The 454943-nt window shown below is 59.5% G+C and carries 448 protein-coding genes, 6 tRNA genes, 6 pseudogenes and 3 riboswitches (2 of these 463 cut by a window edge); of the genes and pseudogenes, 247 read left to right on the forward strand and 213 right to left on the reverse strand.

Annotation, left to right across the window (positions count from 1 at the left end):
* From BUA42_RS00275 to BUA42_RS00295, 5 genes are all read right to left on the reverse strand, one after another.
* On the reverse strand, nt 1-376 hold the 5' end (the start) of the coding sequence (locus tag BUA42_RS00275; protein WP_072775720.1) for a serine/threonine-protein kinase. It extends 1940 nt beyond the left edge of the window; the window shows 376 of its 2316 coding nt (coding positions 1-376); it begins with the start codon at nt 374-376; its stop codon lies beyond the left edge, outside the window.
* A 513-nt stretch (nt 377-889) separates the two neighbouring features.
* Nucleotides 890-1828 (reverse strand): type IV pili methyl-accepting chemotaxis transducer N-terminal domain-containing protein, encoded by a 939-nt coding sequence (locus BUA42_RS00280; RefSeq protein WP_072775721.1) that lies wholly within the window; start codon nt 1826-1828, stop codon nt 890-892.
* Nucleotides 1829-1882: 54 nt separating this feature from the next.
* Nucleotides 1883-2857 (reverse strand): type IV pili methyl-accepting chemotaxis transducer N-terminal domain-containing protein, encoded by a 975-nt coding sequence (locus tag BUA42_RS00285; protein ID WP_072775722.1) that lies wholly within the window; start codon nt 2855-2857, stop codon nt 1883-1885.
* 119 nt (nt 2858-2976) lie between these two features.
* Nucleotides 2977-4572, reverse strand: a complete 1596-nt coding sequence (locus BUA42_RS00290) for a phosphate ABC transporter substrate-binding/OmpA family protein (RefSeq protein WP_178346812.1) — start codon at nt 4570-4572, stop codon at nt 2977-2979.
* A gap of 69 nt (nt 4573-4641) precedes the next feature.
* Nucleotides 4642-5790 (reverse strand): serine/threonine protein kinase, encoded by a 1149-nt coding sequence (locus BUA42_RS00295; RefSeq protein WP_084066050.1) that lies wholly within the window; start codon nt 5788-5790, stop codon nt 4642-4644.
* A gap of 179 nt (nt 5791-5969) precedes the next feature.
* Between BUA42_RS00295 and BUA42_RS00300 the strand changes: the two genes are divergently transcribed.
* Together BUA42_RS00300 and BUA42_RS00305 are read left to right on the forward strand one after the other, a co-directional pair.
* Entirely contained in the window at nt 5970-6365 is a 396-nt protein-coding gene (locus BUA42_RS00300; RefSeq protein ID WP_072775725.1) for a helix-turn-helix transcriptional regulator, read from the forward strand.
* A gap of 2 nt (nt 6366-6367) precedes the next feature.
* Nucleotides 6368-6757: a PAS domain-containing protein gene (locus BUA42_RS00305; RefSeq protein ID WP_072775726.1), complete on the forward strand. Its 390-nt coding sequence runs from the start codon at nt 6368-6370 to the stop codon at nt 6755-6757.
* Between the two features lie 125 nt (nt 6758-6882).
* Here the strand turns inward: BUA42_RS00305 and BUA42_RS00310 are convergent, their stop codons facing one another.
* Genes BUA42_RS00310 through BUA42_RS00340 form a run of 7 tightly spaced genes read right to left on the reverse strand, consistent with a single transcriptional unit; the run spans nt 6883 to nt 13951 of the window.
* On the reverse strand, nt 6883-7659 hold the full coding sequence (locus BUA42_RS00310; protein ID WP_072775727.1) for a maleate cis-trans isomerase family protein: 777 nt from the start codon (nt 7657-7659) through the stop codon (nt 6883-6885).
* Nucleotides 7659-8972 carry a TRAP transporter large permease gene (locus BUA42_RS00315; protein WP_072775728.1) on the reverse strand — a complete coding sequence of 438 codons (1314 nt, stop codon included), beginning with the start codon at nt 8970-8972 and terminating at the stop codon, nt 7659-7661. The genes BUA42_RS00310 and BUA42_RS00315 overlap by 1 nt, the downstream gene beginning before the upstream one ends.
* Nucleotides 8972-9526 carry a TRAP transporter small permease gene (locus BUA42_RS00320; protein ID WP_072775729.1) on the reverse strand — a complete coding sequence of 185 codons (555 nt, stop codon included), beginning with the start codon at nt 9524-9526 and terminating at the stop codon, nt 8972-8974. Before BUA42_RS00320 ends, BUA42_RS00315 begins: the two co-directional genes overlap by 1 nt.
* On the reverse strand, nt 9526-10527 hold the full coding sequence (locus BUA42_RS00325) for a TRAP transporter substrate-binding protein (RefSeq protein ID WP_072775730.1): 1002 nt from the start codon (nt 10525-10527) through the stop codon (nt 9526-9528). Before BUA42_RS00325 ends, BUA42_RS00320 begins: the two co-directional genes overlap by 1 nt.
* Nucleotides 10528-10545: 18 nt before the next feature.
* Entirely contained in the window at nt 10546-12057 is a 1512-nt protein-coding gene (locus tag BUA42_RS00330) for an aldehyde dehydrogenase (RefSeq protein WP_072775731.1), read from the reverse strand.
* Entirely contained in the window at nt 12054-12776 is a 723-nt protein-coding gene (locus BUA42_RS00335; RefSeq protein ID WP_072775732.1) for an SDR family NAD(P)-dependent oxidoreductase, read from the reverse strand. The genes BUA42_RS00330 and BUA42_RS00335 overlap by 4 nt, the downstream gene beginning before the upstream one ends.
* Nucleotides 12773-13951, reverse strand: coding sequence for an FAD-dependent oxidoreductase (locus tag BUA42_RS00340; RefSeq protein WP_245818902.1), 1179 nt, complete (start codon nt 13949-13951; stop codon nt 12773-12775). Before BUA42_RS00340 ends, BUA42_RS00335 begins: the two co-directional genes overlap by 4 nt.
* Nucleotides 13952-14068: 117 nt before the next feature.
* Here BUA42_RS00340 and BUA42_RS00345 point away from each other — a divergent pair, with 117 nt between their 5' ends.
* Nucleotides 14069-14860 (forward strand): GntR family transcriptional regulator, encoded by a 792-nt coding sequence (locus BUA42_RS00345; protein ID WP_072775733.1) that lies wholly within the window; start codon nt 14069-14071, stop codon nt 14858-14860.
* 302 nt (nt 14861-15162) lie between these two features.
* Here BUA42_RS00345 and BUA42_RS00350 read toward each other — a convergent pair whose 3' ends face one another.
* A complete protein-coding gene (locus BUA42_RS00350; RefSeq protein ID WP_072775734.1) occupies nt 15163-16362 on the reverse strand; it encodes an ROK family transcriptional regulator in 1200 nt (399 codons plus the stop codon).
* A gap of 193 nt (nt 16363-16555) precedes the next feature.
* Between BUA42_RS00350 and BUA42_RS00355 the strand changes: the two genes are divergently transcribed.
* The 3 genes from BUA42_RS00355 (at nt 16556) to BUA42_RS00365 (ending at nt 19501) form a co-directional block, all read left to right on the forward strand.
* The gene (locus BUA42_RS00355) at nt 16556-17575 is read left to right on the forward strand and encodes a sugar ABC transporter substrate-binding protein (RefSeq protein ID WP_072775735.1); all 1020 of its coding nucleotides are present in this window, start codon (nt 16556-16558) and stop codon (nt 17573-17575) included.
* 97 nt (nt 17576-17672) lie between these two features.
* Complete coding sequence (locus BUA42_RS00360; RefSeq protein ID WP_072775736.1) at nt 17673-18734, forward strand: ABC transporter permease; 1062 nt, start codon at nt 17673-17675, stop codon at nt 18732-18734.
* Nucleotides 18734-19501: an ATP-binding cassette domain-containing protein gene (locus tag BUA42_RS00365; RefSeq protein WP_072775737.1), complete on the forward strand. Its 768-nt coding sequence runs from the start codon at nt 18734-18736 to the stop codon at nt 19499-19501. Before BUA42_RS00360 ends, BUA42_RS00365 begins: the two co-directional genes overlap by 1 nt.
* 677 nt (nt 19502-20178) lie before the next feature.
* On the opposite strand, the gene BUA42_RS00370 is transcribed toward BUA42_RS00365, so the two are convergent.
* From BUA42_RS00370 to BUA42_RS00380, 3 genes are read right to left on the reverse strand one after another with little or no spacing between them, the layout of a single operon-like run.
* The gene (locus tag BUA42_RS00370; protein WP_072775738.1) at nt 20179-20574 is read right to left on the reverse strand and encodes a hypothetical protein; all 396 of its coding nucleotides are present in this window, start codon (nt 20572-20574) and stop codon (nt 20179-20181) included.
* A 59-nt stretch (nt 20575-20633) separates the two neighbouring features.
* Complete coding sequence (locus tag BUA42_RS00375) at nt 20634-23708, reverse strand: efflux RND transporter permease subunit (protein WP_072775739.1); 3075 nt, start codon at nt 23706-23708, stop codon at nt 20634-20636.
* A complete protein-coding gene (locus BUA42_RS00380; RefSeq protein WP_072775740.1) occupies nt 23705-24865 on the reverse strand; it encodes an efflux RND transporter periplasmic adaptor subunit in 1161 nt (386 codons plus the stop codon). Before BUA42_RS00380 ends, BUA42_RS00375 begins: the two co-directional genes overlap by 4 nt.
* Before the next feature lie 106 nt (nt 24866-24971).
* Between BUA42_RS00380 and BUA42_RS00385 the strand changes: the two genes are divergently transcribed.
* Nucleotides 24972-25610 (forward strand): TetR/AcrR family transcriptional regulator, encoded by a 639-nt coding sequence (locus tag BUA42_RS00385; RefSeq protein WP_072775741.1) that lies wholly within the window; start codon nt 24972-24974, stop codon nt 25608-25610.
* 698 nt (nt 25611-26308) lie between these two features.
* On the opposite strand, the gene BUA42_RS00390 is transcribed toward BUA42_RS00385, so the two are convergent.
* From BUA42_RS00390 to BUA42_RS00400, 3 genes are all read right to left on the reverse strand, one after another.
* Nucleotides 26309-26743: a universal stress protein gene (locus BUA42_RS00390; protein ID WP_072775742.1), complete on the reverse strand. Its 435-nt coding sequence runs from the start codon at nt 26741-26743 to the stop codon at nt 26309-26311.
* A gap of 12 nt (nt 26744-26755) precedes the next feature.
* Nucleotides 26756-29374 (reverse strand): TRAP transporter permease, encoded by a 2619-nt coding sequence (locus tag BUA42_RS00395; RefSeq protein ID WP_072775743.1) that lies wholly within the window; start codon nt 29372-29374, stop codon nt 26756-26758.
* Between the two features lie 106 nt (nt 29375-29480).
* On the reverse strand, nt 29481-30452 hold the full coding sequence (locus BUA42_RS00400) for a TAXI family TRAP transporter solute-binding subunit (RefSeq protein ID WP_072775744.1): 972 nt from the start codon (nt 30450-30452) through the stop codon (nt 29481-29483).
* Between the two features lie 269 nt (nt 30453-30721).
* Between BUA42_RS00400 and BUA42_RS00405 the strand changes: the two genes are divergently transcribed.
* The gene (locus BUA42_RS00405) at nt 30722-32044 is read left to right on the forward strand and encodes an aspartate aminotransferase family protein (protein ID WP_072775745.1); all 1323 of its coding nucleotides are present in this window, start codon (nt 30722-30724) and stop codon (nt 32042-32044) included.
* Between the two features lie 850 nt (nt 32045-32894).
* Here BUA42_RS00405 and BUA42_RS00415 read toward each other — a convergent pair.
* Genes BUA42_RS00415 through BUA42_RS00430 form a run of 4 tightly spaced genes read right to left on the reverse strand, consistent with a single transcriptional unit; the run spans nt 32895 to nt 36123 of the window.
* On the reverse strand, nt 32895-33767 hold the full coding sequence (locus BUA42_RS00415) for a hypothetical protein (protein WP_072775747.1): 873 nt from the start codon (nt 33765-33767) through the stop codon (nt 32895-32897).
* A complete protein-coding gene (locus tag BUA42_RS00420; RefSeq protein WP_072775748.1) occupies nt 33767-34381 on the reverse strand; it encodes a hypothetical protein in 615 nt (204 codons plus the stop codon). The genes BUA42_RS00415 and BUA42_RS00420 overlap by 1 nt, the downstream gene beginning before the upstream one ends.
* Nucleotides 34381-35022, reverse strand: a complete 642-nt coding sequence (locus tag BUA42_RS00425) for a DNA-binding transcriptional response regulator (RefSeq protein ID WP_178346813.1) — start codon at nt 35020-35022, stop codon at nt 34381-34383. The genes BUA42_RS00420 and BUA42_RS00425 overlap by 1 nt, the downstream gene beginning before the upstream one ends.
* Nucleotides 35023-35043: 21 nt before the next feature.
* Entirely contained in the window at nt 35044-36123 is a 1080-nt protein-coding gene (locus BUA42_RS00430; protein WP_084066052.1) for an HNH endonuclease signature motif containing protein, read from the reverse strand.
* 200 nt (nt 36124-36323) lie between these two features.
* Here BUA42_RS00430 and BUA42_RS00435 point away from each other — a divergent pair, with 200 nt between their 5' ends.
* The 5 genes from BUA42_RS00435 (at nt 36324) to BUA42_RS00460 (ending at nt 41213) form a co-directional block, all read left to right on the forward strand.
* Nucleotides 36324-37535 (forward strand): tyrosine-type recombinase/integrase, encoded by a 1212-nt coding sequence (locus tag BUA42_RS00435; protein ID WP_072775750.1) that lies wholly within the window; start codon nt 36324-36326, stop codon nt 37533-37535.
* The gene (locus tag BUA42_RS00440; protein ID WP_072775751.1) at nt 37483-37992 is read left to right on the forward strand and encodes a hypothetical protein; all 510 of its coding nucleotides are present in this window, start codon (nt 37483-37485) and stop codon (nt 37990-37992) included. The genes BUA42_RS00435 and BUA42_RS00440 overlap by 53 nt, the downstream gene beginning before the upstream one ends.
* 441 nt (nt 37993-38433) lie before the next feature.
* Nucleotides 38434-38604 carry a helix-turn-helix transcriptional regulator gene (locus tag BUA42_RS00450; protein WP_245818958.1) on the forward strand — a complete coding sequence of 57 codons (171 nt, stop codon included), beginning with the start codon at nt 38434-38436 and terminating at the stop codon, nt 38602-38604.
* A 45-nt stretch (nt 38605-38649) separates the two neighbouring features.
* Nucleotides 38650-39348: a hypothetical protein gene (locus BUA42_RS00455; protein WP_072775754.1), complete on the forward strand. Its 699-nt coding sequence runs from the start codon at nt 38650-38652 to the stop codon at nt 39346-39348.
* Nucleotides 39349-39431: 83 nt separating this feature from the next.
* Complete coding sequence (locus tag BUA42_RS00460; RefSeq protein ID WP_245818959.1) at nt 39432-41213, forward strand: AAA family ATPase; 1782 nt, start codon at nt 39432-39434, stop codon at nt 41211-41213.
* A 382-nt stretch (nt 41214-41595) separates the two neighbouring features.
* Here BUA42_RS00460 and BUA42_RS00465 read toward each other — a convergent pair whose 3' ends face one another.
* Nucleotides 41596-41826 (reverse strand): hypothetical protein, encoded by a 231-nt coding sequence (locus BUA42_RS00465; RefSeq protein ID WP_072775756.1) that lies wholly within the window; start codon nt 41824-41826, stop codon nt 41596-41598.
* A 285-nt stretch (nt 41827-42111) separates the two neighbouring features.
* Nucleotides 42112-42723, reverse strand: coding sequence for a GIY-YIG nuclease family protein (locus BUA42_RS21470; protein ID WP_084066053.1), 612 nt, complete (start codon nt 42721-42723; stop codon nt 42112-42114).
* Nucleotides 42724-42823: 100 nt separating this feature from the next.
* Between BUA42_RS21470 and BUA42_RS00475 the strand changes: the two genes are divergently transcribed.
* The 4 genes and pseudogenes from BUA42_RS00475 (at nt 42824) to BUA42_RS00485 (ending at nt 45921) form a co-directional block, all read left to right on the forward strand.
* Nucleotides 42824-43033, forward strand: coding sequence for a helix-turn-helix domain-containing protein (locus BUA42_RS00475; RefSeq protein WP_245818904.1), 210 nt, complete (start codon nt 42824-42826; stop codon nt 43031-43033).
* 65 nt (nt 43034-43098) lie between these two features.
* Complete coding sequence (locus BUA42_RS00480) at nt 43099-43320, forward strand: hypothetical protein (protein ID WP_072775758.1); 222 nt, start codon at nt 43099-43101, stop codon at nt 43318-43320.
* A 141-nt stretch (nt 43321-43461) separates the two neighbouring features.
* A pseudogene (locus BUA42_RS21490) lies at nt 43462-43755 on the forward strand (DUF4062 domain-containing protein); the annotation flags it as partial.
* Between the two features lie 39 nt (nt 43756-43794).
* Nucleotides 43795-45921, forward strand: coding sequence for a hypothetical protein (locus BUA42_RS00485; RefSeq protein ID WP_245818905.1), 2127 nt, complete (start codon nt 43795-43797; stop codon nt 45919-45921).
* Between the two features lie 9 nt (nt 45922-45930).
* On the opposite strand, the gene BUA42_RS00490 is transcribed toward BUA42_RS00485, so the two are convergent.
* A complete protein-coding gene (locus tag BUA42_RS00490) occupies nt 45931-48198 on the reverse strand; it encodes a hypothetical protein (RefSeq protein WP_143152581.1) in 2268 nt (755 codons plus the stop codon).
* Nucleotides 48199-48577: 379 nt separating this feature from the next.
* Here BUA42_RS00490 and BUA42_RS00495 point away from each other — a divergent pair, with 379 nt between their 5' ends.
* The 5 genes from BUA42_RS00495 to BUA42_RS00515 all read left to right on the forward strand — a co-directional run bounded on the left by BUA42_RS00495 (nt 48578) and on the right by BUA42_RS00515 (nt 55558).
* Nucleotides 48578-49432: a hypothetical protein gene (locus BUA42_RS00495; RefSeq protein WP_072775761.1), complete on the forward strand. Its 855-nt coding sequence runs from the start codon at nt 48578-48580 to the stop codon at nt 49430-49432.
* Nucleotides 49433-49473: 41 nt separating this feature from the next.
* Nucleotides 49474-49902, forward strand: a complete 429-nt coding sequence (locus BUA42_RS00500; RefSeq protein WP_245818907.1) for a plasmid mobilization protein — start codon at nt 49474-49476, stop codon at nt 49900-49902.
* The gene (locus BUA42_RS00505; RefSeq protein WP_072775762.1) at nt 49896-51449 is read left to right on the forward strand and encodes a relaxase family protein; all 1554 of its coding nucleotides are present in this window, start codon (nt 49896-49898) and stop codon (nt 51447-51449) included. Before BUA42_RS00500 ends, BUA42_RS00505 begins: the two co-directional genes overlap by 7 nt.
* A gap of 133 nt (nt 51450-51582) precedes the next feature.
* Nucleotides 51583-52980, forward strand: coding sequence for a 3' terminal RNA ribose 2'-O-methyltransferase Hen1 (locus tag BUA42_RS00510; RefSeq protein WP_072775763.1), 1398 nt, complete (start codon nt 51583-51585; stop codon nt 52978-52980).
* Between the two features lie 16 nt (nt 52981-52996).
* The gene (locus BUA42_RS00515) at nt 52997-55558 is read left to right on the forward strand and encodes a polynucleotide kinase-phosphatase (protein ID WP_072775764.1); all 2562 of its coding nucleotides are present in this window, start codon (nt 52997-52999) and stop codon (nt 55556-55558) included.
* A gap of 44 nt (nt 55559-55602) precedes the next feature.
* On the opposite strand, the gene BUA42_RS00520 is transcribed toward BUA42_RS00515, so the two are convergent.
* From BUA42_RS00520 to BUA42_RS21375, 3 genes are all read right to left on the reverse strand, one after another.
* Nucleotides 55603-56190 (reverse strand): hypothetical protein, encoded by a 588-nt coding sequence (locus tag BUA42_RS00520; protein WP_072775765.1) that lies wholly within the window; start codon nt 56188-56190, stop codon nt 55603-55605.
* A gap of 322 nt (nt 56191-56512) precedes the next feature.
* On the reverse strand, nt 56513-56809 hold the full coding sequence (locus tag BUA42_RS00530; protein ID WP_143152582.1) for a hypothetical protein: 297 nt from the start codon (nt 56807-56809) through the stop codon (nt 56513-56515).
* A 3-nt stretch (nt 56810-56812) separates the two neighbouring features.
* Nucleotides 56813-57235 carry a helix-turn-helix domain-containing protein gene (locus BUA42_RS21375; protein WP_072775768.1) on the reverse strand — a complete coding sequence of 141 codons (423 nt, stop codon included), beginning with the start codon at nt 57233-57235 and terminating at the stop codon, nt 56813-56815.
* 121 nt (nt 57236-57356) lie between these two features.
* Between BUA42_RS21375 and BUA42_RS00540 the strand changes: the two genes are divergently transcribed.
* Genes BUA42_RS00540 through BUA42_RS00550 form a run of 3 tightly spaced genes read left to right on the forward strand, consistent with a single transcriptional unit; the run spans nt 57357 to nt 58972 of the window.
* Nucleotides 57357-57578, forward strand: a complete 222-nt coding sequence (locus BUA42_RS00540; protein WP_072775769.1) for a hypothetical protein — start codon at nt 57357-57359, stop codon at nt 57576-57578.
* 15 nt (nt 57579-57593) lie between these two features.
* A complete protein-coding gene (locus BUA42_RS00545) occupies nt 57594-57830 on the forward strand; it encodes a hypothetical protein (protein WP_084066054.1) in 237 nt (78 codons plus the stop codon).
* Entirely contained in the window at nt 57830-58972 is a 1143-nt protein-coding gene (locus tag BUA42_RS00550) for a tyrosine-type recombinase/integrase (protein ID WP_072775770.1), read from the forward strand. Before BUA42_RS00545 ends, BUA42_RS00550 begins: the two co-directional genes overlap by 1 nt.
* Nucleotide 58973: 1 nt before the next feature.
* Here the strand turns inward: BUA42_RS00550 and BUA42_RS00555 are convergent.
* Nucleotides 58974-59048: transfer RNA gene (locus BUA42_RS00555), tRNA-Phe, on the reverse strand.
* A 174-nt stretch (nt 59049-59222) separates the two neighbouring features.
* On the opposite strand from BUA42_RS00555, the gene BUA42_RS00560 reads away from it, so the two are divergent.
* A complete protein-coding gene (locus BUA42_RS00560) occupies nt 59223-59828 on the forward strand; it encodes a ribonuclease HII (RefSeq protein WP_072775771.1) in 606 nt (201 codons plus the stop codon).
* Nucleotides 59829-59944: 116 nt separating this feature from the next.
* A complete protein-coding gene (locus BUA42_RS00565; RefSeq protein WP_072775772.1) occupies nt 59945-61048 on the forward strand; it encodes a site-specific DNA-methyltransferase in 1104 nt (367 codons plus the stop codon).
* An 84-nt stretch (nt 61049-61132) separates the two neighbouring features.
* Here BUA42_RS00565 and BUA42_RS00570 read toward each other — a convergent pair whose 3' ends face one another.
* Nucleotides 61133-62320, reverse strand: coding sequence for a type VI secretion system contractile sheath domain-containing protein (locus tag BUA42_RS00570; RefSeq protein WP_178346815.1), 1188 nt, complete (start codon nt 62318-62320; stop codon nt 61133-61135).
* 3 nt (nt 62321-62323) lie between these two features.
* Here BUA42_RS00570 and BUA42_RS21020 point away from each other — a divergent pair, with 3 nt between their 5' ends.
* On the forward strand, nt 62324-62695 hold the full coding sequence (locus tag BUA42_RS21020) for a hypothetical protein (protein WP_178346816.1): 372 nt from the start codon (nt 62324-62326) through the stop codon (nt 62693-62695).
* A 42-nt stretch (nt 62696-62737) separates the two neighbouring features.
* Entirely contained in the window at nt 62738-63607 is an 870-nt protein-coding gene (locus BUA42_RS00575) for a DMT family transporter (RefSeq protein WP_072775774.1), read from the forward strand.
* Between the two features lie 9 nt (nt 63608-63616).
* On the opposite strand, the gene aroC is transcribed toward BUA42_RS00575, so the two are convergent.
* On the reverse strand, nt 63617-64717 hold the full coding sequence (gene aroC, locus BUA42_RS00580; protein WP_072775775.1) for a chorismate synthase: 1101 nt from the start codon (nt 64715-64717) through the stop codon (nt 63617-63619).
* A gap of 157 nt (nt 64718-64874) precedes the next feature.
* A riboswitch (TPP riboswitch) is annotated at nt 64875-64977 on the forward strand.
* A 35-nt stretch (nt 64978-65012) separates the two neighbouring features.
* Between aroC and BUA42_RS00585 the strand changes: the two genes are divergently transcribed.
* The 3 genes from BUA42_RS00585 to BUA42_RS00595 are packed head-to-tail and all read left to right on the forward strand — an operon-like array spanning nt 65013 to nt 68183.
* Nucleotides 65013-66002 (forward strand): thiamine ABC transporter substrate-binding protein, encoded by a 990-nt coding sequence (locus tag BUA42_RS00585; protein WP_072775776.1) that lies wholly within the window; start codon nt 65013-65015, stop codon nt 66000-66002.
* Nucleotides 65978-67495 carry a thiamine/thiamine pyrophosphate ABC transporter permease ThiP gene (locus tag BUA42_RS00590; RefSeq protein ID WP_072775777.1) on the forward strand — a complete coding sequence of 506 codons (1518 nt, stop codon included), beginning with the start codon at nt 65978-65980 and terminating at the stop codon, nt 67493-67495. The genes BUA42_RS00585 and BUA42_RS00590 overlap by 25 nt, the downstream gene beginning before the upstream one ends.
* Nucleotides 67479-68183, forward strand: a complete 705-nt coding sequence (locus BUA42_RS00595; protein WP_425435008.1) for a thiamine ABC transporter ATP-binding protein — start codon at nt 67479-67481, stop codon at nt 68181-68183. Before BUA42_RS00590 ends, BUA42_RS00595 begins: the two co-directional genes overlap by 17 nt.
* Nucleotides 68184-68256: 73 nt before the next feature.
* Here the strand turns inward: BUA42_RS00595 and BUA42_RS00600 are convergent, their stop codons facing one another.
* From BUA42_RS00600 to petA, 3 genes are read right to left on the reverse strand one after another with little or no spacing between them, the layout of a single operon-like run.
* Nucleotides 68257-69045, reverse strand: a complete 789-nt coding sequence (locus BUA42_RS00600; RefSeq protein WP_072775778.1) for a cytochrome c1 — start codon at nt 69043-69045, stop codon at nt 68257-68259.
* A 16-nt stretch (nt 69046-69061) separates the two neighbouring features.
* The gene (petB, locus tag BUA42_RS00605) at nt 69062-70408 is read right to left on the reverse strand and encodes a cytochrome b (protein WP_072775779.1); all 1347 of its coding nucleotides are present in this window, start codon (nt 70406-70408) and stop codon (nt 69062-69064) included.
* Between the two features lie 12 nt (nt 70409-70420).
* Nucleotides 70421-70984, reverse strand: a complete 564-nt coding sequence (gene petA, locus BUA42_RS00610; protein ID WP_072775780.1) for a ubiquinol-cytochrome c reductase iron-sulfur subunit — start codon at nt 70982-70984, stop codon at nt 70421-70423.
* Nucleotides 70985-71206: 222 nt separating this feature from the next.
* Between petA and BUA42_RS00615 the strand changes: the two genes are divergently transcribed.
* Nucleotides 71207-71869, forward strand: coding sequence for an outer membrane protein (locus BUA42_RS00615; RefSeq protein WP_072776662.1), 663 nt, complete (start codon nt 71207-71209; stop codon nt 71867-71869).
* 1 nt (nt 71870) lies between these two features.
* Here the strand turns inward: BUA42_RS00615 and pssA are convergent, their stop codons facing one another.
* The 7 genes from pssA to fsa form a co-directional block, all read right to left on the reverse strand.
* Complete coding sequence (gene pssA / locus BUA42_RS00620) at nt 71871-72614, reverse strand: CDP-diacylglycerol--serine O-phosphatidyltransferase (protein ID WP_072775781.1); 744 nt, start codon at nt 72612-72614, stop codon at nt 71871-71873.
* Nucleotides 72611-73297, reverse strand: coding sequence for a phosphatidylserine decarboxylase (locus tag BUA42_RS00625; RefSeq protein WP_281249776.1), 687 nt, complete (start codon nt 73295-73297; stop codon nt 72611-72613). The genes pssA and BUA42_RS00625 overlap by 4 nt, the downstream gene beginning before the upstream one ends.
* 61 nt (nt 73298-73358) lie before the next feature.
* The gene (locus BUA42_RS00630; protein ID WP_072775783.1) at nt 73359-73961 is read right to left on the reverse strand and encodes a glutathione S-transferase; all 603 of its coding nucleotides are present in this window, start codon (nt 73959-73961) and stop codon (nt 73359-73361) included.
* Between the two features lie 129 nt (nt 73962-74090).
* Nucleotides 74091-74711, reverse strand: a complete 621-nt coding sequence (locus BUA42_RS00635; RefSeq protein WP_072775784.1) for an FMN-binding negative transcriptional regulator — start codon at nt 74709-74711, stop codon at nt 74091-74093.
* Nucleotides 74712-74791: 80 nt separating this feature from the next.
* Nucleotides 74792-75718, reverse strand: a complete 927-nt coding sequence (locus tag BUA42_RS00640; RefSeq protein ID WP_072775785.1) for a tyrosine recombinase XerC — start codon at nt 75716-75718, stop codon at nt 74792-74794.
* Complete coding sequence (locus BUA42_RS00645; protein WP_072775786.1) at nt 75715-76419, reverse strand: DUF484 family protein; 705 nt, start codon at nt 76417-76419, stop codon at nt 75715-75717. Before BUA42_RS00645 ends, BUA42_RS00640 begins: the two co-directional genes overlap by 4 nt.
* Before the next feature lie 110 nt (nt 76420-76529).
* Nucleotides 76530-77183 carry a fructose-6-phosphate aldolase gene (gene fsa / locus BUA42_RS00650; protein WP_072775787.1) on the reverse strand — a complete coding sequence of 218 codons (654 nt, stop codon included), beginning with the start codon at nt 77181-77183 and terminating at the stop codon, nt 76530-76532.
* A 78-nt stretch (nt 77184-77261) separates the two neighbouring features.
* Between fsa and BUA42_RS00655 the strand changes: the two genes are divergently transcribed.
* The 7 genes from BUA42_RS00655 to uvrC all read left to right on the forward strand — a co-directional run bounded on the left by BUA42_RS00655 (nt 77262) and on the right by uvrC (nt 85819).
* Nucleotides 77262-79460: a primosomal protein N' gene (locus BUA42_RS00655; protein ID WP_072776663.1), complete on the forward strand. Its 2199-nt coding sequence runs from the start codon at nt 77262-77264 to the stop codon at nt 79458-79460.
* A gap of 154 nt (nt 79461-79614) precedes the next feature.
* Nucleotides 79615-80742 (forward strand): peptidase S41, encoded by a 1128-nt coding sequence (locus BUA42_RS00660; protein WP_245818910.1) that lies wholly within the window; start codon nt 79615-79617, stop codon nt 80740-80742.
* Nucleotides 80743-80918: 176 nt separating this feature from the next.
* Nucleotides 80919-81716, forward strand: a complete 798-nt coding sequence (locus BUA42_RS00665) for a S49 family peptidase (protein WP_072775789.1) — start codon at nt 80919-80921, stop codon at nt 81714-81716.
* Between the two features lie 2 nt (nt 81717-81718).
* Nucleotides 81719-81886 (forward strand): hypothetical protein, encoded by a 168-nt coding sequence (locus BUA42_RS21025; RefSeq protein WP_178346817.1) that lies wholly within the window; start codon nt 81719-81721, stop codon nt 81884-81886.
* A gap of 1 nt (nt 81887) precedes the next feature.
* The gene (locus BUA42_RS00670; RefSeq protein ID WP_425435009.1) at nt 81888-82847 is read left to right on the forward strand and encodes a calcium/sodium antiporter; all 960 of its coding nucleotides are present in this window, start codon (nt 81888-81890) and stop codon (nt 82845-82847) included.
* A gap of 15 nt (nt 82848-82862) precedes the next feature.
* The gene (locus BUA42_RS00675) at nt 82863-83642 is read left to right on the forward strand and encodes an SDR family oxidoreductase (RefSeq protein WP_072775790.1); all 780 of its coding nucleotides are present in this window, start codon (nt 82863-82865) and stop codon (nt 83640-83642) included.
* 311 nt (nt 83643-83953) lie between these two features.
* Complete coding sequence (uvrC, locus tag BUA42_RS00680; protein WP_072775791.1) at nt 83954-85819, forward strand: excinuclease ABC subunit UvrC; 1866 nt, start codon at nt 83954-83956, stop codon at nt 85817-85819.
* Between the two features lie 80 nt (nt 85820-85899).
* On the opposite strand, the gene BUA42_RS00685 is transcribed toward uvrC, so the two are convergent.
* Genes BUA42_RS00685 through BUA42_RS00695 form a run of 3 tightly spaced genes read right to left on the reverse strand, consistent with a single transcriptional unit; the run spans nt 85900 to nt 87997 of the window.
* On the reverse strand, nt 85900-86331 hold the full coding sequence (locus BUA42_RS00685) for an acyl-CoA thioesterase (RefSeq protein ID WP_072775792.1): 432 nt from the start codon (nt 86329-86331) through the stop codon (nt 85900-85902).
* A complete protein-coding gene (locus BUA42_RS00690; protein ID WP_072775793.1) occupies nt 86328-87086 on the reverse strand; it encodes a TIGR02186 family protein in 759 nt (252 codons plus the stop codon). The genes BUA42_RS00685 and BUA42_RS00690 overlap by 4 nt, the downstream gene beginning before the upstream one ends.
* Complete coding sequence (locus BUA42_RS00695; protein WP_072775794.1) at nt 87086-87997, reverse strand: sulfite exporter TauE/SafE family protein; 912 nt, start codon at nt 87995-87997, stop codon at nt 87086-87088. The genes BUA42_RS00690 and BUA42_RS00695 overlap by 1 nt, the downstream gene beginning before the upstream one ends.
* Before the next feature lie 452 nt (nt 87998-88449).
* Between BUA42_RS00695 and BUA42_RS00700 the strand changes: the two genes are divergently transcribed.
* Nucleotides 88450-89307, forward strand: a complete 858-nt coding sequence (locus BUA42_RS00700) for a CPBP family intramembrane glutamic endopeptidase (RefSeq protein ID WP_072775795.1) — start codon at nt 88450-88452, stop codon at nt 89305-89307.
* A 211-nt stretch (nt 89308-89518) separates the two neighbouring features.
* Here the strand turns inward: BUA42_RS00700 and BUA42_RS00705 are convergent, their stop codons facing one another.
* The 15 genes and pseudogenes from BUA42_RS00705 to trpS all read right to left on the reverse strand — a co-directional run bounded on the left by BUA42_RS00705 (nt 89519) and on the right by trpS (nt 101247).
* Nucleotides 89519-90484: an ABC transporter permease gene (locus BUA42_RS00705; RefSeq protein ID WP_072775796.1), complete on the reverse strand. Its 966-nt coding sequence runs from the start codon at nt 90482-90484 to the stop codon at nt 89519-89521.
* A 3-nt stretch (nt 90485-90487) separates the two neighbouring features.
* Nucleotides 90488-91126, reverse strand: a complete 639-nt coding sequence (locus tag BUA42_RS00710) for a LysE family translocator (RefSeq protein WP_072776665.1) — start codon at nt 91124-91126, stop codon at nt 90488-90490.
* Nucleotides 91127-91131: 5 nt separating this feature from the next.
* Nucleotides 91132-92262 (reverse strand): ABC transporter permease, encoded by a 1131-nt coding sequence (locus BUA42_RS00715; RefSeq protein ID WP_072775797.1) that lies wholly within the window; start codon nt 92260-92262, stop codon nt 91132-91134.
* A gap of 475 nt (nt 92263-92737) precedes the next feature.
* Nucleotides 92738-94303, reverse strand: a pseudogene (locus BUA42_RS00720) (ABC transporter ATP-binding protein); the annotation flags it as partial.
* 91 nt (nt 94304-94394) lie between these two features.
* Nucleotides 94395-95390 carry a BMP family lipoprotein gene (locus BUA42_RS00725; RefSeq protein ID WP_072775798.1) on the reverse strand — a complete coding sequence of 332 codons (996 nt, stop codon included), beginning with the start codon at nt 95388-95390 and terminating at the stop codon, nt 94395-94397.
* 149 nt (nt 95391-95539) lie between these two features.
* The gene (locus BUA42_RS00730) at nt 95540-95953 is read right to left on the reverse strand and encodes a GNAT family N-acetyltransferase (RefSeq protein ID WP_072775799.1); all 414 of its coding nucleotides are present in this window, start codon (nt 95951-95953) and stop codon (nt 95540-95542) included.
* Nucleotides 95950-96510 (reverse strand): tRNA (adenosine(37)-N6)-threonylcarbamoyltransferase complex dimerization subunit type 1 TsaB, encoded by a 561-nt coding sequence (tsaB, locus tag BUA42_RS00735; protein ID WP_072775800.1) that lies wholly within the window; start codon nt 96508-96510, stop codon nt 95950-95952. The genes BUA42_RS00730 and tsaB overlap by 4 nt, the downstream gene beginning before the upstream one ends.
* Complete coding sequence (locus tag BUA42_RS00740; protein ID WP_072775801.1) at nt 96507-96947, reverse strand: GFA family protein; 441 nt, start codon at nt 96945-96947, stop codon at nt 96507-96509. Before BUA42_RS00740 ends, tsaB begins: the two co-directional genes overlap by 4 nt.
* Nucleotides 96937-97500, reverse strand: coding sequence for a NifU family protein (locus tag BUA42_RS00745; protein ID WP_072775802.1), 564 nt, complete (start codon nt 97498-97500; stop codon nt 96937-96939). Before BUA42_RS00745 ends, BUA42_RS00740 begins: the two co-directional genes overlap by 11 nt.
* 99 nt (nt 97501-97599) lie before the next feature.
* The gene (locus tag BUA42_RS00750) at nt 97600-98130 is read right to left on the reverse strand and encodes a hypothetical protein (protein ID WP_072775803.1); all 531 of its coding nucleotides are present in this window, start codon (nt 98128-98130) and stop codon (nt 97600-97602) included.
* Between the two features lie 64 nt (nt 98131-98194).
* Nucleotides 98195-98650, reverse strand: a complete 456-nt coding sequence (locus tag BUA42_RS00755) for a universal stress protein (protein ID WP_072775804.1) — start codon at nt 98648-98650, stop codon at nt 98195-98197.
* Between the two features lie 65 nt (nt 98651-98715).
* Complete coding sequence (locus BUA42_RS00760) at nt 98716-99180, reverse strand: GNAT family N-acetyltransferase (RefSeq protein WP_072775805.1); 465 nt, start codon at nt 99178-99180, stop codon at nt 98716-98718.
* Nucleotides 99177-100037, reverse strand: coding sequence for a branched-chain amino acid aminotransferase (locus BUA42_RS00765; protein ID WP_072775806.1), 861 nt, complete (start codon nt 100035-100037; stop codon nt 99177-99179). Before BUA42_RS00765 ends, BUA42_RS00760 begins: the two co-directional genes overlap by 4 nt.
* A 27-nt stretch (nt 100038-100064) precedes the next feature.
* The gene (locus BUA42_RS21425; protein WP_281249770.1) at nt 100065-100196 is read right to left on the reverse strand and encodes a hypothetical protein; all 132 of its coding nucleotides are present in this window, start codon (nt 100194-100196) and stop codon (nt 100065-100067) included.
* A gap of 16 nt (nt 100197-100212) precedes the next feature.
* Nucleotides 100213-101247, reverse strand: coding sequence for a tryptophan--tRNA ligase (gene trpS, locus BUA42_RS00770; protein ID WP_072775807.1), 1035 nt, complete (start codon nt 101245-101247; stop codon nt 100213-100215).
* 76 nt (nt 101248-101323) lie between these two features.
* Between trpS and BUA42_RS00775 the strand changes: the two genes are divergently transcribed.
* Nucleotides 101324-102013, forward strand: coding sequence for a rhomboid family intramembrane serine protease (locus tag BUA42_RS00775; RefSeq protein WP_072775808.1), 690 nt, complete (start codon nt 101324-101326; stop codon nt 102011-102013).
* On the opposite strand, the gene murJ is transcribed toward BUA42_RS00775, so the two are convergent.
* On the reverse strand, nt 102010-103554 hold the full coding sequence (gene murJ, locus BUA42_RS00780) for a murein biosynthesis integral membrane protein MurJ (protein WP_072775809.1): 1545 nt from the start codon (nt 103552-103554) through the stop codon (nt 102010-102012). The two genes, BUA42_RS00775 and murJ, sit on opposite strands and share 4 nt — an antisense overlap.
* Before the next feature lie 307 nt (nt 103555-103861).
* Between murJ and BUA42_RS00785 the strand changes: the two genes are divergently transcribed.
* The 4 genes from BUA42_RS00785 (at nt 103862) to BUA42_RS00800 (ending at nt 106541) form a co-directional block, all read left to right on the forward strand.
* Nucleotides 103862-104158: a type II toxin-antitoxin system Phd/YefM family antitoxin gene (locus BUA42_RS00785; RefSeq protein WP_072775810.1), complete on the forward strand. Its 297-nt coding sequence runs from the start codon at nt 103862-103864 to the stop codon at nt 104156-104158.
* 75 nt (nt 104159-104233) lie between these two features.
* Complete coding sequence (locus BUA42_RS00790; RefSeq protein WP_072775811.1) at nt 104234-105193, forward strand: winged helix-turn-helix domain-containing protein; 960 nt, start codon at nt 104234-104236, stop codon at nt 105191-105193.
* Between the two features lie 111 nt (nt 105194-105304).
* Nucleotides 105305-105886 (forward strand): tetratricopeptide repeat protein, encoded by a 582-nt coding sequence (locus BUA42_RS00795; protein WP_178346818.1) that lies wholly within the window; start codon nt 105305-105307, stop codon nt 105884-105886.
* A gap of 103 nt (nt 105887-105989) precedes the next feature.
* Nucleotides 105990-106541: a regulator gene (locus BUA42_RS00800; RefSeq protein ID WP_084066056.1), complete on the forward strand. Its 552-nt coding sequence runs from the start codon at nt 105990-105992 to the stop codon at nt 106539-106541.
* Between the two features lie 392 nt (nt 106542-106933).
* Here the strand turns inward: BUA42_RS00800 and BUA42_RS00805 are convergent, their stop codons facing one another.
* The 3 genes from BUA42_RS00805 to BUA42_RS00815 are packed head-to-tail and all read right to left on the reverse strand — an operon-like array spanning nt 106934 to nt 112799.
* Nucleotides 106934-108820 (reverse strand): DUF4214 domain-containing protein, encoded by a 1887-nt coding sequence (locus tag BUA42_RS00805; RefSeq protein WP_072775812.1) that lies wholly within the window; start codon nt 108818-108820, stop codon nt 106934-106936.
* Between the two features lie 27 nt (nt 108821-108847).
* Complete coding sequence (locus tag BUA42_RS00810) at nt 108848-111658, reverse strand: [protein-PII] uridylyltransferase (protein WP_084066057.1); 2811 nt, start codon at nt 111656-111658, stop codon at nt 108848-108850.
* Nucleotides 111618-112799 carry a penicillin-binding protein activator gene (locus BUA42_RS00815; protein WP_072775813.1) on the reverse strand — a complete coding sequence of 394 codons (1182 nt, stop codon included), beginning with the start codon at nt 112797-112799 and terminating at the stop codon, nt 111618-111620. The genes BUA42_RS00810 and BUA42_RS00815 overlap by 41 nt, the downstream gene beginning before the upstream one ends.
* 87 nt (nt 112800-112886) lie before the next feature.
* Between BUA42_RS00815 and rsmI the strand changes: the two genes are divergently transcribed.
* The 3 genes from rsmI (at nt 112887) to gshB (ending at nt 115236) form a co-directional block, all read left to right on the forward strand.
* Nucleotides 112887-113744 carry a 16S rRNA (cytidine(1402)-2'-O)-methyltransferase gene (rsmI, locus tag BUA42_RS00820; RefSeq protein ID WP_072775814.1) on the forward strand — a complete coding sequence of 286 codons (858 nt, stop codon included), beginning with the start codon at nt 112887-112889 and terminating at the stop codon, nt 113742-113744.
* 37 nt (nt 113745-113781) lie between these two features.
* On the forward strand, nt 113782-114237 hold the full coding sequence (locus tag BUA42_RS00825) for a YraN family protein (RefSeq protein ID WP_072775815.1): 456 nt from the start codon (nt 113782-113784) through the stop codon (nt 114235-114237).
* 66 nt (nt 114238-114303) lie between these two features.
* Nucleotides 114304-115236 (forward strand): glutathione synthase, encoded by a 933-nt coding sequence (gene gshB / locus BUA42_RS00830; RefSeq protein ID WP_072775816.1) that lies wholly within the window; start codon nt 114304-114306, stop codon nt 115234-115236.
* Nucleotides 115237-115374: 138 nt separating this feature from the next.
* On the opposite strand, the gene BUA42_RS00835 is transcribed toward gshB, so the two are convergent.
* The gene (locus tag BUA42_RS00835) at nt 115375-116886 is read right to left on the reverse strand and encodes a YifB family Mg chelatase-like AAA ATPase (RefSeq protein ID WP_072775817.1); all 1512 of its coding nucleotides are present in this window, start codon (nt 116884-116886) and stop codon (nt 115375-115377) included.
* Nucleotides 116887-117001: 115 nt separating this feature from the next.
* Nucleotides 117002-117877 (reverse strand): glutathione S-transferase, encoded by an 876-nt coding sequence (locus BUA42_RS00840; protein WP_072776669.1) that lies wholly within the window; start codon nt 117875-117877, stop codon nt 117002-117004.
* A 214-nt stretch (nt 117878-118091) separates the two neighbouring features.
* Between BUA42_RS00840 and BUA42_RS00845 the strand changes: the two genes are divergently transcribed.
* From BUA42_RS00845 to BUA42_RS00875, 7 genes are all read left to right on the forward strand, one after another.
* Complete coding sequence (locus BUA42_RS00845) at nt 118092-118970, forward strand: RNA polymerase factor sigma-32 (protein ID WP_072775818.1); 879 nt, start codon at nt 118092-118094, stop codon at nt 118968-118970.
* Nucleotides 118967-119752, forward strand: coding sequence for a ChaN family lipoprotein (locus tag BUA42_RS00850; RefSeq protein WP_072775819.1), 786 nt, complete (start codon nt 118967-118969; stop codon nt 119750-119752). Before BUA42_RS00845 ends, BUA42_RS00850 begins: the two co-directional genes overlap by 4 nt.
* Nucleotides 119753-119810: 58 nt before the next feature.
* Complete coding sequence (coaBC, locus tag BUA42_RS00855; protein WP_072775820.1) at nt 119811-121004, forward strand: bifunctional phosphopantothenoylcysteine decarboxylase/phosphopantothenate--cysteine ligase CoaBC; 1194 nt, start codon at nt 119811-119813, stop codon at nt 121002-121004.
* A 68-nt stretch (nt 121005-121072) separates the two neighbouring features.
* On the forward strand, nt 121073-121513 hold the full coding sequence (gene dut / locus BUA42_RS00860) for a dUTP diphosphatase (RefSeq protein ID WP_425435022.1): 441 nt from the start codon (nt 121073-121075) through the stop codon (nt 121511-121513).
* Nucleotides 121510-122568: a HesA/MoeB/ThiF family protein gene (locus tag BUA42_RS00865; RefSeq protein ID WP_072775822.1), complete on the forward strand. Its 1059-nt coding sequence runs from the start codon at nt 121510-121512 to the stop codon at nt 122566-122568. Before dut ends, BUA42_RS00865 begins: the two co-directional genes overlap by 4 nt.
* Before the next feature lie 88 nt (nt 122569-122656).
* Nucleotides 122657-123610 (forward strand): NAD(P)-dependent alcohol dehydrogenase, encoded by a 954-nt coding sequence (locus BUA42_RS00870; RefSeq protein WP_245818914.1) that lies wholly within the window; start codon nt 122657-122659, stop codon nt 123608-123610.
* Nucleotides 123611-123678: 68 nt separating this feature from the next.
* Nucleotides 123679-125691 (forward strand): M3 family metallopeptidase, encoded by a 2013-nt coding sequence (locus BUA42_RS00875; RefSeq protein WP_072775824.1) that lies wholly within the window; start codon nt 123679-123681, stop codon nt 125689-125691.
* 6 nt (nt 125692-125697) lie between these two features.
* Here BUA42_RS00875 and BUA42_RS00880 read toward each other — a convergent pair whose 3' ends face one another.
* Nucleotides 125698-126030 (reverse strand): ArsR/SmtB family transcription factor, encoded by a 333-nt coding sequence (locus BUA42_RS00880; protein WP_072775825.1) that lies wholly within the window; start codon nt 126028-126030, stop codon nt 125698-125700.
* A 231-nt stretch (nt 126031-126261) separates the two neighbouring features.
* Here BUA42_RS00880 and BUA42_RS00885 point away from each other — a divergent pair, with 231 nt between their 5' ends.
* The 5 genes from BUA42_RS00885 to BUA42_RS00905 all read left to right on the forward strand — a co-directional run bounded on the left by BUA42_RS00885 (nt 126262) and on the right by BUA42_RS00905 (nt 128834).
* Nucleotides 126262-126600, forward strand: a complete 339-nt coding sequence (locus BUA42_RS00885; protein ID WP_072776670.1) for an AtpZ/AtpI family protein — start codon at nt 126262-126264, stop codon at nt 126598-126600.
* Nucleotides 126593-127342 (forward strand): F0F1 ATP synthase subunit A, encoded by a 750-nt coding sequence (locus tag BUA42_RS00890; RefSeq protein WP_072775826.1) that lies wholly within the window; start codon nt 126593-126595, stop codon nt 127340-127342. The genes BUA42_RS00885 and BUA42_RS00890 overlap by 8 nt, the downstream gene beginning before the upstream one ends.
* A gap of 67 nt (nt 127343-127409) precedes the next feature.
* Nucleotides 127410-127634, forward strand: coding sequence for a F0F1 ATP synthase subunit C (locus tag BUA42_RS00895; protein WP_072775827.1), 225 nt, complete (start codon nt 127410-127412; stop codon nt 127632-127634).
* Between the two features lie 85 nt (nt 127635-127719).
* Nucleotides 127720-128265: a F0F1 ATP synthase subunit B' gene (locus BUA42_RS00900; protein ID WP_072775828.1), complete on the forward strand. Its 546-nt coding sequence runs from the start codon at nt 127720-127722 to the stop codon at nt 128263-128265.
* A 5-nt stretch (nt 128266-128270) separates the two neighbouring features.
* Nucleotides 128271-128834, forward strand: coding sequence for a F0F1 ATP synthase subunit B (locus BUA42_RS00905; protein WP_425435010.1), 564 nt, complete (start codon nt 128271-128273; stop codon nt 128832-128834).
* Between the two features lie 148 nt (nt 128835-128982).
* On the opposite strand, the gene BUA42_RS00910 is transcribed toward BUA42_RS00905, so the two are convergent.
* From BUA42_RS00910 to BUA42_RS00920, 3 genes are all read right to left on the reverse strand, one after another.
* Nucleotides 128983-129648 (reverse strand): YggS family pyridoxal phosphate-dependent enzyme, encoded by a 666-nt coding sequence (locus tag BUA42_RS00910; RefSeq protein ID WP_072775830.1) that lies wholly within the window; start codon nt 129646-129648, stop codon nt 128983-128985.
* Complete coding sequence (locus BUA42_RS00915; RefSeq protein ID WP_143152586.1) at nt 129639-131108, reverse strand: tetratricopeptide repeat-containing sulfotransferase family protein; 1470 nt, start codon at nt 131106-131108, stop codon at nt 129639-129641. The genes BUA42_RS00910 and BUA42_RS00915 overlap by 10 nt, the downstream gene beginning before the upstream one ends.
* A 99-nt stretch (nt 131109-131207) precedes the next feature.
* Complete coding sequence (locus tag BUA42_RS00920; RefSeq protein ID WP_072775832.1) at nt 131208-132203, reverse strand: porin; 996 nt, start codon at nt 132201-132203, stop codon at nt 131208-131210.
* 271 nt (nt 132204-132474) lie between these two features.
* Here BUA42_RS00920 and BUA42_RS00925 point away from each other — a divergent pair, with 271 nt between their 5' ends.
* On the forward strand, nt 132475-132984 hold the full coding sequence (locus BUA42_RS00925; protein WP_072775833.1) for a DUF3576 domain-containing protein: 510 nt from the start codon (nt 132475-132477) through the stop codon (nt 132982-132984).
* Between the two features lie 121 nt (nt 132985-133105).
* On the opposite strand, the gene BUA42_RS00930 is transcribed toward BUA42_RS00925, so the two are convergent.
* Nucleotides 133106-134368 (reverse strand): glycosyltransferase family 4 protein, encoded by a 1263-nt coding sequence (locus BUA42_RS00930; RefSeq protein ID WP_072775834.1) that lies wholly within the window; start codon nt 134366-134368, stop codon nt 133106-133108.
* A gap of 132 nt (nt 134369-134500) precedes the next feature.
* Nucleotides 134501-135631, reverse strand: a complete 1131-nt coding sequence (locus BUA42_RS00935; protein ID WP_072775835.1) for a Hint domain-containing protein — start codon at nt 135629-135631, stop codon at nt 134501-134503.
* Nucleotides 135632-135833: 202 nt separating this feature from the next.
* Here BUA42_RS00935 and leuS point away from each other — a divergent pair, with 202 nt between their 5' ends.
* The 7 genes from leuS to BUA42_RS21030 all read left to right on the forward strand — a co-directional run bounded on the left by leuS (nt 135834) and on the right by BUA42_RS21030 (nt 145005).
* Nucleotides 135834-138425: a leucine--tRNA ligase gene (gene leuS / locus BUA42_RS00940; protein WP_072775836.1), complete on the forward strand. Its 2592-nt coding sequence runs from the start codon at nt 135834-135836 to the stop codon at nt 138423-138425.
* The gene (gene lptE, locus BUA42_RS00945; protein WP_072775837.1) at nt 138412-138906 is read left to right on the forward strand and encodes an LPS assembly lipoprotein LptE; all 495 of its coding nucleotides are present in this window, start codon (nt 138412-138414) and stop codon (nt 138904-138906) included. Before leuS ends, lptE begins: the two co-directional genes overlap by 14 nt.
* A complete protein-coding gene (gene holA / locus BUA42_RS00950) occupies nt 138903-139928 on the forward strand; it encodes a DNA polymerase III subunit delta (protein ID WP_072775838.1) in 1026 nt (341 codons plus the stop codon). The genes lptE and holA overlap by 4 nt, the downstream gene beginning before the upstream one ends.
* Nucleotides 139929-139967: 39 nt before the next feature.
* Nucleotides 139968-140552 carry a glutathione S-transferase family protein gene (locus BUA42_RS00955; RefSeq protein ID WP_072775839.1) on the forward strand — a complete coding sequence of 195 codons (585 nt, stop codon included), beginning with the start codon at nt 139968-139970 and terminating at the stop codon, nt 140550-140552.
* Between the two features lie 152 nt (nt 140553-140704).
* Nucleotides 140705-143473 carry a formate dehydrogenase subunit alpha gene (gene fdhF, locus BUA42_RS00960; RefSeq protein ID WP_072775840.1) on the forward strand — a complete coding sequence of 923 codons (2769 nt, stop codon included), beginning with the start codon at nt 140705-140707 and terminating at the stop codon, nt 143471-143473.
* Between the two features lie 146 nt (nt 143474-143619).
* Nucleotides 143620-144819 (forward strand): hydantoinase/carbamoylase family amidase, encoded by a 1200-nt coding sequence (locus BUA42_RS00965; RefSeq protein ID WP_072775841.1) that lies wholly within the window; start codon nt 143620-143622, stop codon nt 144817-144819.
* 24 nt (nt 144820-144843) lie between these two features.
* Nucleotides 144844-145005, forward strand: a complete 162-nt coding sequence (locus BUA42_RS21030) for a hypothetical protein (RefSeq protein WP_178346819.1) — start codon at nt 144844-144846, stop codon at nt 145003-145005.
* Here the strand turns inward: BUA42_RS21030 and BUA42_RS00970 are convergent.
* From BUA42_RS00970 to BUA42_RS00980, 3 genes are read right to left on the reverse strand one after another with little or no spacing between them, the layout of a single operon-like run.
* A complete protein-coding gene (locus tag BUA42_RS00970; protein WP_072775842.1) occupies nt 145002-145703 on the reverse strand; it encodes a response regulator transcription factor in 702 nt (233 codons plus the stop codon). The two genes, BUA42_RS21030 and BUA42_RS00970, sit on opposite strands and share 4 nt — an antisense overlap.
* On the reverse strand, nt 145700-147598 hold the full coding sequence (locus tag BUA42_RS00975) for a hybrid sensor histidine kinase/response regulator (RefSeq protein ID WP_084066058.1): 1899 nt from the start codon (nt 147596-147598) through the stop codon (nt 145700-145702). Before BUA42_RS00975 ends, BUA42_RS00970 begins: the two co-directional genes overlap by 4 nt.
* A complete protein-coding gene (locus BUA42_RS00980; RefSeq protein ID WP_072775843.1) occupies nt 147591-148181 on the reverse strand; it encodes a 2-hydroxychromene-2-carboxylate isomerase in 591 nt (196 codons plus the stop codon). Before BUA42_RS00980 ends, BUA42_RS00975 begins: the two co-directional genes overlap by 8 nt.
* Before the next feature lie 206 nt (nt 148182-148387).
* Here BUA42_RS00980 and BUA42_RS00985 point away from each other — a divergent pair, with 206 nt between their 5' ends.
* The 11 genes from BUA42_RS00985 (at nt 148388) to BUA42_RS01035 (ending at nt 160467) form a co-directional block, all read left to right on the forward strand.
* Complete coding sequence (locus BUA42_RS00985) at nt 148388-150361, forward strand: AMP-binding protein (protein ID WP_245818915.1); 1974 nt, start codon at nt 148388-148390, stop codon at nt 150359-150361.
* A gap of 190 nt (nt 150362-150551) precedes the next feature.
* A complete protein-coding gene (locus BUA42_RS00990) occupies nt 150552-151307 on the forward strand; it encodes an ABC transporter ATP-binding protein (protein WP_245818961.1) in 756 nt (251 codons plus the stop codon).
* Between the two features lie 10 nt (nt 151308-151317).
* Complete coding sequence (locus BUA42_RS00995) at nt 151318-152271, forward strand: branched-chain amino acid ABC transporter permease (RefSeq protein WP_072775846.1); 954 nt, start codon at nt 151318-151320, stop codon at nt 152269-152271.
* A 78-nt stretch (nt 152272-152349) separates the two neighbouring features.
* On the forward strand, nt 152350-152589 hold the full coding sequence (locus BUA42_RS01000; protein WP_072776672.1) for a hypothetical protein: 240 nt from the start codon (nt 152350-152352) through the stop codon (nt 152587-152589).
* Nucleotides 152589-153818, forward strand: coding sequence for a branched-chain amino acid ABC transporter permease (locus BUA42_RS01005; RefSeq protein WP_084066059.1), 1230 nt, complete (start codon nt 152589-152591; stop codon nt 153816-153818). The genes BUA42_RS01000 and BUA42_RS01005 overlap by 1 nt, the downstream gene beginning before the upstream one ends.
* A 62-nt stretch (nt 153819-153880) precedes the next feature.
* Nucleotides 153881-155179: an ABC transporter substrate-binding protein gene (locus BUA42_RS01010; protein ID WP_072775847.1), complete on the forward strand. Its 1299-nt coding sequence runs from the start codon at nt 153881-153883 to the stop codon at nt 155177-155179.
* Nucleotides 155180-155252: 73 nt separating this feature from the next.
* Entirely contained in the window at nt 155253-156077 is an 825-nt protein-coding gene (locus BUA42_RS01015) for an ABC transporter ATP-binding protein (protein ID WP_072775848.1), read from the forward strand.
* Complete coding sequence (locus BUA42_RS01020) at nt 156077-157066, forward strand: phosphatase domain-containing protein (RefSeq protein WP_143152588.1); 990 nt, start codon at nt 156077-156079, stop codon at nt 157064-157066. Before BUA42_RS01015 ends, BUA42_RS01020 begins: the two co-directional genes overlap by 1 nt.
* A gap of 25 nt (nt 157067-157091) precedes the next feature.
* Complete coding sequence (locus BUA42_RS01025) at nt 157092-158264, forward strand: phenylacetate--CoA ligase family protein (RefSeq protein ID WP_072775850.1); 1173 nt, start codon at nt 157092-157094, stop codon at nt 158262-158264.
* A 4-nt stretch (nt 158265-158268) separates the two neighbouring features.
* The gene (locus BUA42_RS01030; RefSeq protein WP_072775851.1) at nt 158269-158715 is read left to right on the forward strand and encodes a GNAT family N-acetyltransferase; all 447 of its coding nucleotides are present in this window, start codon (nt 158269-158271) and stop codon (nt 158713-158715) included.
* A gap of 84 nt (nt 158716-158799) precedes the next feature.
* Nucleotides 158800-160467, forward strand: coding sequence for a peptidoglycan-binding domain-containing protein (locus BUA42_RS01035; protein ID WP_072775852.1), 1668 nt, complete (start codon nt 158800-158802; stop codon nt 160465-160467).
* Nucleotides 160468-160470: 3 nt separating this feature from the next.
* On the opposite strand, the gene BUA42_RS01040 is transcribed toward BUA42_RS01035, so the two are convergent.
* The 4 genes from BUA42_RS01040 to BUA42_RS01055 all read right to left on the reverse strand — a co-directional run bounded on the left by BUA42_RS01040 (nt 160471) and on the right by BUA42_RS01055 (nt 161696).
* Nucleotides 160471-160779 carry a DUF4389 domain-containing protein gene (locus tag BUA42_RS01040; protein WP_072775853.1) on the reverse strand — a complete coding sequence of 103 codons (309 nt, stop codon included), beginning with the start codon at nt 160777-160779 and terminating at the stop codon, nt 160471-160473.
* Nucleotides 160780-160950: 171 nt separating this feature from the next.
* On the reverse strand, nt 160951-161244 hold the full coding sequence (locus BUA42_RS01045) for a 2TM domain-containing protein (protein ID WP_072775854.1): 294 nt from the start codon (nt 161242-161244) through the stop codon (nt 160951-160953).
* A gap of 170 nt (nt 161245-161414) precedes the next feature.
* The gene (ykgO, locus tag BUA42_RS01050; RefSeq protein ID WP_008562923.1) at nt 161415-161540 is read right to left on the reverse strand and encodes a type B 50S ribosomal protein L36; all 126 of its coding nucleotides are present in this window, start codon (nt 161538-161540) and stop codon (nt 161415-161417) included.
* Between the two features lie 81 nt (nt 161541-161621).
* A tRNA-Val gene (locus BUA42_RS01055) sits at nt 161622-161696 on the reverse strand.
* A gap of 146 nt (nt 161697-161842) precedes the next feature.
* On the opposite strand from BUA42_RS01055, the gene BUA42_RS01060 reads away from it, so the two are divergent.
* Nucleotides 161843-162706: an N-formylglutamate amidohydrolase gene (locus BUA42_RS01060; RefSeq protein ID WP_072775855.1), complete on the forward strand. Its 864-nt coding sequence runs from the start codon at nt 161843-161845 to the stop codon at nt 162704-162706.
* 1 nt (nt 162707) lies between these two features.
* On the opposite strand, the gene lpxK is transcribed toward BUA42_RS01060, so the two are convergent.
* From lpxK to BUA42_RS01085, 5 genes are all read right to left on the reverse strand, one after another.
* Nucleotides 162708-163703: a tetraacyldisaccharide 4'-kinase gene (gene lpxK, locus BUA42_RS01065; protein ID WP_072775856.1), complete on the reverse strand. Its 996-nt coding sequence runs from the start codon at nt 163701-163703 to the stop codon at nt 162708-162710.
* A complete protein-coding gene (locus BUA42_RS01070) occupies nt 163700-164926 on the reverse strand; it encodes a 3-deoxy-D-manno-octulosonic acid transferase (RefSeq protein ID WP_072775857.1) in 1227 nt (408 codons plus the stop codon). The genes lpxK and BUA42_RS01070 overlap by 4 nt, the downstream gene beginning before the upstream one ends.
* A gap of 4 nt (nt 164927-164930) precedes the next feature.
* Nucleotides 164931-165167, reverse strand: coding sequence for a DUF4170 domain-containing protein (locus tag BUA42_RS01075; RefSeq protein ID WP_072775858.1), 237 nt, complete (start codon nt 165165-165167; stop codon nt 164931-164933).
* A 64-nt stretch (nt 165168-165231) separates the two neighbouring features.
* Nucleotides 165232-165852 carry an enoyl-CoA hydratase/isomerase family protein gene (locus BUA42_RS01080; protein WP_072775859.1) on the reverse strand — a complete coding sequence of 207 codons (621 nt, stop codon included), beginning with the start codon at nt 165850-165852 and terminating at the stop codon, nt 165232-165234.
* Entirely contained in the window at nt 165849-166601 is a 753-nt protein-coding gene (locus BUA42_RS01085) for an SDR family oxidoreductase (protein ID WP_072775860.1), read from the reverse strand. The genes BUA42_RS01080 and BUA42_RS01085 overlap by 4 nt, the downstream gene beginning before the upstream one ends.
* 120 nt (nt 166602-166721) lie before the next feature.
* Here BUA42_RS01085 and BUA42_RS01090 point away from each other — a divergent pair, with 120 nt between their 5' ends.
* Nucleotides 166722-168224 carry a DUF2125 domain-containing protein gene (locus BUA42_RS01090; protein WP_072775861.1) on the forward strand — a complete coding sequence of 501 codons (1503 nt, stop codon included), beginning with the start codon at nt 166722-166724 and terminating at the stop codon, nt 168222-168224.
* Nucleotides 168225-168331: 107 nt separating this feature from the next.
* Nucleotides 168332-169489, forward strand: a complete 1158-nt coding sequence (locus tag BUA42_RS01095) for a Hint domain-containing protein (RefSeq protein WP_072775862.1) — start codon at nt 168332-168334, stop codon at nt 169487-169489.
* A 23-nt stretch (nt 169490-169512) separates the two neighbouring features.
* On the opposite strand, the gene BUA42_RS01100 is transcribed toward BUA42_RS01095, so the two are convergent.
* Nucleotides 169513-170262 carry an SDR family NAD(P)-dependent oxidoreductase gene (locus BUA42_RS01100; RefSeq protein ID WP_072775863.1) on the reverse strand — a complete coding sequence of 250 codons (750 nt, stop codon included), beginning with the start codon at nt 170260-170262 and terminating at the stop codon, nt 169513-169515.
* 47 nt (nt 170263-170309) lie between these two features.
* Complete coding sequence (locus BUA42_RS01105) at nt 170310-171527, reverse strand: UbiH/UbiF/VisC/COQ6 family ubiquinone biosynthesis hydroxylase (RefSeq protein ID WP_072775864.1); 1218 nt, start codon at nt 171525-171527, stop codon at nt 170310-170312.
* An 86-nt stretch (nt 171528-171613) separates the two neighbouring features.
* On the opposite strand from BUA42_RS01105, the gene BUA42_RS01110 reads away from it, so the two are divergent.
* The 4 genes from BUA42_RS01110 to BUA42_RS01125 all read left to right on the forward strand — a co-directional run bounded on the left by BUA42_RS01110 (nt 171614) and on the right by BUA42_RS01125 (nt 177881).
* The gene (locus tag BUA42_RS01110; RefSeq protein ID WP_072775865.1) at nt 171614-172942 is read left to right on the forward strand and encodes an amidase; all 1329 of its coding nucleotides are present in this window, start codon (nt 171614-171616) and stop codon (nt 172940-172942) included.
* Nucleotides 172943-173053: 111 nt separating this feature from the next.
* Nucleotides 173054-174244: an aminotransferase class I/II-fold pyridoxal phosphate-dependent enzyme gene (locus BUA42_RS01115; protein ID WP_072776673.1), complete on the forward strand. Its 1191-nt coding sequence runs from the start codon at nt 173054-173056 to the stop codon at nt 174242-174244.
* Between the two features lie 11 nt (nt 174245-174255).
* Entirely contained in the window at nt 174256-177174 is a 2919-nt protein-coding gene (locus BUA42_RS01120) for a DNA translocase FtsK (protein WP_072775866.1), read from the forward strand.
* A gap of 170 nt (nt 177175-177344) precedes the next feature.
* Nucleotides 177345-177881 carry a LolA family protein gene (locus tag BUA42_RS01125; protein ID WP_425435011.1) on the forward strand — a complete coding sequence of 179 codons (537 nt, stop codon included), beginning with the start codon at nt 177345-177347 and terminating at the stop codon, nt 177879-177881.
* Between the two features lie 225 nt (nt 177882-178106).
* Here the strand turns inward: BUA42_RS01125 and BUA42_RS01130 are convergent, their stop codons facing one another.
* A complete protein-coding gene (locus BUA42_RS01130; protein ID WP_072775868.1) occupies nt 178107-178697 on the reverse strand; it encodes a transglycosylase SLT domain-containing protein in 591 nt (196 codons plus the stop codon).
* 226 nt (nt 178698-178923) lie between these two features.
* On the opposite strand from BUA42_RS01130, the gene hspQ reads away from it, so the two are divergent.
* Nucleotides 178924-179250: a heat shock protein HspQ gene (gene hspQ, locus BUA42_RS01135; RefSeq protein WP_072775869.1), complete on the forward strand. Its 327-nt coding sequence runs from the start codon at nt 178924-178926 to the stop codon at nt 179248-179250.
* A gap of 59 nt (nt 179251-179309) precedes the next feature.
* On the opposite strand, the gene BUA42_RS01140 is transcribed toward hspQ, so the two are convergent.
* From BUA42_RS01140 to BUA42_RS01160, 5 genes are all read right to left on the reverse strand, one after another.
* On the reverse strand, nt 179310-180335 hold the full coding sequence (locus tag BUA42_RS01140; RefSeq protein ID WP_072775870.1) for a threonine aldolase family protein: 1026 nt from the start codon (nt 180333-180335) through the stop codon (nt 179310-179312).
* Nucleotides 180335-180808, reverse strand: coding sequence for a YcgN family cysteine cluster protein (locus tag BUA42_RS01145; RefSeq protein WP_072775871.1), 474 nt, complete (start codon nt 180806-180808; stop codon nt 180335-180337). The genes BUA42_RS01140 and BUA42_RS01145 overlap by 1 nt, the downstream gene beginning before the upstream one ends.
* Nucleotides 180805-181737: a bifunctional riboflavin kinase/FAD synthetase gene (locus BUA42_RS01150; protein WP_072775872.1), complete on the reverse strand. Its 933-nt coding sequence runs from the start codon at nt 181735-181737 to the stop codon at nt 180805-180807. Before BUA42_RS01150 ends, BUA42_RS01145 begins: the two co-directional genes overlap by 4 nt.
* Before the next feature lie 161 nt (nt 181738-181898).
* On the reverse strand, nt 181899-182342 hold the full coding sequence (locus BUA42_RS01155) for a MaoC family dehydratase (protein WP_072775873.1): 444 nt from the start codon (nt 182340-182342) through the stop codon (nt 181899-181901).
* 86 nt (nt 182343-182428) lie between these two features.
* Nucleotides 182429-183145: a helix-turn-helix transcriptional regulator gene (locus BUA42_RS01160; protein WP_072775874.1), complete on the reverse strand. Its 717-nt coding sequence runs from the start codon at nt 183143-183145 to the stop codon at nt 182429-182431.
* Nucleotides 183146-183251: 106 nt separating this feature from the next.
* Between BUA42_RS01160 and BUA42_RS21035 the strand changes: the two genes are divergently transcribed.
* Nucleotides 183252-183389 (forward strand): hypothetical protein, encoded by a 138-nt coding sequence (locus BUA42_RS21035; protein WP_178346820.1) that lies wholly within the window; start codon nt 183252-183254, stop codon nt 183387-183389.
* Between the two features lie 5 nt (nt 183390-183394).
* Here the strand turns inward: BUA42_RS21035 and BUA42_RS01170 are convergent, their stop codons facing one another.
* The gene (locus BUA42_RS01170) at nt 183395-184267 is read right to left on the reverse strand and encodes a TIGR01459 family HAD-type hydrolase (protein ID WP_072775876.1); all 873 of its coding nucleotides are present in this window, start codon (nt 184265-184267) and stop codon (nt 183395-183397) included.
* A gap of 102 nt (nt 184268-184369) precedes the next feature.
* Between BUA42_RS01170 and BUA42_RS01175 the strand changes: the two genes are divergently transcribed.
* Nucleotides 184370-185251, forward strand: a complete 882-nt coding sequence (locus BUA42_RS01175) for a hypothetical protein (protein ID WP_072775877.1) — start codon at nt 184370-184372, stop codon at nt 185249-185251.
* Here BUA42_RS01175 and BUA42_RS01180 read toward each other — a convergent pair.
* From BUA42_RS01180 to BUA42_RS01200, 5 genes are all read right to left on the reverse strand, one after another.
* Nucleotides 185248-185562 (reverse strand): DUF1294 domain-containing protein, encoded by a 315-nt coding sequence (locus BUA42_RS01180; protein WP_245818919.1) that lies wholly within the window; start codon nt 185560-185562, stop codon nt 185248-185250. The genes BUA42_RS01175 and BUA42_RS01180 overlap by 4 nt on opposite strands.
* A 4-nt stretch (nt 185563-185566) precedes the next feature.
* Nucleotides 185567-186487, reverse strand: a complete 921-nt coding sequence (locus BUA42_RS01185; RefSeq protein WP_072775879.1) for a manganese-dependent inorganic pyrophosphatase — start codon at nt 186485-186487, stop codon at nt 185567-185569.
* A 149-nt stretch (nt 186488-186636) separates the two neighbouring features.
* Nucleotides 186637-188229 (reverse strand): KpsE/RkpR family capsule polysaccharide export protein, encoded by a 1593-nt coding sequence (locus tag BUA42_RS01190; protein WP_072775880.1) that lies wholly within the window; start codon nt 188227-188229, stop codon nt 186637-186639.
* Nucleotides 188207-188866 carry an ABC transporter ATP-binding protein gene (locus tag BUA42_RS01195; protein ID WP_072775881.1) on the reverse strand — a complete coding sequence of 220 codons (660 nt, stop codon included), beginning with the start codon at nt 188864-188866 and terminating at the stop codon, nt 188207-188209. Before BUA42_RS01195 ends, BUA42_RS01190 begins: the two co-directional genes overlap by 23 nt.
* A gap of 114 nt (nt 188867-188980) precedes the next feature.
* The gene (locus tag BUA42_RS01200; RefSeq protein WP_218588594.1) at nt 188981-189751 is read right to left on the reverse strand and encodes a sulfotransferase family 2 domain-containing protein; all 771 of its coding nucleotides are present in this window, start codon (nt 189749-189751) and stop codon (nt 188981-188983) included.
* A 674-nt stretch (nt 189752-190425) separates the two neighbouring features.
* Between BUA42_RS01200 and BUA42_RS01205 the strand changes: the two genes are divergently transcribed.
* The 6 genes from BUA42_RS01205 to BUA42_RS01230 all read left to right on the forward strand — a co-directional run bounded on the left by BUA42_RS01205 (nt 190426) and on the right by BUA42_RS01230 (nt 196555).
* Nucleotides 190426-191532: an ABC transporter ATP-binding protein gene (locus BUA42_RS01205; protein WP_072775883.1), complete on the forward strand. Its 1107-nt coding sequence runs from the start codon at nt 190426-190428 to the stop codon at nt 191530-191532.
* A 110-nt stretch (nt 191533-191642) separates the two neighbouring features.
* Nucleotides 191643-192755, forward strand: coding sequence for an extracellular solute-binding protein (locus tag BUA42_RS01210; RefSeq protein WP_072775884.1), 1113 nt, complete (start codon nt 191643-191645; stop codon nt 192753-192755).
* Nucleotides 192756-192849: 94 nt separating this feature from the next.
* Nucleotides 192850-194547 carry an ABC transporter permease gene (locus BUA42_RS01215; protein WP_084066062.1) on the forward strand — a complete coding sequence of 566 codons (1698 nt, stop codon included), beginning with the start codon at nt 192850-192852 and terminating at the stop codon, nt 194545-194547.
* A 3-nt stretch (nt 194548-194550) separates the two neighbouring features.
* On the forward strand, nt 194551-195741 hold the full coding sequence (locus BUA42_RS01220; protein WP_072775885.1) for an ABC transporter permease: 1191 nt from the start codon (nt 194551-194553) through the stop codon (nt 195739-195741).
* A gap of 66 nt (nt 195742-195807) precedes the next feature.
* Nucleotides 195808-196092, forward strand: a complete 285-nt coding sequence (locus tag BUA42_RS01225; RefSeq protein ID WP_072775886.1) for a hypothetical protein — start codon at nt 195808-195810, stop codon at nt 196090-196092.
* On the forward strand, nt 196076-196555 hold the full coding sequence (locus BUA42_RS01230; protein WP_072775887.1) for a hypothetical protein: 480 nt from the start codon (nt 196076-196078) through the stop codon (nt 196553-196555). Before BUA42_RS01225 ends, BUA42_RS01230 begins: the two co-directional genes overlap by 17 nt.
* On the opposite strand, the gene BUA42_RS01235 is transcribed toward BUA42_RS01230, so the two are convergent.
* Nucleotides 196552-197421: a branched-chain amino acid aminotransferase gene (locus tag BUA42_RS01235; RefSeq protein WP_072775888.1), complete on the reverse strand. Its 870-nt coding sequence runs from the start codon at nt 197419-197421 to the stop codon at nt 196552-196554. The two genes, BUA42_RS01230 and BUA42_RS01235, sit on opposite strands and share 4 nt — an antisense overlap.
* A gap of 163 nt (nt 197422-197584) precedes the next feature.
* On the opposite strand from BUA42_RS01235, the gene BUA42_RS01240 reads away from it, so the two are divergent.
* From BUA42_RS01240 to dxs, 6 genes are read left to right on the forward strand one after another with little or no spacing between them, the layout of a single operon-like run.
* Entirely contained in the window at nt 197585-198094 is a 510-nt protein-coding gene (locus BUA42_RS01240) for a MarR family winged helix-turn-helix transcriptional regulator (protein ID WP_072775889.1), read from the forward strand.
* 2 nt (nt 198095-198096) lie between these two features.
* Complete coding sequence (locus BUA42_RS01245; protein WP_072775890.1) at nt 198097-198798, forward strand: response regulator; 702 nt, start codon at nt 198097-198099, stop codon at nt 198796-198798.
* A 48-nt stretch (nt 198799-198846) separates the two neighbouring features.
* Nucleotides 198847-199773: a histone deacetylase family protein gene (locus BUA42_RS01250; RefSeq protein WP_072775891.1), complete on the forward strand. Its 927-nt coding sequence runs from the start codon at nt 198847-198849 to the stop codon at nt 199771-199773.
* Nucleotides 199770-200012 (forward strand): exodeoxyribonuclease VII small subunit, encoded by a 243-nt coding sequence (locus BUA42_RS01255; RefSeq protein ID WP_072775892.1) that lies wholly within the window; start codon nt 199770-199772, stop codon nt 200010-200012. The genes BUA42_RS01250 and BUA42_RS01255 overlap by 4 nt, the downstream gene beginning before the upstream one ends.
* A 20-nt stretch (nt 200013-200032) precedes the next feature.
* Entirely contained in the window at nt 200033-200887 is an 855-nt protein-coding gene (locus BUA42_RS01260) for a polyprenyl synthetase family protein (RefSeq protein WP_425435023.1), read from the forward strand.
* A 21-nt stretch (nt 200888-200908) separates the two neighbouring features.
* Nucleotides 200909-202834, forward strand: a complete 1926-nt coding sequence (dxs, locus tag BUA42_RS01265; RefSeq protein WP_072775894.1) for a 1-deoxy-D-xylulose-5-phosphate synthase — start codon at nt 200909-200911, stop codon at nt 202832-202834.
* A gap of 82 nt (nt 202835-202916) precedes the next feature.
* Here dxs and BUA42_RS01270 read toward each other — a convergent pair whose 3' ends face one another.
* The 5 genes from BUA42_RS01270 to BUA42_RS01290 are packed head-to-tail and all read right to left on the reverse strand — an operon-like array spanning nt 202917 to nt 206717.
* Nucleotides 202917-203549, reverse strand: coding sequence for an exopolysaccharide biosynthesis protein (locus BUA42_RS01270; RefSeq protein WP_084066063.1), 633 nt, complete (start codon nt 203547-203549; stop codon nt 202917-202919).
* Nucleotides 203546-204409 carry an SDR family oxidoreductase gene (locus BUA42_RS01275; protein ID WP_072775895.1) on the reverse strand — a complete coding sequence of 288 codons (864 nt, stop codon included), beginning with the start codon at nt 204407-204409 and terminating at the stop codon, nt 203546-203548. Before BUA42_RS01275 ends, BUA42_RS01270 begins: the two co-directional genes overlap by 4 nt.
* 49 nt (nt 204410-204458) lie before the next feature.
* Entirely contained in the window at nt 204459-205214 is a 756-nt protein-coding gene (locus BUA42_RS01280) for a class II aldolase and adducin N-terminal domain-containing protein (RefSeq protein ID WP_072776676.1), read from the reverse strand.
* A gap of 51 nt (nt 205215-205265) precedes the next feature.
* Complete coding sequence (locus tag BUA42_RS01285) at nt 205266-206261, reverse strand: DNA topoisomerase IB (protein ID WP_072775896.1); 996 nt, start codon at nt 206259-206261, stop codon at nt 205266-205268.
* A gap of 36 nt (nt 206262-206297) precedes the next feature.
* Complete coding sequence (locus BUA42_RS01290; protein ID WP_072775897.1) at nt 206298-206717, reverse strand: VOC family protein; 420 nt, start codon at nt 206715-206717, stop codon at nt 206298-206300.
* A 100-nt stretch (nt 206718-206817) separates the two neighbouring features.
* Between BUA42_RS01290 and BUA42_RS01295 the strand changes: the two genes are divergently transcribed.
* On the forward strand, nt 206818-208302 hold the full coding sequence (locus tag BUA42_RS01295; RefSeq protein WP_072775898.1) for an AMP nucleosidase: 1485 nt from the start codon (nt 206818-206820) through the stop codon (nt 208300-208302).
* Between the two features lie 185 nt (nt 208303-208487).
* Nucleotides 208488-208775, forward strand: a complete 288-nt coding sequence (locus BUA42_RS01300) for an HU family DNA-binding protein (protein WP_072775899.1) — start codon at nt 208488-208490, stop codon at nt 208773-208775.
* 68 nt (nt 208776-208843) lie between these two features.
* Here the strand turns inward: BUA42_RS01300 and mnhG are convergent, their stop codons facing one another.
* The 8 genes from mnhG to BUA42_RS01340 are packed head-to-tail and all read right to left on the reverse strand — an operon-like array spanning nt 208844 to nt 215456.
* Entirely contained in the window at nt 208844-209197 is a 354-nt protein-coding gene (gene mnhG / locus BUA42_RS01305) for a monovalent cation/H(+) antiporter subunit G (protein WP_072775900.1), read from the reverse strand.
* Nucleotides 209190-209489: an MrpF/PhaF family protein gene (locus BUA42_RS01310; RefSeq protein ID WP_072775901.1), complete on the reverse strand. Its 300-nt coding sequence runs from the start codon at nt 209487-209489 to the stop codon at nt 209190-209192. Before BUA42_RS01310 ends, mnhG begins: the two co-directional genes overlap by 8 nt.
* Nucleotides 209489-209968 (reverse strand): Na+/H+ antiporter subunit E, encoded by a 480-nt coding sequence (locus BUA42_RS01315; RefSeq protein ID WP_072775902.1) that lies wholly within the window; start codon nt 209966-209968, stop codon nt 209489-209491. The genes BUA42_RS01310 and BUA42_RS01315 overlap by 1 nt, the downstream gene beginning before the upstream one ends.
* On the reverse strand, nt 209965-211461 hold the full coding sequence (locus tag BUA42_RS01320; protein WP_072775903.1) for a Na+/H+ antiporter subunit D: 1497 nt from the start codon (nt 211459-211461) through the stop codon (nt 209965-209967). Before BUA42_RS01320 ends, BUA42_RS01315 begins: the two co-directional genes overlap by 4 nt.
* A complete protein-coding gene (locus tag BUA42_RS01325; RefSeq protein WP_072775904.1) occupies nt 211458-211817 on the reverse strand; it encodes a Na+/H+ antiporter subunit C in 360 nt (119 codons plus the stop codon). The genes BUA42_RS01320 and BUA42_RS01325 overlap by 4 nt, the downstream gene beginning before the upstream one ends.
* Nucleotides 211817-212236 carry an MnhB domain-containing protein gene (locus tag BUA42_RS01330; RefSeq protein WP_072775905.1) on the reverse strand — a complete coding sequence of 140 codons (420 nt, stop codon included), beginning with the start codon at nt 212234-212236 and terminating at the stop codon, nt 211817-211819. The genes BUA42_RS01325 and BUA42_RS01330 overlap by 1 nt, the downstream gene beginning before the upstream one ends.
* Nucleotides 212233-214491: a hydrogen gas-evolving membrane-bound hydrogenase subunit E gene (gene mbhE / locus BUA42_RS01335; protein WP_245818921.1), complete on the reverse strand. Its 2259-nt coding sequence runs from the start codon at nt 214489-214491 to the stop codon at nt 212233-212235. The genes BUA42_RS01330 and mbhE overlap by 4 nt, the downstream gene beginning before the upstream one ends.
* The gene (locus BUA42_RS01340; RefSeq protein ID WP_072775906.1) at nt 214491-215456 is read right to left on the reverse strand and encodes a universal stress protein; all 966 of its coding nucleotides are present in this window, start codon (nt 215454-215456) and stop codon (nt 214491-214493) included. Before BUA42_RS01340 ends, mbhE begins: the two co-directional genes overlap by 1 nt.
* Nucleotides 215457-215560: 104 nt before the next feature.
* Between BUA42_RS01340 and BUA42_RS01345 the strand changes: the two genes are divergently transcribed.
* On the forward strand, nt 215561-216502 hold the full coding sequence (locus BUA42_RS01345) for a hydrogen peroxide-inducible genes activator (protein WP_072776678.1): 942 nt from the start codon (nt 215561-215563) through the stop codon (nt 216500-216502).
* A gap of 6 nt (nt 216503-216508) precedes the next feature.
* Here the strand turns inward: BUA42_RS01345 and BUA42_RS01350 are convergent.
* Nucleotides 216509-216584: transfer RNA gene (locus tag BUA42_RS01350), tRNA-Ala, on the reverse strand.
* 68 nt (nt 216585-216652) lie between these two features.
* Nucleotides 216653-216970, reverse strand: coding sequence for a TIGR02300 family protein (locus BUA42_RS01355; RefSeq protein WP_072775907.1), 318 nt, complete (start codon nt 216968-216970; stop codon nt 216653-216655).
* Between the two features lie 105 nt (nt 216971-217075).
* Between BUA42_RS01355 and BUA42_RS01360 the strand changes: the two genes are divergently transcribed.
* Nucleotides 217076-217768, forward strand: a complete 693-nt coding sequence (locus BUA42_RS01360; protein WP_072775908.1) for a M48 family metallopeptidase — start codon at nt 217076-217078, stop codon at nt 217766-217768.
* A gap of 30 nt (nt 217769-217798) precedes the next feature.
* Nucleotides 217799-218449 carry a GntR family transcriptional regulator gene (locus BUA42_RS01365; RefSeq protein WP_072775909.1) on the forward strand — a complete coding sequence of 217 codons (651 nt, stop codon included), beginning with the start codon at nt 217799-217801 and terminating at the stop codon, nt 218447-218449.
* Nucleotides 218450-218477: 28 nt separating this feature from the next.
* On the opposite strand, the gene BUA42_RS01370 is transcribed toward BUA42_RS01365, so the two are convergent.
* Nucleotides 218478-219317, reverse strand: coding sequence for a universal stress protein (locus BUA42_RS01370; protein WP_072775910.1), 840 nt, complete (start codon nt 219315-219317; stop codon nt 218478-218480).
* Nucleotides 219318-219518: 201 nt separating this feature from the next.
* On the opposite strand from BUA42_RS01370, the gene ccoN reads away from it, so the two are divergent.
* From ccoN to ccoP, 4 genes are read left to right on the forward strand one after another with little or no spacing between them, the layout of a single operon-like run.
* A complete protein-coding gene (gene ccoN, locus BUA42_RS01375) occupies nt 219519-221129 on the forward strand; it encodes a cytochrome-c oxidase, cbb3-type subunit I (RefSeq protein ID WP_072775911.1) in 1611 nt (536 codons plus the stop codon).
* A gap of 14 nt (nt 221130-221143) precedes the next feature.
* Nucleotides 221144-221872, forward strand: a complete 729-nt coding sequence (gene ccoO / locus BUA42_RS01380) for a cytochrome-c oxidase, cbb3-type subunit II (protein WP_072775912.1) — start codon at nt 221144-221146, stop codon at nt 221870-221872.
* Nucleotides 221873-221884: 12 nt separating this feature from the next.
* Nucleotides 221885-222070 (forward strand): CcoQ/FixQ family Cbb3-type cytochrome c oxidase assembly chaperone, encoded by a 186-nt coding sequence (locus BUA42_RS01385; RefSeq protein ID WP_072775913.1) that lies wholly within the window; start codon nt 221885-221887, stop codon nt 222068-222070.
* On the forward strand, nt 222067-222951 hold the full coding sequence (ccoP, locus tag BUA42_RS01390; protein ID WP_072775914.1) for a cytochrome-c oxidase, cbb3-type subunit III: 885 nt from the start codon (nt 222067-222069) through the stop codon (nt 222949-222951). Before BUA42_RS01385 ends, ccoP begins: the two co-directional genes overlap by 4 nt.
* Nucleotides 222952-223126: 175 nt before the next feature.
* Here the strand turns inward: ccoP and BUA42_RS21040 are convergent, their stop codons facing one another.
* Entirely contained in the window at nt 223127-223267 is a 141-nt protein-coding gene (locus BUA42_RS21040; RefSeq protein WP_178346821.1) for a hypothetical protein, read from the reverse strand.
* A 97-nt stretch (nt 223268-223364) separates the two neighbouring features.
* On the opposite strand from BUA42_RS21040, the gene BUA42_RS01395 reads away from it, so the two are divergent.
* The 5 genes from BUA42_RS01395 to ccoS all read left to right on the forward strand — a co-directional run bounded on the left by BUA42_RS01395 (nt 223365) and on the right by ccoS (nt 228601).
* A complete protein-coding gene (locus BUA42_RS01395; RefSeq protein WP_342715903.1) occupies nt 223365-224243 on the forward strand; it encodes a LysR family transcriptional regulator in 879 nt (292 codons plus the stop codon).
* A 95-nt stretch (nt 224244-224338) separates the two neighbouring features.
* Nucleotides 224339-225775: a cytochrome c oxidase accessory protein CcoG gene (gene ccoG, locus BUA42_RS01400; protein ID WP_072775915.1), complete on the forward strand. Its 1437-nt coding sequence runs from the start codon at nt 224339-224341 to the stop codon at nt 225773-225775.
* The gene (locus BUA42_RS01405) at nt 225775-226239 is read left to right on the forward strand and encodes a FixH family protein (protein WP_072775916.1); all 465 of its coding nucleotides are present in this window, start codon (nt 225775-225777) and stop codon (nt 226237-226239) included. The genes ccoG and BUA42_RS01405 overlap by 1 nt, the downstream gene beginning before the upstream one ends.
* Before the next feature lie 3 nt (nt 226240-226242).
* Nucleotides 226243-228429 (forward strand): heavy metal translocating P-type ATPase, encoded by a 2187-nt coding sequence (locus BUA42_RS01410; RefSeq protein ID WP_072775917.1) that lies wholly within the window; start codon nt 226243-226245, stop codon nt 228427-228429.
* A 13-nt stretch (nt 228430-228442) separates the two neighbouring features.
* Complete coding sequence (gene ccoS, locus BUA42_RS01415) at nt 228443-228601, forward strand: cbb3-type cytochrome oxidase assembly protein CcoS (RefSeq protein ID WP_072775918.1); 159 nt, start codon at nt 228443-228445, stop codon at nt 228599-228601.
* On the opposite strand, the gene BUA42_RS01420 is transcribed toward ccoS, so the two are convergent.
* Complete coding sequence (locus BUA42_RS01420) at nt 228598-230124, reverse strand: D-alanyl-D-alanine carboxypeptidase family protein (protein WP_072775919.1); 1527 nt, start codon at nt 230122-230124, stop codon at nt 228598-228600. The genes ccoS and BUA42_RS01420 overlap by 4 nt on opposite strands.
* A 224-nt stretch (nt 230125-230348) precedes the next feature.
* Nucleotides 230349-231047 (reverse strand): HAD family hydrolase, encoded by a 699-nt coding sequence (locus BUA42_RS01425; RefSeq protein WP_072775920.1) that lies wholly within the window; start codon nt 231045-231047, stop codon nt 230349-230351.
* A gap of 92 nt (nt 231048-231139) precedes the next feature.
* Between BUA42_RS01425 and clpS the strand changes: the two genes are divergently transcribed.
* Genes clpS through hemF form a run of 4 tightly spaced genes read left to right on the forward strand, consistent with a single transcriptional unit; the run spans nt 231140 to nt 234296 of the window.
* On the forward strand, nt 231140-231490 hold the full coding sequence (clpS, locus tag BUA42_RS01430; protein ID WP_084066121.1) for an ATP-dependent Clp protease adapter ClpS: 351 nt from the start codon (nt 231140-231142) through the stop codon (nt 231488-231490).
* Between the two features lie 22 nt (nt 231491-231512).
* Nucleotides 231513-232526: a class I SAM-dependent methyltransferase gene (locus tag BUA42_RS01435; RefSeq protein ID WP_072775922.1), complete on the forward strand. Its 1014-nt coding sequence runs from the start codon at nt 231513-231515 to the stop codon at nt 232524-232526.
* Between the two features lie 15 nt (nt 232527-232541).
* Nucleotides 232542-233345 carry an SDR family NAD(P)-dependent oxidoreductase gene (locus tag BUA42_RS01440; RefSeq protein ID WP_072775923.1) on the forward strand — a complete coding sequence of 268 codons (804 nt, stop codon included), beginning with the start codon at nt 232542-232544 and terminating at the stop codon, nt 233343-233345.
* A 57-nt stretch (nt 233346-233402) separates the two neighbouring features.
* Nucleotides 233403-234296, forward strand: a complete 894-nt coding sequence (gene hemF, locus BUA42_RS01445) for an oxygen-dependent coproporphyrinogen oxidase (RefSeq protein ID WP_072775924.1) — start codon at nt 233403-233405, stop codon at nt 234294-234296.
* Between the two features lie 27 nt (nt 234297-234323).
* Here hemF and BUA42_RS01450 read toward each other — a convergent pair whose 3' ends face one another.
* Both BUA42_RS01450 and BUA42_RS01455 read right to left on the reverse strand, forming a co-directional pair.
* On the reverse strand, nt 234324-234869 hold the full coding sequence (locus tag BUA42_RS01450; protein ID WP_072775925.1) for a pseudouridine synthase: 546 nt from the start codon (nt 234867-234869) through the stop codon (nt 234324-234326).
* Nucleotides 234866-235318 (reverse strand): nucleoside deaminase, encoded by a 453-nt coding sequence (locus tag BUA42_RS01455; RefSeq protein WP_072775926.1) that lies wholly within the window; start codon nt 235316-235318, stop codon nt 234866-234868. The genes BUA42_RS01450 and BUA42_RS01455 overlap by 4 nt, the downstream gene beginning before the upstream one ends.
* Nucleotides 235319-235380: 62 nt before the next feature.
* On the opposite strand from BUA42_RS01455, the gene BUA42_RS01460 reads away from it, so the two are divergent.
* The 8 genes from BUA42_RS01460 (at nt 235381) to BUA42_RS01495 (ending at nt 242889) form a co-directional block, all read left to right on the forward strand.
* The gene (locus tag BUA42_RS01460) at nt 235381-236205 is read left to right on the forward strand and encodes a pseudouridine synthase (RefSeq protein WP_072775927.1); all 825 of its coding nucleotides are present in this window, start codon (nt 235381-235383) and stop codon (nt 236203-236205) included.
* Between the two features lie 77 nt (nt 236206-236282).
* Nucleotides 236283-236456: a hypothetical protein gene (locus BUA42_RS01465; protein WP_218588595.1), complete on the forward strand. Its 174-nt coding sequence runs from the start codon at nt 236283-236285 to the stop codon at nt 236454-236456.
* A gap of 2 nt (nt 236457-236458) precedes the next feature.
* The gene (locus BUA42_RS01470; RefSeq protein WP_072775929.1) at nt 236459-237307 is read left to right on the forward strand and encodes a hypothetical protein; all 849 of its coding nucleotides are present in this window, start codon (nt 236459-236461) and stop codon (nt 237305-237307) included.
* Nucleotides 237308-237479: 172 nt separating this feature from the next.
* Nucleotides 237480-238379: a 5-bromo-4-chloroindolyl phosphate hydrolysis family protein gene (locus tag BUA42_RS01475; RefSeq protein WP_072775930.1), complete on the forward strand. Its 900-nt coding sequence runs from the start codon at nt 237480-237482 to the stop codon at nt 238377-238379.
* A 27-nt stretch (nt 238380-238406) separates the two neighbouring features.
* Nucleotides 238407-239606: a toxic anion resistance protein gene (locus BUA42_RS01480; protein WP_072775931.1), complete on the forward strand. Its 1200-nt coding sequence runs from the start codon at nt 238407-238409 to the stop codon at nt 239604-239606.
* 7 nt (nt 239607-239613) lie between these two features.
* On the forward strand, nt 239614-240579 hold the full coding sequence (locus tag BUA42_RS01485) for a DUF2927 domain-containing protein (protein ID WP_072775932.1): 966 nt from the start codon (nt 239614-239616) through the stop codon (nt 240577-240579).
* Between the two features lie 16 nt (nt 240580-240595).
* A complete protein-coding gene (locus BUA42_RS01490) occupies nt 240596-241720 on the forward strand; it encodes an SPFH domain-containing protein (protein ID WP_072775933.1) in 1125 nt (374 codons plus the stop codon).
* Between the two features lie 56 nt (nt 241721-241776).
* The gene (locus BUA42_RS01495) at nt 241777-242889 is read left to right on the forward strand and encodes a TFIIB-type zinc finger domain-containing protein (RefSeq protein WP_245818925.1); all 1113 of its coding nucleotides are present in this window, start codon (nt 241777-241779) and stop codon (nt 242887-242889) included.
* A 22-nt stretch (nt 242890-242911) separates the two neighbouring features.
* Here BUA42_RS01495 and fnrL read toward each other — a convergent pair whose 3' ends face one another.
* A complete protein-coding gene (gene fnrL, locus BUA42_RS01500) occupies nt 242912-243658 on the reverse strand; it encodes a transcriptional regulator FnrL (RefSeq protein ID WP_072775934.1) in 747 nt (248 codons plus the stop codon).
* A gap of 62 nt (nt 243659-243720) precedes the next feature.
* Between fnrL and hemN the strand changes: the two genes are divergently transcribed.
* Nucleotides 243721-245076 (forward strand): oxygen-independent coproporphyrinogen III oxidase, encoded by a 1356-nt coding sequence (hemN, locus tag BUA42_RS01505; protein ID WP_072775935.1) that lies wholly within the window; start codon nt 243721-243723, stop codon nt 245074-245076.
* Here the strand turns inward: hemN and BUA42_RS01510 are convergent.
* From BUA42_RS01510 to BUA42_RS01530, 5 genes are all read right to left on the reverse strand, one after another.
* A complete protein-coding gene (locus tag BUA42_RS01510) occupies nt 245073-246665 on the reverse strand; it encodes an ABC transporter ATP-binding protein (RefSeq protein WP_072775936.1) in 1593 nt (530 codons plus the stop codon). The genes hemN and BUA42_RS01510 overlap by 4 nt on opposite strands.
* Nucleotides 246662-247771: an ABC transporter permease gene (locus BUA42_RS01515; RefSeq protein ID WP_072776681.1), complete on the reverse strand. Its 1110-nt coding sequence runs from the start codon at nt 247769-247771 to the stop codon at nt 246662-246664. The genes BUA42_RS01510 and BUA42_RS01515 overlap by 4 nt, the downstream gene beginning before the upstream one ends.
* A gap of 85 nt (nt 247772-247856) precedes the next feature.
* Nucleotides 247857-249017 carry a microcin C ABC transporter permease YejB gene (locus BUA42_RS01520; protein WP_072775937.1) on the reverse strand — a complete coding sequence of 387 codons (1161 nt, stop codon included), beginning with the start codon at nt 249015-249017 and terminating at the stop codon, nt 247857-247859.
* Between the two features lie 7 nt (nt 249018-249024).
* Nucleotides 249025-250974, reverse strand: coding sequence for an extracellular solute-binding protein (locus BUA42_RS01525; RefSeq protein ID WP_072775938.1), 1950 nt, complete (start codon nt 250972-250974; stop codon nt 249025-249027).
* Nucleotides 250975-251155: 181 nt separating this feature from the next.
* Complete coding sequence (locus tag BUA42_RS01530) at nt 251156-251656, reverse strand: c-type cytochrome (RefSeq protein WP_245818927.1); 501 nt, start codon at nt 251654-251656, stop codon at nt 251156-251158.
* A gap of 136 nt (nt 251657-251792) precedes the next feature.
* On the opposite strand from BUA42_RS01530, the gene BUA42_RS01535 reads away from it, so the two are divergent.
* The 5 genes from BUA42_RS01535 to BUA42_RS21045 all read left to right on the forward strand — a co-directional run bounded on the left by BUA42_RS01535 (nt 251793) and on the right by BUA42_RS21045 (nt 254120).
* The gene (locus BUA42_RS01535) at nt 251793-252626 is read left to right on the forward strand and encodes a prephenate dehydratase (RefSeq protein WP_072775940.1); all 834 of its coding nucleotides are present in this window, start codon (nt 251793-251795) and stop codon (nt 252624-252626) included.
* A gap of 70 nt (nt 252627-252696) precedes the next feature.
* The gene (locus BUA42_RS01540) at nt 252697-253329 is read left to right on the forward strand and encodes a hypothetical protein (protein ID WP_072775941.1); all 633 of its coding nucleotides are present in this window, start codon (nt 252697-252699) and stop codon (nt 253327-253329) included.
* Between the two features lie 37 nt (nt 253330-253366).
* Complete coding sequence (locus BUA42_RS01545; protein WP_072775942.1) at nt 253367-253666, forward strand: hypothetical protein; 300 nt, start codon at nt 253367-253369, stop codon at nt 253664-253666.
* Nucleotides 253667-253694: 28 nt separating this feature from the next.
* Complete coding sequence (locus tag BUA42_RS01550) at nt 253695-253925, forward strand: hypothetical protein (protein ID WP_245818929.1); 231 nt, start codon at nt 253695-253697, stop codon at nt 253923-253925.
* 18 nt (nt 253926-253943) lie between these two features.
* Nucleotides 253944-254120, forward strand: a complete 177-nt coding sequence (locus BUA42_RS21045) for a hypothetical protein (RefSeq protein ID WP_178346823.1) — start codon at nt 253944-253946, stop codon at nt 254118-254120.
* A gap of 183 nt (nt 254121-254303) precedes the next feature.
* Here BUA42_RS21045 and BUA42_RS01555 read toward each other — a convergent pair whose 3' ends face one another.
* From BUA42_RS01555 to ileS, 4 genes are read right to left on the reverse strand one after another with little or no spacing between them, the layout of a single operon-like run.
* Nucleotides 254304-254762: a methylated-DNA--[protein]-cysteine S-methyltransferase gene (locus tag BUA42_RS01555; protein ID WP_072775944.1), complete on the reverse strand. Its 459-nt coding sequence runs from the start codon at nt 254760-254762 to the stop codon at nt 254304-254306.
* Nucleotides 254759-254995, reverse strand: coding sequence for a DUF3253 domain-containing protein (locus tag BUA42_RS01560; RefSeq protein WP_245818931.1), 237 nt, complete (start codon nt 254993-254995; stop codon nt 254759-254761). Before BUA42_RS01560 ends, BUA42_RS01555 begins: the two co-directional genes overlap by 4 nt.
* Nucleotides 254982-255470 carry a histidine phosphatase family protein gene (locus tag BUA42_RS01565; protein WP_072775946.1) on the reverse strand — a complete coding sequence of 163 codons (489 nt, stop codon included), beginning with the start codon at nt 255468-255470 and terminating at the stop codon, nt 254982-254984. The genes BUA42_RS01560 and BUA42_RS01565 overlap by 14 nt, the downstream gene beginning before the upstream one ends.
* Before the next feature lie 55 nt (nt 255471-255525).
* Complete coding sequence (ileS, locus tag BUA42_RS01570; protein ID WP_072775947.1) at nt 255526-258432, reverse strand: isoleucine--tRNA ligase; 2907 nt, start codon at nt 258430-258432, stop codon at nt 255526-255528.
* A gap of 430 nt (nt 258433-258862) precedes the next feature.
* Here ileS and BUA42_RS01575 point away from each other — a divergent pair, with 430 nt between their 5' ends.
* Complete coding sequence (locus BUA42_RS01575) at nt 258863-259150, forward strand: hypothetical protein (RefSeq protein ID WP_072775948.1); 288 nt, start codon at nt 258863-258865, stop codon at nt 259148-259150.
* Nucleotides 259151-259282: 132 nt separating this feature from the next.
* Here BUA42_RS01575 and BUA42_RS01580 read toward each other — a convergent pair whose 3' ends face one another.
* The 6 genes from BUA42_RS01580 to BUA42_RS21380 all read right to left on the reverse strand — a co-directional run bounded on the left by BUA42_RS01580 (nt 259283) and on the right by BUA42_RS21380 (nt 267285).
* Nucleotides 259283-260005: a VIT1/CCC1 transporter family protein gene (locus BUA42_RS01580; RefSeq protein WP_178346824.1), complete on the reverse strand. Its 723-nt coding sequence runs from the start codon at nt 260003-260005 to the stop codon at nt 259283-259285.
* Nucleotides 260006-260049: 44 nt separating this feature from the next.
* Nucleotides 260050-262713, reverse strand: coding sequence for a DUF2339 domain-containing protein (locus BUA42_RS01585; RefSeq protein ID WP_072775949.1), 2664 nt, complete (start codon nt 262711-262713; stop codon nt 260050-260052).
* Nucleotides 262714-262808: 95 nt separating this feature from the next.
* Nucleotides 262809-264422, reverse strand: a complete 1614-nt coding sequence (locus tag BUA42_RS01590; RefSeq protein WP_072775950.1) for an FAD-dependent oxidoreductase — start codon at nt 264420-264422, stop codon at nt 262809-262811.
* A 3-nt stretch (nt 264423-264425) separates the two neighbouring features.
* Nucleotides 264426-265439 carry a YcjF family protein gene (locus tag BUA42_RS01595; protein WP_072775951.1) on the reverse strand — a complete coding sequence of 338 codons (1014 nt, stop codon included), beginning with the start codon at nt 265437-265439 and terminating at the stop codon, nt 264426-264428.
* The gene (locus tag BUA42_RS01600) at nt 265436-265873 is read right to left on the reverse strand and encodes a GNAT family N-acetyltransferase (protein ID WP_245818932.1); all 438 of its coding nucleotides are present in this window, start codon (nt 265871-265873) and stop codon (nt 265436-265438) included. Before BUA42_RS01600 ends, BUA42_RS01595 begins: the two co-directional genes overlap by 4 nt.
* Nucleotides 265870-267285: a YcjX family GTP-binding protein gene (locus BUA42_RS21380; RefSeq protein WP_072776684.1), complete on the reverse strand. Its 1416-nt coding sequence runs from the start codon at nt 267283-267285 to the stop codon at nt 265870-265872. The genes BUA42_RS01600 and BUA42_RS21380 overlap by 4 nt, the downstream gene beginning before the upstream one ends.
* A gap of 113 nt (nt 267286-267398) precedes the next feature.
* On the opposite strand from BUA42_RS21380, the gene truA reads away from it, so the two are divergent.
* Complete coding sequence (gene truA, locus BUA42_RS01610; RefSeq protein WP_072775952.1) at nt 267399-268172, forward strand: tRNA pseudouridine(38-40) synthase TruA; 774 nt, start codon at nt 267399-267401, stop codon at nt 268170-268172.
* Here truA and BUA42_RS01615 read toward each other — a convergent pair.
* On the reverse strand, nt 268169-268726 hold the full coding sequence (locus BUA42_RS01615) for a VOC family protein (RefSeq protein ID WP_072776685.1): 558 nt from the start codon (nt 268724-268726) through the stop codon (nt 268169-268171). The two genes, truA and BUA42_RS01615, sit on opposite strands and share 4 nt — an antisense overlap.
* Nucleotides 268727-268747: 21 nt before the next feature.
* Here BUA42_RS01615 and BUA42_RS21295 point away from each other — a divergent pair, with 21 nt between their 5' ends.
* The 3 genes from BUA42_RS21295 (at nt 268748) to argF (ending at nt 271132) form a co-directional block, all read left to right on the forward strand.
* On the forward strand, nt 268748-268891 hold the full coding sequence (locus BUA42_RS21295; protein ID WP_218588596.1) for a hypothetical protein: 144 nt from the start codon (nt 268748-268750) through the stop codon (nt 268889-268891).
* Nucleotides 268892-269013: 122 nt separating this feature from the next.
* Entirely contained in the window at nt 269014-270195 is a 1182-nt protein-coding gene (locus BUA42_RS01620; RefSeq protein WP_072775953.1) for an aspartate aminotransferase family protein, read from the forward strand.
* Between the two features lie 10 nt (nt 270196-270205).
* The gene (argF, locus tag BUA42_RS01625; protein WP_072775954.1) at nt 270206-271132 is read left to right on the forward strand and encodes an ornithine carbamoyltransferase; all 927 of its coding nucleotides are present in this window, start codon (nt 270206-270208) and stop codon (nt 271130-271132) included.
* Nucleotides 271133-271173: 41 nt separating this feature from the next.
* Here the strand turns inward: argF and BUA42_RS01630 are convergent, their stop codons facing one another.
* The 5 genes from BUA42_RS01630 to rpmH all read right to left on the reverse strand — a co-directional run bounded on the left by BUA42_RS01630 (nt 271174) and on the right by rpmH (nt 273172).
* Entirely contained in the window at nt 271174-271794 is a 621-nt protein-coding gene (locus BUA42_RS01630; RefSeq protein WP_072775955.1) for a ferric reductase-like transmembrane domain-containing protein, read from the reverse strand.
* A gap of 3 nt (nt 271795-271797) precedes the next feature.
* Entirely contained in the window at nt 271798-272286 is a 489-nt protein-coding gene (locus BUA42_RS01635) for a peptidase associated/transthyretin-like domain-containing protein (protein ID WP_072775956.1), read from the reverse strand.
* A gap of 93 nt (nt 272287-272379) precedes the next feature.
* Entirely contained in the window at nt 272380-272601 is a 222-nt protein-coding gene (gene yidD / locus BUA42_RS01640; protein ID WP_072775957.1) for a membrane protein insertion efficiency factor YidD, read from the reverse strand.
* Nucleotides 272598-273008 carry a ribonuclease P protein component gene (gene rnpA, locus BUA42_RS01645; protein ID WP_072775958.1) on the reverse strand — a complete coding sequence of 137 codons (411 nt, stop codon included), beginning with the start codon at nt 273006-273008 and terminating at the stop codon, nt 272598-272600. Before rnpA ends, yidD begins: the two co-directional genes overlap by 4 nt.
* Before the next feature lie 29 nt (nt 273009-273037).
* On the reverse strand, nt 273038-273172 hold the full coding sequence (gene rpmH, locus BUA42_RS01650; protein ID WP_072775959.1) for a 50S ribosomal protein L34: 135 nt from the start codon (nt 273170-273172) through the stop codon (nt 273038-273040).
* A 464-nt stretch (nt 273173-273636) separates the two neighbouring features.
* Here rpmH and BUA42_RS01655 point away from each other — a divergent pair, with 464 nt between their 5' ends.
* The 4 genes from BUA42_RS01655 to BUA42_RS01670 all read left to right on the forward strand — a co-directional run bounded on the left by BUA42_RS01655 (nt 273637) and on the right by BUA42_RS01670 (nt 277357).
* Nucleotides 273637-274371 carry a TVP38/TMEM64 family protein gene (locus tag BUA42_RS01655; protein ID WP_072775960.1) on the forward strand — a complete coding sequence of 245 codons (735 nt, stop codon included), beginning with the start codon at nt 273637-273639 and terminating at the stop codon, nt 274369-274371.
* A gap of 3 nt (nt 274372-274374) precedes the next feature.
* Nucleotides 274375-275793, forward strand: a complete 1419-nt coding sequence (locus tag BUA42_RS01660) for a dihydrolipoyl dehydrogenase family protein (RefSeq protein ID WP_072775961.1) — start codon at nt 274375-274377, stop codon at nt 275791-275793.
* A gap of 24 nt (nt 275794-275817) precedes the next feature.
* Nucleotides 275818-277200, forward strand: a complete 1383-nt coding sequence (locus BUA42_RS01665; RefSeq protein ID WP_072775962.1) for a sensor histidine kinase — start codon at nt 275818-275820, stop codon at nt 277198-277200.
* Between the two features lie 80 nt (nt 277201-277280).
* Nucleotides 277281-277357 (forward strand) — tRNA-Arg (locus tag BUA42_RS01670).
* 341 nt (nt 277358-277698) lie between these two features.
* Here the strand turns inward: BUA42_RS01670 and BUA42_RS01675 are convergent.
* The 4 genes and pseudogenes from BUA42_RS01675 to BUA42_RS01690 all read right to left on the reverse strand — a co-directional run bounded on the left by BUA42_RS01675 (nt 277699) and on the right by BUA42_RS01690 (nt 281879).
* Nucleotides 277699-278409 (reverse strand): annotated as a pseudogene (locus BUA42_RS01675) (IS6 family transposase).
* Nucleotides 278410-278477: 68 nt separating this feature from the next.
* Nucleotides 278478-279278, reverse strand: coding sequence for a class I SAM-dependent methyltransferase (locus BUA42_RS01680; protein ID WP_072775964.1), 801 nt, complete (start codon nt 279276-279278; stop codon nt 278478-278480).
* A 30-nt stretch (nt 279279-279308) separates the two neighbouring features.
* A complete protein-coding gene (locus BUA42_RS01685) occupies nt 279309-280130 on the reverse strand; it encodes a DUF4347 domain-containing protein (protein ID WP_178346826.1) in 822 nt (273 codons plus the stop codon).
* Between the two features lie 594 nt (nt 280131-280724).
* Nucleotides 280725-281879 (reverse strand): annotated as a pseudogene (locus tag BUA42_RS01690) (IS3 family transposase).
* Between the two features lie 654 nt (nt 281880-282533).
* Here BUA42_RS01690 and hypF point away from each other — a divergent pair.
* The 17 genes from hypF (at nt 282534) to hypE (ending at nt 298084) form a co-directional block, all read left to right on the forward strand.
* On the forward strand, nt 282534-284771 hold the full coding sequence (gene hypF / locus BUA42_RS01700) for a carbamoyltransferase HypF (protein WP_072775966.1): 2238 nt from the start codon (nt 282534-282536) through the stop codon (nt 284769-284771).
* 214 nt (nt 284772-284985) lie between these two features.
* Nucleotides 284986-286086, forward strand: a complete 1101-nt coding sequence (locus tag BUA42_RS01705) for a hydrogenase small subunit (protein WP_072776686.1) — start codon at nt 284986-284988, stop codon at nt 286084-286086.
* 3 nt (nt 286087-286089) lie between these two features.
* The gene (locus tag BUA42_RS01710) at nt 286090-287883 is read left to right on the forward strand and encodes a nickel-dependent hydrogenase large subunit (RefSeq protein WP_072775967.1); all 1794 of its coding nucleotides are present in this window, start codon (nt 286090-286092) and stop codon (nt 287881-287883) included.
* 11 nt (nt 287884-287894) lie between these two features.
* Complete coding sequence (locus BUA42_RS21050; protein ID WP_178346827.1) at nt 287895-288068, forward strand: hypothetical protein; 174 nt, start codon at nt 287895-287897, stop codon at nt 288066-288068.
* The gene (gene cybH / locus BUA42_RS01715; protein WP_072775968.1) at nt 288065-288853 is read left to right on the forward strand and encodes a Ni/Fe-hydrogenase, b-type cytochrome subunit; all 789 of its coding nucleotides are present in this window, start codon (nt 288065-288067) and stop codon (nt 288851-288853) included. Before BUA42_RS21050 ends, cybH begins: the two co-directional genes overlap by 4 nt.
* A gap of 314 nt (nt 288854-289167) precedes the next feature.
* The gene (locus BUA42_RS01720) at nt 289168-289776 is read left to right on the forward strand and encodes a HyaD/HybD family hydrogenase maturation endopeptidase (RefSeq protein WP_072775969.1); all 609 of its coding nucleotides are present in this window, start codon (nt 289168-289170) and stop codon (nt 289774-289776) included.
* A 3-nt stretch (nt 289777-289779) separates the two neighbouring features.
* The gene (locus BUA42_RS01725) at nt 289780-290103 is read left to right on the forward strand and encodes a HypC/HybG/HupF family hydrogenase formation chaperone (RefSeq protein ID WP_072775970.1); all 324 of its coding nucleotides are present in this window, start codon (nt 289780-289782) and stop codon (nt 290101-290103) included.
* Between the two features lie 10 nt (nt 290104-290113).
* A complete protein-coding gene (locus BUA42_RS01730; protein ID WP_072775971.1) occupies nt 290114-290500 on the forward strand; it encodes a thioredoxin domain-containing protein in 387 nt (128 codons plus the stop codon).
* A complete protein-coding gene (locus tag BUA42_RS01735; RefSeq protein WP_072775972.1) occupies nt 290500-291327 on the forward strand; it encodes a hydrogenase expression/formation protein in 828 nt (275 codons plus the stop codon). Before BUA42_RS01730 ends, BUA42_RS01735 begins: the two co-directional genes overlap by 1 nt.
* The gene (locus BUA42_RS01740) at nt 291324-292112 is read left to right on the forward strand and encodes a [NiFe]-hydrogenase assembly chaperone HybE (protein ID WP_072775973.1); all 789 of its coding nucleotides are present in this window, start codon (nt 291324-291326) and stop codon (nt 292110-292112) included. Before BUA42_RS01735 ends, BUA42_RS01740 begins: the two co-directional genes overlap by 4 nt.
* On the forward strand, nt 292112-293005 hold the full coding sequence (locus tag BUA42_RS01745; RefSeq protein WP_072775974.1) for a hypothetical protein: 894 nt from the start codon (nt 292112-292114) through the stop codon (nt 293003-293005). The genes BUA42_RS01740 and BUA42_RS01745 overlap by 1 nt, the downstream gene beginning before the upstream one ends.
* A complete protein-coding gene (hypA, locus tag BUA42_RS01750) occupies nt 292998-293339 on the forward strand; it encodes a hydrogenase maturation nickel metallochaperone HypA (RefSeq protein ID WP_072775975.1) in 342 nt (113 codons plus the stop codon). The genes BUA42_RS01745 and hypA overlap by 8 nt, the downstream gene beginning before the upstream one ends.
* Nucleotides 293339-294172, forward strand: a complete 834-nt coding sequence (gene hypB / locus BUA42_RS01755) for a hydrogenase nickel incorporation protein HypB (RefSeq protein WP_072775976.1) — start codon at nt 293339-293341, stop codon at nt 294170-294172. Before hypA ends, hypB begins: the two co-directional genes overlap by 1 nt.
* Nucleotides 294169-295587, forward strand: a complete 1419-nt coding sequence (locus BUA42_RS01760; protein WP_072775977.1) for a sigma-54-dependent transcriptional regulator — start codon at nt 294169-294171, stop codon at nt 295585-295587. The genes hypB and BUA42_RS01760 overlap by 4 nt, the downstream gene beginning before the upstream one ends.
* Before the next feature lie 3 nt (nt 295588-295590).
* Complete coding sequence (locus tag BUA42_RS01765) at nt 295591-295881, forward strand: HypC/HybG/HupF family hydrogenase formation chaperone (protein ID WP_072775978.1); 291 nt, start codon at nt 295591-295593, stop codon at nt 295879-295881.
* A complete protein-coding gene (gene hypD, locus BUA42_RS01770; protein WP_072775979.1) occupies nt 295878-297047 on the forward strand; it encodes a hydrogenase formation protein HypD in 1170 nt (389 codons plus the stop codon). Before BUA42_RS01765 ends, hypD begins: the two co-directional genes overlap by 4 nt.
* Nucleotides 297044-298084: a hydrogenase expression/formation protein HypE gene (hypE, locus tag BUA42_RS01775; protein ID WP_072775980.1), complete on the forward strand. Its 1041-nt coding sequence runs from the start codon at nt 297044-297046 to the stop codon at nt 298082-298084. The genes hypD and hypE overlap by 4 nt, the downstream gene beginning before the upstream one ends.
* A gap of 1097 nt (nt 298085-299181) precedes the next feature.
* Here the strand turns inward: hypE and BUA42_RS01780 are convergent.
* Both BUA42_RS01780 and BUA42_RS01785 read right to left on the reverse strand, forming a co-directional pair.
* The gene (locus tag BUA42_RS01780) at nt 299182-299430 is read right to left on the reverse strand and encodes a hypothetical protein (RefSeq protein WP_072775981.1); all 249 of its coding nucleotides are present in this window, start codon (nt 299428-299430) and stop codon (nt 299182-299184) included.
* Nucleotides 299431-299475: 45 nt separating this feature from the next.
* Entirely contained in the window at nt 299476-301326 is a 1851-nt protein-coding gene (locus tag BUA42_RS01785; RefSeq protein ID WP_072775982.1) for a Na/Pi cotransporter family protein, read from the reverse strand.
* A 211-nt stretch (nt 301327-301537) separates the two neighbouring features.
* Here BUA42_RS01785 and BUA42_RS01790 point away from each other — a divergent pair, with 211 nt between their 5' ends.
* A complete protein-coding gene (locus BUA42_RS01790) occupies nt 301538-303103 on the forward strand; it encodes an inorganic phosphate transporter (protein WP_425435012.1) in 1566 nt (521 codons plus the stop codon).
* A gap of 63 nt (nt 303104-303166) precedes the next feature.
* On the opposite strand, the gene BUA42_RS01795 is transcribed toward BUA42_RS01790, so the two are convergent.
* Complete coding sequence (locus BUA42_RS01795) at nt 303167-304051, reverse strand: LysR family transcriptional regulator (RefSeq protein WP_072775983.1); 885 nt, start codon at nt 304049-304051, stop codon at nt 303167-303169.
* Nucleotides 304052-304279: 228 nt separating this feature from the next.
* Between BUA42_RS01795 and BUA42_RS01800 the strand changes: the two genes are divergently transcribed.
* The 8 genes from BUA42_RS01800 to BUA42_RS01835 all read left to right on the forward strand — a co-directional run bounded on the left by BUA42_RS01800 (nt 304280) and on the right by BUA42_RS01835 (nt 312261).
* Nucleotides 304280-305245, forward strand: coding sequence for an ABC transporter substrate-binding protein (locus BUA42_RS01800; RefSeq protein WP_072775984.1), 966 nt, complete (start codon nt 304280-304282; stop codon nt 305243-305245).
* 76 nt (nt 305246-305321) lie between these two features.
* Nucleotides 305322-306377 (forward strand): quaternary amine ABC transporter ATP-binding protein, encoded by a 1056-nt coding sequence (locus BUA42_RS01805; protein WP_072775985.1) that lies wholly within the window; start codon nt 305322-305324, stop codon nt 306375-306377.
* Nucleotides 306374-307915 (forward strand): ABC transporter permease subunit, encoded by a 1542-nt coding sequence (locus tag BUA42_RS01810; RefSeq protein ID WP_072775986.1) that lies wholly within the window; start codon nt 306374-306376, stop codon nt 307913-307915. The genes BUA42_RS01805 and BUA42_RS01810 overlap by 4 nt, the downstream gene beginning before the upstream one ends.
* A complete protein-coding gene (locus BUA42_RS01815; protein WP_072775987.1) occupies nt 307912-308646 on the forward strand; it encodes an alpha/beta fold hydrolase in 735 nt (244 codons plus the stop codon). Before BUA42_RS01810 ends, BUA42_RS01815 begins: the two co-directional genes overlap by 4 nt.
* 157 nt (nt 308647-308803) lie before the next feature.
* Nucleotides 308804-310231, forward strand: coding sequence for a dihydropyrimidinase (hydA, locus tag BUA42_RS01820; RefSeq protein ID WP_072775988.1), 1428 nt, complete (start codon nt 308804-308806; stop codon nt 310229-310231).
* On the forward strand, nt 310228-310617 hold the full coding sequence (locus BUA42_RS01825) for a VOC family protein (protein WP_072775989.1): 390 nt from the start codon (nt 310228-310230) through the stop codon (nt 310615-310617). Before hydA ends, BUA42_RS01825 begins: the two co-directional genes overlap by 4 nt.
* Complete coding sequence (locus BUA42_RS01830; protein WP_072775990.1) at nt 310614-311294, forward strand: aspartate/glutamate racemase family protein; 681 nt, start codon at nt 310614-310616, stop codon at nt 311292-311294. Before BUA42_RS01825 ends, BUA42_RS01830 begins: the two co-directional genes overlap by 4 nt.
* The gene (locus BUA42_RS01835) at nt 311287-312261 is read left to right on the forward strand and encodes a dihydrodipicolinate synthase family protein (protein ID WP_072775991.1); all 975 of its coding nucleotides are present in this window, start codon (nt 311287-311289) and stop codon (nt 312259-312261) included. The genes BUA42_RS01830 and BUA42_RS01835 overlap by 8 nt, the downstream gene beginning before the upstream one ends.
* Before the next feature lie 30 nt (nt 312262-312291).
* Here the strand turns inward: BUA42_RS01835 and BUA42_RS01840 are convergent, their stop codons facing one another.
* From BUA42_RS01840 to BUA42_RS01875, 8 genes are all read right to left on the reverse strand, one after another.
* Complete coding sequence (locus BUA42_RS01840) at nt 312292-314574, reverse strand: TRAP transporter permease (RefSeq protein ID WP_072775992.1); 2283 nt, start codon at nt 314572-314574, stop codon at nt 312292-312294.
* A gap of 130 nt (nt 314575-314704) precedes the next feature.
* A complete protein-coding gene (locus tag BUA42_RS01845) occupies nt 314705-315700 on the reverse strand; it encodes a TAXI family TRAP transporter solute-binding subunit (protein ID WP_072775993.1) in 996 nt (331 codons plus the stop codon).
* Between the two features lie 197 nt (nt 315701-315897).
* On the reverse strand, nt 315898-316518 hold the full coding sequence (locus BUA42_RS01850; protein ID WP_072775994.1) for an ABC-type transport auxiliary lipoprotein family protein: 621 nt from the start codon (nt 316516-316518) through the stop codon (nt 315898-315900).
* Nucleotides 316515-318254 (reverse strand): MCE family protein, encoded by a 1740-nt coding sequence (locus BUA42_RS01855; protein ID WP_072775995.1) that lies wholly within the window; start codon nt 318252-318254, stop codon nt 316515-316517. The genes BUA42_RS01850 and BUA42_RS01855 overlap by 4 nt, the downstream gene beginning before the upstream one ends.
* On the reverse strand, nt 318254-319063 hold the full coding sequence (locus tag BUA42_RS01860) for an ABC transporter ATP-binding protein (protein ID WP_072775996.1): 810 nt from the start codon (nt 319061-319063) through the stop codon (nt 318254-318256). The genes BUA42_RS01855 and BUA42_RS01860 overlap by 1 nt, the downstream gene beginning before the upstream one ends.
* A complete protein-coding gene (locus tag BUA42_RS01865; RefSeq protein ID WP_072775997.1) occupies nt 319060-320190 on the reverse strand; it encodes an ABC transporter permease in 1131 nt (376 codons plus the stop codon). The genes BUA42_RS01860 and BUA42_RS01865 overlap by 4 nt, the downstream gene beginning before the upstream one ends.
* Nucleotides 320191-320329: 139 nt before the next feature.
* Nucleotides 320330-321721, reverse strand: coding sequence for an MATE family efflux transporter (locus BUA42_RS01870; RefSeq protein WP_072775998.1), 1392 nt, complete (start codon nt 321719-321721; stop codon nt 320330-320332).
* Between the two features lie 44 nt (nt 321722-321765).
* The gene (locus BUA42_RS01875; RefSeq protein ID WP_072775999.1) at nt 321766-322602 is read right to left on the reverse strand and encodes a formate/nitrite transporter family protein; all 837 of its coding nucleotides are present in this window, start codon (nt 322600-322602) and stop codon (nt 321766-321768) included.
* Between the two features lie 206 nt (nt 322603-322808).
* Here BUA42_RS01875 and BUA42_RS01880 point away from each other — a divergent pair, with 206 nt between their 5' ends.
* The 7 genes from BUA42_RS01880 (at nt 322809) to BUA42_RS01905 (ending at nt 325841) form a co-directional block, all read left to right on the forward strand.
* On the forward strand, nt 322809-323777 hold the full coding sequence (locus BUA42_RS01880) for an amidoligase family protein (protein ID WP_072776688.1): 969 nt from the start codon (nt 322809-322811) through the stop codon (nt 323775-323777).
* On the forward strand, nt 323774-324505 hold the full coding sequence (locus BUA42_RS01885) for a gamma-glutamyl-gamma-aminobutyrate hydrolase family protein (RefSeq protein WP_072776000.1): 732 nt from the start codon (nt 323774-323776) through the stop codon (nt 324503-324505). The genes BUA42_RS01880 and BUA42_RS01885 overlap by 4 nt, the downstream gene beginning before the upstream one ends.
* A gap of 122 nt (nt 324506-324627) precedes the next feature.
* Nucleotides 324628-324810 carry a hypothetical protein gene (locus tag BUA42_RS01890; protein ID WP_072776001.1) on the forward strand — a complete coding sequence of 61 codons (183 nt, stop codon included), beginning with the start codon at nt 324628-324630 and terminating at the stop codon, nt 324808-324810.
* Nucleotides 324811-324822: 12 nt separating this feature from the next.
* Nucleotides 324823-324978 carry a hypothetical protein gene (locus tag BUA42_RS21055; RefSeq protein WP_178346828.1) on the forward strand — a complete coding sequence of 52 codons (156 nt, stop codon included), beginning with the start codon at nt 324823-324825 and terminating at the stop codon, nt 324976-324978.
* A 170-nt stretch (nt 324979-325148) separates the two neighbouring features.
* Nucleotides 325149-325409: a DUF7218 family protein gene (locus BUA42_RS01895; RefSeq protein ID WP_072776002.1), complete on the forward strand. Its 261-nt coding sequence runs from the start codon at nt 325149-325151 to the stop codon at nt 325407-325409.
* A gap of 4 nt (nt 325410-325413) precedes the next feature.
* On the forward strand, nt 325414-325626 hold the full coding sequence (locus tag BUA42_RS01900; RefSeq protein ID WP_072776003.1) for a hypervirulence associated TUDOR domain-containing protein: 213 nt from the start codon (nt 325414-325416) through the stop codon (nt 325624-325626).
* Nucleotides 325627-325646: 20 nt separating this feature from the next.
* Nucleotides 325647-325841 (forward strand): PLD nuclease N-terminal domain-containing protein, encoded by a 195-nt coding sequence (locus tag BUA42_RS01905; RefSeq protein WP_072776004.1) that lies wholly within the window; start codon nt 325647-325649, stop codon nt 325839-325841.
* 87 nt (nt 325842-325928) lie between these two features.
* Here the strand turns inward: BUA42_RS01905 and BUA42_RS01910 are convergent, their stop codons facing one another.
* Complete coding sequence (locus BUA42_RS01910; RefSeq protein WP_072776005.1) at nt 325929-326657, reverse strand: Crp/Fnr family transcriptional regulator; 729 nt, start codon at nt 326655-326657, stop codon at nt 325929-325931.
* Between the two features lie 80 nt (nt 326658-326737).
* Between BUA42_RS01910 and BUA42_RS01915 the strand changes: the two genes are divergently transcribed.
* The 4 genes from BUA42_RS01915 to BUA42_RS01930 all read left to right on the forward strand — a co-directional run bounded on the left by BUA42_RS01915 (nt 326738) and on the right by BUA42_RS01930 (nt 330454).
* Nucleotides 326738-327109 carry a hypothetical protein gene (locus BUA42_RS01915; RefSeq protein WP_072776006.1) on the forward strand — a complete coding sequence of 124 codons (372 nt, stop codon included), beginning with the start codon at nt 326738-326740 and terminating at the stop codon, nt 327107-327109.
* Nucleotides 327110-327226: 117 nt separating this feature from the next.
* A complete protein-coding gene (locus BUA42_RS01920; RefSeq protein ID WP_072776007.1) occupies nt 327227-327397 on the forward strand; it encodes a DUF1328 domain-containing protein in 171 nt (56 codons plus the stop codon).
* Nucleotides 327398-327463: 66 nt separating this feature from the next.
* Complete coding sequence (gene gdhA / locus BUA42_RS01925) at nt 327464-328807, forward strand: NADP-specific glutamate dehydrogenase (RefSeq protein ID WP_084066071.1); 1344 nt, start codon at nt 327464-327466, stop codon at nt 328805-328807.
* Between the two features lie 9 nt (nt 328808-328816).
* Complete coding sequence (locus tag BUA42_RS01930) at nt 328817-330454, forward strand: acetolactate synthase large subunit (protein ID WP_245818933.1); 1638 nt, start codon at nt 328817-328819, stop codon at nt 330452-330454.
* Between the two features lie 65 nt (nt 330455-330519).
* Here BUA42_RS01930 and BUA42_RS01935 read toward each other — a convergent pair whose 3' ends face one another.
* Nucleotides 330520-331329, reverse strand: a complete 810-nt coding sequence (locus tag BUA42_RS01935) for a response regulator (protein WP_072776691.1) — start codon at nt 331327-331329, stop codon at nt 330520-330522.
* Between the two features lie 95 nt (nt 331330-331424).
* On the opposite strand from BUA42_RS01935, the gene BUA42_RS01940 reads away from it, so the two are divergent.
* The 5 genes from BUA42_RS01940 to BUA42_RS01960 all read left to right on the forward strand — a co-directional run bounded on the left by BUA42_RS01940 (nt 331425) and on the right by BUA42_RS01960 (nt 336387).
* Entirely contained in the window at nt 331425-331607 is a 183-nt protein-coding gene (locus tag BUA42_RS01940) for a NepR family anti-sigma factor (RefSeq protein ID WP_072776008.1), read from the forward strand.
* Entirely contained in the window at nt 331594-332148 is a 555-nt protein-coding gene (locus BUA42_RS01945; protein WP_072776009.1) for an RNA polymerase sigma factor, read from the forward strand. The genes BUA42_RS01940 and BUA42_RS01945 overlap by 14 nt, the downstream gene beginning before the upstream one ends.
* 67 nt (nt 332149-332215) lie before the next feature.
* Entirely contained in the window at nt 332216-333886 is a 1671-nt protein-coding gene (locus tag BUA42_RS01950; RefSeq protein WP_218588597.1) for a sensor histidine kinase, read from the forward strand.
* The gene (locus BUA42_RS01955) at nt 333870-335351 is read left to right on the forward strand and encodes a phospholipase D family protein (protein ID WP_342715904.1); all 1482 of its coding nucleotides are present in this window, start codon (nt 333870-333872) and stop codon (nt 335349-335351) included. The genes BUA42_RS01950 and BUA42_RS01955 overlap by 17 nt, the downstream gene beginning before the upstream one ends.
* Before the next feature lie 109 nt (nt 335352-335460).
* Nucleotides 335461-336387, forward strand: a complete 927-nt coding sequence (locus BUA42_RS01960; RefSeq protein WP_245818934.1) for a YihY/virulence factor BrkB family protein — start codon at nt 335461-335463, stop codon at nt 336385-336387.
* A gap of 13 nt (nt 336388-336400) precedes the next feature.
* Here BUA42_RS01960 and BUA42_RS01965 read toward each other — a convergent pair whose 3' ends face one another.
* The 6 genes from BUA42_RS01965 to BUA42_RS01990 form a co-directional block, all read right to left on the reverse strand.
* The gene (locus BUA42_RS01965) at nt 336401-337417 is read right to left on the reverse strand and encodes an ABC transporter ATP-binding protein (RefSeq protein ID WP_072776013.1); all 1017 of its coding nucleotides are present in this window, start codon (nt 337415-337417) and stop codon (nt 336401-336403) included.
* Entirely contained in the window at nt 337417-338679 is a 1263-nt protein-coding gene (locus BUA42_RS01970) for an MGH1-like glycoside hydrolase domain-containing protein (RefSeq protein ID WP_084066072.1), read from the reverse strand. The genes BUA42_RS01965 and BUA42_RS01970 overlap by 1 nt, the downstream gene beginning before the upstream one ends.
* Nucleotides 338676-339890, reverse strand: a complete 1215-nt coding sequence (locus BUA42_RS01975) for a carbohydrate ABC transporter permease (RefSeq protein ID WP_072776015.1) — start codon at nt 339888-339890, stop codon at nt 338676-338678. Before BUA42_RS01975 ends, BUA42_RS01970 begins: the two co-directional genes overlap by 4 nt.
* Complete coding sequence (locus tag BUA42_RS01980; RefSeq protein ID WP_072776016.1) at nt 339887-341131, reverse strand: carbohydrate ABC transporter permease; 1245 nt, start codon at nt 341129-341131, stop codon at nt 339887-339889. Before BUA42_RS01980 ends, BUA42_RS01975 begins: the two co-directional genes overlap by 4 nt.
* Nucleotides 341132-341207: 76 nt before the next feature.
* Nucleotides 341208-342560, reverse strand: a complete 1353-nt coding sequence (locus BUA42_RS01985; protein WP_072776017.1) for an ABC transporter substrate-binding protein — start codon at nt 342558-342560, stop codon at nt 341208-341210.
* 38 nt (nt 342561-342598) lie between these two features.
* Entirely contained in the window at nt 342599-343660 is a 1062-nt protein-coding gene (locus BUA42_RS01990) for a LacI family DNA-binding transcriptional regulator (RefSeq protein WP_072776018.1), read from the reverse strand.
* A 525-nt stretch (nt 343661-344185) separates the two neighbouring features.
* Here BUA42_RS01990 and BUA42_RS01995 point away from each other — a divergent pair.
* Nucleotides 344186-345175, forward strand: a complete 990-nt coding sequence (locus tag BUA42_RS01995; protein WP_072776019.1) for a response regulator — start codon at nt 344186-344188, stop codon at nt 345173-345175.
* A gap of 96 nt (nt 345176-345271) precedes the next feature.
* Here BUA42_RS01995 and BUA42_RS02000 read toward each other — a convergent pair whose 3' ends face one another.
* Nucleotides 345272-346363 carry a response regulator gene (locus BUA42_RS02000; RefSeq protein WP_072776020.1) on the reverse strand — a complete coding sequence of 364 codons (1092 nt, stop codon included), beginning with the start codon at nt 346361-346363 and terminating at the stop codon, nt 345272-345274.
* A gap of 475 nt (nt 346364-346838) precedes the next feature.
* Between BUA42_RS02000 and BUA42_RS02005 the strand changes: the two genes are divergently transcribed.
* From BUA42_RS02005 to BUA42_RS02065, 13 genes are all read left to right on the forward strand, one after another.
* Nucleotides 346839-348368: a sensor histidine kinase gene (locus BUA42_RS02005; protein WP_143152590.1), complete on the forward strand. Its 1530-nt coding sequence runs from the start codon at nt 346839-346841 to the stop codon at nt 348366-348368.
* 247 nt (nt 348369-348615) lie between these two features.
* A complete protein-coding gene (locus BUA42_RS02010; protein WP_072776021.1) occupies nt 348616-349158 on the forward strand; it encodes a methyltransferase family protein in 543 nt (180 codons plus the stop codon).
* Nucleotides 349159-349160: 2 nt separating this feature from the next.
* Entirely contained in the window at nt 349161-349733 is a 573-nt protein-coding gene (locus BUA42_RS02015) for an N-acyl amino acid synthase FeeM domain-containing protein (protein WP_072776022.1), read from the forward strand.
* A gap of 316 nt (nt 349734-350049) precedes the next feature.
* A complete protein-coding gene (locus BUA42_RS02020; protein WP_072776023.1) occupies nt 350050-351720 on the forward strand; it encodes a PAS domain-containing sensor histidine kinase in 1671 nt (556 codons plus the stop codon).
* A 25-nt stretch (nt 351721-351745) separates the two neighbouring features.
* Complete coding sequence (locus BUA42_RS02025; protein ID WP_072776024.1) at nt 351746-352141, forward strand: response regulator; 396 nt, start codon at nt 351746-351748, stop codon at nt 352139-352141.
* 187 nt (nt 352142-352328) lie between these two features.
* Entirely contained in the window at nt 352329-352709 is a 381-nt protein-coding gene (locus BUA42_RS02030; RefSeq protein WP_084066074.1) for an Hpt domain-containing protein, read from the forward strand.
* 633 nt (nt 352710-353342) lie between these two features.
* Nucleotides 353343-355286, forward strand: coding sequence for a Tad domain-containing protein (locus BUA42_RS02035; RefSeq protein WP_084066075.1), 1944 nt, complete (start codon nt 353343-353345; stop codon nt 355284-355286).
* Complete coding sequence (locus BUA42_RS02040) at nt 355283-355819, forward strand: TadE/TadG family type IV pilus assembly protein (protein ID WP_072776027.1); 537 nt, start codon at nt 355283-355285, stop codon at nt 355817-355819. Before BUA42_RS02035 ends, BUA42_RS02040 begins: the two co-directional genes overlap by 4 nt.
* A 5-nt stretch (nt 355820-355824) precedes the next feature.
* A complete protein-coding gene (locus tag BUA42_RS02045) occupies nt 355825-356406 on the forward strand; it encodes a TadE/TadG family type IV pilus assembly protein (RefSeq protein WP_072776028.1) in 582 nt (193 codons plus the stop codon).
* Between the two features lie 169 nt (nt 356407-356575).
* A tRNA-Gly gene (locus tag BUA42_RS02050) sits at nt 356576-356649 on the forward strand.
* Between the two features lie 120 nt (nt 356650-356769).
* Nucleotides 356770-358569 (forward strand): ABC transporter transmembrane domain-containing protein, encoded by a 1800-nt coding sequence (locus tag BUA42_RS02055; protein ID WP_072776029.1) that lies wholly within the window; start codon nt 356770-356772, stop codon nt 358567-358569.
* A gap of 102 nt (nt 358570-358671) precedes the next feature.
* Nucleotides 358672-359622, forward strand: coding sequence for an NAD(P)-dependent oxidoreductase (locus tag BUA42_RS02060; protein WP_072776693.1), 951 nt, complete (start codon nt 358672-358674; stop codon nt 359620-359622).
* Nucleotides 359623-359667: 45 nt separating this feature from the next.
* Complete coding sequence (locus BUA42_RS02065) at nt 359668-360144, forward strand: hypothetical protein (RefSeq protein ID WP_084066076.1); 477 nt, start codon at nt 359668-359670, stop codon at nt 360142-360144.
* Nucleotides 360145-360147: 3 nt separating this feature from the next.
* Here the strand turns inward: BUA42_RS02065 and BUA42_RS02070 are convergent, their stop codons facing one another.
* From BUA42_RS02070 to BUA42_RS02080, 3 genes are read right to left on the reverse strand one after another with little or no spacing between them, the layout of a single operon-like run.
* A complete protein-coding gene (locus BUA42_RS02070) occupies nt 360148-360906 on the reverse strand; it encodes a TadE/TadG family type IV pilus assembly protein (protein WP_072776031.1) in 759 nt (252 codons plus the stop codon).
* Complete coding sequence (locus BUA42_RS02075) at nt 360906-361445, reverse strand: TadE/TadG family type IV pilus assembly protein (RefSeq protein ID WP_072776032.1); 540 nt, start codon at nt 361443-361445, stop codon at nt 360906-360908. Before BUA42_RS02075 ends, BUA42_RS02070 begins: the two co-directional genes overlap by 1 nt.
* Complete coding sequence (locus BUA42_RS02080) at nt 361442-363088, reverse strand: Tad domain-containing protein (protein ID WP_072776033.1); 1647 nt, start codon at nt 363086-363088, stop codon at nt 361442-361444. Before BUA42_RS02080 ends, BUA42_RS02075 begins: the two co-directional genes overlap by 4 nt.
* A 294-nt stretch (nt 363089-363382) precedes the next feature.
* Between BUA42_RS02080 and BUA42_RS02090 the strand changes: the two genes are divergently transcribed.
* The 6 genes from BUA42_RS02090 (at nt 363383) to BUA42_RS21060 (ending at nt 369877) form a co-directional block, all read left to right on the forward strand.
* Nucleotides 363383-364819 carry a Glu/Leu/Phe/Val family dehydrogenase gene (locus tag BUA42_RS02090; protein WP_425435013.1) on the forward strand — a complete coding sequence of 479 codons (1437 nt, stop codon included), beginning with the start codon at nt 363383-363385 and terminating at the stop codon, nt 364817-364819.
* A gap of 71 nt (nt 364820-364890) precedes the next feature.
* Nucleotides 364891-365199: a hypothetical protein gene (locus tag BUA42_RS02095; RefSeq protein ID WP_072776036.1), complete on the forward strand. Its 309-nt coding sequence runs from the start codon at nt 364891-364893 to the stop codon at nt 365197-365199.
* Between the two features lie 60 nt (nt 365200-365259).
* On the forward strand, nt 365260-367209 hold the full coding sequence (gene dnaG / locus BUA42_RS02100) for a DNA primase (RefSeq protein ID WP_072776037.1): 1950 nt from the start codon (nt 365260-365262) through the stop codon (nt 367207-367209).
* 112 nt (nt 367210-367321) lie between these two features.
* Nucleotides 367322-369304, forward strand: a complete 1983-nt coding sequence (rpoD, locus tag BUA42_RS02105) for an RNA polymerase sigma factor RpoD (protein WP_072776038.1) — start codon at nt 367322-367324, stop codon at nt 369302-369304.
* Nucleotides 369305-369307: 3 nt separating this feature from the next.
* Nucleotides 369308-369586 (forward strand): HlyU family transcriptional regulator, encoded by a 279-nt coding sequence (locus BUA42_RS02110; protein WP_072776039.1) that lies wholly within the window; start codon nt 369308-369310, stop codon nt 369584-369586.
* 126 nt (nt 369587-369712) lie between these two features.
* Entirely contained in the window at nt 369713-369877 is a 165-nt protein-coding gene (locus BUA42_RS21060; RefSeq protein WP_178346829.1) for a hypothetical protein, read from the forward strand.
* A 54-nt stretch (nt 369878-369931) separates the two neighbouring features.
* Here the strand turns inward: BUA42_RS21060 and BUA42_RS02115 are convergent, their stop codons facing one another.
* Both BUA42_RS02115 and BUA42_RS02120 read right to left on the reverse strand, forming a co-directional pair.
* Nucleotides 369932-370132: a hypothetical protein gene (locus tag BUA42_RS02115; protein ID WP_072776040.1), complete on the reverse strand. Its 201-nt coding sequence runs from the start codon at nt 370130-370132 to the stop codon at nt 369932-369934.
* A gap of 10 nt (nt 370133-370142) precedes the next feature.
* Nucleotides 370143-370814, reverse strand: a complete 672-nt coding sequence (locus BUA42_RS02120; protein ID WP_072776041.1) for an SDR family oxidoreductase — start codon at nt 370812-370814, stop codon at nt 370143-370145.
* A 116-nt stretch (nt 370815-370930) separates the two neighbouring features.
* Between BUA42_RS02120 and BUA42_RS02125 the strand changes: the two genes are divergently transcribed.
* The 3 genes from BUA42_RS02125 to ribD all read left to right on the forward strand — a co-directional run bounded on the left by BUA42_RS02125 (nt 370931) and on the right by ribD (nt 373064).
* Entirely contained in the window at nt 370931-371335 is a 405-nt protein-coding gene (locus BUA42_RS02125) for a secondary thiamine-phosphate synthase enzyme YjbQ (protein WP_072776042.1), read from the forward strand.
* Between the two features lie 130 nt (nt 371336-371465).
* Nucleotides 371466-371942, forward strand: coding sequence for a transcriptional regulator NrdR (gene nrdR / locus BUA42_RS02130; protein ID WP_072776043.1), 477 nt, complete (start codon nt 371466-371468; stop codon nt 371940-371942).
* A 9-nt stretch (nt 371943-371951) separates the two neighbouring features.
* Nucleotides 371952-373064, forward strand: coding sequence for a bifunctional diaminohydroxyphosphoribosylaminopyrimidine deaminase/5-amino-6-(5-phosphoribosylamino)uracil reductase RibD (gene ribD, locus BUA42_RS02135; protein ID WP_072776044.1), 1113 nt, complete (start codon nt 371952-371954; stop codon nt 373062-373064).
* Here ribD and BUA42_RS02140 read toward each other — a convergent pair.
* From BUA42_RS02140 to BUA42_RS02150, 3 genes are all read right to left on the reverse strand, one after another.
* A complete protein-coding gene (locus BUA42_RS02140; RefSeq protein WP_483869259.1) occupies nt 373040-375016 on the reverse strand; it encodes a capsular polysaccharide biosynthesis protein in 1977 nt (658 codons plus the stop codon). The genes ribD and BUA42_RS02140 overlap by 25 nt on opposite strands.
* A gap of 53 nt (nt 375017-375069) precedes the next feature.
* A complete protein-coding gene (locus BUA42_RS02145) occupies nt 375070-376215 on the reverse strand; it encodes a polysaccharide biosynthesis/export family protein (protein WP_425435014.1) in 1146 nt (381 codons plus the stop codon).
* Between the two features lie 100 nt (nt 376216-376315).
* Complete coding sequence (locus tag BUA42_RS02150; RefSeq protein WP_072776046.1) at nt 376316-377623, reverse strand: capsule biosynthesis protein; 1308 nt, start codon at nt 377621-377623, stop codon at nt 376316-376318.
* 106 nt (nt 377624-377729) lie between these two features.
* Between BUA42_RS02150 and BUA42_RS02155 the strand changes: the two genes are divergently transcribed.
* A complete protein-coding gene (locus BUA42_RS02155) occupies nt 377730-378326 on the forward strand; it encodes a riboflavin synthase (RefSeq protein ID WP_072776695.1) in 597 nt (198 codons plus the stop codon).
* 24 nt (nt 378327-378350) lie between these two features.
* On the opposite strand, the gene BUA42_RS02160 is transcribed toward BUA42_RS02155, so the two are convergent.
* Nucleotides 378351-379508 carry an MFS transporter gene (locus BUA42_RS02160; protein ID WP_072776047.1) on the reverse strand — a complete coding sequence of 386 codons (1158 nt, stop codon included), beginning with the start codon at nt 379506-379508 and terminating at the stop codon, nt 378351-378353.
* A 99-nt stretch (nt 379509-379607) separates the two neighbouring features.
* Here BUA42_RS02160 and BUA42_RS02165 point away from each other — a divergent pair, with 99 nt between their 5' ends.
* Nucleotides 379608-382055 (forward strand): ligase-associated DNA damage response DEXH box helicase, encoded by a 2448-nt coding sequence (locus BUA42_RS02165; RefSeq protein ID WP_072776048.1) that lies wholly within the window; start codon nt 379608-379610, stop codon nt 382053-382055.
* A 65-nt stretch (nt 382056-382120) separates the two neighbouring features.
* Here BUA42_RS02165 and BUA42_RS02170 read toward each other — a convergent pair whose 3' ends face one another.
* Both BUA42_RS02170 and glyA read right to left on the reverse strand, forming a co-directional pair.
* Entirely contained in the window at nt 382121-383680 is a 1560-nt protein-coding gene (locus BUA42_RS02170; RefSeq protein WP_072776049.1) for a 2-isopropylmalate synthase, read from the reverse strand.
* 320 nt (nt 383681-384000) lie between these two features.
* A complete protein-coding gene (gene glyA, locus BUA42_RS02175; RefSeq protein ID WP_072776050.1) occupies nt 384001-385296 on the reverse strand; it encodes a serine hydroxymethyltransferase in 1296 nt (431 codons plus the stop codon).
* 171 nt (nt 385297-385467) lie between these two features.
* Here glyA and BUA42_RS02180 point away from each other — a divergent pair, with 171 nt between their 5' ends.
* The 4 genes from BUA42_RS02180 to BUA42_RS02195 all read left to right on the forward strand — a co-directional run bounded on the left by BUA42_RS02180 (nt 385468) and on the right by BUA42_RS02195 (nt 388557).
* Complete coding sequence (locus BUA42_RS02180) at nt 385468-386229, forward strand: NAD kinase (protein WP_072776696.1); 762 nt, start codon at nt 385468-385470, stop codon at nt 386227-386229.
* Between the two features lie 147 nt (nt 386230-386376).
* Nucleotides 386377-387189 (forward strand): trypsin-like serine peptidase, encoded by an 813-nt coding sequence (locus BUA42_RS02185; protein WP_084066077.1) that lies wholly within the window; start codon nt 386377-386379, stop codon nt 387187-387189.
* A gap of 28 nt (nt 387190-387217) precedes the next feature.
* On the forward strand, nt 387218-387985 hold the full coding sequence (locus tag BUA42_RS02190; RefSeq protein WP_072776051.1) for an AAA family ATPase: 768 nt from the start codon (nt 387218-387220) through the stop codon (nt 387983-387985).
* A 47-nt stretch (nt 387986-388032) separates the two neighbouring features.
* Nucleotides 388033-388557 (forward strand): hypothetical protein, encoded by a 525-nt coding sequence (locus BUA42_RS02195; protein WP_072776052.1) that lies wholly within the window; start codon nt 388033-388035, stop codon nt 388555-388557.
* Nucleotides 388558-388577: 20 nt separating this feature from the next.
* On the opposite strand, the gene BUA42_RS02200 is transcribed toward BUA42_RS02195, so the two are convergent.
* Entirely contained in the window at nt 388578-389975 is a 1398-nt protein-coding gene (locus BUA42_RS02200; RefSeq protein ID WP_072776053.1) for an MORN repeat-containing protein, read from the reverse strand.
* 153 nt (nt 389976-390128) lie between these two features.
* Here BUA42_RS02200 and BUA42_RS02205 point away from each other — a divergent pair, with 153 nt between their 5' ends.
* Nucleotides 390129-391790, forward strand: coding sequence for an NAD+ synthase (locus tag BUA42_RS02205; RefSeq protein WP_072776054.1), 1662 nt, complete (start codon nt 390129-390131; stop codon nt 391788-391790).
* A 53-nt stretch (nt 391791-391843) separates the two neighbouring features.
* Here the strand turns inward: BUA42_RS02205 and BUA42_RS02210 are convergent, their stop codons facing one another.
* The gene (locus BUA42_RS02210; protein WP_072776055.1) at nt 391844-392236 is read right to left on the reverse strand and encodes a metallopeptidase family protein; all 393 of its coding nucleotides are present in this window, start codon (nt 392234-392236) and stop codon (nt 391844-391846) included.
* A gap of 42 nt (nt 392237-392278) precedes the next feature.
* Entirely contained in the window at nt 392279-393205 is a 927-nt protein-coding gene (locus BUA42_RS02215) for an MBL fold metallo-hydrolase (RefSeq protein WP_072776056.1), read from the reverse strand.
* 165 nt (nt 393206-393370) lie between these two features.
* Between BUA42_RS02215 and gltX the strand changes: the two genes are divergently transcribed.
* Both gltX and BUA42_RS02225 read left to right on the forward strand, forming a co-directional pair.
* Nucleotides 393371-394708: a glutamate--tRNA ligase gene (gene gltX / locus BUA42_RS02220; protein WP_072776057.1), complete on the forward strand. Its 1338-nt coding sequence runs from the start codon at nt 393371-393373 to the stop codon at nt 394706-394708.
* A 94-nt stretch (nt 394709-394802) separates the two neighbouring features.
* Entirely contained in the window at nt 394803-395756 is a 954-nt protein-coding gene (locus tag BUA42_RS02225) for an NAD(P)-dependent alcohol dehydrogenase (RefSeq protein ID WP_072776058.1), read from the forward strand.
* A gap of 15 nt (nt 395757-395771) precedes the next feature.
* On the opposite strand, the gene BUA42_RS02230 is transcribed toward BUA42_RS02225, so the two are convergent.
* Nucleotides 395772-397019, reverse strand: coding sequence for a DUF2254 domain-containing protein (locus BUA42_RS02230; RefSeq protein ID WP_072776059.1), 1248 nt, complete (start codon nt 397017-397019; stop codon nt 395772-395774).
* Nucleotides 397019-397594 carry a gamma-glutamylcyclotransferase family protein gene (locus BUA42_RS02235; RefSeq protein WP_342715905.1) on the reverse strand — a complete coding sequence of 192 codons (576 nt, stop codon included), beginning with the start codon at nt 397592-397594 and terminating at the stop codon, nt 397019-397021. Before BUA42_RS02235 ends, BUA42_RS02230 begins: the two co-directional genes overlap by 1 nt.
* Before the next feature lie 80 nt (nt 397595-397674).
* Here BUA42_RS02235 and BUA42_RS02240 point away from each other — a divergent pair, with 80 nt between their 5' ends.
* The 6 genes from BUA42_RS02240 (at nt 397675) to BUA42_RS02260 (ending at nt 403786) form a co-directional block, all read left to right on the forward strand.
* Nucleotides 397675-398148: an RrF2 family transcriptional regulator gene (locus BUA42_RS02240; RefSeq protein ID WP_072776060.1), complete on the forward strand. Its 474-nt coding sequence runs from the start codon at nt 397675-397677 to the stop codon at nt 398146-398148.
* A 30-nt stretch (nt 398149-398178) separates the two neighbouring features.
* Nucleotides 398179-398265: riboswitch (glycine riboswitch) on the forward strand.
* 3 nt (nt 398266-398268) lie between these two features.
* A riboswitch (glycine riboswitch) is annotated at nt 398269-398334 on the forward strand.
* Nucleotides 398335-398424: 90 nt separating this feature from the next.
* Nucleotides 398425-399549 (forward strand): glycine cleavage system aminomethyltransferase GcvT, encoded by a 1125-nt coding sequence (gene gcvT / locus BUA42_RS02245; RefSeq protein WP_072776699.1) that lies wholly within the window; start codon nt 398425-398427, stop codon nt 399547-399549.
* Nucleotides 399550-399567: 18 nt separating this feature from the next.
* A complete protein-coding gene (gene gcvH / locus BUA42_RS02250) occupies nt 399568-399927 on the forward strand; it encodes a glycine cleavage system protein GcvH (protein ID WP_072776061.1) in 360 nt (119 codons plus the stop codon).
* 114 nt (nt 399928-400041) lie between these two features.
* A complete protein-coding gene (gene gcvP / locus BUA42_RS02255; protein WP_072776062.1) occupies nt 400042-402885 on the forward strand; it encodes an aminomethyl-transferring glycine dehydrogenase in 2844 nt (947 codons plus the stop codon).
* Nucleotides 402886-402965: 80 nt separating this feature from the next.
* Nucleotides 402966-403148, forward strand: a complete 183-nt coding sequence (locus BUA42_RS21300; protein ID WP_143152592.1) for a hypothetical protein — start codon at nt 402966-402968, stop codon at nt 403146-403148.
* Nucleotides 403145-403786, forward strand: coding sequence for an NAD(P)-dependent oxidoreductase (locus BUA42_RS02260; RefSeq protein WP_245818936.1), 642 nt, complete (start codon nt 403145-403147; stop codon nt 403784-403786). The genes BUA42_RS21300 and BUA42_RS02260 overlap by 4 nt, the downstream gene beginning before the upstream one ends.
* 22 nt (nt 403787-403808) lie before the next feature.
* On the opposite strand, the gene BUA42_RS02265 is transcribed toward BUA42_RS02260, so the two are convergent.
* The 3 genes from BUA42_RS02265 to BUA42_RS02275 all read right to left on the reverse strand — a co-directional run bounded on the left by BUA42_RS02265 (nt 403809) and on the right by BUA42_RS02275 (nt 407999).
* Nucleotides 403809-404654, reverse strand: coding sequence for an inositol monophosphatase family protein (locus BUA42_RS02265; RefSeq protein WP_245818937.1), 846 nt, complete (start codon nt 404652-404654; stop codon nt 403809-403811).
* A 127-nt stretch (nt 404655-404781) separates the two neighbouring features.
* On the reverse strand, nt 404782-407310 hold the full coding sequence (locus BUA42_RS02270) for an ABC transporter permease (protein WP_072776065.1): 2529 nt from the start codon (nt 407308-407310) through the stop codon (nt 404782-404784).
* Nucleotides 407307-407999: an ABC transporter ATP-binding protein gene (locus BUA42_RS02275; RefSeq protein ID WP_072776066.1), complete on the reverse strand. Its 693-nt coding sequence runs from the start codon at nt 407997-407999 to the stop codon at nt 407307-407309. Before BUA42_RS02275 ends, BUA42_RS02270 begins: the two co-directional genes overlap by 4 nt.
* Nucleotides 408000-408018: 19 nt before the next feature.
* Between BUA42_RS02275 and BUA42_RS02280 the strand changes: the two genes are divergently transcribed.
* Both BUA42_RS02280 and BUA42_RS02285 read left to right on the forward strand, forming a co-directional pair.
* Nucleotides 408019-408693: an arylesterase gene (locus BUA42_RS02280; protein WP_072776067.1), complete on the forward strand. Its 675-nt coding sequence runs from the start codon at nt 408019-408021 to the stop codon at nt 408691-408693.
* Nucleotides 408693-409304 (forward strand): SOS response-associated peptidase, encoded by a 612-nt coding sequence (locus tag BUA42_RS02285; protein ID WP_072776068.1) that lies wholly within the window; start codon nt 408693-408695, stop codon nt 409302-409304. Before BUA42_RS02280 ends, BUA42_RS02285 begins: the two co-directional genes overlap by 1 nt.
* A gap of 6 nt (nt 409305-409310) precedes the next feature.
* Here the strand turns inward: BUA42_RS02285 and BUA42_RS02290 are convergent, their stop codons facing one another.
* The gene (locus BUA42_RS02290) at nt 409311-409517 is read right to left on the reverse strand and encodes a cold-shock protein (RefSeq protein WP_072776069.1); all 207 of its coding nucleotides are present in this window, start codon (nt 409515-409517) and stop codon (nt 409311-409313) included.
* 244 nt (nt 409518-409761) lie between these two features.
* Here BUA42_RS02290 and BUA42_RS02295 point away from each other — a divergent pair, with 244 nt between their 5' ends.
* Nucleotides 409762-410025, forward strand: a complete 264-nt coding sequence (locus BUA42_RS02295) for a hypothetical protein (RefSeq protein WP_072776070.1) — start codon at nt 409762-409764, stop codon at nt 410023-410025.
* Nucleotides 410026-410082: 57 nt separating this feature from the next.
* On the opposite strand, the gene BUA42_RS21065 is transcribed toward BUA42_RS02295, so the two are convergent.
* Together BUA42_RS21065 and BUA42_RS02300 are read right to left on the reverse strand one after the other, a co-directional pair.
* Complete coding sequence (locus BUA42_RS21065; protein ID WP_178346830.1) at nt 410083-410250, reverse strand: hypothetical protein; 168 nt, start codon at nt 410248-410250, stop codon at nt 410083-410085.
* Nucleotides 410251-410379: 129 nt separating this feature from the next.
* Nucleotides 410380-410940 (reverse strand): L,D-transpeptidase, encoded by a 561-nt coding sequence (locus BUA42_RS02300; RefSeq protein WP_178346831.1) that lies wholly within the window; start codon nt 410938-410940, stop codon nt 410380-410382.
* 236 nt (nt 410941-411176) lie between these two features.
* On the opposite strand from BUA42_RS02300, the gene BUA42_RS02305 reads away from it, so the two are divergent.
* A complete protein-coding gene (locus tag BUA42_RS02305; protein WP_072776071.1) occupies nt 411177-411380 on the forward strand; it encodes a dodecin family protein in 204 nt (67 codons plus the stop codon).
* Between the two features lie 53 nt (nt 411381-411433).
* Here BUA42_RS02305 and BUA42_RS02310 read toward each other — a convergent pair whose 3' ends face one another.
* On the reverse strand, nt 411434-411640 hold the full coding sequence (locus BUA42_RS02310; protein ID WP_072776072.1) for a cold-shock protein: 207 nt from the start codon (nt 411638-411640) through the stop codon (nt 411434-411436).
* A 238-nt stretch (nt 411641-411878) separates the two neighbouring features.
* On the opposite strand from BUA42_RS02310, the gene BUA42_RS02315 reads away from it, so the two are divergent.
* From BUA42_RS02315 to BUA42_RS02325, 3 genes are all read left to right on the forward strand, one after another.
* Entirely contained in the window at nt 411879-412226 is a 348-nt protein-coding gene (locus BUA42_RS02315) for a DUF3140 domain-containing protein (RefSeq protein ID WP_072776073.1), read from the forward strand.
* The gene (locus tag BUA42_RS02320) at nt 412223-412864 is read left to right on the forward strand and encodes a Rho termination factor N-terminal domain-containing protein (RefSeq protein ID WP_072776074.1); all 642 of its coding nucleotides are present in this window, start codon (nt 412223-412225) and stop codon (nt 412862-412864) included. The genes BUA42_RS02315 and BUA42_RS02320 overlap by 4 nt, the downstream gene beginning before the upstream one ends.
* 127 nt (nt 412865-412991) lie before the next feature.
* Nucleotides 412992-413414 (forward strand): thioredoxin domain-containing protein, encoded by a 423-nt coding sequence (locus BUA42_RS02325; protein WP_072776075.1) that lies wholly within the window; start codon nt 412992-412994, stop codon nt 413412-413414.
* A 47-nt stretch (nt 413415-413461) separates the two neighbouring features.
* On the opposite strand, the gene BUA42_RS02330 is transcribed toward BUA42_RS02325, so the two are convergent.
* Complete coding sequence (locus BUA42_RS02330; protein ID WP_245818938.1) at nt 413462-413722, reverse strand: hypothetical protein; 261 nt, start codon at nt 413720-413722, stop codon at nt 413462-413464.
* A gap of 191 nt (nt 413723-413913) precedes the next feature.
* Nucleotides 413914-414201 carry a hypothetical protein gene (locus tag BUA42_RS21070; RefSeq protein WP_072776701.1) on the reverse strand — a complete coding sequence of 96 codons (288 nt, stop codon included), beginning with the start codon at nt 414199-414201 and terminating at the stop codon, nt 413914-413916.
* A 181-nt stretch (nt 414202-414382) separates the two neighbouring features.
* Between BUA42_RS21070 and BUA42_RS02340 the strand changes: the two genes are divergently transcribed.
* Complete coding sequence (locus BUA42_RS02340; RefSeq protein ID WP_072776077.1) at nt 414383-415003, forward strand: REP-associated tyrosine transposase; 621 nt, start codon at nt 414383-414385, stop codon at nt 415001-415003.
* Nucleotides 415004-415082: 79 nt separating this feature from the next.
* Here BUA42_RS02340 and ettA read toward each other — a convergent pair whose 3' ends face one another.
* The 4 genes from ettA to putA all read right to left on the reverse strand — a co-directional run bounded on the left by ettA (nt 415083) and on the right by putA (nt 421410).
* Entirely contained in the window at nt 415083-416738 is a 1656-nt protein-coding gene (gene ettA / locus BUA42_RS02345) for an energy-dependent translational throttle protein EttA (protein ID WP_072776078.1), read from the reverse strand.
* A gap of 76 nt (nt 416739-416814) precedes the next feature.
* On the reverse strand, nt 416815-417183 hold the full coding sequence (locus tag BUA42_RS02350) for a GFA family protein (RefSeq protein WP_072776079.1): 369 nt from the start codon (nt 417181-417183) through the stop codon (nt 416815-416817).
* Nucleotides 417180-417950 (reverse strand): rhomboid family intramembrane serine protease, encoded by a 771-nt coding sequence (locus BUA42_RS02355; RefSeq protein WP_072776702.1) that lies wholly within the window; start codon nt 417948-417950, stop codon nt 417180-417182. The genes BUA42_RS02350 and BUA42_RS02355 overlap by 4 nt, the downstream gene beginning before the upstream one ends.
* A 31-nt stretch (nt 417951-417981) precedes the next feature.
* The gene (gene putA, locus BUA42_RS02360) at nt 417982-421410 is read right to left on the reverse strand and encodes a bifunctional proline dehydrogenase/L-glutamate gamma-semialdehyde dehydrogenase PutA (protein ID WP_072776080.1); all 3429 of its coding nucleotides are present in this window, start codon (nt 421408-421410) and stop codon (nt 417982-417984) included.
* Between the two features lie 111 nt (nt 421411-421521).
* Between putA and BUA42_RS02365 the strand changes: the two genes are divergently transcribed.
* From BUA42_RS02365 to BUA42_RS02380, 5 genes are all read left to right on the forward strand, one after another.
* Complete coding sequence (locus tag BUA42_RS02365; RefSeq protein ID WP_425435015.1) at nt 421522-421992, forward strand: Lrp/AsnC family transcriptional regulator; 471 nt, start codon at nt 421522-421524, stop codon at nt 421990-421992.
* Nucleotides 421993-422023: 31 nt separating this feature from the next.
* A complete protein-coding gene (locus tag BUA42_RS02370) occupies nt 422024-422569 on the forward strand; it encodes a tetratricopeptide repeat protein (protein ID WP_072776082.1) in 546 nt (181 codons plus the stop codon).
* Between the two features lie 80 nt (nt 422570-422649).
* Nucleotides 422650-422735, forward strand: a tRNA-Leu gene (locus BUA42_RS02375).
* Between the two features lie 139 nt (nt 422736-422874).
* Nucleotides 422875-423150: an Arm DNA-binding domain-containing protein gene (locus tag BUA42_RS21385; protein WP_245818939.1), complete on the forward strand. Its 276-nt coding sequence runs from the start codon at nt 422875-422877 to the stop codon at nt 423148-423150.
* Nucleotides 423151-423183: 33 nt separating this feature from the next.
* Entirely contained in the window at nt 423184-424083 is a 900-nt protein-coding gene (locus tag BUA42_RS02380) for a tyrosine-type recombinase/integrase (RefSeq protein WP_425435016.1), read from the forward strand.
* A 922-nt stretch (nt 424084-425005) separates the two neighbouring features.
* Here BUA42_RS02380 and BUA42_RS02390 read toward each other — a convergent pair.
* The 4 genes from BUA42_RS02390 to BUA42_RS02405 are packed head-to-tail and all read right to left on the reverse strand — an operon-like array spanning nt 425006 to nt 426608.
* Nucleotides 425006-425359, reverse strand: a complete 354-nt coding sequence (locus BUA42_RS02390; protein WP_218588598.1) for a GlsB/YeaQ/YmgE family stress response membrane protein — start codon at nt 425357-425359, stop codon at nt 425006-425008.
* A gap of 15 nt (nt 425360-425374) precedes the next feature.
* The gene (locus BUA42_RS02395; RefSeq protein ID WP_072776084.1) at nt 425375-425644 is read right to left on the reverse strand and encodes a hypothetical protein; all 270 of its coding nucleotides are present in this window, start codon (nt 425642-425644) and stop codon (nt 425375-425377) included.
* A 25-nt stretch (nt 425645-425669) separates the two neighbouring features.
* Complete coding sequence (locus tag BUA42_RS20905; protein WP_072776085.1) at nt 425670-425969, reverse strand: hypothetical protein; 300 nt, start codon at nt 425967-425969, stop codon at nt 425670-425672.
* 30 nt (nt 425970-425999) lie between these two features.
* Nucleotides 426000-426608 carry a hypothetical protein gene (locus tag BUA42_RS02405; RefSeq protein WP_072776086.1) on the reverse strand — a complete coding sequence of 203 codons (609 nt, stop codon included), beginning with the start codon at nt 426606-426608 and terminating at the stop codon, nt 426000-426002.
* Nucleotides 426609-426736: 128 nt separating this feature from the next.
* On the opposite strand from BUA42_RS02405, the gene BUA42_RS02410 reads away from it, so the two are divergent.
* Nucleotides 426737-427030 (forward strand): hypothetical protein, encoded by a 294-nt coding sequence (locus BUA42_RS02410; RefSeq protein WP_072776087.1) that lies wholly within the window; start codon nt 426737-426739, stop codon nt 427028-427030.
* A gap of 690 nt (nt 427031-427720) precedes the next feature.
* Nucleotides 427721-429916 (forward strand): S41 family peptidase, encoded by a 2196-nt coding sequence (locus tag BUA42_RS02415; protein WP_072776088.1) that lies wholly within the window; start codon nt 427721-427723, stop codon nt 429914-429916.
* 33 nt (nt 429917-429949) lie between these two features.
* Here BUA42_RS02415 and BUA42_RS02420 read toward each other — a convergent pair whose 3' ends face one another.
* Nucleotides 429950-430816: a formylglycine-generating enzyme family protein gene (locus BUA42_RS02420; RefSeq protein ID WP_072776089.1), complete on the reverse strand. Its 867-nt coding sequence runs from the start codon at nt 430814-430816 to the stop codon at nt 429950-429952.
* A gap of 61 nt (nt 430817-430877) precedes the next feature.
* Nucleotides 430878-433199: an arylsulfatase gene (locus tag BUA42_RS02425; protein ID WP_072776090.1), complete on the reverse strand. Its 2322-nt coding sequence runs from the start codon at nt 433197-433199 to the stop codon at nt 430878-430880.
* A gap of 160 nt (nt 433200-433359) precedes the next feature.
* On the opposite strand from BUA42_RS02425, the gene BUA42_RS02430 reads away from it, so the two are divergent.
* Entirely contained in the window at nt 433360-433890 is a 531-nt protein-coding gene (locus BUA42_RS02430) for an HdeD family acid-resistance protein (RefSeq protein ID WP_072776091.1), read from the forward strand.
* 79 nt (nt 433891-433969) lie between these two features.
* The gene (locus tag BUA42_RS02435; protein ID WP_072776092.1) at nt 433970-434182 is read left to right on the forward strand and encodes a hypothetical protein; all 213 of its coding nucleotides are present in this window, start codon (nt 433970-433972) and stop codon (nt 434180-434182) included.
* On the opposite strand, the gene BUA42_RS02440 is transcribed toward BUA42_RS02435, so the two are convergent.
* The 8 genes and pseudogenes from BUA42_RS02440 to BUA42_RS02470 all read right to left on the reverse strand — a co-directional run bounded on the left by BUA42_RS02440 (nt 434153) and on the right by BUA42_RS02470 (nt 440520).
* Nucleotides 434153-434464 (reverse strand): DUF5665 domain-containing protein, encoded by a 312-nt coding sequence (locus tag BUA42_RS02440; RefSeq protein WP_084066080.1) that lies wholly within the window; start codon nt 434462-434464, stop codon nt 434153-434155. The two genes, BUA42_RS02435 and BUA42_RS02440, sit on opposite strands and share 30 nt — an antisense overlap.
* A gap of 98 nt (nt 434465-434562) precedes the next feature.
* Nucleotides 434563-436056, reverse strand: a complete 1494-nt coding sequence (locus BUA42_RS02445; protein ID WP_072776093.1) for a phospholipase D family protein — start codon at nt 436054-436056, stop codon at nt 434563-434565.
* A gap of 120 nt (nt 436057-436176) precedes the next feature.
* Complete coding sequence (locus tag BUA42_RS21075) at nt 436177-436353, reverse strand: hypothetical protein (protein WP_178346832.1); 177 nt, start codon at nt 436351-436353, stop codon at nt 436177-436179.
* On the reverse strand, nt 436353-438026 hold the full coding sequence (locus BUA42_RS02450; RefSeq protein WP_072776094.1) for a SulP family inorganic anion transporter: 1674 nt from the start codon (nt 438024-438026) through the stop codon (nt 436353-436355). Before BUA42_RS02450 ends, BUA42_RS21075 begins: the two co-directional genes overlap by 1 nt.
* Nucleotides 438027-438107: 81 nt before the next feature.
* Nucleotides 438108-438269 (reverse strand): annotated as a pseudogene (locus BUA42_RS21495) (IS481 family transposase); the annotation flags it as partial.
* A 361-nt stretch (nt 438270-438630) separates the two neighbouring features.
* Nucleotides 438631-439263, reverse strand: a complete 633-nt coding sequence (locus BUA42_RS02460) for a tyrosine-type recombinase/integrase (protein ID WP_072776096.1) — start codon at nt 439261-439263, stop codon at nt 438631-438633.
* A 310-nt stretch (nt 439264-439573) separates the two neighbouring features.
* The gene (locus BUA42_RS02465; protein WP_218588599.1) at nt 439574-440044 is read right to left on the reverse strand and encodes a GNAT family N-acetyltransferase; all 471 of its coding nucleotides are present in this window, start codon (nt 440042-440044) and stop codon (nt 439574-439576) included.
* A 5-nt stretch (nt 440045-440049) separates the two neighbouring features.
* Nucleotides 440050-440520 (reverse strand): hypothetical protein, encoded by a 471-nt coding sequence (locus BUA42_RS02470; RefSeq protein WP_143152594.1) that lies wholly within the window; start codon nt 440518-440520, stop codon nt 440050-440052.
* Between the two features lie 256 nt (nt 440521-440776).
* Here BUA42_RS02470 and BUA42_RS02475 point away from each other — a divergent pair, with 256 nt between their 5' ends.
* The 3 genes and pseudogenes from BUA42_RS02475 (at nt 440777) to BUA42_RS02490 (ending at nt 445558) form a co-directional block, all read left to right on the forward strand.
* Complete coding sequence (locus BUA42_RS02475) at nt 440777-441373, forward strand: HAD-IA family hydrolase (protein ID WP_072776706.1); 597 nt, start codon at nt 440777-440779, stop codon at nt 441371-441373.
* A 628-nt stretch (nt 441374-442001) separates the two neighbouring features.
* A pseudogene (locus BUA42_RS21390) lies at nt 442002-442575 on the forward strand (tyrosine-type recombinase/integrase).
* 655 nt (nt 442576-443230) lie between these two features.
* On the forward strand, nt 443231-445558 hold the full coding sequence (locus tag BUA42_RS02490) for a DUF805 domain-containing protein (protein ID WP_072776099.1): 2328 nt from the start codon (nt 443231-443233) through the stop codon (nt 445556-445558).
* Between the two features lie 412 nt (nt 445559-445970).
* Here the strand turns inward: BUA42_RS02490 and BUA42_RS02495 are convergent, their stop codons facing one another.
* The 4 genes from BUA42_RS02495 to BUA42_RS02510 are packed head-to-tail and all read right to left on the reverse strand — an operon-like array spanning nt 445971 to nt 450224.
* Entirely contained in the window at nt 445971-447020 is a 1050-nt protein-coding gene (locus BUA42_RS02495) for a hypothetical protein (RefSeq protein ID WP_072776100.1), read from the reverse strand.
* A gap of 46 nt (nt 447021-447066) precedes the next feature.
* On the reverse strand, nt 447067-447363 hold the full coding sequence (locus BUA42_RS02500; protein WP_143152595.1) for a hypothetical protein: 297 nt from the start codon (nt 447361-447363) through the stop codon (nt 447067-447069).
* Between the two features lie 9 nt (nt 447364-447372).
* Nucleotides 447373-447768, reverse strand: a complete 396-nt coding sequence (locus BUA42_RS02505; RefSeq protein WP_072776102.1) for a hypothetical protein — start codon at nt 447766-447768, stop codon at nt 447373-447375.
* Complete coding sequence (locus tag BUA42_RS02510) at nt 447765-450224, reverse strand: zinc-dependent metalloprotease (RefSeq protein ID WP_178346835.1); 2460 nt, start codon at nt 450222-450224, stop codon at nt 447765-447767. Before BUA42_RS02510 ends, BUA42_RS02505 begins: the two co-directional genes overlap by 4 nt.
* Before the next feature lie 732 nt (nt 450225-450956).
* Here BUA42_RS02510 and nanR point away from each other — a divergent pair.
* From nanR to BUA42_RS02530, 4 genes are all read left to right on the forward strand, one after another.
* Nucleotides 450957-451694, forward strand: coding sequence for a transcriptional regulator NanR (gene nanR / locus BUA42_RS02515; protein WP_072776104.1), 738 nt, complete (start codon nt 450957-450959; stop codon nt 451692-451694).
* 180 nt (nt 451695-451874) lie between these two features.
* Complete coding sequence (locus tag BUA42_RS02520; RefSeq protein ID WP_072776105.1) at nt 451875-453131, forward strand: ribulose-bisphosphate carboxylase large subunit family protein; 1257 nt, start codon at nt 451875-451877, stop codon at nt 453129-453131.
* Nucleotides 453132-453133: 2 nt separating this feature from the next.
* Nucleotides 453134-454480, forward strand: coding sequence for a four-carbon acid sugar kinase family protein (locus tag BUA42_RS02525; protein ID WP_245818941.1), 1347 nt, complete (start codon nt 453134-453136; stop codon nt 454478-454480).
* Nucleotides 454477-454943 carry the 5' portion of a phosphogluconate dehydrogenase C-terminal domain-containing protein gene (locus BUA42_RS02530; RefSeq protein ID WP_072776107.1) on the forward strand. It continues 370 nt past the right edge of the window, so the window shows 467 of its 837 coding nt (coding positions 1-467); it begins with the start codon at nt 454477-454479; its stop codon lies off the right edge, out of view. Before BUA42_RS02525 ends, BUA42_RS02530 begins: the two co-directional genes overlap by 4 nt.

The raw sequence follows: 454943 nt of genomic DNA on the forward strand, positions 1-454943 counted from the left end.
CGAAATCAAGGACCATGTAGGCCGTTTCATTGTCTTCGAAAACCTGGTGCACGCCCACGATGTTTGGATGGTTGAGCTTTGCGAGGCTGCGGGCTTCTTGGACGAAGAGCTGGACGACAGAGCGCAGCTCTTGCGAGTGAGCGCGCGACCGCGCTTTCACAATCGTACGGGAGCGGTTGCAGAACGAAGACGGAAAACACTCCTTGATGACGACTTTTCTATCCAGGCTATCGGAGGCCAGATAGGTAATTCCAAAGCCACCTGAATTCAAAAACTTGACGATTCGATATTGCCCCTGAAGCAATTCAGTTCCCGGAGCAAGCTCATCGAGATAACTCTCGTGACCTTCGTACTCTTTCTGCTTCGCATTACCCATTTTCATCTCTTTTCAAGAAGTATTCAGTTGACCGCTCACATTGCGTAACCATGATTCAATTAAAATGAGAACACGACAAAACATTGTCATTGTTCAGGTGTTTCTGCGACAGCAAGAGAAAAGTGTTGAGATGGTTGCGTGAGAATAGCAGCCAAACGCCATCGGTCGGCAAGGTCAGTTGAGCAGTGGATAGATCAATGGTGGGTCGCTTCCAAACTATTGAATTAGAGATCAAAAGACGGAAAATTTCCTAGAAGAGCGGCTTTGAGATTTGGCAACTCTGCCAAACTCGAGCTTAGAGGTAAGTTCAAACTCTCAGTTGCAAAAGACTTAGAGGATCGGCCTCACCAATTATGGCAATACCTTGTCAAATATTCTTGGCCATTCGCCTCTAGGCAAAATTGGCTTGCATTGAAATTGTAAAAGTGTCGATGGTATTTCGAAAATCATATTTGTAATGATTTCGCACAGAATTGCGCCGGGGAAACCCGGCGCAATTTCATTCGCATCACGTCAATGCTTTGAAAAAATTGTGTACTTGTGTGTGATATCTTCCAGCTCGTACATTTCACTTGCCATGTGCTGAAAAATTTCAACTTGCGTATCTCGTTCCATTGCTCCGGTTTCGAGAAGGGTATCGAACGTCGGGCGCATCTTTTGCCAGTCACTCAAAACGCCATTAAGGGCTGTCTCGATCTCTTCGGTTGGCGCCGGCGCGATCCCGACTTCTGGCATGCCGTTGATGAGGGCATTCAGGGACACTTCGTAAAGCTCCATTGACTGCTTCAACTCGGCTCGAACATCTTCGGACTGGTTGCCGGAGAAGATCTTGCAGGCATTCTTGGCAATCATCTGAGTCATCGTCGCCTGGCGCCCGACGATCTCGAGCGTCAGCACATCGGACTGCATCAGGACGGCTGGGTCCGAATACTGCCCTTCCATTTCGCTCACGAGCTTGTTGGTCATTTCGAAAAGCGGCATGTTTCCACTTTTAATGACACTGACCGCAGCATCGTCATCGTGCTTTGAGAGCAAGGTGTCGGTGGCCGTCGCGATCGGGCCCCAAGCCGTGCGGATATCCTCGAGTTGAACGATGGTTTTCCGACGCTCTTCACCGCCGATGATCCCAAGCTCTTCGTTTCCGTTCAGAAGAGCGTCAATGTGCTTGTCAAAACCGGCGCGTGCTTCGGTCATGAGCTTGCTGCTCAGGGTTTGGTCGATGTCGTTGTACAGAAAACAAGCGGCAGCGGCGACTTCCTGAGTGTAGGTACGAAGCATCTCTGCAGACTCTATACGTTCTGCGCTCCCCGTATCTTCGGCAAAGGTGGCAGCGGCATCGATGAGCTCTGCCTCACCGTCAAGCCCGAGTGGTGCGGCGCTGGTTTCGGCAAAGGCCGGGGCTGTTATGCCCGTGGCACATGCCGCAGCAATAAGTAGGTGGTGGTGTTTCATTTCAGTGGTCCAATTCGTGTTGGAGACAAGTAGGGTGACATCAGCAAACGGCGCTTAGTCGTACTTGTGCTTTGAATAGAGCGCGTAATCGTGCGTGATCTTTTTCAGCTGGTACATCTTGTCATTCATGCGGTTGAACAGTGCGGTCTGTTCGTCACCAGCCAAAGCGCCGCTGGCGAGAAGCGTGTCGACCAGTGTGCGCGTCTCCGCCCAATCGCTGATCACACCTGACAGACCGTCGATGATCTCGGGCGTCGGCGCTGCTTTCAGACCCGCTTCGGGCATGCCGTGGAGAAGAGCGTTCAAAGACGTCTCGAATATCTCGATTGCGCCGGTCAGTTCCTGGGTCGACGTTTCGACCTCTTCACCGTTCCACACCTTGCAGGCGTTTTTGGCGATCTTCTGCGTGTACATCCCCTGGCGGCCAACAATGTCGAGCATGAGCGCGTCGACTTGCAGCAGTTCTGCCGGATTGGAGTATTCGCCGGAAATCACGCTGACGAGATAGTTCGTCTTCTCATATAGCAGTTTGCTGTTTGCCTTGACCACTCCAACAGCGTCGGCATCGTTCGCGTCTTCCAGCAAAGCCGCAAGTGCTTCCGACACCGGGGTCCAGATCGCCCGAAGGCTCTCCAATTCGGCGATGGTTTTGCGGCGAGTCTCTGCACCGATGATGTTCATCGAAGGATTGCCGTTCAGGAGCGCGTCCAGGTTTCTTTCGAAGATGTCGCGCGACTCGATAACCAGGCGGCGGCTTTCTTCGGGCTCTATACCGCTGAAGAGGTAACACGCGGCGGAAGAGGCTTCCTGCGAGACAATGCGAAGTTCATCCGCGGCTTCGACACGCTCGGCGGCGCCGATGTCGTCGACCAGTTGCGCGAGGATGATTTCTGCCGAGCCTTCAGTGTTGTCGCTCGCGCGGACTTCCGCGGTTGAGAACAGAGCGCCGACGAAAGTGACTGCTGTCAGCTTGTTTTTGACCACTTTTGAAAGGTCGAAAGAAGGGCTTTTTTCTGCTGCTAGGGACATTGGTTTTCTCATGGTTTTGCCGTGAAGCGGGCGCGTTTGATCATGCCGCTCGCGGCCTTGCTGAATTCGAATGCGAAAAAGTGGGGGACCGGCGCCGTTATTAGACGCCGGTCGGCACCCTAGCCCTGCATACCGGCTTCGATCCACACCTCGACGCGGCGGTTGATCGAGCGGCCCTTTTCGGTCGCGTTACAAGCAGCCGGTGCAACTTCGCCAAAGCCGGCGGCTTCGATTTCCACGTGAGCGATGCGATCACCTGCCGTTTCGCGCAACGTATCTGCAACGGCGGCTGCACGGTTTTTGGACAGCGCGCGGTTGCTGTCGAACGCACCCACGTCATCGGTAAAGCCAACGAATACGATTTTCGTACCTTCCGGCTGATCTTCGAGGAAGTCGACCAAGCGCTGCATGTCGATCACACCGCGTTCGTCCAGACGTGAAGAGCCGGTGCGGAAGCGGAATGTTGTGGACAGGCGATCGTAGTCCACCATCTGGCCCAGCATTTCACGCATCACGCCAGCTTCGTAAGCGTCGGCATTTGGATCGAGAAGCATGCGTGCACGCTGGCCTTCCATGCTCTGCGGACGACGCTTGATGCCAAGGTCGATAAATCCGGCTTTTGCGATAACACCATCCGCATCTTCGGACAGCGCATACTTCAGGAAGTCGTCGGCCAACTGGTTGTTGGTGTCGGCACGGTTGTAGAAGTAAAGACGGCGCTCGAGCGGGTATTCTTCCGTCTTGGCCGAGAACGCGTCAGGCTCGGAAACGATGCCACAGGCGTTCACGAGGCTCATCGGTTTTGCACCACGCTGGAACGCGTAAGGCACGAACCCGATAGCCGCCGGATTTTCGTTTACCAGCGCCGCCATTTCGTTGTTGCTTGCGGCAATGATCTCGGATTCCGAGTGGACCACTTCAAGGTCCTCAAAAATTGATGCCTCGAAGGTTGCGCGTGCGCCTGAATCCTTTGCGCGGCTGATCACCTGGATTGGCATGTCTTCACCGCCAAGCTCGCTCCAGTTCGAAATGCGGCCAGCATAGATTTCGCGCATCTGTTCCATCGTGATCTGGCTCACGGGATTGGACGGGTGTGTGATGACAACGACGCTGTCGACCGCGATGATGTGCTCTTGGTTCGGGTCGATCATGTTCCCGGCACCTTCGGCTTTCAGGGCACGGGCTTCATCCGGAACGATGCGACGCGATGCCATGCCGATCTGTGCCTCGCCGCTCATCAGAGCAGAGAACGCATCATCAGTGGATGTGGCCGTCACGAGGTAGCTGCCGATCTCATCGCCGAAGCCGCCATCGCTGATGAAATCTGCCAGAAGCTGACCTTCCTGCGCGGTCTCAACGATTGATGCTTCCGCATCAAGGTAGGAGGCATAGCCGGACAGAAGCAGCGGCATCAGGCCGACGCCCATCGCGTCCGACCCGGCAAACTGGAGATCGGCGCTTTCAGTATCAAAGGTCGGGCACGCATCGCCTTCACAACGGACACGCGCCGCGGAGATCCGCAACTCACCAAGTGCGGTGCGGATCACGTAGTAGTCATCGGTGAATTCGACGAATTCGCCTGTGAGGTTGACGGTGCCGTCAGCGGATTTCAGGGCAACTTCGCCGGCAGATGCGACGGTCGGTACCAGCGATGCCGAGGCGAGAAGGGCTGCACTCTGGGCAGAGCGCTTCAAGCGGGACATGAGATTGGACATTTTGAACTCCATTGGATGTGCGCGATGCGCAAGGTCTTAAGGGGGGTGGGGGGAAGGTGAGGTGTTGGACTAGAGGATACGTCGCCATTCCTCCGCAGATCGGACACGATCTTTCGGGAGAAGTGACAAGGCGCAATCGAGGGCGTTGCAAAACGCCGTATCGAATTCATCCGTCAGTTTGCTGAGCGGGACGTAGGGGTCGGGTTTGCCGCCCAGATGCGCTGACATGCGGGAACGGCAATCAGCGGGCAGTTCGCCGGTGATGAGATGATAAAAGGTGGCGGCAAGTGCATAGAAATCACCCGCCGGGTCGTGCTTGCTGCCCGACACGAAGAATTCGAGAGGGGTATATGCGCTCTTCGCGTTCGGCAATTCCGCGGGTGAGGCCGCGATACGCGCCAATGTTTTGAGCGTCGCGCCAAAGTCGATCAGCACGGGTTCGTTCGCCCCAGTGACAATGATGTTTTCCGGCGCAATGTCGCGATGCAAAAGCCCGGCCTCATGCACCTTGCCAAGTGCGGCCAGGGTTTTCCTGAGCAGGTCGCGGACCTCATCCGGATCGGGCCGTGCATGGCTCTGTTCGATCACCTCGAGAAGATCATACCCATCGATGAATTCGAGCACGACATACGCGGTCGCGTTCTCTTCGAAGATACGCTCGACGGCCGCAATATTGCGATGCTGTACCTTCGCAATGGATCGCGCGTCCTGAAGGAAGACACATAGCGTGGCATCGAGGATGGCGGCGGAGGCTTCATCGTTCGGAACAACGGTCAAGCCGTCCCGACCACAGAATGAGCGCGGATAACATTCCTTGATGATCACAACCCGATCACGCGCGTCGGTGGCCAGGTATGTGATGCCGAAGCCGCCCCAGCTCAACAGCTCTGTGATGGCGTACTCGCCGTCGAGAAGTATGCAGCCGGGCGCCAAGGTTTCGCTTGGGCATTCCATGGCTTGCCGTTCTAGCAAGGCAACAGACATATCCATTTCCTCATAAATCGAGAGTTGTTTCTCGTTAATTGAGAGAATGGCGAACAATGAGGCAAAAGCAGGGAGCCAAACCGGCATCCTTAAGGAGAAAGCACGGTCACGCTCGCCACATTCTGCGCTCAACGCTACTAAATAGATGTATTTCAGATACTTAAAATCTCGGCCAACCCAGGCCGACGGATCTCGAAAAACTAGAAATGCATCAAAAATTTGAGGGTGGAGCATGGTCTAGTGGCAAAAACATCACCTCGATTTCCGCGAATCTCGGATTTTTAGCAGCCAACCGTCATTATTCTTCAAATCCGATTGGACCGATCACATAGTACGGGTTGCGCATGACGGTCGTTTCGTTAACTCGCGAATGAGGCACAGACTACCGACCTGCCGAATAAAAGAGTGAGGATATGGCCCAAGCATACTCAGACACCGTGCACGCAGACGTTTATGCCTTTCTTGGCCGTCGCTTGCGCGAACTGCGCACCGCGCGGGGCCTGACACAGGCAGAGGTCGCAAGAACGATCAATGTCAGCCCGCAACAGTACCAGAAGTACGAAGACGCACAGAGCAAGTGTAACCTGACCTACCTGATCGCTCTCGCGGACTTCTATGGCGTGCACGTCAATTCGATCCTCCCCGTAGATCAACCCGATCGCAACACCGCAGACACGTCGTCGGATTTGCCGAAAGAGGCAGACATGCTGGCACGGCTTGTCAGCTCTTTCGTCCGACTGACCGACACAGATGAAAAGCTGCGCCTCGTGCAGCTTGTTGAAGCCATCGTCTCAGCCCACGAGAAGTAAGTATGAGTTCCCCTGAGCAAACCTTCGAAGATTTCGTAGACGAAAACCTTGAGACCGAGCTTGGTCAAAATGCCAAGTCAAATTCAGCCGTGATCTGCCTCGCCGCACCCGGCAACGTTGTCATCTACGCCTCGGACGCGTTTGAGGCGCACACCGGCTATGCACCCAGCGAAGCGCTGGGCCGCAACATGAATTTCCTGCAAGGCCCGGACACCGAACCGGACGCCGTCGCCCAATTCCGACATCTCATCGAAACCGGGACATCCGGGACGGTAACAATCACCAATTACCGGAAAGATGGAACAAGCTTCCTCCACGAATGCGAATTCCGCCCTGTCAGGAACGAAGAAGGAGTGGTCACTCACTTCGTGACGATTCAGCGCCCACTATAAGGTGCCGCGCATATGATACGTGCCGCCGACGCTTGAGTTGCCAATTGTTTTGGGCAACGGGCAATGGTTATGAATTCTTCAAGGACAGAAGTTTTTCCGACCCGCGTTTCGGTTAGATCAGGCTTTCAATTTTGCTCTGGGAACAGTGCTTGGTAACGCTGGCGCCAGTGAATGGCTTTGCGCCAGTCCCCGAACGAGTCTTCTCTTAGCGAGTCCCACGAGTTTTGTTGCGCCGCGGCCCAGGCTAATGCGAGGTTGCAAGACACCGCTGGTTTAAGACCTTTGTCCAAGCCTTCCAGGATCGGCCCTAGGGTCGCCATACCGGTTCCAAGCATCAGAACCGCGTCCGCCTCGGTGTCGGACAACTCCTGATAGGACGCAAAGACCCCTGAACCTGCCATTGCATAGATCGGGTGGAACGCGGCGCTTTCCAATGCTGGACCGGCCTTGGCCACCACATCAAAGCCAAAGCTTTCCCAATAGGGGATGCATGGCTTGTTCAGGGTCTCGGGATACGGGGTCAGCAACGCAATCCGCTTGGCCTTCATCGCGCGCAATGCGGCAACCGTGGCAAGCGCGGCTGTCAGAAACGGCACGCCAAAGCGCGATTGCATCTCGCCCACGATCTCGGCCTCGCGGTCCGCGCCGATGAGATAGGATGCCCCGGTGCAAGCCGCTGCGATACAGGTGACGGGCGCATTGGCGAAACGCTTTGCCGTTTCCTCAAACCGCGTGGTGTAATCGACCAGGCGTTCCTCGATGGTCGGTCGCGTCGACACCAACCGGGCGTTGATCAGGGACTGCCCCGGCGGCAGCAACGCCCACAGTTCCGGCTCGACCGTCGTGTTCGCCTGCGGTGTGAGCACACCCCAAAGACCAGCCCGACCGTATTCCACCCCCATTACAGCCAGCCCATCACACCAGGCAGCCAGAGGCTGAGCGCCGGAAAGAGGATCAGCACGATCAACCGCACGAGATCGGCCAGAAGGAACGGCGTCACTCCGCGAAAGATGGTCCGCAATGGCAGATCACGCGCCATACCGTGTAGCACAAACACGTTGATCCCGATGGGCGGCGTGATCATGCCCAGTTCGATCACCACGATATTGACGACGCCCCACCAGATCGGGTCATAGCCAAGCCCGATCACCAGCGGGTACACGAACGGCAATGTCAGAACCATCGCGGCAATCGTGTCGAAGATCGAGCCGAGGATCAGGAAAAACACCATCAAAAGCGCAATAACAGCAAGCGGCGGCAGACCCATCGCTTCGATCCAGGCCACGATGGCGGCGGGCAAACCAGAGAGCGTGGCGAAATAGGAAAAGACAGAGGCGCCGATGATGATCACGAAGATGAGACCGGTATTCGACGCCGTGTCGCCAAGGCTCGCAAGAAAGCTTTTGCCGGTCAGGCGGCGGCGCACCAGTGAGATGATCAACGCCATCGACGCGCCGACCGCTGCGGCTTCTGTGACCGTGAAGATGCCGGAATAGATGCCGCCCGAGACAGAGACCGCCAGCAAAACGACGGCCCAGCTGTTCCGGGTTTCCCTGCGGCGCTGGCCCCAGCTCAACCGCTCTCCACGCGGCGCGGTTTCGGGATACAGCCGCACGACCACGGCGATGGCGACAAAGTAGAAAACCACCGCCAGCAGCCCGGGCACCACAGCCGCGAGGAACAGGGTGATGATCGAGTTTTCGGTGAGGATTGCATAGAGGATCATCACGACCGAGGGCGGAACGATCATCCCCAGCGTGCCGCCTGATGCAATAGCGCCTGCCGCAAGCGACCGTGCATAGCCACGTTCTATCATCTGTGGCAGCGCAATCCGCGCCATGGTCGCAGCCGTCGCCACCGACGAGCCGCAGATCGCACCGAACCCGGCGCAGGCTCCGATGGTGGCAAAGATCAAACCACCTCTGCGGTGGCCGAGAAACGCATAGGCCAGACGGTAAAGCTCGTCCGACAATCCCCCTGCATGGGCGAGGTTGCCCATCAGCAAGAAGAGCGCGATCACCGCCAACCCTTCGGCGGACATGGCGGATGACGGTTCTGTGGCCAGAAGGGTCAGCGCAGGTTCGAACCCGATGATCAGACCGGTGCCAACCACACCGACGACACCCATCGCGATGCCCACGGGAACCTGCAGAACGATCAGAACGAACATCGCCGCCAGACCCAGAAGCCCGGTCGTCAAGGGATCGGCGACCATCAGCTGCTCCCGCCCAAAGTCTCAAGCTCGGCCTGCGACAGACCTTCATGGCCGGCAGAACTGCCAAACACCGCAGCCCTAAGCCAGCTGAGAAAAACATAAAGTTGCACCGGCACACAGGTTGCCATGATAGCCGTTGTGACCCACCACCAAGGCCCCAAAGGAATACCGATGGTGCGCGTGGTTCGGCCTGCATCAAAGTATTTGCCGGTCAGTTTGACGAACTGCCACGCGAGAATGGCAAAAAAGACAAGCACGACAAAGGCCGCGAACGTCTCTAGCCAGGCGTTCAGCCGGCCACCGCCGACTTTGCCAAAGACACGAACCGTGACGTTGGTCTGACGCAGCAGGCCAGCCGGAAAGCAACTGGCGATCACGAGGGGATACACCACTTCGCCGTAATCCTTGAGCCCGTGAATGCGCGGCGCGTTCAGGTAGCGCGCCCCGCCGTCGTAGAAAATGAGGAACGCCACGGCCACCAGCCCGGCAAAGCCGATCAGGGCCACCGCCTGTGTGATGCGGTCAAGTTGCCGGGCCGTGGCAGTGGGCGTCATCACATGGACCCGCGCAACTCGGTCAATGCCGCAACGGCCGCATCGTAGACGGCCTGCCCGTTCGGTGTTGCTTCGATCCAGGCCTGATGAACTCCCTGCGCCGCCTCAGTCCACTGCGCCAGTTGCTCTTCGGAATACTCAACGATCTCGATCCGGCCTTCGTCCACAACACCGGCACGGATCTCTTCACCGACAGCTGTGTAAGCGCCTCCGCCCATCTCGGCCATCGCCATGCCTCCGTGCATCATGATCTTGTCCTGCGCCTCTGCCGGAAGGGCGTCCCATTTGGACTGGTTCATAAGCAGCAGGAACGGGATCGCACCCGCGGGGACCGCGTGTGCCTGATCGACCAGCGGCAAGGACTTGAACGTCCGCATCCCGGTCCAACCCTGCACAGCGCCGTCCAGCGTGCCCCGGTTAAGCGCTTCGTTCATTTCGGCGGAACTGAGCGTTTCGGACGCCGCGCCAAGGCTTTCCAGCCAAGAGGCGTGAATGCCGCCCACTGCGCGGATTTTCATGTTCCCAAGTCCGGACAGATCGTCGACCTTGGTCTTCATGAAAAGCGCGTTCGGCTCGGCGGCAAAGAAACCGATGACATGCACGCCATCAAAGCCGGTCAAAAGACCCTGTTCGTGCAGCTTCCAGCCGACGATGCTGGCTTCTTCAGCGGTGCGGAACAGGAAGGGCAATTCGAACACACCCATTTCCGGAAACTGCCCGGCTGTGTACGAAGGCAAGACCCAGCTGACATCCATCACCCCATTCTGCACCAGTTCAAACTGTTTGAAAGGCGACTTGCCTAGCGTACCGCCCCAAAACCCCTGCAGTTGGACACTGTCGGTTTCGGCGCTGACGGCCTCCATCCAGGGTTTGATGACGCGGGCAACGCCCACCGATTGTTCCGGCACGAATGTACCGATTTTCACAAGCTCCTGGGCGGTTGCCGGTAGCCCCGCGAGTGTAACCGCCGCAGCGGCCAGTAGTGTCTTGAAATGCTTCATCGCATGCTCCTTGTCGGGTTATCCGCCCGTGTCTCCGAGCCGCCGAAGGGGTGGCGGGGTTTTGGGCAGGGTGACGGTTTTTTCCTCGGTGTAGAATGCCTCGCAAGCCGCGCCGCCTTCGCGACCCACACCCGAGTTCTTGTAGCCGCCGAACGGCGCGCGCAGTTCGCGCATCATCGGCGTGTTCACCCACACAACTCCCGAGCGCAGACGCTCTGTCATGGTCATGACTGTGGGCAGGTGGTCCGACCAGACGTACGACACGAGGCCGAACTGCGTGTCGTTGGCAATTGTGGCTGCGTCTTCGACCGTGTCGAATGGGAGGAAGGTCGCGAATGGTCCGAATATCTCATCCTGCGCCGTGCGCGCATCGTTGCCGGGCACAGTGACTGCGGTCGGTGCCACGAAGTACCCTTCCCCAAGGTCGTCGCGTCGCACGCCGCCCGTCAATAGAGCGCCGCCGTCTGCGCGGGCCGTATCGACGAACCCCAGCACCCGCATCATGTGCGGATGGGATGCCAGCGGGCCAAGCTCGGTTTCAGCAAGCGTCGGATCACCCACGCGGATCTGCTGCGCGCGGTCGATGAAACGTCCGACGAAATCGTCAAAGATCGACCGCTCCACCAGTATTCGCGATCCGGCAAGGCACTGCTGTCCATTGTTCGAAAAGATGCCCAGAAGCGCCCCATCAAGAGCGCGATCAAGATCGGCGTTGGCGAAGATCACGTTGGCCGATTTGCCGCCCAGTTCCATCGTGCAGGGCACCAGTCGCTGACCCGCTGTCGACATGATCGCGCGCCCGGTCTCGGTCCCACCGGTAAAACTGACCAGATCGACACCCGGATGGGCAACAAGGGCTGCGCCCGTCACCGGCCCACGCCCGTTCACCAGGTTCAACACACCCTCTGGCAGGACGTCTTGCAACAATTCCACCAACCTCGCCAGTGCAAGGGGCGTCTGCTCGGACGGCTTCAAGACACAGGTATTCCCAAACGAAAGCGCCGCAGCAATCTTCATCGTCGCCAGAGCCACCGGTGCGTTCCACGGTGCGATCAACGCCGCCACCCCAACCGGTTCGCGCACGACAGTTGTCAGATACCCGGGCGTCTGATCGTACCTCTCGCCCGCGCGCTGGCTGATGTAGTCGGCGAAGAACCGGAAATTATAGGCCGCACGGACCATGTGTCTCTCTCGCAACTCGCGCAAGAGAAGGCCCGTTGCGGCACATTCCAGCCGTGCCAGCTCGTCGGCGTGATCGCGGATCACCTGTCCGCACCGCTCCAGAACCGCAGTCCTTTCGGCTGTGGAAAGTCCGGGCCAAGGTCCGGTATCAAACGCCCGGCGGGCGGTGGTGACAGCCACATCGACAGCATCGGCATCGTCTTCGACCAGCACCGAGATTTGCTGGCCGGATGCCGGGTAAAATACCGGCAGGTCCGGCCCACCACCCGGCGTGGCACGATCCCCGGCCCAACCTGTCACGCGTTCAGGCGGTGTGATCGGAACGTCAAAGCGCGGATGTTCGGTCATGGCATAAACGTGCCCCCATTCACGTGGAGCACCTGTCCGGTCATATACCGAGACGCGTCCGACAAGAGAAAAAGAATTGGACCCGTCACATCCTTCGGCTCGGCGATCCGCCCAAGGGGGATGGCACGGGCATAGGCGTCCAGGTCCAACCGTGTTTCGGCGTTTTCGTCGGACCGTCCAGTGCCACCGCGCAGAAATGCGGTGTCAACAGCCGACGGCGCCACGGCGTTTACCCGGATATCGGGCGCCAACTCCAATGCCAGCTGCCGCGTCAGTGCGGCGATCCCGGCCTTGGCAACTGCATATGGTCCGTAACCGGGCCGGGCGAAATGCCCAAGACCGGATCCCGTCATCACCAGCGATGCGGTCTTTCCCAGCTTGGAATGAAATGCGCGTGCGGCGTTGTAGCTTGCGGTCAGGTTCCCGGTCAGCACCTCATCCCAAAGGTCGGGCTCAGTCTCGGTGACCGGACGGCTCTCTGCCATGAAGCCGGACAAATTGACCAATCCCACAAGACCGGACGGCAACTTTTCGGCAGCACGCTCCAGATCCGCCACCGACGTCGCATCCGCGGGATGCGCCGGAACACCCGGAGGATGCGCCTCGATCGACTTTGGCAGGTCGATCACATGCACGTCGTACCCCGCGCGCGTCGCCTCGGCGACCAGGACGCGCCCGATGCCGCCGCACCCGCCAAGAATGGCCAAAGCGCCGCTCACGCCAAGGCCTCCGACCGCCGGAGCCCTTCGATCATTGACGAGCGCAACAGGAACGCGCGGGCTTTCTCAGGGTCTGCCGCAATCTCCTGCAAGCTCTTCAAGTAAGCGTAACGTTCATCCTCGTTGGTGGTGTTCATCCGGGCACGGTTCTTATCGGCCTGCGCCACGATGTCGTCGCGGGCGATGGGCCTGCGCCGCGCTTCATAGGTCTCAAGCCGCACAGGATCCGCGCCGTTGGCGACCTCGATCAGCAGATCTGCCAAGCACCATGCATCATGGATGCCGCCATTCATGCCCATCCCGCCCTTCGGGCTGTTGAGATGGGCCGCATCTCCGGCGATAAATTTCCGATCCTTCCGGTATCGCGTGGCGACGCGCCGATGGATCCGGTAGATCCGCTTTTCCACTATGTCGATATCGCCCGCCTGCGGCAGCACTTCCCGGGTCTGGGCGCGAATAGATGCGTCCTCCAACGCCTCTTCGGGCGTCTGCCCTTCGGTCGGGTGCAATGAAATGCGCCAAAGGTCCGGCAAACGTAACAGGGAATATGTCCCGCCCGGCTTCCAGATGTAATTCACGCCCGACAATTCGCTCAGGTGCTCTTCGAACGGGAAATGCGTGGTGACAAGGATCGTGTTTTCCGGGTAGGTCGCGCCTTCGAATTCCGCGCCGATCGCGCTGCGCACCAGACTGCGGGCCCCGTCGCAACCAATCAGGACACTCCCGCGCACGGTCTCTCCATTCACCGTAATCGACACGCCTGCATCATCCTGAGCGACAGAACTCACCGCCGCGCCAAAATGGATCGTATTTTTGGGAAGCCGTGCGGCCAGTGCCCGGCTCAAACGCGCTTGAGGACATTGCAACCTGTAGGGATGCGCTGTGTCGTCACTCAGGACGGCAAGGTCGAATTCCGCGCGCTCTCCGGTGGTGTGCATGCGAATCTGCCACGTGGGAGTAATCCGACCGGCGGCAATCAGTTCGTCCGTGATTCCGCCCTCATCAAACAGGTCAAGCGTCGGAGGATGAAACGTCGATGCGCGCAACTGGTCGGCGATTTCGCGTTCCGCTTCAAAGACTTGCACGGGAAGACCTGCCTGAGATAGCCGCCACGCAAGCGTAAGCCCAACCGGCCCCGCGCCCACGATGAGTATTGGTTCCCGTGTCAAATCCACCCTGCGACCCCCTTTCTGTGTTTAATAATGTTATTAAAGTATATCATTATAGCAATAGACTTCTCTCATCCCTCGAAATGGGTCACAGTTCCAATGTCGATGCCTGAACCAAAACCAATGCCGCTCGACACAGCCAGCGGCGTGCCGCTTTACCGGCAGATCGTGGTCATCCTGACAAACCGGTTGAATGCCGGGACCCTTCTGCCCGGAGATGCGGTTCCCGGTGAAGCGGCCATCTGCAGTGAATTCGGCGTCTCGCGCATCACCGCGCGTCGGGCGCTGAATGAACTGGCCGCGATGGGGCGTGTCGTGCGCGAACGCGGCAAGGGCACGCGCGTTCTGCCATTCGAGTCGACGCCGCCCGCGATGACCGCGTCGATTGATGGCCTGCTTGAAAATGTCGGGCACATGGGGCGCACCACGACAGTAGACGTACTCGACTCGCGCTACCTTCCCGCGACACCCGACGTGGCCGAGGCGCTCGAAATAGAAAGGGGGGCGACCGTGCAGCGCGCCGTGCGCGTGCGCGCTTTGGGCGGTGCGCCCATGTCGTACCTCGTCACCATCGTGCCCGAGGAAATCGGCAAACGCATCGAAGGACAGGATCTGTCACAAACACCGCTCCTCCTCCTGCTTGAGGAAGCCGGTGTGCCGGTGGCTTCGGCGACGCAGACGATCAGTGCAACGGTGGCAGACGCAGAGGTCGCCCGCGCCCTGACCGTTCCCGCAGGCTCGCCGCTGATCGAAGTGAACCGTCTGGTCCGCGACGAGAACGACCGCCCCGTCGAAATGATCCGCGTTCTCTACCGCCCAGAGCTTTACCGGTTCGAAATCTCAATGCGGCGCGTCACCGCCGAAGCAGGCCGCACATGGACATCCGAAGCACCTGACCGCCTACGCAGCTTGTGAGGATGAGTTCGTGTGCAGCCTAACGCGTCTATCTGGAACTCCGGCTGAGCCTCATGCGAAGCACGCTTCCGTCTTTTTTCGTATGATAGCAGTGTGGAATTTGGTAACTCGCGTTCGAACGGGTGTCACTCGCCCCTACGATCCTTAAGAGAAACAAGCGGTCGGTGACTATGTCGCTAATCGAATTTTTGCCGATCCGTCTCCGGGGCGCTTTTTCACCAGTGGGACGCTAAACCAAGCGTCCATTCCGGCATAATTGCGATCGTTTTGCCAAGACGTGTTATGCCGAAGGAAAAAATCGACTAACCAACCGCCAAACCGGCGTTTCGGTTCAACAGGAACTGAGCGAAGATCGGACCGCTTGCGGCGCCTATGGCGCGGGCATTTCCGCCGATACTGCCCGGTTCGATTTGCGGCGGGATGAGGCCGCGCGTGTCCTGGTTGGCGAGGTATCGACGGACCCGGTCCACAAGTTCCTGCCGAACCGCTTTCGGGAAGGCCCCGTCGATCAGGACTGCCTCGAAGTCGATCACCGCACAGACTGACAGTGAGGCCTTGGCCAGCTCTTGCGCGGTTTCGCCAATCCATGGCTCCACGTATCTCGATAATCCGCTCCAATCCTGCGGCTGCTCCCAGAGAAAGCGCGGATCGACCCCTGCCTGTTGCAAGCGCCCTTCAAGGAGGTGGATCGAGGCCACGTCGATCAACTGCTGGCTCTCACCCAGGGGGCCAGTGCTGCGCATTGACCCCAAGGCCCCTGCGTTGCCCTGGTTGCCCTCAAACACAGTGTCGTTGATGACCACGCCACCGCCAACAAAGGATCCAATGAAGAAATAGGCGTAGTCGCGAAACCCATGCGCCTCACCGTACAGGTGTTCAGCACGGCACGCCGCTGTTGCGTCGTTCATGACAAAGACAGGCAGGTCAGTGAACTGCCCAACAGCCTTTGCGAAATCGACGTCTTTCCAAGCTGCAAATTTTTGCGACGGGGCACCGATGAGATCGTTCCACTTCCACAATTCGAACGGTGCGGCGATACCGATCCCGCAAAGGCTTTCGAGCGCGTCGTCCGAGAGCTCTGACAGAAGCGTTTCCAAGCCGCCTTCGAGGAAACCGAACACGGTTTCAGGGAGAGGGTATTCGTAGTTGGTGGTGACCTGAGACCGCACGTTTCCAACGAAATCGAGCAAGAGCAGATCCGCACTGCGCCGACCGACCTTGAGCCCGAATGACAGAACACCATCCGGGGACAGTTCCATCGGTATGGAGGGCTTGCCGACCTTTCCGCGCATCGGTTCACCGCGCCGCAGAAAGCCATCCGTTTCGAGCTTGCGGAAGATGACGGAGACCGTCTGCGGGGACAATCCTGTCAGGCGCGCGATCTCGCTGCCGGGCGTTGGACCGCGGCGTTGCAAAAGGGACAAAAGCAGGCGTTCGTTATGGTTGCGAACACCGCTTTGGTTCACGCCCCCACTTGCCGACCTGACCTTACCACCGTCCATTCCGCGACAATACTCCGAGGAAATTGCAGGGCAACTATGGCAGGGTTAAATTAATAAATAAAGTTTATTTATTTATTGACAGACTCAGAGAAGTCTGGCCTTTTCAAGGGCAACCCGCTGCGGGAGGCGCAAGTGGGGATCGCGTACCGGCACCGGTACGCAACACCTGAACGATCATTTCTGGGAGGAAATCATGAAAAAACTTCTGCTGAGTTCGGCCATCGCACTTGCATCCATGTCAGGCGCGGCCTTTGCCGCCAGTCATGGTGTCAGCGCGTGCCTCATCACGAAAACGGACACCAACCCGTTCTTCGTCAAAATGCGTGAAGGCGCGACAGCGAAGGCCGAAGAACTGGGCATCACCCTCAACAGCTACGCCGGCAAAATCGACGGCGATCATGAAACACAGGTTGCCGCAATTGAGACGTGCATTGCGAATGGCGCCAAGGGTATCCTTTTGACGGCCTCGGACACGTCCTCCATCGTTCCAGCCGTGCAGCAGGCGCGCGATGCCGGTATTCTGGTCATCGCACTGGACACGCCGCTGGAACCGATCAATGCGGCGGACATGACCTTTGCGACTGACAACTTTCTTGCCGGTGAACTCATCGGTCAATGGGCTGCTGCCTCGCTTGGTGATGAGGCCGCAAACGCGAAGATCGCTCTGCTCGACCTCGCGGTCAGCCAGCCGACGGTCGGAGTTTTGCGTGACCAAGGCTTTCTGCAAGGCTTCGGCATCGACCTCGCCGACCCGAACGTGAACGGCGACGAAGACGATCCGCGGATCGTTGGAAACGATGTCACCGCTGGCAATGAAGAAGGCGGTCGGCGCGCGATGGAGAACCTTCTCGCCAAGGATCCGATGATCAACGTTGTCTATACAATCAACGAGCCAGCGGCTGCAGGCGCCTACGAAGCGCTCAAGGCCATTGGGCGTGAGAATGACGTTCTGATCGTATCGGTCGATGGCGGCTGCCCCGGCATCCAGAACATCAAGGACGGTGTCATTGGCGCGACATCGCAGCAGTATCCCCTTCGCATGGCTTCCCTTGGGATCGAAGCAATTGCGGCCTGGGCGGCCGACGGCACAAAGCCCGAAGCCACGGAGGGCAAGGACTTCTTCGACACCGGTGTCGCACTGGTCACCGACCAGCCTGCCGCCGGTGTCAACTCCATCGATACCGATGAGGGCATGAACCTCTGCTGGGGTTGATCGGTCGCGATCTCAATTGAATAGTCGGTAAACGGGCAGGCATCTTCCTGCCCGTTTCCAGAACGTCTTTGATTTCTCGCCAACGGGGAGGTGACCCATGCCGCAGTCAGACAATTATGAGACGGTTGTCGGGAGCGCGAATTCCGAGATCGCGTCTTTTGAGACGCACGAGAAAGGGTTCATCGGGAAGTTTCACCACGCGCTTCATACGACACCGGCACTGGTGCCGTTGATCGTCTTGCTGGCCGCGATTGTGGTTTTCGGGCTGGCACTCGGCTCCCGGTTTTTCTCTCCCTTCGCGTTGACGCTCATCCTGCAACAGGTCCAGATCGTCGGTATCGTTGCAGCTGCGCAATCACTTGTCATTCTGACGGCGGGCATCGACCTCAGTGTTGGTGCCATTGCCGTGATTTCTTCGGTCGTCATGGGGCAATTCACGTTTCGCTACGGGCTGCCGCCCAGTGTCGCGGTGGTCTGCGGATTGGCTTTCGGGACGGCCATCGGCGCGTTGAACGGCTGGCTCATCGCCCGCATGAAGCTTCCGCCCTTCATCGTGACACTCGGGATGTGGCAGATCGTTCTGGCGGCGAATTTCCTATATTCCCAGAATGAAACCATCCGCTCTCAGGAGATCGCAGAACAGGCGCCGCTGCTGCAACTCATGGGTGCCAAGTTCAACATAGGCGGTGCGGTGTTCACGTTCGGCGTGGTGTTCATGGTTTTGTTGGTTCTGATCCTTGCCTATGTGCTCAAACACACGGCTTGGGGACGGCACGTCTACGCCGTTGGCGATGACCCGGAAGCGGCTGAACTCTCGGGTGTCAACGTCAAGATGACGCTGATCTCCGTCTACGCGCTGGCCGGTCTGATCTGCGCCTTCGCGGGCTGGGCGTTGATCGGGCGCATCGGGTCCGTTTCGCCGACGTCAGGCCAACTTCTGAACATCGAAAGCATCACAGCTGTCGTGATCGGGGGCATCTCGCTTTTCGGCGGACGCGGTTCGATCCTCGGCACGTTTTTCGGAGCGCTGATTGTCGGGGTCTTTACCCTTGGCCTGCGCCTTGCAGGGGCTGACGCGCAGTGGACCTTCCTCCTCATCGGCGTACTGATCATCGCCGCCGTTGCCGTGGACCAGTGGATCAGAAAGGTAGCAGCATAATGGAACCGATTTTGAAAGGTCGCGGACTGGTCAAACGCTATGGCCGCGTCACGGCGCTCGATCATTGCGACTTTGACCTGATGCCAGGCGAAATCCTTGCGGTGATCGGAGACAACGGCGCGGGGAAAAGTTCGCTGATCAAGGCCGTATCCGGTGCGGTGGTGCCTGATGAAGGAACGGTGACCCTGGAAGGCAAGGACGTCCGCTTCACCTCACCGATCGAAGCCCGCGAGGCCGGGATCGAAACGGTCTACCAGACTTTGGCGATGTCCCCAGCTCTGTCGATCGCTGACAACATGTTCATGGGGCGCGAAATCCGCAAACCCGGCTGGCGCGGCAAGTACCTGCGCCAACTGGATCGGGCAGCCATGGAAAAGATGGCCCGGGACAAGCTGTCCGAACTGGGCCTCATGACGATCCAGAACATCAACCAGGCCGTTGAAACCCTGTCGGGCGGTCAGCGACAGGGCGTCGCCGTCGCGCGGGCGGCTGCCTTCGGATCGAAGGTGATCATTCTGGACGAGCCGACCGCGGCCCTCGGGGTAAAGGAGAGCCGCAAGGTTCTAGAGCTCATTCAGGATGTGAAATCACGCGGCATTCCGATTATCCTGATCAGTCACAACATGCCGCACGTCTTCGAGGTCGCAGATCGCATCCACGTTCACCGCCTTGGCAAACGTCTGTGCGTGATCGATCCGAAAGACTACACAATGTCCGACGCGGTGGCCTTCATGACCGGAGCGAAAGAAGCACCAAGAGCCGCCTGATCCGACGGTTTTGTTCCGTCGGGAAGTGGCTGCCAGAGGCCAAAAAACAGTCGTCGCGGCGGCAAGGCGTCATTGAGGGACGTTGCGAACCGGAAAAATGGTTAAGAGCCGGAGTGTATGATAAAACAGGTCGTGCCAGTGCTCGAACGTTACAGCTTCATGCGGGAAGACCATCCGGCAGCAGAGAACTAGTCACGCAGGCCTGCTTGGACTGAAGTGAAATAGTGGTGGGCTTGTTCAACAAGGGCTCGCCGGACCATGACAGATATCATCAAGCGCGATGGCATCAAATGCTGCATCGGGGTGTATCTGTCGTGGCTTCTGTGCTTGCGTGGGCCAACAGTCTCAACTCTTAAGTTGAGCTGTCCAGGGCCACATACGCTTGATGTTTAAGGCTGATCAGCCCTATCGATCAATCTCCCAGTCATCATTCTTCGCCTCGTCTGAAGCCCTCAGCTCTCGCAAGATCCGCGCAGCAGATGGCGCAGATCAAAGCCGGGAACACACGCCGAAAAGACGAAGCGGGAGTTCATTGCTCAAGCGTCAGTATCCGCCGTGAGGAAAAACCACGAAACGTCCCTTCGCATCTTTTGCGAGCACGATATTCGACTTGGTATTTTCGCGCCGTATCTATCGAAGCCTTCGTTCTAGCTGCAGCACTCGGCAACCAATGCCAATCAAGACAGACGCAAGGCGCTGGTGAGCTTTGCCAGGAACAAGTGATCCCCGACGCGGAGTGACATCGGACCTTCCTGCGAGATGAGTTCGCAGTTGCGGCCAGCGCGGGGTCCGGTGTCGAATTCGACGCACAGGTTGGTCCCTATCACCTCCCACCGGCCCACGAAGTCTCCGAAGTCGCTGTAGATGAACAACGCCCCATCGGCGCTGAAATGAACGTCAAACCGCTGGCCATCCCCGATGCCGACGAAATACCCGTTTTTCAGGATCGTCTCCGCCGAGATGGGGTTCGGCATTTGGATCAACGTCCCCACTCCGATCAGCGCGATGAGCAATGCCGCCCGGAGATTTGAGCGTTTGTTTGTGCCTGACGTCCGCATGGCAGTTCCTTTCATGTTCGCTGTTGCGTGTGTCTGGGTGGTGCAGAGCGCGTTTGGTTTGAAACACTTCGCTTTCAGGGCGCTACCACCTGTAATGTTTTCGGACCGGTGTCCTGCGCCGCCTCCGTTCGGGCAAAGAACAAGCGGTAGAGTGCGGGCACCCAAAAGAGCGCGAGCAACGACGCCATGCCAAGCCCGCCCATCATCAGGGTGGCCATGGGTTCCCAAAGTGCACCGCCAGCAATGGCCATTGGGGCAAGGCCAAGCACTGTGGTCATTGATGTCAAAACGATAGGGCGGAAGCGTTTGCGGGCCGCTTCGACGATGGCTTTGTCCCGGTCCATCTTCTCACGCTCGATGTCGATCTGGTCGATCAGAACAATCGCGTTGTTGATGATGATCCCCGACAGCGCGATCAGGCCCAGTGTCCCGAAAAAGCTGAGCGGTTGTCCGAAGGTCAAAAGCGCGAGTGGCACGCCTGCAATCACCAGCGGCACCGACAAAAGCGTGATGCCAACACGGCGGAAGCTGTTGAACTGAACCATAAGCGCCAAAAGCATCACTGTAAGCGCAGCCGGAAACCCACCGCCCAGCTTTTGGCGGACCTCGGCCGAGTTTTCGACCTCTCCCGCCACGTTGACGGTGTAGGCCGGGCCCAGCTCTTCGGCCAAGGCGTCGAGCGTTGGCTGCACGTGGTCAAGCAGCTCGAACGCAGTGATGGCTTCCGAGATGGCCGAGACGGTGATCATCCGTCGTTGATCGACGCGGCGGATGGTCGAGAACTCAAGCTCGGGCACGAGGCGCGCGAACTGGTCGAGCGACAGGACCTGACCTTCGGCCTCGATCACGGCATTTGCCAAGGCCTCGTAAGACAGTCGGTCCTCGGGCGCGCCGCGCAGGATGATCGGGATCATCTCGTCCCCTTCGCGGTAGGTGCTGATGCGCTGGCCGTCAAAGAAACCCTCAAGCGCTTGCGACACGTCGCGCGATGTCAGACCGTATTCGCGCAAGCGGTCCTGCGCGATCTCAATGCGCCCTTCAAGCTGCCGCGCGCCCCAATCGTGGCGGTTCTGCACGATGCCCGGCGCGGTGGCGAAAGCCGCCCGCACCTCCAGTGCAGCCGCCATCAGCACATCCGCGTCCGGGCCACTGATCTGCACGTCAACGCCCGGCTCACGCCCGCCCATGGCGAGCCGTTTGAAGCGGATCGAGGCTTCGGGAAAGGCCGCGGCGACATGGGTGCGGGCGCGGAAGATAACCTCGGTCGATGCTTCGAAATCGGTGGTGTTGACGATCATGAACGCCGCAGCTGGGTCGGTATCGGCCGGATCGAGCGACAGCACAAAGCGCGGACCACCGGAGCCGACATACGTCGTGGTGCCTGTCACCTCGGATTGCTCGGTCAGCCACTCTGACAAGCGCAGCGCGACGTCTTCTGTCACGCCGATGTCAGTGCCGCGCGGCAGGTCGATATAGGCCAGCATCTGCGCGCGTTCGGACAGCGGGAATAGCTGATTGGCCACGCGCGGCATCTGCGACGCGCCACCCGCAATGGTGGCCGCAACAAGGGCAAGGGTAACTAGCGGCGCGCGCACAACCCGGTGCACAAGCCAGCTATACCCGTCGGCGAGCCGGTCGAAAAACCCACGTGTCTCTTCTTTGTCCGATGGTTCAGGGATAATCCATACGGCCAGTCGTGGCAGCAGATAGAGCGCCGACAGGAAGCTGCCGGTGAGCATGAGCATCACAACAACGCCCAGCGAATAGCCATACTGGCCTTCGGTGCCGTCGAGCAGGAAAAGCGGCAGGAACGCCGAAACTGTTGTGATCGACGCGATAAGGAGGGGCATCGTATATTGCCGCCCCGCAGCAAGGGCCGCGTCTTCGCGCGCCTCGCCTGCGCGGATGCGCCGCTCCATGTCTTCGACGATGACCAGCCCGTTATCCACCAAAAGCCCGAGGCTGATAATGATCGCAGCGATGGACACCTGCTGAAGTTCTACCCCGAACGGGCCCATGAAGGCGAATGCGAAACTGACCGCGAAGGGAACAATCGAGGCGATCACCAACGCCTCGCGCCATCCGAGGAAAAGCAACATGACAGCCAGCACAACCGCAAAGGTCTGCGCCATGTTGATCAGAGCGCCGTTGACGCTGGCCTCGACGATCTCGGGCTGAAATGTGCTGAACGTCGCTTCGATCCCGATAGGTTGGTCGGCGACAAAGCGTTCGACCAGCGCGCGCAGGTCAGGGCCAAGTGCAGTGATGTCCTGACCATCCTCCATCTCGACGGCCACAACGATAGCCGGGGCACCGTCCTGAAACACCGGCGCCGATGCGGGCTCTTCCAGCGTGCGGCGCACATCGACCACATCCGCCAGTCGGATCAAACCAAGGTCTGGCAACTCGACCAGCAAGCCTTCGATCTCTGCGACCGAGGACAGATCACCCGAGGTTTCAAGCGGCACGCGCGCGTCGCCGTTGACGACGGACCCCGCAGGCAAACGTACGTTCTGACCTTCGAGTGTCGCCAGCACTGCGCCGAGCGTCCCGTTGATAGACGCGAGCCGCCCCCGGTCGAGCCGCAGTTCGATCACCTCGTCCTGCGTGCCGTAGAGCGTGGCAGCCGCGATGCCGTCCATCGCATAAAGCCTGTCGCGCAGGTCCTCGGCGGCTTCCTCAATTTCGGGCAGAGAGAAACCGGCCCCTGTGATCGCGACGGTCGCGATGGCCACGTCTCCGAAATCCGAATTGACGACCGGGCCTTGTGTGCCCTCAGGCAAGGTGTTGGCAATGCCCGCCACGTCATCGCGCAACTCGTCAAAGATGCGCTTGAGGTCCCCTTCCGGAACTGCGTCGGCAATGTCGACCTGAAGGATCGCGGCACCATTGGTCAGTTGCGTGCGCACCTCATCGACGCCGGGAATGGCGCGGGCCACCTCTTCCAGTGGCAGGGCGACCAGTTCTTCCAATTGCTCCTGTTCCAGGCCCGGGTTTGCGGCAAGAACAATGGCCGTGCGCACGGTGATCGCGGGGTCTTCGCGCTTTGGGAAGTTCAGATACGAGACAAGGCCAATGGCGACCGTTAGCATCATCACGAGGATCGTTACGCGACTGCGGGAAAGTCCAAGTCCGGTGAGCGAGGTCATTGGCTTACCTCCATGTCGGTTTGCCTTTCACTGGTCGCACCGGGTTCCAGCCGCACGGCTTGACCGGGTTCCAGAAACGGCACGCCTGCGGTCACAACCCGCTCGCCTTCTTGCAACCCGTCGCGCACGACCAACCGACCCTCGACCACAGCACTCAGCGTTACGTCACGGGGTTGCACCACATGCCCGCCATCCTGATCCGAGGCGACAACAAACACTGACGCGCGCCGCGCACCCGGCGTCGACAGGTCAGCGGGACGCTGTGTTGCAAGCGCTCCCAAGGGCAGGGACACGCCGCGCAGAGTTTCAGGCAAAGCGCTGTTGATCAGCACTTCGACTGCCATCCCGGACCGCAAATCGGGCCGAGGTTCCGTCAGTGTCACCACAACCGGAAACGACGATACGGCGGGCGCGCGGCGGGCAATCTCGGTCACGGTTGCGGGCAGCGGTGTCGGATTGCCATTGTCCGGGCGCACATCGACTGGCTGACCCAGTTCAAGGTTCGATGCAATCTCATAGCTGACAAGGATCGTCGCTTGCAGGCCTTCATCCTGATACAGCGTGACCACAGGCTGACCTGCCGCGACACTGCCAAAGTTCTGCACTTCGACACTGTTGATGAAGCCATCGAATGGCGCGCGCAGTTCAGTGTCCGAAAGTGTTTCGCGCACCAGATCAAGGCTGCGGCGCTGCTGTTCGACGCGGGCGCGTGCCTGATCCGCAGTTGTTTGCGCCCGGTCCCGCGCGGCTTCGGATGCGACGTTGCGCTGGAACAACTGGTTCTGTCGATCCGCCTCTTCCAAGGCATTTGCAAGGGTGACTTCCGCCTCGGACAGCGCGGCTTCGGTCTGACGCAGGCGCAGGTCCGCATCGGCCGCTTCTACGGTGGCGAGAACATCGCCTTGTGCCACAGCCTGTCCGATTTGCAGCCGAACCGGGCCAAGCCGCCCGCCAATATCGAAGGCAAGCGGCGTGATCTGTGGCGGCTCAAGCACGGCCGGAAAGCTGCGCGTGATCACCGGATCTGCCATCACCGCAACCTCGGTCCTTACCGTTCTGACCGGCGTCTGATCCTCTGTCGCCTCGTTTTCCTCTTCGGGCAGGCATGCCGCCAACGCGAGGACGGTCACCATGAGAAGTAAGGTCTTTGCGGACATGCCCTGTTCCTTTGCGCCAATTCTGCACGTTGCGGGTATTCATAAATACCATGTTGACTGCCATATGGTACTGAGAAATACCAAGTCAAGGTGAAGAAGCGAGAAAATGAACCAAACAGTTCAGAAACAGACATCTGACCGGCAAGGAACCGCGGCACCGCGACGCGACGCGCTGGTCGCTGCGGCAAGGCGTGCCTTCGTCCTGCACGGTGTAGAGCGGACATCGCTTGACGATGTGATCGCAGAGGCAGGCGGATCCCGCCGCAACATCTATAACCTGTTCGGCGGCAAAGATGGCTTGGTCCAAGCAGTTGTCGAAACCATTCTCAACGATACGGCAAAGATCGCCGAAGCCCCGCCAAACCCTGACCTGCCGCCACGAGACTGGTTGATCGCTGTCGGGGTAGCGTTCACCCGGCGGATGCTGGACCCAGACATCGTGGCGGTCCTGCGCCACTTCATCGCGAGCGGCGGCGCAACGCCGGAAGCCGCAGAGCGGCTTTGGCAGATCGGCCCCGCACAGTTCCAGCGCTCCTTGGGCAAATGGCTTGAAGTGCAGCACAAAGAGGGGCGTCTGCACGTCCCCGATATCGAGGCCGCCGCGACCCTGCTTCCGACGATGTTCAGAGCGAACTTTCAGGTCGAAATGCTGATGGGCAGGAAGGCGGTCATCACCGAAGAGGACATCCGATCCAATGTCGTGCGCGCGGTGGATTTCTTTTTATTGGCAACATCGGTGCGATAGACAGATCATGTCCGGATCGTGAGATGGTTTGGACCCGAAGGCTTCGAGTGCAAGAACCGAGAAATCGAAATCCGGAGTGGTGGCATCAAGCCTTTAGATATGATTACGCCTGATGGTAGGTCCTACCCGAAGTGGATAGCTTTCGTGCGGGTTGATACTCCCAGATGATCAAAGAAATCCATGGAAAGGTTGCCGATTACCAAGGTCGTTTCGGGCTGCTGGGGACCTTCGACGAACAGGATAAAGGTATGACTGCCGTTACTCTGAGATAGATTGACCTAACCCCGGAACGCCGCCGCATCGTTTTCGGCTTTTGTGCAGATTAGCTTTGCGGATTTACACCTTCGAAGTTGGCTACATAAGTCGAATGTCATTTAGCGCCGATCAGTTGCAAGTGCCTACTGAAGCAATTGTTCGTCCATCATTGGTCGACCACGGTTTCGTCCCGCACTCCGGACACAGTAGCAGGCTCGTGTGAAAGGCCGCGTACAATCAAACATCGGACGCGGGGCAAGTCGTGTCTTTCGGGAACCAAGCGGTCTCTACGAAATGGCGCCATGACCGTCGTTCGCGCCGTTCTGAATCGAGGCACCACAACCACTTTCTGTAGGTGCCGCCAATTCAAAGGACGCACGCGTGGTCGTTGATGCGCTGATTTGCGCGTACGCCCAGCGGTCGGCATGTGACCGAATTCGGAATCACTCCACGCGTGCTTTATCGCGCAGAACCAGGACCGATCTTTCCGAATGGCGCACGAGACGGGCGGCGTTGGAGCCTAGGAGATAATCCTTCAGATCCGGTTGGTGTGCCGCGATGAGGATCAGGTCCACATCAAGCACTTTAGCGAGGGCAATGACCTTGTCGTAGACGGTGCCAATGAGAACGTGGCCCGTGGCTGTCAGCCCTGCCGCGTCGATCTGGCGGGCCAGTTCTGCTTCTGTTTCTGACCTGGCAGTCTTCTCAAACCCTTCGTCCATGTAGGATCCGACAATGGGCATCCCGACGTTCGGGATGACCGAGACGACATGCACCTCACTCTGCCATTGATCAGAAAGGGTCTTGGCGCGCGACAGAAGCTTCCGCGTTTCCTCGGCGATGGAGAGGTCGACCGGGACCAGAATTTTCGAAAACATCGTCAGCCCTCCTTAAAATGGCGCTTGGGTCATGCGGCGGCTTTGCAGACCAACGATCATCAGGAGCAGGAGCAACGCCGGGATAAAGAACACCTCTTTCGGCATGCGGTCGTTTTCGACCTGCGCCATGACAATCTGTGCAGGCGCGTCGCCGTAGAAGTCGTATTCGTTGCCGAGGATTTCGAAGAACGGCGTTCCCGGGAACGGCTCGTCCAAGAGCAGCATGTCCCCGTCTTCCATCACGCTCAGGCCCACGGCGCCCAGCCGGTCCATGCCACTGGCTTCCGCGTCCGGTGTGACGACGATTGTCGTGGTGCCCACAATGCCAGTGTCGAAATCGGGTGCGGACACGACAAGGCGGACGTCCGTGCCAACGGGTACATTTTCGATGGCTGTGATCGCGGCAGGACCTGTAAAGTCAGTGTACCTGTCTTCCCATTGATCCAAGAAAAAGTCTGGTCGGAACAGCATGAACACGACAAGGATCATGACCAAACCTTCCCATTTTCGAATTTTCGCAATGAAGTAGCCTTGGGTCACCGCCGCGAAGGTCAGCATGGCAATGAGCGAGATCACGAACACGAACACCGCCTTGAGGGGCCCGACATCGATAAGCAGAAGGTCCGTGTTGAAGATGAACATGAACGGCAGCAGTGCAGTACGGATGTCGTAGGCAAATCCCTGAACACCTGTCATGATCGGATCGCCTCGCGAAATGGCGGCAGCGGCGTAGGCGGCAAGCCCCACTGGCGGTGTGTCGTCAGCAAGGATGCCGAAATAGAACACAAACAGGTGCACCGCGATCAACGGCACGATCAGCCCTGACTGCGCGCCGACGGAGACGATGACGGGCGCCATGAGAGACGACACGACGATATAGTTTGCTGTTGTCGGCAGACCCATTCCAAGGATCAGTGACAGGACCGCCACCAGCACCAGCAGGATGATCAGGTTCCCGCCGGACACGGTCTCGATCACCTGACCGATGATCTGATGTGCGCCGGTCAGGGAAATCGTCCCCACGATGATACCTGCAGCACCGGTTGCGACACCGATCCCGATCATGTTGCGTGCACCGCTTTCCAGTCCTGCGACGAAGTCCACGAAGCCGGCCTTTGCCTGATTGACGAACTCGGATTCACCCCGGAACATCGCCTTGAGCGGACGATGCGTCAGCGCGACGATGATCATCGTTATCGTGGCCCAGAAGGCTGACAGCGCCGGTGACAGGCGGTCTAGATATTCGGTCCGGACCATCAGGTTCCACACCAGAACAAAGATCGGCAGGGCGAAATACGCGCCGCCCAGAAACGTCGGTGTCAGACGCGGAGCCGAGACGGTCTTTGCATTCGGGTCATCGACCACGAGGTCCGGGAACTTGGACGCCATGTAGACCAGTGCCAGATACGCGATCAGTAGCAATACAAGACCCGCATATACCGTGTTCCCGGGCATCACAGGTTCAAGCATCGCGCGGAACGCCACCACAAAGAACGTGATTGCGGCCATCGCCAGAAACCCTGTGAGAAACAGGATCAGGATCATCATGATCCCGATGCGGCGGCCCGGTTTAGTCAGCCCCTCAAGCCGCAGCTTCAGGCTTTCCAGGTGCACGATGTAAAGCAGCGCGATGTAGGAAATTACGGCAGGCAGGAAAGCGTGCTTGATGACTTCGATATAGGGAATGTTCACATATTCGACCATCAGGAAGGCCGCAGCGCCCATCACGGGTGGGGTCAGCTGTCCGTTGGTCGATGACGCAACTTCAACCGCGCCAGCTTTTTCGGACGAAAAGCCGATGCGCTTCATCAGTGGGATGGTGAAGGTGCCCGTTGTAACGGTGTTGGCGATGGACGAACCAGAAATCATACCGGTCATCATTGACGACAACACCGCCGCCTTTGCAGGCCCGCCACGCAGGGTGCCGAGCAAGGAGATGGCCACTTTGATGAACCAGTTTCCGCCGCCTGCTTTTTCGAGCAACGCGCCGAACAGCACGAAGAGAAAGATCATGGACGTGGACACACCCAAAGCGACGCCGAAGACGCCTTCGGTTTGCATCCAATAGTGTCCCATCGCTTTGCTGAACGACGATCCACCATAGTTGGTGATGCTGCCGATCCATTGGGAATAACCGCCGAAAAAGGCCAGAGCGAGGAAGGCCGAAGCGATTATAACCAACGGGAGGCCAAGGGACCGGAAGACCGCAATCATCAGCACGGCCATGCCAATGGCGGACATGACGATGTCAGAGGTGCTCCACAGCCCGGGGCGATCTGCGATCTCGAAGCGGAAAATGACGAGGTAAAGACAGGCGGAAACGCCCGCAATCATCAAGACCCAGTCATAAACCGGTATGCGATTTCTGTGTCCGAAGATCGGAAAGGCGAGGGTGGCCAATGCGATGGCAAAGGCCAAGTGAACAAAGCGCGCTTGTGCCACGATGTTGGCGAAGATGCCGATGCCGGTGGCTTGGGCCAGAACGCCCGGCAGCTTTGACGCGATATAAAGCTGAAACAAGGACCATGCGATACACAGTGTAAAGATCAGGGTGTTGGCAAAGGGTCCGGCTTGCCGTGCGCCTGTATCGGCCTCGGCCACCATGTCTTCGGCGGTGCGTGTCTCACTCATGTCTTTGTCCCCCTGCTGCGCGATTTTCGCGTCGTTTTCAGGTAAAACGCCGGCGCAGTGTGTGTCGCGCCGGCGTTGGTCGTATCAGATCGTCATCAGACGCACCTTAGTCGATCAGACCAAGCTCTTTATACGCGCGCTCGGCACCCGGATGCAGCGGGGCAGACAGGCCGTCGCTCACCATTTCCTCGGCCTTGAGGTTGGCGAAGGCCGGGTGCAGGCCCCGGAAGTCATCAAGGTTCGACATTACGGCTTTGGCCACGATATACGCGGTTTCTTCCGGGATGCTTTCCTTTGTGACAAAGGTCGCGCCCACACCGAAGGTGGTGGTTTCCTGATCGTTGCCCGCGTACATGCCGCCCGGGATCGTCGCCACGCGGTAGAACGGGTTGTCGGCAACAAGCTTTTCAATCGGCGCGCCGGTGACGGACACCAGTTTCACGTCGCAAGTTGTGGTGGCTTCCTGAATGGCCGCGGCCGGGTGGCCGACGGTGTAGATCATCGCGTCGATGTTATCGTCGCAGATCTGTTTGGCCATTTCGGACCCTTTGTACTCGGTGGCGAGCGCCAGATCGTCCATGCCAATGCCGAACGCATCCATCACGACTTCCATCGTTGCGCGCTGGCCGGAACCCGGGTTGCCCACATTCACACGCTTGCCTTTGATCTCTTCGAACGAGGTGATGCCGCTGTCGCCACGGACAAGAAGCGTAAACGGCTCCGGGTGGACCGAGAACATCGCGCGGATTTCGGGGAAGGGGTTTTCCTCAAAGCGGGATGTGCCGTTAAACGCGTGGTATTGCCAGTCAGACTGCGCCACACCGAACTCAAGCTCACCGGCTTTGATAGTGTTGATGTTATAGACCGAGCCACCCGTAGACTCTACTGCACAGCGTATACCATGCTCTTTACGGTCGCGGTTCACCAAACGGCAGATCGCACCGCCGGTTGGATAGTAGACGCCGGTCACGCCGCCGGTCCCGATCGAGATAAACTGCTGGTCTTGCGCGATTGCGGCACCACCAAAGGTGATGGAGGCAGCCGCGACAAGACCAGCCGCGAATTTTTGAATGGTCATTTGAGTCTCCCAGTTGGTTGATGGGCCAGAGGCCCAGTCAGTTGGAAACGCCTGTGATGATTGTTCATCTGCTTTCGCACACGCAAAGCGTTGTCACTGCGAAGCTTTTGGCACGTCCCTGCAGACATAAAACGCGATTCGGGCGTGTTGGACCAGCCCAGTGACCTGCGCCAGCCTTGACTCGTCTGCCAGCGACTCCTGTTTGGAACGGTTCCGTCCTGTGGTATCGGCAAGAGAAACCGCTTCACATCTGACCTAGAGTGACCACCATGAACCACGTCTTTCCCCGCCAGAACCTCGCGCCCCCGGTCAAAGCGGTGCGCGGCGAAGGGTGCTACTTGTTCGACGAGAGCGGTAAGCAGTATTTCGATGGCTCAGGCGGTGCTGCGGTATCCTGCCTTGGCCATGGAGATGCCGAAATTATCCAGGCCATTCAGGATCAAGCGGCAAGCCTCGCCTACGCGCACACGGGGTTCTTCACCAGCGATCCGGCAGAAGAGCTGGCCGACCTGCTGATCAAGCATGCGCCGGGTACGCTGGACCGGGTGTATTTCGTATCCGGCGGATCGGAGGCAGTGGAGTCCGCGCTCAAACTCGCGCGACAGTACTTCCTTGAAAAGGGTCAGCCGCAACGGCGCCACGTCATTGCGCGGCGGCAAAGCTACCACGGCAACACGCTCGGCGCACTGGCGACGGGAGGAAACGCATGGCGCCGCGCGCAGTTCGAGCCGATCCTGATGGATGTTTCGCATATTGCGCCGTGCTACGAATACGTGGATCGCGCGGCAGACGAGACACCTTTCGATTACGGGCAGCGCGTGGCGCAAGAGTTGGAGGACGAGATCCTGAGGCTCGGCCCCGACAGTGTCATTGCGTTTGTCGCCGAACCCGTCGTCGGCGCAACGATGGGTGCAGTGCCAGCGGTGGAGGGTTACTTCAAACGCATCCGCGAGATTTGTAACCAGTATGGCGTGCTCTTGATCCTCGATGAAGTCATGTGCGGCATGGGCCGGGTCGGACATCTTTTCGCCTGTGACGCCGATGGCATCGCCCCGGATATCCTGTGTATCGCCAAGGGTCTGGGCGCAGGCTACCAGCCGATTGGCGCGATGCTCTGTACGGACGAGATTTATCAAGCCATCTCGGATGGGTCGGGGTTCTTTCAACACGGTCACACGTATCTCGGCCATCCGGTCGCCTGTGCCACGTCACTTGCTGTTGTGAAAGCCATGCTGGGGCGCAGGTTGATCCCGAGGGTCGAAGCACAAGGCGAAAAGCTTTCGCAAGCATTGCATGATCGTTTCGGCCAACACCCTCATATCGGCGATATCCGGGGCAGAGGCCTGTTTCGCGGGATGGAGTTCGTCGCAGACCGCGAGGCCAAGATTCCCTTTGATCCCACGCGAAACACGGCCGGGAAGTTCAAGAAGGCTGCGTTTGACGCGGGCCTCATCTGCTATCCGATGCGCGGCACGCGGGATGGCAACCTTGGCGACCACGTTCTTCTGGCTCCGCCGTTTATCATATCCGACGACCAGATCGGCGAAGTGATGGACAAGCTGGCGGTCGCGGTCGATCAGGTCTTTCCCTGAAAACAGCCGTTCTGCGGCACGGGGTTTGCGTCGCAAGATGCGGGCGGATTATTCTGAAAATCGCGCTCGGGAAACAGCTCGGAAAACACATGGTGCCTGCGCTCGCGCCGAAGAACTTCCCAAAAAAGGCGGTGCAGAAAAAGGCCGCCCTTGACGCTCACTGGCGGCTCTCACACCCTCGCGCCCTAGGCGCCAACCTCCTCTGTGAGGCCCATTTTGACCCTTGCTGTGTCGGACATAGATGTCCGCTCGGAACCGCAACTCGCTATCTCCAAAGGAAGACGCTCAGCGAAAAAAGGGGGCTGAAGAACCTGCACAAGCAAATCGAACGCACCTTAGGTCTTACGAAGCTCTCTTAGTTGCTCGCAATGGATAGGCGCATCAGACAGCGGAAGATCGCTACGGCATATCCTGCGTTTCGTTAGACCGCTCGACCTAGGCTGGGCGGTCGGATCAGCCGACTTCCTCTAGGCCTCTAATCCATGGAAATCCACAATTCCCGGGACACCGCCGAAGGCGCGAATTCACCCTCAGGAACGCGAACACCTCGCGAACAAAAATGTCCCACTTTTGCCCAGGCGCGAAAGCGATGGGACGGTTTTGCAACCTAACTCATTGAAATCGTTAAAAATATGAGGTGATTTGGTGCCCGGGGGCGGAATCGAACCACCGACACGAGGATTTTCAATTAGCCATGGGATCTGCGCGACTTGTCTCAGGGGCGCTCAACCCGTAACGTAGCTCATTGAAAATCTTGTTCTTTGTGAATGGCGGATCGTCTCAGCCCGTCTCTCGCCGGATCATTCAAGCTCACTGTCGTTGCTACCCCAGTGATACCCAAGCGCAATGATCAGTACGTGCTAAGAGGTTCTTGCTCAGGTCCTTGTTTTAGCAGCTTTGCTGCCCGTATTGGCGCACTGAGATACGGGACCTCGTCGCTAAGTAACCTGTCGAATGGGCCAAGACCAAAGCCGCTAGACAGCGCTAAAGAGCCCAATACCAACGTGTCGAAATCCAACAAAGCGGAGGGGCGCAGCATGCGCTGCCAATGATAGCTGTCTTTCATTGCGGATTGGATTGCCTCAAAACGAGTACTTGCAATCGTTTCAACGCTTCGCAAAACGAAGGGGCGGTCAAGTCCGAGCTTACTTTCCAACGGGTTAATAAGTTCCTGTCCCATTCGCATGTAGCTATCAATGGAAAGACCTGTCACACCAACTTGGAAGCCTGCGCGACGCTCCAGTGCTCGCCTAAACGGAACCTCGCTGCTTTCTTTTGAGGACAACCCATCACGCAAACACTCAACCTGATACAGTGCGAACAATTGACTAGTCGTCGTTCGCGCCGAGTTTTCCAGGGGGCGTGTAAAGCGTTCCTCTTCATCTTCCAAACGTTTTTGGCTTCTGACGCCATCAAGGAGATCACTATGATCCGATAACGAAGAAACGGCTTTTGGTCCTCCTGACAATTCGAGCAGTACAGCGCCATGAATAATCCCAAGTTCAAGAAAACCGTTCCCAGCTTTTCGGAGAAGGTCACGGGCTTTGCTGGTATCTTCGAGAAGCAGCGCAATCGATGCGGCATCACGGTATGCAGTCGCTGCAATCGCTTGATGTTCATAACCCTGCCGCCTGAACTCGTTATGGACCTCAGCGCGACCTATTAGAAATTTTAGCCGGTTGCGAAGCCTTTCGGGTTCGATCCCAAAACCCTCTTCGTGCATCAGACAAGCTCCCTAATGTTGCTCAGGACATCAGGCTCAACATACTTTAGATTCGACCACGTGTGCTGCGGCCGCCAATGGCCATGACTAGGATCCCACCATTCAACCCGCTCGATTTGATTAGACGGTATGTGAACCTTGGCTGTTAATTCGCCTTCTAGCTGGTAGGGCGACCATCTTTGGTAGATGTTTATGTCTCGTACCGCCTCCGCAACATTGCTGACCTCAACCGCGGGGTAGTGGCTCGTAGCCACCCAGCAAAAGAACAATGCCCCCGGCCTCGTCCAGTCGTCTGTGGCAAACTGCAAAGCAGTATCGATGGCAGAGTAAGCAAAATTCTGTTGAAGGATGGTATTTCTTTCAACTGCACCACTGGCCAAAGAGATAAACGGGGTTTCGTCACCGAAATTCTCGTAGTCGTGCAAATGCCGATCCAGATTGTGCGCTGTCAACACGTTCGCGACCATGTGCGGAGTTATTCGGTGCTCCTTTCTCCACCAATTCGACATGATGCCATTGTCCTGACTTATGATTTCCTGCGCTTCAGATTGTGTGAGGCCAATCAGGCCAGAAGGGTCACCGGCAATCCCCTTTACGCATTTCTGGATATACATCAGCCCCTACGCCTTTCTGTCGCATCGAGTATCAAATTGAGCAGTTCATCTGGGCGTGTAGTCAGCCCGAATGCGCCACAAGGCGTATCGCGCTGTGCACCGACATAAAAAATGACAAAAGGACTTGAGATGGAGGACAGTAACTCTGGAAGCAGCTTTGCCCCAGCTTCTCCGTCGTTCGCGCGTCCCATGTCAGTGATTACAATGTCGTAGATTGCGCCCTCCATTTTCTTTCGCGCTTCTTCATCTGTTTTAGCAAAATCAATCAGAACACCAAGTTTTCGCAGAATACCGATTTCGGGAATATTGTTAGAGGGGTTATCATCGATCCAAAGAATTCGTGAAGACCTGAGCATCGGCCCAATAGTTTTCATTCGACGAACCAATTGATCCCGCAGACCTGCTGGTAGTGTGATATCCCTTGCTTCTGCAACCTCCTGCACCTCCCCTGACAACTCCAACTCAACCCCGGCGAACCCTAGCTTTGTCGCCCGGGAAAAGGCGGATCTAATGGTTCTTGGCCCGACGATGAAAAACACAGAGGCAAAGAAAAGTGCCCACAAAAGATGGGGTGTGTACGGCAGCAAGTCAGACCAATGAAACCCACTCTCAGGGCTTGAAAAGGAAATCCGAATGTCCAAAAATTTTATCCCCGTGTCCAATCAGCAGTAGTCATCCATACAGTCCTCATAGCTGTCCCCGGTCAGCTCGCAAAAGGTCTTTAGCGCGCCTTGCAAAGAAAAATACTGATGTTCACTTCGATGGTAGAAGAACTCGCCACGAACGAAAATCTGTGCGACTGCCCAATCTTTAATTGCGTTGGGGCCGGGATTGTGGGTCATGACGATCAAAGCATCTTCGACAAGAGACCGCTGAACTACCAAGCTTTGATAGATGTCGTTTCGTGCGAAGACTTTGCCAAACACAAGGTTTTCCGCATATTGCGCCAGCGCATCGTCAGCCACTTCTGAAGGACATTCAGGAAACTCCGTTGGTACCCGCCAGCGAACTTGGACGACCGAGGGGGTGAGAGACTCGTACTCTTCAGGGTCGGGCTCGAAATCTGCACGTTCAGCAGTACCGTACAACCATTCGCCAATTGCGCCACCACTGGGAATCGAACCGCTTTCTGCCCACGCTTCAAAGCGTGACTTTGTCTTTGCGGCCTCGTCCTTCGATACGGTTCGCATCCACGAAACATCTGGGTAAGAAGCCTCACTTTGAAGTTTCGACGGATCGGCTAGGAAGGCTTCGATGGAACCGTAGACCAGTTCGATGCGTCGCGCCGTGATCTCATTCATTAGAGCGTTTTCTAGCCTCGTTAGCCACCGCAAATTCTCCGGTCGGTTGTTCGCTCGGTTGGTATCAATATGATCCACCACGTGCTGATCTGTGGGTGGTTCTCCGTGGAATGCAGAACAAACAATGCGGTGAACGGGGACACCTGCAAGATATTGATATCCGGTTGTCTGGTTTTGGCGCCCGAAGGTCCACGTTTTGTCTAGAGGACGGGCGCGCTTTCGATATTCATTGAAGCGATAAACTGCGCCGTTATCGCGAACGAGATACCGCTCACCTCGATATTCAACATCAATTTTGTTATCGTAGACTGCCAGTAGGCGATCTTGATCGCCCACTGGCAAATTCGTTTGGTCCAAAGATGGCATCACACTCTCCAGCGCAAAGTTGCCTCGGCTTTCCCCAGACCAATCGCTCTGGTGCCGGTTGTTGTTGGCAGACATGAAACACGGCGTCTGGCGCTGCCTTATGCTCTGAAACGCAACCAAAGAATGTCGTGCGCATAGACACGACGTCAACCAACGATTGAAGCCCTCCAAAAGCACCAAGCTCACCGGACCGCTAGTTCAGAGCGAGCCATCTCGCCTCAACGCATCTAGGATTGTCCCTGACGTGGCTTGTCCGCCCATCTTATCATGGGCTTATGAAACGCAAACTCACCACCAAGTTCATCGAAGGCCAGAAGCCAGATCCGTCCAAGCGTCTAGATATTCGGGACGATTTGATGCCGGGCCTCGTCCTTCGGATCAGCACGCCCGGCACCAAGACGTTCTGCCTGCACAAGCGTATCAACGGCAAAATGCGGCGGCTGACCATCGGACGGTTCCCTGTCTTGTCGCTGGCCGAAGCACGTGAACGGGTGCGACAGGTGCTCTACGACATCGAGACGGGTCGTTTCGAGGATTGCACGGGCTTGGAGGTCGAAACAAAACCCACGCTCCGCGCGGTGATCCCTGACTACATGGAGAAGTACGCCATGGTTCACAACCGCGACTGGAAGCGAAAGCAAGCCTTGCTGGCGAAGTTCACGACCCTGCATGACAAGCAGATCGACCAGATCAAGCGTGCCGATGTCGTGAAAGCCTGCGACTTGATCCGCAAATCCGCGCCGACAAGCGCGAACCGGGCGCTTGCCCACCTCAAACACCTTATGGGCTGGTGCGTCGAGCGCGGCATGATCGATGCCAACCCCATCGCTGGGATGAAACCGCCAAGTAAGGAAAAGTCACGCGAACGGGTGATGACCGACGATGAGCTGGGCGCGATGTGGACGGCCTGTGACGCCGAAGGCTATCCTTTCGGGGATTGCATGAAGCTGTTGATACTGAGCGGCCAGAGGCGCGCCGAGGTCGCCGAGATGCGCTGGTCGGAAATCGACCTCGAAAAACGCCTGTGGACCCTGCCTTCGCAGCGCGCCAAGAACGGAAGGCAGCACACCGTTCCGATCACCGACGCGATGTTGGACGTTCTGCGCAGGGTGCCGAGGTTCCTCGGTTCGGACTACGTATTCACGACCACCGGCAAATCCCCCGTGTCAGGCTTCGGTCGCGTAAAAAAACGGCTCGACAAGGCGCTGCCCGAAGGCACGGAACCGTGGATCATTCACGACCTGCGCCGCACGATGTCTACGAACATGGCGATGATGGGCGTTCCCCAGCCCGTGACAGAGGCGTTGTTGAACCACAAGACGGGTGTGGTCTCCGGCGTGGCCGCCATCTACAATGTCTATTCATACGCCGACGAAAAGCGCGAGGCATTGGAGACATGGAATGCCCGTATCGAAGAAATCACAAAGACCAAGAATGATCCGCAATCTGTTGGATGTGGCGACGCCAGATCGCTGGGTCGAATGTGACGATTTCAAGTATCCTGCGGGCGGAAATCCGTGGACAGAACTTTACACCGAAAAGGCTTGCCAAGAAATCGCAGACACTGTCGCAATTTTCGACCCTGATACCGTTCAGAGCCTTCGGTTTCAGTTGGCGGCTACCGCTGAACATCTGGTAGCGGCCTTCGGATTTGTGGGTGGTGCGGCAACTCCGTCCCAAAGGTACAAATGGGCGGTCGAATTGGACGTCACTTTGCGAAAGGTAATAAACCAACTCAAGAATTCTGCCGACAACCTTTCGACCGTTTCGATCAAAGACAGTGGGGGCAAGACTAGAGTCTATCCCGCATCTGTGATGCGCAATCGCATCGAGCGCACACAAAACGCAATTCTGGACCTCCAATGTCTGCTCGAAGGCGTTGCGAAGCCCAAAAACGAAGAAGGACAAAGAAGAACTAAAGAAAGAATGCGACTCAGAACATGAGATGGGCCAACCCAATCGCACCGCCCATTCCCAGTCCCTCCAAATCGTTGTCAACGGGATGACCGAGGTATTCATTAGCTTTGTCGGCGTTGAACATGTCAAAAGGACAACTTTTGGAAAGCACGTTGATGGCCCGTTCCCGGAATTTATTAGGAAAGCTGCAAACCCATTTTTGACGGTATACTATCCGAAATTGGCTTCGTCCAAACGTCGCGTTGACAAGCTCAATTCTCAAATTCAAGAGGCAGTCGCCTCGTACTCGTTGCGCGAGTGAACGAAACGCCCAAAACTCACCCCGTTTCGTTCATTGAATTGAAATGAAACACTTTTCTACGTGTGTCATGATCGTCTCAGGAACCGGTTCCCTTAGTCATGAAAGGGAAAAAGATGACAGACGAAACACTCAAAAAGACGCTTGCCACACGCAACGACCTTAGGAGCATGGGCATTAAGGTCTCGAATGTTACCCTCCTTCGCTGGGAGGCGCGTGGCCGCTTTCCACGTAGAATCCGCCCCGGCGGCACCACGGTTGCATGGTTCATGTCAGAGATTCAGGCATGGCTTTCTGAGCGCGACCAAGAGCGTGCTCGGACGCACTACGCCGAGTACTGACCAGCATTCCGCAAAAAAACAGAAGCATCAAAAAGGAGTTTCCCGATGGAAACCATGCGTTCAACGCAGCCTTCAGTGCTGCTTTCCGAAACCGAGTTCAAGGCCAAATCCGAGGGTTACGGATGGAGAAAGTCGATACACAAGGGGTGGATTCAACACTATTACCACCAGCACCCCGAACCCGAGGGGTGGCCCGTCGAGGCGGAAATCTTGCTGCAAAAAGTGGGCGACTGTTCACCAAGCAATCGCGTGCGAGTTTGTGCCGTGTCACCGCATGGCGACATCGAGGAAGAGCACTTCCTGAACCCGGCTGAAGACATGGATATGGCAGATGTGCTGTTTGATTTGGCAGCCTACTCTGACCACAATATCATGTTTGACCCGGTACCTTGGAAACGTGGCGTTCGTTCGAGCCGAACCCGATTGGGTTTCAGGACCATTGTGGGCGAACACCCGTTTGACTACTTCCCGAGCCCCGCAATTTTCTGGGGCGTGGGCGTTTCGGCATTTCAGTTCCTCGCCCCATTGCCTTTCGCGATGGAAGTTGCGGCGATGGCAGAGATGCTTGATGGCGCGGGATTGTCTCGGGCACATCGGATCGATGGTTCCACAAGTGATCTGCTCTACATGCCCGGCTCGCTTATTCATCGCCCCGGCCTTCCCCCATTCACTGCGGAAGTGTTGTTCGACGCCTTTTCGGAAGTCGAAGTCGATGGCGGCGATTGGCTCTGGGCAAAGTACTAACACAAGGGGGGCTAGTCCCCCCCTCTACTCCCATAGAATTCACGAGGTGACCCATGCGACAACAATTTCGCGTGTCAAAACTGATGCGCTCTCAAAAGACCCTGACGGCAGCCAAGGCGCAGATAAGTGCCGGGCGGAAGGTCGTCCTGACATATGGCATTGGAAAAGGCGGGCGTTGCTCCTGCAAACGGAAGGATTGCGCATCTCCGGGCAAGCACCCCTTGTCCAAGTTTTTTCCAAACGGCGTCCACAGTGCAACTGACGACATCGATCTAGTTCAGAAAGCTCTGCGCAGACATCCAGACGCAAATCTCGCGATATCTCTCGCCGGACTGACGGTGGTCGATGTTGATGGTGATGACGGGCGCGCGGCCGTGGAGCGTCTTGGATTGGACGCAACTGTCAAGGTGTTCACCGGGCGCGGCTACCACTTGTACTACCAAGGCGAATGCTCTGGTGGCGCGTTCAAAGGTGACGAGATTGACGTCCTGACCGGCGCAAACAGGATGGTGATGGTGCCGCCCAGCACGCACCCGACGGGCAAGCGGTATCGTTACTCCTCGCAATCGCCTTCTAGTGCAGCCCCTTTGCCGAAAAACCTGAACAAGCTCAGATCTGCCCGAATGCACCAAGGGCAAGAACGGTCGCAAACGGGGGCAACAGACCTCGTCATCAAAAGTGGTGGACGCAACGATTTCTTCTTTCGCACGGCCTGCTTCTTGCGCCGAAGGTTCGATGACGAAGATGCGGTTGAAGCCATGCTGGAGGCCTTGAACGACGATTTCACCGAAGCGCCATTGTCGCCAAGCGAGTTGCGCTCGGTCATCCAGAGCAGCGGGAACTACGTCGAGGATACGGCGGCATTGTTTGGCCCACCAAAGACGACAGAGCCTTTGCCGATGGAGTTCCTCTACTACCCATACATTCCTCTTTTCGGCGTGACCCTTCTCGCGGGCAATCCCGGTATGGGCAAGTCGCTGTTGGTGACCAAGCTGATCGCAGCGGTGACCTCAGGTGGCCCGTGGCCGCTTACCGATGAATGTGCACCGAAGGGCAAGGTGCTGATGCTGTCGGCTGAAGACAATTGGCAAAGGGTGACATTGCCCAGATTGTTGGAGAGCGGCGCAGACATTAGCCAAATCCGAATCATGACCCGATTCAAAATCCTATCCCCAGAGAACCTTGAGGCGATGGCGCGCTACATCGAACAGGAGCGGCCCAAGCTGGTCGTGATCGACACGCTGACCGCCTACATGGGTAGCGAGCGTGACATGAACCGACAAAACGACGTGGGCGAGTTTCTTGGACGTCTAACGGAAATCGCCGAGGATGCCGGGTGTGCGGTGCTGGCAATTGGTCACTTGAACAAGCAGTCGGCGGAGCACCCCCTGTTCCGGATTGTCGGTTCAATCGGCTTTGCCGCCAGCATCCGATCCGCGCTTTTCTACGGTACGGACCCGACGGATCGGTCGCGCTTCGCTTTGGCGCACGGAAAGGCCAATGCCAGCGAGCTCGGCAAGACGATCATTTTCGAGCGTTTCGGTGGCGGGCGCGACGGGACGCCGATTCTGCACCCAGTCGAATTCTCAGACGCGAACGAGGCTGAGGTTTGCAGGGTCGAGACAAATTCGGTCGGCAGACCTGCGTCAGCCACCGACGCCGCGCGAGAGTTCATTCTTGAATTTTTATCCGATCAGCCGGTCAGGTGGGAGAAGGTCGAAAGCGCTGTGACAGCCCGGGGCCTTGCATCTGTCGGCACTTTGAACGCGCTTCGGGCGGAAATGGCGAAAACCTGCGAGATCGTGCAGGTCGGCAAAGGGAAAAGCGCTCGCTGGAAACTCGGCGAACCCCTCGCCGATGAGTGATCGTTATAATAATTCGTGTACAACAATTTTTATATCGAATGAGAGGCGGGCTTCGGCCCGTCTTTTACTTTTCCGGTAGGCGGCGCTGGACCGGACAGCGGAACGGCTGGGGGCTGAAAATCTCGGCAGTCGATATGACCCCTTGTCCGCCCAAAGGGCGCGCGCCGTCTAAAAACGCCTCCCCCCATCCCCCTGTGGTCGCCCTTTGACAACGCCGCGCGGAACGCCTCGGACCGACCCGTTGACTATCTATCAGTCTGTCGGGCGTAAGCCGGAGCCAAATTGCCGAGCCTTTTCATGCAGTCCGCATTCGCGCTGGATTTCGGCATAGCGCGCCGGGTTCCACTCGGGTGGCATACTGCTTGGGCGGAGGTACTGGCGTTCATCCCTGCACCCAACCTTTGCGATGGTAGTGGCGCAGCACGATGGCGCGGTTGAACAGCGGGAAGCCGACCCACAGGCCGTTGGCCGTGATCAGCGACAAGATCGCCCACAGAAACATGCCCTTAAACAGGTAGTAGAATGGGCCGAACAGCAGGCACCACAGACGATGCCAGTTGCCCAAGATGGTTTTCGTCTGGCCATTGAAGGCCCATGTCGCGCGTATCGTCATTGCCGATTTCCTCGCTGGCTGGTTTCGATGCCAGCGCAATAAGATCGGGGACCATCGTCCGTCAGGGTAATTCCCGGGCCGTCGCGGGAGACCACCGGGGTAGCTATGCCGATGCACCGCGTCCGTGCAGATGCCGGGAAGATCGCCGTGAGAGCGGCGCACAGCGCGCCAGCCGGGATTGCGACGGGATCACCATGCCCGAGGCATGCCCCGGCACTCCTGGCTCAATAAACGCGGCCGCGCGCGCGTTTAGCTCTCGATCTTCGGGGTTAATTGCAGGCAAGGTCAGGTTCGCCCCAGCGCACGTCGCATGTCCTTGAGCGTTAACTTGAATGGGTGGTCGGACATATCGATGTTGAGGGGCAGCGGTGGCCCATGCCTGACCAGTTCCTGTTCCAGCCTCCAAGGCTCGTCGTTCTGGGTTATGGAAATGGCCGCATGTTGATTGATCCACGCCGATAATCTTTCCTCGTGGCGGCGATCCATGCCGACCTTCCCACCCTTGTCTCGACGAAAACCAAGACCAAGCTCCTTTTGCAGCAATGCTGCCAAAGACTTGCGCAGTGTCGAACCGCGAACCCGTCTCAGGTGGTCCCTTTGAAACCTGCGTTTGAGAGGTGGCCGTGTGCCGGGATTGATCGACCTACATTTGCTCGGTGCTATTCCGACATAGAGAAGGCGCATTCCGTCACGCTCAATGCACCCGTCCCTCGGCGCAACCGGAAGGCTTTGGTCGAACCACCAGCCGTAAACGCCATGCGCCATTTCGTTTCGGTCGATGAAGTCCAAGACATGATCGGGCAGCAGAAGGTCCTCGGGCCAAAGCACGGCTCTCGCTTCGTCAGATAGACTATGAGTCAACCACGAAGGCGCGCGTCCCCCGGCCTCTTCCTGCATTCCTGAATGTCGCCAGTGACTTCGGGCCTTCCGAAAGCCTAAGTCGAATATGACTTATAGTCTATGGTCGAGAGCATAGCCGTCATGCGCCATCCCGCGCATGTCTGTCCAATCGCGCGTTTCGAGAAATATCCAAAGGATCAGGAGGGAGAAGGACCTTTCGCAGGAAGAGGTCGCCCATCGTGCAGACATTCACCAAACCTACCTGAGCGGCGTCGAAACTGGGAAGCGCAACCCGTCGATCTTGGTGGTCGAGCGCATCGCGAAGGCCCTCGGCGTGGACGTCTCGGCAATCTTCAAGCCAAACTAGGGTTATCCCTGACACGCTCCGACCTTGCGTCTTATCGGTCTTCAATAGCAACCTAGGAGATCGACATGACCGATATCGTGACACTCAAGGCCATTTGCGAGGAATTCAAGATCGACCCGCGAGAGGCCCGCGAGAAGCTGCGCGCCGCAGCCAGCGATGCCAAGGCGAACCCCGAACTGGCGAAGGCGAGGAAACCGCGCACACCGTGGCAATGGGTGAAAGGCTCGAAGGCGCAGAAGGAGGCTTTGAGCGTGCTCACAAGTCCAAGCCCCAAACCATCTAAGTAACTCTTCTATAATCGTCGGAGGAAGGGTAGCCAACGGTTAGAACGGCTACCCCTTCCAATTCTTGCTTTTCCCAATCAAACCGCTGGCCGTCGATACGCTCGCTGGCTATCCTGCCGGAAACACTGGCAGTGAGGTAGGTTATTGACGGACAGTCTAAAAATAATTCGTGTATTCATAGGCTCTCCCGGCGGCTTAGACGAGGAGCGCCGGGCTGCTCATGAAGTCGTCGAAAGCGTCAATAGAAGTCATTCTGAGCGTTGGGGGTGCCATTTCAAACTGTTGGGGTGGGAGAATGCTGTTCCCGGATTTGTTCGACCCCAGAGTAAAATAAATGAAGATCTGGATAGATGTGATTACTTCATCGGTGTTCTTTGGAACAAGTGGGGATCGCAGCCGAGCACCGATCCTTCAGGGTACACGTCAGGGTTTGAGGAAGAGTATGAAAGGTCCAAAGCACGCATCGAAAGCGGGCACATGAAAGACATGGCCATCTATTTCAAAGAAGTAGACGTGCCGAGCGGAATGGAGCCGGGGAAGGAAATAAAAAAGGTTCTTGATTTTCGACAAAAGTGCATCGACGAAAAGATAGTCTTCTTCAAGCCATTCACCGGCATTTCAGATTTCAGGGACGTTATCAGGGAAAAGCTTGAAGAAATTGGCTGGCGCGAAACTGACCTGCTCACAACGCAAGTCCAGCAAAATAAGAAATCCAAGAAGGAACCCAACGACAGTAACCCAATAACAGATCCACTTAGCCAAGACGAAAGGTTGTTTGAAAAAGACGCCGAAGACTTCCTGTCAGAGCTAATCCAAAGATCTCGAACCTGGGAAGGAACATCGTCGCAAGAGGTGGCGCGACTTCGTCTCATTGGCAATACCATTTCTAGGTCAGGAAACGATGACAGTTATCTGGGCAACCATGATGCCAACCTAGTGTTCCAACACATGCGGGATGCGAAGCTGTCGGATCAGGAAACCCGAGCGTTACTTGACTGCGGGGTAGTGGGATTTGAACATCAAAACGTGCCGCTTTGGCGCTGGGTTGCCCACTCTGAACTCGGCAATAACCCGTTCTACCGGCTCAGAATTCTTGCAACCGTTGGCACTGACGTTGAAAAAAGGAACGCACTTCACATTCTGGGGCTTCTGGATCAGGGCATCCCGACCCACGATGGCTATTTTAACAAGCTCGGCGTCCTTACTACTTGGTTTGAAGAGAACACAGATAGCCGTGTTTTCGACGCTGCCATACTTTTTCTTTCCTCAAATGGCCAACAAGACGACATTTCGTCTATCGAAGACGCTTCTTCTAACTGTCCCCCCCATCGCAAGAACAAGGTCGAGGGAGCAATTGTTGGGATTTTGTCAAAATTTAGCGCTAACGAAGCGCTAAAGCGGTTGTGTGATCGAGATGTTGATAAAGTCGATGACCAAATCGTTGAGCATCTCTTTGAAAGTCCACGGTCTCTTGCTTCAGAAACCCTCAAAGGCTGCTTAGGAGCCAAACCTGACACAGTGCGGCTCCGCTCAGCCCAGATACTTTTCTCACGAAACGAATTAACGCCTGAAACCGCGACAGAGCTGTTGACAGATTCGAGTCACGAAATCCGGCTTGCTGCAACTGAAGTGCTGGCTGATCTGGGGCAACCATTGGAAGAGGGGACACTGAAATCTGTTCTGACCGTAAGGAAAAACAGCATCGGGTTTGGGCTTTTCAATCAAGGCGAAACCGATACAAGGTTTTTGGACGCCTATCGTGTCAACAGGCTGTTAAAGCTCACAAAAAATGAGTTATGCGAAAAGATTGAGGGCGCAGGTCCTTTCGTGGATCGAGAGCTATCAGTTCTTTATCGTAGATTTGGCTCAACTACGCAGGACGAAATGCGCGCTAACCTTTCTGACGGGTTTAAAGAACACTTCGAGCGAAAAATTGAAGAAGCTAAGTCAGCCTACGGAGCTAGCAACAAGGTCGTCTCAGACAGTGAAAAACTTGGCCCCTATCATCGAAAAGTTCTTTGCAGCGCGACGCTCTCGGCTCTCTGTGATCTTAAAAAGCTCGACGATCTGGAGCTAGTCCGCATGACTGTCGATCAATACGAGGTGGACGCCAGTGAAAATGTTCTGAAGTACCTGTCTAGGTTCGGAAATTGGCAAGATATTGAGCGTGTTCTGAACCTTGGAGATTACCCGTCCGATCGCACGGGCTTGTTGAGCATTAGCCGAACGAAACTCCCACGGCAAAAGGCCGACGCAATTTACGCTCTAGGCAAAATGCGCATTGCGGACATGCTTGATTTGGATTTGGATGACCAGATTAGGAAAAATCTACTTACAGTATTGCCCCAAAAGGTTTTCAAAGAGCTGAGTGATGACATCCTGCTACGAGAGCTTGAACGCAGCCATGATGAATGCCGGATAGTTTTTGCCTTGCGCTGCGTTCAGTCACTGAGTAAGTCGAGGATAAAAACTCTACTCGAGAAGTACGTCGATAGCGATGAGCATCGTTTCTACAACAGTGTTCACTGGCTCGACCTCGGCGCTGCGTTGCCAAGCGCGACGGCGAAGTCAGTAGCAGAACGCGAGTTGTCAAGGCGACTCTGATAACTGATATTAGTTCTTTAGGGCGAGCGCAGCAGCCTCAAACGGAGAGGCCCTGTTATCAATGTTTTGGGAAATCAAAGCACAGGCTTCGATGTCGCTATCATCCATTGCAATTGAGACCAGTTGTTTGGCGATTCTACGCATGTTTCCAGCCAATTGTTTCGGGAAAAAGTGCAGTATCACGAGAGCCTTACGGTCTTCAGGTGGGTGAATTTGAATTGAGCAAATGTGCTCGGGATCACAATACTCTTTTCGCACAATAGACTTGAGCCTTGCGATGTCCTTATCAAGTTGCCGTTGCTCTTTCGGATCTGCACAAGAAAGAAGATGCATACCAACAGACGTCCAACCATCCGGTTGCCGTTCTCCCAGCCGTTCCACAACCTCGCGAAAGTACTTTCCTAGCTCCACTTTGGGCTTTCGAACGCTGACTCCGGCGTGAAGGCTTTCAAAGTAGTGGTCAATAGACGAGGACATTCCCGTTGGTGTGAGCCTCATTTCCGCCCCTTGTAGCCCCGCCAAATTGAAGCAGCTAACTAGGTATAGCCCTAGGAAGTCCAGTTCATCTCCAAGCACCTCAAACGACTTCTGGAAGTAGTACCGTTCGCTCATATAGTGATAGAAAACCAGCGGGTTATCCAGTATTTCAGCTATGCAGCCCAAATCGGTGATTAGTATCGTTGGCGCAAGCATGTGGTCTGCAGGTAACCACCCGATTTTCTTGAAATCTTGTTCGGCAGCGCTCAGAACTGAGAGATCGTCCAGAGTGACCGAAAGGCGAATGACCCGATCTACCTTACCAGGGTCAATACCAAGTTCTTTGATAATTCCTAGAGCCGTCTGATCTCCCTGTTTTGCGTCTTCAATGAGGCCTTCGAGCCTTGCCGATTGCAGCGATGGAGAGACGACTAGGTCATAGATGTGCCTCTTCACACGCTTTGGCGCACCCCGCAGCCCTTCTGGTGTCAGGCGATGAGACTTGGCTTCCGCAATCAATACAATTCTATCTTGTACAACCAACACATCAGTTTCGTATTGATCATCGCCGATTTGCCACTTTAGGCTTGATTTTATCTCCGCAGTTGGAAGAGCCTTCTGCAATATGCCCAGCAATTGCTCCTCGAGGAAGTCCGCACGTCGCTTCTCTAGACTTGTTTTCAGACCAGCTTCTTTCGCCAGTCGATCAATGATTCTGCTTACGTGACTAAATGCAAGCTGGGGCATTGGGACGAAGTAAACGTTGTCACCTAGCCTTGTTGCCGGTCGGTCCCAAACAGGGTTTCCAAGAAAGAAAAACTCAGGTTTCTCGCTCGCCAAAACTCCCGGAAGAAGAGAGATCGCATTCAGAACCAACTGTACGGAGTCAGTGTTCACGCCCGACACATCAGCAATTTGCATCGGACTGAATACGGCCAGATCGAAGAGCCGCAGGTCGAAGTGAGACATCACCATCGCTAGGGCGTGTTCTTTTGGCATTCCTTTTGGCATCGTAGCGATCATTTCATCTGCTGATCCTTCCAAGTCAGGTACATGCTTAAAATACAGCCTGATGACTTGACGGTAGTTCTTACCCCGAGCTACCTTCTTGAGAATTTGGAAGTGTTCGCTTTGCCGCCTCTCAAACTCGTTCACGACCGCAAGTAGTACATCGACCAATTCTTGCCCGTTGAACTGATGAAACTTAGCAAATTGATCGTTTAGGGGGGCCAACAGATCGCGAACGGTTTGGACAACATGTTCAAAGTATCCCCAATTCCGGACACCCTGGGTATGGAACTTGATCCGTTGCTGTAGTCCTCTGATGGTCAGCTCTTCTTCGCCCAAGCCTTCGGGCGTTGAAACAATGCTCTCACCCAAAAACGCAGATGAGATTGCTGGCATGATGTCGAAAACCTTTTGTACTGTCTCAGGTGTTACCGGTAGCTGACCCCATTCAGCCGCTGGTACCGATAGCATCAGCGCTTGGAGAAATTCGCCTTGATATTGTTGAACATCGTTGAATGCTGTTCGACTCTCTACGCCGTCTGGTCCGACGTATTGCCTGAATGAGTGTGAAGCAAAGGCAGCCATGATGTGCGGAGGATAGGTTTCCTTGAATAGGTCCAACAAGTCTTCAACAGCTGGTGAGAAGGCTTCCATCGCTTCCTTTGCGCTCTTACGCATCCCCGCTTTGAATTTCTCATGATCGTCCTCTGCAATCCTCATGACGCTCACGTCATAAAGGTCATCACTCTTTGGCTTTGGTTTTCGGCTCTGTTTCTTTGCTTTTTTTTTCATGTCGGCATACTCACAGAATACAATGGCTCAATAGTTCGATTTAGAGGCCGGGTGAGTCGTAGGTTCAAGAGACATCCACAGATTGACGGCGTCGCTTGGCAGTTGAGGTGCTCCAAGTACATCGGACGAAAAATGCTACCCGAGTGATACCCCGCGAGGCACGTGACAAAATTCACCCAAGCGCATTCTGTGATAAGTAATTGTTTTAATTTAGTAAAACTGGTGCCCGGGGGCGGAATCGAACCACCGACACGAGGATTTTCAAACCGAAGCTTTTTGAGAATACCCAAACGCTTAGGTTCGGAAAAACTGTCAAACCCACTACCGCGCATCAAACACTTAGCGACGAATTGTCAAACCTTGGCCCCGAGGCCATCCGATGAGCTGGCGGGTGGCGAATGCCTGCGCCGAACGGAAGTTCGGAAGTGCGACGCGCAAGCAGATCATCATGTTTCTGGCGGATAAGGCTTCGGATGATGGGTCGGGCATCTGGTGTTCCAAGGGGACGATCCAGAGGCACACCGAACTAGGCGAGACGACTGTTAAGCGGACGATCCGGGATTTCTTGAAAGAAGGCATCCTGATCGAGACCGGCGCACGAGGATGCAAGAACGGGTTCACGGTTGTATACCGGATCGATCTGGCCAGGATCGAGGCCCTGGAGCTGACCGCAGAACCCGATATCGAGACGGGGGCCACAGTGGACCCCGTCCAGACTGGCCCCGGAACGGGGGCCACAGTGGCCGGGGTACCGGGGCCACCACGGCCCCCAAACCATCCTAAAACCATCCATAAACCACCTACGCGCGAGCGCGTGGCGGCGGAGGATGAAGAAGCTGAGAAGGTTTTGGCGGCCTATCCACCGGACCGAGTGCGGGGGAAGGCGGACTGTCTCAAACGGATCAGGGAGGCCTTGGACGATGGGACAGAGGTTGAGGACCTGTTGCAGGCCGTGAAGGCCTACGCGACCGAGAGCGCGGGTTTCACCCGTTCCAAGGTCTGTTTCTCGGATAACTGGTTCAAGTCGGGACGCTGGCGCACCTATGTCGAAGACATCGCAAAGGGCCGTGAAGAGGCGAAGGTCAAGGAAGCCGAGATGCTGGCAGGCCTGGCGAATTGGGTCACAGATAAGCATCCACTTTGCCGCCACATCACGCCCGGCCAGATCGACGCATTACTGGCCGCTGAGCTTGTGACACAGGCGCAAATTCAGGCGGCAGGCCTCAGATCATGAGCGTCACCGATCCCACCATAGCGCAAACAGCAAGGCGACCCATGTCATACGGCTGCGCCGATGACACGGGAGCTTGCGAGGGGCGGTACTCCTCCCCTTCGAACCCCACCGGCGCGGGCAAATCCCCCGCTAAAGAGCCGCTGACCGAGACCTTCGTCTTCCGCTGCACAGCGTCCGAGAAGATGCGGTTGCGCGCCAAGGCCGAGGCCGCTGGTCTGCCAGCCTCGACGCTGTTACGCGAGGCTCTTGGCTTGACCGAGGCCCGCCGCCGCAAGCCCATCCCCCGCGTTGATCCAACGCTCGTGTTGGCCGTCGGGCGCATCGGCGGCAACCTCAACCAGATCGCACGCTGGCTGAACTACACCATGAAGGTCGGGCGCACCGACCTCGACACGCTGACCGTCGCGCGCCGCCTTGTCGTGATCGAACGCCAGCTTGCCCAGCTCCTGGAAGAGGCGCGGCGGTGCTGATCAAGTTCTTCCCCAACGGCAAGGGCGCGGGCGCAGGGCCGGTCGGATACCTCGTCGCCGAGCGCGTGCTGACCTATGACGGTAACCGCGACCCGATCCGTGATGCCGACGGCCAGCCCATAATCACCACCCGCGACCCATTGCCCGAGGTCTTGCGCGGCAATCCCGACAGCACCGAAGCTCTGATCGACGCCAGCCGCCACCAGTGGACCTACCGCGCGGGCGTGATCAGCTTTGCGGATAGTGACGACCCGACCGAGGACCAACAGGCCGAGGTTATGGACGGGTTCGAGCGGCTGGCCTTCGCGGGGCTGGACCCTGAGCAATATGAGGTGCTCTGGGTCCGCCATCGCCACGAAGGCCGGGTCGAGCTCCATTTCTGCACGCCGCGCCTGGAGCTGACGACGGGCAAGAGCCTCAACATCGCGCCGCCGGGCTATCAGGACGCCTATGACAGCCTGCGGGACGTGATGAACCAGCGCCACGGCTGGGCCGATCCGATGGATGTGGAGCGGGCGCAAGAGGTCCGCGATACCATCGAGGCCCCGACCCGCGCCCAAGGCCGCGACGAGTTGCACGCTTGGTTGCAGGACCAGATCGACATGGGCCTGATCGCCGATAGGGAGAGCATGGTGGATGCCCTTACCGACGCGGGCTTCGACCTGCCGCGCACCGGCAAGGCCTACATCACCGCTCGGGATCAAGACACAGGCGAACGCTGGCGGCTGAAAGGAGAGATTTTCCATGAAGACTGGCAAGCCGACCCGGCTGAGCGAGAAGCTGAACGCGGAGCTCGACACGATCCGGGCCGAACACGCCGCCTCGATCTCGTCCCAGCTCAAGAGCTTCAGGATCGATTTGAAGAACATTGTGGGCGCCGCGCAGCATACCATCGCGAGCGATACGCGCCGCTTCCAGACCGAGACGGCGAACATCTTCGAGACGCAGCTGAGATCGATCCGCCTTTGGCTGACGATCTCGCCCTGGCTGATCGCTGGGATGGTGCTGACGGGGATCGCCTTGATGATGGCCGCGAGCTTCTTCTGGACGGTGCATCTGACACGCTCGGAGTTGACGGAGCTGGGCCTGACACGGATCGAAAGGCCCGAGGGGACATGGCTGATCTTGGACCCATCGAAGACGCGGCTCAGGACCTGCACAATGGGCGAACGGCACGTCACCTGCATACGGATCGAGGAGGACTAGATGACCCAACTGACAGCCTTGGAACGCGACTTGCTCGCCTGCGTCGAGCGGTTGGTGACGGCCTCAGAGGCCTCCGCGAAGGACTTGACCGCCTTGGAGACACGCTCGACCGGCAGGATCGAGCAAGAGCTGGCTGGCTTGAAAGACTGCGTGACCTTGCTCATTCGTTCACAAGCCGCATCCATGAAGGCCTTGAGCGGATTGCTGAACGACGAGGCGAGCTACAAGACGCTGGAAGAGAACTTGCAGCAGAGCTTGACCTTAGCGAAGACCGCCGCCGAGAGATTGAGGGACAGCTAGACAGCCAGGAGGCGCATGCGGAGAGGGGGGTGAGGCATTGAGAACGTCGCTGTTTCGCACGAAATTCGGCCTGCCTAATAAAGAATTCGTTTCCTTTCAACGAATAGCGACCTTGTTTCTGCCAGGTTTGACAATTAGTGCTCGCAGGAAAACTGATTGTATTGGCCTGCCGAAATGCAAATTGAGATTTCATTGTTATCAGATGAAGATTCTGGCTACTCGGCCCGAGACCTTGGCTTCTTGCTGCACAAACACCCCGATCATGTGCACACCAAGAGCACATCTGCTGGCGACGCCACCATTTTCTATACTGAGGTGTCGGAACAGCGCACGACCGCAGTCTTGCACCTCGAGGTTGATCCTGTTGGACTGGTTCGCGGCAAAAACCAGCAGGCCGAAGGCTTGCTGGCGCAGTACGTGAATGACCGCCCCTATGTTGCCAATTCATTCTTATCAGTGGCAATGGGACGATCCTTTGCGCAAACAATGGCGGGTAAATCTAAGGATCGTCAGGAGCTTGCAGATCGGCCCTTGGACTTTGAAATTCGTGTGCTTCCGGTTGCATTGGCTGGCGATGCTGAATTGTTGACGTCGTTGTTTGAGCCGCTTGGTTACACGATCCTGTCGCCTGATACGGTCGATGGCCTAATGGTCGTTGACCTCCGATTGAAGGCCAAACTCAGGCTCGCTGACATTCTCAATCACATGCATGTGCTGATCCCGGTGATGGACAATTTCAAGCACTACTTTGTGGCGCAGGAAGAGATCGACAAACTGCTCGCCAAGGGAGAGGGTTGGTTGGCCAACCACCCGGCGAAAGAGCTGATCACACGGCGCGCTTTAAAACATCGGCGCGCGCTTGCGAACCTGGCACTAGCGAGGCTCGAAGAAACCGCTGTGGTAGAAGACGATGACGAAGAAACACCCAAGCTGAAGCCCGAGGAGCAACTTGAAAAACCCTTGCGGCTCCATGACGTCCGGTTGGACACGGTCGCCGATCTCCTGAAGCAGAACAATGTCCATACAGTTCTTGATCTGGGATGCGGTGAGGGAAAGCTGATTTCCCGTCTTATCAAAGAGCGCGGGATTGATCGCATGGTTGGCGTTGATCCGTCAGTGCGCACGCTGGAAATGGCGCACAGAAAACTTCGGCTGCACCAAGCGGGCGATGCAATGTCCGAACGCGTGAAGCTGCAAATGGGCAGCCTTACATACGGGGACCGCCGATGGAAAGGTTTCGACGCCGCAACGCTTGTTGAGGTGATCGAGCATATTGAACCACATCGACTTTCGGCATTGGTCACATCCCTATTTGCAGACGCACGTCCCAGTTTGATCATCATCACAACTCCGAACCGCGAATACAATGTGCTGTTCGAGACAATGAAAGAGAACCAGCTTCGGCATCCTGATCACCGCTTTGAATGGACACGGAGCGAGTTTGAAACTTGGGCAAACGCAGCGGCCTCCGACAACGGCTACGAGGTAGACTTCGCGCCTCTTGGGCCAGTCGATGAACAACATGGCGGGCCGTCGCAGATGGCCATCTTCAAGTTGCGCAACGCATCATGACGAACGGGTGGAAAACATGAGCGAGCGCACAATCACTATCCCCGATTTTGCCCTGGTGGTTCTTATCGGCTCCACCGGGTCAGGAAAGTCGAGCTTTGCAAAGAAGCACTTTCTGGAGACCGAAATCGTTTCATCAGATACCTGCCGTGCGCTGGTATCTGACGACGAGACCAATCTTGCGGCCACTGGCGATGCCTTCGACCTGTTGAACTATACGGCGTCCATCCGACTGAAGCGGCGTTTGCTGACTGTCATCGACGCAACTTCTGTGAAGCGGGAGGATCGCGCGAAGTTGGTGCAACTGGCACGCAAATACCACGCTCTTCCGGTGGCGCTGGTCTTGGATATCGACCCCAAGATTTGTCACGAAAGAAACCAAAACCGTCCGAACCGCGACTTTGGAGAGCATGTTACCCGTAATCACTCGAAGGCGCTTCGCCGTGGCCTTCGAGGATTGCAGAAAGAGGGTTTCCGCCAAGTCCAGATCATGAAATCGCCTGAAGAGGTTGATGCCCTTCAGATCGAACGTCAGCCTCTTTGGACGGACAACCGTGGTGATCATGGGCCATTCGATATCATTGGCGATATCCATGGCTGCTTTGACGAATTGACCGAACTTCTCAAAACTCTGGGCTACCAAATTGATCCCTTTGAAGCCGGCGTAGAAGAGCTGATCCATGCCCGGCATCCCGAAGGGCGGATTGCGTTCTTCGTAGGTGACATCACGGATCGCGGCCCACGCAACCTGGATGCGCTGCGGCTCGTTATGGGGATGTGCGAGGAAGGGTCGGGCCGCTGTGTTATCGGCAACCACGACTTCAAACTGAACAAGTGGCTGAAGGGCCGGTCTGTGACGCAGACCCATGGACTCGACCTAACGGTGGCCGAGCTTGAGCAAACCTCAGATACGTTCCGCAAACAGGCCAGCGAGTTCATCTGGGACTTGCGGTCACATGCCTGGTTAGCGGACGGAAAGCTGGTCATCGCCCATGCAGGCCTCAAGGAAGAGATGCATGGGCGCGGCTCAGGCCATGTCCGTAACTTTGCGATGTTCGGCGAAACCACAGGTGAAGTGGATGAGTTCGGCCTTCCCGTGCGGCTTGAATGGGCCAGGGACTACCGTGGCAAGGCCGATGTTGTGTTTGGCCATACGCCGATGGCAGAGGCCGAATGGTTGAACCACACGATGTGCATCGACACCGGCTGCGTGTTTGGCGGCAAACTTACCGCCCTTCGATGGCCGGAACGAGAGACTGTTTCTGTGCCTGCAAAGCGCCAGTACGCAGTCCCTGCCAAGCCGCTGGATGCCGTTCAGTCACTTACGGCGCAACAGGACCATGACAAACTTCTGTACTTCGATGACTACGCTACCAAGATGCGGATCGAGACGCGATTCAAGTCCACGATCCAAATTCCCGAAGAGAACAGCCTAGCCGCTTTGGAGGTCATGAGCCGCTTCGCCGTCGATCCGCGTTGGTTGATCTACTTGCCGCCGACAATGGCGGCATGCCCCACCGCCACCGAAGGCCCGTTTCTGGAACGGCCAGAGCAAGCGATGGATCACTATGCCAGCCGTGGTGTCACCGATCTCGTCGTCGAAGAAAAGCACATGGGATCACGGGCACTGCTGGTTGTCACAAAGTCCGCCGAAGCAGCCAAAGCCCGCTTTGGTGTCGAGGATGGTAAAGCAGGTGTCATCTTTGCGAGAACAGGGAGGCCTTTCTTCAAAGACGAACAGATGGAAGCTGCAATTGTCAAAAGGGTCAGCGCGGCCATGAGTGCGTCTGGACTTTGGAAGCAACTTGGGTCTGATTGGGTGTTACTGGATGCCGAATTGATGCCGTGGTCGGCAAAGGCCCAGGATTTGCTCAAGCGCCAATATCTTCCAACTGTTTCAGCGGCCGAACAATCGGCCGCTGCGCTGTTGGGTGCTTTGGCCAGCAAAGCCGAGTCAGAAGAGCTAGAGCAACTACGCGCCAAGGCCGAAGTCAGACTTTCCAACGCCAGGCTTATGTCCAAGACCATCGACGGATATTGCTGGGACGCTGACAATATCGATGACTATCGCGTCGCCCCGTTCCACATTCTGGCGTCTGAGGGAAGCGTGCACGTCGATCAGCCACACACATGGCATATGGCAACCATCGAGAGTCTGGCCAAATCAGACCCCATCCTCCAACCGACTGGATGGAAACGCATCGATCTCAACGACATGAAACAGCGTGAGACAGTTGCAGAGTGGTGGCTCGCGCACACGGCACAAGGAGGCGAGGGTCTGGTGTTCAAACCAAACGCTTTCATTGTGCGAGGCGAGAAGGGTCTCATTCAGCCGGCAATGAAAGTCCGTGGACGTGACTATCTCCGCATAATCTACGGTCCGGACTACGACCTGCCTGAAAACATTGAGCGGCTGCGACAGCGTGGCTTGGGTCGAAAGTTTTCGCTGGCAGAGCGTGAGTCCAAACTAGGCTTCGAAGGGCTGCATCGGTTCGTAGAAGGAATGCCACTGTCCAAGGTTCACGAATGCGCTCTCGCTGTGCTAGCGCTTGAAAGTGAACCTGTAGATCCGAGGCTATAGCGAGAATGAATGCTGACGGGTTCGCCCGCCACCTCACAAAGTTCTTAAGCAATTTCGGCTCGATTTTCTGAAGGTGCTGGCTCGGAGTATATGAAATGCCTTGCGCTTTCATCCACTTCAAGTGTCGCGCCATCAATCACGCCAACGGCAAGGCCCGCATTCACCCGCCGCGCCGGTCTTCCCGCACTCAGCCACTTCTCAGCCTTGTCGACTGCGAAACGCCCTCTGCGTTTTCCACCGCCCTTGCCTAGCGCAGCATCCATAATAACAACGGCAACTTCCTCCATCCGGAAAAGCCCACCTTGACTTGGCGGGGGCATCTTACGCTTTTGCAGGGATTGGCGCGTCACATCCAAACGCTTGGCCACATCTGCCAGACTAACGAGATCGGGCCGAACCTCCCTCAAGACAGTGCCCGCGGGCAAATGATTATGAATCGCACGCGCTGCATTGAGGATTGCATCCTCTGCGCGTTCATTCGCTGCTTCCATCGCAACACCAAGCATGCCAGGCACACCTGTACCGACAATCGCGTCTTCAAAACCTGCTTCAAAGACCGCATCCATCAAGTCGAACGCGTCATGCTCACCCTCAGGAAGAGCAAAGATCAACTCGAACTCGATTTCTGCCATTTTATTCATCCTCTTGCGCGTCTTCGTTCGCGTTGACGGGCTTCGTGCAACCTAGCGCCCGGCTTCTCAATTGCCGCGCAAAGCGGCCCGGGTTCTGGGGCGTGGACCAGACACCCATCTGACAAAACTCACCGCACCTGCAGTCGGGATCATTGTTCGGACACCGGATCAAGCCCCAAGCATGACCGCGCCCGGAACGCAGAGTGACCGTCCAACCCAAGGCCTCCAACTCACGTAAAACGGCCTCAATCTCTTTGGACTTGTGCGACTTTCTAGACATCAAATAGTTCTTTCAAGTTAAGTTGTCAATCGACAACTTATCCTAGCGCCGCTGCATCTTCACTGTTTGGCGCTGGAAATACGCCTCGATGCTGATCGCCAATGCGAAAGCTGGTGACGCAATGACCAGCGCAACGGTCGAGATCGCCAGCAGCGCGGCCAACGCCCCAACGGGCACAGCGCCGCCAACCATCACCAACGCGAAGCACGGCAGGTAGATAACTGCGGCGAACAGTACGATGTGAAAGATCGGGGCTGTGAAGCGCGCAAGGTCATTATGCAGCCGCTCGATCACGACCATTTTCTGTCTTTGCCAGTGTGGCAGCTCCGTGATTTGCATCTGTTACTCCCTCAACAATTCGATCCAAGTGTGAACGTCTTCCATCTTGATCTCCGGCCCATCGATATGAGACCGATACCACCGTGCCACGATGGCCCCGCGCTTCTCGCTTTTGATCCGAATGCCTTGCTCGATCAGGAAACGATCCAGAGAGGTTTCAAACTCTTCCAGCGCGTCGATATCGTGCTGCACGCGCGCAGCTTTCGTGCCCAGAAGAATCCAGGTCACATCGGCCCCAAATTTCTCATCGAGCATGACCAGGGCCTCAATCGGCAGCCCCCGCTCGCCCTTCTCATAGCTATGATAGGCTCGCAGCGAGACGCCGATTTCCTTGGCCATGTCCGACTGGGACAGTCCGATTTCATTGCGCGTGATTGCAAGTCTGGCCCCTATGCCAACGAGCAAATCGGTGGTTTTTTGCCTCAAAAGCGGCTTCCTGTTGACGGATGTGCTAATTTTTACAAGTATGCAAAAAATGGCACAATTATGGTTCTTCTGTATCTGACCATGCCAGCCGCGCCAAAACAACCGATTCCGCTCAACCCCAATGAAGGAGGTCATTTTGCAACAAGAACGCCTGCTTTCACCCAAACAGCTCAGCGAGATCGTGGGGCTCAGTCCTGCGCAAATTCGCGCACTCATGAACACCGGGAAACTGGAGTTCGTGGAGATTTCATCGAAGACCAAGATGCTGACGATGAGCGGCTGGGAGCGGTTTCAGAAGAACGCAACCAAGGTCAAAAGGGCCGAGGGTTCGGCGGCGAATTGATGGGGGTGTCAGGCCATGGCGACGACCAATCTCAATATCAGCGTGGTAGATAAGCGCATGCTGAAGCAATCCGAGGCCGCGAGCTATGCCGGTTTGCCTGTGAAGCATTTCAAGGCCGCTTGTCCGGTGCGCCCTGTGGAGTTGATGCAAGGTGCGCTGCGCTGGGATCGCCGTGATCTCGATCTTTGGATTGATGATGTGAAATCGGGTTCCGTGACCGACACCCGCGAAACCATTCTGGACCGCCTTTGATGACACAGGTGCGGGTCAAAGGGTTCAAGATTTTCAAGGACCGGCACGGGAAGCAGAGATGTTATCATCGCGAGACTGGCCACAAGGTTGACCTGACCAATGCGCCTATCGGTTCAGCTGAGTTCTTTGCAGAATGTGAGACGATCCGTGCCATCGCTGAGGCTCAACGAGCCAAGGCTCCAAAGACCGGAACGCTTGGTGGGTTGATCCAGTCCTACTTCGAAACCGAGCACTATCAGAACCTTGCCGAAGCCACGCGGCGCGATTACCGTAAATGCGCTGATTTCCTTGAGCCGATCCGCGACACGCCGATCCATGTGATCGACACACCCTTGATTGCGGGCATCCACGACAAGGCCGCGAAGAAGATTGGCTGGCGGCGGGCGAATATGGTCCGCACACTTCTAAGCGAGGTCTTTCGCTACAACATCCCGAAAGGGCTAATCTCCGCGAACTTCGCGAAAGACGTGATCCCCAAGCGCCGCCCGCGCGACCGCGCCTATGCCAACCGCCCTTGGACCATTAAGGAACGAGACACCGTCTTGGGCAAAGCCAAGCCCCACGTACGCGTGGCCCTCGCCTTGATGATGAACACCGGGCTCGATCCGTCGGATGCCCTGCGCCTGCGGAAGGATCAGGTTGATGATGGCACGATTTGGGGCGTGCGCGGCAAGACCGGCGAAGAGGTCGCGATTCCGGTCAGCCCGACGCTTCAAGCCGCCCTTCACCGCATGCCAGACCATGGGGCCGAGACTGTGCTTTCCAATTCGCGCGGCGAAGCTTGGACCTACAACGGCTTCTCAACTGTTTGGCACCGCTTCAAGACCGCCCTTGAGAATGAAGGCCTTATCGAAAAAGGCCTGACCCTCAAGGGCTTGCGGCACACGGTCGCCACGACTTTGCGCGAGGCGGGGCTGGATGAACGCCGCATCGCGGACCTTCTAGGGCAGAAAACACCATCCATGGCGCGGCACTATTCGCGGTCCGCGAACCTTGCCGACAAGAACCGCGAGACCATTGCCACACTGGAAGAAGAGAACCGAAGGCGGGCAGAAAGTGTCAAACCTTCGCAGAAAAGCGTCAAACCTGACCAAAAAGAGGATCAGCCATGCGCAGAAAATACAAACATATCATATTGCTAAGTGGTGCCCGGGGGCGGAATCGAACCACCGACACGAGGATTTTCAATCCACTGCTCTACCCCTGAGCTACCCGGGCACGGGTGAACGATCGTCGTTCGGGTGGCGGCGTTCTATGTGACGGGGTGGGTCGTGTCCAGAGTGATTTTGCGGGAAAACGGCGAAATGCTTCCGTCGATTCAAATGGGAGTTCACGACCGTCTCCCGCCGGGCTTTGGCTTGCCATAGGCCGCGTGATGGGCATGGTGTGGGCATGGTGCCGAGTTTTGAATACGAAGCCGCCTGCGCGCGCGATGGGGTCACGCGGATTGCCGGTGTTGACGAGGCGGGGCGGGGGCCTTTGGCGGGGCCCGTGGTGGCTGCGGCTGTCGTCTTTTCGCAGGACAGCGTGCCTGACGGTCTGAACGACTCGAAGAAGCTGAGCGCTACCACACGCGCTGCACTTGCAGAAGAGATCCTGTCCTGCGCCGACGTCGGAGTGGGCCTCGCATCGGTCGAGGAGATCGACACGATCAACATCCTGCGGGCAAGCCACCTTGCCATGTGCCGTGCGATCGCGGCTTTGTCGCAAGGTCCTGATCATGCGTTGATCGATGGCAATCTGATCCCTCGCGATCTGACCTGCCAGGCGACGGCAATCGTCAAGGGCGACAGCCTCTCGCTCAGCATCGCTGCGGCGTCGATTGTGGCCAAAACAAGGCGCGATGCGATCATGTGGGATTTGGCGCAACAGTACCCCGGCTACGGTTGGGAGACAAACCAGGGCTATCCGACGAAGTGTCACAAAGAAGCCCTCCGAAATCTCGGGGTGACCCCACATCATAGACGTTCGTTCAAACCCGTACACAACATCTTGTGACAAGACAAAATCATAAGCCACTGATTCAAAAAAGAATTTGACCGCGAATCGGCTTTGACTCATCTTTTGATCCAATCACGAGAGCGCAGAAACCGCGCCGGGACGATAGGCAGAGAATGACAAAGATGACCAAGCCGAACAGCGCGGATGCGCTGCCGATCAACACGATTCTAGAGGGCGATTGCATCGACGTGATGAACGGCTTGCCCGCCGCATCTGTCGATCTGATCTTCGCTGATCCGCCCTATAATCTGCAGCTCAAGGGTGATCTGCACCGCCCCGACAATTCGCGCGTGGATGCGGTGGATGACGATTGGGATCAGTTTTCGAGCTTTTCGGCCTATGATCAGTTCACCCGCGATTGGCTGAAGGCGGCGCGGCGGCTGTTGAAGCCGGATGGTGCGATATGGGTGATCGGGTCCTATCACAACATCTTCCGCGTGGGAGCCGCGTTGCAGGATGCGGGCTACTGGATCCTCAACGATGTGGTGTGGCGCAAGTCGAACCCGATGCCCAATTTTCGCGGCAAGCGCTTTACCAACGCGCATGAGACGATGATCTGGGCCTCGAAATCTGAGGGTGCGAAATACACGTTCAACTACGAAGCGCTGAAAGCGCTCAATGAGGGCATTCAGATGCGCTCGGATTGGGTGCTGCCGATCTGCAACGGCGGTGAACGGCTCAAGGATGAGGACGGCGAGAAGGCGCATCCGACGCAGAAACCTCAGGCCTTGCTTCACCGTGTTCTCGTTGGATCAACCAAGCCCGGCAATATCGTGCTCGACCCATTTTTTGGCACGGGCACCACTGGTGCGGTCGCCAAGATGCTGGGTCGTGACTGGATCGGGATCGAGCGGGAAGACAAGTACCGGACCGTCGCCGAAAAGCGGATCGCGGCAGTGCGCCGCCTGGACAAGTCGTCGCTCGAAGTCACGGCAAGCAAACGCGCCGAACCGCGCGTGCCCTTCGGGCAATTGGTCGAGCGAGGGATGCTGCGTCCGGGAGAAGAACTGCACAGCATGAATGGGCGTCACAAAGCCAAGGTTCGCGCCGATGGCACGCTGATCGGCAACGATATCAAGGGATCGATCCATCAGGTCGGTGCGCATCTCGAAGGCGCGCCAAGCTGTAATGGCTGGACCTATTGGTGCTTCAAACGCGACGGAAAAACCGTGCCCATCGACGTGCTGCGTCAGCAGATCCGCTCCGAATTGGACTGAAGCTCACAGAACACCGCCGGTGCCTGCGGCCAATGTCCGCGGCACTCTAACTTGCCCCGCCAACGTTGGCGGGGCTTTTTTGTATTACAAAGCGAACGGTCCAAGCATGTCACTTTGCGTGGTCGCCAATGTCCGGAAGGCGGCAAGTTGCACGGCGTTGCTGTTTTTGATGGCCAAAACAGGTGTGATGCCGCTTGCAAAGAGCCGTTCTGCCTGGGTGTCGGTGAATGCTACCTCGGCGCAAGGTAAGATTGCCCGTTCGCCAGCATCATCGAACACGATGTAAGGAAGATCACCGATTTGAAGGCTCTGGTTCAACCGCATCTGCCACCCGTCCATTGCGAAGGCTTGAGCGATCAGGATCGCGCCTAGAAGCGCGGGCGCGCCCCACAGCAAATTGTCGGTTTGCGGTTTCCCACTACCAAGCTCCTCGAATGCGAACGTGTCCAGAGGATCGGACGTTTTACCGTAAGGTTGCCGCAAGAGAAATCTTGGCGCAAAGGCGCAGATCTGCGCAGCGAGCGGGGTGTCCCGGAGGGCCATAAACTTGTCCTCGTTCGCTTCGGCGGACAGAAGCACATCCCAGCTATGCGCCCCGAAAGCATGTGGCGAGAGTGAGGCCAGCACGAGACCTCCGGTGCGCCCCGCCATTGCGGCGAGTGTCCCGAGCAAACGCTGATCGTCGTCGTGCTCTCCGAAGCTGAAATCTGTCACGATAAAAGTGAAAGGAGCGTCGGCGTGATCCTCCACAAGCCTCCGGTGCAGGTCCGAAGCGTCCGGGGCCGAACCTCCCGGTCCCATCGCCTCCAGAACCTCGGATTTGCCAACATTCCAGACATGCAATGCCAGAGTTTCGTCCATGTCGATGCGTGACACCAGCATATCGAGGCCGCGCCACGCAGCCTCAATTGCCTGGAAGGTCGTGTCACGCAGGATGCTGCGTAGATGCGCGGAAACGGCCGCCTCGATGGCCGCGATGTATGGGTCTGCTTTTGGTTCGTCGTTTGGCACGATGTGATCGGCGATAGCCTCTTGGATAAGTTGACTGAGCGGGTCGCCGGGGGACTCGGCGGGCATGCCCTGAGTTGGAGTGCCAAAAAGACGGTTCATCGTTTCGCTGTCGCTTTCGTCGGTCCCACCAGCGTCGGGCGCGTTCTGCAGCGCAGAAGACAGAAGCTCCCGCACGGTGCGGGCGGCATGATCGAATGTGGTGGGTGTCCGAAGTGACTGGCGCAGGTCAAGCAACTCTTTGAGATCACTGTGCTCGGACAACAGATGGTCGGGGTGAAAATGGTGAATGTCCCGAATGTCGAACCCGCGATTGCTGATATTGATGTACGGTCGTTCTTCGACCAAGAAATCGTCAAATACATCAACGTCCATGCGCCGCAATGGACGTGTCTTCAACGAATGGTTCAGGCGCGACTCACATGTGGCGCCAAGGTCGGTCATGAACAAAATGCGCATTGGTTCTTGCGTCGCAAGGCGCTGGGAAGATGGGCGCTTGCCAAGGTCGAATTTGAAATCGGGAGTCTGGGACATCTTAAAATCCTTCGTCAAAAAATGGACGGCATCGCCAGCCTAGCTTGTCTCGACGGCTCCACCAAAGACATTGCGTCGATTGCAATGGCTTTCCCTGGCCTCTAGCACTGTCTATCAGGCACGCATTCATCGAGGCGGAGACCCAGAATGGACATACGCGCAATCCTGATGGGTCTTGCCTTTGCGGTGATGTGGTCCTCGGCTTTCACATCGGCCCGCATCATCGTCGCGGACGCGCCGCCGCTGATGGCCTTGGCACTGCGCTTTGCGATTTCTGGTGCGTTGGCTGTCCTGATCGCGTTCTGGATGGGGCAAAGCTGGCGACTGACGCGGTCGCAGTGGCGGGCGACGATCATCTTCGGCATCTGCCAGAACGCGCTGTATCTCGGGCTCAACTTCGTTGCGATGCAGCGCATCGAAGCGTCTCTGGCCGCGATCATCGCGTCGTCGATGCCTCTTCTGGTTGGCGTTGCCGGTTGGCTGTTTGCCGGTCAGCGCATGTCGTCACTTGGTGTGGTTGGTCTCATCGCCGGGTTCTGTGGCGTCGTTATCATCATGGGCGCGCGTCTGAACGCGGGCGCCGATCTTTTTGGCATCGGGCTATGCGTGCTGGGGGTCATCTCTCTGACCGTCGCGACGATGGCGTTACGCAATGCCAGTTCCGGCGGCAACTTCATGATGGTGGTCGGGCTCCAGATGCTTATTGGAAGCGCGGTCCTCTGGCCCGTCGGATTGGCGCTGGAAACCATCGACGTCACTCTGTCGACAAAACTCGTGCTGGCTTTTGCCTACACCACGCTCATCCCGGGGCTGGCTGCGACGCTGGTCTGGTTCTGGCTGGTCAATCGGATCGGAGCCGTCAAGGCCGCGACGTTCCACTTTCTCAACCCATTCCTTGGCGTGGCCATCGCGGCTGCGATCCTGTCCGAGGGTCTGGGCCTGACCGACATCATTGGTGTCATCATCATCACGGCCGGGATTCTCGCCGTGCAGCTGTCGAAGCAGAAGGTGGCGTAGGACCCGTTGTTACCCGATTGACCCGCGGTTCTCGCCGATCTGGCCTCGGTGCAGGAGAAGATGGTCGAGGATCACACAGGCCATCATCGCTTCCCCAACAGGAACCGCCCGGATGCCGACGCACGGATCGTGGCGGCCCTTTGTGATGATCTCGGTCTCTTTGCCGGATTTGGTAATGGTCCGCCGGGTTGACAGGATGGACGAGGTCGGCTTCACCGCAAACCGCACCACAATGTCCTGCCCGTTCGAAATCCCGCCCAAGATGCCACCTGCGTGGTTGGAGCTGTATTCCGGCCCGTCCGGCCCCATGAAAATCTCGTCTGCATTGGTCGTTCCGGTGAGTGTGGCAGAGGCCATGCCTTCACCAATCTCGACGCCTTTAACCGCATTGATGCTCATCATCGCCGCCGCCAGATCGGTGTCGAGTTTGCCGTAGATCGGCGCACCCAGACCCGCAGGAACACCGCGCGCGACGACCTCGATGATCGCGCCGACGCTTTCGCCTGACTTGCGCAACCCGTCAAGGTAGTCGGCCCACTCTGTCGCGGCCTTCGCGTCCGGCACCCAGAAGGGGTTGTTCTCAACTTCGTCCCAGTCGAACCGGTCGCGGTCGATGCCGTGTGGCCCCATTTGCACCATGTAGCCGGTGATTTGCACCCCCGGGACCATTGCCTTGATCGCCTCACGTGCCAGACCCCCTGCAGCGACCCGTGCCGCCGTTTCGCGTGCCGAGGAGCGCCCACCGCCGCGATAGTCGCGAATGCCGTACTTTTGCCAGTAGGTGATGTCGGCGTGACCAGGGCGAAATTTGTCCATGATGTCGGAATAGTCTTTTGATCGCTGGTCGGTATTCTCGATCATCAGTTGGATCGGCGTGCCGGTAGTCTGGCCCTCGAAGACGCCTGACAGGATCTTCACTTCATCGGCCTCGCGCCGCTGGGTGGTATACTTGTTCTGTCCGGGTTTGCGCCGGTCGAGCCAGTGCTGGATCATGCTTTCATCAATCAGCACGCCGGGCGGGCAACCGTCCACTGTCGCGCCAAGCGCCGGCCCGTGGCTTTCGCCCCAAGTGGTGACGCGGAAGAGATGTCCAAATGTGTTGAGGCTCATGGCGGTCTCCTGTTCGCGCTTTCCTAGGGCGTTGTGCGCGGGCCCTCAAGGGGGTTGGGGGCGCTGCCCCCGGCCTTCGGCCTCCCCCGAGGTATTTTTGAAACGAAGAAGCACAACGCGTTTCACCTTGAAGCGATGGGCGGGACGGTCTACCTCTCATCCCACCTCGGGGTGCCAGCGTCGCTGGCTGAGATGCGCTTTGCGAACCCGTTGAACCTGAACCGGTTAACACCGGCGGAGGGAAGGTCTGGACTCGCTCCTGCTTTGCCCTCTCGTCGCAAAACAGGAGGATGCCATGAAACCGGCCCTTATCTTTGCTGCGGGATTGATTGCGTCGACCACCACGGTGGTGGCGCAGGACAAGCCCGTTTTGACCGTCTACGCAGGTGATTACATCGTTTCGGAATGGGGTCCCGGCCCCAAGATCGAAGAGATGTTCGAGGCGCAATGCGACTGTGACCTGCAGTTCAAGCCGGGCGATCTCCTGCCGCGGATCCTGCTCGAAGGGGAACAGACCGATGCCGATATCGTTTTTGGTCTGAACACCGACGTGACCAAGCGGGCGCGCGAAAGCGGTCTGTTTGCGCCGCATGGGCAGGATACCTCATCCCTGACCCTGCCGGTGGCGTGGACCGACGATGTGTTCCTGCCGTTCAACTACGGGCACACGGCCTTTATTTACAACGAAGAGCGTATTTCGGATGTGCCCGAGAGCTTCGCCGCGCTGCTGAACGCGCCGGATGACCTCAAGATCGTCATTCAGGACCCGCGCTCTTCGATCTCGGGTCTCGCCTTGGTGCTTTGGGTGAAGGCGGTGTACGGCGATGGCGCCGAAGCCGCGTGGGAACAGCTGGCACCGAAAATCCTGACGGTGACCAAGGGATGGTCCGAAAGCTACGGTCTCTTCACCGATGGTGAGGCCGACATGGTGCTGAGCTACACCACATCACCCGCCTACCACATCATCGCCGAAGATGACCGTACCAAGAAGGCGGCGATCTTTCCCGAAGGTCATTATTTCATGGTCGAGCTGTCGGCCAAGGTGGCGGGAACGGATGTGCCGGACTTGGCGGATCAGTTTCTTGCTTTCCAGCTTTCTGAAGAGTTTCAGACAATGATCGCCACCGGGAATTGGTCTTTCCCGGCCAGACTGGATCCGGCGCAATGGCCGGAGGGGTTCAAGGAACTCAACCTGCCAGAGAAAGTGCTGTTCTACGACGAAGATGAAGCCGCCGCCCTGCGCGACGAAACGGTTGAGGAATGGCGGCGCGCCTTGTCGCAATAATCGCGGCAGTGACCGTGGCCGGTCTGGTGATCGGCCCGGTCACCGCCGTGATCCTGCGCGCCGAAGCGTTCACCGGGTTCACCGCCGCCGATTGGCAAGCGCTGCGGTTCACCTTGCTGCAAGCGACGCTGTCTGCGGCGCTGAGTGTGGTCTTCGCCATTCCGGTGGCGCGCGCGCTTGCGCGGCGACGCTTTGTCGGGCGCGGGGCTCTGGTTGCGCTTCTCGGGGCTCCGTTCATCCTGCCGGTGATCGTCGCGGTGCTCGGTCTGCTCGCGGTGTTCGGTCAGTCTGGACTGCTCAATCGGGTCCTGGAGCCTTTGGGCCTTCCAGAGCTGCAGATCTATGGCTTGCACGGCGTCCTCCTCGCGCATGTGTTCTTCAATCTCCCCTTGGCCACGCGGCTTATCCTGCAGGGATGGCTTGCCATTCCGGCGGAACAATTCCGCCTTGCCGCAACGCTGGGCATGGGACGGCGCGCGATTTGGTCCGCGATCGAGGCACCGATGCTGAAGCGGATCGTGCCCGGTGCCTTTGCGGTGATCTTCGTGATTTGCCTCTCGTCCTTCGCGGTCGCCCTGACATTGGGTGGCGGTCCACGCGCGACGACACTGGAACTGGCCATTTATCAGTCGATGCGCTTCGATTTCGATTTGGCCCGCGCCGCTGTGCTGGGACTTCTGCAGCTCGCACTTGCCTTGACGGCAGGCCTGATCGCCCTGCGGGTCACATCCTTGCCGGTGGCCGCGAAAGCGTTTGACCGCGCTGTGCCGAGATGGGACCGCACGAACGCAAGCGCGCGGATCGTCGATGCCGTCTGGATCACCATCGCAGCCCTGTTCCTTCTGACACCGCTCGCGATGGTCGCCGTCAATGGGCTGACGGGTATCACACAGCTTGGACCGTCGGTCTGGCAGGCGGCAGGGCACTCGATCACGGTGGCCCTGGGGTCGACGGCGCTCTGCGTGCTCTGGGCGCTGCCCTTGGCCACCCGCTGGGGAGAATGGCTCGGCTTGGCAGGGATCGCCCTGTCGCCACTCGTTCTTGGCATAGGCCTTTTCCTGATCGTGCGCCCCTTTGCGAACCCGTTCGAGCTTGCTCTCTATGTCACGGCCACCGTGAATGCGTTTGTGAGCCTTCCCTTCGTGCTGCGCATCCTGCGACCCGAGACCGAAGCGATCCGCGCGGACTATACACGGTTGCGGCAGGCAGTTGGCCTGTCCGGATGGGCATGGTTGCGTTGGGTCTTGCTTCCGCGTCTCAAACGGCCGCTTGGCTTTGCCGCGGGGCTCACGGCGGCGCTGTCGATGGGCGATCTCGGGGTGATCGCGCTCTTCGCCGACCCGGACCGCGCAACACTGCCCCTGAAAGTGTACCAGCTCATGGGCGCTTACAGGATGGAGCAGGCGGCAGGCGGTGCGTTGCTCTTGCTCTTGCTGAGCCTGGGCCTGTTCTGGCTCTTTGATCGGGGAGGGTGGGTTGGCACTGCGACTTGAAGATATCCACGTGCGCGCCGGAACCTTCGACCTGCACGCAAGCCTGAGCATAGAGCCCGGTGCCCGCATTGCCGTCATCGGAGCGTCAGGTTCCGGCAAATCAACCTTGCTGGATGTGATTGCGGGGTTTCGGATGCCGGAACGCGGGCGATTGTACTGGGCCGAGCGGGACATCACGCGTTTGGCTCCGGCTGACCGTCCCGTCAGCATCTTGTTCCAGGACATCAACCTGTTTCCCCATCTGACCATCGGCCAGAACCTCGGACTGGCTTTGAATCCCGTCACTGGTCGCTTGCGTAATGACGATGCCAGCACGATCGAGAACGTGCTGGCGAAAGTGGGACTTGCCGGTTTCGCGCCGCGTCGCCTGTCCGAGATGTCTGGCGGACAGCAAAGCCGCGCTGCGCTCGCGCGCGTTCTGGTGCAGGCGCGGCCAGTGCTGCTTCTTGACGAACCGTTCGCCGCCTTGGGGCCTGCGCTCAAGGACGAAATGCTGGACTTGGTGACCGAGGTCGCGAGGGCCGAGAACCTCACGGTGCTGCTCGTTTCGCATGATCCGAAAGACGCGCTGCGTTTCGCGCCACAGACGATTGTCGTTGACGATGGTCAGGTGTTCGCGCCGCAGGACACCCGTACCCTTCTGGACAATCCACCGCCCGGCCTGAAGGCTTACCTTGGCGGCGCCTGACGCGGCAATGACACCAGCAACGAAAAAAGCCCCGCCGAACGGGCGGGGCTTTCCAATGAATTCGCGGTGAAAGTTATTCTTTCACGCGTGCCTTGACCGGCGCCCAGATGCGCTTGTTGGTCAGGTAGAGCAACACCGACAGGATGGTGAGGAACACAACCCCGACGAAGCCCGCCTGCTTGCGCGCCATCATCTTCGGTTCCGCCGCCCACATCAGGAAGGCCGCCACGTCCTGCGCCTGCTGTTCAACCGTGGCTTCAGTGCCGTCTGCGTATTCCACGTCATCGCCGTAGAAGACCGGTGCCATCGAAATCCAGCCGCCCGGGAACGCCTTGTTCTCGTACAGGATCGTTCCGGCTTCTTCCTTTTCCTCGCCAGTATATCCGGCCAGCAGGGAGGCAATGTACTCGGGTCCGCCCATACCTTTGAAGAACTGGTTGATACCGAGGCCATAAGGACCGGAGAACCCGGCACGGGCCTTGGCCATAAGGCTCAGGTCAGGTGCACCGACGGCATTGTTGGCCGGGAAGTGGTCGACGGGTGTGGCGGGACGGAAGTCCTCGATCGCCTCATCGTAGACTTCGTAGTTCTGCTCCGCATAGGCGCGGACCTGATCTTCAGGCATACCCGGACCGTCCGAGGCGGACAGTGTCCGGATCGGCACGTATTGCAAGCCGTGACATGCCGAGCAGATCTGGGTGTAGACCTGCAAGCCACGCTGCAGCTGTGCCTGATCGTAGGTGCCGAACGCGCCTTCAAACGAGAAGTCGAAATTCGTCACTTCTCCGGTCTTTCCGGCGGCAAACGCGCCGGAAGCCGATGCGATGGCGATGGACGCCACTAGGGCAAGTTTCTTAAGCATTGGTGCTTGTCCTTTCTTACTCGGCCGGTGTCGCAGCAGGTGCGCCATCGGTTGCCGAGGACTTGCCATAATGCGCCTTGAAGTCTTCTTCGATGGTGTCCGGCTGCGGCAGCGGCTTTTCAAGCACGCCAAGCAGCGGCAGGATCACGAGGAAGTAGGCGAACCAGTAGGTGGAGCCGATCAGGGCGATGTATGGGTAGATGCCTTCAGCAGGCATCGCGCCGACCCAAGTCAGAACCACAAAGTTCACCACGAAGACCCAGAACCACATCTTGAACATCGGACGGTAGCGGCCAGAACGGACGGACGATGTGTCCAGCCACGGTGCCAGCGCCATGACGGCAATCGCACCGAACATCGCCAGAACACCGAAGAACTTCGCGTCGATGATGCCGCCGGTCAGGAAGTTGACCGCGATGACCAGCCACACTTCGGTGTCGAACGCGCGCAGGATCGCGTAGAACGGCAGGAAGTACCATTCCGGAACGATGTGTGCAGGCGTCGCCAGCGGGTTGGCCTCGATGTAGTTGTCCGGGTGCCCAAGGTAGTTCGGCATAAAGCCGACGACCGCGAAGAACACCGCGAGGATTACCGCCAGAGCAAAGAGGTCCTTGATCACGAAGTAGGGCCAGAAGGGCAGCGTGTCTTTTTCCGCTTCCGCCTTCGACGTGCGGCGCACTTCGACACCGGTCGGGTTGTTGTTGCCCGTGGTGTGGAAGGCCCAGATATGCACGATCACGAGACCGGCAATCACGAACGGCAGCAGGTAGTGCAGCGAGAAGAAGCGGTTCAGCGTGGCGTTGTCCACGGCAGGTCCGCCCAACAGCCATGTCTGAATGCTCTCACCGATGAACGGGATGGCACCGAACAGGCCGGTAATCACGGTCGCGCCCCAGAAGGACATCTGTCCCCATGGCAGCACGTAGCCCATGAACGCCGTGCCCATCATCAAGAGGTAGATCAGCATACCGATGATCCACGTGATCTCGCGCGGGGCTTTGTAAGACCCGTAGTAGAGACCGCGGAAGATGTGCAGATACACCGCGATAAAGAACAGCGATGCGCCGTTCTGATGCAGGTAGCGCAGCATGTGGCCACCGTTCACGTTACGCATGATGTGCTCGACCGAGGCGAAGGCCAGATCGACATGCGGCGTGTAATGCATCGCCAGCACGATGCCGGTGATGATCTGCAGTGCCAGACAGAAGGTCAGCACGATCCCCCAGATCCACATCCAGTTCAGGTTCTTGGGTGTGGGGATCATGATGGTGTCGTACATCAGGCCGACAACGGGGAGGCGGCGATGCAGCCACTTCTCACCGCCAGTCGTCGGTTCGTAATGATCGTGTGGAATTCCAGACATTCGCGTGTCTCCTTATCCCAGCAGGATTGTTGTTTCGTCGACGAATTCGGCCGGCGGAACCGGAAGGTTCGTCGGCGCGGGACCCCTACGAATGCGGCCCGAAGTGTCATAGTGCGATCCGTGGCAGGGGCAGAACCAGCCGTTGTAATCGCCCGCTCCATCGCCCAGCGGCACGCAGCCAAGGTGCGTACACACACCCATCATGACAAGCCATTCGCCGGACTCGTCAAGCGCGCGGTTCTCGTCCGTCGCGGGTGCGCTGGCGTCGATATTTTCGTTCTGTGCAATTGGGTCGACAAGGTCCGAAACCTCGACAGCGCGCGCTGCTTCGATCTCTTCTGCGGTGCGCCGGCGGATAAACACCGGTTTGCCGAGCCATTTCACGGTAATTTGAGTGCCTTCGGAAACGCCTGACACGTCCACACGAATGGAGGACAGCGCCAGAACGTCGGCAGAGGGGTTCATCTGGTTGACCAGAGGCCAAACAGCGGCACCTGTTGCAACAGCGCCCGCACCAGCGGTTGCGTAGTAAAGGAAGTCCCTCCGGGTGCCTTCGTGGTGTTCTGCGTTGGACACGAGGTTTTCTCCATACAGAGGCCGATCGTCTGGCCAAGAATTCGGGTTCGGCCACAGACTCCTGCGGCGCTCCGAGGCGCTATTTAGCGGGCGACCCCCTAGCCGTCCACCTCTGGACGAACTAGGTTAGCGATAAGCGCCACTGTGTCGCGGCAAAAAGCGAGGCGCAGCGCTAACAATGCAGCTATGCTGCGTCGTCACGGTCAAATGGACGTCGGTCTGATGAAGAAAGCGATTCTCGCAGGGGTTTTGATGCTGGGCGGCACCGCTTCTCCGGCGCTCGCCGAGATGGAGCTGTCGATCTACACAGGCTGGCAGACCGCGCCTCACAGCCGCGTGCGTGGCGACTACCCCGGAACAGGTGCTGATTTCGACGCGCTGATCGGGTGGGAAGGGCGTTCGTTCGAGATGCCGCCCTATTACGGTGTGCGCGGCACGTGGTGGCAAAGTGAAACCCTCGGTTTCGGACTCGAATTCACCCACGCCAAGGTCTACGCCCCGGACGATGAAAAGGAAGAGATCGGGTTCTCCGACCTCGAATTCACCGACGGCCTGAACATCGTGACGGTGAATGCGTATCAGCGCTGGCCCGGTCTGTGGGCCGAGGGCAGCATCACTCCGTACATTGGCGGCGGTATCGGCGTGGCCATCCCGCATGTGGACATCGACACGACAACCGGGATCGAGGAATACGGATTTCAGCTCACCGGTCCGGCAGCGCGCCTGACGGCCGGCGTGACCTACGATCTGAATGATCGCTTCGCGGTTTTCGGTGAATACCAGTTCACCTATTCGCAGAACTCGGTCGATCTGCCCGAGGGCGGCGATCTCGAGACCGACATCAAGACAAACGCGCTCAATATCGGTCTGACGCTGAAGTTCTGATCTACTTGTCCCGCGCCAGCGCGCGGCGTGATCCGGGCAACATCCAGATCACCGTACCGATATAGATCAAGCTCAACACAACAAGCGCGATCCAGGTGTAGATGGCAATTGCCGCGCCGATGGCTGCAAATCCCACAAGGAACACTTTGACCCGGCGCTGGCTGATCCGCGTCGTCTTGAAAGACCAGACAGGGAACCGCCCGATCATCAGGAACCCGACCCCCGCGATGTAAATCGACAGCAGCACGTCCGAGATGATCTGGTCGCTGTCAAAGGCGAAAGACGCATACATCGGCAGCATCACAAGGATCGCTCCGGCGGGTGAAGGGATTCCCATGAAATAAGCGTTTTCCGCCGATCCGTTCTCGGCTTTCCGCGCCACGTTGAATCGCGCCAGACGCGTCACGGCGCAAATTGCGTAAACCAGCACCGCCAGCCAGCCCAACTGCCGCGTGTCATCCAGCGCCCAGACATAGAGCAGCATCCCCGGAGCCACGCCGAAGTTCAGGAAATCCGCCAGCGAGTCGAGTTCCGCGCCCATCTTGCTGTCGCTCTGCAACGCGCGGGCCAAGCGTCCGTCCACCCCATCGAGGATCGCCGCCAGCAGGATCAGTTGCACCGCAAGTTCGTAATTCCCCTGCAATCCGAACCGGATCGCCGTCAGCCCGGCCACGATGGCCGTCACCGTGATCATGTTCGGCAACAGCTGGATCAGTGTCAGCTTATCGCCGTTGCCGTTGGTCATTTGCCAAGATCCGCAATCACAGTCTCGCCCGCGATCATCGTCTGGCCGATCTTCACCGACGGCTCCACACCTTGTGGCAGGTAAATATCGAGGCGCGATCCAAAACGGATCAGTCCGAACCGCTCTCCGCGATCCAGAACCGCGCCTTCCTGCGTAAAGCTCACGATCCGCCGCGCCACAAGTCCCGCGATCTGCGTCACAGTCAGGATGCGATCATCCGACATCCGGATTACCAGCGAATTCCTCTCGTTGTCCTCGCTCGCCTTGTCGAGCGACGCGTTCAGGAACTTGCCGGGTTTGTATGCGATGGTTTCGACTTTGCCCGCCACTGGCGCGCGGTTCACATGGCAGTTGAAGACCGACATGAATACGCTGACACGGGTCAGCTCCTGCTCCGGCAACCCCAACTCGCGCGGCGGCACCGCCGGTTCGATGAGCGAGACAACACCGTCCGCCGGGCTGATCACAAGTCCGGGCGCGTCGGGCGTCACGCGTTCGGGATCGCGGAAGAAGTAGTAGCACCAGACCGTCAGGCCGACGCCGATCCAGCCCAGCACATCCTCGATCGCGAAGAGCACCAGTGTCACCGCCGCAAAGATCGCCACGAATTTGCGACCCTCGGGGTGCATCGGCTTGATAAACGTATCGGTCATCCGCATCGCGGTAGATTCCTCTGAAAAGATTGCGCGTCGGTAAACCGGGCCGCGCGAACGCGCAAGTCAGGCGCGACAGGACGACACGTCATCACTCGGGCTTTGTCGCCACCATGCTGTCGCGCTGTGAAAACGTCTCGTACCACGCCGCTAGCGTGTCGCGCCCCGTCCGCCACGACCGCGCATCGTGCCGGAAATCGAGATAGCCCAGGGCACAGCCAATCGCGATATGCCCCATATCCATGCGGCCGTTCAGGTGACTCATCCACCGTGTGTTCAACGCATCGAGCGCGCGGCTGACCTTTGACCACTGCCCCTCGACCCAGGGCTGATGCACCTTGTCTTCCGGTCGGAACCGCATCTCATACACCATGAGCACTGCCGCATCCATGATCCCGTCCGCAGTCGCCTCAAGCGTCAGCGTGTCCCACAGCCGCCGCTCGGGGTAGAGCCCGGCGTCAGCGCGCGCATCCAGGAAGCGGCAGATCACCCGGCTGTCATAGATCGTCGGTCCATCGGCGCGGATCAGCGCTGGGATCTTCCCGACCGGGTTCGCAGCGATGAGTTTGGAATCCGGCTCAATCGGGGATGCGGTCACATCGACCTGTTCCACATCCGCAAACTGACCTGTCTCATGCAAGGTCACCAGAACCTTGCGAACAAATGGTGACGGACCGGCGCGAAGAAGTTGCATGATGATGCCTCCCTGATGGTTGATGTGAAGCTAAGTGCTCCGGTCGGCATTTGCCAATGCAATCGGTCGACAGGTGAAAGGATGCGGCACCGGACCCTCGGCTTTCCGTCGTCGGAAAGCCGACACCCCTCACAAATCGGGCGGCTCTGTCATGAGCGCCGACAGCGCATCAAGCTCCGTCCCGATGCCTGCCGTCAACGCACGCGCCGCTCCCAAACGGGCTGCTTCGTCCTTGTTCTGTCCCAGCTTCCATGTCGCTGAGATGTCCGCGACCGCCATCCGGCACGGGACGATCATGCGCATCATTTTTTCCAGTACCTCTGGTGTCATCTTGTCCGTCGTCCAAGGCGTCTTGGGTGCCAGCCGCGCTTCGTAAAATGCCGACTGGGTATCAAGCACGCGCCGCATCTCGTCTTGCGGCAACCGCTCCAGCGTTCCAGTGATCTGCACCGCTACGTAGTTCCACGTCGGTACCTGATCCGCGACACCGTACCAATCGGGCGAAATATATCCGTCGGGCCCAGACACCGCGATGCGGGCGGGCAGGGGCACTTTCAAGGCACGGGCAATCGGGTTGGCCCGCACCAGATGGATCAACACCTCGGTTCCGTCCTCGGATATCAGGATCGGCACATGCGCGAGATTTGGCACCGGATCGCCGTTGATCACCAAGGTGCCGAACCCTCGGTCGCGCACGAGGGCGATGTCCTTAAGATGATCCTGGCTATGAAATGTCGGGTTTGGATGCATGGCTCATCTCACGGATTTAAACCGCACCTTGCTTGCCACGTCCGACCTTGAAACGCCCGGGAAACATTGTATCCGGACAATTATCCCGATTTGGGATGCGTTGCCTCGTAGACCTTCATCAGATGGACGGTGTCGACCGAAGTATAGGCCTGTGTCGTCGACAGGGAGGCATGTCCGAGCAATTCCTGGATCGCCCGCAAATCCCCGCCTGCAGACAAGAGATGTGTCGCAAAGCTGTGCCGCATCGCATGAGGTGTCGCGGTCGCGGGCAGGCCCAATTGCATCCGCGCCTGTTCCGTGACTTTCTGCACGAGCCTTGGGTTCAATGCGCCGCCCCGGACGCCGCGAAAGACCGGTTTGTCGGTCTCCGTCTCGAACGGGCAGAGCTTCAGATAGGTGGCCACCGCCTGCCGCGCGACGGGTAGTACGGGGACCACCCGCTCCTTGCCGCCCTTGCCGACGATCCGCATCGCCTCGCCCAGGGGAAGGTCGCGGCCCATCAACCCCAAAGCCTCGGATATCCGCAACCCGCAGCCATAAAGCAGCGTCACCACCGCCATATCCCGTGCACCGACCCAGCCTGTTTGCGACTGCTCACCGACAGTTGCGATCATCGCCCGCGCGGCATCTTCGTTCAGAGGACGGGGAAGCTTCTTCTCGAACTTTGGCGCGCGTGTCGACAAAACCGCGGTCGGTTCGAATCCCTCGCGTTCGGCCAGCCAGCGATAGAACGACTTCACCGCCGACAGCTTGCGCGCCAGAGACCGCGCACTTGCACCGCCGGATCGTGTCTGCGCCATCCAGGCGCGCATGTCCGTCACGGCAATCCGTGACAGCGGCGCAAGTCCCTGCGCGTCGCCTTTGTACTCGGTCATGAATGTGATGAAATCGACGACATCCGTCCGATACGCTGTCAGCGTATTCTCCGCCGTTCCCTTCAACGCCCGGCTTGCCGCAAGCCATCCCTCCAGAGCGTCACGCGCCGCCGGAGAGATCACGATGCTCACGACAACCAGCGCCGCATCTGACGCTCGAACACTCCGGTGAAGAACGTCAAAAGGTCCGTGCCTTGCTGCGGCGTGAACTGGTGCGGGTCTTCCGCGCCCATCACCAGCAAGCCTGGCAACCGTCCCGGACCGAAATCGAGCTTCAGACACGCCTCGGACCGGACCCAATCCGCCTTGTCGCCATAAATCTCGGGCTGGCCCCGCTCGATCTGGCGCAATGTCACCTGCCGTGCGGGGACATCCCGTCCAGCAGTGAGGTACTGGTCGATGAAACCGGGTGCCGCGACCGACAGAACTGACCCCAGCCGCTTGATCGCCGGGTCCTCATCGTTCTGCACCGATTCCAGCACCAGTTTGATCACGTCGACCCGCAGGATTTCGGCCACGTCGCCGCCAAGGTCTTTCAGAAATGGTTCGAACTCTACCGGGTCCATCAGACGCAGGATCGCACGATGCACCTGATTGGTTCCGGCCAGGTTTTCGTAGGCCGCCGCGATCACCGAACGGTGCGTGTCTTCCAGCCGGTCAAGACGGGCTTCGAGCCGGTCCATGGCAATGCCGCGCAGGTCCACGATGTTCCCGCCCATGGCGCGTTCATTCGCGGCGATCAAAGCGCGCATCAGGTCCTGATCTTCGAGAATCATGTCGGGGCGCGTCATGATCGTTTCGCGCAACGTATCGTCTATTTGGGGGCTGCTCATGCCATCCTCGGTATCGTCTTTGGCGCGAACCTATCAGGGACGCTGCCAAGATGCGCGCCTTTTTTCGGCCCGGAATGAAAACTGTGGCAGAAGCGCAGGGGCGCCTCAGATCAAACGATCTTGATGTTCGCCGCTTGCGCGTCCTTGACGAACTGATCCAGACCCTTGTCGGTCAGGACATGGTTCGCCATCGCCTTGATCACGCCCGGAGGGGCCGTTGCCACATCCGCGCCGATCTTGGCGCATTCGCTCATATGATTAGCCGACCGGATCGATGCCGCAAGAACCTGCGTCTCGAATCCGTAATTGTCGTAGATCTCGCGAATGTCGGCGATCAGGTCGAGACCATCCACGTTCAGATCGTCCAGCCGTCCGATGAACGGAGAAATAAACGTCGCCCCAGCTTTCGCAGCCAAGAGCGCCTGGTTGGCACTGAAACACAGGGTCACGTTCACCATCTTGCCTTCGTCCGTCAGCGTCTTGCACGCTTTCAGACCGTCCCAGGTCAGAGGCACCTTTACCGCGATGTTTTCCGCGATCTCGGCCAACTTGCGCCCTTCGGTGATCATGTCCTCCGCTTTGAGCGCAACAACTTCCGCAGATACCGGACCAGCGACGAGATCGCAGATTTCCTTGGTCACTTCCAGGATGTCGCGTCCGGATTTCTTGATCAGCGACGGGTTGGTGGTCACACCGTCCACCATGCCCAGATCATTCAACTCGGCGATGGCATCGATTTCAGCAGTGTCGACAAAGAATTTCATGGGGCTCGCTCCTCTCATGGGTTGGCCTTTCCTAACCAGCGCTTTACCCCAGTGCAACAACCACCGAAAGCAGGAATGATGGCGCTAACAGCCAGCTATTTCGATGAAGGCGCTCTGATCGGCGTACTGACAACGCAACCTCTGGACCGCGTGCTCGACTACCGCGCGCCCGAGGGCGGCTGCCATATCGGGGCGTTTGTCGAGGTGCCGCTTGGTCCGCGCAAGGTGCTGGGCGTAGTCTGGAGCGCCGGGCGCGGGGACTACGACCTATCCAAGATCCGCTCGGTCATTCGGGTGCTCGATGCCGCGCCGATGCGCGAAGAACTCATGACCTTTCTGACGCGCGCGGGTGATTACACCCTGACACCCATGCCCGCCATGCTGCGTCTTGCCACCCGCGCGCCGGGACTGGGCGATCCGCCGTCGATGCGCAAGATCTACCGTTTGGGCGACACCACCCCCGACCGCATGACCGACGCCCGCACCCGCGTGCTCGACGTGCTGCGCGACATGGGCGGGCTGTCCCTGACGCTCAAGGAACTGGCCGAAGCGGCAGGCGTGACCACGTCCGTCGTCAAGGGCCTTGCCAAGCTGGGCGCCGTCCGCGAGGAAGACAGCCCGCGCGACACGCCGTTTCCAACGCTCGACCCGACCTATGCGGGAAAGACACTCACCGACGATCAGGCAACAGCCTCGCAGATCCTGCGCGCCGCGGTTGCGACCCAAAGCTACGGCACGACACTCCTGAAAGGCGTGACAGGCTCTGGCAAGACCGAGGTCTATCTCGAAGCTGTCGCCGAATGTCTGTCCCAAGGCCGCCAGGCGCTGGTCCTGTTGCCCGAGATCGCGCTCACCGCAGAATTCCTGACGCGGGTCGAGGCCCGGTTCGGCGCGCGTCCGGCGGAATGGCATTCGGGGGTTACCATTACGGAACGCCGCCGCGTCTGGAAAATGACGGCGCAGGGCGGCGCGCAGCTTGTCGTGGGCGCGCGGTCGTCCCTGTTTCTCCCGTTCCGCGACCTCGGCTTGATCGTCGTCGATGAAGAGCACGACACATCCTACAAGCAAGAGGACGGCGTCTTGTACAATGCCCGCGACATGGCCGTGCTGCGCGCCTCGATCTGCGATGCGCAGGTGATCCTCGCCTCCGCCACGCCAAGCCTCGAATCCTGGGCCAATGCGGAGGCCGGCAAGTACACCAAACTCGAACTCACCTCTCGCTTCGGCGATGCCGTCCTGCCCGAAATGCGCGCCATCGACATGCGCAGCGAAGAGCTTCCGGGGTCAAGCTGGATCAGCCCGACCCTGCAACGGGCGGTGCAGCAACGGCTCGACAACAAGGAACAGGCGCTCCTCTTCATAAACCGCCGGGGCTACGCGCCTGTCACCATCTGCCGCGCCTGCGGCCACCAGATCGGCTGCGACCATTGCGACGCGCGCATGGTCGAACACCGCTTCCTGAAACGTCTTGTCTGCCATCAATGCGGCGAGACCAAACCGCTGCCGACCGTATGCCCGTCTTGCGACGCCGAAGACCGCCTCGCCGCCGTCGGCCCGGGCGTCGAACGCTTGGCCGAAGAGGCCCAGACACTCTTCCCCGAAGCGCGTCTTGCGGTGCTGTCCTCGGACATGTTCGGCTCCGCTCGTGCCCTGAAGGCCGAGATCGAGACCATCGCCGAAGGTGGCGCAGACCTCATCATCGGTACGCAACTGGTCGCCAAAGGGCACAACTTCCCGCTGCTCACGCTGGTTGGCGTGATCGACGCGGATCTGGGTCTACAAGGGTCAGACCTGCGCGCGGCTGAGCGGACGTTTCAACTCATGCGCCAGGTCGCAGGCCGGGCGGGACGGGCCGATAAGCCTGGGCAGGCGCTCTTGCAGACCTTCCAGCCCGAACACCCCGTGATCCGCGCAATCCTGTCAGGGGACGAGAAAAACTTCTGGGCCGCGGAAGCCGACGAGCGCCGCGCCGCAGGGGTGCCGCCCTACGGCCGTCTCGCCGGGATCATCCTGTCCTCACCGGACGTGCAAGAGGTGTTCGACCTCGGCAACGCGCTCGCCCGAAACGACGCGCCGCTCCGTCGCGCAGGGGCGCAAGTCTTCGGCCCAGCCCCAGCGCCGATTGCCCGCGTCCGAGGCCGCCATCGCGTCCGCTTGCTTGTGAAAGCCCGGAAAGGCACCGCGCTGCAACCCGCCCTCGCAGCTTGGGTTGCACCCTTCAAGCTCAAGGGAGAACTGCGCATGGCCATCGATATCGACCCGCAGAGCTTTTACTGACCTCTTAATGCGCGAATGTCCGGAGCGAGCCCGTCATGGACATTTCGGCACGTGCCAATACACATGCCGTATGTCGATGATCCAAGATCTAGAGCAAATTGTGAGAGCGGTTCTGCCGACCGACCCCAGCTTCCGAGACATCGGAAGCGAGGACATGGATCGTCACATCAACGTAGCCCGGCAGAATGCGCTCGCGAACGAGAAGGACGAATTCCTCCTTTCTCTGATGCGACTCCTGGCCTTGCCTGCGAACGGCCACACACGCTTGATCCCGAACGATGCCATCTCGGTTCTCCCTCTGAGGTTCGTGACCATCGGTACCTCAGTCCGCCTGCTCGATGCCGCGTCCGGTTTCGCTGAGGCGATTGGAGGTGAATTGGTTTCCATCAATGGTATTCCCGTGAGCGAGATCGAAGTCGCGTCCGATAAGTTTCTGGCGGGGACGAAACAACGAAAACGCGTCATCGGGCCGATCCTTTTCGCTTGGCCAAGCGCATTGAAACGCTTGAGTGTTTTGTCCGGCGACGACACAATCGAATTCCGGGTGCGCAATGAGGCGGGACGGATCAGCGAACTGGTTGTGGATACAGCCAATAGGATTTCTGGGTCCGTGTTCTACCCGCGAAACGAGCATGGGAAAGCCGACGCTTCCTGGTTTCCCAAGTCCTTTCTGGAGATCAAGGATTTCGGCCAGCGCGGTCTGCTGTTGGTCCTTCCGAGCTTCTTCGATCCCGGTGGAATTGATCTATCGAATGCGGTGTCCGAGGCGGCGGACCGCGTTAGATCGCGCCCCGGCACCCCCATTCTTGTTGACGTTCGAGGAAACACGGGCGGCAATTTTCTTCGAACCATGCCGTTGATCGACGCGATTTCGGACGGCGCAAAAGACCGACGGGTTGGATTGCTTGTCGACAAGTTCACCTTCTCCGCCGCTATCGTATTCGTCGCCATCCTGAAACACCGTCTCGGAGCACGGCTCAAACTTATCGGGGAAGAGATGGGGGACGGTCTGACATTCTTTGCGGAAGGGGGAACAACCGACCTGTCGTCCAGTGGCGCGGTGATCCGGTACTCATCGGCCTTTCATGATTGGGCTGGAGGTCGTGTCGACGAAACCACGCCAAGCGAGATCGCCGAAAAGATCGTCGCGGTCGGGACACTTGAACTGGACCGTAGTTGGATCGCAAATTCGGACGATGTTGAATCGCTGGATCGGTTCTGCCTGGAGATGCTCGACAGCCTGCACACCTCGACGAAGGAAAGCAAAGTCCGGCGCACCTGACCTGCCGTCAAACCTTAATGAACAGTAAATAGGTCCGATCCGGTCCAAATGTTTCGCGCGCGAAACAATAGGTCAGGGTGTGCTCCCTTTTGCCAACGGCGGCAGCCGCCCCACACCGTCCGCATATTTCCGTCCATGCCTTGTATGCCCCCGGTCGCCATTCTACATGGGCCTGCATGAAGCGCTTTATCCCCTTTATGAAATCGGACCCGGTCGTGTCTGTGGTCCGGTTGCAAGGCACCATTGCGGCAGGCACGCGCGGTACGCTGAGCGACGCCAGCTTGCGCGGTATGCTGGAGAAGGCGTTCCGCAAGGGCAAGCCCGCAGCGGTCGCGCTCGAGATCAACTCTCCCGGGGGGAGCCCCGCGCAAAGCTCTTTGATCGGTGCGCGCATCCGGCGCCTGGCCGAAGAGCACGAAGTGCCGGTTTACGCCTTTGTCGAAGATGTCGCCGCGTCCGGCGGATACTGGATCGCCAGCGCCGCGGATGAGATCTTTGCCGATCAAAGCTCTATCCTCGGTTCGATCGGCGTCATCTCCGCGAGCTTCGGCGCACATGTGTTCCTGCAACGCCAGGGCATCGAACGGCGCGTCTATACTGCTGGCAAATCGAAATCTATGCTCGATCCGTTCAAGCCCGAAACCGAAGAGGATGTCGCGCGTCTGAACAAGTTGCTTGGCCAGTTGCACGACACGTTCATCAATCAGGTCAAAACCAGCCGTGGCGACAAGCTGGCCGATGACCCTGACCTGTTCACAGGAGAAGTCTGGATCGGCCAGCACGCGGTCGACGTGGGTCTGGCCGACGCCGTTGGTCATTTGGTCCCGGTGATGAAAGAGCGTTTCGGAGACAAGGTTCAGTTTCGCCGCTACGAACAGCGCCGGCCGTTCTTTGCCCGTTTCGGTGCGCAACTGACACAGGATGCGCTTGTCGCCCTTGAAGAACGCGCCGAATTCGCGCGGTACGGTCTGTAGACGTGATCACCAAGATCGTTTTCCTCTTCCTCATTTTCATGGGTGTGCTTGCCATGTTCGGCAAGCTGCGCCTGCCCGGCGCGAAGCGCCTTGCCAGCAAGAAATGCCCGAATTGCGGACGCTACCGCATCGGCAAGGGGCCGTGCCCCTGTTCGGGGAAGGCATCCTGATATGCTGATGATCTGGGGGGGCGTTGCTGTCGGGCTGGTGATCCTGTTGCTTGCAGGCGACGCGCTGGTGAAAGGCGCGGTCAACCTGTCACTTCGGATCGGCATTCCCGCCCTCATCGTCAGCCTGACGGTGGTCGCCTTCGGCACCTCTGCGCCAGAGCTTCTGATCTCGATCAAAGCCGCGCTCGACAATGTGCCGGGCATCGCCTTGGGCAATGTCGTTGGGTCCAACACTGCCAATATCCTGCTCGTCCTAGGTGTTCCCGCGCTCTTGGCGGTCATGCACACAAGCCAGTGCAACACGCGCAAGAGCTATGTCATCATGCTGTTGGCGTCGGTGCTGTTTATCGGCCTCGCGTTTCGCGGCATCTTCGATTTTTGGGCGGGACTGGTGCTTTTGGCGGTGCTGGCGGTGATCCTGGGGGACTCGATCCGCGAGGCTCTGGCACATCGCCGCGCTGTTCAGAACGGCGAGGGTGACGACGAGGAAGAGCCGGAGGGCGCGGACCCGAGCATGCCTTGGTGGAAGATCATTCTCTTCCTGCTTCTCGGTCTGATCGGTTTGCCTTTGGGGGCGGACCTGCTGGTCGACAGCTCTGTACAGATCGCGAAAATCTTCGGTGTCAGCGATACCGTCATCGGTCTGACCCTTGTGGCGCTCGGGACGTCCTTGCCCGAATTGGCCACCACGGTGATGGCGGCGCTGCGCCGTCAGGCGGATGTGGCGCTGGGCAACGTGATCGGGTCGAACATGTTCAACCTTCTTGCCATCATCGGGGTTGCTTCGCTGATTGCACCGATTCCGGTCGATCCGGAATTCCTGCGGTTCGATCTGTGGGTGATGCTGGGCGCATCGATCCTGATTTTCCCGCTGGTCTTCCTGAGCCGTGACCTCACGCGGATCTGGGGTGTGATCTTGTCGGCGCTTTATCTGGGCTACATTGCGCTTGTCATCATCTAAGGGCAGGGACGTGCGATGAAGAAGGCTTTGGTCACCGGTGCGGGAAAACGTCTGGGTCGGGCGATGGCGCTTTACCTCGCGGATCGCGGGTTCGACATTGTGGTGCATTACTCAAGCTCGGACGATGCGGCCGAGGAGGTGGCGGAGATGATCCGTACGAAAGGCCGCGCCGCCTGTACGGTGCAGGCCGATCTGCTGAGCGAGGCGGACACGCAGGCGCTTGTGCCAAACGCCATCGATGGGCTGGGTGGTCCGCTGACCGTTCTCATCAACAACGCGTCGATATTCGAATACGACAATATCGAAACGGCAACGCGGGAGAACTGGGATCGGCATCTCGAAAGCAACCTGCGCGCGCCGTTTGTGCTGACGCAGGCGCTCGCCGCACAGTTGCCCGAACCCGAGACGGATGACAGGGGTGAGCCGGTGGCGCAGGGTCTGGTCGTGAACATGATCGACCAGCGCGTGCGCAAGCTGACGCCGGAATTCATGACGTATACCATCGCGAAGATGGGTCTCTGGGCCTTCACGCAGACCGCGGCACAGGCGCTGGCGCCGAAGTGCCGGGTGAACGCAATCGGTCCCGGACCGACGCTGCGTGGGGGGCGGCAAAGCGAAGAGCATTTCGCGAAACAACGTGCTGCCACCGTTCTGGAGAGGGGCGCAAACACGTCTGATATCACGGGCGCTTTGGGGTATTTCCTCGACGCGCCGGCGGTCACAGGGCAGCTGCTTTGCGTGGATGGCGGACAGCACCTGGCATGGCAGACACCCGACGTGATCGGTGTCGAATGATGCACAGCGCGTGCAAGTTTTGCACTGCTCAAGTTGACGTTACGAGACCGTTACAAAAGTGTTAATGTTTTCAGCTACTTGTTGCGACGTTCAAAAAATACAATTCAATATCAATCACTTACATACGTGCCTAAAAATTAGGCAACTCAGGGAAGCCGCCAGAATACAATGGAAAAATCCACCTGAGCGAAAGTTCTCCGCAGAGTTATCCACAGATTCCGTGGATGCCTTAGTGGTTGCGCTACCAGTTCACATTGTGCAGCCAGTGATCCAGAATCAGACGCGAGCCAAAACTGTAAATCCATCGTGACATGACCGACAAAACCGATACAGAAAACCTGACAGGTCATGCCTGCATTCAGAGCTATCTGAAGACGCTCGACCAGAGTCCGGGCGTCTACCGGATGCTCGATGCGCAGGCGCGGGTGCTGTATGTCGGCAAGGCGCGCAACCTCAAGGCGCGGGTGTCGAATTACGCACGCCCGGCGGGTCATTCGGGACGCATTGCGAGGATGATCTCCGAGACGGCGTCGATGATGTTCCTGACAACGCGGACGGAAACCGAAGCGCTGCTGCTGGAACAGAATCTCATCAAGCAGCTCAAACCGCGCTACAACGTGCTGCTGCGCGACGACAAGTCTTTCCCGAATATCCACGTCACCGATCACGCCTTCCCCATGATCCACAAGCATCGCGGAGCCAAAAAGGAAAAGGGCGCGTATTACGGACCGTTCGCCAGTGCGGGCGCCGTGAACCGGACGCTGAACCAGTTGCAGAAGGTCTTCCTGCTGCGCAACTGCTCGGACCCGATGTTCGAAAGCCGGACGCGGCCCTGTTTGCTCTACCAGATCAAGCGCTGCTCGGCGCCGTGCGTCGGGAAAGTCTCTGAGGCGGAATATGCCGAGAGCGTGAAAGACGCGCAGCGGTTTCTGTCGGGCAAGTCGACCAACGTGCAGGAAACACTCGCCAAGCAGATGGCGCAGGCGTCGGAAGAGATGGAGTTCGAACGCGCCGCCGCGCTGCGGGATCGTATCCGCGCACTGACGCAGGTGCAGACGGCCCAAGGCATCAACCCGCGCGGCGTGACCGAAGCGGACGTGATTGCGCTGCATCTCGAAAAGGGGCAGGCCTGCGTGCAGGTCTTTTTCATCCGGGCGAACCAGAACTGGGGAAACCGAGATTTCTACCCGCGCGTCGGCCCGGACGTGGAAGAAGCCGAGGTGCTGGAAGCCTTTCTGGGACAGTTCTACGACACCAAGGAACCGCCGCGCCTGATCCTTCTGTCGCATCCGATCGAAAACGACGATCTGATGTGCGAGGCGTTGTCCGACAAGCTGGGACGCAAGGTCGAGATCGCGGTGCCGATGCGCGGCGAGAAGTCGGAGCTGGTGGACGGCGCCTTGCGCAACGCGCGCGAGTCGCTGGCGCGGCGGATGGCCGAGACGGCCACGCAGGCGAAGCTGTTGCGTGGCGTGGCGGAAGCCTTCGATCTGGACGCGCCGCCGCAGCGGATCGAAGTCTACGACAACAGCCACATTCAGGGCACGAACGCCGTTGGCGCGATGATCGTGGCGGGGCCGGAAGGCTTCATCAAGAACCAGTACCGCAAGTTCAACATCAAGGGCGAAGAGCTGACCCCTGGTGACGATTTCGGCATGATGAAAGAGGTGCTGACCCGGCGCTTCAAGCGATTGCTCAAGGAAGACCCGGATCGGGACAAGGGTCTGTGGCCCGATCTTTTGCTGATTGACGGCGGGGCCGGGCAAGTGTCAGCGGTGGCCGGGATCATGGCCGAATACGGTGTCGAGGACGTGCCGATGGTGGGTGTCGCCAAGGGCGTCGACCGCGATGCGGGCAAGGAAGAGTTCCACAGGATCGGCACGCGCCCGTTTGCGCTGCGCCACAACGATCCGGTTTTGTATTTCATCCAGCGACTGCGCGACGAGGCACACCGGTTTGCCATCGGAACGCATCGCGCGAAACGGGCGAAGTCACAGATGGCCAACCCTCTGGACGAGATCCAGGGTGTGGGTGCGTCACGCAAGCGGGCGCTACTGGCGCATTTCGGGTCGGCCAAGGCCGTGAGCCGGGCGAACCTGGCGGACCTGAAGGCGGTCGAGGGCGTCAGCGAGGCCTTGGCCGAGCGCATCTACGGCTTCTTCCACGAAAACGGCTGAGCGTCATCGCATTGTGTGTGCTGCGCACACGCAGATTTTTTGATTTGCCTCCGGCGGGGATATTTCAGGCCGGAAGAAGATCAGGGTGCGATCTGTTCCAGGATGTGGCGGACGGATGTCGGGAGCGGGGCCGGGCGCGAGACCTCATTGACATGGACCTGGGTGAAAAAGCCTTCGGCCCCGGCGGTGTCCGCCTCGTTCGCGAAAAGTGCGATTTCGTAGCGGAACGAGGAAGTGCCGATATGGGCAACGCGCAGACCGGCCGTCAGGACGTCGGGGAAGCCCATCTCGGCGTGGTAGCGGCAGCCGCTTTCTATGACGAGGAACTTTGTCGCGTTCGGGCCGCGGATCTCTATCCCCTGATCGATTTGCCAGAGGCTTACCGCGGTGTCGAACAGCGCGTAGTAGGTCGCGTTGTTGAGGTGGCCGTATTCGTCATTGTCCTGCCAGCGCGTCGGCAGAATGCGGAAGGCGCGGTAGTCTGCGCGGGTTCCCGGGGGCTGGCGTGTCATCCGGAGCGCAGGAGGCGGAAGGCTGCGGACGCGCCCCAGCCCGCCGCGATGGCGATGGCGAGAGACATCAATCCGTACACCAGCGGCTGCTGGCGCGACAGGTTGAAGAGCCAGCGTTCGAGGCCGACCTTGCGGACGTCGATGCTTGTCTCGTATCGCGAGATCACCTTGCCACCGCGGGTGAGGAAGATGCGGGTGGCGTAGTCGCCTTCGGTCAGGTTCGCGGGCATCCGGATGGCCGTGGTAAAGAGCGTCGATTGCTGCAAATCGACCGCGTTCTCCTTCAGGACGTAGGTGCCGTCGTTCATCTTGATGCGGATCAGGGCATCCAGAAACTCTTGCGGCTTGTCCACCTGGCTCCACGCCCCGACAGAGCGGATCGCTCGTGGGATCGAGATGGTGTGACGCAGATCGTCGGCCTCGTTGATCACTTCTGCCCAGGTTCCCGAGGTGGCAATCGCGTAAAAGCTGGGGGCTGCGCTGACGCTCAAGCCTTCGGTGTTGACCCAGATGCCGAAACGGCGGTCCTTGCGGCGAATGGTGACGGGTTCCCGTGGGCCGGAAATCGTCACGATGACCTGAAGCGGGTCGTCTTGCGGGATCGGGGCCTCGCGCTTGATGGCGCCGTAGATGATGATCTCGGATCCGTCGAAATTCGTTGAGATCGACACCTCGTCCTGACTCAGGCCCAGCACAACCTCTTCGGCGCTGAGCGGCATCGCGAGGCATGCGAGGAGAAAGAGCAGCGCGCGCATCAGTGACCCTCTGCCCCGACGCTGAACAGTTCCGCCGGCTGGATCAGCAGATCGAGGGCGAGCTTGCCGCAGACGGCGAGGACCATGAGGGCAAGCAAGATGCGGAGTTGTTCGGCCTTGAGCTTGGCCCCGATCACGGTGCCGATCTGCGCGCCGACAACGCCGCCGACCAAGAGCAGAACGGCCAGCACGATGTCGACGGTGTAGTTCGTCGTGGCATGCAGCAGCGTGGTGAAGCCGGTCACGAAGATGATCTGGAAGAGCGAGGTGCCGACAACGACCTTTGTGGGCATCCCCAAAAGATAGATCATCGCGGGGACCATGATGAACCCTCCGCCAACCCCCATGATGGCGGCGAGGATACCGACCAGAACACCCACAAGGACCGGCGGGATGACAGAGATGTAGAGCCCCGAGGTGCGGAAACGCATCTTGAAGGGCAGGCCGTGCACCCAGTTGTGCTTCTTGCGAGCCGGCGGCTTGCCGGACTTCGTTTTGCGGATCGCGTTCAGGCTCTCGATGAACATGAGCGAGCCGATCACGCCGAGGAAGAGCACGTAACACAGTCGTACGAGCAGATCGACCTGGCCAAGGCTTTTGAGATAGTTGAACACCCCCACACCGAGCGCCGCGCCGATCAGGCCGCCGATCAGCAGCACCGTTCCCATCTTCAGATCGACCGTCTTTCGCCTGAGATGTGCCAGTACGCCGGAAAAGGAGGACGCCACGATCTGGTTCGCCTCGGTGGCGACGGCCACTGCCGGAGGGATGCCGATGAAGAAAAGGAGCGGTGTCATCAAGAACCCGCCGCCGACGCCAAACATGCCGGACAGGACACCCACCATCCCACCCAGACCGAGGAGCAGGAACGCATTGACCGAGACCTCGGCGATGGGGAGGTATACTTGCATATTTGTCCTTAGACCCAACGCCGGATCCGTTTCAAGCGATCCGGTGCCGCAGGTGCAAAAAGGACTTACACTTGAGTGCGATCTGGACCGATTGGAGAGGCTTTTCCGTATATAGTGGAAGGGTGCCTTGTTTTGGTCTGTTTAACCAGACTTCTGTCTCTGAGCTGTGCTTGATATGAGCGCGACCCACCGTACCCGTCTGATTTGGTCAGCTGCGTTGGTTGGAAAGCCTTGCTGCTTAGACAGGGTCAACCTCTGCGATTGCTGTCATTTCGAGAAGATCGCCAAAGTCGGTATCGACACGTCCTCTCACGACGCGTCCGCAACCGAATGTGGCCGGAGAACGGTCGGCTGGACTCAGATTGCTGGGTCTGGTCACCTATTCCAAAATGCGAGGTAGCGCGGTTGAGTGGGCCAGACCGGATTCATGCGATTTCAATGGGAACTCTGTCTTGAAGAACATACGCGCTTTCGCCGCCGAGCATCCGTTGGTCTTGGCAGTTTTGCTGCTTCTGGTCGCCGCGACTTACTTTCTTGCACCCGTCTTCTTCGTAGATGCTTCGCAGCTTTTCGGGCACGGACAACAGCAAAAAGGCGCTTCTGATTTCGCCGGCGGTCTTTGGGCCGAAATCGGATTGGCCGGAGTGCTTGTGTTTGCCGTTGTCCTCATCGGTTGGACGCGGGAAACAAGACTTAGTGTTGCGCCCGGATGGCGTGCCAGTCTCCTCACTCTCCCCTACATCGCGTTGATTCTGCTCATGGTGCTGGCGGTCTACTGGTCTGTTTATCGGCAGGATGACGATTTCGCGCTGACGGCTGCTGAATGGCGGGCGATCTGGCTTGCCAGTTTCGTTGCTCTTGTGGTGGGATTTTTCGAGGAGCTGTTGTTTCGTGGAGTTCTTCTGCACGGCTTGAGGTCGAAGATGCCGGCTATTCCGGCGGTGCTGGTTGCGGCCTTGGTCTTCGGCGCTTTTCACTTCGTGAATTGGGTGAGTGGCCAACCTCTTGATGTGACCATTTTGCAGGTCATCTCAGCCGCTGGAGGCGGTGTACTTTATGGTGCCTTGGTGCTTTGGACCGGCTCGCTCTGGCCCTCCATTGTCATGCATGGCCTTTGGGATGCCGGTGTTACTTTGAACCAGACGATGTTGAAAACGCGTGAAAGCGCAGGTGCATCCGGCGGTGGCGCAGCCGAAACCACAGAAGTCACCCTTAGCCCCTTTTATGCGCTTCTTTCGCCTGAATTGATTTACGGTCTCATCTTGCTTGGACTGTGGGGATGGTGGAACCACCGTCGCCCTTCATCCTAGATGATTGGGTCTTTGGCATAGCTCGAGCAAACATGGTGATCGCCCCAGGCCGTGTCTGAGAGCCGAGAGGGAGACTTCTTGTCAAGGGACTCTCCGTCTCAGGACGCCATCGTAACCTGTTGCCGCGTTATGCCGATTTTGCACATGCGCTGCGCCATGGTGTATTCACCTCAGACCGAACTTGCCTCTGGGATACTCCAGAGATCTTCGTTCAGCGCTCTTTCACGTAAGGCTCGCCGCCTGCACGGGGCGGGATGGCTTTACCGACAAAACCGGCGAGGATCACGACCGTGAGGATGTAGGGCAGGGCGTCCATGAACTGCACCGGGACGACGAACGCGCCGAGGTCGATGTTCTGGTACCGCAATGCGACGGCCTGCAGCAGACCGAAGAGAAGACAGGCGTAGAGCGCGTACCACGGGCGCCACTTGGCAAAGATCAGGGCCGCCAGCGCGATGAAGCCGCGACCGGCGGTCATGTCCTTGACGAAACCCGCCTGGAGGGCAGTGGCCAGGTAAGCACCGGCGATCCCGCAGAGAATACCGCAAATGCCGACGGCGACGTAGCGCAGCGTGACCACCGAGACACCGGCCGTGTCGACGGCCTCGGGGGCCTCTCCCACGGCGCGCAGGCGCAGGCCGAACCGGGTGCGGAACAGGAGCCACCATGTCAGCGGGACGGTGAGGAAGGCGATATAGACGAGGATCGAGTGCCCCGAGATAAGCTCTGCGTAGATCGGGCCAAGTACCGGGACGCCCGACAGCGCCTCGGCGCCGGGCAGCGTGATCGGACCGAAGCGGCCTTGCCCGATGAGCGAGGGCGTGCGTCCGCCCTGACTGAACCAGTCCTGCGCGATGAGAACTGTCAGACCCGCCGCAAGGAAGTTGATCGCAACGCCAGAGATAAGCTGGTTGCCGCGGAAGGTGATGGACGCAAGCCCGTGGACGATGGATAGGGCAAGCGACGCGGCAATGCCTGCGCCAAGTCCCATCCAGACATCGCCGGTGATCGCGGCGATGGCCGCAGAGAAAAACGCGGCGGCAAGCATCTTGCCTTCGAGGCCAATGTCAAAGACGCCCGCGCGTTCAGAGAAGAGACCGGCGAGGCAGGCCAGCAGGAGCGGCGTGGCGAGGCGCACCGTGCTGTCGAGGACCTGAAGCAGAGTGAGGAAATCCATGGATCAGATCCTTGTCGTCGCAAGCTTGTAAGCCGTGAAGGCGAAGAACACGCCAAGGGTCGCCTCGACCCAGCGGCGGCCACGGGCATAGAGGGCGGTGAACGGGCGCGAGGACAGGGCCACAGCCCAGGCACCGTGTCCAACGAAGGAATTGACGAAACCGCCGAGGATGAAGATCAGGATGATGGGCCACGGGGCCGCCGCGAAATTCGCCACGGCGACAGCCGCGAGCCAGTACATGATTGCTTTCGGGTTCGTCACCTGCATCGCAAAACCGCCAAGCGCGATGGCTCCGGCGCGGCGGTCAGCCAGTCCGGAGAAACTTGCCGATGGTGGTGGCGGCGGCGAGACCGCGCGGCCAAAGGCGTTCCAGGCCAGCCAGCTCAGATAGGCGGCGCCCATGAGCTTGATCGCGGTCATCGCCCAGGCGACTTCGGCCACAAGTGCACCCAACCCGATCACCGCTGCCGCGACGAGGCACACTGCCCCGGTCGCAATCCCGAAGCAGGTTGTGATGGCTGCCGTGCGCCCCTGCGTCGTCGCGACCGTCAGGATCAGAGCAACGCCCGGTCCGGGGGACAACACGCCAAGCAGCTGCACCGCCCATCCGGCCAAGAGGTTCGGAAGCCACTCTGCCAGCATCGACATCACTCCGCCGGACCGGTTTGCGCCGACCGCTTGTCGGGCTTCGGTGCGCGTCGCATCGACAGGAACACCTTCTCAAGCGGCATGCGCACCATGTTGTCGAGCGCGCCGGTGAAAAGGATGACAAGCGCCTGGATCACGACGATCAGTTCGCGCGGGATGTTGGTCCAGAGCGCAAGCTCTGCGCCCCCTTGGTAAAGGAACCCGAACAGCAGCGCGGCAAGTAGCACACCGAGCGGGTGTGACCGGCCCATGAGAGCGACCGCGATGCCGATGAAGCCCGCGCCTTCTGTGGCGTTCATGACAAGGCGTTCGGCCTCGCCCATGGTGGTGTTGAGCGCCATCATACCCGCCAGCCCACCGGAGATGAGCATGGCGACGACGGTGATCTTCACCGGGCTGATGCCCGCATATTTCGCTGCGGATTCCGAATGGCCAAAGGCGCGGATCTCGTACCCCAGACGGGTGCGCCAAATCAGGAACCAGACCAGCACACACATGAGGAGAGCGAGGAAGAAGGTCACGTTGGCGGGCGCACCGCGGAACATCGGCGCGGCGGCGGTGGAGAACATGTCCTGAAATGTCGGCAGGTGCGTCGCTTCGGGGAAACGGGCTGTGGCCGGGTCCATCGCGCCTTGCGGACGCAGAATGTTCACCAGCACGTAATTGAGCAACGCAGCCGCGATGAAGTTGAACATGATCGTCGTGATCACGATGTGGCTGCCACGTTTGGCTTGCAGGTAGGCCGGGATCAGAGCCCACATCGCGCCGAAGAGCGCGGCAGAGGCGGTCGCCCCGATTAGGGCGACGTACCAGTTGGGCCACGGAATATAGAGGCAGGCAAGCGCGACACCGAGGCCACCGATCATGGCCTGACCTTCGCCGCCGATATTGAACATGCGCGCATGGAAGGCGACCGCGACGGCAAGGCCGGTGAAGATGAAATTGGTCGCGTAGTAGAGCGTGTAGCCCCAGCCCGAGGACCGCATCAGCGCCCCTTCGACCATCAGGTTGAACGCCGCGATCGGGTCTTCACCGATTCCGATGATCACGAGGGCCGACAGGATGGCGGCTAGGATAAGCGAGATCAGGGGGACAAGGACCGCGTCGGCCCAGCCGGGCATCTTATCCATCTTTGTCGCCTTCCTTGTTGGGTCTTGCTCTGCTCTTGAAGACGGGTTGTTGGGGTGCCGCCTCCGTATCCTGTTCCTCTTTTGGCTTGGTATTGGCCGTGACAGCGGACGGCGCGCCTTGCTGGATCGTCGCGCTGAAGCCGCCGATGCTCACGCTTTCGACCGGCTTCTTTTCCTCTGGCGCGGGCACATCCGTTTGCGGAACATCCTCGGGTTCCGGAGCCTCTGCGGACGGCGTGCTGATCTCCTCGACCGGTGCATCGTCCTGCGCAGCTTTCTCAAGGTGCGCGGCCTCTTCGGCAGGCTCAGCAGCCTCGGTGTCGTCTTGAGCCTCTATCGGGTCCGCTTCAGCTGTTTCCCCGGTCTCAGTCTCAGTCTCGGTCACAGGCTCCGGGTGGGAGCTTTCGGCGTTTTCCGCGACTTCCTGCAAGTCATCCTCCGAAAACGCCATGGGCGCTTCGGGCATTTTTGCGGAGTCGGTGTCGGTGATCCCGGCCATGAGCAGGCCAAGCTCTTTCTCGTTCGTCTCCTCGGGCAGGCGTTCGCCCATGATCTGGCCGTCGAACATCACGGCGATGCGGTCGGACAGGGACAGGATCTCGTCCAGTTCCACGGACACGAGAAGAATGGCTTTGCCTTCATCGCGCAGGCGGACAATCTGTTGGTGGATGAACTCGATGGCCCCGATATCGACGCCGCGTGTCGGCTGGCCGACCAAAAGAATGTCGGGGTTCCGTTCGATTTCACGGGCGAGCACGATCTTCTGCTGGTTTCCGCCCGAGAAGTTGCGCGCGGCCAGTTTCGGGTTCGGCGGACGCACGTCGAAGCGATCCATCTTGGCCGCGGCCTCTGCCTTGATCGCCGCGTTGTTCATCAGCGGGCCGGACTGAATGGCCGGATCGCGGTGGTAGCCGAAGATCATGTTTTCCCACGCGGAAAACGGCATGATGAGACCTTCCCGGTGCCGGTCTTCGGGCACATGCGCGATCCCACGGGCGCGCCGGGACTGTCCGTCCGAATGTGCGCCAGTGAGATCAATCTCTTGGCCTTTGACCCGTACCGAACCGGTGGCATTCGCGTATCCGCCAAGCACATGCATCAGATCAGACTGGCCGTTACCCGCCACGCCCGCGATGCCCAGGATTTCTCCGGCGCGCACGTGGAACGAGATGCCTTTCAGACGCTCGACACCCTTGTCGTCGATCAGGCGCAGGTTTTCGACCTCCAGCACCGGGTCCTTTGGTTGGGCCGGTTGCTTGTCGATGTGCAAGAGCACCTTGCGGCCCACCATCATCTCGGCCAACCGTTCGGGGTTGGTCTCGGACGTCTTGACAGTGGCGGTCATTTCGCCACGCCGCATCACGGACACCGTGTCGGTGGCGTTCATGATCTCGCGCAGCTTGTGCGTGATGAGGATGATCGTCTTCCCCTCGGCTCGCAGGTTGTCGAGGATACGGAACAGGTGGTCGGCCTCTGCCGGTGTCAGAACGCCGGTCGGTTCGTCCAGGATCAGAATATCGGCCTGACGATACAGCGCCTTGAGGATTTCGACGCGCTGCTGGTGTCCGACGCTGAGGTTTTCGACGATGGCGTCCGGATCGACGTTAAGCTCATATTCCTCGGCCAGTTGCTTGAGCACGCCGCGCGCCTTGTTGAGCGATGGGCGGAGCAGAGGGCCATCTTCGGCGCCGAGGATGACGTTTTCCAGAACAGTGAAGTTCTGCACCAGTTTGAAGTGCTGGAAAACCATGCCGATGCCGGCGCGGATCGCGGCCTGGCTGTCGGGGATCTCGGTCTTCTTTCCGTGGATGAAAATCTCGCCGCTGTCGGCTTTGTAGAACCCGTAAAGGATCGACATCAGGGTCGATTTGCCTGCGCCGTTTTCGCCGATGATGCCGTGAATCGTCCCGGGTTTGACGCTGATCGAGATGTTCTTGTTGGCTTGGACAGGACCAAAGGCTTTCGAAATGCCCTTCAGTTCGATCGCGGATGCAACCTGTGTGACATCGATCTCGGACTCTTCGGCAACGGCTGTGCTCATGGCTGTCCCTGTTGTCTTTTGCGGGTCTTGAAGCCCGATGCAAATCGAAGCGGCCGTTGCCGGCCGCTCCGGTTCTTTTGTCAGCGCCGGATCAGAAGCTCAGCGCGGGGCAGCTGTCGTCGGACATGTAGTCGTGGACCTGAAGCTCGCCGCTGGCGATCTGGGCCGACGCTGCGTCGACGGCTGCTTGCATCTCTGCACTGACCAGCTCTGCGTTGTGCTCATCAAGTGCGTAGCCGACACCGCCGTTTGCAATGCCCATCACGTTGATGCCGGTTTCAAGATCGGTTCCTGCGGTCATTGCCTCGTACACGGCATTGTCCACACGCTTCATCATCGAGGTCAGAACCTGGCCCGGGTGCAGGTAATTCTGGTTGCTGTCCACACCAATGGACAGGATGCCTTCGTCCGCTGCGGTCTGCAGGACACCGACGCCGGTACCGCCTGCGGCGGCGTAGACAACATCAGCGCCTTGGCTGATCTGCGCTTTGGTCAGCTCAGAGCCTTTTACCGGGTCGTTCCATGCTGCCGGGGTCGTGCCGGTCATGTTCGCCACGATGTTTGCGTCGGGGTTGATGGCTTTGACGCCCTGCGCATAGCCGCAAGCGAATTTGCGGATGAGTGGGATGTCCATGCCGCCGATGAAGCCAACGGTGCCCGACTCCGACGCCATCGCGGCCATCATGCCGACGAGGTACGACCCCTCGTGTTCGTTGAACACGACAGAGCGGACGTTCGGCTCGTCCACGACCATGTCGATGATCGCGAACTTGGTCTCGGGATAATCCGGCGCCACCTCGGCCAACACGTTGCCGAAGGCAAAGCCGGTCATCACGATGGGGTTGTTGCCGTTCTCTGCAAAGCGGCGGAGCGCCTGTTCGCGCTGCGCTTCGGACTGAAGCTCGATCTCGCGGAAGGAGTCGCCGGTTTCTTCGGCCCAGCGCTTTGCGCCGTTGAAGGCGGCCTCGTTAAAGGACTTGTCGAACTTGCCGCCAAGATCGAAGATCAGCGCGGGTTCGGCAGCCACGGCGCCTGCGGTCAGCGCAAGTGCTGCGACAGCGCCGGAAAGTTTCGTCATAAGGGTCATTTTCAGCTCCCAGCTGTTGGACTGCGACGACTTGAGTGCGTCGCTTGTTTAGATCATGTGATCGCGTGCAATTAAGGCCGTAGCGCCTGCAAAGGGCAATAGCTTTTTGCCCAAGACGCCGGCAGGTGCCACGCAAATCGCCGATGACCTTACGGGACAGTCAGGGAAAGCAGCACCGCATCGTCCTTTGAGCCATCGCGCAGGCGGTAGTAGCCCTTGCGCGTTCCGATGGGCACGAATCCCTTCGCGGCGTAGAAGGCGCGGGCCGACGCGTTGCCTTCGGCGACCTCCAGAAAAATGCGCGTGACCCCGTTCTTCGCGACCAGATCGCGCAGGTCGGCAAGCAGCGATGACGCTACGCCAGAGCGCTGCGCCTCTGGCGCGGTGGCCAGAGCGAGGATTTCGCATTCATCCGCGACGATCCGGGCAATCAATCCGCCCGTGTCCCGGTGAAGAAAGCATGTCTGCGGCTGCGCCAGTGTTTCGGTGATGGTCTTGGCCGACCAGGGCCGCATGTCGACATACGCCGCATCCACGATCGCAGCGAAGTCTTCGGCGGTCACGTCAGCATCACCGGCCCGGTGTCGCGCGACGGCGCGGCGTCGGCCGGTTTGATGTAGAGGGGCTTGGGGCGACCAGCGGTTTTCGGATCAGCGATCGCGGCACATTCCGCGATGGCGGCAATGAGCTTCTGCCGATCGGACAGGAAGACGGGGCTGTGCGCATCTTCTTCCCGACCCAGTCGCGGGGCTTCACCAGCCGGTTGAAGGTAAAGCATGTCGCGCGGCGCGGGCACTGCTGCCACGGCAGTCGGATATAGATGGTGGATTGCGTCGAGTGTCGACACACCAATCGCCGGCACGCCAAGCCCCAAGGCCAACCCTCGTGCCGCCGAGACCGCAATGCGGATACCGGTGAAGTTGCCCGGCCCAACACCGACCCCGATCCGGGTGAGATCCGACCAAGTGGCACTGTTCCGAGACAACAGGCCTTCGAGCATCGGCATGAGATGTTCGGCCTGACCGCGCGCCATTTCATCGATGCGCGTGACGGTTGTGCCGTCTGGATCGCGCAAGGCGGCAAGGCACGCTGGCCCTGACGTATCGAAGGCGAGGATCATCGGGTTTGCGCAGCTTCCGACAGCGCATCCCGATTGCTGCCTTCGCTGCGCGGCAGGTCATCCGACATGTGAAGCCAAGCCAGTTGGCTGCCGCCATGTGAATGGGATTCGGGCGCCAATTCGGACGCGTTGTCAAAAAGGCCGACAGGCACGTAGATTTGGTCAGGTAGGTAGGCGTACCAAGCCGCCAAAGGTGATCCGCAGCTTTGGCAGAACCAACGTTTTACGCCCTCGTTGTGCGAAACTCCCGCACCGAGCTCCGGAGACCAGACCAGATCGTTCTTCGCAAAAGCCGCCAGCGCGCTGACCGGCGCGCCGGACACTCGACGGCAGTCATTGCAATGGCAGTACGCTACGGTTTGGGGCGGTCGTGTCGTCGAAAATGTGACGGCACCGCAATAGCACCGTCCAGTCAGAACGGATGCGTCAGACGGCAACCGGGCGCACCTCGGTCACTTCCGGAATGTAGTGGCGCAGCAGGTTTTCGATGCCCATTTTCAACGTCAGCGTTGACGATGGGCAGCCCGCGCAGGCGCCCTGCATGTGCAGATAGACAACGCCGCGTTCGAACCCGTGAAACGTGATGTCGCCACCGTCTTGCGCCACGGCTGGCCGCACGCGGCTGTCGAGCAATTCCTTGATCTGGCCAACCACCTCGGCATCTTCGCCGCTGTGATCCGCGTGACCGGACGGCGCTTGCGCGTCGCCGGACATAACCGGATCGCCGGACTGGAAATGCTCCATGATCGCGCCAAGAAGCGACGGCTTGAGGTGGTCCCAATCGGTCGCGTCGTCCTTGGTGACCGTGACGAAGTCATGGCCGAAGAACACGCCCTTGACGCCGGAGACCTCGAAAAGTCGGGTCGCAAGCGGAGAGGCCGATGCCCCCTCGGACGAGGGAAAATCAGCGGTGCCCATGTCGAGCACGGTCTGGCCGGGCAGGAACTTCAGCGTGGCCGGGTTGGGCGTTGATTCAGTCTGAATGAACATGGGAACACCTCCTGATGAGACACCATATATGCGGTGTGCCCGATGCAGCGTCAAGGATTAGAACTGTTCTAAATAGCGCGTGATATCATTCGTCGCGATTCATCGAATGGGAAGTAGTGTCACCTCAAACCTGCCGGACACGGGCATCGGTTCAGACAAGTCGATCGTCTGCCCGAAATTGTCACTGCGGCCCAATGTGCCGGTGAAACTCCCGCTGACCGTCAATTCGGTGTCGTTCAGTGATCTCTCCGTGATGACAACGGTCAGGCCGCCACTCTCTGACCGTCCGTACCACCGTTCGAACCCGGCATCGTCGCGTCGCCGAAGTAGCGACAGTTCTGGCGTTGTCGCGCCGGTGCGCAAAAGGTCGAAGGCCAGCCTCAAGGATTGAAACCGCTCCCAAGTTGCAACCTCGGTCGGCCGCGACAGGATGCTGACCTTGGCGAACCCCGGTGATCCGGTCCAGTCGCTATGGGCTGCGTTCAGTGGCAATTCAAACTGTTCATTCCCAAGGGTCAACGTGACGTACCCGCTTTCCGTGGCGGTCGCCACGGTTGCGGCAAGAAGACTGGCGCCAAGGCACAGCTTCTGTAGCGCACGCGCGAAGCCGAGACCCGATAGAACAGCCACCAAACCCTCCTTCTTCTGCCGTCGACACGATCACATGTGATGCCAACAAACGCAAAGGGGCGTATCAGGTGATCGCTTCCAACCGCTCTTTCGACAATTCTCCTGGCACGATCGTGATGGGGATCGGCAAGCTGCCCGCGTTCTTGGTCAATTGCGTGACAAGAGGCCCAGGGCCCTTCTTGTCGGAATTGGCGCCCAGCACCAGAACGCCGATTTCGGGGTCTTCCTGCACATGGGCAATGATTTGCGCGACCGCCTCACCTTCGCGGATCACCAGCTCCGGATCAACGTTCTGCTTGTCCCGCATCCATTTGGCAAAGACCTCGAAATGCGCGTGAATCCGTTCGCGGGCTTCTTCGCGCATCACCTCTCCGACGCCGATCCAATGGTTGAATTCATCGGGCAGGATGACCGACAGGATCGTCACGCCACCGCCCGTATTCGCTGCGCGCATCGCCGCGAAACGCATGGCGTTCAGGCATTCGCGGCTATCGTCCAGCACCACAAGGAATTTGCGCATCAGAAGTCTCCCTCAGCGGATCATGGCGCAGGAACCAGGGTCGCGCAATAGAACATGGCCCGCGGTCATGGAGCGTCTGTCGGCATCTCAAGCAAGGGCAGAAATCGGCCGGGGATGGCCTCTGACGGGGCTTCTCCGATCTGGATGGCACCATGTTTTTGGTAGAACGGAGCAGCCGCCGGATCGGACTCGATCAACATCTTCGCGTGCCCGGCCTGACGGGCCTCAGTCTTGGCCCAGTGGATCAGGGCAGTGCCGATACTGCGGCCCATGTGATCTGGGCAGACAAAAAGCTTGTCGAGGTCCGCTTGCGGTCCGGACACATCGACCACGGCGATCCCTGCAAAGCCCGCACCGTCGCGGATCACCGCGATGAGTTGTGCCAGATGCGCTTGCGTGATCCGCAGCACGTCGCGGCATGCTTCCATGAAGTCAGTATCATATCCCCAATACGCCTTGGACCGCATGCAAAGATCGGACAGCGCCTGCAGCGTAGCATCATCCGCCTGCGTCAAGCGTTCTGGCGTCATCCGGAATGTGCCCAATCCCAATACATCTCGCGCACGCGACGCGTGACCGGGCCGACCTGATACGACGTGTCTTCAAAGCCCGTGACGGCAGTCACTTTGTGCATGTTGCCGGAGAGAAAGACTTCGTCTGCATCCTCGAAATCGGCGAAGGTCAACACGGTTTCATGAACCTGTGTCCCGTCCGCCCGAAGGTTGGCCATGTGACGCGACCGGGTGATTCCGGCGAGGAAGGTGCCATTGGCGATGGGTGTGAACACCTCGCCATCCTTTACCATGAACACGTTCGATGTGGCGCTTTCGGCGACGTTGCCCATGGCATCGGTCACCAGCGCGTTCTGGAACCCGCGCGCACGTACATCGCGCAGCATGCGTGCGTTGTTCGGGTAAAGGCATCCCGCCTTGGCGTTGACCACCGCGTCTTCGAGAACGGGTCGGCGGAAGCGGGTCTTGCCAAGCGTGACCGACGCTGTATCCGGGGCAAGCGGGATTTCCTCGAGGCAGATGGCGAAGCCGGTTTTGTCAGCCATCGGCGCAATGGCCGAGGCGTCGCCATCAATGGCCCAATACATCGGGCGGATGTAGACAGCCGCATCTTTCGGATAGGCTTTCAAACCCTCCCAGACGATGTGAACCATGTCTTCGGTGGTCACAGTCGGCGTGACCATGAGCGCCTCGGCGGACCGGTTGACCCGCGCGCAATGCGCATCGAGGTCGGGTGCAACGCCGTTGACATAACGCGCGCCATCAAACACGCCGCTGCCCAGCCATGCGCCATGGTCGGCGGCGTTCATCACGGGCACGTCAGTGTCATGCCACGTGCCGTTGAAATAGGTCCGGATGTTGGTGCCGACTGCCATCGAAGCCTCCCTCGTGTTGGCGGCAAGCTAGGCGTAGCCGTGCCCAAGGTCCAGAGCGCACCAGCGCTTGCCCGTCGCAAGCGCACCTTGCCGATCCTGTCCGCGCAACAAAAAATACTGGGCAGCCCCAAGAAACTTCGTACGAAGTTTCTTACGCATCTCAATTAAATCCTGGTTACGCGCCCACCATGCCTACGATGTCGTAGGTGCGCTTCAGGATCGGTGCCCCGATGGTCCGCGCGCGTTCCGCGCCCTTGGCCAAGATCGCATCAATCTCATCCGGTTGCTGCATCAGCCGCGCCATCTCGCCCGAGATCGGGGACAGTTTTTCGACCGCCAGATCGGACAGCATCGGCTTGAACTCCGAGAACGGTCTGCCCCCGATATCCGCCAGAACCGCGTCTACCGATTGCTCGGCCAAGGCCGCATAGATGTTCACCAGGTTGCGCGCCTCGGGGCGGTTTTCGAGCCCGTCTGCTTCCGACGGCAGCGCGTCTGGATCGGTTTTGGCTTTACGGATCTTTTTCGCAATGGTGTCGGCGTCATCCGTCATGTTGATCCGCGATGCATCCGAGGCGTCCGATTTCGACATCTTTTTCGACCCATCCCGCAGTGACATGACGCGCGTCGCGGCCCCTTCGATCACCGGCTCGGTGACGGGGAAGAACTCAACGCCGAAATCGTGGTTGAACTTCATCGCGATGTCGCGGGTCAGCTCGAGGTGCTGTTTCTGGTCCTCACCCACCGGAACGTGGGTCGCATGATACAAGAGAATGTCTGCCGCCATCAGCGCCGGATAGGCAAACAGCCCCAAAGATGCGTTCTCCTGGTTCTTGCCGGCCTTGTCCTTCCACTGGGTCATCCGCTTCATCCAGCCCATCCGAGCCACACAGTTGAAGATCCACGCAAGCTGCGCGTGTTCAGCGACCTGTGATTGATTGAAGAGGACCGATTTGTCGGGGTCGATGCCGCTGGCAATGTACCCCGCCGCCAATTCGCGGGTTTGATGCCGGAGCGCCTCCGGGTCTTGCCAGACCGTGATCGCGTGCAAATCGACCATGCAGTAGATGGTCTCGAACCCTTGGCCCTGCATTTCGACGAAACGCTTGATGGCACCCAGGTAATTGCCCAGCGTCAGCCCGCCGGACGGCTGAATCCCCGAGAACACACGCGGCGTGAACGCAGGAGAGGTTTGGACCCCCTCGGACATGGCAAAACTCCGTCTGGCAAAAGTGGTGCGGGTGCCTTACCCATGCGCCTGAGTGCCGTCAAGCAAGGGTCGAGCCGTGACCGAGCCACATAACGAACCCCCGGTGAATCCCCTTCCCCCCATCGTGATCGCCTTGTTTCTGGTGATAGTCGGGATCGAGGCCGTGCTGAACCTTGGCGCGCGGGGGATTGTCGGCGGCGCAGACGCCGTGGGTTGGCGGATCGGCGTGATGGAGCGGTATGCGTTCTCGTCCGAGATCTTCACATGGATGCGCGAAACTGGGCGATGGCCGATCGAGCACGTGATGCGCACGGTCACCTATCCCTTTGTGCATGCGAGCTTTACCCATGCCCTGTTCGCCGGGGTGATGCTGCTCGCGCTCGGCAAGATGGTGGGCGAAGAGATGGGCAGTTTCGCAGTGCTCGCCATTTTCTTTGTGTCCGCTGCAGGAGGCGCTTTGCTCTATGCCATGCTGATCGGGCGGCCCACGCCGCTCATTGGGGCGTTTCCGGCGGTATATGGATTGATCGGCGGCTTCACATACATGCTCTGGCTGCGGCTCGGTCAATTGGGTGAAAAGCAGATCCGCGCCTTTTCGCTGATCGGCTTTCTGCTGTTCATCCAACTTGTCTTCGGGCTGCTCTTCGGCTCCAACGCAGAATGGGTCGCGGACCTGGCGGGCTTTGCGCTTGGCTTTGCGCTTTCGACAATCCTGGTTCCCGGGGGATGGGCGCGAATGGTGGAGCGTCTGCGACAGCGGGACTAGCCGCCGCGCCGAAAGGCCCCGCGCAATTCGCGCATGGAGAAGGCTCCGAAAAGCTGTCCAGCGACCGCGTAGGTCACCATGCCGATCCCGATCAAGACCGCCAGCGCAAGGAACCGGAAGCCGGTGACGGCGAAGAACGGGCCGAGCAGCAACGTGGTGATCCACAGGACACCGCCCATGACGCAAGAGGCAAGACATACCCGCCAGATGCGATCGCGGAACTGGCTGTCGAAGCGGGCCACATCGCCAAGCTTTCGTCCGCCATAGCCCAGCATCCAAACCATCGTCCACCCGGCCACTGTGGTCGCAATCGCAGGCGCGATCCACCCGATGAATGGCGCAAGGCCAATGGCAATCGCCGCGTTCACAAACATCGCCCAAGCCGCATACCTGAACGGCGTTTTTGTGTCCTCCCGGGCAAAGAACAGCGGTTGCAGCACCTTCTGCAGCACGAAAGCGGGAAGGCCGAGGCCGTAGATCGCAACCGCGGCGGCAATGGCGGCGCTGTCGTCGGGACCGGTCGCTCCGCGTTCGAAGAGCACTGTGACCACGGGCAGCGGGATGACCACGAGCGCGACCGCCGCCGGGATCGTCAACGCGAGTGACAGCTCTCCGGCGCGGGAGAACGCGTGTTTGGCTCCCGCGTCGTCCTGCGCGCTCAGGCGTCGCGAAAGGTCCGGTAAAAGAACGATGCCGACCGCGATGCCTACGACGCCCAGCGGAAGTTGATAAAGCCGGTCCGCAGCGTAGAGCCAGCCGACGGCCTTTTCGAAATGCGACGCGACCTGTTGGCCGACGAGCAGGTTGATCTGCATGACACCTCCGGCCAGTGCGGCCGGGATGGCGATGACGACGAGGCGCTTCATCTCGGGGGTCCAGCGGGGACGGGAGGGGCGGAGCTTGACCCCGGCGCGGTCGGCGGCGATCCAGACGAGGGCGAGTTGGGCGATGCCGGCGACCGGGATGGCCCAGATCAACCAAAGGATCACCTCGCCCCCGAGGTACGCCCCCAAAGCCATTGAAAAACATACAAAAATATTGAGGAACACCGGCGCTGCCGCAGCGGCGGCGAAGCGTCCGGCGGCATTCAGGACACCGGAGAACAGGGCGGTTAGCGAAATCAGCAGGATATAGGGGAAGACGATCCGCCCGTATTCGACGGTCAGGTCGAACCGTTCGTCGCTCCCGAAGCCGCCGGCCGTGGCCCAGACCAGTGCTGGCATGAAGACCATCGCGAGCGCGCTGAGGATCAGGAGGATGAACGCCAGCCCGCTGAGGGCTTGCGTGGCGAATTCGGTCGGGTGGTCGCCGGACTCTAACCGTTTGGAAAACAAAGGAACAAATGAGGCGTTGAAGGCACCTTCGGCGAAGAAACGGCGGAACATATTGGGCAGGCGGAAGGCCGCGACGAAGGCGTCCATGACCGGGCCGGGGCCGATGAGGGCGAGGATCATGACTTCGCGCAGGACGCCGAGAATACGGCTCATCAGGGTCCAGAAACCGACGGTCACAACACCGGATATGAGGCGGATCGGTTTCATGGGACTCCTGTCGCGTTGGCATCGGGGTTAGAGCAGAATTCGGGTCTGGAAAAGGGGCCGTTGTACGGAAGTTCCGTTCGGACCGTACGGCTCAAGGGTGATTTTGAACCGAAATCCGGCGAGTCTGGCCGAAAATCGGCGGATCCCGGGGAAACAAGACGGTTCGTACGCCAAATCCGTACGTTTGGCGAAAAGTGGCTGGAACGGCCCAATTGAAGACCCGCATGCCGCCACCGCGCGCTTCAGTAAGGATCGGGAAAGTTTTTGCGCCCAGGGTTCTGCCGATGCGAGATCACCGGGGTGTTCCATGTTCCTCTACAATTCGTCGCCGCTTGAAGACATCGCCACGGACCGCCTGCGATCCAGCCTGAGCCGCGTTCTGGACGACGTGCGCTTCTACGAGCAGAGATATGCCATCTTGCGACGGGGCCGTCCTGTCGCGGGGCTCGTTCCGATCACAGAGGCGCGGGCCTTGTTCGAAGCATCGCAACGAAACCGTAAATTCCGCGATATCGCCCTGCGGCAGAAAATCGAAGAAGAAGACATGCTGCGCAATGCGATCAGGGACTGCGGGGAGGCAGCCTTGGCCGACCCGGAAGTCTAGGTGTGACGCCGTTTGCGAGCGACGCTGAAAGGCGCCTGGAGCCGCGGGCTTACAGGTTTTTTGCAAAAGGTAGAAGTGTTCGACGCGGCAGGATTTTCGCCCGGTCAGAAAGGAAGGCCAAAGGCTGTTTTGAAAGACGACCATACCTTTCAATCAACACTGCATCTCGTCGGCTTTGACGAATGTCTCATTTCAAAAACTGCGAACTCGTGCATTTTTGATGCCATGACGCTACGTTGGCTTTTTGTGACAGGACTCATCTGTCTTTTGGGGGCTGGATATCTATGGGTCAGTGGTGACCCTTGGGCGCGGGCCTCTTTGAAGAGTTCAGCGGACGCACGCGCAATTCTTGATGTCCGGAGCCAGCCGCATCGTGTTGGATTTTTGCTGAGCAAAGATCCGGCTCTTTTGAAAGCCGTAGTTTGGTCGGAGACCGGGTCGGTTCTTTATCCTGGACCAGGCATTTACGTGCCAACAAGGTTCGATGTGTCAGTAGAGGAATTGCAGGCTCTCACACGTCTTACGTCACAGGCGTCTCAAGCAACGTGGTCGACCTATGATCGAGACGGGAACGAGCTTCTTTACTGCCAAAGTACACCCCGAATTTGTCTGATCTACGATCGAAATGAGCTGCAGAACGACCTGCAAGTTTCTCTGAACGGTGTAAACCGGGTCATGATTGGTTTGCTGGCAGCGATGGGATTGTTCAGCTTGGTGTTAAGCTGGCGTCCCTGGAAAGCCGCGGTCACGACCGATCAACTCGTCCTTATGCCAGAACACCACAGCGCACGCCGTGGCACGCTCGAAGTTGCTTTGACACCACGCGACTTTCGATTGCTCGAGTTTCTTAAATCGAGACAGGGCAAAGTTGTCACCAAAGATGAACTCTATGATGCTGGGTGGGGCCGAGATTTTATGCCCAACTCGCGCGCATTGGATCAGCACATGATCAACCTTCGAAAAAAGCTCGATCCGGACAAATCCCGCGCCCCTGTCATCGAAACCGTGCGCGGGGTTGGCTACAGGCTCCTGTAGGCACGATTTTGCACATTTTTTGCAGTGTTTTTGCGGAAAATTCGCACAGCCGCTGAGTGGATTGGTCAACGCTGGCCGGAGTTGAAACTCAGAACGAGAGGCGAGACCCTGATGCGCATACACCTATTGGCTGTCCCCACTATTACACTGCTCACCGCCCTTGCGTCCCCCGGCTTTGCACAGAGTGTCGGGCAATGTGGCAAGCACACGTCCGACGCGCACGGCACGCACAATCCAGAAGAGCTCACGATCTGCAGTCATATCGACCGAATGCGGCAGGGAGAGACTCATCCGGTGTTGGGCTTCATCGGCTACATCGAGTCAAAGGCTGGAAACCATGACTCGGCGCGGGAGATCTTCAGCACTCTGGCCGATCAGGGAAATGTGCCAGCGATGACCTGGATGGCCTGGATGGAAGATAATGGTCTGGGCGGGCCCGAAGATGCGGCGGCTGCAGCCGAATGGGACCGCCGCTCAATGGAAGCGGGCAGCTCGATCGGGGCATTCAACTATGGTTTGGATATTCTTCGCGGCCGTGGTGTCACCTTTGATGAGGAACTCGGCCGCAAGATAATCCAGCGGGCGGCTGATCTCGGCGATCAGTCTGCGCAGCATTTGATCGACAATGATTTCGATCTCGACAGCGTAACCCCCGACGCCGACGCGTGGAAATACGAAAAAAAACTGTACTGAGCGGGGCTACATCAACCGCCACCAGCCCGTCTGACACGCGGCTGCACGGATTGCTTTTGCCGTCGTGCACATACCCCTGACACGTCATCGAGAGGGAAAGACTATGACCAAACTTACACGCCGTGAAGGCCTGGCAACCATTGGGACAACTGTTGCGGCGGTTGCCTTGGGAGCCAACGCAAGCAAAGCCGCCACGCAAGTTGCGGCAGCTTTTGATCAATCGAACATTAAATGGAACACGCTGGAGGGCATTGAGCACCTTTGGTACCACGTTCTTAACGTGGATCGGGATCTCAAAACCGTCGACTTGCTGCTGAAGTTCGCAGCAAACGAAAAGGTCGTTCTGCATAAGCATCACGCAGATTACAGCACGTTCATCATTCAGGGTGAGTTGCGTCTCTACGACTCTGAAGGTGAATTGACCGAAATCCGCCCAACGGCGAGTTTTGTCCAAAAACCCGGCGGCGGCGCACCGCACACCGAAGGCGGAGGGGACGAAGAGTGCATCGCTTGGTTTAGTAACAAAGGAACGGACGGTGTGATCTACGAGATTCTGGGGCCAAATGGCGAAACGCTGGGCACTCTGGGCTTGCCGGAATTTGAAGCCTTGATGCAGGCGCAGGACGAACCGGTCCAGCCGATTGTTCCAGGTTGAGAGAACATCACTTCGTGCAAGCCGGAGCATTTGGCTGCTGGGATGCGGCCAACTCTGGAAGGCTGCCGACGAGTTCCACAAAGGCTCGCCTTCAAGAGGCGGCCACTTACGGACCTCCCCTTCTCATCCGGCGGCATTTCGGTGCGGCCTCGGCGACGAGTTTGACATGCCCGCAATAGCAGCTCGCATGATGTTCCATAAGCTGGAGCTCCTCGCTACGCCGGATTTCAAGGAGATCCCTAGCAGACATTTGTGCGTTGCGCAGCCTGAGTCCAAATGCGCCCAGCGCGGGCTTTGGTGCGTTACCTGATCACTGTGGACATTGCCCACGTGCGTATTCCGCACGCGGTCGATTTTGCACGCGCCATCGCTGGCAGAACCCCCGTGGGATTTCAGACCAGGTCGAAGGGGGAGGCGATCACGCCGATAACGGGGAGCAGGAGTTCGGTGTCCGATGCCTCTGCGCTGGCGAGGGCGGTATCGGCGAGGTTGATGGCCTCATCGATGCTGGCGAGGCTGCCGTCGAAGGCGTCCATCACGTTCCGCGCCGCGGTGACATTGCTTTGCCCCTGCACAACCGCGAAATAGAGGCCGATATCGGTCTTGTTTTCGATATAGGCAACGTCTGCCGAGGACCCGGTCGCGGCGCGGGCACCGGCGAGGAAATCGACGATGAAGCCGCTCTCGGTGACGTTGCCTGCCGCGAGCTGGGCGCTCCAGAAGGTCAGCCCTGCCTGGTCGGCGTCGCGTCCGAAGACGTTGTTGTAGACGGCCTGGACGAAGTCGGAGTCGCTGACATCGCTGTAGAGCGCCACGGTTTCTGGCTGGGTGAAGAAGAGGTCCGCGATGTCGCGGAGCGAGAAGCCGTCCTTTTCGAAGACCGTGGCCCAGAAGGATAGGCCAAGCGCGTCGGCGGCCCGGTTGAAATAGGCGATGTAAAGCTCGGCGAGGGCGGTCAGGTCTTCGGCACTGATCGTGCTGATGCCGTCGTGTTTGCTGACTTCGAAGCGAACGCCCCCATTGGTTTCGATCTGTTCGACGCCGAGAAGCGCCATGCTGCCGGTCGGCGCGCTTCGGTCGATCACGGTGCTGACCGCGTCTTCGAAGAATATGGTCAGGTTGCCTTGTGAGGCCTCATCGAAGGCGACGAGGTCCGTTCCGCCGCCACCAGCGATGCTATCTTCGCCCGAAAGGCTGCCGAAGACGGTGTCATTCCCTTCGAACAGGCGAATCAAGTGGTCGCCGGGGCCGTCGGTGACAAGGTCGCCGAGGTCGGTCGTTCGCAGGATCGTGAAGTCGGGTGTGCCGCTTAGATTGATGGTTTCCGAAAAGCCGAAACCGTCATTCAGGACGGCGCCGGTCGCGAGGTTGACAGACGCACCGGCAACCACGTCGTTAAACTGGAAGTCGAAGATTGGTAACCCGCCATCGGCGGCGATGTTGTAGACGTCGGCCCCGGGTCCACCAATGGCTGCCGCAACCTGCCCCGGTGCCAGGGTGATGTTGTAGACGTCCGCCCCGCTGGTGCCTTCGAGACCAAGATAGGCGTCGAGTGCGATGCTGACGCCCTGCAGGGTGTCGGCAAAGCCTGGCCCCGCCACGGTTCCCGAATTCGTCGATCCGTTGATATTGAATTCAACGGGCTCTGCGATGGGGTCATAGTCAATAATGTACCCGACGCTTGTCGCGCCATCCGGGAGGGAAAACAGGATAATGTCATCCCCTTCGCTGCCGACGATGCGATCCGCGTTTTCGGTGCTGCCCCTTGTGTCGATCACGTCGCTGCCCGATGTGCCCTCGACGCTGTCGTCGAATTGCGAGCCGATGAAGGTGATGGGTTGGGTGAGCAAGGGCAGGAAGCCGCGCCAAGTGAATTCCTGATCGAAGGGGGACTGTCCGCGCGTGGCATCGATCGTGATCGGGCCAGAGCTGTTGAAAAGGCTGGCGAGTCGAGAGAATTGAGCCGGTTCCTCGAGGTCGAACAACGCGTTTTGGAACGTCGCTGCGCTCCAGTTGATGTCTGTCACCGTCGCCTGCTCAATGCCAACACCGTCGAATTCGATGGAGGTGATCTGGCCAGCAGTCAGTGCGCCGCTTCCATTCGTCGCGAACCCTGTGCCGTTCAGTGTGACGTTCACATTGGCCTGCGTGAAGACCGTATGTGTGAGCACGACTTCGTTTGGAGAAAAGGACGTGACCGCAACGCGCAGGTTGCCGTCGAGGTCGAAAAACGACTGTTCAAGGAATAACGGGTTGGTGCCCGTATAAGTTATCAGCATCAGGGTCTCCGAGACACGCGTGAGAGGTTATTGCTTCGCGCGCTCGGCTCCTTCGGTGATTGCGGCGCGCAGTTTGGCTTCGAGACCCTTTTGCTTGTTTTCGGAGTGGAACTTCAACCCAAACATGTCCTTGACGTAGAAAGTATCGACCACCTGTTCACCGTAGGTCGCGATGACGGCGGAGGCGATGTAGACGTTGGCGTTGGCCAGGGTGCGGGTGAGGTCGAAGAGCAGGCCGGGGCGGTCGCGGGTGTCGACTTCGATGATCGTGTAGATCTCGGACCCTTCGTTGTCGAAGGTGATCGAGGTTGGCACGTTGAAGGCGCGTTCGCGTTTCTTGAGCTTGTCGCGCGTCGGCAGCTTTTCCCGGGGGACGACATCGCCACGCAGGGTCCTTGAGATCATGTCGCGCAGGCGCGGGATGCGTTCTGCGTCGTAGGGGGTGCCGTCGCTGTCCTGAATCCAGAAGGCAGCGGTGGCGTAGCCATCCTTTGACGTGAAGGTGCGCGCGTCGACCACATTGGCGCCGACGAGGGCGACCGCCCCTGCGAGGCGTGAAAAAATTCCCGGATGATCGGCCAGCGCAAAGCAGACCCGGGTCGCGTCGCGGTCTTCGTCGGGATGGATGTCGATCTTGATCTCGTCATCCTTGATATCGCGCAGGAGCCTGGCAAAGACCTTGTGTGCGGTGACGTGCAGGCCCTGCCAGTAGGGCGGGTAGTGTCGCGCGGTTTCGACCCGCAGGTCCTTGGCGTCCCAGCCTTTGAGCGCGTCGCGCAGGGCTTTCTTGGCCTCGGTGCCGCGGTTTTCGCGATTGAGCGCCTCCATCCCGTCCTGAAGGGCGCGTTTGGTCTGTCGGTAGAGCGCGCGGATGAGCACCGCTTTCCAATTGTTCCACGTGCCGGGGCCGACCCCTCGGATGTCGCAGACAGTGAGGACGCAGAGCAGGTCCAGCCGCTCTTTCGTCTGCACGGCCTTGGCGAAGTCGCGGACGGTGCGCGGGTCGGCGATGTCGCGTTTCTGGGCCATGTCGGACATGAGCAGGTGGTAGCGCACGAGCCATTCCACGGTGGCGCATTCCTGCTTCGACAGGCCAAGGCGCGGGGCGACCTTGCGGGCAATCTTGGCGCCGAGAACGGAGTGGTCCTCGTCACGGCCCTTGCCGATGTCGTGCAGGAGAAGCGCGACGTAGAGCACCTTGCGGTTGACGCCTTCGCGCAAGATCGTGCTGGCGACGGGCAGGTCTTCTTCGAGATTGCCGGCCTCGATTTCGGACAGGTGCCAGATGCATTGGATCGTGTGCTCGTCCACCGTGTAATGGTGGTACATGTTGAACTGCATCATCGCCCGGATCGGTTCGAACTCGGGTATGAATGCGGACAGCACGCCAAGTTCGTTCATCCGGCGCAGGGCGCGTTCGGGGTTGCCGTGTTTCAGCAGCAGATCGAGGAAGATGCGCTGGGCGTCCTTGTCCTCGCGCATGTCGGTGTCAATGAGATCGAGATTGGCGCTGATGAGGCGCATCGCATCGGCGTGGATCAGGAGACCCGTGCGCAGGGCTTCTTCGAAGATGCGCAGCATGTTCATCTTGTCTGACAGGAAGGCGTTTTCGTCAGCGATGGCGAGGCGGTTGTTCACCACCTCGTAGCCCTCTTTCATCTTCGGCGCGCGTTTCAGGAGACGCAGGAGAAGCGGCGGATCTTTCTGCTGCGAGGCCTCCAGCGAGGTGAGGAAGATGCGCGTCAGGTCGCCCACCGACGTGGCGTGGCGGAAGAATTCCTGCATGAAGATTTCCACCGCGCGACGGCCGCCCCGATCGACATAGCCCATGCGGTCCGCGACCTCGACCTGCATGTCGAAGGTCAGCTGTTCGGTGGCGCGGCCCGATGTGAGGTGCAGGTGGCATCGGACGGCCCAGAGGAAGTTCTCGGCCTTGACGAAGGTCTCGAATTCATCGGGCCGGAAAACGCCGATGCGGACCAGTTCCTGCAGGTTGTCGGTGTGATGGATGTATTTCGCGATCCAGAACAGGGATTGCAGATCCCGCAACCCGCCTTTGCCTTCCTTGACGTTCGGCTCGACCATGTAGCGCTGGCCCTGCTTGACGTGGCGCGCGTCGCGTTCGGCGAGCTTTGCCTCGATGAATTCACTTTCGGTGCCGGTGAAGAAATCCCACAGCTTCGTCTCGAGCTCTCGTGCCAGAGGTTCATGACCGGACAGGAACCTGTGTTCGAGCATGGCGGTGCGGATGGTGAAATCCTCGGCGCCGAGACGCAGGCAATCCTTCACCGTGCGGGAGGAGTGACCGACTTTCAGCTTCAGGTCCCACAGGATGTAGAGCATCGACTCGATCACGCTCTCGGCCCAGGCGGTGATCTTGTAGGGGGTCAGGAAGAGCAGATCGACATCCGAGAACGGTGCCATCTCACCGCGACCGTAGCCGCCGACGGCCAGCACCGCCATGCGTTCGCCTTCGGTGGGGTTGGGGTTGCGGTGGATCTTCTGGGTGACGATATCGAAGGTGATCGTGACGAGCTGATCGGTGAGCCAGGTGTATCCGGTGGTCACCGGGAAGGCGTCACGCGGGTTGTCCTCCAACCGTTTTGCAATCGCCGCCCGCCCGGATTTCTGCGCGGTCTTGAGCGCGTCGACAACGGTCTTGCGGACGCTGCGCTCATCGGGCGCGTCGCTCAGGCTGTCCCAGAGCGCCGCCGTGAGGGCGGGAACGTCGAGGACATCGTCAAACGTGTCAGACGCCGCCGGAGCGGCGTCTGAGATTTGGGGTGGTTCGATAGGATCAGAAGCCTGCGCCGCCGAAGCCGGATGGGGCTGGGTCAAGAATGGTCACCTGATTGTTGCGCACGGTTGCGACGGCGAGGCCGCGTTCATTGGTTCCGTCGGGACGGATGCGGAAGATACCGGTTGCGCCCTGAAAGCCGGAGCCCTGGGTCAGCGCGCGTCCGGAGAGGGCGTCCGAGCGGCCCTGACGGATCAGGGATCCGATCGCGTTAATGCCGTCAAAGGCAAGCCCGGCGAGCGGGTGCGGGTCCGCATTGAACTGGGCGCGGTAGCGGCTTTCGAATGCATTGGTGGACCCCCGGTCTGTCAGCGTGAAGTAGCCCCCCTGGGCCCCTGCCATCGACAGGATCTGCGGTGGCACGTCCCATCGGGCGAGGCCCATATATTGCGTGGTGGCCGGGTCGACACCTGCTGCCGGGAGCAAATCGAGAAACATCGGCAGCGCGCCGGCTGCGGTGGAGGTCAGGAACAGCGAATCCGCGCCGGAGGAAGACACCGCATCGCGGATGCGGGGAACGGCGGACGTTACGCCTTCTTGCGAGAAGGGGAAGGACTGAATGGATGCCACGCGGACACCGCTGGAGGCGGCTGCGGTCTGAATGGCGGCCTTGCCGAATTCGCCCTCGACGTTTTGCGGGTGGACGATCACGACCGAGTCGGTGCCCTGACGCGCGGCATAGCGGAGAAGTCGGTTCGCCGTGTTCTGGAAGGTCGGTCCCAGGATAAAGACATTGCCGCCCGCGATGCTGGGATTGTTCGAGAAGGACAGCACATTGACGCCATTGTCCGCCACGGCCACGCCGGCGGCATTGGACGCTTCGCCACGGAGTGGGCCGAGGATGATCTTGGCTCCTTCGGCCACCGCAGTCTCGGCCTGGGCTGCGGCGCGCTGCGGGTTCCCGGCGGTGTCGTAGACGCGCAGGTCTATCTGCACGCCGTCGAGCGAGGCAATGGCCAGCCGCGCCGCGTTTTCGAGACTGCGCGCAACGCTGCCCGCGCTGCTGTCGCTGCGCGGCACCAGAAGGGCGACCGGAACCGGCGCGCTGGTGTTCACGCGCGGACCGTCGCTGCCGCCAGCGCTTGTCATCATGGCCGGGTCGCAGGCCGCCAGACCCATGAAGGCGGCGACCGCCGCGGCTTTGCGCAACAGCTTGCGGCGGATGGATAAAACAGCCAACATGACACACACTCCCTGTACGCCGCACGGGACCGCGCACGGCTTTTTGATTGAGCGGGATAATAGACGACGCGAAAGGCGGGTCCAGACATGAATTGGCAGACACGCGAGATCGCGCCGGGGCTCTACCTCGTGGCCACGCCCCTGGGCAATGCGCGCGACATCACGTTGCGGGCGCTCGACCTTCTAGCCAGCGCGGATGTGCTGGCGGCAGAGGACACGCGGTCCTTGCGGCGGTTGCTGGACATCCATGGCGTCGCGTTGGGGGACCGACCCCTTGTGGCCTATCACGACCACAGTGGCGCAAACGTGCGCGCCCGGTTGATGGCGGCGCTGACCGATGGGAAATCGGTGGTCTACGCGTCGGAGGCCGGGACGCCACTAGTGTCCGACCCCGGCTTCGACCTGGTGCGGGCGGCGCTGGAGGCCGGTGTCCCCTGCACCACGGCACCCGGGCCGACGGCGGCGATCGCGGGTTTGACGCTGTCCGGACTGCCGTCCGACCGGTTCCTTTTCGCCGGGTTTCTGCCGAACGCGTCCGGCAAGCGGAAAAAAGCGTTGGCGGAATTGGCGGACGTGCCCGCCACGCTGATCTTCTACGAATCTCCCAAGCGATTGGGCGCGATGCTGCGCGACGCGGCCGAGGTTCTGGGCGCGGAGCGGGACGCGGTGGTGTGCCGGGAGTTAACCAAGAAGTTCGAAGAACGTTGTGCGGGGAGCTTGGCCGATTTATCCCTACGCTACGGCACGGAGACGCCGAAGGGCGAAATCGTTGTGTTGATTGACCGGGGCGAAGGTGCCGTTGCGGATCAGGCCGATATCGATGCGGCATTGAGAGCGGCCTTGGACCATATGTCGGTCAAGGATGCGGCGCGCGACATTGCCACAAAATTCGGGGTGCCCCGGCGCGAAGCGTATCAAAGGGCGATGGCGTTAGATGAATCTTAGGTGACTTGGCTTAGGGTGATTCTCGGAGAGGGTTTACATGCCATTCGATTTTCATCCTGACGCGGTTCAAGGTGTCCAGCTTGCCTTTGATTTCGACGCAGCTCCGGTCTGCGTCGCGCCTTTTGCGCCAAAGGCACCGCGACGGCAGACGAACTATCACGCCGGTCTGACGGCGGAAGGGCTTGTCGAGCGGTATTATGCCAGACGCGGCGCACGGCTATTGCACAGCCGGTGGCGCGGTCCGGGTGGCGAAATCGACCTGATCCTGGGCGAAGGCGACCGCGTCGTGTTTGTCGAAGTCAAGAAAAGCAAAACCCACGCGCGTGCAGTGCAGCGTGTGTCGGCCCGCCAGATGCAGCGTATCCAGGCCTCTGCCGAAGCCTATCTCGATCGCTGTCCCAAGGGCTCCTTGACAGAGGTGCGGATCGACGTGGCGCTTGTGGATGGCCAGGGGGTGGTCCGCACGATCGAAAATGCACCCCTCGCGGCCTGACGTCGGACCCTTGCGCGTCCAGCGCCCTTCGGCCATTACCGGCGGAGATCACGCAAGGGGCACACCATGAAAATCGCGTTTCAAATGGACCCAATCCAGTCGGTGGATATCAATGCCGACAGCAGCTTTCGGCTGGCCGAGGAAGCCCAGGCGCGCGGGCATTCCCTGTTTTTCTACGGGCCCGACCATCTGTGCTATGATGAAGGTCGCGTCCTGGCGCGAGGGGCGGACTTCACGGTCCAGCGCAAGCAGGGCGACCATGTGCATCTGGGGGAGCAAAAGCAGGTCGACCTGGCAGAGTTCGACGTGGTCTGGCTGCGTCAGGATCCCCCGTTTGACATGCATTACATCACGTCGACGCATCTGCTGGACCGGCTGGCGGGTAAGGCGCTTGTCGTGAACGATCCGTTCTGGGTGCGGAATTATCCGGAGAAGCTTCTGGTTCTCGATTTCCCGGACCTGACGCCGCCTACGATGATTGCGCGGGATCTGGACACGATCAAATCGTTCAAGGCGCGCTACGGCGATGTGATCCTGAAGCCGCTCTATGGCAATGGTGGCGCCGGGGTGTTTCGTCTCGACGAAAACGACCGCAACCTGACCTCGCTGCACGAGCTGTTCACCGGGTTTTCGCGGGAGCCCTTGATTGTGCAAAAGTTCCTGCCCGACGTGTCGAACGGCGACAAGCGGGTGATCCTCGTCGATGGCGACCCGGTGGGTGCGATCAACCGCGTGCCGGCTGCCGGGGAGACGCGGTCGAACATGCATGTGGGCGGGCGCCCCGAGAAGATCGGATTGTCGGAGCGCGATCTGGAGATTTGTGCGCGGATCGGGCCGCTCCTGAAGGAGAAGGGGCAGGTGTTTGTCGGGATCGACGTGATCGGCGACTACCTGACCGAGATCAATGTGACCTCGCCCACGGGGATTCAAGAGCTTGAGCGGTTCGACGGGATCAACGTGGCCGAGAAAATCTGGCTGGCGATTGAAGCGAAGCTGTAACCGGTTTTTCGAACGCGTGTGCTTTGAGTAGCCGGCCGACCCGCGCCGTGCGGCGCGGGGTACCCGTGCGAGGCACGGGAGACACTCCGGTGACGGAGTGTTGGAAACGCGGGGACGCGTTTTCGGCGCTGGAGGTCATCAGGTTGCACTCTTGGGCAAGCGGTAGCTCAGCGCTTCGGCGACGTGATCGCGGGTCAATGTCTCGGCCGCGTCGAGATCGGCGATGGTGCGCGCCACGCGCAGGACGCGGTGATAGCCGCGGGCGGATAGGCCGAACCGGTCGGCGGCCTGCGTGATCAGCGCCCGGGCCGGTTCGCCGAGGGCGACGGTTTGGTCAAGCAGCGCGCCCTCGAGATCGGCATTTTGCCACATCTCGGGCTGATCCTTGAACCGCTCGGCCTGAATGTTTCGCGCGTTTGCAACACGCGCGGCAATGTCCGCGCTGGTGGCTCCGGAACTTGGCAGGTCGAGATCGCGGAAGGCGACCGGGGGGACGTCGACGCGCAGGTCGAAGCGGTCCATAAGCGGGCCTGAAATCCGGCCCATATAGTCTTCCCCGCAGACAGGCGCGCGGGAACAGGCGCGGGCGGGGTCGCTGAGATATCCGCATTTGCACGGGTTGGCGGCGGCGACCAGCATGAAGCGGCAGGGGTATTTTACGTGTGCATTGGCACGCGCGACCATGACCTCGCCCGTTTCGATCGGCTGGCGCAGCGTTTCGAGCACGGTGCGGGGAAACTCCGGGAATTCGTCCATGAAAAGGACACCGTTATGTGCCAGGCTGATCTCGCCCGGTTTGGCGGTGCGCCCGCCACCGACGATGGCCGCCATCGACGCGGTGTGGTGCGGTTCCCGAAACGGGCGGTGGCGCGAGATGCCTCCGGCCTCGATCAGGCCAGAGAGCGAATGCACCATCGAAGTTTCCAGCGCTTCGGCCGGGGTGAGCGGCGGCAGGATGCCGGGCAGGCGCGCGGCGAGCATGGATTTGCCGGACCCGGGCGTGCCCACCATCAGGACGTGATGTCGTCCGGCGGCGGCGATTTCGAGAGCGCGCTTGGCGCGTTCCTGCCCCTTCACGTCGCGCATATCGCTGGTGACGGTTCCTTGCGTGACCTCGCCAGGTTCGCAGGGGGGCAGCGGGGTCCGGCCGGTCATGTGTTGGATCACGTCAAGCAGGCCCTTCGCCCCGATCACCTCGCAACCGCCGACCCATGCGGCTTCGGCGCCGGAGGCGGACGGGCAGACCAGCGTTCGGTTCTCGGCGGCGGCGGCCATGGCGGCGGGCAGTGCGCCGATCACCGGGACGAGGTCACCGTCGAGTGACAATTCCCCCAACGCGACAGATTGGGCGACCGCGTCCTTAGGCAGGATTTCCAGCTCGGCCAGCAGGGCCAGGGCAATGGGCAGGTCGAAATGCGACCCTTCCTTGGGCAGATCGGCGGGGGAGAGGTTCACAGTGATCCGTTTCGACGGCAGCGCGATGTGGAGCGTGGAGAGCGCGCCGCGTACCCGGTCGCGGGACTCGGAGACCGCCTTGTCGGGAAGACCGACGACCGAAAAGGCGGGCATGCCGGGGGTCACGGCGCATTGGGCTTCGACCATGCGGGCATCGACGCCTTCGAAGGCGACCGTGTAGGCGTGCGCGACCATCGGCGTTGTCCTTGTTCGGCCCAGAGCTTTGGGCCGTCAAGGTTGCCAAATGGTTAACGACGGTGGGCACCCGTTTTGGGAAAACGGGTGCAAGCTCCTGCGCAGGAGCTTGGCGCTAGGACCCGCGCGCCATCTCCATGAAGGCGGGCCAGGCCTCGGGGTCTTCGACTGTTTCGTCGCGACAAAGCTGGTTTTCGAACCCGAAAACGCGCCCGTCGAATTCGAGGAAGAACTGCACCGGACCGCCGGTGAACGGGCAAGTCGTGTTGACGGACGGCCCGCTCTCGACCGCTTTCGCCGGAAGCGGTGTCGGGCCGGGCCAGGGTTTCGTGGCAAACGGTTTGGCGTACCAGGGCAGGGTGTCACCGGTGACGAGGCCCATCGTGCGCCACTGTCGGAAGAATGTGTTGGCCAGATGCGTGTCGACATAGGCCTGAGCGATATCGGACAGCTGCGCATCGTATCCGGCAAACCGCGCTGCAACGGGTGCGAACATGATATCCGCAATGGAATAGGCGCCGAGCAGCCACGGGCCATCTTCGTGATAGAGACCGCGCGCATGTGACCAGATCGTGTCGATGCGCGCGATATCGGTCAGCGTGTCGTCGGACAATGCCGGCGCGTCATAGGCGGTGCGCAGGTTCATCGGGCATTCGTTGCGCAGCGCGCCGTAGCTTGAGTGCATTTCTGCGGCAAGCGACCGGCCGAGCGCGCGTTTGGCCGGATCCTTTGGCCAGAGACCGCCGTCAGGAAAGCGGTCGTTCAGCTCTTCTGCCATCGCAAGCGAATCCCAGACCACGCTGCCTTCGGGTGTGCGCATGGTGGGCACTGTGCGTGCCGGGGCAACGTCTTTCATTTGTTCCGCGACGCCTACGGAATTGAAGTCGATCAGGTGTATCTTGGGTTTGACGCCGAGCTGCTTGAACAGGAGCCAGCCGCGAAGCGACCAGCTTGAGTAGGCGTAGTCGCCGATGAAGAGATCGTAGGTCATGGCGCGTCGCCCTTTTTTCCTGATGTCGTTTCCGCGCAGAGTATCGCGTGTTTTTTCCGTGTCCCAATTGTGATTTGTGCGCCAGTCCATCACGCAGAGCGAACGATCTGATCGTATTTTTTGTGCGGATGAAAACTTTTTTCGTCTCGTGCGTGATCTAAAAGTGCACGTCGCGCGTATGTCTGTACGAGGGAAGACCTGAAAGGGGGCGACAATGGCACTGGACTCGTTCAACGACCAAACCCTGTCACGCCGCGCGATGAAAGCAGAACTGCTGGATGCGGAGACGGAACTTCAACTTGCATATGCGTGGCGCGACCAGCGCGATGAGGTGGCGCTGCACCGCCTGATTACCGCTTATATGCGATTGGCGATTTCGATGGCCTCCAAGTTCAAACGGTACGGCGCACCGATGAACGATCTGATCCAGGAAGCCGGCCTCGGCCTCATGAAAGCCGCTGACAAGTTCGACCCCGATCGTGGTGTGCGGTTCTCTACCTACGCGGTCTGGTGGATCAAGGCCTCCATTCAGGACTACGTGATGCGCAACTGGTCGATCGTGCGCACCGGGTCCACGTCTTCCCAGAAATCCCTCTTCTTCAATATGCGTCGTGTTCAGGCCCGGCTCGAGCGTGAAGCTGCGGCGGAAGGCAAGACACTGGAAGGGCACGAAATGCGCCGCCTGATCTCGGAAGAGATCGGTGTGCCGCTGCATGACGTGGAGATGATGGAAGGACGTTTGTCCGGCTCTGACTATTCGCTGAATGCGACGCAATCGACCGAGGATGAAGGGCGCGAGTGGATCGATGCGCTGGAAGACGACAGCGCGCAGGCGGAAGAGACCGTTGAAGAGGATCTGGACCTCGCTCAGCTGCGGCAGTGGCTGATGATGGCGATGAACCAGTTGAACGAGCGTGAGCGGTTCATCGTGCGCGAGCGCAAGCTGCGTGAGGATGCGCGCACTCTGGAGAGCCTTGGCAATGAGCTGGGTCTGTCGAAAGAGCGTGTGCGTCAGCTTGAGGCGGCGGCATTTGCCAAGATCCGCAAGTCGCTTGAAGCGCAGAGCCCAGAGGTGCATCACTTCCTGCGATGAGATCACTTCTTTTTTCCCTCACATTTTGTGCCCCCACGGTTGTCGCCGCTGGGGGCATTTTCGATGGGGCGGATATCGTCTTCTTAGGCGAGTTGCATGACAACCCCGCCCATCACGTTCGGCAGGCAGAGTACGTTGCCGAGATCGCACCCACGGCGGTTGTGTTCGAGATGCTGACACAGGCGCAGGCCGATCTGGTGACCCCGGCGCTTTTGGCGGACGAGGTGGCATTGGAGGCCGCGCTGGGCTGGAATGACAGCGGGTGGCCCGATTTCGCGATGTATTACCCGATTTTCGAAGCCGCGTCCGAGGCTGCCTTTTTCGGGGCCGCCGTGCCGCGCGAAGCGGCAATGGCCGCGATGCAGGCCGGTGTGGCGGAGGCGTTTCGGGGGGATGCGGCGACGTTCGGGCTAGAGAAGCCCTTGCCGGAGGAGCAGCAGGCGGCTCGGGAAGCGCTGCAGCTTGCGGCGCATTGTGATGCGATGCCTGCGGATATGCTGCCGGTGATGGTGGACATTCAGCGGTTGCGCGATGCCGAATTGGCGTTCTCTGCGTTGCAGGCGCTTGACCAATACGGCGCGCCGGTGGTCGTCATCACGGGCAACGGTCATGCGCGGTTGGACTGGGGCGCGCCGGTTTATGTGCAAGCAGCGGCGCCGGAGGTGCGGATCGCGTCCTTGGGGCAGGGCGAAGAGGGGGCGGGCGCACCGTCGGGAACGTTCGATCATGTCGAGACGTCCGCGCCTGCGGATCGCGGCGATCCGTGCGAGGCGTTCCGCTGATTGAGTTTTGCGTGGCCTGCCCGTAACACTGGACGCCGGAACCAGTTGGGACAGCCTCATGCTAAACGGCAAGCGTGTTTTGTTGATTATCGGCGGCGGGATCGCGGCGTATAAATGCCTCGACCTTATCAGACGCCTGCGGGAGCGCGGCGCGGCGGTGACGCCGGTCATGACGCGCGCGGCGGCGCAGTTCGTGACGCCGCTGTCTGTATCGGCGCTTGCGGGAGAGAAGGTCTATACCGATCTCTTCGACCTCACGGATGAGGCCGAGATGGGCCACATTCAACTGTCGCGCGTTGCCGATCTTGTGCTTGTGGCTCCGGCGACGGCGGATCTGATGGCGAAAATGGCGACAGGCCAAGCGGATGATCTGGCGACCACGTTGCTTCTGGCGACGGACACGCCGGTGATGATCGCGCCCGCGATGAATGTGCGGATGTGGGACCATGCAGCGACGCAGCGCAACCTTGCCGTTTTGCGCGGCGATGGCGTGTCTGTCGTGGGCCCGAACGAGGGGGATATGGCCTGCGGTGAGTTCGGGCCGGGGCGCATGGCCGAGCCTTTGGAAATCGTCGACGCGGTTGTCGGTGCGCTGGCGGCAGGGCCGCTTCAGGGCAAACGGATCATCGTGACCTCGGGGCCGACCCATGAGCCTATTGATCCGGTACGGTATATTGCGAACCGGTCCTCTGGGGCGCAAGGAACGGCGATTGCCGCGGCGTTGCGGGCGCTGGGGGCTGAGGTGGTCTTTGTCACCGGACCTGCCGACGTGCCGCCGCCTGACGGGGTCGAGGTTGTTCGGGTCGAGACCGCCGCCCAGATGCGCGACGCGGTGATGGCAGCTCATCCAGCTGATGCAGCTGTCTTCGCGGCGGCGGTGGCGGACTGGAAAGTGGTTGGCGCATCCCAAAGCAAGATCAAGAAACAGTCGGGCGCGTTGCCGGTTCTGGAGTTCGAGGAAAACCCCGACATTCTGGCGGAGGTGTCCAAGATGGGCGACGCACGGCCCGCGCTGGTTGTGGGCTTTGCGGCGGAGACCGACGACGTCGTTGCCCATGCCACGGCGAAACGCGCGCGCAAGGGCTGTGACTGGATCGTGGCGAATGACGTGTCTCCGTCGACCGGAATCATGGGTGGATCGGAGAACGCGGTCACCTTGATCACGGATGCGGGGGCCGAAGCCTGGCCGCGCATGGGCAAGGACGCGGTGGCGCGGCAACTGGCCGCGCGCATTGCCGACGCTCTGGTCTGACGGCGCGGTCGGACCATTTTGCATATTTATGAAAAAGAGAAGGTCAGGACGTGGTCTCGATTGAGCTGATGTGGGACGATGGGGCGGACCGGTCTTTGGGTCTGCCTGTCTATGCCTCAGCGGGGGCTGCAGGGGCGGATGTGCGCGCGAATTTTGCCGATCGCCAGCCGATTGTGATCGCTCCCGGCGAGCGTGCCCTGGTGCCGACCGGGCTGCGCCTTGCCATTCCCGAAGGATATGAGGTGCAGGTGCGCCCCCGCTCGGGGCTGGCGTTGAAACACGGGATCACGCTCCCGAACACACCCGGCACCATCGACAGCGATTATCGCGGGCCTGTGGGGGTGATCGTGATGAACGCCGGGAAGGCGGCGTTCGAGATCGCGCATGGCGACCGCATTGCGCAGATCATCGTCGCGCCGGTGCTGCGCGCGGTCTTCGTGGAGGTTGAGGAATTGGCCACGACCCAGCGCGGGGCTGGCGGGTTCGGATCGACCGGGGTGTCGTCATGATTGTCGTCTTTGCGATGGCTGGCGCGCTTTGGGGCCTGGGTGCGATGATGCGTATGCCCCGGTCCGCGCGGCTTTACATGATCGGCTTGCTCTATGTGGGCGTTTTGATCGTTCAGATCGCCTTGCCGATGGGGCATCCCCTGCGTGAGGCGACTGGAGGCAGTGCCGCGCTTTGGCTGTTGATTGGTGTCTTTGCAGCGATTGCGGTGGTCTATGGTCGGGTGATCCGTGGGTTGCGCGGGCGCGCTGTCGCGAAGGAAACCGAAGAGACGCCTCCGGTGCAGCGCCCTGCGTCGTTTTCCAATGCGGAACTAGAGCGCTATGCGCGGCATATCGTGCTGCGGGAAATCGGCGGAGTTGGGCAGAAAGCTTTGCGGGACGCCAAGGTACTGGTGATCGGCGCGGGCGGTCTGGGCGCTCCGGCGCTTCAGTATCTGGCGGCTGCAGGTGTGGGCACGATAGGGGTCATCGATGACGATGTGGTGGAGAACGCGAACCTGCAGCGGCAGGTGATCCATCGTGATGACGCTATTGGCATGCCGAAGGTGTTCTCGGCGCAGGCGTCGATTGTGGCGCAGAACCCGTATGTGGATGTGCGGCCGTATCATCGGCGTCTGACCGAGGAGATCGCGGCGGACCTGTTTGCGGATTACGATCTTGTGCTGGATGGCACCGACAATTTCGACACGCGGTTCCTGGCGAACCGCGTTGCGGTGGCTTTGGGCAAGCCGCTGATCTCTGGCGCGTTGTCGCAATGGGAAGGCCAGATCTCGGTCTTCGATCCAGCGGAAGGCGCGCCCTGTTACCAGTGCATCTTCCCCGAGGCTCCGGCAGAGGGGCTTGCTCCGTCCTGTGCCGAGGCGGGAGTGATCGGGCCGTTGCCGGGGGTCATCGGGTCGATGATGGCGGTTGAGGCGATCAAGCTGATCACCGGGGCGGGCCAAGCGCTGCGGGGAGAGATGCTGATCTACGACGCATTGTGGGGCGAGACGCGGAAGATCCTGCTCAAGCGGCGGGAGGATTGCCCGGTCTGCGGGTCTGCCGCTTCGGCCTGACCACGCGCCATTCCGGGTCTCCGTCGCATTTTTTGAACCACTTATTCTGTCTCAAAGTGGGGTCGATGGCGTCTGATAGACTTAAGTCATGTCTGACCCAACGACCATGAAAGCGGCCGTATTTGATCGCTATGGCCCGCCGGAGCGCCTGAGCGTGACGCGGGTGCCGATCCCGGAGCCGAAACCCGGAGAGCTGCGCGTTCGGGTGCGCGCGACAACTGTCACGCGGACGGATACGGCGACCCTGCGTGCGCATCCTTTCTTTGCGCGGGCGATGACCGGGTGGGTTCGGCCCAGGATGCACATTCTTGGCATGGATTTTGCCGGAGAGGTCGATGCGCTGGGTGCGGGCGTAACGGGCTATGCCGTCGGGGACCGGGTGTTCGGGCTTTTGCCAGACCACTTTGGCGGCCATGCGGAGTTTGTTTGTGTGGGTGCCCAAGCGGCCGTCGCGCCGATCCCAGACAAGATCGCCTTCCACGAGGCTGTGGTCGGTGAGGGCGCATGGTACGCGAGTTCCACCACCGATGGCTTGCGGAGCGGTCAGAGCTGTCTGATCTACGGGGCGTCTGGCGCGATTGGCACGGCTGCGGTGCAGCTGGCCAAGGCACAGGGTGCAGAGGTGACGGCGGTCGTTGGGACGCGTCATCTGGATTTGGCAGCGCGACTTGGAGCGGATCGGGTGGTGAATTACGAAGCGGAGGATTTCACCGCGCTGGGACCGACATTCGATCTGGTTATGGATGCCGTGGGGCACACGTCGTGGTTTGCGTGCAGGCGTCTGTTGAAACCGGGTGGGGTGTTTTCGGCGACCGATCTTGGACCATTTTGGTCGAACATCCTGTTGGGCGCGGTGTCGCGCCGCGTGGGCACTCCGTATCCTAATGATGCGCCGGGTTTTGTCTGGCGGCTCGCAGGGATGTTGGGGGCTGGCACATTCGCCGGTGTTTTTGACCGCAGCTATGCGCTGGAGGACATCGTGGAGGCCTTTCGCTATGTCGAGACCGGGCAGAAGACGGGGATCGTGACGATCCGGATGTGATGTGGTCACCGGTTGCACCGGGGCGTGGGAATGCTACCTCTTGCGGCAACAACAGGAGCCGCATCACCATGACCAATCCGCTTTTGTCCACCTGGGACACGCCCTTCTCCCTGCCACCGTTCGACGCCATCGAGGATGCGCATTTTGCGCCTGCGATCGAAGCCGCGATGGCCGAAGATTTGGCGGAGGTCGACGCGGTCGCGTCCAATTCGGAACCGCCGACATTTGCCAATACGATCGAAGGCTTGATGCGGACGGGAGGGCAGTTGGACCGCGTGTTGGGGGTGTTCTTCAACCTTGCGGGTTCGGATTCGAACCCGAAGCGGGAAGAGATCATGAGGGAGTTCTCGCCGAAGCTCGCGGCGCATTCGGCGGCGATCTATTCGAACAAGGCGCTTTTTGCGCGGATTGAAGCAGTATGGCAGGCGCGCGATGGAATGGACCTGACTGACGAGCAAGCGCGGGTGCTGATGCTCACGCGGCGCGGGTTCGTGCGGGCGGGAGCGGCGCTTGAGGGTGATGAAGACGCGCGGATGACGGCGATCAAGGGTCGGCTGGCCACGTTGGGAACGGCGTTCGGCCAGAACCTCTTGGCGGATGAGCGCGACTGGCAGCGGCCCTTGTCGGAAGCTGAATTGGAAGGCTTGCCCGCGTTCGTGATCCAAGCGGTGCGCGCGGCGGGAGAGGAGCGTGGAGCCGATGGGCCGGTGCTGACGCTGTCGCGGTCGGTTATCGTGCCGTTTCTGCAGTTCTGCCCAAACCGCGCGTTACGGGAAGAGGCATGGCGCGCCTGGGTCGCGCGCGGGGAGAATGGCGGGGAGACCGACAACCGCGAGATCGCGGCGGAGATCCTGGCGTTGCGGCACGAGCGGGCACAGCTTTTGGGCTATGACGATTTCGCGTCCTACAAGCTTGAGACCGAGATGGCGAAGACACCGGAAGCGGTGCGCGGGTTGCTGATGGACGTGTGGCAACCGGCGAAGGCGCGTGCGCTGGAGGATGCAGCGCTTCTGGAAGAGCGGATGCGCGCGGATGGTGTCAACGGGCCGTTGCAGGCGTGGGACTGGCGGTATTACTCGGACGCGCGGCGGCGTGAGGAATTCGCTTTGGATGAAAGCGAGGTGAAGCCGTACTTCCAGTTGGAGAAGATGATCGAGGCGTCGTTTGCCTGCGCCTCGCGTCTGTTCGGGCTGGCGTTCAAGCCCTTGGACGTGCCGCTTTATCACCCGGATGCACGGGCCTGGGAGGTGACGCGAGACGGCCAGCACGTCGCGATCTTCATCGGTGACTATTTCGCGCGGTCATCGAAGCGGTCGGGCGCGTGGTGTTCGGCGATGCGGTCGCAGCGGAAGTTCCCGGATGTGCAGGCGCCTATCGTGGTAAATGTGTGCAACTTTGCGAAGGGTGATCCGGCGCTGTTGTCATATGACGACGCGCGGACGCTGTTCCACGAGTTCGGCCACGCGCTGCACCAAATGCTGTCGGATGTGACTTATGACATGATCTCGGGCACCTCTGTCGCACGGGATTTCGTCGAGTTGCCGAGCCAGTTGTACGAGCACTGGCTTGAGGTGCCGGAGGTGTTGCGCGAGTTTGCGATCCATGCCGAGACGGGCGAGGCGATGCCGCAGGAGATGCTGGACAAGGTGCTGGCGGCGGCGACCTATGACATGGGCTTCCAGACGGTGGAATATGTCGCGTCGGCTTTGGTGGATCTGGCGTTCCATGAAGGTGCTCCACCTACCGATCCGATGACCGAACAGGCCAAGGTGCTGGCAGAGATCGGGATGCCCGAGGCGATTGTGATGCGCCACGCGACGCCGCATTTCGCGCATGTGTTTACCGGCGACGGGTATTCGTCCGGATATTACAGCTACATGTGGTCCGAGGTGATGGACGCGGATGCCTTCGAGGCGTTCGAGGAAGCAGGCGGGGCCTTCGATGCCGAGATGGCGGGCAAGTTGGAGGAATTCATTCTTTCGGCAGGCGGGTCCGAGGAAGCGGATGTATTGTACACCAAGTTCCGTGGGCGCATGCCGGGGGTCGAGGCACTGCTCAAGGGGCGCGGGTTGGCGGCTTGAGTGGCGTCAGGCCTCTGATGACAGGTTCTCGGTTTTGAGAAAGCGTTCGAAGGCGTCGAGGTTGATCGCCTCGAACTGACCGAATGCCTGCATCCAGACGCTGGCGTCCTTGAGGGCGTCCGGCTCCAGCTTGCACCACTTCACGCGGCCGCGTTTTTCCTGGCTGATGAGGCCTGCATTGGCGAGGATCATCAGATGTTTCGAGATCGCGGCGAGAGACATCTCGAACGGGTCTGCCACGTCGGTGACGGCCATGTCGTCTTCGAGCAGCATCGTCAGGATCTGACGGCGGGTCGGGTCCGCAAGGGCGGCGAAGACAGTGTCAAGGGTCTGTGCCATTCGGTGCAGGTGCCGCATCGGGCGCGAAAACTCAACCGAAAAGTTGAATAACGGATATGGGCGATGTGAGCGGAAACAGGGGCTGCGACCGATTGGTCGGGTCTTTCAGTGCTGCGAGATAAACAAGCGAAATCAACCTGTTAATATAGGTTTTCAGTTGACTGGCGCTGCCTTGACTCGGGTCGTGCCGCACCGTAGCACATGCTCAAAGTTCCAACTGGAGTGGAGCGCGTGTCTGACGACGATCCGAAGCAGCGACTGGCAGAGCTGGAAGCGCGGATTGCAGCGGCCAAGGGGGCCGGTCCGGACAAGCCACATCAGGAGGAACACTACAGCCAGGCGCAACATGCGTGGCGCATGGTGATCGAATTGGTGTCCGGTCTTGGGATCGGATTTGGCATCGGCTACGGGATCGACGCGGTCTTTGGAACGCAACCCTGGTTCATGGTGCTGTTTGCATTGCTGGGCTTTGCCGCGGGGATCAACGTGATGATCCGCACCGCGAAAGAGCTTCAGGTGACGAAGCTGGCCGATCTGGCCGGACAGGACGAGAGGGATAAAGATGGCTGAAGGCACTGAGGGCGGCGGTCTGGTTTTCCATCCGATGGATCAGTTCATCGTCAAGCCGATGTTCGGCGACGGCGCAGTGGGCATGTTCACCTTCACAAACGCGGCATTCTGGCTGCTTCTGGCCGTTGTATGCGTGGTTGCACTGATGGTGCTGGGCACGGCGAAGCGCGCGACGGTGCCGACGCGCACGCAGTCGGTGGCCGAGTTGGCCTACGGATTCATTTACAAGATGGTCGAGGATGTGACCGGCAAGGATGCGGTGAAGTATTTCCCGTATATCTTCACGCTGTTCATCTTCATCCTCTTCTCGAATTTCCTCGCGCTTATCCCGATGTCGTTCTCTCCGACCTCGCATATCGCGGTGACAGCCATCCTTGGTTTCGGCGTGTTCTTCGCGGTCACAATTCTGGGGTTTGTCAAGAACGGCGCATCGTTCCTGGGGCTGTTCTGGGTGTCGTCCGCACCGCTTGCGCTGCGCCCTGTATTGGCCGTGATCGAGATCATCTCGTATTTCGTGCGCCCGGTGAGCCACTCCATTCGTCTGGCGGGCAACATCATGGCGGGCCACGCGGTTCTGAAAGTGTTTGCGGGCTTCGCCGCGATCACGGCGGTCGCGCCTCTGGCGATTTTCGGCATCATCGGGATTTACGCGCTTGAGGTGCTGGTGTCCTTCATCCAGGCCTACGTGTTCACGATCCTCACCTGCGTGTACCTCAAGGACGCGCTGCACCCGCATCACTAACGCATGGGTGCGTGAGTTCACGCGCCCTACGACCTAACGCAAACTTCCAATCGTAAGGAGAATTCACATGGAAGGCGATCTCGCACATATCGGCGCAGGCCTGGCAGCAATCGGTTCCGGCGCAGCCGCAATCGGGGTGGGCAACGTGGCCGGCAACTATCTCGCAGGGGCCCTGCGCAACCCGTCCGCTGCTGCGTCGCAGACAGCAACGCTCTTCATCGGTATCGCGTTCGCAGAAGCGCTGGGGATCTTCGCATTCCTCGTGTCGCTGTTGCTGATGTTCGCCGTCTAAGCTTCGGACTTTTATCCTTACGCGCGGGCGGTGCTGCATCCAAGCGGCCCGCCCGATGTAACGACAAGTTCCGACGGAGGACGACATGGCAACCGAAACCACTGGTACAGCCAGCGCATGTGTGGGCCCGGATGGCAGCGCCATCGGCATGCCGCAGCTTTGCGCCGACTGGATGCCGAACCAGATTTTCTGGCTCCTGATCGCGCTCATCGCGATTTACTTTGTCCTGTCCCGCATCGCGCTGCCGCGCATCGCGACGGTTCTGGCGGAACGACAAGGCACGATTACAAACGACCTCGCGGCGGCTGAAGACCTCAAGCAGAAAGCCGTGGAGGCCGAAGAGGCCTATAACAAGGCTCTGGCAGATGCCCGCGCGGAAGCGCAGGAGATCATCGCCAAGAACAAGGCCGAGATGCAGGCCGAGCTGGACAAGGCCATCGCCAAGGCGGATGCCGAGATTGCCGCAAAGGCTGCGGAATCCGAAAAAGCTATTTCGGAAATTCGCGCGTCGGCCGTGGAAAGCGTCGAGGCTGTGGCGAAAGACACCGCTGGCAGCATCGTTGCGGCGCTGGGTGGTCAGGCGGATGACGCCACTGTGGCCGCCGCCGTTGATGCACAGATGAAGGGGTGAGCGATATGACACGTATCTTGACCATTGCCGCCACTGCCCTGATCGCAAGCCCCGCCTTCGCGGCGGGCGACAAGCCGTTCTTCTCGCTCTCTAACACCGATTTCGTGGTGACCATCGGCTTTCTCGTCTTCATCGGGGTGTTGCTGTACTACAAGGTGCCGCCGCTGCTGACGGGCATGCTGGACAAGCGCGCCGAGGGCATTCAGGCCGAGCTGGACGAAGCGAAGTCGCTGCGTGAAGAAGCGCAGGCTCTGCTGGCGTCCTACGAGCGCAAGCAGCGTGAAGTTCAGGAACAGGCCGACCGTATCATCGCGCATGCGAAGGAAGAGGCCGAGCTTGCCGGTGAGCAGGCGAAGGCCGACCTTGAGAAGTCGATCGCTCGCCGGATGGCAGCGGCCGAGGACCAGATCGCGTCGGCGCAGGCCGGTGCGGTGAAAGAGGTCCGTGATCGCGCGATTGCCGTCGCGATCAAGGCGGCGCGCGACGTTGTGGCCAAGCAGATGAGCGCTGCGGATGCTGCCAAGACCATCGACGATGCGATTGCCGAAGTCGGGCAGAAGCTGCACTAATCAATCGGTGATCCTAGAGTTTTCGAAGCCCCGGTCCGTGCCGGGGCTTTTTCTTTATGCATGGGTGCATCGACGCATCCGGAATATTTTTAAAAAGACTTGGGGGCTCTGCCCCCAAACCCCCGAGGTATTTTTCAAACAGAGAAGATCAGGTCGACTGGGCGTTTGTCACCCGCGCGCCGAAGAGAGCGGAACCGACACGGATGTGGGTCGCGCCGAAGGCAATGGCCTGTTCGAAATCATCGCTCATGCCCATCGACAATTGGCTGAGCCCGTTGCGGTCTGCCAATTTGCGCAAGAGTGCGAAATGCAGGGATGGGGTTTCGTCGATGGGTGGAATGCACATCAGTCCCTGAATGGGCAGTTCCAGCGCGCGGCAGTCTTCGACGAAAGCGTCCGTGTCGTCCGGGGCAATGCCGGCTTTCTGTGGCTCCTCGCCCGTGTTCACTTGAATGAAAAGCGGCGGGCAGTGACCCGTCTCCTGTGCGAGCCGCGCGAAGGTCTTGGCGAGCTTGGGCCGGTCGAGCGTGTGAATGACGTCGAAAAGCTCGAACGCCTGGCGCGCTTTGTTGGTCTGCAGCGGTCCGATCAGGTGCAGGTCGATCCCCTCAAAGCGTTCGCGGAAGGCGGGCCATTTTCCCGCCGCTTCCTGCACGCGGTTCTCGCCGAAGGAGCGGTGCCCTTCGTTGAGGACGGCCTCCACGCGTTCGTTGGGTTGTACCTTGGAGACCGCAATCAGCGTGATGTCGGCTGGGTCGCGATCCGCGTCTTGTGCGGCTTTTGCGATGCGGTCTGTGATCTCGGTCAGTCCCATGGTGCGTCTCCCCAGGCGTCGAAAAAGGGTTGAAGTTCGGTGTCGTACCTGCGCCACGCGGCGGCCGAGCTTTGGTAGATCGGTTGGCGCACCTGATGCAGGCTGAGTGTCTTGATCGTGCCGGACGCCTCGTGGAAGTTCAGGCACTGGTCCTCCCATTCCAGCCCTGCGGCAGCGATCACTGCGCGGGACTGTGCGTCCGGATCGGCGACGAGATCCTCGTAGCGGATTTCCGTAAATCGGTCCTGCAGTATGGCGCGCCAATGTTCGACGATGTCCCGGAACGTCTTGATCACATCGGCAATCGTCGCGAGGTCATTGGCATAACGGTGCGTGCCGCCGCTGAAGTGGTTCTTGTAGATCGACAGGGCAATGTCGCGCGGGTCGCGGTGGACGATGATGAAGCGGGCGTCGGGCAGGGTGGCGTGAAGCAGGCCGTAGATCAGAAAGGCCATGATGGACTTGTCGGTGAGATAACGTGCGGATGCGTCGGCGTGAACACGGTTCTGCTCGGCCAGTTTCGACGCGAAGATCTCTAAGCTTTCGGCGGGTTCGGTGGCGAGGGCTCTCATCTGCGTTCCGGCGCCGAACACCTGGTAAGCGGTGCGGAGCGCGGTCGCCATTTCGCCGCCCGCACGGACCTGGCTGTGGCTGGCGATGATCTGCTCCACCAGGGTGGTGCCCGAGCGGGGCAGGCCGGTGACGAAGATCAGGCTCGGGTCGGTGCCGGTTCCGTCAGGAATTGAATGTATGCCCGCCTGCGCCGCAACAACGGCGCGCCATTCTTCCTGCCGCGCCTTCGGATCGTCCGGCCAAAGCGCAGCCTGAGCGGCATTGGCGCGACGGAGATGCGGGAAAACCTTTGCCGATTGCTTGGTGTCTTCCATCGCCTTCGCCAGCGCGAAATTCACGTGCATCTTGCCGGGCTGCGAAAGCTTCGGGTGTTTGGCCAGCCGCCGCATTGCGCCGATCAGGGGATCGTTGGATGTGAAGCGGATCGTGGCGGCGAACATGCGATATAGCTCGGCATCGTTGGGGTGCTTTTTCAGGAGCTTCCGAAACAGCTTTTCCGACGCGTCGAACTGGCCGATTTGCTGCAGGTACAGTGCCTTGTCGGCTTGCGGGCCGACGGCGGTCGGGTCTGATGCGATCTTGCGATCCATCAGTTCAAGAACGCGTGTGTCGTGACCGGCTGTGCGGTGCGCCTGCAAGGCTTCTGCCAGAATGGCGGGTTCCGTTGGACGCAGGGCAAGCGCCTTGTCGGCCGCATGGCACCAGGCGGCAAGGTCACCGAGGCGCGCAGCGATCTGGGCGCGTTTGTAGGGGATCTCTGCAGCGGAAGGGGCTTGCAAGGCGAGACCATCAAGAAGTGCCGCGGCTTCACGGAGCTTACCCGTGCCAGCAAGCCTGAGGGCACGGTCGTATTCGGTTTTGATCTGCTGGACAGTGCCTGACGACATGGTTTCCACCCCTTGGGGCTTTGCTACTTGCCGTTGGCGCAAAAGAAAAGAGCGGGCGCAAGGCCCGCTCTTTCCTTAACCAAATCTGGTTATGAGCAATTAGAAGCTCATCGACAGACCGAAGGAGTAGCTGTCTTCGTCGTTGGCACCAATGCCGTCAACGTCGTCGCTGGAACCGTAACCAACGTGAGCTGCGAGACCGCCGCCCAAGTCGTAGGTTGCTGCGATACCGAAGCCGGACGCGTCTTCTGCGCCAACGTTCACGGCCCAGTCTTCGTACTCACCGTAGTTCACGCCGATGGACAGAGCGTTCATCGTGTAGCCAACGCCAACGCCGATGAATGTGCCGTTGTCGGACTGACCTTCGATGTCAGCTTCTGCGTAGTTGATTGCAGCGCGGAAACCGTTTGCGAAGGTTGCGTCAAGGCTGATGGCCATCAGGTCAACATCTGCCAGAACGTCACGGTCGACTGTCTGGTAGCCGAGGCCGATGCCGATTGCGGTGCCGCCGAAGTCGGTGACATAGCGGAGGCCGAGGCCCCAAACCGGATCGTCAACGCCGGAGTCGTCGATCTCTGCCGACAGACCAGCTGTGAAGCCTGCCATGGAGTACGACACGCGAGCGATCTGACCGTCGTGTGTGCCGTCGAGGCCGGAGTTACCGTTGTAGCCCGAGTGCTCGGTTTCGTCGTCGGCGATGGATGCACCGGCCAGAGCGACTTCCTGCAGAGCAGCGTCGTAGGCGCCGTCAGTGTCGCCCATGTCGAGGCGCAGCGGGCCGTAGGCCAGGAAGTAAACTTCGCCGCCCTGCTTGGTGGCGTCGAAAGTGTTCGCTTTCACGGCTTCGTCGAGATCGACGGATGCACCGAATGCCAGGCCACCATCGGACTCACCTGTCATGGAGAAGGTGACGTCGATGTCTGTGTGGAACTGGGCTTCGTCACCGTAACGGTCGCCGCCGATGACACCGATTTCGGCGTAACCAGTGATTGAGATGTTACCGGCGCCCGGCGCACCAACGTGGGACGGATCGTCCGCTGCTGCGATACCAGCAGTTGCAACCAGCGCAGTGGAAGCAAGAAGAAGCTTTTTCATTTTTTCCCTCATGTGTTCGTAAGGCACGTACCAAACCGGAGGTCCGGATTAGCTGAGGCTTCTATGCTCCCCGGTGGGGGTTCTTTGCAAGTCGTGCGACCAATGCCCGGGCAACTTGACCATCTGTGATGCTCATTTGCCACAAGACTCGGGCCCGGGTTTCTTCCTGATAGAACACAGCCTTAGGTCAAAGGCCAAGTTCGGCTTGTCGGAACACCCGTCGGCTTGTATGCAAAGCAGCAGGCAAACAGAGAGTTGAGGGCAGTTTCTTATGGAAATGACACGTTTCAGGACCGGGTTTGCCGTCGTGTTTGTTGCCGCTTTTGTCTCTGGATGCGGGATTTTTGGCGGGAATTCCAACCGCGAACCGGTCGAGACACGCCCAGCCAGTGAAATCATGGATGAAATCCAGGAGGAACGTCGACCCAATCGGGCGCAGACGACGCTGTTCGATTACTTCCGGTCCCGTAACGACGCGGGGCAGGTCGGAGCGGTCAACAAGTACATCTGGAATGCCGCTCTTGAGACCCTGGATTTCTTGCCGGTTCAGTCAGTGGATCCCTTCACCGGCGTGATCACCACAGGATTCGGCACACCGCCGGGCGGAGGACGGGCGTATCGCGCAACGATTCTCGTCAACGATCCGGCGCTTGATGCGCGGTCGTTGAACGTGGCGCTCATGACCCGGTCGGGTCCGGCCAGCGCATCGACGGTGCGCGCCGTCGAAGATGCCATTCTCTCGCGGGCACGTCAGCTGCGGCAGCAGGATAGCCGTCTCTGATAGATGTAATGCAGAGTGACACTGTCGTTCGCGCAGCCGTTTTGCCGGTACTGTAGACGCATCAACCTTCTAGAGTTCTCGAATTACGTGAGAATTCGAGAGTCCTATGCGATGAGGCTGCTTAATCCATTGGCTGGCGCACCGGACGCCTTTCCAAAAGGTCATCGACCCACCCCAGTTGCCGCGGCAAACAGACCCGTTTGAGATCAAATCGATCTCTGACGAAGCGGCGGGCGTTGTTTCCGAGCATGTCGCGCCGTTCCGGCGCGTCGAGAAGGCCGCATGTTGCTTCGGCAATAGCCGACGCGTCGAAGAAGTCGACCAGCACTCCGGTCTCACCATTAAGGACGACCTCGTGCACGGGCGCGGTATCCGACGCGACAATCGCGCATTTTGTGCTCATCGCTTCAAGGAGTGACCACGACAGGACGAAGGGGTAAGTCAAGTAGACATGGACTGAACTGACTTGCAGGACAGAGAGGAATGTCTCGTAAGGAACGCGACCGAGATAGTGCACGCGAACCCAGTCCTTTTCGGCGATTTGCGGACTGACTTCGTCGAAAAACGTCTGTTTCCATGTTTTTCCATTCTTGGGTTTGGCGCCGTAGCTGGTGTCGCTTCCTCCCAATATCACGACTTGCGCATTGGGTCGGCGGCGCAGAAGTTCGGGAAGGGCGCGCATGAAGATATGGTAGCCGCGATAAGGCTCCAGATTGCGATTTATGAAGGTAATCACTTCGCTGTCGGGTGTCAGCGTCGGGCCGCCGGCTATGTCGAGGCGGGCGCCCGGATTTTCTGTGACCACATCGGTGTCGATGCCGTCATGGCAGACGGTGATACGATCCCTGTAATGCTCGGGAAATGTTCCGGCCTGGAATTGTGTCGGGCTGAGACCCGCGTCCATGACTTCTTCGTGCAGTCGGTTGTTGAGGTTCTTCAGGCGTAGTCGTAACGCATCGTATGCCGGTGTGTGGCTGGGAAACTCGGGATCGAAATTCGTGTCGGACCCGCCGCTGCGATGATACAGTTCGCAATAAAGACCAAGCCGCGCCGTGGGCCAGACGTCTTTGAGAAACAGGCTTTCGCCCCAACCGTGATGCGCCACGATGATATCGGGCGTGAAGCCGCGTTCCTTTAGGGCGAGGGCAGCATCGTAGCATGCCGTGCCACGCAGGATCTTTGTCTCAAAATCCACGAGCCACGGGTGAATGCCAGGAGTGCTACCGCCTTTGACCGCGTAAGGCAGGACGTTGATGCCGCGCCATTTCGCGGGTTCTTTCACCTTGGGCGTGAGCACCACCACCTGATCCCCTCGCGCAGCCAGCGCCGGAGCGAGGTGTTTGAACTGGCCGGGAAAATTCTGGTGGATGAAGAGGATGTTCACAAAAGCACTGCCGCAAATCTGTTGTGGCTTAGGTATGCCCCTTTACTTTTGTCGTCACAATAGCCGTGCGGGGGCGTTCACTGCGGACCGGGAACCGGAATGTATAACAGCGCCAGACCGTGTTTCGCGGGTTCAGCCAACCTGCACGTGGGCACGCGCCTGCGATAGGCCGTATGTGGCCGGGAACGAAAGGTTCCCTGCGAGCAGTGCCGCGCGCAGCGTTTTTCTGCTCAGCACTTGTCGGGCGAGAGGACCGTACGCGTGTGTGACGTCCTCTATCGAGTCCGCGGCAAGAACGGATGGCCATTTGTGCTGTAACACGGCTGACCAGCCTAGGTCGGGGAAATTCCGCGTTTGCGGGCCGGGGTAGAGGCTTTCCACTTGAACACCGTCAGCGAATATCACCTCGTGTTTGTCGAACAGCAGATTGTAAAAGGTAATGTAGCGGATGCCTGCGGCAGGACGGATGCGCCCGTCGAATTCTTCGGCCAGGTGACGAGACACTGCGAAGACATCGCTTGGTCCTGATGGCGTGCTTATGCGGACCACTACACGATGCTGGGCCGAGAGCAGAAGATCGCGTGAGTTGCCTGCCGTTCCTGCGCGGATTTTGACCGGGCGTTTTTGGGGTGCGCCAATATCAGAGTTGAATGTTGCCTGTGACTTAGCGATCCAGCGGATGGGTTGGGGGCCGTGATCAACAGTTTCGACGATCCCCCCGACTTTTAGGCGTTCGATCGGCGTGTAGCCCCCTGGTGTCAGGATCTGGGTGCCGCGCGCGAGACAGATCATCTGCGCATACGGAATATCCGCATCCCGCGAGTTCTGCGCCGTGTTGGTGTATGTGACACCGTCAACCAGCGGTTCACTGAAGGCATAGACATCTATGTCGTCGAAGTTCTCGATCTCGTAGATGAAGATAGTTGAGCCATCGCTGCCCTCGAGCACGCCCCAACGGTCAGATGCGACAGCGCCGAATGTACCGACCTGGTTGCCATCGGGATCGTAAAGCGCGCCGGTTTCGCCGTCTGCGCCCTCGTTGTCGTTGTTTGGGCTGCCATCGGTGTTGACCCCATCAGTATCGCCCGACAGCGTCGTGGTGTCGGCACCATTGTCGACGATCTGCATTGTGAACCACGGCATGGTTGCGGCGTCGTAAGTGAAGGTGCTGCCGGCGGTCGCGAAGGTGCCGTTGCTTCCCACCGTCCCGCCGCTGGCAAGCAGGTCAGTTTCGGTCAGGACCTGGATATTGAATGTGGGCATAAACGCGCAATTGGTGGCTTTTGAGAACAGCAGGACGGTAGCGTGAAAGACGTTTGCACGGCATTAATGGCCATATTTGGGAGGTGTTACGTCGCTTTGGTGTCACCCTCTCTGCGGACGATCTGCCCGGGTGGGTCTGGACGATCCTGTGGCATCGGCCTATCACCCGCTGCAACTCGCTTGTTTTCTAAGGACACGCCCCATGTCGCGTTACGACCCTTCTGTCATTGAGCCGAAATGGCAGGCCGCCTGGGAAGAGCATCAGACGTTCCGCGCCGTGCGCAGCGACGACAAGCCGAAATACTACGTGCTTGAGATGTTTCCGTATCCGTCGGGCCGTATCCATATCGGCCATGTGCGCAATTACACGATGGGTGACGTGATCGCGCGGTACAAGCTGGCGACCGGGCACAACGTGCTGCACCCGATGGGGTTCGATGCGTTCGGTATGCCGGCAGAGAACGCGGCAATGGCGAGCGGTGGGCATCCGAAGGATTGGACGTATTCGAACATCGACACGATGGTCAGCCAGATGAAGCCGCTGGGCTTTGGCCTGGACTGGAGCCGGATGTTCGCAACGTGCGATCCTGAATATTACGGGCAGCAGCAGGCGCTGTTTCTCGATTTTCTGGAGGCCGGGCTGGTCTACCGAAAGAACGCGGTGGTGAACTGGGATCCGGTCGATATGACCGTTCTGGCCAACGAGCAGGTCATCGACGGCAAGGGCTGGCGGTCGGGCGCGGAGGTTGAGCGGCGCGAGTTGACGCAGTGGTTCTTCAAGATCAGCGATATGTCCGAAGAGTTGCTGGACGCGCTCGACGGGCTGGATGACTGGCCTGCCAAGGTCAAGCTGATGCAGGCGAACTGGATCGGCAAATCGCGGGGCCTGCAGTTCGCGTTCTCAACGATTGATGCACCGGATGGGTTTGACCGGATCGAGGTCTATACGACGCGGCCCGATACCCTGCGCGGTGCGAGTTTTGTCGGGATTTCGCCCGATCATCCGTTGGCGAAGCAGCTTGAGAAAGACAACGCGGATCTGGCGGCTTTCAACGCCGAATGCCGGAAGGGTGGGACCACGGAAGAGGCCTTGGAGAAGGCCGAGAAGAAAGGCTTCGACACCGGGCTGCGCGTGCGGCATCCATTTGATACGGCGTGGGAATTGCCAGTCTATGTCGCCAATTTCATCCTGATGGATTACGGCACGGGCGCGATTTTCGGCTGTCCGGCGCATGACCAGCGTGACCTCGATTTCGCGCGCAAGTACGAGCTGCCGGTGATCAGCACCTATGTCCCTGCGATGGGCGAGGACGCGTTCATTCTGCCCGAAGACGGCGGACCGGCCTACGTGCCGCCCAAGACCGAAACGGTGCGCTACATCAACGGGTTCGCGGGTGAAGAAGCGCAGAGCGGAGAGGCTGCGATCGACGCCGCCATCGACTTCTGTGAGGCCAACGGTGTGGGTCACGGTGTGACGAAGTTCCGCCTGCGGGATTGGGGGCTGTCGCGCCAGCGCTACTGGGGTTGCCCGATCCCGGTGGTGCACTGCGACGCCTGCGGTGTGGTGCCCGAGAAGAAAGAGAACCTGCCGATTGCGCTGCCCTATGACGAGGATGGCACGGCGATTGATTTCTCGGTTCCGGGTAACCCGCTGGACCGCCATCCATCGTGGCGCAATTGCCCATGCCCTTCATGCGGGCAGCCTGCAAAGCGCGAGACGGATACGATGGACACTTTTGTCGACTCGTCCTGGTATTTTGCGCGGTTTACCGCACCACGCGCCGAGACGCCGACGGATATGACCGAGGCCGCATACTGGATGAATGTCGACCAGTATATCGGTGGGATCGAGCACGCGATTTTGCACCTGCTCTATTCCCGCTTCTTCGCACGGGCGATGCACATCACAGGGCATTTGCCGGAGAAGTGCAAAGAGCCGTTCGATGCGCTGTTCACGCAAGGGATGGTGACGCATGCGATTTACAAGACGACCGGAACGGACGGTCGTCCTGTGTATCACTACCCGGAGAACGTCGAACTGCGGGACGGCAAGGGGTTCCTGAAAGACGGGACCGAGGTCGAGATCATTCCGTCGGCCAAGATGTCGAAGTCCAAGAACAACGTGGTCGATCCTGTCGCGATCATTCAGCAATACGGTGCCGACACTGCGCGGTGGTTTGTGCTGTCGGATTCGCCGCCAGAACGGGACGTGGAATGGACTGCGTCCGGGGCCGAAGCGGCGGCGAAGCATCTGGGTCGGGTTTGGAGCCTGTGTGACCGGATTGGCGCGATGGCCGAGGGTGATGGCGACGCCACAGCCGATGAGGATCTGCTGCGAGAGATGCACAAGGCGATCCGGGATGTGACCAATGGGGTGGAAAGCTTTGGCTTTAACGCCTCCATCGCCAAGCTTTATGCGTTCACCAATACGCTGTCGAAGTCGAAGGCCTCAAAGCCTGTGATGCGGCAGGCGGTGATGACGCTGGCGCAGTTGATGTCACCGATGACGCCGCATTTGGCCGAGGATATCTGGGCGCACCAAGGTGGCGAAGGCCTGATTGCCAATGCACCTTGGCCCGTCGCGGATGAAACGATGCTGGTCGAGGACACCGTCACGCTGCCCATTCAGGTGAACGGCAAGCGGCGGGACGAGATCACCGTGGCGAAAGACCTGCCCAAGGACGAGGTTGAAAAGCTGGCGCTGGCGACCGAAGGTGTGGTGCGCGCCCTTGATGGTGCCGCCCCCAAGAAGGTGATCGTGGTGCCCGGTCGAATCGTGAATGTGGTTGCATAGACGCAAGGCGCTCATCGCGCTTTCGGCGCTTTTCGCAGGTGCCGCCTGCGGGTTTTCCCCGGTGTACGGACCGCAAGGTTCAGCATCGGTGTTGCAGGACAACCTGCGGGTCGAAGCCCCCAATCGCCGTGACGGGTTTGTCCTGTCGCAACGTTTGGAAGAGCGTTTCGGACGCAACGATGCCGGGCGCTACGTGTTGAATGTGACATCCGAGATCCGGCGGCAGGGACTTGCGACGTCGGTCGAGGGCACGACGAACCGGTTCAGGTTGACCGGACTGGCAAGCTATTCCTTGCGCGATACACAGACGGACGAGGTGGTGCGCCGGGGACGGGTGGAAAACTTCACCGGGTTTTCGGCGACCGGGTCGACGGTGGCGACACTCGCGGCGGAACGGGACGCCACGGCGCGGCTGATGGTGATCCTCGCGGATGAGATCGTGGACCGGCTGATCCTTGCGTCCGAGGGGCTCGCGCCGTGAAGCTGCCCCCGCGCGAGGCGGCGGGGTATTTTGCCCGGCCTGACCCGGAGAAGACGGGCATCCTGATCTATGGTGAAGACGCGATGCGGGTTGCGCTGAAGCGGCAGGAATTGATTGCGGCGCTGATCGGCCCTGAAGGCGAAGGCGAGATGCGCCTGACGCGTATTCCAGCGGCGGAGTTGCGCAAGGAACCAGCGCTTCTGGGTGATGCGATCAAGGCGGTGGGGTTCTTTCCCGGACCACGCGTGGCCTTTGTCGAAGACGCCAACGACACCGTTGCAAAGATCGTGTCGGGTGCGGTCGAGGATTGGCAGCCGGGGGATGCTCAGATCGTGGTGACAGCGGGGCAGCTTCCGGCAAAGTCGCAGTTGCGAAAGCTGTTCGAGGGGCACCCCAATGCCTATGCGGCGGCGCTTTACAACGACCCGCCAAGCCGGGCGGAGATCGAGGCGGAACTGACGCGCGCCGGTCTGGCGCGGCCGGACGGCGCGGCGATGGAGATGCTGACCTCTTTGTCGCGCGACCTGGATCCCGGGGATTTTCGTCAGACGTTGGAGAAGATCGCGCTCTACAAGCTGGGCGATGAGGGGGCGTTGTCCCCCGAGGAGGTCACGCTCTGCGCGCCGGGATCGACTGAGGCGGATATGGACGACGTGCTGAACATCGTGGCCGAAGGGCGCACCGGAGAGATTGGCCCGGTGATGTCACGCCTTGGCGCGCAGGGGACGGCGGCGGTGACGCTTCTTATCATGGCGACCCGGCATTTCCGGGCGCTGCACGCGGCGGCGTCCGATCCGGGCGGGGTTGCGCAGGGCATGGGGCGGCTCAGGCCGCCTGTCTTCGGACCGCGCCGGGACCGGATGGCGCGACAGGCGTCGGGCTGGGGCATGCACCGGTTGGAGCAGGCGTTGCAGATGCTGTTGGAAACAGACTTGTCGCTGCGCTCCGCAGGGCAACACGGGCCGGCCTTTGCGATTGTGGAACGGGCGTTTATCCGGCTGGCGATGCTGGGGCGCAAATAGCGACGTGCCGGGCGGACGCCCGGCCAACGAGGGGCGGACATGTACAAATTGGTTGGGAACAGGGCGACACGGGCGTTTCGGCCTTTGTGGATGTTAGAGGAGCTGGGCGTGCCGTATGAGCACGTGGCGGCCGCACCGCGTTCGGACGAGGTGCGGGCGTTCAGTCCGTTGGGCAAGGTGCCGGTTCTGGTCGATGGTGATGCGGTGATCCCCGACTCGATGGCAATCCTGACCTACCTGGCCGACAAGCACGCGGCGTTCACGTATCCGGCCGGGACGTTGGAGCGCGCGCGGCAGGATGCCTGGACCTTTCGGCTCCTCGACGAGGTGGACGCGCTCTTGTGGACTGCCGCGCGGCACAGTTTCATCCTGCCCGAAGACCAGCGCGTGCCGGAGGTGAAGGACAGCCTGAAAGCGGAGTTTGGTCGCAACCTTCATCGGATCGCAGGCGAGATGGCGTCAGAGTGTTTGCTGGGCGATGACCCTACGGTTCCGGATTTTCTGTTGGCGCATTGCTTGGGTTGGGCGCGAAACGCGAAATTTCCCGACGCGCCCGAGGTTCTGGTGGATTACCTGCGGCGACTTCGCGAGCGGCCCGCGTTTCAGCGCGCGGCGGCACTCTAAGGAATTTGCGTTTGACCGCGCCTGCGCCCCGCGGGCAACAAAGGGTCGGATCGGAAACGCTGTTCGACGCAAATCCGGCATGAGGTGTCGGGATTGTCGATCCACATGCAGGCTCAAATGCGATTAGACTGCCCGCGACACGGGAGGTCGCGATGGCAGATTTGATCCGCTTTACACTGGACGGCGAAGAGGTCGAAGCCCGCGCTGGCGAGACGATCTGGGAGGTCGCCAATGGGCGTGGCCTCGTGATCCCGCATCTCTGTCACAAGCCCGCGCCGGGGTATCGGCCGGACGGCAATTGTCGCGCCTGCATGGTGGAAGTTGATGGCGAGCGGACCCTTGTGGCGTCCTGCATTCGCGAACCTGTCGATGGCATGGTGGTGACGACCAACTCCGCCCGCGCCACATCCGCGCGCAAGATGGTGGTTGAGATGCTTTTGGCCGACCAGCCGGAACGTGAGGCCGCGCATGACCGGTCGTCGCACCTTTGGGACATGGCCGAGGCGAATGGCGTGACCGAAAGCCGCTTGCCGACATTGGAGGCGGAACGCATTCCGCTGCTCGATGACAGCCATGTTGCGATGCGGGTCAATCTGGATGCCTGCATCCAGTGTGGTCTGTGCGTGCGCGCCTGCCGTGAGGTGCAGGTCAATGACGTGATCGGCATGGCAGGGCGCGGGCATGATGCCTACCCGGTGTTCGATTTCGATGACCCGATGGGCGCTTCGACCTGTGTGGCCTGTGGTGAATGCGTGCAGGCCTGCCCGACCGGGGCCTTGATGCCCGCGACGGTGGTCGATGCCGCGCAGGTGGGCGACAGCAGGGACTATGATCGCGAGGTCGAAAGCGTCTGTCCGTTCTGCGGTGTCGGTTGTCAGGTCTCGCTCAAGGTCAAGGACAACAAGGTTGTTTATGTCGAGGGGATCAACGGGCCTGCAAACGAGGGGCGATTGTGCGTCAAGGGGCGGTTCGGGTTCGACTACATCCACCATGATCACCGTCTGACCAAACCTTTGATCCGGCGCGAGGATGCGCCTGCGAAGGGGTTAAACGTGGACCCGGACAACTGGCAAGAGGTGTTCCGCGAGGCGTCGTGGGACGAGGCGCTGGACTTTGCAGCGAACGGCCTGAAGGGCCGGGGGCGCGAGGTTGCCGGGTTTGGCTCTGCCAAGTGCACGAACGAAGAGGCATATCTGTTCCAGAAATTCATCCGGCAGGGCTTTGGCCACAACAACGTCGATCATTGCACACGGCTGTGCCATGCGTCCTCGGTTGCGGCGCTGTTGGAAAACGTCGGATCAGGTGCTGTCACCGCGACCTTCAACGAGATCGAGAATGCCGATGTGGCCATCGTGATCGGGGCGAACCCGGTGGAGAACCACCCCGTGGCCGCGACCTATTTCAAGCAGTTCGCGAAACGCGGCGGCAAGCTCATCGTGATGGATCCGCGCGGGCAGGCGCTGAAGCGGCATGCGACGCATATGCTGCAGTTCCGTCCGGGGGCGGACGTGTCGATGCTCAACGCGATCATGCATGTGATTGTCGAGGAAGGGCTCTACGACCAGCAGTATATCGAAGGCTACACCGAGAATTGGGACGCCGAAAAAGCGCATCTCGCAGACTACGCGCCTGAGCGGATGGCCGAGATCTGCGGCATCGACGCCGAGACGCTGCGCGCGGTGGCACGGGACTTCGCGACGGCGAAAGCGGGGATGATCTTTTGGGGCATGGGCGTGTCTCAGCACATCCACGGGACGGACAATTCGCGCTGTTTGATCTCGCTGGCGCTGATGTGCGGTCATGTCGGGCGTCCGGGGACGGGTTTGCACCCTCTACGCGGGCAGAACAACGTGCAGGGGGCGTCTGACGCGGGGCTGATCCCGATGTTCCTGCCGGATTACCAGTCGGTCATGGATGACGGCGTGCGGTCGGCCTTTACCGAGGTCTGGGGATCGGGGGACTTTTCGAATGAGAAAGGTCTGACGGTCACCGAGATCATGGATGCCGTGCATACGGGTGACATCAAGGCGATGTACGTGCTGGGAGAAAACCCGGCCATGTCGGACCCGGATGTCGAACATGCGCGGGACGCTTTGGCAAAGCTGGACCATCTGGTGGTGCAAGACATCTTCCTGACGGAAACGGCGAATTATGCGGATGTGATTCTGCCCGCTTCGGCCTTTGCTGAAAAGTCGGGAACGGTGACCAACACCAACCGGCAGGTGCAGATGGGTCGGCCAGCGGTGACGCCTCCCGGCGAGGCGCGCGAGGATTGGGCGATCACGACAGAGCTCGCGCGGCGCTGCGGGATGGCATGGGACTACAAGAGCCCGGCGGACGTGTTTGCCGAGATGAAGCGGAATATGCGGTCTTTGGAGAATATCACCTGGGATCGGTTGGATCGTGAAAACGCCGTGACCTACCCGTCGCTGTCGCCAGAGGATCCGGGTCAGGCCATCGTGTTCGGCGACGGCTTCCCGCGCCCAGAGGGCCGCGCGCGGTTTACGCCCGCCTCGGTGATCGCACCCGATGATGTGCCGGACGCGGAGTATCCGATGATCCTGACCACCGGGCGTCAGTTGGAGCATTGGCACACGGGTTCGATGACGCGCCGGTCCGCTGTTCTGGACGCGGTGGAGCCGGAGGCGAATTGTTCGCTGCATCCTTCGACCTTGCGCCAGCTGGGCGTGGATCCTGGCGGGCACGTCAGGCTGACCACGAAGCGGGGTTCGGTGGTTGTCATGGCCCGGGCGGACCGGGCGGTGGCGCCGGATATGGTTTTCTTGCCCTTCGCCTATGTCGAGGCGGCGGCGAATATCCTGACCAACTCGGCCCTCGATCCTTACGGGAAAATCCCCGAGTTCAAATTCTCGGCGGTGCGGGTCGAGAAAGCGGAAAGTGGCGCGCTGGCCGCCGAGTAGCGGAGCGCTGGCGCGCGCCTGATGTCTCGGCGTCGGGCTTGCGCCCTTTGGCCTCGGGCCGGTTGGCACCGTGATGCATCAGAGTGCGCTGCGCCTGTTGCGCTGGTGTGCTGGCATATTTGGAAAAAGAAGAAGCGAGGGGCTTCATGCTGCCGATCCAACCCGAGCGCTTTCTGGCGGACCTGCACAGGTTGCGCGCGTTTGGGGCGTCCTGTGTGGGAAAGGGCGTGGTGCGGCCAGCCTATTCGGAGGCGGATATTGCGGCGCGTGCATGGTTGGCCGAGCGGATCAGGGAGGCCGGGTTGGACGTGCATGTCGATCCGATCGGATCGGTCTTTGGGTTGGCAGAGGGGCGATCCCTGTTGTTGGGATCGCATACGGACAGTCAGCCCGAAGGTGGGTGGCTCGATGGCGCTTTGGGTGTGATCGCCGGGCTGGAGATTGCGCGCGCGGCTGCGGCGGCGGGTGGGCCGCCCGTGTCCGTCGTGTCGTTTCAGGATGAAGAGGGCCGGTTTGGAGTGACGACCGGATCGGCCGTGTGGTCGGGCGGGATCGGTCTGGCCGAAGCGGATGCGCTGAAGGACCGCGATGGGGTGACGTTTGGCGCGGCGCGGGCCGGGATGCAGGGACGCGCGGCTGATTTCGTCGATCCGGCGCGGTTCAGCGGGTTCCTGGAGATGCACATCGAGCAGGGGCCGGTGCTTGATCGGGCGGATGAGGCGATTGGCGTGGTCGGTGCGATTGTCGGCATTCGCGACATGAAGATCACCTTCGAAGGGGAGCAGAATCACGCGGGCACCACGCCGATGCAGGGGCGGCGCGATGCGTTCCAGGCGTTGGCGCGGTTCAACGGGATGTTGGCCGAGCGGTTCGCCAATGTGGTCACGCCGCGCACGGTCTGGACGATCGGACATGTGGCGCTGCATCCGAATGCGTCGTCCATTGTTCCCGGCAGGGTGACGTTTTCGATGCAGTGGAGGGATGGCGATGCGGATCGGCTATCACGGATGGAGGCAATCATCCGAGAGACGGCTGGGGAGGTCGCGGCGTCCGGTGGGTTTGATCTGAGCTTTGGGCCGTTGCTCGGGCTGGAGCCTGTGGAGATGGATGCGCGGCTGCGTGGGGCGCTGGAAGAAGCGGCTGAGGCGCAGGTGCCGGGGCGCTGGCGCGTGATGCCGTCTGGCGCGCTGCATGATGCGACGAATGTGTCGCGGTTGATGCCTGTCGCGATGCTGTTCGTGCCGTCAATCGGTGGCATCAGCCATGCGTTCGGCGAGGACACGGACGAGGCCGATCTGGTGACGGGCTTGCGCGTGCTGGCGCGGGCGGTGCAAGCTTTGGGGTGACCACGGCAAGAGGAGGCCAGTGCGATGGATGTTACGGCAATGGTGTTTTACGCGCTGATCTGTGGCGCATTGAGCTTTGCGGGTCCGCGCCTTGGCGCGCCGTTTGTGCGGTTCGGCATCGGGGCCGTGGTGGGGATCATCGCGGCGGCGGTCTTGCCCTCGGTTCGTGTGGTGGTGGGCGGTTAAGCCCAGGTCACGTCGCCCAGAAAGATGTAACCCGCGCCGTAGATCGTTTTGATCAGTCTTGGGTTTTTCGGGTCCTCGCGCAGTTTGGTGCGCAGGCGCGAGATGCGGACGTCCATCGCGCGGTCGAAGCTGTCGCCAGCCGCACCGCCGAGCGTGTCCTGCATGTAGTCGCGGGTGATCAGGCGGTTGGGGCTTTCCAGGAAAAGGCGCAGAACTTCGCCCTCGGCATGGGAAAAGGGCGTTTCTGTGCCCTCTGCATCTTCCAGCGAATACCGGTCGAAATGCGCTGTCCACCCGTTGAACTTTGCGGTCTGGCCGGTTGGGGTGGGGGTTGCGCGGGTGCGCAGACGGGCGCGGACGCGGGCCACGACCTCGGCCGGGTCGAAGGGTTTGATGATGTAGTCGTCAGCGCCCAACTCCAGACCGGTGATCTTGTCCTGCACCTGCGCGCGTCCCGAGATGATGATGACGGTGGCACCCTGTTCGAGGGCGAGGCGGTGTACGAGGCTGAGGCCGTCGCGGTCGGGCAGGCCAAGGTCGACAAGGCAGACATCAGGTGTCGTGCGGCGCAGCGCCTGTTCGAATTCTGTCGCGCGGGCGAAGGTTTTTGTCTCGTAGCCGGCGTCCTGCAGCGCCTCGGAGAGCATCGAGCGGATCGCGGGTTCGTCGTCGAGGATGGTGATCAACGGTTTGTTCATGGGAGTGCGGCTTGATGTCCGAGGAAGGCGGCAAGGGCGGGCTTGTCGAAGGGTTTCGGAAGGAGCGGTGCGCGGGCCACAGCCTCTTGGTGACGCGGGTCCGTCGGCGGCAGGGACGTGGTCAGGTAGACGGGTTTGTTGGGCAAGGCGGAGACGAGGTCGGTTCCGAGCCGGTCCCCCTCGAGCGAGAGGTCAGAGAAGACAAACGAGATATCGGGCACGCCGCGCGCGAGCGCGCAGGCTTCGTCGACCGAGGTCGCCTCGATCACGCTGTGGCCGAGGCTGGTCAGCATATCGCGGATGGTCGTGCGCAGGTCGGGGCTGTCCTCGACCAGGAGGACAAGGTCGGTCGCCCTGTGGGTCGGCGCGTGGCGCAAGGGCAGGCGCAGTGTCACCCGCGCCCCGTGCTGCGCGTTGCCGATCTGAAGCTGGCCACCGGCGAGCTTTGCCGTGTCGTACACCATGGACAGGCCGAGGCCGGAGCCTTTGTCACCTTTCGTCGTGTAAAACGGGTCCAGCGCATGTTGGAGCGCATCGGGTGAGAATCCCCCGCCACTGTCTTCGACGGTGAAATCGATCCAGGTGTCCCGCACCTCTGTGGCGGACAGCGCGATGGTGCCGCTTTCCCCGCAGGCATCCCGCGCGTTGAGGATCAGGTTCAGCAGGCTGTCCTGAAGCTGGCCGGGGTCGAGATGGACGCGCGTGTCCACCTTGTTTTCGATCCTGAGAGAGATCGAAGGCGGCAATGACGGGGTGGCGAGTGTTTCGAGATCGTTGAGAAACGCCGTGACCTGCAGCGGTTCGGGTCGCCACGCACGGTGTGCTGTGATGTCGGCGATGCGGTTGAGCAGATCGCCGCCGCGACGGGCCGCCTGAAGCGTGGCCGTGATGAGCGGGTCAGCCTGTGGCGGCAGGTCCATGCGGGCGAGTTTGGACTGCATGCCGAGGATGATGGTGAGCAGGTTTGAAAAGTCATGCGCGAGACCGGAGGTGAGTTGCGCCGCCATCTCGCGGCGGCGTGTCTGCTGTAGGGCAGCGCGGGCCTGCGTTTCTTCGGTCACGTCCATCGACAGGATGTAGACGCCGTTTTCGGACTCGTCCGGTGTAAACGCCGCGCGGATGCGGCGCGAGCTGAGCGTGTCGGTGAATTCGAAGGTCGAAGGATCGCCCGAGAGGGCCATTTGCAGATGTGGCAGAACGCGCGCATAGGCGTCGGCCCCGAGTGCTTCGGAGATGTGCAATCCTTCGATCTGTGCCGGGCGGCCCGGCATCACCGCCGAGAGCTTGCGGTTCGAGAACGTATAGCGCCCGGCGCTGTCGACATGGGCGATATGGGCGGGCATCATCTCAGTTGTGAGGCGGGTGCGGGCCTCCATCTCGGTCAATTCGCGTTGGGCTTCTTCCAGTGCGGAAACGGTGGCGGCGAGTTTGCGGTTGGTGGCGGCGAGCTCTTCGGACCGGGCAAGCACTTCTTCAGACAGCAGCTCTGACCGGGTGCGGAGCAGCTGTTCCTGCGATTTCATCGCCGTGATGTCGGTGTAGACCGTAACCCACCCGCCCTGCGGCAGCGGCGCGCCTTCGACGCTGATCGTGCGCCCATTGGCACGCGTCCGTTCCATGTAATGCGGCTGGAACGCGCGGGCCTGATCGACACGGGTCTGGATAAAGCCGTCGATGTCGTCGACAGGGCCATACTCGCCCGCCAGCACGAGGTGCCGGATCGTGTCGGCGAAATCCGCGCCGGGTTGGGTGAGATTGCCGGGAAGATCGAACATCTCGGCAAAGCGGGTGTTGCAGACGGCGAGTTTCAGGTCACTGTCATAGATCGACAACGCTTGCCCGATGAGGTTCAGGCCCGCCTGAACAAGCGCGTCGGTCTGCGGGCGGTCAGCCATGTTTTGCGGCCCAGTCGAACGCATCTTCGAGCCGATCATCGCCCCAGAACAACTCGTCGCCGACGGTGAAAGAGGGCGCGCCGAAGATGCCGCGCGACAAGGCCTCTTCCGTTGTGGCGCGCAGGGCTTGTTTGACCGGGTCAGTCTGCGCGCGATCGAGGATTTCGGCGTCGAGCCCGGCGTCCTTGGCGCAGCGCGCAACCACATCCGGATCCGCGATGGTCTGTCCGTGGGCGAATTCGGCCTGATACACGTTTTGGCAAAAGCGCATACCTGCCGGGTCCGGCAAGGCGGCGGTGGCGACCCGGGCGGCAAGAAGGCCGTTCTGTGGAAACGTATCGGGCAAGTAGAATTCGAGACCCAACGCGCGCGCCCGGCGGTCCATGTCGCGCAGCAGGTAGCGCCCCTTCATCGGATAAACGAGAAAGGGCGTTGTTTCGAGTCCCTGGGCTGCGAAGATCGGACCCAGCAGAAAGGGCCGCCATGTGACCTCGATCCCGCGTTTGGCGGCCTCGTCGGGAAGGCGCATCGCGGTCAGGTAGGAATAGGTCGAGGCGAATTCGAACCAGAACTCCAGCTTCATGTGTTCATTCCTCCCATGCAGCACGGGATCTAGGGTTTCCGTCGGCGCGACCCGAGTCAAGCGGTGGCGCGCGCTGTTACAATTCGTAAGGATTGAGAAAACTTCGCGAAAAAGTTGACCTCCACCCTACCTTCTGTCCAATCTTGAGACAGAGTCGCGGCACACGCGACCCGTTCGGGGAAACCCGGGCAAGGGGAGGAAAAGCTTTGGCACACTTGACCGAGGGCGCAGAGGGGCTGCGCTCGGTTCCTGCGTTATTGGCACGCAATGCGACGCAATACGGCAACTCGCCTGCCTATCGCGAAAAAGAGTACGGCATCTGGCAAAGCTGGACCTGGGCGGAGACCGCCAAGGAGGTCGAAGAGCTGGCTCTTGGGTTGTTGAACCTTGGCGTCAACGAAGGCGACTTCATCGCCATCATTGGCCGGAACCGGCCATATCTCTACTGGTCGATGGTCGCCGCGCAATCGGTGGGCGCGATCCCGGTGCCGCTTTACCAGGACGCTGTTGCCGAAGAGATGGAGTATGTGCTGGCCCATTGCGGCGCGCGCTTTGCCATCGTCAGCGACCAGGAGCAGGTCGACAAGGTCATCGAGATTCAGGACGATCTGCACCAGTTCGAGCACATGATCTACCTCGATCCGCGGGGCTTGCGGAAATACGACCACACGCGATTACACCAGTTCAGCCATGTGCAGGAACAGGGCCGCGCGGCGCGTGAGGAATTCATCAAGGAACTGGACGCGCGTCGGTCCAAGCTGGGGTACGACGACACCTGCGTGATGCTCTATACCTCGGGGACGACGGGCAAGCCCAAGGGTGTGGTCCTGTCGAACCGCAACATCATCGAGACCGCGAAGGCGTCTTCAGAGTTCGATCATCTGAAGGTCGATGACGAGGTGCTGGCCTATCTGCCGATGGCCTGGGTCGGTGATTTCATTTTCTCGATCGGGCAGGCCTATTGGTCGGGTTTCTGCGTGAACTGTCCGGAAAGCCCGGACACGATGATGACCGACCTGCGCGAAATCGCGCCGTCCTACTACTTTGCCCCGCCGCGCGTGTTTGAAACACAGCTCACCCAGATCATGATCCGGATGGAGGACAGCGGCACTTTCAAGAAGAAGGTGTTCGATTACTTCATGGAGCACGCACGGAAAGTGGGGCCCGCGATCCTTGACGGCCATGACGTGAGTGCGATGGACCGGCTGAAATACAAGCTGGGCGAGGTCATGGTGTATGGACCGTTAAAGAACGCGCTTGGGTTTTCCAACGTGCGGGTTGGCTATACGGCTGGCGAGGCCATCGGCCCGGAAATCTTTGATTTCTATCGCGCTTTGGGCATCAACCTGAAGCAGCTGTACGGCCAGACCGAGGCGTCCGTGTTTATCACCCAGCAGCCCGATGGCGAAGTTCGGTCGGACACCGTGGGCGTGCCGTCGCCTGGGGTCGAGATCAGGATCTCGGACACGGGTGAAGTGTTCTACCGGTCGCCGGGTGTGTTCGTCGAATACTACAAAAACGCGGAATCGACAGCGGACACGAAGGATGCCGAGGGCTGGGTCGCAACAGGCGATGCCGGGTTCATCGAAGAGTCGACAGGCCATCTGCGTATCATCGACCGGGCCAAGGACGTGGGCGCGATGGCCAATGGGGCGATGTTCGCCCCGAAATACGTCGAGAATAAACTGAAATTCTATCCGAACATCCTTGAAGCGGTGGTGTTCGGAGCCGGGTGCGACCGCTGCTGCGCATTTATCAATATCGACCTGGCGGCGGTTGGGAACTGGGCCGAACGTAACAACATCGCCTATGCGTCCTATCAGGAGCTTGCCGGGCACAAGCAGGTGCTCGACACGATCCAGGCCCATATCGAAGAGGTGAACGCCAGCATCGCGCAGGACCCGATGCTGTCTGGATGTCAGGTGCACCGGTTCCTTGTTTTGCATAAGGAGCTGGATGCGGATGACGGCGAGCTGACCCGGACCCGCAAAGTGCGGCGCAAGATCATCGGTGAGAAGTTCGCAGACCTTGTGAACGCGCTCTACGATGGCTCACCCTCGATCTACACCGAGACCGAAGTGACCTACGAAGATGGCCGCAAGGGCAAGATCAAGGCGACGCTTGAAATCCGCGATGCCAAGGTTGTGCCCGCGACGCCGCAGAAGTTGGCGGCGGAATGATGGAGATCGGCCTTACTTCAGCGTCGCGGGGCCCCAGAATTTACTGGGTGACCCCAAGAATCTTCGTACGAAGATTCTTTGAACTCCCTAATAAATTCTTGAGCGCGGGCCTGGGCTGCGCAGGAGGTGCCGCGTGAAAGACACCGAAGGATACGTCACCGCAGACGGTCGCCAGATTGGCGGCACCCTGATGGAGATGAAAAACATCACGTTGCGCTTCGGCGGGGTGGTGGCCATTCAGGATATCAGTTTCGATATCCGCGAAGGCGAAGTGCGTGCAATCATCGGGCCGAATGGCGCGGGCAAATCCTCCATGCTGAACGTGATCTCGGGCTTCTATACTCCGTCCGAGGGCGAAGTCTGGTACAAGGGTCAGAAGCGTCCACCGATGAAGCCGTTTGAGGTGGCGCGGCAGGGTGTGGCGCGGACCTTCCAGAATATCGCGCTGTTCGAGGGGATGACCGTGCTCGACAACGTCATGACCGGACGGCTTACACACATGACTGCGGGTGTCGCAAGCCAGGCCCTGTGGTGGGGGAAGGCGCGCAATGAGGAGATGGAGAACCGCGAAAAGGTCGAGCGGGTGATCGATTTCCTTGAGATCCAGAATATCCGCAAAACGCCGGTGGGTCGTTTGCCTTATGGTTTGAAAAAGCGCGTCGAGCTGGCGCGGGCGCTGGCGGCGGAGCCGTCGCTCTTGCTGCTCGATGAACCGATGGCGGGCATGAACGTCGAGGAAAAAGAAGACATGAGCCGCTTTGTCCTCGATGTGAACGACGAATTCGGCACCACCATCTGCCTGATCGAGCACGACATGGGCGTGGTGATGGACCTGTCAGACCGAGTGGTCGTGATGGATTACGGCAAGAAGATCGGCGACGGGACACCCGAAGAGGTGCGTAACAATCAGGATGTGATCGACGCCTATCTTGGCGTGCCGCATTAGGGGAACAGGCATGTTTGCAGACATTTTCATCAACCCATGGGTCGATATGGTCGAAGCCCCCGACTTCCTGATGCAGGTGCTTTGGGAAGGGCTGGTGTCGGGCATCCTCTACGCCCTCATCGCGCTGGGCTTCGTGCTGATCTTCCGGTCTTCCCGCATCTTCAACTTTGCGCAGGGCATCATGGTGGTCTTCGCGGCGCTGACCCTTGTCGGGCTTTTCGCCATGGGCATCCCAGCGTGGATTAGTGTCGGCCTGACGCTGGTGGTCATGTTCGTTCTGGCGGTGACCATCGAACGGGTCGTGTTGAGACCGCTGGTGGGCCAGCCGGACATCATTTTGTTCATGGCCACCATCGGAATCACCCTGTTCCTCATCGGTTTTGGAGAGACGATCTTCGGCGGTGAAAACAAGGTCATGATCACCGAGGAACTGGGCATTCCGACCGGAGATACCGTGCTGGAGCCGTTTGGCGGACTGTTGATCTTGCAGCACCTCGACATCACGGTTGTCGTCGTGGCCACGCTGCTGGTTTTGGCATTGCTGGCTTTCCTGAACTACACGCAGATGGGTCGGGCGATACGTGCGTTGGGCGACGACCACCAGGCGGCGTTGTCGGTGGGCATCAGCCTACAGACGATCTGGGTTCTGGTCTGGTTCATTGCGGGGATCATCGCGCTGGTCACGGGCATTGCCTGGGGGGCGCGCGCGGGCGTCAGCTTTGCGCTTGAAGTGATTGCCTACAAAGCGCTGCCGGTGCTCATGCTGGGTGGGTTGGAAAGCATCACGGGGGCCATCGTCGGTGGGCTGATGATCGGTATTCTTGAAAAACTGTTCGAGATTTATTGGGGGCAGCCTCTTTTGGGCGGCAATACAGAGACGTGGTTCGCCTTCGTGCTGGCGCTGATCGTGCTCTTGTTCCGCCCGCAGGGTCTCTTTGGGGAGCGCATCATCGAAAGGGTCTGACGCGGCGCGGGGCGCGCTGCGAAAGAACCATGGTGGGTTGGAAGCCCACCCGACAAGATGAACGAAAGACAAGACAACATGGCCAAACTCATCGCACTTTTGAACATTATCGCGTGGTCCGGCTTCTGGGCGTTCGGGTACCTCGCGCTGAGCAGTGGTGACGGCGGAGGGCAGACCGTCATCGCGATTGTGCTGGCGGCATTGGGCGGAGCAGCGGGGCTCTGGGCGTACTTTTGGCTGATCCGCCATTCCGAAGCGACCGGCTATGCCAAGCCGCGCAACCGCGCGGTCCGGACAGAAGAAGAGGAAATCGCCTGATGTTGTACCGTACAGCTGGACAGTTCAAAACGAGCTATGTCGCGGATCAGGCGCTGTTCCCGGTCCGGCAGGACGCGTTTCTGCTCGGCATCCTGCTGGTCTTCGGCTGGGTGATTTTTCCGCTCACCGCGTCTGAATTCACCTTCCAGACGTTGTTGATCCCAATCCTGATCTACGCGCTTGCGGCGATGGGGCTGAACATTCTGACCGGGTTTGCGGGTCAGTTGTCCTTGGGCACCGGGGCTTTCATGGGCGTCGGGGCCTATGCGTGTTACAAGATGGTCACCATTTTCCCCGAGCTGAACCCGATCGTTGCGATCCTGCTTTCGGGATTCTTCAGCGCCGGGATCGGGGTGGTCTTCGGTATCCCGTCGCTCCGGATCAAGGGTTTCTACCTCGCCATCGCGACCCTGGCCGCGCAGTTCTTTCTGGTGTGGCTGTTCGAGAAATGGGCGTGGCTCTACAATTACAACGCCTCCGGCGCCATTCAGGTGCCGAACCTCGAGATGTTCGGGATATTCGTTTCCGGCCCTCAGGCTGCTTCGGTCACTGAATATTACATCGTTCTGTTCGTGGTCACGCTTCTGACGATCCTCTGCATCAACCTCACGCGTGGAAACCTCGGCCGGACCTGGAAGGCGACGCGTGACATGGACATCGCGGCAGAGCTGATCGGCATCAACCTGATGAAATCTAAGCTCACCGCGTTTGCGATCTCGTCCTATATCGTTGGCGTCGCGGGTGCGCTTTATGTTTTCATGTGGAAAGGCGCGGCCGAGCCCAACGTGTTCGACATTCCGCTGTCGTTCCAGGTGCTGTTCATCGCGATCATTGGCGGGCTTGGGTCGATCATGGGCAACTATCTGGGGGCCATTCTGATCGTCGGCTTGCCGGTTGTGTTGAACGTGATCGCGGGCACGCAGGTGTTCCAGATGTCAGCGCTCAGTGCGTTCATTCTCATAGCCCTCGTCGCTGCGATCGGGTTTTTGAGTTGGGTGGCGCGCAGCGGTTGGGCGATTGGCGCGGTGATCGGATTTGCTGTGCTCACGCTGATCTACGGTTACGCGCAGACCCAGGGCTTCCGCATCGATAGCGCGTTGATCGAGCATATCAACGTGATGATCATTGGCGGCCTGATCATCTTTTTCCTCATCATCGAACCGCACGGGTTGAATCAGCTCTGGCGGCTCATCCGAGAGAAACTCATCATCTGGCCGTTCCCGCACTGAGGCGGGCGCGGCCCAAGACCAAGAACCATAACCTACACATCAGATCCAACGGGAGGATATCCATGAAACACTTCACAAAACTGGCGGCAGCGGCAGCGCTGGGCACCGTCATGGGCACGGCAGCGATTGCCGAAAGTCTTTACACGCCCAACCTTGCCTACCGGACCGGGCCGTTCGCGGCGACGGGTATTCCGCTGATGAACGGCCAGGCGGATTACATGACGCTTCTGAACGAGCGTGATGGCGGCATCGGTGGCGTGGCCATCGACTTTGAAGAATGCGAAACCGGCTATTCCACCGAGAAGGGTGTGGAATGCTACGAAAAGACCAAGGGCAAGGCCATCGTGACCCAGCCGTGGTCCACCGGCATCACGCTGCAGGTTCTGCCGAAGACGAACGTGGACGAGATCCCGATCCTTGCACCCGGCTACGGCTTCTCGCCGATGGCGGACGGAAAGGTGTTCCAGTGGGCGTTCAACGTGCCGTCGGGTTACTGGGATGCGGCCGACATGATCGTGCAGTACCTCGAACAGGACGGATCGCTCGACGGCAAGAAGATTGCCTTCCTGCACCTCGACCACCCCTATGGCAAGGAACCTCTGCCGCTTCTCGAAAAGCTGGCGGCGGAAAAAGGCTTTGAGCTTCTGCCGATCCCGGTGGGTCTGAAGGAAATGCAGAACCAGTCGGCGCAGTGGTTGCAAATCCGCCGTGAGCGTCCGGACAATGTGGTCATGTGGGGCTGGGGCGCGATGAACGCCGGGGCCATCACCGAAGCGGTCAAGACCAAGTACCCGATGGAAAACTTCATTGGCGTCTGGTGGGCCGGTCACGATGCGGACCTGAAGCTCGTCGGCGAAGAAGGTGCGGGCTACAAGTCGATCTCGTGGTCCTTCCCGAACCCGGAAGCGCCGGTGATGCAAGAGATCAAGGAAATGGTCTTTGACGCCGGTCTGAGCCAGTCGAACGAAGAAGAGATGCAGGGCGTGTTCTATGGCCGTGGCATCGTGATGTCGATGATCCTCGCGGAAGCTATCCGTGGCGCGCAGGAAAACTTCGGCACTGCGGAAATCGACGCGACACAGCTGCGTTGGGGCCTTGAGAACCTGAACATCACCGAAGAGCGTCTGGAAGAGCTGGGCATGGCAGGCATGGTGCCGCCGTTCTCGACCTCCTGCGCGAACCACACCGGTCACTCGGGTGGTTGGATGCTGGAATGGGATGGCTCCAAGTTCGTGAAAGTGTCTGACCTGCTGACGCCGAACGTGGACGGATATTCCGACCTCATCGCATCGGCTGCGGCGGACTATGCGACCGCGAACGCGCCTTGGGCGATGAACGAAGAGTGTTCGGCCACGAACTAAGGCCGAACAATCCCCGGCGGCTTCCCAAGACGCCGCCGGGGGCATTTGCATATTTTCAAAGAGAAGAAGAGCGATGCTGGACGCCGCACGGACCGACGAGACACTGCTTGAGGTCAACAATATCGAGGTGATCTACAATCACGTGATCCTCGTGTTGAAGGGCGTGAGCCTGACCGTGAAGAAGGGCGGCATCACCGCGCTTCTCGGCGGCAATGGCGCGGGCAAGACCACGACGCTCAAAGCCATCTCGAACCTTCTGCATTCCGAAAGGGGAGAGGTGACCAAAGGCTCGATCCTATACCAAGGGGAGCGGGTGCAGGATTTGGACCCGGCCGCGCTTGTGAAACGGGGTGTGATCCAGGTGATGGAGGGGCGGCACTGCTTCGCCCACCTTACGGTCGAGGAAAACCTGCTGACCGGTGCTTACACGCGCAAGGATGGCAAGGCCGCGATCGAGCAGGACCTTGAAATGGTCTATTCCTATTTCCCCCGGCTGAAGGAGCGGCGGAAGTCTCAGGCGGGTTATACCTCGGGCGGCGAACAGCAGATGACGGCGATTGGCCGGGCGCTGATGTCTCGACCCGAGACGGTGCTGCTGGACGAGCCGTCGATGGGGCTCGCGCCGCAGCTTGTGGAGCAGATCTTCGAGATCGTGAAATCGGTAAATGAGAACGAGGGCGTGTCTTTCCTTCTTGCCGAACAGAACACCAACGTCGCCCTGCGCTACGCGCACCAGGGATACATCCTCGAGTCCGGCCGCGTCGTGATGGACGGTCCGGCAGCGGAACTGCGCGAGAACCCGGATGTGAAGGAATTCTACCTCGGCATGTCGGATGACGGCCGAAAGTCCTTCCGCGACGTGCGGTCCTATCGGCGGCGGAAACGCTGGTTGGCGTGATGCGACGGCTCAAGGGCGCGGAACATCTGATCGAAACGCTTTTTCAGCGCAGCGGTGCGCCGATCCTGCAACCCTATCGCGGCTATGCCGAACCGGGTCATCTGGTTCTGCAGGGGCGCGTGCTGTCTGCGGTCCGACGGGATGCGCCCGACCCGGATCAATCGCGGTGGACGAATTTCAAGGAAATGGCGTCGCTCTTCTTTACCAGCGAAGTGGCGGATGTATCGGTGGTTGCCGAAGACGGCATCGCGCAGAGCAACGCCGAAGGCTACGTCACGCTGAGGCTGCCTCGCCCCGAACAGGCGCAGGGCTGGGTTACGGTCGATGCCGAATTGACCGATGCGCCAGAGACACGCGTCCCGATGCCGGCCCTTGTGCCCCATCCAGAGGCCCGGTTTGGCGTGATTTCGGATATCGACGACACGATGATGATGACCGGCGCGCATTCGCTGGCGCGCAACCTTTGGACCACCTTCACCGGCAACGCGCTGACGCGACAGATCTTTCCGGACAGCAAGACGCTGATGGACCGCCTGTCCGATCATGCCCGCAACCCGGTGTACTATGTCAGTTCTTCGCCGTGGAACCTGCACAGTTTCCTCGACAAAGTGTTCACGCGCGCGGATTTGGTGGCGGGTCCGATGTTTCTGCGCGATCTGGGCATCAGTGAAGACAGCGTCGTCGGAGCAAGCCATCAGGATCACAAGGGCGCGGCTGTGGATACGATCCTCGCGGCCAATCCGGAACTGACGTTCTTTCTGCTTGGTGACACCGGCCAGAAGGATGCGCAGGTCTACCGGGATGCCGTGAAACGCCATCCCGACCGCATCCAAGCTGTCCTTTTGCGAGAACCTGTGGCCCGCAGCAAGCGCGCGGCGCTGGAAGCATTGCTCGAGATCGAGGCGATGGGCGTGCCGACCTATCACGGGCGCAACTTTTCAGACCTCCCCGACCGGGTGCTGCCCGGTGTGGCGGAGGCTCAACAGTGAAACGACGGCTCACAAGGAGAGCGGTATGAGCACGTATTATGACGACTTGGAAACCCGCAGCGCGGATGCGCGCGCCTCGGCGCAGTTGGAGCAGCTCAATCAGATCCTGCCGTCGCATGGCATGGACCCGCTTGCGGACCTGTCCGGGCTGGCCAAGCTACCGGTTCTGCGCAAGGCGGACCTCAGCGCGCGCCAGAAGGAGAACCCACCCTTTGGCGGCCTGCCCGTGTCGAACGTGGCGCATATCTTCCAATCTCCGGGTCCGATCTACGAACCTGGAGGGGTCACAAAAGACTGGTGGCGCATGGGTCGTTTCCTTCACGCGGCGGGTGTTGGAACGACAGATATCGTGCAGAACTGTTTCGGCTACCATCTGACGCCTGCCGGGATGATTTTCGAGAACGGTGCACGAGCGGTCGGCGCCGTGGTGTTGCCCGCTGGGACAGGCCAGACCGAGCTTCAGGCGCAAGCGGCGCATGACGTGGGGGTCACGGCCTATGCCGGTACGCCGGATTACCTCAAGGTGATCCTTGAGAAAGCCGATGAGATGGGCCTGCAACTCGGGATCGTAAAGGCCGCCGTCGGTGGTGGCGCGCTCTTCCCGTCTTTGCGTCAGTATTACATCGATCGGGGTATTTCCTGCTTGCAGTGCTATGCGACGGCGGACCTTGGCAACATCGCGTATGAATCCGATGCGATGGACGGCATGATCATTGATGAAGGTGTCATCGTCGAAATCGTCACTCCCGGCACGGGCGATCCGGTCCCGGAAGGTGAGGTGGGCGAAGTGGTTGTGACGTCGCTTAACCCTGACTTTCCGCTTGTGCGTTTCGCCACAGGGGACCTGAGCGCTTTGATGTCGGGCCAAAGCCCGTGTGGACGCACCAATTTGCGCATCAAGGGCTGGATGGGGCGCGCTGACCAAACGACCAAGATAAAGGGCATGTTCGTACGCCCCGAACAGGTGGCAGCGCTTGTCGCCAAACACGACGAGATCGACCGCGCGCGGGTCGTGGCCAGCCGCGATGGCGAGATGGATGTCATGACTGTGCGGATCGAAACGGCAGCCAAGGATGCGGCACGGTTCGAGTCGACGATTGTCGAGACGCTCAAGCTCAAAGGCACGGTTGAATTGGTGCCGCCGGGCGCGCTGCCGCGTGACGGTTTGGTCATCGAGGATGCGCGCAGTTACGATTGACGGCATGTCCGAAACCGTCACGTACCAACCGCTGACAAGCGAGAATGCCAGCCTCCTTCAAACGGCTGACGTGTTTGACAACGCAATCAAACCGGACCAGTTGGCGGCCTTTCTGGCGCAGCCCGGGCATCACATGGTCCTGGCGATCATAAGCGGTGCCATCGTCGGCATGGGCTCTGCTACCGTCTTGCTTCATCCGGACAAGTCGCCGACGCTTTTCATCAACGAGGTTGGTGTGTCAGAGGCGCATCGCCGGCGCGGGATCGGGACCGACCTTGTGCGCCGATTGATCGGGTGGGGCGACGCGCAGGGATGCATGTCAACCTGGCTCGCAACCGAGGATGACAACCATCCGGCGCGGGCGCTTTATCGGGCGTGTGTGGGCCGCGAACAGTCGGGCCTCGTGATGTACGATTGGGGCGACACGTCGGAGCATGACGCCCACGACTGACGGCATGCGCGCAAAAAACCTGCGCGATATTGGATAACTTTGCCAATTCATGCGTTAGTCGTCGAGGAATATGGAGGACCACCCATGAAACGTCTGGTTTTGTCACTGTCTGCCACGATGGCTTTCGCCGCGCCTGCGGTTGCGGATAACAGCGATGTTCTGATCATCGGCAACAGCGATCAAAGTGTGTTGCAGCGCCTGACGGGGAGTGGCGACCTGACGGCGACGCAAAGCCGGTTCGCGGCGCGTGGCACGGAGATCAGCATTGCCTTGAATGCGGACCGCGACGGAATGCGAACGGCATTTCTGGAGTTTGCCGAAAACCTGGACGCGACAACAGACGATGTTGCCGTTGCTCTGACAGGGCGGTTCGTGTCGACGGTGTCCGGCAGCTATCTGCTGCCAGCCGACATGGGGGATGACGTGAGCCTCGCGCAAGTGGTGGCAGAAGGCTTACCCGTCGATGCGCTTTACGCAGTGATGGCGGAGTATCCGGGTCGAGCGTTGTTGGTGCTCGGAGAAGTCGAGATCGATGAGACCTTGCCCAGCGGGCTGTCCGCCAATCTGCCGCTGCGCGATGTATCACAGGGCGTGACGGTCGCCGTTGGCCCCGCAGGCGACGTCGTGCGTTTCATCGGACGCCTGGCAGAGTGGCCCGGCGGTGACGTGTTGCCTCTGGCGCGCGAGGCTGGGTTGAGCCTTGCCGGATTCGTGCCGCTGGAATTGCCGCTTCTGGCAGAGACGGAGGTGGCGTTGCCACAAGTCGTCGAAACTGAGGCCACATCCGACCGCGCAGCGGAAGATGATGCGGCCTGGCAAGAGGCCCTGACCGCAGATCGCGAGGCAGGGTACGAGACCTATCTGGCGGCTTTCCCGAACGGCCTGCACGCTGCCGAGGCGCGGCAGCGCTTGACCGCGATCCGGGCCGAGCCGTTTTACCAAGAGAAACAGGCAGAGGCGGATCTGGGCCTGTCGCGCAACGCGCGGCGCGAAATCCAGCGGGACTTGTCATTGCTTGGCTATAACACGCGCGGGATAGACGGGATCTTTGGCCGGGGGACCCGGGGCGCTGTCACCGCATGGCAGAACCAGAACGGTCTGCCAGCCTCTGGTTACCTGAGCGCGGATCAGATCACGCGGCTTGATGCACAGGCCGAACGCCGTGCGGCGGAACTGGAAGAAGAAGCCCGCCAGCGCCAGGCCGAGCTTGAACGGCAGGATCGCGCGTTTTGGGAGGAAACCGGCGCGCGCGGCGATGAGCCTGGCTACCGGGCCTATCTTCGTCGCTTCCCCGACGGCCAGTTCGCCGAAGTCGCGGAAGAGCGTCTTGCCGCCATCGAAGCGCAACGGCGCGCGCAAGCTGAGGATCAGGATCGCCTGCGATGGCAGCAGATCCGCGAGATCGACACTCAAGATGCCTATCGCGCCTATCTGGCAGAGCGCCCCAATGGAGCGTTTGCAGAAGAAGCAAAAGAGCGCATTGCGTGGCTTGATCGCAATTCAGAGCAACGCGAAATTCAGGCACGCGGGCAGGCCGAGGAAGCTGCGCTGGGCCTCAACGCAGCCGCACGCAGGCTGGCAGAAGCGCGGCTTGCTGAACTGGGGCTGGAGCCCGGCGTCGTGGACGGCGAATTCGACGATGACGCGCGCCGTGCCATTCGGCGGTATCAGGACGCGCGCGATTTGAGAGTGTCCGGCTATCTCGATCAGGCGACCGTCGTCCGTTTGATGGCCGATACAATCCTGCGCTGAGGTCTAGTCAAGCTCGGTCCATGGCCAAGGCTTCACGTTGCTGGCAGCCGTCTGGTAGCGTGCGGCCTTGGCGATCCAGATGCCAAGGTCGGTGCCGAATTCTGCCAGACGCTCGTTCGGTTGCTTGTTGTTGACCAGCATGACGACGAATTGCACGATCGTCATCACGCCCAAAACGGTCTGCGCCAGCGAAATCATGACGGCGATGAGGATCATGTAGATCAGCCGTTCCAGTAGGGAATCCGTCTTTTCCGGCTCGAACTGTTCGCCGTGAAGTCGGCCCGTCACTTTGTCTTCGTCAGAGGAGGTCATGCAGACGATCCTTCGGTATCCTGAGATTTGCGGCGAGTGTATGTCGTTTCCGGAGGAGTCGCCAACCCGGATCGACACAACGGTCTTCCCCGCGCTTTCTGGTGCCAAAATCGTGTGCTTATCCGACCCGGCTCGCTTTGATGAATGTTGCCATGGACGAATGGTTAGCTGTCACGACGTGCCGCTGTCGCGCGGTTTTCCGTCCGATTGCCGCAACTCTTCTTCGGTCAGAGCATCAATGATTTTTTCTTTGTCCCCCGCGAAGAACACGCGTGCGCCGTGCAGGGCGACGGCCAATCCCCAACCGAGCATCGGCCAGATCGTCCAATTTATCTCGGGCGACGTGACGAGGTTGATAATCACCAACACTCCGATCACCGCCGCAAAAATGAACGCGTGAACGTAGAAGCCGAATTTCGCCTCGGCGCGACCTCTGGCTTTTTCGTAGCTATCAGCGTGTGTCATGGCCTCACCCCTCAACCCCTTGGTCCGAATGCGATGGATGATAGGCCGATCTGGAATTGGCGGGCATGACCGAGATCAATCGGCGTGTACGCACCGAAGAGCGAACGACCCCATCAAAACGAAAAAAGCCACCCGAACCGGGTGGCTTTTCATCTTGTCTGCTGATCCGCTTAGCCCTGGCGGGCTTTGAACCGGCGCTGTGTCTTGTTGATAACGTAAACGCGGCCCTTGCGGCGCACAACGCGGCAGTCGCGATGGCGGTTCTTCAACGAACGAAGCGAGTTCTTGACCTTCATCGGTCTCTCCTCTTATCGCGGCGCGCGAGCGCCTTGGTGGTTGCGGGTGCCCCGAACATTTGCCCGGGACGGCGAATTCAATGGTGGGCGATACTAGGTTCGAACTAGTGACCCCTTCGATGTCAACGAAGTGCTCTACCACTGAGCTAATCGCCCTGAAACCTTTGCGTTTCCCGCCGCCCCAACAAAAAGGGGCGCGAAATGCCGCGCCGGTGGAGCGGTCTATAAAAGGAGTCGGAACAGGGATCAAGGGCTTTTGGACTTAGAATAAATCAGTCTATGTTGCGTGGTATGGAGAGCTTATGCCGAAAGTCGCGTACCATCTGATTCAGCCCGAAGCGCACACGTCGCGTGTGGTGTTCGCGTCTCCGCATTCGGGGCGGGATTACAGTTGGTCTTTCCTGCGGCACACGGCATTGGACGAGGTGACTATCCGGTCCTCCGAAGACGCTTTTGTCGACCGTCTGTTCGACTGTGCGCCTCAGTTCGGGGCCCCCTTCATCAAGGCAGGCGCACCGCGTGCGTTCATTGACCTCAATCGCAGCGCGGAAGAACTGGACCCGGCCCTGATCGAAGGGGTCCGGCGGCAAACACACAATCCACGCGTGGCCTCGGGCCTTGGTGTCGTGCCGCGGGTGGTGGCGAATGGGCGACCCATCTACAAAGGGAAAATGCCCTATGCGGAGGCCGAGCGGCGCATCACGCAGTTCTGGCATCCCTACCATACGCAGTTGCGCAAACTCATGACGCAGGCACACGCTCGGTTTGGCGAGGCGATTCTCGTGGATTGCCATTCGATGCCGCATGAGGCGTTGGATGGGGCGGCCAAATCATCGGGCCGCCGCCCACAGATCGTTTTGGGGGACCGCTTTGGCGCTTCGGCAAGTCAGACTGTTGTCGATCAGATCGAGGCGGCATTTGTCGACGCGGGGCTGGTCGTCGCCCGCAACACTCCGTTTGCGGGGGCTTACATCACGCAGGCCTACGGGCGTCCGTCCCGCAAACAGCACGCGGTGCAGATCGAGATAGACCGGTCCATCTACATGGATGAGCGCGAGGTGCGGCCGAACGCCAATTTCCACAACTTCCGGAAACTGTTGCGCAGCGTGATTGCAGAGATCGCGGCAACGGGTCAGTCCGACGATATGCCGTTGGCTGCAGAATAGGTTACGTCTCGAACAGGGTCTTTAATGCGCCCTTGAGGGCGTCCGCGTTGTCGAGGTTCAGGCGCACCGGCACTGTCAGCACTTTCATGCGGAATCCGTCGGGCAGGCGTACCGCGTCTTTCTCGGTGGTGACCAATTGCGCCCCCGCCGCTTTGGCATCGTTTTCCAGCCGCGCCATGAGGGCGGGCGTCAACGGCTGATGATCGTCAAGCGCTTCGGCGCGAACAAGGTCGACACCCAAATCGTGCAATGTGCCGAAGAACTTTTCGGGATGACCGATTCCGGCGAAGGCAAGGCAGCGCAAGCCCGCCCAATCCATCCCAGTCTGAAGGGGCGCGAGCTGTCCGGTGAGGTGGGGTTTGGTGATGGCACTGCCCCAAGTCGTTTTGAAGCGGTCCTGCGCGCCGGGTCCACCGATGGACAGCACCAGATCTGCGCGCGCCATCGCTCGCGCCACCGGTTCACGCAGAGGACCCGCCGGGATGCACAGTCCGTTGCCGAAACCTTTCGCGGCATCGACAACAATGAGGGACAGGTCCTTGGCAATGCTTGGGTTCTGCAACCCATCGTCCAGAAGCAGGGCCTCCGCACCTGCAGCCACGGCGCATTTGGCGCCTTCGGCCCGGTCGCGGGACACCCAAACGGTGCCGAACGCGGACAGAAGCAATGGCTCGTCCCCGACCTCTTCGGCTGTGTGCTTGCGCGGATCGACTTGTATCGGCCCGTTTAACGCGCCCCCATATCCGCGCGAGACGACATGAGCGGTCACCTTCAGGTCTGACAGCATCTGCATAAGCGCGATGACGGTCGGGGTCTTGCCGGTTCCGCCTGCATTCACGTTGCCGACGCAGATGACCGGTACAGGGGCAGTATAGGCAGCAGGCTGCGCCACCCGCCGGGCTGTCAGCGCACCGTAGATCGCACCCAGCGGGGAAAGAAGCCGCGCCGACAGGCCAGGCGATTTGGGCGAATTGTCCCAGAAGGCTGGCGGTCTCATGGCCGGGCCTCGATTGCGTCGAGCCATTCGTTGATCTGCGTGAGCACGAGATCAGCGGTTTCCGCGCCCGAGGACACCACGGTCCACCCCGCATGTGCCATCGCCGCGGCGCGGTCCGGGGCGATCAGATGAGTGACAGCGGCGCTGAGCGATTCCATATCTTTCACAATGCGCGCGCCACCTGCGGCGACAAGCCGGGAATAGGCTTCAAGATGTTGACCCACATGCGGCCCATAAAGAATGGCGGACCCAAGCGCCGCCGCCATCATCGGCGACTGCCCGCCCGAGGCGGACACCAGCGAACCGCCCAGAAAGCTGAGTGGCGCAAGCCGGTACCAGAGGCCAAGTTCGCTGTCGTCACCCACCAGCAAGACCTGCGTGTTCTCATCCGGCATATCGCCGTGTTCCCAGCGGGCGAGGCGCAGACCGACCTCGTGGGCCAGTTCTGCAATCGCGCTTTCGTCGCTCGGATCGTCCGGCACGACGACCAGCAACAACCGATGCGCCAGACGCGCCGCGCGCCGATGCGCGCGCAGGACGTCTTCGGCCTCGTTCAAAAGGATATTGGCGGCCAGCCAGACGGGGCGCCCGGCCAGCAGCGCCGTCAATTCCTCGTGCAGGTCATCGTTGCTGGGCAGAGGGAACACTTCGGGTTCCAATGGGGCCGCCACCTCGATCTGGCTTTCCGGGACGCCCAGTTTGCGCATCCGCGCGGCGGCGGATTTGTCCTGTGCGATGATCTGGTGAAACAGGTTCAGCGCGCCTGACGTGGCATCCGGCAGCCAGTTCTTCTGTGGCTGCCGCCACGGCACGTCGGCGGCGTCCACCAAGAGCATATGGGTGCGCAGGGACGCAGTTTCGTGAATGAGCGCGGGCCGCAATCCATTTCCCGCCCAGGCAAGAATGTCGGGACGCACGTGTTCGAGAAACAGATGCACGTCGCTCAGGCTTTCGGTCGGGGGGCTCCAGATGCGTTCATCGCCAAATTCGATCCCACCTGCCTCCGCCGCATCCGACGTCAACAGAAGCGAGAAGTCGTCACGTTGCAGTCGCAAGCGCTGCATCAGGGTCAGAAGCGTCTCGAGCCTCGTTCGGGTGTCGCTATGCAGCCAGACCAATGGCCCCTCCGGCCGCTCAGGCCAGCGCAATGTGTCGCGACCTGGGCGGTCGCGGCTGCGAGCCAGAGCGAGATAAGCCGTGAGACTGAACGGCCTGCGCGCCAAGTGGTCAGTCCTGTTCTTCGGGCTCGTCGACGCTGTCTTCGATCAGCTTTTGCAGATCCCCTAGAAAGTACCGCATATGCGCGTTGTCGACGGTGCGCTGCGCCTCGTTTTTCCATGCGTCATAGGCGCTTTTGCGGTCCGCAAAAACGCCGACCACGTGGATTTGTTCTGGGTCCTTGAAGGTATTTTCAGAGGGCGTCACCAGCTCTCCACCGAAGACGATATGCAAGTGCTGCGTCATGGAGCGATCCTATCAAATTGAGCTGCGGCAAGCCTAAAAGCCTGCGCAGGGTGGTCAAGTCACATCAGGGCAGGGTTTGAGTGACCATCGTCTTGATCGTGCGGGCGTGATCCGGCGCGGCGGCTCTCAGATCATCGGTCAGGCTGCGTGCGTGATCCAGAAGGCTTTCGCCCTCGACAATCGCGTCGATCAGACCCCAGGTCAGCGCGTCTTCGGTGCTGATCTTTTGCCCGGCGAGCAGGATCATCTTGGCACGCGACGGCCCGACAAGGGCCACCAGTCGGGCCGGATCGGACGGTTGCGGCAGAAAGCCGAGCTTCATCACCGGGTAGAAGAACTTCGTGCCCGGCACTGCAATGCGCAGATCGCAGGCCAGAACCATGCCCATGGCACCGCCTGCAGCCGTCCCGTTCAGCGCCGAAATGGTGAGCCCGGGATGGCGCGCGATGGCACCGGACAGCCGTTCCCACAAGGGGCTGAGGGCGAGGCCGGCTTTGGCGGCGTCAAGATCCGCACCGGCAGAGAACACCTTGCCGATGCCCGTCAGGATCACGGCCCGCGCCGAACGCGCCTCCTCGACCCCGACGCAAAGAGCTTCCAGCATTTCGGCGGTCAGCGAATTGGCTTTGTCGGGCCGGTTGATCGTCAGCGTGCAAATGTCGCCGTCTTGCGTAACTTCGATCACGTCAGTCCCACCTTCTTGCGGATATCTTCGTCGCGTAGCGAGATCTCTTCGCCGAGGTAGCCATCCGCCTCGGACCCGCACATCCACAGAAGTGCCTTGGCGGGCCAATCTGCCGGGATGTGGTCGGACCAGTCCAATTGACTGACGGGATTGATGCCGCTGGCCTTGATTTCTTTCTGCATCTGCGTGGCAACCGTACCGGGCGACAGACCCATCGCGCGGATGCCCTTGTCGCCCATTTCCTTGTGCAAGCAGCGCGTGAGCATCGCGGCCCCGGCCTTGGACGCGCAGTAATGCGACCACCCCTCGACCGGTCCATGCGCGGCGCCGGAACTGACCGTGAGCACAGTTCCGCCACCCGCCCGCTGCATCACGGGTAAAGCTGCGCGCATACCATGAAAGACGCCCTTGAGGTTGATGTCGATGACCTGTCCCCAGCTTTCGGGATCGGCGATCTCCATTCGGGCGATGGGTTCGATCACGCCCGCGTTGTTGATGAGGATATCCAGCCCGCCGAACGCCGTGACGCAGTTTTCGACAGCCTTGTCGACTTCCCAGTACCGGCTGATGTCACAAGGGATGGCAACCGCCTGTTGGCCGATCTCACCCGCGAGGTCGGCGATTGCATCGGCGCTGCGTGCCACAAGCGCGACATTGGCCCCGGCATGGGCGAATACGCGCGCTGCTTCGGCCCCGATTCCCCGGCTGGCCCCGGTAATCAGTACGGTTTTCCCGGTCAAATCGGTCATGGCTCTCCTCCTTGTGATAGGTTCAGTGCTACTGCGCCCGCTCAGTGGGGTCCACCCACTTGACCCCGTTCTGGTGGCGTCGGAAGCTGCAAGCGGGAATTTGACCAAAAGGATACCGCCATGACGCGTCTTGCCACTTCCACCGCTTTAGCGCTCTGCCTTGGCGCGTCACCGGCACTGGCGGACCTGACCGCACAAGAGGTCTGGGATAGCCTCGAATCCGCGCTTGTGGGTTTTGGATACACCGTGACGGCGACCGAGGACCCGTCCTCCGACGGGTTGGATGTGCGCGAAATCCGGATGGTGTTCGCCTTGCCGGACGATATCGGAGAGGCCTCGGCCACGGTCCCGCTGATCGAATTAACAGAGAATGGCGACGGGTCCGTCGATATGGCCTTCCCGCAGGCCATGCCGATCACCGTCCTGGCCGAAGCGCCGAACGGAGAATCGCAGCGCACCGTCATGGTATACGACAACGCGGACCTGACCGTGACTGTGAGCGGCGAGACAGACAATCTTGTTTATGACTTCACCGCGACCGAGGTGTCGTTGAGCATCACCGAGATGGAGGTGGATGGCAGTTCCATCATGACAGACGATGCGCGGTTCCGGATCTCCACGTCGGACGTCGCGGGCAATGCAACAACCAAGACCGGTGCGGGCCAGCCGACCGAGATCACGCAGACGATCCAAATGGGGCAGCTGTCCTACGACATTGCCATGCCGGACGAAGACACTGGTGAACTCGCGGTCATCACCGGGGCACTGCAATCCGTGACCATCGACAGCACGTCGACGCTTCCCGCCGGGTTCAACGCGGGCGACGTCATGATGACAGGGCTCAAGGCGCGCGCCGACATGACATATGCCAGCGGGGCGTCCCGGTTCAGCATTCCCGACGACCTGGGCGTGACAACCCTGACCTCGCAAAGCGCGTCCGGGGCCTTCAATCTGGCCATGGCAGACGGGTCATTGACCTACGATATTTCTGGCAAGGATATCGCCTATGTCGCGACGACCTCGGATTTCCCCCTGCCGATCAATCTCGAAGCGTCGGAAATGGCTCTGCGCTTCACCATGCCGACAGAGGCCTCTGAGTCGCCGGAAGACGTCGCGCTTGCCTTGACGCTGGGCGGGGTCACGCTGTCGGATCAATTGTGGAACATCTTCGACGCCGGCGGGGTGCTGCCGCGCGATCCGGCAACGGTCGTTCTTGATCTGTCAGGTCAGGTCACACCCAAGGTGTCATTCAGCGATCCGGAGTCGATTGCGGCGGGGCAGGTCCCGGCTGAGTTGAACGCGTTGCAGCTTAACCAGCTCCAGATCAACATTGCTGGCGCGGAACTCTTGGGCACCGGCTCCTTCACCTTTGACAATTCGGATCTCGAAACCTTTGGCGGCATGCCGAAACCGACCGGGTCCGCGACGTTCGGTCTACAGGGCGGCAACGCGCTGATCGACAAGCTGATCGCGATGGGGCTGATGACAGCCGAAGACGCGATGGGCGCGCGCATGATGATGAGCATGTTCGCCGTTCCCGCCGATGGGCCGGACAGCCTGACCTCGACTATCGAGGTGAACGATCAGGGCCATGTTCTGGCCAACGGGATGCGGATTCAGTAGGCCACCGCCGGTTCGGCCTTCGGCGTCGAACACGGAAATTTACGAATTGCTGCGAAGTTTCGCCAATATTCCGTCCTAGACCTCGGGTCCCAGGATGGAGTTTGAGAATGGCGTTACTTTCCTTCGACGGCAATCTGGTCGCGCAGGTGAACTCGTTCAACGACGATGGCCTTGGTGGAACCAACATTGAGGTTGACGACGTTGCAGATCTCGATGGCAATGGGAACCCGTACTACAACGCAACCGACACCATCCTGATCGAGATCGACGACACGGATATCGACGCCAACGGTGAGTTCATCGAAGCCGGTGCCGACGGCAAGATCACCGTCCTGTCGATCAAGGTGAACGGCGTTGAACTCCTCTCATCTCCGGACTACATCAAGTTTGGGGGTGGGTCCATCACGGAAATGGGCGATGCCTATTTCTTCGTTGAAGGGCTGAAGCTCGCCTTCCTGTCGCCGGTTGTCGGATCGACTTTCGAAGATGCAACTGTTCAGAACGGCAAACTGACGCTCAACGTCCCGGAGCAGACCGGTGACTACGACCTCAATGAAAGCGGACAGGTCGATGGTGGGACCGCCGAAGAAGGCAACGGTGTCTTCAACATCTACACGTCAAACGTGGTGTGTTTCGTCAAAGGCACGCTCATCAAGACACCTACGGGCGACGTGCCAATCGAAAGACTGAAGCAAGGCGATCTGGTCGAAACACTGGACGGCCCGCCTCAGCCAATCCAGATGATCGTGCGTCAGTCTCTCGACTTTGCACATGGCAACGACACGCTTAAGCCGATTGAATTCAAGCCGGGCAGCCTTGGCGTCGGAAAGCCGAACCGCACGCTCAGTGTCTCGCCCCAGCACCGGATTCTCATAACTTCGCCTGAGCCCGTCGCGGGGAAGGGCGCATCTGCAACCTTGGTCGCTGCGAAAGGTCTTCTGCATCATCGCGGCGTCCGCCAGAAACGAGGGTGCAAATCGGTGGAATACTTTCATCTCGTGTTCAGCAAGCACGAGGTAATCTTCTCCGAAGGCGTCGCGACCGAGTCCTTCTTTCCCGGACGGGTTGCCATGGGAACGCTCAGCCCTGCCGCCAAGCGCGAATTCTTCGCCCTGTTCCCGAATTTCGCCCCCGTAAGTGATCAACAGCAGACCCCGGCGCGTCAGTTGTTAAGGGCGGGCAAGGCGCAAAAAACCTTTCCGAGGGGACGGACGGTCGAAGCCATCAATGGTCCGCGCAGCGCAATCTCCACCGTGGCCCACTGAAGCTTCAGTCAGTGCTGCCTTCCTTACCTGCGCAGTGCAGGTAGCCCGACGCCCGTGCTTTCGAACCCGCCGTCTGCCGCGATGATCTGGCCGGTGACATAGGACGCCTTGTCCGAGCAGAGAAATGCAATCACCTCAGCGATTTCGCGTTCCGAGCCATATCGGTTCAGCGGGATCGCATCGTGATACGCGTCGATGATCTCCTGTGTATGAACGGCCATGGCCAGCTTTGTGCGCACAGGGCCGGGACAGACGCAGTTCACGCGAATACCGTGTTCCCCAAGTTCGGCCGCGTGTTGCTTGGTCAGCTGGATCACGGCGGCCTTCGATGTGCCATAGGCCACCCGCAGGGTCGACGCGCGCAGTCCGCTGATGGACGCGATGTTGACGACGCTGCCCTTGGTTTCCGTCAAGGATGGAATGGCCGCCTGGGTACACAGAAATGTGCCGTCGAGGTTGGTTTGCATCACCCGTCGCCACATGGCGAAGTCGGTGTTGTTGACGGGACCGAATTCGGCAATGCCCGCATTGTTGACAAGCGCGTCGACGCGTCCGGACCACGCGAGCGTGCGTTCAAAGATCGCGGTCACATCGTCGGGTTTCGAGATGTCGAGGTCCAGAAGCAGCGTGTCGGGCAGGTCTTTGTGCAGGTTGAGTTCGTCGGTGTCCCAATCCACGATTGCCACGCGCAAGCCCTCCTCAAGGAACAGTTTCGCGGTGGCCAACCCGATGCCGCGTGCGGCACCGGTGACGATTGCGCATTTCTGGGTCATCTCATCCCTCCCTTTTTGCAGGGTTTTGGATGAGCCGAAGGAGAATGTCACCCCGCCATGAGATCCGGCAGGTCGCCGTTCAATCCTGCCGCTTCGCGGATGAAGGTGCGCCGCGCCGCCGGGATCGCGTTCAGCGCGGCCATGCCAAGGTCGCGGCCCGCGCGCAGGATCGGATTGTCGTTCGAGAACAGCCGGTTGAACACATCCGTCGCGGTGGCGAGAGTCGCGGTGTCGAAGCGCCGCCACTGCTCGTAGCGCGCCAGCACCAGCGGGCTGGCGAAATCCTCACCGCGCCGTGCGGCGTGGCTGATGACATGGGCCAGCGCAGCCACATCCCGCAACCCGGCGTTCAGACCCTGACCCGCAATCGGGTGCACCCCGTGCGCCGCATCACCGACCAGCGCAACGCGATCCGCGACGAAATTATTCGCGACAGTGAGGCCCAGGGGGTAGGTAAATCGCTCTCCTGCGAGTGAGATCTCTCCAAGGAAATCGCCGAAGCGCGGGCGCAGGACAGTGAGGTAGTCCTCTTCCGGCAGCGCATTGATCTCTGCCGCCAATTCGCTGCGTTCGCTCCACACGATCGAGGAGCGGTTGCCCGACAGCGGCAAAATGGCAAGCGGACCGGCAGGCATGAAAAACTGATGCGCGACGCCGTTATGCGGTTTCTCATGCGCGATGGCGCACACGAGCGCGGTTTGACCATAGTCCCAACCGGTGCGGCGAATGCCTGCGCGGGTCGCCGTTCCGCTGCGCCGCCCATCCGCGCCGACGATCAAGCGCCCCTGCAGGACGTCGCCCGACGCCAGCGTCACACTTGCGCCGGATGGTGTCACCGACTGTGCGACGACAGTCTGGTCAGGCATATGCGTGATACGGTCGTTCTCCGCCATCGCGGCCAGCAGCGCGCGACGCAGGTAGCGGTCCTCGAGCATGTGGCCCATCGGGCCTTCCTCGATCTCGGCACTTTGGAAATGCAGCCCAAGGAATACCTCGGCATCGCCAGCGCGACCGTCGCTCACCTTGATTTCGTTCATCGGTTGCGCGTTTGGCTGCAGGTCTTTCCAAAGCCCAAGCGCGTCCAGCATTCTCACCGACGCGAGCGCCAACGCGTAGGACCGCCCATCGAAATTGTCGCTGCGCCGCGCGCCTTCGGGTTGTGCATCGATCACGGCGTTTGTCAGCCCGGATTGCGCCGCCGCCAGCGCCAAAGCCGGGCCATTCAGACCGCCGCCAACTATCAGAAGATCAAAGGTTTTGCTCATACCCGAGATATGGATGCGCAACCCGGATTGTCCATGCGCCCCTCTGCCGCTACCGTCTGGCTTAACACGGGCAGGGGATACGAGAGATGCACGATTGGCAAAAGATGACCGCCGCAGAACTTGGACGCGGGATCGGGGCAGGCGAGATCGATCCGGTCGAGTTGACCGAAACCTATCTGTCCGCCATCGACGCGCATGAGCATCGCGACCGCATTTACGCGCGCCTCACACCTGAACGCGCAAGGGCCGAAGCGCGCGCCGCGCAAGACCGCGCGCGATTGAACCTTCGCCGGTCCCCGCTCGATGGCGTGCCGATTTCATGGAAGGACCTGTTCGATACGGCGGGCGTTGTGACCGAAGCCGGGTCGAAGTTGTTGGAAGGTCGGACACCCGCCGAAGACGCAGAGGTCTTGATTAACGCCACGCATCAGGGGTTGGTCTGCCTTGGCAAAAGCCACCTGAGCGAGCTTGCTTTCTCTGGTCTTGGGGTGAACCCGAAAACGGCCACGCCACCGAATATCAACGATCCCGATGCGGCACCTGGTGGGTCGTCCTCGGGCGCGGCGACCTCGGTTGCGTTTGGTCTGGCGCCCGCAGGTATCGGGTCAGACACGGGCGGTTCGGTGCGTGTTCCAGCCGCCTGGAACGATCTGGTCGGTCTGAAAACCACCTCTGGCGTGCTGAGCCTGAAAGGTGCCGTGCCGCTGGCTGCGCGGTTCGACACGGTCGGGCCGCTGTGCCGATCGGTCGAAGATGCGGCACTTCTATACACCGCGATGAATAACGACCGCGCCGTCGATCTGGCCTCGGTGTCGCTCAAGGGCACACGCCTTGCCGTTCTCACGACAACCGCCTTCGACGACATCCGCGATGCGCCGAAAGCCGCCTTCGACTCCGCTATATCCCGGTTCCGCGATGCCGGGGCGGTGATTGTCGAGATCGCCGTTCCCGAAGTGGCCGAGGCCATGACCCTCGCCCCGATCCTGTATGGCTGCGAGACCTACGGCACATGGAAAGACGTGATCGAAGCCAACCCCGACACCATGTTCAGCGAAATCCTGGCGCGGTTCCGGACGGGCAAAGACTTCACCGGGGCCGATTACGTGGCCGCGTGGCACAAGCTTGACGCCTATCGGGCTGCCTATCTGGACGCAACAACGCCCTTCGACGCCGTGCTTTGCGCGACAAGTCCCATCACGCCGCCCAACGTCGAACGGTTGATGTCGGACAGCGACTATTACGTCACCGAAAACCTGCTGACGCTGCGAAATACACGGATCGGCAATCTGATAGGGCTATGTGCGTTGACGCTGCCGACCGGCACGCCGTCCTGCGGCGTGTCTCTCATGGCGCATCCTCACGCGGAACGGCGACTTTTGCGGCTTGGAAAAGCGGCAGAAGAGGCGTTGGCCTGAAAGCCACAACCGCCTGACAAGCGTGCGCTTTTTCTGGACGCACCGCCGCTGCCTCTGTAGTTTGGCTGAAAACAGGGCGTCAACGATCCTGAACCTGAGGCAGTAATGGTCATGTTTCCCGAGCGGTTTTCGAACCTACCGGCTTATGCGTTCCCGCGTCTGCGCGCTCTTTTGGACGTGCATGAACCGGGTGGCCCGGTGGTTCACATGACCATCGGAGAGCCGAAACACGCCTTTCCGCCGTGGATTTCCGAGATCCTGTCGCAAAATATCGCCGGGTTTAACAACTATCCGCCGAACGAAGGCACGCCCGAACTGCGCCGGGCTATCGCCGACTGGGTGCAGACGCGCTATGGCGTAAAGCTTGATCCCGACACCCAGATCATGGCGCTGAACGGCACGCGCGAAGGGCTCTACAATGCAGGCATGGCGCTGTGTCCCGAGACGAAAAACGGCGAAACGCCCGCCGTTCTGATGCCGAACCCGTTCTATCAGGTCTACCTGATCTCCGCGATTTCGGTGGCAGCGGATCCGGTGTTCGTGAACGCGACCGAGGAAACGGGGCATTTGCCGGACTTCGAAAGCGTTCCCGAAGACGTGCTGAAGCGCACGGCGCTTGCCTACATCTGTTCACCCGCAAACCCGCAGGGCGCGGTAGCCGACCGCGACTATTGGGAACGGCTGATCGCTTTGGCCGAGAAGCACGATTTCCAGATCCTCGCGGACGAATGCTACTGTGAAGTCTATCGCGACACGCCGCCGGTTGGCGCTTTGCAGGTTGCGCAGGAGATGGGCGCGGACCCGGAGCGTGTGGTCATTTTCCATTCGCTGTCGAAGCGGTCAAACCTGCCGGGGCTCCGGTCGGGTTTCGTGGCAGGCGGGCCGGAAACGCTGAAACAGATCCAGCAGTTGCGCAATTACGCAGGCACGCCGCTGCCTCTGCCGTTGCAAGCAGTGGCCGAAACCGTCTGGCGCGACGAGGCGCATGTTGTCGAGAACCGCAAGCTTTATGCCGAGAAGTTCGACATGGCTGACCGCATCTTCGGCAACGTGCCGGGCTATCGCTCGCCGCCCGCAGGGTTTTTCCTGTGGCTGCCGGTCGACGATGGAGAGGCGGCGGCACTGAAATTGTGGAAAGAGACAGGCGTCCGGGTGCTGCCCGGTGCGTACCTGTCGCGAGACACCGAAGCCGGCAACCCCGGCCAAGGCTATATCCGGGTCGCCCTTGTGGCCCCGAAAGACGAAACCAAACGTGGCCTGACGCAGATCAGGGACTGCCTTTACGGCAGTGAAGACCAATAAAGAGGCGAGACATGGCATATCAGGCGCGGGGGCGGGACCCCTTGTTCGACAGCAACATGCAGGCGGCGATCGAGAAGCGTGGCAAAGAGCTTGCGGGCTTTGTGCTGATGGCGCTGGGCGCCATGGCCGCCGCGATGATCTGGTCCTATTCGCCCGCTGACCCAAGCTGGTTGTCGGCCACGGATGCCCCTGTGCAGAACTGGTTGGGCCGTCCCGGCGCGTCTGTCGCGGCCCCCTTGTTCATGATCGTCGGCTGGGCCAGCTGGGGTTTGGCGCTGGTGCTTCTGGTCTGGGGCGCACGTTTTGCGACCCACAAGGGCGAAGAGCGCGCGCTGAGCTGTCTGATCTTCGCGCCTATCTGGATCGCTCTGGCCGCTATCTACGCCGCCGGTGTGCCCGAAAGCGCAAGCTGGACACATAGCTTTGGCCTTGGCGGACTTTTCGGCGACATGATGATGGGATCGGTCCTGACAATCCTGCCGCTTGGAACCACGTTCGCACTGAAGCTGATGACGCTCCTCCTCGGCGGTGTTGTCCTGGCCATGGGGGCCTTTGTTCTTGGCTTCACGCGGGCGGAGGTTGCCCGGATTGCCCGGTTCCTTCTGGTGGGTGTGATCATGGTCTACGCCACGCTTCTGTCTGTCTTGGGCAAAGGGGCGAGCGGTGCGGTCAGCGCGGCGCGCCAGCTGCAGGAGAAGAATGCAGAACGCCGAGCCTTGCGCGCGCAGGAAGAGGCCGAGGCCGCCGAATGGGCCGCAGCGCATGCCGCCATCCCCGCCGAACCTCGCGTGACCCGGGTTGCCCCGCGCGCCCCGGACGACGCGTTTATCGACGACGGCTTCGCCGAAGCGCCCGCACCACAGAAAACCGGCTTCCTGTCCAAGATGCCCTCGCTCATCCGCCGCACTGATCCTGAACCGGAACTGATCGACAACGAGCTTTTTGGTGAGTTACCGGAAACACTGCCCGGCGATGATCGTGTTCGCGCGAAGATCGCCGACGCGATCAAGTCGCGCGTGCGGCAGAACCCGGCGGTGACCTCGGCATCGGTGGCACCCTTGACCAAGGGGCGGGGCCGCGGCCCCGATCCGCTGATCATTCAGCCGAAAGGCCTGCCGCCCGAACCCCCGCTGACAGCGCGTGCCGCAGCACCGGGCCGGGCAGAGCCGCCCGTGACCGCACCGAAACAGGCTTTCGTGCCGCAGCCCGAGCCAGAAGAAAACATCTTCGATGATATGACGGATTGGGACGATTACGGCGACGCGCCCGCGACATTCGCGCCCGTGCCGCCTGTCCCGTCCGCGCCGACGCAGGCCAAGAAGGTCGTGCAACAGCCGCAGCGTAAGCCTTTGCAGCCCTCCAAACGCGCGCAGCAAGAGGCGCAACCGCAACTGCAATTCGAAGACAAGGTTGTCGATTACGAATTGCCTCCGCTCGGCCTGCTCATGGATCCGGCCAATATCGAGCGCCATCACCTGAGTGACGAAGCGCTGGAAGAGAACGCGCGGATGTTGGAGGCCGTGCTGGATGACTATGGCGTCAAGGGCGAGATCGTGTCGGTCCGCCCGGGTCCGGTTGTCACCATGTACGAGCTGGAGCCTGCGCCGGGCCTGAAAGCGTCCCGCGTGATTGGCCTTGCTGACGATATCGCGCGATCGATGTCCGCGCTCTCCGCGCGTGTCTCGACCGTCCCGGGCCGCTCCGTCATCGGGATCGAACTCCCGAACGAAAACCGCGAGATGGTCAGTTTCCGCGAAATCCTGTCCACCCGCGATTACGGTGACGGCACGCAGAAACTGCCGCTCGCACTTGGCAAGGACATCGGCGGCGACCCGGTGGTCGCGAATCTCGCCAAGATGCCTCACCTCCTGATCGCGGGGACCACGGGCTCCGGTAAGTCGGTCGCGATCAACACGATGATCCTGTCGCTGCTCTACAAACTGTCCCCCGCCGATCTGCGCCTCGTGATGATCGACCCCAAGATGCTCGAACTCAGCGTCTATGACGGCATTCCGCACCTCCTCAGCCCGGTTGTGACCGACCCGAAAAAGGCGGTTGTCGCGCTGAAATGGGTCGTGGGCGAGATGGAAGACCGCTATCGCAAGATGTCCAAGATGGGCGTCCGCAACATCGACGGCTACAACAGCCGCGTCGCCGACGCGTTGTCCAAGAACGAGATGTTCGAGCGGACGGTGCAAACCGGCTTCGACGACGAAACCGGCGAGCCGATCTTCGAGACCGAGGAAATCCAGCCGGTGAAGATGCCGTACATCGTCGTCATTGTGGACGAGATGGCTGACCTCATGATGGTCGCAGGCAAAGAGATCGAGGCCTGCATCCAGCGCCTCGCGCAGATGGCTCGTGCCAGCGGCATTCACCTCATCATGGCCACCCAGCGCCCGTCGGTCGATGTCATCACCGGTACGATCAAGGCCAACTTCCCGACGCGGATCAGTTTCCAGGTCACGTCGAAGATCGACAGCCGCACGATCCTTGGTGAGATGGGCGCGGAGCAACTTCTGGGGCAAGGCGACATGCTCTACATGGCGGGCGGCGCCAAGATCACCCGCTGCCACGGGCCCTTTGTATCCGATGAAGAGGTCGAGGAAATCGTCACCCACCTTAAGGCCTTCGGGCCGCCGGAATACGTCTCCGGCGTGGTGCAAGGTCCCGATGACGAAAAGGCCGACAATATCGATGCCGTGCTGGGTCTCAACACCGGCGGCAACACCGACGGCGAAGACGCGCTTTACGATCAGGCGGTGGCCATCGTCATCCGTGATCGCAAATGTTCGACCTCCTACATCCAGCGCAAGCTTGCTATCGGCTACAACAAGGCCGCGCGTCTGGTCGAGCAGATGGAGGACGAGGGCGTCGTTTCAGCCGCCAACCACGTCGGCAAGCGCGAGATTCTCGTGCCCGAGCAGTAGGGTGGGTTTCTAACCCACCTTCCCCTGCCAAATCGGCGAAATTCCCCGCTGCTATCGCATAACAGCGCGTCCGCTGCCATATAGGATCAAAGACGACCCGAGCAGACTGGACCCGACCTATGCGCCTTTTCGCCTTACTGACCGCTCTGATGTTGACTGCGCTGCCTGCGATGGCACAGCAGATCCCGCTGAACGCGCTGTCGAATTACCTCAACCAGCTCACCAGCGCCGAGGGCAGTTTCACCCAGATCAATGCGGACGGCACCATCTCCACCGGAACGATCTACCTGCGCCGCCCCGGCAAGGTGCGGTTCGAATACAATCCGCCCGAACAGGCGCTTGTCATGGCGAACAATGGCGCGGTGGTGGTCTTTGACCGTAAATTGCGCGGAGAGCCGGAAACATACCCGCTCAATCGGACACCCCTTGGGCTGATCCTTGCCCGCAACGTCGATCTGTCGCGCGCGAACATGGTGGTGGCGCACGGCTATGACGGCACCGCGACCACCGTTACGGCACAGGACCCCGAGAACCCGGAATACGGCAGCATCCAACTCGTCTTCACGGGCAACCCGGTCGAACTGCGCCAATGGATCATCACCGACGATGCCGGTGGTCAGACGACGGTGATCCTCGGCGCGCTGGAGCGCAAACAGCTGTCGAACCGGCTTTTCAATATCGAGCAGGAGCGGAACGCGAACCGCTGATCAGAAGCTGCTTCTGAGGAAGTCGATGGCGACCCGCACCTTGTTGGGCGGGTTGTTCCGGCTCGGTCAGGTCGGCGGCGGGGTCGTTCAATTCTGTTGGGCCGCCGCCCTTGCCGAATGAGTAGAGCAGGCACGGATAAAAGAGCGTGTCGGGTTAACAATCGGTTAAATGGCAGCATCCCTGTCCCAATGTTTCGCGCGCGAAACATTGGGGCCGGATCGGACCTATCGGCGGACCCGGCAGGTCGCCAGTTGCCCGCGGTACAGCACCGACCGTGCCGCGACCTCGTCCGCCACCCGCAAGAGCCAGGCTTTGCTATTGTAGCTGCCCCGCGCGAACCCGGTGCGCCCCTCGTGGTAGGCCAGGTACTGGTTGCGCGCATCGTTCATCGAAATGCCCAGACGGCGGTTCGACTCCGCCATGTACCACCCCATGAAATCCGCCGCATCGTTGATGTCGTTCCGACGCGCGCGGAATTTGCGCTGGTCGTCCACATATTCCTGCCATGTCCCGTCCAGCGCCTGACTATAGCCAAAGGCCGAGCTTTGCCGCCCCATCGGGATCACACCAAGGGTGTAGCGAAAAGGCGTCCGGGCATCGGACTTGAATTTGCTCTCCTGATACATCGACGCCATCTGCACGTGCACCGGCACGCCCCATTTGCGTTCCGCCGCACGAAAGGCACGCATGTATCCGGGGCGCTGCTGCAGGATGGAGCAGGCATTATCAAGGTTTCGGGGCGCCGATGTGCCGCCGCCGCCCCCGCAAGAGGCCGCCAACAGGACAATCACCAAGGCGCGAAAGAATCTGCTCATGGGCCTCTCGCATATATCTCGAAGGCGGTTTTCCGCCTTTCGTTTAAACTTTAGTGTACCTGAAAGCCGACATATGGGAAATCACAATTCCAGACGTCAGCAAGGCGCCGCCGCGCGATACCGGCCCCTGTCGCCGAGGGCTGCACAGACTGTTTCCATGAAAATCCGACCGAGAAATGGACAATATGTCGAAAATCAGGCAGTTATATGGCAACGGAAGGGACTCATGATCAGACAACGCGCAAAATACAACATCGGTCAGGTGGTACGCCATCGCAGGCACCCCTTTCGAGGTGTTGTCTTCGACGTGGACCCTGAATTCAACAACACCGAAGAATGGTACGAGGCCATTCCCGAGGACAGCCGACCTGCGAAAAAGCAGCCGTTCTACCATCTTCTGGCGGAAAACGAGCAAAGCTTTTACGTGGCTTATGTCTCGGAACAGAACCTCATTGCCGACTATTCCGGGGAACCGGTGGAACATCCCGACGTGCCGGACCTGTTCGGCGCGTTCGAAGACGGAAGCTACGAACTCCATTTCCAGTACAACTGATCTCTCTCAGTTTGCCACGTTGCGTTACCAGTCAGGGCTCCCGTTCGGGAGCCCTTTGTTCATGCGGCTTTGAGAAGATCGATGAACCGGTCGATCTCTTCGTCGGCAATTGACCAATCACAAACAAGCCGTCCTCGCGCGGGCTCTTCGCCTGAGGTGTAGTAGACCGCGCCGTTCGACTGAAGATGGTCATGCAGCGCGCGCGGCGCGGTGAAGAAGATCATGTTGGCTGTCACGTCGTTGACGATCCGCACATCAGGATTCTGCGCAATACCGCGATGCAGCCGCGCGGCCTTGGCGTTGGCCCGGCGTGCCAGGTCAAGCCACAGGTCGTCCCGCAGGTAGCCTGCCATCTGGGCCGACAGATAGCGGTGCTTGGAAAACAGATGCCCGCCGCGCTTGCGCCTGTGCTCGAATTCCTGCGCTTGATCCGAGTCGAAAAAGATCACCGCCTCGACGCCCATCAACCCGTTCTTGGTGCCGCCGAACACTGCGACATCGACACCCAGCTTCCACGTCATTTCCGCCGGGCTGCAGTCCAAAGCGGCGATGGCGTTGGCAAAACGCGCCCCGTCCAGATGGACCGGCAGGTCATAGGCATGCGCCGTTTCGCAGAGAACACGCAGGTCCTCGAGCGAGTAGACATTGCCCATCTCGGTGACCTGCGTGATCGACACCGCAGCGCGCCGGGGCCCGTGCACACCGCGGTTGCCTTGCGTCAGGATCGCCGCCTCCAGATCGGCCTTTGTCATCCGGTCAGCGCCTTTCGTCAGGGTCAGCTTCGCGCCGCCGGTGTAGAATTCGGGCGCGTTGCACTCGTCCTCTTCGATATGCGCAACCGGCGCACAGAAAATCGCGTCGAACGGTTTGACCAACGACGCAAGCGCCAGGGAATTCGCGGCGGTGCCAGTGGCCACCAGATAAACGGCAGCGTCGGGCGCTTCGAACAGATCGCGGAGCCGCTGGCGCACTTCGTCCATCATCGCATCGGCGCCGTAGCCCAGGGTGTAGCCCTGATTGGCTTCGGCAAGCGTGTCCAGAATGGCCTGCGGGACGGGTCCGCTGTTGTCTGAGGCAAAAAACATCAGGTCGGTTCCTCGATAATGTGGTCTTCCCAATCGTCTTCGTGCACTTCGAATTCGGGGACTGTCCGGTCTTTCACCGACACGCCAGCGTCATGGACCGACTGTGCCGTCCCCGAGATCAGCGGATGCCAGTCATAAAGCGGCTTGCCTTCCCACACGAGCCGGTAGGCGCATGTCTGCGGCATCCAGTAGGCATGGCTGTCGATGTTCGTGGGCTTCAGCACAATGCATTCCGGCACGAACTGGTGGCGGATCTCGTACTGTGCACAGCGACAGGTGCTGTCGTCGAACAGGCGGCAGGCGACGCGCGTCAGTTCGACATGCCCGGTCTCTTCGTCTTCCAGCTTGTTGAGGCAGCATTTCCCGCAACCGTCGCACAGCGCTTCCCACTCTTTCTCGGACAACTCTGTCAGCGCCTTGCGCTCCCAGAACCGTGGCGAGAGTCCGTGCCTGTCGATCGGGTCGGCGCTCATAGCTCCCACAGGAGCGTGCGGGCCTCGGCGCAATCGGCGTCCATCTGGTGGATCAGCGCTTCAAGGCTGTCGAACTTTTCTTCGGGCCGCAGGAAATCCACCAGCGCAACGGAGAGCGTCGCGCCGTAAAGGTCACCGGTGAAGTCAAAGATGAAGGTTTCCAGATTGGCGCGGTTCTCGCCAAACATCGGGCGCACACCCATCGACGCGGCGCCGTGGTACGTTCCTTTGTGTGGGCCGTCGAGCACGTCGACAATCACGGCATAGACGCCGAATTTCGGTGGGTGCAGGCCGTCGATCGACATGTTCGCGGTGGGGTATCCCAGTTCGCGTCCCCGCTGTTCGCCTCCGATCACCGGTCCTTCGATGCGGTGCCAGTGCCCCAGCATCTCGGCTGCGATGCGCGGTTTGCCGTCAGACAACGCTGCGCGGATGGCGGTCGAGGAGACGGCGCCTGCTGTTCCGCTTATGATCTCGGCGATGGTCACGCCAAAGCCCATCGCGTCGCCGAACGCCACCAGGTCGTCTGCGGTTCCGGTGCGGCCTTTGCCAAAGCAGAAATCCGCGCCCACCACGACATGTGTCAGACCCAGCCCGTCGGAGATGACCTTGCGCGCGAAGTCTTCGGGCGACAGACCGGCGAGCGCGGCGTTGAAATTGAGTTCATACAGATGAGTGACGCCCAGTTTGCTCAGCCGTGTGGCGCGGGCCTCGGCATTCATCAGGCGGAAGGGCGGCGCGTCCGCTGCGAAATACTCGCGCGGGTGAGGTTCGAAGGTCAGCACACCCAGCGGCGCGTGCGGGGCGGCCTTGCGGGCGATGTCGATCACCGCCTGATGGCCGCGATGCACGCCATCAAAGTTGCCGATGGCAACGGTCGCCCCTTTGTCTTCCGGCGAAACGTACTGGTAATCCCGAACGATTTTCATGCGGCAGGACTAGCGGGCGTGTCGCAGCAGTGCAATCCCTGCGGCGGGATGTTCCGTGGACGGAACATCGCGGACGCGCCTTCGCATCCGAAACGCGCCTCAGGCGCGGTGCGTCTCCGTTGGCGGAGACGGCCGGATGCGGTGACGCATCCGGTTCCCGGTCAGTCGAACTTGCGCGACGGGGCTAGGACCTTGGCCTCTCCGATGAGGACTTTCTTGCCGTCCACGGAGCAATGGCAATCGAGTGTCACGCGGCGTTTGGCGAAGTCGATATCCACCACCTTCACCTCGGCATAGACGACGTCGCCCGGGCGCACAGGTGCGAGGAACTTGAGCGTCTGGCCCATATAGACGGTGCCGTGACCGGGCAGCTGTTCACCGATGACCGCAGAGATCAGGCCAGCGGTGAGCATGCCATGGGCAATACGGCCTTCGAAAATGGTGTCCTGCGCGTAATCATCATCGAGATGAACCGGGTTCCGGTCGGTCGAGACCTGGGCGAACAGTTCGATATCCATATCGGTCACCTCTTTGCGCAGGTGACGGGACATACCCATTTCGATGTCTTCGATGCAGATCGTTCCGCGTGGCAGATTGTCCAACATGTTGCACTCCAGGCTGATTGGGTAGGTAATAAAAGTTAGCTTACCGCCCGTTTCTTGCAACTTTATTACTTTGCGCGCGCAGAAAATCAAGTGTCTGTTTGCCGCGCTTCGTCGATTTGTTGCGCCGGAGATGCGCTTTTCTCAGCGTCTTCCCACAATGATCTCAGGACTTTACCCTGTCCGGTGAAGCGCGCGTCCAAAGCGTCGCAGGACCAAAGTCGGTCAGAGCGGAAATGGCGGAACCCGCCGCGCAATTCGCACCAGGCGGCAAGAATCACGCATTCGACATGGTAGATCATGACCAAGGGGCGGATGACCCGTTCGGTTTCCACACCCGCGCTGTTGCGGTAGGTTATGCGCAGCTTGCGCTCTTCCCGGATGGCGTCACGCAACATGCCTTTCGACACGCAACCCAGCGATGGGTCATCCTGTGGCGCGCCGAAGGGGACGACGCTGATCCACGGCGCACCGTCGCGCAGGGTTTCGATCTTGTTGCAGACCCTGCGCGCGGCGTCTTGCAGGGCTCCGTCGCCGGTGCGCGCGAGCATCGACAATCCGACGGTCAATGCCTCGAGCTCTTCCTGATCGAAGTTGAGCGGGGGCAGGTCATAGCCTCGGCGCATGATGTAGCCGATGCCCGACTCGCCCTCGATGGGTGTGCGCATCGCCTGAAGGGCGGCCACGTCGCGGTAGATCGTGCGCGTGCTGACTTCCAGCCGCTCCGCAAGCTGTGCGGCGGTCATCGGTTTGCGCGCGGTGCGTAAAAGCTGGATGACTTCGAAAAGGCGTGTGGTGCGTTGCATGTCAGTCCCCGGAAGACGTGCTGACAGTGTAGCATCCCCTGCTGACAGCAGTCTGTCAGGGGTGATGCGTTTGTCTGCCGATCTGTACCGATTGGGAGACATCGACATGTCGTATTACGATCAAGCCGTCATGATGGAACTTGCGCTGGGGCGATGGAGCTCCGCCCGCCCACAGAACCGCCGTGTGCGACAAAGGCCGGTGCAGCGGGGGACCTACTACCTGGGGTATTTCTGGCTGGATTGATCCGCCTACCGCAGGAAGCCGATGCTGAATTGCGGAGAGATGCCTTCCTTGGCGAGGTAGGCGTTCAGTTTTTCCGGGTCCGGCTGGGTGTCAGTGCCGGTTTCTTGCGCTGCAAGCCCACCGGTGATGAAGAGCGCGTCTATGTCTTCGCCCATCGCGCCATCGATGTCCGTGTGCGCGCCGTCGCCGATGGCGAGGATTCGGGACGTGTCCACATCCACATCGAGTGCCGCGATGCGGCGGCGGGCGAGGTCATAGATCGGCGGGTGCGGTTTGCCGAAGTAAAGGCTTTCGCCGCCCATCTCCGTGTAAAGTTTAGCCAGTGCACCGGCGCACCATTCGCGCGTATCGCCGCGATCGACGACGATATCCGGGTTGGCGCAGAGCAGTTTCAGACCCTTCTGCTTTGCGTAGAGAAACTGCGGTCGGTTCACTGCCGGATCAGCGTGCGGATCAAACGGGCCGCAACACACGATCCCGTCGGCGTCTTCAAGGTCGACGCGGGTGATGTCGACGGGGTCGTCGATGAGCTCCAATGGATCAAAGAAGGTCTCGTCGAAAGGTTGGCCCATGAACCAGACCTTTGTGCCCACCGCGCCTCGGAACATCGCAGCGCGGGCGCTGTCGCCGCTCGTGGCGATGCTGTCATAGGCCTCTTCGGGCACGTTCAGCCGTTTGAGTTGCTTGGCCACCTCGTGGCGCGACCGGGGAGCGTTGGTCAGCATGACAACCGTCCCGCCGCCTTTGCGAAACCCTTTGAGAGCCGCGACCGCTTCGTCATAGGCTGTCACACCGTTGTGCACACAGCCCCAGAGATCGACAAGCAGCACGTCGTAGCGATTGGCGATATCGGCAAGAGATGAGATGATCTGGGTCATGGGGGCTCCTCTGGTCAGTGCTTGGATAACGCAGATGCGTGATGGCGTAACCCCTGAACGTGGAGGATTGATCCCTTGCCTTGCGTCACACAGGATTCGGGGATGAACTTGCTTTGGCACGTGCGCAGTTTCATCGGGTTGGGTGCGGTTTTTGCGGCTCTGTCGGAGCTATGGTTCTATCCGGTCGCGGATGTCGCACAGCTAGCGGTGATGGTGGGGTTTTACGCTATTGCGGCGCACCTGTCCGTCTTGACCGTGGCGGTGCTTGGCGGGGGCGGCGCGTTGGCATGGTACCTTGCCGCCGTTCTAGTCGGAGTCCTGGTCGAAGGCATCCCGGTGTTCGAGCTGTTCTCGGCGCTGCCCTTTTCGCTTTTGTGGACGAGCATTGCGTGGCACGGGCTTGTGTCAGGGCTCATCGGGGTCAGGCTCTATCGGTGGGCCTTGGCGCGAGGGGCTGTGGCTTTTGTGGCCATGAACATCGTCTTCGGCGCGGCGTTGGGGATTTGGGGTGCGTATTTCTGGACCGCTGAACCAGTGGGGATGCGGTACGCCGAGCAATTGCCGTGGGCGTGGGGCCTCTTCTTTGCCGGGCATGTCATTTTGCCCGAGGGCCGGGTGCCGCGGCGGATGGCGTGGCCTGTTCTGTGGATGCTGGCGGGATTGGTCGCGTTCGGCTTCGTTGCCGGAACCGTCGTCGCGGTGGGCCTGCTCGCGGTGCTTTTGCCGCTTCTATGCGCGCTTACCCTGCTCGCGGTGCGCGGAGTTCAGAGCGAAGCGCCGCTATGGCCGGAGTTTCGCGTGACGCAGGCTTGGGCGGCGGGGCTGATGCCGCTGTCGGCTTTTGCGCTTTATACCTTGTGCGCCAATCAGCCTTGGGTGGGCGAGGTCAATTGGATCGCCCTCGTGATGCTTGCTCCGGTGTCACTTGGTCTGCTTGTGCTTTGTGGAGGGCGGGCGGTGACGCGCGGGCAGAGCGGTGGTTAGGGTGTGCGTCCGGCGAGATACCACACCAGCGTTGCGGTCGCGGCCCACGCAAACGGAATCGCGTTCAGCATCGTTCGGAAGGGTTCCTTGCGGGTTTTGTGGCGAAAGCATTGCTGTGCCCACTTCGCGCCGAACCAGCCGCCGATGAAAGACCAAAGCAAAAGGCTGCTTTCGGGAATGCGCCACGCCTGCTGCGTCGCGCGTCGCTTGTCGAAATAGAACGCCACACCCGTGATGACGTTCACGATTACGAACAGCCCGAGCAGGCCGAACACCAAAGTGGTGCCCGGCCTGTTCCAGAGCTCAGACACCAGGTCAGAGCTTCAGATTGGGAATGATCTGTTTCTTACGGCTCACGACACCCGGAAGAACAACACTGTCGCCGTCTGCCTGCGCGTCGAAGCTCTTGGCAGCGACGGTTTTCACAAGCTCGTTAGGGACGAGCAGTGTGGATTCCTCGTTGAGGATGTCGACGACGAACAAGAGCACCTGATCAACGCCGTCTTCCTTGGCGACGTCCACCATGGAGGACATCAGGCTGTCCTTTCGGTCGAGGACGGTCTTCGGCGATGTGGTCTCGAGCACCGAGACGCGGAATTTCGTGCCCTCGACCTCGTATTCCTTGCTGTCCATGCGCAGAAGCTCTGCGTCGGAGAAGGACGAGACGTCGGACTTTGCCGCGAACATCTCGGCGGCGTAGTCCGGGATCGAGACGCCGAGATCTTCGGCCAGCGACCACGCGATGGCCTTGTCTTCCTGCGTTGTGGTCGGCGAGCGGAATTCCAGCGTGTCCGAGAGGATGCAGGACAGCATGGCGCCTTTGATGTTTGTCGGTGCCTGGGCCAGATCGTCGCCGATCATCTTCCACATGATGGTCGCGGTGCAGGCCACCGGTTCGATGCGGATATCGATCGGACCTTTGGTTTCAAGACCGCCCACCAGCTTGTGGTGGTCGATGATGGCGCGGATGTCGGAGCCGTTGATGCCTTCAGGCAGTTCGGCCGGGTTGTTGGTGTCGACGATGACGACAGGCTGATCCGCGTCGACGGACGAGATGATTTCGGGTTTGTCGAGCTTCCAGTGGTCAAGCACGAACGCGGCCTCGGTGTTGGGCTCGCCCAGAAGCACCGGCTTGGCCTCTTCGCCCTTGATCTGGTTGAGGTACCACGCCCAGATGATCGGGCTGCCTGTGCTATCGGTGTCGGGGGATTTGTGTCCGAAAACAAGAGTGGTCATTTCGCGTCTCTGCTCTGCCAGATGTGAAGTCGCGCGCCTTATAGGGCGCGCGTTGGGGCTTGTCACCTGTGGCAGTTTGCGCCGATCCGCGGCAGTCGGGCGACCCTGCGATGACGCAGGGTGGCGGAGCAGTGATGCTCCGCTCTGCCCTAGTTGGCGACCTGTTCGCGAAGGATCGAAGCGGTGAGCGAGATCAGCAGGTAGATGCCCGAGAACACGAGGAACGTCAGAAGCGTGTTCTCGAAGGCGCGCGGATAGCTCGGGTCCTGTGAGGGCAGAGGATAGACCGATGTCGTCAAGTACCGTGCCTGGCTGTCGGCATCGCGGCTGGCCTGATCAAGACGTTCGAGCGCCGCCGCCAGCATCATGTCGCGGGTGGCGAGATCGGCCTCGGCCATCTGGATCTGGACGGCGGTTTCGGCAAGCGATCCGGCATCTTCGGTATGGGCTGTCATCTCAAGGTTGATTTCGTCCTTCAAGGCTTGGAGGCGGCGGATGTCGGCCTGTACACCTTCGACACGGCTTTGGTTCGGTCGCGCGTTGTCGAGGAGCGCCTGAAGCTGCAGGTTCTTGTCCTGAAGCTGTGTCTCCACCGTTTCGATCCGTGCCTGAAGCGCGCCGATGCGGGCCCGTGGATCGAGGACAGAGCTTTCCTGCTGCAGTCGGACAAGCCGTTCCTGTGCTTCACGCCGGGCCATTTCGGCATCCTGCAACCCCTTCTGCGCGTCGCTCACAGCGTTTTCACGCTTGCGGGCCGAAAGGTTGTCGACACGTTCTTCGGCATAGCCGATGAGCGCGTTCGAGAAATCGGTGGCGATCTGCGGATTGGCCGCAGCGACCTCCATCCGGATGACGCCTTCCGTGGGATCGTATCCGATCTGCACGTATTTCTTGTAGAGTTTGAACATGTCCTCGATCGAGGCGTCCGGTTCGAGGCGACGCACCGGGTCCAGCCAATTCTGCGAGAAATGCTCGCGAAAGCCTTCGTCCTCATCAAGCCGCAGCATCGCGTCTTTGGAGGTCAGGTAGCTCTGCACCGCAATCGCGTCCTGGTTGGTGGCGAATTGGGTGCCCGAGAGCAGGCCACCCATGCCACCTGAGGATTCCGCTTTGAGAATCAGGAATTCCGATTTCGACGCGTACATCGGCGTGGCCACCGAGAAGAAGTACCATCCGGCAAGGATCGTGGGGATCATGACGAATGCCGCCAGCCGGGTGAAGAGCAGGCGCAGCCGCATGTTGCGGCGACGGGCCATTTCTTCCTGGATCACCCGAATCTCTTGAGAGCGGCGTTCGGCCGGGCTGCGCGGGTCGGTGGCCGGAAGGTTCTTGGTTTGCGTGGCCACTTTCTGTGGCAGTTGCGCCTTGGCCTTCGGAGCGCTGTCGGTCGTTTCGGATTTGGGGACCATCAGGTCGAGCGCGTTTTCACGCTCGAACGGATCGATGCCCTTGAGCCGGAGCATATACACCGCTTCGTGGTCGGTGTTCGGTTTCAACCCATGGCGATATGCGACGCGACGCGCCATGCGAAGCTGGCGACCGGTGAGGCCTTCTTCGCGAATAGCGGCGAGAGCCTGTTCGACACCGCCGTCTGCGGGACGCTGGATTCGCTCGGTCTTGGGGGCCGATCCGGCATCGACGCTGTGCGAGGTGGGATGACCGGCTGCTGCAGCGGGTCCGCCGGGGGAAACGGGTGTGCTGCGGCGAATGCGGAAGCGTTTAGCTTTGGGTTTCATAGTCATAGAGCTGTTTCGCTTCTTCAAGGGTGTCAAACATGTGAAGCACGCCGTTCTTGAGAACGGCGGCTTGGTTGGCAAATTTCTCAAGCGTTTCGGCCTGGTGGGAGACGATGATCATGGTGCTGGTGCGCATGCGCTCGGCCATGATGTCTCCGATCTTCTGGTTGAACTCCGCATCGGTGTTCAGCGGCATGCCCTCGTCCACGAGGTAGATGTCGAAATCGAGCGCAAGCATGAGAGAAAAGGTGAAGCGGCCGCGCATACCCGAGGAGTATGTGCCAAGGGGCTGGTCGAAATATTCGCCCAGATCGCACAGCCAGCGACAATAGGCTTCGACATAATCGGGATCGAGCCCATAGAGGCGCGCGATAAATCGGGAATTTTCCATCGCCGAGTGCTTGGTGACGACGCCGCCCATGAAACCGAGCGGGAACGACACCCGGCTTGTTTTGCGAATCTCACCTTCGTCGGGTTTTTCCAGACCCGCCATCATCCGGATGAGCGTGGTTTTCCCTGTCCCGTTTGGAGCAAGGATGCCGAGGGACTGGCCCAAATCGACGCGAAACGACGCCTGGTCCAGGATCACCTTACGGTGCGACCCGGTCCAAAACGATTTGCTGACGTTGTCGAATTCCAGCATCGATGCCCCGTTTCACCTCCGCACAGGGATTGCACGGTATGGTTACTCAAGGGTTTAGATTTTGAGTTTGACTGGATTGTGGCCAATCCATAGCAAATTCCGGGTATTGTCGCCTCACTTGGCGTCTGTGGCGGTGCCAGAAGCGCGCTGGATCTGTCGGTAGATCGAGACATCCGCCGCGTAGAATTCCATCAGCCGCGCGCGCAGGTCTTCTGGCAGGAAACTGTGCAAACTCAGGGATTTTGCGTCCGGTAGATCGGCAGGCAGAAGATCCACAGCGGTGGGCAAATCCGTGAGATCCGTTTCGGTCTCTCGGGAGACGTTCATGCGAGGTAGAGTGATGTCGGCACCGATGTGGTCGCGTAAATCCTGTTCGAACTGATCCAATGCCTTTACGTCGTACATGTGTGTCAATGGCACATGGCCCATGTAAAACGTCTGGGGCTGCCAGTGACTGTCGAGTTGTTGTGGGTCGTGGGCCAAGATGTATTCTGCGAACTCACGGAACGTGACACCGTGCGCATAATCCTCCGGGGTTGGGTCTCTTTTTTCGAAGACCGTCTCTATGACATGACGGCAAGTGGCCCACTGGTCTGGATAAGTTCGGTTGTTGACGAACTTCTCGACATAGGCGCTGACCAAACGATCCATCGGGTCGCGGAAGATGATGAAGCGCATCCAGTCTCGCGCCGCAAATGCGCGGGTCAGATCCTCTGTTTTTCGATCCTTGAACTGAAGGCCGGTGTTGTTCTTGTCGAGCATGTAATGAATGTCTTGGCCATTTTCGGGCGTTAGCCCTCCAAGACTTGCGACCAGACGTTTGGTCGAAGAACAGGCGTTCTTCGCGATCGGAAGATAGATGAGTTTCAGTTGGTCCACGATCATGGCTTGCGCGGTCGGCGAGCGTGTGCGCGACCAATCGATGAAGGGTGGCTTTGCCCGCTCGCCTTTTGGATATCGCGGGGCAAAAGGCTTTGGTGTATCCAGTGCTGGTCCAGCAGATTCCCCGTCACGGGCGATCAATGAATCGTCCGCAGGCGACGTTCCGGAAGCTGATGTCAGGCTGTCTCGCAGCTTGCCGATCCACGATGTCGCCATGTCGAAAGCCTCACCAGTAGAACTCTGCGCGCTAAGGATTAACTGACGCACTGTGCCACTTAAGGTCAAGTCCATCGAAATCATACCAAAATAGATGACGTATCCTGGCGCGCTCGATGCGGCCATCTCACCCGACCGCAGTTCTGATTGAATGCGCTTGATTCGCTGCAGTGAGCGCTTGTTGCGTGTGGCGGGAACTGAGTGTCAGGAAAGCACGTTAAATGAATTGGGGTTCTACCGACGCGATCTGCGCGATGCAGACACCTGTCGCGCAAATGGCCTGAATGATTCTTGAAAAACAGCGAAACGTCCCAAAAAATCGCCAAAAAAAGGTAATTCGGCCTGCAGGTTGGGCCGCTGGCGCAAAACCAGGTCAACCGTGTTGCATTGTCGGACACAACGCGATTTAGTTTCGGCTGATAAACGGAAGACAATCCGTGGTCCAATCAGGGAGTCCCTTTTTGCCCGACACGTCACATCATGACGCGTTCGTCGAATTCGAACGAGTGCAAAAGAGCTACGACGGCATTCAGCTTGTCGTGAAAGACCTCAACCTCACAATGCCGAAAGGCGAGTTTCTGACGATGCTGGGGCCGTCCGGGTCCGGCAAGACCACCTGTCTGATGATGCTCGCGGGTTTCGAGACGGCGACGCATGGTGACATTCGTCTTGATGGCCGGCCCATCAACAACATCCCACCGCACAAGCGCGGGATCGGAATGGTGTTCCAGAACTACGCGCTGTTCCCCCACATGACGATCTCGGAGAACCTCAGCTTTCCGCTTGAGGTACGCAAGATCGGCAAGTCTGATCGCGAGGCAAAGGTGAAGCGCGCGCTGGACATGGTTGAGATGGGCGCGTTTGGTGGGCGTCGCCCGGCGCAGTTGTCCGGTGGACAGCAACAGCGGATCGCCTTGGCGCGGGCGCTGGTGTTTGAACCTGAGCTGGTTCTGATGGACGAACCGCTGGGCGCGCTCGACAAGCAGCTGCGAGAGAAAATGCAGTTCGAGATCACCCATCTGGCGCACCGCCTTGGCATCACCGTGGTTTACGTGACCCACGATCAGACTGAAGCGTTGACGATGTCGGATCGCGTGGCCGTATTCGATGATGGGCGCATTCAGCAGCTGGCGCCGCCGGATGAGTTGTACGAGAAGCCGCAGAACAGCTTCGTCGCGCAGTTCATCGGCGAGAACAACACGCTTGAGGGCACAATCCGCGAGATGAATGGTGACCGCTGTGTCGTGCAACTCAATAACGGCGACCTGATCGACGCCATGCCGGTCAATGTCAGCCAGGTTGGTGAACGGACGCGTGTCTCGATCCGCCCAGAAAGGGTCGAATTCAACAAGGATCGCCTGCAGGAGGGTGTACACACTCTCAAAGCGGAGGTGCTGGAGTTCATCTACATGGGCGACATCTTCCGCACGCGGCTCAAGGTGGCAGGCAATGACGAGTTTGTCATCAAGACCCGGAATGCGCCGGATCAGGTCCGGCTGGAGCCGGGTGCGCAGATCGAGATCGGGTGGTTGCCCGAAGATTGCCGCGCCTTGGATGCTCCGAACTAGAATGAGTTGTCGCACTGGCGCGGGTCGTCGGTGTGTCATCACAGGGGTGGGTCCGGTCGGTCCGACGATCCTCCCCGCTTTCGATAATCGGACCGAATGGGAGACTATAAATGAAACTGTCTAAAACACTTATGGCGACCAGCGCACTCACCGTTGCCGCCGCAGGTGCTTACGCCGCCGGTCACGGCATGGCCGACAGCATGACACTGGTCAGCTGGGGCGGTGCCTACCAGGCGTCGCAACAGAACGCCTACGTCGCGCCATATCTTGAAATGAACGACGGTGTTTCGGCGACCTGGGACGAAAGTTCGGCAGAAGCCGTGGCGAAGCTGCGTGCGATGAACGAAGCCGGCAACATCACCTGGGACCTCGTTGACGTGGTGGCCGCTGACGCGATCCGCCTCTGCGACGAAGGTCTGGCGATGGAAGTGGACCACGATGAGCTTCTCGCGCCGGCTCCGGATGGCACCTCTGCCTCCGACGATTTCGGCGACCTGATCGTGTCCGACTGCTTTATCCCGCAGATCGTCTATTCGACGACTTTCGGCTACCGCACCGACATGGTCGGTGACACACCGCCGACAAGCGTCTGCGCCGTCTTCGACACCGAAGCCTACCCGGGCAAGCGGTCGCTCGAGCGTCGCCCGATTGCGAACATGGAATGGGCGCTGATCTGTGACGGCGTGTCGATCGACGAAGTCTACAACGTGCTGGAGACCGAAGAAGGTCAGGACCGCGCGCTGGCGAAGCTCGACACCATCAAGGACGACGTGATCTGGTGGAACGCGGGCGCCGATACGCCTCAGCTTCTGGCAGATGGTGAAGTTGTGATCGGATCGACCTACAATGGACGTCTCTTCTCGGCCATCGAAGAGCAGGATCAGCCGATCGGCATGCTCTGGGACTGGCAGATGTTCGACCTTGACGGCTGGATTATTCCGGCAGGTCTGCCCGAGGATCGTCTGGCACGCGTGCAGGACTTCGTCCGTTTCGCAACTGACACGCAGCGTCTTGCGGATCAGGCCAAGTACATCTCGTACGGTCCGGCACGCGCATCGTCTGCTCCGTTGGTGAGCACGCATGCCGAACTGGGCATCGAAATGGCGCCGCATATGCCGACAGATCCGGCAAACGCGCAGAATACGTTCCTCTTCAACTACGAGTTCTGGGCCGACTACCGCGACGACATCGACGCCAAGTTCCAGGCGTGGCTCGCGCGCTAAGGGCGTAAAGCAGGTCGTTTGGCCTGCATGACATGATCAAGGGATGGGCAGGTGTGCCCATCCCCACCTTAAGACAGTCGAGGGCACCCAAGGCATGAGCGACGCAACAGCCGAACCCGACAAGATATCTGGTCCGACACCCGACAACGCGCTGCGCGCAGGGGACAGGGCCGATGATGGACCGGTCCTTGCCGCCGATGGGACGCCGCTTAAACGATCCTTGAGCCGAGCGCTGCGCGCACAGAAGTTGCGCGCGCTGGCCTTGATCGCCCCGCTTTTGATCTTTGTTCTGGTCAGCTTTATCGCCCCGATTTTCGACATGCTGTTTCGGTCGGTCGAAAACCAGATCGTGGGAGAAACGCTGCCGCGCACGGTTGTGGCACTCGCGGATTACGACGCGACCTCTGATGAGTTGCCGCGCGACGAGGTGTTCGAGGCGGCCTATTATGACATCTTCATCGCCGCAGAGCGAAAAGAGCACACGCGGCTTGGGTCGCGTTTGAATTACGAACAAACCGGGTCTTCATCGCTGTTCCGCAAATCCGGGCGCGGGATCGACGATATCGGCGAGGTTTATCAGGACCAGTTCGAGGATCTCGACGAAAACTGGGACGAAGCGCGCCCTTGGGCCGAACTGATGGGCGATCCCGACTGGATCGCGGCGCAGGACGCCTGGGGTGGCGAAGGCCGGATGCCGCGCTTCGAACTGCGGGACGGGATCTCGGACCTCTTGCCGCGCACGGCTGAGACCTACCAGATCTTCGCCCGCTTCATGCAGACCGAGGAAGGCGAAAGCCCGCTTGAGGAAGAGCCTTGGACGGTGGTGCACACGGCTTTGTACCAGGACCTGCTTGCGGGTGATGTGTCGGGCTATACCGGTCCGCGGGCGGATATGCTGGTAGCCGCCGACGCGCTGGTCGAAAGCCCGGGTTTCGAAACGGTCGTGTTCCGCGACGCGTTCGAAGAGATCGACGAGGACTGGCTGAACCCCGAGATCTGGCAGACGATCAAAACCTACAGCCCGACCTACACGTCCGGGTATTTCCTGAACTCCATCGACATGCAGAAAACGCCGGAAGGTCCGGCATTGCGGGACGAAGATGAGCGCATCTACGGGCTTCTGTTCCAGCGCACGCTGTGGATGAGTATGATCATCACGTTTAGCTGCATCCTGCTGGGCTACCCGATTGCCTATCTGCTTTCGAACCTGCCGATGCGGACGGCGAACCTGCTGATGATCCTCGTGCTCTTGCCCTTCTGGACGTCGCTTCTTGTGCGCACCTCGGCCTGGAAGGTGATGTTGCAACAGCAGGGTGTGATCAACGATGTGCTCGTGTGGCTGGGCATGGTCGCCGATGACGGACGGTTGGTGATGATCAACAACCAGTTCGGCACCATCGTGGCGATGACTCATATCCTTCTGCCCTTCATGATCCTGCCGATGTATTCGGTGATGTCGACCATCCCGCCGTCTTATGTTCGGGCGGCAAAATCTCTTGGCGCGACAAACTGGACGACCTTCTGGCGGGTCTACTTCCCGCAATCGGTGCCTGGGATCGGCGCGGGGTCGATCCTCGTCTTCATCCTGTCCATCGGCTACTATATCACGCCTGAGATTGTGGGTGGTACGTCGGGTATCTTCATCTCAAACCGAATTGCGTATCACATTTCGAGCTCACTCAACTGGGGTCTTGCTGCGGCATTGGGGACGATCCTTCTGGTGGTCGTTCTTGTCCTCTACTGGGCCTACGACAGGATCGTGGGCATCGATAACGTGAAGCTGGGAGGGTAGAGCATGTCGGAAGCCATTCTCACACCGATCGAGAAAAAGCCCATCGGGTTCACGGCCGGCGTTCTCGCCGCGGCGGGGGCCTTTGCCGGGCTGCTGGTCGGGACAGCGCAGGGGTCCGGCTTCGTGGGGCTTGTCATCGGCGCGCTTCTCATGGCGGCGCTGGGCTTCATCGCGATGCAGGCGCTGGCCGAAGAGATGGAGAAGCCGGTGCGCTGGGCGTTGATCGCACTGGCGGCCATCGGAGGGTTCTTTCTTGGCGGCTATCCGGGATTGATCCTTGGCGCCCTGTTCGGCTGGTTCTTCGGCTGGTTCGTCTACTGGATTGGTCTGGGGCGTTACCGTGCGCATCTGGTGCCCTATCTGACCGGCGGGCAGGTTTTGTGGCATTACACGTTCCGCATCATCTGCGGCGCGATCTTCGTGTTCCTGATCACGCCAATCCTTGTCGTGATGCCGCTGTCCTTCAATGCCGAGGATTTCTTTACCTTCACGCCTGAGATGCTGCGTTTCGATCCCGAGGGCTATTCCCTGAAGCACTACCGCGATTTCCTGACCAACCCGGAATGGACGAACGCGGTGAAGAACTCTCTGATGATCGCGCCGGTGGCGACATTTATTTCGGTGTCATTGGGTACCCTGGCGGCGATTGGATTGTCGCAAAGCCACGTGCCAGGAAAGCGCGCGATCATGGCGATCCTGATCTCACCGATGATCGTACCGCTCATCATCTCGGCGACAGGGATGTATTTCTTCTACTCCAAAATCGGCATCGTCGGCACCTATTGGGGTGTGGTTCTGGCGCATGCGGTGCTGGGCATTCCGTTCGTCATCATCACGGTGACGGCCACGCTCGTGGGTTTCGACAAGTCGCTGACCCGCGCGGCGGCGAATATGGGCGCGAACCCCGTCACCACGTTCTTCAAGGTGCAGATGCCGCTGATCCTGCCCGGTGTGATCTCGGGCGGATTGTTCGCGTTCATCACGTCGTTCGACGAAGTGGTGGTGGTGTTGTTTATCGGCTCTGCGGAGTTGCAGACCCTGCCATGGCAAATGTTCACCGGACTGCGCGAGCAGATTTCGCCGACCATTCTGGCCGCTGCGACGATCCTTGTGGGTATTTCGATCTGCCTGCTGACTGCGGTTGAGATCTTGCGCCGCCGGTCGGAGCGGTTGCGGGGGCTGTCGCCGGGATGAGCGGGCAAGGGATTCACATTTTGTGTGCCAATGATATATTAACGTAACAGGAGTACAGGATTGTAGATGTTCGTAGGCAACGAAATTCGGGACGCTATCGAAGAGGTGGTTCGAAAAGAACTTCACCCGGCGGAGGTTGTGTCGATCGATGTCAAGGGAGATTTTGATCACGACGGAGATGAGATCCTTCGGATCACAGTCGTTTTCGAAGCGGAAGGAGGGCGGTTGAACACGTCCAAAGTTCTTGGATTGCCGCGCCATCTTCGAGAACCTCTGGCGAAGTTGCAAGAGAAACGCTTTCCCATCCTGACCTATATGAAACCCGACGAGTTGGATGGCGCAGCCGCTTGACTTCATCAAGACGGCACGAAGGTTGGTCGGAAAAGCCGACTCAAAACGACGACGCCAGTCGGATTTACGTAGAGCTATAAGCACGGCCTACTACGCTATGTTTCATGCGCTTTGTAAAAACTGTGCGGATTGCTTGATCGGCGGCACCAAGTCGCACCGCAGTCAGAAGGCGTGGAGACAAGCATATCGCGCTGTCGAGCACGGGTTTTCAAAAAGTCAGTGCAAAAACTCAAATATCGTTTCACAGTTTCCGAAGGAAATCGAAGATTTTGCGACCCTATATGTTGCTCTACAGGAAAAGCGGCACTCCGCAGACTACGATCCTTTCGTGAGCTTTGCCTTGTCGGATGTGGTCGAAGCTATTGATTCTGCAGAGGAAGCAATTTCAGAGTTAAGAAGTGTTCCGAAGAAGGACCTTCGCGCTTTCGCAGCTTGGACAGCCATGAAAGCGCGAAAGGATTAGACACGCACCAGCTTTTCGTAGCCTTCCGCGATGTCGCGGGTGAGGCTGCCCACTTCGAAATTGTAGTCGCCGATCTTGCCCACCGGCGTCACTTCTGCGGCGGTGCCGGTGAGCCAGCACTGTTCGAAGCTTTCCAGTTCCTCGGGCATGATGTGACGCTCGTGGACCTTGATCTGGCGGTCCTTGAGCATGCCGATCACCGTCTGACGGGTGATGCCGTTGAGGAAGCAATCGGGGTCGGGTGTGTGCACCTCTCCGTCTTTGACGAAGAAGATGTTGGCACCGGTCGCTTCGGCCACGTAGCCGCGATAATCGAACATCATGGCATCCGAGCAGCCTTTGGCCTCAGCCGCGTGCTTGGACATGGTACAGATCATGTAGAGACCGGCCGCCTTGGCGTGGCTCGGGATGGTTTCGGGCGAAGGGCGTTTCCATTTGGAGATGTCGAGCTTGGCGCCCTTCATCTTGGCGTCGCCGTAATAGGCGCCCCATTCCCACGTGGCGATGGCCATGCGGACCGGGTTGCGGGCGGAGGCGACGCCCATGTCTTCACCCGCGCCACGCCAAGCCACCGCGCGCACATAGGCGTCGGACTGACCGTTGGCTTCCAGAACCGCTTTCTTGGCGGCTTCGATCTCATCCACCGTGTAGGGAATCTCGAAGTCGATCATCTCGGCCGACCGTCTGAGCCGTTCCGAGTGCTCACGGGATTTGAAAATCTTGCCATTATAGGCACGCTCGCCCTCAAAGACCGAGCTCGCATAGTGCATGGCGTGTGTGAGGATATGGACATTCGCATCGCGCCAGTCGATCAGCTGGCCATCCATCCAGATCTTTCCGTCGCGGTCTTCGTAGCTTCCGGCCATGTTCTGTCTCCTCGCCCGGATTTTCAAATATTGCGCAATAAAGGTCCGATCCGGACATAATGTTGCGCCAAAACTGAGATTCGCTACCATTTGGTCCTTGGAATGTCAACAAGACTGACGTATTTTCGGCCGAAACGAAAAAGACCGATCGGATTTCAAGACGATGGCAGAGGGACAGACCCCCGGGGGCGGCAGCGGGCAAGCCCTGCTGTATCTGACGGACGAACAGCTTCGCCAGGGAATCGAGGCGATGTTCTTTGCCTATCGCGGGTTTACCGCTGATCCGGACCGTATCCTCGAAGGGCTGTCATACGGTCGCGCGCATCACCGCGCCATTCACTTCATACACTGTGCGCCGGGAACAACCGTCAACAATCTGCTGGCGATCCTTGGGGTCACCAAGCAGTCGCTGAACCGTGTGTTGCGCACGTTGATCGAAGATGGTCTTGTGACAAGCCATGTGGGACGCAGCGACAAGCGAGAACGGCATTTGACACTGACCGAAGCAGGTGAGGCGCTGGAGCAGCAATTGTCCGATGCGCAGCGCGCACGGATGCGCGACGCTTATCGCAAGGCCGGCCCGGAAGCTGTCGCGGGTTTCAAGACGGTGCTCGAAGCGATGATGGATGATGACATGCGGCGGGCCTACCTCGCACTAAGAGAGGGGCGCTGAACATGGCCGATCCCGATGCACATCTGCTGATTGTCGATGACGATGAACGCATTCGCGGACTGTTGCAGAAGTTTCTCATTCGCAACGGGTTTCTGGTCAGCGCTGCGCGCGACGCGGCGCATGCGCGGCGGATCCTCTCGGGGCTCGACTTCGATTTGATCGTGCTCGACGTGATGATGCCGGGTGAGGACGGGATCAGCCTGACGCGCGCGATCCGTGAGACGTCGTCCACCCCGATCCTGCTTCTGACCGCACGGGCCGAGACAGAGGATCGGATCGCGGGGCTGGAAGCCGGGGCGGACGATTACCTTGCCAAACCGTTCGAACCGAAAGAGCTGCTGTTGCGCATCAACGCGATCCTGCGGCGGATGCCGGAACAGGTCGCCGATGATGGCGCACCGAAATACCTGAGCCTCGGGCCTATTCGCTATGACACCGAGCGCGGAGAGATGTGGCGGGGCGAAGACCTCGTTCGACTGACTTCCACCGAGATCCAGCTGATGAAGGTGTTTGCGGCGCGGCCCGGAGAGGCGCTGAGCCGGTCTCAACTGGTCGAGGAACTGGGACGTGATCGGGGGCAAAGCCAGGAGCGCGCGGTTGACGTGCAGATCACGCGCCTGCGCCGCAAGCTCGAAGACAACCCGAAGCAGCCGCGCTATTTGCAGACGGTGCGCGGCGCTGGGTATATGCTGGCGCCGGATTGATCCGTCGCGTTTGCATATTTTTGAAAAGAAGAAGCGGGGGATGCGCGCATGTCCACAGCGTTGATCACACATGCGGAGTGTCTGGAGCATGTCACCCCGAACGGACATCCGGAACGCGTTGCGCGGTTGGAGCATGTCTTGCACGCGTTGCAGGATTTGGAACTGACCCGGGTCACCGCGCCTGAGGTGGACGAAGCACAATTGCGCTATGTGCATCCGCAATCCCATATCGACGCGATGCGCGCGGCAATCCCGGACGAAGGGGTCCATCAGATCGACGCCGACACGTGGGCGTCACCCGGGTCGTGGCGCGCCGCCTTGCGGGCGGCGGGCGCCGTGGTGAAAGCGGTGGACATGGTGCTGGACGAGGAGGTGCAGAATGCCTTCTGCGCGATCCGGCCGCCGGGCCATCACGCCGAGAAAGCAACGGCGATGGGGTTCTGTTTCTTCGGCAATGCCGCCATTGGCGCGAAACATGTTTTGGAGGCGCATGGGCTGTCGCGGGTCGCGATCGTCGATTTCGACGTGCATCACGGCAATGGGACGCAGGATCTTTTGTGGGACGAGGCGCGCGCTTTGGTCATCACGAGCCAGCAGATGCCGCTTTGGCCGGGAAGCGGTCATCCGTCCGAGCGCGGGGCGCATGACAATGTGCTCAACATCCCGCTGGCACCGCGCAGTGGTGGGGCCGAGATGCGGGCCGCCTACGAAGCGCAGGTCTTTCCGCGGTTGCGCGAGTTCCAACCGGAATTGATCATCATTTCTGCCGGGTTCGACGCGCATCAGGATGACCCGCTGGCGGAGCTGCAATGGGCGACCGAGGATTTCCGGTGGCTGACGCGCGAGCTTTGCGCCTTGGCGGGAGACCTTTGCGAAGCGCGGATCGTCTCGACTCTGGAGGGTGGGTATGATTTGTCTGCGCTCGCCGACAGCGCCCGGGCGCATGTGGAAGAACTGATGGAGGCCGCGTCATGAGTAACACACCCGTTGACGAGATGAGCTTTGAAGCGGCGATGGCCGAGTTGGAGAAAGTCGTCGGGCAGTTGGAGCGCGGCGACGTTGCTTTGGAGGAATCCATCGCGCTCTACGAACGCGGGGCGGCGTTGAAGAAGCGCTGCGAAGCGAAGCTCAACGAAGCGCAGGAAAAGGTGGCCGCGATCACGCTTGATGCCGATGGCCAGCCAACCGGAACGACACCCGTCGATCCGCAGTAAGCGCGGTGTTTCTGGACGTTCTGAAGGCTGATGCGGCCAGCATCGAGGCGCATCTGGCCAAGGTCATGGCGGGTGACCCGGACCTGCCAGTCATTCACGGTATGCGCTATGCCGTATCCGGCGGGAAGCGGTTGCGCGGGTTTCTGGTGATGGAAGGCGCGCGCTTGCATGGCGTTCCGGAAACGCAGGCCATCTGGGCCGCATCCGCGATCGAGGTGATCCACGCCTATTCGCTGGTGCATGATGACTTGCCCTGCATGGACGACGACGATCTTAGACGCGGGCAGCCAACCGTTCACCGCAAATGGGACGATGGGACGGCAGTCTTGGTCGGTGACGCGTTGCAAACGCTTGGGTTCGAGCTGGTGCTCGACCCGGCGTGCCATCCGTCGGCGGCGGTGCGGGCGGACCTTGCCCTGAGCCTTACGCGCGCCTCTGGCCGCGCTGGCATGGTGCTTGGGCAGGCATTGGACATTGCGGCGGAAAGCGCCAAAGCGCCGCTGACGCTGGATGCGATCACTGCGTTACAAGCGGGCAAAACCGGTGCGCTGATCGTCTGGTCCGCGGAAGCGGGCGCGCGACTGGCCGAAGCCGATCCAAAACCGCTGACTGACTATGCCAGCGCGCTTGGCCTCGCCTTTCAAATTGCGGACGACATTCTGGACGTCGAGGGCGATGAGACTACTGTTGGCAAGGCCGTTGGAAAAGACGCGGATCGCGGCAAGGCGACATTCGTGTCCCTGCTTGGTCTAAAGGGTGCGAAATCGCGCGCCCGGGATCTTGTAGCGGCGGCCTGTGATGCCTTGTCGCCCTTTGGCGACCGGGCCGAGACCTTGAAGCAAGCGGCGCAGTTCGTTATTTCGCGCGACACCTAACGCGACCCGGAGGCGCGGAACATGTCCCAAAGACCAGACACGCCGCTCTTGGATTCCGTGCAGTCGCCCGCTGATCTCAAGCGGTTCTCTGACGCGCAGCTGGTACAGCTGGCCGACGAGTTGCGGCGCGACACGATTGCAGCGGTGTCCCAGACAGGCGGGCACTTGGGTGCAGGTCTGGGCGTTGTCGAATTGACCGTTGCGCTGCATGCGGTCTTCGATGCGCCCAAGGACAAGATCATCTGGGACGTGTCGCACCAGTGTTATCCGCACAAGATCCTCACCGGTCGCCGCGACAAGATGCTGACATTGCGCCAGCAGGACGGGTTGTCCGGATTCACAAAGCGGTCTGAGTCGCCTTACGATCCGTTTGGCGCGGCGCATAGCTCGACCTCGATTTCGGCGGCGCTTGGGTTCGCCGTTGCGCGCGATTTGGGCGGGGCCTGTGACACCGGCCATGGTGATGCGATTGCGGTCATTGGCGACGGTGCCATGAGCGCGGGCATGGCCTATGAGGCGATGAACAACGCGGGCCATCTGAAGAAGCGCCTCATCGTCATTCTGAACGACAACGAGATGAGTATCGCGCCGCCGGTTGGCGCGTTGTCCTCGTACCTGACGCAGCTTTACGCGGGGGCGCCGTTTCAGGATCTGAAGGACGCCGCGAAAGGCGCCGTGAGCTTCTTGCCCGAACCGTTCCGCGAGGGGGCGAAACGCGCGAAGGACATGCTCAAGGGTATGGCGGTGGGAGGCACCTTGTTCGAAGCGCTCGGGTTTTCCTATCTTGGACCGATTGACGGGCATGATCTGCATCAGCTGCTGCCGGTGCTGCGCACGGTGAAAGACCGCGCTGATGGACCGATCCTGATCCATGCGCTGACGCAGAAGGGTAAGGGCTATGCGCCCGCCGAGGGATCACCGGATCGTGGGCACGCCCGGGCGAGGTTCGACATGATCACTGGCGAGCAAAAGAAAGCCCCTTCGAACGCGCCGAGCTACACCAAGGTGTTTGCGCAAGCGCTGTGCGATGAAGCCGCGCAGGACCCGATGGTCTGTGCCGTCACCGCAGCGATGCCGGATGGTACGGGCCTGGATCTTTTTGCAGAGCGCTATCCGTCGCGCACATTCGACGTCGGCATCGCCGAGCAGCACGGCGTGACTTTCTGCGCCGGATTGGCGGCGGGCGGGCTAAAGCCGTTCTGCGCGATGTATTCGACCTTCCTGCAACGGGGTTACGATCAGGTCGTGCACGATGTGGCGATCCAACGCCTTCCGGTGCGCTTTGCCATCGACCGGGCGGGGCTCGTCGGCGCGGATGGTGCGACCCACGCGGGCAGCTACGACATCGCCTATCTTGCGAACCTTCCTGGGTTCGTGGTGATGGCTGCGGCGGATGAGGCCGAACTCAAGCACATGGTCGCCACCGCCGTCGCTCACAACGAAGGCCCGATCGCCTTCCGATACCCGCGCGGTGAAGGGCAGGGGGTGGAGATGCCGGAGCGCGGACAGGTCCTTGAAATCGGCAAGGGACGGATGATCCGCGAGGGCCAGCAGGTCGCTATCCTGTCTTTCGGAACGCGCCTCGGCGAGGTCATGAGCGCATGCGAAGCGCTTGAGGCGAAGGGGATTTCCCCGACCGTGGCCGATGCGCGGTTCGCCAAACCGCTTGATCGCGCGTTGGTCCTGAAACTGGCGGCCGATCATGAGGCATTGATCACTGTCGAAGAGGGCGCCGTCGGAGGCTTCGGAAGCCATGTCGCTCAGCTTTTGGCAGATGAAGGTGTCTTCGATCACGGATTGAAGTTCCGGTCGATGGTTCTGCCCGATACCTTCATCGATCAGGCCAGCCCTGCAGCGATGTACGACGTGGCGCAGCTTAATGCCGAGCATATCGAATCGAAGGTCCTCGATGTGCTTGGCGTGGCCAGCATTGGCAAGCGTGCATAGCCAAGAGCTATTTTGAGGTGTCGTCCTTCACCTTCAGGCGTTTCTGCCAAGGATCGATGAAGCGGGACTGAACAACCGGAGTCTAGAAGATGCCGGTAACCAGTCGCAACACGAAGATCAGCGTCCCGGCGAGCACGCTATAGCCCGCGATCAATACGATCCCGTCGCGCACCATCATTGAAAACGCGACAAGCGCCACGCCACCCGCGCTGATCGAGGTGAACATCGGGACGATCTCAAGAAACGGCCAGGTTGCCGCGACACACATCACGGCAAGCAGGGCGAACCGGTCCAAGGGCGGTGCGGTCAAAAAGGTCAGACGGTTCCGGCTGAAATTGTCCAGCCAAGTTGCCGGTTTCCGCAGGTTGTTCACGACCTTCTTCAACTGTTCTGTGCTGAGATGGCGTGCGGCGAGAAACTTTGGCAACCAAAGATGCCGTCGCCCGAAAAACGCCTGTGTGGCGATGGTCAGGATGATCAGCCCGCCCAAGGTTGGCATCAGCGGAATGATCGACAGCGGCGAGACGAGGATCAGGGCGGGAACAAGAAGCACTGCGCCGAATGACCGTGGCCCAACCCGGTCGAGCATTTGTTGAATGGTCAATCCGTCCTCGCCTTCGATCGAAGGCAGCCCCGGCGGTTTTTGCGGATGGTCAGGGTCCAGCGTGTTGAGCAACTCGACCAGTGACCGGGGCGCTGCGGGAACGGGTGTCACGACGCACCGCTTTCTGCTTCCAACACGGCCGACAGACCGGCGCGATAATCCGGGTACTTCAAAACCACGCCAAGGTCAGTCTTGATCCTGTCATTCCGCACACGTTTGCTTTCCGCGTAGAAGCTGCGCGCCATGGGTGACATCTCGGCCGCGTCGAACGGTACAGCGGGCGGGGGATCAACGCCAAGAAGGTGCGCGGCGTGTTCGATGACATCCTGAGGTGGGGCCGGGTCATCGTCGCACAAGTTATACACGGTGCCCGGGTTTGGGGCCATCATCGACGCCTCCAGAACCTGTGCGATGTCTTCGACGTGAATCCGGCTGAACACCTGGTCTTGCTTGATGATGCGGCGCGCGGTTCCGTTCCGCACCTTCGCGAAGGGTCCCCGGCCCGGGCCGTAGATGCCCGCCAGACGAAATATGTGTAGCGGCAGATCAGGGATCGATGCCCATGCGTTTTCGGCCTGCACGCGGCGGTGGCCGCGTTCGGTCGACGGGCTCAGGGGCGTGCTTTCGTCGACCCAGTCGCCTTGCGCATCACCGTAAACACCGGTCGTCGAGAGATAGCCGACCCAGGTGAGCCGGGCGGCATGCGCTTTGATATCCGGTTTGAGTAGATCCAGCGTCGGATCGCCATCTTCTGTCGGGCCGGCGGACACAAGCACGTGGCTTGCGTTTTCGAGCCAGGGCAGGATTGCGTTGCGATCCCAAAGCAGCGGTGTGATCCCTTGCGCGCGCAAACTGTCGAATTTCTCGCTGTCGCGCGTGGTGCCTGCGATGCGCCAACCCTTCGGAACAAGCCGTTTGGCAAGATACGCCGCGCTATATCCGTGGCCCAGCGAAAGCAGTGTTTTTTCCATGGATGACACGTGGTGTGGCGCGGCGCAAATACAAGCGGGATGCGGTAATTCAGGCCGCGTAATCAGACCCTTCTGCATCCAGAATGGCCTTCAGTTCGGCAAGATGCCGCGCGTCCTGTTCGGGGTAACTTTCAAGGTCTTGCGCCGTCTTTTCTGCGATCTCGTCCGACAACACTTTCAGCGTTCTGCCGGTCTGCAACGCGCGAATGTAGGTCTCGGCCGCGCGTTCGAAATAGTAGAGGCGGTTGAACGTGTCAGCGACGCTGTCTCCGATGACCATGACGCCATGGTTGCCCATGATCATCACCTTCTGCTTCGGGTCGGTGAAAAGCTGTGCACAGCGTTCGCCCTCTTCTTCAAAGGCGAGGCCACCGTAGTGGCTGTCGATCACGTACCGATTGAAGAACGTGGCGCAGTTCTGGTCGATGGGTGGCAGACGCGGGTCATCAAGGCATGCAAGGACAGTTGCGTGGATCGAATGCACGTGCATCGCGCATCGGGCGTTCGGACAGTGCCGATGCAACCCGCCGTGCAAGCCCCAGGCCGTTGGGTCCGGCGCGTTCGGGCCTTCCAGTGTGTCGGGGTCATTGGCGTCCACTACGATGAGGTCACTGGCCTTGATCCGGGCGAAATGCATCTGGTTCGGGTTCATCAGAAACCGCGTCCCATCCTCGTTGATCGACAGGCTGAAATGGTTGGCAACACCTTCGTGCATTTTGAGCCGCGCGGTCCAGCGGAAGGCAGCGGCCAAGTCGACGCGCTCTTCCCAGTGGTCCATGTTGCGTGCGAGTTGTGTCACGGTCATATCAAAGCCCCCCGAGTTGCCCATCCAGACCATGCCGATGGTGACGCAATGTCAAGACGCCTCGGCGCGTAGAAGGTGGAGCAGTTCGGCCTCGGCACGGCGCAGCCCATCCTGGTCTTCCGCCGCCTTTCGCAGTTCTGCGCGATACTTTGCATCAGACTCCGAAAGGGCGATCACCGCTGGGTGAATGTAGGACGAACGCGCAATCGCGGGCGTGTTCGATAGTCTTTCTGCCGCCGCTTCGGACATTGCCTTGATTGTCGGCGCCTCGGAATTCAGTGCAACCGACAGGGCCTCTACCGATCCGTTCCATGTGCGGAACGTCTTCGCGGTCAGCGCGCCGTCGTCGAGGTAGGTCGTCAGAAAATCGTTTACTTCGCCCGATGTGACGGTCCTGATGTTATCATTGTCATCAATCCATGACATCAGCTCTGGCCCGGGGAGGTCGTCCAACCGTGACAACACACGGTTCAACGTCTGATCCCTTAAACTCTTGTGGACCTTGGCACCGCCTTTGCCGCGGTAGTTCAACTCCAGCGCGCCTTTTCCCAGGCTGACGTGACGGCTGCGCAGTGTGGTCGCGCCAAAGGTTTTGTTGTCCCGCGCATAGTCAGAGGTGCCGACACGCAGGCTGGCACGGTCGATAAGGGCCAGTACGGCGGCGATGGCGAACTCGTGATCGCCCGCTTCGGCATTGCGGAGGTCGCGCAAGATGCGACGGCGCAGACCGGGCAGCTTTTCGCCAAATCTCACGAGATGTGCGAATTTCCGTTCTGAGCGGAAACTGCTCCAATCGGGGTGGTAACGGTACTGCTTGCGCGCCTTCACATCGCGTCCGGTCGCCTGCAGATGGCCCTTATCCAGAGGACACATCCAAACGTCTTCCCACGCGGGTGGAACTCCGAGGCCAGACAGCCGTTCGCGCTCGGACCGGTTGTCGATGCGTGTGCCGTCTGGCGCGATATAGGTGAACCCCTTGCCATGCCGCTTGCGGGTGATGCCGGGACGGCTGTCGGGGTAGTACTCAAGTTGCGGCGCGATCGACATGCAAAGGCAACGCCACATCGTGGCTTCGGTTCCGTGTCAAAGCGGACGTGATGGCACCCATGCATAGCCATCCGGGCATAGCAGATAACACTCGCGCAGCCCGTGCGGTTTGTCCGTCGGCGATTGCAGTACTGTGAAGCCCACGGCTTCGGCCTTGGCGCAGGCCTCATCGGGATCGGTGTCGTAAAGACGGATTTCAACTCCGGCGCCGCGCGGCGGGTTCTCGGGCAGAAGGTTCAGCAGAGGGTTTTGGGCATAGGTGCCATCCGCATGCAGCTGAAAGACGGCATCGCCATATCTCATGATCGCGAAGTCCCGCGAGACGCGATGGCGGGTCATGCCGAAGATCTCGGTCAGGTGCGTAGCGAGCGTTTCGACATCTCTGGTCAGGATGTTGAGGCCGATCCCCCGCAGGCTTGCGCCAAAGGCGTCTGCCGACACTGTTTCAAAGTCCATGATTTCAAAAGCCAAGTCATTCCGTCGGCCGAGCTTGATCCCGTGTCTGTGACCTGTCAACCTGCGCGTCAGGCAGGCGCAAGACCAAGAAAGGCACGGCATGCAAGACCGCGTGAACTCCCTCGAACTTCTGACCCCGACTGCGCCCGCGCCCGAGATGTTCGATGACGCGAAAGCGGCGGTAAATCGGCTTTGCGATCTTTACGACATCTCGACCCGGTTTCTGTGCAACAGCTTCCAGACCGCGATGGAACAGGGGCATCCCGGCGTGCGGTACCGCGCGTATTATCCGGAGGTTCGGATCACAACGACGACCTTTGCCAAGGTGGACAGTCGTTTGAGCTTTGGTCACGTAGCGCATCCCGGGACACACGCCGCCACTATCACGCGGCCCGACCTGTTTCGACATTATCTTGAGCAGCAATTGAGCCTTCTGCTGGAGAACCATGGCGTACCTGTGCAGATCGGCATGTCGGACACACCGATGCCCGTGCATTTCGCGGTTGCCAACGATGAGACGATCAATGTGCCGCAGGAGGGCGCGGCCGAGTTCATTCTACGCGATGTGTTCGACGTCCCCGATCTGGCGACCACCAATGACGACATCGTCAATGGTGTGGCGCAGCCCGGTCCGGACGGGGCAGAGCCGCTGGCCCCGTTCACGGCGCAACGGGTTGACTACTCTCTGGCACGGCTATCGCACTATACCGCGACGGATCCGCATCATTTCCAGAACCACGTCCTATTCACCAACTACCAGTTCTACGTTGCCGAATTCGAAGCCTACGCGCGGGCGCAACTGGCAGATCCCGACAGCGGCTATACGAGTTTTGTGAGCACTGGAAATGTCGAGATCACCGATCCGAAGGCGCTCATCACCTCGGCTTCGAAGATGCCGCAGATGCCGACCTACCATCTGAAGCGTCCCGGCGGGGCGGGGATCACGCTCGTGAATATCGGTGTCGGTCCGTCCAACGCGAAAACGGCCACAGACCATATCGCGGTGTTGCGCCCGCATGCGTGGCTGATGGTCGGGCACTGCGCCGGACTACGCAACTCGCAGTCCCTTGGCGATTTCGTGCTGGCGCATGCCTACCTGCGGGAAGACCGCGTGCTGGACGACGACCTGCCGGTTTGGGTGCCGGTGCCCGCGCTGGCCGAGATCCAGATCGCGCTGGAACGCGCCGTAGCGACGGAGACGCAGCTCGAAGGGTACGATCTGAAGCGCATCATGCGGACGGGCACGGTGGCCAGCGTCGACAACCGTAACTGGGAATTGCGGGATCAGCACGGCCCGGTACAGCGGTTGAGTCAGAGCCGGGCCATCGCGCTCGACATGGAAAGCGCCACGATCGCCGCAAACGGGTTCCGGTTCCGGGTGCCCTACGGCACGCTTCTGTGTGTCAGCGATAAGCCGCTGCACGGTGAATTGAAGCTTCCGGGCATGGCATCGGACTTCTACAAAACCCAGGTGGCTCGGCATCTGATGATCGGGATTCACGCTATGGAGCACCTGCGGGAGATGCCTCTGGAGCGCATCCACAGCCGGAAATTACGCAGTTTCGAGGAGACAGCGTTCCTGTAGGCGATTCTCGATTTCGATGGATGAAGCCTTCGAATTCCCCTGCGTCACCCCCGGAATGCAGCCAAAAAGCGCTAAAAAGCGGGAAAAACCCTTGTTTTTATGACACCAGTAGTTGTGTTTGATCCCAAGATACGGTTAGGTTTTCCGCGTGAGGCCCAAGATCGGGCAGTGAAGGAGACCACGAAATGGCGAAGCCAATGACAAAGACCCAGCTTGTGGCCGCTCTGGCCGAAGAAATGGGCAGCGACAAGAAATCCGCTAGCGCAGCGCTGGACGCAGTGACAAGCATCATCACCAAGGAAGTGTCGAATGGTGGTGCCGTGACCCTTCCCGGTGTCGGCAAGATCTACTGCCGCGAGCGTCCCGAGCGCATGGTGCGTAACCCGGCCACCGGTGAGCAGTTCAAGAAAGAAGCCGACAAGGTCGTGAAGATGACCATCGCGAAGGCTCTGAAGGACAGCGTGAACGGCTGATCTGACAGCATCCGTTACTCAGAAAAGGCCGCTCGATGGAGCGGCCTTTTTCGTTTCGTTCGGCGTTTTCAGTCGGTCGCCGGGTGATCCTTGATCAGCATCTCGTCGAGATTGTCTTTCTCCGTTTCTTCGTTTTTCCACAATGGCACGCCGGTCGATACCACAGACCGTCCCATCATGTGGGCGCCAATGGGCGCGGTCAAAAGGATGAAGAGGACAATGGCCACCACCCGGATGATGATGTCCGGCGTTCCGAAGACGACGGCACATCCCGCAAGGATCAGTCCGGTGGACAGCGTTCCGATCTTGGTCGAGGCGTGCATGCGGATGAGCACGTCCGGCATACGGACAAGACCCAAAGCCCCGATCAGGGCGAAGACCCCGCCAAGGATGATCAGGCTGCCCGCGATGATTTCACTCATTGTGGGTCTCCTCGCGATTGCGGAAGGTGTTGCGTTCGGCAAAGCGTGCAAGCGCCACGGTTGCAAGGAAACCCACGAGGGCCAGCACAAGCGCCACGTCAAGGAAGGCAGCTGTATTGTAGCGCACGGCGGCAAGGCCACAGAAAGCGACGATCGCCACCGTCATGAAATCAAGCGCGACGACGCGATCCTGCAAGCTCGGCCCTTTGACCATTCGAATAAAGGCCAGACCGACTGACACGACCACGCAGAGGAAGCCGATCTCGAGGCTCAGTTCCAGAAATCCGTCCATTATGCGCCCTCCACAGCGTCGATCACCCAGCGCTCCATTCCGTCTTTCAGGCTTTTGCGCAGGGCGTCGTGATCATCCGCAAACATCGCGTGGATGAGAAGTGTTTTGCGATCTTCGCTGACATCGAGGCTCAGCGTGCCCGGTGTCAGTGAGATCAGATTTGTCACCAGAAGGATGCCCGCGTCGGACTTGACGTCGAGCGGCATCTCGATGATCGCGGGCCGCGCGCGGTGTTTCGGCGTCAGAACATCTGCCGCGACGGCGAGGCTGGAGACAATCAGTTCGTAGTGGAACATCACGATGAGTTTCAGCCACGCATAGACGCGCCGGTGGTATGTGCTTGCACCGATCAGCGGCTGGATGAGCCACAACGCCGCGTATCCAATGACGAACCCGACAATCAGGCTCGACAACGAGACGGTTCCGGTAAAGGCCACCCACGCCACGGCGAGCATGACGTTTAATCCAAACGTGTTCATGGCTGCTCTCCCAATACGGCGGTGATGTAGGGGGTCGGGTCCAGAAGCTGTGCGGCCGAGCGTTCGGCGAATTGCACAAAGGGTTCCGGCATCGTGCCGATGATCACCGTCAGGATCGCGAGGCCTGCAATGGGGATCAGGAACGCGTTGCGTTCGCGGGTGCTGAGCTTGGACAACTTTGGTTCAACCCCGTCCGGGTGTGGCTCCCAGAAGGCCTGCGCCCAGATCTTGGTCATGGAGTAGATGGTCAGCAGACCCACGGCGAGGGCGATGAAGGCGATGAACCACGCTTCGATCTCTAGCGTGGCCTTGACCAGAAGGAACTTGGCCCAAAATCCGGAGAGCGGAGGGAAGCCTGCGAGCGAGAAGGCTGGGATCACGAAAAGCACGGCTAGGAACGGCGCGGACTTGTAGAGACCGCCAATGCGGCTGAGTTCCGTCCCGCCCGCGATGCGTTGGGCAACGCCCGCGATAAGGAACAGGTTCGCTTTCACGACGATATGGTGAACGAGGTAGAACACCGCGCCGACGATGGCGAGCGGGGTCAAGAGCGCAAGGCCGAGTATCATGTAGCCGATCTGGCTCACGATATGGAATGACAGGATCTTGCGCATGTCGGATTGTGCAGCAGCGCCCAGAACGCCGACGACCATCGTGAACCCGGCGACCCAGAGCAGGATCGTGTGGGTGAATGCGGTGTCATGGTCAAAGACCAGGGTGAACATCCGCAGAAGCGCATAGACACCCACTTTGGTCAACAGACCCGCGAAGACGGCGGAAACCGAAAACGCAGGCGTGTGGTAGGATGCGGGCAGCCAGAAGAAGAGCGGGAAGACGGCGGCTTTGACCCCAAAGGCGATCATGAACAGAACGGCCACCACAGTGAGCAATTGCTGATCGGCAGTATCCACCGCGGAAGCAAGGTCGGCCATGTTCAGCGTGCCGGTCATGCCGTAGAGCAGGCCGATGCCCGTCAGGAACATGATCGTCGAGACGAGGTTCAGCGCCACGTATTTGACACCACCATCAATCTGCTCGGGCCGTCCACCAAGGACCAAGAGGCCGAAGGACGCGATCAGCATGACTTCGAACCAGACGTAGAGGTTGAAGAGGTCACCCGTGACAAAAGCCCCGACCACACCGGCAATCAACATGTTGAAGAGCGCGTGATAGCCCAGCCGCTCCATTTTCTCGTCAACATCGGCAAGTGCGTAGATCGATACGGCGACAGCGACGATGGCAGTGATCAGAACCATGACGGCGGACAGAAGGTCTGCCACCAGAGTGATCCCGAACGGAGCTGCCCAGCCGCCCATCTGTCCGGCGATTACACCTTCGCGCAGGACTGTGTTCATCAGGACAATGGACGCAGCCAACAGGATGGCGGAGCCGATAATCGACAGCCACCGTCCAACCGGCATATCGCGGGTCAGGAAGGTCGCAACCGCCGTCAGGAACGGGATTGCGATGGGAAGTGCAAGAAGCCAGCTCACTTATGCGCCTCTTCGGGTTCGGCGAGACGCATCTCGTCGGGTGTCAGGGAATTGAGCGAGGTCCACGCGCGGAAGACGAGGACGATCGCAAAGGCGAAGAGGCCAAAGCCGATGACGATGGCGGTCAGCACCAGAGCCTGCGGCAGCGCGTTGGCCGCGATCTCGGGCGCGTCTGCGCCGACCGGGATGAGCGGCGGCGCGCCATCGGTGAGGCGACCGGCGACAAAGATCGTCAGATTCGCGGCGTTCGAGATCAGGACCAGCCCGAAAATGAAGCGCAACAAGTGGTTCGACAGCATCAGGTAGACCGATGCGGCGACCAGCACGCCGATGGTTATGGCAAAGAGGACCTCCATCAGATTTCCTCCTCCATCGCGAAGACAAGGGTGAGGACGGATCCGAAGACGACCAGATACACCCCGATGTCGAATACCAGTACCGACGACAGGGGCAGGCCCTTGTCATCCTCGGTCTCGCCAATGAAGAGCCATTGCCCCGTGAAGAGCGCATCGCCGAACACAGCCGCGAAAAGCCCGGCAGCGAGCGCAATGAACAGCCCCCATATGGCGATGGTCTGCGGCAGGACGCGCAATGCTTTGCGGGCCTCGCCGACGCTACAGCCGATGGCGTAGAGGACGAACCCGGTGGCCCCTGTCAGCCCGCCGATAAAGCCGCCACCCGGTTCGTTATGACCGCGCAGCATCATGTAGACGGAGAACACCAGCAAGAGGCCCGCAAGGTAGGACGTGCCGGCGCGGAGGATCACGGAATTCATTGCTGATCTCCTTTGCGCGTGGTTCTGAGAAGGGCGTAGGCCGACAGCGCTGCGATCACGACCACGGCAATCTCGCCGAAGGTGTCGAGAGCGCGGAAGTCCACGAGGATCACGTTGACGATGTTGCGCCCGTAGGCCTCGGGCCAGCTTGTGACCTCGAAGTATTCTGTTAGACGCAGGTCAAGCGGCGTGGCGACCACCTCGATCAGCATCAGCGTGATGGATGCGCCAACCGCAACCGACAGGACCGCGTGTTTGAGGTTGAAGGTGGCTTTCGGCAGCGACGGCAGGCGCAGCATGACGACGGCGACAAGCACCACGATCAGTGTTTCGACCAGAAGCTGCGTGATGGCGACGTCCGGCGCGCTGAAGACGATAAAGATCAGTGCGATACCGATGCCGACCACACCCAACGCCGCGATGGCGGCGATGCGGGAACTGGTGAACAGCGTCAGGAGCGCGCCTGCGCAGATCAGGGCCGCGATGGAGGTATGCTTCCACTCCACATCCGAGAAATCCGCGGCAAGCGGCGGCATGCCGGTGTAGGCCAACGTCAGGATGATGCCTGCCGCTATGGTGAAGAAGGTCGCGAACAGGTAGCTCGACAATTTGCCGGTCTGCACCAGACGCGTCTGCCAGGCGGCAAGGGCTTTCAGACCATCCAGGAAGCCGTCCCATTTCAGATCAAGGTTGGGGATCGCATTGAATCCGCGGTCCAGCATCGCGCGGATCTTCACGTGTGCCGCATAGATCGCGAGGCCAAGAACAAAGGTCGCGATGCTGAGGAACAGTGGGATGTTCACGCCTGCCCAGAGCTGCAGTTCCTTCGCTTCTTCGACCTCACCGGTCAGCGACAGGACTGTCGGGTTAACGAGTGCGACCTGCAGGAGGTCGGGGTAGATGCCGAAAAGCGCGCCGAGAATGGCAAGGATGACGGGTCCCGCCAGCATCTGCCACGGCGCCTCTTTCGGTGACTGGCCGGTACCGACCTGACCGCGCCAGAAGGGGCGGAATGCGACGACACCTGCAACTGCCAGCATCAAGGCGTTGGACAGAAGGACCGCGCCAGCCACGAAGATCGGCTCTGACGCCACCGCGATAGCACCGGCGTATTTCAGTTCTTTCCCGATGAAGCCCAGGAATGGCGGGAACCCCGCCATCGACGTGGCGGCAAGGGCGGCAGCAATGGCGGTGATCGGCATCAATCGACCAAGACCGCCCAGTTGATCGGTCTCGCGCGTACCAGTCGATTTGTCGATGCAGCCGACGATGAGAAAGAGCGCGGCCTTGTAGAGCGAGTGCACGATCAGGAAGGTCGCGAAGGCAGTCATCGCATATCCGGACTCCTGCCCGAGAAATAGCGTCAGCGTGCCAAGGGCCATGAGGGTGGTGTAGGCGAGCGCCTGCTTCAGATCGGTTTGCCGCAGGGATAGAAGGCTCGCGAAAACGGCTGTTATGGCTCCGAGGATGGTCAGTGTCCAAAGCCACACATCAGTGCCGGACATCGCCGGGTGCATGCGCGCCATGACATAGACACCGGCCTTCACCATCGTTGCTGAGTGCAGAAACGCGCTGACCGGAGTCGGCGCCGCCATCGCGTTTGGCAGCCAGAAATGGAACGGCACCTGCGCCGACTTGGTAAATGTGCCCGCGAGCAACAGGATCAGGATCGGAAGATACATCGCATGCGCCTTGAGCCCGTCGCCTTGCGCGATGATGCCGGAAATGCTCGTCGTGCCAGAGGCGGCAGCGAGCAGGATCAAACCGGCCAGAAACGCGAGGCCGCCAGCCCCCGTGACAAAGAGCGCTTGCAAGGCGTTCCGGCGGCTTTTTTCGGCCTCATGCGAGAAACCGATCAGCATATAGGAGGTGAGAGTCGTGAGTTCCCAGAAAACGAAGAGCAGGATCAGGTCGTCGGCCAGAACAAGGCCCAGCATCGACACCATGAAGGCCGTGAGGAACAGAGCGAACCGGGCATATTGCGGATGACCGGCGAGGTATGTGTTGGAATAGAGAAGGACCAGCGTGCCGATGCCCGCGATGAGCAGGCAGAAGGTCAGGCTCAGACCGTCAACCAGAAATGCGAATTCGATGCCGAGCGACGGGATCCACGGCACCGACCAGCGAATGGCTTCGAGCGATGCGACGGTCGGCACCAGCGACATGAAGTAGACAAAGAGCGCGCCGGCAAAGAGGATCGGGATCACCCCTGTAATCCCGTTTCCGCGCGCGTCTGTTGCGGCACCATCGGCCATCAGGCGGCCCCTCCTTCCAATGCGACGGGTGATACGAACCCTTTGGCTTTGACGGTGAGCACTGAACAGCTCACGTGGTTCAGAATTGTTTCTGCGGTATTGCCGATGAAGAGGCCCGCCACGCCGGTTCGGGCGAGGGTGCCCATCACAATCGTGTCGATCCCTTCGGCGGCCACATGTTCCGGAATAACGTCTGCTGCCATCCCCTTGATATGGAGCACGCGCATGATGTCGTCGAATTCAGCGAACTCCGCCACAAGCTTTTGCAGGCGCGCCTCGCTGTCGTCTTTCTCTTTTGCCACCATTTGATTGACATCCGCTTCGGGGATTTTGGCCAGACCGTGGCGCATCGTGGCTTCTTCGAGCAGGTTCCAGGCGTTCACCACATCGAGTTTCGCGCCGTCGGCCCGTGCCAGCGATGTGGCGAGTTCCATAACCATTCGGGTCAGTTGAGTGCGGGCGGGGTCTTCGAAATTCGGATCAACCGCCGCAAGGATGCGCTGGGCCCTTGGCTCAGCCGCAGAATTAAGAATCCAGACCGGGCAGGGGCATTTGCGCAGAAGATGCATGTCGGCGCCCGGAAAGAACGGGCCGCGTGCGGCGCGATGCGCGCCCTTGATCAGCAGATCGTGCTTTTCGCGCAGGACCTGCCGGATGATCTCAATAAAGGGCGTACCGATCAGCACGGTCGTCTCGACCGTCACCCCCCGCGCACGCAACGCCTCGGCGCGGTCTTCAAGCTTGGCGCGATGCACGGCGATCACTTGGTCTTCAATGTTTTTCCGTCCGATCCTTGGCAGGGCGGAAAACCCCCGTGACAGGTCGGCCGGACCGCCGCTGTCGATGCAATCGACAAGAGTCACGGTCGCCGCGTTGGCCTTTGCCAACCAGCAGACACGTTCGAACGCCTGTTCATAGGCGCTTTGTTCGTCGGCAACGAACAAAACGTTCCGGAAACGCTTCACTGCGCACACTCCCTCGCTTGCCGGACGACATAGGGTCGCAGTCCTGATTGACCAAATCGAAAATGAGGGTGGTTTTGATAGAGATTTTCTATCAATCTACGCGCATGCCGTCGTTACAGCAATTGCGTTACCTTGTGTCCGTCGCCGATCACCTGCACTTCCGCAGGGCTGCGGAAGCCTGCAACGTCACCCAACCAACCCTCAGCGCGCAGATCAAGGATCTTGAGATGCGGTTGGGCACGTCCCTTGTCGAACGCGGCCGATCGAAAGTCATCATGACCCCGACCGGCAAAGAGATCGTCGAGCGCAGCCGCCGTGTCTTGCGCGAGGTCGAGGAGATCCGTGCCCTCGCGAAATCCCGTCAGGATGTCCTTTCGTCCGTCATCCGCATCGGTGTGGTACAGTCGGTCGGGTCCTATTTCCTTCCGCTGGTGATCCCGGACCTGCATGCGAAGTACCCGAAGCTTGGCCTGTATATCCGTGAAGGTTTGCCGGACGTGTTGTTGCGAAGCCTCGAAGACGGGTCGCTGGACCTGTTGTTTTTCCCATTGCCGGTCGCGAGGGCCGAGCTTGAGGCGCAATCGCTCTTTCGTGAGCCTATACAGGTGGTGATGCCGTCGGATCATCGCCTGTCATCAGAGCCCGAAATCGACCCGGCCATGTTGAAGGGCGAGACCATCCTGTCGCTGGAACCCGGACACAAGCTATACGAACTGGTGCGCAAGATATCCGAGGATTACGGGGTCGAGCTGTCACACGACTACGAAGGGACAAGCCTCGACACGCTGCGCCAGATGGTGGCGACGGGGATGGGGCTGTCCCTCATGCCCACGCTCTACATCAAATCCGAAGTGGCCCATCAGGACCTTGTGGTCGCGCGCCCGTTTCGCGGCGCCCCGCCTTCGCGGACCATCGGGATGGTCTGGCGCAAAGGCACGTCGCGCGAGGATGAATTCCGATTGATGGCGAAGCTGGTTTGCGCGTCCCTCGCCGAGCGTGCGCCGGAGATCATCGTCCTTGGGGACGTATCGAAACGGTCAGTGTAAGGAGGTTGGTGGAGCCTAGGGGGATCGAACCCCTGACCTCTTGCATGCCATGCAAGCGCTCTCCCAGCTGAGCTAAGGCCCCGTTTGTGCGCGATCCATTACGCAATGCAGGGGGCGGGATCAAGCGTGATTCCGCCCCATCGCCAGAATTTAATCGTCGTCGTCGCTTGCCACGTCGGCAATGTCGTCCAACGACACATTGTCATCATCGTCGTCTTCCAGAACATCGTCGTCTTCGAGTTCCACATCGACATCATCATCTTCCAGAACATCCACTTCCGCTTCGTCTTCGGTCTTGGACTTGCTCTGACGGTCTTCGGCATCCGCCGCGATCATGCGGGTTTTGCCGGTGTCGATCTCGACCACCTCACCCGTGTAGGGGCTGATGATCGGGTCGGCATTCAGGTCATAAAACCGCTTGCCGGTGGTTGGGCAAACACGTTTGGTGCCCCATTCTTCTTTGGGCATGGGTCATCCCCTTCAATTGCGTGGTCATATCGACAATCCGCGCCAACTGCCATAACACCGAACCGGTGTCAAAGGCTTTGCGGCCTTCATTTCATTGAGCGGGATATGAGCGCCAGAACTCTTCCGGGCAACCCTGAAATCAGTGTCAAATTGCGGAAAAACCGTCGCGCCCGTCGCATCACGCTGCGGGTGTCCCAATTGGATGGCGTGGTCACGCTGACAGTCCCGCATGGCGTCAGTGAAGGCGAAGCCATGCGCTTTGCGGCGGAAAAGCAGGACTGGATCGAGACTTGCCTGTCGCAACACGAGAAATCTGCTCAAGTCGCACCCGGAATGTCGATTACGGTTGCAGGGCAGCCGGTGGATTTGGTGCGCGGAACGGGAAAACGTCTTCAGGTGGCCGGAGCCACCATCGCAATGCCCGATATCGCCGATCATGGGCGCAAGCAACTTCAGGTTTGGCTGAAAGAACAGGCGCGTGTCGAACTGACCCGGGCGTCTGATCTGTACGCCGCCCGTCTTGGGCGGGCCTATTCGCGGCTGACATTGCGCGACACGCGTTCGCGATGGGGATCTTGTTCGTCGGCCGGGGCGCTCATGTATTCCTGGCGGCTCATTCTCGCGCCGAAGCCGGTCCTCGATTATGTAGCCGCGCACGAGGTGGCGCATCTTGAAGAGATGAACCACTCGCCAGCGTTCTGGGCGATTGTGAACGATCTTTACGGCCCGCATCGAGAGGCCCGCGGCTGGTTGCGATCCCATGGCGCCAGTCTGCATCGCTATCGGTTTGACGGTTGACGGCCGGTATAAATGTGATCACATTTCGGCATGAACGTCACCCAGCGCCAGACTGAACCCAAGTTATCCGCGCATGACCGCGTGTATCGCGGTCTTCGCAACAGGATCATGTTCGGGCAAATGTCGCCCGGAGAGCAATTGACCTTGCGGGGGATCGGACGGGATTACGAGGTGTCCATGACACCCGCGCGCGAAGCGGTTCAGCGTCTCGTGGCGGAAGGGGCGCTGTCCATGTCAGCGTCGGGGCGTGTATCGACACCGGAACTGTCCAATGACCGGATCGAAGAGCTTGCTGCGCTTCGGGCCCTGATTGAGGTCGAACTGGCAAGTCGCGCCTTGCCGCGTGCTCACCTTGCATTGATTGACCGTCTTCAGGCCATCAACGGCACCATCGCAGATGCCGTGTCGAACCGCGATGCGGTTGGCTACATCCGGACCAATCTGGATTTCCACCGGACGCTGTATCTGCGCGCTCAGGCCCCGGCGATGCTGGCGATGGCGGAAACCGTGTGGTTGCAGCTTGGCCCGACTATGCGCGCTCTTTACGGACGGCTGCGCCGTACCGAGGCGCCACAGTTCCATCGCCTCATCATTTCTGCACTGAAGGCCGGGGATGAACCCGGCCTTCGGTTGGCAGTTCGCTCTGACGTTACGCAAGGTCTGCGCTTGCTGACGGGGTAGGCCGGACAAAGCTGTCCGACCTGCTAGCTCAATGCGCCATGAACACCGGCACCTCTGCGGTTTCCAGCATGTTGCGCGTGGCACCGCCGAGAATGGCTTCCCGAAACCGGGAATGCCCATAGGCTCCCATCACGACCAAATCGGCGTTCATATCTGTGACGTGGCGCCGCATCACGTCAGAGACACGGGGCATCGTTTTCGACAGGACGTCGATCTCCACGTTGACGTCGTGACGTGCCAGGAACTGAGACAGAAGCCCGCCGGGATCGGATCGGTTCGGCCCGTGTTTCGGCGGATCGATCACCACGATATGTGTGCTCTTGGCGCTTTTCAGAAGCGGCAATGCGCTGCGCACGGCGCGTAAGGCTTCGGCACTTTCGTTCCAGCCGATGGCGACCTTTTCGGGCAGCTTCAGTTCGGCGCCGGTTTCCGGAACTACGATGACAGGAGCCTGCCCTTCGAAGAGAGCGCCCTCAACGACGGGCTCCAACTCGATCCCGCGGTCTTCGCCGTAGGGTCTGGGCAAGACGGCCAAATCCGAAAACCGGGCGTAAGAGGCCACAAAGCGTGCGATATCAGCGAGTTGGCACACCGCATCCGTGACGCCCCATCGCAAACTGGTCGCCTGCATCTGTTCTTGCGCCGCTTTGGACATGTCCTCGGCTTCGGAACGGGCCTGGTGCAGGGTTTCCTGCAAAACCGCGGCGTTCATACCGGCGTAGTAGTAGCCGGTCTGGGTCCGGTCCACGCCCAGGCACAAAACGTCGAGATGCGCATCCAAGCTTTCGGCCATGCGACAGGCCTGGGCAATCGTGTCGGTGAGATGCGCCTTGTCCGTCACAACTGTCAGCAGTGATTTGAAAGACATATGCGTGCACTTTCCTGATTAATTCGTCTTCCTGAATGTTATCGCCGAGATTCTTTCTGCACTTTGATGCCCGTCAATAAACTGCGCAAAATCTATTGATGCAGATCAAGGATAGGTTTCAGCAACTTCCGCATTAAAGGCCCAGTCTAAAAACCGCCCGCGCGGCACTCGAATCGTGCGGGTAAGACGAAGGGACGAAAAATGTTGAACTACTTTAAGCTGATCGTGCTTGGTCTCATCACGCTGTTTGCGATGATTGCGGCCAGTTACGCGCGCGATTTAGCCTATCAGGTTCACGCCATCATCATCATGGCCGTGTCTGCTGGGCTATTTCTGTGGACGCTGCGGCGCACCGACGAGCCGGTGCCAGCCGCCGTATTGGAAACCAGTTACATGGATGGCGTGATCCGTTACGGCGTGATCGCAACGGCATTCTGGGGGGTGGTCGGGTTCCTCGCGGGGACCTTTATCGCGTTTCAGCTTGCTTTCCCCGTTCTCAATTTCGATTGGGCGCAGGGCTATCTGAACTTCGGGCGTTTGCGTCCCTTGCACACCTCCGCGGTGATTTTCGCGTTCGGCGGCAATGCATTGATCGCGTGTTCCTTCTACATCGTGCAGCGTACGAGCGCCGCGCGGCTTTGGGGCGGCAACCTCGCGTGGTTCGTGTTCTGGGGCTACAACCTGTTCATCGTACTGGCGGCCACCGGCTACATCCTGGGCGGCACACAGTCGAAGGAATACGCCGAACCGGAATGGTATATCGACCTTTGGCTGACCATCGTATGGCTGGCCTATCTGGCGGTTTTCCTTGGCACGATCATCAAGCGTAAAGAGCCGCATATCTACGTGGCGAACTGGTTCCTTCTGTCCTTCATCGTCACTGTGGCCATGCTCCACGTGTTCAACAACCTGAGCATCCCGGTGTCCATCTGGGGGTCCAAGTCGGTTCAGGTGTTTGCCGGCGTACAGGACGCGATGGTGCAATGGTGGTACGGCCACAATGCGGTGGGCTTCTTCCTGACCGCAGGCTTCCTGGGCATGATGTACTACTTCATCCCGAAGCAGGCTGAGCGTCCGGTCTTCAGCTACAAACTGTCGATCATTCACTTCTGGGCGCTGATCTTCCTGTATATCTGGGCTGGTCCGCACCACCTGCACTACACTGCGCTGCCGGATTGGGCATCGACGCTGGGCATGGTGTTCTCGATCATCCTCTGGATGCCGTCCTGGGGTGGTATGATCAACGGTCTGATGACGCTATCAGGCGCATGGGACAAGCTGCGCACAGACCCGGTGATCCGGATGATGGTGATCTCGCTTGGCTTCTACGGCATGTCGACCTTCGAAGGTCCGATGATGTCGATCCGCGCGGTCAACTCCCTGTCGCACTACACCGACTGGACCATTGGTCACGTGCACTCCGGCGCGCTTGGCTGGAACGGCATGATCACCTTCGGGGCTCTGTACTTCCTCGTGCCCAAGCTTTGGAACCGCACGCGGCTCTACAGCCTGAGCATGGTCAGCTGGCACTTCTGGCTCGCCACGATTGGCATCGTGCTCTACGCGGCGTCGATGTGGGTGACCGGCATCATGGAAGGCCTGATGTGGCGTGAAGTTGATGCGAACGGATTCCTCGTGAACTCCTTCGCCGACACCGTAAGCGCGAAATTCCCGATGTACATTGTTCGGGCCTTGGGCGGCATCCTCTACGTCGCTGGCGCCGTGATCATGTGCTATAACCTCTGGATGACTGTACGGCGCAGCCCGGCGAAAGAAGCCGCGGCCAGCCAAGCAGCCGTCGCAGCCGAATAAGGAGGGCTGAGACAATGGCTATTCTTGAAAAGCACAAGATCCTTGAAACCAACGCGACCCTCCTGCTTGTCTGCAGCTTCCTTGTCGTGACGATTGGTGGACTGGTACAGATCGTACCGCTCTTCTACCTTGAGAACACGATCGAGGAAGTGGAAGGGATGCGCCCCTACACACCACTCGAACTCGCCGGTCGGGACGTTTATCTGCGCGAAGGCTGCTACGTGTGCCACAGCCAGATGATCCGTCCGATGCGGGACGAGGTCGAACGCTACGGCCACTACAGCCTTGCGGCGGAGTCGATGTACGACCACCCGTTCCAGTGGGGATCGAAGCGCACCGGACCGGACCTGGCCCGTGTCGGTGGCCGGTACTCCGACGACTGGCATGTCGATCACCTGCGTGATCCGCAGTCTGTTGTGCCGGAGTCGATCATGCCGAAATACGGCTACCTCGAAGCGACCCTTCTCGATGGGGAGCATATCGGAGAGCTGATGGCGACAAACGCCTTTGTGGGCGTTCCCTACACCGACGAGATGATAGAGGCAGCGCAGGCGGACTTCCGAGCGCAAGCTGACCCCGACAGCGATTTCGACGGTCTGTTGGAGCGCTACGGCGAAGCCGTCAACGTGCGGAACTTCGACGGGCAGCCGGGTGTGTCCGAGGCCGATGCGCTGATTGCGTATCTTCAGATGCTGGGCACCTTGGTCGACTTCTCGACCTTCACGCCTGACGCAAGCCGCTAGGAGGGACAGTTCATGGAAACGTACACAGTCCTTCGGGCTTTTGCAGATAGCTGGATGCTGCTCGTTCTGTTCGGGTTCTTTGTTGGAGTGATCCTTTGGGTCATCCGCCCGGGCAGCAACAAGACACATCAGGATGCCGCCAATGTGCCGTTCCGGCATGACGACAAACCCGCCACATCCGAGGAGGCGAGGACATGAGCGACAAACGCGACGACGACCTTGATTATGAAACCACCGGACACGAGTGGGACGGGATCAAGGAATATAACAAACCCCTGCCGCGCTGGTGGCTCTGGACCTTCTACGCGACCATTGTCTGGGGCGTACTCTACACCATCGCCTATCCCGCATGGCCGCTGATCAATGGCGCAACACCGGGGATCCTCGGTTTCGCAACCCGGTCGGAAGTGGCGGAAGACATTGCGCGGTTCGAAGACGCCAACGCTGGCATCAGTGCGCAATTGGCTTCTGTCGAGCTGACCGAGATCGCGAACGATCCCGAGCTCAACCAGTATGCCCAGAACGCCGGTGCGGCCGTGTTCCGCACATGGTGTGCCCAGTGTCACGGCTCCGGTGCGGCGGGCGTTCAGGCGTCAGGCTACCCGAACCTGCTGGATGATGACTGGCTTTGGGGCGGGGATATCGAAAACATCCATGCCACCATTGCCCACGGTATCCGCAACGAGAACGACCCGGACGCACGGTATTCCGAGATGCCGGCCTTCGGTGCAGACGAGCTGCTGAATGACTATGAGATACATCAGGTTGTGAACTACGTGATGTCCCTGTCAGGCGAGCCGCAGGATGCGTCGGCGGTGGCAGCCGGTGAAACCGTGTATCTCGACAACTGCGCCGCGTGTCATATGGATGACGGCTCGGGCGATCCCTGGCAGGGTGCGCCGAACCTTGCCGACGCGATCTGGCTCTACGGCGGGGACTACGACAAGCTGATGGAGACAGTCACCTACTCGCGTTTCGGCGTGATGCCGTCATGGGCGGATCGATTGAGCGAGGCGGAAATCCGGGCCGTGGCGACCTATGTCCACAGCCTCGGCGGGGGTGAAGCCACTCCTGAATGATCTATGTCTTAGCCTTGGCGCTGATGACATGATGGGAACGCCGGTGCTTGGCAGAAGCGTCGGCGTTCTCAGTTTCAGCGCTGCCACCTGCGCCCGCGCCAAGGCCAGCGCCGCGCGCGGTTGGGGCTAGGCAGGCCATCCCGAAGGGCCCATGGCTGGTAGATGATGGGATCCATCATTTCCAATCCTCCCACCGCTTGGGCGTTTCGCGGGGCACCATGTCCTCCGCATACCAGGAGTAGGCCTGAGGCCGATGGTAGCGCGTGGGCGGAATGCCGGTTGCGCGAAAGTATGTTTTTGCAAGAACACCGAACATGCGTTTCTCCTTTCGTGTCTTGGTACTGTCTGTATCCTTGCGTTTCAGGCGCGATCATGCGAGTCAGAGATAATTCAAATATGTAACTTCAACTTACATGATAAACTGGTCTGATCTTCCATCTCTGTCTGCGCTTCGCGCGTTCTGCGCCTTTGTGCAGACAGGATCGGTTGCAGATGCGGGCCGGGCGTTGAACGTCAGCCATGCCGCGATCTCGCAGCAATTGCGCGGGCTTGAGGCGCATCTCGGAACACCGCTTTTCAACCGGTCAAACCGCGCGCTCGAGCTCACTCCGGAAGGCGAGGACCTCGCCAAAGCGCTGCAGGACGGGTTCGCGCGCATTGCGTCCGGCGTTGAGGCTTTGACCAACTCCGAGGCGCAACGCCCACTGAACGTCGGATGTACGCCTACCTTTGCAAGCGCATGGCTGATGCCGCGATTGGCCGGATTTCAGGCAGAGCATCCGGGCATCGATATGATGTTGTCGCCGACGCCGGTCCTCACCGACCCGTCCCCGGGTGGGATCGACGTGGCGATCCGCTATGGCACTGGCGGCTGGAGGGGGCTCGACAGCGAGCCATTGATGCTGGCACCGGTTGTGGTCGTCGGCGCGCCTTCGCTTTTTCGGGGGCGCACGCCTGAAACGCCTCAGGATCTGATCCAGTACCCGTGGCTCGAAGAGCTTGGCACGAACGAGACAACATCGTGGTTGGCCGCGCAAGGGCTTGAACGGCATCAGGTTTTGTCGAGGACAGCCGTGCCGGGAAACCTGATTATCGACGGTGCGCGGAACGGGCAGGGCGTGGCTGTCACCACCCGAATCGCAGTGGCCGAGGACATCGAGGCAGGTCGACTGATCGCTGTTTTCGAAGATCGACGCGACGCGGGCTACCACATCGTCACGAAACCGGGTGTGCAGCGACCTCCGTTGAAGGCTTTTCTGCGGTGGTTGAAGCGAGAAGCGGCGAAAACCTGACTTAAAGATACAGTATTTGATGCAGGTCAAAGTCTGGCGCAGGTGCGCTTGAGAAAAGACACTCAAGCCAATCCGTTTCAGGAGCCGACGCCAACGTGTCTCAAACCGAAAACCAGACGCCTCCCAGCCTCTACGCCGCGCGGGAACCGATTTTCCCGAAGCGCGTCTCTGGGAACTTCCGAAGCCTGAAATGGATCCTGATGATCTTTACCCTCGGTGTCTACTACGTCACACCGTGGATTCGTTGGGACCGTGGTCCGCAACTGCCAGATCAGGCTGTTCTGGTCGACCTCGCCAACCGCCGCTTCTTCTTTTTCTGGATCGAGATCTGGCCGCATGAATTCTACTTCATCGCCGGTCTGCTCATCATGGCGGGTCTGGGTCTGTTCCTGTTCACCTCGGCCTTGGGCCGGGTCTGGTGCGGCTACGCGTGCCCACAGACCGTCTGGACGGACCTTTTTATCCTTGTCGAACGCTGGATCGAGGGTGACCGCAACGCGCGCCTTCGTCTTCATCGCCAGAAGAAGATGGATTTCCGCAAAGCGCGCCTGCTTATGACGAAATGGGTCGCGTGGTTCCTGATCGGTCTCGCCACCGGCGGGGCATGGGTGTTCTACTTCGCGGATGCGCCGACGCTCTTGCGCGATCTCGTCACCGGACAGGCGCATCCGGTTGCCTACACGACGCTGCTGATCCTGACCGCGACCACCTTCTTCTTCGGTGGCTTCGCCCGGGAACAAATCTGCATTTATGCCTGTCCGTGGCCGCGCATTCAGGCCGCGATGATGGATGAGGATACGCTCACCATCGGCTATCGCGAATGGCGGGGTGAGCCGCGCGGAAAACACCGCAAGGGCGAGGGCGCGGAACAGCTTGGCGATTGCATAGATTGCATGGCCTGCGTGAACGTCTGCCCCATGGGCATCGACATCCGCGACGGGCAACAGATGGAGTGCATCACCTGCGGTCTTTGCATCGACGCCTGCGACGAGATCATGGAGAAGATCGGCAAACCGCGGGGGCTGATCGACTACCTTGCCCTGTCGGACGAGCCGCGCGAACGCGCAGGCGCAGCGGCGCGTTCTCCGTGGTATCACATCTTCCGCGTGCGCACGATGATGTACACCGCGCTTTGGTCGCTGGTGGGGATCGGGCTGATCTTTGCGCTCTTCATCCGGCCCGAGATCGAATTGACCGTGGCGCCTGTTCGCAATCCGACGTTTGTCACTCTGTCTGACGGGTCGATCCGCAACACCTACGACGTGCGGCTGCTGAACAAGCACGGAGAGGACCGCCCGTTCCGCGTGTCGATCACGGGCCACCCGGCCTTGCGGGTACAGCTTGAAGGCACACCCTACGAAACCGTCGATGTGCCTGCGAACGAAACCTTCCTGCAGCGCGTCTACGTTGTGGCACCACCCCCTTCGGACCCCGCCCGCGACGAACGCACTGAAATCCGGTTCTGGGTCGAGGACCTTACCAATGGCGACCGGGCCTATTCCGACAGCCTCTTCAACGGAAGGAGCAATTGATGACTACCTCTGAACGCAAACTCACCGGCTGGCATGCCTTGGCCATCTTCGGCGGCTGCTTCGCGGTGATCATCTCGGTCAATCTTGTGCTCGCGTATTCCGCGGTCAGCACGTTTCCGGGGCTGGAAGTGAAGAACTCCTACGTTGCGTCCCAAGGCTTTGACGAACGCCGGGCCGAACAGGAAGCGTTGGGTTGGACCGTGGCGGCAAGAGCGACGGGCGGTCTGCTCATCCTCAGCATCACCGATGCAGAAGGGCGTCCGGTGCAGGCAGGCACGTTGGACGCGGTTCTCGGTCGTGCCACCCATGTGCAGGATGACCGCACTCCGGATTTCGCCTTCGATGGCAAAGCCTACGTGGCGCGCGAAAGCCTTCAGCCCGGGAACTGGAACATTCGCATGAAAGCCACTGCCTTGGATGGCTCACTGTTCGAGCAGCGCGTTGTGCTGCACGTCGACGGCTGATCCATGACGGTTGCGATGCGCCCTCCGGTCTCCGCCTGTCCGGCGTGCTCGGCCGCTCCTGCGGCTGAAGCGCTGGCAGACGCTGCCGTTCCGAAAGAGGTGAACATCGTGCTGTCCTTGCCGAGCATTCATTGCGCGGCCTGTATTTCCGGCGTCGAACGCGCCCTGTCCGCGTTTGAGGGTGTGCGCGGTGCCCGCGTGAACCTGACGCTCAAACGTGCGCAAGTCGATGCGGCACCGGAGATCACCGCCGAGATGCTGGTCGATCTGCTTGGCCGCGCCGGGTTCGAAGCCCATGAACTGGATGCCACGGCTCTGCGCGCCACAGAGACCGACAAGGCCGGGCGCGACCTGCTGATGCGGCTTGCTGTTGCCGGGTTCGCGGCCATGAACGTGATGCTCTTGTCGGTCGCGGTCTGGTCCGGGGCCGAGGGGCCGACCCGCGACATGTTCCACTGGATTTCGGCGGCGATTGCACTGCCGACGATCGCGTTTTCGGCGCAGCCTTTCTTCAAACATGCCTGGTCTGCCATCAGGGCGCGGCGGCTCAATATGGATGTGCCGATCTCGCTTGCCATCCTGCTGGCGGTTGCAACGTCACTTTGGGAAACATCGCTGTCCGGTGAACACGCCTATTTTGACGCGGCGATCACACTCACGTTCTTCCTGTTGGCCGGTCGGTACCTGGACCATCGAACCCGCGCTGCGGCGCGCTCTGCAGCGGAAGAGCTTGCTGCGCTCGAAGTGCCGCGCGTGTCGCGGGTGACCGCGCAAGGCGAAGAGCAGATCCCGATGGCGGAATTGGTTGTCGGTGATCTGGTGCTGGTGCGGCCGGGCGGGCGGATGCCTGTGGACGGGGAAATCGTCACGGGTGAGTCCGAGTTGGACCGGTCTCTGCTGACAGGGGAAACCCGCCCGATCTTTGCAGGGCCCGGGCAAGCCGTCAGTGCGGGAGAGGTCAATTTGACCGGACCACTGACCATCCGGGCAAGTGCCGTTGGGCGGGATACCTCGCTGCATCGCATGGCGGACCTCGTTGCCGTCGCAGAGTCCGGCCGCTCGCGCTACACGTCTTTGGCGGATAAGGCGGCTAAACTCTATGCGCCAGGGGTTCATATCCTCTCGGCTTTGGCCTTCGCCGGGTGGTACCTCTACACGTTCGATCTGCGCACCGCGCTCAATATCGCGGCTGCGGTACTGATTATCACCTGTCCCTGTGCGCTTGGTCTTGCGGTTCCGGCTGTGACAACGGCGGCTTCGGGGCGATTGTTCCGCAAGGGTCTCCTGATCAAGGACGCGACCGCATTGGAACGCATGGCGCAGGTGGATACCGTTGTCTTCGACAAGACCGGAACATTGACCGCCGGAACGCCCGAAGTCATCAACCTTGGGGACCATTCGCGCCGTGATCTTGGCATCGCGCTCGCGCTTGCCGAGGGGTCGTCGCACCCGCTGTCGCAGTCCCTTGCCGCAGCAATTGCCAATGCTGGCGTGCATCCTGCCAAAGTGACGAACATCCGGGAACTGCCCGGGCATGGCGCCGAAGGGGACTGGATGGGCCAAACCGTGCAGCTTGGACGTGCAAGCTGGGTTGGCGGTGGTGAGAGCCGTGAAACGGCGGCCTGGCTCAAGGTTGGCGACGCAGATGCCGCCGCCTTCACTTTTGTCGACCAAATCCGAGACGGTGCAGAAGCGCTTGTCCGTCAGTTACAAAAAGACGGCTTCGACGTCGTTCTCATGTCGGGCGATACCACAGCTGCTGTCGAGGCCTTCGCCGACCGTCTGGGTATCGGCAAATGGATTGCCGAGGCCCTGCCCGAAGACAAGGCCGCGAAAGTTCAGCACCTGACAGAGGAGGGCGCGCATGTCCTCATGGTGGGTGACGGCCTCAACGACACCGCCGCGCTTGCAGGGGCGCATGTCTCGATCTCGCCAGCATCAGCTCTGGATGCGGCCCGCGTCGCGTCGGATGTGGTGCTTCTGGGCAATTCACTGGAACCGATTTCGGATGCAGTCGTCACGTCCCGAAAAGCGATCAAACGCATCCGTGAGAACTTCACGATTGCCACGTGGTACAACATCATCGCAGTACCGCTGGCAGTTGCTGGACTGTGTTCGCCACTTATTGCAGCATTGGCGATGTCGACCTCATCGATTACCGTGTCGTTGAACGCGCTGCGCTTGAAATGACCCGGAGTGTCCGATGAATGTCCTGGCCTACCTGATCCCGGTCTCGCTCATCCTTGGGGGGATTGGGCTCGTGGCGTTTGTGTTCACGGTGAAGTCACGCCAGTATGACGACCCCGAAGGGGCCGCACAGCGTATTCTGTCGGATGATTACGACGACAAGCCCAAGGCTTAGCCCGGCCCGATCATGAAGCAGGTTACCTGGCGCGCCTGCAAGCGGCGGCAGGCCAGATCGGCGGCTTCGCGTGTGAGGCCCATGAAGTTGGCATCATAGCCGCGCGAGCCATTCACGACCTTGCGCAACGACCCGTCCAGTGTTTCGACTTCGGCGAGTGCCGTCTTGAGCAAAGCCTTCTCGGCCGCAAACCGGCTCGAATACCGACCGACATTGATGCCCCAATGACGCCCACCCGATGTGGAGATGCGCGACACGACCTCGGTTTCGCGGGTGACCACCGGTTGGCTTGGCGCGGTTTGTCGCGCGGAGGCAAGAACCACCGTTCTCGGGCGAACAACGGGTTTGACGGACGCCTTTGGTGCGGTCTTTGCGGCTTCGGTTATGACCGTTGATGTCGCTACGCCCGCATCCGCCGCCAAGGCGATTTGCGCCGCGCTCGCGGCGGTCTCTTTCACGTCTTCGGTCTGAACTTCAGCCAGCACGGACTGGATGTCTTCCTGCAGCTCGGCCACCAATGTGTCGGGCAGAACCGGTTCCGCGACGGGGCGCGCGGTTGGGCGCAAGCTTTTCGTTACCGCTGCGGCCACGACGCGAATGGATTTGGCGCGCTTACTGGTCGATGGAGTCTGGCTCTTGGCAATGACTGTCTCGGTCTTCGAAGGCCCAACGCGTCCCATGTAAGGCGGCTTGCGTGGCGTTCGCAAAGCCATCCGCGACGGCGCACGGTTAAAGCCAAGGTCCATCAGCTTGGCCACCTGCGCATTGCGCGATGCGGTGGAGTTGCCGCCAAAGACCGTCACGATGATCCGTTCGGAGCCACGCTCAGCTGATGCGACAAGATTGAAGCCCGCTGCGCGGGTGTAGCCCGTCTTGATACCGTCAGCGCCGCGATAGGAATTCAGGAACCGACGGTTCGTGTTGGCCACGGCCTTAATCCCCGCATCGGCGCTCCGGCGCGAAAAGAGATTATAGTATTGGGGGTAATCGTAAAGCACGTGACGTCCGAGAATGGTCATATCGCGCGCCGTGGACATGTGCCCGCTCTCGGTCAGACCATGCGCGTTTTTGAATGTCGTGCGGCTCATCCCCAATGCCTTGGCGGTGCGGTTCATCCGGCGTGCGAACGCGGCCTCGGACCCTGACACGGCCTCTGCAATCGCCGTTGCTGCGTCATTCGCCGATTTTATTGCGGCGGCCCGGACAAGATACCGGAGGCTGATCGTCGATCCAGCCCGCAACCCAAGCTTCGAGGGCGGTTCCGCGGCAGCTTTTTTCGAAATGAGCACCTTGGTGTCCATGCTCAACTCGCCGTTCTGGACGGCCTCGAACACGACGTAGAGCGTCATCATCTTGGTAAGCGAAGCGGGATGTAGACGCGTGTCGGCATTCCGCGCGTGAAGCACTTCGCCATTGCGCGCATCCATCACCATAGCGGCATACGGAGCCGCCATCGCGCTGATGGGTACAAGAATGGCAAGCCAAACTGCTGCGATCACGTATAGGCCTATTCGGCCCGGCATTTTACGCCGTCCCGTCACGATTTCCGCCTCTTCTGCCTCATACTCCCGAATTTTTTCGGTGAGCTTTATTGTTGCCGAAACGCTAGCACATGAGCCGCGACCGATAAAGCCCTTATTTTTATACGTTTTCTGCTTAGTTTGCAGGCGCTGGTTCGCAACATATTGGGGAATGATGCATCCCGCTTACTAGGACAGCCAATGTGGCAGGAATGTGGCAGTGGGCGTCAGCCGATCTTTGCCACCAGCGCGGGCAATTCTCCCAGGTCTTGGATTGTCTGGAAGCGCGGGCTTTCCGGTGCGCTGGCATGCTCCAGGTCCCATTCAAGATCATGCGGCACATGAACACCCCAGCTTCCCGCTTCGACTGCCGGGACAATATCGGACCGCATGGAGTTTCCGACCATCATCGCGCGTTCGGGCCCACCATGTTCCGCGGCAAAAGCGGTGCGGTATGTTTGTACTGATTTCTCTGAGACAATCGCGACATCGTCGAACAACTCGCCAAGACCGGATTGAGCCAACTTTCGCTCCTGATGTAACAAATCGCCTTTGGTGATCAGAACGATCCGGTAATGCCCGGCGAGAGTCGCCACAGTTTCCGCAGCATGGGGCAAGAGCTCGATAGGGTGGGCAAGCATTTCCTGACCGGCATCAAGAATGTGCCTGATGACATGCCCAGGAACCTGTCCTTCTGTCACATCGATAGCCGTTTCGATCATCGACAGGACAAAACCCTTCACACCGAATCCATAATGCCCGATGTTGCGCCGCTCGGCTTCGAGAAGGCGGTCGTGAAGCACAGACGCGTCCGTGTAATCCGACAACAACTCTTCGAACCTGGCCTGCGTCAATTTGAAGAACCGCTCATTGTGCCAGAGCGTGTCATCGGCATCAAAGCCAATGGTAGTGAGCTTTCGGACCATATCGGCGTCGCGCCTCTTTTCTCAGGGTCGAGACACGTTATATACAGCGGTCAGTACAGCGAAACCAAGGCGACACACGGTAGATGACAGTCATGTCCTCTGACTTCGGCACCACCCCCTTTGTAGCGGGGCCATCGGCAAATGACGACAACGACACCGGCGTTGTCGTTGAAACGCGTGCCAAGACGAAACGCCCCCCGCTGTATAAGGTGCTTCTGCTGAACGACGATTACACCCCGATGGAATTCGTGGTGCACGTTTTGGAACGGTTTTTCGGTATGACCCATGCGCAGGCGTTCGAGATCATGCTGACGGTTCACAAGAAAGGCGTGGCCGTTGTCGGCGTGTTCAGCCACGAGATCGCAGAGACCAAGGTCGGCCAGGTGATGGATTTCGCGCGCCGTCACCAGCATCCGCTGCAATGCACCATGGAAAAGGAATAACCGGGAGCGCCCGGTCAGCCTGATGGCATCGTCCAGATTAGTCCATGCAGTGGAAACAGGCACGTTGAGCCTGCCCTCGGGGTCAAAGGTTCTTTTGCTGGAGCCGCCGGCCGATGCGAACCTCGACGTTTTCCGGGATTGCACGGTCACCGTTCAGCAAAACCTCAAACCGGCGTTCGACGCCTTCGATGCGATGGGTGTGTCCGTAACGGAGCGCGCTGCGTCGCCCGCTGATCTCGTTCATGTCACCCTGCCACGAAGCCGCGATCTGGCCCGTGGATTGATTGCGCAGGCCGAAGCCTTGTCACCGGATGGTCTGATCGTTGTCGATGGCGCCAAAACCGATGGCATCGATTCAATCCTCAAGGCGGTCAAAGCGCGCGTTTCTGTCGATGGACAGGTCGCCAAAGCCCACGGAAAGGTCTTCTGGTTTCGGGCCAGCAACCAGTTCCAGGATTGGACATTGCCTGAACCGGCCGTGGTCGCAGAGGGCTGGATCACGCAGCCTGGTATCTTCTCGGCGGATGGCGCGGATCCGGGGTCGCAGGCGTTGGTGGACGTACTGCCCAAGTCGCTCAAGGGGCACGGTGCTGATCTGGGCGGAGGTTGGGGTTTTTTGACCAGACATCTGCTCGACCTTCCCGGCATCACAAAAATCGACCTGGTCGAGGCCGACAAGCGCGCCCTTGCATGTGCGGAACGAAACATCGCGGATGACCGCGTCACGCTGCATTGGGCCGACGCAACGACTTGGGGCAATCCCGGCAAATTGGACTGGGTCGTCATGAACCCGCCGTTCCACAACAGCCGCACGCCGGATGCCAGCATCGGGCAGGCCTTCATCACATCCGCCGCGCGATTGCTGAAACCGAAAGGCCAGTTGGTGATGGTGGCGAACCGGCACCTTCCCTACGAGACAACACTGGCCGCGAGCTTTGTTCATGTGCAAGAACTGGACGGAGACTCGCGCTTCAAGATCCTCCAAGCCGATCACCCCAAGCCGGTGAAACCGGCTGTGCGCAGACGACGGCACTGAAAAAGGCGTTCGCCCATGTCATTCTCCATCGAAGGAAAAACCGCGATTGTCACAGGTGCCGCCAACGGCGTCGGCCTCGCCATCGCGCGGCACTTTGTCGATCAGGGGGCCAACGTCATGTTTGCCGATATTGACGAAGAACGCCTCTCGCACGAATGCGGGGAAATCCCGGAAGAGGACGGGAGCATCCGGTACTTCGCGGGCGATCTGCGCGAACGGCTGACCCTCGCCAACTTGCTGTCGGCCACGATCGATGCATACGACCGCGTCGATATCCTTGTGAATGGCAGCCGACAGGTCATGGCCTCAGATCCTCTTGACCTCGACGACACGTCCTTCGAGACGTTGATGATGCAAAACGTCACCAACACCTACCGTCTGTCCCAGATGGTTGCGAAGCGGATGATCAAACAGGCTGCCGATAAGGAAGAGGGGCAGGCCGGGGCCATCGTGAACCTGTCCTCGATCGCGGCGCGCCGGACGCAACCTCAGTTGTTGTCCTACTCCGTCTCAACAGCCGCACTGGATCAGCTGACACGCTCTTTGGCCGTTGCTTTTGCGGGACACCGGATCCGGGTGAACTCCGTAGCGCTTGGTTCGGTCATGTCGGCCAGCCTCCAGGATGCGCTCAAAGAACATGACGATTATCGGGAAGAGATCGAAGAGAACACGCCGCTCGGTCGCATTGCCAGCCCGGCGGAATTGGCGGAAGCGGTGCAATTCCTTGCCTCGGAAGGGGCGGGCTTTGTGACTGGCCAGATCATGACTGTCGATGGTGGGCGCACACTGCTTGATCCAGTGGGTGCGCCTGCACACTGAACGGTTGTGTCTGCTGCGCCCCGTTGTACTGTCCGATCAGACTTACAGGACAGAGACATGACAGAGACTTTCGACACCGAAAAAACCCGCGCCTCGGCGTGGTTTCGGGAATTACGCGACCAGATTGTAGCTTCGTTCGAAGCGCTGGAAGACAGCCACAGCAACGGGCCTCTCGCTGATGCTGCGCCCGGGCGTTTTGACGTGACAGAAACCAAGCGCACTTCGGAGGATGGATCCGACGCCGGCGGCGGTCTGATGAGCGTTATGCGCGGCGGACGGGTTTTCGAGAAGATCGGTGTCAACGTATCCACGGTCTATGGCACGTTGGGTGAACGCGCCCAGATGGCGATGGCCGCGCGCAAGGGCATTCCGGGCATGAAGGATGACCCGCGCTTTTGGGCGTCGGGAATTTCGCTCGTTGCCCATATGCAGAACCCCCACTGTCCGGCAGTTCACATGAACACTCGCATGTTCTGGACCCCGCATGCCTGGTGGTTCGGCGGTGGGTCGGACCTTAACCCGTGTATCGAATACGCCGAGGACACAGCGCATTTCCACGCCACGCAAAAGTCCCATCTCGATCCCCACGGAGAGGCACACTATCCGCGCCTGAAAGAGTGGGCTGACGAGTACTTCTACGTCCCACATCGCGGCCGCGCGCGTGGTGTCGGTGGGATATTCATGGACGACCACAACACCGGTGACTGGGAAAAGGACTTTGCCCTGACGCAGGATATCGGTCGCGCCTTTCTTCCGGCATTTGTGCCACTGGTCGAAAAACGGCGCGTGCAGGACTGGTCTGACGCCGATAAAGACGCGCAGTTGATCCATCGCGGCCTCTATGCGGAATACAATCTGGTCTACGACCGGGGCACCAAATTTGGGCTCGAGACCGGGCATGACGCAAACGCGGTTCTGATGAGCCTGCCGCCTTTGGCCAAGTGGGTCTAACCCGAAGGTCGGACAACCTTGTTCAACCTACCCCTCGCGCCAGTGACCGGGAGCAAGGCCGTCCAGTGACCATTCCCCGATCGACCACCTGACCAACCGCAGACAGGGCAACCCCACATGCGCCGTCATTCGGCGCACCTGGCGGTTGCGGCCCTCGGTGATCGTCAGACGCAGCCAACTGTCCGGTACGGATTTTCGGTACCGAATCGGTGGCGTCCGCGGCCAAATGTCGGGCGGTTCGATCCTGTCGACCTCCGCAGGTCGGGTCGGCCCATCTTTCAGCGTCACACCTCTGCGCAGCTGGTCCAGTTGCGCATCGGTCGGAACACCTTCCACCTGTGCGAGGTACGTCTTGGGAGAGTGGAATTTCGGATTGCTGATCTTTGCCTGCAACTTGCCATTGTCCGTCAGAACCAAAAGACCTTCGCTGTCCCGGTCCAGCCGACCGGCCGGATAAACATTTGGTATACCGATGAAATCTGACAGGGTGCGGCGCGGCGTACCCTCTGTTCCGCTGTCTGTGAACTGCGACAAGACATCATAGGGTTTGTTGAACAGAATGACCCGTGTCACGCGCGTTTGCCCGCGAAGAACGTCTTAAGCAGCGCTTCCGCCTCTGCACCTCCCACGCCGTCGTATACTTCTGGTCGGTGGTGGCACTGCCGATGCTCAAACACACGCGCCCCGTGTGCGACGCCACCCGATTTCGCATCCTCGGCCGCGTAATAGAGCCGCCTGATCCGCGCATTCGAAATGGCGCCAGCACACATGGGGCAGGGCTCTAGCGTGACATAAAGATCGTATTCGTTAAGACGCTCCGCGCCCAGTCGGGCGCAGGCGGCGCGGATGACCAGAACCTCGGCGTGTGCGGTGGGATCGTTCAACTCGCGCGTTCGATTCCCGTCGGCGGCCACCACGGTGCCGTCCGGCGCGATGATCACGGCGCCCACCGGCACCTCCCCCCGTTCTGCGGCGGCGCGCGCCTGTTCCAACGCAAGAAACATATTCGACCGAAAGACCATAGCCTCTCTTAGACCGCTGATGGCGCTTTCCCAAGGGCCGGAATTCGACTAAGCCGCGACACATGACCGATACACCACCCCCCGGAGATCGCATCGCCAAAGTCATCTCGCGCGCAGGCATCGCCAGCCGCCGCGACGCGGAACGCATGATATCCGAGGGGCGCGTTTCGGTGAACGGGCGGAAGATCGACAGCCCGGCCTTGAACGTGACGCCCGACGACAAGGTGCTTGTCGACGGCAAACCGATCAGTGCGCCTGACGAGCCGCGCATCTGGCTCTACCACAAACCCGCCGGACTCGTGACGACGACGAAGGATGAGCAGGGTCGGCCCACGATTTTCGACAAACTGCCCGATAGCCTGCCGCGGGTGATGAGCATTGGGCGGCTGGACCTCAATTCCGAAGGTCTGCTGCTGTTGACCAACGATGGCGGCGTAAAGCGCAAGCTCGAATTGCCCTCGACGGGCTGGCTTCGTCGCTACCGGGTGCGGGTGAATGGTCGTCCATCCGACAATACGCTCGATCCATTGCGGCAAGGTGTGACCGTTGATGGCGACCGCTTCCAGCCAATGGTCGTTTCACTGGATCGGCAACAAGGGGCCAATGCGTGGCTGACCATCGGACTGCGCGAAGGCAAGAACCGCGAAATTCGTCGCGCGCTGGCTGAACTGGGCCTGACCGTGAACCGTCTGATCCGTGTGTCCTACGGCCCGTTTCAATTGGGTCAGCTGAAACCCGGAGAGGTTGAAGAGCTGCGCCGAAAGGTCGTTCGGGACCAACTCGGTCTAGACGCTGCACCTGCCCCAAAACAGAAGAAACAGCTGCCCGCAAAGGGCAAGTTTGTCAAAAGAAAGCCCAGGCCGACGTCTCGAAAAAACTCTCCCTGATCTTTCCCATTTAGCGCCAAGTTTCCGCCCGGTTTGGCAGCGACTTTGGACGCATGGTTTTGACGTTCTTCACATCGATGATTCTGGTGATTTCGGTTCTGTTGGTTCTGTCGAACCTCGGGACCGTTGCTGACGACACGGCCAAGGCCATGCGCGGCGCGATACAGCGCATGCGCTTTCATCGTGGGCTCGCATCCATCGTGGCCTTTGCAATTTTGTGGCTGACCATCTTCGGTTTGGGGTTCCTTTGACGATGCAGTCGCCCACCTTGATCGACTACGACAACAGCGCGGCGCTGGGCAAAACGGTCCCGGTCGACGATGTCCCCATTGGGTTCATGGTTCTGGCGACCTGTCCGCTGATCTTGTGGCTTCTTGACGGAACTGTGGCAGGCTTTGCCTCTGCATTGCTGATTATTGGCCTGTTTTCGGTCGGTCTGCTGTGCCTTTCGGTCGGACAACGAAACCATCTTGCCTACGCGAGAGCAGAGGTGGCCGCGCGTCCCAAAATCCCGTTCAAGTTGATCGGCAGCGCGATTGTCGCGTTTGTCGTCGGCGTTCTGGCGACCGCAAAGATTGGTGTGCCAGCCATCCCCCTGGTCATCGGATGTGCGACTTTCATCCTGTGCCTCGTGTCCTTCGGCCTCGATCCAATGCGCGACAAGGGCATGGATGATCCCTCGGTCCGTCGCCGCCTGAAAAGCCAGCGGATCTACGACGAATTCGACGATCGCTTCGAACGGCTTCTCATGACCCTCGACAGTCTTCAGGATGACGATTTGACCGAACGCACGCGCAAGATGTCCAACACGATCATGGGCCTGATCGGCACCGTGGATTTCGAAAAACCGACGCTGCAGAAAATCGCCTCTCCCTTGTCGAAGATGCTGTCCAAGATGGAAGCTGAGACCGAGGCGCTGATCGAAACGTCGAAAAACGGTGTTACGCCTTTCCAGCGGCGAAAGTACCATACCAAGATGCAGGCTCTGGCGGACACGTTTGAAGCGCGGGCCAGAAAGAACGGTATCGCGGCAGGCATGGACAGTTTCGAGCTCCAGGCGGATCTGCTGTTCGATAGAATGCAGCGCGACCGGTCCAAGTGAGCGAAAGCTCGCCGACTTCCCCCTAGTAAGCACCAAGAGGATCGCCTAAGTTTCGAAAGAAGCTTGGGAAAGGGTTTTCATGTCCGGTGCTGGCCTGCAACGCGTGAGCTATGTTTTGCTCATTGTGCTGCTGTTCGGAGTGACCAGCGGTTGGCTGGGAGGGCTTTGAACCGTGGCGCAGCGCTATGGCGGCAAGTATAGCCCGAACAACACACCCGAGACGGCGAACACGCCGACCCCCAAGGGTTTCAAAGGCGCGACCGTCGATCCCGTCGGCGCGCGTTCCAACGTTCTATTTGTACCACCGATCGTCCTTGCGTTCACATCGATCAACGAAGGTGCTGTGGGCATGGCGCTGGGCCTTGTGGGTGCCGGCGCATTGTTGCTGGGCGCGTGGCTCTTGCGCGGCGGATTGACCGCCGAAGCCGCTTACAACGCGCGCAAGGTGGCGCGACGCCCGGCGTTCCCGCGCAAAATCTCCGCCGCTGTTCTGGCAGGCGTCGGCGTAGCGATTGCCGCCTTCGCGAACGAGCCCGGCGTCCTTGCACCGGCAATCTTCGGCATCGCGGCCACCGCTTTGCATATCGGGGCCTTCGGGATCGATCCGATGCGCGACAAGGGAATGGAGGGGATCGACACCTTCCAACAAGATCGCGTCGCCCGCGCCGTCGACGAGGCAGAGCGTCACTTGATGGCAATGCGTAACGCCGTGAAACGGTCGGGGGATCGCAAGATGATTTCCCGGGTCGAACGGTTCGAGGTCACCGCCCGCGACCTGTTCCGCACCGTGGAGGAAGACCCACGCGACCTGACAGGTGCCAGGAAATACCTTGGCGTCTATTTGATGGGCGCACGCGATGCGACGGTGAAATTCGCCGACGTCTACGCCCGAACGCAGGACCCGAAAGCCCGCGCCGATTACGAGGCGTTGCTGGACGATCTGGAACAGAATTTCGCCGCCCGGACCCGCAAGATGCTGCTGGATGACCGATCCGATCTGACAGTCGAGATCGAAGTGCTGCGCGACCGCTTGCAGCGGGAAGGCGTGCGTGTTGAACGTGACAGTGACTGAATTTGAAAGAGTTTGAGAGGGACTGAGATGTCTGAAATTGTTCGCGCCAAAGCCAAGGACACCTTGGCCCTCGTGGAAGAAGTAAACGCCGTTGTTCTTCCCGAACCGACCGACGCCAATTCGGTGGTGCCACTTGCCGAGGCTGATCAGGCTATGGGCGAGGAAATCCGGTCGCGCATGGCCGAGATCGATATGTCCGATACGCAATCCATTGTGTCCTTCGGATCGAACGCACAAGCCGAACTGCAGGAAATCTCGCAAGCGATGCTTGCGGATGTGCGCAACAAGGATGTGGGTCCGGCGGGAGACAGCCTGCGCGGGATCGTCAGCACAATCCGCGGGTTCTCGGTTTCCGAACTCGATGTGCGCCGGGAACGGTCCTGGTGGGAAAAGCTCTTGGGCCGCGCTGCGCCATTTGCGAAATTCACCGCGAAATTCGAAAAGGTCCAAGGCCAGATCGACAAGATCACCGACGATCTTCTCAAGCACGAGCACACGCTTCTGAAAGACATCAAGTCGCTTGACCTGCTCTACGACAAGACGCTGCAATTCTACGACGAACTCGCCCTCTACATCGCGGCTGGCGAGGAGAAGCTGAAAGAGCTCGACACAAACGATATCCCGGCGAAAGAGGCCGAAGTGCAGGCCGCGGCTGAAGCCGATCAAGTCATGGTCGCGCAGGAGCTTCGCGATTTGCGCGCGGCCCGCGACGATCTGGAACGTCGCGTGCACGACCTCAAACTGACGCGCCAGGTGACGATGCAGTCGCTGCCGTCGATCCGTCTGGTTCAGGAAAACGACAAGTCTCTGGTCACCAAGATCAACTCGACCTTGGTCAACACGGTGCCGCTTTGGGAAACGCAACTGGCGCAGGCCGTCACGATCCAGCGCTCGGCAGAGGCCGCCGCGGCTGTGCGGGATGCGAATGATCTGACCAACGAATTGCTCACTTCGAACGCCAAGAACCTGCGCGACAGCAACAAGCTGATCCGCGAAGAGATGGAGCGCGGTGTCTTTGATATCGAAGCGGTCAAGCAAGCGAACGCAGACCTGATCGGTACAATCAACGAAAGCCTGCAAATCGCCGATGAAGGCAAAGCCAGACGCGCCGCTGCCGAGACCGAGCTCAAGAAGATGGAAGCGGAACTGCGCGATACGCTTGCCGCAGCCAAGGCAAGGCGCGACGGCGTCGGCGACGCGGCTGCCTCCTCGATGCCGGACCGGTAAACAGGGAATGCGGCGCTGGTCCCGAATACTATGGCCCTGCGTCGCTTTGGCGGTTCTGTCGGCATGCGATCCATTTGGGCCTGCGCCACCCGGAATCAAACCTCAGGCCCGACCGGACCGACCGCCTGCCGCCGCTCCGCCACCGGGTCCGGTAGAACCGTCAGAGGCCAGCCGTGACCTCAGGAATTACTATGCGCGAGTGCAGGAGGACCTGCTGACCCGTGGGCTATTGCGCACCGATGGCGGGGGTGTGGACACGCCATTCACCGACGAGATGCTCGCCCGCAATTTCGAACGTATCGCCTTGGCCGAGGAATACGCCCGCGGTGCAGGGCTCCAGCCGTCGAGCGGCGCGCTGGGGGCGATCAAGAAATGGACCATCCCGGTGCGCGTCGGCCTCACGTTCGGATCAAGCGTCACATCCGAAACCGAGGCCAAGGATCGCGATATGCTTGCGGGCTATACCCGGCGATTGGCTCGAGTGTCGGGTCACCCGATCTCATTGGTCTCGTCGCAGCCGAACTTCCACGTTCTGGTCATGGGCGAAGACGACAAGGACGAGTTGCGCGCCGCTCTGGATCGGATCGCACCCGGCATGGAGACGTCGAGCCGGTCGATCTTCATCAACCTGCCGCGCGCCATTCACTGCCTTGTCGTAGCTTTCTCCGACGTGCAATCCGATAATGCCTATCAGCAAGCCGTCGCACTGGTGCGCAGCGAACACCCCGACCTGACCCGCCGCGCCTGTTACCACGAGGAACTGGCGCAGGGACTTGGCCTTGCCAATGACGATCAGAACGCGCGCCCGTCGATCTTCAACGACGACGAGGAATTCGCGTTCCTGACCACCCACGACGAGATGCTACTCAAGATACTCTACGATCCACGCCTGACGCCCGGCATGACCGCATCAGAGGCGCGGCCCATAGTCCAAGGCCTTGCAACCGAGTTGACCGGCGGCGGGCCGAGTTGAACCAACGGAGACCAGTATGCCCATTTTTGATTTTCTGAGCGGACAGTTCATCGACGTCATCCATTGGACGGACGATACGCGCGACACCATGGTCTGGCGGTTTGAACGCGAGGGACACGAAATCAAATACGGGGCCAAGCTCACCGTTCGCGAAGGGCAGGCAGCGGTGTTCGTGCATGAAGGGCAACTGGCTGATGTGTTTACGCCCGGTCTCTATATGCTCGAAACCAACAACATGCCGATCCTCACGACGCTCCAGCACTGGGATCATGGCTTTCGGTCGCCATTCAAGTCCGAGATCTATTTCGTCAACACCACCCGGTTCCAGAACCTCAAATGGGGCACGAAGAATCCGGTGATCTGCCGCGATCCGGAATTCGGTCCGGTGCGGCTTCGATCGTTCGGCACATATTCGGTGCGCGTGATCGATCCCGCGAAATTCCTCGTTGAAATCGTTGGGACGGACGGCGAATTCACGATGGACGAGATCAGCTACCAGATCCGCAACATCATCGTGCAGGAGTTTTCTCGCACTATTGCAAGGGCAGGCATCCCGGTGCTCGACATGGCGGCCAACACGCGCGAGCTGGGGCAGCTTCTGGGCAAAGAGATCGCTCCGAAACTGGCCGAATACGGGCTGGAGTTGCCCGAGCTCTACATCGAGAACATCTCGCTGCCTCCGGCGGTCGAAGCGGTGCTCGACAAACGGTCGTCGATGGGTGTGATCGGAAATCTCAACGAATACATGCAGTTCCAGGCGGCCGAAGCGCTGGGCAAGGAGGGCGCTGGTGCGGCGGCTATTCAGGCCGGATTGGGTGCCGGGTTGGGTATGCAGATCGGACATGCCGCAGCGCAAGGTGGCCCCTGGGGCGGCACCCGCCAGATCGAAGGGGCGGCCCCGGTGTCGCGCCAGATGGCGCCACCACCGCCGCCGGTTGAACATGTCTGGCACGTCGCAGAGAACGGCGAAACCAAGGGTCCGTTTTCGAAAGCCGCACTGGGCCGAATGGCTGCAGAGGGAGATCTGACTCGTGACAGCTATGTCTGGACACCGGGCCAGGACGGCTGGATGAAGGCAGACGACGTCATGGAACTGGCGCAGCTCTTCACCGTCCTGCCGCCACCCCCGCCGGGCGCGTAAGGCTGACACTGCGCCGAATGCATATTTGAAAAAAGAAGAACCAGGGGACAGGGCATTTGTCTGAGGATACGCTGACCGCACCGATCGAAGAACATCGGTTCCCCTGTGACAATTGCGGTGCCGACTTCCGTTTTGATCCCGGAAACGGACGCCTCTTGTGTGACCACTGCGGCAACACAAGCGATATCGAAGGCGCAGGTCCCTGGGGCGGAGATACTATCCGCGAGATCGATTTCGAGGCAGCCATCGCAGACCGCCTGCCAGCGCAGGAAATGGAAGAGACGCGCGTATCGCAATGCCCCAATTGCGCCGCGCAGGTCGAATTCGACCCCGGTGTTCACGCCGCCGAATGCCCGTTCTGCGCCACACCCGTGGTCGCAGACACCGGACGCAACCGGCATATCAAGCCCAAGGGCCTGCTGCCCTTTGCCCTTGACGAAGAACACGCGCGCCGGGCGATGACGGACTGGTTGGGCCGTCTGTGGTTCGCACCCAACGGTCTGCAGGACTACGCCCGCAAAGGGCGGAAAATGACGGGCATCTACGTGCCCTACTGGACCTTCGATGCGGACACGAAATCCGCCTACAGGGGGGAACGCGGGACGGTTTATTACGAAAACCGTCGCGTGACGCGAAACGGGAAAACCGAAACCGTGCGCGTGGCCAAGGTCCGATGGCGGCCCGCCTCCGGGCGGGTGGCGCGGTTCTTTGATGACGTGCTGGTCCTGGCCTCACAATCCCTTCCGAAGCGCTATACCGACGCATTGGGTCCGTGGGACCTGTCCGAGATGGAACCCTATAATCCCGAGTTCCTCGCGGGATTCCGGGCCGAGGCGTATACCGTTGACCTCAAAGAGGGATATGTCGAGGCACGTCAGTATATGGATCGGGTGATCACGCGGGATGTGAAGTTCGATATCGGCGGCGATCGCCAGCGGGTGCATCACGTGGACACCCGCGTGTCAGACGTGACATTCAAGCATGTGCTCTTGCCGATCTGGCTGGCGGCCTATCGCTATCGCGGGAAAAGCTATCGATTTGTCGTGAACGGCCGCACAGGCGCGGTTCAGGGCGAGCGCCCTTGGTCGGCGTGGAAAATCGCCTTTGCGGTGATGTTGGGCCTGATCGTCGCAGCAGGGGTTGGCTATGTGGTGGCGATGAACCAGTAGTTCAATAGCAGGCCCGTTTGGTTCAGACGAGCAACCCGCCGTCGGTATCGTCGCCCGCTTCTTCCAGCAGCACGCTCATGTCCGGAACGGTGATGTGGCGTTTGCCTTCCAATGTGATGACACCGTCCTTCCGCAGCGCGGACATCTGTCGTGACACTGTCTCAAGCGTCAGGCCAAGATAATCCGCCATCGCCTCGCGGGTCAGCGGCAGGTCGAACGTCACAGCACCGGAAAGTCTGGCCATGTTCAGCGATGCGTCACGGCGCGCCACGATAGACAGGAGCGATGCAATCTTCTCCCGCGCTGTCTTGCGGCCCAGAACGAGCATCCACTCGCGGGCTGCATCCAGCTCATCAAGCGTCATCTGCAAAAGCCGCTGCGCAATATGCGGTGTCTTTTCCATCAGCTCTTCAAACGGTGCCTTGCGGAAGCAGCACATGACGACGTCGGTGGTCGCCACCACGTCGTAGGCCGCAGTGTTCCGACCGGGGCGCCCAACGAAATCACTGGGCAGCAACAGGCCCACCATCTGGGTGCGGCCGTCTTCCATGGTTTGCGTGAGCGACGCAATGCCCGACACGACGGAGCCGACAAAATCCATCTTGTCCCCGGACCAGATCACGGTCTGTCCGGCTTCGAAACGGCGGTAGTATTTGATATCTTCCAGCCGCTCCAACTCGTCGGTTTCGCACCGTGCACATACAGCGCGATGCCTTATCGGGCATTCACTGCAGTCTTGCGCGACAGATAAACTGTTTTGGTTCAGCATGACCTAACCATCTTGATCTGTATCAATGCCGCTCCCCAGCACCGTGAATTAAACGTAAGCACATGGCATCCAGAACACAACTTTCCCGTTTGGGTTTATTTGACGCGAAGGTCCCTCGCTACACGAGTTACCCGACGTCTCCGCATTTCAAAAACGACGTAAATGCTGACGATTTCGCATCCTGGATCGCAGATATTCCTGAAAATTCAGCGATTTCCCTGTATCTACATGTGCCATTTTGTCGCCGCCTGTGCTGGTTCTGCGCGTGCCGGACCCAAGGAACGGCGACCGGAGAGCCGGTTGGTGCCTATATCGAGACGCTGAAGGACGAACTTGTTCTTCTCAAACAATATTTGCCGAAAGGCGTGCGGTTGTCCCGCCTGCATTGGGGCGGCGGGACGCCAACGCTGATGCAACCCGACCATGTGCGGGATCTCGCTGTCGCCGTACGTGAAGTGGCCGATTTTGACGAGGATTACGAGTTTTCCGTCGAAATCGATCCGAACGAAATCGATGGCGCACGTCTGGATGCTCTATTCGAAAGCGGTATGAACCGTGCATCCGTCGGGGTGCAGGATTTTGATCCAGACATCCAGCAAACGATTGGTCGTGAACAGAGTTTTGAGACGACCAAGCGCGCGATCGACATGATCCGCGACCGCGGTATCCACAGCCTGAACGCCGATATCCTCTACGGACTGCCGGGTCAGTCGCGAAACCGCATTGTCGATTCGGTGCAGAAGCTCTTGTCGCTGTCGCCGGACCGCGTGGCGCTTTACGGCTATGCCCACGTTCCCTGGATGGCCAAACGCCAGCAGATGATCCCGTCAGATTCGCTGCCACGTCCGGACGAACGGCTCGATTTGTTCGAAGCGGCGCGCAAGCTCTTTGTGTGGGACGGGTACGATGAAATCGGCATCGACCATTTCGCGACGAAAACGGACGGGCTCTCCGTCGCCGCCCGGAAAGGGACCTTGCGTCGCAACTTCCAAGGCTACACCGACGACACATCCGAAGTGCTTGTGGGCATCGGCGCGTCGTCGATTTCGAAATTCCCACAGGGCTTTGCCCAGAACGCGCCCGCAACGGGGGCCTACACCAAGGCGGTCCGAGACGGGACATTCGCAACGGTGCGCGGTCACGCCCTCACGCCGCAGGACAAGCTACGTTCCCGCATGATCGAGATGCTGATGTGTGACTTCCACGTGCGCACGGATGAGTTGCTTCGCGATTTCGATACCAGTCAGGATGAGCTCCGCGACCTCTACCAAAGGGCCAACTCAGAGTTCGAAGACCTGCTGACGATCAATCACACCGGTCTGTCAGTGCCACAAGATGCGCGCGCGCTCACACGCATGATTGCTCGCAGTTTCGACGCCTATGAACTGTCCTCTGCGGGACACAGCTCGGCCATCTAACTCGCCAGATCGAAAGCCGCGGCCATCAGGGTTTTCGTGTAGTCTGTCTTCGGATCGGTAAAAATCTCGTCCGCCGATCCGTATTCCACGACATCCCCCGTCCGCATCACGATGACCTTGTGCGACATCGCGCGGACGACCTTCAGGTCGTGACTGATAAAGAGATAAGCGAGGTCGTACTTCCGCTGCAGATGCCGCAGAAGGTTCACGATCTGCACCTGCACGGTCATGTCCAAAGCCGATGTTGGCTCGTCCAGTACCACCAGCTTCGGCCGTAGTACCATCGCGCGGGCAATCGCGATGCGCTGCCTCTGACCACCCGAAAACTCGTGCGGGTAGCGATGCATCGTCGCCGGGTCGAGGCCAACTTCGGTCATGACCTCAGTCACCAATTCGCGGTCCGAGCGCCCGTCGGGAGACCCATGCACTCCCAGCCCTTCGGCGATGATCTGTTCGCAGGTCATCCGGGGGCTGAGCGATCCGTACGGGTCCTGAAACACGATCTGCATCTCGCTGCGCAGCCGCCGCAATTCCCGTGTCGACCAATCCCGCACGTTCTGACCGCGGAAGGTGATGCCACCTTCGGACTGGATCAATCGCATGATCGCAAGGGCCAGCGTTGTCTTTCCCGAGCCAGACTCACCCACGATCCCGACGGTCTCCCCGGCACGCACGGCAATCGAGGCATCGTTCACGGCTTTGACGTAACCCACGGTGCGCTTGAGAAATCCGCGCTGGATCGGAAACCAGATCTTGAGGTTGTCGGTCCGCGCGATTTCCTCGGCGTCGGTTTTGACGGGATCGGGCGATCCGGTCGATTCCGCACTCAATAGCATCTGCGTATAGCGGTGCTGCGGATTGCTGAAGATTTCGTGTGTTGGTCCGGTCTCGACAATCTCGCCGTCCTTCATCACGCACACGCGGTCCGCGATCTTGCGTACGATGCCAAGATCGTGGGTGATAAACAGCAGGCTCATGTCCTCGCTGGCTTTTAACTCGGCCAACAGCTCAAGGATTTGCGCCTGAATTGTCACGTCCAGTGCAGTCGTCGGCTCGTCCGCGATCAGCAGATCCGGCCCGTTCGCCAGCGCCATCGCAATCATCACGCGCTGGCGTTGACCGCCCGAAAGCTGGTGTGGATACGCGCCCAGCCGCGTCTCAGGATCGCGAATGCCCACCTTGGTCAAAAGCTCAAGGATCCGCGCGCGTGCCGCATCCCCGGTCAACCCCTGGTGCAGGGCGAGGGACTCGGACAACTGCCGCTCCAGCGTGTGCAGCGGATTGAGGGACGTCATCGGCTCCTGAAAGATGAAGCTGATGTCGTTGCCCCGGATCTTGCGCAAAAGCGCGTCCGACGCGCCGACCATCTCTTCGCCGTCATAGGTCACCGACCCTTCGACCATTGCCGCGTCCCCCAGAAGCGACACGGTCGAGAGTGCGGTCACCGATTTGCCAGACCCCGACTCGCCCACAAGCGCCACGGTTTCCCCGCGCTGAATGGCAAAGGAAACGCCGCGCACGGCAGGAAAGATCTGACCGTCCTGCCGAAAGCTGACGCGCAGGTCACTCACTTCGAGGATGTTGGTCATTGGAACGTTTTCCTCGGGTCAAACGCGTCGCGCACGCCTTCGAAGATGAACACCAGCAGCGACAGCATGAAGGCAAACACAAAGAACGCGGTAAAGCCCAGCCACGGGGCCTGCAGGTTCTGCTTGGCCTGCAACGTCAGCTCGCCCAGTGACGGCGCCGAAGACGGCAAACCGAAGCCAAGGAAATCCAGACCGGCAAGCGTGCTAATCGTGCCCGTCACGATGAACGGCAGCATCGTCAGGGTCGCCACCATCGCGTTCGGAAGCATATGCCGGAACATGATCGTCGCGTTTGATACGCCCAGGGCCTTCGCCGCTCGCACATATTCAAGGTTCCGCGCACGCAGGAACTCTGCCCGGACCACACCCACCAGCGCGGTCCAGCCGAACAGCACTGTCAAAAACACAAGGAGCCAGAAACTGCGCCCCAATATCGCGAAGAGAATGATGATAATGTAAAGCGATGGCGTGGATGACCATATCTCGATGATCCGCTGGAAGATGAGGTCCAGCCAGCCTCCGAAATAGCCCTGTAATGCGCCCGCCACGATGCCGACCACACTGGCCAGCACCGTCACGATCAGCGTGAACAGGATCGACAATCGGAACCCGTAGATCACCCGCGCCATGACATCGCGTTTGGTGTCGTCCGTGCCCAGCCAGTTCTGCTCTGACGGGGGCAGCGGGGCGGCACCGGGGCGGTCCACGGGGGTCTGGTAGTCATACGGAATGACCGGCCAAAGCGCCCAGCCTTTGTAGAAATCGCCATCCGGAACGAAGCCTTCATCGACCTGTTGGATCAGGCCCTCGGGATCGTCGAAACACTCTTCCAATCCGCCGGTTCGGATCAGGCACTTCACTTCCGGGTCGCGATAGGCGGCCTCTGTCCTGAAGTCTCCGCCAAATTCGGTTTCAGCGTAGAAATTGAAAACCGGCATATAAAGCTCGCCGCGATACTGGACGAGGATCGGCTTGTCGTTCGCAATGAATTCAGCAAACAGCGACAGCCCGAACAGCACGCAAAAGATGATGAGCGACCAGAACGCGCGCCGATTGCGTTTGAAGTTGTTCCAACGGCGCTGGTTCAGCGGTGACAGCGTGAACATGCTCCGCTTTGGCGCGACAGGTACTGCAGGCGACGGTTCGGTCACGATGCCGGGACGATCGGGTTCAGGTTGCGCAACCATCGCCTCAGCCCTCCCGCCGCTCGAAGTCGATCCGCGGATCGACAAGCACATACATCAGGTCCGAAATGATCCCGACAACGAGGCCGATCAGGCCGAAGACAAACAGCGTGCCAAAGATCACCGGGTAATCGCGCGCGACGGCCGCCTCGAACCCAAGACGGCCAAGACCATCAAGCGAGAAGATCGTCTCAATGATAAGCGACCCCGAGAAGAAGACACCGATGAACACCGCCGGGAAACCGGCAATCACGATCAGCATCGCGTTGCGGAACACATGACCGTAAAGGACCTTGTTCTCGGGCAATCCCTTCGCCCGCGCGGTGATGACGTACTGTTTCTTGATCTCGTCCAGAAAGCTGTTCTTGGTCAGCAATGTCAGCGTGGCGAAGGCCGAAATTGTGGACGCCAACACGGGCAAGAAGATGTGCCACGCGTAATCCGCGATCTTGGCGAAGAAGGACAGTTCATCAAAATTCTCCGATGTCAGTCCCCGTAGTGGGAAGATCTGGAAATACGATCCGCCTGCAAACAGCACGAGAAGCAGGATCGCAAACAGGAACCCAGGAATGGCATAGGCCACGATGATGGCGCCTGACGTCCACGTGTCGAACGGCGTTCCGTCCTTGACGGCTTTGCGAATGCCCAAGGGGATCGAGACGATATAGGCGATGAGCGTTGACCACAGACCGAGTGAGATCGACACCGGCATCTTCTCCAGTACCAGCTCCATCACCCCAATAGACCGGAAATAACTCTCTCCGAAATCGAGCCGGATGTAGTTCCACATCATCATGCCGAACCGCTCTAGCGCGCCAATGGTCTCTTTCGTACAGGCCGGATCGTCGAGGTCCGGCTCCCCTGTAAAGCCTTCCTCACAAACGATGCGTGCGAAGCCGAACTCGACTTCCAGCGTTTCAATGAATTCCTTGGGAAGTCCGCGCGCGCCGATGTAGTCGCTGTCAGAGCCGAAGGTCTCCTCGGCATTCTGATTGCCGCCGCCATCGCCCGAGAAACTGCTGAAAACATCGCCTTCGCCCTGGAACCGGGCCAGAGTCTGTTCGATAGGCCCGCCCGGCACGAACTGCGTCAGCGCGAAGTTGATGATCATGATCCCAAGAAGCGTGGGAATAATCAGCAACAGGCGTCGAAGGATGTAGGCTCCCAAGGGTCTGTTACCTCAATGCGCCAGCGGCCCGAAGCGCCTGGTACTTTTCTTCATTGAACCACCAGAAATCCAGCACACCCAGCGCAAGCGAAGGAAGCTCTTCTGGTCGCTCGAACATGTCGTAATAGGCAATCCAATAGGCTGGGACATATCCTGCGTGCGCAATGACGCGCTCATACCTCAATGCACGATCCAGCGCGGTCATCGCGATGATCTCTTCCTCACGCGACTCTGCCGCCAACGCTGCTTCGATGATCGCGTCCACCATTGGGCTTTGGATCGCAGCAGGGTTCCACGACGACACTTCCGCCGTCTCGGACCCGAACAGCTGTTTCAGACCCGTGCCGATTGTCGAGAAGGTTTGGATGCGGGTGTGTATGAGGTCGTAATCCTTGTCGAGGAACCGCTGCTGTCCTTGTGCGCTGTCCACCGCGTTAGCGTTCACCTCGATGCCCCAGTCTCGCAGCGTGTTCACAAAAGTCTCTATGGTGGCCTGCCGCGTGTCGTCCCAGGTCGACAGGACAAGGAAGTCGAGTGACATCTGCTCACCCGCTTCATTCACCATGCGGCCCTGATCGTCGACGGTCCAACCGGCTTCGGCGAGGATGCGAAGCGCCTGCCGTTTGTTGCGGCGGTCGACCGGGGTGTCCTTGTTCGACGTGTGCGCCATGACGACCGGCTCGGTCAGGATTTCAGGCGGAACGACATCGCCAAGTGATTGGAAAAAGGCAAGTTCTTCGCCTTCCGGCACGCCTGTGGCTTCCCACTCTTGCCCTTGTGCAAACGAGTTTCGCTGAGTGGTCAGGTCAAACTCCAAAGACTCGCGCGTCCATTCATAGTTGAACGCCAGCGTCAGCGCGTGGCGCACGTCGCGATTGTCGACCGGTGCGCGCAGGGTGTTGAAGATCACTCCGGTGTTCACGGGTGCCGTCTGGTCGGGGATCGATTCCTTGACCACGTGCCCGTCGTTGAGCGCGGGGAAGTCGTAGCCAGTGGCCCATCGCTTGCTCGATCCTTCTGATCGGAACGTGTACTCGCCCGCTTTAAACGCTTCGAACTCTGCCGTGGCATCGGCAAAATACTCGATCCGAATGCGGTCGAAATTGTGTCGACCGACATTCGCCGGATGATCCCAGCCCCAGTAATTGGGGTTCTTTTCATAAACCACGAAGCGATTGAACTCGTAGTCACCCACTTGGTAAGGGCCTGTTCCCATCGGCGACAGCACGGACGGCTCATCCAGACGTTCGCCCGTTTCCTTGTACCACTCCTCCGACAGCACAACCATTCCGCCCACCTGACTGATGAGCGACCGTCGCGAGATGCCGTCGACGAACTTGTAGCGCAGCGTATAGTCGTCGATCACCTCGACGCCTTCGATCCGCTCGCTCACCGAGCGAGAGAACGACCGGATACCCTGCTCGATGAACAGGTTGAACGTGAATGCGGCATCTTGCGCCCGCAGTGGCGCACCGTTGCGAAAGACCACGTCATCGCGCAGGTGGAACACGCACCATTCCTTGGATTTCGGGTACTCGACCTCGCGCGCGATCAGGCAATACTGGTCGGTGAGGGAGTCCGCCGGGACCGGTGCCCCCCAGGTCGCGCCGGCAAGAAGGGATTCGCCCACCACGTCCGAATTGGTTTCCGGATTGCCGCGCCAAGCCCACCGGTTGAACCCGTCGAACGTCCCGCGCGAACTTAGAACGATCTCTCCGCCCTTGGGCGCGTTCGGATTGACGTAATCGAAATGTGCAAAACCGGGCGGGTACTGAAGGTCGCCAAAGAACGAATAGCCATGCGCGCGGATGATTTCGTCATCACCGCTGTGGCTTTCGGCCCATGCCATTCTGCCCGTGGCGCCAGCAGTTGCGGCGACCGCGCTGCCTCCCAACAATTTCAGCGTGTGACGCCGGTCGATGTCCTGTGTGAATGGCCATCTGCTCTTGTTGGGCATGCTGCACTCTCCCTTGCTCACTGCGCGCGTTTTTCTGAGGCTACAATGTAAGGTAAAGAACGCAATCGCCCACATTCAAGTTCGGATTGGGATTACCCCCGCCACATTGGCGTGAGGAAACGCGAATGTGAAATGAAAACGCCGCCCAGTGGGCGGCGCTGAAAAGCAGTGGTTTCGGCGATCAGTTCGCCAGGCTGTCAAGATACGCCAGCAGGTCCAGCCGGTCTTCCTGATCGGTCAGGCGATAGTTCATCGACGTGCCCGGATAAACATCCGACGGGTTGATCAGCCAGTCGTTCAGCTTTTCCACGGTCCATACGTCGCCGTCCACACCGGCCAGTGCGGAGGAGTAGTTGTAGTCGCCCACGGCACCCACTTCGCGTCCTACAAGGCCAACAAGGTGCGGGCCGGTGCCGTTGCGCTCTTCGTCGATCGCGTGGCACGCGCGGCATTTGCCCCACTGGCGCTCACCGCGGCCCGCATCCGCGGCCGCGAACATCTCTTCGAAGCTCATCTCAACGACTTCTTCCGCAGGCTCGCCATCGTCAACTTCGATTACGTAGACTGCAACGGCTTCGCCATGGTCGCCACCCACATGGTACAGTGTCTCTGCCGCCCACTTGCCCAGAAGAAAGATCAAAAGCGCGCCGCAAAAGCTGCCGACGATCTTTGTGAATGTCATTGTGTCGAACATTATGGTCGTACCCGTCGCTAAAGTTCCGTGCGTATCGCGCGGGTATCTATTGCTTCCCCTAGGCCAAGGCAAGGTGTAGAAGCCGCGACCAAACGCCCGCCGGGACAGATTTGTCGGAGCCTCTATGACCAATGCCATCGCTTTCCAGGGAGAGCTGGGAGCCTACTCGCACGAGGCGTGCCGCGATGCCCGTCCCGGAATGGACCCGTATCCCTGTCGAACCTTCGAAGAGGTGATCAAGGCGGTGCAAACCGGCAAGGCCGATCTGGCCATGCTGCCGGTCGAGAACACGATCTACGGTCGCGTCGCCGACATTCACCGTCTCCTGCCCGAAAGCGGTCTGAAGATCGTCGATGAGGCGTTCGTCCGCGTCCATATCAACCTGCTGGGCGTGCCGGGGGCAAAGCTCGAAGACGTGACCGAAGCGCATTCGCACGTCGTTCTCCTGCCGCAATGCGCCAAATTCTTGGCCGAGCACGGCATTCGCGGTCGGGTAAATGCCGACAACGCTCGCGCCGCCCGCGAAATTGCCGAACGCGGCGACAAGAGCGCCGCCGCACTGGCAAGCGAACTGGCAGGCGAAATCTACGGCCTGAACGTTCTTGCCCGCCATATCGAGGATACCGACAGCAACACCACGCGCTTTCTCTTGATGGCCCGCGACGGCGACCAGTCCCGGCGCGGCGATCATGGTATGATGACCACTTTCGTCTTCCGCGTCCGCAACATCCCGGCCGCACTCTATAAGGCCATGGGCGGCTTTGCGACGAACGGGGTCAACATGACCAAGCTCGAATCCTACATGGTCGACGGCAGCTTCTCGGCCACCCAGTTCTATGCCGATATCGAAGGCCACCCTGAAGACCCGCCAGTCGCCCGCGCGCTCGAGGAACTCGACTACTTCACAAGCATGCTCGACATCCTCGGAACGTATCCGAGGGATCCCCGGCGAGATTGACGCTTCTCAGATCGTTCCGAATCTGCAATCCTGCAACCTAGGGGTGCAAGATATCGGAGAGGTATGACCTATGACGAAGCACGTTCTTGCTGCCGCACTGCTTGCAGTGGTTTCAATTCCAACAAACGAGGCCCTTGCGGCCAATGTCGGACAGGATGCAATCGACGCCTGTATCGATCAAATCCGCGCTGTGGGCGGGCCGGACGGGCAAAGCGGGACCGTGCTGTCCTCCGAATTCTCAGAAGCCAATTCGCTGGTCATGTTCCGCGACAGCGGTGAAACCGTGTGGCGCTGCCTTGTCTCGAACGACGGGGTCGTGGCGGATCTTTCCGTCGCTCAGGCCGCAGATGATGGCGACGGCGCCATGGCGGGCGCTCCGAGCTCCGCCGGATCAGGCTCGGAACGCGTATCGTTTCCGGCAGGTGCGTCAGGCACAGAGCTGACCGGATCGCTACTTCCGCAGGAAAGCCGCCGCTATCTCCTCGGTGCGAATGCGGGACAGACCCTTTACGTGCGTGTCGCAGCCAACGGTCCCGACATGACCTATGTGATCTTCAATCCCGATGGATCGGTTCTGCTTGATGAAACAAGTGCCTCCAACGAATACCGCGGGGAGCTTTGGCAGTCGGGCGACCACATGGTCGAGGTCTACAACATGGCGAACGGCGCGCAGTCCTACGACGTGATCTTTGGGATTGAGTGACGCGGTTCTTTTTCGAGAACGGACACAGGAGACACGCATGACACATGTCACAAGAATAGCGTTTGCAACTGCTGCGCTTGCCGCGGTCGCAGGGTGCGTGGAAACCACGGAAACTGTCGGTCAGCCTGCCGTCGGAAGCGCAAGCGACCTTTCGGCATTCGAAGGCGCGCGCGCCGGTCAGGCCGAGATGGGCATACAAAACCTTGGTTACGAACTCATCCGCACCGAGGGTCTCACCGCGTACTGGTTCAATCGCGAGACGGGTGCCTGCGCGGAAATCACAACATCTGATGGTCGGTACAGCGACGTGACGATGCTGCCTGCTGAGGATTGCTGACATTTGTAAGTGGGTCCTCCGGATCGCCGTGGTCGCTTACCTCGCGGCACTAATATTGCTCCTGATCGGAACCTTCGGGCTTTTCGGTCAGGACCGCGACCCTCTGGCCGGCGTCTTTCTCATGCCGCTTGGCTTGCCGTGGGTTCTCTGGATGGATGACCTACCAGAACCGCTTTTACCCTGGGCCGCAGCGCTGGCGCCTGTGATCAATCTCGCGCTAATCGCGGCGCTGTGCCGGCGTTTCGGGCGTCGGTCATGAAAACCTGAAGGAAATGCCATGACACATGATCTCGTCCACGCAGTGATCACCGGAGCTCTCGTGTTTTCGGTAATGATGGGCTTGCAGAAAGCGGGTCTCTACAAGCCCCACAAGGAAGGCGGCCCGAGATGGAGCTGGCCTTTGTTCTTCGGGGTCGCCGTATCGGTCTTCATCCTGAACCTGATTTGGCCATAAGGTCAGGGTGGGGTTGCGAAGACCCTGCGGCGAAAACCGAATGCGGTTTCGCACAAGAAAGACGCGGTAACGCCAGTTTGCAAAGCTTAACGCGCTGTTAACCGAGTTTGCAAAATTAGGTCCGGATCGGACCCATTGTTTCGCGCGCGAAACATTTTGCGCCCAGGAAGATCCGTTTTCATGTCAGATCAAAAGCCCAGCCGCCCCTTCGTGGCGCAGGAGCGCCACTTTGGTTTCGATCCCGCCGCTGCCTGAGTATCCGCCGAGCCCATTGGCGCCGAGGACCCGGTGGCACGGAATGATAATGGGCAAGGGGTTGCCGCCGCAGGCCTGACCGATGGCTTGCGCCGGGACGCCAAGCTGTTCTGCCAGGTCGCCATATGTTCGCGTCTCGCCAAACGGAATGCCTGCCATCGCGGCGCAGACTGTTTGCTGGAACTCCGAACAGCGCAGCCGGATCGGCACCGTGAACTCCGTCAATTCACCGGCGAAATACAACTCCAGCTGCTCGATCGCTCGGCGCAGGATCGGCGTGTCGTCCATCCCGCCCTTGCGCCACTCAAGCGCCAGTACACCGCTTGTTCCGGCAATCGCCGTCAGGTCACCGACCGGGGAGGGCATGGACCGTTCAAACCGACTCATGCAGGCAGGCCCAAGCGGATCGGGCCCTTGGCAATGACCGGATCGACCGGCTTCCCTTTTTGTGTCGCTCGCAGCGAAAGGTCTGCCGCAACGCGACGCACGTCCGGCATCAAGGGTCGCCAGTCCGCCGCCAATCGCCGGGCTGCTTCGGATGGACAGAAGGTCTTGCCGCTCCCGCGCTGGTGCGCGAGGTCCAGAAGGACGTCGGCGATTTCGGCATCACTCGGGCCCAAAACGCCGTCTTTCCACGGTGACACGCCCATTCGCGTCGGCGCGCGCGATGAAAAGGTCGCCATAGTCGAGGGGGGCTGGTTGGGGCAGCGAGAAACTGTCCCAGATGCTTTGGATGTTGCCCTTGTTGCCGATCCAGATAACCGATCGCCCGACGGCCTCCCGCGCGAGGCGTGGGGCCGGGTTTTCCTGCGGACGACGTTCGATGGGCAGACCGCGGGCGTCAGACAACGGCGCCGCGGTATCGAGATTGCGCTGAATGCTGGGGCTGTAGATCGCGTCGAGCGGATCGCCCTCAAGCGCCGCCACCAACGCCCGCGAACGTTCAAGTCCCTTGGCATTCAGGTTCTCGCCGTCCCGGTCGCTGTGCCGGACAACGATCAGCGTCGTGTTGGGGGCAAGGCGGACGGACCCCGGCGTGGTGCACCCTGCGACAGCAAGCGCGGTGAGCGATGACAGAAAGAAGCGGCGGTGCATGTCGGCCTCCGGCGTTTCCCGAAGCCTAATCCACCGCCGCCTTTTCGATCAAGGGTCAGCCCAAGGCCTCGTTACAGCGGCTGCAGGTGCCGGGGTGCTGGTGTCTGCCCACATCCGGCAGAATTTTCCAGCAGCGCTGACACTTCTCGCCCTCGGCCTTTTCGAACACCACGCCCACGCCATCGACTTCCGGCATCCGGAACGCTTCGGCCGGGGCCGGGTCGCCGGTCAACTGGATGGCGGAGGTGATGCAGATGTCGTCGAAATTGACCGATTTCAGCGCGGCGAGCATCTCGGCATCCTCGATATGCACCACCGGGGCCGCCTCAAGCGACGCGCCGATCACCTTGTCCGTGCGTTGCACCTCCAGCGCGGCGGTTACGGCGCGACGGGCACGGCGTACCTTGGCCCATTTCGCAGCGAGCGCTTTATCGCGCCAATCTGCGGGCGTCTCGGGGATGTCCTGCAAATGGATCGACGAGTCCTCACCCGGGAAGCGGTCAAGCCAGACGTCTTCCATCGTGAAAACCAGCACAGGCGCGAGCCACGTGGTCAGGCGGTGGAACAGGATGTCCATCACCGTCCGCGCGGCTCGGCGGCGCGGGGTGTCGCCGTCACAATACAATGCGTCTTTGCGGATGTCGAAGTAGAAGGCGCTGAGTTCCACCGTGCAGAAGTTGAACAACTGCTGGAACACACCCTGGAAATCGTAGGCGTCGTAGCCTTTGCGCACGACCTCGTCGAGTTCCGCCAGACGGTGCAGAACGTAACGCTCCAATTCCGGCATGTCCGCGGGGTCAACACGATCCGCTTCGCTGAAATGCGACAGAGCACCCAGCATGAACCGCATCGTGTTGCGCAGACGGCGGTAGCTGTCGGCGACGCCTTTCAGGATCTCTGGACCGATCCGCAAGTCAGCGGTGTAGTCGGCCTGCGCCACCCAGAGCCGCAGGATGTCCGCGCCGTATTGCTTGGTCACGTCCTCCGGCGCAACGGTATTGCCGAGCGACTTGGACATCTTGTTGCCCTTCTCGTCGAGCGTGAAGCCGTGGGTGAGCACGCCGCGATAGGGCGCGCGGCCCCGCGTGCCGCAGGCTTGCAGCATGGACGAGTGGAACCACCCCCGGTGCTGGTCGGTGCCTTCGAGGTAAAGATCGGCCAGCCCGTCCTCGGACCCATCCTCACGGTCGCGCAGAACGAAGGCGTGAGTCGACCCGCTATCGAACCAGACGTCGAGGATGTCGAACACCTGTTCCCAGTCGTCCGGATTGTAGTCATTGCCCAGGAACCGCTCTTTCGCGCCATGCTTGTACCATGCGTCCGCGCCTTCGGCTTCGAATGCCTCAAGCACCCGCTTGTTCACCGTTTCGTCGCGCAACAGGAAGTCGTCGTCGGTGGGCAGCGCGCCTTTCTTGACGAAACACGTCAGCGGCACCCCCCACGCGCGCTGGCGCGACAGCACCCAGTCGGGACGCGCTTCGATCATCGAATAAAGACGATTGCGCCCGGTCTGCGGGGTCCATTTGACCAGTTGGTCGATAGAGGTCAGCGCCCGTTGGCGGATCGTCTTGCCGTAGGTGTCCTGCCCGTCGCCCACTTCCTTGTCGATGGCGGCAAACCATTGCGGCGTGTTGCGGTAGATGACAGGAGCCTTGGAGCGCCACGAGTGCGGGTAGCTGTGGGTCATGCGGCCACGCGCGAGCAAGCCGCCCACCTCGACCAGCTTGTCGATCACGGCCGTGTTGGCCTTGCCTTCCTTGCCCTTGTGGTCGAGCACCTTGAGGCCCGCGAAGAACGGGACGTGCGGCAGAAACTCGGATTCCTCGCCCACATTGTGCGTCATTCGGTCCATCCAGCCGCGCGCGACGAAGGCGTCGTAGTCTTCCTGACCGTGGCTTGGCGCGGTGTGGACGAAACCGGTGCCCGCATCGTCGGTGACGTGATCGCCGTCGATCATCGGGACCTCGTAGTCCCAAAACCCTTCCGCTCCTTCGGCACCGTGGAACGGGTGGATCAGTGACAGCGCGCCCAATTCGTCGGCGGACACATCGCGCAGGCGGCGGTACATCGTTGGCTCCAGACGGGCTTTGGCGAGAACGTCTTCGGCCAGAGCGTCGGCCAAAAGGTAGCGATCTCCGATCCGCGCCCAGCATTCCTCAGGACGGCCTGTGACTTCGTACAGGCCGTAGGAAATGGTGTGGTTGTATGCGACGGCCTTGTTCGATGGGATTGTCCAAGGTGTCGTCGTCCAGATAACAACCTTAACGCCTTGCAAATCACCCGTTCCGTTGGTTGCTTTGAACGGCACCCAGATCGTATGGGATTTGTGGTCGTGATACTCGATCTCGGCCTCGGCCAGCGCGGTCTTTTCCACAGGCGACCACATCACGGGTTTCGACCCCTGATACAAAGTGCCGGTCATCAGGAACTTCTGGAATTCCTCCGCGATGATCCGCTCGGCGCGGTAGTCCATCGTGAGGTAGGGCTTTTCCCATTTACCGGTCACACCGAGGCGCTTGAATTCGTCGCGCTGGATGTCGATCCAGCCCTCGGCGAACTCGCGGCACTCCTGCCGGAACTCGACCACGTCGACGTCGTCCTTGTTTTTGCCCTTGGAGCGGTACTTTTCCTCGATCTTCCATTCGATGGGCAGACCGTGACAGTCCCAGCCGGGGATGTAGCGCGCGTCGCGGCCCATCATTTGCTGTGAGCGGACGACCATGTCCTTGAGGATCTTGTTCAGCGCGTGGCCGATATGAAGGTGGCCGTTGGCGTAGGGCGGGCCGTCATGAAGGGTAAAGGGCTGGCGTCCGTTGGCCTTGTCGCGCAGGCGGTCGTAGATGCCCATCTTCTCCCATCTCTCAAGCCATTCGGGCTCGCGCTTGGGCAGGCCCGCGCGCATGGGGAAATCGGTTTTGGGCAGGTTCAGCGTGTCTTTATAGTCAGGTGTTTCGGCGCACATGTGGGGCGTCCTCAGAATGCGTATCGGTCAGATGTGAGAGGATCGGCGCGGGTGTCCATACGCCTTGTCCCGGCGGCTCGTGTCGTCAGAGCGCCGGGCATGTAATTCGAATAATGATCGCATATGCGTACATCATGGCGGGGCTTATAGGGTTGCGTGAACCATACGTCCAGAGGGCGACGCCCGGCCAAAACCCGCGCAAAACCGGGGCTTGTCATGAGTGGGACTTCGCCGGGTGACGTCCGTGAAGGAAAAGCCGCCAAAACATGCCGATCCTGATCTGCGAATCCAGCCGGAAATGGCCGGAATCCCGGGTCGTGTGCGTTGTGAATGGCCCCGCTTTTGACCGGGGTCATACTCGCTCTTGTCCGGCGGGTGTGGCCGAATACGTCGGCACGCCGCGCCATGGTAAGAGAGAAAGGACATGCCCATGTCTTACGAGTCTGACTATCGCTACCGAGAGCAGGCTGGCAAAAGCGCCGGTCGGGCGGAACGGCACCACCCCATGGATTTGCCGTCAGGCGGCGGGTCTGCCAAAGGTCTGCTGATCGCCGCCATCGCCATTGTCGCATTCATTGCCTTCGTCGCGCTGGTCTCGGTCGGCGGCGGGTCTGACGGCACTGCGCCGTCGGTCGACGGCGAAACCACGCAAACCACACCCGAAGCCGGGACGGCCATCGAAACGGCGCCGACAACAGCCCCCGCAACGGGCGAATAGAAGGGCACGGCCGGGAACGCGTCTCGCCCGGTCCGGTGGGTCGGGCGGGACTGAAGAAGGATTTACGGACGATGGCGCGATGCCCGATGGGGGCTGCCAATCCCCTGCCACCACTGCACGGCTTTTCTACCCTTAGATGTTGAACAGTGTCCCCACGAAATACGCGATGAGCGCGGCGATGCCGCCAATGAAAAACGTCTCCAGTCCAGAGCGCCACCACGGCGAGAGCGACCACTTGGATTTGTAGGCCCCTATGGCAAAGAAGGTGGCCATCGTGGCGACCGTTGAGATGGTGAACGCGTTCTGCAATCCGAACAGGAACGGCAAGAGCGGAATCATTCCGGCGATGAGAAACGCGATAAAGGTGGCCCAGGCGGCGCGGAGCGGGTGCGGGTCGACCGAGGCGAGACCGTATTCGCCCTCCATCATGAACTGAACCCAATGCTCTCGCTGCTGGCTGATCTGCTCAACGGCGCTGTCCAAGGGGTCACCTGAGAGGCCCTTGCGTCGAAGGATCTCACGCAGTTCGCGCTTTTCGCCGTCAGGGTGCAGACGTATGTGGTTGTGCTCCACCTCGCGCAGGCGCTTTGCGTCATCGATCTCTGCCTTCGTGCCGGAATAGTTTCCGGCCGCCATGGAGAACCCGTCGGCCAGAACGTTGGCAATTCCCAGCGCGATGATGACCCACGGGCTGAGCCCTGCGCCCGCCACGCCCGCCACGATGGCGAAGGTCGTGACCGACCCGTCGATGCCGCCATAGACAATGTCGCGCAGATAACCTCTGCCTTCGGGGCGACCGATGCGGGCTTCGATTTCGGCCTGACTGTGGCCGTGTTCTGTCAGTTTATCGTCCATGAGGGCAGAGTGCGGAATGCGGCTTCGCTCCGCTTTGCGCTACATCAAGCCCCGGCGCGTTGCCGTGCCCATCGGTCGATCCACGCCATCCCGGCCAGCATCAGGCCAAGTGCCAGCAGCGAAAACACGCGGATGAGGCCGGTAAGCCCGGAGATGTCGATCAGAAACACCTTGGCAATGGCGAGCGCGATCACCGCCAGCCCGGCCCGGCGGAGCAGGTCTGAATGGCGCGCGAGGGATTGGTAAAACAGCGCGCCGCCCACAATGAGGAGCGTCAGCGTATAGGTGTAGAGCTCTGGCTGCGAATACCCCCGGGTGATCCGCATGCCCTCCGCGCCCTGCCACACGTGGCGGATGGTCAGGAAGAGCCAGAAGCTGGCGAGCGCAAGGGCAAGTGCACCGAGGCCAAGACGCAGAGTGCGCGGCAGTGCCCCCAGGCGCCACGCCGCCAGCCCGATAAGCACCGCAGGAAGCAGGAAAGCCGGGATCAGCGTATTCAGAACCGGCGGCCCAAGAACGCGGGCCGGGCTGATGAACGGGTTTTCCTCAATCAGCAACGCTGCGAGCGCGAAGATGGCCGTGAGGCAGAACACCGCAGCAAGCCCGATCCGGATCCAGCGGAACTGCGGCACCGCTTGCAAACGCCACATCTGGACCGCTGCCAGCATGATCCAGACCGAGGCGTAGATGCCGAGCCCCCAGTGTTCGTCGATCATGCGTACGGTTGGCGACACCGCGTCGATGGCGAAGGCCAGCGCGGTGCAGGCAAAGATGCCCGCAAAGGCCCAAGCTGCACTTTCCAGCGCGGTCTGCGCCTTGAGGCGCTGCATCCCCCGCAAGAGAAAGAACGCGGCGATACACGCCGCAGTCGCGGTAGCTTGGGCGAACAACGGCGCAAACGCACTGCCCAGCAAGAGCCAAGGAATGCCCGGATCGAACACCAACCGATAGCTGAGCGCGGCCACGCCCGCGAGGACGAACCATTCCATAAGTGGAAGCTTGAACAGGCGGTCCAAAGCTGCGGCGCTGAGGACGACGGCTACGAAGGCGATGGTCAGAGCATGTTCGGTGAAGAGTACGGAGAAGGTGAACGCCACAGTGGCGAGCGCCGACATCGTCGCAAGCGACACGCGTGTCCGGTCCGGGCCATCGGCCCGCGCGAACCGCTCGGCCAGAAAGACCATCACGGCCGCCACGGCGATCGCCTGCAGGGCCCACGGGTATGCGCCGATCACGTCGGCGGGACGCCAAGTGAAGTCCAGAACAAGGCCCATGGCCGGAAGGAAGACCACCGCAGCCGCGGCCCAAAGCGGGCGGAAAAGCCGCGACTGTCCGCTGCGCCATGCGAAGACCAGCGTCACGGCGGCTGCCACACCCAAAAGCCAGAACGTGTCAGTCGGCAACGCAGCCTCGGGCAACCGGTCTGCACGGAACGCGCGCAAGGTGGACCCATTTGTTTCGAAGACGCCAACAAGGCACAGCGCGCCGATGGCGGGGATGAGGGGCAGGTCCTGCAACCCGGTGGCCTTTTTTGACCAGATGGTAAAAATCGCCGCCAAAGCCGACAGAAGCGCAAAGGACAACCAGAAATCGCGGTGCGCGCTCATCGTTGCGAAAAGGATCACGCCGGTGGTCGCCGCCAGTGTTCCCGCGGACAGAAGAACCGGGAAGATCGGATGGCCAGGTTTGCGGCGTCCGAAGGCGGAATACAGGATCGTGCGACCGCCGTGGTCCGGCCAGGCCGACCGCGCCGGGATGAGCGTGGCAAAGAGCGCCAGTGCGGTGGCGTAGATCGTCAGCCACGGCGCGATGGGGTCGTCTGCCATCCAGATCAAAACGCCCGCGGCAAAGGCCAAAACAACGGTGAGGACAGACACCCACGCCCATCTCCGCACCGTGTCGATGCCAAGACCAAGGAGTGCGAGCAATCCGAAATAGAGCAGCAGGACCTCGGGCGTGTCGGACGATCCGCCAAGGATGAAGGGCGCCGCGAAACCGCCGATCAGGCCGATGGCGGCCAGCATCGGTCCGTAGAACCAACCCAGCACAAGAGCGACGAGTGTGATTGCACCGAACCCCGCGAAAGCAAGTCCCGGACCGATCAAATCGTACAGAACGCGCGCGGCCAGTGTGCCGCCGAAGAGCGAGACAATTCCCGCGCCACTGAATACAGAGGGCAGGTTGATGGTCGGCGTCTCGCCCTCGTCCCCGGAACGCCGCCGCACCCATTCGCCCGCCGCGATCAATGCAACGCCGAACAGCAGCGCCGCCGCAACCCGCGCGGCCGGTGGCAACAGACCGTTCTCCACGCCGTACTGCACGAGAAACACCCCGGCCAGGGCGAGCGAGACGGCTGAGATGGCGTAGACCCAGTTCTCTTGCAAAAAGGTGAAGAGCCGATCCACGTAACCGGGCGTCTTGGGTGGTTCGGGAGCAACCTTCGGTTCCGTCGGCTGGTGCACCTCCCACGGTCCGGCAGCCTCGACCGGCGCGGTCTCCGGTTCGGTCGGCGCCGCCGGCGCCTCAGCCGGTTCCCGCGCGCCGCCCGTCTCCGCGGTGGACTGCCCAACCGCCGCCCGTCCCAATTCCCCGATCTTCCGCTCCAACTCGCGCGTGCGGCCAAACAGGAGCACAACCATGATTGGCAAACCAAGCAGGTAGAACAGGGCCAGAAGGCCCAAAAGCGCTATGACACCGTCTTCAAACATACGCTGTTACAGTGACGTATCTTGGACGCCGCCAAAAGGCAGGAATTCCGGAGGGTATCCGGTCCCGGGTTTTTTCGCTTAAACCCTTATGAATGCTAATCGTTCACATGTTCCCATACGCGCGACATGACGACGGAGCCTTCACCTACGGCGCTGGCGACGCGTTTTACCGATCCGGCGCGGACGTCTCCGACGGCGAAGACGCCGGGGCAGGAAGTGCCGTAAGGGCTATCTGCGCCCACCTCGGGTCCGGTGACGATGAAGCCCTTGTCGTCGAGTTGCACCAGGCCTGACAACCAGTCGGTGTTGGGCGCCGCGCCGACCATGATGAAGAGCGCGTGTGTGCGCAGTTCCCAATCCATACCGGAAGTGCTGTCATGGATCGTCAGGCAGGTGAGCGTGCTGTCGCCGTGCAGGTCCCGGACGCTGGTGCGGGTGTGGATTGTGATGCGTGGATGCGCCTGCAGGCGCGACAGCAGGTAGTCCGACATCGACGACGCTAGGCTGGCCCCGCGGACGAGGACGTGCACGTGGCGCGCGGTTTGTGCAAGGTACATCGCCGCCTGTCCTGCCGAGTTGCCTCCGCCGATCACGGCGACGTCGCTGTCGCGACAGAAGCGTGCTTCGGTTTCGGTGGCGGCGTAATAGATGCCGTTGTTTTCGAACTCCTCGAGCCGGTCGAGCGGCAGCTTGCGGTATTGCACACCCGTTGCGACAATCACCGACTTGCAGGGTACTTCGCGACCGTTGTCGAGGGTGAGGCAGAAGCGTCCGTCGGTCTGGGTCATCGACGAGACCCGGCGCGGCATGGCGAAGCGCGTGCCGAACTTGAGCGCCTGTATTTCGCCGCGCCCGACAAGGTCTGAGCCGGAAATGCCGGTGGGAAAGCCCATGTAATTCTCGATCCGGCTGGAGGTGCCTGCCTGACCGCCGATGTTGATGTCTTCAACCACGAGTGCGGACAGCCCTTCAGCACCTGCATAGACGCCGGCAGCGACACCTGCAGGGCCCGCGCCAACAATGACTGTGTCGTAGATCTTCTCTGGGTCGATCGAGAGATCGAGGCCAAGGATCTCGGCCACTTTTGACGGGGTCGGATCGCAGATCGGCATCCTGTCACCGATCACCAGAAAGGGCTCATCCGGCGGCACATCACAATTGGCGGCAAGCCGTTTGCCTTCGTCCGAGCCGATGGCGACATCCCGCCATGGCAGGCGGTTGCGCCCGGCGAACGCCGCGATCTGGCGCAACGGGCCGGATTGATCCAGACCCACCAGCGTCAGGCCGGATTCCTGTGTTTCCAGCAGACGACGACGGCGCGCGGCAAAGACGGTGATGATGATGTCCGACATCTCGGGCGTCCGCGACATCAGGTCGAGCATCGTGTCGCGCGGGACGACGATGAAGCGGCTGTCCTTGACGCAGCGGCTTCCGATCATGGCTTTGCCACCACTGAGGAAATTGAGCTCTCCGAAGAACTGGCCCGGGCCGAGCGTGGCGGTCCCGTAGCGAGTGCCGGTGGAGGGATTGATCGCCTCGGTTTCACCGTCGAGCAGGTAGAAGAACTCTGTGCTGGGTTGGCCCGCTTTCTGCACATCGCCACCTGCGTGGATTTCCCGTTCTTCACCATTGCGGCGCAAAAGAGCGACGTGTTCGTCTGTCAGCGGTGTGCGGGCCATTGTGGCCAGATCGGCGGCAAAGCTCTCCATGCGTCAGCGTCCTTTTTGCGACGTACTCGTAATCAACCCGCTGAGCGCCGATTTGATGATCGACCGCACCGAGGGGCGCTTTTTGCCAACATAGGGCAGGGGGCGGCAGACCTCCATCGCGGCGACGCCGACACGCGCCGTCAGCGCTCCATTGACCAACCCTTCTCCGAAGCGCCGGGACAGTTTGCCCAAAATTCCGCCACCCAGGATCGGCTCCAACATGTCATCGCCGACCGCGACAGCGCCAGTGGCGACGAGGTGCGAGAGCACGGCGCGAGTCAAACGCCAGCTCCCGAGCGTGCCGGAGCGCCCGCCGTAGATCTCTGCGATCCGGCGGATCATGCGGATGTTGGCGCCGAGGGCCGCAACCACATCGGCCAGCGCCAGTGGGACGAGGGCGGTGACCGTGGCAACCTGACGGGCAGCCGCTTCGACCTCGCGCTGAGCAGCCTGATCGAGTGGGCCAAGCAGTTCGTGATCGGCCAGCGCGAGAAGGGCGGAGGCGTCGAACATGTCGCTTTCGCGATCCTTCAGCCGGTCACGGCCCCAACGCGTGTCATCGCGGTTGCGGTAGAGGTGATCGAGGTCCTTGATCACGCTGCGTGCTGCCTTGAGATCTTCGGCGGCAAGGGCTGTTTCGGCATCATGCTGAATACGGTCGATGCGGCCAAGACGGGCGAAAGCCGACAACTCCTTGACGACGATCATCAGAACGACGGCGATGAAGAGCGCGAAGAGGGCAGCGACCGCGTAGCCGAGGTAGACGTTTTGTGTGAGCAGATCGGTGACAAAGTTCCATGCCGCGACGGAGGCGACGGTGGTGATGAGCGCCAGAAGCAGCGTCCAGAACCAGCGGGCCAATCGTGACGTGGGGCGCGCGGCCAATGCGGCGACCGTGGTCATCGCCTGGCCTTGCGGTGCAGGCTCCTGCGTGTCCGGGACGGGCGGGGCCTCAGCCGGGGTCGGCGCAGGCGCGTCGTCGTCGAGATCGAAGAGGACGGGGCCTTTCTGGGTCATGGCGCTGTCCTTTTCCATTCATAGTGGATGTCGGGCAGGTTCTCGTCGTTTTCTGCGCCATCGGTGCGGTGGGTTTCCACGAAGCCTAGCCGTTCATAAAGCCGTTGCGCCCCGGTGTTGGCGGTGAAAGTCCAAAGCCGCAGGGCGTTCTCACGCTGCATGGCATCCGAGATCAGCTCGGTCCCGATGCCTTGCCCCCTTGCTTGCGGGTCGACGTAAATTGCGTGGATTTCCTCGTTTTCGCGGGCGAGATAGCCCTGAACAGCGTCGGTCTCGGCAACGGTGATCCAGCCCCGATCGATCATCGTCCCGGCATGGGCGATGTCTTCCGCCCGGGTGTGCAGGGGCGGAACCCACGGCGTTTCTTCGATCCAGGCCGACATGATCGCACCGACGCGGCCTGCGTCCAGAGGGGTTGCCGGGCGCAGGATCACAGGCGGTCTCCGATCAAAAACTGCGCTGCGCGGTCCAGACGGATATGCGGTGGGCCTTCGCCGGGTTTGAGGCTCAACTTCGCGGGGGCAAAGCGCATGATCTGGTAGTCCTGGTCGAGCCATTTCTCGACCCCGTCCCGCGCCGGTCCCAGCAGGCGCGATGGATCTTCGGGCAGCTCTCCGGGATAGAAGGCGGCCTGTTTGCCGCTGTCGAGCAAGGTGCCGCGCACGCAGTCGAGCGACTGGCCGTTGTGCTGGCGGGTCTCTTCGACCGTCGCGCGCAGGCTGGCGATAGACATGGCGCTCGTCTGCGCGCCGGCAAATTGTGCGCGGTCGCGGGCTTCGCGGGTGAGGGCCTGCATGATGCCAGTGAGACGCGCGTGTTGCGTGTGGTGCAGGTGATCGGCCTTCGTAGCGGCAAAGAGGATCTTCTCGACCCGCTTGCCCATCAGAAGCTGGGTCAGGAACGCGTTTTGCCCCGGGCGGAACGACCCCAGAATGTCGGCCATCGCCTGACGCATGTCCTCGACGGCCTGCGGGCCGGCATGGATCGCGCCGAGCGCATCGACCAGTACGATCTGGCGGTCGATCTTAGCGAAATGCTCGCGGAAGAAGGGTTTGACGACCTGGGATTTATAGGCCTCGAACCGCCTGTCCATCTCGCGCCAAAGCGATTTGCGGGGTGCAGCGGGTTCCGGTGGCAGCGGCGCGAAGGTCAGAACTGGACTGCCTGCGAGGTCGCCAGGCAGAAGGAACCGCCCCGGTGTGCAGTCCGAGAAGCCAGCAAGCCGCGCAGATTTGAGATATGCGGTGAATTGCGCGGCAAGCGCCTGTGCAGTGGGTTCGTCGAGCTTGGCTTTGGCATCTTCGTATTTCGCGCGCGCAAGAAACTCCTGGGCATGGTCGCGCGTCGCGATGCGATTCAGCGTTTCTTCAGACCACTGGGTGTAGCTTTTCTCTAAAAGACCCAAATCCAGAAGCCACTCACCGGGATAATCCACGATGTCGAGATGTATGGTCCGCGGACCCTGAAGCCCCGCCAGAAGACCTGCGGGACGGACCTTGAGCGAGAGCCGCAATTCGCTGACGGTGCGGGTGCTGTCGGGCCAATGCGGGTCTTGCGCAGTGATGGCACCCAGATGCGTCTCATAGTCGAAGCGCGGCAAGGTGTCGTCGGGTTGTGGCTGAAGATAAGCTGACAGAATGCGACCTTCGCTGTGGGCCAGCAGGCCAGGCATGCGCCCGCGGTCCATCATGTTGGCGACGAGAGACGTGATGAAGACCGTCTTGCCCGAGCGTGCGAGGCCGGTCACGCCCAGGCGGATCACGGGTTCGAAAAACGTCTCGGACACTGTGCCGGTGACGTTTTCGATGCCGCGGGTCAGCGTGTCTGCGATGTTGGTGATGACCAAGTTTGCGGCCTCTTCATTCAGCGTTGAGGCTAGAGATAGAGGCGCACGGCCAGACATACCAGTGCAGCGCCAGGGGGATTGTTCGACCGGTTTTGTCAGGATAAGCGGTGCGCATGCCGAGATACGCTTTGAAAGTCGAATATGAAGGCGCCCCATTCGCCGGTTGGCAGCGGCAGGCGGATCAGCCGTCGGTACAGGGCGCAATCGAAGCGGCCTTGGCGAAACTGGAGCCGGGCGAGCACACGATTGCGGCCGCCGGGCGGACCGATGCGGGCGTCCATGCCCGTGGGCAGGTGTGTCACTGTGATCTGCTAAAGGACTGGACGCCGTTTAGGTTGTCAGAAGCTCTGAACCATCACCTCAAGCCGTTGCCGGTGGCAATTGTCGATGCTGCGCAGGTTGCGGATGACTGGCACGCTCGGTTTTCAGCTGTGGAGCGGCAGTATCTGTTCCGACTGGTGGCTCGGCGTGCGCCGATGACGCTAGAGGCGGGGCAGGTCTGGCAGGTGAAACACGCGCTGGAGCTGGAGCCGATGCAGAAGGCCGCCGCGCACCTGATCGGGCGGCACGATTTCACGACCTTTCGGTCCACGATGTGTCAGGCCCAATCTCCGGTGAAGACATTGGACGCGTTGGACATCTCAGAGGTCGAGACTGAGTGGGGAACCGAGTTTCAGTTTCGCCTGCGCGCGCGATCTTTCCTGCACAATCAGGTGCGCAGTTTCGTGGGCACGTTGGAACGGGTCGGTGCGGGCGCTTGGACTCCACGGGATGTGCGGACCGCCTTGGAGGCGCGCGACCGGGCAGCCTGCGGCCCGGTATCCCCGCCGCATGGTCTCTACCTCATGCATGTCGGGTATCCGTCTGACCCGTTTGCGGCGGTCTAGTCCGACAAACTGCGCTGCCGCCGGGCCGACAGACGTTCAATAGCGATGGCCAGATGCGGATCCCCGATGGCATCGTCACCCTGTTCGACGCGCACCATATGCGCTTCATGCAGCACGTCGGCATGTGTCGCGCCAAGTGGCGGTTTGAACCGGTAGGAGGCCAGTTCGATCAGCATACCGAGCGGGTCCTTGAAATAGATCGAGTTCATGAAGCCCCGGTCTTTTTCGCCTGAGTGGTCGATGCCGCGCGCATTCAGGCGGTCGACCAGTTGCGAATACATCGACTGGCTGACAGCGAAAGCGATGTGATGCACGCAGCCCGGATCGGTCGGTGTTCGCGTCGGATCGGGAGTGCGATCTTCGGAGGTGAAGATAGTAATGAGACGCCCATCCCCGGGGTCGAAATAGAGATGCCCCTGATCGGGATCGTCGAGGTTTGGCTGTTCGAACAGGAACGGCATGCCAAGAACCCCTTCCCAGAAATCAATGGATGTTTGCCGGTCCGCACCCATCAACGTGATGTGGTGCAACCCCTGTACCTGTAACTTGTGCATGATGTCCCCCTCGGCATTGCCATGGCCCAACCCTACTATAGCCTACTTGTTGCATGGGACTTTCGGGAAAAATTCGGCGGGTTTGAAAAAATGCTTGTCTTGGCGGCGCTTTTCCCCGATGAGCGAGCCATGGATAAGCTGACGCATCTGCGACGAGGCAACTGAGCCCTTCCCGCCGCCCCGTAATGTGGGCGAACCGTCACCTTTTGTCCGACTTCTTCATCCTTTCCGTTGACTTGGCCCGCGCCGCTTGGCACGGCTTGGGCTTCTTGAAATGAGGTTTCCACATGATCCCCTCTGTCTTGCCGACCTATTCCCGTGCGCCGTTGCAATTCGTCAAAGGCGAAGGTTCCTGGCTGATCGAGGCGGATGGGCGACGTTTTCTGGACCTTGGTGCGGGGATCGCGGTGAATGCGCTGGGTCATGCGCATCCGGCGCTGGTTCAAGCGCTGACCGATCAGGCGCAGAAGGTCTGGCATGTCTCGAACCTTTATGAGATCCCGCAGCAGAAGGCTCTGGCGGACAAATTGGTTGAGGCCACATTCGCCGACACCGTGTTCTTCACCAATTCCGGGACGGAGTCCTGCGAATTGGCGGTGAAGATGGCGCGCAAGTACTGGTACGAAAAAGGCCAACCGGAGAAGACCACGATCATCACGTTCAGCGGCTCGTTCCACGGCCGGTCCTCGGCAGGCATCGCCGCAGCCGGGTCCGAGAAGATGACCAAAGGGTTTGGACCGCTTTTGCCAGGGTTCAAGCATTTGCCATGGGGTGATCATGCGGCGTTGGACGAGGCGATTGACGATACGGTGGGCGCGATCCTGATCGAACCTGTGCAGGGCGAGGGCGGAATTCGACCCTTGCCGGACCAGTGTCTCAAGGGTCTGCGCGATCTCTGTGACGAGAAGGATCTGCTTTTGATCTTGGACGAAGTGCAATGCGGTGTGGGCCGAACGGGGCGCTTGTTCGCGCATGAATGGGCGGGGATCGAACCGGACATCATGATGGTCGCCAAGGGCATTGGCGGGGGGTTCCCGCTTGGCGCTGTTCTGGCTTCCGAAGACGCGGCGTCGGGCATGATTGCGGGCACACATGGATCGACCTATGGCGGCAATCCTCTTGCCTGTGCGGTTGGTTGCGCGGTCATGGACATCGTCAGCGACGCGGATTTTCTGCAGAGCGTCAATGCCCGCGCCGGGTTCCTGCGGCAAAAGTTGGAAGGTCTGGTTGCGACGCATCCGGACGTGTTCGACGGCGTTCGCGGATCTGGTCTGATGCTGGGCCTGAAGTGCAAAGTAGCCCCGGCCGACGTGGTGAAGGCGGGCTTTGAGTGCGGGGTGATCACGGTCCCGGCGGCAGACAACGTGGTGCGCATTCTTCCGCCGCTCAACATCAGCGAAGACGAGATGTCCGAAGCCGTGAACCGGCTTGATTTCGCAGCGGACGCGGTTCGCGAAGCGATGGGGTGAGGACAGAACGATGAAGCATTTCCTCGATATCCACAAAACCGACGCGTCCGATCTGCGGCAGGTGATCGACCAGGCCATTGATATGAAGGGCAAGCGCAACGGGCGCCCGAAGGGTGCGCCCGACGACGAGCAGCCGCTCGCGGGGCACATGGTGGCGCTGATCTTTGAGAAGCCATCGACGCGGACGCGCGTATCGTTTGACGTTGGCGTGCGCCAGATGGGCGGCGAGACGATGGTCCTGTCCGGCTCGGACATGCAGCTTGGGCATGGCGAGACCATCGCGGACACGGCACGGGTGCTGAGCCGCTATGTCGACCTGATCATGATCCGAACCTTCGATGAGGCGGTGCTGGAGGAGATGGCGGAATATGCCAGCGTCCCGGTCATCAACGGGCTGACCGACCGCACGCATCCCTGCCAGATCATGGCAGACGTCATGACTTACGAAGAGCACCGCGGGCCGATCAAGGGCAAGAAGGTCGTCTGGTGTGGGGACGGGAACAATGTCTGTTCCTCGTTCCTTCATGCCGCGGCGCAGTTCGGGTTCAATTTCACTTTCACGGGGCCGGTGCAGCTTGACCCGGAAATGGAGTTCGTGGGCCTTGCCCGAAACGCTGGCGTATCAGTGACCATTGAGCGTGACCCTCACAAAGCCGTCGACGGTGCGGATCTGGTGGTCGCTGACACCTGGGTCAGCATGCATGACGCTCAATCCGCGAAAGAGCGGCGGCATAATATGTTGCGGCCCTATCAGGTGAACGAGGATCTCATGCGCCACGCGAAGGAAGACGCGCTTTTCATGCACTGCCTGCCGGCCCATCGCGGGGAGGAAGTGACGTCAGAGGTGATGGACGGTCCGCAATCGGTGATCTTCGATGAAGCCGAGAACCGCTTGCACGCTCAGAAGGCCATCATGCGATATTGCCTTGGCGTCTGACGCGCCTGTTGAAGGAAAGTCAAATCCCGACCCCGGCTCGGTTAATCGGTTGTGATGCCGCGACCGGGGCGGGTGCGTTTCCAGACACGCAGATCGTTGAGAGCCACCAGTAGCGCGACACACAAGGCGCCGGAGAGGGCGGCTTTGCTCATGGTGCCCATTGCACCTTCGATCATCACGGCATGCGCAGCCGTGGTGCTGACAATTACGATGGCCAGAGCGCTATGCGCGGCGCGCCAGTAGCGCAGGTTTTGCCGGAATCGTTTGCGGGCGAGGGCAAGGATCGCGGTTGCGATCAGCGCCCACATCGCAATCACACCCCATATCGCGAAAGGAGTCGGGGACCGAAAGAGAAGCGCGTCCACCACGTCAGGCGGGCTCGTGATCCAGAGACCGCCGATATGCGCAAATACCGACAGGATCAAAGCTGCGCCGAGCCAGCGATGCACTCGGCGCGCAACAGCAAGGGACAGGCCTGGAAGGCGTCCGGCAGCAAGAAGTGGTTGGAAGAGCAGGAGCGCCATCGCAATGATACCAGCGAAGCCGCCTGCGATATAGACAGGGTCGCGCCATTGCAGCAGCGGGCTGTTGGCCGCAATTACGATGGGTATGGCGGCGATGAAGATCACCGCGCCCCAGGTCGACAGGTGTTTGCGCGTCAAGCGTCAGGCCGGTTGCAAGACGAAATGCGCTTCCAGCGTTGTGTCCCGCGCGCTTGACATCACCGGGCGTAGAAACACCGTCTCGAACTCTTCACTGTCGTAGGCGAGGTGCCCGTGGGGCTGTCCGAACGCAGGCACGATCTGGGGCATCTCAAGGCGGAACACGCCGTTTGCATCGGTCAGTGTGGCTCCGTGGCTGTGCCAGTCGCGTTCGTGACCTTCGGTGGTGTGAGCCCAGATCTGAATGCGCTGACCTGACAGGGGCGCTCCATCACCGGCGCGGCGCACGGTGCCGGTCATCCAGAAACCGCCTCCTCCGATGCGCTCCACGATCGGAGCGCCGGGGCGATAATTGTTGGAGCCACCCCGCATGGATTGCGTCGGAGCGAGCGATTGCGCGCGGGCAGGCGCCAGTCCGCCTGCAACGCCGGTCGCGAGCACCGCGCCACTGGATGCGATGAGGGTTCGGCGGTTCATGTGAAGCTTGGTCATCCGAGTTCTCCCGATGTGATCAGCGTCATACTTGAAGAATGTAGGGCATCCGGTGCTCGGACCCAAAACACCGCTGCGTGAGGCGGCATCCCTTTATTCCGGAACGTTGTCCACGCCTGTCCCGCCCCATGGGTGGCACCGGGCGATCCGTCGGGCGGCGAGCCAGCCGCCTTTAAGCCCGCCGTGCTTTTGCAGGGCTTCGAGGGCGTAGGCCGAGCATGTCGGGTGATAGCGGCAGTTGTGGCCGACCCAAGGGCTGAAGACGAGGCGATAGGCCTTGACCGGTAATGACAGTATCCATGCGAGCGGGGTCATTGGTCCTGCCCGGCGTGCAGTTTTCGCAAAGCATAGTTCAGATCGCCCAACAGGTCGGTATAGTCACGATTGACCGTGACGCCTGGACGGCCGACCAAAACGTAATCCCAACCGGGACGTGCCTTCTCTGTCAAAACCTCGGCTGCGACGGACCGCAAACGGCGCTTGGCGCGGTTGCGGGTGACGGCGTTGCCGATTTTCTTGGAGCAGGTATAGCCCACACGGATGGTCGGATCGTTGTCGCGGCGGCACCGCGCCTGCACGAGCATGCCCTGCGTACCTTGCCGCAGCGCACGAGCAGCGCGCAGGAAATCGGCGCGGTGACGGAGCGTGGTGATCTGCGGACATGACAACACCGCCGGAGGCTTGGTTCCCCTTGTGTCCAAGGCGGCCTCCGGCGGTGTCATTTTGGTTTACCTGTTGGGTCGCGGGACGCTTACGCGCTCAGCGACTTGCGGCCGCGCGCGCGGCGCGCGTTCAGGATCTTGCGCCCGGCTTTTGTCGCCATGCGCGAACGGAACCCATGACGCCGTTTGCGTACGAGGTTCGAAGGCTGAAAGGTGCGTTTCATCGCGTCCTACTCCGTCTTGTCGGTCCGGGGGCGCGGATTCGTCCGCCGGGGTTATTCGAAGCCCGTGCTATAGGCAGGTGACCTTGGCTTGTCAAACGGTGTGAGCCGCAATTGTGCAGGTTTTCCGCGGCATCGTGTCGGAGGGATTGGGGGGCGCTGCCCCCCGTCGCCTCGCGGCGACTCCCCCCGAGGTATTTTGGAAACAGAGAAGGAGGGGGTTGGCGTGTCATTTCCTGAAACATTTGCCCACGAGCGCGTGTGACGCTGACACAGTCTGCAATATTCACCGGCTCCGGAGTGGCGGAATGTTTCAGTGTGTCAGGATGAGAGGCGGATTCTCACGCAAATGGCATCGTCGGATCAAGCAGGCGTGAAGCGGGTGTTGCTGCGCTGCTGCAGGGGACATGTTTTGGTCAACCGAAACGCAACATTCCAAGAGGCGGGCCGCGGCGGCCCTGTAAGACATGACAGATATGACAGAGACCCCACAAACGCCTGGTTGGCGGCGCTACCTGCCGCTGATCGTCATCGGTACCGTGGCCCTGGTCGGGGCATTCACCCTGCGCGACTACCTGAGTTTCGACACGCTTGCGGCGAACCGTGAGGCGCTGACCGGATTTCGGGATGCGAATTATGTGCTGACGGCAGGGCTCTTCATGCTGGCCTATGTGGTCATCGTGGGTTTCTCATTGCCCGGTGCGACGATTGCCACCTTGACGGGCGGGTTTCTGTTCGGTGTGTTTCCCGGCGCGCTGTTCAACGTGCTGGCAGCGACGATTGGCGCGACGGTGATCTTCCTGGCTGCGCGCTACGGGCTGGGGGATCGGCTTTCGGCCAAGATGGATGCCAGCGAAGGCACGGTGCGCAAGATCAAGGACGGCATTGACGAGAACCAGTGGTCGATGCTCTTCCTGATCCGCCTCGTTCCAGCCGTGCCGTTCTTCGTCGCAAACCTCGTACCCGCACTTGTCGGCGTGCCGCTGTATCGTTTCTTTGTCTCGACTTTCCTCGGCATCATTCCGGGCGGCGTGGTCTATACCTCAGTGGGTGCCGGGCTTGGTGAAGTGTTCGAGCGCGGCGAAACGCCGAACCTTGGCATCATCTTCGAGCCGCATATCCTCTTGCCGATCCTTGGCCTGTGTCTGCTCGCGGCGCTGCCGATCCTGCTCAAGACCGTACGCGGCAAGAAGGGGCTCTGAGCCATGGAAAAGATCAAGACGGATATCCTTGTGATCGGCGGCGGCTCTGGCGGGTTGTCGGTTGCCGCCGGCGCGGTCCAGATGGGCGCTTCGGTGGTTCTGCTGGAGGCGCACAAGATGGGGGGCGACTGCCTGAACTACGGTTGTGTGCCGTCCAAGGCACTGATCGCGTCGGCCAAGACGGCCTATGCCATGAGCCATGCGGAACAATACGGGATCGCCAATGTCACGCCACAGGTGAACTACGCTGCCGCGAAGGACCATGTGGCCGATGTCATCAGCCAGATTGAACCGGTCGACAGCCAGGAGCGGTTCGAAGGTCTGGGCGTGCGGGTGATCCGGGACTACGGGAAATTCGTTTCACCGACCGTGGTCGAGGCGGGCGCGCACAGGATCGAGGCGCGGCGAATCGTGATCGCGACCGGCTCATCGCCCTTTGTGCCGCCGATCTCGGGTCTGGAGACCGTTCCTTACATCACCAATGAGACCCTTTGGGAATTGCGCGAACAGCCCGAGCACCTTCTGGTGATCGGCGGTGGCCCCATCGGCATGGAGATGGCGCAGGCCCACCTGCGGCTTGGCTCGAAAGTGACAGTGGTCGAAGGCGACCGCGCGCTTGGCAAGGACGATCCGGAAATGGCCGAGATCGTCCTGGACAAGCTGCGGGCCGAGGGGCTGGCCATTGCCGAAGGGTCGAACGCCAAGGAGGTGCGCGGTACAGCTGGCGCGATCGAAGTCGAAACCGAGGACGGGACCGTTCACAAGGGCACCCATCTGCTTGTCGCGGTCGGACGCAAGGCCAACACCGATGGGCTGGATCTCGACAAGGCCGGGATCAAGACCACACGGTCAGGCATTCAGGTCGACGACAGCCTGCGCACGACGAACAAGAAAGTGTACGCTATCGGGGACGTGGCAGGCGGTCTGCAATTTACCCATGTGGCGGGCTACCACGCAGGTGTCATCATCCGGTCTATGCTGTTCGGCCTGCCGTCCAAAGCCTCCACGCGGCACATTCCGTGGGCGACTTATACGCAGCCCGAGCTTGCGCAGGTTGGATTGACCGAGGCACAGGCGAAGAAAGAGCATGGCTCCAGGCTGGAAGTCGTCCGTTTTCACTACAGCCACAACGACCGCGCCATCGCAGAACGCAAGACGCGCGGGCTGATCAAGGTGATGGTCGCAAAAGGCAAACCCGTCGGTGCGTCGATTGCGGGGGAACAGGCGGGCGAACTGATCAATCTGTGGGCCCTGGTGATCGCCAACAAGATGAAGATGAGCCAGATCGCCAGCATGGTCGCGCCCTATCCGACAATCGGAGAGCTTAACAAACGGGCCGCGGGGGCCTACTTCTCACCCAGACTGTTTGAGAGTGACACCGTGAAGAAAGTGGTCGGGTTTGTTCAGAAGTGGCTTCCATAAGGTGATCGGCCGGGGAGCATGGGGATGATCAATTCGCTCTCCGGTCGCTTCCTCATCCTGACGGTGATCTTTGTCATGATCGCCGAGGTGATGATCTTTGTGCCGTCGGTGGCGCGGTACCGGGAGGATTTTCTTTTGAACCGGTTGGAGCGGGCGCAGATCGCGTCATTGGCGCTTCTGGCGGATGACATGATCGACAGTGAGCTTGAAGCGGAGCTCTTGCTCAACGCGGGTGTTTTCAACGTGGTTCTGCGTCGCGATGAGCTGCGGCAACTCGTGTTGTCGTCCCCTATGCCGGAAGAGGTCTCGGCAACCTATGATTTGCGGGACGCGACGGCCCTTACCTTGATCCGCGACGCGATGGTGCGGCTTCTGACCCTCGAGCCAGAGATGATCCGCGTGATCGGCCACCCGTTCCGGGACGGCGGCTTGCTGATCGAGATCACCATCGAGACGACAGAGTTGCGCGCCGCGATCATCGATTACGGCATCCGCATTCTGATGCTCTCCGCTGTCATCTCGATCGTCACGGCGGGGCTGCTGTTCCTGGCCGTGCGTGTCTTGCTTGTGAAACCGATCAAGGGCGTGGTTGGCCATATGCAGAGCTATGCCATGGCCCCGGAAGATGCGCGGCGGGTGATCCAGCCCTCGGCCAGCGTAACGGAATTGCGCGAAGCGGAAGAAGCGCTGCAATCGTTGCAGATGCAGTTGACCCAAGCTTTGCGGCAGAAAGAACGTCTGGCGCAGCTTGGCGGCGCGGTGGCCCGTGTGAGCCACGACCTGCGAAACATCCTCACGTCGGCGCAGCTTTTCACAGACCGGATCGAGATGAGCGAGGATCCGACGGTCAAACGGATGGCGCCGAAGCTCGTGAATTCGATCAAGCGCGCGGTGTCGTTGTGTGAAAGCACCCTTGCCTTTGGACGCGCGGAAGAACCCGCGCCCACTCTGACACTGTTCAATCTGGCGGAACTGGTGGGCGACGTGATCGACAGCGAACGGCTTGCCATTGACGATTTCGACCTGAGCCTGAGTGAAGACGTGCCCGGCAACCTGATGGTGCGCGCAGACCCCGAACAAATGTACCGTATTCTGGCCAATCTCGTACGTAATGCACGACAGGCGATCATCGGAACCGGTCAGCCGGGTGAGATCAGCGTGTCCGCCCGAACCGGGGACGATGCCTGGTGCATCGATGTGATCGACACAGGTCCCGGCTTGCCCAAGAAAGCACAGGAATACCTGTTCCAGCCCTTCCAGGGCGGCGCCCGCAAAGGTGGGTCGGGACTGGGGCTTGCCATTTCCGAAGAGCTGGTGCGCGGACATGGGGGAACCCTGACGCTGCTCAAAACGGACGAGACTGGAACAGCTTTCCGCATCAGGCTGCCCATGGGCGATGTGACCTGAAGGGCTTTACACAATGCGCGCAGTTTTGTTGGAATTTGCGCTTGCATCACACCACCGCTGCGTCTATTTCCACGCCTCGTGGACCGATAGCTCAGCTGGATAGAGTACTTGACTACGAATCAAGGGGTCGGGGGTTCGAATCCTCCTCGGTCCGCCACTTCTTCCCTTAAGTCATTATGATAGCTCATTTTTCTGCTCATTTTGTCGAGCCTTGCTCTTAGGGTTCGTCAGTTTTTGAACCCGTTACGTTCTTCTGTAGCTTTGCAAATCCGCGATCTGCCATAAGCCCGCGACGCGCTTTTCCTGCGTAAATCTGGACCATTTGCGGTGATGTGTGTCCGGTTCAAGCCATGATTTCTCGTTCCGAAGCACCAGCTTCCGCAAGCCGTGTGGGGGAAGCCTTTCTCAAGCCGTGCGATGTGCACTCAGGAAGCCCGGTTTAATGGGACTGTTGCGTTAACTGCAGCAGGTTGAAGCCTGTTTTGTTGGGTGACTTTGTCACGTGGCGGCTCCGAACAATTCACTGATGAAGTCGATCTCGCCTCTGACGCCAGCTTGCTTGTGGTGGATATGACCGCGTTTGATGCTTCGCATTGTCTCAATGCCGCTGAGGGTCGCCTTTGCCGCAAGCAGCGATCGGAAACTCTGTCGGCAACCGAGGAGCCGCCTCGAGGCGGCGTGGTCGCTCTCGATCAGGTTGTTTCGCCACTTTCGGTCGACGTGCCGTATACTGTCGAAATGCGGATGACATCGGTGCTTTGTTTCTCGGATAACGCGCCGATGCGTATGCGCTTTGCCGGTGCAGGCTGTGACCGACCGGTGCAAACGCAGGCGCTCGATCGCCTTGCGCAGGAAAGCCCATGCGACCTTTGCGTCACGCCGCGCTTTCAGTCGGAAATTGACCATCTGACCGTTTGCATCGATCGCGCGCCAGAGGTAGCGCCACTTGCTGCCGACCCGAATGTAGGTCTCGTCCACGTGCCAATCTTCGCTGGATCGGCGTAAGTGTTTCTAGGTTCGTTTGGTCAATTCAGGGCCAAATTTCTGAATCCAGCGATACACGGTCGAGCGGTCAACTAAGTTGCCGCATTCTGCCATAAGGTCGACGACATTCTGATAGGGCAGGCGGTGGCGCAAATACCAACGCACGGAGCGCAGAATGACGTCTTGAGGGAAGCGGTGATGTTTAAAAGGCGATTTGTAGGGCAAGTTAAACACCCAAGACCAAAGGCCGCCCAAATCCTCCCATTGATGCAAAAGTCCCCTTAATTCAAATTTCAGCGAATATGAGTCGAGCTGGATGTTCTTGCGCGTTCGAACGCGATGATCGAAACGTGATCTTTTTCGAAACGCTGCTCGCCCTCGATAACCATTTTGGGAAACCAATTACGGATGGTGTCGATTTTCGGACAGATTGGCACAATCCAGTCGAACAGCGAGATGACCTGAGTTTTTGCACCGACTAGGTGCTGCACGGCATCAAAAAGCTCAAACCAAACGTTGAGGAGCGGCTGATGCGTCTTCAGTGCTATGCCCGCATCCCTTGCGGAACAGGCACTCCAACGGGATATCAGTTGGATCGACATTTCTCTGGACGATCGGGCATTCCACAGTTCGACAATTCGGTCCGTTCGTTGGGCAGCGCGCGTCATTATACCAAGTTGCGATCCAGCCAAGCGAAAACAATCTCCAGGAGAGAAAACGCCTTGCAACCACATTCCCCCAGGTTTCAGCACCCTTGCTATCTCCGACGAGGCCAGAGCGCAGGCATCCTGGTCATCACAAGGCAATACACCGGTTGAGCCCAGAACAGTTGCGAAAGCTGCATCACGAAAGGGCAGTTGCGGAAGCTGCGCGACCACTGTCGAAACCCCGCGCCGTTTGTGTGCCTCCAGAGCCATCGACAGGCTCTGATCCACGGCGACGACGCGTCCCGCTTTCCAACTGCGCAATCCATCCACCAATATTCCCTGTCCCGAGCCGATGACGAGACACGGAAAAGCAATTGCGGTCTTGAAATGCTCTAAATGGTCGATCCTTAACCCATCTTCTTCAAGGAGCGACCATATTCGGGCCAACGCATCCCACTGAGCGCTACGTGGCAAAATCTAATGATCTCGAACGATCAAGCCATGATCGCCGACAAGAAAAGTGTCGAACCCTTCGACAACCAGATTGTATACCTTGTCAACATACCCGGCAAAAGTTCGGGCATCCAGACTGATCACACCACCCCGGCTGCACAACGGGGTCTTGGCGCTAAGTTTCTCTGTTGGTGTCCAAGGCATTCGGTCAACCGCGAAGCGGTGCCCATCCGTTGCTGAAACAAACTTGCCCATTGTCTCAAGCCGCGTCACGGGGAACCGACCGGCATGAACATCTTTTTTTTCCAGTCTTGCTGGCTCGACAGTGTGCCTTTGCGGGTTCCATGCAAGAATCGAATCCCCTTCTTCGAGGGTTTCAATCGCCTTAAATCCTTGGGGCGTATGAATGGAAGTTCCGGCGGCAAAACAACATGCTTTGCGCGACCAATCGACTTCTGTTGGCGGCGGTGGTGGCTCGTCCCAACACCGATCCGCATTGCACAAAACATAAGGTTCAAGGCTATAATTAACCCTAAGGACAGAATTGTGAAGGCCCGTGCCGGCTCTGACCGTGACGTTCCAAATACCTGCCAAAGCCCGCATCAGAGACCGGTTCTGTCCAGATTCGCAGTGCTGCAAATGGACGGTTGCACCGGCTGAAAAATACGGGGTCAGCCGACCCAGCTCAGCTGAATAATGCGGCAATGTGCCAGCGGTTATCCATTGGTCGCCGATCTGAATACCATTGGGGTTTCCGTGATCCAAAATGTTCAACCATGAAATGGAATTTCCGTCCAAAACGGCAATAACGTTGTCAACCATCGTCTGAACGCTTGTCATGGTCACCACATTGGACTCACGACTCCGCGTGAAAGCTGCCATAGGCCCTGTGTATCTTGGTATGAAGTACCAAGCGCCATCCTCTGTCCGGTCATCGATTGCTGTTACAGCTAGCCCCAACGAACTATTCCTTCAAATAAACGATCGAAAAATACGCAAATACTGTCGCAGCAATTACATGATTCGGTCAACGCTTTTGATATCATCGCGCCACTATGCGCCGGTTCCGAAAGGCATCGCGCGGGGAGATTTGGGCAGTCGCGCACGCATTTGCCAAAATGCTAGTCCCGCGACACGTTCACCTCCAATCTGAAGCCAACAACAGTCACGCGTTCGTCGCACGTGAGCACTGGCCAGCGCGACGCGATGCTCGCAGCGCTTCGACGAAATAGCCTGCTTTCGTTCGGCGACTGCCTTTACGAGCGTCCACCGTCGATTCCGCATCTGACGCGCTCAGTGCTTCACAGGTGGTTGCCAATACACCGCATTCACGGCCCGGAAGACAGATCTCGACCGAAGTTAGAAAGGAGCAGCTATGCCAAATATCACCATTGAGCTGAACCTAAACGAAGAGTGACCTGCTCCACTTTGAGTCCGCGTCTATAGGTTAGCTCTGTTCAGGGTTTGGTCCTCTTCTGATCTTTGGTGATACTCGTGCGGGGAGAGCCCGTCGAGGCTCGAGTGTGAGCGGTGGTGATCGTAGTCGTCGCGCCATGCCGCGATCAGATGGCGGGCATGGCGCAGGGTCGGGAACAGGTGCTCGTTCAGGCACTCGTCTCGCAGGCGGCCATTGAAGCTTTCCACGATGCCGTTCTGCATCTGCTTGCCCGGTGCGATGTAGTGCCATTCCACACGTCGATCTTCCGGCCATTTGAGCATAGCGTTCGATGTCAGCTCGGTGCCCCCTCTCGGCAGACTTACTGCGCAAATCGCCTGCCGGGCAATGGTTGTCGCTGACCACCATGCAGGGGGAGCCCCGCATCTCGGCGATCCGGTCGAGTTCGCGGGCGACGCGTATGCCCGAGAACGAGGTATCCACGACCGTCGCCAGGCATTCCCGGCTGAAGTCGTCGATCACACAGAGGATGCGGAACCGGCGGCCAACCGACAGCGCGTCTGATACGAAGTCGAGCGACCAGCGCTGGTTCGGACCTTGAGGGATGGTCATCGAAGCTCTGGTCCCGATCGCGCGCTTGCGTCCGCACCATTTACGGACGGCTAACCCTTCTTCGCGGTAGAGCCGGTAGAGCTTCTTCCAGTTCACTTCCCAGCCCTCCCGCTTCAGTAGGATGTGCAGCCGCCGGTAGCCGAACCGCCGCCGCTCCGAGGCCAGTTCCCTCATCCTGGCCCGCAGCGCCGTATCAGCCGGACGCTTTGAGCGGCGCTGATAGACAAGCGGATCGATCCCCGCGAGCGCACAGGCCCGCCGCTGCGAGTAGCTCTTCGCTTGCATGGCCCAGTCCACAGCCTTCCTCCTCGAACCGGGCCTCGGAAGTTTTTTCCGAGCATCTCTTTCAGCGTCGCTTCATCCATCATTTGCTCCGCAAGCATCTTCTTGAGCTTCGCGTTCTCGGCTTCCAGCGCCTGCAGCCGCTTGGCATCGGCGACTTCCATGCCGCCATACTTGCGACGCCAGTTGTAGAAGGTCGCATCACTGATCCCGTGCTTGCGGCACAGATCGAACGCGCTCATGCCCGCCTGATGCTCCTTCAGAATGCCAATCATCTGCGCTTCGCTGAAACGGCTTCTCTTCATCGTCTGTCTCCTCGTTCGGAGAACAGGCTAACCTCAAACCGAGGACTTTCAGGGGAGCAGGTCACCAGGCTTGCGTGTCGGGATGAAAGCCAAGCCAAACCGTGTCAGATTTGTTGGGGCAAGCAAGTGCAATACCGAATAATTGAGAGCTTCAACGCCCGTCTGCAAAACGATTGCCTGAACGAGCATTTGCGGCCCACCCTACGAGATCCTAGTTAACTGATCGCGGCATGGCGCTACGACGACAATCCATACCGCCCGCATTCGTGGCTCGACGAACTCGCTCCGCTGTAGCATCACCAAAGCTTGAGAGAGGACGAACCTCTGGGTACAGCTAACCTGAAAACGTGCACTCCAAGGTGCTTAAGTCAGGCTATACGCAACAGCAAATTGTTTTCGCTGGTTCGCACTTCAGTCAACTTGTTCTGCGATATCCTGCAGCTTTGAAAATAGCAAAATTGGTCGACGCCACCCACGCACGATTGGTGTAGACGATGGTCAGAGTTTGCTTGCATCTCAACACTTTTGTCGTCCGATAGACCAAGAAAGGTCCTCATGTCGGGACGTAAATTCCCTAAAGCAGTCTGCGCCGGGATCGCTAAGACGACAACAGAATATCATTGCCTCGGCACGTTTTCCGACCACAGTAATCTTATGTCGTTCGGATTTACCATCAGGATCAGAGGTCAAGTTCAAGGCGTCGGCTTTCGCCCCTTCGTTTATCAGTTGGCGCTGGATTTCGGCGCGGCCGGTACTGTGCAAAACGATGCTGAAGGCGTGCTCATTTACATTTATTGTAAGGAGATCGATGCTTTTCTGCGCGCACTTGAGACGCGTTGCCCGCCGCTTGCTCAGATTGACACAATCGAAACGCATCCGATCGACATGAAACATTTCACCGGGTTCGAGATCCTTGAGTCAGGCAACGCAGGGGCAGAGACGCGGGTCACGCCCGATGCAGCGACCTGTGTGGATTGCGTTGATGAGATCACCACTGACGGGCGTCGACGGGGATATGCGTTCACGAATTGCACCAATTGCGGGCCGCGTTTCACCATTTTGAAGAACTTGCCTTATGATCGGGCGAAGACCTCGATGGCGCACTTCGAGATGTGCCCGGCCTGTGCAGCAGAATATGCCGATCCGTCCGACCGCAGGTTTCATGCGCAACCTATCGCATGCCCGAACTGTGGCCCGAAACTGGCCATGTCTCCTGCGTCAGACGATCCCTTGCGAGATGCAGTACGGCGCTTGCGCGCCGGAGAGATCGTCGCGATCAAGGGGTTGGGCGGGTTTCATATCGCGTGTGATGCCACCAATGCGGATGCCGTGGCAAAGTTGCGGGAGCGTAAGCGGCGGCCCACGAAACCGTTTGCATTAATGGGGTCGCTGTCGTGCATACGACGATACGCATCGGTTTCGCCGGACGAAACAGCGCGGCTTCAGGACCCGGCGGCACCGATCGTGTTGCTGCACTCAGAGGGGACCGCGTTGCCCGAAAGCATTGCTCCGGGCTTTCACGAATTGGGGTGGATGCTGCCCTACACCCCCCTGCATCACCTCCTGCTGCGTGATGTTGGGCGCCCCCTGGTCATGACATCCGGTAATCTGTCAGGAGAGCCGCAGGTGATCGGCAACGAGGAGGCCGCGCAAAAACTGGGCGATATTGCCGACGCGATCCTGCTTCATGACCGCGATATCGTGCGACGCTTGGATGACAGCGTGGAACGCGAAACGGCGCACGGACCGATGATCCTCCGACGGGCACGGGGGCGGGTTCCGGGGACGCTGCAGCTGCCGCCGGGGTTTGAGGATGCGCCAGACGTCGTGGCCTATGGGGCGCATCTGAAGTCGGCGATATGTCTGACGAAAAACGGCCAGGCATTGTTGTCCCATCATCTTGGTGACCTCGACGATCCGCTGACCTGGGATGAGTTCGTCAAAGCGGATGCCGATTATGCAGCTCTGTTTGACCATGCGCCTGAAGCGGTCGCCTGCGACCTGCATCCGGACTACAGGTCGTCCCGTCACGCGAGCGACACAGGCCTCCCCTGTATCGAGGTCCAACATCATCACGCTCATCTCGCGTCCTGTCTGGCAGAGAATATGTGGCCGCGCGACGGGGGGCGAGTGGCCGGGATCATTCTGGACGGATTGGGTCTGTGCGACGACGGGACCGTCTGGGGCGGCGAGGTCCTGATCGGTGATTACCAGGAGTTTGAACGCTACGCCTGGCTGGACCAGGCACATCTTCCCGGCGGGGATGCTGCAAACCGCGAACCCTGGCGCAATCTTTTGGCAAGGCTGCTGAAGGCTGATTTGGACCCGGCCGCGCACGACGTTCTTGCTGACAAACCTATCGGCCTTCTGCAACAGGCGATGGATGCCGGCGTGAACGCGCCGCTTTCGTCCTCTGCAGGGCGGTTGTTCGACGCGATGGCAGCGGCCTTGGGATTTGACGGCGCGCAAAGCTTCGAAGGAGAGGCCGCCATGCAACTCGAGGCGTGGGCGCGGAAGGCTCCTGCGCAAGAGGCAGGCGGCAGCTATGGGCTTCGGGTGCCTCTGGAAGGGGGCGCAATCATCGATACCGATTTATGGGCAGAGGTCATGCACGACCGAGATGCAGGCGTGTCAATCGAGGCCATGGCAATGCGTTTCCATACGGGTGTTGCGCAGTCATTTGCAGCAGTTGCACGTCACGTTGTGAAAACGGGGCGGGCCCAGGCCGTGGCGCTGTCAGGCGGGTGTTTTCAGAACGCGCTGCTGCTTGATCTGATGATCGAAGCGTTAGGGGATGTCCCGGTTTTACTCCAAACAAAAGTGCCAGCGAACGACGGCGGGTTGGCGTTGGGACAGGCTTTGGTTGCGATGGCGCGGCTGGAAGCGAAGTAACCACTTTGAAAAACGGGTGGTAAGACCGTTATCTTGATCTGGATCAAAAAAGCAGACCGCAAAGGCGCAACTGTCTGATAAGCAATAATTTTGTCGTTTTGTCGCAGTTTGAGACTTTGCGCAAAGCCTTTTCATCACGGCTCCGGCACATTTGGCGCAGGGCCGCCGCATGCCGCGCGTCGGCATAAGTGCCATTGCCGGATGGGAGGGAATATTGTCTCAGATCGAAACCTTTTATGATGTGATGCGTAGGCAGGGGATCACCCGCCGCAGCTTCATGAAGTATTGCACCCTGACGGCGAGCGCGCTGGGACTCGGGCCTGCCTTCGTTCCGAAAATCGCGCACGCGATGGAAACAAAGCCACGCACGCCGGTGATCTGGGTGAACGGTCTGGAATGCACCTGCTGCTCGGAGAGCTTCATCCGGGGCGCGCACCCGCTGGCCAAGGATGTGGTGCTGTCGATGATCTCACTCGACTATCAGCACGTGCTGATGGCCGCTGCCGGACACGCCGCCGAGGCGGCACTGGAAGAGAGCATCGAGAAATACAAGGGCAACTACATCCTTGCGGTTGAGGGCAATCCGCCGCTTAACGAAGACGGAATGTTCTGCATCAGCGCTGGCAAACCCTTTGTCGAAAAGCTGCGCCATGTCGCGAAGGACGCGAAGGCCGTGATCAGCTGGGGCGCCTGTGCGTCGTACGGCTGTGTGCAGGCCGCCGCGCCGAACCCGACGCAAGCGACGCCTGTGCATAAGGTCATCACCGACAAGCCGATCATCAAGGTGCCGGGCTGTCCGCCCATCGCCGAGGTCATGACCAGCGTCATCACTTACATGCTGACCTTCGACCGTCTGCCCGAGCTTGACCGCCAGGGCCGACCGGCGATGTTCTATGGCCAGCGCATTCACGACAAATGCTACCGCCGCGCGCATTTCGACGCCGGTCAGTTCGTCGAAAGCTGGGACGATGACAACGCGCGCAAGGGCTATTGCCTTTACAAGATGGGCTGCAAAGGCCCGACCACGTACAACGCGTGTTCGACCATCGGTTTCAACGAAGGTGTCAGCTTCCCGATCCAGTCGGGCCACGGCTGCATCGGCTGTTCCGAAGACGGGTTCTGGGATCAGGGCAGCTTCTACAACCGTGTGACGGACTTGACGCAGTTCGGGGTCGAGGCCAATGCCGACAAGGTCGGTGTGGCCGCGGCGGGCGTCGTGGGCGGGGGCATCGCGCTTCATACCGCTGTCACCGCGCTGAAGGCGGCTCAGGACAAGGCCCAGAAATCCACCGCAACATCGACAGAGGAGGCGTAACAGATGGTCGTCCAAACACCCAACGGCTTCAGCCTCGATAATTCCGGTCAGCGCATCGTGGTCGACCCGGTGACACGGATCGAAGGGCATATGCGCTGCGAAGTGAATGTCGATGAAAACAACATGATCACGAACGCGGTCTCGACCGGCACCATGTGGCGCGGCCTTGAAGTGATCCTCAAGGGCCGCGATCCGCGCGATGCCTGGGCCTTTACCGAACGGATCTGCGGGGTGTGCACCGGCACGCACGCGCTGACCTCGGTCCGCGCGGTCGAAGACGCGCTGGGGATCGAGATCCCGGACAACGCCAACTCGATCCGAAACATCATGCAGTTGAACCTGCAGATCCACGACCACATCGTGCATTTCTATCACCTGCACGCACTAGACTGGGTGAACCCGGTAAACGCCCTGCGCGCGGACCCGAAAGCGACCTCCGAGTTGCAGCAGGCCGTCAGCCCGTCGCATCCGATGTCCTCACCGGGCTATTTCCGTGACGTCCAGAATCGGCTGAAGCAGTTCGTCGAAAGCGGTCAGCTCGGCCTCTTCAAGAACGGTTATTGGGACAATCCGGCATATCTGCTGCCGCCCGAAGCCGACCTGATGGCGACGACGCACTACCTTGAAGCGCTCGATCTGCAAAAAGAAGTCGTCAAGATCCACACGATCTTTGGCGGCAAGAACCCGCACCCGAACTGGCTTGTCGGAGGCGTGCCGTGCCCGATCAACGTGCATGGCTCCGGCGCGGTCGGCGCGATCAACATGGAGCGGCTGAACATGGTCAGCTCCATCATTCAGAAGTGTATCGACTTCAACAACAACGTCTATATCCCGGACGTGATCGCCATCGGCGGCTTCTACAAGAACTGGCTCTACGGCGGCGGTCTCTCCAGCCAGGCGGTTCTTGCCTATGGTGATATCCCCGAGAACCCGAACGACTTCTCGCCGGAGCAACTTCACCTGCCGCGCGGCGCGATTATCAATGGCAACCTCAACGAGGTGCACGATGTCGACGTCCGCGATCCCGAGCAGGTTCAGGAATTCGTCGATCATTCGTGGTATGACTACGGTGAGCCGGGCAAGGGTCTGCACCCCTGGGACGGCGTGACCGATCCGAAGTTCGAACTGGGCGCCAACATGAAAGGCACTCGGACGAACATCAAGGAAATCGACGAAGCGGCGAAGTATTCCTGGATCAAAGCACCGCGCTGGCGCGGTCACGCGATGGAGGTTGGCCCTCTGGCCCGCTACATCGTTGGCTATGCAAACGGTCACGAAGACATCACCAATCAGGTGACAGGCCTTCTGAAAACGATGGACCTGCCGGTCGAAGCGCTCTTCTCGACGCTGGGCCGCACCGCGGCCCGCGCTCTGGAAAGCGAGTACTGTGGCCGACTGCAGAAGCACTTCTTTGACAAGCTGGTGCAGAACATCAAAAACGGCGACGAAAGCACCGCCAATGTCGCCAAATGGGATCCGTCCACCTGGCCGAAAGAGGCCAAGGGCGTCGGCATGACCGAAGCACCTCGCGGTGCTCTGGGGCATTGGGTTCAGGTCAAAGACGGGCGCATCGACAACTACCAATGCGTCGTGCCGACCACCTGGAACGGGTCGCCAAGAGACAGCGCCGGCAATATCGGCGCGTTCGAGGCCAGCCTCATGAACACCAAGATGGAGCGCCCGGAAGAGCCCGTCGAAATCCTGCGCACGCTGCACAGCTTCGACCCGTGCCTCGCCTGTTCCACACATGTGATGTCGCCCGATGGCGACGAACTGACCACCGTCAAAGTGCGCTGAGGGAGGCCACCATGAAAAAGCTTATCACACTGATCGCACTGACACCGGCAACCGCCTTTGCGCACGGAGCACATGTTCCGGTTTCAGAGGCCGCCCATGGCACGGCACATGCAGGCATGTACGCCGGCCTTGCCCTGATCGCGGTGGCCTTGGTTCTGGGGGTCGTCCTGAGGGTTCGGTCATGAAGGTCGAAGCGCAAGACACCCCGGAAGAACTTCAGAAATCCAAGGTCGATTTCTATTCGGCCTCGGTTCTGACCGGCGATGCGACGCGGGAAGACCTTGAAACCATCAAGCGTCACACCTCTGTCTACGTCTACGAGACCCCTGTACGGCTTTGGCACTGGGTGAACGCGCTGGCCATTGTCGTCTTGTGCGTTACGGGCTGGTTCATCGGGAACCCGCCGCCGACGATGCAGATCGGGGAAGCCGTCGATCAATACGTGTTCGGCTACATCCGCTTTGCTCATTTCGCGGCGGCTATGGTGATGACCATCGGCTTTTTCGGACGCCTGTTCTGGAGCTTTGTTGGCAATCACCACTCCAAGCAGATGTTCCGCCTTCCAGTCCACAAGGCGGATTGGTGGAAAGAGGTCTTCTTCGAACTTCGCTGGTACTTGTTCCTGGAAAAAGAGCCGAAGAAATACGTCGGGCACAACCCGCTCGCGCAGATCGCGATGTTCCTTTTCATGACCGTTGGCATGACTTTCATGATCGTTACCGGTTTCGCGCTCTATGCCGAAGGTCTGGGCGCGGATCACTGGCTCTGGGCGCTGACCAGCCCCGTGATGAACCTCGTCGGCAATAGCCAGATCATGCATTCGGTGCACCATCTGGGCATGTGGGCGATCGTGATCTTCATGATGATCCATATCTACGCGGCGATCCGCGAGGACATCATGTCGCGGCAATCGATGGTGTCGACGATGATCTCGGGTCATCGGACATTCAAGGATGATCGGCCCGAGTGATTTCCCGGAACGGGCATTTCCCGCAATGGTTTAAGGGCTTAGAGCGCGCCGCTGGCGCGCTCTTTCACATTTTTCACATCTCATTTCCGCTATGTAATTGAAACTGCTTAATTTTTGGGCAAAGGCAAAACTTTGATCCAGATCAAATACGCCTCCGTCATACATCTTTTAACAGAGTCGGCAGCGGGTGGTTAGCAACCGGTTTTCACGAAAGGTGGAAAGGTCCTAACCAAGCCAACCCGTGGAGGAGGCGCATCGCCTGCGCATAATCGGTCGTCATTAATGCGGCCATCGGGGAACCGGGAGGACACGAAATGGATCATCGGGTTCTGGTGCTTGGCATCGGAAACGTCTTGTGGGCCGATGAAGGTTTCGGCGTGCGCTGCGTCGAAGAGATGGTGCGCAACTGGTCGTTCCCGACGAACGTCACACTGCTCGATGGCGGTACACAGGGCCTCTACCTATTGCCGTTTCTTGAAGAGGCGGACGTTCTCATTGTCTTTGACGCCGTCGATTATGGCCTGACGCCCGGAACGCTCAAAATCGTCGAAGGCGATGCGGTGCCGCAGTTCATGGGTGCCAAGAAAATGAGCCTGCACCAGACCGGGTTTCAGGACGTGATCGCGACCGCGACGCTGATGGGATACTGCCCGGAAACGCTGATCCTCATCGGTTGCCAGCCCGTCGAGCTGGAAGATTACGGCGGCGGGTTGCGGGACGCGGTTGCGGCGCAGATCGGACCGAGCATCGACATCGCACTGTCGCGCCTGCGCGATCTTGGGATCGAACCGGTGCCGGGGCAGGGCGATGACAGCCTTCTCGCAGACGCCTCGATCAAGCGCGACGCCTACGAAGAAGGCCGTCCTTCCGAAGACGAAGCCTGCCGCATCGGCGACGCGCGTTTCCTCCCGGTCGGAGAATAAGCCATGTGCGTCGGCATCCCCATGCAGATCACGCAGGTGGACACCTTCCGCGCGACGGCCTTCGATGGTGATGCGAGCCACGAGATCGATCTGTCTTTGGTCGGTACGCAGCCCGTTGGCACTTGGGTACTGACTTTTCTTGGGGCCGCGCGCGACGTGCTGGACCCGGACGACGCACTCAAGATCAAGGCAGCCGTCGATAACCTCCGTGCGGTCATGTCGGGACACGACACCGGCATCGACGCCTTCGCCGATATCGAGGCGCGGGGGCCGCAGCTTCCGCCGCATCTGCAAGCCGCGCTGGACGCGGGCAAATCCACAGCCTGAAGGACCAAAGATGACCCACCCGCTGATTGCCAGACTGACGGACGACATGGGATGGCCCGCGCTGAACCAGCATGACGCCGTCGCGGATTTCGTCAATCGCCCCGGCGCGCATTGCCTGTTTATTCCTGGCGACCCGGCCAAGAACCTCGAAACCACCGACGCCGCCGTGATCCTGCCCGAGATCGTACAGTGCTTTCAGGGCAAGTTCGACTGCGCCGTGATCGGCGACGAGATCGAATACCAGGTCCGCGAAGACGCGGGCGTTTTCAAGACGCCGCTGCTTGTTTTCTTCCGCGACGGTCAGCAGGTCGGCACGATCCCGAAAGTGCGCGACTGGGACGATTACCTCGCACGCGTCACGCACATACTCTCGCTTGTCCCGGAAGGAGCCGACTGATGGTCCAGAATTTCCAGATGCCCCCCACAGGTTTTGGCCCCGGCTCGCAGCCCGAGGATGAGACGCTTGACGTAATGCCGATGCCGCAGGAGATGCGGACGTATTCCCCGCGCATTCCGGAAGCCGCAGATGCCAGCGACGCCGCGACGATGCGGTTGCTGGACGAGATCGCCGACGCCGCGTCGGTCTGTGCCGAAACCGGCGCAGCGCAGGTTTTCGACCTGTCAGGTCTCAGCCCCAAATCCCGCGCTCTCGTGGCCGAGGTGATGGGAGAAGGCGAGGTATCGATCCGAATGCGCGGCATCCCTGCAATTGCTGCGCAGGAAAGCGTGTTTGCGGGCGTTTGGGTTCTGAAGGGCGAAGGGATCGACCGGATCGAAGTCGCTCCTGTGCCGACGCTCGCGCTTGATCGCGCATTTGCACCGGTGCGCGCGGGACAAGGGAAAAAGACACCCGAGCTGCCCGGCCTTGCGAGCGCGCCGGCCCTGATCGTCGAACTTCTCGACAAGTCCGGGGCTTTCGTGCCCGGGCAGGATCCGCATGTCATCAACCTGACGCTGCTGCCCCATTCCGAACCGGATCTTGTCTGGCTTGATAGCGCCTTGGGTGAAGGATCGGTGACGATCCTGTCCCGTGGCTATGGCAACTGTCGGATCACGGCGACCGCCACGAAAGGCATCTGGCGCGTTCAGTTCTTCAATTCCATGGACACCTTGATCCTCGACACGTTCGAAGTGACTTCCATTCCAGAGGTTGCCATCGCGGCAGACGAAGATCTTGCCGACAGCGCGTTGCGCATCCGCGCTGTGATGGAGGCCATCGCATGACCACGTTCGAAGGCAGCTATCTCGGCGCCACCGACAAGATCAGCCCGCTGGCCATCATGGAATGCAAGATTTGCTGGACACCCTATGATCCAGCCGAAGGCGACGATGTGCGTCAGATCGATCCGGGCACACCTTTCGTAGCCTTGCCCGACGATTGGTCTTGTCCGAATTGCAGCGCCCCGCCTGAACAATTCCTCGTTCGCGAAGACCCGGGCGCGCCTGAGGTGGCGGAAACGGCGTTTCTGAACGAGTGCACCAAGGCGCTCGCGGCGGATTTCACCGAGATCTGGAACGCCAAGATGAAAGATGTTCCCATCGTCAACAAGCTCCTGCATGTGCAGGCCGTCGGTTTCCGGATGCACGAGGGACGCCCGCTCGGCGTGTTGATCAGCCCGTGGTTCATGAACCTGATCCAACTGCCGGGGAAGGACGAGACCTGGGATGATCTGACGCCCGGCGAGAAGGAACTGATCGCGTTTCCATCGGGCGCGTACGAATTCATCCACAATACGCGCGAACAGACAGGCGGTTACAAAGCCTGTTCGCTTTTCTCGCCCATGGGCGATTTCAACACTCAGGCGCAGGCCGTGGATGTCGGCAAAGCCGTGATGCAGGCGCTGTTCGATGAGGCCAACCGTGCCGAAACGGACCGCTCAGCGGACATCCGTTCTGCGCGAGAAGCGGAACTGGCGGCGCTTGAAGAGACAGATGAACCCCAACTCGATGACACTCCGACACGTCGCAAAGTCATCACCGGTGGCATTGCAGCGGGCACGGACGGCTGATGCTCGACGGGCGCGCGCATACTCTTGTGGCGGAAACGGCGCCGCCATTGCCGGTTGAGGCCTTGGTGCTGGGCAAGTCCCGCCGTGAGGTCGCCGACCTGATGCCGCGCCTGTTCAACCTATGCCGTGCGGCGCAAGGCATGGCCACGCGCCTGGCGCTTGGGCTGCCAACATTGGACGACAGCGAGGCTTTGCGCCGCGAGATCCTGCGGGACCACGTCTTGCGTCTGACGCTGATCCTGCCCGGACATTTCGGCCAAAGCCCTGTTCCACTACCCGACGGATGGCAGGAAGGCGGCGATGAACTCGCGCGTGCGCTCTTCGGACCGCAAGGCCGCCTGCCCGACACGGCACAGGACTTTGAGAGTTTTTGCGCTTCCGACGCGGGTATCGCGGGCTTGCTGGGAAAGGTTCAAAACCTGTTCCGCGACGGTGAGGCCGTTGCATGCGACCTCCCATTCGTGACCGCAACCACAGCAGGGGACCGCTTTGCACGGGTCGAAAACTCCTGCGCTGTGCGAGTTCACGAACACCCGATCCTCGCTCTGGTCGAACACCAACACGGTCGGGGCCCACTCTGGCGCATAATGGCGCGGGCCTACGACCTGCAGGCGTTGTTACAAGGCGCCCCTTTGCTTGCCAGATCCCCTGAACCGGGCCTTGCGCATGTGCCCGCAACGCGCGGTCTCTATACCGTTCAGGCCAACACCACCGGCGAAACTGTTGCCGAATTCAATCGCGTTACACCCACTGATCACTTGCAGGCGAAGGGTGGCGTGCTGGATCAGACGCTCGCCGCACTTCCCGCTGACAGGGCGGGTTTGGCGCCCCTTGTGATCGACATCCTCGATCCCTGTTCGCCCATCCGCGTTAAGGAGATGTCCCATGCATGAGATGTCACTCTGCGAAGGCATCCGGTCGGTCATCGAGGATCAGGCGGCAATACATAATGTCGAGAAGATCAATCGCGTGCGCGTCGAAATCGGCCGGTTCGCGGGCGTTGAAAAGCCCGCTCTGGAATTCGCCTTCGACGTCGTGATGCGCGGATCGGTCGCCGAGGGCGCGACGCTTGTCATGATCGACCTGCCGGGAAAAGCCATGTGCTTCGACTGCGCGAAAGAGGTCGAAATCGATGACAGACTACAACCCTGCCCGCTGTGTGGTGGCGGAAAGCTGATGCCGACGGCGGGTGATGAAATGCGGATCAAAGATTTGGAGGCAGCCTGATGTGTACGGTTTGCGGATGCGGAGACAGCACGGTCGAGGGCCATAAACATGACCACGATCACCACCATCATCACCATGGTCACCACCATCACCACGGGGATCATGGCGATCTGCACTTCGGCGAAAACGCTGCCGGTGTGTCCGTGCCGGGCATGTCCGAGGCGCGGTTGATCGAGGTTGAGACAGATATCCTTGCCAAGAACGACGCCTACGCAATGGCCAACCGAGCCCGTCTCGCGAAGATCAATGCGCTGGCGCTGAACCTCGTGTCGTCGCCCGGCTCAGGCAAAACGACCCTGTTGTGCAAAACGATCGAAGCGTTGGGCGACCAACCGCTGGCGGTCATCGAAGGCGATCAGCAGACGTCGAACGACGCCGACCGCATTCGCGAGACCGGTGCGAAGGCGATCCAGGTGAACACCGGAAAAGGGTGCCACCTCGACGGTCACATGGTCGGCCACGCCATGGATCATCTCGACCTGCCGGATGGCGCTATGCTGTTCATCGAGAACGTCGGCAACCTCGTATGCCCGGCGGCCTTTGACCTTGGTGAGGACGCGAAGGTCGCAATCCTTTCTGTAACAGAAGGCGAAGACAAGCCGCTGAAATACCCGGATATGTTCACCGCAGCACGGCTTGCTTTGCTCAACAAGGTCGACCTGGCGCCGCATTGCGACGTGGACCTTGACCTCTATGAAGAAAACCTCCGCCGCGTGAATCCGGGTATCGATATCATCCGCATTTCCGCACGCACGGGCGAAGGTATGGGCGCATGGGTGCAGTGGCTTAATGCTCAGCTTGCGGCGAAGTCCCATCGGGCCGCAGCCGAATGAAAGACAGCGCCCCCCTTCCAACGGTTCTGGTCTACGGCGGCACCGCCGAAGACCGTTCCGCTATGGGGTGCGCTCTGGAGGCACGATTTGATTGTCTGACGGCGGAAACGCCCGATGCGCTACGCCGCTTGATGACCGAAAATTTCGTACAAGTCGCGGTGTGTGCAGGCGGTCAGGAGAATGTGTCAGAGCTTTTTTCCGATTGGCCGGAAACGCGGCTTATCAGCATCGACGCTGATCCCGCAGCAACAACCGGGTCAGATTATCCGTGTCAGATCCTCCCGCGCGACTGGTCGGCAACACAGCTTGCAAATGCCGTAGCGACCGCGACACAACTCTTTAACCTGAAACGCGAGAACGAGCGCATGGCGCTGGAAATGCGGTGCTTGGGGTCGCGCAGACCTCAACCCTTGCCGTCGCCAAATGCGCTTGGCTTCGAGGGCATCCTGCGAACGCCGGGATCGCCGATGACGTCGGTCATCACCGCCGCGCGGCAATACGCGAGCTTCGACGTGCCGATCCTCTTGGTCGGAGAGCAAGGCACCGGTAAAGCCGACATGGCGCGCGCGATCCACGACAGTTCGTTGCGCTCGGACCAACCGTTTCAGGCGTTGGACGTCACTGGCTTGACGGAAGAGGCAGTGTCTCTCGCGCTATTCGGTCAACGCAAACCGGCAAACGGGTCTCCTGCCATCAACAAGATGGGTCTGTTGCGCAAGGCGGATCAGGGAACGCTTTATCTCGCTGGCATCGACACGCTGCCCCCGTCACTGCAACTGCGGGTCCTCCGCGTCGCGAGAGACGGTCTGTTCGAAGTGCCCGGCCTGGCCGAACCCACAGTCAGCCAGGCCCGTTTGATTACCTCTACAACCGTTGACCCGCACAAACTGATTGCGTCGGGTCGGCTCGACGCGGCGCTTTATTACGCAATTTCCATTGCGGAACTGGCTCTACCGTCACTCAAGTCCCGGATGTGCGACATCCCTCTTCTGGCGCGCGCAGCGGCCGAGGACGCCAGCCGGGAACATGGCAAGCTTGTGCACGGCTTCAGCGAGGCCGCGCTTGAGTTCCTGATGGCCTATTCCTGGCCCGGAAACCTATGCGAATTGCGCAACGAGGTGACCCGCATGCTGATCCAGGCGCAGGATCCGATGCTTGGCCCCGAGGTCATCTCGCGCCGCATCCTGCAAGCGGGTCCGGTGCAGTCCGACATTGCCGAGACAGAGATCATGTCGGCGGAAGGTCCACTCAAGGATCGCGTCGAAGCCATTGAGGGCCGCATCCTGCGCGAAACCTTGACCCGTCTCAAATGGAACAAAAGCCGCGCGGCTGCCGAACTTGGCCTCAGCCGGGTCGGTCTGCGCGCCAAGATCGAACGCTACGGCATCACACAGCCGCAAACAGAGGGGGCCTGACTCATGTGCCTTGGAATACCCGGACAGATTATCGAAATCACGGATGAGGTCCGACAGATGGCAATGGCGGATATCTCGGGCGTGCGGCGCGAGGTAAGCGTCGCCCCGGTCGTGGATGGCCCGCTGGACGGGTTGATCGGATCATACGCCTTGATCCACGTTGGTTTTGCCATGGCTCTGATCGACGAAGACGAGGCCGCGCGTACCTTGGAAGCACTGCAAGGACTGGGTGAAGCGCAGGAAACGCTCGACGCCATGGAAGACGGCGCGCGCGCATTGGAGGGCCAGTCATGAGATACATCGAGGAGTTCCGCGACCCGAAAGCGGCCGAAGGCCTGCTGTCCGCCATCACGCGCGTTGTGGACGAGATCGGGGCCACCTTCGAGAACCCCGTTCACATCATGGAAATCTGCGGCGGCCACACGCACGCGATCTTTCGCTACGGGCTGGACCGCCTGACACCGCCGGGGGTCGAATTCATCCACGGGCCGGGCTGCCCGGTCTGCGTCTTGCCGATGAGCAGAGTGGATGAATGTGTGGAATTGGCGGAGCGCCCGGAGGTTATCTTCACCACTTTCGGCGACGCGATGCGCGTGCCCGGCACGCGGAAATCGCTGATGCAAGCCAAAGCCGAAGGCGCGGATATTCGTATGGTTTATTCGCCGCTCGACGCGTTGGAGCTGGCACGCCGCAATCCGGACCGCGAGGTGGTGTTCTTCGGCCTTGGATTCGAGACGACCACGCCATCGACGGCGCTGTCAGTCCAGCAAGCCGCGCGCGAGGGGCTCGAGAACTTCTCGGTCTTCTGCAACCACATCACCGTGCCGCCGCCGATCAAGGCGTTGCTCGATGATCCGCACATGGTCCTCGATGGTTTTGTTGGTCCCGGCCACGTGTCGATGGTGATCGGCACGACACCGTACAACTTCATCGCCGAACAGTACGGAAAGCCCATTGTCGTCGCAGGGTTCGAACCGCTCGACCTGCTCCAGTCGGTATTAATGGTTCTGACGCAAATCCGCGATGGGCGCGCCGAGGTCGAAAACCAGTACGCCCGAGTTGTCCCTGAAGACGGAAATCCGATCAGCCTTGCGGCCATCGACGACGTCTACGAAAAGCGCCCCAGCTTCGAATGGCGCGGCTTGGGTGAGATCGATGAAAGCGGCCTCCGCATTCGCGCCAAATACGCGCCTTTCGATGCGGAAGAGAAATTCGGCATCGGCTACGGTGCCGGTCCGCGTGTTGTCGCCGAACCCGAAGGCTGCGCCTGCGGGCAGGTGATGACCGGCCGCATCAAGCCCACCGGGTGCCCGCAATACGGGATTGGTTGTACGCCCGAGATGCCCTTGGGGGCCTTGATGGTCAGCTCGGAAGGCGCCTGCGCAGCCTACTGGCAATACGGGGGCTTGCGTGGTCTGAGTGACACCACCGCCACATCACCGATGGAGCCGGCGGAATGAACATGCATGCCAAACCCAAATTGCGTGACGGCGTGGTGACCTTGGCCCATGGCGGCGGTGGAAAGGCCATGCGCGACCTGATCGATGACGTGTTCACGTCGGTCTTTCAGCCGGCCTCGATGGAGGACCAGGCGCGGTTGACCTCAACGGCTCTGACTGAACCGGGTGCGCAACTCGCCTTCACCACCGACAGTTTCGTCGTCGATCCGGTCGAATTTCCCGGCGGCGACATCGGCAAGATCGCGGTATGCGGCACGGTCAACGACCTCGCCGTTGGCGGCGCAAAGCCGCTGTGGTTGTCGGCGGCCTTCATTATCGAAGAAGGGTGTGACGTGGCCTTGCTCAGACGCATCGTCGCATCGATGGCGACAGAGGCGGACAAAGCCGGGGTGCGCATCGTTACCGGCGATACGAAGGTGGTCGGTCGCGGCAGCGCTGACAAAGTTTTCGTCACGACCTCGGGCGTCGGCGTGATCCCGGCGGGTCGCAACCTTGCTGCGGACCAGGTGAGACCGGGCGACGTGGCCATCGTGAATGGCGTGTTGGGGGATCACGGAGCCGCCATCCTCGCCGCCCGTGGAGACATGGCGTTGTCGAGTGACATCGAGAGTGATTGCGCCGGGTTGGGGCACCTCATGGAAGCGGTTATCGACGCCGCACCGAATGTCAGAGCCGCACGCGACGCGACCAGAGGCGGAGTGGCGAGCGCATTAAACGAAATCGCGCAAACCGCCAAATGCGGCATCGTTATTGACGAAGACAGCCTGCCTCTCAGGCCCGAGGTCAAGGGTGTGTGCGAAATCCTTGGGCTCGATCCCCTCTACCTCGCGAACGAAGGCACGCTGGTGCTCTTTGTCCCCCCGCATGAGGCCGATGCCGCAGTCGCCGCCATGCGGAGCACGCCGGAGGGACGCAATGCGCAGATCATCGGAACCGCCGTCAGCGACCATCCGGGCACCGTCACCATGCGCACCCGCTTCGGCGGCGGCCGCATCGTGGACATGCTGGTCGGCGAACAGTTGCCGCGGATTTGCTGAAGAATCGTTCTTGTATATTGGACCAGCAGAATAGTCTGGCGCAGTTGTCCCGCACGCGAGCAGTCTACACCACCCAGACTCGAACGCCTAATCCGCCGCTAAAAGATTGCGTCAAAACCGCGGGGTACCTCACCTTGTCGACCGGAATTCGCTAATGATCGCGCATGGGCAATGCGCAATTTGCTAGCACGCCGTCTGTGCCAGTAGCATGAGGCGTAGGATGTCGGGCTGTCGCGTTGCTTGTTTTGGGAGCCGGGCCGAAGACACATGTATCGGCTTGGACCCTGAGATATCTTGCTGCGGATATTAAGGCCGAGCCGTTGGGCAGGGACCGAAGAGATCTTGGCCATCGCCTCACTCAGGTTCACGACACCACTGTCGCAGACTTTATGTCTGTCAAAGCAAAGTTACGTCCGAGAACGCCCCTGATTTTTGTTGAAGTGTTCTTGTCGGTGCTGTGCTACCGGAAGTGTCCCCGCTTGGGGCTAGATTTTCCGCCCTTTGATCACACAGACGGGCTGGATGCGTCTGGCAACGGGGAGACGGACATTCTTCGTACGATCATGACGCCTTCTAATCTTCCTGCCTGTGCTCAATCAGCCATGCTGAAGATATCGGAGTTACACGTCATCGTGTTTTCCGGCAAATTGGCTATCCGATCACAATCCGTGTCCTCCAGGAACGCAGCTTAATCGTGCGCGACAGAAGCCTCTGGGCTTATTGGCGCGATGTTCTGCTCAATTATTTGCTACAGAACAAGCTGGTCGAAAGTGCATATAATAAGTCTTCAATAGGCGGTTCATCGGTCTGCTGAATGAACGGCGGTGGCCCATGAGCCTCAGATTTGTGACCGAATAGTTGGAACCATGGTTTCGAAGCTTTTTCGAGGAAAGGTCGCGGAGCACGATTGGGCGCAACCTACCGGCAGCGCTGATGAAACCGGAATTCGCATCCTGCTCGCGTGCTTGATCGAAGTGCCGAAACCAAGACAACGACTCTGCGCAATTCAGGCAGAACTTCAAATCTAAAATAGACCAAGGAAGTAACGCGGACTTAAAGGGAATCGTGCCACGTCCTCCCGCAGCGCGCCCAAAAAATCAACTGATCTCGTTCAACAGCCATTCGGCGCGTTCGATGTGGGTGCGGGCCACACCCAATTTGCCTTCCAGGCGGGCGGTCTTCTCGGGCGAGGTGGTGGATGCGATCTCGGCTTCGAGTTCGGCTTCCTTGGCGCGGAGCTTTTCCAGCACCTTCGCCACGTGGCGAGGTTTGATCTTGCTCGCTTTGCCGCCTTCGAGGCGTTCGTTGTAGTCCACCACCTTGGCGGCAAGCTTTTTCAGACCCATGGTTGCGTTCCAATCCTGACCTCGACGGCATATCCTGCCGGTGTTTCATGACGGTTTCGTGACTGTCGCTTGTGCCGACCCGTCACTGGAAAGGAGGCCGGTGTCCATAATCGCCTCGTGAAGTTCCTCTTCGTCAAGTGACAAAAGCTGCTCGACTTCGGCCATGGCGCTGTCGCGGGGGATGTAGTACGTGCGTGCCGCTTTGATGAGTTCGCGCATGGCGCTGTAGGCATATCCAGAGTCGTTCATGAAAGACGTCGCAGCCGTGGGGGCCAGATCGCCCGAACGGATCAACGCGTCAACGCGTTTGGAGGTCGACCGCGCATCCTCTTCTATCCGCGCGCGCTCCTGATCGAGCCAAAGCGCGCTGCGGTCGTCCGGGTCAGCCAGACCAAGCTTTCTGATCTCGATTGTGATACGCGCGATCTCCGTGCGCAGTTGGTCGTATAGCTCTGTCGTCGCGCCGCCGCGATGCACCGTGTAGCGCAGGACGTTCTTGCGCAGGTGTTTGACGGACTTCACCGCCTGCACAATGTCACTCGAAACGTCGCGCAAGGCGTAGATACGCTCCGCGATATCAGGCGCGATGCGTTTGTCGCCCGCACGTGTCGAGAACTCCACGATGCTCGAATACAGCGTTTTGACCCGTCGCTCGTAAGACTCGTCCAGATCAAGTTCGAGCGGTACCCGGCTTTTGCGCACAAGGGTGTCGACATCCTGTGTGGAGAAGACTTCGTCGCGGTGTAGGTTCAGCCCGTGCAGGATCAGCTCCACCGCATTCTCGTAGAGGTGAAGCACTTCTTTGCGAAGAGCGATCTCGAAGGTCTGCGGAAATTCGTCCACGGCCTCATTCAGGAAATGCGGTCGGCTGACATCCGGCACGGGTTCCGCAATCCGATGCTCAAGAAACGTGATGAGCCGCTGCAGCACCGGCAGCATGAGCGTCACGCCAAGCACGTTGAAGATCGTATGGAACACGGCCAGCTTCATCGCGTAGTCCGTCGCGCCGATGCCGACCCAAGCGCTGATCCAATCGACGGTGTCGCGCAGGGGGATGATAAGGACGATTGCCACGACCGCGGTGACCGAGTTGAAGATCAAATGCGCGAGCGCCAATCTCTTGCCTTGGAAATTCGCGCCAAGTGATCCGATGATGGCGGTGATCGTGGTCCCGATATTCGCGCCGATCGCCAGTGCCAGCGCGTTCTCGTAGCTTATCTGTCCTGCGGCCAATGCTGTCAGGATCAACACCATGGTGGCATGGCTCGATTGCATGATGACGGTCGCGGCTGTTCCGATGAGCGAATAAACGAACAAGCCCAGCACCCCGGACAGTGCAAAGCGCGTGAGGTCGATCTGGTCCTTGAACGCTTCGAACCCCTCTTTCATGTGGTGGATCCCGAGGAAAAGAAACCCCAGCCCCGCCAAAGCGTAGCCAATGCCTCGCAGCGGTTTTGATTTCTGAAACACCAGCACGATGCTGAGGGCGATCATCGGCATGGCGTAGGCGGCGATATTCACCTTCAGGCCAAGCCCCGCGACCAACCAGGCACCGGTGGTCGTCCCGATATTTGCACCGAAGATGATGCCGACGCCGCCGATCAGAGAAATCAGCCCGGCGCTGAGAAACGAAATGGTGATGACGGAAACGAGCGAACTCGACTGCAAGAGCGTTGTGGACAGGATACCAAACGACAGCGCGCGCGGCGTCGATCCTGTCGCCCGCTCCAGAACCTTCTCCAGCGTGCCACCACTGAATAGCTTGAACCCGTCTTCGAGCATCAGCATGCCGAAGAGAAAGATCGCCACCCCCGCCGCGATCTCCTGCGCGTCCGTACTGAACCAGAACGCAAAAAGAAGCGCACCCATCGCAACTGGGAGGAAGAACCGTGTCATGCGGCGACCATCGCGCAAAGCGCGAGTCGGCCCTGCCCGGACCACTGCCTCTGAACCGATCTGCTCCGCATTCGGTCCCGTCTCCTCCCATCGTGGTAATTAGGGAACATACCTCTGGGCGAATGTGCCGTCCTTGATTTGGCTCATATCGGCTTTCGCCCGACCCGCGATGATGACTCGTCCAATCACGGAAGTTTGGGGGGTATCTGCCGTGCTACGTACCGAAAACATCGAGCAGGCCGTTCAGCGAAATCGCGATGAGCTTTTCCGTTTTGGAACGGCGCTGCTTTTCATCGTCGGGATCATGTTGTTCACCATTGTGCGCACCGATGGCGGCATTGACGGAATCCTCATGGTCGCTGCGGCCATGATCGGCGGCTACATGGCGATGAATATCGGCGCCAATGACGTGGCGAACAATGTCGGACCAGCCGTTGGATCACACGCCATAACCCTGACCGGTGCGATTGTCATCGCGGCGTTCTTCGAAGCCGGAGGTGCACTTATCGCCGGTGGGGATGTTGTCGGCACCATAAAAAGCGGGATCATTGATCCGGACCTTGTTGCCGACCGGGACACCTTTGTCTGGCTGATGATCGCGGCGCTTTTGGCGGCAGCGGTCTGGCTCAATTTCGCGACCGCAATTGGCGCGCCGGTCTCTACTACACACTCAATCGTTGGTGGTGTGCTTGGTGCCGGGATCGCAGCAGCGGGTTGGAATATCGCTGACTGGTCTGTGGTGGGCCAGATCGCGGCAAGCTGGGTCATCTCTCCGGTCCTCGGCGGTCTGATCGCGGCAGGTTTTCTCTACATCATCAAACGTACGATCACCTACAAACGCGACGTGCTCTCAGCGGCCAATCGCATGGTTCCCGTGCTGGTCGCATTCATGGCCTGGGCCTTTGCGACCTATCTGATGCTCAAGGGCGTGAAGAAGGTGATCGCGGTGTCTTTCCCAATGGCGCTCCTGATCGGCCTGGCTATTGCGCTTGCGGTCTACATGATCATGCGCCCCTATATTGCGCGGGCAACGGCGAAGCTCGAAAACCACAAGGCAAGCGTCAACTCGCTCTTTACGGTGCCGTTGATCTTCGCGGCGGCGCTCTTGAGCTTTGCGCACGGCGCAAATGACGTCGCCAACGCAGTTGGCCCACTGGCCGGGATCAACGAAGCCATCACCAGCGGCGGGATATCAACCAAAGCCGGAATCCCCCTGTGGGTCATGGCCGTTGGGGCCATCGGCATCTCGCTCGGTCTGGCGCTTTATGGGCCCAAACTGATCCGCACGGTCGGCAGTGAGATCACCGAACTCGACAAGATGCGCGCCTTCTGCATTGCCATGGCTGCCGCAATCACCGTCATCATCGCCTCCCAACTCGGGCTACCGGTCAGCTCGACCCATATCGCCGTCGGAGGTGTCTTCGGCGTCGGGTTCCTGCGCGAGTACATCAAGGCAAGTTACGCGCGTATGCTTGACGAGATCAGAGAGCACCACTCCGAAAACGACCCCGAGGCAGTTGAGACATTTCTGACGCAATTCGAGGCCGCTGATGTGGCAATAAAAGGCGAAATGCTTCGCGACATGAAGGCCCAGGCGGCCGCCGATCGCCTGCTTGGAAAGCGCGAAAGACGCGGTCTGGGACGAGTCCAGCGTGTCGAACTCGTGAAGCGCAACCTCCTTCTGCGCATCGCGGCAGCCTGGATCATCACAGTCCCAATCGCCGCCATCCTCGCAGCCATGTTCTTCTTCATGATCCGCGGGATGTTGTTGCCGTAGGAAAATGGCCTGGACCAAGGTTTGAATGCGTGGGGGCGTAAATCCGAATGGTGATTTCTGTGCTTAAAGAAGCTCCCACAACTCCCGCGTCACCTGATCGAAAAGGGATGGGTTTGCATAAGCCGAGATTGTGAGTTCAGCGCGCCAATGCTGTTGTCCAATTGGGGTGACGCTTCCGTCCGCCAATTCGGACTGTATCGCGGTTTCTGGCATCCAGGCGAAACCGCTGCCAGCCATCAGTCGGCGTTTGATTGCCTCGACGAGGGCGTCGACGTAAATCGTTTCGGCATGGAACGGTTTGCGTCCGATCGTTTGCTCGACAACCATACCGAGAAAACTTGATCGCTCATATGCAAGGTAGGAGATCTTTTGCCTGGCTCGATTATCCAAGTTCCATGCGTGCTTTTGGGCTGTGGCCGTGGCGGCGACGGGGATCAACATATCTGTCAGGAGGTCTTTGCGCTCGAACGCGGTCTCATCGATGGTAGGTGAGACTGCTCCGTGTGCATAACAGAGCATGATGTCGACCGCGCCCTCCATCAAAAGCTCACAACACGTGCTCAGGGAATCCGAGATGACGCGGGTGCGCATGCCGGGCAGCTGGCCCTGCAGTGTTTCGATGCGCTTTGCGAGGTAATTGACTGAGATCGTATGCAGGACCGAGAAGCGAATGAAGCGATGTTCACCGCGGTCCGCATCGCGCAGGAGCTGGCGTGCTTCGGACAGCTGGGACAACGCTCCTGTGGCGGTTGGCAAAAACTGTTTTCCTGCTTCGGTGAGCTGTACCGGGTATGTCGCGCGATTGACCAAGGGCAAGCCGACCCAGCTTTCCAGTGCCTTGATCCGGCGGCTGAATGCGGATTGAGTGATGTTTCTTTCATCAGCAGCTCGCGTGAAGTTTTGCGAGCGCGCCAGACACTCGAAATCGCGCAGCCAATTCAGATCCATCACATGTCCTTACATTTCAAAGGCTTTCCCCGATGCTACGCGAGATCATGCAAATTCGGAATAGTTTGATGAAATGTTTGAATTGGTATGGATTTCGAATCTGTTCCTAGGCTTGAGCATGGGCATGATGCTCCAACCGAGGTGCCACCTCAGACCTCGTGAAGAAGGTTCGTGTTGGATCATGCCCGGCCGGGACCCGCCGGCCAGCCACCAACAGAGGAGACCACCATGAAATACACATTCAAATCCCTTGGTTTGGCTGCGGCCGTCAGCGCATTAGCTCTGCCGGTTCTTGCATCTGAGGAAGTGAAGATCGGAGTGCCATCCTGGACAGGCGCGCAGGCGATAGCTCATGTGCTCGGGCATGTCGTAGAGACGCGTATCGGCGGTCAAGTCGAATACGTACCCGGTAACAATGCCACGATTTTCCAGGCGATGGATCAGGGCAAGGGCGACATCGATGTGCACCCCGACGTTTGGCTGCCGAACCAGGAAAGCTTTACGAAGCAATATGTTGACGAAGCCGGAACAGTCACATTGTCAACGAACCCCTACCAGGGGAACCAGGGCTTCTGTGTGACAAAGGACTTCGGCGAAGCCAATAACATCACCGACATCGCGGACCTCGGCCGTCCTGATGTGGCGACATTGATGGACAGTGATGGCAACGGAAAGGGCGAGATGTGGATAGGTGCGCCGGGGTGGGCCTCTGCCAATGTCAATGAGGTCAAGGTGCGCGACTACGGATTGCTTGACTTCATCGAACCCATCCGCGCCGAAGAAGCGGTCAAAACTGCTCGCATCAAAGACAGCATCGCAAAAGGTGAGGGCTACGCGTTCTATTGCTACGAACCTCACGCGGTTTGGTTCATGTTCGACGTGCAGATGCTGACAGAACCAACCTTTGATCCTGCCAAATACGTCATGGTGCAGCCGTCGGACGACCCGGATTGGTACAACAAATCCATGGTCGCAACAAAAGATGCTTTGAAAGATGTGCAGATTGCCTGGTCCAATTCGCTGGTTGATCGGTCGCCGGCCATCGCGGAGTTTTTCCAGAACTTTCAGCTGAACGCCGAAGACGTTAGCCAATTGGCATTCGAAATCAGCGCTAATGGGCGTGATCCGGGTGAAGTGGCGGCGGAGTGGGTGGAAGCCAATTCCGAACGCGTCGACGGCTGGTTGGGTCTCTGACGTCTGATCTTCTACTTCGGGCATCTGGCCGCGGTCCGATGCCCTCTCTTTTACTGGCTCAATAAGGCGTGACCTGATGCACGACGAGACGGTCATAGAAATCTCTGACGTCTGGAAGATTTTCGGCGCCCATCCGGAAGCGGCCCTTCGCGCCATACGCGAAGAGGGACTGACAAAGTCCGAGGTTCTGGCCCGGCACAATGCCGTGGTCGGTGTGGCCGATGTCAGCCTGTCGATCAACCGTGGCGAAATCTTCTGCATCATGGGCTTGTCCGGGAGCGGTAAATCGACGCTCGTGCGCCACTTCAACAGGTTGCTGGAGCCGACGGCGGGAAAGATCGAGATCGAAGGCATCGACGTAATGGCCCTTGGCAGCAAAGAGCTTCAGACATTCCGGAACCGCAAGATTGGCATGGTGTTTCAAAACTTCGCGCTAATGCCGCATCGGTCTGTGCTCGACAACGTAGCAATGCCGCTGGAAATCCGACAAGTCGCCAAGAATGAACGAATGCGGCAGGCAGCGGCCATCCTCGATATTGTTGAGCTTGGTCCATGGGGGTCGAAATTCGCGCATGAGCTGTCAGGAGGGATGCAGCAACGCGTGGGTCTGGCGAGAGCCTTGGCTGCCAACCCGGACGTACTGTTGATGGACGAGCCGTTCTCAGCGCTGGATCCGCTAATCCGGCGACAATTGCAGGATGAATTCATCCGCCTGAGCAAGATTCTGAAGAAGACCACCGTCTTCATCACTCATGATCTGGACGAAGCCGTGCGCATTGGTGACCGGATCGCCATCATGCGCGATGGTAAGGTGGTGCAGATCGGGACGGCCGAGAACATCGTAATGCACCCGGCGGATGACTATGTCGCAGATTTCGTGGCGGGGATTTCGCGACTGAAGGTGGTTCACGCGCATGCCGTCATGCAGCCCATCGCGGAATACGTCGCTGCGCATGGATCCGTTCCCGCCGACGCGCCGCGTGTGGGTGAGAACGAAACCCTGAGCAATCTGATCAATCTTGCCATTGAGAAGACCGACGCAATCATAGTCGAAGACGCAGGTAAGGAAGTAGGCGTCATCACGCGTTCAGATTTGCTGCGGACAGTGATCGAAGGAACGGAAGTGTCATGAATGACTATGGCATCAACCCGCTTGAAGACACGGAAAGTGAAGCTGCGGTTGCTTATGCGGACGAGCGCCGGAACAACATTCGGACCTTTGTGCGTACTAGCCCGGACTACTACATCCGGAATTTCGAAAAGATCGGAGCATCGTCCCGTTTCACACCAACCTTCAACGTGATGGCGGGGCTGTTTGGGCCGATCTGGTTCGGTGCGCGAGGGCTTTGGTCTTGGGCCCTGCCGTTCCTGATCCTTGAAGCGCTTGCATTTGTGCAGATTGCGCGAGGGTTGTTCGGGGATCTGGCTGCTGAGGCGATGGAGCGTATAGCGTCTATTGAAGGAACGCTGGACTTGCGCCGTCAGCAATTGGCAGCGGCGATCGAGAACAATTCTGATCGGGTAGATGCTTTTCGACGCACCGTCGACTCCCTTGAAGCCAATATCGACGGCATTCGCGCTGAAGCGGAGGCGCTGGCGTCGCAGGGCCCGTGGATCGTATTGGGCGGGGTGGTGCTGCTCATCGTTGTGAAGTTGGTCCAGGCAACCACGGCCAACTGGGCGCTGGAAACGCGGTTTTCGGAATGGCTGTCGGACCGTACGATCCGATCAGGACTTCCCACGGCTGAAATTGTATTCAGCGCGGTCTTCATGGTGCTGATCGTCTGCACCGCGATGCTGCACTACAGCTTTCCAGGGCGTTTCTCGCTACTGAGTGCTTTTCCTACCGACCCCGATATCCGGCTCACGAGTATTACATGGGTCGAAGATTTCATCGCCTGGTGTGTGCGCAACAGCGAAGCGTTCTTCGACGTATTGACCTTCGGCATCCGAAGCCTTCTGGACGCGTTGGAAGTGATCCTCGTTCAAACTCCGTGGATCGTGATCGCCAGTCTCATCATTCTTCTGACTTGGCTGACCGCGGGCGTCCGCACCGCCATCTATTCGGGCGCATTCCTCGCCTATATGGGCCTTCTGGGGTTCTGGGAAGCCGCCATGACGACCTTGGCGCTGCTCGGAACAGCGGCGTGTCTTTCGATCCTGATTGGTATTCCCCTTGGCATGTTTGCGGCCAGACGGCCCCGGTTCTACGCTTTTATCCAGCCGATCATGGACTTCATGCAGACAATGCCGGCGTTTGTCTTCATGGTTCCGGTTATTGCGTTTTTCGGTGTCGGCAAACCGGCCGCGGTGGTTGTTACGATGATCTTTGGCGGTACGCCGGTGGTGCGCTTAACTGTACTGGGTCTACGCGGCGTGCCGGAAAGCGTGCGGGAGGCGGCCATCAGTTTCGGTGCCAACAAATGGTACCTTCTGACAAAGGTCGACCTACCTCTTGCCAGCCCATCAATCCGCGCGGGGGTCAATCAAACGATTATGCTGTCCTTGGCAATGGTTGTGGTGGCCTCGCTTATCGGTGCCAAGGGTCTGGGCGAGGATGTGCTCGAAGCGCTGCAATACGCGAATGTAGGTCAAGGGATTCTTGCGGGGTTCTCAATTCTGTTTTGCGCCATGATCCTAGACCGTATCGTGCAGGGCGCTCGCAAATGACACCTTTGGTGCTGGTTCACGGTTTCATGGGTGGCAGTCGGCAATGGAAGGGACAGAAGACGGCTTTCGAGCATGCTTTCGACGTCGTCGCGGTAGATCTTCCAGGATTTGGTCAGAATGCTGATGTCAGCGCGCCGGAGCGTATTCGCGACTATGCAAATTGGGTTTTGGACCATCTTGATGCCACCGGCGCCGATCGCTTTCATCTCTTGGGACATTCGATGGGCGGCATGATCGCTCAGGAGATTGCAACAGTAGCCCCAGAGCGCGTTGACCGGCTGGTGCTCTATGGTACCGGCGCGGCAGGCGTTTTGCCCGGCCGGTTTGAACCGATCCAGACGTCAAAAAGCAGGGCACACTCAGATGGTCCGAAGAAAACTGCCAGACGGATCGCGGCAACTTGGTTCCTAGAGGGCGAAACCGCGCCAGCCTACGAAGACTGCGCTGCGATAGCAGAGCGTAGCAGCCTTCAAGCTATCTTCGCTGGGCTGGACGCTATGGAATCTTGGTGTGGCATCTCTGAATTGCCCCGGATTCGGGCGAATACACTTGTGATCTGGGGCGACCGCGACCGAACATACGGATGGAACCAGATAGAACGACTGTGGACATCGATAGATCGCACCAGTCTAGCCGTCATTCCGAATTGTGCACATGCCGCCCATCTGGAGAAGCCCGCAATCTTTAATCAAATTTTGGGCGACTTTTTGGAGACTGATTTCGCCGCGTGATCGCCTTTCGGGTTTCGCAGCCAGCGAAAGCACATGGGATTGAATATCTGCCTTTGTCGGCACTGCACTGAAATTCTTCAATCTTCCTGCTTTGCAGCACTCGGCGTTCAGGGCATGCTGAGATAAGGTGCACAGCACATTTGGAAAGGGTGTGTCTATGGCTTCCAACGTCGATCTGGTCATTCACGACGGTCGCGTGGTGACACCTCAAGGGATCGTGGAAAGCGACCTGGCGGTGGATCACGGGCGTATTGTTGCGATAGGACCGGCGGGCGGTGCAACCAAACACATATCGGCCGAAGGAAAATGGGTCATGCCGGGCGGTGTCGATCCGCATGCTCATATTGAGCAGATGTCCGGCATGGGACAGTGGAATGCAGACACCTTCGAAACTGCCACGAAATCTGCTGCGATGGGCGGGACGACAAGTGTCATATCGTTTGCGGCGCAAGCGAAGGGGCAGCGGCTTTCCGATACTGTTTCGGATTACGCCGTTCGCGCCAAAAGGGGGGCGATGATTGATTACGCCTTTCACATCACTTTGACCGATACGGAGGTGAAGGGCTTCGCCGAAGATCTTGCGACACTCATCGACGGTGGCCACCGATCCTTAAAGGTTTTCACGACGTACAACATCCAACTCAACGACGCCCAGCTTCTTAACATTTTTCGTCATGCGAGAGACGACGGAGCTTTGGTTTGTGTACATGCCGAAAACGATGCGATCATTGCGCAAGCCAAGAAAGCTTTGATTGAAGCAGGACATGTTAAGCCTCTTGATCACGCGAAATCGCGACCGCGGGTGGCTGAGATCGAAGCGGTAGAGCGTATCTGTCGCTTCGCAGAATACCTCGACCAGCCCGTGATGCTGTTTCACATCTCTACAAAGGAAGGCGCCGACGCGATTAGGGCTGCGCGGGCTCGCGGTGCGCCAGTGTGGGCGGAGACCTGTCCACATTACCTTTTCATGACAGAGGACATTCTGGACAAACCTGGGCTCGAAGGGGCCAAGTGGATGTGCTCTCCGCCGCAGCGCACCGCCGATGATCAACAGGCCTTGTGGGATGCGTTGCTTGAAGGCACGTTAAGCCTCGTCTCTTCTGACCATGCTCCCTACAGGTTCGACGAAACGGGCAAATTATCTGCAGGACCTAATCCTGGTTTCCATCAGATTGCCAATGGTTTGCCGGGGTTGGAAACGCGATTGCCGCTCATGTTCGATGCGATGGTCACCCAAGGCAGAGGCGGACCGGTAGCCTTTGCTGAATTGACGGCCCACGCACCCGCGCGGATCTACGGGCTTCTTCACAAAGGTAGGATCGCCGAAGGCATGGACGCCGATATCGTGATCTGGGATCCAGACAAATCGGTGATCTATGGCGGCAACGATTTGCACGACAACGTCGGATACAATCCATGGGAGGGAAGGACTGTAACCGGCTGGCCTGAATATGTGTTCCTTCGCGGGCAAATGCTTGTGAAAAACGGCAGGTTTTTTGGCGCGCCAGGTAACGGACAGTGGATTGATCGGCCCGAACTTGCAACGCACCCTAGACAGCACGCGATGGGGTTGTCGACGCAATGAAGCGACCGGAATCCGCGAATGAACTGACCGTCACGTTTTTCTACTACCGTGATCTGCCCAAAGCGATGCGGTTCTATGAGGATGTGCTTGGCCTCACGTTAGCCATTGATCAAGGGTGGACCAAAATCTATCGAATTTGCCTTGGCGGGCATGTCGGGCTGGTGGACGAAACGAAAGGCATGAACAAATGGACGGCGGATAAACCCGTTCAATTGTGCATCAGGGTTTCGAACGTGGACGACTGGTATGCCTATGCTCAAGCCAGAAAGCTCAAGAATTTGTCAGAGCTTTTTGCAAATGACGAAATCGGCATTCGCGCCTTTGTATTCAACGATCCCGAAGGTTACCAGATCGAGATCCAATCCGCGATACGGCCCGGCACATGAAATCGCTGATCGTCATCAATCCGAATTCTTCGGAAGATGTCACGCGTGGTATTGACGCTGCAATCGACCCACTCCGCAAACTTGGCCTCCCGATCCGATGTCTGACGCTGAAGGAGGGCCCAAAAGGTATCGAAAGCCAACTTCAGGCAGACCTGATCATCGCACCAATGCTGGCCTTGGCGGCGGCGCAAGCGGATGCGGCGGGATACGTGATTGCCTGCTTCGGCGATCCGGGATTGCATGCCTTGCGCGATCAAACATGGCTTCCCGTCGTAGGCATTCAGGAAGCTTCGGTCATGACCGCCCTCACGCTCGGCCAACGCTTTGGAGTCATTGCGATATTGTCGCGGTCCATTCCGCGCCATTTGCGGGCATTCGGCGCTATGGGTGTCCTCGACCGCATGGCCGGTGACAGGGCTATTGAACTGGGAGTTACCGAATTGGCGGACACCGACAAGAGCCTGAATGCCATGATAGAAACCGGAAAACGACTGCGCGACGAAGACGGGGCCGATGTGCTTATTATGGGCTGTGCGGGTATGGCAAAATACCGCGCGCCACTGCAAAGCGCCGTTGGATTGCCGGTCGTTGAACCGGCGCAGGCCGCAGTGAGCATGGCACTCGGTCATATATCCCTTGATCTTTCTCACGCTTCACAAAGAGCAGACCATGATTGATGAAACGACAAAAGGCGTGTTCACGATCGCCGTCACGCCGTTCCTCCCTGATGGCACACTGGATTTGGCCAGTCTCGACAGGATGGTCGATGCCTATATCGCGAGGGGCGCTTCTGGCCTGACAATTCTCGGAATGATGGGGGAGGCGGGCAAGCTGTCTTCGTCGGAGTCGGTCGAGGTCATTCGGCGTGTTATCTCCAGATCAACCGTTCCGGTCATCGTGGGCGTGTCTGCCCCCGGTTTCGCGACTATGGCGGCCATGAGCACCGAAGCAATGGACGTGGGAGCAAGCGGGGTCATGGTGGCACCGCCGATGGGCTTGAAAACCGACGCACAGATTGTCAGCTATTTTCACAACGCCGCAGATTGCTTGGGGGAAACACCTTTCGTTTTGCAAGACTTTCCACTTGCGACGGGAGTCCAAATATCGCCTTCGGTTATCCTGCAGATTGTCGAGGAGTGTCAGACATGCGTCATGCTCAAACACGAAGACTGGCCGGGCTTGGAGAAGATCACATCCTTGCGCAAAGCTTCAGAAGACGGTTCGCGACGCATCTCGATTCTGTGCGGTAATGGCGGGATGTATCTGCTCGAGGAAATGATGCGGGGCGCCGACGGCGCGATGACGGGATTTGGCTATCCGGAGATGATGCGACTGGTCATTGATGCGTACCACGCTGGTGATATCGACCGCGCGCGAGACATTTTCGACGCCTACATGCCAATGATCCGTTACGAAGCGCAGCCCGGTATGGGCCTAGCGATCCGAAAACACTCTCTGGCGCGTCAGGGCGTCATTCAACATGCAACTGTGCGAAAACCCTCAACAAGTCTGTCGGTCCAAGCCATCGCCGAAATTGATGCGCTCGCTCGTCGACAAGAGAAACGTCTCTTGGATCTTGGTGTTCCAAGAGACGTATTCTGGCAAAGCGACGTTCAACAAGATCTGTCGATGAGCAGAAAATGAGTCCTTGCTAGAACTTGCAACCGACAGCCTCTAATCCGCACCCCGCACGCGGATGGGTGTGTCGGGGTCGGGACGCAGGAACTTCTGGACGAAGAAGATACCAGTCGCCGCACCGACGCCGATGAGATCGGTAATCAGACCGCCCTCGATCATGAAGAGCGCCGCGACGATCAGGGCTAGACGCAAGAACCACACCGTGCGGCCGCCCATGAACCAGCCTTGCACACCGGACGACAACAGGAACACTCCGAAGGTGGCGGTGAGACCGGCGCGGATGACCTCGAACCACGTGCCCTCCATCAGAATGGCGGAGTTGTAGAAGAACATGAACGGCACGATGAAGGCTGCGATGCCGATCTTGAAGCTTGCGACGCTGGTCTCCATCGGGTTCGATCCCGAGATCCCCGCAGCGGCGTAACTGGCCAGCGCCACGGGGGGCGTGATGGCCGAAACCACCGCAAAGTAGAAGACGAAGAAATGCGCGGTGAGCATCGGAATCCCAAGCTGCACCAGACCCGGCGCCACAACCGAAGCCGCCACCGCGTAGGCGGCGGTCGTCGGCATGCCCATGCCCAGAAGGATCGCGATGCACATGGCGAAAAAGAGCGCCAGAAGCTGCGAGGCCGCTGCGAGGTCGAGCAACACTGCCGAGAAACGCGCGCCGACGCCAGTGAGGGAAATGACACCCACGATGATGCCCGCACAGGCGCAGACCGCGATGATCTGGATCGACATCACCCCGGCGAGTTCAAACGCTTTCAGGATGGACCGAATGCCCATCCGGTGCGGCGTCAGCCAGGACACGACGGCGGCTGCCACGGTGGCGAGCGTGCCGGCCCGGATCACGGAATAGCCAAGGAACAGCGCGACAATCAGGATGAGGATCGGCACAAAGAGATAGGCCTGCCGCGCAAGTGCCGCGAATTTGGGCAACTCGTCTTCACGCATGCCGCGCATGTTCAGCTTGGCCGCTTCGAAATCGACCATGAAGTAGATCGACACAAAGTAGAGGATCGCCGGGATGATCGCTGCAATGGCGATTTCCTGATACGGAATCCCGGTGATCTCGGCCATGATGAACGCACCCGCGCCCATGATTGGCGGCATGATCTGACCGCCGGTAGAAGCCGCAGCCTCAACAGCGCCGGCGGTTTTTCTGTGATAGCCAACCTTTTTCATCAGCGGGATGGTGAGCGACCCGGTCGCGACCACGTTGCCCGCCGACGTCCCGTTGATCATACCCATCAGACCCGAGGCGAAGATCGCCACCTTGGCGGGACCGCCCCGCGCGCGTCCGGCGGCTGCGAAGGCGAAGTTGACGAAGTAGTCGCCGACCTTTGACGCCTGCAGAAAGGCCGCGAAGATGATGAAGAGGATGATGTAGGTCGAACTCACCGCTGTCGTTGGTCCGAGGATACCCGCATCGGAGTAGACATGACCAAAGAAGCGCTGCCAGGTGTAGGGGTTTTGCACCGCCAGAATGCCGGGCAAAAGGTGCGCGGAGAAGGTGTAGACAAGGAACACACCCGTGATGATGACCAGCGCCAGACCCGCCACACGACGGGTCAGCTCGAGGATCATCGCGGACCCGGCGGTAGCCGCGAACGCGACACCGATTGGCACAAACGGCGTACCAACCGAGTTCCGCGCGGCAGTGCCGTAGATCGCAACAAGGTAGATCGCCACAACGATCGCACACAGCGCCAACACGATATCGGACGCCGAGAAAAGCTCTCGCCCCCGACGCTCGAACCAGCCGGTCACGATGGCTCCGAGCGTGGCGATGAGAAGGGGAATGCCGAACCATTGCACTTCGGTTGCGTAGATTTCAGTGCCGGGGAAAGCGGCCCATGTGGTCAGACCGCCCATCTCGGGCAAGGTGCCAGAGTTGATCAGGTTCATGAACCCGATCGCGGTGACACCAGATAAAAGTGCAGGAATGGCAAGCAGAAGGGCCGCAATTGATACTATGCGCGTGGCTTTCTGCGGTTTGTCGGCTTGGAACGCATGCGCAGAGAACAATAGAAACCCAAGCGCCAATGCACCGGCGATATGTACGATGCGGAAATTCCACGTCTCCATCGGAAACTGGGGAAGGAACGGGATCTCGATCCCGGTCCAGTCCGAAATCGACACACCATTCAGCGCAATCATGTGGAACGCGGCATACAGCGTCGAAAGTCCGGCAATGAAGAGATACGCGTTCCCGGCAAAGAGCCGTCGGTTGGACTCGATCGGGTCCTCATCGACACCTTCGGCGAGGACAACCTCCTCGACCTGATCCTGTTGTGCGGCGCTGTCCCGATCCGTCATGTGTTCCCCATCCCCAGTTTTGCGCAGTTGTGCGGGCAAACGCCCAATGTGCGAAAAGCCCGCGCCTCAATAAGAAGCGCGGGCTTTCATTGCTACCGAAGAAAGCGCAAATTGCACTCTCTTTTTTGGCTTAGCCGCCGTGGATCATGTCCGCAGGAATGTCGGCACCTGCGTTATCGATGAACCATTGAGCCGCGCCGGGGTGCCACTTCATCACGCCATTCTTGTCCCAGTTCTCGGGCAGCGTGGAGCGTGCCGCGCGGTGAATGTTCACCATGCGCTCGTTGTCGGACATCACCACGTCAACCACCGCATTCACGAGGCTCTCGGGCAGGTCGCAATTCGCGATGGCGAAGTTCCACATCGACACAGAGCGCGCCGGCGCTTCCAGCGTGGTGTAGGTGTCTGCCGCGATCTCGAATTGGGACACCGGGAAGGCAGCAAGAATGGTCGCCTGCTCTTCTTCGGTGAATTCGATGATGTTGACGTCTGTCTGTACTTCAAGCTGCGACACCGCCGGGACCGGAACACCGGCCGCGAAAGCGATCACGTCAAGGAGACCATCCTGAAGCTGGCCGCCTAGATCGGACCAACCGCCATTGCGGCGCTCGAAATTGACGCCCAGCTCTTCCATCATACGTGGGAAGTAGGTGTCGGAGGTCGACCCGGCCGGGCCGAAACCGATGCGCGCACCGTCCGGGATATCCGAGATCGACGAGATGCCCGAGGCCGACAAGGCCGTCACCGAGAACGGCGTCTGGTACATCGGGAACATCGCGCAGGCATTGGTCATCTGAAGGCCGGGTGCGATCGGGTTGGTGCCCTGAAGCGATTCTGCTGCCGGACCCATTGTGGTCATGCCGAACTGCGCCTCGCCGGTGTGGACGAGCGCCATGTTCTGCATCGGGCCACCGGTGACTTCGCCGCTGCCGGACAGGCCCAGCTCTTCGGCGACAAGGTTCGCCCAGCCCGAGCCGTAGGCAAAGTACGTGCCGCCCTGCGACGCCGTGCCGACGGTAAAGCTCTCAGGCCAGCCGGTGCGGTCCACGTGGCCGTCAGCGTAAACCGCTGTTGTGGTAAAGGCCGCTGCCGCAGCGATTGCGGCGATCTTGGTATATGCGGTCATTAAGATAGATCCTCCCATGGATATCTTGGCTCGAGGGAAACAGCGCAACATCGGCCCCGCCAACGTGCGTTCCTCCCCCCAAGCAGTGTGCACTAAGCTATAGAGCGAATTTGTCGCGCCTCAACCCGAAAGTTTAAGCCAGCTCTCTGCTTTCAAAATATCGCTCGACGCCTCTTTTCGACCGCTGTCTGAAGTCGCTACCGCGCATTTTCCAGAACCCACGAGACGGACTCGGTGATCATACGAGACGTCGCGCGGTCGAAGGCGGCGACGATGTCGTCGGCATTGTTCGATAGCGCGGGTTCGGATGTCGCGAAGGTGCGTGCGGCGACGACGCGGCTGTCGCGTTCTCGGACAAGGCGCATGGCCAGTTGAACATTGACCGTTGCAGTGCCAGTGGCATCCAGAGTCTCGGCCTGGAATGCAGTGAGCTCGCTGAGCACCGCGAAATCTGCAACGGTTCCGATCGGGCGCCGTCCGACCGAAGAAAGGCGGTTGGTCTGGGCCAGACTACGGACCAGAAGCGTCTGTACCATAACCGGCGCAGTGTCAGCCCAGCGGATGTCCGGCAGGTATTGCGCCTGAAGCGGAGCGGGGCGGATCATGATGCGTTCGACGTCGAGCGTGCCGCTGGCAATCGGTTCTTCCACCACCAGTTCAATGTTGCGACGGGGTCCGCCTGCGGCAATTGTCGGGGTGCTGAGTTCGTAGACTTCCAAGGGGCGCGACGCCTGACCAAGTGCCGTCAGGGCGCCGCAGCCTGACAGGGTCGCCGTGACGGAAGCGATGAGTGCGGCGAAGCGGAGGGATCTGATCATCGTCTGTACTCCGGTGCGCCTGGGTCGATGAAGAAACGGCTTGGGTTGCGGCGTATCTGTTCCACCAGCGTATCAAGGTTGTCAATCAGCGTGCGCGTCTCGACCGCGAGGCGTCCGTATTGCGGCAGCGCGGAATTTGCGAATTCCCGGAATGCTGGGGCGCTTTGTTGCACCGTGCCTTCAATTTCCGCGAACGCGGCCTCGGCGGAACGGCTGGCGCTACGCAGGTCTTCGGCGACGCCGGGGATCTCTTGCGCCACCTGGCCAACCGTCGCATCCAGTTCGTCGAGCGTGAGGCGCAGGCGGTCCGCGATGCCGTCAATCTCTTCGTTGATGATGCGATCTGCCCCACGGAAGGCGGACTCGGCCGCCTCCAGCGCGCGGTCGCCGGTCTCCAACGCCTCGTTGATGGCTGTCAGTGTCGTGTTCGCATTGGCAAAGGTTTCGCGGGTCTGTTCGAGCGTATCCGTTGCCGTCAGCGACAGTTGATCCAGCCGACCCGATGCCGACGACAGGTCGGAGCCTACTGTTTCAATCGTTTGCATGGCTCGATCCGTCGCTGTGCGAATGTCCTCCATGATCGCAGCAAGATCGGTATCTGCGGTGGCTCTGACTTTCTGGATGACCGCGGTGGCCTCGGCTGTCGCGGTGCGCAGTTCGGTGACAAGAGGTTCTGCGCCATCGGTGATCAAGCCATCAAATCGGCGCGCGGCGACATCAACACTCGCCATTGTCTCGTCAATTCGCGCGATCAGATCATTTGCCGCGGTCAGGATCTCGCGCGTTTCGGTCAAGCGTTCATTGGCGATCTCACCTGTTTCGGCGTATGTCGCGATCAAACCGGTGGCGTTTTCGCTCAGCGCGGCAAAGCGGGTTTCGAAATCGACAATGGATTGATTGAGTTGCTCGGTGGCAGGCCTGAGGTCTTCCAAAATATAGGCATTGGCCGTGGCAAGTGCGGTGTCTGCTTGCCCAAGTGTGGTTGACCCATCCGCAATCAACAGGCGTGCATCTGCCGAGAGCGCATCGATGGCATCCAGCGTTGTCTGGAACGACGCCAATGCGCCCGATGCCTCAAGGGTCAGGGAATCGAGTGTGGTGTTGAAGCGGTCAATGCCTTCGGCAAAACTCGACACCGTTCCGCTCACGGCAGAGAAATCCTCTAGGGCTTGCGCGAACGAGGCTGACGATTGCTCAACGTTTTCGAGGATGTTCTGCACGCGTTGCTGGTTGTCGCCACCGATCAATTCGCGAAGGTCGCGCACGACGTCGAGCGTTTCGGCAAGCAATTCTGGTGCATTTTCTGACAAGGATTGCAGGACGGATTGCCCGGGCGTGATCATCGGCACCTCGTCTACCGATGCGGCCAGCAGCAAAGGTGAGGTTGGTGTTCCGGACGATATCCCGACAAACGACACGCCGGTGACGCCTTGCGATTCAATCGTCGCAACGCTGTTACTGCGCACCGGAGTGCTCGCGTCGATCTCGACCCGCACGCGCACGGTGCCGTCAGCTTCCGGCGACAAGCCCACGTCTACGACGCGCCCAACCGGCAGGCCGGAAAAGCGCACATCAGATGCGTCGCTCAGTCCCGACACCGTGTCGAAGTCGATATCGTAATAGGCAAACTGTTGGTTCAGCTGGACATTCGCAAACCATAGGAAAAACGCGAAGATGCCAAGAAAACCGGCAAGGGCAAATGCGCCGATCAGAACGAAATTGGCCCGCGTTTCCATTATGTTGCGCCTCCAGCGTCGCCTTGTTGGGTCGGAGCTTCGAACGCTGCCCGCGCGCGGGGGCCGTGAAAATACTCGCGTGTCCAAGGATGGTCCGCTTTGAGCATATCCTCAAGGCTTCCTGTCACGAGGACCTTTCTTTCTGCGAGAACTGCGATCCGGTCGCACACCGCATAAAGTGTATCAAGGTCATGCGTGACGAGGAACACCGTCAGGCCCATGGATCGGCTGAGGTTTTTGATCAGCGTGTCGAACGCGGCTGCTCCGACGGGGTCCAAGCCTGCGGTGGGTTCGTCCAGAAAGACAATCTCTGGGTCGAGGGCGAGCGACCGCGCCAATCCCGCGCGTTTGCGCATGCCACCGGAAAGCTCTGATGGGTACTTGTCGCCGGCGAGGTAGGGCAGACCCACCATGGATATCTTCAGATCGGCCAGATTGCGCCGGATGGACGGCGACAGATCTGGGACTGACCGCATCGGGACTTCGACGTTTTCCCGCACGGTCAGTGAAGAGAACAGCGCGCCATCCTGAAACATCACGCCCCATTTTTCGTCGAGCGTTTCGCGCGCCGCGTGAACATCGGCGAGAACATCGGTGCCGAGCACGTTGATCGATCCGGCCGCCGGTTCCTGCAATCCGACGATGCTGCGCAAGAGCACGGATTTGCCTGTTCCCGAGCCGCCGACGACGCCAATGATCTCGCCCCGGTACACATCAAGATCGAGGTCTTCGTGGACGACATGTGAGCCGAACTGGTTCCGCAGGCCGCGCACTTCGATGACGACATCTTTTGGGCTCGTGTCTTTCATAGGCCCACCTGCGCGAAGAAGATGGAGAAGAGCGCATCAGCAACAATGACGGTGAAGATGGCGGTCACGACTGCGTTGGAGGTCATCCGCCCCAGCGACTCTGCGTTGCTTTTCACCTGCATCCCGGCGTGGCAACCGACGACCCCGATGATCAGCGCAAAAACCGGGGCCTTGATCAGACCGACGAAGACATGGCTGACATCGGTGCCTTCGATCAAACGGATGCGAAACATCGACGGCGAAATCCCCAGTTCGATCCAGGCCATCAGCGCCCCGCCGAATAGACCCATGATATTGGCAATCAACCCGAGTATCGGAAGCATGAAGAGCAGAGCCAGGATGCGGGGCAGAAACAGGACAACCGCCGGATCAAGCCCGAGCGTGCGCATCGCGTCGATCTCTTCTCGCATCTTCATGGAGCCGATTGCGGCGGTAAAGGCCGACGCCGTGCGACCCGCAACGATAATCGCCGTCAGAAGAATGCCGAGTTCCCGCAGGATCGAGATGGCGATCAGGTCGACGACGAACACCTCTGCTCCGAATTGCCGAAGCTGCGCAGATCCCTGAAATGCAAGCACGACGCCGATCAGGAAGGCCATGAGGGACACGATGGGCACGGCGCGGTAGCCGACGTCCTCGGCATGGGCGACGAGCGACGTGAAACGGAATTCGCTGGGGTGACGGATGACACGGCCCAAGCTGACGAAAAAGAGGCCAAGATATCCCGTGAGCTCGAGCAGGAACGTTGTGCCGGCAGACACCTTTTCGCCAAGACGATGCAACAGCACCGCGAAGCCGGTCTCGGTCTTCACCGCGACTTGCTTTTCCGGCATCGCGCTTTTCACGCTGGACAGCAGGGTTGCCGTCTCGCCAGTCACATTTTGAAGGGTGACGCGATTTCCAGCTGCTTCGCCAGCCGCTTCGATCTCGCAAAGCAGCCACGCACCTGCCGTGTCGATGCGGCTCAGATCACCGATATCGATGGTCAGGTCCTTTTGCGTATCAAGGCGTGCTACTCGCTCCTGTGCAGAGGACACGGTGTAGATCGACAGCTGACCGCGAAGGCGCAAGACGCCTTCGTCGGTCTCGTCGAAATGCACCAGTTGATGCCGGAGGTCCTGGCTCATTCCTGCAAGCTGCCCCTGTGCGTTTCCCCCGCACATATCCGAGCGAGGGTCGCCTTACCTTGGCACGGGGGCAACCGGTAAGAAAAGGCTCGTCATCAGGACCAAGAGTTAGGAGGCGCGCAGATTTTTGGTCTGCGCCTCAAGAGATTGCGTTTTTTGCCTTTTCGACGCTGTTCAGCGATAGCGCGGGTGGTGCGGGCCAGCTGTCCGGCAACAGCCCCGTCTTGGCTGCGCACCAATACGCGCCGGCGACGGCGAACACATTCGCAACAACGGCGGCCACCAGAATCCCGATATAGCCGAACAGCATCACACCCACCCAGGCCAACGGTACGTAGCAGATGAAAATCCGCGCGAGGCTGAGCCCTGTGGAGTAGAGCGCCTTTGAGCGGGCATTCATGGCCGCATTGGTGGTCACCAAAACGCCATAGCCGAACAGGCTGAACCCGACGATCTGCAAATACTGCGCCGCGTATTGGGCTGCTTGACCGTCGTCCGCGAGCAAAGCAGCAATCGGGTCCGCAAAAAAGAAGAGCACGACAGCAATGGCTACGCCGTAGCCGACGCAAAACAGCCAGGACACCGCAAGCCCGCGTCGGGCACGATCCGGCTGGTCCGCTCCCCAATTTTGACCGACCACCGGACCTATTCCGGCAGAAAGCGCGAAGAGCGCGACCAATACCATGGATTGCACGCGCGTCGCCGCGCCGAAGCCGGCAACAGCCGCATCACCGATCGTCGCCACGGCTGCTGTCACAAGCGCCATACCGGCAGGGTTGATGGCATTCGAAAACGCAGCGGGAACGCCGACGTTGAGGATTTGCTTGGTGGATGCCCACAGGTCCGGTAGCAGCTTGTCCGGCCAGCACAGTGCACCGGAATAGAACGCGTACCAGACCGCAACGACAACAGCTGCCAACCGGCCGATGAATGTCGCCAGGGCCGCACCCTCGGTGCCGAGCTGTGGAATAGGTCCCCAACCAAAAATGAAGAGCGGGTTCAACGCGATGTTCACCACCGCCGCCAGTACCATGATGGCCGCAGATGTTGCCCCATCGCCGTGTGCTCGGAAGACGGCGTTTACGACCATCATGGTCACGAGGCATGGAAATGACAGCGCCCAAAGTGGCACGTAAGACTTGGCCTCGGTCAAGGCGTCCGGCCCGGCGCCCATCAGTGAGAACAGGTCGCCAGCGAAGAAGTAAAAACCAATGGCCACGAGGATCGCCAAGGATAGTCCCAGACCAATCGCATGCAGGCTCAGGCGGTTGTGGTCCGGAGACCCGCGTCCGAGCGCTTGCGACACCGTTGCATTGGCGCCTGCAGAAAGGCCGATGGCCAGTGAGGTGATGGCCGTGGTGACGGGATAAATGTACCCGACCGCCGCCAAAGGCGCTTCGCCCAATTGGCCGAGGAAATACGCATCGGCAAGGCCGACGCTGAGGACACCGAAAATGCCCAGGGACATGGGCGCGGACACAGCGGCCAGTGCCCGCCAAATGGGCCCCTTTGTCAGGTCTCTCTCAGCCATGGGATTCCTTCGATACTCTATTCATGCGCGGTGTTGCGGACGTTTCAGTCGTCCTCTGCAACCTCGGGTTCGATCTGCGCCCACGCCAGAAGTGTGAAAATCACCGTGCCGCCCGCGACGTTGCCAGCGAAGACGGGAATGAAGAAACCGAAAATCGCTTGTTGAAGCGGAATGCCGCCTTGAACCATCAGGAACGCCATTTCTACGGATCCGGCCACAATATGGGTGAAGTCGCCCAATGCGATGAGCCATGTGAACAAGATGATCAGCCCAAGCTCTGCGCCTTTGACAGTGGGCAGCATCCAAACCAGTGCAGCGATCAGGATGCCCGCCGGAATACCGCGTGCAAAGCCCTCTAACGCCGGCATGCCAGTAGCGTGTTGGCTCAAATCCGTGACGGTGTTGAACACGGCCTCTGTCAGCACGGGTGTGTACACAAGGAAAAACGCCACAGCGAACGCGCCGACGACATTGGCGATCAAGACGACAGTCCACAGGCGCGCGGTTCGGATGATACCCCGCTTGCTCGGGCTTATGACGACCGGAACAACTGTAGTGATCGTGTTTTCGGTGAACAGCTGCATCCGGCCAAGGATGACAAGCACAAATCCGAGCGAGTAGCCGGCGTTCTCAACGATATATCGCCAGTCAGCGTCGGGCAGATACGTCCTGAGGTAGGCTTCCCCCAGTACCGAGAAGGAGATCAGTATTCCCGCTGCAACCCCGCTGTACCACAGCGCCTTCGACGGCCGTTCCAGTTCCTCCTCACCATTCCGGCGAATTGCTTCGAACAACAAACGAGGCGACAGACTGGCTGCTTCCTCGACAATTTCCTGTTCTTTCGTCTTCTTGGTGAGGTCTTTCGAAAGTTCTTCGGACATGTATTCCCCGTCAGTCGCAACCTAGCTTTACGCCGGACAGGTCATTTGGTTCCCGAAGGAGTGCTGGAATCTTTTTGGGGTTTGGGCCGTCCGCAAACACTTGCCGCGTCTAAGTATGTGCCGGGATCATGCCTATATGTCGCGGACAGCATTCCGGAACGATCACACCACGACGCGCGTTTGTGGTGAAATTTATGGATGATTGCATGACCAATAACAGTCGCTTCCAGCCCCTGCCGTTCCCCGACACGAGCGACGGGGACGAGCGGCTTGTGGGGGTCGAAATTGAGTTTTCGGGGCTGGATGAGGCAGAAACTGCGAAGCTCATCAAGAAGCATCTCGGTGGTGAGAAGGAGCGCGATGGCGCACATGCCTTTATCATCAAGGACACGAAGATCGGTAAGATGCGTGTGGAGTTGGACACTGCATTGCGAAAAGTGAAAGGTGTGCCTTTGCTGGACGAAGGTCTCTCCCTCGCGCGCGGCCTTGTGCCGGTTGAGATTGTGACCGATCCGATTGCGCGTCCTCGTCTGGTTGCCTTTGACGATTTTCTGGCAATCTTGCGCGAGAACGGGGCTTTAGGATCTCGTGCTGGCGCATTTCTGGGCTTTGGCGTGCACCTGAACCCACAAGTCGTCGACACGGATCATCCGCATACGCTGAAGACTTTCCTCGCATTTGGCCTTTTGGAAGATTGGCTACGCGATCACGAAGACCTCGATAACACCCGTCGCATTCTTCCTTTCGTGCGGGCGTGGCCTCAAAGCTTGTTGTCAGAGATGTGCACGGCGATGCCGGAGAACCTCACTGACATGATGGCGCTCTACGCCAAGCATATTGTTAGCCGCAACCATGGCCTCGACTGCCTTCCGCTGTTCAAACATCACGACCCTGGGATCTTCGAAGATCTCTTTCCTGACGACAAACTCACGTCAGCGCGTCCCACCTTTCACTTTCGCATGCCGGATTGCCGGATCGACGAAGACACGTGGTCTCTGGATCAATCCTGGGAACTCTGGCGCGTAGTGGAAGAAACCGCTGCGAACGACGCGCTTCTCGGTCAACTCATGTCCGCCTGGCAAGATCACGAAAACGCGCGCTTCATCTCGCGAAAGTCGTGGGTCGAGACCGTCGACGATCATTTGGAAACACGAATAGAAAAAGGTGACATATGACCCGTCCCGTAATCGGCGTCAGCACATCCGAACGTACAGGCTGGCGTGTATTCCCTCTCATCAACCTCAACCTATGGCTTGTTGGCGCGCGAGGCGTGAGGTGGGGCAGCAAGCGAGAGTACGATCTTGATCAGGTCGATGGCGTGATCATTGGTGGCGGGGATGACATCGCCCCCGAATTGTACGGTGGCCGACAGGGCGTATCGGTACGATTGGACCGCGAGCGCGACGCCTTTGAACGGCGCGTCGCTGAAGAAGCGCTGTTCCGCAACATTCCAGTTCTCGGCATTTGTCGCGGTGCCCAAATGCTTAACGTGGCTTTGGGCGGTACGCTGGATCAGAACGCGTGGCAGACCTATGGCATGCACAAGAAAATCACTACAATCCTGCCGAAGCGCGAAGTGTGCGTGAAGCCCGACACACATTTGGGCCGCCATGCCGGTGAAGAGCCCATGATGGTCAACGCGCTGCACAGCCAGGCGGTTGAGCGGCTGGGAAATGGCTTGCGCATGTCCGCCCATGACACGTCGGGCATGGTACAAGCGATTGAGCGTGTGCAGGACCCGTTTGCAATGGGCGTGCAGTGGCACCCCGAGCATCTTTTCTACGCACGTCGGCAGCGTGCCATCTTTCGGGCGCTCAAAACTGCATCCTTGGCCTATCGCCAAGAACGCTGTCAGACGGATGCCGTCAAAAACGACGTCTTACCAGACCATTCAGCAGCGTAAGCGCCGGATAAAACAACGCGGGATTTCGGTGCTTTACGAAGATTACGGCAATCAGCCGTAGTTTTTTTGGAACGAACGATGCCTCGGGTGGTTGTACCTCCGAAGTACGAAAGGAGACGTCCATGACGGCACCATCGACAAATATCGAGAAACAAAAGAAACGCCATCGCCCGGCACTGTTGGGTATGGCAGCAGTCGTGATCTTCGCAGGCGTATTGCTGCTCGGTTACCTCACCGTTCTTGCCGAACGCGGCACACCAGCCAACGACGTAAGCGGCGAAATCGCTGTCGAGCCGAGCCAGTAAAGGAGAAGACCCATGGAAATTACACAACTCATCGTCGTCCTCTTCCTCGGAACTATTTCGGCAGTTTTGATCTTTGCTCTTGTGAGCAAATGGCGGGTCGAGAAGCGCATGGCGGATGACTCTGCACCAAAATCGACGCTCGCAGCGGACGCACCAAGCACCCGCTGAACCACTAACGAATTCTGTGTTTACAGCCTGTCGACGTGCTCGGCAGGCTGTTTTCGTTTTTGGGTTTGCCGTCACGATCGAAGCCTGTGCGCGTCACACTCGCGGAACCAATTCGGCTCAAGAACGTTGGCCGTACATCGTTAAAAACGCAACGGAGAGCGGAGGTGCGTATGGCCAAGGATCATGGATCGTCGATCAAGGACGATGAAACATATGAAGCGCTGCGGGACGAGGGCTACAGCAAATCCAAGGCCGCCCGTATTGCGAACGCGCAGGCCAGCGACGAGCAAGAGCCTTCGAAAAAGGGCGGCAAGGCTCCGCCCTACGAGGAATGGACCAAAGACGAGCTGTACGAGCGCGCACAGGAACTCGACATCGACGGACGCTCCGACATGTCGAAATCCGAATTGATCGACGCATTGAGAGGATAACGCGATGTCATTCAGCCAGGGCGATAAGGTTAAGTGGGACTGGGGTGACGGTACCGCGACCGGCAAGGTCACAAAAGTTTACACGCAAGATGTGACACGAGAAATCAAGGGCACAGAGGTATCGCGCAACGCATCCGAAGACGAACCAGCGCTGCTTATCGAGCAAGACGATGGTGACGAGGTTTTGAAAAGCTGCACTGAAGTGCGTGCCGCTTAACTTACTGACAGGAGGTTTTCATGGGACTTGAGATTACAGGTATTGGCGGGCTGATCCTGCTCGCACTCAATGTGTGGGCTTTTGTGTCAATCATCGGTTCATCCGCATCCACCGGCAAAAAGGTGCTGTGGTGCCTTCTGGTGCTGATCCTTCCACTCGTGGGCTTCATCATTTGGCTGATCGCTGGACCACGCGCCGCAAAAGCGCAGGCTTGAACAGCAACGAAAGACAAAAAAGCGCCGCTGAAAATTCAGCGGCGCTTTTGCATTGGCAGTTCGCACAGTCTCAAAACCGTGTCCCGGTCATATCAACGGTCGCGGTTTTGCCTCTTCCGACCCGACATGTGCCAGTTGTGCCAGCCGTGCTTCGTCGTGAACGACAAGATCATCGTCCGACCATGACGCGATGCCTTTGTCCCGCAACTTGGCGAGCGTCTTGTTCGTGTGCACGAGAGACAAACCGAGAGCGTCCGCAAGATCCTGTTGGCGGTAGGGCATGGGGACCCTGCCGTTCGAGTTGAGATCCAGCGCGGTCAACCGTGTGAAAAACCGGTGAAGCGCCCAGGCGACTTTGCCCATGCCATCCAGTTGGCCAACGGCGGTCAGCGCTTCGCCAAGAAGGGATTCCTCTTGCGCGGCAAGGTGTGTCAGCGCGAATGCCCTCTGAGGCTGGTTCTTGAAAAGCGACCATATTTCGGAACGATTGAACACGCACAGTGTCATTTGTGTTGTCGCTTCTACCGAGTGCCGCATCACGTCCATCACGCCGGTCTGCAGCCCGACAAAGTCACCGGGCAAGACAAAACCAACCACCTGTCGACTGCCATCTTCCAGCGTTTTGTGCCGCAAGCCCATGCCTGACAGCGCTGTGTAGAGCTGCGTCGACGACGCGTCTTGTGCCAGAACCTCGGTTCCCGGTTGCGCGATGAGCTCACCGGTTTTGAAGCGATCCATGAAGATCAGCTCGTCTTTTGAGAATTCTTTGAACACGTCCAGACGGCGCAAAGGGCAATCTTCGCATTTGGTCGTCATTTTTCGCTCCAGCTATGTCACAGTTTAATGCGGATTTCCCAACAGCCTGTCATTGATGCCCGGAATCGCGAGGACACACGATGGACAAGCAAGTCTTGGATGCGGACGCTGCGGTCCTCATCCTTACGGAAAACCAATTGGAGGCTGCCGACCTGGCAGAACACCTCCACGGTCTCGATTTGGGTCGCACACTCATTATTCGCTCTCCGAAAGATGTGGAGCGAATCTTATCGGAGTCACGGTTTCAAATCTCTTTTGCGGTGTTCGGTTTTTCGACCGATGAAGCGGCAGCGCATCAGGCACTGTCGCGGGTCAAGGCGTTCGGGTGCCCGATACTGTTTATCGATACACCCGAAGAATTCGCGGTCGGGGACCAGTCCAAAGTTGTAATGCGCCCATATTCTTCGGTTGATATCGACCATGCGTTAAGCGCTCTGGGTGCCTTGACGTAAGCAAGATCCGCTCTCCGCCAAAGCGACGCCGCATATTCTTTACTCTTTTCGTTGGAACCAAGCAGAGGGGTGCGTGGTTCTTTCCTCAGACCGAGGGAACCATGAAAGGAGAGAGCTATGCTGTATTGGGCGTTGTTGTTTTTTGTCGTTGCGATCGTCGCAGGTATTTTTGGGTTCGGCGGGATCGCCGGTGCATCCGCTGGGATCGCTCAGATCCTGTTTGTACTTTTCCTGATCTTCTTTGTCGTGGCGCTTCTGGCGCGTTTCTTCCGAAGCGGCACTCAATAAACTGATTTTCAAACCGGGGCCGTTGCTGCCCCGGTTTTCTCATTCCGCAACCAAGCTGGAGACTTCATGAACCGCCGAGACGCCTTGACACATGCTTTCCTGAGCGACTTGCCCAACTACGTGGGATCGCAAAACACGTTTTTACAAGCCGTCGAGGATGTTGCGAATGACGTCCTTCCCGTTGAGAAAAACGATCCAGCTTATGCCGCGGCCAAGGTTTTGCGCAGACTCGCCGAACCGGACCGCGTTTTGTCGTTTCGGGTGACCTGGGAAGACGACGACGGCGAGGTACAGACCAACCGCGCTTGGCGGGTTCAGGCATCCAATGTCATCGGTCCGTACAAGGGCGGACTGAGATTTCACCCGACAGTGAATGAAGACATCCTGAAATTCCTCGCTTTCGAGCAATGTTTCAAAAACGCACTGACCGGCCTGCCACTTGGTGGCGCAAAGGGTGGGTCTGATTTCGATCCGAAGGGGCGGTCAAAGCGCGAGGTCATGCGCTTCTGTCAGGCGCTGATGCGCGAACTGGCGCCGTTCATTGGCCCAGATCGTGATGTTCCGGCGGGCGATATCAATGTGGGGACTGAGGAAATCGGGTACCTGTTCGGGGCGTGGCGCAAGCATGCAGAGCTTTTCGAGGGTGCGCTGACCGGCAAGGGTTTGTCGTATGGTGGCTCAGAGATGCGCGTCGAGGCGACCGGTTTCGGATTGATCTATTTCGTCGAGTGTATGCTGTCTGAACGGGGCGACGACATCGCCGGGAAGCGCGTAGCGATTTCCGGCAAAGGCAACGTGGCTACGCATGCGGCGCTAAAAGCGGCGGAACGCGGCGCGGTCGTGGTGAGCCTGTCCGATACGTCCGGTACGCTTCACGTCGCTGACGGCATGAGTGCGGACCTGATCCAATGGGTTCAGGCACAAAAGGCGGCAGGCAAGGATATCGACACACCGCCGTCCGGCTCAGGCGCGACATTCAATGCTGGCGGTGTCCCATGGGAGCTTGACGTCGATATAGCTCTTCCGTGTGCGACGCAGAACGAACTGACGGGTGACATGGCGAAAATGCTTGTCGACAACAGTGTTTCCCTTGTTGCCGAAGGCGCTAACATGCCGCTGACATCGGACGCAGTGGACATCTTGCGGCGTAACGACATCACGCACGCACCGGGCAAAGCGTCGAACGCCGGGGGCGTTGCAGTCAGTGGCCTGGAGATGAGCCAGATGAGCCATCGGCGTTTCATGTCCGCAGAAGAGGTTGATGCAGAGCTCAAGGGCATCATGCAAGATTTGCACGGTCGCGTTGCCGACGAAGGTCGCGATGGAGGTCGCATTGATTACGCGCGCGGAGCCAACATGGCGGCATACCGGCGTCTCGCGGACGCGATTGTGGCGCAGGGCATCATTTAGGAGGCACCCATGTCGAATACCGAAATGACCGGCGCCCAGGCTTTGGTGCGCAGTCTAAGCAAGCTTGGCGTGACCACCGTGTACGGCGTTCCCGGAGAGGAAACGACTGACCTCATGGCGGCCATCTACGAAAGCGATCTGGAATTCATTCTTTGTCGCCACGAACAAAGCGCGGCGTTCATGGCCTCGGTGTACGGGCGGCTCATGCACAAACCCGCAGCTTGCCTCGCCACTCTAGGACCGGGGGCAACCAATCTCGTCACCGGCGTGGCCGATGCCGAACTGGACCATGTGCCGCTGATCGCCTTGACGGGGCAGGGGGAGCGCGGTCGATTGGGTCGCGAAAGCCATCAGATCATTGATCTGGAAAGCCTGTTCGCACCGATCACCAAATTCAGCCGTCACATCCTCGACGTCGACGACATTCCGGCCAGTGCGGCGGAAGCGTATCGTCTTGCCATTTCAGAAAAGCCGGGGGCAGTACATCTTAGCCTGCCCGTCGACGTGGCCAAAGCAACGACCAGCAGTGCTTTCGTTCCGGTCGCCAACCCGGTTTATGGCACGCCGGACGACACAACCCTTAGCGAGGCGGCCGCTCGTCTTCTGGAGTCGGAACGTCCCGTGATCGTGGCCGGGAACGGCGTTCACCGCGCAAACGCCTCCAGCGCACTGCGCGCGTTTGCAGAGGCCACGCACGTGCCGATTGCCACGACCTTCATGGGCAAAGGCGTTTTGCCAGTCGACCATCCTCAAACCCTGTTCACTGTCGGACAGCCCGAAAAGGATCACATCGACAACGCCTTGGAAGCGGCAGATCTGATTGTCGCCATCGGGTTCGATCCGATCGAGTACCCGTCTTTGGAACTCACAAAGGGCGGCGAAACCCCGGTGATCAGCATCGACACGCTGGCGTCACCAGTCGACAGCGGCTGGACCGTTCAAGTTCAGGTCATCGGCGATATCACGGCGGCGATTGAAGGCATACAGCATAAACTTGAATGCGCTGTCTGGCCGGAAAACACAGATTTTGCCAAAACCCGTTCGAGCATGCGGGAGGCCTTCGAGAGTGGCGGCACCGAGACGAAGGACGGCACGCTGATACCTGCTGACATCTGTGCCGAAATCACGCGTCAGTTGCGGAATGAGGATACGGTCCTGTCAGGTGTGGGTCTCCACAAGCTGTGGATTGCCCGAAATGTTCACGCAAGCCGACCGGGCCAAGTCATCATTCCGAATGGGCTTGCCGGCATGGGTCTCGCTCTTCCAGGAGCTATTGCCGCTGCGCAGATCAAGAACAGCGGCCGCGTGCTTGCCGTCTGTGGGGACGGTGACATGCTGATGAACTTGCAGGAGATGGAAACCGCATCCCGTCTTGGTCTGCGCCTGACCGTCATGGTCTGGGAAGACGGTGGATATGGTTTGATCGACGAACATCAGGAAGATGGCGGACCGCAATATTCTTTCAATTCGCCGAACTGGTCAGACCTCGCACATGCATTCGGGTGGGTACATGCGCCGGTCGAGACGATGGCGGAGTTGTCTGAGGTTCTAACAGCTGCACATGATGCCGAAGGTCCGACATTGGTGACCTTGAAAGTCGATTATGCTGCCGCTGGCGGCATGCCGCATATGACCGAGGCGGCGTAAGGCCATAAGGCTTCAGAAACGAAAAAGGCCCGTCGCAGCGACGGGCCTTTTTTAGAGTGCCTTGTTCACGCTTGGAGCGTTTCCGTAGACGAGAAGAACATCGCCTGGCTGACTGCAGACCGCACCTGATCTTCTGTGTACGGCTTGGCAATCAAGAACGCCGGTTCGGCGCCTTCACCTGTCAACAGACGCTCCGGGAATGCCGTGATGAAGATCACAGGGATGTCCTCGTCCTGACTCAGAATTTTGGACACTGCGTCAATACCACTGGAGTTATCAGCGAGTTGAATGTCGGACAGGATCAAGTCAGGCTTTTCTTTCGAGAACTGTTGCAGCGCACCTTCTTCGGTCCGGGCAACAGCGGTGACGCGATGACCCATCTCGTTCACGATGCTTTCAAGGTCCATGGCGATGATGGCCTCGTCTTCGATGATCAGAACTTTGCCGGACAGGGATTTTGACATCTCCTTGTAAGCCAGATCGACCAAGGCGCGCGCATCGTCTTCGGACTGGTTCAGGACGTATCCGACCTCTGCGAAAGACAGCTCTTCAATTGTGTGCAGCAAAAGCGCTTCACGCGTGTCACGGGTGAGCCGGGACAGATGCGCCTGTGCCTTGGCGGCAAGCCCCATCTCATCATCCGAAAACGCCCCGCCGGTGCTGGACCAGATCGTTTGGAACACTTTGAACAAGGCAACCTTCGGCGCCACGGTGCGATCAAAGGCATCGAAATCGCTCAGGATTGCTTCAAGCGTTGTCGCTGCGTAGTGGTCACCTTTGGATTGGGACCCGGTCAAAGCCCGGGCGTAGCGCCGCAAAAAAGGAAGGTTCTCACCAATTTTCTCGGTGACTTCAGTTGCGGAGGATGTCGTCATGGTCTCGCTTCCCATATTTTTTTGTCAATTTGGGAACCAAACGCGTTCAATCGCATTAGGTTCCAGCAAAAGACACAAATCTGTATGAAGCCGAAATGACCCAGACACCAAAAAATTCAAGAGCAGAGCGCGAGATCAATGACAATCTCAAGCGCGCTTACGACGACGTCATTCAACAGCCTGTGCCGGATCGGTTTACGGATCTTTTGGCGCAATTGAAACAGGCCGAGGCCGAGAAGGCGCCGCAAAATGCGCGAGGTGACAATGCAGACCAGTGATCCCAGAGACGAATTGGTCGAGCACCTGGGCGCGATGCGGGCGTTTGCCATGAGTCTCACGCGCAACTCCGCACTGGCCGACGACATGGTGCAGGATGCCCTGGTCAAGGCTTGGACCAAGATCGACACATTTCAGCCGGGTACAAACCTGAGGGCTTGGCTGTTTACGATCCTGCGCAATACCTACTATTCGCACCACCGCAAGGCGCGGCGCGAGGTGTCCGATACCGACGGGGCGTTCTCAGATCAGCTTGCTCAGAAACCCGACCATGACGGTCGCCTGCAGATGCGCGACTTCAACACAGCGTTTGCAGAACTGAATGATGAACAGCGCGAAGCGCTGGTTCTCGTCGGGGCGGAAGGGTTTTCCTACGAGGAAGCGGCAGAAACCTGCGGCGTCGCGGTTGGAACGATCAAGAGCCGGGTGAACCGAGCGCGGGCACGTCTCGCGGAATTGATGGAATTGAATGAAGACGAAGCCCTTGAGATGACAGACAGCGTGACGACCGGCATCGTGTCGGCCCAGAAAAACGTGGCTTAAGAGGCATTTGGCGATGGATGTGGGTAACATCCTGCCTAAAGGTCTGATCTGGCGAATCCTTCTTCTGATGTCCCTGGCGCTTTTGCCGCTGGGGCTTATTTCGGTTTATCAGACCAAGGTAGTTGTCGACGAAGCGCAAGCTTTGGCGCGCGCTTCGCTTATGTCCAATACCCTGAAAGCATCCTCGCGCGAACGCGAGGTGATCCAACAGGCGCGCGGTGCGGCACAAAGCTTGGCCGCCATTGTGCCGACGTTGGATACCGACGAATGCAGCGCGGCGCTCCGTAGCGTCACGGGTCAGAGCGATCTGTTCATCTTCGCAGGATACATTCAGTCGGACGGTATGATGGAATGCCTGTCCGTAGGCGAACCGACAGATTTGTCGGGCCAGCCGTCATTTGAGCAGGCGGTTGAACGGCAATCTGCGACGATCGACTTCAATCCCTCGGGGGCAATCACCGGCGCGCCGGTGGTGATCGTGTCTGAACCAGCCTTTGTTGACGGCGAACTTCAAGGTTTCGTCAGCCTGTCGATCCCGCTGCAGACTGCCAATGATCTCCTCCACGAACCGGGTGCCGACGGCGGTCTGAAAATGGCAGTCATCAATATCGACGGAGACATTGTCGCTGCAACCCGTGGGCTTGACGCAGCACCTGATTTTCTGCCTCGTAATACCCCGGTTGAAAGTCTGCTGTCCCGCGTGGGGGAAAGCTTTGCCGCAGTAGCTGGCAATGACGAAAACCGCGTCTTCGCCGTGGCTCCACTGATTGACGACAACGTGGCGTTGGTCGGCAGTTGGCCGTCGGACGCAGCCGTCTATGGAAACTCGGGCATCAGGGCACTGATCGCCGTGGTGTTCCCGGTTCTCATGTGGGTTGTTGGCTTGGCTGTTGCCGTCCTTGGGTTGCAGCGTCTCGTTCTGCGACACATCAAAAAGCTGAGATCTGCGATGCGCCAATTTGCGCTAGGCGACCGAAGCGCAGGGGAGCTTGCATTCGAGGATCCGCCCGAGGAATTCGAGGAGGCCCAACGCGCGTTCAATCGCATGGCCTTTCTGATCTCGGAATCCGACGCCCGGCAAGAGCAGGACCTGCGCGATAAGGAAGTGCTGCTCAAGGAGGTGCATCATCGAGTGAAGAACAATCTTCAACTCATCGCGTCGATCATGAACATGCAGATGCGCAATGCGAAATCAGTCGAGACCAAGTACATGCTGTCGAGCCTGCAACGTCGCGTGCGCGGTTTGGCGATGCTGCACCGGTCGCTCTACACCTCGGCAGAGTTGACCACAGTCGATTCCCAGGAATTGATCCAGGCGGTTATCGATGATGTGAAAATGCTGTCGGTGGACAAGTCGATCCCCGTCGAGTCCGACCTTGAAAGCATGCCACTTTATCCCGATCAGGCCGTCCCGCTGTCGATGTTCGTGGCCGAAGCGCTCACCAACGCGTTCAAATACGCCAGTGCCGGGACCGAGTCTTCGCCCATTCAAATCTCGCTGAGGCGCGAGGGCGAAATGGATGTGCACCTTCGGATTTCCAACCAGATCGTCGAAGCGCGATTGGACGAAGAGACCGAGGATATCGGCGATGGACTGGGGGGGCGGTTGATGGTCGCCTTCGCGAGCCAGCTTGATGGTGAAACCCACCACAACGAAACAGCCGAGTCCTATGATCTGCATCTGAAGTTCAAGCTTCAGGATTTTTCTTCCACACGGCAAAATGATGAAGCCGCCTGATTTCGATGTCTTCATCACGGCCGAGGAAGCCTGGCCGGCTTTCGAACGGGCCGTGTTGTCAGCTGAAGAAGAGATCATCTGCGGGTTTCGCATCTTCGACATGACAACGCGGTTGCGCAGTGCCGAGGCCAAGGAGGTCGGCGAAGACTGGTTCGATCTTTTGGCCTTCGTTCTGCGCAAAGGTGTCAAATTCACGCTCATCGTGAGTGACTTTGATCCCGTGATGGCAACCGAATTGCACGAGACGACCTGGCGTACTGTCAGACAGGGTGCCGCGCTTGCCGAATTGTCAGGGGTTTCGAAAGATCAGGTCGACGTCCGCGCGGCCATGCATGCGGCGCGCGCCGGGTGGGTCCCGAAACTTGGGTTTTTACCTGCGGTGGTTCTGCGCAAGTGGCGAAAGCTGCGCGGGTTGGATGACGCGCGCAGGACGCGCCAGGCAGTTGGTCTGAGCAGCGAGGGCCTACCAGAGCTGCACACGGTCACGCATCATCAGAAACTGGCCGTGATCGATGGCGAAACGGTGTACATTGGCGGGCTGGATCTGAATGAGCGTCGGTTTGATACGAAGGACCACTCACAAGCCCCCAAGGACACGTGGTCGGACGTTCAGATCATCATTCGGGGTGACGTCGCTGCCGACGCCAGAACGCATCTTTTGACGTTCGAGGATGTCACTGCCGGGAAATGTGCTGTGCCAAAGCTCCGGCACCTGAAGCGCACACTTTCGCGCCCGCGGCGCTTTCAAGTGCCGTTCCTGTCGCCCGATACCGTGTTGACAGAGATCGAAGACGCACATCTCGCCGCGTTTCGCGCGGCGCGGCACGTGATCTACATTGAAACGCAGTTCCTGCGGTCAAGTGCTATCACTAAGGGGCTGGTCGCGGCGGGACAGGCGAACAGCGATCTGACGGTAATCATCGTCCTCCCTGCGCTGCCCGAAGCGGTGGCGTTTGAAGAGGAAATCAGCCTCGATGCCAAATACGGCCTGTCCCTTCAGGAGCAATCCGTCTCAGCGCTCAGGGATGCGTTTGGGGACCGCCTGTTGCTCGTTTCACCGGTGCAACCCATTCTCGCTGCGCGAGAGAGCAAGGCCACGCTGGCGGGGTCGCCGATTGTCTACGTGCACAACAAGGTCTTGGTCACCGATGACGCATATGGGCTTGTGGGCTCGGCTAATCTGAACGGCAGGTCCTTGCGTTGGGACACCGAAGTGGCCGTTGAAGTGACCGATCCGGCTCAGGTCGCGCATTTGCGGGGCAAACTGTTTTCGCATTGGTGGGGCGACGTTTTGCCAGAACGTGCGATGAAGCCCGAAACGATGTTCGATTGGTGGAACAACGAGGTTCGTCAGAATGCGGTTCGATCACCGAAAAACCGGAACGGATTGCTGGTTCCGTACGATCCAGAGAACCAAACGCACCATTCGCAACCACTCCCCGGCGTGACGGAAGACGTCGTATAGATCACGGCGCACAGCGCACCAAATTGGAACAAATCAACGATCCGCTGGTTCTTCTTCCTAATACGCTGAAAGGAACACCATGGGGCGTGGACGTACTGCCAAGACACCAATGCAGATCCCGGTACCGGGATTGATCGATGTCGCGATGCGCATCTGGCGCACACAGTCTCAGGAAAACCTTGGCCTCTTGGCAGCCGGCATCGCCTTTTTCGGGCTGCTTTCGCTCTTTCCGGCAATCACGGCAGCCGTCGCCATTGCAGGTATGATCACTGATCCGGCCTTCATCGTCGCGACGTCCAATGACATTGGTGCGGTCTTGCCCGAAGCGGCGTCTGACATCATCCTCGGCCAGTTGGAGGAAGTCGTCGGATCAGATGGCCGGTCCCTTGGACTTGCCGCGCTTTTCGCTCTGTCTCTCGCGCTCTATTCGGCGTCGCGGGCGACGGGCAACTTCATCATTGGTCTCAATGTCATATACGGAGAACGCGAGTCACGGGGGTTTGTTCGTCTGAAAGCGCTAACCCTTGCCATGACCCTCGCGATGATCGTGTTCTTCATTGCATCCTTTTCAATCGTTGCAGCAATTCCGGCAATTGCCGCCTTCTTTGCGCAGCTTCCACTGATTGCGGATATTCTGCTGCTGGTGCGGTGGCCCATTCTTTTCATCGTCGGCGCGACAGGGATTGCCTTTCTCTACCGCTTCGGACCAGACCGCCGGTCGGCGAAATGGAGGTGGCTGACCCCGGGTGCTGTGCTCGCCTGTCTGCTATGGGTCGCGGGCAGCGCCGGATTTAGCTTCTACGTGCAGTCATTTGGCACCTACAATGAAACCTTCGGCGCGCTAGGCGGTGTGATCGTCCTTCTGACCTGGCTCTGGTTGTCCGCCTTTATCGTCCTTCTGGGGGCGACGATTGATGCAGAGCTTGAAGCTCAGACGCGGATTGATACGACCGTCGGGCCGGATCGCCCGATGGGCGAACGCGGTGCCGTGAAAGCCGACGAACTGGGTGAGCCGCGGCACAGGCTGACGGCTTGAAGATTGGAACGGGTTAGCGCAGCGCCAGACCATTCTTGTCGAATGCGTGAATGTCGCTCTCCGAGAACGACAAGCCGACGGCATCGCCCGGCTTGTAACTCGTATCCCCGCTCACACGCACGGTCATCTGCCCTGCGTCACCGCAGGACGTGATGACAAAAGTATCCGCACCCAAATACTCCAACACATCGACATGTCCATTGATATGGCCCGCGTCTTCTCCGACGATCTCAATGTGTTCTGGTCGGATACCCACCGATACTGCGCCGTCTGGAAGGCTGATGCCGGTAACTGTCTGAACCGGGATCACGTTCATACGCGGGGAGCCTATGAACTGTGCGACGAAAAGGTTGGCGGGATGCTCGTAAAGCTCGCGCGGACTGCCAACTTGGGCGATCTTGCCGAACTCCAGCACGACGATGCGGTCTGCCAGTGTCATGGCTTCGACCTGATCGTGGGTCACGTAGATCATCGTCGATTTCAGTGTCTGGTGCAGCTTCGCGATCTCGTACCGCATCTCGACCCGCAAGGCGGCGTCAAGGTTTGAGAGCGGTTCATCAAAGAGGAACGCCGTGGGGTTGCGGACAATGGACCGTCCGATGGCGACCCGCTGGCGTTGTCCACCTGAAAGATCCTTGGGTCGTCGATCAAGATAGTCGCCAAGCTTCAGGACCCGAGCCGCTTCGTTGACCTTTGCATTGATCTCGGCTTTCGGGAGGCCTGCGGATTTCAACGGAAATCCCACGTTATCGCGCACGGACATATGCGGGTAGAGCGCATAGGACTGGAACACCATTGCCAGACCTCGCTTGTTTGGTGGTTCTGCCGTCGCATCGCGATCGCCGATCAGGATTTGACCCCGTGACGTTTCTTCAAGTCCCGCGATCATGCGCAGGAGCGTAGATTTCCCGCAGCCCGATGGACCAACGAAAATGACAAACTCGCCCTCCTCAATGGACAGGTCGACGCCCTTGATGACCTGCACGTCGCCGAACCACTTTTCAACGGCATTCAGAGTTATCGATGGCATTAGGCCGCCCCCTTGGCTTGTTCATAATCTTGGCCCGCCCAAGTCAGCCAGATCGCTGCGGTCCATGTGAAATTCGCGCCGCCGCAAGGCGTCGCGTCGGTCGGGTCGAAGTATTCGGAAAACCCGTTCTTCATGATCAGTTCCGCGGTCTCGCGTCGCAGGCGCACTTCAAGATCGGCGCGCCCCATGTCGCGAAAGCCGATGGCCAGCAGGGAATTCACGACCGGCCAGGTTGGTCCGCGCCAATAGCGGCGAGCATCAAAGATAGGGGCCTCGGGGTCAGCTGACGGGATGCCGTAAGGCACGGCATTCCAGACGCGCATCAATTGCGTGTCCAGTTCCGGTCGGGCGGCGTTGGCCAGATAGGCAAGGAAAGCCCCCGAGCCGAGAAATCTCGCGAATTTGCCGGTGCGCAGGTCCTTCGCGTCGTAGCCCTGCAGATCATCATTCCAGATCATCGGCAGGGCGGCGCGCAGTGTTGTCTCCCAACCCTCGATCTCGTCAGTGTCCTGATCCAAAGCGTGCCCCAAAACCGCAAGGTCGTGATGCGCCCGCAGAAGGATGAACGTGATGCCCGGGTCGGCCATGAGAAACGGCCCTTCGCTGACGATGCGCTTCTGATCCCAGCCCACCGACTTTCCGAATTGGACCATGGCGAGGTATCGGTCGTACTCGGATTTCTTGGGGCGCATCGATGGATCAACATGGCCCGTGTCGCGTCGTGTGTAGTCGCCGACTTTGGACCCATCCACGTTGGCCATTCCAATGTCCCAGTCCGGGCAGTTATCACGGCCGCTTTCCCACGGGTGCACAATCGCGGCCGGACCGTGTACACAACGCACCTCGTGCCACCAGCGGTGCCACTCCACGAGTTTTGGATAGACGGCGGCCAATCGATCTCGGCTCGCGTCGGGGTTCATTTCGTAAATCAATCGTACCAGCGTGGCGGCGACCGGAGGTTGCGAAATGCCCGACGTGGCAGGATCGCCGCCCGCAGACCACACATCCGGTCCCGGAAAGTACCCCGGGTCGGGATCATGGAAGATGATGTGCGGGACCATCCCATCGTCCCACTGGCTGGCGAGAAGCGTGTCGATCTCATCCCATGCGCGCGGCAGGTCAAAGGTGGCAAAGCCCCAAGCCGCGAACGCACTGTCCCAGTTCCACTGATATGGGTAGAGCCCGTGGGTCGGAAGCGTATAACCCCCCCGATCATTCTGGCGCAGGATTTGCCGCGCCTGTTCGTGCAAGTCCATCGTCATCCTTTCACTGATCCGGCCGTCAGTCCCTTGGTCATGAACCGCTCGAGTCCAAGGAACAGTGCCATGATGGGAACGGTCGCGATCACTGCCCCGGCCATGAGGTGCTGGCGCGGAATCTCGGACGAATTGAGAGACGCGATCCCGCGTGTCAGCGTGAATTTCGACGGATCATCCAGAAGCATGAAGGCAAGCAGGAACTCGTTCCAGGCAATCATGAAGACATAAAGCGACACCGACGCCAGTGCGGGAAGCGACAGGGGCAGGGTGATCTTCCAGATCACGGCCAATCTGGTCAGACCGTCCATCAGTCCCGCCTCTTCAACTTCGGAGGGCAGGCCGCGGAAGTATCCCTGCAACATGTAAAGCGCCACGGGAATGGTCGTGACGGGATAAATCATGACGATCCCCCAGAACGAATTGCGCAAACCCGTCATCGAAAAGGCGATGTAGATCGGCAGAGCGAGAACGATCATCGGCACCATGTAGATGAGCAGGATGGACCGCGAAAAGGCCGCCTGACCACGAAAACGCAAGCGGGCCACTGCGTAGGCGCCGGGGATGGCGAAAGCGAGCGTGATGAAGACTGTCAGCACCGAGATGAAGAAGGAGTTCATCAGGTACGTGCCAAAGTTGAATTGCGTGAACAGCTCATCATATGAGCGCAGAAGCTCGGTGCCTTTCGACAGGTCGATCGAGAAATCCAGCGGGTTCTGCATCAGCTCTGATTGGTTTTTCAGGCTGGTCATCACCATGACGTAGAAAGGGATGAGCACGATGGCCGTGAAGAAGATGTAGCCAAATCCTGTCAGGAAGCGGATCACGGCGGCTTCGAATTCGTGGCGCGTCAGTTGACCCAGATGCACATCGGTAAGGATCTGACGGATCGACCAAACAAACAGCACCCCAACGGCAACCGCACACATGACCGTTGCCACCATGCCTGTTTCCGCGCCCCGCAGGATTGGCCCGTAGTCGGTGAGTGAGACACCGATCAAGGCTAACAGTACGCCCCATTGCGCGCCTTTGCTTTTCGGGCCAGCCATTTCTGCCGCGCCAATCGCGGCAATGGCACCCCAGAACAATGACCCACGGATCCACGGGCGGAACGGATCGCCCGTTGCAAAGGATAGCGCGACAGCGATCGTGACCGACAGCACCACCATCCAGAGCGCGCCCAGAAGCGGTGCCGTGATATACCCTTTACGGATCATAGCCCTTCCTCCCGACTGATGTATTTCAGGAAGAAGATCGAGAAGGCCAGCAGACAGCCGAAGATCACAACGGCCACCGCTGCGCCCGCGCCGATATTCGACACCGCGAAGGCTTGTTCATACACGTTGACGGTCAATGTCCGCGTCCCGGCGTTGCCACCGGTCAGAAGGAAGATGTCGTCGAACTTGTTGAAGGTCCAGATGAAGCGCAACAGGAACAGGACGCTCAGGATGCCCAACAGTTGCGGAACGCTCAGATACCAGAACTGTTGGAAAGGCGAGGCCCCGTCCATGTCGGCGGCTTCGTACATATCACTGTCGATGCTCTGCATCCGGGCAAGGATGAACAGGAACGACAGCGGGAAGTAGCGCCAAATCTCGAAGACCGTCACCATGATGAGGGCAAGCGGGCGCTCACCGAAGAAATTGATGGATTGCTCCGTGACGCCCATCTTGATCAGCAGCGCGTTGGCGGAGCCCGAGAAGGGGTCGAACAGAATGAGCCAGGCAAAGGCGACCGCAATCACCGGAGCGACATACGGAAACAGGTAAAGCCCCCGCAGGATACCCTGACCCTTGAATGATTTGTTGAGCAGCAGGGCAGCAAACAAGCCAACCAGAAGGGCGCCTATGGTTCCGAACACGGTATAGAAGAGCGTCACCCAGAGGACTTCAAAGAACTCCTCGCCATTGAAAATGCGGGCAAAGTTCTCAAGCGTGAAGGTGCTGTTTGTCAGAACGTTCGATGCAGTGCCGGTGGAGGTGGCCGGGCTGTCCTGTGGTCGCAATCCGTTCGTGAGATACGCTTGTTCGACTTCTACGGGGATGTTCAATGTCTCGCGGAAACCGGGTTCCCAATCGCCCAGATCGCATGAGAGGTCGCGGTCGGATAGGGTGCATCTTTCATCCAACTCCAGTACACGTAGCCCTTCCGGAAGGGTATCTGAGATCGTGACACCCGTGATCGGCTGTTCCTGTGACGAGTTGCGCAAGCGGTAGCGGATATTGGGTGTGTCGCCGACGGCCTCGGCATCCCCCCGAATATCTTCGCGCAAGACGACTTCGGGCGCGCGCAGATCGCCCAGCTCAACCGGCTTGAACGAGATCCAGAAGATCGCCAGAAGCGGGAGCACGACAACCAGTGCAACGGCAGTGATCGTGGGAAACAACAATCCCCACGCCAACCGCGCTTCGCGTTTGGCCAAGGGTCCCGTACCGGCCGGGGGTTGAGGTTCTGCCATTCGGCACCCTCCCGCTTGTTTGGGCGACATGTGATCGACAGGCGCCCGTCATTCGAGCGCCTGTCTGGGGTTTGATTTACTGAACCGCCGCGATTGCGCTGTTCAGCTCGGCCACCGTTGCGGCGGCGTCGCGCTCACCGTCGATGAACTCGCGCACCAGACGGTTGATGACCTGGCTGTTAATGATCGCCGATGCTGCGGACAGCTGGCCCTCGGCCACGCCCCAGCGCTGCGCCACGTCCAGACCGCCCACGATCTCGTCAATCATGGCGGCGTCGTAGAGCTCACCCAACGGTGCCTTCCGATCCACACCGACATCAAGCGTCGCCCAAAGGTCCGCGAACTCGTTCGGGTTATCGGCGGTGCCACGGCGCACCGGGAATTTCCCTTCGGGTGCAATCGACAGCGTCGCGCCGTAGCCTTCGTTCATGGAGTATTTGACGAACTCCATTGCTGCGTCTGTGGCCGCGTCGGAGGTGATGCCGAAGTACCGGATATCCGCCCAGGCCGCGCCGTCCGGGTTGGACGGACCGGCAAAGTTCGTGACAATACCTGTCGCAGCGGCCAGATCGCGGGAAGTCGGATCATCATTGATCGTGGGCGGCGCGCTATCGCGCAGACCGGCAAGCTCATCGAGGATGAACGGCGACCAGATGATCATCGCAGCGTTGCCACTGAAGTAGAGCGTGCGCGACTGGTCCCAGTACAAATCACCCGGAGGCGACGCCTCAGCGATGGCTTTGTAGAATTCGAGAACTTCAATCGTTGCGGCTTCATCCAGCTCTTGCACGCCATCCGCGCCAACCGGAGACACTCCGTTCGCCAAGAACACGTGTTCGAGAACCTGGCTCATGAAGTTTTCATCGATCTTCGTGGCCGCAACAAACCCGTACATCTCGGGTGGGTTATGCAGCGCTTCGATGGCGGCGAGGACGTTTGCATAGGTGTTCGGCGGCTCGAGTTCGTTTTCTTCGAACAGGTCCGCGCGGTAGACCAGCATCTGTGTCCAGCCATCCACCGGCACCGACGCATAGCCACCGTCAACCGCGGCCATCGACAGCGCGCCCGGAGCAAACGTGCCCGCACCAAGCTCTTCGATCACATCGGTCGCCGCGTCCGTGTCAAGAATACCGGCATCCGCCCAAGGGGCCGCATACTGCAACGAATGGTAAATGACGTCCGGTAGATCACCGGCGGCAAAGGCCGCGGTCGCACGTGTGCCCAGATCGTTTTCGGTGACCGGGATCACCTCGACCGTGTGGCCTGTCGCAGCCGCGAAATCGGCCGCCATGGCCTCCTGCCGGGCAAGCCGCTCCGGCTGTTCTTCCGTTGTCCAGAACCGGAGTTCTTCGGCATGTGCCATCGACGCCGCGAGGGCCAGTGCCATCGCCACGCCAGAGCGCACCAGGATTTTCTGTGTTGGTATCATAATCGTCCTCCCATTGGATTTTCGTTTTTCTTGGTGGTTCATGTGATCGCGGGTCCCGTGGACCCCCGATCCAGAAACGTCGCTGGCACGGTTTCGCGCAGCGTGTCCGGCGCCTCGCCCTGGATTTGCCGGATCAGGAGTTGCGCAAGTCTGACGCCTGCGGCCCGAGTGTCGACCGCAAAGGTACTCAAAGGTGGGGATACGTTAGCCCCCTCCTGAATTCCGTCATAGGCAATGATCGACAGATCCTTGCCTATTGCCAGCCCGCGCTCCGCAGCGGCCGCGTAGACGCCCAAGGCCGCGCGATCGATGGCGCAAATGATTGCCGTCGGCGGGTTGTTTCGGGCAAGCAGAACATGGGCGGCGGCACAACCAGCCTCCTGCGTCACCGCGTCGGACATCATCAGATCGCGGTCCTCTGTCAGACCCGCATGGGCCAGGCCACTCAGGAAGCCCGCTTCGCGTAGTGTCGCATAACTGTAGGCGTGCCCTCCGTTAATGAAGCCGATGCGCCGATGCCCGAGTTGCGACAGATGAAGTACGGCTTCGTGCATCGCGTCCTCCCCACGGACATCGTACCACGAACAGGCGGACTGTTCCTCTTGCCGTCCGAACAGGACAAACGGCACGCCTGCGTCCTGCAGCATCCGTGCACGCGGGTCGTTCTGGACTGCGCGGGGAAGAATGAAACCGTCGGCCTTGCCATCACGCAAGAGATTGCGAAACGTGGCGATCAGGTGCGCGTGATCATCCGCAGATGCCACCGTCAACGTGTAGTCTTCCGTGCTGGCACCTTCCGACAACCCGGCAAGGAACTCCGCGAGAAACGGTCGCTGCGCATCGTGGTCGGACAATTGCAACACTAGTCCCAGCGACCGCGTACGCCCTGTCTTGATGGCCTGAGCGTGGCTCAGCGGATGATAATTCAGCTGCTCCGCCATGCGTTTGACACGCATCTGCGTGGCTTCCGAGATATCAGGATAGCCGTTCAAGGCGCGGGACACTGTAGACTTCGTCAACCCAAGCGCGCGCGCCATGTCACTGATCGTGACGCGCGCAGTCGCTTTCTTAGCCGTCAAAACGGTCGCATCGCCGGTCATTCGGAACCTCCCCCGACTCACGCTGTATTACGAAACCGGTTTCGGCAAGACACAAACCGCCACTATTTGCGCCGTCAGTCGGAATTCACGCTCAGGTTTTGAGCGCACGCAGGACCAAGAGCGGAAAGGCTGCTCGCCAGGCGTTACGCCGTGACTGCATTGGCAACTGCACATGACATTGCAAAAAAAGAAGGGCAAACGTCGAATTGGGGCAGCTCAGCGGTGCCGGTTTCGACTTCAAGACTCCGCTTTTTGACCTTGAGTTTGCGAATTCGAAGGCACGCATAGCCGAATGAAGAAATGCACCGATGCCTTTGAACCTCACGGGTTTCTTCGGCGAAAATCCGCCGGGATACGACGCCAAATGCTCTGCCGAACATGCGGAAACCACGAATTCTGCAAATTCTCGCCCAATTTGAATGAGAAAAATATCGAGGTTGGAGTGGGCGTGCGACCTGTGTGGGGTGTCCACTCAAACAATTGGTTAGGTGTCAAAAGACGCCGCTGTGTTTGGGAGCCTGGCAGATGAAAATCTTTGCAGTCGACGATGATCCGGTAGTCATTGATGTGCTGGAGGCCATGCTCCTCAATCTTGGGTACACGGATATCGTGTCCGCCAATGATGGCAAACTTGCCCTCCAAATGTTGTCAAAAGCTGAAGACGAATTCGACTGTATTCTGATGGACATCAGCATGCCGGGTCTCACCGGGATCGAGCTTTGCAAGCTCTTGCGGTCGGCACCGAAATTCGCGTCGGTTCCCATCGTCATGATGACGGCTCTTGCGGACAAGGCGTCCGTGGACAATGCTTTCCGCGCCGGTGCGACCGACTACGTCAACAAGCCATTCGACATCGTCGAGTTGGAAATGCGGCTTCGCATGGCGAAGAACCTCAATTCCAAGCGCCTGACGGAAACCGAAACCCGTATTGAACATCCCACTGTCAGCCTGCGCTCGATCAACCGGATTGAGCCGGTCAAACTTGATGGGGTCGAAGACCTCATCGACTATAACGCGCTGTGCAATTATCTTGCGCACCTGTCGCTGGCCGGTCTTGAGGCCCGCCAGGTCGTGGCGTTGAAGCTGCATGATTTTGACCGCATTTCTTCCCGCGCGTCAGAACAGGAACTGAGCTACTTCCTGTCGGAGATCGCGGAAGTCGTTGCAGATGCCTACCGGCAATATGATTGCATGATGGCCTATTGCGGCGACGGGGCGTTTATCGTCGTCTCGGACAAGTCGAATCTGGAATCCTCTGTCAGTATGGAGGAGCGGATCATAAAGGCGCTCAAAGACAAGAATATCGAATATGACGACAGCTCGATGCTTGCGCTTGAGGTGTCGATTGGCAATCCCATCCGCCCGAACACGAGCAAATCACATCGCGTCAGAAAGACGTTCGATCGTGCAGTCGCGCGGGCACATAGCCGGTTGATGCGCAAGCGGAAGAGCAAGGCTGCGCCTGCACAGGTGTCCGGCGCGGGTCTGAGATTGATCGACCCTGCGTCGCGCTGAGCTTCCTTAGCCTTTAATTTCTTTAATGTGAGCCGCGTTGCAGTGAGAGTGTGACGCGCAGGCTCCGCAATGACGTCTTCGGTCGACTGACAGAATTCAGGTGCGATCCTGCCGTTCGGACGTGCGCCGCTTCACGCGTCGCGGCTTTACCTTTTGCACCTGGTGTACCAGCGGCACTTCCCAGGATTTTAGGGGACCGGTCTTGCCATCGCCAAGAAACTGCATGCGCAGATCGCGCTGTCGTTCGACAGGGCTGTGATTAAACGCCATGTCTCTTGCCGCCTTACCGGCCTGAATCAACGTACAAACGGCATTCTCATGCGTTTTGTCCGATGCATCGGCATGAAGGACATGTTCGAAATAGGCGCTGAGTTTGCCGGTGTAATCGGTCAGGGACTCGAAAGGTTTTGCGCCGAGGGTCGATTTCAGCTTTGACTGGATTTTTTCGATATCCGCAGGATCAGCTTTGAGCAGGGCGACACCAAACACGCCATCCCCGAGATACGAAATCTGCGGAGTCCAGACATGCGTGGTCTGCGCGAGGACAACCGCGAATTCGTTCAAGAAGCTTCGGAAGATCGCGTTCGACACGCTGTTGAAGATCGCGGACCCGCCGACGATTGCGGTGGCAAAAACGTGTACACCTTCGGGAAGCGGACCGCTTTTCGCCATCTGGTCCCAGAGCGCGATTTGCGTGACGATGCCCGGCTTGGTTTCGAGGGTCACGGCGTCTGACAACCTGAGACCCGACGGTTCGGACGTGTCATCGGTCGCGTGTTGCAGGGCGTAGCTGCGACCGAGAGTTTGGGCGGCTTCGCTGAGCATGGATGCCGCGCGAAGCCGCGCACCGAGTTCAAGCCCGTCGTAGGGTTTGTGCACATAATCGGTAGCCCCGGCGAGGATCGCGTCCTTCAGAACCTCCTCGCTTTTTACGGCGGTGATCATGATGATGGGGACATTGCAGTAGCGCGGGATTTCGCGGACCTGCTGGCAGAGTTCGATCCCACCTGTGTTCGGCATGACGATATCGAAGAGCATGCAATCATAGGTCGTGTCGGCGGCATCGATCAGTGTCATGGCTTCAGCCGCGGATCGTGCCAAATCTATGTCATCATACCCGGCGTGGATCAACGACACCTCGAGAAGCTCGAGGGCAATTGCGTCGTCGTCTACAGCAAGGATTTTCATTGCACACCCCAAGTGGCGCGCTTGGCCGTTTGCGATTCTCCAAGGCCAGCGCATTTTTCTGCTTCATACGTTTATGCAGGAGCAATTGAGCAAACTTACGGCGCATCGGTGTTTGATTTGGGGCATGGTTTTTCCGAAATGATAGAGTTTTCCGGGTGTTCTTATGAGCTGGTGGTCTTCGGGAAATCGTTCATAGCGTGCGTTAATTGTGGCTATGCGGTGTACGTGTTGCGGACTTCGCCGCGGGTCGTCTTCAAGTTTTCTGTAGTCCGGACACGGCACAGGTTTGCGCATGAATTCAAGGGTGTCGGACCACCCTCGAACCCAAGATAACCGTTTTCTGATCACGGTTTTGCCAAAGTCCGGCACTATTTCTTAAGGCTAAGAGGTGGAAAGCCTTCAGGGAGGTTGGGATCAGCCTTCACAACTGGGGGAATAATCGAAGCGAAGCGTTGATGCATTTTACTGCGCACACATGCAAAAGCCCGAAATCGGCACGGTTCGGTTCGCTTCTGCGCGTCTGCGTTGCGCGCGGGTTCCGGTCGCGGTGGATCAGGCCATGATCGCTTCCAGATTCATCCATCTTGAGCCATCGGATCCGAAACGCCTTCTCAAGCATCTTCAGGATTATTCCCGTGCGGTGATGACCCTGACGTGGCAACGCCAGGGGATCTTCGCGGCGGTGGCCATCCTCACGGGGTCGTTCTTCGAGCCATGGAAGGCGGCGCTTTTTTTCACCGTGTGCATGTCCTGCGAGTTGGTGGACCTATGGTTGGCCCAGAAGGTGGAGCGCATCGAGAGCGATGACGCGAAATCCACCCGTTACGCCTTTTCCGGATTTATTCTGAACACAATCGTCAGCGGCTTGGCCATCAGCGTCTATGCCGTCTGGGTGGGCGTGTCGGAAAGCGGCGTTGGCATGTTCACTGCGCTGTTCTGCTTGTTTGCAGGCGCGCTGTATGCGGCGCTCAACAATCACCAGATTGCGACCGCTTTGGCGATCCGTCTGGTGTTTTATGGGGTCTCGTTCCTTCTCATCACAGTTCGCGACCTATGGGTGTATCGCCCGCCATTGTCGTCCGACATGTGGCTACAGTTCTTCACGGTCATTTTCGTGATGTACTTCCTGATCGATTGCTCGCTCGGCTTTCTGCGCATGTACCGGGAAGGCGTGAAACGCCTCGAAGACCTCGAAATCGAACATGAGCGTGCAAAGGCGGCACTGGTCCTGAAGTCACAATTCGTCGCTGTCGTGAGTCACGAACTCCGGACGCCGCTGACCTCGATCAAGGGCTCTCTCGACCTCATCAACTCCGGCAAGTTCGGCGAATTTTCGCCACAAGCCCAGACCTTGCTGCAACTCGCGGCGAGGAACAGCTGTCGTTTGGCGGACCTTGTGGATGACCTTTTGGACCTTCAAAAAATCGAAGAAGGTCAGATGAAATTCGAGAAAGAAACCGTGGATGTCCGGCGGTTTGTGGCGGATGCAGTTCAATCCCATCAGGGTCTGGCCGAGCGGTACAAGGTCAGCTTGAACCTCGATATCGACGCCGCCGCGCCTGTGTTTGTCCATGCCGATCCGTCGCGTTTGGGCCAGGTTCTGGCCAACATCATCTCCAATGCCGCGAAGTTTTCTCCCGACCACGGAGATGTGGACGTGTGGTTCAACGTAACCCAAGGGCGCGTTCGAATTAACGTGAGAGATCAGGGTGTTGGTATTCCTGACGGGTCCGAGGAACTGGTTTTCGGCCGGTTCTCGCAGATCGATTCATCTGATCAGCGGCACTTCGGTGGAACCGGTCTTGGCATGAATATCTCGCGTGAGATCATGACCGCCATCGGCGGCACGATCGACTATGTCAGCGAAGTCGGCAAAGGGTCGACGTTCTTTATTGAATTGCCCTGCACGACGGTGCTCGACACAAGCCGGACCGTGGAGGCTACGGAAGCCGTAAGCGCTTCGTCTGAGCCTGACCATCCCATCGCGGCGACGGCGCGAAACTAAAACGAAATCGCTGCTGCCGACCGTCGAATAATCGGCGAAAACCGCTCCCCCTGCGTCATCCGACAATACACTTGCGGCAGTGTGAGTCGTATCCTAACATCCTTAGCGTGTTTTTGTGCCAGACCACGGGGATGAGTCTGGGTCATTTACCAGTGAGCAAATCTTCGAGTTCCGATAGGCGGTCGCCTCGGCCAAATTGCCCGTCGGCACATCTTATCCGTCAAGGATCTCGCGGGAGGTGCCACAAGTGATTGACTACGTAGCCGGTTTCGTCGCGCTCGCTTATTTTTTGCTGATTTCGGCGGCGACGAAGCAGCATTTCGTGTCAGATAAGTATCCGATGGGGATGTATATCATCTCCTCGCTGTCCTTGTTTGGGATTTTTACGTTTCTTCTTCATGCCTTCCTTTGGGACCTGAGGTTTACTGGAGCGCCTTTGGTCATCATGTTCTTGGCGTTTGCATTGTTCATTTGGGCCGCAAAACACTCGAAGAAGAAATTGTCTCTCGCCTTCGACGAGAAGAGAGATACGGACGGGATCATCACGACCGGTCCGTGGAGATACATGCGGCACCCTTTCTATGTATCCTACGTGATTTTTTGGCTTGCCTGTGCCCTCGGCACAGCACATCCTACTTCGCTCGTGGTCTTCGCCACGTTGCTTTTCATCTACGGGTATTCCGCAGTTCGGGAGGAGGGGGCTTTGAAACGAGGTCGGTATGCAGATGAATATCTGAAGTACCAGCAAAGCGTTGGTTTCGTGCTGCCAAAGCTCTACGGAAGGAATTGACCTTGTTGGCCAAGACATTCGAAGTCTCAAAGGTCGAGTCTGAAGAAGACCTGCAGGCCGTCGGAGCGTTCAGGTATCAATGTTACCTGGATGAAGGGCTGATCGCCCCTCAGGCGGATGAGACGTTTCTCGACCAGTACGACTTCGCCCCTTCGGCAAACATCTTCACGATCAAGTCGTGCGGAAGGATTGTCGGCACGATCCGGCTGCATATCCTGACCAAGGATAGCCATTCATCGGCGACGATGACTGCTTTTCCCGACATTCTCATGCCAAAAGTGTCCGCCGGGATGACCCTGATCGACGGAGCCAGGTTCTCTGTCGCGCCCGATCTGGGCAGCATGCGCCTGCCGGTGGCGCGGCGTACCTTGCGGCTGTATGCCAAATTCGCGGAAAAACACGCGGTGGATTTCGGTGTTGCGTCGGTCCGGGAAAGCCACGTCAAATTCTACAAACGGCTTTGGGGGTTCGACCAGATTGCCGAACCCAGGCCCTATGGGGGGTTGACCGAAAAGCTCGTGCTTTTGGGCGTCGATCTTCGCCATGACAGACAGAGCAATCAGGAAGTCGCATAGCGCGTCCTAACGATTCGATGTCAGCACGTGCGGCGGCGACCTCGTGTTTCAGAAGCCATCGCATGAGTGTTGCGCGCATTAGTTTCGCGCATGTGTTGAGGCGGCGAAATCTCGAATCACTCTTGAGTTGTGGTGCACAGCACTTGTCACCGGTGACAGTTGTCGGCGCAAAATCCATGTATTCCGCCCGTTTTACGGCTTTTCCGACCGGAGTTGATGCCTAATCGCCCAATTCGTGCCGGATTTTCCTTCCATGGTGCGCTTCAAGCCGGGGCGGATTTACGTTAACGGCAAGTGTATGAGTTCGAGGCGATAGATGAAGCAGGTTCTCGAAAAGCAGGTGAAGGCGCGGGCAGGTTTTGCCGTGGCTCTTTCTGTTTTGTCGGCTGCTGCAATCGCCTACGGTGCCGTTCACTATTTGTCACCTGGGCCGCAGCATGACCCGGTGATGGTCCTAATCTCGCTCATTCTGCTTGCTGCCGCGTTGAGTGCGAGCGTTGTTAATGCAGTTTGGTTCAAAAAGGCGTCAAAACGTCTGCGGACACCGTCTCCGAACCATCACGCGTATCACGACGCATTAGACGAACATGCAATGGTCTGCGTGGCGGACCGGGATGGTCGCATCACGTCAATCAACACGACCTTTGCGAACACACTGGGTTTCACGCCCGACGATCTGATCGGGCGCAAGCATTCAGACCTTGTTCAAGGCAGCCGTGCAGCTGAAGCCTATGAGGGCGCCCTTAACGATGCTTCCTCCGGAGAGGTTTGGTCGGGAACGCAGGAGCTTTCCAGCAAAAGCGGGTCGCGCATTCGGGTTCTGACAACGGTTATGCCGCGGATTTCCAAAGACGGAGGCCGGGACGGGGCCATCTTCGTTCATACAGATGTCTCTGCGGCCATGGCATCCGGCGCCGAGATCGGTCGCAATGCTGTCGTTGACGCCTTGCGTGACGGCATCGTGGTGTACGATGCGCACACTTTTAAATTGATCTACGCGAACGATGCTTTCCTGCGTCGCACAGGTTGGTCGGCCGACGACCCTGCGGAACAGTCCTTGACGAACATGTTCATCGAGACCGAACTCAAGACGTTTCAGCGATACCTCGATCCGCTTTTGAAGCGGGAGGTGTCACACGTCTTGTTTGAATTCGAGCACGACAGCGGTCCGGTCGAAGTGCTGACTCATGCGGTCGAAGAGATCGACGGCGCGCGTAGCCTTGTTTCAGTCGTGCGAGATATTACCGAGCGCAAACGCGACGAGCATCTGAAGTTGAGTTCGGTATCGACCGTGAGCCACGAACTGCGCACGCCTTTGACATCGATCAAGGGTGCGTTGCGCCTGATCGAATCCGGTGCGATGGGATCGTTGAACCCCGAAGTTTCGAAACTCATCAATGTGGCGCATCGCAATTCGGATCGTCTTCTTGCGATCGTGAACGATATTCTGACTTTGGAGAAATTGCATTCGGGGGATCTGATGATCAGCCCCGAGGATGTGGACCTCCGCGCACTTTTGAACGATGCGGCGGAGTCGAATGCGCCTTTCGCAGCGGAGTGTCATGTCAGGTTCGTTGTCGAAACGATGCCGGAACCCGCCCTTGTGCGCGCGGATCCACATCGATTGATGCAGGTGATGTCGAATCTCTTGTCGAATGCGGCCAAGTTCTCGCCAGAAGGGGCAGGGGTGGTCCTGCGGATTTCGGATCGCGGTTCTTGCTGGCGGGTCTCAGTCGAGGACGACGGACCGGGGATACCGGATCATGCCCACGAAACGCTGTTCGACAGTTTCATCCAGATCGACAGCCCGAAGAACAAATCGATCCCGAGCACCGGCCTTGGCCTGACGATTTGCCGAGAAATTGTGCAACGGCATGGCGGCCGAATTGCCTTTGAGACCGAAGAAGGCTGCGGAAGTACCTTCTATTTTGAGCTAGAGAAGGCTTCCCTGACAAAACCCCGTTCCATGACGACGGCAGTTGCGTAGTATCGCTCCCGAAAGGGAGGGCACGATGCCGGAACTCAAGACCATTCTGCATGTCGACGATGACGAGGATATCCTCGAAATCGCAAAACTGTCTCTGGAAGTCGTGGACAACTTTGAGCTCTACCAATTCAACTCAGGTGCCGCCGCCCTGGAGGCTTTCGACAGTATCGCTCCCCAGCTTCTGCTGCTAGACGTGATGATGCCGGCAATGACCGGGCCGGAGCTGTGGCAGCGTGTGAAGCAGGATTACGCGGACCGTACCGTTCCGACGATCTTCATGACGGCCAAGGCGGAAGAGGCGACGTCGCGCGATCTGATCACAGCGGGAGCGCTGGAGGTGATCACGAAACCATTCGATCCGATGTCCCTTGGCGGACAGGTCAGAGATGCTTGGACGCAGTGGCACGCTCGCCAGGGCTAGTCACGAATTTCGAAATTTCGCGTGCGAAGACGGTCTGCCAAATTTGTACCGCATTCTTGTTTCACCATGACGCCATCGCGGCGCTGGCCGGTGTGGTATCATTCAGGGAAAAGCTCGGGTCTCGCATGGCTCTGGCTTTTGAGGATGCCCATCGGGTTACGGCCGCACTCAAGTTACGGAGTCCGCCATGCCCAGTCTTTCGTCGCAGAAATCCAGTTCTATGGATAAGGGATCGCGGGCAGCCGAACTCAGCATGCGGCTCGCGAGTATTCGCAAAGACTTTCTGGATCGACTCGTCGAACGCCGCGCGCGTATTGCGGCGTTGGTGAATGACATTGATCAGACCGCGCCGACACCTGAGGCCGCGGAAGGCATTCGTCACAACGCTCACAAAATCGCGGGCGTCGCGGCGACACTTGGCTTCCCGCGATTGGGAGAGCTGGCCGCAGCGCTTGACGCGTCTCTTGTCGCGCACGCGGATCAGATCGACTGGGAACCGACCCGCGACCTGACCAATGAGCTGTTGGCGGAAATCGAGGTTGTGTTGAACGCCGAGACGGCGAAGTAAGCGCCGGCAACCTTGGTAAGTAATGAGTTCCAAGCTTGTAACTGGCTATCGCCAGGACTCACACGCTGTATTCGTGGATAAAGCGAGCAAAGCGCAAGGAAGCGCCACTTTCCTCATGTGAGCACTGAACGATATCCGGATTTCCGGTCGTCTGGCATGTTTCTGCCGATGCAGTGTGAGCAAACGAGCTTTAACTTGCTGGTTTTCGCTAAAGCCAAAAAACTCCTTTGAAGACAGTGCGGAACTGAGCAGAAAACGCGCAAGCGATGATGCTCAAAGCTGCCCTTACGTAAAGCAAGTTCGCGGAAGTTTTTGGAATAACAGGGTGAATTCGCGGATTCGTCGCAAGCGAATCATTATGGTTAACAGGCGAAGAAAACGCGTCTTGAACCCTCGAAGAATCAAATTGCTCCGATTTTCTCAAATTAATTGCAGAATGGGCCAAAAATAAGACCCCAGCCAAAAAAGTACAGTTCTCCAATTTTTTCAACGCGATACGTGCCGATTTCACTGCTTTGAAAAAGTTTAGCGGTCAAAGATCCGACGCGTTTTCGTCCGAGAATTCCCCAAACCTTCGCTACGCCGAATTCATCCACTGTTTGCTGCACGCATGGGGAGCAGGAAGGCGAAACGATGAATACTGGAACAGTCAGACACTATCTGAAGAGGGAGGACGGAAACGTCACCGTCTTCTCAATTTTCATGGGGGTCCTGATCTTGGTGATCACGGGCGCGTCGGTTGACCTGATGCGTCTGGAATCCACCCGGGTCGCACTACAAAGCACAATGGACCGCGCGGTGATCGCCGCGGCGGACCTCGACCAGACGCAAGACCCGTCTACCGTTGTGGAAGACTATCTCAACAAGGCCAGCATGAGCGGCGCACTCAATGGCGTCTCTGTCGAGACGGCGTTGAACGCCCGAACCGTTTCTGCCAACGGTTCGACAGACCTCGACACGTTTTTCATGCGGATGTCGGGTTGGGACACTCTAACGGCGCCGGCGCTCAGCACTGCCGATGAGCGGATCGCGAATGTGGAGATCTCGCTTGTTCTCGATATTTCGGGTTCAATGCGGCACAATGAGCGGATGACCCGGATGAAGCCTGCCGCGCAGGACTTTGTCAGGAAAGTCATGTCGGACGAGTCCTCTGGCGTGACAACGCTCAACCTCGTTCCCTTTGCGGGCCATGTGAACCCGGGCGACACGCTTTTCGATTTCTTCCGTGGCGAACGTCCGAAGCTTAAGAAGGGCAATAACGGCTGGGGCAACGGCGACCAGGACGCGCCCGGGGGCTCGCTCTGCAACAACAACGCCGAGAACGCTGATGAGGCACTTTTGTCGCCGGAATGTGGGAATGCACCCGTGGGTGCTGACGCAGCCGCCACCATTCCGCTCGTGACGACGTTTTTCCCCGAATGGCCGAATGCGATCGAGACCGTCATGTTCTACTTCGATACGGACGAAGACGATGTCTACAATCGCGCCCACAAGGTCACCAATATTCCCGTCAATGCACCGCGTGATGCGGATCACTTCTTCAGAGGTCTGGTGGCGTATCTGATGGCGCAGGACAGTGAACTGAGCTCTCCCGGCCAATTCCTGGGAATGTCGATAGAAGGCGGCTGGGCAAAAGACACAAAGTACTTCCAGGTCAAGGGTGACCAGAACATGGAAGACTCCGATATCGGACCCAGCAAACACAAGGGCAAGTTCCCGGGCAATACATACGATTACGCCGGTGTCGACATTGTCCACTGGACCGACTCGTATGTCTCACCGAATATCGAACTCGTCGCTGCTGAAGGTGGGGCCAACACGTCTGCCGACACCACTACCGGCGCGGATTCCGATCAAAACATCAACATGCCGTCATCCTGCGTCGAGATTTACGACAATGAGTTCATGACGACGGCCATGCCGCTGTCCGACGACTACGTGCCGCACTTCATGTTCTGGGAAATCGATCGTGAAGTGATGCAATGGGGCTGGTGCCCCGGTGAGGATGCGACGATCCAATACTACTCGGCGGACCGTCAGTTTCTCGTCGATTACATCGGTGACATGCCCATGTATGACGGCACCGGGTTGCCCTACGGCATGAAGTACGCGCTTGCGTTGCTTGATCCGGGCAACCGTGACGAGGTCAGCTTCCTGATCACTGAAGGGTTGGTGGACTCTCGTTTCGAAGGCCGACCGATCGATTGGAACGACACTGAGACCGAAAAGTACATCGTGCTTATGACGGATGGACAAACCACCGATCAATACCGTCCAAACGATCCGAAAGCCGCGATCAACAGCGAGGTTGAGCTGAACAACCAAGGTTCAGGCACGTATCACAACTTCTCGGTGAAATCGAACAACATCTCCAACCTTCTGGCGCAGTGTGAGCTTGCCAAAGAGCTTGGCGTCACTGTCTTCACGATCGCTTTCGAAACGAACGCATCGGCCACCAACGACATGAAAGCCTGTGCGTCGTCCGTTAGTCACTTCTTCCATGTCCAGGGCGAGGAAATCTCGGATGCCTTCGACATGGTGGCGCGCCAAATCAACAACCTGAGGCTGATCCAATGACACAGCGTCTTACAAAACTCTTTTCACGCTTTCGTCGTGACGAAAACGGATCGGCCAGCATCGAATTTGTCCTCTACTTCTCGGTCATATTCGTAATCCTTGCTGCGGCGATCGAACTGGCAAACATCAATCTTCGGCATGCGATGCTCGAACGGGCGGTCGAAATCGCCGTACGCGATATCCGCCTGAGCACCGGGGATGTCCCGACCTTCGAGGATGTCCGGGCGAAGATCTGTGAAGAAGCGGCCGTGATTGATGAGTGCGACAGCAACCTGATGCTCGAGATGAAGCAGGTGAACCCCACCAACTTCACCTCACTGCCGGAAGTGCCGGATTGCATCAACTCTCAGCAGGACCCGCGTCCCGTCCGACAATTCGAAGCCGGGCAGGACAATGATCTGATGCTGATCCGCGCCTGCCTTAAGTACAATCCTGTCTTTCCCACCGGGCCTTTGGCCGCCGCGATCGACATGGATGATGACGGCTACGCAAAGCTGATCGTCCGGTCAGCCTTTGTTCAGGAACCGAGGTAACCCCAATGCTGAAACTTCTCAAAACACGCCTGACGTCGTTCGCTCGTGACACAAAGGGCAACATGTCCATCGAAGCCCTGATCTTCGTGCCATTCATGCTCACGGTCTTGGCGGCCACGTTCTCGCTCTACGATGCGTTTCGGTTCAAGTCCCTTAACACGAAAGCGGCGTACACGATCTCGGATGCGCTCTCTCGACAGACCGATGCGGTCACCCCGGCCTATCTTGACGGAATGGTGTCCACACTGAATTTCCTCACTCGATCAGAAGACGTCTATTCCCTTCGTGTGACCACGGTTCAGTACGATGCCGATGATGACGCCTATGACATCAAGTGGTCCCAGGCCCGTGGAAAGTTTGCGTCAATGGATGCGAACGAACTCGCGTCCAAGATTGAACAGTTGCCGACGATGCTGGACAACGAAACCATCATCTTGGTCGAGACGCACTCAACCTATGAGACGCCGTTTGCGATCGACGAAATCCTCACCGATGAACTGTTTTACAACTTCACGTTCACACGTCCCCGCTTCGCGCCGCAGTTGATCTGGCACGAAGACCTGGACTTCGGTCCGGAAACGTCCTGACGGTATATCGAGGCAGGCAAAGAGCAGCCTTCCAGGAAAGTCCAAGCCAGCGAATGACGCAATTCGTTGCGCTTGGACTCTTCGAGTTTTCGCCTTCCGGTTTCGCGCAGGCGAGCTTCGGGAGGCGCTTGACCTCTTAGTTCCCATCGCATACGTCAGGTCTAACTGAGCGGGCGTTGTGTAGTGGTAAGACCTTAGCCTTCCAAGCTAATGACGCGGGTTCGATTCCCGCCGCCCGCTCCAGGAAAACCATCCAGCATCGCTGACCTGAGACGCGGCAAAACGGCCATTTGCCGCGCTGTGCCTTGACCCTCGGGGTCTGCCCACGGTTTAACACGTGCCAGTTCTATCGACAGGTTCCAGATGCCGGACACCAACAGCATACCCGTGAAAAACGAAGAACGGGCGAAATCCAAGAAGCTGGGCTCATTGTCGGCGCTGTGGCCGTTTCTTGCGCCCTACCGGCTTTTGATGTTCGCAGCGCTCTTTGCGTTGACAGCGACGGCGTGCGTTTCCCTGGTTCTGCCCATGGCGGTGCGGCGCGTCGTTGACAACTTCAACACAGAAGACGGAGCCCTTCTGGACCTGTACTTCTCAGCCGCTCTGGGCATCGCCGCGCTTCTCGCCATCGGGACGGCCTTGCGCTATGCGCTGGTCACGCGTTTGGGCGAACGGGTTGTCGCGGATATCCGAAAGGCGGTGTTCGCTCGTGTCATCGGTTTGAGCCCGACTTTTTTCGAACGTGTCATGACCGGCGAGGTTCTGAGCCGGATCACAACCGACACCACGCTCATCCTAAGCGTGATCGGGTCGTCGATCTCCATCGCATTGCGCAACGTGCTGATCTTCTTCGGCGGCATCGTCTTGATGCTGTTCACCTCGGCCAAGCTCACCGGAATGGTCTTGCTGATCGTGCCGGCGGTTGTGGTGCCCATCCTCGTTCTCGGCCGCAAGATGCGCAAGCTCAGCCGCGAAAACCAGGACTGGATCGCGGCGTCTTCGGGCAACGCGTCAGAGGCACTGTTGTCGGTCCAGACAGTGCAGGCCTTCACGCACGAGGATATCTCGCGCGGGGCCTTCGATGAGGTGACCGAGAAAAGCTTTGACGCAGCACGTCGTCGGATCTGGACCCGCGCTCAGATGACCGCGATTGTTATCTTTCTCGTGTTCACTGGCATTGTTGGTGTGCTCTGGATCGGGGCGACAGACGTGCGCAACGGCACGATGTCCGTGGGCTCACTGGTGCAGTTCGTGATCTACGCGGTGATGGTCGCCGGATCGGTGGCAGCCTTGTCCGAGATATTCGGCGAATTGCAGCGCGCGGCGGGGGCGACTGAACGCTTGGTCGAGTTACTTCATGCCGAAGACACGGTCACCGACCCCGCACATCCGGCGCGATTGCCGGAACCGGTCAAGGGCGAGATCGTGTTCGACGACGTGCATTTCGCGTATCCCAGCCGCCCGGGCGTTGCCGCGCTTGATGGCGTCAATCTCACGATCCAGCCCGGTGAAACCGTCGCCGTGGTCGGCCCGAGTGGCGCGGGGAAGACCACGATCATCCAGCTGATCCAGCGCTTCTACGATCCGGATCGCGGCGAAGTCCGGCTGGATGGCGTTTCCATCGACGGGCTGAATCGCGATGACTTCCGCAAACACATCGCGCTTGTGCCGCAAGATCCTGTGATCTTTGCAGATTCCGCACGCGAGAACATCCGGTTCGGTCGTCCTGATGCAACCGATGCCGAGATCGAAGCGGCCGCGAAGGCAGCGGCGGCGCATGAGTTTATCGCGGCGTTGCCGGATGGATATGACAGCTGGCTCGGCGAGCGTGGAGTGATGCTGTCCGGTGGCCAGAAACAACGCATTGCAATTGCGCGCGCGATCCTGCGTGACGCACCCGTGCTGTTGCTGGATGAGGCGACCAGTGCGCTGGACGCGGAAAGCGAACGCGCGGTGCAACGCGCCGTCGATGAACTGTCCGAGGGACGGACGACCATCATCGTCGCGCACCGTCTCGCAACGGTGAAAAAGGCAGATCGCATCATCGTCATGCAGGACGGTCAGGTGGTGGCGACCGGGGCGCACGACGCGCTTGTGTCCGAGGACGGCCTCTACGCGCGGCTGGCCCGGTTGCAGTTCACCGACGGGATCGCAGCCGAATAGGCGCGAAAGCCATCAAGTCACTCATCGAAATGTCGGTTTTGGCTCTGACAGACCTGCATGGTCTGCGCGACCTTTGCTGAAAGTGTTTTGCAGGAGGCTGAGATGCGGGTTGGATTTATCGGTCTGGGGGCCGTTGGGGCGAAACTTGCCGGCACATTGGCGCGCAATGGTGTTGATCTGACGGTCTTCGACCTCGACCCAGCACGCGTCGCGCTTTTGACCGGGCAGGGTGCCAAGGCAGGCGAGGGGCCTGGCCAGATCATGCGCGCCTGTGACGTCGTCGTCACGAGCTTGCCCAGCCCGGCGGCGTCTCAGGCGGTGCTTGAGCAGCTTTTGCCGGAAGTCGCGCATGGTAAGACGTGGATCGAAATGTCCACGACAGATCCCGAGGCGATCAAGCAGCAGGCGCAATCCGTCATAGCGCGCGGCGGACAGGCGGCGGATTGCCCGGTGTCGGGAGGGTGCCATCGCGCCGCAACCGGCAACATCTCGATCTTCGCAGGGTGCGATCGCGCGACGTTTGAAACCGTTCTCCCCATCCTCACCATTATGGGCCGGCGCGTCCTGCACACCGGTGATGTGGGATCGGCCAGCGTCTTGAAGGTGATGACCAATTACCTGGCGACCGCGCATCTTGCGACGCTTTGCGAAGCGATGACGACGATGGCGGCGCATGGGATCGACCTTGGGACCACATTCGAGGCGATCAAAGCCTCATCAGGCAATTCCTTCGTGCATGAAACCGAAAGCCAGCTGATCCTCTCGGGGTCGCGCGATGTGGATTTCACGCTGGATCTGGTGCTCAAGGACATTGGTCTGTTTCAAAAACTGGCGGATGATAAGGGCATTCCGCTCGAAATGTCGCCGAAGCTGATCGAGATCGTGAAAGACGGTCAGGCCCGCTACGGGGATCGGGCACAGTCGGATCGGCTCATCGAGCGACTGGAAGAGGCCACGGGCCTTTCAATCCGTGCGCCGGGGTTTCCGCTGGAACTGGTGGACGACGAACCCGAGGAGCGCGGGCACGAGATTGCGCGCGGGCTCTCGCAATAGATTTGCGATTGGGGTATCGGCACCTCGTCAGGGAAAGGGTGCCGGATGAACGAAGACATTATTGCAGAGGTCGACCCGTCAGGACCGCGCCGGTGGATCGGTATCGGGATGATGCTGAGCCTTGGCGGGCTTTTGCTGTACATCGCTTTCGCGCAACCCCCCGCAGCTATCGGATGGCAGCTGTTTCTGATCGCACTGGGTCTCTTTGCCCTTTGGTTTGCGCACCGGTTGCAAGAGGCCACAACGCGCAAGCTCTACCTGACTGAGACAGTGCTCAAGGACAGCGACGGGCGGGTTCTCGTACAGGTAGATGAGATCGAGAAGGTGGATCGCGGCATGCTGGCTGTGAAGCCATCCAAAGGGTTCATGCTGAAATTGAAAAACCCGGCGCCACGGGCGTGGCAGCCGGGTTTGTGGTGGCGTCTTGGGCGCCGGGTGGCGGTCGGCGGGGTGACGCCAGGAGGTCAGACCCGCCCTATGGCCGACATCATCGCAGTGATGATATCCAAGCGAGAGGGATAGGCGTTACGTGCTGCCGTTTGTCCCGCTATTCTTTTTGCCCTTGCCGTTGCCACCTTTGGCGTCACCGGTGCAGGACGGATCGGTCGAGCCTTCGTCGGCGTTCTCCGCGTTGTTGTTGCAGAGCGAGCCTCCAGGCGCATCCTGATCACCATTGCCCCAGCCGTTGTTCTGCCAGCGCTTGTCCGAACCATCGTTGATGCCTTCGAAGATCAACTGCGGCGCAAAGCGCGGACGGGTGAACGAGTAGGTCGCGATGTCGAAGGTTTCGAGTCCCACCGGCGAAAAGGTCGGCACGTAAAGGTCACGGGTTTCGACAAGGATGGTTTGGTCACCCGGCGCCAAAATCGGCAGGCGCGGGATGTATGTCGCCATGTCACCGTCGACCAGTGCAGACCAGTCACCGCGGGCCTTCGACCAGACCAGTTCGTACTGGCCGTTGTTGCCGCCGTTGTTTTCGGTGTACTGCACAACCGAGATACGAAGATCCACATCGTCGCCGCTGGCCTTGGTCAGGTGGAAGAGCAGGTTCCGGGCGTTGTCGATATAGGCTTCGTTCAACATATCCGTCTCACGAGACAGGATGTCGCCGATGGTGTAGTTGGCCTTCTGGTTCACGCTTTGCTGACGCATCACGTCGAAGAATACCCAGGACACGGCAAACAGGACCAGCAGGGTTGGGAAGACAATCATCGCTTCAACGCTGATGTTGCCCCGTTCGTCACGCCCAAAGCGAGTGGTGGCGTTTTTGATTGTTCTAGACATTAGAACGGCTCCTGTACAAAGGCCGCGAAGGACACGAGGGCGGTATACCCGGCATTATCCTTGGGCAGAGCGCTTGCCAGGGCGCCGGTCGGAACGATCGGCTTGTACTTGTAGCAAGCGCGGAGGAACATCAGTTCGTTGGGGGTACCCGGCGCGAACTGACGCAGGGGGCGCACGGGCTGCGATACGTCTTCACAGTCCGCGATCTGTTCCGGTGTGCTCCAGTCACGCAGGCTCATCGGGATCATCTCGAGGCGCAGCATCGAGTCGCAATCCAAAAGAACCGGCGCACTGTCGCAAATCATCACCTTGAGGTCATCGTGGCTCAGGTTCTCACCTGTACCAAGGCGCACCTCGCGGACGGCTGCATCCAGACCACGCTCAAGTTGCGTGTGGCGGATGGACAAGGCCCCCATCTCAAGTCCGGCGACGATGATCCCGATGAACATCGGAGTCCAAAGTGCGAACGGGACCAGTTGTATGGCACCGCTTTCCTCGCGCAGAAAACGGCCCAGGCGGGTAGAAAAACGGCGGATCATTGTGTCAACCTCAGCTGGTCGATGGTCCGGGCAATCGCCTGGAACGCATCGGAGATTTCAAGGCCTTCCACGGGGAAGTAGTGAGCCGGCGAGGAGGCACAGTCGCGCATTGCGGCCTGACCTTCGTCGGGAGCTTCGAAGCCAATGGCGAAGACAGTGATGTCCGCTTCACGTGCCCGGGCACAGATCGTGGACAGACGTGCGTCCGCCTCGCTGCCTGTGACAATCGGGTCGTAGGCGTAGTACGCGTCATAGTATTCCTGGTAGGATACCATTCCATCATAGTACGGCGTGCGGAAGAACTTATTGCCAAAGGCGCGGGTGCCCCAGCGTGCAAAGACTTCTGCGTTGGACATGCGACGGGCGTTTACGCCACCATCCGGCTGTTCCTGATACCGCTGGTTCCACGAGTTGTTCCGCTCGTGATCCCAGTAGTATGTATCGTAATCGATCTTGTGCGAGAAGCGATCGTTCGTCGGATCGGTGTCACCCAGATCGTTGATGTAGATGTTCGACATGCCCGACGCGTATTCCGGTGCAAGGTCGTACTGGGTGGTGTTCATCCCGTCCGTCATGACAACGGCGATCTTCAGAGCGCTTGGCTCATCATAGGCGAACGGACGTCCGCTTGCTTCGGGCACGACATCGCCACTTCCGATCAGCGCATTGACCACCGGGCGCGATGCCGGATCAAGAAGGGCCACGCCCCACTTCATCCCAAGATCGATCGCGGTGTTGCCGCCTGCACCAAGCGTGTCGATGAAGTCTTTCAGACCCAACTTGTCGTTGCTGTGCGCAACGATGTTGCCGTAGTCATCCATCGGGCACCACGATGCCGGAGTAACGGTCGTGTACTTGTTGGTTGTGTACGGATCGAAGTGCGAAAGACGCTGCAGTTCAGCCGTGGGCGAAATGCTGCGCGAGGTAAAAGCCTCGTCCGGGAAAATCGCACAATTCGACATGTCGTGCTCTTCTGTCAAATTGTAGAGCGGTGCCAGCGTCGACCCGAGGTTCACGGTCGCGTTGTAGGGCACGATGCTGATCGTCGTCAGACCCGGGTCATCATTGTTGATGACCGTATCGACAAATTCCTTTGCCGCAGTCCGCAGATTTTCGATCTTCATGTCCCGGCCCATCGACCCGGAAATGTCGAGCACCAGCGAAATCTCGATTTCAGAGATGCGTTCTTCCGCTTGCGATATGCCAACGGCCTGCATTTCCTGAACATCCAGCAACTTGAGGAAGTTGGTCGGGAATACCTCTCGGGCTTCCGCGGTCACGCTCCGGTAGTTCAGACCCTCGGTGATGGTCACGCTGGTCAGGGCGTCTGGCATCAGCATCTTGTCGAAGTAGTCCTCGACGACGAGGGCCGGATCGACACGCTGCTCAAGGTCAGCCGCGGCAAGTACCGCGCGGTCAAGTGTGTTCTGGAGGCGGGTACGTTCCACTTCCGACTGAATCATGTCGATCCCAACGCCACCGAACACCATCATCATCATGGCGCCGCTGATTGCGAACAGGGACATGTTGCCATCAGTTTCCCGGCTGAAGCGGTTGAGCTGCGATGCCACGGAGGACCGCAGCATCGCCTTTTTCCGTTTCACGACCGGCAGCCCTGGCAGAAGGTTGCTTAGTCCGATCATTCGTTACCTCTTTCCCGCCATCTGGACGGTCTGACACCCCACTTAGATTTTGGAAGAAATGAAGGCAGAAGGCGGCAACATTGAGGCGCGAATTGTGGAAAATTTGAGGAGTATATTGAAATTAAGGGATAATTCCGTGGGCGACCGCCATACTGATGCCCAAGACGAAACAGTCGCCGCGAATTTGGCCAAAAGGCTCCGAAAGTTTTCGAAGAGAAGACCGTGCCAAGTTAACGAACCTGTCATAGAGTCGCTCTTAACAACGGGGAAACACCCGCATCTTGGGAGGGACATATGAGTATGACGCCGGCAAATGAGCCGACATTCCGTGAATCGGTCGATTTGATGTTCAACCGCGCCGTGGCGCTGATGGACTTGCCGCCGGGTCTCGAAGAGAAGATCCGCGTCTGCAACTCGACCTATACGGTGCGCTTTGGCGTGCGGCTGCGGGGACAGATCAGAACCTTCACGGGTTACCGTTCCGTCCACTCCGAACACATGGAGCCTGTGAAAGGCGGTATCCGTTTCGCCACATCGGTGAACCAGGATGAGGTCGAAGCGCTTGCCGCTTTGATGACATACAAATGCGCGCTGGTCGAAGCGCCGTTCGGCGGATCGAAAGGGGGCCTGTGCATCGATCCCCGCGAATACGACGAGCACGAGATGGAACAGATCACTCGTCGCTTTGCCTACGAACTGGCAAAACGCGATATGATCCATCCCGCTCAAAACGTCCCGGCTCCGGATATGGGCACGGGTGAACGGGAAATGGCATGGATCGCGGATCAGTACGCGCGCATGAACACCACCGATATCAACGCGCGGGCCTGTGTGACCGGTAAACCGCTCAACGCGGGCGGTATCTCGGGCCGGGTCGAGGCCACCGGCCGCGGGGTGCAATATGCCCTGCGTGAGTTCTTCCGAAGTCCAGACGACAAAAAGGCGGCGAATTTGGCCGGTTCACTCGACGGTAAGCGGGTGGTGGTTCAGGGCCTTGGCAACGTGGGTTACCACGCCGCCAAGTTTCTGCAGTCCGAAGACGGCTGCAAGATCATCGGGATCATCGAACACGACGGCGCACTCTTTAATGAGGTTGGTCTCGATGTGGACGCGGTGCGCGATTGGATCGTGAAGCACGGTGGGGTCACCGGGTTTCCTGACGCTGCGCATACGGCAGAAGGCGCATCGGTGCTTGAATCCGATTGCGACATTCTGATCCCCGCAGCCTTGGAAGGTGTCATCAACCTGACAAATGCCAAGAACATCCAGGCTCCGCTGATCATCGAGGCGGCCAATGGACCGATAACTGCCGGCGCTGACGACATCCTGCGGGGCAAGGGCACCGTTATCATTCCCGACATGTATGCAAACGCGGGCGGCGTGACAGTTTCCTACTTCGAGTGGGTCAAGAACCTGAGCCATATTCGGTTCGGCCGAATGCAGCGCCGACAAGAAGAGGCGCGTCACCAGTTGGTCATCGACGAATTGCAGCGGCTTGACGACATGCTCGGTGACGCGTGGTCGATGACGCCGGACTTCAAGGAGAAGTACCTGCGCGGCGCGGATGAACTGGAACTCGTAAGGTCCGGCCTCGATGACACGATGCGCATCGCGTACCAATCCATGCGAGAGATGTGGCACAGCCGGGAAGATGTACAGGATTTGCGTACCGCCGCCTACATCGTCTCGATCAGCAAGGTCGCGGCAAGCTATCGCGCCAAGGGCCTCTGACGGATGACAAGCCCGGTGGGCTGCGCTACGTGTCGATCCAACACTGACGCTGCCCATCGAACGAGGACACCATGATCCGTACTGCCTTTGCCACCTGCGCTCTTGTGCTGAGCCTGGCTTCGCCGACTGTTGCGCAGAACGCCGCGAAAGAGGCCGAGTGCCGTAAGCAGGGGCAAATCGCGACCAACATCATGTCGGAACGCAAGTCGGGCTCAAACGCGCGCCGGGCAGAGCGTCGGGTGATCCGCTCGCTGCCGGATGATGCCAATAATTACGAGGTCGCCATTCCAGCGCTGGTTGCATGGATCTACTCGCTGCCCGAAGACCAGATGACCCCGGAGGTCAGCAACGCGCTCTATCAAGCTTGCCTCGCGCAATAAGCTGGCCTGACGGGTTTGCTGCCACTGGACTCTCGGTGGCGCAGTACCGATATTCTTGCAATGAGCCTGCCACCCGGATTTCTTGATGAATTGCGGTCGCGCACCAGCCTGACACAGGTGGTCGGGCGAAAGGTCTTGTGGGATACGCGCAAGTCCAATCAGGCCAAGGGCGATATGTGGGCTCCGTGCCCGTTCCATCAGGAAAAGACGGCAAGCTTTCACGTCGATGACCGTAAAGGTTACTATTACTGCTTTGGGTGCCACGCCAAAGGGGACTCGATATCGTTTGTGCGTGAAACCGAAAACGTTGGGTTCATGGAAGCGGTCGAGATTTTGGCGGGCGAGGCAGGTATGCAGATGCCCGCGCGCGATCCGCAGGCGCAGGAACGGGCGGACAAACGTACTGAGTTGATCGAGGTGATGGAAAAGGCAGTGCGCTTTTTCCGTTTGCAGCTACGCAGCGCCGCGGGGGCGGAGGCACGCGATTACCTTGCTCGGCGTGGTCTGAACGAGGAAACGCAGGACCGCTTCGGCATCGGTTTTGCGCCCGCGGGCTGGCAGGTTCTGTGGGACAACCTCACCGGCCAAGGCATTGCCGAAGACAAGATCCTCGAAGCGGGTCTTGCCAAGCCGTCGCAAAAAGGCGGCAAGCCCTACGACACGTTCCGCAACCGGATCATGTTTCCCATCCATGATGCGCGCGGACGCCCGATCGCGTTTGGTGGGCGTGCGATGGACCCGGCGGACAACGCCAAATACCTGAACAGCCCGGAAACCCCGCTCTTCGACAAAAGCCGCACGCTTTATAATCTCGCTCCGGCCCGCGAGGCGGCTGGAAAGGGCCAGCCTTTGATTGTCGCGGAAGGGTACATGGATGTCATCGCCCTCGCGACTGGCGGGTTCGATGCCGCCGTCGCGCCACTGGGAACGGCTGTCACCGACACGCAATTGCAGATGCTGTGGCGCATTACCGATGAACCGATCATGGCTCTGGATGGGGACAAGGCCGGTCTGAACGCCGCCTATCGCGTGATCGATACCGCCCTGCCGTTATTGGAGGCCGGAAAATCGCTGCGCTTCGTTCTCTTGCCTGAGGGGCTGGATCCCGATGACCTTATCCGGTCCAAGGGAAGCGAGGCGATGCGTAAACTTGTCGACGGCGCTCAGCCCATGGTGCAGCTGCTGTGGCGGCGTGAAACCGAGGGGCGGGTGTTCGACAGCCCAGAGCGCAAAGCGGCCTTGGATAAGACACTCCGGGATCGCATGCGTCTGATCCAGGACCCGTCTCTGCGAAGTCATTACGGCGAAGAAATCAAACGTCTCCGATGGGAGCTGTTCCGCGGTCCCGCCAAGCAGTCCGCGGGCGGGTATAGAAAGGCCAACAGCGCCGGACAACATGGGAAGCCGTCCGAAGGCGCGCGCACTTCGGCGCTGGCTGCCGGTGGGGCGGACATCGAAACTCAGCTTCGAGAAGCAGTGATCCTTGCGGCGCTGCTGTCTACACCGGAGCTGATTGCCGAATTCGAAGGACAGCTGGAAGGCATGCGCTGCGACAATCCAGATCATGCCGCAGTCAGATCGTGTCTTTTACGGCACGCCGCAGACGGTGTAGATGTCCTGCATACAGCGGCGAATGAAGCAGTCGGCAGTGATGCCCTTGAAAAACTGTGCCGGTCACGCCATGTGGCCATCACACCGTGCCTGCGAAACCCTGGCGACACTGATCTTGCGCGCATGACCATCGCCGAGGAGCTTGCCAAGCTGGAAGCGCATTCGGGGTTGGACGCGGAAATCGCGGAAGCCGTTGAGGATTTGTTCGGCCCGGCGGATGAACGCGTGACATGGCGGCTTAGCCAAGCGGCCAAAGCCCGGCAGACGGCCCAACGGGCGCAAGCCGAAGACAAAACGGAATATGATCTGGGCCCGAACGGGGCCGCAATCAGCAAAGAGGAACGCAGCGCCTTCGCTGCTTTGATGGAAACTATACGCTTTGACAAACCGCGGAATTGACCAACGTTTGCTAAGGAAGGCGTAAACGAAAAAAGGTAAACGGGTGTGCGAATCACCAATTCGCGCTAATGATTCGGGTTAACCGAATCGCCCCGCCTCGACAGGAGCATCTATGGCCGCCAAGGATAACGACGACGCCAAGACAGAAGACCGCGAGGAAGACGTCAGTCTTGATATGAGCCAAGCTGCGGTCAAGAAGATGATCGCCGAGGCGCGTGAACGCGGATATATCACCTACGATCAGCTCAACGAAGTGCTGCCGCCCGATCAGGTCAGTTCCGACCAGATCGAGGATGTGATGTCGATGCTGTCCGAGATGGGCATCCAAGTCACCGAAGATGACGAGGAAGCCGACGACGACGACAAGGGCGCGACCGATCTCGTTCAGACCCAGAAACCGGGCGAGGTGACGCTGGCGTCCGGTACGACGGAAAAGCTGGACCGTACGGATGACCCGGTGCGCATGTATTTGCGCGAAATGGGCAGCGTGGAATTGCTGTCGCGCGAAGGCGAGATTGCGATCGCCAAGCGCATTGAGGCCGGCCGCAACACGATGATCGCGGGCCTCTGCGAAAGCCCGCTGACCTTTCAGGCGATCACCATCTGGCGCGAGGAACTTCTGAGCGAAGATATTCTGCTGCGCGATGTGATCGATCTTGAGACCACCTTCGGCAACCAGATGGGCGAAGAGGGCGAGACAGAGGCGCCCGTGGTTGCGGGCACCGACACCGCGCCTGAGAAAACATCGGAAGACACACAGGAACTCGACGCCGATGGCAATCCGATTGCCACCGACGACGATGACGACGATGACGACCAGGCCAACATGTCGCTGGCCGCGATGGAAACGGCGCTCAAGCCGCGCGTGCTGGAAACGTTGGACCGCATCGCACAGGACTACGAAGAACTGTCGGCGATGCAGGACGAGCGGATCTCGGCGACCCTGAACGAAGACGGCTCTTTCAGCGCAATCGACGAAGAGCGCTATCAGAAGCTGCGGTCCGAGATCGTCGAACTGGTCAACGAACTGCACCTGCATAACAACCGCATCGAAGCGTTGATCGACCAGCTTTATGGGATCAACAAGCGCATCATGTCGATCGACAGCGCGATGGTAAAACTCGCCGATCAGGCACGCATCAACCGGCGCGAGTTTATCGACGCCTATCGCGGGCGCGAGCTTGATCCGAACTGGTTGGACGAAATGTCCGAAAAATCCGGTCGGGGCTGGCAGATGTTCATCGAGCGGTCGCTGCCGAAGGCGGAAGAACTCCGCGCCGACATGGCGCAGGTGGGTCAGTACGTGGGCCTCGACATTTCTGAATTCCGCCGCATCGTGGCGCAGGTTCAGAAGGGCGAGAAAGAGGCGCGCCAAGCCAAGAAGGAAATGGTCGAGGCGAACCTGCGCCTCGTGATTTCCATCGCCAAGAAATACACCAACCGGGGCCTGCAATTCCTCGACCTCATTCAGGAAGGCAACATCGGCCTGATGAAAGCGGTCGATAAGTTCGAATATCGCCGCGGCTACAAGTTTTCGACTTACGCAACATGGTGGATCCGTCAGGCGATCACGCGCTCCATCGCCGATCAGGCCCGCACGATCCGCATCCCGGTCCACATGATCGAAACGATCAACAAGCTGGTCCGCACCGGTCGCCAGATGCTACACGAGATTGGCCGCGAGCCGACGCCTGAAGAACTGGCCGAAAAGTTGCAGATGCCGCTCGAGAAAGTCCGCAAGGTGATGAAGATCGCCAAGGAGCCGATCTCTCTCGAGACGCCCATCGGCGACGAGGAAGACAGCCAGCTTGGCGATTTCATTGAGGACAAGAACGCGATCTTGCCACTGGACTCCGCGATTCAAGAGAACCTCAAAGAGACCACAACGCGTGTCCTGTCCTCCCTCACACCGCGCGAGGAACGGGTCCTGCGCATGCGCTTCGGCATCGGCATGAACACCGACCACACGCTCGAAGAGGTCGGCCAACAGTTCAGCGTGACGCGCGAACGTATTCGTCAGATCGAGGCGAAGGCGTTGCGCAAGCTAAAGCACCCGTCGCGCAGCAGGAAACTGCGCAGTTTCCTGGATCAGTAAGGCGTGTCGTTTCTGAAGAAACTCTTCGGCGGCGGCGGAGGAAGCTCCGCCCCGTCAGCGCCTGCGGAAACGTATCAAGGCTATACGATCTTCGCCGAACCGATCAAAGACGGCGGTACGTGGCGCATCTCTGCCCGGATCGAGAAAGAGATCGCGGGCGAGATCAAGGCGCACCAGTTGGTACGTGCGGATACTCTGCAAAGCTACGAAGACGCGGTGAAAGCGTCCGTTGCCAAGGCGCAGATGCTGATCGATCAGCAGGGCGATCTGATCTTCGAATAACGCGCTGTTTCATCACGCCGATTTCACGAAAACATCACGTCGCAACACCGCACATCACCCCTGCGCGTTTGCGCCTTTTTTCGCGGGCCTCACGAACCCACCTTTTGGGTATGAAAGGATCCCGCCATGAAACACATTCTATTCGCAGTGGCATTGCTGACGCCCGGATTGGCAGCAGCGTACCCCAACCCAAATGTGACCATCTCTATCGCGGCTGGTGACCTCGTCGACTCCATCTGGACGCAGCCAAAACCAGCGCCGCTCATTCTGGCCGAGAACGGGGCCAAGTAACAAAAACGCCGCGAGCCTCAGAGGCCGCGGCGTTTTTATTTTGAGCGAATTGGTTTAGGTGCGATCCGCTTGATTTGGGTCCGACGTCGTGCCCGGTCCGGTGCTGGGATCGTCGTTGGTTTGCGTCGGCCCCGTCGGTTCTTTCGGCACATCGCTGTCCTTTGCGGGCCAAGGATCAATGTCGTTCAGATCCGCCTGATTTGGATCCGATGTCGTGCCAGGCCCCGTTTTCGGGTCGTCGTTCGTTTGGGTCATATCTTTTTCCTCAATTCGTGGGCATCAGGAAGACTTCCTGAATTGTCGCGCGCTGGTCCGCCTCAAGCGCGAACACTGCAGCCTGCGCGACATCATCGGGATGCAGCTTGTCCGGCTTGGCTTCGTCAAAGAACGGAGTGTCCACCATACCCGGTGCAATGACCGTGCAGCGCCCACCCCATTCACGCATTTCTTCGGCAATGTTGCCGCCGTAGCCGTGCACGAACCATTTGGAGGCACCGTAGACCGAGCCCTTGATATGACGACGGCCGGCAGCTGAACCCGTCATCAGCAGATGCCCCTTGGCTTCCTTGAGATACGGCATGGCTGCTTTGGTGGTGTAGAGAAGCCCCATGATGTTCAGCGTGATCATCTGGTGCCATTCGTCGGGATCGCCCGCGTCCGTCCCGGCCGCGCTTAGACCCGTACCCGCATTGGCAAAAGCTGCATTCACTTGACCGAACCGGTCTTTCAGCGAGCTGATCGCTTTTTTCTGCGTTTCGAAATCTGTTGCATCGCCCGGCAACACCAAAGCGCTGTCGCCGAATTCCGACGCGAGCTCGTTCAGCTTGTCTTCCGACCGCGCGAACAGTCCGACGTTCCAACCGCGCTCGACCGCCGCGCGCGCGGTCGCTGCGCCGATGCCGGTTGATGCGCCGGTGATGAAAAGCGTTTTCGACATGAGAGGTGACTCCTTGTGCGTGTTATCGGGATAACGCGTGGCCCCGGCAATGGTTGCAACGCGATGCCACCGCGCCGAAACTGCACTGGACCCATTTGCCGCAAACGAGTTCAGTCATGCAGACCACTTTCACCATCCAGACCAATGGCCCGGGCCTTTACGAGTTCACCAAAGACGTGTCGTCGTGGGTCAGCGGAAGCGGTCTCCTGACGCTCTTTGTCCAGCACACGTCGGCGAGCCTGCTGATCCAGGAAAACGCTGATCCAGAGGTGCAAACGGACCTGACCGCCTTTTTCCATCGTCTCGTGCCTCCGACCACGGATCCGTCGATGTCCTACATCACCCATACCTACGAAGGCCCGGACGACATGCCCGCGCATATCAAGGCCGCAATGATGCCTGTAAGCCTGTCCATCCCGGTGACGAATGGGCGGCTTGCGCTTGGCACGTGGCAGGGCATCTACCTGTTCGAGCACCGCTCTGCGCCGCACGCGCGACGGGTTGTTGCGCATCTGGCATAGCCGCGCCGCCACCACCACTTGCGGTGCGAAATCCCCTCTACCCAAAACTTCGAGGCTGACCTATAGTGGCTGTGGATAAGTGGGGCGAACCCACAGTCAGAGGCAGAGACGAAGAAGAGGGGGACGGCCAATGCGCTGCCCGTTTTGCGGAAATATCGATTCACAGGTGAAAGACAGCCGTCCAGCCGAGGACCACGTTGCCATCAGGCGCAGGCGGTTCTGCCCGGCTTGCGGGGGGCGTTTCACCACCTATGAGCGGGTTCAACTGCGCGACCTCGTCGTGATCAAAACCAACGGTCGCCGCGAAGACTTCGACCGGGACAAACTGGAACGGTCTATCCGCATTGCGCTGCAAAAACGGCCATTGGACCCCGAGCGTATCGATCAGATGATCTCGGGCATCGTCCGTCGGCTTGAAAGCCTTGGAGAGACCGACATCGCGTCGAAACAGATCGGCGAGATCGTGATGGAGACTCTGGCCCGGATCGACACGGTGGCCTACGTACGCTTCGCGAGCGTCTACAAGAACTTCCAGGAAGCCGACGACTTCGATAAGTTCGTCAGCGAACTGCGTCCCGACAAAGACAAAGCCAAACCCGAAGGTTGACCGCAGCCCATGCGCCCGGAAGATGCGCACCATATGGACCGGGCGTTGGAATTGGGCCGACGCGGATTGGGCAACACGTGGCCCAATCCCGCCGTTGGGTGCGTTCTGGTGCGGGATGGCGCTGTCGTCGGCGAGGGCTGGACCCAGCCGGGTGGACGACCACATGCCGAGGCAATGGCACTCGAACTGGCAGGTGCGTCCGCCAAGGGTGCCACAGCCTATGTCACGCTCGAACCCTGTGCGCATCATGGCGCCACGCCACCCTGCGCGGACGCACTGATCGCTGCCGGTATCAGCCGGGTCGTTGCGCCTTTCGCGGATGAGGACCCTCGTGTGTCCGGGAAAGGATTTGCCAAGCTGAGAACCGCGGGTGTCGAGGTCACGACCGGCGTCGGCGCGGATGAAGCGGCGCGCCACCATACGGGATTTTTCCATCGTGTGCGGCACGGCCGGCCATTGCTCACGCTCAAACTGGCGACCAGTCTAGACGGCCGGATCGCGACGGCGAGTGGTGACAGCCAGTGGATTACCGGGCCCGAGACACGTGCCTACGTTCACGGCCTTCGTGCAACGCATGATGCGGTGATGGTCGGGGCAGGGACTGCCCGCGCCGATGATCCACTGTTGACGGTGCGTGGTCGGGACGTCGTGCAGCAACCGGTACGCATTGTCGTCTCGCGCAGGCTCGACCTGCCTCAGAACAGCCAGATGTCCCGGACGGTGGACGAAGCACCTCTATGGCTGTGCCACGCCGAGGACGCGCCTCAGGAGGTCCGCAACCTCTGGACGGATTTGGGCGCAACCCTAATCGAGGTGCCACTGAACGGGCGACAACTCGACATTTCTGCCTTGATGCAGGCTCTGGGGTCGCAGGGCCTTACACGCGTGTTCTGCGAAGGCGGAGGCGATCTTGCGGCAAGCCTGCTCGCCGCAGATCGGGTGGATGCGTTGGACTTGCATCAGGGCGGGGTGATCATCGGTGCCGAAGGTCGACCGGCACTGGGTGCATTGGGGCTCGACAAGTTGTCAGAAGCGCCGCGCTTTGTGCTGGACAGGGTCACTTCGATTGGCAACGACGTGGTGCAAAGCTGGACCCGTCACCGACGCCAGAGCCAGGAATAGGTGGACAAGAGCCCCTGAGCCTTGCTCAGCGCGCGGAGCCTTGGCGGCGTCTGGATCGCGCCGGTCGCCAGTCTGTCCAGAACCACCTCAACCGGGCAGGTCTGGCCAGTCACCGGATCGAAGTATCGCGGATAAGCAATCAGCGCGGCGTGGACCAATCCTTCCAACGGAACCTTCACTGTCCGCCTATCGGGCATCTCACACAGGTCGGTTGTCAGGCCCCAACCGGCGTAGAACGGCACGCCCAACGTGGTGACGGGCAGCCCGCGCATCAACGCTTCAAACCCCGCCAGCGATGTCAGGGTCCACAATGCATCGACTTTTCCAAAGAGGCAGGCAATCGGAGCGTCCGTCGTGACCTCGTCGGCCCAATCCAAGGCCTGTGGGACCGCGCCGGGGCGCAAGCCCGCAAGCACGTCGGGGTGGGGTTTGTAAAGGATGTGAGCCTCGGGATTCTTTGCCCGAACGCACTCCAACAGCGCAGAGTTTGAGGTTATGTCGGGTGATCCCAACAGGATTGACGCATCGTCCTCGACCTGACCCGGTACGAGGATCCTATGCGTCTCGCCAAGCGCCTCATCGGAGGGCGAAACGGTGCCCGAGTGGTACTTTGTGACGCCTTCCGAGACGATCCGCGCCATAAGCCGGCGTGTGCGTGCGACCGCGTCATCGGGAAGATCAGCGCTTTCCGAGATCAATGTCTCAAGTCGCGACGGCCGCGTCGGATCGTAGTACATTCCAAGATCGTCCAGCGCGAGTGAGAGAGGCGGCACCAGTTCCGCGCCCAGTCCCTGCGACCGGATGAAACCATCCTCCACACGCCAAGCGTCTGAAACGGTCGCAGGACCAGAGCCCCAGACCATTGTGCGCGCCGTGCCTGAAGCGCTCTTTCCAAAGCGCATCTGTTTGTGCTGGCCGAACATGGCATTCATATGCGGGCGTTTCCAAAGGCGGATGTTCTGTCCGACCCAACCTTGGTGGTCGTCCTGCCACGCGCGCCGTCGCGCCTCGATCACATCCATGACGCGCGCGAGATCGCACAGGCAGTCCTCGAACGGGTCATACCAGACCGGGAATTTGATCATTGCCGCGGCGAAAAGCTGGGCCCGGGTGAGTTTCCTTTGGCGACGGTCCAAGCTGTGCTCATCCTCGCTCAGACCCCATCCGGCATAAAAAGGCGTGCCGAACACACGGGGTTTGTGACCAGCGAGGATCGCTTCGAAGCCCATTTGAGACGACAGCGTGTAGACCGCCGTCGCCCCGGAAAAGAGATCGGCGGGCGCAATGTTCCCATCCACAAAGGAGATCCGGCCCTGCGCCTGGTCTTCCGTGTAATGGCCACCACGTTTGCCCGCACGGGTTTCCGGGTGAGAACGGATGAGAATACGCGCTGCGGGATGTTCGGTTTGCGCGTAGTACAGCATCTCCGCAAATCGCGCTTTGGCGACCTTGGCGTCTGGCACCGATGCGCGCACCGACGCATCGTTTTCCGCCTGATCGATCACCAGGACGTACCCCGGGTCGGGCGCTAAGATATCACGCTCGCACGCGCTGTACTTGGACAATCGCTCGCGCATCATGCGCGCCATCAGCATCCGCGCATCGTTCAAAAGCGCGGTGTCGTCCAGCGGGTCTTCGATAAGGAGCGTTTCGAGGTCAGAAGGGCGCGATGCGTCGAAGTGCATGCCCGTTGTGTCGAGCAACAGACCCAAAGGTGGCTCATGGGCGACACGGCCGGGATGCAGGGACCTGAGAAACGCGTCCTCTACGCGTAAAACCGGCGCGTTCCGACCTTCAGCTACGGCCACACCGCGTTGTGCGCTGGGCGCGTCGCCCCAAACGCCGACCCAGTCGCCGTCTTTCGGTTGGCCCAGAGACACTTGCCATCCCGCCAAAGACAAGATGCGCTTGATCCGGCTTTGGGTCAGAAAACCGCTGTTGTAGACGCACAAACGCCGAGGGGATGCTCCCTCGGCGCTCGGAATTTCAGAAGGCGACATACGGTCTATTCCGTCGAACCGCCCGTGACAGTTGTGGCAAGCCCGCGCGCGCCGCCAAGCGTACCGTTCACCGCGGCAATCGTACGGTTCCATTTCACAGAAGGCGCTTCGGTCACATAGATCGTGTCCCCGTCCCGGATAAGAAAGTCACGAGCCATGAACATGCCGTTTGGTTCTGTGAGGTCGAGCACGTAAATCAGACGTTGCGCGCCAATGAGGTCGGTGCGACCCAGAACGGTGTTGGCGATTTCGGGGGCTTCATTACGGAAGACAAAGACACCTGTCGGATCCGCCGTGGACGCGTTCAGGCCACCCAGTTGCGCGAGCGCTTCGAGCGCGGACAGTGTCCGGCTTTCGAAGGTCAGCTGCGTCTGCGACCCCGTCGCGCCAAGCGCGGTAAAGGCGCGCTGGTCGGCTTCGACAAGAATGCGGTCGCCATCCCGTAGCGCGATGTCGAGCTCCGGGTGATCGTACAGGTCTTCGAACCAGATCGTTTCGCTGTGGGTGCCGCGCGTCAAAGTGATCTGAGCAATCTCAGACGATGTTGTCACGCCGCCTGCGCTGGCCAGCATGGAACTCAGTGTGCGCGTCGGCAGCTCGATCGGGTAGACACCTTGCGCCCCTGCAGAGCCAAGGATGGTGACTGTTGCCCCGTTCCCGGCGGTGCGGCGGACTTGTACCTGCGGATCCGGCGTCTGGTCTTCCAGCTTTTGCGTGATAATGCGCCGAATGGCTTCGGGCGTGTTTCCGGCTGCCTTGATCCGTCCGGCGTAGGGCACGAAGATGAAGCCGGAACCGTCCACCTGCACGCTTTCCAGCGTGGTCGAGTTGGACATTTCCGCAGCGAGGAGCCCGTCATCGACGTTCTCCCAGATGGTCAGTCCCAAAGTGTCGCCGGGACGAATGATGTCTGCGCCTTGTACGGACGCGTTCTTCAACGTTTCGGAAAAGCCGAGCGCGGGAATGACCGCCGTCGCGCGGGTGACGCGGTCATTGATCGCGACAACGAATGCGTCGCCTTCGCGCTGGACCGAGCCTGCGAAGATCTCGTTCTTGTCAGGTCCGACCCGCGGCAGACCGCACGACGCAACCAGTGACGCCGCAAGCGCCAAAGCGATGGGGCGCGCCCACCGTGAATGTGACTTGATCACTGCTCGGTCTCCTCGACCAGTTATTCTCTGCCTCGGTTTATATTTTTGCGGTAAAGTACCGGAATCCCGACAGTTTGGCCAGTACTAGGGGTAGTGCTGGCTATTGAACCAGCCGCAACTGTTGCGCTGTGGACTCGTGAGCGATGAGCCGCGCCGCATATGGATCCTCGCCATCAAGCATCCGGTCCACCACCTGTCGCAGCAATTGCGCGCGCCCTTTTGCGGAATAGAACCCGCCGGGAAGCTGGCTCGTCTCCAGCAGAAACTGCCGGTAGATTTCATAAGCTTCCGGATCAGGCGGCGTGGGGTTTGCAAAAAACGCGGCAAGCGGTTGATGCGACACCAATTCGGGTTTGTCGTAGACGCAGGTGCCAAAACACCTGACCGGCAAACCGCGCCAGAGCGCCTGATGCGCCGATGTCGAGTTCACGGTCACAGCCGACCGGGCAGTCTTCAGCAGATGCGCAAGCTTGCCGCCGCGCACATAGACCACTCGGTTCGCGACGCCGTGCATCTCGGCGCTTGCCCGGATTGCCTCAGCCACAGGCGCGCGACCGTCTTCCAGCGGATGCGCCTTAAAGACGAGACGATGGTGCGAAGGTGCACCCTTCGCGAATTCCGCAATAACCATGTCCACGAATGTGGTTTGGGACGCGAAGTTCGAAAACGCCCGGAAGCTGGCATCATGCTCGAGCTGGAGAAGCACGACATGATACGGCCATCCTCCTTTTTGAACGGCGCGGGTCTTGATCCAGCGTTCGACCATATGCCGTGGACGTCTCAGGAGGCGGAGGAGCTGCAGAGCGAATTCCTGCCCGACAGTCTGTTCTCGGTGCGAGGTATAGTTCGGAAAGGCGCGGTTTCGAAACAGGACATGCCAATGGTACAGCGCGCCGTAGACCATATGGTGGCGCAAATCCCCCCAGCGGTCCGGCGGCAAGGCCGGTTGTTCGGCTGTTCGTGTCAGCGCATCGGCCATATCCGACACTGCGATGCGCATCAGCCGGGAGTTGCCGTTCGATCCGTCGCGTTCGTAGGTCGCCCAGTACGGGCGCAGATATCCTTCCTCGAAGATATGGACGGTCACCCCGGCTTCTTTGGCGATCTGTACCGCGTCGGAGTGATGCCAGCGTGTGTCACCGTAGAGAACGAGATCGGTGGCTTTCGTCTGCGCCAGCCACGTTTGGAACTGACCGCTCCAAGCGTCCTGACTGTCGGTGAAGCGTAGTAGCGTGCCCGGATCAGGCCACCAGAACGCGTCCCCCGAATTGAAGGCGACACGCCAGCACTGCGCCCCGGTTTCCGTGAGCCTGGCGGACAATTTCGCGTAGAACGGACCGTGGGGGCCTTGCAGAAAGAGGAAAACCCGTCCTGTTCCAGATGCCTGCTTGCCCGTTGCGTTCGTCATGGTGGCAAAGTATCCGTGAGTTTCCGGAACGCTACCACAACAGCGTGATCATGTGGAGAGCGTTGTCACAACATATGGCGGCACTGGCGCGCGAGGTATCAAGATCATGTTCACTGGGATTGTGACCGACATCGGAGAAGTCCGAGAGCTGGAACGGCGCGGCGATCTGCGCGCGCGGATCGGGACAGGATATGACACCGACACAATCGACATTGGCGCGTCTATCGCGTGTAGCGGTGTCTGTCTGACTGTGATTGAGATTGGCGACGATTGGTTCGATGTTGAGATCAGCGCAGAAACGCTTGACAAGACCACGATCGGCGGATGGTCCATGGGCACGCGCATCAATCTGGAGCGCGCGTTGAAAGTCGGCGACGAATTGGGGGGGCATATCGTGTCCGGTCACGTCGATGGTCTTGCGAAGATCGTCGAGATGCGGCCCGAGGGAGACAGCATTCGCTATACCTTCGAAGCGCCGAAATCCTTGGCCCGTTTCATCGCACCCAAGGGATCGATCGCGTTGGATGGAACGTCTTTGACGGTGAACGAGGTTGACGGGACGTTGTTTGGCTTGAACCTCATCCCGCACACCCAAGAGGTCACCACCTGGGGTGCGGCGAAAGTCGGCGACAGTGTGAACCTCGAAATCGATACGCTGGCCCGCTACGTTGCCCGACTTGCCGAAATGCAGGAACAAGCCTGAGCCACGGCTTCGTATTTCCCATCCTTAGCGAAGCCGCGCTTCGGCGCGTTTCCCAAGAACCCGTACAAGTATCAAACCGCCGCCATAGGCCGTCAGCAAGAGCAAGACGGGCCCCAAGAGTGGCGCCCCTTGATACAGTGCGAGGAGGAGCGGCGTGCCACTTAGATTGCCGAGGTTTCCCATTTGCGCCAGTGCGCCATTGGCCAGGGCGCGGCTGTCCGAGTCCGGGTTCAACTGTGGGACAACGGCAAATCCGGCCCCCTGAATAAAGGCCATGGCTGCGAAAAGCAGCAAAACCGTGACCGCCGAAAACCCAAAGCCCGCAATCAGGAGGACAGCACCACAGCAGGCGGCGAAACCTGCGGTGATGACGGGCAGGGCGCGCACCCGTGACAGGATCGCGATGCCAAGGCTCAATGCAACGGCAATGGACACAAGCGGGGCCAGCGGAGCCAGCCATGCAGGTTCCTCGCCCTCGATCAGAAGCGGCAACGCCGTGAGCACGGAAACAAAGGTGAGCGTGTAGCACAGCCAGGCCAATGCCGGCGTGGCGATGCCAGGCGTTGCGAATGCGCGAATGTGCCGTTCTACAAGGGTTCCGAGTTTAAGTGGCTCTGTCACGGGGGCCTTGGTGCCGTGAAGAAGGACAAAGCACAGGACCGCCGCCACAGCCATCCAGACGCCGTGTGACAGGATCAAAAGCGGCAAACCCCCTTGGGCGAGGACAAATGGCGCTATCGTGGCTGTCGCCGCAAACGCAACGCCGAAAAAAGTGCTCCATAGGGTCAGCGCGGCGGGCCGCAGACGATCCGGTGTGGTCTCGGCGATCAGCGTCGGTGCCGCGACCACGATCAAAAGATGTGACGCGCCCTCGATGATGCGGCTGAGCATCAGGATCGGCAAAGACGGAAGACTGGCCTGCCAAAGCGACACGGCGGCACCCAGGATCAGCGCACTGACCAAAGCACGCTTAGTGCCGATCCGGTTGACCACCATACCGGCGATCAAGCCGAGCACGACGCCGACCAGACTGATCAGGGACACCGCCAGACCAAGAACCGCGTCCTGCCCACCGTACTCTTGGCTGAGGGCGACGAAGCTGACCGCGAATTTCGAAAACTGGCCAGCCGCGCCCAATCCGGCAACGTAGATCACGACTGTGATGAGAAGCGGGTAGCGCATCGTGATCCCTTCTTGTCAGCGAGAGCTTTGACCGAAGCCGACTGGGGTCGCAAGCCTTGGGGATTTTTCTTCGCGGTGAGCTGCCTTATCTAGCAACTTATGAATGCCTTGCCTGCATCCCTTCAAAGCTGGTTCAAGACGCGTGGGTGGTCAATCCATCCGCACCAGCAAGACATGCTGGATCGCGCTCAGGATCCGTGTCTGCTTTTGATTGCGCCCACCGGTGGTGGCAAAACGCTGGCCGGGTTTCTGCCGACGCTCATGGAACTGGCAGACGACCCACGTGGCGGTCTGCATACGCTCTACGTCAGCCCGTTGAAGGCGTTGGCTGCGGATATCAAGCGCAACCTGCGCACGCCGATCGACGAAGCGGGCCTGCCGATCCGGGTCGAGGACCGCACAGGCGATACCTCGGCGCATGTGAAGAAACGTCAGCGCGCGGACCCACCGCATATCCTGCTAACGACGCCCGAGTCTCTCGCCCTTCTGACCAGCTATGAGGACGCGCCGCGTATGTTTGCCGGTGTGCAGCGGGTTGTTGTGGACGAGATCCACGCGCTTGCCGAAAGCAAACGCGGCGACCAGCTGATGCTTGCCTTGGCGCGTTTGCAAACGATGAACCCCGGGCTGCGTCGTGTCGGGTTGTCGGCGACGGTGGAAGACCCCGGTGCCATTGCGCGATTTTTGGCAAAGCATCCGGACCCGTGTGAGATCGTCATCGCCGACCCGGGACCGGAACCAGACATCTCGATGCTTGTCACCGAAGAGGCCCCGCCATGGTCCGGGGGTGGTGCGAAATACGCGATTCCTGCGGTTCTGGACGAGGTGAAACGACACAAGACCACGCTCATCTTCCACAACACCCGTGCGCAGGCGGAAATTTTTTTCCACAACCTTTGGCTTGCCAATGAAGAAGGTTTGCCGATCGGCATTCATCACGGGTCACTAGACCGGGGCCAACGCGAAAAGGTCGAGGCCGCTATGGTGCGTGGCGATCTCAGGGCAATCGTGTGTACCGGAAGCCTCGATCTGGGCATTGACTGGGGTGATGTGGACCTTGTCATCCAGATTGGCGCGCCGAAGAACGTGAAACGGCTCGTGCAGCGGATTGGGCGCGCCAATCACCGCTACAACGCACCGTCGAAGGCGCTACTCGTGCCCGCCAATCGGTTTGAGGTGGTGGAATGCGTCGCAGCGCTGGAGGCCGTGAAGGCGCATGAGCTGGACGGTGGGTGGCGCGGTCGGGGACCGCGAGATGTGTTATGCCAGCACATCCTGATCGCCGCCTGTTCTGGACCATTCGAGGCCGACGCGCTTTATGCGGAAATGAGCACGGCGGGCGCGTATGCAGACCTCACCCGCTCCGAGTTTGACGATTGTTTGGAATTTTGTGCGACCGGCGGGTACGCCCTGCGGGCCTATGATCAATGGCAGCGGTTGAAACAGTTGCCAGACGGAAGATGGCAGCTGAGAGACCCCCGGTCTGCGGCGCGCATCCGTCAGAACATCGGCACCATTCAGGACACCGATACGCTCAAGGTGAAGTGGCGAGGGCGCGGAGGCGCGCCTTTGGGTGAAATCGAGGAAGGCTTCGCAGCGACGCTGACACGGGGCGATACATTTCTCATCGGCGGGCAGATCGTACGATACGAGGGCCTGCGCGAACTGACGGTGGAAGTCACGCGGGACGCGGTCAAGAAACCAAAGATCGCCACTTTCATGGGCACAAAATTCGCCACTTCGACGCAGTTGTCGAACCGTATCGTACGCATGTTCCAGCAGGACGATTGGCCCGACCTGCCGCATCACACCCGCGACTGGCTGCGCATGCAGCGCGAGGTGAGCCGCTTGCCGGAGCCGGGACGCCTGTTGATCGAAAGCTTTCCGCATGACGGTCGCGAACAGCTTGTGGCCTATGGGTTTGCAGGCCGCAACGCGATGCAGACGCTCGGGCTACTGTTGTCGAAACGGATGGAGGAAGAGGGCCTCGCCCCCATGGGCTTTGTCGCTACCGATTACGCCGTGCTGATCTGGGGTCTGGATGCGGTGATCGATCCCGCGCCGTTGTTCGACATCGCGGCGTTGGAGCGCGGTTTGGAGACTTGGCTCGCGGGCAATGCGGTGATGAAGCGGACCTTCCGCGCGTCGGCCACGATTGCAGGACTGATCGAGCGACAGGTGGGCGGCCAACGCAAGACCGGACGACAGGCAACGATGTCGTCGGATATTCTTTACGATACGCTGCTTAAGTATGACCCCGATCACCTGCTGATGCAGATCACACGAGAAGAGGCGATGCGCGGGTTGGTGGATTTCAGCCGTATCCGCGAAATGGCGGAGCGGGTCGAGGACAGGATCGACCTTGTCCGTCTCGACCGCGTGACTCCACTGGCCGCGCCGTTGTTTCTGGAACCGGGCCGTGTGCCGGTTCGGGGTCAGGCGGATGAACGTCTTCTGGAGGAAGAGATCACCCGGCTCATGGAGACGAGCGGGTTGGCACAGGTCGAGACGAAGCCGTCAAAGCCGGTCTGGCGGGTGCCGTATTAGGGGAGTGTCAGGTTGGAATCCCACCCCACGACCGTGCGTGGGGCAGGTCTCTGAGCCACCGGCCGTTACGCCAGATCCCGGTAGGAGATCTCTTTCACGTCCTTGCCGGTCTTGCCGCGCCTTACGATCAGGCGGTTGAGCGCATTGATGTACGCCTTGGCGGACGCGACCACCGTGTCTGTGTCGGCGGACTGGCCCGTCGCGATCATGCCGTCTTCTTCCAGCCGGACCGTGACGGTTGCCTGCGCATCGGTGCCCTCGGTGACGGCGTGAACCTGGTACAGCTGCAACCGGGCCTTGTTCGGATGCAAGATCCGCACCGCCTTGAAGGTCGCATCAACTGGACCGTCGCCTTCGGACGTGGCGCTTTGCTCTTTTCCGTCGATTTCCATTTCCAGCGTGGCTTCTGCGGGGCCGGTGCCGCAGGTCACGTGCAGGTTGACGAGTTGCAAAACGTCGTCGCCTTCAGAGGATGCCGATACCAAGGCGAGAATGTCGTCGTCGAACACCTCTTTCTTGCGGTCTGCCAGATCCTTGAAACGGACGAAAATGTCCTTGAGCTGGTTGTCGCCGACATCGACGCCCAACTCCTTGAGCTTGGCGCGCAAGGCGGCCCGGCCCGAGTGTTTGCCCAAGGGCAGGGAGGTGCCCGCGATGCCAACGTCCTCGGGGCGCATGATCTCGAACGTCTCGGCGTTCTTCAGCATCCCGTCCTGGTGAATGCCGCTCTCATGGGCAAAGGCGTTTTTGCCGACGATGGCCTTGTTGAACTGCACCGGGAAGCCCGACACGGTGCTGACCCGGCGCGAAATGTGCATGATCTTCGTTGTGTCGATGCCGGTGTGAAAGGGCATGATGTCGTTGCGCACCTTGAGCGCCATCACCACCTCTTCCAGTGCCGTGTTGCCCGCCCGTTCGCCGAGGCCGTTGATCGTGCATTCGATCTGCCGCGCCCCGCCTTCGACCGCGGCCAGCGCGTTCGCCGTCGCCATGCCGAGGTCGTTGTGGCAATGGGTGGCAAAGACCACGTCGTCCGCACCCGGCACAGTTTCGATCAGCCGCTTGATCAGGTCGGCACTTTCCCGCGGCGCAGTGTAGCCCACCGTGTCTGGAATGTTGATGGTGCTGGCACCCGCCTTGATCGCGATCTCGACGACGTGACAGAGGTAGTCCCATTCGGTGCGGGTCGCGTCCATCGGCGACCACTGGACGTTGTCGCAGAGGTTGCGGGCGTGGCTCACGGTCTGTTCGATCCGCTCGGCCATCTCGTCCTGCGTCAGGTTGGGGATGGCCCGGTGCAGCGGAGAGGTTCCGATGAAGGTGTGGATGCGTGGGCTTTTGGCGTGTTTGACCGCCTCCCAGCAGCGGTCGATATCCGGCAGTTGCGCTCGGGCGAGGCCGCAGATTACGGCGTCCTTGGCGCGCTCGGCGATCTCGCTCACCGCGCGGAAATCGCCTTCGGAAGCGATAGGAAACCCGGCTTCGATGATGTCGACGCCCATGTCATCCAGAAGCTCTGCGATTTCGAGCTTTTCGTCATGGGTCATGGTGGCGCCCGGAGACTGTTCGCCGTCGCGCAATGTGGTGTCGAAGATCACCACTCGGTTTTTGTCTGAGTTCGTCATGTCAGAGGTCTTTCTGTCTTGTCCAAATCCGTCGGCGCGTCGCGGTCTCCTCTGAGCGGTCGCGCCGGAACGGCCGCGCTCAGAGGCGGATTAGGAGAAGACGGCTGGCCAGCACAAGAGGCGCGCGGGAGCGCGTTTGAATTGCGATATGGGCCATCGGTGTCATGCGCGCGACTATACGCGGCATTTTCCGAAAGAAAAGTCACCAATTGCGGAAATTTGGCCTGCGGCAGTACCGCGCCATTCAGTTTTTATCACAAAATTTACTGGGCGCGCCGCAGATTCTTCGTACGAAGAATCTGGCGGTGCCTCAGTAAATTCTAGAGATCGGGATAGATCGGGAAACGCGCGCAGAGCTCGGCCACTTCGGCCCGCACCTTATCCTCGACCGCGCTGTTGCCCTCTTCGCCGTTGGCGGCCAGCCCGTCGACAACCTCGATGATCCAGTCGGCAATCTGACGGAATTCGGTCTCCATGAACCCGCGCGTCGTCCCCGCGGGCGTCCCAAGACGAATGCCCGAAGTCACCATCGGCTTTTCCGGATCGAAGGGCACGCCGTTCTTGTTGCAGGTGATATGCGCGCGACCCAGCGCTTTCTCGGTCGCGTTGCCTTTCACGCCTTTCGGACGCAGGTCGACCAGCAAAACATGTGTGTCGGTGCCGTGCGTCACCGTATCAAGCCCACCCTTGATGAGCTGATCCGATAGCGCCTGAGCGTTGCGGATGACGTTCTGCTGGTAGGTTTTGAACTCGGGGCGCAAGGCTTCACCAAACGCCACGGCTTTGGCCGCGATGACGTGCATCAGTGGGCCGCCCTGGATGCCCGGGAAGATGGCGGAATTGAACTTCTTCGCCAGTGCCTCATCATTCGTCAGTATCATCCCGCCGCGCGGACCGCGCAGCGTCTTGTGCGTCGTGGTCGTCGCAACATGCGCATGCGGGAACGGGGAGGGGTGCTCGCCCGCCGCGACGAGACCCGCAAAATGTGCCATGTCGACATGCAGATATGCGCCGACGCTGTCGGCGATTTCGCGCATGCGGGCAAAGTCGATCTGGCGCGGGATGGCAGATCCGCCCGCGATGATCAGCTTCGGCTGATGTTCGGTCGCAAGCGCCTGTACCTGATCGTAGTCCAGCAGATTGTCTTCCTTACGCACGCCGTACTGGATCGCGTTGAACCACTTGCCGGACTGGTTCGGCTTGGCGCCATGCGTCAGGTGACCGCCCGCATCAAGGCTCATGCCAAGGATTGTGTCACCCGGTTGCAGAAGCGCGGTGAACACGCCCTGGTTGGCTTGCGAACCGGAATTCGGTTGTACGTTGGCAAAGCCGCAATCGAACAGCTTGCAGGCCCGTTCGATGGCAAGGTTTTCGGCCACGTCCACATACTGGCATCCGCCGTAATACCGACGCCCAGGATAACCCTCGGCATACTTGTTGGTCATCACAGACCCCTGCGCTTCCATCACGGCGCGGCTGACGATGTTCTCGGATGCGATCAGTTCGATCTCGTCGCGCTGGCGGCCCAGCTCGTCGGTGATCGACTTGAACAGCTCGGGATCGCTGTCGGCGAGAGATTTTGTGAAGAATCCGGTTTCACGGTGCGGGGCATTCATGGGCAGAGCCTCCTTGAAGCAGGTACAAAGCTGGCGATTACGTATAGGAGTCGTGCCAAAAGGCAAAGGCAGGAAAGCGACCAGACGCCAGAAAGCAGCGCCATGTCTGGTGCAATCGAAGCGTTTGTGATTGTTTCGGGACCGGACGACCCCGATAGGAACATTTTCCACATGTCATTGCGCATCGCTTTCGCCGCCAGCTCGGCCCCGCTTGCCCAGGCTGCGAAGGCGAGCCTGACGCGGCGCTACGGTGACCACACCGAAGCGGGCGCGGATGTGATCGTGGCATTGGGCGGTGACGGGTTCATGCTCACCACCCTGCACCGCACGCAGGACCTGCCCGCGCCGGTCTACGGGATGAACAGGGGCACGGTCGGGTTCCTGATGAATGAGTATTCCGAGCACGGCCTCGAAGAACGGCTGGCCGCTGCAGAGGAAGAGGTGATCAACCCGCTCTCGATGAAGGCCGAGACGAATGAGGGGCAAATCCATCATGCCTTGGCCATCAATGAGGTCTCTCTGCTGCGCGCCGGACCGCAGGCCGCGCGACTGCAGATCAGTGTGGATGGCAAGGTGCGAATGTCCGAACTGGTTTGCGACGGTGCGCTGGTCGCCACGCCTGCCGGGTCGACGGCCTACAACTATTCGGCGCATGGCCCCATCCTGCCGATTGGATCGGACGTGCTGGCCCTTACCGCAATGGCTGCATTTCGTCCGCGGCGATGGCGTGGCGCGTTGTTGCCGAAGACGGCTCAGGTGACCTTTGATGTGCTGGATGCGGAGAAACGTCCGGTGATGGCCGAGGCCGACTCCCGCGCAGTACGGGATGTTGTCCGGGTCGATATCCGGTCGGAGCCGTCAATCGCCCATAAGGTTCTGTTCGACCCCGGTCATGGGCTGGAGGAAAGGCTAATCCGGGAACAGTTTGTCTGATCAATGTGCGTCGTGTTGTGCATGGCGCGACACAGGTTTATCGCTACTCGCCTGAAAATGCACGCCTTTGACGTGATGCTGCCCATCTCTTGCCACGACTGACACCTATGCTTCGACAGATACATTTCTGTTTGAAAGCGATGGCACATGGCGATTTGGCGGTACATTCTTCTCGTGGCCTTGATCCTGCTTTCCAGCGCAGCCCTGACACAGGAGAGGGATCGCCTCGATGACCGTGGAGAGCTTCTGGGTTGGGAAGGCGTGGGGCGTCTTGATCTGGGCGTCGGCACCTGCACCGGCGCGCTCATTTCGCGCGATCTGGTGCTCACGGCGGCGCATTGCGTGGTGGACGACGCGACGCGCACCGTTTTGCCCATCGCAAATATGACATTTCACGCAGGCTACACCCACGGTCATGCCGCGGCGTCTCGGGGTATCGCCAAGGTGGTCGTGGCGGATGGCTACCTGAGCAAGTCGCCCAAATCCCTGACCGAGCAGGTGCAACATGACGTTGCCTTGCTGCGACTGGACAGCCCTGTATTCAGCACCGAGGCAGAGCCGTTCAAGATACAGGACGAGTATATTGAGGACACGCGGGTCACGCTTGTCTCCTACGGCCGAGGCCGAAACACCTCTCTACAGCGCGAATCCGGATGCCGGATAAAACAGACCTATTACGGCGGGATTATCACCTTCGACTGCGACGTGACATTCGGGTCTTCCGGTGCCCCGGTGTTCGCGAATGTCGATGGTCGTCTGCGCATCGTGTCGGTCATCTCCATGATGTCTCAGGTTCCCGGCCAGGACAAAGAGGCCATCGGCATGACGCTGCCAACTGTCGTCAGCACCCTGATGCGCGAAATGCGCAACGACGCGTCCCGTGCCCCCGTATCTGCCGGAGCGAAGCGCGTCGGCGTCGGTCAGAGGTCCGGTGGCGCACGGTTCGTGACCGTGGATTGAGGACGGAACCGGTCGATGCAGGTGCAATATGGCGAGCCGTAAAAAAGGAACCAGTCTGCCGTCACCGTTTCTGCAGTGCATCTCGGTCATGGACGGCATGTTAGAGGAAAGGTCTGGCTATCCGTTTGACATGCCGTGGTTGCAAGCGCCCGATTTTGAACTCCGTTTCACAACGCCAGTGACCGTTGTTGTAGGCGAGAACGGCACTGGAAAATCCACTCTGATCGAAGCGATCGCCGCACTCAGTGGTTATGATGAGGCGGGCGGTGGCAAAGGATATCGTACCGTCGATCATTCCAACGCAATTGATGTGAGCGGCGCCGGGCTAGCGGATGTGCTCCGCGCGGCGTGGCTGCCGAAGATTACAAGCGGCTGGTTCTTTAAGGCCGAGACGTTTTTTTCGGTCGCGCGATACCTCGATGAGGTGGAGAGTCCGATGGCGGACTATCTGTCGTGGAGCCATGGAGAAGGCTTCGTTCGCTTTTTTGAAGAACGGATGCGGCGTCAGGGAATCTATTTCATGGATGAACCAGAAAGCGCGCTGTCACCAAAACGCCAGCTTGAGTTGCTTCGCATCCTCGACCGCATTCAAAAGGCAGCGACCTCGCAAGTCATTATGGCGACCCATTCACCGATCCTCATGGCTTTGCCCGGCGCACGTGTGCTTGAGACCACCCGGCAAGGGATCTTTGAGATAGATTATCGCGATACGGAACACTTTCGCTTGTACCAGTCCTTCACTGTTGATCCTGAGGATTTCATTCTCGAAGCTCTTCGCACAGACGAGGGCTCGTGATCGTTGATGCCAAATCCGAAGTTCCGTGACGAAACACTCCCTGAGAAATGCCTGAGTACACATCCTTGATCGCGCGCCATCGCGACGCTCTCAATTCGCTGCATGGCGATGTGCAGGTGACATTTCGCACGAAAACCCACTCAGCAAAGCATGAAAAAGACTGGAAAGACGCCTGTCGCGCTTTTCAAGAATTTGAGTCCGAAGTCGATCGCATTCTAAGGACTGTCAACGTTCAAACGATCTGCGCCAACGAAAAGATCAGAGAGTTTGTTTTCGATTTCCTTTCTGTAGACCCCATTTATTTCAGGTCTGGCTACGAGAAGGAACGCCTTCTTAGGCTGTTGAAACCTGTGAAACTAACCGAATTCGAGAAGCAAACACTTCGACAGATAATCCTGCGTCGGATCAGAACTGGGGCCTTGAGGGAGTTTCGAAAGTTTTGTCAGATGATCCCGCGCATTCAAACGGAAGACTTTTTGAATGACCTTCGCGACGCGGGTCATTCTGGTGACCAGCATGTAAAACGACGGGCGCGTTTCGCTTTGACTTACGCCAATGTGCGAGCGGACTAAGTTGTCTGTTCAGATCACCATCACCCATCCGTCAAAGCACCATTAACCCACTCGCCGGTGGCCTCTTCGCCTGAGGCGTAGCGCATGGTGCCGGTGCCTTGGCGTTTGCCGTCGAGGAACGTGCCTTCGTAGACGTCTCCGTTGGCGTAGGTCGCCGTACCCTGACCGCTGATTTCGCCGTTTTCCCAGGCGCCGGTGTAGCTGAAGCCGTCGGCCATGGTGATGGTGCCCTGACCGTGGCGTTGGCCGTTTTCGAACTGGCCGATATAGACTGTTCCGTCCGTGTAGGTCGCCGTGCCTTGGCCGTGGCGTTGGCCGTCGCGCCATTCACCTTCGTATTTGTACCCGTCCGGGTAGGTCATCATGCCCACGCCATGGTTGCGGGCGTTCTTGAAGTCGCCTTCGTAGACGAGCCCATTGGCATAGGTTGCCTTGCCCTTGCCGTCGATCACGCCATCAACCCAGGCACCCTCGTAGGTCGAGCCATCGGGATAGGTGATCTTGCCTTCACCATTGGCCAGATCGCCGCGGAACTGGCCTTCATAAACGGACCCGTCGGGATAGGTCACCTTGCCCTGGCCTTCGATCTGGCCCGCGACCCATTCGCCCTCATAGCGGTAACCGTCGGTGCCGATAAAGGTGCCGATGCCTTGCCTCAGATCGTTCTCGAACTGGCCTTCGTAGATGTCGCCGCTGGCATAGGTGACCTTCCCCTGGCCTTCGCGGCGGCCTGCCACCAACTCGCCTTCGTAGATATCCCCGTTGGCTTGCGTCAGCGTACCGGTGCCGTCGATCTGGCCATCCTTCCACATGCCTTCGTAGATCAATCCGTCGGGCATCGTCAGCTTGCCTTGGCCGTCGCGGTCGCCCTCGGCCACACGGCCTTCGTAGACAGAGCCGTCGGGGTAAGAGATCGTGCCGTTGCCTTCCTTGACACCATTGACCCAGTCGCCTTCGTAGACATATCCCCCCGGACTTTGCATCGTGCCGCGACCGTGGTGCAATGCGTTGCGGAACGAGCCTTCGTACCGGACGCCATTGGCGTAAAGCGCGACGCCCTGTCCGGTAATCTTGCCATCAAGCCACGACCCCTCGTAGGTCGAGCCATCGGCGAAGACGATCTTGCCGATGCCTTCGGGCTTTCCCTTGGCGAACTGGCCTTCGTAGACGGATCCGTTGGGGAAGCGCGCAACGCCATCGCCGCGAATCTCGCCCTCGACCCAGTCTCCGGTGTATTCATATCCGTTGGGCAACCGGTACGTGCCGGTGCCGTGTTGCAGGCCATTCTGGAAGGTGCCTTCGTAGACACCACCGTCATCGTATTGTTTCGTCTGCACCGCGTCGTCTTGGGCGAACGCGTGCCCGGCGACCAGAGTACCGAACGCCGCTCCGAGAAGTGCCTTGTGTGCCGAAGTCATCTGCCTGTTGTCCCTGTCATGCCTGTAGTCATGATCGTTAACGAAATCCTAAGCCTTTGAACCGGACCAGACAACGCCTTTCCCGACAAGATGCTTTCCCTCGCGCAGTGTTCTGCTATGTGACCGTCGATGTCGGGAAAGGGAGACGTCGGCATGACGGATCGGTTTCGGATCACATTGGCACAGCTGAACCCAACCGTGGGTGACCTTGAAGGCAACGCCGCCAAGGCCCGTTCTGCGTGGGAAGAGGGCAAGGCCGCCGGGGCTGATCTCGTCGCGCTACCCGAGATGTTCATCACCGGGTATCAGGCGCAGGACCTGATCGTGAAGCCTGTTTTTGTCGAAGCCGCCGTCGCGATGATCGAAGCGTTGGCGCGGGACTGTGCCGATGGACCGGCGCTGTGCATTGGCGGGCCGTCGGTTGGCGAAGACCTGAAGCTGCACAACAGCTATTTCACGCTGCAGGGCGGCAAGATTGCCCAAGTGGTACACAAGTACTTTCTTCCGAATTTCAATGTTTTCGATGAGGTCCGCCTGTTCTCGCGCGACCGGATGCAGGGGCCGGTTGCTGTCAATGGTGTGCGCATCGGGATGCCGATCTGCGAAGACGCATGGTATCCGGACGTGGTCGAAGCTCTCGAAGAAAGCGGGGCGGAGTTCCTGCTGGTGCCGAACGGATCGCCCTATTTCCGCAACAAGTTCGAGACGCGGCTCAATCACATGGTCGGACGTGTGGTCGAGTCCGGTTTGCCGCTGATCTATCTGAACATGGTTGGCGGGCAGGACGATCAGGTCTTCGATGGCGGGTCTTTTGTGCTCAATCGTGGCGGCACTCCGGCGGTGCAGTTGCCGATCCTTGAAGAAGTCATAAGCCATGTCGATCTTGAGCGCACCACCGAGGGCTGGCACGCGCTTGATGGCGAGTTCACCCAGCACCCCGAAGAGATGGAGCAAGACTACCGCGTCATGGTCACCGCGCTGCGTGACTACATGGCGAAGACTGGTTTCAAGAAGGTGCTTCTGGGGTTGTCCGGCGGCATCGATTCCGCCATCGTTGCCACCATCGCGGTCGATGCGCTGGGCGCTGAGAACGTACGGTGCGTGATGCTGCCGTCGGAGTACACATCCGAGTCGTCCTTGGACGATGCCAAGGCGGTGGCCGAGAACCTCGGGTGCAGGTACGATTTTTTACCGATTGGTAAAACCCGCGATACCGTGACCGAGACCCTTGCGCCGCTCTTCGAAGGTACGGAAGTGGGGCTGACTGAAGAGAACATTCAGTCACGCATCCGCGGGCTGTTGCTCATGGCGCTGTCCAACAAGTTTGGAGAAATGCTGCTCACGACGGGCAACAAGTCCGAAGTGGCTGTGGGCTATGCCACGATCTATGGTGACATGGCGGGCGGGTACAATCCGATCAAGGACATGTACAAAACGCGCGTATTCGAGGCCTGCCGCTGGCGCAACGAGAACCACAGTGACTGGATGATGGGACCCGCGGGCACCGTCATTCCCGAGCGGATCATCACCAAGCCGCCCTCGGCCGAGCTTCGTGCGGATCAGAAGGATAGCGATTCACTGCCCGATTACCCGGTGCTGGACGGGATCCTGAACATCCTCGTCGACGAGGATGGGTCCATCGCGGATTGTGTGGCAGCGGGGTATGACCGTGCGGACGCAAAGAAGGTCGAGCATCTGCTCTACATCAGTGAATACAAGCGCTTCCAATCCGCTCCGGGTGCCCGCCTGTCAAAACGGGCGTTCTGGCTGGACCGGCGTTATCCGATTGTGAACAGGTTCCGCGATCCGAGCTGAGGGGAAGCCCGTTCGAACGGGCTTCGGCGAGGCATGTCGAAATGCGTTCCGCTTTATTCCCACCAACGGTCGATCTCGGCAATCTCGTCATCGGTCCAGCCAAAGTGATGCGCGATTTCGTGGATGACGATGTGGTGCACGAGCTCCTCAAGCGTGTTGTCATTGCGCTCGCGCCATTCGGCGAGGATCGGTTCGGAGAAGAGCCAGACAGTGTCGGGGAAAGGCGAGGGGTCCACCTGTGATTTCTGCGTCAAGGGCACCCCGTCGTATAAACCAGTAAGCTCAAGCGGATCTTCGATCTCTAGCTCAGCCAGCATGTCTTTGTCCGGCCAGTCGATTACCTGCAAAAGAACGTCCTGACACAGGTCCCGAAATGGTTGAGGCAGCCCATTGAAGGCTGCCTCGGCGTAGCGTGTGATGTCGTCAATATCGGTGGTCACGTCCATGCGCGTATCAGCACCGCACGCGCCACATACGTCAAGTGTGGATCACAGCAGAAGCTGGTAGCTGTGCGGTACGTAATGGAACCCGTCGCCGCGTGTGTCGACGTAACCCACACCCGGGAACGGCATGTGATAGCCGATGAACGGGACTTTGTCGGTTGCCAACATGCCCAGCACGCGGCGGCGCGTTGCGGCGGCGGCTTCCTTGTCCATGTCGAACCGCACTTCCCAATCGGGGTGAGCCAGCGACCAGACGTAGTGGTTGGCGAGATCGGCGAAGATCAGAAGCTGCTGGTCGCCGCTGTCGAGCATGTAGGTCATGTGACCGGGCGTGTGGCCGAACGCGGCCATCGCGGTGATGCCCGAGGTGACACTGTCGCCATCCCCAAGGAAACTCATCTTCTCGGCCAGCGGTGTGACGTTATTGGCAAAGCCCTCGTTGTCGGTGCCCGACCAGTGGTCGAATTCGGCCTGACCGGTGATGTAGGCGGCATTGGCGAAGGTCTCGGCGCCGTCGGTCATGAGACCACCGATATGGTCGCCGTGCATGTGCGTCAGCACGACATGGGTCACCGCGTCAGCCGAATGGCCCGCCATCTCGACCGCTTGCGCTGTGGCGGCACCGTTGAGACCTGTATCGAACAGGATCAGTTCAGAGCCGGTGTTGACCAGCGTCGGAGTGAAGAAGAACTGCGCTTTGTCTGTCGGGATCAGCGCTTCGGCGGAAGCTGTGTTAAACGTTTCGGCATCAACATTCATGCCGAAGATGCCCTGCGGTTCCTCGACCGTGCGGGAGCCGACAAGAAGCGTCGTGACTTCGAAATCGCCGACGCCAAAGCGGCTGACGCGCGGAAGCTGCGGACCTTGTGCGTGGCCGCCTGCCTGCACTGCCGAAGCGCCAAGGCCAGCAACCAACGGAGCGGTTGCCGCACTGGCAAGAAGCGTGCGACGCGACATGGACGTGATGGACATTGTGGTGTCTCCCCTTTGTGATGTGTGGCTAAATAGCTGGGTCGTGCGCCGGGGCCTCTGCGTTCACGGGTTCGTGATTGTGCATGCATGCAGAGCAATGGTGCGGGGCTTTCTGGACAAACCGCCCTGCGTGTGGGAAAGCGCGCCCGACAGGAGACCCGTCCCATGACAACGACTCGTTTCGCACCTTCGCCCACCGGTTACATCCACGTTGGCAACCTGCGCACTGCCTTGTTCAACTACCTGATCGCCCGGAAAGCGGGCGGCACGTTCATTTTGCGCATCGACGACACCGACCCCGAACGGTCAAAGGACGAATATGTCGACGCGATCAAGCAGGACCTGGAATGGCTCGGACTGACGTGGGACCGGGTGGAGCGGCAATCGGAACGGTTGGACCGTTATGCCGAAGCGGCGGACACGCTGCGCGAGATGGGGCGCTTTTACGAGGCGTTCGAGACGCCGACCGAACTGGATCTTAAGCGCAAGAAGCAGCTGAACATGGGCAAACCGCCGGTCTATGACCGCGCCGCATTGGCGTTGTCTGCAGCCGAGAAAGACGCTCTGCGGGCCGAACGTGGCGACGGGGTCTGGCGGTTCAAGCTGGATCAGGAGCGCATCGAATGGACCGACGGCATCCTTGGTGACATCTCGATCGACGCGGCAAGCGTCAGTGATCCCGTGCTGATCCGCGCAGATGGGCAGGTGCTCTACACCTTGGCCTCTGTGGTGGATGACACCGAGATGGGCGTGACACATGTCGTTCGTGGCTCCGACCACGTGACCAACACCGCGACGCAGATCCAGATGATCGAGGCGCTGGGCGGCACCGTGCCGACATTCGCGCACCACTCTCTCTTGACCGGCCCGCAGGGTGAATCCCTGTCCAAGCGCCTCGGCACTCTTGCGCTGCGTGACCTGCGGGAGCAGGGCGTTGAACCCGAAGCTTTGTTGAGCCTGATGGCGCGGCTTGGATCCTCACAGCCAGTTGAGCTGCGCATGTCACTGGAAGAGATCGCCGTGGGATTCGACCTGAGCCAATTCGGCTCGGCCCCTACCAAGTTCGACGTGCAGGACCTTTTCCCGCTCACCGCGCGCAAGCTGCACGCACTCGCATACACCGAGGTTGCAGACGACCTTGCCGCGCTGGGCGTTCCCGAAGACCAGGCGGAGGCGTTCTGGAACGTGGCGCGCGAAAACGTGACGACGCGAAGCGATATCGCCGTCTGGTGGAACCTGTGCAAGAACGGTGCAGACCCGCTTGTCGCGCCAGAGGATGCGGAATTCGTTTCCGAAGCGATGTCTTTGCTGCCCGAAGGTCCGCTCGATGCCGACACATGGTCGACCTGGACATCCGCCGTAAAAGACGCGACTGGCCGTAAGGGTAAGGGTCTGTTCATGCCGCTGCGCAAGGCGATCACCGGACAGGAACGCGGTCCGGAGATGGCGGAACTGCTTCCGCTGCTGCAAACGATCCCGGCGCGGAAACTGGCACGGTCCTGATCCGGGTTTCCCGGTCTTGGCTTTGATCTGCGATTGAATTCGGCGCCTGCGAGGCGCAAGCTCCCAACGACGTGACACAGTCGCCGGAGACCGCATGAAAGCCGTGGTACAAGACAGGTATGGCGGGCCGGAGCACCTGAAACTCGCCGATATCGCGGTTCCCGAACCCGATCCCTCGCAGATCAGGGTCAAGGTTCTGGCCTGCGCCGTGAACCTGTCGGATTGGGAATACCTTGTGGGTTCGCCCTTCTATGCGCGGCTCATTGGGGGTGTGTTCCGCCCGAAACACGCGGTTCTCGGATCAGATATCGTCGGGGTGGTCGACAAGCTTGGCGCCAGCGTGAAGGGCTTCGAGCTGGGCCAACGCGTGATGGGGGATGTGGTTTCGGAGCGTCGTGGGTTTGCCGAATACGCCTGCGTTGCGGCAAACGACATGGTGGTCGTTCCAGACGAGTTGACCGATGAGGTGGCGGCCTGCCTTCCCCAGGCGGGGGGCATTGCCGTCGCCGGTACGGACGGCCTTCGATCCGGCGACAGGCTCTTGATCAATGGCGCGGGCGGCGGTTCGGGGACGATGGCTCTGCAACTGGCCAAGGCAGCAGGCGCCCATGTCACCTGCGTCGACAACGCCGGCAAGGTGGAATGGCTGCGGTCCCTCGGCGCTGACGATGTGATGGATTACCGAACGCAGGATTTCTCCGAGACCGGACAGCGTTGGGACCGCATCCTCGATATGGTCGCGACACGCGGCCCGGCCCAGATCGCTCAGGCGTTGGTGCCCAAAGGCGTGTATCGGGCCGTCGGCGGTGGCGTCGATGTGCTCTTGTCATTGCTGATCGGAGGATTGCGATACCGCTTTCAAGGCAAGTCGATTGGCATACTGATGGTCCCGGCAGGTCGCGAACTGACCGCACGCGTTGCGCGGATGGTTGCGGACGGCACGCTGACACCGCATCTGGAGGCCGTATTGCCGCTCTCCTCCGTACCGGACGCCCTGCGGCGCACCGGGGAGGGAGAGGTAAGGGGAAAGCTCGTCATCAAACCCTGATCTTGCGCAGCATAGTCAGGTTTGCTTTGCCTTCTGGCGCAGAGACTCCACTGCGTCCGGATCCTCGATGCGCCGGTCGATGATACCAAGCGCAGTGTCCCTGAGTTTTTCAGCGCCCTTCGCCATGTCCGACCATTCGCTTCTGCTCAGTCGGTTCGCGGCCTTGAGCATCTGTGCCATGACATCAAACCGATCCCCGCCATCCTGCATCAAGGCGGCAAATCCGTCCTGAAGCAAATCGTCGGCGGAGACCGTGCCGATGATAACGTTTTCGTATTTCGTTTCGATGTCGCGGTCGTTTGTCGCCATCTGCTGGCTGACTTCCCACAGAATGCGCTCCATTCTGTGGATGACGTCGATTGCTGTGCCGGGGTCGTTCACGCCGGGCGACAATGCGCGGGACGCAACTTCGGACAGTATAACCATGCCGAAGCGGGCGTCTTGTTCGACCGTCCGCTTGTCGCCAAGCGTGAAGTTTTCCAGAAGCGCATCCGGTTCTTCAAAGCCGGACACATAGCCAATCGCGGCCCCCTTGAGCACCCAGCTTCCGGGAGGTGCGGTGACCCATAAGGTCGCTTCTTCTTTACCGAGTTGGGTATTCAGTTCGGCAAGGCTGATGAACTGCACATAGCCGGACACCGGCGCGCAGAGCGTCGCTGCGTCGTCCGGAACGCGCGGGGCGTTGTTTGCATTTCGCGCACCCAAGTTTGGCGTTTTCGCCAATCGACGCAACGGTGGCGCAGCGGCGGCTTCGACCAAGGCCAGTGTATGGTCAAGGCTGCCAAGCTGGCTGAGATGCGCGATCCACCTCAGTATGGCGATGATGATGAGGAAGATGCAGACCAGCGTCATCGCGAACACGATGACGGCGGCGGAGTCGCCGTAGAACCCCGCGCGGAACATGACGATCGCACCCAGCGAAAACAGGAATGCACCGACAAAGACCGACATGACGTTCAGTGTCGTCATGTCCTGCATCAGAATACGGTACGCGCGCGGCGTGGCCTGTCCGGCGGCAGAGCGGAATGCCGACACCATGATGCCCAGTGAGAACGTCGTCACGGCAAGCATGGACGACGCCAGAATATTCAGAATGGGCAACACGGCATCGCGGGAAAACCGGTCGCTCAGGCCTTCGGGTATGAAACGGTCGAGCAGTGGCGCGATCATGGCGATGATGAGTGCAGCCGCGCCAAAGGCAGAAATGCGAATGCCGGGGCGACGCCAGAGCCGCGACAGGATCAACCATATCCGCGCCCGCATCAGGCCATGACCCTGGCGCGGACGGTGACCAGCATGTCGTCGACGAAGGTCCGTTCTACCTGTGTCAGCCGTTGCGCGCGCGGATAGATCGGGGCTTCGCGATCGTCCTTAACCGGTGTCGACCACCCTTCGGTCGTGGTGATGAACCGCATCGCGCCGTCCTCGCCGAATTCTCTCAAATAGCCCTGCAAAACAGCATCGATATAGCTCAGCAGGATGGGATGCTCTTCATCTGGAGGGGCCGCGTTTGACGGCGGAATTGCGTAGATCGAGATGTCCCGCACAGCGGTTGCGGTGTGGGTCACGGCTTCGGTCACGGGGACACGGTCATAAGCGTATTCGCGTGCATCCAGCGCCTGCCAATCATCGTTCGGCACGGGCGCAATCACTCCGTCGATCTGCGCATCCGGGTCAGGGACAACAGACAGAAACGCGGCGGGTCGGATTGGTGCGCGGTGCCAGACCCGCCGCCAACCCGTAATGTGGCTCAGATGGATCGGGGTGAAGTCGTGTGTGTTGCGATTCACCAAGGAACCGTAACCAAAAAAGTGAGGATGTTGATCCAAGATAGGCACTCGCGTCGGGTTGATGTATATCAAAGACAGCTTTGCACGAAGCGTTAGCCTTGGCTATCCGATCAGAGAGGGTATTCATCTTGCGAGTTACCAAACGGACCAATATCGCGATGCGTGTCCTGATGTTCTGCGGAGCGAATACCGGCAGACTGGTCACGAAGGCGGAAATCGCGGAGCGCTGCAATGCCTCCGAAAACCACTTGGCTCAGGTCATCAATCAACTCGCTCAGCTTGGGTTTCTGCACACGCAACGTGGCCGGAACGGTGGGCTGTCGCTTGGTCGGCCGGCCGAAGACATCAAGATCGGCGACGTGTTTCGTGTGCTTGAGGCACCCGTGCCGCTGGCCGAATGCTTCGCCGACGTGGACAACACGTGCCCGCTGACCGAAGCCTGTCGTCTGCGCACCGCTTTAACGGACGCAGTTGAGGCATTCTACAGATCGCTCGATCCGATCACGCTGGACGCTCTGATCTGCAAGAATCACGACCTTCTCAAGATTCTCAATCCCGACGCCTGTGCGATCCGGGACGATGCGCTTGCTTTGGGCACTTGAGCCGATTTCGAATTCAGTCTAACTCTTGACTCATCTGCGATGGGAGAACCGGTTCGACCGGTGCCGAAGGAGCAACCGCCCCCGGAAACTCTCAGGCCGAAGGACCGTCGTGGACATAAACTCTGGAGAGATTCCGGGCTTGCCCGGAGCGCCGAAGGGATAACGATCTCAGGCGAAAGGACAGAGGGGGCATAGGACGATCGCGCGCTTGCGTGGGTTGGAATATGCCGGATGGATGCCACAAACATGGTCCGGCCCGTTGAGAAGGGACTTCGCGTGAGCGATCTGAACCGGACGCCTTTGCACGACCTGCACCTGTCGCTAGGTGCCAAGATGGTGCCGTTCGCCGGGTACGAGATGCCGGTTCAATACAGCCTTGGCGTCATGAAAGAGCACCTGCATTGCCGTGCCGCTGCAGGGCTGTTCGATGTCAGCCACATGGGACAGGTGATCCTGCGTGCCTCTGATCCGGAGACCGCCCAACGAGCGCTCGAGCGGCTGATCCCGCAAGACGTGCTGGGGTTGGAGGAGGGACGTCAACGCTACGGCTTCTTCACCAATGACGCGGGCGGTATCGAAGACGACCTCATGTTCGCCAACCGCGGAGACCACCTGTTTCTGGTCGTGAACGCCGCCTGCAAAGAGGCTGACGTCGCGCGCATGCGGGCGGCGCTGGAGCCGGATGTGACCGTCAAGCTTTTGGAAAACCGGGCGTTGCTGGCGTTGCAGGGGCCCAAGGCGGAGGCGGTCTTGGCGGAGCATCACCCTATGGTGGCAAAGATGCGTTTCATGGACGTGGCAACCGTGCCGCTTGCGGGGACGGAATGCTGGGTGTCGCGCTCTGGTTACACGGGCGAAGACGGATATGAGATATCCGTCCCGGTGGCGGCCGCCACCGACCTGGCGCGGGCCCTTCTGTCACACGCGGATGTCGAACCCATCGGATTGGGCGCGCGCGATTCTCTTCGGCTCGAAGCGGGGCTTTGCCTTTACGGACACGATATCACGACCGAGACGTCTCCGGTCGAAGCCGGTTTGACCTGGGCCATCCAGAAAGCGCGCCGCACGGACGGAATGCGCTCAGGTGGGTTCCCCGGTGCCGACCGTGTTTTACGTGAGATGATCGACGGTACAGAGCAACGCCGGGTCGGATTACTGCCCGAGGGCCGCGCACCGATGCGCGAGGGCACGCAGATTTATGTCGATGAAACCGCGCCAGCGCCTGTCGGGACGGTGACCTCTGGCGGCTTTGGACCAAGTGTCAGTGCGCCGGTGGCCATGGGATATTTGCAAACAGAGTATTCCGCAGAAGGTACAACGCTTTATGGTGATGTACGTGGCAAGCGTTTGCCCGTTCGCGTGGCGAAGTTGCCCTTCGTCGCGCCCGGTTTCAAAAGATAGTCAGACCAAGAGGGATATATGAAATTCACCGAAGAACACGAGTGGTTGCGCGTTGAGGGCGATGAGGTCGTCGTGGGAATCACCGCGCATGCGGCAGAGCAGCTGGGAGACGTGGTCTTTGTCGAACTGCCAGATGAGGGCGCGACCGTCAGCAAGGATGACGAGATCGTCGTGATCGAGTCGGTCAAGGCCGCGTCCGACATTCTCGCGCCGCTCGACGGTGAAATCACCGAAGTGAACGAGGCCATTGTCGAAGAACCGGGCAAGGTGAACGACGATCCGGAAGGCGAGGCGTGGTTCTTCAAAATGAAGATCGAGGACATGTCGGCGCTGGACGATCTGATGGACGAGGCGGCCTACAAGGCGTTCATCGGCTAGTTTTGCCGCCCAACGCACCACGGGCGGATCGAGTACGGTGAGCGGTGTGTCGGCATATTTGGAAAAAGAAGAAGCAGGGGACGGTGCGCCGTGCCCACAGTCTGGAGAGTTCTCATGGGTTACGACGCCATCGACTATCTGCCTTACGACTTCGCCAACCGGCGCCACATTGGCCCGTCTCCGGCGGAAATGGCCGAGATGCTGGCGACGCTCGGCGTGTCGAAGCTGGACGACCTGATCGACGAGACGGTGCCGGAGGCAATTCGGCAAGCCGTGCCGCTCGATTTCGGCAAAGCCATGTCGGAACGTGAGTTGCTCTATCACATGCGGCAGGTGGCGTCGCAGAACACGGTTCTGACTTCGCTGATCGGCATGGGGTATCACGGCACGGTCACGCCGCCCGCGATCCAGCGCAACATCTTCGAGAACCCGGCCTGGTACACCGCCTACACGCCCTACCAGCCCGAGATCTCGCAGGGTCGCCTTGAAGCGCTTCTCAATTACCAGACGATGATCAGCGATCTGACCGGACTTGAGATCGCCAACGCCTCTTTGCTGGACGAAGCGACCGCCTGTGCCGAGGCGATGACCATGGCGCAGCGGGTCGCGAAGTCGAAGGCGACGGCGTTCTTCGTCGATGAGAACTGCCATCCGCAGAACATCTCGGTCATGAAGACCCGTGCCGCGCCCCTGGGGATCGAGGTCATCGTGGGCGACGTGGATGACATGGACCCGGACGCGGTGTTTGGCGCGATCTTTCAGTACCCCGGCACCTACGGCCATTTGCGCGACTTTACCGATGACATCGCGCGGCTGCATGCGGCCAAGGCGATTGCGATCATGTCCGCCGATCCGATGGCGTTGTGCCTGCTCAAGGAACCGGGTGCGATGGGCGCGGATATCGCGGTTGGGTCGACTCAGCGGTTTGGCGTGCCATTGGGCTATGGTGGTCCGCATGCCGCGTATATGGCGACGAAGGACGACTATAAACGCGCCATGCCCGGGCGCATCGTCGGCATTTCCATCGACAGCCACGGCAACAAGGCCTACCGGTTGTCGCTTCAGACCCGCGAGCAACATATCCGGCGCGAAAAGGCGACGTCGAATGTCTGTACCGCGCAAGCGCTTCTGGCGGTGATGGCGGGGTTCTATGCAGTGTTTCACGGACCCAAGGGTCTGCGCGCGATTGCGCAGCGCATTCATCGCAAGACCGTGCGATTGGCCAAGGGGTTGGAGGCGGCGGGCTTCAAGGTCGAGCCCGACGCGTATTTCGACACCATCACGGTGGATGTGGGTTTGTTGCAGCGGGGTGTGTTGCAGGCCGCCGTGCGCGAAGGGTTGAATCTGCGCCCTGTCGGCAGCACGAAGGTCGGGATCACGCTGGACGAGAAATCGCGCCCGGCCACGATCGAGGCGGTATGGCGCGCGTTTGGCCTGGTGAAACAGGATGACGATCTGACGCCGGAGTACCGGCTACCGGATGCGCTTGTGCGCAAGTCCGGCTATTTGCAGCACGACGTGTTCCACATGAACCGGGCCGAGACCGAGATGATGCGCTATATGCGCCGTCTTGCCGACCGCGATCTCGCGCTGGACCGCGCGATGATCCCGCTCGGGTCGTGCACCATGAAGCTCAACTCTGCCGCTGAAATGATGCCGGTGAGTTGGCGTGAATTTGCGGATATCCATCCCTACGTGCCCGACGATCAGGTGCGCGGCTATCACGATCTCATTGCGGATCTGAACGCGAAACTCTGCACCATCACCGGCTACGACGCGATCTCCATGCAGCCGAATTCCGGCGCTCAGGGTGAGTATGCGGGGCTTTTGTCTATCGCCGGATACCACCGGGCAAACGAGCAGGGGCATCGCAACATCTGCCTGATCCCGGTCAATGCACATGGGACAAACCCGGCGTCGGCGCAGATGGTCGGGTGGAAAGTGGTTGCGGTGAAATGCGACACCAACGGCTCCATCGACCTCGACGATTTCCGCGCCAAGGCCGAGCAGCATTCAGAGAACCTTGCCGGGACGATGATCACCTATCCCTCGACCCACGGTGTGTTCGAAACCGAGGTGAAAGAGGTTTGCGCGATCACGCACCAGCATGGCGGCCAGGTCTATATCGATGGTGCGAACATGAACGCGATGGTGGGCCTGTCCCGCCCCGGCGATTTGGGCGGTGATGTAAGCCACCTGAACCTTCACAAGACGTTTTGCATTCCGCACGGCGGTGGCGGGCCGGGCATGGGGCCGATTGGCGTCAAGGCGCATCTTATCCCGCATCTGCCGGGTCACCCGCTGGACGGCGAAGGCGCGGTGAGCGCGGCACCCTTCGGGTCGCCGTCTTTGTTGCCGATCTCCTGGGCGTATTGTCTGATGATGGGCGGTGAAGGGCTGACGCAGGCGACGCGTGTGGCCATTCTCAACGCGAACTACATCGCAACACGACTGACCGGGGCCTATGACGTGCTCTATCGCGGTCACAAGGGTCGCGTGGCGCACGAATGCATCCTCGACGTGCGCCCGTTTGAGAAATCGGCAGGTGTCACGGTGGAGGATATTGCCAAGCGCCTGATGGATGCGGGGTTCCACGCGCCAACGATGAGTTGGCCGGTCGCGGGCACGCTGATGGTGGAACCCACCGAGTCCGAGACCAAGGCCGAACTTGATCGCTTCTGCGACGCGATGCTGGCGATCCGCGAAGAAATCCGGGCGATTGAGGCGGGCGACATGGATCGCGACGTCAATCCGCTCAAGCTCGCACCGCACACGATGGAAGACCTCGTGAAAGAATGGGATCGTCCCTATAGCCGCGAGCAAGGCTGTTTCCCTCCGGGGGCTTTCCGCGTCGATAAATACTGGCCGCCGGTCAATCGGGTCGACAATGCCTATGGCGACCGTCACCTTGTTTGCACATGTCCGCCGATGGAAGATTATCAGGAAGCAGCGGAGTAGGACCTGAACGGCGCACGCGCTTAAAAAGAACGTGCGCCAAAACCTGTGCAACCATTTTCGCGGCGCTACGTTGCCTCGGTATGGAAAACATATTTCAATCACTCACAAAGCTGGTCACAGGATCGTCCTCGGACCCTGTCGCTCAAGAGCAGAACGTGCTGCCCATCAAGACGGTCACTGACTATCGCGGGAAGCTCGCTCTTAAACGTGATCGGTCTCAGCATCGTCGCTATACGGTGCATTACGAGGACCTTCAGAATTGAGCGACCCAATTCTGATTATGGGCGCGACGTCCGGCATCGGACGGTGCGCTGTAGACGAGGCCGTGATGCGCGGCCTCTCTGTGCGCGCCTTCTCGCGCAGTGCTGACGACCTGCAAGGCCTTGAAGGGGTGGAGCCAGTCCCGGGTGACGCGCGGAACGCCGACGATGTAGCAGCGGCCTTGAAGGGAGCGCGTGCGGTCGTCTACGCGCTTGGCATCAAGGAACGGGTGTCGATGCTGTGGGAGAAAGAAACGCTCTTCTCTGAATCGACGCGCGTCCTGCTTGATGAAATGGGTAAGAGCGACGTGCGGCGCCTCGTTGCCGTGACGGGGTTTGGCGCGGGTCGCAGCAAAAACGCCATGAGTTTCGTCGAACGAACCGGTCATCGCGCCATTCTGGGGAAGCCCTACGAAGACAAGGATCGGCAAGAAGCGCTCATTTTGGAGAGCAACATCGACTGGACGATCGTCCGACCAGTGATCCTTACCAAAGGCGGCCGGTCCACCGATTATAAGATCCTTCGGGAACCCGATCAGTGGCGCAATGGTCTTATCTCTCGGAAAAGCGTCGCACATTACCTGATCGACGCGGTCGAAAACGACCTTGACGTCAGAGCCGACGTGGTTCTGGCACGCTAAGCGCGCGCGCCCCGTCGCGCTGTTATTTGTCTTCCAGCAGGAATGACATGGCATCCCGCACCCGGCCCCATGTTGCGGCGTCGGGTGCGCAGAGCAGGTAGCCGTCGCGACGATCCGCGCGGTACTCTGACCCGTCAAGGCATGCCACGTGCCCGCCCGCCTGTTTGACGATCAATGCTCCAGCTGCGTGGTCCCAAGGACTCAGGCTCGAGCACAGCACGAAATCGGTGTGTCCTTGCGCCACCATTCGAAATTCGTGCGCTGCGCAACGCAGCATGTAAAGGCGGGCGAACCGCGTCATCAGCGTCGCCATTTCGGGCCGCTTGTCCTCCCGCAGATTGTAGAACGAGACGTAGCCGGAAAGCTCTTCGACCGGACCGCCTTTCGAGACATGGATCGACCGGGCGGGGCGCCGGGGTGCTATGACCTGTGTCGGCGTGCTGTCGTCAGCGATCATGATCTCGTCCGTGATGGGATCGTAGATCAGGCCGAAGACCGGATTGCCGAACCGCGTCGTGGCCAGGATGACGCCGAAGGTCGAAAGCCCGTGCGCAAAGTTCCACGTGCCATCCACCGGATCAATCGCAAAACCCATCTCGGCTGTCGCCAGACCGGCGATCTTTTCCTCTGTCGCGGTTTCCTCGCCCACGATATGCGCGTTAGGGAACATCGACAAAAGACCCCGCGTGATCATCTTTTCAGACTCGCGGTCGGCGGCGGTCACCACGTCCATCGGGCCGGATTTCTGGTCGATCTCGGCGTGGCTTAGCGTCCGGAACCGCGGCAGGATCTCGGCCTTCGCCGTGCGCCGCACGAGATTGATGATCTGGGTGCGTTGCGCCGGGGTCAGCGGCGCGGGAATGGGCATTGGAAGGCTTTCGGACATCTGGACGACTCGGGCGATTGCTGCGGTTTAGGTCTGCCATGCCAAGGGAATGGCCCTGGGGCAAGGTGGTATTGTGCGCACAAAAGCGTGTGCCGCCCGGCAACCGCCCCTATTCGCGGGCGCGAAGAACCTGAGCGGGACGAGCCGCAAGGGGACGCCACGCAAAGATTAGACCGGCGATGAGTGTCGCGAGGACCCCGCCGACGACGATACCGAGCGCCGATGTCCAGACGACCTCAAAGCTGCTGTCCATGATGAATGTCATCACCGCCCAACTGCCCAGAATGCCGGCGATCAGCGCGACAAATCCCGCCGCCGCACCAAGCAAGGCGGACCGTAGTGCAAAGCTTTGCAGAATCCGGCTGCGGCTCGCACCAAGCGTTTTGAGCACAGCGGCCTCATAGGTTCGCGCGCCTTCGCCAGCGGCTGCAGCGCCGATCAATACAAGGAAGCCGGTCAGCAACGTGGCGGCGGCACCCCATCGCACGGCGGCGCCAATGCCCTCTAGAAGCACGCTGACCCGGTCGATCGCATCGCGTACAGAAATCGCCGTGATGTTCGGAAACGCCGTCGCCAACTCGCGCAAAATGCGCGCTTCGTCTTCTTGCGGCGCGTAGACCGTCGAAATGAAGGTGTGCGGCGCGCCCTGAAGAGCGTTGGGGGTAAGCGTCATCACGAAACCCATTCCAGCGGTCGAGAAATCCACATCGCGGAAGCTGGTGATTGTCGCAGTGATATCGCGCCCAAGGATATTGACCGTCAGAGTGTCACCCAGGCTGAGACCCATTTCTTCGGCCTCTTCTATAGCGAAACTGACCTCGGGCGGACCGTCATGATCCGCGTCCCACCACTCGCCCGCAACGACGCGCGTGTTCTCGTCGGGTTGGGCGGCATAGGTCAGACCACGATCCCCTGTCACGACCCAATGGTCCCCAGCGACGTCGCGCGCCGGACGGCCGTTGATTTCGCTAAGAACGCCGCGAAGCATCGGGGCGGTGTCGATCCGCGCCACCGCAGGATCGTTTTCCAACATCTCTGTGTATTGCGGCATCTGGTCTGGCTGGATGTCCACAAAGAAGTAAGCGGGCGCGACTTCCGGGAGATCCCGGTCAATAGCGCTGCGCAGATTTCCGTCGATCTGTCCAACGGCAGCGAGGACCGAAAGGCCTAGACCCAAGGAAAGAACCACCGGCGCAGCCGCATCGCGTGGCCCGCCGATAGACGCCAAAGCCCACCGCCATGCAGGACGCCCCCGCATTGACTTGCCAGAGCGCTTCGCGAGCCACCGGATCCCGATGGCGGCGAAGACGAGAACAATCAGCGCGCCGATCAGACCACCGGCGGTCCAGAGCGTCAGGAAAGGGCTGCCTGAGAAGAACGAGGCCACGGCGACTAGCAGGGCCAGCAAAACCAGCGTGGCAATCACATAGCGCCACGCGGGGAGGGCTTTCGCCCCATCGAGCGCATCTCGGAACAACATTGCCGGGCGCACCTCTTCGGTGCGGGCCAGCGGCCAAAGCGTGAATACGAGCGCGGTCAGTAGTCCGTACAGTGCGGCCTCTGCCAAGGGCGCAGGGTGAATGGTAAAGATCGCGGGTACCGGCAGAGATGCACTGATTACCGGGCCAAACAGGATCGGCACCATCGCCCCAAGGACAAGGCCAAGGGCAATGCCAAGAATGCTGAGTGCGCCGATCTGTAGGAAGTAGGTCTGGAAAATCGTTGCACGGGTGGCTCCGAGGGTGCGCAAGGTAGCAATCACGGACGTCTTGCGCGCAAGATAGGCGCGCACTGCTGCCGACACACCGATGCCGCCCACTGCAAGGCCTGACAAGCCGACAAGGATCAGAAATGCACCGAGGCGGTCGACGAATTCCGCCACCCCCGGCGCCCCGTTGCGGGCATCGCGCCAGCGTAGGCCGCTACTTGGAAAGGCGTCTTCGGTCGCGTTTTCCAAAGCGTCAAGATCGCTTCCCGGCGGAAGAAGCAGGCGATACTCGGTTTCGAACAACGTGCCCGGCTGAAGTAGGCTTGCTTCGCGCAAAGCTTCGGTGGTCACAAGTGTGCGCGGACCGAGTGAAAAGCCGGAGGCCGAGCCGTCTGGTTCATTGATCAGAATTGCCGAAAGAACGAAGTCTTGCGTGCCAAGGCGGAAGCTGTCCCCGGGGCTGAGGCCGAGACGATCAGCCAGGAGCGGCGCCATGACCGCACCGGGCAACTTTTCTGTCCCTGCCAGCGCATCGGCCAAGGGCATGGACGGTTCCAGGATGACGTCCCCGGTCAAAGGATAGGCTGCGTCAACCGATTTTACTTGCGTCAGCGCGCGCTCTGCCTCGCCATCCGGATCGCGAACGACCATGGATCGAAAGTCCGTGATCTCGGAGATTTCGGTCGAGATGCTTTCGAGATAGGCGCGCTCATCCGGGTCGGCGAAGCGGTAGGTGAATTCGACAGAGGCATCCCCACCCAATAGGACAGAGCCTTGCGCCTCCAACCCCGATTGGATGGCGGATCGGACCGAGCCGACGCCTGCGATTGCGGCGACGCCCAGGGCCAAACAGGCCAGAAAGATGCGGAATCCTTTCAATCCCCCGCGCAGTTCACGGCGGGCAAAGCGGGACGCTGTGGTGAGGCTCATTCCGCGGCTTTCAGGGCTGTGTCTGCGATATGACCATCGGTCAGGCGTACCACGCGGTCGCATTTCGCCGCCAATTCGCGGCTGTGCGTGACCAGAACGAGCGTTGCGCCATGGCGGTCGCGCAGGCCGAACAGAAGATCAATGATCGCCTGACCATTGGCCCCGTCAAGGTTACCGGTTGGCTCGTCCGCCAAAAGAATTTCGGGCCGCGTAACCGACGCGCGCGCCAGCGCCACACGTTGCTGTTCGCCGCCTGACATCTGTGCCGGATAGTGGTCTGCACGGTGCCCCAGCCCCACGGCTTCAAGCTCTGCCTCAGCGCGCTGATAGGCATTGTTTTCGCCAGCGAGCTCAAGCGGTGTCGCGACATTCTCAAGCGCGGTCATTGTCGGGATGAGATGGAAGGACTGGAAAACGACACCCATATGCGCGCGACGAAATCTCGCCATCGCGTCTTCATCCATCGCGGTCAGGTCCTGCCCCAAGGCCAGTACCGACCCCGATGTGGCGGTCTCGAGCCCGCCCATCACCATCAGAAGTGAGGACTTGCCAGACCCGGACGGTCCGATGAGGCCCAAGGTCTCGCCCTTGTGAACGCTCAGGTCGATCCCATGTAGGATCTCGACCATTCCGGCATTGCCCTTGAGGCTGAGCGTGACATCTTTCAGGTCGAGAATGGGCTGTGTCATAGGATTTGGGAGCTTTGTAATGTTGCGTTGGTTCACATATGGGGCGGCAGCGGCCACCAGCAAGGTCCGCATGGCTGCTGTTTGCCTGTGCACAGTCACTGCGGCGCAGGCCGAAACTGTGGAAATCCTTGCTTTGGGCGACAGCCTGACCGCCGGATACGGGCTGATAGATCAGGACGGCTTCGTACCTCAGATGCGATCTTGGCTCGAAGAACAGGGGCTGGACGTGCGTTTGGTGAATGCGGGCGTCTCAGGTGACACCACGGCTGGCGGTCTGTCGCGTGTGGAGTGGTCGCTCAATCCGGGCACAGATGCTTTGATCGTGGCTCTGGGCGGCAATGACCTGTTGCGTGGGTTGGATCCGTCGGTGTCGCGCGGCAATCTGGAAGGCATTCTGCAGGTCGCCGAAGAGAATAACCTCGAAGTGCTTGTCGTCGGAATGGAAGCGCCGGGGAACTACGGGCCCGAATACAAGGCCGAATTCGACGCGATGTATCCCGAACTGGCCGAACGCTTCGGCGCGCTGTACTTCCCGCGCTTTTTCGAAGGCCTTTATACGGTTGGCGAGACACCGGCGGAGTTACGCGATGTGATGCAGCCCGACGGTATCCATCCGAACGAAACCGGGGTGGAACTGATCGTCGACGCAATGGGACCCGCCGTGGCTGAATTGGTTGCGCGCGCGGCCGAGTAATGCCCGGGCGGCTGTTCCTGACACGCGACGTGGCCGAATTGGCCGCCATCGCCGGTGTTGCCGCTCCAGAACCCGAAGAACCTCGACGGAATATCCAGCCGGGACAACAGGTTCTGACACTCACAACACACGGGTTCACCCGGATGCGTTGGGGCATGATCCCGACCGGGCGCACGAATGCGCGCGGTCGGCCGGTGATGGAGACAATTATCAACGCCCGCAGCGAGACGGTCTTCGACAAAACCGCGTACGAGAACATGCATCGGGCCGTGGTCCCGGCGGACGGTTGGTACGAATGGACCGGTGCTAAAGGACGGAAGACGGCGTGGGATATCCGATCCGATGACGGCGACGCGCTGTGGTTTGCTGCGATCTATGACATCTGGTCAGGGCCGGGCGGCATCAAGGTGCCACAAGTGGCCACCCTCACCTGCCAGCCCAGTGGCGATGTGCGCGACATTCACGACCGGATGGGGGTGTTGTTGTCACCGGCTGAGATACAGCTTTGGCTGACGGGCGACCAGGACGCCGCCCGTGGCTTGTTTCGGTCTTGGCCTGACGGACGACTGCGCGTCACCGCGGCCAAGGATGTGGATTGGTCAGGTCCCTGAGCTGGCTCAGGCCAGCGAGATGTTCACCGCAGCTTCGCGGCCATCGCGACCCGCTTCGAGGTCGAAGGTCACCTTTTGATTGTCAGCTAACCCGGTCAGGCCTGACCGTTCAACTGCGGAAATATGTACGAAAACATCTTTGCCGCCGCCGTCGGGGGCAATAAAGCCGTAGCCTTTTGTTGTGTTGAACCACTTGACGGTGCCTGTGGCCATCCGTTCGTCTCCTGTCTGTCTTTCAGTTCCGCCATGTGTAGCAATGACGGGCTCGGTCAGTCTTATCGCTTTACTGACCGTGTCGGAGCAGTGGTCGATAATGTAACTTTGCAATACAACTTTCCGGCAAATGCGCATTTGGGGCAAGCGAAAACCCGGCGTCTTCGCTTTGATGTGAAATGGCCTTGCCTTCGATCTCAAGCGCCCCATGTCTATCTCGAATGTGACCCAAGGGAGAACACGGATGTCGGGTGTTGAAGCGCGGAGCGCGGCCAAAGCCGAGCAGGATGAGTTTGAGGCACGCTACGTAAAAGCGCGCGCCGAGCTGGAGCGAAGCCGGATGATTGAGAACGGTCAGGCGGGCGCCCTCATGTTCGCGGCCATGGCGTATGGCGATGCGCTGGAAGAAAACAAGCTGTTCAAATCCGCGTCGCATGCCGCGAAGCTCTTTTGTATCGCAGCGGCATTTATCATCCCGAACCTGCTAGTGATCCGCGTTCTTTTGTAACGCAGAACTACCAGCCGAGGTCTCAAACCCGTGCCATGTCTGGCGCGGGTTTTTTTGTCAGCGATCCATTCTTAGCGTGGCCGCTGTGACAATAAATGTGGCAAAGGCCAGGCTGACAGCGATGTAGATCATTGCCGCTGCGACGCCTGTGGCGCCTGCAAACACCGCAACCGCAGCGGCGAGCCAACCGAAAATACTTCCAGAGATAAGAGATACTGCTGCCATCTTGAGGCCCCTTTGGATCAGGGTGCGCGAAATTCGTTAACGGCCCTTTAAGACCAGACGATTCCGCGATGTTTGTGGCAGCTTGCAGGAAACACCAAGGCCACGCAGAAATGGCCTTGGTGACAGCGATTAAAGGACAGTGACCACAGTGCCGATCGGCACGCGGTTGTACAGGTCTGTGACGTGTTCGTTAAGCATACGGATGCATCCGTTCGACACCGACTGGCCGATTGAGCGCGGAGCTGTCGTTCCGTGGATTCGGAAGAACGTGTCGCGCCCGTTCTGGAACAGGTAAAGTGCCCGCGCCCCCAAAGGATTTCGGGGTCCGCCGGGTTCAACGTAATCGTTGTCGATAAATTTGGTGTATTTCTCCGGCTCGCGCTCGATCATCTCTTCCGTCGGCCGCCATGTGGGCCACTCTTTCTTGACGGCGATCTCGGCGGTGCCGGTGAATTCGAGACCGGCTTTGCCCACACCGACCCCGTAGCGACGGGCGACACCCGGAGCGGTGACGTGATAGAGAAAATGCGCGCGCGGCATAATGAGGATCTGCCCGGGTTGCACATCACCTTTGACCCGCACGTCCTGCGGGCGGAAGATCGGGTCAATTCGAAAACTCTGTGCCGTCGCAATGCTGGGCGCAGCAAGGCCAGCAGCGGCAGCGCCTAAAAAATGTCGTCTTGAAATCATGGCAGCACTGATCCTTTCGTACCGGTAACGGACTCGCTCACCAGCGAGAATTTGCCACCGGTTACGCGAAAAACAAACCGAGCGGGATCCGGTTTGAGGTCGCAGAGCCTTGGTTTGCGGCACAAAGGACACGTTTTGAGATGGTTTTCGCGGTTTCGTGATTGCGGTCGCTTCCCGTTGGCAAACGATGACGTGGTCGATACGCTCGACCGTGTTCGTAACCAGGGAGAAAAGTCATGTCAGTGGCACGTGTCACCGAAATCATTTCATCATCGTCGAAAAGCTTTGAAGACGCCATCGAGAACGGCGTCGACCGAGCCTGCAAAACGCTCAAGAACGTGCAGGGGGCGTGGGTTCAGGATCAGAAAGTTGTCGTGGAAGACGGAAAGATCACCGAATACCGCGCCGTTTTGAAGGTTACCTTTGTCCTTGAAGACTAGGCGCACAAAAAAAGCGGGCCAAGCGGCCCGCTTTTTCCGAATTCTGTCGCGGCTTATGCCAGCGCGAGGTTGATCGCGCTTTCGCGGCCGTCACGGCCTGCTTCGATATCGAACGTGACTTTCTGATCGTCGCGCAAACCGGTCAGGCCGGACCGCTCAACAGCGGAAATATGGACGAAGACGTCCTTGGAGCCGCCATCGGGCGCGATGAAGCCGTAGCCTTTTGTGGTGTTGAACCATTTCACTGTGCCTGTGGCCATGTGAATATTCCTTCAAATTGTCCGTTGCCCGCAACATGCGGCAACCCGGCGAAGTCACGTCTGGATCGAAGACTGTGTGCCGAGGTCGGTCAACAGAAGGTCGAGTAGAAGATCGTTAGCAGCGCCCGTATGACAGGATGTCGCACTTCTGGCAAGCAAAACCCGTGCTTGCGTCTGTCTGCGCGGGAACTTGCTGGCGGGTATCGCGCGTTGTCTGTGAAACGCACAGGAGCCGCCAATGTCGTCGTCGAAATCGAAAGACCAGATCTGGGATGAGTGGAAAGACCTCGTCAACATGACAGCGAGCGAGCTGGAAGATTGGCTCGACACAGATGAATCGAAATCCGTCGGCGATAGTGACGAAGGCGAAAGCACCGGCCACAAATCAGGCCGCCGCATCGTGAAGATCAAGAACACCAACAAGGACGATCTGAGCGACGACCAGTGGGATCACATGGCCACCGTCGTTGGCTACATCAAACGCCATCTGTCCCAGGGCGGGCCGGATGACGACGTCGAAACCTCGGCGTGGCGCTATTCGCTGATGAACTGGGGCCACGATCCACTGAAGAAGGACGCATCATGAGTTCCGCCAAGAAAACTGATCCCGAACTGTGGGAAAAGGTCAAAGACGAGTACATGGAATCCGACAAGGGCGGTGACCCGGGCCAGTGGTCTGCCCGCAAGGCGCAATTGGCCGTGCAAGAGTACAAAAAGCGCGGCGGCGGCTACGAAGAGGACGGTCCGGATCAGGAAGACACTGATCTACACGAATGGACGGAAGAGGACTGGGGCACCAAATCGGGCGAGCAATCCGCCGACAGCGGAGAGCGCTATCTGCCCAAGAAGGTGCGCATGTTGTTGACCGAGGACGAATACGCCCGGTCTACGCAGAAGAAGAAAGACGGCGATGAACAATTCGTCGATCAGCCGGACGATGTGAAAGAGAAGGTATCCTACATTAAGGAAAACGGCCCGACGAAGGACATGCTGATGGAGAGGGCACAGGACCTCGACATCGAGGGGCGCTCGGACATGGATAAGGATGACCTGTTGCAAGCCATCGAAGACGCAACAGACGAAAACGGGCGCGGCAAAGGATCGGTTGCGGCGTTGGAGCAGAAGACCAAGGAAGAGCTTTACGACATGGCGCAAGACCGCGACATCGACGGACGGTCCGACATGTCCAAGGACGAATTGGTCGAAGCCTTGGCGCAAAGCTGACTTTTGCTCCGCACAGGTACATAATATCGTGCGTCGCGACCTGCGGCGCGCTTTTTCGTTTGCACTCTTGCGGGGCGCTATACCGCTTATCATATATCGAAACAGGAATGTATCGACGGAGGCAGATATGACCGGCAAGAAACTCACCTGTCTCGACTGCGGTCAGACCAATCGTGTTCCGGAAGACCGCCTGAACGCCGGTCCGAAATGCGGAACCTGCGGAACCGCCTTGATGCCCGGCAAGGCCATCGAAGTCGACTGGACCACATTGCAGAAGGCGGCCCGTACCGATGACGTTCCGCTAATCGTGGACTTCTGGGCGCCATGGTGCGGCCCGTGCCGGATGATGGGACCGGAGTTTTCAAAAGCTGCGGATACGCTGAAATCCCGCGCCCGGTTGGTCAAACTCAACACGCAGGACTTCCCGCAATCCGGGCAGACCTACGGTATCCGGGGCATCCCAACGATGATCCGGTTCGAACAGGGTCGTGAGGATGCGCGCCAATCCGGGGCCATGAGGGCCGAACAGATCGTCAACTGGGTTGGATAAACCCTACGACGCGAAGGCGCGCACCCGATTGCCGGGTGACGCGGAACTCAGTTCTTCCAGTTGGCCATCACGTCATAGCCATGTGGTTCAGGAGCCGCTTCGAGGTGGTCCGAGAACGCCCCCCAAAGCTCGCGGACTTTGTCGGCATTGGCGTCCGACGTGTCCTTATTCTCGGTGACCGAGATCACGTAACCGCTGCCGTCTTCATTCATGACATTGATGAATTCGTGCAGCCCGTTCATTCCCATGATCTGCGGTTTGAGCTGCTCCATCAGCGCCACCGCGGCATCTCGTGAATCGGCTTTCATTTTGTAATGTGTGACACGTGCAAACATGCGTCAGTCCCTCCCCTCGTTTTGTTAGAGGTGCAGCGCGCTCGTCACGTCTTGGATGTGGCGCCCGTCGCACCTTACGTTGACGTTAACACAAAACGCGTCACAGCGGGGATTTGTTTGCCGTGGCACGGCGCGCCCGGTCGACGCGCCGTCCGATCGGGCGGTTATGAACCGCCATCCGCATCACTGGGCAGGGCGACCGCAAGACGCGTCATCGCGCTGAGCTTGGTCAGACCGTCTTCCCCTGCTGTGACATATTCAAAGAGCACCCGGTCGCCGGTTCCGAGGTCGGCCGGGATTGCCATGTCTGAGGGCAATTCCCAGACGGTTTTGTCGGTCAAGACGATGATGTGGGCGTGGCGGTCAAAGGCGAGGATGAGGCCTTCGGTTTCGTCGGCAAAAGCTGCGGTGGCCGCCAGACCAAGGGCCGCAGAAAGCAGGAATGCGCGCATGGGCGTCGATGTCCAGATGAGGATGGCGCTCTCGGTGCGACCCGCACCTGCAGCCGCCGGACGGAGCCTCACGCCCGGATTGCGTGGGATTAGGGCTTTGCGCTGAGTCGCGCAACAGAAATGTTCGCGCAGTTGGAGGTAACTTAACGCGGGCTTTACGATGGTTGTGCGACGCCGAGGCATGTCGGCCTATCTGCGCCCACGCTGCCCCGGCGGGCGTATCTTTTTCACGGTCTGCCTCGCCCATCGCGGCAGCCGCCTGTTGCTTGACGAGATCGACATCCTTCGCGACGCCGTCCGCGTCACCCGCGCTCGCCGCCCATTCGAAATCGACGCGTGGGTCGTCCTCCCCGATCACATGCACGCCGTCTGGAGCCTGCCGGACGGCGATACCAATTACTCTGACCGCTGGGGCGCGATCAAATCCCGGTTCTCCAAGTTCGTGCGGTTGAAGCATGGCGGCGACATGGTGGGTTACAAACCCACCCTACATCAAAACGCGGCCGCCGCACGTAGGGTGGGTTTCCAACCCACCACAATCGCTCAAATGCGCGCCGCGAGAAGTCCCAGCCAAATCGCCAAAAAAGACGCCGGCATCTGGCAACGCCGCTTCTGGGAGCATCACATCCGCAACGAGGCCGACTACGCTGCACATGTCCGGTACTGCTGGATGAACCCTGTCAAACACGGGTTGGTCGCCGGGCCCGCCGATTGGCCGTATTCATCTATCCATCGCGACATTCAGCGCGGCATGGTCGATCCTGAATTCACGGGCAAGACCGTTTGGGGCAAATGCAGCTAACCTGCGTAGGGTGGGTTTCTAACCCACCAGTCATCCTCCATGAGAGTCGAATAAGGTGGATAACAAACCCACCCTACATTTACCGCACAAACTTCTTGAACTTCACGCGCTTCGGCTCCACCGCATCCGGTCCCAGACGGCGCTTCTTGTCTTCCTCGTAGTCCTCGAAGTTTCCCTCGAACCACTCCACATGCGCGTCGCCCTCGAACGCCAGAATATGCGTGCAGAGACGGTCGAGGAAGAAGCGGTCGTGGCTGATGACCACGGCGCACCCGGCAAAGTTTTCGATCGCGTCTTCCAACGCGCGGAGGGTTTCGACGTCCAGATCGTTGGTTGGTTCGTCCAACAGCAGTACGTTGCCGCCCTCTTTCAACAGGCGTGCCATGTGAACACGGTTGCGTTCACCACCCGACAGCAGACCCACCTTCTTCTGCTGGTCGCCGCCTTTGAAATTGAAGGCCGAGCAATAGGCGCGGGAATTCATCTGCGCGTCCCCAAGCTCGATGATCTCGGCACCGCCGGAAATCGACTCCCAAACGGTGGCGTCTTTCTCAAGATCATCGCGCGACTGGTCGACATAGGCGAGCTGTACGGTGTCGCCGTACGAAACGTCCCCTTCGTCCGGTTGCTCCTGTCCTGTGAGCATCTTGAACAGCGTCGATTTACCGGCCCCGTTCGGGCCGATCACGCCGACAATGCCACCGGGCGGTAGGGAAAAAGACAGGTCCTCGATCAAGAGCTTGTCGCCCATCGCCTTCTTCAAGCCATTGACTTCAATAACTTTCGAGCCAAGCCGCGGGCCGTTGGGAATGATGATCTGCGCACGACCGACCCGTTCGCGTTCCGACTGGTTCGCCATCTCGTTATAGGCCTGAATCCGCGCCTTCGACTTCGCCTGCCGCGCCTTCTGCCCCTGCCGCATCCATTCCAGTTCGCGCTCAAGCGTTTTCTGCTTCGCCTTGTCCTCGCGCGCCTCCTGTTCGAGCCGCTTGGCCTTCTGTTCGAGCCAGCTGGAGTAGTTGCCCTCGTAAGGAATGCCGCGCCCACGGTCGAGTTCGAGGATCCAGCCGGTGATATCGTCGAGGAAATAGCGATCGTGCGTGACGATCAGGATTGTACCTTTGTATTCAATAAGATGGTTCTGTAGCCACGCGATGGTCTCGGCATCCAGGTGGTTGGTCGGTTCGTCCAAAAGCAGCATGTCCGGCGCTTCAAGCAGCAGCTTGCAGAGCGCCACGCGACGCTTTTCACCGCCTGAGAGCGTGCTCACCGCCGCCTCGTCCGGTGGGCAGCGCAGTGCTTCCATTGCAACGTCGATCTGAGCGTCGAGATCCCACAAGTTGTTGGCGTCGATCTCATCCTGGAGCGCCGCCATCTCGTCAGCGGTCTCGTCAGAGTAGTTCATCGCCAACTCGTTGAAACGGTCGAGCTTGGCCTTCTTCTCGGCCACGCCCAGCATGACATTTTCGCGGACGTTCAGGCTATCGTCGAGCTGCGGCTCCTGCGGCAGATACCCGACCTTCGCACCTTCGGCGGCCCAGGCTTCGCCGGTGAAGTCCTTGTCCAGCCCAGCCATGATCCGCATGAGTGTCGATTTACCCGCTCCGTTGATGCCAACGACACCGATTTTCACGCCGGGAAGGAAGTTCAGGTGGATGTTTTCGAACGTCTTCTTGCCGCCGGGATAGGTCTTGGAGACCCCGCTCATGTGGTAAACGTACTGGTAGGAAGCCATGGTCACGGTCCTTTGAAACTGGATTTGGCGGAGGGATACACGCGGTGGCGGGGCCGTGCAATCGGACTTGGCGTGCTCAGGTGGCGGGCGGGTCGTTGATGCCGTCGACCCAGACCATCGGTTCGTAGTCGGCGGGATTCACGCCGTCGATCGCCCCCAGGTTCAGACCGAATTCCCTGGGGTTCGACCGGCGCTTGTGGTGCGTGTAGATCCCGCATGTCTTGCAGAAGAAATGCTGCGCCGTATGCGTGCCGAAACTGTAGAGCGTCAGGTTTTCTTCACCTTTCACCACATGCAGGTCTCCTTCGGCAATCGACACGTTCGGCGCTGCGCGGCGGCGACAGAAGGTGCAATCGCATCGACGCGCCGAGGCGAGGTCCTCGCGCAGAATGGCCTCCAACTCGACCGCGCCGCAATGACAGGATGCCTTGATGCGCTGTGTCATTTCCGGCGGACCTTCGGGATACGACTGCGCGGACCGCTGCGTGGGATGCGGGATTGGACGGTTGGATAGGTTGCCTCGGGATGCGGCGGATGCCCTTCGGTGCTGGTCCAGTATTGCGGCCCTCCAAGGCGCAGCCAGAGCGGAATAGTGAGCACCAACCCGATCACAAACCCGCCGACATGGGCCCAATAGGCCACGCCGCCTTCGTCAGAAGGGCTGCCGAACCCGCCAAAGACCTGCATCGCGAACCAGAGGCCCAGCATGATCCAGGCTGGGATGGGCAGGATTTTGAAGAACACGATGAAGAAGATGAAGATATCGACCCGCGCTTTGGGAAAGAGAAGGAGATAGCCTCCCATCACACCGGCGATGGCCCCGGACGCGCCGACGGTGGGCACCTGCGATCCGGGCGCGCTGATGTAATGAATGAACCCGGCCCCGAGGCCCGCCGCGAGATAGAACAGCGTGAAACCGACATGCCCCATCTCGTCTTCCATGTTGTCCCCGAAGATGAAGAGGAACAGCATGTTGCCCAACAGGTGCATGATGCTGCCATGCAGGAACATCGAGGTGAAGAAGCCGCTGAAGCCAAGCCCTTCGTTTACCAGCGCAGGGATCAGGGCGTAGTCGAAATAAACCTGCATGATCGCGCGCTCGTCCTGCATCAGCGGCCAATAGCTGAGGAAGATCAGGACATTCGCGGCGATCAAGATGTAGGTGACGAAAGGCGTACGGCCGGACGGGTTGTGATCTCGGATGGGAAACATGATCCGACAGTTGGCCCAAAGGCGCGGCGCGTCAAGCCGCGCCGCCCAGTAGCTGTGCGTTTCCACCCGATGCGGTCGTGTCCACGCACACATGGCGTTCAGAACACGCATGTCCAACGTCCGGCATTCCCGTCACGAGTGGCAGGATTGGTCCATTACGCGCGGCGAGCGCTGTGCGCAAAGCACGCGCGTCTGTCGGGTCGCCCCACCAGATCACGCCGGACAGAGGCGCGAGGTCTTTGAGCCAGTGCGGATCGATCGCCCCATCGCTTGTCACCGCGATCCCTCCAAGGTCTGAAATGGCCTTGGACTGCACCGCCGCCGCGTCCGTCCCGGGGCCGAGGCAGAGTACCGGCCCGCGCGGGGACGTCGTGAGCACATTGGATTCACCCGTCGGTCCTGGCAGTGAGACACTGTGTTGAGCCACGCGCTTTCCGTCACCGCGAAGAGCCTTTTCCAACCGATCCTTGCTATCAACCATTGTCCAGTCCACGTGCGACGCATCGACCGGATACGCCCTGAAGCGATCAAGGTAATGCGGACCTCCGGCCTTGGGTCCGGTGCCCGACAGGCCTTCGCCGCCAAAGGGTTGGCTGCCGACGATGGCGCCAATCTGATTGCGGTTGACGTAGATGTTTCCGGCCTCGACCCGCTCTGACAGATGCTGCACACGGTCGTCGATGCGGGTGTGCAGGCCGAAGGTAAGGCCATAACCCGTGGCGTTGATGGCGTCTGCCACTGCGTCGATGTCCTTCGCCTTAAAGGTTGCGACATGCAGGACAGGGCCGAAAATCTCCCGTTCCATATCAGCGATGCTGTTCACGCGGATAAGGGTCGGGGGCACGAAATACCCGGTTTTGGGTGCTGACACTTGATGCAACACCCGTCCATCGCGAGCGGCTGTTTCGATATACGTCTGGATATCCGCGCGCGCCTCTTCATCGATCACGGGGCCAACATCGGTCCCATAAACCCACGGATCGCCAAGCATCAGCGCATCCATAGCGCCGGTCAACATTTCAAGGAAACTCTGCGCAATGTCGTCTTGGATATACAGGCAGCGCAGCGCTGAACAGCGCTGACCGGCGGATTGAAAGGCGGATTCGATGATGGCCTGCACGGCCTGTTCCGGAAGCGCTGTGCTGTCCACAATCATCGCATTGAGCCCGCCGGTTTCCGCGATGAACGGCGTGCCCGGGTCAAGATGGTCCGCAATACTTCGATGAATAACCTGCGCGGTTTCCGTTGAGCCGGTAAACGCGACACCGGTCACTTTTGGATTGGATGTCAGCGCAGCACCAATGTCGCCCGCGCCGGGCAGAAGCTGCAGGGCGGTCCTTGGCACGCCCGCGTCGTGCATCAAGGCAACGGCGCGATCCGCGATCAACGGCGTCTGTTCCGCCGATTTGGCAAGCACCGCATTGCCAGCGGCAAGCGCCGCCGCAATCTGGCCGGTGAAAATGGCCAGAGGAAAATTCCAGGGGCTGATACACGCAAACACACCGACCGGCGGCGCACCATCGGATCGGGCCGCATAGTAGCGCAGGAAGTCCACGGCTTCGCGAAGCTCTGCCACTGCATCCTGATGCGTTTTCCCCGCCTCGCGTGCGAGAAGGGCGAAAAGTTCACCAAAATGCGTTTCATAGAGGTCCGCCGCACGGTTTAGGACAGCGCTCCGCGTACTTGCGTCTACACTCCAGGCCTTCGCCGCGGAACAGGCAGCAGTGACCTGATCGACGGTGGCCCATTCAACTGTGCCGACGACATCGTCCGGTCGCGCAGGGTTCGTAATGGACTGCGTCTGGCCGGAACCGGATGCATCCGTGGACAGCCGAGGTGTCGCCGCCCACTGCGCCGTTGCAAAAGGTGCGCGTGCCACTTCGATCTTCTGTCGGGTCGGACGATGCGTCAGGTCCCATCCTTCAGAATTCGGTCTCTCCGGGGCGAACAACTCTGGCCCGGTGGGCAGGTGGACAGTGGAGGTCTGGCTGAAAGGGTCAGCCGCCACCTCTTTTGCTGGAACATCGGTATCGACAATCTGATTGACGAAGGAACTGTTGGCCCCGTTTTCGAGCAAGCGGCGGACGAGGTAGGCCAGTAGATCGCGATGTGCGCCCACTGGGGCATAGATACGACAGCGCGTGCCTTCGCGGTCCTTGACGATATTGTGCAGGCTTTCGCCCATGCCGTGCAGGCGCTGGAATTCAAACGCGGTCTTGTCCTTGGCCATATGCAGAATGGCCGACACGGTATGGGCGTTGTGGGTCGCGAACTGCGGATAAATGCGATCGGTCATCCCCAGAAGTCTGCGCGCATTGGCGATATAGCTGATGTCGGTGTGGTGCTTGGCGGTGAAGACAGGGAAACCGGGCAAACCGGCCACTTGGCCGCGCTTGATTTCGGTGTCCCAGTACGCCCCTTTGACGAGGCGCACCATAATCTTGCGGTCCAGCCGCTCGGCCAGATCGTGCAGCCAGTCGATGACATTCCCCGCGCGCTGCGCGTAGGCCTGCACGACGACGCCGAACCCGTTCCAGCCCTTCAAGGACGGCTCCGAGAGGACCTCTTCAATGACGTCGAGTGAAAGTGACAGACGGTCCGCCTCTTCCGCGTCCACGTTAAGACCAATACCAGCAGAGCGCGCAAGTTGTGCCAGTGTCCGCAGCCGGGGAACAACCTCCGCCAAGACCGTGTCGCGCTGCATCTCTTCGTATCTTGGATGCAGGGCGGAAAGCTTGACCGAGATGCCGGGATTGTCGCGGATGTCCTTCGAGGTGGCCGCCTCCGCAATTGCACTGATCGCGCGGGAATAGGACAGGTGATAGCGACGCGCGTCCGCTTCGGTGCGCGCGGCTTCGCCAAGCATGTCGTAGGAATAGGTGAACCCACGTGCCTCGGTTTTGGCGGCGCGGGACATGGCGGTCTGAATCGTTTCCCCCAGGACGAATTGTGCACCCATCTCTTTCATCGCGCGACCGACTGCGGTGCGGATGACGGGCTCCCCCAGCCGCTTGATCGCGCCGCGAAGATGGCCAACGGGACCTGGTTCTTCGTCCTGAAGCACTTTACCGGTGAGCATCAGTGCCCAGGTCGATGCATTGACGAGGGGCGATGTGCTGGCGCCAAGGTGGCTTGCCCAGTCGGATGGTGCGATCTTGTCTTCGATAAGCGCGTCGATTGTCGCGGCGTCCGGCACGCGGAGCAAAGCCTCTGCCAGGCACATGAGCGCGATACCTTCATCGGTCGACAGACCGTATTCGCTCAGAAAGACATCCATCAAGCCGGGATGCGCATCTTCCCGGATTGCAGTCACCAACCGCTCCGCCTCTGCGCTGATTTCGTCGCGATCGGCCGTGGTCAAAGCGGCGAAGTCCCGAAGCGAACTGAGCGTTTCATGCTCGTCCGCATAAGTGTTGGCATCAATTCTTGTGCGCAGATCAGGTGTCGCGTCGCGTGGCATGGCAATCTCCGGTGATATACCCTAGAATATCACTGAAAATGCGGGATGAACGCCGGTTCACTGCGGTTAAGGCGCGACTTTGTACTGAAATTAACGGGAATGACGGGACAAGTGAACACAATTGATTTGGACGGGTTTGACACGGCGATTCTGCAAGAGCTTGCCCGGGACGGCCGGATCTCGATCACAGAGCTCTCGCGACGGATCGGCTTGTCCAAATCGCCGACACAAGCGCGTTTGCGAAGGCTTGAAGAAGCCGGGGCGATCCGCGGCTATCGTGCGCTGCTAGATCCCATTCGCTTGGGCCTCGACCACATCGCTTTTGTCGAGGTGAAGATGACCCACACACGCGAGGCTGCTTTGGCCGAGTTCAACGAGGCACTTGCCAAGATCCCCGAGATTGAACAGGCGCATCTGATCGCGGGTAACTTCGATTATCTTCTGAAGGTTCGCACCGCGAACATGCGCAGTTATCGCAGAGTGCTGGCCGAGAAGATCTCGACACTTCCGCACGTCGCGTCCACCTCCACCTACGTGGCGATGCAGGCCGTCAAAGAGGATGGTTTCGGGAACGTGACTTGACCGTCCCGGCGCGCCATGGCCCAATTGACGCATGCGATTTTTCCTGACCATCCCATTCCTCGTCTCCGCCCAACTTGCGGTGGCCGATGGCTGTCCCGTCGCCCCGGATCACGAAGCAACGCTCGATAGTCTCTATGCCGAGATCCAAACCGCGCCGAACCAGATGGTGGCGCGAGGCATCTCGAACCAGATGTGGGAACTGTGGCTGGAAGCGCCCGACGAGCCGTCGCAGATGATGCTCGACGCGGGCCTACGCGCGTTGCGCGTCGGAGACTATCTGCGCGCGTTGGATCAGTTGAACAAGCTTGTGTCCTACTGTCCCTTTTACGCCGAAGGCTACAACCAGCGGGCCTTTGTCCGGTACCTTAGCGGTGATTTCGAGGCAGTGCTCCCCGACCTTGACCAAGCTCTTGACATCAACCCACGGCACACGGGTGCCCTGACCGGAAAAGCGCTGACCCTGATGGCGCTGGACCGGGGCGACGAAGCGCAAGCCGTTTTGCGCGATGCGGTTGCATTGAACCCATGGCTCAGCGAGCGGGCGCTGCTGATCGAGCCGGAAGGTGATCCGCTCTGATCTGCGGGACTGCGCTGCGCTGACCAACACCGTCCAAACGGATTGTTTTCATCCGCCCACCTCGCTAGGGATATCGCAGTGCGGGCGTGATGGAATGGTAGACATATCGGACTTAAAATCCGAAGGCCTTAGCGCCGTGTGGGTTCGAGTCCCACCGCCCGCACCAATAAGTTGTTCGCCAACGTTGACCTGTGTCGCCCTTTCAGGCCAGATGCCCATGAGAAAAAGGGCATTGGTGTCCACAGGCGTTCACGCGCGTCCGTGGCCATCACCCTCCAAGACGGGGGGCTGGCTGGGGGGCTGGCATGAAAAACACGCTGACCGCGATAGCGATCAAGAAGGCAGGCGACGGCAAACTCTTCGACGGTGGCGGACTGACGCTGGTGAAAAAGAATGGCTCTGGAAAATGGGTGTATCGCTACACACACCTTGGAAAGCGCCGGGAAATGGGGCTGGGCGCTTGGCCGACCGTCGGTCTGGCCGATGTGCGTACGGCGCGCGATGGATGGGCGCAAGTGCTTGCGTCGGGACGCGACCCGATCACAGTACGGTCAGATCAAGAGGCGGAAGCCATCGCCTAGCGCGACAGGAGCGATCCTACGTTTGCAGAGCTCGTGGACATCGTATTCGAGGCAAAGAGAGACGGTTTACGAGGGGGTGGGACGCGCGGACGCTGGCGCAGCCCGCTGGACCGATTCATGATCCCGAAGCTTGGAAATATGCATGGATCGGAAATCACGGCGCGGGATGTGTCCGACGCGCTCAAGCCAATCTGGCGCACAAAGCACCCCACTGCAGAGAAGGCGATTCAACGCACGCGCATTGTGCTTCGCTCTGCCAAGCGCATGGGGTTTCCGACCGATCCCGATGTGGTGGACAGCGCCCAAGAGATACTTGGGATCGTCAACCACGTGGTCGAGCACTCGGCGCATGTCCCGTGGCTGGACATACCCGATCTCTATTCGAACCTTCCAAACACTGTTGCTGGAGCCTGCAATCGCTGGCTCATTTTGACCGGGACCCGCATGATGGCTGGTCGCGGCGCAAGGGTGCCGGAGGTTGCAGACGATGTGTGGACGGTTCCTGCGGATCGCATGAAGGGCAAGGAGGGGCTGGTCGCGGACTTCCGCGTTCCGTTGTCAGAACCAGCAATGGAGATCGTCGAGCGTGCGCGGGAGTTTGGGCAGGACCACATCTTTCCATCGTTGCGCGGTCATGGTCCGATCACGGACGCCGCGGTCGAGAAGTGCTTGCGTCAGATGAAGGTGGGCGGCACGCCGCACGGGTTTCGGACCTCGTTTCGAACCTGGGCGCAGGACATGGGGGTGTCATTCGACGTGGCGGAGGCGGTGCTTTCGCATACGGTAGGCAACAAAGTCACCCGCGCCTATGCGCGCTCCGACCTTCTGGATCAGCGTCGCATCGTCATGGACGCCTGGGCGCGGTTCGTGACGGGCCAAGAGACGGTGCAATTACAGCGGGACGGCAACGTCATTCCAATGCAGCCGCACTAGCGCAGACGCCGACGGCGCAACGTGCCAATGGTTTTCCATCTTGAACCTGTTATTCCGATGTGCCGCTGTTTGGACGATAACGATACCAAACCTGAGGCGATCCGGGCGGAAACCGGACTTTCGCTACGGTTGCAGCTAGCTCATCACATCATCTCGAGAGCAGCCATTCATGTTTGGTCTTGATCTGTGCTCAAACGAGGTGAATATCTGGGCCCATGTAGTTAATTCAGAAAAACGATATATCATTCCACTAGCCAGGGTTTCAAAAGCCACTTTAGCGTTTGTGAAGCAACTTGCTTAAGTTTAGTTCGAATATGATCTGTTTAAAACAGCATTGAAATTCTCTTACGGCTGCCGGACCATAGTGGCGAATTGCCGTGGAGAGACTTAATTTGGACGCCGCTAACCGGAATTCTGTTGCATGTTCAGGCGTCGACCGCAATCGAGGACGTTACGTGGTGAAACGGTGGGCCCAACCAAGCCACCACGCTTGCACGGAACGAGCCTGCCGCGCCAGAAGGGATGACTCTTTCGTCCCTTCCTTTCCGGCGTGCTCTATCCGAGCGGTTTCTCTGGTGGCGACGAAAACCTGGCGGGTATGTCCTCTGCGCAGCGCGTATCCCTGCGCGAAAGCGATTTCGAAACGGCTTCTGGCTCGTCAGTGACACCGGAAAGTCTGTCGACTTTTTATACCACGATCTGGGTGATGGTACAACGTTCGACTTGTACTGGGAGAGTGATGGCAAGCGCAGACGCCTGCACGATCTGGAAGGCGTCGGATTTTCACCCGACGGAAGGTTTCTTTTGACCCTGAGTGACGAAGGCAGGGACTCCAAGCTCGTCCAAAACGAAATCGGCTTGCGCAGTAGAACGCTCGGGAAAGCATCGGTCCCCGCGCGTTGGTGCTGCTTGAAGAGGGTCGCTAGCGCCGGATCAGCTTGATGATCAGAAGCAAAATAATTGCCCCCAACAGCGGTGAGAGGATTGCCGCGATAGTGTTCCCACCAAAGGTCAGACCAAGTGCCGGAAACACGAAGCTGGCCAGTATCGATCCGCCGATGCCAATCAGAACATCTTTCAGCAGCCCCGATCCGGAGCCTTTCACGATCATGCTGGCCAACCAGCCGACGATCGCGCCAATGACGATGGCAATGCCAAGCCCGATCACAAGCCCCATGCCTGCGCCGATGGCTTCAGCGGTTTGTTCCTGCGCGAAGCCGGGGGATGCCGTCAGAGCAGCAGTGACGACATAAAGGCCTTTAAGATCACGTCTCATGTTTGGCTCCTTGTGTTATTTTACGGCTCGGTTGCCCAGAAAACGGCAGATTGCCGACAGCAGAACCAAATTGATCAACGGCGCCAAAGCCGCCAGCCAAGGCCAACTGCCTTCGGGGGCCGCGTCGATCAATCGGTTCCATGGCAAGCCGAGTGGCATCAAAAAGATGCCGGACAAGGGATCACGTTCTTGTCCGAAAAGCCCAAACTGACCGATCAGCAGCACCACAATGGCAAAGACCCAAAGCGCTGCGAACAAGCCAACAACGATTTTGCAGAGTTTCATTGGATTGTCGCCTTCACCTCTGACGTCACAACGTGCCCTCGTTCGTCAAAGAGGTAATGTCGGCGGTTGTTCCGTCGCTATAGCCAATGCAGCTCCAGCGTGCGCGCTGTGGGCCGACGCCTACGATCACCGTGGTTCCTGCTTGCGAAAACTCGGACGACATCAAAACGACGTCTGGATTGTTGGTCGATCTTGTTACGTCACGAAGACAAGCTTGCTCTTCGACGGAAGGCATGGAGGACGACGCGCCTCCGGTGTCTTCTACACAGGCACCAAGGGCCAAAAGGGCACTCAGGCTTGCAAACAGCTTGTGAGATTGGGTCATTTTCGTCGCCCGGTACTGTTGAAGGGGGGGTCATTCAATCCCGATAATCAGATTGTAACTCTGTTCCGAACCGGTCCGGTTGATCACTTCGATAACGTGGTCGCCGGACTGCCAGAGCTGCCCACGATATTCGAGGTCACCGCCGGTGCGCTCCAAAAGGAACGATCCGTCCGGATTAAAGATTTGATAGTCGAGCGTTGGACCATCTGCGGCGACGCGCGCGTGTAGGTCTTGTTCCGCAGCAGCTCCGATTACGTATTGCCGCGATGCGCCCGGTGCCAAAGTGTCGCTCAACTCGGTGCCCGAGGTACCAGCGTCAAATCTGACCTGTACGCGATCAGACGACCCGGCCATCGCACCGCCACCATCGTCCATCGCGCTCTCAATGCTCAATTCCGCGACCGTTCCGTCGGAGTAGGCAAGGCACCGCCATGTCGTTCCGCCGAGATCGCGCAACATGACCAGTGTCGCGGCCTCGGAAAACTCTGAACTCAGCACTTCACCTGACTGACCATCCGGACCACCGACGACCCTGAGCTGATCAATACAGCCGTCAATCGCTTCCTGCTCTGCAGCGAACATCGGGCTTGCGACAATCACCAAAGCGACCGCAGAAGCGGTAAGGCCATTGTATGCCATGTCTGAACTCCTTTGATTGGCTGTTTCAAAGCGTAGCGACGGATTCAAATTCCAGCAAGTGTACACTTCTGGGTTGAGGGGTCGTCAAACTTCGGTATCGTTGACCCTAGGGAAAAAGGAGTGCCCCTATGAAACGAGCCACAAAAATATCTGTCGTAGCGATTGTTTCTTTAACTGCCTGTGTCGAGCAAAGCGTGCCCGTGGGCCAGCCAGCGGTCGGCAGCAGCAGCGACCTTTCCGCGTTTGAGGGTGCCCGCGCAGGTCAGGCCGAAATGGGTATTCAGAACCTTGGATACGAACTCATCCGGACCGAAGGTTTGACGGTGTTCTGGTTCAACCGCAGCACGGGTGCCTGCGCACGCATAATGACCTCTGAAGGCCGCTATTCCGATGTGACCATGCTCCCATCGGGTGATTGTTGATGTGTCCATACCAGTAAAGCCAGGTTCAAATAGCTAAAGGAAAACCAATGAAAAATGTTCTTGCTGTCTCCGCGTTCCTCGCTCTCTTGGCAGGATGCGTCCAAGAGCAGCCCTTCACGACAGAGGCCGATATTTCGGAATCCAACCGCGCATCCGAATGTCCGGTGGACGTGACTGAAGCGGATCGGGAAAACTACCCCGCATGTAATTGATCGGACTGCTGTTTCAGGCGGCACAGATACGCTAGCCGACAAGACCAGAAGCTGAATCTGCCATGGAAGTCTGTCAGCTTATCGCAGGAATCGTTGGGGCAGTTTACCTCGTTGTCCTGTCGCTACTCCTGACCGACTCTTTTTGGCTTTGGTCAGGAGTAAAAGCAATTAGGTCATCGTTGCCCATGCATGATTGCGAATTGAGGCAGCTGCCGAGGTTAGGTTATGCGCTCCAGTCGGACGTTGGAATTGGCTGAATCCTACCTCTCCAAAGTCGAGTGAAATTGCTCTTCCAAAGGTTGAGGCACCGCCCGTTTGAAAGGTCGAGGAACACACCATGCGACACAGGTTCATATTAGCCATTGGGGCAAGTCTCATTGCCAGCGCTTCAGTTGCGCAAAATGGGCCAAGCTCGGTTGAAGGAATCGTTTCTTCCGAAAGCTTTATCTTTCAGCCGCAATACTGGCCAAATCCGTCCGTGGGCCTTCTGGATGCCACAGGGTTTGTTGCCGGTGACTTTGACCGTTTCGTTCCAGCCAATGACCAAGTGCTTGGACGGTTCACCGACCCGCTTTTCACTGGGGAAGGGCGCTACCGGATCGACCTTCCCATCGTCCCGCCCGGGGGACGACTTGACCTGAACCGGGACGGCAGGCCCGCGTTGGGTATTTTTACGCTGATTTCCGCTCCAAACCTGTCCGCCGACAGCTATTTGGAACAGCTTGAACAATTTGGCGGTCTCTTCTCGATTCTGATCGACCAGCAAACCGGTGCCATAGAAACCGGTTCGCTGTTGCTGTTCTCGGAGGACGGCGCGGAGACCTTTCCGTCCGCATGGGGCGACGATGGCATATGGTTCTCGGACGACGACCCGCAACAGGTCGTGCCACAAGGTTGGTCGGTCGCGAGATTGGACGCTGAGGGGGGCGTCACGCTCGAGACTGATCCGCGTCCGGAGATCAACACGATCGAAGCGGCGGATGCGGCGTCTCCCGACTTCTCCAGTCTAGGCTACGTGGAGGCGTTCGATGCGCTGATCGACCATTTGCGGACGCACTACGCCTACACCGAATTTCGGGGTATCGATTGGGATGCGGTCTCTGCTCGCTATCGTCCAGAAATGGAGGCTGCGGCGGATGCCGATGACGCAGGCGGCTTCTACCTCGCTTTGAACGCTATGGCCCTGTCTTTCGAGGACACACATACCGCAGTCAGTGCAGGTTTTCTGAACGAAGCGATCAATTCTGCCAAGCAGGAGGCCGAACTGTCTCAGTTTGGCGCGGGCGTCGGTGCCGAAGCTTTGGTCGTGTCTGACCCCGATGCGGGAATTCTGCCCGGCGACATGATCTTGGTCAGCAGGGTTGCTGAAGACTCTCCCGCTGAAGAGGCTGGTTGGACGGAAGGCACTGAAATCCTTGAGATCAACGGTATGCCCGCGCGCGAATACCTTGCGACATTGCCTTTGATCGAGGCGACGGGTGTCGCTGAATTGCAGCCCTATCTGAGAGCGCCGCGGTTGTTCAGCTTTCCTGACGGCGCAGAGGTTTCTTTCACTTTCCGCAATCCCGACGAACAGGATGCTCAGACCGTTCAATTGACGGCGGGCGACTTCTTCTTGCCCTTCGAGATGTCGGAACCCGACACGTCCACAATGCCGATCGATTTCTCGTCTGTCGGTGGCGTGGCCATTGTCTCTTGGCGGAACTTCTCGGATCACATGCTGTCAAAGATCGCCGTGCTGGAAGAGGCGCTTCAGATCGAATCCGAGACCGGCAGTACCGGCATGATCCTTGACCTGCGCGGCAACGGGGGCGGATTGGTCGAACTTTACGAGGTCATGGCGTCCTACTTCTTTACCGAAGACAATCCCATGCCCGAACAGCCCTTCGATACATGGGGGTACGATGCAGAAGCGGGTGCATTCGTCAGACTTATGTCGACGGATCGCACGCTCTATTCACCGCGCGCGGATTTGGCGTTCACAGGCCCGTTGGTCATTCTGATCGACCAGGGCTGTGCCAGTTCCTGCGAATATTTTACCCAGCATCTTCAGCTTCTCGATCGCGCAACTGTTGTGGGCCAGCATGCCTCTCTTGGAGCGGGCGGGTTCATTGACCGGATTAATATGCCGGCGGAGATTTCGTTTCAGTACACGGCGATGCGCACAACCTTCCCCAACTCGGACGAGCCGAACCTTGAGGCTCGGGGCGTCATCCCCGATGTCCGTGTGCCAGTCACGCTTGAAACGCTTGCTGCCGTCCGCAATGGCGAGGACCCGGTGATGGACGCGGCGTTTAACGTCATAGCCGCGCTGTCTGACCCCCGCCTTAAGCTGACGGCCACGCCGTGGGTTTGGACCATGTCCGCTACGGCAGATCTCGAAGAAGTCGAGATTGATGCGCCCGAGAAATACGAAGTCACATTCTCTGAAGATGGCAGCTACGCACTGCAGGCGGATTGTAACCGTGTCACTGGAAATTGGACGCTTGAGGATACAATGCTGACGATGACGCCGGGCCCGGCGACTCTCGCCCTCTGTCCAGAGCCATCGAAAGGCGAAGCGTTCGCGCGCATCATGGCGTCTTCGAACGCTGTCGATTTCAACGGGAACGATCTGTTCATCATCGTGGAGGGCGACGACTACCGAGTGTTGCAGTTGGAAGCTGTCGAGTAGAGACGCTGTTCCACCGTCCGCGTGGGACGCGGCTTACGCAGATCGCGCGACCCGAAAGCCGATATTGCCCGCGCTGCTGTCGGGTGAATTGGCACTGCGCGCGGCAACCCGGTAGCGGTTGCAATAGCTGTCATGGCAGAGGTACGACCCACCCCGCATGACCCGGTTTTCTCCGGTGGAAGGACCTTGCGGGTTGAGCGGCGATGACAGGGCGTAGGCGTGTGGTGAAAACCAGTCGGCGCACCATTCCCATACATTGCCCGTCATTTCATACAACCCAAACCCATTTGGGGGAAAACTGCGCACAGGGCAGGGGCCGATCCATCCGTCATCTCCGGTGTTCTGTTCGGGAAACTGCCCCTGAAAGACGTTCATCATGTGCCGCCCTTCCGGTTCGCGGTCATCGCCCCAGGGATAGCGCGCCTGAGCGATTCCGCCTCGTGCGGCGCATTCCCATTCCGCCTCCGTCGGCAATCGGGTTCCGGACCATGCACAAAACGCAACTGCGTCTGTCCAGCTGACATGGACAACCGGATGGTCCGAACGGTCGTCTATGTCGCTTTCCGGTCCTTCCGGATGTCGCCAGCACGCGCCCTCGACCTCTCTCCACCAGGGGGCCGAGCGTACGGCGCGGGTCGGCGGGTGATCGTCTGCCAACAAACCCGCAAAGACGAACGAACTGCCCAAGGTCTCTGCCGTCGTCACGTGGTTGGTTGCGGCGACAAAGCGCGCGAACTCCGCATTCGTCACCGTGGTTGGCGCAATGTCATACGCGGGCAGTGCAACCAGATGCGGTGGGCCTTCGCCATCCTCTGGATAGCCCTCCGCATCATCCGTCCCCATAACGAATTCACCCGCCGGAATGCGGACCAACTCCGGCACATCACCTGTCGTGGACACCGTGGAAGAGGTCTGGTCCCTTGTGCCGCCCGCCGGTCGTGAAGGTGCACAACAGTGGCCGTCAGTCACGGGCCAGAAGCGCGTGGAACTCGCGTTCAAGGTCAAGCTCGGGCTTGCCGCTCACATCCACGGCAACGAACCGAATGTCCCCACCGGTAAAGCGGTTGGGTGGCTGGTAATCGGGGCTCACCGGATCGGCGCTGTCCCATCCGATACACAACCCATCGCCCGAGAGCGTGAACTTGCCCGGCTGTGTGCGCATCGTCCCCTCGGCGACGGTCTGCCCACCCACCCGAAGGCTCATCTTGCCGTTGGCCACGTATGTCGGCTCTTCATGGGTTTTCTCGAACACCATCCCAACGGCGACGTTTCCTTCAGGCAGCGGGTCTGGCGACACCAGTCTTTGTTCTTCGATCCCGAGGAAATTGTAGACGTAGTGCAGATGCCCGTCCTTCACGTACAGCGAATGGCCGCCAAAGCGCGAGCCATGGGCAAAGATCACGCCAGACACATCCTTGGTCAGGTTCTCAAGCTCGGCACCAATCGCAAAGGACCGCCCGCGGATATTAACGGCGACCGATTCCGGCACGGCCGAGGTGCCGGGCTTGTAGACGTAGCGATCCCGCTCTTCAGGACCGGGACGCCACAAGGTGAGTTGCTCTCGGGCCGTGCGGTCATCAAGCGGCAGGACGTCATTGGCCTCGGCTTCGCGCATCCAGACGTCCACCAGTTCCTTGACCTTTTCTGGGTTCTCGGCAGACACATCATGGCATTCGGTCCTGTCCGTTGCGATGTGGTAAAGCTCCCAGTCATCCTTGTCGAAATGGCCGGCACCCGTCAGGGCCCCGTGTTTGGCCACGGCTTTCCAGCCTTCATGGTAGATCGCCCGCGTACCAAGCATCGCATAATACTGGGTCTTGCGCGCATCCTCTGCCTCGGCTGCTTCAATGGCAGAGAGCATGGATACCCCGTCCAGATGCGATTGCGGGACACCGCCGATCTTGTCAGGGTTGTTGATGCCGACCATGTCGAGGATCGTGGGCATCACATCGACCGCGTGAAAGTACTGGTGCCGGATTTGCCCGGCCACTGGTCCCATGGATTTGCCATGGGTCACGATGCACATGTCTGCGATCCCACCTTCGAGAGAGTAGCGTTTGAACATCTTGAACGGCGTGTTGAAGGCCCAGGCCCAGCCGGTGGGATAATGGTTATACGTGTTCGGACCACCAAGCTCGTCCAGCTTGGACAGGTTTTCCTGCAGGTCGTCGGGCCAATTGTTGAAGAACTTGTTCTCGTTGACCGATCCATCGGGTGTGCCTTCTCCGCTGGCCCCGTTATCGGACACGGCAACAAAGATCGTGTTTTCCAACTGCCCGGTCTCTTCAAGATAGTCGAGCAGGCGTCCGATCTGATGATCTGTATAGCTCAGATAGCCTGCGTAGACCTCGGCCATACGGGCAAAGAGCTTTTTCTGGTCATCGTTCAGACTGTCCCAAGGATGCACCATATCAACCGCATTGATGGTGTCGGTGTCCCACGGGTTGATCTCGGACAATTCCGTGCCTTCGGGCAGGATGCCGATCTCCATCATCCGCTTCCACGCATCGACGCGGTACTGTTCGTAGCCGGCATCGAACTTGTCTTTGTATTTTTCGATCCATTCTTTGGGCGCATGGTGGGGGGCGTGGGTCGCACCCGGCGCGTAGAACAAAAAGAAGGGCCGATCAGGGTCGGCTTGTTTGGTGTCGGCGATAAAGCTGATCGCTTTGTCTGTCAGGTCTTTGGACAGGTGATAGCCGTCTTCCGGCATGTAGGGCTGTTCAACATCGTGGTTGTCGTGGACAAGGTCGGGGTACCACTGATTCGATTCACCGCCAAGAAAGCCGTAATACCGATCAAATCCGCGGCTTGTCGGCCATGTCCGCTTGGATGCGGCTTGGTGAATTTCGGTGTCCGGCGACAAATGCCACTTTCCGATGGCATAGGTCGACCACCCCTCATCGCGCAGGATTTCGGCCAATGTGCCGTTCTCCGGCGGGATCACGGCGCTCATGCCGGGAAAGCCATTTGCGCCTTCCACGATACAGGCCATGCCGTTGCGATGGCAGTTGCGCCCGGTCAGCAGCGAGGCGCGGGTCGGAGAACACAGAGCGGTGGTGTGCCACTGGCTGAACCGAACGCCCATATCGGCAAGCCGATCCATTGATGGCGTTTCGATGATGTGCGACCCAAAACAGCTGAACGCCGCGATGCCCACATCGTCCCACACGATGTAAATGACGTTTGGTGCGTTTTTGGCCGCTTTCGGTGGCAGGAAAGGATCCCAGTCCGGCTTTGAGTCACGAATGTCCAGACTGATTGTTCCTTTGAAATCGGCCATCGTCAAAAGTTCCTTTCGCTTTCGTAAAACACCAAGCCCTCGACCAAGTCATTTACGCAAGTTTTCGTTGCACATGACAAGCAGTTCTTGACTACTTGGGGTTGAATAGGCTGCTGTTTCAGCGATCATTGTCGTGCGAACGAATTCGAAGGGATATGCAATGGCGCTTTGGTTTGGTTGGGCCTTGGGTGGGGTTTTAATGCTCATTGGCGGTATCTTCGCATTACTCAATCCGTTTGGCGCATCGCTCGCAGCCGTCACCTTGGCGGGTTGGGCGTTCCTCCTTGGCGGCGGCCTACAACTTTTTGCGGTCTTCCAATCGCAAGGCTGGGGCTCGCGCCTTTGGGCGCTGGTGCTGGCGATTGCGTTGCTCTGGCTTGGACTATCGCTTCTCGTTCACCCCCTGGCGGGCATGATTACTTTGTCCTTCGTGGTTGCGATCAGCTTCATCGCCAGCGGAATTGGCAAAGCTATGATGGCCTTCTCGCTGGTCGATCGCCGCGCCTTCTGGACGTTTGTTCTGTCCGGGGCGATATCGGTCCTGTTCGGTATTTACATTTTGGCGACGTTCCAAACGTCTGCGGCAACGATTTTGGGCATCTTGCTCGGCGTTGATCTGATCTCGACCGGGATCACGTTTTGCATCTTTGCCTATTACCTACGGGACAATCCGGCACTCAAAGCGCAGTAATTGCGGATATCGGTGACCTACACGAGCATGGCGCAACCATCGTCGAACCTGTGCCGTACACACTTGCGAGATTGCCCCTATGTCAAAGATGAACATGTTCGCGGCTGGGCTGGCGGTGGTCGCTGCCTGCGTCGGCTTTTATTACTGCGCCTCGCCCGATGAAAACTGCCTGCGCGCCAAGGAGATCACATCCGCCGTGCGCGATGGCGGGTTCGATCTTGAGGCGCTCAAGGCAGAATGCGCCAGCAGCACGCGATGGTCATCAGGGCGCAGCGATCTGGATTTGAAGTAAAATTCGCGCGGCCAGATCGCCGATGATGGGGACAAACTCGATCTGCGCCAACAGCAGTACGAGGATCGAGACAAGGATCGTCGCCCCAAGAAACGACCCCAACCCAAAGGCCATCCCGCGAATGAACTGCGCCCAGAGCATCTGAAATGTTGAATCCTCGCGCGCGATGAACTTGCGATTGGCCAATTGCTCGACCGCTAGTGCAACACGATCAAGTCTGTCTTGATCGCTTGCGGTCAACTGACCCGAAAGATCAGCCTGCCCATTATGTGCTGTCGTCATAAGCGTCCTCAAAACCGTTAACGTCGTATGTGCCCAACCATGTGCCACGCAGGCGAGGGCAGCGAGCGTGCAAAAGACAGCGCCCCTGGTCGCCCAGATCAGAGCTGACCCTCGACAGGCAGCCAGCTTGTGATTTTTGCAACGATCCTGTCCAATAGCCGTGCACCCGGTTCGGTCGAATAGGTTTCCGCTCCGGCAGTGCCTTCATAATACCAAGCCAGCTTTTCGTTGTCCGTCAAGCGGACCTGAAACGCATAGTCCGACGCAACGGCGTCGACCCGGGAACGGATGCCTTGCGCAAGGGATGTGCTATCACCGATCAAAGCGACTTCGGTGTTCAATTTGAATGAGCGCGGGTCCACATTTGTCGATCCTGCGAACACCGTTGTCCCGTCGATGACAGCCAGTTTGGTGTGCATTGTCAGCGGCGTGTCGAGGCCGTTCACCAACGCTGGGGCGTCCGCACGCACCTCAAGCAATTCCACCCCCGCCGCCAGCAGCCGTTCACGGTAATTCGCGTAGCCGCCATGCACATATGCGTGGTTGTTCGAGGCGAGAGAGTTGGTCACAACCCTGACCCGCACGCCGTTTTGTGCTTGCGAGATGAGCAGGTCTGCGAGCGCGTCTTGTGGGACGAAATAGGGCGTCATGATCAGGATATCGTCGCGCGCCCGTTCCATCGTGTCATAGAACGCTTCGGCCACCGCAGACGGCCCACGCCCGGGCCGCAACCGCAATTTTTGGGGATGATCCACAATGATCCGAGCCGTTCCTTCGTTCAACGGCGTGGTGCCGTTCGCAACGGATGTCAGGAAATCCGACTCGATAGCCCCGGAATAGACCGAATACAGCTCTGACTGACTCCTCTCACGAAACTCTGCCACCACCTGCTGCAAGGGTGACGGGTCAGATGTCGCGATGTTTTCCAGAGGTACCGACCACTGATCATTCCAGTAGAGATCAAAGGCTTCAGACACCTCGTCGGTCACAGCACCAATCAGGAGAAGGTCAAAGTCGGCGAACTCGTGATCCGTCCCGATCTGATAATACTCGTCCGCGATGTTGCGACCACCGATAATGGCAAGCGACGCATCCGCTACCATGGCCTTGTTGTGCATCCGCCTGTTGACGCGGGCGAAGTCGAGGAGAAAATTCATCGCCGCAACACTGTTGCGCGACAACGGATTAAAGACCCGGATCTCGACATTCGGATGCGCGTCAAGCGTTGCGATCTGATCATCGCGTGCGGTGGTGAATACGTCATCGAAAAGCAGCCGGACCCTGACCCCGCGCTCTGCCGCTTGATAAAGCTCAAGCCAGACCAGCGTGCCGGCCATATCCGGCTTAATCAGGAACGTCTGAAGATCAATGGACTCCTGCGCGCCTTCGATCATCCGCAACCGCGCACCCAGCGCGTCATTCCCGCTTAGCAGGGGCACCAAAGCGGTGTAGTCTGCATCGCCATTGCTGAGTTGAGCGGCCAAATTTGCGGCTTCTGTACCGTCGCCCGGCAAGGCCTGACTTGCGACGCGCTCTTCCTCGAACGGCACGTAGGTGCAACTGGACAGCGACAGCAGAAAAAGCGCGGCCAACAGGAGCCCCGTCGCTGCTATGAGTCTCGAAATTCGTAGGAGCATGACGCCCTTCTTACTTAAAGCGGAGGAAACGGCATTTCACGGTTTACCGTATCACGCCGCTTCTCAGAGCGGCGGTCACGGCCAGACAAGGTTCAGAACAAAGATCACGACAAACACGGCTCCGAACAAGGGCCAACTCCACCGGGGCCCACCGTCCTTGTGCCGAACGTACCAACCGGCGCGCTCCATCCAGTGCACAACACCCAGGATTAGCAGACCGGCTACAATGGCGTGGGCAAGGTCGAATTGCATTATGGCGTACTTTCGATATCTGTCTCGGTCGGCAACCCGGCATCGGTGACAAGTGCTTCGGAATAGGCTTTGGCGGTTGCGGCAAACCTGATGCTCTCTTCTGGGTATGCCATCAGGACATCTGGCAGTAACCCTTTCGACCTGAGCATTTCAAGCGTTTGCGGCCCAACCTCAGTCAGGATCAGGCGTCCACCGTTTTTCTTGATGGCTTGCGCATAGCTTTCAAGCCACTTCAGACCAGTCAGGCTTCCAAAGCTTCGATCGCGTACACGCAGAATCACGGTCGCCCCGGCGGCGGATTCAGGGTCTGGCATCAACGTGTCGAAATCGTAGACGCTTGCGAAATAGATCGGACCATCAAGCTCAAACACACGCACATCGCCCGTCTGTAAGGGGGTGGAATTCGTGATCTCTTCCCATTCACCGCCTGACGTTTGCGCCAGTTCGACAAGCCGCCCGTCTTGCGCCGCCTTGACGGCAAAGAGCAGCAAGGACAGGAACACCCCGGCAAATATCGCGGCGGTCAGGTCTACGAAAACCCCAACAATGATCGTGACAAAAGCCATTGCTGTCGAAAGGCGCGATACCGACCATGCCTTGACCAGCGCGCGGCTCTCTTTCCACATGACCTCGACACCAATCACGATCAGAAGTGCGGCAAGCCCGGTGAGCGGGATCAGGTTGGCCAGACTTCCTGCCACCACCAGAATGAGCGCAAGCATCACTCCCGCAGCAATGCCCGCGAACCGTGTTTCGGCCCCACCCGAGGCGTTAATCCCGGTCCGCGACAGTGACCCGCCCGCTGGCATCGCCTGAAAGAACGAACCTGCCAGGTTGCCAAGTCCCTGACCAAGGAAATCGCGCGACATGTTCGTGCGCGATCCGTCCTTGTTCGGGTAAGCCGCGCCCACGCCAGAGCTTTCGGACAACCCGACAACCGTCGCCGCCAATGCGCCGCCCAAAAGCAACGGAACAAGCGTAAGGTCAGGCAAAACCGGTGTGGGCAGGGACGCCAATCCGCTGGGCACCGATGCTATATCGGCGGCGACTTCCACGGTTTCCATACCGACGACCCAGACCAGAACCGCCGCGAATGCGATCACAAGGAAATCGGCAAATCCGCGCACAGGCGTACGTTTGAGTGCAAGCAGCACGGCAATCGACATCAATCCAGTAAAGGCTGTGGGCCAATTCCATTCCGGAAAATGAAGGAAAATATCGAACGCCTTGACCAGCTTGTTGGTGTCCAGATCGGAACTGTATCCGACAAGATGGCGCAGCTGTCCAAGAACAACCAAGAGGGCTGTTACAAAGACAAATCCCGTCATCACCTCCTTGGACACAAACCGGATCACGCTGCCGAGTTTCAGCGCCCCCAGCGCTGTCATCATCACGCCCACCATGAAGGTCAGGGTGAAAAGGGCAGTCACAGGGTCTACATCGCCGGACAGGTCGGCAAGCGTGTCACCCGCAACCAGCGCTAGCGCATTGGTCAGGGTGACGATCAGCCGAGATGTGCTGCCGGTCGCGGAGGCAACAGTGGTTGTGACCATCCCTGTGTAGAGCCCGTAGATCGGGTTGACGCCTGCCACCAGCGCATAGGCCATTCCTTCAGGGATTGAGACGAGGGCGACTGTCAGCCCGGCCCGCATGTCCGGCACAAGTGTCGCCAAAGATAGTGACCTTAGTGTCCTGCCCATCCGCTAAGGCCCTAGTTGATTCGATCGGGTTCAGAGTGTGGGACAGAAAATCCGGGTCTTCAAATCTTTAACAGTCTCGTGCTTCCGCCACTTGGCGAAGGTCTTGACGTTAATTCCCAACTCACGGCTCAGCGCCGTGTTCACAGCTTGCGATCGCTGAATTGCTGCTCGTATGGCGTGCGTAGTCGTCGCGCACCAGTGACGAACTTGTCCCATAGCGCTTCTTTCTATTGCAGCGAATGGATCGCACCATCAAACCGTAGGATCAAATCTATAAACGTGCGAATTCTTCGAAGAACGTCAGGCCTGTCGAGAGTATCTGGCACGGGCCAAGGCGCGTCCAGCTTAAAAAAGGCATATGCCGAACTGATCGCGCATTTTGAGGCGGCGGACAAATAGCGCGCCAAGCAGGTCTTGGCGTCTCGTGACCGACGTCACCTGCGTTTGTAGTGCTGAGACACTTGCGCATCCATACATTTGCGATCGCGCGAATGGCCGCAATGCGGGCTGCAAGCGCAGCAATTGGGATATATGGCGAGTTACCGCTATGGGCCGTCCTCTCGAACGGCCCTTCAGTCTAGATTTCAATAGCTTCCGCAATCGCCAAGGCATCCTCAAGTTCGACGCCCAAGTACCGGACTGTGCTGTCCATCTTGGTGTGTCCAAGGAGAAGCTGAACGGCACGAAGATTGCCCGTCTTCTTGTAAATCTGCGTCACCTTCGTCCGCCTCATCGAATGCGTGCCATATGCGCTGGCTTCTAGGCCAATTGATGTGACCCAGTCCCGGACAATGCGGGCATATTGGCGGGTGGAAATGTGAAGGCGTTCGTGAAACCGGCCTGGCCAAAGATACTCGGACCCGACCATGAGCTCGTCTTCCATCCACTTTTCGACCGAAGCGCGCGTACCTTCTGATATCTCAAATCGAACGGGCTTCTGTGTTTTGCTTTGAAGCACCGATGCCCGTTCTTTGATCTGACCAGACGCCATGACATCGACAACTTTCATCCTCACTAGGTCACATCCACGCAGTTTGCTGTCGATCGCCATGTTGAACAACGCGAGGTCTCGATGGTTCTCCGCAAGTTCAAGTCTGACGCGGATCGCCCAGACGTGTTTTGGTTTCAGTGGTCGTTTCTGGCCAACGATACGTCCCTTGTTCCATGCGGGTCTTAGCGCGCGAATGGCTGGTAGGTTTGGTGTTTCCATGACTGATCCTCCGATCCGCCATGCCCTCCACAACGACAACCCGACGTTGACAAGACATCATATCACAGGATTGCTGCGCTGCCTCTGAGGTCGGCTTCGAGCCCAAACCCGGTCATTGTGGTCTTATGCTGCGCGCGTGTGCAGCACAAAAAAACGCCGCATTTGCTCCGATGGTGGCGCTGCGTGGCGGCGAAGATACTGCCATTCGTTGGCAGTGCTGCGACTATTTTGAGGGGAACTCACAGGTCGCGGGACGAAGTGTGAATTCGCTGCGAGTGCACCAATGTCGGCCTAAAGTCTTCTTCTAAGCTCAGGCCAGGGTGTACTTCTTACAGACCGCACCGGGTTTGCTTTGATAAGTATGAAAGCCAATCGCATCGTAGAAAGCGAGACCGGATTCATTGGCCGCTCCAATCGTGGCGTCTATTTCAGTCACGTTCGCTTCCCGCGCAGCATCCAGCGAAGAGGCAAATAATGCCTTGCCTACGCCACGACCTGCCGCTTTGGCGTTTACATAAGTTCCGATGATGCCCCATCCTTCAGGAAGACCATATGCGTTGACTTCTGTCGCCCGTTTCAATGACTGGAAACCGAGGATTTCACCATCGTCATCGACTGCAACTGAGCAACGCAAACGATCTGGGTGATTGACGTAATGTGTCGACACGTGCGCAACGCTGCTGGGTCTCTCACTTTTCCAAACTGATAGAATGTCTCGCAAGATTTGGCTCATTGCAGCAGCGTCTTCTGCCAAAGCCTCTCTGACCGTCACCTGCGTCATGCGGATTATAAGCCGAAATTCAAGTAATCTGACACTTGGGCCAGACGGTTTTGCGACCGTCCGAGCATAGTTTCTGTCCATGCTGTGACCTCATCTCGAACGATATTCATTTCCCAGATGCAGCCCACAATCTCATCCACACCATCTTTGAAAACTGTGGGTTCGTCCCAATGCGCCTTTATCTGAAACGGCTGTGCTAACACGCTGCCCCACTGCCAATAGAAGACGGGGGAGACCACTGCGGTTTCGGCAAAGTGTATAATCTGAAATCCAATTCCATGGTTTCCCGCCGTATCGGTCAAGGAACCAGCTTTCGGGAGGCGTTTCAGTGTCTCGTCTGTTGCCGCTGCCGCCACTTCCGCGTCAAAAGCTCTGCCGTCTGCAAGGATCGCATATCGCTTCAATTGCCAGCCCTGCGTGTTCACAGACTCTATGCGCAAGACTTCACGCTCTTTGAACGGTTTGAGGTGTTCCAAGTTTGGTCTCCAAGGCTTCAGCGTCCACCCTACTGATGTGTGTGAGATTCAACAGGGTCAAAAAGTGTGGAAGCTGACATTTGCCGCAGAACAGTCTCTCGGGAGGTTTGGGCTCACTTCGGACCTGTCAAGGTTTGGTGTCGCTCGAAAGTCGCGAACGCTTTTGATGCGAGGGCTTCACGATACTACTTCGAATGTCGATAACAGCTTGCTCAACATTTCAGAGAGGAGAACTTTAGTGACGGTCAATTGTCTGATGCTCGACGTTGATGGCGTACTAGTGGATGGCCGTCCAAAGGATGGATTGCGTTGGGACCATGATCTGCAGAAGCACATGAAAATACCGACTGATGTTCTCGTCGAAGAGTTCTTCGAAGCTGAGTGGAATGACATCGTCGTTGGCAAAAAGGCACTATTGCCGACGCTTGCGGGGGTCCTAAGGCGCATCGCGCCCACGGTCGAAGCTAATGATTTGGTAGCTTACTGGTTTAAAATGGACTCCAGAGTTGTCGAACCAGTTCTCTCCGACATTCGTGCTGCAAGGCGAGGTGGGATTTCTGTCTATTTGGCAACGAACCAAGAGCACATGCGCGCGGCCTATCTGATGGAGGTGATGCGACTGTCTGAAGACGTGGACGGGATCGTGTACTCGGCGCAAGCAAGAAGCAAGAAGCCTCAGCCTGAGTTTTTTCGTTTCGCGGAGAACGCAGTCGGCCGCCGACCGCATGAGTTGCTTTTGGTTGATGACACAATGCCAAACGTCAGTGCTGCGCAATCGGAGGGTTGGAACGCTGTCCACTGGGATCGAACTGAAGAACTGCGCACCATATTGCAACGTCACATCAAGAACTAGGGCTCGAAGCCGACATTGGTTTCGCGCAACCAGTTCGCCATAATGTTCGGCGAGCGCTTCGACGCTTGAGCATCTGAAACCGCATGGGCCGGACCGGATACACAAAGTTCAGGACACTCCCGACTGACAACGCCAGCATTGAAGCCTTCAGAGGCTACAACAATGAAGTCCCGCACAGTGCAATCGGGAACAACGTCCCAGCCGCGCTTATGTAATTGCGGGGCACGGCCAGCCAGTCTGTGTTATCATATAGTCGGGAAGCTTCCCCCAAGCAGGGGCAGTTTCGGTAGCACTTCAAAACTTGAACAGACCTAACGTACCAGCACGGATTCAAAAAGTGAGCATGTCTTAGGTTCGGTTCATCTTCGCCGGTTTTCGTAAAGGCCTCTGAAGCCGATACTCATTTTCGATGCAGCATCAGGCAAGGACGACTCAAAGCGGCCTTTTGCAATCCCAGCGATGGAACAGCTTGAGATCCTCCGACAGCGGTCATCCGTTCCGACCGTACACTTATTCCGTAAGCGCGGTGCTGATGTCTTGGGATGGAGGGAGGATTGGAGGGCAAATCATGCCAAGAGTGCAACCTCCCGCAGTCACACCGAAACGAAAAGCATGAAACAAGGGGAGGATCATCGGTCAAAAACGTCCGTTGCTGCCTAAACAGGTCTGGGCAATCCGCGCACGATTAGAGCTTGCGGGTGACCTACGCGACCTGGCTTTCTTCAACGTCGCAATTCATAGCAAACTGCGCGGCTGCGATCTGGTCAAACTTGCCGTGACGGATCTTGTGCAGAATGATCGTTTCCGAGAGCGTGTTTCGGTGATCCAGAGCAAGACCAAGCGACCAGTTCAATTCGAACTGACGGAAAACACGCGACAAACCGTGTTGGATTGGATCAAGTCGCCAGAGGTGTTTGCCTACAGGTTCATGTTCCCAAGTCGGTTTCATGACCGTCCGCACGTATCAACCCGACAGTATGGACGGCTTGTTCCGCGACTGGGTGACTTAGGTTGGCCTAAAATCGAGCGGCTACGGCACCCATTCGCTTCGCCGTACGAAGGCAGCTGAGATTTACCGAAACACAAGTAACCTCCGCGCGGGGCAATTGTTGCTCGGTCACACCAAGGTCGACAGTACTGTACGCTATCTTGGTGTTGAAGTCGAAGACGCTCCGACAATTGCTGAACGGATCGACATCTGAGTCATCTTGGCGAACGGTCCTGCGGTTCGCCATACCATAGCAGTTGTCCGTCATTCGTGCGTCGTTGGATCATTCCGAGCCCATCCTGTGAATTACCGTTTTTCGCTGCGAGCGCATGCAGCAGGGATTTGCCGCTTACGCTCATCTTGTGATCTGGAATGCGGCGTAGAATTCGACCATTGGTGCCGGGCGTAGAGAGATCTCGTCAGGCAGTGCGCAAAACGCGGGTGAAGCATGGGCTACTTGCTGAACAAGTCCGATATTGGCGTGAACTTGCTGTGATCAAAGGCATTTCGGACGTGGATAATGCGCGTGCAGCGATTCAGCTTTATGACGGGTCTGAGGCCATCATCACTGCTACAGTGGCTCAGACAGACGCGTTCCACGCGACGGCTTCGAATGACGCAACAGGAGACTTCCTAATGCCTATGGTCGGAGTAGTCCCTGACCCGTTTGCAGCCGAGGGAAACCCGGCACTGAGCACAGCAAAAAGCCGCGCCATCCCACCGCGGCCTTTTTGATCCGGAAGGTCAGCATACACCCCGGGACCAATTTCAGATCTTGTAAAATCAAATGATCGCTAAGTTACAGTCATTGCGTTGACACAATTAGCACCCAAAAAATGGCTTTGCACTGAACGTGTTAAGGGGGCCACATGGGCAAAGAATTCCAGACCTATCTGAAACAGCACGCCTTCGCGTTCAAGGGACGCGCATCTGCGGGGGAGTTTTGGCATTTTACCAGCCAGATCGCGGTTCACCTGATGATCGCTGTGGTCGTTCTGGCCGTTTGCGAAGCTTTCACCTCCAGCGCTGCGTCACGCCCGGACGGAATTCTCTGGTTCCGCATGTTGTTGATCGTCGGTGGCATCGTCGCCTTTCTGGCGCTCGCGCTGCCAGTCACCGCACTCGCAGTCAGGCGCATGCACGATCTGGACCGCTCGGGCTGGTGGCTTCTGCCGTTGGCCCTGAGCGGGCTCGTGTCGTCCATCGCGCTCTGGGCGCTTCTGGGGATCACGCTGCTTATACTTTTGAAAAAAGGTCAGGGGCATGCAAACAAGTTCGGTGACGTCTCGGCGTTCGACAAAGAAGACTATCTGACGTCCCTGCAACTGCTTTGGCGACGTCACAAGGTGGCACCGCCCGCAATGGTCGCCTGCCTTGCCGGTCTCAGCTACGTTGGGTTCTACAGCCCACATACGGACACCCAACCGAAATCGCTCGGCGATGGCCAGTCCGAGTACTACCTCATCGATCGCCAAATGCCCGCGGATTGGGCCCTGATCTTGCCGGATGACAGGTTGGTTCGTCCCTCAAACGTCCGGTTTGATAATCTGCCATCTTTCGGAGGCCGCCAGCCCACAAAGTTCTCGAATGGGGAACTGGTGTTTGATCTGACCGAGCGCGATCTTGGTCTTTCGCTCAGCGGCGAAAAAACTGTTCGCATACACCTTGTAGGTGACCCGACGCCGCGGGCCGCTTGGCGCGGTGGGCAAACACATCGCAACTGCAAACGTGGAGAAGAGGTTGTTGAAAACCTCTACAGCATGCGGGACACCACGCGTCTGGAGCTCGAAATAGAGTATGAAAGGCTCACTCGCGGAGAAACGTTCGAGGAGTTCTTTAAACGCCAGTCTCGCCTAGGCTGCATACCGGGAGACGGACCCATTCGTGCCAAGTACCAACTGATTGACGAACAGAACAGGCCGTTGGCCTATGGCAACTGCTTCACAGAGGAAAAGCTGTGCAAATTCGCGACATGGCTGCCATTCGAGCGCAAGGGCTGGCTGGCTGTGGCCGAAGAGGATTTCGACAAGATCGCCGAGATCCGCACCCGAGTGGTGCGCTACCTTTTGGACGCGACAAATGAGAACGCAAGCACAAACATCGTCATTCCTGACCTCGACGCGCTTGAACCCGCGCCGTTCGATCCAGAGATTTTCGTACCGGCGCCGTCCTTTACATCTGCTGTTCTCGATCCCGCAAGGATACCCGATCAAGGATACCTGCAAGCCGTGTTTGATCGCCAGACCCCTGAAACGGTCGCACATCAACAGACCGTTCCCCAGATTTCGCTGAATTACAGCAGATCCGGCCCGAGCGGGATTCCGTCCAAACGGCTCGCAGCATATTGGGTTGGAAAGCGGACGTTTGCAGAACCGACGCGCCAGAAACTTGCACTTGATGTCGCCCACGCCATCGCCACCGTGCGCATCAACGGCAAAACCGTGTACGAGTTCGCACCCAGACCCATCACCGGCCAGGACATCAAGACATCCCTGGAAAACCCGATGTTTGACAATAGGCATATCAGGGCCAGCGTTGTTTCAGGCGGACCACGACCCGAGAACCCGTTTGAATTTGAGTTTCCGGCAGGGGACAGCATTGTTGAAATTGAATACGTCAACGACTTCCACGTGGCCCAATTTGCCTTTGCCATCGGCGACATCATTGGGCCTCTTCCCCGTAGCGCGATGAAGGAGCAACTTGACCGTCTGGGCGTAACAAACGCCGAGGTCTTCTATTTCGGCGTCTACGCTTCTTCGCGTCCGGATGCGCGTATCGACATCACGCTGCCCCCTTCTGACAGCCCTGCAATATTGATCCTGGACAGCTTTAGCTCGGTTGGTTGGACAGTGGACACAGCCCGGCCAATCGCCGCCACGATTGTCAGCTCAAGCTCGGCAACGACAACCGTACGCAACGGCGACTGGGGCACCGTCCTGCATCTGAATCGCCCCATAGGGCTGCACGACGAAACACAGGATTGCAAATGTAGCCGCGGTTCCGTCAGATGCGGTTCAAATCAAGATGTGATCGACGTGGCAGACGCAGTGCTTGGCGTGACTGGCCTGCCGCTGTCCGGCTATCATATGGAATACGACATAGGGCTTATGAAAGCGAAACCTTATAACGCAAGCGTCCGCGACCGCATTCAGCAATTGCGCAGAGAGTTTGACGCATTACATCAGACCTGCAGCTAGCCTCTGGATCTGCGGTTAAACCTGCAAGCTTTGACCCGAGGCTTGAACGCGTAGGCCTATAAAAACTCCACGGCCTGTGCTTCCAGCGCCTCTATTGGCACAGCCTTCAGTGTGGTGTCAGTTTTGCAGAAGTCGACGATTGCGAACGGCTGCAACGGTGACATGCGCCGCGCCGCAACACCAAACATGCCGCAGGCGCAAGCGGATGCTGCGTCAGCAAAGATGCGAAACTCAAAGTTGGAAATGTCCGGCTGAGCAGACCTTGGCTCCGCCAAAATGCTGCGCGATCGATCAATGTCCGCTTCGGGGAAGCTGCATCGCGGCGACGCGACACAAGGTCAATGGCCGGTAAGGGCCGTAAGTCATTTACGCTCAGCTCAAGTACACATTGGGGGATATTCTGACCATCAGGTCAATCCTGTAAACTTGCCTTCAGATTGTAAGAAGCCGTAATGAAATCGTCGAACAGCGTCGGCAAAAGGTGTTCTTTGATCGCATTGTTCAGGGCGATGTCGGCGCGTGCCTCTTCTTGGCTTGATTGACCTACAGCCGCTTTCTCGAGTTCCAAGGCATCCAACAAGGCAACAGGTGTGCCTGCGACGGCTTGCAGCAGGGCGCTGACGGTCAGATGCTCGACCTGGTTGTTGTTTTGGGGCGGGCCGACGAACCGTTCGTGGAAACCGCTGACGCCCCAGACTTCGCCAACCGACATCGGTTTTGCCGCGTCATACTGGTAAATCGTTTTCACGCTGAAGCGCCCGACATATCCGTGGTCGAATACCGGTCGGCCAAGCCCGGGGATGCGCCGCGTCGTGCCAGCGACAAGGGTTTGCCAAGACATCAACGTTGCGGCTTCGATGGAGCGCAGTTTGGGCCCGTGCTCTAGTCGGCGGTCTTCGGGCAAAGACAGGATATAGGCGTGCGACACATCCAGAATGTCGAATGCCGCATCAAGGGCTGTGTCGTCAGGATTGCCACCTGCGCGGTATGCGTAGAACCGTGCATAGGCCTGTGACAGCACGTTGAGATACGGACGACCACGTTCATCAGCCAGATGCGCAACAATCGCGAGTGGCGTCCAACCATCTTTGGCAAGAGCAGGTGTTTCTACATCCCAGAAAGCGCTTGGGATGGCTCTGCCGTAGGCAGCGGACACGTTCGATAGCGTGGTCAGGTCCTCGGCATACTCCAAGAGTGACGCGGGACTGACCTGCGCGCGTTCTAGACGCGCCAGATGCGCGGCGACTCCGGTGTCACCCAATACTGGTTTTTCGTTTAGACCCGCAGCCAGGAGGGCGCGACGGACGTCTTCAGCCGTTGCAGTCACCTGAACCTGTGTTGCACGAGGCGGGAGGGTGCGCGGCGGATCGGTTGCCACGTCTATGATCTCGCGTTGTATCCAAAAGACCGCGACCGTGATCCCGGCAACGACACAAAGCGCGATTCCCAATATCCACTTCATCACATCTTCTCTGGGTCAGGGTCGATGCTAGTCAGACCCACCCTGGTCAGAACCTCTCATAACCGATCACTTCGTCTCCGCTGTATTCGCATTGGCCAGCGGCACGAATGTCTGGATCAGTCCAGTCAACGACCCAGTAGATCTTTGTCAGGCCACCATTTGATGAGGCGGGCCAGACCGATAGCGCGGCATTTGGCAGCTCCGCGAATTCCGGCACGTCCCAGAGGTAGTCGTGGCATGCTTTGAGGGCATCCGTCGTTTGCCGGTCAAACGCCAGAACAGCCGTTGTCATCGACAAAGCGACAATACCAGCAATCGGAAATGTGCGGGTCAAGAGTGTCATCATTCGCTCCTATTGGCCAAGGTTTTCGAGACCGGACGTATCGATGCCGGACATGATCTTGCGTGCGTCAATGCCATCCGCGCCGTGGTTGCTTCCCGCGCCAGACGCGATGGCCGCACCAATTGCGCTGGCAATTGCCTCGTTTCGCGCTTCGGTATTGCGGCATTGAATGAAGCCGTAATCCCAACCGGTCCGGTAATCGCCTCCAGCTGCATAGGCAGAAGTGTTCTGAACGCGTTGTGAGAATACATCTCCGCCTGCGCGTTTTCCGCTTGGGCATCCGTCGTGGTAACCCGCAACATAGGTTTCTGAATACCCGTGCTGACGCAGAGTTTCTTCGCTAGACTGAGGTGCGCTGCACGCCGTGAGTACAATGCAAACCGACATAAGTGCGATGGGTTTCATGGATCATTTTCTCCGGAAGGTGTTTCGGTTTCTTCGGCATCATCCGGTTCGATGCCGAGCAGCCGTTCGACATCCTTGAAAAGCCGCGTTGCCAGCCCGTCTTCTTGCGGGGCCAGTGCCTCGACCAGTTTTTCCAACTCAGCGGCCGCCGCCGCGTCGATACCGGTGTCGGTCAAACTCGCAGTGCTCAGATCGACAAGACCTTGCGGGAAACCTAGGAGCGCCAAAATCTCGGCGGACGGATCACCTTCATACAAGGGTAGGGCCTGAAGCAAACCAACATACTCCGCCAGTGCCGCGCGTTTTGGGGAAGGCATGTCCTCAATCGCCGTGGCGTCCTGCAAAAAGGCATCGGTGATCGTTGCCAACATCTCGGCCACGCCGAAATCGCGATCAGGTTGAAGTTGGTTTTGTGTGTAGACCAGGCGGATTATTGATGGGTCCAGAAGGCTTGCCACGATCCTGCGCGCCATCGCGTCGGCCCCTTCCAGCCCGCCAACAGGTCGGAACTCTGCCAGCAACTGCGGGTCGGCAAACATATCGAGCCCGGAAATACCGTCTGACATCAGGTAGGTCAGAGCGGCTTTCTGATCTTCTACGCTCACGTATCCGGTCGGCAAACCGTCCGATGCGGTCGATGTCAGACCGCCGACCATCTGGGTCACGCTGTCGATGGAGCCGAGGTAGCGTTCCTTGGCCTGGTCAAAGACCCGGCCCATCGTGTCGCCTTTTGTCGGCGATGGGGCAATAGCATCTGGCAAGCGGGCCAGAGAGCTTTGAAGGGCTGCAATGCCCGCGCGGGTAGCCTCAATGCGATCTGCACCGATGTTCTCGGTCAGAATGCCCGGATCAAAATGTCCATAAACCTCTGACGGCAGCTCCCCGGCACCCCAAACCAGTTCGTGTTGATCGGTCGATTCGGATGCAATGGCGTCCAGCGCGTCGGCGTCGAGGTTTGGCGTGTACCCCCATTCGATTGCGTGCGTGTCATAAGCACTGATTAACGGAAAGAACTGATCGATGCCATCTTCAGGCCGCGCGACATAGTTAAAGCGGCCATACGCCATGATCGAAGATGTTGATCCCTGTTCCGCAACAAAGGCCGCATCGCGCAGCTGGTCCGTGCTCCACGCCGTGGAGGCATGGTGATTATGGCGCAGCCCAAGCGTATGACCCACTTCGTGGCTGACTGCATATCGCAGGATGCGGCCCTGCACCTCTTCGGGAAGTGGGAGCGACTGCGCGTGCGGATCAAGGTCCGACATCAGCAGGTAGTAATAGTCTGAAAAGACGTTCAGCACGTCAGGCCAGACCAGAATATGCGCTGAAATGATCTCACCCGTGCGAGGATCGTGGACATTCGGCCCAAGGGCGTTGGCAATCGGCTGCGTGATCCAGCGGATGACATTGTGGCTGGCGTCGTTGATGGACCAGTCGGGGTCTTCAGCTGGCGTCGGGGCGTCCCGTGCCACGATGGCGTTGGAAAAACCTGCTGCCTCAAACGCCGGTTGCCAGTCTTCAATAGCGGCGCGGATATAAGGCCGCCATCTTTCGGGGATTTCCGGCGACAGGTAATAAACCAGCGGCTCCGCCGGATCAGACGGGCGCGGGGCATTCGGATCGGCGTGTGTAAGACGGTGGCGCAAAGCGAGTTGCAGCACACCGGCGGGCGATCCGTCATCACCTTCAAAGTCAAGCACTTCTGTCGCGAAGTACCCCACGCGCGGATCAAACCGCCGCCGCTCCATCGGGTCTTCGGGCAAAAGCGTGATGGTATGGGCCACCTCGACCGACAGCGCGCGATCTTGCCCCGTCTGGTCCTGCGCCATGAAAGTGAGATGCGAGACGAGAAAGATGTTCGTCGGATGGGCCGAGGCTTGGGCGATGTAGGATCGCGAAGGGTCTACCGCAATCGGCGTGATCCCTGTGCTACTCAATTGGCCTTTCACCGAGTAATCGGCAATGTCCGAGGTGAATGGCGCCGTCGCATCCAGAAGGATCCGTCCGTCCGAATTTTCTGCCAAAACATCGAAGGAGAGCAAGACCGGACCAATCTGCGCGTTTGCGAATGCAATATCGATTGGCGTCATCTTCAGATCATCGGTGGGAAACCGCTCCGTACCACTTGTGCGGATCGACCCGGAGGAGAGCGACCGCACAAGCACGCGGTTTCCCTGTCTTTCAAGCTTAACCGCGCGCGTCGCGATCTCGGTTCCGGCCAGCGAAATCGCGTCCGCGGGATACCGCGCCACCTCGGCAGACCAAATCAGCGTCCGGTCAAATACTTCGGGCGGAAGCGACAGATAGTGCTGCACGTCTTTCGTGAGAATTTGAACGGGCCCGGCGCTGATCTCGGCACCCGAAACGATCTGCTCATAATCCTCTGTGGCCTGCGCGGACGTGGGCAGGGGCATGAGATGGCAGAGAACAATCGCGATAGCCCATGTAATTCTCATAGATATCCTCACGAACCAAAATCGGGCACAACCGACAAAGATGTGTGTCATACTCGCTTGAGTTGAAAAGACCGCATTTTTCGGTGATCTTCAAAGGCTTTGTTTTAACTTCACCAGTATTCTTTGACCGGGAAAACAAGGTCTGAGCACCCACGCTCCCTTTTCGTCACGAAAGACAAGCACTTTATGGACCCTAAATTGCATCGGAGAGCGATTGCATTTGGCAGTTTTTGCAGTGACTTCAAGCAACATCGAAAAAGGCGGATGCCCTGTACTGCATTGTGTAGGGCCATTCTTGCAGCAAAGAACCGCAATCGTGGGCCTCGTTCACGCGTCGAATTGCCTTTTTTTGGGGAGGTTCCGTAATGACTATGCACGCGCAATCGTACCAACTTGGGATCAGACGACGAAGGATGCGTCCGCCCCAAAATGACCGTCTCGCACGAGATAAGGTTAACGTCTGCTTCCGGGAAGCTGCAATGCAGCATTGAAGCGCACTCTCAGCGTCTGATAAGGGCCGTCCCCTTCAGAGCTCAAAGCAGCCACAACGGCTGGTGATTTCCCGAAGTTACAATCGCATAAGGGCAGATGGCATTCATCGACCGGAAGAATTGCCTACGTGGTTTTGGTGCGGAAGCACCAAAGCCTCATACGACCCTCAGGTCAGCTTGTTATACCAGTTAAGCGGATATAGGCTCGCTCAGAGGTAACTCAGAGGAAGTCAGCGAAGCAATGGCACGCTACCGTTCAAAACAAACAGAATTTGATGTCGAGCCCATCACGCGCCAAAAGCTTTCGGATCAAGTGTTTGATCGGCTTTGGGAGATGATCGTGTCCGGAGAACTCAAGCCGGGCGATATAATTCCGTCTGAGCGGAAGCTAATGGAAAAATTCGCCGTCGGTCGTCCCGCTGTCCGTGAAGCTTTGCAGGCGCTGGCGAATAAAGGTGTCATCACGATTTCGCATGGCGAACGGAGCCGCGTGAATGAGCTGAGCGCCAATATTGCGCTGGACCAGGTGGATGATGTGGCGAAATTGCTTTTGTCGGCTGAGCCTTCCAACTTGGAGCATCTCAAACAAGTTAGGAAAATCCTTGAAGCGGGCACCGTGCGCATTGCAGCGGAACAGCGCAACGACGAGGACGTGCGTCAACTACGCAAGCTGGTCGATAAACAAAAGGGCCAACTGAACAATCCCAAAGGGTTCATCGAAACCGACATCGCGTTTCACACGGCAATCGCCAATGCCTCGCGAAATCCTGTGTTGCAAGCGGTGACGCGCCCGATGCTGACGTGGCTATTTGAGTACTACAAGCCTTTGCTTCACTGGTCTGGTCGCGAAGACACGACCCTGTTGGAGCATATGAAGTTGGTCGATCACTTAGAGGCCCGCGATGCGGATGCTGCGGCAGCTTTGATGCGTGAGCATCTGGACCGATCTGATCCGCTCTACACGAATTCTGAGATCTGATTTCTCATCCGAGCGGATGAGACAAGGCTTGACTGTCCGCCACAGTGTTATACTGATCATACCAGTTAGAGTTGAGCCTGCATTGATCACCAAACAGACTTACTGTGGTGAGCGACATCTGCGGGACATGGGGAGGTCCATCATGCGCCGTAATGACTGCACTTGTCCCGGTAGGTGCTCATGACCGATCCGATCCGCATTGAAGCCGACTACCTGATTGAAACAGCCTACGTCCCTGAACAGGCCGCAGAAATCATGGCGGGCGAGCAGTCTTCTGGCACATTCCGTCCGGTTCCAGGGGAGACACCCGAACTGAAGGAACGCGCTGCAGCACGAGTTGAGCGGTTGACGTCGATGGGTACGTTTGAAGCACCATCCTTGCCCGGTGCTTGCCAACCTACTGATGGCCAAAACTACCAACGCGCGCATGTCACCCTGTCATGGCCGCAAGACAACCTCGGACCATCCTTGCCGAACCTGATCGCGACGATCGCGGGCAACCTTTTCGAACTAAAGCCATTCTCTGGCCTGCGTCTGCTGGATGTGCGTCTGCCATCGCCCTTTGCTGCCGCCTATCCCGGGCCGAAGTTCGGAATCGAAGGGACACGCAGACTTGCCGGTGTCGAAGGCCGACCGTTGATCGGGACGATCATCAAACCCAGCGTTGGACTTAACGCCGAAGACACCGGCGCGTTAGCTTCCGAACTCTGCCAAGGCGGCATCGACTTTATCAAGGATGACGAATTGCAGGCCGATGGTCCCGCGTGCCCGTTCGATGATCGGGTGCGTACCGTGATGGCTGCGGTCAACGCGGCGGCGGACCGCACAGGCAAAAAGACCATGGTGGCTTTTAACCTGACCGGCGAAATTGACGAGATGCGTCGTCGCCACGATCTGGTTCTGGCAGAGGGTGGCACCTGTATCATGGCGAGCGTCAATGCAGTCGGTATGTCAGGCATGATCGCGCTTGGACGTCACACGCAACTGCCAATCCATGCGCATCGGTGTGGCTGGGGCGCGCTGACGCGGTCCCCCATGCTTGGTTGGGCCTATCCGGCATGGTCCAAGCTTTGGCGATTGGCCGGGGCGGACCACATGCACGTCAACGGGATCGACAACAAGTTCAGCGAAGACAATGACAGCGTCATCGCTTCGGCTCGGTCCCTGTCCGATCCGATGTTCAAGGCCAACCCGATGCGGGCCGTGCCAGTTTTTTCTTCGGGCCAAACCGTGCATCAAGCCCCTGCCACATTGGCAGCAGCCGGATCAGATGATTTGCTCGTGACGGCAGGTGGCGGCGTCGTCGCGCACCCGGATGGCGTCGCGGCTGGAGTAACTGCGATGCGAGAGGCGTATGAGGCGGCCCTGTCCGGCGTTGATCTGCAGGCCTACGCCAAGGATCATCCAGCCCTCGCCGCAGCGCTGAAAGCCTTTTGATCGTGACCGCCCCGCTGCTTACCTTCTATGGCGACGACTTCACCGGCTCGTCCGCGGTGATGGAGGTGCTGAGTTTCGCTGGTATCCCCACGATGCTGTTTCTGGAAGCTCCGGACGCCGACGTTCTGGCCCGCTTTCCCGGGTTGCAAGCTGTCGGGGTGGCCGGGGTCGCGCGCTCAAAAGACCCTGCCTGGATGCGCGCGCATCTTCCAACCGTTTTTGAAGGTTTGAAACAGCTTGGCGCGCCGTTGATGCACTACAAAGTCTGCTCGACCTTCGACAGCGCACCGGACATTGGCTCTATCGGTGTGGCGGCGGAAATCGGGAAACAGGTCTTTGACCCTGATTGGATACCGCTTGTCGTCGGCGCGCCTGCGATTGGGCGGTATCAGGTCTTTGGGAACCTGTTCGCGGCGGCGGGGGATGCCGTTCACCGACTTGACCGTCATCCCGTTATGTCGCGCCATCCCGTGACCCCCATGGATGAAGCAGATCTGGGACGGCATTTGTCCCACCAGACCGAATTGCGCACAGGTTGTGTCGATTTCCGTGCCATGAAGACCGGACAGGCGGATGCGGCGTTAAAGTCGGCCCTCTCTAAAGGTGCTCAGATCATTGCGATGGACGCGATGGACGACGCGACCTTGCAGGAAGCCGGACGCATGATCGCCGAAGGCAACACATCGTTTGCCATCGGATCCCAAGGGGTGGAATACGCGCTGGTTGCCCATTGGCGCGCGTCAGGTCAGCTGGCGCAGGAACATGCAACGCCACGGCTCAGTACGGTTGATCAACTTTTTGCCGTCTCCGGTTCTTGTGCGCCGACAACTGCCGCGCAGATTGACCATGCGCAGGCCAAAGGGTTCGAAATCCTCGACTTTGACGCCGCGCAAGCGGTCGACCCGAACGCGCTACAGGCCGAGACGGATCGCGTGCGACAGACATCATTGCAGCTCCTGTCCGAAGGCCGAGATGTTCTGGTGACCTCTGCACGTGGGCCAAACGATCCGTCCCTCGCGCGTATGTCCGAGGCAATAAATCGCGCCGGGATAAGCAATGCTCAAGCCAACGAGTATTTGGGGCAAGCCTTGGGCAATCTGGTTGCAGACATCCGGCTTGCAACAGGGTTGCCACGCGCAGCAATCGGCGGCGGGGATACGTCAGGCCACGCGCTGACCGCATTGCAGGCCGACGCGTTGTCGGCAGTCGCACCTCTCGCACCGGGCGCACCTCTGTGTCGTATCCACAGCGCGCGTGCGCCACAGATCGACGGCCTGGAGGTCACGTTAAAAGGGGGCCAGATGGGCGCTCCGGACTTCTTTATTCACGCAAAAGGAACGACAACATGACAAGCATCGCTCTCTTCGGCGCAGGTGGCAAAATGGGCGTGCGTCTGGCCACGAACCTCAAGACGGCGCCATACGATCTGCTTCCGGTCGAAGTGAAACCCGAAGGTCAGGCCCGGCTTAAAGCGGAAACAGGATTGACCTGTGTAGACCAAGGGCAAGCCCTAAGCGCTGCCGACACCGTAATCCTCGCCGTGCCGGATCGGGCCATCGGCAAGGTGCTTTCGGGCTTTGTGGATGACCTAAAACCGGGCACCGCCGTGATTATGCTGGATGCCGCTGCCCCCCACGCCGAGACATTGCCAGAACGCGACGACATCACGTATTTCGTGGCCCACCCGTGCCACCCTCCGCTGTTCAATGACGAAACCGACGCGGCTGCCAAGACAGACTACTTTGGTGGCATCGCGGCCAAGCAACACATCGTATGCGCATTGGCGCAAGGCCCCGAAGATCACTATGCCAA

It is taken from the genome of Marivita hallyeonensis (genome assembly GCF_900129875.1).
GTDB lineage: Bacteria > Pseudomonadota > Alphaproteobacteria > Rhodobacterales > Rhodobacteraceae > Marivita > Marivita hallyeonensis.

Coding starts and splice junctions, on each gene's coding strand:
- BUA42_RS00280 (WP_072775721.1), bottom strand. CDS start 1,828: ATGAAACACCACCACCTACTTATTGCTGCGGCATGTGCCACGGGCATA.
- BUA42_RS00285 (WP_072775722.1), bottom strand. CDS start 2,857: ATGTCCCTAGCAGCAGAAAAAAGCCCTTCTTTCGACCTTTCAAAAGTG.
- BUA42_RS00290 (WP_178346812.1), bottom strand. CDS start 4,572: ATGTCCAATCTCATGTCCCGCTTGAAGCGCTCTGCCCAGAGTGCAGCC.
- BUA42_RS00295 (WP_084066050.1), bottom strand. CDS start 5,790: ATGCTCCACCCTCAAATTTTTGATGCATTTCTAGTTTTTCGAGATCCG.
- BUA42_RS00300 (WP_072775725.1), top strand. CDS start 5,970: ATGGCCCAAGCATACTCAGACACCGTGCACGCAGACGTTTATGCCTTT.
- BUA42_RS00305 (WP_072775726.1), top strand. CDS start 6,368: ATGAGTTCCCCTGAGCAAACCTTCGAAGATTTCGTAGACGAAAACCTT.
- BUA42_RS00310 (WP_072775727.1), bottom strand. CDS start 7,659: ATGGGGGTGGAATACGGTCGGGCTGGTCTTTGGGGTGTGCTCACACCG.
- BUA42_RS00315 (WP_072775728.1), bottom strand. CDS start 8,972: ATGGTCGCCGATCCCTTGACGACCGGGCTTCTGGGTCTGGCGGCGATG.
- BUA42_RS00320 (WP_072775729.1), bottom strand. CDS start 9,526: ATGACGCCCACTGCCACGGCCCGGCAACTTGACCGCATCACACAGGCG.
- BUA42_RS00325 (WP_072775730.1), bottom strand. CDS start 10,527: ATGAAGCATTTCAAGACACTACTGGCCGCTGCGGCGGTTACACTCGCG.
- BUA42_RS00330 (WP_072775731.1), bottom strand. CDS start 12,057: ATGACCGAACATCCGCGCTTTGACGTTCCGATCACACCGCCTGAACGC.
- BUA42_RS00345 (WP_072775733.1), top strand. CDS start 14,069: ATGCCGCTCGACACAGCCAGCGGCGTGCCGCTTTACCGGCAGATCGTG.
- BUA42_RS00350 (WP_072775734.1), bottom strand. CDS start 16,362: ATGGACGGTGGTAAGGTCAGGTCGGCAAGTGGGGGCGTGAACCAAAGC.
- BUA42_RS00355 (WP_072775735.1), top strand. CDS start 16,556: ATGAAAAAACTTCTGCTGAGTTCGGCCATCGCACTTGCATCCATGTCA.
- BUA42_RS00360 (WP_072775736.1), top strand. CDS start 17,673: ATGCCGCAGTCAGACAATTATGAGACGGTTGTCGGGAGCGCGAATTCC.
- BUA42_RS00365 (WP_072775737.1), top strand. CDS start 18,734: ATGGAACCGATTTTGAAAGGTCGCGGACTGGTCAAACGCTATGGCCGC.
- BUA42_RS00370 (WP_072775738.1), bottom strand. CDS start 20,574: ATGAAAGGAACTGCCATGCGGACGTCAGGCACAAACAAACGCTCAAAT.
- BUA42_RS00375 (WP_072775739.1), bottom strand. CDS start 23,708: ATGACCTCGCTCACCGGACTTGGACTTTCCCGCAGTCGCGTAACGATC.
- BUA42_RS00380 (WP_072775740.1), bottom strand. CDS start 24,865: ATGTCCGCAAAGACCTTACTTCTCATGGTGACCGTCCTCGCGTTGGCG.
- BUA42_RS00385 (WP_072775741.1), top strand. CDS start 24,972: ATGAACCAAACAGTTCAGAAACAGACATCTGACCGGCAAGGAACCGCG.
- BUA42_RS00390 (WP_072775742.1), bottom strand. CDS start 26,743: ATGTTTTCGAAAATTCTGGTCCCGGTCGACCTCTCCATCGCCGAGGAA.
- BUA42_RS00395 (WP_072775743.1), bottom strand. CDS start 29,374: ATGAGTGAGACACGCACCGCCGAAGACATGGTGGCCGAGGCCGATACA.
- BUA42_RS00400 (WP_072775744.1), bottom strand. CDS start 30,452: ATGACCATTCAAAAATTCGCGGCTGGTCTTGTCGCGGCTGCCTCCATC.
- BUA42_RS00405 (WP_072775745.1), top strand. CDS start 30,722: ATGAACCACGTCTTTCCCCGCCAGAACCTCGCGCCCCCGGTCAAAGCG.
- BUA42_RS00415 (WP_072775747.1), bottom strand. CDS start 33,767: ATGCACGAAGAGGGTTTTGGGATCGAACCCGAAAGGCTTCGCAACCGG.
- BUA42_RS00420 (WP_072775748.1), bottom strand. CDS start 34,381: ATGTATATCCAGAAATGCGTAAAGGGGATTGCCGGTGACCCTTCTGGC.
- BUA42_RS00430 (WP_084066052.1), bottom strand. CDS start 36,123: ATGTCTGCCAACAACAACCGGCACCAGAGCGATTGGTCTGGGGAAAGC.
- BUA42_RS00435 (WP_072775750.1), top strand. CDS start 36,324: ATGAAACGCAAACTCACCACCAAGTTCATCGAAGGCCAGAAGCCAGAT.
- BUA42_RS00440 (WP_072775751.1), top strand. CDS start 37,483: ATGATCCGCAATCTGTTGGATGTGGCGACGCCAGATCGCTGGGTCGAA.
- BUA42_RS00450 (WP_245818958.1), top strand. CDS start 38,434: ATGGGCATTAAGGTCTCGAATGTTACCCTCCTTCGCTGGGAGGCGCGT.
- BUA42_RS00455 (WP_072775754.1), top strand. CDS start 38,650: ATGGAAACCATGCGTTCAACGCAGCCTTCAGTGCTGCTTTCCGAAACC.
- BUA42_RS00460 (WP_245818959.1), top strand. CDS start 39,432: ATGCGCTCTCAAAAGACCCTGACGGCAGCCAAGGCGCAGATAAGTGCC.
- BUA42_RS00465 (WP_072775756.1), bottom strand. CDS start 41,826: ATGACGATACGCGCGACATGGGCCTTCAATGGCCAGACGAAAACCATC.
- BUA42_RS21470 (WP_084066053.1), bottom strand. CDS start 42,723: ATGCAGGAAGAGGCCGGGGGACGCGCGCCTTCGTGGTTGACTCATAGT.
- BUA42_RS00475 (WP_245818904.1), top strand. CDS start 42,824: ATGTCTGTCCAATCGCGCGTTTCGAGAAATATCCAAAGGATCAGGAGG.
- BUA42_RS00480 (WP_072775758.1), top strand. CDS start 43,099: ATGACCGATATCGTGACACTCAAGGCCATTTGCGAGGAATTCAAGATC.
- BUA42_RS00485 (WP_245818905.1), top strand. CDS start 43,795: ATGAAAGACATGGCCATCTATTTCAAAGAAGTAGACGTGCCGAGCGGA.
- BUA42_RS00490 (WP_143152581.1), bottom strand. CDS start 48,198: ATGAAAAAAAAAGCAAAGAAACAGAGCCGAAAACCAAAGCCAAAGAGT.
- BUA42_RS00495 (WP_072775761.1), top strand. CDS start 48,578: ATGAGCTGGCGGGTGGCGAATGCCTGCGCCGAACGGAAGTTCGGAAGT.
- BUA42_RS00500 (WP_245818907.1), top strand. CDS start 49,474: ATGTCATACGGCTGCGCCGATGACACGGGAGCTTGCGAGGGGCGGTAC.
- BUA42_RS00510 (WP_072775763.1), top strand. CDS start 51,583: ATGCAAATTGAGATTTCATTGTTATCAGATGAAGATTCTGGCTACTCG.
- BUA42_RS00515 (WP_072775764.1), top strand. CDS start 52,997: ATGAGCGAGCGCACAATCACTATCCCCGATTTTGCCCTGGTGGTTCTT.
- BUA42_RS00520 (WP_072775765.1), bottom strand. CDS start 56,190: ATGGCAGAAATCGAGTTCGAGTTGATCTTTGCTCTTCCTGAGGGTGAG.
- BUA42_RS00530 (WP_143152582.1), bottom strand. CDS start 56,809: ATGCAAATCACGGAGCTGCCACACTGGCAAAGACAGAAAATGGTCGTG.
- BUA42_RS00540 (WP_072775769.1), top strand. CDS start 57,357: ATGAAGGAGGTCATTTTGCAACAAGAACGCCTGCTTTCACCCAAACAG.
- BUA42_RS00545 (WP_084066054.1), top strand. CDS start 57,594: ATGGCGACGACCAATCTCAATATCAGCGTGGTAGATAAGCGCATGCTG.
- BUA42_RS00550 (WP_072775770.1), top strand. CDS start 57,830: ATGACACAGGTGCGGGTCAAAGGGTTCAAGATTTTCAAGGACCGGCAC.
- BUA42_RS00560 (WP_072775771.1), top strand. CDS start 59,223: ATGGTGCCGAGTTTTGAATACGAAGCCGCCTGCGCGCGCGATGGGGTC.
- BUA42_RS00565 (WP_072775772.1), top strand. CDS start 59,945: ATGACAAAGATGACCAAGCCGAACAGCGCGGATGCGCTGCCGATCAAC.
- BUA42_RS21020 (WP_178346816.1), top strand. CDS start 62,324: ATGGTCGGGGTGAAAATGGTGAATGTCCCGAATGTCGAACCCGCGATT.
- BUA42_RS00575 (WP_072775774.1), top strand. CDS start 62,738: ATGGACATACGCGCAATCCTGATGGGTCTTGCCTTTGCGGTGATGTGG.
- aroC (WP_072775775.1), bottom strand. CDS start 64,717: ATGAGCCTCAACACATTTGGACATCTCTTCCGCGTCACCACTTGGGGC.
- BUA42_RS00585 (WP_072775776.1), top strand. CDS start 65,013: ATGAAACCGGCCCTTATCTTTGCTGCGGGATTGATTGCGTCGACCACC.
- BUA42_RS00590 (WP_072775777.1), top strand. CDS start 65,978: ATGGCGGCGCGCCTTGTCGCAATAATCGCGGCAGTGACCGTGGCCGGT.
- BUA42_RS00600 (WP_072775778.1), bottom strand. CDS start 69,045: ATGCTTAAGAAACTTGCCCTAGTGGCGTCCATCGCCATCGCATCGGCT.
- petB (WP_072775779.1), bottom strand. CDS start 70,408: ATGTCTGGAATTCCACACGATCATTACGAACCGACGACTGGCGGTGAG.
- BUA42_RS00615 (WP_072776662.1), top strand. CDS start 71,207: ATGAAGAAAGCGATTCTCGCAGGGGTTTTGATGCTGGGCGGCACCGCT.
- pssA (WP_072775781.1), bottom strand. CDS start 72,614: ATGACCAACGGCAACGGCGATAAGCTGACACTGATCCAGCTGTTGCCG.
- BUA42_RS00630 (WP_072775783.1), bottom strand. CDS start 73,961: ATGCAACTTCTTCGCGCCGGTCCGTCACCATTTGTTCGCAAGGTTCTG.
- BUA42_RS00635 (WP_072775784.1), bottom strand. CDS start 74,711: ATGCATCCAAACCCGACATTTCATAGCCAGGATCATCTTAAGGACATC.
- BUA42_RS00645 (WP_072775786.1), bottom strand. CDS start 76,419: ATGAGCAGCCCCCAAATAGACGATACGTTGCGCGAAACGATCATGACG.
- fsa (WP_072775787.1), bottom strand. CDS start 77,183: ATGAAATTCTTTGTCGACACTGCTGAAATCGATGCCATCGCCGAGTTG.
- BUA42_RS00655 (WP_072776663.1), top strand. CDS start 77,262: ATGGCGCTAACAGCCAGCTATTTCGATGAAGGCGCTCTGATCGGCGTA.
- BUA42_RS00660 (WP_245818910.1), top strand. CDS start 79,615: ATGGATCGTCACATCAACGTAGCCCGGCAGAATGCGCTCGCGAACGAG.
- BUA42_RS00665 (WP_072775789.1), top strand. CDS start 80,919: ATGAAGCGCTTTATCCCCTTTATGAAATCGGACCCGGTCGTGTCTGTG.
- BUA42_RS00670 (WP_425435009.1), top strand. CDS start 81,888: ATGCTGATGATCTGGGGGGGCGTTGCTGTCGGGCTGGTGATCCTGTTG.
- BUA42_RS00675 (WP_072775790.1), top strand. CDS start 82,863: ATGAAGAAGGCTTTGGTCACCGGTGCGGGAAAACGTCTGGGTCGGGCG.
- uvrC (WP_072775791.1), top strand. CDS start 83,954: ATGACCGACAAAACCGATACAGAAAACCTGACAGGTCATGCCTGCATT.
- BUA42_RS00685 (WP_072775792.1), bottom strand. CDS start 86,331: ATGACACGCCAGCCCCCGGGAACCCGCGCAGACTACCGCGCCTTCCGC.
- BUA42_RS00690 (WP_072775793.1), bottom strand. CDS start 87,086: ATGCGCGCGCTGCTCTTTCTCCTCGCATGCCTCGCGATGCCGCTCAGC.
- BUA42_RS00695 (WP_072775794.1), bottom strand. CDS start 87,997: ATGCAAGTATACCTCCCCATCGCCGAGGTCTCGGTCAATGCGTTCCTG.
- BUA42_RS00705 (WP_072775796.1), bottom strand. CDS start 90,484: ATGGATTTCCTCACTCTGCTTCAGGTCCTCGACAGCACGGTGCGCCTC.
- BUA42_RS00710 (WP_072776665.1), bottom strand. CDS start 91,126: ATGCTGGCAGAGTGGCTTCCGAACCTCTTGGCCGGATGGGCGGTGCAG.
- BUA42_RS00715 (WP_072775797.1), bottom strand. CDS start 92,262: ATGGATAAGATGCCCGGCTGGGCCGACGCGGTCCTTGTCCCCCTGATC.
- BUA42_RS00725 (WP_072775798.1), bottom strand. CDS start 95,390: ATGACCCTTATGACGAAACTTTCCGGCGCTGTCGCAGCACTTGCGCTG.
- tsaB (WP_072775800.1), bottom strand. CDS start 96,510: ATGATCCTCGCCTTCGATACGTCAGGGCCAGCGTGCCTTGCCGCCTTG.
- BUA42_RS00745 (WP_072775802.1), bottom strand. CDS start 97,500: ATGTTCATTCAGACTGAATCAACGCCCAACCCGGCCACGCTGAAGTTC.
- BUA42_RS00755 (WP_072775804.1), bottom strand. CDS start 98,650: ATGCGCAAATTCCTTGTGGTGCTGGACGATAGCCGCGAATGCCTGAAC.
- BUA42_RS00760 (WP_072775805.1), bottom strand. CDS start 99,180: ATGACGCCAGAACGCTTGACGCAGGCGGATGATGCTACGCTGCAGGCG.
- BUA42_RS00765 (WP_072775806.1), bottom strand. CDS start 100,037: ATGGCAGTCGGCACCAACATCCGGACCTATTTCAACGGCACGTGGCAT.
- BUA42_RS21425 (WP_281249770.1), bottom strand. CDS start 100,196: ATGCGTAAGAAACTTCGTACGAAGTTTCTTGGGGCTGCCCAGTATTTT.
- trpS (WP_072775807.1), bottom strand. CDS start 101,247: ATGTCCGAGGGGGTCCAAACCTCTCCTGCGTTCACGCCGCGTGTGTTC.
- murJ (WP_072775809.1), bottom strand. CDS start 103,554: ATGAAACCGATCCGCCTCATATCCGGTGTTGTGACCGTCGGTTTCTGG.
- BUA42_RS00785 (WP_072775810.1), top strand. CDS start 103,862: ATGTTCCTCTACAATTCGTCGCCGCTTGAAGACATCGCCACGGACCGC.
- BUA42_RS00795 (WP_178346818.1), top strand. CDS start 105,305: ATGCGCATACACCTATTGGCTGTCCCCACTATTACACTGCTCACCGCC.
- BUA42_RS00800 (WP_084066056.1), top strand. CDS start 105,990: ATGACCAAACTTACACGCCGTGAAGGCCTGGCAACCATTGGGACAACT.
- BUA42_RS00805 (WP_072775812.1), bottom strand. CDS start 108,820: ATGCTGATAACTTATACGGGCACCAACCCGTTATTCCTTGAACAGTCG.
- BUA42_RS00815 (WP_072775813.1), bottom strand. CDS start 112,799: ATGTTGGCTGTTTTATCCATCCGCCGCAAGCTGTTGCGCAAAGCCGCG.
- rsmI (WP_072775814.1), top strand. CDS start 112,887: ATGAATTGGCAGACACGCGAGATCGCGCCGGGGCTCTACCTCGTGGCC.
- BUA42_RS00825 (WP_072775815.1), top strand. CDS start 113,782: ATGCCATTCGATTTTCATCCTGACGCGGTTCAAGGTGTCCAGCTTGCC.
- gshB (WP_072775816.1), top strand. CDS start 114,304: ATGAAAATCGCGTTTCAAATGGACCCAATCCAGTCGGTGGATATCAAT.
- BUA42_RS00835 (WP_072775817.1), bottom strand. CDS start 116,886: ATGGTCGCGCACGCCTACACGGTCGCCTTCGAAGGCGTCGATGCCCGC.
- BUA42_RS00840 (WP_072776669.1), bottom strand. CDS start 117,877: ATGACCTACGATCTCTTCATCGGCGACTACGCCTACTCAAGCTGGTCG.
- BUA42_RS00845 (WP_072775818.1), top strand. CDS start 118,092: ATGGCACTGGACTCGTTCAACGACCAAACCCTGTCACGCCGCGCGATG.
- BUA42_RS00850 (WP_072775819.1), top strand. CDS start 118,967: ATGAGATCACTTCTTTTTTCCCTCACATTTTGTGCCCCCACGGTTGTC.
- coaBC (WP_072775820.1), top strand. CDS start 119,811: ATGCTAAACGGCAAGCGTGTTTTGTTGATTATCGGCGGCGGGATCGCG.
- dut (WP_425435022.1), top strand. CDS start 121,073: ATGTGGGACGATGGGGCGGACCGGTCTTTGGGTCTGCCTGTCTATGCC.
- BUA42_RS00865 (WP_072775822.1), top strand. CDS start 121,510: ATGATTGTCGTCTTTGCGATGGCTGGCGCGCTTTGGGGCCTGGGTGCG.
- BUA42_RS00870 (WP_245818914.1), top strand. CDS start 122,657: ATGTCTGACCCAACGACCATGAAAGCGGCCGTATTTGATCGCTATGGC.
- BUA42_RS00875 (WP_072775824.1), top strand. CDS start 123,679: ATGACCAATCCGCTTTTGTCCACCTGGGACACGCCCTTCTCCCTGCCA.
- BUA42_RS00880 (WP_072775825.1), bottom strand. CDS start 126,030: ATGGCACAGACCCTTGACACTGTCTTCGCCGCCCTTGCGGACCCGACC.
- BUA42_RS00890 (WP_072775826.1), top strand. CDS start 126,593: ATGGCTGAAGGCACTGAGGGCGGCGGTCTGGTTTTCCATCCGATGGAT.
- BUA42_RS00895 (WP_072775827.1), top strand. CDS start 127,410: ATGGAAGGCGATCTCGCACATATCGGCGCAGGCCTGGCAGCAATCGGT.
- BUA42_RS00900 (WP_072775828.1), top strand. CDS start 127,720: ATGGCAACCGAAACCACTGGTACAGCCAGCGCATGTGTGGGCCCGGAT.
- BUA42_RS00905 (WP_425435010.1), top strand. CDS start 128,271: ATGACACGTATCTTGACCATTGCCGCCACTGCCCTGATCGCAAGCCCC.
- BUA42_RS00910 (WP_072775830.1), bottom strand. CDS start 129,648: ATGGGACTGACCGAGATCACAGACCGCATCGCAAAAGCCGCACAAGAC.
- BUA42_RS00915 (WP_143152586.1), bottom strand. CDS start 131,108: ATGTCGTCAGGCACTGTCCAGCAGATCAAAACCGAATACGACCGTGCC.
- BUA42_RS00920 (WP_072775832.1), bottom strand. CDS start 132,203: ATGAAAAAGCTTCTTCTTGCTTCCACTGCGCTGGTTGCAACTGCTGGT.
- BUA42_RS00925 (WP_072775833.1), top strand. CDS start 132,475: ATGGAAATGACACGTTTCAGGACCGGGTTTGCCGTCGTGTTTGTTGCC.
- BUA42_RS00935 (WP_072775835.1), bottom strand. CDS start 135,631: ATGCCCACATTCAATATCCAGGTCCTGACCGAAACTGACCTGCTTGCC.
- leuS (WP_072775836.1), top strand. CDS start 135,834: ATGTCGCGTTACGACCCTTCTGTCATTGAGCCGAAATGGCAGGCCGCC.
- lptE (WP_072775837.1), top strand. CDS start 138,412: ATGTGGTTGCATAGACGCAAGGCGCTCATCGCGCTTTCGGCGCTTTTC.
- BUA42_RS00955 (WP_072775839.1), top strand. CDS start 139,968: ATGTACAAATTGGTTGGGAACAGGGCGACACGGGCGTTTCGGCCTTTG.
- fdhF (WP_072775840.1), top strand. CDS start 140,705: ATGGCAGATTTGATCCGCTTTACACTGGACGGCGAAGAGGTCGAAGCC.
- BUA42_RS00965 (WP_072775841.1), top strand. CDS start 143,620: ATGCTGCCGATCCAACCCGAGCGCTTTCTGGCGGACCTGCACAGGTTG.
- BUA42_RS21030 (WP_178346819.1), top strand. CDS start 144,844: ATGGATGTTACGGCAATGGTGTTTTACGCGCTGATCTGTGGCGCATTG.
- BUA42_RS00970 (WP_072775842.1), bottom strand. CDS start 145,703: ATGAACAAACCGTTGATCACCATCCTCGACGACGAACCCGCGATCCGC.
- BUA42_RS00975 (WP_084066058.1), bottom strand. CDS start 147,598: ATGGCTGACCGCCCGCAGACCGACGCGCTTGTTCAGGCGGGCCTGAAC.
- BUA42_RS00980 (WP_072775843.1), bottom strand. CDS start 148,181: ATGAAGCTGGAGTTCTGGTTCGAATTCGCCTCGACCTATTCCTACCTG.
- BUA42_RS00990 (WP_245818961.1), top strand. CDS start 150,552: ATGGAGATGAAAAACATCACGTTGCGCTTCGGCGGGGTGGTGGCCATT.
- BUA42_RS00995 (WP_072775846.1), top strand. CDS start 151,318: ATGTTTGCAGACATTTTCATCAACCCATGGGTCGATATGGTCGAAGCC.
- BUA42_RS01000 (WP_072776672.1), top strand. CDS start 152,350: ATGGCCAAACTCATCGCACTTTTGAACATTATCGCGTGGTCCGGCTTC.
- BUA42_RS01005 (WP_084066059.1), top strand. CDS start 152,589: ATGTTGTACCGTACAGCTGGACAGTTCAAAACGAGCTATGTCGCGGAT.
- BUA42_RS01010 (WP_072775847.1), top strand. CDS start 153,881: ATGAAACACTTCACAAAACTGGCGGCAGCGGCAGCGCTGGGCACCGTC.
- BUA42_RS01015 (WP_072775848.1), top strand. CDS start 155,253: ATGCTGGACGCCGCACGGACCGACGAGACACTGCTTGAGGTCAACAAT.
- BUA42_RS01020 (WP_143152588.1), top strand. CDS start 156,077: ATGCGACGGCTCAAGGGCGCGGAACATCTGATCGAAACGCTTTTTCAG.
- BUA42_RS01025 (WP_072775850.1), top strand. CDS start 157,092: ATGAGCACGTATTATGACGACTTGGAAACCCGCAGCGCGGATGCGCGC.
- BUA42_RS01030 (WP_072775851.1), top strand. CDS start 158,269: ATGTCCGAAACCGTCACGTACCAACCGCTGACAAGCGAGAATGCCAGC.
- BUA42_RS01035 (WP_072775852.1), top strand. CDS start 158,800: ATGAAACGTCTGGTTTTGTCACTGTCTGCCACGATGGCTTTCGCCGCG.
- BUA42_RS01040 (WP_072775853.1), bottom strand. CDS start 160,779: ATGACCTCCTCTGACGAAGACAAAGTGACGGGCCGACTTCACGGCGAA.
- BUA42_RS01045 (WP_072775854.1), bottom strand. CDS start 161,244: ATGACACACGCTGATAGCTACGAAAAAGCCAGAGGTCGCGCCGAGGCG.
- ykgO (WP_008562923.1), bottom strand. CDS start 161,540: ATGAAGGTCAAGAACTCGCTTCGTTCGTTGAAGAACCGCCATCGCGAC.
- BUA42_RS01060 (WP_072775855.1), top strand. CDS start 161,843: ATGCCGAAAGTCGCGTACCATCTGATTCAGCCCGAAGCGCACACGTCG.
- lpxK (WP_072775856.1), bottom strand. CDS start 163,703: ATGAGACCGCCAGCCTTCTGGGACAATTCGCCCAAATCGCCTGGCCTG.
- BUA42_RS01075 (WP_072775858.1), bottom strand. CDS start 165,167: ATGACGCAGCACTTGCATATCGTCTTCGGTGGAGAGCTGGTGACGCCC.
- BUA42_RS01085 (WP_072775860.1), bottom strand. CDS start 166,601: ATGACCGATTTGACCGGGAAAACCGTACTGATTACCGGGGCCAGCCGG.
- BUA42_RS01090 (WP_072775861.1), top strand. CDS start 166,722: ATGACGCGTCTTGCCACTTCCACCGCTTTAGCGCTCTGCCTTGGCGCG.
- BUA42_RS01095 (WP_072775862.1), top strand. CDS start 168,332: ATGGCGTTACTTTCCTTCGACGGCAATCTGGTCGCGCAGGTGAACTCG.
- BUA42_RS01100 (WP_072775863.1), bottom strand. CDS start 170,262: ATGACCCAGAAATGCGCAATCGTCACCGGTGCCGCACGCGGCATCGGG.
- BUA42_RS01105 (WP_072775864.1), bottom strand. CDS start 171,527: ATGAGCAAAACCTTTGATCTTCTGATAGTTGGCGGCGGTCTGAATGGC.
- BUA42_RS01110 (WP_072775865.1), top strand. CDS start 171,614: ATGCACGATTGGCAAAAGATGACCGCCGCAGAACTTGGACGCGGGATC.
- BUA42_RS01115 (WP_072776673.1), top strand. CDS start 173,054: ATGTTTCCCGAGCGGTTTTCGAACCTACCGGCTTATGCGTTCCCGCGT.
- BUA42_RS01120 (WP_072775866.1), top strand. CDS start 174,256: ATGGCATATCAGGCGCGGGGGCGGGACCCCTTGTTCGACAGCAACATG.
- BUA42_RS01125 (WP_425435011.1), top strand. CDS start 177,345: ATGGCACAGCAGATCCCGCTGAACGCGCTGTCGAATTACCTCAACCAG.
- BUA42_RS01130 (WP_072775868.1), bottom strand. CDS start 178,697: ATGAGCAGATTCTTTCGCGCCTTGGTGATTGTCCTGTTGGCGGCCTCT.
- hspQ (WP_072775869.1), top strand. CDS start 178,924: ATGATCAGACAACGCGCAAAATACAACATCGGTCAGGTGGTACGCCAT.
- BUA42_RS01140 (WP_072775870.1), bottom strand. CDS start 180,335: ATGTTTTTTGCCTCAGACAACAGCGGACCCGTCCCGCAGGCCATTCTG.
- BUA42_RS01145 (WP_072775871.1), bottom strand. CDS start 180,808: ATGAGCGCCGACCCGATCGACAGGCACGGACTCTCGCCACGGTTCTGG.
- BUA42_RS01150 (WP_072775872.1), bottom strand. CDS start 181,737: ATGAAAATCGTTCGGGATTACCAGTACGTTTCGCCGGAAGACAAAGGG.
- BUA42_RS01155 (WP_072775873.1), bottom strand. CDS start 182,342: ATGTTGGACAATCTGCCACGCGGAACGATCTGCATCGAAGACATCGAA.
- BUA42_RS01160 (WP_072775874.1), bottom strand. CDS start 183,145: ATGCAACGCACCACACGCCTTTTCGAAGTCATCCAGCTTTTACGCACC.
- BUA42_RS21035 (WP_178346820.1), top strand. CDS start 183,252: ATGTCGTATTACGATCAAGCCGTCATGATGGAACTTGCGCTGGGGCGA.
- BUA42_RS01170 (WP_072775876.1), bottom strand. CDS start 184,267: ATGACCCAGATCATCTCATCTCTTGCCGATATCGCCAATCGCTACGAC.
- BUA42_RS01175 (WP_072775877.1), top strand. CDS start 184,370: ATGAACTTGCTTTGGCACGTGCGCAGTTTCATCGGGTTGGGTGCGGTT.
- BUA42_RS01185 (WP_072775879.1), bottom strand. CDS start 186,487: ATGACCACTCTTGTTTTCGGACACAAATCCCCCGACACCGATAGCACA.
- BUA42_RS01190 (WP_072775880.1), bottom strand. CDS start 188,229: ATGACTATGAAACCCAAAGCTAAACGCTTCCGCATTCGCCGCAGCACA.
- BUA42_RS01195 (WP_072775881.1), bottom strand. CDS start 188,866: ATGCTGGAATTCGACAACGTCAGCAAATCGTTTTGGACCGGGTCGCAC.
- BUA42_RS01200 (WP_218588594.1), bottom strand. CDS start 189,751: ATGATCGTGGACCAACTGAAACTCATCTATCTTCCGATCGCGAAGAAC.
- BUA42_RS01210 (WP_072775884.1), top strand. CDS start 191,643: ATGAAACTGTCTAAAACACTTATGGCGACCAGCGCACTCACCGTTGCC.
- BUA42_RS01215 (WP_084066062.1), top strand. CDS start 192,850: ATGAGCGACGCAACAGCCGAACCCGACAAGATATCTGGTCCGACACCC.
- BUA42_RS01220 (WP_072775885.1), top strand. CDS start 194,551: ATGTCGGAAGCCATTCTCACACCGATCGAGAAAAAGCCCATCGGGTTC.
- BUA42_RS01225 (WP_072775886.1), top strand. CDS start 195,808: ATGTTCGTAGGCAACGAAATTCGGGACGCTATCGAAGAGGTGGTTCGA.
- BUA42_RS01230 (WP_072775887.1), top strand. CDS start 196,076: ATGGCGCAGCCGCTTGACTTCATCAAGACGGCACGAAGGTTGGTCGGA.
- BUA42_RS01235 (WP_072775888.1), bottom strand. CDS start 197,421: ATGGCCGGAAGCTACGAAGACCGCGACGGAAAGATCTGGATGGATGGC.
- BUA42_RS01240 (WP_072775889.1), top strand. CDS start 197,585: ATGGCAGAGGGACAGACCCCCGGGGGCGGCAGCGGGCAAGCCCTGCTG.
- BUA42_RS01245 (WP_072775890.1), top strand. CDS start 198,097: ATGGCCGATCCCGATGCACATCTGCTGATTGTCGATGACGATGAACGC.
- BUA42_RS01250 (WP_072775891.1), top strand. CDS start 198,847: ATGTCCACAGCGTTGATCACACATGCGGAGTGTCTGGAGCATGTCACC.
- BUA42_RS01255 (WP_072775892.1), top strand. CDS start 199,770: ATGAGTAACACACCCGTTGACGAGATGAGCTTTGAAGCGGCGATGGCC.
- dxs (WP_072775894.1), top strand. CDS start 200,909: ATGTCCCAAAGACCAGACACGCCGCTCTTGGATTCCGTGCAGTCGCCC.
- BUA42_RS01275 (WP_072775895.1), bottom strand. CDS start 204,409: ATGGAAAAAACACTGCTTTCGCTGGGCCACGGATATAGCGCGGCGTAT.
- BUA42_RS01280 (WP_072776676.1), bottom strand. CDS start 205,214: ATGACCGTGACACAACTCGCACGCAACATGGACCACTGGGAAGAGCGC.
- BUA42_RS01285 (WP_072775896.1), bottom strand. CDS start 206,261: ATGTCGATCGCGCCGCAACTTGAGTACTACCCCGACAGCCGTCCCGGC.
- BUA42_RS01290 (WP_072775897.1), bottom strand. CDS start 206,717: ATGGACTTTGAAACAGTGTCGGCAGACGCCTTTGGCGCAAGCCTGCGG.
- BUA42_RS01295 (WP_072775898.1), top strand. CDS start 206,818: ATGCAAGACCGCGTGAACTCCCTCGAACTTCTGACCCCGACTGCGCCC.
- BUA42_RS01300 (WP_072775899.1), top strand. CDS start 208,488: ATGGCGAAGCCAATGACAAAGACCCAGCTTGTGGCCGCTCTGGCCGAA.
- mnhG (WP_072775900.1), bottom strand. CDS start 209,197: ATGAGTGAAATCATCGCGGGCAGCCTGATCATCCTTGGCGGGGTCTTC.
- BUA42_RS01310 (WP_072775901.1), bottom strand. CDS start 209,489: ATGGACGGATTTCTGGAACTGAGCCTCGAGATCGGCTTCCTCTGCGTG.
- BUA42_RS01315 (WP_072775902.1), bottom strand. CDS start 209,968: ATGAACACGTTTGGATTAAACGTCATGCTCGCCGTGGCGTGGGTGGCC.
- BUA42_RS01325 (WP_072775904.1), bottom strand. CDS start 211,817: ATGGAGGTCCTCTTTGCCATAACCATCGGCGTGCTGGTCGCCGCATCG.
- BUA42_RS01330 (WP_072775905.1), bottom strand. CDS start 212,236: ATGAATTCCGTGATCCTCCGCGCCGGCACGTCCTACCTTGCGGGCCTC.
- mbhE (WP_245818921.1), bottom strand. CDS start 214,491: ATGGCCGATGGTGCCGCAACAGACGCGCGCGGAAACGGGATTACAGGG.
- BUA42_RS01345 (WP_072776678.1), top strand. CDS start 215,561: ATGCCGTCGTTACAGCAATTGCGTTACCTTGTGTCCGTCGCCGATCAC.
- BUA42_RS01355 (WP_072775907.1), bottom strand. CDS start 216,970: ATGCCCAAAGAAGAATGGGGCACCAAACGTGTTTGCCCAACCACCGGC.
- BUA42_RS01360 (WP_072775908.1), top strand. CDS start 217,076: ATGAGCGCCAGAACTCTTCCGGGCAACCCTGAAATCAGTGTCAAATTG.
- BUA42_RS01365 (WP_072775909.1), top strand. CDS start 217,799: ATGAACGTCACCCAGCGCCAGACTGAACCCAAGTTATCCGCGCATGAC.
- BUA42_RS01370 (WP_072775910.1), bottom strand. CDS start 219,317: ATGTCTTTCAAATCACTGCTGACAGTTGTGACGGACAAGGCGCATCTC.
- ccoN (WP_072775911.1), top strand. CDS start 219,519: ATGTTGAACTACTTTAAGCTGATCGTGCTTGGTCTCATCACGCTGTTT.
- ccoO (WP_072775912.1), top strand. CDS start 221,144: ATGGCTATTCTTGAAAAGCACAAGATCCTTGAAACCAACGCGACCCTC.
- BUA42_RS01385 (WP_072775913.1), top strand. CDS start 221,885: ATGGAAACGTACACAGTCCTTCGGGCTTTTGCAGATAGCTGGATGCTG.
- ccoP (WP_072775914.1), top strand. CDS start 222,067: ATGAGCGACAAACGCGACGACGACCTTGATTATGAAACCACCGGACAC.
- BUA42_RS21040 (WP_178346821.1), bottom strand. CDS start 223,267: ATGTTCGGTGTTCTTGCAAAAACATACTTTCGCGCAACCGGCATTCCG.
- BUA42_RS01395 (WP_342715903.1), top strand. CDS start 223,365: ATGATAAACTGGTCTGATCTTCCATCTCTGTCTGCGCTTCGCGCGTTC.
- BUA42_RS01405 (WP_072775916.1), top strand. CDS start 225,775: ATGACTACCTCTGAACGCAAACTCACCGGCTGGCATGCCTTGGCCATC.
- BUA42_RS01410 (WP_072775917.1), top strand. CDS start 226,243: ATGACGGTTGCGATGCGCCCTCCGGTCTCCGCCTGTCCGGCGTGCTCG.
- ccoS (WP_072775918.1), top strand. CDS start 228,443: ATGAATGTCCTGGCCTACCTGATCCCGGTCTCGCTCATCCTTGGGGGG.
- BUA42_RS01420 (WP_072775919.1), bottom strand. CDS start 230,124: ATGCCGGGCCGAATAGGCCTATACGTGATCGCAGCAGTTTGGCTTGCC.
- BUA42_RS01425 (WP_072775920.1), bottom strand. CDS start 231,047: ATGGTCCGAAAGCTCACTACCATTGGCTTTGATGCCGATGACACGCTC.
- clpS (WP_084066121.1), top strand. CDS start 231,140: ATGTCCTCTGACTTCGGCACCACCCCCTTTGTAGCGGGGCCATCGGCA.
- BUA42_RS01435 (WP_072775922.1), top strand. CDS start 231,513: ATGGCATCGTCCAGATTAGTCCATGCAGTGGAAACAGGCACGTTGAGC.
- BUA42_RS01440 (WP_072775923.1), top strand. CDS start 232,542: ATGTCATTCTCCATCGAAGGAAAAACCGCGATTGTCACAGGTGCCGCC.
- hemF (WP_072775924.1), top strand. CDS start 233,403: ATGACAGAGACTTTCGACACCGAAAAAACCCGCGCCTCGGCGTGGTTT.
- BUA42_RS01455 (WP_072775926.1), bottom strand. CDS start 235,318: ATGGTCTTTCGGTCGAATATGTTTCTTGCGTTGGAACAGGCGCGCGCC.
- BUA42_RS01460 (WP_072775927.1), top strand. CDS start 235,381: ATGACCGATACACCACCCCCCGGAGATCGCATCGCCAAAGTCATCTCG.
- BUA42_RS01465 (WP_218588595.1), top strand. CDS start 236,283: ATGATTCTGGTGATTTCGGTTCTGTTGGTTCTGTCGAACCTCGGGACC.
- BUA42_RS01470 (WP_072775929.1), top strand. CDS start 236,459: ATGCAGTCGCCCACCTTGATCGACTACGACAACAGCGCGGCGCTGGGC.
- BUA42_RS01480 (WP_072775931.1), top strand. CDS start 238,407: ATGTCTGAAATTGTTCGCGCCAAAGCCAAGGACACCTTGGCCCTCGTG.
- BUA42_RS01485 (WP_072775932.1), top strand. CDS start 239,614: ATGCGGCGCTGGTCCCGAATACTATGGCCCTGCGTCGCTTTGGCGGTT.
- BUA42_RS01490 (WP_072775933.1), top strand. CDS start 240,596: ATGCCCATTTTTGATTTTCTGAGCGGACAGTTCATCGACGTCATCCAT.
- fnrL (WP_072775934.1), bottom strand. CDS start 243,658: ATGCTGAACCAAAACAGTTTATCTGTCGCGCAAGACTGCAGTGAATGC.
- hemN (WP_072775935.1), top strand. CDS start 243,721: ATGGCATCCAGAACACAACTTTCCCGTTTGGGTTTATTTGACGCGAAG.
- BUA42_RS01510 (WP_072775936.1), bottom strand. CDS start 246,665: ATGACCAACATCCTCGAAGTGAGTGACCTGCGCGTCAGCTTTCGGCAG.
- BUA42_RS01515 (WP_072776681.1), bottom strand. CDS start 247,771: ATGTTCACGCTGTCACCGCTGAACCAGCGCCGTTGGAACAACTTCAAA.
- BUA42_RS01525 (WP_072775938.1), bottom strand. CDS start 250,974: ATGCCCAACAAGAGCAGATGGCCATTCACACAGGACATCGACCGGCGT.
- BUA42_RS01530 (WP_245818927.1), bottom strand. CDS start 251,656: ATGACATTCACAAAGATCGTCGGCAGCTTTTGCGGCGCGCTTTTGATC.
- BUA42_RS01535 (WP_072775940.1), top strand. CDS start 251,793: ATGACCAATGCCATCGCTTTCCAGGGAGAGCTGGGAGCCTACTCGCAC.
- BUA42_RS01540 (WP_072775941.1), top strand. CDS start 252,697: ATGACGAAGCACGTTCTTGCTGCCGCACTGCTTGCAGTGGTTTCAATT.
- BUA42_RS01545 (WP_072775942.1), top strand. CDS start 253,367: ATGACACATGTCACAAGAATAGCGTTTGCAACTGCTGCGCTTGCCGCG.
- BUA42_RS21045 (WP_178346823.1), top strand. CDS start 253,944: ATGACACATGATCTCGTCCACGCAGTGATCACCGGAGCTCTCGTGTTT.
- BUA42_RS01555 (WP_072775944.1), bottom strand. CDS start 254,762: ATGAGTCGGTTTGAACGGTCCATGCCCTCCCCGGTCGGTGACCTGACG.
- BUA42_RS01565 (WP_072775946.1), bottom strand. CDS start 255,470: ATGCACCGCCGCTTCTTTCTGTCATCGCTCACCGCGCTTGCTGTCGCA.
- ileS (WP_072775947.1), bottom strand. CDS start 258,432: ATGTGCGCCGAAACACCTGACTATAAAGACACGCTGAACCTGCCCAAA.
- BUA42_RS01575 (WP_072775948.1), top strand. CDS start 258,863: ATGTCTTACGAGTCTGACTATCGCTACCGAGAGCAGGCTGGCAAAAGC.
- BUA42_RS01580 (WP_178346824.1), bottom strand. CDS start 260,005: ATGGACGATAAACTGACAGAACACGGCCACAGTCAGGCCGAAATCGAA.
- BUA42_RS01585 (WP_072775949.1), bottom strand. CDS start 262,713: ATGTTTGAAGACGGTGTCATAGCGCTTTTGGGCCTTCTGGCCCTGTTC.
- BUA42_RS01590 (WP_072775950.1), bottom strand. CDS start 264,422: ATGGAGAGCTTTGCCGCCGATCTGGCCACAATGGCCCGCACACCGCTG.
- BUA42_RS01595 (WP_072775951.1), bottom strand. CDS start 265,439: ATGACCCAGAAAGGCCCCGTCCTCTTCGATCTCGACGACGACGCGCCT.
- truA (WP_072775952.1), top strand. CDS start 267,399: ATGCCGAGATACGCTTTGAAAGTCGAATATGAAGGCGCCCCATTCGCC.
- BUA42_RS01615 (WP_072776685.1), bottom strand. CDS start 268,726: ATGCACAAGTTACAGGTACAGGGGTTGCACCACATCACGTTGATGGGT.
- BUA42_RS21295 (WP_218588596.1), top strand. CDS start 268,748: ATGGCCCAACCCTACTATAGCCTACTTGTTGCATGGGACTTTCGGGAA.
- BUA42_RS01620 (WP_072775953.1), top strand. CDS start 269,014: ATGATCCCCTCTGTCTTGCCGACCTATTCCCGTGCGCCGTTGCAATTC.
- argF (WP_072775954.1), top strand. CDS start 270,206: ATGAAGCATTTCCTCGATATCCACAAAACCGACGCGTCCGATCTGCGG.
- BUA42_RS01635 (WP_072775956.1), bottom strand. CDS start 272,286: ATGACCAAGCTTCACATGAACCGCCGAACCCTCATCGCATCCAGTGGC.
- yidD (WP_072775957.1), bottom strand. CDS start 272,601: ATGACCCCGCTCGCATGGATACTGTCATTACCGGTCAAGGCCTATCGC.
- rnpA (WP_072775958.1), bottom strand. CDS start 273,008: ATGACACCGCCGGAGGCCGCCTTGGACACAAGGGGAACCAAGCCTCCG.
- rpmH (WP_072775959.1), bottom strand. CDS start 273,172: ATGAAACGCACCTTTCAGCCTTCGAACCTCGTACGCAAACGGCGTCAT.
- BUA42_RS01655 (WP_072775960.1), top strand. CDS start 273,637: ATGACAGATATGACAGAGACCCCACAAACGCCTGGTTGGCGGCGCTAC.
- BUA42_RS01660 (WP_072775961.1), top strand. CDS start 274,375: ATGGAAAAGATCAAGACGGATATCCTTGTGATCGGCGGCGGCTCTGGC.
- BUA42_RS01665 (WP_072775962.1), top strand. CDS start 275,818: ATGATCAATTCGCTCTCCGGTCGCTTCCTCATCCTGACGGTGATCTTT.
- hypF (WP_072775966.1), top strand. CDS start 282,534: ATGTCGTTCGGATTTACCATCAGGATCAGAGGTCAAGTTCAAGGCGTC.
- BUA42_RS01710 (WP_072775967.1), top strand. CDS start 286,090: ATGGTCGTCCAAACACCCAACGGCTTCAGCCTCGATAATTCCGGTCAG.
- BUA42_RS21050 (WP_178346827.1), top strand. CDS start 287,895: ATGAAAAAGCTTATCACACTGATCGCACTGACACCGGCAACCGCCTTT.
- cybH (WP_072775968.1), top strand. CDS start 288,065: ATGAAGGTCGAAGCGCAAGACACCCCGGAAGAACTTCAGAAATCCAAG.
- BUA42_RS01720 (WP_072775969.1), top strand. CDS start 289,168: ATGGATCATCGGGTTCTGGTGCTTGGCATCGGAAACGTCTTGTGGGCC.
- BUA42_RS01725 (WP_072775970.1), top strand. CDS start 289,780: ATGTGCGTCGGCATCCCCATGCAGATCACGCAGGTGGACACCTTCCGC.
- BUA42_RS01730 (WP_072775971.1), top strand. CDS start 290,114: ATGACCCACCCGCTGATTGCCAGACTGACGGACGACATGGGATGGCCC.
- BUA42_RS01735 (WP_072775972.1), top strand. CDS start 290,500: ATGGTCCAGAATTTCCAGATGCCCCCCACAGGTTTTGGCCCCGGCTCG.
- BUA42_RS01740 (WP_072775973.1), top strand. CDS start 291,324: ATGACCACGTTCGAAGGCAGCTATCTCGGCGCCACCGACAAGATCAGC.
- BUA42_RS01745 (WP_072775974.1), top strand. CDS start 292,112: ATGCTCGACGGGCGCGCGCATACTCTTGTGGCGGAAACGGCGCCGCCA.
- hypA (WP_072775975.1), top strand. CDS start 292,998: ATGCATGAGATGTCACTCTGCGAAGGCATCCGGTCGGTCATCGAGGAT.
- hypB (WP_072775976.1), top strand. CDS start 293,339: ATGTGTACGGTTTGCGGATGCGGAGACAGCACGGTCGAGGGCCATAAA.
- BUA42_RS01760 (WP_072775977.1), top strand. CDS start 294,169: ATGAAAGACAGCGCCCCCCTTCCAACGGTTCTGGTCTACGGCGGCACC.
- BUA42_RS01765 (WP_072775978.1), top strand. CDS start 295,591: ATGTGCCTTGGAATACCCGGACAGATTATCGAAATCACGGATGAGGTC.
- hypD (WP_072775979.1), top strand. CDS start 295,878: ATGAGATACATCGAGGAGTTCCGCGACCCGAAAGCGGCCGAAGGCCTG.
- hypE (WP_072775980.1), top strand. CDS start 297,044: ATGAACATGCATGCCAAACCCAAATTGCGTGACGGCGTGGTGACCTTG.
- BUA42_RS01780 (WP_072775981.1), bottom strand. CDS start 299,430: ATGGGTCTGAAAAAGCTTGCCGCCAAGGTGGTGGACTACAACGAACGC.
- BUA42_RS01785 (WP_072775982.1), bottom strand. CDS start 301,326: ATGACACGGTTCTTCCTCCCAGTTGCGATGGGTGCGCTTCTTTTTGCG.
- BUA42_RS01795 (WP_072775983.1), bottom strand. CDS start 304,051: ATGGATCTGAATTGGCTGCGCGATTTCGAGTGTCTGGCGCGCTCGCAA.
- BUA42_RS01800 (WP_072775984.1), top strand. CDS start 304,280: ATGAAATACACATTCAAATCCCTTGGTTTGGCTGCGGCCGTCAGCGCA.
- BUA42_RS01805 (WP_072775985.1), top strand. CDS start 305,322: ATGCACGACGAGACGGTCATAGAAATCTCTGACGTCTGGAAGATTTTC.
- BUA42_RS01810 (WP_072775986.1), top strand. CDS start 306,374: ATGAATGACTATGGCATCAACCCGCTTGAAGACACGGAAAGTGAAGCT.
- BUA42_RS01815 (WP_072775987.1), top strand. CDS start 307,912: ATGACACCTTTGGTGCTGGTTCACGGTTTCATGGGTGGCAGTCGGCAA.
- hydA (WP_072775988.1), top strand. CDS start 308,804: ATGGCTTCCAACGTCGATCTGGTCATTCACGACGGTCGCGTGGTGACA.
- BUA42_RS01825 (WP_072775989.1), top strand. CDS start 310,228: ATGAAGCGACCGGAATCCGCGAATGAACTGACCGTCACGTTTTTCTAC.
- BUA42_RS01830 (WP_072775990.1), top strand. CDS start 310,614: ATGAAATCGCTGATCGTCATCAATCCGAATTCTTCGGAAGATGTCACG.
- BUA42_RS01835 (WP_072775991.1), top strand. CDS start 311,287: ATGATTGATGAAACGACAAAAGGCGTGTTCACGATCGCCGTCACGCCG.
- BUA42_RS01840 (WP_072775992.1), bottom strand. CDS start 314,574: ATGACGGATCGGGACAGCGCCGCACAACAGGATCAGGTCGAGGAGGTT.
- BUA42_RS01845 (WP_072775993.1), bottom strand. CDS start 315,700: ATGACCGCATATACCAAGATCGCCGCAATCGCTGCGGCAGCGGCCTTT.
- BUA42_RS01850 (WP_072775994.1), bottom strand. CDS start 316,518: ATGATCAGATCCCTCCGCTTCGCCGCACTCATCGCTTCCGTCACGGCG.
- BUA42_RS01855 (WP_072775995.1), bottom strand. CDS start 318,254: ATGGAAACGCGGGCCAATTTCGTTCTGATCGGCGCATTTGCCCTTGCC.
- BUA42_RS01860 (WP_072775996.1), bottom strand. CDS start 319,063: ATGAAAGACACGAGCCCAAAAGATGTCGTCATCGAAGTGCGCGGCCTG.
- BUA42_RS01865 (WP_072775997.1), bottom strand. CDS start 320,190: ATGAGCCAGGACCTCCGGCATCAACTGGTGCATTTCGACGAGACCGAC.
- BUA42_RS01870 (WP_072775998.1), bottom strand. CDS start 321,721: ATGGCTGAGAGAGACCTGACAAAGGGGCCCATTTGGCGGGCACTGGCC.
- BUA42_RS01875 (WP_072775999.1), bottom strand. CDS start 322,602: ATGTCCGAAGAACTTTCGAAAGACCTCACCAAGAAGACGAAAGAACAG.
- BUA42_RS01880 (WP_072776688.1), top strand. CDS start 322,809: ATGACCAATAACAGTCGCTTCCAGCCCCTGCCGTTCCCCGACACGAGC.
- BUA42_RS01885 (WP_072776000.1), top strand. CDS start 323,774: ATGACCCGTCCCGTAATCGGCGTCAGCACATCCGAACGTACAGGCTGG.
- BUA42_RS01890 (WP_072776001.1), top strand. CDS start 324,628: ATGACGGCACCATCGACAAATATCGAGAAACAAAAGAAACGCCATCGC.
- BUA42_RS21055 (WP_178346828.1), top strand. CDS start 324,823: ATGGAAATTACACAACTCATCGTCGTCCTCTTCCTCGGAACTATTTCG.
- BUA42_RS01895 (WP_072776002.1), top strand. CDS start 325,149: ATGGCCAAGGATCATGGATCGTCGATCAAGGACGATGAAACATATGAA.
- BUA42_RS01900 (WP_072776003.1), top strand. CDS start 325,414: ATGTCATTCAGCCAGGGCGATAAGGTTAAGTGGGACTGGGGTGACGGT.
- BUA42_RS01905 (WP_072776004.1), top strand. CDS start 325,647: ATGGGACTTGAGATTACAGGTATTGGCGGGCTGATCCTGCTCGCACTC.
- BUA42_RS01910 (WP_072776005.1), bottom strand. CDS start 326,657: ATGACGACCAAATGCGAAGATTGCCCTTTGCGCCGTCTGGACGTGTTC.
- BUA42_RS01915 (WP_072776006.1), top strand. CDS start 326,738: ATGGACAAGCAAGTCTTGGATGCGGACGCTGCGGTCCTCATCCTTACG.
- BUA42_RS01920 (WP_072776007.1), top strand. CDS start 327,227: ATGCTGTATTGGGCGTTGTTGTTTTTTGTCGTTGCGATCGTCGCAGGT.
- gdhA (WP_084066071.1), top strand. CDS start 327,464: ATGAACCGCCGAGACGCCTTGACACATGCTTTCCTGAGCGACTTGCCC.
- BUA42_RS01930 (WP_245818933.1), top strand. CDS start 328,817: ATGTCGAATACCGAAATGACCGGCGCCCAGGCTTTGGTGCGCAGTCTA.
- BUA42_RS01935 (WP_072776691.1), bottom strand. CDS start 331,329: ATGACGACATCCTCCGCAACTGAAGTCACCGAGAAAATTGGTGAGAAC.
- BUA42_RS01940 (WP_072776008.1), top strand. CDS start 331,425: ATGACCCAGACACCAAAAAATTCAAGAGCAGAGCGCGAGATCAATGAC.
- BUA42_RS01945 (WP_072776009.1), top strand. CDS start 331,594: ATGCAGACCAGTGATCCCAGAGACGAATTGGTCGAGCACCTGGGCGCG.
- BUA42_RS01950 (WP_218588597.1), top strand. CDS start 332,216: ATGTCCCTGGCGCTTTTGCCGCTGGGGCTTATTTCGGTTTATCAGACC.
- BUA42_RS01955 (WP_342715904.1), top strand. CDS start 333,870: ATGATGAAGCCGCCTGATTTCGATGTCTTCATCACGGCCGAGGAAGCC.
- BUA42_RS01960 (WP_245818934.1), top strand. CDS start 335,461: ATGCAGATCCCGGTACCGGGATTGATCGATGTCGCGATGCGCATCTGG.
- BUA42_RS01965 (WP_072776013.1), bottom strand. CDS start 337,417: ATGCCATCGATAACTCTGAATGCCGTTGAAAAGTGGTTCGGCGACGTG.
- BUA42_RS01970 (WP_084066072.1), bottom strand. CDS start 338,679: ATGACGATGGACTTGCACGAACAGGCGCGGCAAATCCTGCGCCAGAAT.
- BUA42_RS01975 (WP_072776015.1), bottom strand. CDS start 339,890: ATGATCCGTAAAGGGTATATCACGGCACCGCTTCTGGGCGCGCTCTGG.
- BUA42_RS01980 (WP_072776016.1), bottom strand. CDS start 341,131: ATGGCAGAACCTCAACCCCCGGCCGGTACGGGACCCTTGGCCAAACGC.
- BUA42_RS01985 (WP_072776017.1), bottom strand. CDS start 342,560: ATGATACCAACACAGAAAATCCTGGTGCGCTCTGGCGTGGCGATGGCA.
- BUA42_RS01990 (WP_072776018.1), bottom strand. CDS start 343,660: ATGACCGGCGATGCGACCGTTTTGACGGCTAAGAAAGCGACTGCGCGC.
- BUA42_RS01995 (WP_072776019.1), top strand. CDS start 344,186: ATGAAAATCTTTGCAGTCGACGATGATCCGGTAGTCATTGATGTGCTG.
- BUA42_RS02000 (WP_072776020.1), bottom strand. CDS start 346,363: ATGAAAATCCTTGCTGTAGACGACGACGCAATTGCCCTCGAGCTTCTC.
- BUA42_RS02005 (WP_143152590.1), top strand. CDS start 346,839: ATGCAAAAGCCCGAAATCGGCACGGTTCGGTTCGCTTCTGCGCGTCTG.
- BUA42_RS02020 (WP_072776023.1), top strand. CDS start 350,050: ATGAAGCAGGTTCTCGAAAAGCAGGTGAAGGCGCGGGCAGGTTTTGCC.
- BUA42_RS02025 (WP_072776024.1), top strand. CDS start 351,746: ATGCCGGAACTCAAGACCATTCTGCATGTCGACGATGACGAGGATATC.
- BUA42_RS02030 (WP_084066074.1), top strand. CDS start 352,329: ATGCCCAGTCTTTCGTCGCAGAAATCCAGTTCTATGGATAAGGGATCG.
- BUA42_RS02035 (WP_084066075.1), top strand. CDS start 353,343: ATGAATACTGGAACAGTCAGACACTATCTGAAGAGGGAGGACGGAAAC.
- BUA42_RS02040 (WP_072776027.1), top strand. CDS start 355,283: ATGACACAGCGTCTTACAAAACTCTTTTCACGCTTTCGTCGTGACGAA.
- BUA42_RS02045 (WP_072776028.1), top strand. CDS start 355,825: ATGCTGAAACTTCTCAAAACACGCCTGACGTCGTTCGCTCGTGACACA.
- BUA42_RS02055 (WP_072776029.1), top strand. CDS start 356,770: ATGCCGGACACCAACAGCATACCCGTGAAAAACGAAGAACGGGCGAAA.
- BUA42_RS02060 (WP_072776693.1), top strand. CDS start 358,672: ATGCGGGTTGGATTTATCGGTCTGGGGGCCGTTGGGGCGAAACTTGCC.
- BUA42_RS02065 (WP_084066076.1), top strand. CDS start 359,668: ATGAACGAAGACATTATTGCAGAGGTCGACCCGTCAGGACCGCGCCGG.
- BUA42_RS02070 (WP_072776031.1), bottom strand. CDS start 360,906: ATGTCTAGAACAATCAAAAACGCCACCACTCGCTTTGGGCGTGACGAA.
- BUA42_RS02075 (WP_072776032.1), bottom strand. CDS start 361,445: ATGATCCGCCGTTTTTCTACCCGCCTGGGCCGTTTTCTGCGCGAGGAA.
- BUA42_RS02080 (WP_072776033.1), bottom strand. CDS start 363,088: ATGATCGGACTAAGCAACCTTCTGCCAGGGCTGCCGGTCGTGAAACGG.
- BUA42_RS02090 (WP_425435013.1), top strand. CDS start 363,383: ATGAGTATGACGCCGGCAAATGAGCCGACATTCCGTGAATCGGTCGAT.
- BUA42_RS02095 (WP_072776036.1), top strand. CDS start 364,891: ATGATCCGTACTGCCTTTGCCACCTGCGCTCTTGTGCTGAGCCTGGCT.
- dnaG (WP_072776037.1), top strand. CDS start 365,260: ATGAGCCTGCCACCCGGATTTCTTGATGAATTGCGGTCGCGCACCAGC.
- rpoD (WP_072776038.1), top strand. CDS start 367,322: ATGGCCGCCAAGGATAACGACGACGCCAAGACAGAAGACCGCGAGGAA.
- BUA42_RS21060 (WP_178346829.1), top strand. CDS start 369,713: ATGAAACACATTCTATTCGCAGTGGCATTGCTGACGCCCGGATTGGCA.
- BUA42_RS02115 (WP_072776040.1), bottom strand. CDS start 370,132: ATGACCCAAACGAACGACGACCCGAAAACGGGGCCTGGCACGACATCG.
- BUA42_RS02120 (WP_072776041.1), bottom strand. CDS start 370,814: ATGTCGAAAACGCTTTTCATCACCGGCGCATCAACCGGCATCGGCGCA.
- BUA42_RS02125 (WP_072776042.1), top strand. CDS start 370,931: ATGCAGACCACTTTCACCATCCAGACCAATGGCCCGGGCCTTTACGAG.
- nrdR (WP_072776043.1), top strand. CDS start 371,466: ATGCGCTGCCCGTTTTGCGGAAATATCGATTCACAGGTGAAAGACAGC.
- ribD (WP_072776044.1), top strand. CDS start 371,952: ATGCGCCCGGAAGATGCGCACCATATGGACCGGGCGTTGGAATTGGGC.
- BUA42_RS02150 (WP_072776046.1), bottom strand. CDS start 377,623: ATGACGAACGCAACGGGCAAGCAGGCATCTGGAACAGGACGGGTTTTC.
- BUA42_RS02155 (WP_072776695.1), top strand. CDS start 377,730: ATGTTCACTGGGATTGTGACCGACATCGGAGAAGTCCGAGAGCTGGAA.
- BUA42_RS02160 (WP_072776047.1), bottom strand. CDS start 379,508: ATGCGCTACCCGCTTCTCATCACAGTCGTGATCTACGTTGCCGGATTG.
- BUA42_RS02165 (WP_072776048.1), top strand. CDS start 379,608: ATGAATGCCTTGCCTGCATCCCTTCAAAGCTGGTTCAAGACGCGTGGG.
- BUA42_RS02170 (WP_072776049.1), bottom strand. CDS start 383,680: ATGACGAACTCAGACAAAAACCGAGTGGTGATCTTCGACACCACATTG.
- glyA (WP_072776050.1), bottom strand. CDS start 385,296: ATGAATGCCCCGCACCGTGAAACCGGATTCTTCACAAAATCTCTCGCC.
- BUA42_RS02180 (WP_072776696.1), top strand. CDS start 385,468: ATGTCATTGCGCATCGCTTTCGCCGCCAGCTCGGCCCCGCTTGCCCAG.
- BUA42_RS02185 (WP_084066077.1), top strand. CDS start 386,377: ATGGCGATTTGGCGGTACATTCTTCTCGTGGCCTTGATCCTGCTTTCC.
- BUA42_RS02190 (WP_072776051.1), top strand. CDS start 387,218: ATGGCGAGCCGTAAAAAAGGAACCAGTCTGCCGTCACCGTTTCTGCAG.
- BUA42_RS02195 (WP_072776052.1), top strand. CDS start 388,033: ATGCCTGAGTACACATCCTTGATCGCGCGCCATCGCGACGCTCTCAAT.
- BUA42_RS02200 (WP_072776053.1), bottom strand. CDS start 389,975: ATGACTTCGGCACACAAGGCACTTCTCGGAGCGGCGTTCGGTACTCTG.
- BUA42_RS02205 (WP_072776054.1), top strand. CDS start 390,129: ATGACGGATCGGTTTCGGATCACATTGGCACAGCTGAACCCAACCGTG.
- BUA42_RS02210 (WP_072776055.1), bottom strand. CDS start 392,236: ATGGACGTGACCACCGATATTGACGACATCACACGCTACGCCGAGGCA.
- BUA42_RS02215 (WP_072776056.1), bottom strand. CDS start 393,205: ATGTCCATCACGTCCATGTCGCGTCGCACGCTTCTTGCCAGTGCGGCA.
- gltX (WP_072776057.1), top strand. CDS start 393,371: ATGACAACGACTCGTTTCGCACCTTCGCCCACCGGTTACATCCACGTT.
- BUA42_RS02225 (WP_072776058.1), top strand. CDS start 394,803: ATGAAAGCCGTGGTACAAGACAGGTATGGCGGGCCGGAGCACCTGAAA.
- BUA42_RS02230 (WP_072776059.1), bottom strand. CDS start 397,019: ATGCGGGCGCGGATATGGTTGATCCTGTCGCGGCTCTGGCGTCGCCCC.
- gcvH (WP_072776061.1), top strand. CDS start 399,568: ATGAAATTCACCGAAGAACACGAGTGGTTGCGCGTTGAGGGCGATGAG.
- gcvP (WP_072776062.1), top strand. CDS start 400,042: ATGGGTTACGACGCCATCGACTATCTGCCTTACGACTTCGCCAACCGG.
- BUA42_RS21300 (WP_143152592.1), top strand. CDS start 402,966: ATGGAAAACATATTTCAATCACTCACAAAGCTGGTCACAGGATCGTCC.
- BUA42_RS02265 (WP_245818937.1), bottom strand. CDS start 404,654: ATGCCCATTCCCGCGCCGCTGACCCCGGCGCAACGCACCCAGATCATC.
- BUA42_RS02270 (WP_072776065.1), bottom strand. CDS start 407,310: ATGAGCCTCACCACAGCGTCCCGCTTTGCCCGCCGTGAACTGCGCGGG.
- BUA42_RS02275 (WP_072776066.1), bottom strand. CDS start 407,999: ATGACACAGCCCATTCTCGACCTGAAAGATGTCACGCTCAGCCTCAAG.
- BUA42_RS02280 (WP_072776067.1), top strand. CDS start 408,019: ATGTTGCGTTGGTTCACATATGGGGCGGCAGCGGCCACCAGCAAGGTC.
- BUA42_RS02285 (WP_072776068.1), top strand. CDS start 408,693: ATGCCCGGGCGGCTGTTCCTGACACGCGACGTGGCCGAATTGGCCGCC.
- BUA42_RS02290 (WP_072776069.1), bottom strand. CDS start 409,517: ATGGCCACAGGCACCGTCAAGTGGTTCAACACAACAAAAGGCTACGGC.
- BUA42_RS02295 (WP_072776070.1), top strand. CDS start 409,762: ATGTCGGGTGTTGAAGCGCGGAGCGCGGCCAAAGCCGAGCAGGATGAG.
- BUA42_RS21065 (WP_178346830.1), bottom strand. CDS start 410,250: ATGGCAGCAGTATCTCTTATCTCTGGAAGTATTTTCGGTTGGCTCGCC.
- BUA42_RS02300 (WP_178346831.1), bottom strand. CDS start 410,940: ATGATTTCAAGACGACATTTTTTAGGCGCTGCCGCTGCTGGCCTTGCT.
- BUA42_RS02305 (WP_072776071.1), top strand. CDS start 411,177: ATGTCAGTGGCACGTGTCACCGAAATCATTTCATCATCGTCGAAAAGC.
- BUA42_RS02310 (WP_072776072.1), bottom strand. CDS start 411,640: ATGGCCACAGGCACAGTGAAATGGTTCAACACCACAAAAGGCTACGGC.
- BUA42_RS02315 (WP_072776073.1), top strand. CDS start 411,879: ATGTCGTCGTCGAAATCGAAAGACCAGATCTGGGATGAGTGGAAAGAC.
- BUA42_RS02320 (WP_072776074.1), top strand. CDS start 412,223: ATGAGTTCCGCCAAGAAAACTGATCCCGAACTGTGGGAAAAGGTCAAA.
- BUA42_RS02325 (WP_072776075.1), top strand. CDS start 412,992: ATGACCGGCAAGAAACTCACCTGTCTCGACTGCGGTCAGACCAATCGT.
- BUA42_RS02330 (WP_245818938.1), bottom strand. CDS start 413,722: ATGAAAGCCGATTCACGAGATGCCGCGGTGGCGCTGATGGAGCAGCTC.
- BUA42_RS21070 (WP_072776701.1), bottom strand. CDS start 414,201: ATGCGCGCATTCCTGCTTTCTGCGGCCCTTGGTCTGGCGGCCACCGCA.
- BUA42_RS02340 (WP_072776077.1), top strand. CDS start 414,383: ATGTCGGCCTATCTGCGCCCACGCTGCCCCGGCGGGCGTATCTTTTTC.
- ettA (WP_072776078.1), bottom strand. CDS start 416,738: ATGGCTTCCTACCAGTACGTTTACCACATGAGCGGGGTCTCCAAGACC.
- BUA42_RS02350 (WP_072776079.1), bottom strand. CDS start 417,183: ATGACACAGCGCATCAAGGCATCCTGTCATTGCGGCGCGGTCGAGTTG.
- BUA42_RS02355 (WP_072776702.1), bottom strand. CDS start 417,950: ATGTTTCCCATCCGAGATCACAACCCGTCCGGCCGTACGCCTTTCGTC.
- putA (WP_072776080.1), bottom strand. CDS start 421,410: ATGCCACGCGACGCGACACCTGATCTGCGCACAAGAATTGATGCCAAC.
- BUA42_RS02370 (WP_072776082.1), top strand. CDS start 422,024: ATGCGATTTTTCCTGACCATCCCATTCCTCGTCTCCGCCCAACTTGCG.
- BUA42_RS21385 (WP_245818939.1), top strand. CDS start 422,875: ATGAAAAACACGCTGACCGCGATAGCGATCAAGAAGGCAGGCGACGGC.
- BUA42_RS02390 (WP_218588598.1), bottom strand. CDS start 425,359: ATGAGACGTGATCTTAAAGGCCTTTATGTCGTCACTGCTGCTCTGACG.
- BUA42_RS02395 (WP_072776084.1), bottom strand. CDS start 425,644: ATGAAACTCTGCAAAATCGTTGTTGGCTTGTTCGCAGCGCTTTGGGTC.
- BUA42_RS20905 (WP_072776085.1), bottom strand. CDS start 425,969: ATGACCCAATCTCACAAGCTGTTTGCAAGCCTGAGTGCCCTTTTGGCC.
- BUA42_RS02405 (WP_072776086.1), bottom strand. CDS start 426,608: ATGGCATACAATGGCCTTACCGCTTCTGCGGTCGCTTTGGTGATTGTC.
- BUA42_RS02410 (WP_072776087.1), top strand. CDS start 426,737: ATGAAACGAGCCACAAAAATATCTGTCGTAGCGATTGTTTCTTTAACT.
- BUA42_RS02425 (WP_072776090.1), bottom strand. CDS start 433,199: ATGGCCGATTTCAAAGGAACAATCAGTCTGGACATTCGTGACTCAAAG.
- BUA42_RS02430 (WP_072776091.1), top strand. CDS start 433,360: ATGGCGCTTTGGTTTGGTTGGGCCTTGGGTGGGGTTTTAATGCTCATT.
- BUA42_RS02435 (WP_072776092.1), top strand. CDS start 433,970: ATGTCAAAGATGAACATGTTCGCGGCTGGGCTGGCGGTGGTCGCTGCC.
- BUA42_RS02440 (WP_084066080.1), bottom strand. CDS start 434,464: ATGACGACAGCACATAATGGGCAGGCTGATCTTTCGGGTCAGTTGACC.
- BUA42_RS21075 (WP_178346832.1), bottom strand. CDS start 436,353: ATGCAATTCGACCTTGCCCACGCCATTGTAGCCGGTCTGCTAATCCTG.
- BUA42_RS02460 (WP_072776096.1), bottom strand. CDS start 439,263: ATGGAAACACCAAACCTACCAGCCATTCGCGCGCTAAGACCCGCATGG.
- BUA42_RS02465 (WP_218588599.1), bottom strand. CDS start 440,044: ATGACGCAGGTGACGGTCAGAGAGGCTTTGGCAGAAGACGCTGCTGCA.
- BUA42_RS02475 (WP_072776706.1), top strand. CDS start 440,777: ATGCTCGACGTTGATGGCGTACTAGTGGATGGCCGTCCAAAGGATGGA.
- BUA42_RS02490 (WP_072776099.1), top strand. CDS start 443,231: ATGGGCAAAGAATTCCAGACCTATCTGAAACAGCACGCCTTCGCGTTC.
- BUA42_RS02495 (WP_072776100.1), bottom strand. CDS start 447,020: ATGAAGTGGATATTGGGAATCGCGCTTTGTGTCGTTGCCGGGATCACG.
- BUA42_RS02500 (WP_143152595.1), bottom strand. CDS start 447,363: ATGACACTCTTGACCCGCACATTTCCGATTGCTGGTATTGTCGCTTTG.
- BUA42_RS02505 (WP_072776102.1), bottom strand. CDS start 447,768: ATGAAACCCATCGCACTTATGTCGGTTTGCATTGTACTCACGGCGTGC.
- BUA42_RS02510 (WP_178346835.1), bottom strand. CDS start 450,224: ATGAGAATTACATGGGCTATCGCGATTGTTCTCTGCCATCTCATGCCC.
- nanR (WP_072776104.1), top strand. CDS start 450,957: ATGGCACGCTACCGTTCAAAACAAACAGAATTTGATGTCGAGCCCATC.
- BUA42_RS02520 (WP_072776105.1), top strand. CDS start 451,875: ATGACCGATCCGATCCGCATTGAAGCCGACTACCTGATTGAAACAGCC.